General features: G+C 69.9%; 338 protein-coding genes, 2 tRNA genes, 1 other RNA gene, 2 pseudogenes and 2 riboswitches. Of the genes and pseudogenes, 161 read left to right on the forward strand and 182 right to left on the reverse strand.

What is annotated here, in order from left to right; all coding sequences use genetic code 11:
- The 6 genes from tuf to ASG59_RS06450 form a co-directional block, all read right to left on the reverse strand.
- The coding region (tuf, locus tag ASG59_RS06425) for an elongation factor Tu (RefSeq protein WP_055886325.1) at positions 1 to 1,189 on the reverse strand (1,189 nt) is incomplete at its 3' end.
- A 224-nt stretch (positions 1,190 to 1,413) separates the two neighbouring features.
- Entirely contained in the window at positions 1,414 to 3,489 is a 2,076-nt protein-coding gene (fusA, locus tag ASG59_RS06430) for an elongation factor G (RefSeq protein ID WP_055885336.1), read from the reverse strand.
- A gap of 30 nt (positions 3,490 to 3,519) precedes the next feature.
- Entirely contained in the window at positions 3,520 to 3,990 is a 471-nt protein-coding gene (rpsG, locus tag ASG59_RS06435) for a 30S ribosomal protein S7 (RefSeq protein WP_055885340.1), read from the reverse strand.
- A gap of 96 nt (positions 3,991 to 4,086) precedes the next feature.
- Positions 4,087 to 4,458 carry a 30S ribosomal protein S12 gene (rpsL, locus tag ASG59_RS06440; RefSeq protein WP_055885344.1) on the reverse strand — a complete coding sequence of 124 codons (372 nt, stop codon included), beginning with the start codon at positions 4,456 to 4,458 and terminating at the stop codon, positions 4,087 to 4,089.
- A gap of 426 nt (positions 4,459 to 4,884) precedes the next feature.
- Positions 4,885 to 6,075, reverse strand: coding sequence for an FAD-dependent monooxygenase (locus ASG59_RS06445; protein ID WP_056407608.1), 1,191 nt, complete (start codon positions 6,073 to 6,075; stop codon positions 4,885 to 4,887).
- A 17-nt stretch (positions 6,076 to 6,092) separates the two neighbouring features.
- Positions 6,093 to 6,350, reverse strand: coding sequence for a zinc-finger domain-containing protein (locus ASG59_RS06450; RefSeq protein ID WP_055885358.1), 258 nt, complete (start codon positions 6,348 to 6,350; stop codon positions 6,093 to 6,095).
- A gap of 178 nt (positions 6,351 to 6,528) precedes the next feature.
- Between ASG59_RS06450 and map the strand changes: the two genes are divergently transcribed.
- From map to ASG59_RS06510, 12 genes are all read left to right on the forward strand, one after another.
- Positions 6,529 to 7,359, forward strand: a complete 831-nt coding sequence (map, locus tag ASG59_RS06455) for a type I methionyl aminopeptidase (protein ID WP_056407610.1) — start codon at positions 6,529 to 6,531, stop codon at positions 7,357 to 7,359.
- An 11-nt stretch (positions 7,360 to 7,370) separates the two neighbouring features.
- Entirely contained in the window at positions 7,371 to 8,090 is a 720-nt protein-coding gene (gene radC, locus ASG59_RS06460) for a DNA repair protein RadC (RefSeq protein WP_056407612.1), read from the forward strand.
- Positions 8,091 to 8,300: 210 nt separating this feature from the next.
- The gene (locus ASG59_RS06465; RefSeq protein WP_056283894.1) at positions 8,301 to 9,740 is read left to right on the forward strand and encodes a circularly permuted type 2 ATP-grasp protein; all 1,440 of its coding nucleotides are present in this window, start codon (positions 8,301 to 8,303) and stop codon (positions 9,738 to 9,740) included.
- A 105-nt stretch (positions 9,741 to 9,845) separates the two neighbouring features.
- Entirely contained in the window at positions 9,846 to 10,790 is a 945-nt protein-coding gene (locus tag ASG59_RS06470; RefSeq protein ID WP_055885369.1) for an alpha-E domain-containing protein, read from the forward strand.
- 37 nt (positions 10,791 to 10,827) lie between these two features.
- Positions 10,828 to 11,655, forward strand: a complete 828-nt coding sequence (locus tag ASG59_RS06475) for a transglutaminase family protein (protein ID WP_055885372.1) — start codon at positions 10,828 to 10,830, stop codon at positions 11,653 to 11,655.
- A gap of 41 nt (positions 11,656 to 11,696) precedes the next feature.
- Positions 11,697 to 12,446 (forward strand): hypothetical protein, encoded by a 750-nt coding sequence (locus tag ASG59_RS06480; RefSeq protein WP_055885375.1) that lies wholly within the window; start codon positions 11,697 to 11,699, stop codon positions 12,444 to 12,446.
- An 82-nt stretch (positions 12,447 to 12,528) separates the two neighbouring features.
- Positions 12,529 to 13,788, forward strand: coding sequence for an adenylate/guanylate cyclase domain-containing protein (locus ASG59_RS06485; RefSeq protein WP_056407613.1), 1,260 nt, complete (start codon positions 12,529 to 12,531; stop codon positions 13,786 to 13,788).
- Positions 13,789 to 13,815: 27 nt separating this feature from the next.
- Positions 13,816 to 13,946, forward strand: a riboswitch (TPP riboswitch).
- Between the two features lie 95 nt (positions 13,947 to 14,041).
- Positions 14,042 to 15,238, forward strand: coding sequence for a glycine oxidase ThiO (gene thiO / locus ASG59_RS06490; RefSeq protein ID WP_244475666.1), 1,197 nt, complete (start codon positions 14,042 to 14,044; stop codon positions 15,236 to 15,238).
- A complete protein-coding gene (gene thiS, locus ASG59_RS06495; protein ID WP_056407615.1) occupies positions 15,235 to 15,447 on the forward strand; it encodes a sulfur carrier protein ThiS in 213 nt (70 codons plus the stop codon). Before thiO ends, thiS begins: the two co-directional genes overlap by 4 nt.
- 4 nt (positions 15,448 to 15,451) lie before the next feature.
- Positions 15,452 to 16,237 carry a thiazole synthase gene (locus ASG59_RS06500; RefSeq protein ID WP_056407617.1) on the forward strand — a complete coding sequence of 262 codons (786 nt, stop codon included), beginning with the start codon at positions 15,452 to 15,454 and terminating at the stop codon, positions 16,235 to 16,237.
- A gap of 10 nt (positions 16,238 to 16,247) precedes the next feature.
- Positions 16,248 to 16,898 carry a thiamine phosphate synthase gene (locus tag ASG59_RS06505; protein WP_056407619.1) on the forward strand — a complete coding sequence of 217 codons (651 nt, stop codon included), beginning with the start codon at positions 16,248 to 16,250 and terminating at the stop codon, positions 16,896 to 16,898.
- Positions 16,899 to 17,177: 279 nt separating this feature from the next.
- On the forward strand, positions 17,178 to 17,393 hold the full coding sequence (locus ASG59_RS06510; RefSeq protein WP_056407621.1) for a hypothetical protein: 216 nt from the start codon (positions 17,178 to 17,180) through the stop codon (positions 17,391 to 17,393).
- A gap of 59 nt (positions 17,394 to 17,452) precedes the next feature.
- Here ASG59_RS06510 and ASG59_RS06515 read toward each other — a convergent pair whose 3' ends face one another.
- Positions 17,453 to 18,322 (reverse strand): hypothetical protein, encoded by an 870-nt coding sequence (locus ASG59_RS06515; protein WP_055885391.1) that lies wholly within the window; start codon positions 18,320 to 18,322, stop codon positions 17,453 to 17,455.
- Between the two features lie 88 nt (positions 18,323 to 18,410).
- On the reverse strand, positions 18,411 to 20,468 hold the full coding sequence (locus ASG59_RS06520; RefSeq protein WP_056407623.1) for a M3 family metallopeptidase: 2,058 nt from the start codon (positions 20,466 to 20,468) through the stop codon (positions 18,411 to 18,413).
- 447 nt (positions 20,469 to 20,915) lie between these two features.
- Between ASG59_RS06520 and ASG59_RS06525 the strand changes: the two genes are divergently transcribed.
- Together ASG59_RS06525 and ASG59_RS06530 are read left to right on the forward strand one after the other, a co-directional pair.
- Positions 20,916 to 21,614, forward strand: a complete 699-nt coding sequence (locus ASG59_RS06525; protein ID WP_244475651.1) for an extensin family protein — start codon at positions 20,916 to 20,918, stop codon at positions 21,612 to 21,614.
- An 81-nt stretch (positions 21,615 to 21,695) separates the two neighbouring features.
- Positions 21,696 to 22,898: a L,D-transpeptidase gene (locus ASG59_RS06530; RefSeq protein WP_056408021.1), complete on the forward strand. Its 1,203-nt coding sequence runs from the start codon at positions 21,696 to 21,698 to the stop codon at positions 22,896 to 22,898.
- On the opposite strand, the gene ASG59_RS06535 is transcribed toward ASG59_RS06530, so the two are convergent.
- The 3 genes from ASG59_RS06535 to ASG59_RS06545 are packed head-to-tail and all read right to left on the reverse strand — an operon-like array spanning position 22,885 to position 25,648.
- A complete protein-coding gene (locus tag ASG59_RS06535) occupies positions 22,885 to 23,616 on the reverse strand; it encodes an ABC transporter permease subunit (RefSeq protein WP_056407625.1) in 732 nt (243 codons plus the stop codon). The genes ASG59_RS06530 and ASG59_RS06535 overlap by 14 nt on opposite strands.
- Positions 23,613 to 24,758 carry an ABC transporter permease subunit gene (locus ASG59_RS06540; RefSeq protein ID WP_056407627.1) on the reverse strand — a complete coding sequence of 382 codons (1,146 nt, stop codon included), beginning with the start codon at positions 24,756 to 24,758 and terminating at the stop codon, positions 23,613 to 23,615. Before ASG59_RS06540 ends, ASG59_RS06535 begins: the two co-directional genes overlap by 4 nt.
- On the reverse strand, positions 24,755 to 25,648 hold the full coding sequence (locus tag ASG59_RS06545; RefSeq protein ID WP_056407629.1) for a glycine betaine ABC transporter substrate-binding protein: 894 nt from the start codon (positions 25,646 to 25,648) through the stop codon (positions 24,755 to 24,757). The genes ASG59_RS06540 and ASG59_RS06545 overlap by 4 nt, the downstream gene beginning before the upstream one ends.
- Positions 25,649 to 25,997: 349 nt before the next feature.
- Here ASG59_RS06545 and ASG59_RS06550 point away from each other — a divergent pair, with 349 nt between their 5' ends.
- Positions 25,998 to 26,387: a response regulator gene (locus ASG59_RS06550; RefSeq protein WP_055885406.1), complete on the forward strand. Its 390-nt coding sequence runs from the start codon at positions 25,998 to 26,000 to the stop codon at positions 26,385 to 26,387.
- A gap of 5 nt (positions 26,388 to 26,392) precedes the next feature.
- On the opposite strand, the gene ASG59_RS06555 is transcribed toward ASG59_RS06550, so the two are convergent.
- Positions 26,393 to 26,785 carry a YraN family protein gene (locus tag ASG59_RS06555; protein WP_055885409.1) on the reverse strand — a complete coding sequence of 131 codons (393 nt, stop codon included), beginning with the start codon at positions 26,783 to 26,785 and terminating at the stop codon, positions 26,393 to 26,395.
- The gene (gene rsmI / locus ASG59_RS06560) at positions 26,782 to 27,741 is read right to left on the reverse strand and encodes a 16S rRNA (cytidine(1402)-2'-O)-methyltransferase (RefSeq protein WP_056408024.1); all 960 of its coding nucleotides are present in this window, start codon (positions 27,739 to 27,741) and stop codon (positions 26,782 to 26,784) included. The genes ASG59_RS06555 and rsmI overlap by 4 nt, the downstream gene beginning before the upstream one ends.
- 129 nt (positions 27,742 to 27,870) lie before the next feature.
- Here rsmI and ASG59_RS06565 point away from each other — a divergent pair, with 129 nt between their 5' ends.
- Positions 27,871 to 29,112, forward strand: coding sequence for a penicillin-binding protein activator (locus tag ASG59_RS06565; protein WP_082528657.1), 1,242 nt, complete (start codon positions 27,871 to 27,873; stop codon positions 29,110 to 29,112).
- A 4-nt stretch (positions 29,113 to 29,116) separates the two neighbouring features.
- Here the strand turns inward: ASG59_RS06565 and ASG59_RS06570 are convergent, their stop codons facing one another.
- From ASG59_RS06570 to ASG59_RS06590, 5 genes are all read right to left on the reverse strand, one after another.
- Positions 29,117 to 29,914 carry a lytic transglycosylase domain-containing protein gene (locus ASG59_RS06570; protein ID WP_055886342.1) on the reverse strand — a complete coding sequence of 266 codons (798 nt, stop codon included), beginning with the start codon at positions 29,912 to 29,914 and terminating at the stop codon, positions 29,117 to 29,119.
- Positions 29,915 to 30,150: 236 nt separating this feature from the next.
- Positions 30,151 to 31,332, reverse strand: coding sequence for a radical SAM family heme chaperone HemW (gene hemW / locus ASG59_RS06575; RefSeq protein ID WP_056407631.1), 1,182 nt, complete (start codon positions 31,330 to 31,332; stop codon positions 30,151 to 30,153).
- 65 nt (positions 31,333 to 31,397) lie between these two features.
- Positions 31,398 to 32,030, reverse strand: a complete 633-nt coding sequence (gene rdgB, locus ASG59_RS06580; RefSeq protein WP_056407633.1) for an RdgB/HAM1 family non-canonical purine NTP pyrophosphatase — start codon at positions 32,028 to 32,030, stop codon at positions 31,398 to 31,400.
- Positions 32,027 to 32,740 (reverse strand): ribonuclease PH, encoded by a 714-nt coding sequence (gene rph / locus ASG59_RS06585; protein WP_055885417.1) that lies wholly within the window; start codon positions 32,738 to 32,740, stop codon positions 32,027 to 32,029. Before rph ends, rdgB begins: the two co-directional genes overlap by 4 nt.
- 128 nt (positions 32,741 to 32,868) lie before the next feature.
- Positions 32,869 to 33,159 (reverse strand): hypothetical protein, encoded by a 291-nt coding sequence (locus ASG59_RS06590; protein ID WP_055885420.1) that lies wholly within the window; start codon positions 33,157 to 33,159, stop codon positions 32,869 to 32,871.
- Between the two features lie 260 nt (positions 33,160 to 33,419).
- Here ASG59_RS06590 and hrcA point away from each other — a divergent pair, with 260 nt between their 5' ends.
- A complete protein-coding gene (hrcA, locus tag ASG59_RS06595) occupies positions 33,420 to 34,508 on the forward strand; it encodes a heat-inducible transcriptional repressor HrcA (protein ID WP_056283934.1) in 1,089 nt (362 codons plus the stop codon).
- A 51-nt stretch (positions 34,509 to 34,559) separates the two neighbouring features.
- On the opposite strand, the gene ASG59_RS06600 is transcribed toward hrcA, so the two are convergent.
- From ASG59_RS06600 to ASG59_RS06610, 3 genes are all read right to left on the reverse strand, one after another.
- Positions 34,560 to 35,483, reverse strand: a complete 924-nt coding sequence (locus ASG59_RS06600) for a DUF1236 domain-containing protein (RefSeq protein WP_056408032.1) — start codon at positions 35,481 to 35,483, stop codon at positions 34,560 to 34,562.
- A gap of 347 nt (positions 35,484 to 35,830) precedes the next feature.
- On the reverse strand, positions 35,831 to 36,910 hold the full coding sequence (locus ASG59_RS06605) for a tartrate dehydrogenase (RefSeq protein ID WP_056407634.1): 1,080 nt from the start codon (positions 36,908 to 36,910) through the stop codon (positions 35,831 to 35,833).
- A 79-nt stretch (positions 36,911 to 36,989) separates the two neighbouring features.
- Entirely contained in the window at positions 36,990 to 37,640 is a 651-nt protein-coding gene (locus ASG59_RS06610; protein WP_056408035.1) for an arylesterase, read from the reverse strand.
- 181 nt (positions 37,641 to 37,821) lie between these two features.
- On the opposite strand from ASG59_RS06610, the gene ASG59_RS06615 reads away from it, so the two are divergent.
- Positions 37,822 to 38,571 carry an ABC transporter ATP-binding protein gene (locus tag ASG59_RS06615; RefSeq protein WP_244475652.1) on the forward strand — a complete coding sequence of 250 codons (750 nt, stop codon included), beginning with the start codon at positions 37,822 to 37,824 and terminating at the stop codon, positions 38,569 to 38,571.
- 8 nt (positions 38,572 to 38,579) lie between these two features.
- Positions 38,580 to 41,165 (forward strand): FtsX-like permease family protein, encoded by a 2,586-nt coding sequence (locus tag ASG59_RS06620; RefSeq protein ID WP_056408042.1) that lies wholly within the window; start codon positions 38,580 to 38,582, stop codon positions 41,163 to 41,165.
- A 17-nt stretch (positions 41,166 to 41,182) separates the two neighbouring features.
- On the opposite strand, the gene ASG59_RS06625 is transcribed toward ASG59_RS06620, so the two are convergent.
- The gene (locus ASG59_RS06625; protein ID WP_056407636.1) at positions 41,183 to 42,907 is read right to left on the reverse strand and encodes a GGDEF domain-containing protein; all 1,725 of its coding nucleotides are present in this window, start codon (positions 42,905 to 42,907) and stop codon (positions 41,183 to 41,185) included.
- Between the two features lie 385 nt (positions 42,908 to 43,292).
- Here ASG59_RS06625 and ASG59_RS06630 point away from each other — a divergent pair, with 385 nt between their 5' ends.
- Positions 43,293 to 44,063: a Bax inhibitor-1/YccA family protein gene (locus tag ASG59_RS06630; protein WP_055885430.1), complete on the forward strand. Its 771-nt coding sequence runs from the start codon at positions 43,293 to 43,295 to the stop codon at positions 44,061 to 44,063.
- Between the two features lie 98 nt (positions 44,064 to 44,161).
- On the opposite strand, the gene ASG59_RS06635 is transcribed toward ASG59_RS06630, so the two are convergent.
- Entirely contained in the window at positions 44,162 to 44,536 is a 375-nt protein-coding gene (locus tag ASG59_RS06635; protein ID WP_055885433.1) for a DUF2794 domain-containing protein, read from the reverse strand.
- 372 nt (positions 44,537 to 44,908) lie between these two features.
- Between ASG59_RS06635 and bluB the strand changes: the two genes are divergently transcribed.
- Positions 44,909 to 45,538 carry a 5,6-dimethylbenzimidazole synthase gene (gene bluB, locus ASG59_RS06640; RefSeq protein ID WP_244475653.1) on the forward strand — a complete coding sequence of 210 codons (630 nt, stop codon included), beginning with the start codon at positions 44,909 to 44,911 and terminating at the stop codon, positions 45,536 to 45,538.
- Between the two features lie 225 nt (positions 45,539 to 45,763).
- The gene (locus ASG59_RS06645) at positions 45,764 to 46,219 is read left to right on the forward strand and encodes a L,D-transpeptidase (RefSeq protein WP_056407640.1); all 456 of its coding nucleotides are present in this window, start codon (positions 45,764 to 45,766) and stop codon (positions 46,217 to 46,219) included.
- 12 nt (positions 46,220 to 46,231) lie between these two features.
- Here ASG59_RS06645 and ASG59_RS06650 read toward each other — a convergent pair whose 3' ends face one another.
- A complete protein-coding gene (locus tag ASG59_RS06650) occupies positions 46,232 to 46,471 on the reverse strand; it encodes a DUF1674 domain-containing protein (protein ID WP_082494521.1) in 240 nt (79 codons plus the stop codon).
- A 75-nt stretch (positions 46,472 to 46,546) separates the two neighbouring features.
- On the opposite strand from ASG59_RS06650, the gene ASG59_RS06655 reads away from it, so the two are divergent.
- The 4 genes from ASG59_RS06655 (at position 46,547) to ASG59_RS06670 (ending at position 52,911) form a co-directional block, all read left to right on the forward strand.
- Positions 46,547 to 47,917, forward strand: coding sequence for an RsmB/NOP family class I SAM-dependent RNA methyltransferase (locus ASG59_RS06655; RefSeq protein WP_056407642.1), 1,371 nt, complete (start codon positions 46,547 to 46,549; stop codon positions 47,915 to 47,917).
- A 123-nt stretch (positions 47,918 to 48,040) separates the two neighbouring features.
- On the forward strand, positions 48,041 to 49,786 hold the full coding sequence (locus ASG59_RS06660; RefSeq protein WP_055885444.1) for a heparinase II/III family protein: 1,746 nt from the start codon (positions 48,041 to 48,043) through the stop codon (positions 49,784 to 49,786).
- Between the two features lie 76 nt (positions 49,787 to 49,862).
- Complete coding sequence (gene purH / locus ASG59_RS06665; protein WP_056407644.1) at positions 49,863 to 51,461, forward strand: bifunctional phosphoribosylaminoimidazolecarboxamide formyltransferase/IMP cyclohydrolase; 1,599 nt, start codon at positions 49,863 to 49,865, stop codon at positions 51,459 to 51,461.
- Positions 51,462 to 51,546: 85 nt separating this feature from the next.
- A complete protein-coding gene (locus ASG59_RS06670) occupies positions 51,547 to 52,911 on the forward strand; it encodes a DUF2252 domain-containing protein (RefSeq protein WP_056407646.1) in 1,365 nt (454 codons plus the stop codon).
- A gap of 216 nt (positions 52,912 to 53,127) precedes the next feature.
- Here ASG59_RS06670 and ASG59_RS06675 read toward each other — a convergent pair whose 3' ends face one another.
- The 4 genes from ASG59_RS06675 to ASG59_RS06690 form a co-directional block, all read right to left on the reverse strand.
- Positions 53,128 to 54,915, reverse strand: coding sequence for an MFS transporter (locus ASG59_RS06675; RefSeq protein ID WP_056407647.1), 1,788 nt, complete (start codon positions 54,913 to 54,915; stop codon positions 53,128 to 53,130).
- 284 nt (positions 54,916 to 55,199) lie between these two features.
- Positions 55,200 to 57,149, reverse strand: coding sequence for an acetate--CoA ligase (gene acs, locus ASG59_RS06680; protein WP_056283963.1), 1,950 nt, complete (start codon positions 57,147 to 57,149; stop codon positions 55,200 to 55,202).
- A gap of 175 nt (positions 57,150 to 57,324) precedes the next feature.
- Entirely contained in the window at positions 57,325 to 58,614 is a 1,290-nt protein-coding gene (locus tag ASG59_RS06685) for an ABC transporter substrate-binding protein (protein WP_244475654.1), read from the reverse strand.
- Positions 58,615 to 58,706: 92 nt separating this feature from the next.
- The gene (locus tag ASG59_RS06690) at positions 58,707 to 61,250 is read right to left on the reverse strand and encodes an ATP-binding protein (RefSeq protein WP_056407649.1); all 2,544 of its coding nucleotides are present in this window, start codon (positions 61,248 to 61,250) and stop codon (positions 58,707 to 58,709) included.
- Between the two features lie 201 nt (positions 61,251 to 61,451).
- Here ASG59_RS06690 and ASG59_RS06695 point away from each other — a divergent pair, with 201 nt between their 5' ends.
- Positions 61,452 to 61,940 carry a phasin gene (locus ASG59_RS06695; protein ID WP_055885459.1) on the forward strand — a complete coding sequence of 163 codons (489 nt, stop codon included), beginning with the start codon at positions 61,452 to 61,454 and terminating at the stop codon, positions 61,938 to 61,940.
- Positions 61,941 to 62,145: 205 nt separating this feature from the next.
- A complete protein-coding gene (locus ASG59_RS06700; RefSeq protein ID WP_055885461.1) occupies positions 62,146 to 62,469 on the forward strand; it encodes a hypothetical protein in 324 nt (107 codons plus the stop codon).
- 76 nt (positions 62,470 to 62,545) lie between these two features.
- Here ASG59_RS06700 and ASG59_RS06705 read toward each other — a convergent pair whose 3' ends face one another.
- The 3 genes from ASG59_RS06705 to edd form a co-directional block, all read right to left on the reverse strand.
- Positions 62,546 to 63,220: a L,D-transpeptidase gene (locus tag ASG59_RS06705; protein WP_056407651.1), complete on the reverse strand. Its 675-nt coding sequence runs from the start codon at positions 63,218 to 63,220 to the stop codon at positions 62,546 to 62,548.
- Positions 63,221 to 63,403: 183 nt separating this feature from the next.
- The gene (gene eda / locus ASG59_RS06710) at positions 63,404 to 64,021 is read right to left on the reverse strand and encodes a bifunctional 4-hydroxy-2-oxoglutarate aldolase/2-dehydro-3-deoxy-phosphogluconate aldolase (protein ID WP_056283971.1); all 618 of its coding nucleotides are present in this window, start codon (positions 64,019 to 64,021) and stop codon (positions 63,404 to 63,406) included.
- A gap of 64 nt (positions 64,022 to 64,085) precedes the next feature.
- On the reverse strand, positions 64,086 to 65,909 hold the full coding sequence (edd, locus tag ASG59_RS06715) for a phosphogluconate dehydratase (RefSeq protein ID WP_056407653.1): 1,824 nt from the start codon (positions 65,907 to 65,909) through the stop codon (positions 64,086 to 64,088).
- 429 nt (positions 65,910 to 66,338) lie between these two features.
- On the opposite strand from edd, the gene ASG59_RS06720 reads away from it, so the two are divergent.
- On the forward strand, positions 66,339 to 66,803 hold the full coding sequence (locus tag ASG59_RS06720) for a tellurite resistance TerB family protein (protein WP_055885472.1): 465 nt from the start codon (positions 66,339 to 66,341) through the stop codon (positions 66,801 to 66,803).
- A gap of 334 nt (positions 66,804 to 67,137) precedes the next feature.
- Entirely contained in the window at positions 67,138 to 68,670 is a 1,533-nt protein-coding gene (locus ASG59_RS06725; protein ID WP_244475655.1) for a DUF4105 domain-containing protein, read from the forward strand.
- On the opposite strand, the gene ASG59_RS06730 is transcribed toward ASG59_RS06725, so the two are convergent.
- Complete coding sequence (locus ASG59_RS06730; RefSeq protein ID WP_056407655.1) at positions 68,647 to 69,813, reverse strand: serine hydrolase; 1,167 nt, start codon at positions 69,811 to 69,813, stop codon at positions 68,647 to 68,649. The genes ASG59_RS06725 and ASG59_RS06730 overlap by 24 nt on opposite strands.
- 96 nt (positions 69,814 to 69,909) lie before the next feature.
- Positions 69,910 to 70,239, reverse strand: coding sequence for a multidrug efflux SMR transporter (locus ASG59_RS06735; protein WP_055885479.1), 330 nt, complete (start codon positions 70,237 to 70,239; stop codon positions 69,910 to 69,912).
- A 334-nt stretch (positions 70,240 to 70,573) separates the two neighbouring features.
- Between ASG59_RS06735 and ASG59_RS06740 the strand changes: the two genes are divergently transcribed.
- A complete protein-coding gene (locus ASG59_RS06740; RefSeq protein WP_055885481.1) occupies positions 70,574 to 71,530 on the forward strand; it encodes a helix-turn-helix domain-containing protein in 957 nt (318 codons plus the stop codon).
- A 38-nt stretch (positions 71,531 to 71,568) separates the two neighbouring features.
- Here the strand turns inward: ASG59_RS06740 and ASG59_RS06745 are convergent, their stop codons facing one another.
- The 9 genes from ASG59_RS06745 to ASG59_RS06785 form a co-directional block, all read right to left on the reverse strand.
- Positions 71,569 to 72,447, reverse strand: a complete 879-nt coding sequence (locus ASG59_RS06745; RefSeq protein WP_244475656.1) for a hypothetical protein — start codon at positions 72,445 to 72,447, stop codon at positions 71,569 to 71,571.
- Between the two features lie 398 nt (positions 72,448 to 72,845).
- The gene (locus tag ASG59_RS06750; protein ID WP_056407657.1) at positions 72,846 to 73,802 is read right to left on the reverse strand and encodes an antibiotic biosynthesis monooxygenase; all 957 of its coding nucleotides are present in this window, start codon (positions 73,800 to 73,802) and stop codon (positions 72,846 to 72,848) included.
- A complete protein-coding gene (locus tag ASG59_RS06755; protein ID WP_056407659.1) occupies positions 73,799 to 76,501 on the reverse strand; it encodes a molybdopterin cofactor-binding domain-containing protein in 2,703 nt (900 codons plus the stop codon). The genes ASG59_RS06750 and ASG59_RS06755 overlap by 4 nt, the downstream gene beginning before the upstream one ends.
- On the reverse strand, positions 76,498 to 77,313 hold the full coding sequence (locus tag ASG59_RS06760; protein WP_055885490.1) for an FAD binding domain-containing protein: 816 nt from the start codon (positions 77,311 to 77,313) through the stop codon (positions 76,498 to 76,500). The genes ASG59_RS06755 and ASG59_RS06760 overlap by 4 nt, the downstream gene beginning before the upstream one ends.
- 709 nt (positions 77,314 to 78,022) lie before the next feature.
- Positions 78,023 to 79,102 (reverse strand): glycosyltransferase, encoded by a 1,080-nt coding sequence (locus ASG59_RS06765; protein ID WP_056407661.1) that lies wholly within the window; start codon positions 79,100 to 79,102, stop codon positions 78,023 to 78,025.
- Complete coding sequence (locus ASG59_RS06770) at positions 79,099 to 80,040, reverse strand: galactosyltransferase-related protein (RefSeq protein ID WP_056407664.1); 942 nt, start codon at positions 80,038 to 80,040, stop codon at positions 79,099 to 79,101. The genes ASG59_RS06765 and ASG59_RS06770 overlap by 4 nt, the downstream gene beginning before the upstream one ends.
- A 31-nt stretch (positions 80,041 to 80,071) precedes the next feature.
- Positions 80,072 to 81,181, reverse strand: coding sequence for a glycosyltransferase (locus ASG59_RS06775; RefSeq protein WP_056407665.1), 1,110 nt, complete (start codon positions 81,179 to 81,181; stop codon positions 80,072 to 80,074).
- A 12-nt stretch (positions 81,182 to 81,193) separates the two neighbouring features.
- Entirely contained in the window at positions 81,194 to 82,069 is an 876-nt protein-coding gene (locus ASG59_RS06780; RefSeq protein WP_200945941.1) for a galactosyltransferase-related protein, read from the reverse strand.
- The gene (locus ASG59_RS06785) at positions 82,059 to 84,113 is read right to left on the reverse strand and encodes an HAD-IIB family hydrolase (protein ID WP_056407668.1); all 2,055 of its coding nucleotides are present in this window, start codon (positions 84,111 to 84,113) and stop codon (positions 82,059 to 82,061) included. Before ASG59_RS06785 ends, ASG59_RS06780 begins: the two co-directional genes overlap by 11 nt.
- A 72-nt stretch (positions 84,114 to 84,185) precedes the next feature.
- Between ASG59_RS06785 and ASG59_RS06790 the strand changes: the two genes are divergently transcribed.
- Entirely contained in the window at positions 84,186 to 85,226 is a 1,041-nt protein-coding gene (locus tag ASG59_RS06790; RefSeq protein WP_056284000.1) for a glycosyltransferase family 4 protein, read from the forward strand.
- Positions 85,227 to 85,234: 8 nt separating this feature from the next.
- Complete coding sequence (locus ASG59_RS06795) at positions 85,235 to 86,425, forward strand: glycosyltransferase family 4 protein (protein WP_056408055.1); 1,191 nt, start codon at positions 85,235 to 85,237, stop codon at positions 86,423 to 86,425.
- On the opposite strand, the gene ASG59_RS06800 is transcribed toward ASG59_RS06795, so the two are convergent.
- A complete protein-coding gene (locus ASG59_RS06800) occupies positions 86,413 to 87,396 on the reverse strand; it encodes a hypothetical protein (RefSeq protein WP_056407669.1) in 984 nt (327 codons plus the stop codon). The two genes, ASG59_RS06795 and ASG59_RS06800, sit on opposite strands and share 13 nt — an antisense overlap.
- A 127-nt stretch (positions 87,397 to 87,523) precedes the next feature.
- Between ASG59_RS06800 and ASG59_RS06805 the strand changes: the two genes are divergently transcribed.
- From ASG59_RS06805 to ASG59_RS06815, 3 genes are all read left to right on the forward strand, one after another.
- Positions 87,524 to 88,132 carry a hypothetical protein gene (locus ASG59_RS06805; RefSeq protein WP_056284006.1) on the forward strand — a complete coding sequence of 203 codons (609 nt, stop codon included), beginning with the start codon at positions 87,524 to 87,526 and terminating at the stop codon, positions 88,130 to 88,132.
- A 112-nt stretch (positions 88,133 to 88,244) separates the two neighbouring features.
- Complete coding sequence (locus ASG59_RS06810) at positions 88,245 to 88,451, forward strand: hypothetical protein (protein WP_055886372.1); 207 nt, start codon at positions 88,245 to 88,247, stop codon at positions 88,449 to 88,451.
- A gap of 521 nt (positions 88,452 to 88,972) precedes the next feature.
- On the forward strand, positions 88,973 to 89,272 hold the full coding sequence (locus ASG59_RS06815; protein WP_056407671.1) for a hypothetical protein: 300 nt from the start codon (positions 88,973 to 88,975) through the stop codon (positions 89,270 to 89,272).
- A 152-nt stretch (positions 89,273 to 89,424) separates the two neighbouring features.
- Here ASG59_RS06815 and ASG59_RS20335 read toward each other — a convergent pair.
- From ASG59_RS20335 to ASG59_RS06845, 7 genes and pseudogenes are all read right to left on the reverse strand, one after another.
- A pseudogene (locus tag ASG59_RS20335) lies at positions 89,425 to 89,538 on the reverse strand (IS5/IS1182 family transposase); the annotation flags it as partial.
- A 148-nt stretch (positions 89,539 to 89,686) separates the two neighbouring features.
- Positions 89,687 to 91,660: a cellulose synthase catalytic subunit gene (locus ASG59_RS06825; protein WP_056407675.1), complete on the reverse strand. Its 1,974-nt coding sequence runs from the start codon at positions 91,658 to 91,660 to the stop codon at positions 89,687 to 89,689.
- Between the two features lie 6 nt (positions 91,661 to 91,666).
- Positions 91,667 to 92,896, reverse strand: coding sequence for a hypothetical protein (locus ASG59_RS06830; RefSeq protein WP_244475658.1), 1,230 nt, complete (start codon positions 92,894 to 92,896; stop codon positions 91,667 to 91,669).
- Positions 92,893 to 94,308: an HlyD family secretion protein gene (locus ASG59_RS06835; RefSeq protein WP_056407677.1), complete on the reverse strand. Its 1,416-nt coding sequence runs from the start codon at positions 94,306 to 94,308 to the stop codon at positions 92,893 to 92,895. The genes ASG59_RS06830 and ASG59_RS06835 overlap by 4 nt, the downstream gene beginning before the upstream one ends.
- A gap of 662 nt (positions 94,309 to 94,970) precedes the next feature.
- Positions 94,971 to 95,155, reverse strand: a pseudogene (locus ASG59_RS21210) (IS630 family transposase); the annotation flags it as partial.
- 76 nt (positions 95,156 to 95,231) lie between these two features.
- Positions 95,232 to 95,972: a response regulator gene (locus tag ASG59_RS06840; RefSeq protein WP_156399140.1), complete on the reverse strand. Its 741-nt coding sequence runs from the start codon at positions 95,970 to 95,972 to the stop codon at positions 95,232 to 95,234.
- Positions 95,972 to 99,280: a PAS domain S-box protein gene (locus ASG59_RS06845; RefSeq protein ID WP_056407681.1), complete on the reverse strand. Its 3,309-nt coding sequence runs from the start codon at positions 99,278 to 99,280 to the stop codon at positions 95,972 to 95,974. Before ASG59_RS06845 ends, ASG59_RS06840 begins: the two co-directional genes overlap by 1 nt.
- A gap of 331 nt (positions 99,281 to 99,611) precedes the next feature.
- Here ASG59_RS06845 and ASG59_RS06850 point away from each other — a divergent pair, with 331 nt between their 5' ends.
- Entirely contained in the window at positions 99,612 to 100,607 is a 996-nt protein-coding gene (locus tag ASG59_RS06850) for a right-handed parallel beta-helix repeat-containing protein (protein WP_156387684.1), read from the forward strand.
- 4 nt (positions 100,608 to 100,611) lie between these two features.
- Here the strand turns inward: ASG59_RS06850 and ASG59_RS21395 are convergent, their stop codons facing one another.
- The 13 genes from ASG59_RS21395 to ASG59_RS06910 form a co-directional block, all read right to left on the reverse strand.
- Positions 100,612 to 100,740: a hypothetical protein gene (locus ASG59_RS21395; protein WP_274533829.1), complete on the reverse strand. Its 129-nt coding sequence runs from the start codon at positions 100,738 to 100,740 to the stop codon at positions 100,612 to 100,614.
- Positions 100,741 to 100,843: 103 nt separating this feature from the next.
- Positions 100,844 to 102,376, reverse strand: coding sequence for an acyl-CoA carboxylase subunit beta (locus ASG59_RS06855; RefSeq protein ID WP_055885534.1), 1,533 nt, complete (start codon positions 102,374 to 102,376; stop codon positions 100,844 to 100,846).
- Between the two features lie 138 nt (positions 102,377 to 102,514).
- Positions 102,515 to 103,309 carry an ATP12 family protein gene (locus ASG59_RS06860; RefSeq protein WP_056407683.1) on the reverse strand — a complete coding sequence of 265 codons (795 nt, stop codon included), beginning with the start codon at positions 103,307 to 103,309 and terminating at the stop codon, positions 102,515 to 102,517.
- A gap of 49 nt (positions 103,310 to 103,358) precedes the next feature.
- On the reverse strand, positions 103,359 to 104,021 hold the full coding sequence (locus ASG59_RS06865; RefSeq protein WP_056407685.1) for an HAD-IA family hydrolase: 663 nt from the start codon (positions 104,019 to 104,021) through the stop codon (positions 103,359 to 103,361).
- A 31-nt stretch (positions 104,022 to 104,052) separates the two neighbouring features.
- Positions 104,053 to 104,436 (reverse strand): hypothetical protein, encoded by a 384-nt coding sequence (locus ASG59_RS06870; RefSeq protein ID WP_055885543.1) that lies wholly within the window; start codon positions 104,434 to 104,436, stop codon positions 104,053 to 104,055.
- 122 nt (positions 104,437 to 104,558) lie between these two features.
- On the reverse strand, positions 104,559 to 106,013 hold the full coding sequence (locus ASG59_RS06875; protein WP_056407687.1) for an RluA family pseudouridine synthase: 1,455 nt from the start codon (positions 106,011 to 106,013) through the stop codon (positions 104,559 to 104,561).
- Positions 106,014 to 106,161: 148 nt separating this feature from the next.
- Complete coding sequence (locus tag ASG59_RS06880; protein ID WP_056407690.1) at positions 106,162 to 107,049, reverse strand: class I SAM-dependent methyltransferase; 888 nt, start codon at positions 107,047 to 107,049, stop codon at positions 106,162 to 106,164.
- Positions 107,049 to 108,173, reverse strand: a complete 1,125-nt coding sequence (locus ASG59_RS06885) for a class I SAM-dependent methyltransferase (protein ID WP_156399141.1) — start codon at positions 108,171 to 108,173, stop codon at positions 107,049 to 107,051. Before ASG59_RS06885 ends, ASG59_RS06880 begins: the two co-directional genes overlap by 1 nt.
- A 34-nt stretch (positions 108,174 to 108,207) precedes the next feature.
- Complete coding sequence (locus ASG59_RS06890; protein WP_347379675.1) at positions 108,208 to 109,503, reverse strand: hypothetical protein; 1,296 nt, start codon at positions 109,501 to 109,503, stop codon at positions 108,208 to 108,210.
- Positions 109,504 to 109,686: 183 nt separating this feature from the next.
- Positions 109,687 to 110,526 carry a class I SAM-dependent methyltransferase gene (locus ASG59_RS06895; RefSeq protein WP_056407696.1) on the reverse strand — a complete coding sequence of 280 codons (840 nt, stop codon included), beginning with the start codon at positions 110,524 to 110,526 and terminating at the stop codon, positions 109,687 to 109,689.
- 107 nt (positions 110,527 to 110,633) lie between these two features.
- Positions 110,634 to 110,990, reverse strand: coding sequence for a hypothetical protein (locus ASG59_RS06900; RefSeq protein ID WP_156399143.1), 357 nt, complete (start codon positions 110,988 to 110,990; stop codon positions 110,634 to 110,636).
- 63 nt (positions 110,991 to 111,053) lie between these two features.
- A complete protein-coding gene (locus ASG59_RS20345; protein ID WP_156399144.1) occupies positions 111,054 to 111,626 on the reverse strand; it encodes a hypothetical protein in 573 nt (190 codons plus the stop codon).
- Positions 111,627 to 111,840: 214 nt separating this feature from the next.
- On the reverse strand, positions 111,841 to 112,731 hold the full coding sequence (locus tag ASG59_RS06910; protein ID WP_244475667.1) for a transglycosylase SLT domain-containing protein: 891 nt from the start codon (positions 112,729 to 112,731) through the stop codon (positions 111,841 to 111,843).
- A 154-nt stretch (positions 112,732 to 112,885) separates the two neighbouring features.
- Here ASG59_RS06910 and ASG59_RS06915 point away from each other — a divergent pair, with 154 nt between their 5' ends.
- Positions 112,886 to 114,514 carry an ABC transporter ATP-binding protein gene (locus ASG59_RS06915; protein ID WP_055885575.1) on the forward strand — a complete coding sequence of 543 codons (1,629 nt, stop codon included), beginning with the start codon at positions 112,886 to 112,888 and terminating at the stop codon, positions 114,512 to 114,514.
- Positions 114,515 to 114,529: 15 nt separating this feature from the next.
- Positions 114,530 to 115,747 (forward strand): phosphopentomutase, encoded by a 1,218-nt coding sequence (locus ASG59_RS06920; RefSeq protein WP_056407702.1) that lies wholly within the window; start codon positions 114,530 to 114,532, stop codon positions 115,745 to 115,747.
- Between the two features lie 88 nt (positions 115,748 to 115,835).
- Here ASG59_RS06920 and ASG59_RS06925 read toward each other — a convergent pair whose 3' ends face one another.
- The gene (locus tag ASG59_RS06925; RefSeq protein WP_056407704.1) at positions 115,836 to 116,546 is read right to left on the reverse strand and encodes a histidine phosphotransferase family protein; all 711 of its coding nucleotides are present in this window, start codon (positions 116,544 to 116,546) and stop codon (positions 115,836 to 115,838) included.
- A 157-nt stretch (positions 116,547 to 116,703) separates the two neighbouring features.
- On the opposite strand from ASG59_RS06925, the gene ASG59_RS06930 reads away from it, so the two are divergent.
- Positions 116,704 to 117,558 (forward strand): 3'(2'),5'-bisphosphate nucleotidase CysQ, encoded by an 855-nt coding sequence (locus ASG59_RS06930; RefSeq protein ID WP_056407706.1) that lies wholly within the window; start codon positions 116,704 to 116,706, stop codon positions 117,556 to 117,558.
- A 49-nt stretch (positions 117,559 to 117,607) separates the two neighbouring features.
- On the opposite strand, the gene gltA is transcribed toward ASG59_RS06930, so the two are convergent.
- Positions 117,608 to 118,897 carry a citrate synthase gene (gene gltA / locus ASG59_RS06935; RefSeq protein ID WP_055885585.1) on the reverse strand — a complete coding sequence of 430 codons (1,290 nt, stop codon included), beginning with the start codon at positions 118,895 to 118,897 and terminating at the stop codon, positions 117,608 to 117,610.
- Positions 118,898 to 119,128: 231 nt separating this feature from the next.
- On the reverse strand, positions 119,129 to 120,547 hold the full coding sequence (gene gltX, locus ASG59_RS06940; protein ID WP_056407707.1) for a glutamate--tRNA ligase: 1,419 nt from the start codon (positions 120,545 to 120,547) through the stop codon (positions 119,129 to 119,131).
- Between the two features lie 173 nt (positions 120,548 to 120,720).
- Here gltX and ASG59_RS06945 point away from each other — a divergent pair, with 173 nt between their 5' ends.
- A complete protein-coding gene (locus tag ASG59_RS06945) occupies positions 120,721 to 122,982 on the forward strand; it encodes a ComEC/Rec2 family competence protein (RefSeq protein WP_056407710.1) in 2,262 nt (753 codons plus the stop codon).
- Here ASG59_RS06945 and lexA read toward each other — a convergent pair.
- Complete coding sequence (gene lexA / locus ASG59_RS06950) at positions 122,976 to 123,746, reverse strand: transcriptional repressor LexA (RefSeq protein ID WP_056407711.1); 771 nt, start codon at positions 123,744 to 123,746, stop codon at positions 122,976 to 122,978. The two genes, ASG59_RS06945 and lexA, sit on opposite strands and share 7 nt — an antisense overlap.
- 328 nt (positions 123,747 to 124,074) lie before the next feature.
- Here lexA and pepN point away from each other — a divergent pair, with 328 nt between their 5' ends.
- The 3 genes from pepN to ASG59_RS06965 all read left to right on the forward strand — a co-directional run bounded on the left by pepN (position 124,075) and on the right by ASG59_RS06965 (position 130,439).
- Positions 124,075 to 126,711 (forward strand): aminopeptidase N, encoded by a 2,637-nt coding sequence (pepN, locus tag ASG59_RS06955; RefSeq protein ID WP_056407713.1) that lies wholly within the window; start codon positions 124,075 to 124,077, stop codon positions 126,709 to 126,711.
- Between the two features lie 169 nt (positions 126,712 to 126,880).
- Complete coding sequence (locus ASG59_RS06960) at positions 126,881 to 129,277, forward strand: PAS domain-containing sensor histidine kinase (protein WP_056284060.1); 2,397 nt, start codon at positions 126,881 to 126,883, stop codon at positions 129,275 to 129,277.
- 220 nt (positions 129,278 to 129,497) lie between these two features.
- On the forward strand, positions 129,498 to 130,439 hold the full coding sequence (locus ASG59_RS06965) for a glutaminase (protein WP_082524030.1): 942 nt from the start codon (positions 129,498 to 129,500) through the stop codon (positions 130,437 to 130,439).
- A 454-nt stretch (positions 130,440 to 130,893) separates the two neighbouring features.
- On the opposite strand, the gene ASG59_RS06970 is transcribed toward ASG59_RS06965, so the two are convergent.
- Positions 130,894 to 131,940 (reverse strand): glutamine synthetase beta-grasp domain-containing protein, encoded by a 1,047-nt coding sequence (locus ASG59_RS06970; protein WP_056284062.1) that lies wholly within the window; start codon positions 131,938 to 131,940, stop codon positions 130,894 to 130,896.
- Between the two features lie 384 nt (positions 131,941 to 132,324).
- On the opposite strand from ASG59_RS06970, the gene ASG59_RS06975 reads away from it, so the two are divergent.
- The 4 genes from ASG59_RS06975 to trmD all read left to right on the forward strand — a co-directional run bounded on the left by ASG59_RS06975 (position 132,325) and on the right by trmD (position 136,863).
- A tRNA-Phe gene (locus ASG59_RS06975) sits at positions 132,325 to 132,400 on the forward strand.
- A gap of 149 nt (positions 132,401 to 132,549) precedes the next feature.
- Positions 132,550 to 132,672 (forward strand): DUF6538 domain-containing protein, encoded by a 123-nt coding sequence (locus ASG59_RS21400; protein WP_277996104.1) that lies wholly within the window; start codon positions 132,550 to 132,552, stop codon positions 132,670 to 132,672.
- A 1,477-nt stretch (positions 132,673 to 134,149) separates the two neighbouring features.
- Complete coding sequence (locus tag ASG59_RS06980; RefSeq protein WP_056407715.1) at positions 134,150 to 135,637, forward strand: methyl-accepting chemotaxis protein; 1,488 nt, start codon at positions 134,150 to 134,152, stop codon at positions 135,635 to 135,637.
- 470 nt (positions 135,638 to 136,107) lie between these two features.
- Positions 136,108 to 136,863 carry a tRNA (guanosine(37)-N1)-methyltransferase TrmD gene (gene trmD / locus ASG59_RS06985; RefSeq protein WP_056407717.1) on the forward strand — a complete coding sequence of 252 codons (756 nt, stop codon included), beginning with the start codon at positions 136,108 to 136,110 and terminating at the stop codon, positions 136,861 to 136,863.
- Positions 136,864 to 137,031: 168 nt separating this feature from the next.
- On the opposite strand, the gene hpnH is transcribed toward trmD, so the two are convergent.
- A complete protein-coding gene (hpnH, locus tag ASG59_RS06990; RefSeq protein ID WP_055885609.1) occupies positions 137,032 to 138,195 on the reverse strand; it encodes an adenosyl-hopene transferase HpnH in 1,164 nt (387 codons plus the stop codon).
- Between the two features lie 141 nt (positions 138,196 to 138,336).
- Complete coding sequence (locus ASG59_RS20350) at positions 138,337 to 138,489, reverse strand: hypothetical protein (RefSeq protein ID WP_156399145.1); 153 nt, start codon at positions 138,487 to 138,489, stop codon at positions 138,337 to 138,339.
- A 355-nt stretch (positions 138,490 to 138,844) separates the two neighbouring features.
- Here ASG59_RS20350 and ASG59_RS06995 point away from each other — a divergent pair, with 355 nt between their 5' ends.
- Entirely contained in the window at positions 138,845 to 141,493 is a 2,649-nt protein-coding gene (locus ASG59_RS06995) for an MMPL family transporter (protein WP_056407719.1), read from the forward strand.
- 80 nt (positions 141,494 to 141,573) lie between these two features.
- Here the strand turns inward: ASG59_RS06995 and hpnK are convergent, their stop codons facing one another.
- The 5 genes from hpnK to ASG59_RS07020 form a co-directional block, all read right to left on the reverse strand.
- Positions 141,574 to 142,413 (reverse strand): hopanoid biosynthesis-associated protein HpnK, encoded by an 840-nt coding sequence (gene hpnK / locus ASG59_RS07000; protein ID WP_056407722.1) that lies wholly within the window; start codon positions 142,411 to 142,413, stop codon positions 141,574 to 141,576.
- A 181-nt stretch (positions 142,414 to 142,594) separates the two neighbouring features.
- On the reverse strand, positions 142,595 to 144,028 hold the full coding sequence (hpnJ, locus tag ASG59_RS07005; RefSeq protein ID WP_056407724.1) for a hopanoid biosynthesis associated radical SAM protein HpnJ: 1,434 nt from the start codon (positions 144,026 to 144,028) through the stop codon (positions 142,595 to 142,597).
- A gap of 58 nt (positions 144,029 to 144,086) precedes the next feature.
- Complete coding sequence (gene hpnI / locus ASG59_RS07010; RefSeq protein WP_056407725.1) at positions 144,087 to 145,271, reverse strand: bacteriohopanetetrol glucosamine biosynthesis glycosyltransferase HpnI; 1,185 nt, start codon at positions 145,269 to 145,271, stop codon at positions 144,087 to 144,089.
- A gap of 71 nt (positions 145,272 to 145,342) precedes the next feature.
- Positions 145,343 to 145,939: an ABC transporter substrate-binding protein gene (locus tag ASG59_RS07015; RefSeq protein WP_244472396.1), complete on the reverse strand. Its 597-nt coding sequence runs from the start codon at positions 145,937 to 145,939 to the stop codon at positions 145,343 to 145,345.
- A gap of 8 nt (positions 145,940 to 145,947) precedes the next feature.
- Positions 145,948 to 147,084 carry a flippase-like domain-containing protein gene (locus ASG59_RS07020; RefSeq protein ID WP_082528663.1) on the reverse strand — a complete coding sequence of 379 codons (1,137 nt, stop codon included), beginning with the start codon at positions 147,082 to 147,084 and terminating at the stop codon, positions 145,948 to 145,950.
- Between the two features lie 245 nt (positions 147,085 to 147,329).
- Here ASG59_RS07020 and ASG59_RS07025 point away from each other — a divergent pair, with 245 nt between their 5' ends.
- Positions 147,330 to 148,505, forward strand: coding sequence for a hypothetical protein (locus tag ASG59_RS07025; RefSeq protein ID WP_055885628.1), 1,176 nt, complete (start codon positions 147,330 to 147,332; stop codon positions 148,503 to 148,505).
- A gap of 41 nt (positions 148,506 to 148,546) precedes the next feature.
- Here ASG59_RS07025 and ASG59_RS07030 read toward each other — a convergent pair whose 3' ends face one another.
- The 6 genes from ASG59_RS07030 to ASG59_RS07055 form a co-directional block, all read right to left on the reverse strand.
- Entirely contained in the window at positions 148,547 to 150,247 is a 1,701-nt protein-coding gene (locus tag ASG59_RS07030) for a methyl-accepting chemotaxis protein (RefSeq protein ID WP_055885631.1), read from the reverse strand.
- A 210-nt stretch (positions 150,248 to 150,457) separates the two neighbouring features.
- Positions 150,458 to 151,516 carry an MBL fold metallo-hydrolase gene (locus tag ASG59_RS07035; protein ID WP_055886382.1) on the reverse strand — a complete coding sequence of 353 codons (1,059 nt, stop codon included), beginning with the start codon at positions 151,514 to 151,516 and terminating at the stop codon, positions 150,458 to 150,460.
- A 56-nt stretch (positions 151,517 to 151,572) separates the two neighbouring features.
- A complete protein-coding gene (locus ASG59_RS07040; RefSeq protein ID WP_055885633.1) occupies positions 151,573 to 151,770 on the reverse strand; it encodes a hypothetical protein in 198 nt (65 codons plus the stop codon).
- Positions 151,771 to 151,851: 81 nt separating this feature from the next.
- The gene (locus tag ASG59_RS07045; RefSeq protein WP_056407727.1) at positions 151,852 to 152,958 is read right to left on the reverse strand and encodes an aromatic ring-hydroxylating dioxygenase subunit alpha; all 1,107 of its coding nucleotides are present in this window, start codon (positions 152,956 to 152,958) and stop codon (positions 151,852 to 151,854) included.
- Positions 152,959 to 153,353: 395 nt separating this feature from the next.
- Complete coding sequence (locus ASG59_RS07050; protein WP_056407730.1) at positions 153,354 to 153,812, reverse strand: hypothetical protein; 459 nt, start codon at positions 153,810 to 153,812, stop codon at positions 153,354 to 153,356.
- Between the two features lie 94 nt (positions 153,813 to 153,906).
- Entirely contained in the window at positions 153,907 to 154,542 is a 636-nt protein-coding gene (locus ASG59_RS07055; RefSeq protein ID WP_055885641.1) for a L,D-transpeptidase, read from the reverse strand.
- A 176-nt stretch (positions 154,543 to 154,718) separates the two neighbouring features.
- On the opposite strand from ASG59_RS07055, the gene ASG59_RS07060 reads away from it, so the two are divergent.
- Positions 154,719 to 155,648, forward strand: a complete 930-nt coding sequence (locus ASG59_RS07060; RefSeq protein WP_056407732.1) for a histone deacetylase family protein — start codon at positions 154,719 to 154,721, stop codon at positions 155,646 to 155,648.
- Between the two features lie 99 nt (positions 155,649 to 155,747).
- Here the strand turns inward: ASG59_RS07060 and tyrS are convergent, their stop codons facing one another.
- A complete protein-coding gene (gene tyrS / locus ASG59_RS07065; protein WP_056407733.1) occupies positions 155,748 to 157,001 on the reverse strand; it encodes a tyrosine--tRNA ligase in 1,254 nt (417 codons plus the stop codon).
- A 130-nt stretch (positions 157,002 to 157,131) separates the two neighbouring features.
- Between tyrS and ASG59_RS07070 the strand changes: the two genes are divergently transcribed.
- From ASG59_RS07070 to ribB, 3 genes are all read left to right on the forward strand, one after another.
- A complete protein-coding gene (locus ASG59_RS07070; RefSeq protein ID WP_200938207.1) occupies positions 157,132 to 158,265 on the forward strand; it encodes an anhydro-N-acetylmuramic acid kinase in 1,134 nt (377 codons plus the stop codon).
- Between the two features lie 53 nt (positions 158,266 to 158,318).
- The gene (aroC, locus tag ASG59_RS07075; RefSeq protein ID WP_055885651.1) at positions 158,319 to 159,422 is read left to right on the forward strand and encodes a chorismate synthase; all 1,104 of its coding nucleotides are present in this window, start codon (positions 158,319 to 158,321) and stop codon (positions 159,420 to 159,422) included.
- A 160-nt stretch (positions 159,423 to 159,582) separates the two neighbouring features.
- Positions 159,583 to 160,659 carry a 3,4-dihydroxy-2-butanone-4-phosphate synthase gene (ribB, locus tag ASG59_RS07080; RefSeq protein WP_055885654.1) on the forward strand — a complete coding sequence of 359 codons (1,077 nt, stop codon included), beginning with the start codon at positions 159,583 to 159,585 and terminating at the stop codon, positions 160,657 to 160,659.
- A 20-nt stretch (positions 160,660 to 160,679) separates the two neighbouring features.
- On the opposite strand, the gene ASG59_RS07085 is transcribed toward ribB, so the two are convergent.
- A complete protein-coding gene (locus ASG59_RS07085) occupies positions 160,680 to 164,111 on the reverse strand; it encodes a DUF3971 domain-containing protein (protein ID WP_347379676.1) in 3,432 nt (1,143 codons plus the stop codon).
- Positions 164,112 to 164,369: 258 nt separating this feature from the next.
- Between ASG59_RS07085 and ASG59_RS07090 the strand changes: the two genes are divergently transcribed.
- Together ASG59_RS07090 and ASG59_RS07095 are read left to right on the forward strand one after the other, a co-directional pair.
- Positions 164,370 to 164,837 (forward strand): peroxiredoxin, encoded by a 468-nt coding sequence (locus ASG59_RS07090; RefSeq protein WP_056408066.1) that lies wholly within the window; start codon positions 164,370 to 164,372, stop codon positions 164,835 to 164,837.
- Positions 164,838 to 164,925: 88 nt separating this feature from the next.
- Entirely contained in the window at positions 164,926 to 166,170 is a 1,245-nt protein-coding gene (locus ASG59_RS07095) for a peptidoglycan DD-metalloendopeptidase family protein (protein WP_082524033.1), read from the forward strand.
- Positions 166,171 to 166,201: 31 nt separating this feature from the next.
- Here the strand turns inward: ASG59_RS07095 and prfB are convergent.
- Positions 166,202 to 167,330 (reverse strand): peptide chain release factor 2 gene (gene prfB / locus ASG59_RS07100; protein WP_156387689.1). Its coding sequence is split into 2 segments (ribosomal slippage): positions 166,202 to 167,260 and positions 167,262 to 167,330, totalling 1,128 coding nucleotides; the frame shifts between segments, so codons are not numbered across the junction.
- A 474-nt stretch (positions 167,331 to 167,804) separates the two neighbouring features.
- Between prfB and ASG59_RS07105 the strand changes: the two genes are divergently transcribed.
- Positions 167,805 to 168,812: a PAS domain-containing protein gene (locus ASG59_RS07105; protein WP_210168505.1), complete on the forward strand. Its 1,008-nt coding sequence runs from the start codon at positions 167,805 to 167,807 to the stop codon at positions 168,810 to 168,812.
- A 24-nt stretch (positions 168,813 to 168,836) separates the two neighbouring features.
- On the opposite strand, the gene ASG59_RS07110 is transcribed toward ASG59_RS07105, so the two are convergent.
- Positions 168,837 to 169,235: a hypothetical protein gene (locus tag ASG59_RS07110; protein ID WP_156399146.1), complete on the reverse strand. Its 399-nt coding sequence runs from the start codon at positions 169,233 to 169,235 to the stop codon at positions 168,837 to 168,839.
- 240 nt (positions 169,236 to 169,475) lie between these two features.
- Here ASG59_RS07110 and ASG59_RS07115 point away from each other — a divergent pair, with 240 nt between their 5' ends.
- The gene (locus ASG59_RS07115; protein ID WP_055885666.1) at positions 169,476 to 169,754 is read left to right on the forward strand and encodes a hypothetical protein; all 279 of its coding nucleotides are present in this window, start codon (positions 169,476 to 169,478) and stop codon (positions 169,752 to 169,754) included.
- Positions 169,755 to 169,825: 71 nt separating this feature from the next.
- On the opposite strand, the gene ASG59_RS07120 is transcribed toward ASG59_RS07115, so the two are convergent.
- The 3 genes from ASG59_RS07120 to ASG59_RS07130 all read right to left on the reverse strand — a co-directional run bounded on the left by ASG59_RS07120 (position 169,826) and on the right by ASG59_RS07130 (position 171,984).
- Positions 169,826 to 170,038, reverse strand: a complete 213-nt coding sequence (locus ASG59_RS07120) for a hypothetical protein (RefSeq protein WP_056407737.1) — start codon at positions 170,036 to 170,038, stop codon at positions 169,826 to 169,828.
- 185 nt (positions 170,039 to 170,223) lie between these two features.
- Positions 170,224 to 171,441: an LL-diaminopimelate aminotransferase gene (locus ASG59_RS07125; protein WP_055886389.1), complete on the reverse strand. Its 1,218-nt coding sequence runs from the start codon at positions 171,439 to 171,441 to the stop codon at positions 170,224 to 170,226.
- Positions 171,442 to 171,654: 213 nt separating this feature from the next.
- Complete coding sequence (locus ASG59_RS07130; protein ID WP_056407739.1) at positions 171,655 to 171,984, reverse strand: hypothetical protein; 330 nt, start codon at positions 171,982 to 171,984, stop codon at positions 171,655 to 171,657.
- 212 nt (positions 171,985 to 172,196) lie between these two features.
- On the opposite strand from ASG59_RS07130, the gene phaC reads away from it, so the two are divergent.
- Complete coding sequence (gene phaC / locus ASG59_RS07135) at positions 172,197 to 173,939, forward strand: class I poly(R)-hydroxyalkanoic acid synthase (protein ID WP_200938214.1); 1,743 nt, start codon at positions 172,197 to 172,199, stop codon at positions 173,937 to 173,939.
- Between the two features lie 68 nt (positions 173,940 to 174,007).
- On the opposite strand, the gene ASG59_RS07140 is transcribed toward phaC, so the two are convergent.
- Positions 174,008 to 175,360 carry an outer membrane protein transport protein gene (locus ASG59_RS07140; protein ID WP_055885679.1) on the reverse strand — a complete coding sequence of 451 codons (1,353 nt, stop codon included), beginning with the start codon at positions 175,358 to 175,360 and terminating at the stop codon, positions 174,008 to 174,010.
- A gap of 406 nt (positions 175,361 to 175,766) precedes the next feature.
- Between ASG59_RS07140 and ASG59_RS07145 the strand changes: the two genes are divergently transcribed.
- Entirely contained in the window at positions 175,767 to 176,651 is an 885-nt protein-coding gene (locus ASG59_RS07145; RefSeq protein WP_056407741.1) for a fumarylacetoacetate hydrolase family protein, read from the forward strand.
- Between the two features lie 73 nt (positions 176,652 to 176,724).
- Positions 176,725 to 177,735, forward strand: a complete 1,011-nt coding sequence (gene bioB / locus ASG59_RS07150; protein ID WP_056407743.1) for a biotin synthase BioB — start codon at positions 176,725 to 176,727, stop codon at positions 177,733 to 177,735.
- A gap of 132 nt (positions 177,736 to 177,867) precedes the next feature.
- On the opposite strand, the gene ASG59_RS07155 is transcribed toward bioB, so the two are convergent.
- From ASG59_RS07155 to mnmA, 4 genes are all read right to left on the reverse strand, one after another.
- Positions 177,868 to 179,403 (reverse strand): HAMP domain-containing sensor histidine kinase, encoded by a 1,536-nt coding sequence (locus ASG59_RS07155; protein WP_056408070.1) that lies wholly within the window; start codon positions 179,401 to 179,403, stop codon positions 177,868 to 177,870.
- Between the two features lie 246 nt (positions 179,404 to 179,649).
- A complete protein-coding gene (locus tag ASG59_RS07160) occupies positions 179,650 to 180,441 on the reverse strand; it encodes a VTT domain-containing protein (protein ID WP_056407746.1) in 792 nt (263 codons plus the stop codon).
- Between the two features lie 26 nt (positions 180,442 to 180,467).
- A complete protein-coding gene (locus ASG59_RS07165) occupies positions 180,468 to 181,118 on the reverse strand; it encodes a methyltransferase domain-containing protein (RefSeq protein ID WP_055885691.1) in 651 nt (216 codons plus the stop codon).
- Positions 181,119 to 181,152: 34 nt separating this feature from the next.
- Complete coding sequence (gene mnmA / locus ASG59_RS07170) at positions 181,153 to 182,316, reverse strand: tRNA 2-thiouridine(34) synthase MnmA (protein ID WP_056407748.1); 1,164 nt, start codon at positions 182,314 to 182,316, stop codon at positions 181,153 to 181,155.
- Positions 182,317 to 183,045: 729 nt separating this feature from the next.
- On the opposite strand from mnmA, the gene ASG59_RS20355 reads away from it, so the two are divergent.
- The 4 genes from ASG59_RS20355 (at position 183,046) to ASG59_RS07190 (ending at position 186,587) form a co-directional block, all read left to right on the forward strand.
- Positions 183,046 to 184,140, forward strand: coding sequence for a flagellar hook-length control protein FliK (locus tag ASG59_RS20355; protein ID WP_244475659.1), 1,095 nt, complete (start codon positions 183,046 to 183,048; stop codon positions 184,138 to 184,140).
- Positions 184,141 to 184,152: 12 nt separating this feature from the next.
- On the forward strand, positions 184,153 to 184,830 hold the full coding sequence (locus tag ASG59_RS07180) for a flagellar hook capping FlgD N-terminal domain-containing protein (RefSeq protein WP_056407752.1): 678 nt from the start codon (positions 184,153 to 184,155) through the stop codon (positions 184,828 to 184,830).
- Between the two features lie 104 nt (positions 184,831 to 184,934).
- Positions 184,935 to 185,210 carry a DUF1153 domain-containing protein gene (locus ASG59_RS07185; RefSeq protein ID WP_055885701.1) on the forward strand — a complete coding sequence of 92 codons (276 nt, stop codon included), beginning with the start codon at positions 184,935 to 184,937 and terminating at the stop codon, positions 185,208 to 185,210.
- A 306-nt stretch (positions 185,211 to 185,516) separates the two neighbouring features.
- Positions 185,517 to 186,587 carry a lysylphosphatidylglycerol synthase domain-containing protein gene (locus ASG59_RS07190; protein ID WP_056407754.1) on the forward strand — a complete coding sequence of 357 codons (1,071 nt, stop codon included), beginning with the start codon at positions 185,517 to 185,519 and terminating at the stop codon, positions 186,585 to 186,587.
- Positions 186,588 to 186,622: 35 nt separating this feature from the next.
- On the opposite strand, the gene gmk is transcribed toward ASG59_RS07190, so the two are convergent.
- The 4 genes from gmk to ASG59_RS07210 all read right to left on the reverse strand — a co-directional run bounded on the left by gmk (position 186,623) and on the right by ASG59_RS07210 (position 190,777).
- Positions 186,623 to 187,273, reverse strand: coding sequence for a guanylate kinase (gene gmk / locus ASG59_RS07195; RefSeq protein WP_055885709.1), 651 nt, complete (start codon positions 187,271 to 187,273; stop codon positions 186,623 to 186,625).
- Between the two features lie 12 nt (positions 187,274 to 187,285).
- Positions 187,286 to 188,149, reverse strand: coding sequence for a YicC/YloC family endoribonuclease (locus ASG59_RS07200; RefSeq protein WP_056407756.1), 864 nt, complete (start codon positions 188,147 to 188,149; stop codon positions 187,286 to 187,288).
- A 35-nt stretch (positions 188,150 to 188,184) separates the two neighbouring features.
- The gene (gene mltG, locus ASG59_RS07205) at positions 188,185 to 189,552 is read right to left on the reverse strand and encodes an endolytic transglycosylase MltG (protein WP_056408072.1); all 1,368 of its coding nucleotides are present in this window, start codon (positions 189,550 to 189,552) and stop codon (positions 188,185 to 188,187) included.
- 148 nt (positions 189,553 to 189,700) lie between these two features.
- Positions 189,701 to 190,777: a GSCFA domain-containing protein gene (locus ASG59_RS07210; protein WP_056284142.1), complete on the reverse strand. Its 1,077-nt coding sequence runs from the start codon at positions 190,775 to 190,777 to the stop codon at positions 189,701 to 189,703.
- 78 nt (positions 190,778 to 190,855) lie between these two features.
- Between ASG59_RS07210 and ASG59_RS07215 the strand changes: the two genes are divergently transcribed.
- Positions 190,856 to 191,914 carry a WcbI family polysaccharide biosynthesis putative acetyltransferase gene (locus tag ASG59_RS07215; RefSeq protein ID WP_056407758.1) on the forward strand — a complete coding sequence of 353 codons (1,059 nt, stop codon included), beginning with the start codon at positions 190,856 to 190,858 and terminating at the stop codon, positions 191,912 to 191,914.
- Positions 191,915 to 191,930: 16 nt separating this feature from the next.
- Here ASG59_RS07215 and fabF read toward each other — a convergent pair whose 3' ends face one another.
- From fabF to fabD, 4 genes are all read right to left on the reverse strand, one after another.
- Positions 191,931 to 193,196: a beta-ketoacyl-ACP synthase II gene (gene fabF / locus ASG59_RS07220; protein ID WP_055885724.1), complete on the reverse strand. Its 1,266-nt coding sequence runs from the start codon at positions 193,194 to 193,196 to the stop codon at positions 191,931 to 191,933.
- A gap of 93 nt (positions 193,197 to 193,289) precedes the next feature.
- A complete protein-coding gene (locus tag ASG59_RS07225) occupies positions 193,290 to 193,526 on the reverse strand; it encodes an acyl carrier protein (protein WP_018044468.1) in 237 nt (78 codons plus the stop codon).
- A gap of 280 nt (positions 193,527 to 193,806) precedes the next feature.
- A complete protein-coding gene (gene fabG / locus ASG59_RS07230) occupies positions 193,807 to 194,547 on the reverse strand; it encodes a 3-oxoacyl-[acyl-carrier-protein] reductase (protein ID WP_056407759.1) in 741 nt (246 codons plus the stop codon).
- 37 nt (positions 194,548 to 194,584) lie between these two features.
- Complete coding sequence (fabD, locus tag ASG59_RS07235) at positions 194,585 to 195,526, reverse strand: ACP S-malonyltransferase (RefSeq protein WP_056407761.1); 942 nt, start codon at positions 195,524 to 195,526, stop codon at positions 194,585 to 194,587.
- A gap of 286 nt (positions 195,527 to 195,812) precedes the next feature.
- Here fabD and rpoZ point away from each other — a divergent pair, with 286 nt between their 5' ends.
- From rpoZ to ASG59_RS07255, 4 genes are all read left to right on the forward strand, one after another.
- Entirely contained in the window at positions 195,813 to 196,223 is a 411-nt protein-coding gene (rpoZ, locus tag ASG59_RS07240) for a DNA-directed RNA polymerase subunit omega (protein WP_055885734.1), read from the forward strand.
- Positions 196,224 to 196,421: 198 nt separating this feature from the next.
- A complete protein-coding gene (locus ASG59_RS07245) occupies positions 196,422 to 198,662 on the forward strand; it encodes a bifunctional (p)ppGpp synthetase/guanosine-3',5'-bis(diphosphate) 3'-pyrophosphohydrolase (protein WP_056407763.1) in 2,241 nt (746 codons plus the stop codon).
- Positions 198,663 to 198,741: 79 nt separating this feature from the next.
- Entirely contained in the window at positions 198,742 to 199,332 is a 591-nt protein-coding gene (gene pyrE / locus ASG59_RS07250; protein WP_056407765.1) for an orotate phosphoribosyltransferase, read from the forward strand.
- A gap of 350 nt (positions 199,333 to 199,682) precedes the next feature.
- On the forward strand, positions 199,683 to 200,339 hold the full coding sequence (locus ASG59_RS07255) for an NYN domain-containing protein (protein ID WP_056284156.1): 657 nt from the start codon (positions 199,683 to 199,685) through the stop codon (positions 200,337 to 200,339).
- 92 nt (positions 200,340 to 200,431) lie between these two features.
- Here ASG59_RS07255 and ASG59_RS07260 read toward each other — a convergent pair whose 3' ends face one another.
- Both ASG59_RS07260 and ASG59_RS07265 read right to left on the reverse strand, forming a co-directional pair.
- The gene (locus tag ASG59_RS07260; RefSeq protein WP_056407767.1) at positions 200,432 to 202,633 is read right to left on the reverse strand and encodes a xanthine dehydrogenase family protein molybdopterin-binding subunit; all 2,202 of its coding nucleotides are present in this window, start codon (positions 202,631 to 202,633) and stop codon (positions 200,432 to 200,434) included.
- 64 nt (positions 202,634 to 202,697) lie between these two features.
- Complete coding sequence (locus ASG59_RS07265; protein WP_056407770.1) at positions 202,698 to 203,153, reverse strand: (2Fe-2S)-binding protein; 456 nt, start codon at positions 203,151 to 203,153, stop codon at positions 202,698 to 202,700.
- Positions 203,154 to 203,418: 265 nt separating this feature from the next.
- On the opposite strand from ASG59_RS07265, the gene ASG59_RS07270 reads away from it, so the two are divergent.
- Positions 203,419 to 204,963, forward strand: coding sequence for a HAMP domain-containing sensor histidine kinase (locus ASG59_RS07270; RefSeq protein WP_055885751.1), 1,545 nt, complete (start codon positions 203,419 to 203,421; stop codon positions 204,961 to 204,963).
- 128 nt (positions 204,964 to 205,091) lie between these two features.
- Here the strand turns inward: ASG59_RS07270 and nhaA are convergent, their stop codons facing one another.
- On the reverse strand, positions 205,092 to 206,306 hold the full coding sequence (gene nhaA, locus ASG59_RS07275) for a Na+/H+ antiporter NhaA (protein WP_056407773.1): 1,215 nt from the start codon (positions 206,304 to 206,306) through the stop codon (positions 205,092 to 205,094).
- Between the two features lie 309 nt (positions 206,307 to 206,615).
- On the opposite strand from nhaA, the gene ASG59_RS07280 reads away from it, so the two are divergent.
- A complete protein-coding gene (locus ASG59_RS07280) occupies positions 206,616 to 207,386 on the forward strand; it encodes a potassium channel family protein (RefSeq protein WP_056407775.1) in 771 nt (256 codons plus the stop codon).
- A gap of 178 nt (positions 207,387 to 207,564) precedes the next feature.
- Here ASG59_RS07280 and ASG59_RS07285 read toward each other — a convergent pair whose 3' ends face one another.
- Both ASG59_RS07285 and cobT read right to left on the reverse strand, forming a co-directional pair.
- Complete coding sequence (locus ASG59_RS07285; protein ID WP_056407776.1) at positions 207,565 to 207,825, reverse strand: hypothetical protein; 261 nt, start codon at positions 207,823 to 207,825, stop codon at positions 207,565 to 207,567.
- Positions 207,826 to 208,138: 313 nt separating this feature from the next.
- Positions 208,139 to 209,170 carry a nicotinate-nucleotide--dimethylbenzimidazole phosphoribosyltransferase gene (gene cobT / locus ASG59_RS07290; protein WP_056407778.1) on the reverse strand — a complete coding sequence of 344 codons (1,032 nt, stop codon included), beginning with the start codon at positions 209,168 to 209,170 and terminating at the stop codon, positions 208,139 to 208,141.
- Between the two features lie 92 nt (positions 209,171 to 209,262).
- Between cobT and cobS the strand changes: the two genes are divergently transcribed.
- The 3 genes from cobS to ASG59_RS07305 are packed head-to-tail and all read left to right on the forward strand — an operon-like array spanning position 209,263 to position 211,034.
- Positions 209,263 to 210,093 (forward strand): adenosylcobinamide-GDP ribazoletransferase, encoded by an 831-nt coding sequence (gene cobS, locus ASG59_RS07295; protein WP_056407781.1) that lies wholly within the window; start codon positions 209,263 to 209,265, stop codon positions 210,091 to 210,093.
- A 51-nt stretch (positions 210,094 to 210,144) separates the two neighbouring features.
- Positions 210,145 to 210,348, forward strand: a complete 204-nt coding sequence (locus ASG59_RS07300) for a DUF1289 domain-containing protein (protein ID WP_082494548.1) — start codon at positions 210,145 to 210,147, stop codon at positions 210,346 to 210,348.
- A complete protein-coding gene (locus ASG59_RS07305; protein WP_056407783.1) occupies positions 210,345 to 211,034 on the forward strand; it encodes a TIGR02281 family clan AA aspartic protease in 690 nt (229 codons plus the stop codon). Before ASG59_RS07300 ends, ASG59_RS07305 begins: the two co-directional genes overlap by 4 nt.
- Before the next feature lie 4 nt (positions 211,035 to 211,038).
- Here the strand turns inward: ASG59_RS07305 and dusA are convergent, their stop codons facing one another.
- From dusA to ASG59_RS07320, 4 genes are all read right to left on the reverse strand, one after another.
- On the reverse strand, positions 211,039 to 212,058 hold the full coding sequence (dusA, locus tag ASG59_RS07310) for a tRNA dihydrouridine(20/20a) synthase DusA (RefSeq protein WP_082528664.1): 1,020 nt from the start codon (positions 212,056 to 212,058) through the stop codon (positions 211,039 to 211,041).
- A 330-nt stretch (positions 212,059 to 212,388) separates the two neighbouring features.
- The gene (locus ASG59_RS19800; protein WP_156399147.1) at positions 212,389 to 214,464 is read right to left on the reverse strand and encodes an FkbM family methyltransferase; all 2,076 of its coding nucleotides are present in this window, start codon (positions 214,462 to 214,464) and stop codon (positions 212,389 to 212,391) included.
- Positions 214,465 to 214,740: 276 nt separating this feature from the next.
- Complete coding sequence (locus ASG59_RS07315) at positions 214,741 to 215,652, reverse strand: class I SAM-dependent methyltransferase (RefSeq protein ID WP_156399148.1); 912 nt, start codon at positions 215,650 to 215,652, stop codon at positions 214,741 to 214,743.
- 169 nt (positions 215,653 to 215,821) lie between these two features.
- Positions 215,822 to 216,388 (reverse strand): urease accessory protein UreE, encoded by a 567-nt coding sequence (locus ASG59_RS07320; RefSeq protein ID WP_056407790.1) that lies wholly within the window; start codon positions 216,386 to 216,388, stop codon positions 215,822 to 215,824.
- Positions 216,389 to 216,608: 220 nt separating this feature from the next.
- On the opposite strand from ASG59_RS07320, the gene ASG59_RS07325 reads away from it, so the two are divergent.
- The 3 genes from ASG59_RS07325 (at position 216,609) to ASG59_RS07335 (ending at position 218,567) form a co-directional block, all read left to right on the forward strand.
- The gene (locus ASG59_RS07325; RefSeq protein ID WP_055885784.1) at positions 216,609 to 216,878 is read left to right on the forward strand and encodes a hypothetical protein; all 270 of its coding nucleotides are present in this window, start codon (positions 216,609 to 216,611) and stop codon (positions 216,876 to 216,878) included.
- A gap of 196 nt (positions 216,879 to 217,074) precedes the next feature.
- A complete protein-coding gene (locus tag ASG59_RS07330) occupies positions 217,075 to 217,800 on the forward strand; it encodes a DnaJ family molecular chaperone (protein WP_056284190.1) in 726 nt (241 codons plus the stop codon).
- Positions 217,797 to 218,567 carry an N-acetylmuramoyl-L-alanine amidase gene (locus ASG59_RS07335; protein WP_056407792.1) on the forward strand — a complete coding sequence of 257 codons (771 nt, stop codon included), beginning with the start codon at positions 217,797 to 217,799 and terminating at the stop codon, positions 218,565 to 218,567. The genes ASG59_RS07330 and ASG59_RS07335 overlap by 4 nt, the downstream gene beginning before the upstream one ends.
- Positions 218,568 to 218,629: 62 nt before the next feature.
- Here ASG59_RS07335 and ASG59_RS07340 read toward each other — a convergent pair whose 3' ends face one another.
- Complete coding sequence (locus ASG59_RS07340) at positions 218,630 to 219,649, reverse strand: TerC family protein (RefSeq protein WP_055885792.1); 1,020 nt, start codon at positions 219,647 to 219,649, stop codon at positions 218,630 to 218,632.
- A gap of 216 nt (positions 219,650 to 219,865) precedes the next feature.
- On the opposite strand from ASG59_RS07340, the gene ASG59_RS07345 reads away from it, so the two are divergent.
- Complete coding sequence (locus tag ASG59_RS07345) at positions 219,866 to 221,107, forward strand: TIGR03862 family flavoprotein (protein ID WP_056408074.1); 1,242 nt, start codon at positions 219,866 to 219,868, stop codon at positions 221,105 to 221,107.
- Here ASG59_RS07345 and ASG59_RS21405 read toward each other — a convergent pair.
- Together ASG59_RS21405 and ASG59_RS07355 are read right to left on the reverse strand one after the other, a co-directional pair.
- Positions 221,102 to 222,040 carry a hypothetical protein gene (locus ASG59_RS21405; RefSeq protein ID WP_056284464.1) on the reverse strand — a complete coding sequence of 313 codons (939 nt, stop codon included), beginning with the start codon at positions 222,038 to 222,040 and terminating at the stop codon, positions 221,102 to 221,104. The genes ASG59_RS07345 and ASG59_RS21405 overlap by 6 nt on opposite strands.
- A gap of 122 nt (positions 222,041 to 222,162) precedes the next feature.
- Positions 222,163 to 223,605: a multicopper oxidase family protein gene (locus ASG59_RS07355; protein ID WP_056407794.1), complete on the reverse strand. Its 1,443-nt coding sequence runs from the start codon at positions 223,603 to 223,605 to the stop codon at positions 222,163 to 222,165.
- Between the two features lie 174 nt (positions 223,606 to 223,779).
- Between ASG59_RS07355 and ASG59_RS07360 the strand changes: the two genes are divergently transcribed.
- The 6 genes from ASG59_RS07360 to ASG59_RS20875 all read left to right on the forward strand — a co-directional run bounded on the left by ASG59_RS07360 (position 223,780) and on the right by ASG59_RS20875 (position 230,916).
- A tRNA-Leu gene (locus ASG59_RS07360) sits at positions 223,780 to 223,865 on the forward strand.
- Between the two features lie 175 nt (positions 223,866 to 224,040).
- Positions 224,041 to 225,438: a trigger factor gene (gene tig / locus ASG59_RS07365; protein ID WP_056407796.1), complete on the forward strand. Its 1,398-nt coding sequence runs from the start codon at positions 224,041 to 224,043 to the stop codon at positions 225,436 to 225,438.
- A 135-nt stretch (positions 225,439 to 225,573) separates the two neighbouring features.
- Positions 225,574 to 226,200 (forward strand): ATP-dependent Clp protease proteolytic subunit, encoded by a 627-nt coding sequence (locus tag ASG59_RS07370; protein ID WP_055885801.1) that lies wholly within the window; start codon positions 225,574 to 225,576, stop codon positions 226,198 to 226,200.
- Positions 226,201 to 226,397: 197 nt separating this feature from the next.
- Positions 226,398 to 227,669 (forward strand): ATP-dependent Clp protease ATP-binding subunit ClpX, encoded by a 1,272-nt coding sequence (gene clpX, locus ASG59_RS07375; protein WP_055885803.1) that lies wholly within the window; start codon positions 226,398 to 226,400, stop codon positions 227,667 to 227,669.
- Positions 227,670 to 227,922: 253 nt separating this feature from the next.
- Positions 227,923 to 230,346, forward strand: a complete 2,424-nt coding sequence (gene lon, locus ASG59_RS07380) for an endopeptidase La (protein WP_055885806.1) — start codon at positions 227,923 to 227,925, stop codon at positions 230,344 to 230,346.
- Positions 230,347 to 230,442: 96 nt separating this feature from the next.
- Complete coding sequence (locus tag ASG59_RS20875; protein WP_200945944.1) at positions 230,443 to 230,916, forward strand: hypothetical protein; 474 nt, start codon at positions 230,443 to 230,445, stop codon at positions 230,914 to 230,916.
- A gap of 27 nt (positions 230,917 to 230,943) precedes the next feature.
- Here ASG59_RS20875 and dnaE read toward each other — a convergent pair whose 3' ends face one another.
- On the reverse strand, positions 230,944 to 234,441 hold the full coding sequence (dnaE, locus tag ASG59_RS07390) for a DNA polymerase III subunit alpha (RefSeq protein WP_056407799.1): 3,498 nt from the start codon (positions 234,439 to 234,441) through the stop codon (positions 230,944 to 230,946).
- Between the two features lie 699 nt (positions 234,442 to 235,140).
- Here dnaE and ASG59_RS07395 point away from each other — a divergent pair.
- From ASG59_RS07395 to ASG59_RS07410, 8 genes are all read left to right on the forward strand, one after another.
- Positions 235,141 to 235,314 (forward strand): hypothetical protein, encoded by a 174-nt coding sequence (locus ASG59_RS07395; RefSeq protein WP_156387692.1) that lies wholly within the window; start codon positions 235,141 to 235,143, stop codon positions 235,312 to 235,314.
- Between the two features lie 151 nt (positions 235,315 to 235,465).
- Positions 235,466 to 235,621 carry a hypothetical protein gene (locus ASG59_RS20360; RefSeq protein WP_156387693.1) on the forward strand — a complete coding sequence of 52 codons (156 nt, stop codon included), beginning with the start codon at positions 235,466 to 235,468 and terminating at the stop codon, positions 235,619 to 235,621.
- 90 nt (positions 235,622 to 235,711) lie between these two features.
- Positions 235,712 to 235,867, forward strand: coding sequence for a hypothetical protein (locus tag ASG59_RS20365; protein WP_156387694.1), 156 nt, complete (start codon positions 235,712 to 235,714; stop codon positions 235,865 to 235,867).
- Between the two features lie 89 nt (positions 235,868 to 235,956).
- Positions 235,957 to 236,112 carry a hypothetical protein gene (locus ASG59_RS20370; RefSeq protein WP_156387695.1) on the forward strand — a complete coding sequence of 52 codons (156 nt, stop codon included), beginning with the start codon at positions 235,957 to 235,959 and terminating at the stop codon, positions 236,110 to 236,112.
- Positions 236,113 to 236,370: 258 nt separating this feature from the next.
- Positions 236,371 to 236,493, forward strand: coding sequence for a hypothetical protein (locus ASG59_RS21410; protein ID WP_274533832.1), 123 nt, complete (start codon positions 236,371 to 236,373; stop codon positions 236,491 to 236,493).
- A 139-nt stretch (positions 236,494 to 236,632) separates the two neighbouring features.
- A complete protein-coding gene (locus ASG59_RS07400; protein WP_055885817.1) occupies positions 236,633 to 237,535 on the forward strand; it encodes a hypothetical protein in 903 nt (300 codons plus the stop codon).
- Positions 237,532 to 238,824, forward strand: a complete 1,293-nt coding sequence (locus ASG59_RS07405) for an HlyD family efflux transporter periplasmic adaptor subunit (RefSeq protein ID WP_055885822.1) — start codon at positions 237,532 to 237,534, stop codon at positions 238,822 to 238,824. The genes ASG59_RS07400 and ASG59_RS07405 overlap by 4 nt, the downstream gene beginning before the upstream one ends.
- 7 nt (positions 238,825 to 238,831) lie before the next feature.
- Positions 238,832 to 240,952: a peptidase domain-containing ABC transporter gene (locus ASG59_RS07410; RefSeq protein WP_156387697.1), complete on the forward strand. Its 2,121-nt coding sequence runs from the start codon at positions 238,832 to 238,834 to the stop codon at positions 240,950 to 240,952.
- Between the two features lie 55 nt (positions 240,953 to 241,007).
- Here ASG59_RS07410 and ASG59_RS07415 read toward each other — a convergent pair whose 3' ends face one another.
- The 5 genes from ASG59_RS07415 to ASG59_RS07435 all read right to left on the reverse strand — a co-directional run bounded on the left by ASG59_RS07415 (position 241,008) and on the right by ASG59_RS07435 (position 245,474).
- Positions 241,008 to 241,754: a YebC/PmpR family DNA-binding transcriptional regulator gene (locus ASG59_RS07415; RefSeq protein WP_056407803.1), complete on the reverse strand. Its 747-nt coding sequence runs from the start codon at positions 241,752 to 241,754 to the stop codon at positions 241,008 to 241,010.
- A 313-nt stretch (positions 241,755 to 242,067) separates the two neighbouring features.
- The gene (locus ASG59_RS07420; RefSeq protein ID WP_055885825.1) at positions 242,068 to 242,820 is read right to left on the reverse strand and encodes an HAD-IA family hydrolase; all 753 of its coding nucleotides are present in this window, start codon (positions 242,818 to 242,820) and stop codon (positions 242,068 to 242,070) included.
- A complete protein-coding gene (gene rpe / locus ASG59_RS07425; protein WP_056407806.1) occupies positions 242,814 to 243,506 on the reverse strand; it encodes a ribulose-phosphate 3-epimerase in 693 nt (230 codons plus the stop codon). Before rpe ends, ASG59_RS07420 begins: the two co-directional genes overlap by 7 nt.
- Positions 243,507 to 243,532: 26 nt before the next feature.
- Complete coding sequence (locus ASG59_RS07430; protein WP_055885832.1) at positions 243,533 to 244,393, reverse strand: phosphoribulokinase; 861 nt, start codon at positions 244,391 to 244,393, stop codon at positions 243,533 to 243,535.
- Positions 244,394 to 244,415: 22 nt separating this feature from the next.
- Entirely contained in the window at positions 244,416 to 245,474 is a 1,059-nt protein-coding gene (locus tag ASG59_RS07435; RefSeq protein WP_056407809.1) for a class 1 fructose-bisphosphatase, read from the reverse strand.
- 186 nt (positions 245,475 to 245,660) lie between these two features.
- Between ASG59_RS07435 and ASG59_RS07440 the strand changes: the two genes are divergently transcribed.
- Positions 245,661 to 246,611, forward strand: a complete 951-nt coding sequence (locus ASG59_RS07440) for a LysR family transcriptional regulator (RefSeq protein WP_055885837.1) — start codon at positions 245,661 to 245,663, stop codon at positions 246,609 to 246,611.
- On the forward strand, positions 246,608 to 247,849 hold the full coding sequence (locus ASG59_RS07445) for an FAD-dependent oxidoreductase (protein WP_056284220.1): 1,242 nt from the start codon (positions 246,608 to 246,610) through the stop codon (positions 247,847 to 247,849). Before ASG59_RS07440 ends, ASG59_RS07445 begins: the two co-directional genes overlap by 4 nt.
- A 2-nt stretch (positions 247,850 to 247,851) precedes the next feature.
- Here ASG59_RS07445 and ASG59_RS21220 read toward each other — a convergent pair whose 3' ends face one another.
- Positions 247,852 to 248,172, reverse strand: coding sequence for a helix-turn-helix transcriptional regulator (locus ASG59_RS21220; RefSeq protein ID WP_244472386.1), 321 nt, complete (start codon positions 248,170 to 248,172; stop codon positions 247,852 to 247,854).
- Between the two features lie 302 nt (positions 248,173 to 248,474).
- Here ASG59_RS21220 and ASG59_RS07455 point away from each other — a divergent pair, with 302 nt between their 5' ends.
- The 11 genes from ASG59_RS07455 (at position 248,475) to ASG59_RS07500 (ending at position 256,260) form a co-directional block, all read left to right on the forward strand.
- A complete protein-coding gene (locus ASG59_RS07455) occupies positions 248,475 to 248,978 on the forward strand; it encodes an META domain-containing protein (RefSeq protein WP_056284223.1) in 504 nt (167 codons plus the stop codon).
- Between the two features lie 117 nt (positions 248,979 to 249,095).
- Positions 249,096 to 249,260, forward strand: a complete 165-nt coding sequence (locus ASG59_RS07460; protein WP_156399149.1) for a hypothetical protein — start codon at positions 249,096 to 249,098, stop codon at positions 249,258 to 249,260.
- Between the two features lie 40 nt (positions 249,261 to 249,300).
- Complete coding sequence (locus tag ASG59_RS07465) at positions 249,301 to 250,413, forward strand: glycosyltransferase (RefSeq protein ID WP_056407814.1); 1,113 nt, start codon at positions 249,301 to 249,303, stop codon at positions 250,411 to 250,413.
- 197 nt (positions 250,414 to 250,610) lie between these two features.
- On the forward strand, positions 250,611 to 251,582 hold the full coding sequence (gene cysK / locus ASG59_RS07470; RefSeq protein ID WP_055885853.1) for a cysteine synthase A: 972 nt from the start codon (positions 250,611 to 250,613) through the stop codon (positions 251,580 to 251,582).
- A 355-nt stretch (positions 251,583 to 251,937) separates the two neighbouring features.
- Positions 251,938 to 252,501 carry a SiaB family protein kinase gene (locus tag ASG59_RS07475; protein WP_056284234.1) on the forward strand — a complete coding sequence of 188 codons (564 nt, stop codon included), beginning with the start codon at positions 251,938 to 251,940 and terminating at the stop codon, positions 252,499 to 252,501.
- A gap of 14 nt (positions 252,502 to 252,515) precedes the next feature.
- Positions 252,516 to 252,920 carry a DUF1987 domain-containing protein gene (locus ASG59_RS07480; RefSeq protein ID WP_056284237.1) on the forward strand — a complete coding sequence of 135 codons (405 nt, stop codon included), beginning with the start codon at positions 252,516 to 252,518 and terminating at the stop codon, positions 252,918 to 252,920.
- Positions 252,917 to 253,804: a GGDEF domain-containing protein gene (locus ASG59_RS07485; RefSeq protein ID WP_244475660.1), complete on the forward strand. Its 888-nt coding sequence runs from the start codon at positions 252,917 to 252,919 to the stop codon at positions 253,802 to 253,804. Before ASG59_RS07480 ends, ASG59_RS07485 begins: the two co-directional genes overlap by 4 nt.
- Positions 253,805 to 253,809: 5 nt before the next feature.
- Positions 253,810 to 255,510 (forward strand): SpoIIE family protein phosphatase, encoded by a 1,701-nt coding sequence (locus tag ASG59_RS07490; protein WP_056407817.1) that lies wholly within the window; start codon positions 253,810 to 253,812, stop codon positions 255,508 to 255,510.
- Positions 255,511 to 255,596: 86 nt separating this feature from the next.
- Positions 255,597 to 255,758, forward strand: a complete 162-nt coding sequence (locus tag ASG59_RS20380; RefSeq protein ID WP_156399150.1) for a hypothetical protein — start codon at positions 255,597 to 255,599, stop codon at positions 255,756 to 255,758.
- A 3-nt stretch (positions 255,759 to 255,761) separates the two neighbouring features.
- Positions 255,762 to 256,094 (forward strand): hypothetical protein, encoded by a 333-nt coding sequence (locus ASG59_RS07495; protein WP_200938210.1) that lies wholly within the window; start codon positions 255,762 to 255,764, stop codon positions 256,092 to 256,094.
- The gene (locus ASG59_RS07500; protein ID WP_056284243.1) at positions 256,078 to 256,260 is read left to right on the forward strand and encodes a hypothetical protein; all 183 of its coding nucleotides are present in this window, start codon (positions 256,078 to 256,080) and stop codon (positions 256,258 to 256,260) included. Before ASG59_RS07495 ends, ASG59_RS07500 begins: the two co-directional genes overlap by 17 nt.
- A 187-nt stretch (positions 256,261 to 256,447) precedes the next feature.
- Here the strand turns inward: ASG59_RS07500 and typA are convergent, their stop codons facing one another.
- A complete protein-coding gene (gene typA, locus ASG59_RS07505; protein ID WP_055885865.1) occupies positions 256,448 to 258,271 on the reverse strand; it encodes a translational GTPase TypA in 1,824 nt (607 codons plus the stop codon).
- Between the two features lie 315 nt (positions 258,272 to 258,586).
- On the opposite strand from typA, the gene minC reads away from it, so the two are divergent.
- From minC to ASG59_RS20385, 5 genes are read left to right on the forward strand one after another with little or no spacing between them, the layout of a single operon-like run.
- On the forward strand, positions 258,587 to 259,270 hold the full coding sequence (gene minC / locus ASG59_RS07510) for a septum site-determining protein MinC (protein ID WP_055885867.1): 684 nt from the start codon (positions 258,587 to 258,589) through the stop codon (positions 259,268 to 259,270).
- A 15-nt stretch (positions 259,271 to 259,285) separates the two neighbouring features.
- On the forward strand, positions 259,286 to 260,101 hold the full coding sequence (gene minD / locus ASG59_RS07515) for a septum site-determining protein MinD (protein WP_055885869.1): 816 nt from the start codon (positions 259,286 to 259,288) through the stop codon (positions 260,099 to 260,101).
- Entirely contained in the window at positions 260,098 to 260,376 is a 279-nt protein-coding gene (gene minE, locus ASG59_RS07520) for a cell division topological specificity factor MinE (RefSeq protein WP_055885872.1), read from the forward strand. Before minD ends, minE begins: the two co-directional genes overlap by 4 nt.
- A gap of 45 nt (positions 260,377 to 260,421) precedes the next feature.
- Positions 260,422 to 260,655, forward strand: coding sequence for a hypothetical protein (locus ASG59_RS07525; RefSeq protein WP_056284246.1), 234 nt, complete (start codon positions 260,422 to 260,424; stop codon positions 260,653 to 260,655).
- A gap of 5 nt (positions 260,656 to 260,660) precedes the next feature.
- Positions 260,661 to 260,807: a hypothetical protein gene (locus ASG59_RS20385; RefSeq protein WP_156399151.1), complete on the forward strand. Its 147-nt coding sequence runs from the start codon at positions 260,661 to 260,663 to the stop codon at positions 260,805 to 260,807.
- A gap of 4 nt (positions 260,808 to 260,811) precedes the next feature.
- On the opposite strand, the gene ASG59_RS07530 is transcribed toward ASG59_RS20385, so the two are convergent.
- On the reverse strand, positions 260,812 to 262,062 hold the full coding sequence (locus tag ASG59_RS07530) for a nucleoside transporter C-terminal domain-containing protein (protein ID WP_056407820.1): 1,251 nt from the start codon (positions 262,060 to 262,062) through the stop codon (positions 260,812 to 260,814).
- Between the two features lie 147 nt (positions 262,063 to 262,209).
- On the opposite strand from ASG59_RS07530, the gene ASG59_RS07535 reads away from it, so the two are divergent.
- On the forward strand, positions 262,210 to 262,338 hold the full coding sequence (locus ASG59_RS07535; protein WP_055885879.1) for a hypothetical protein: 129 nt from the start codon (positions 262,210 to 262,212) through the stop codon (positions 262,336 to 262,338).
- Positions 262,339 to 262,370: 32 nt separating this feature from the next.
- Here ASG59_RS07535 and ASG59_RS07540 read toward each other — a convergent pair whose 3' ends face one another.
- From ASG59_RS07540 to ASG59_RS07555, 4 genes are all read right to left on the reverse strand, one after another.
- Positions 262,371 to 263,996, reverse strand: a complete 1,626-nt coding sequence (locus ASG59_RS07540) for an ABC-F family ATP-binding cassette domain-containing protein (protein ID WP_056407823.1) — start codon at positions 263,994 to 263,996, stop codon at positions 262,371 to 262,373.
- 101 nt (positions 263,997 to 264,097) lie between these two features.
- Positions 264,098 to 265,291, reverse strand: coding sequence for a patatin-like phospholipase family protein (locus ASG59_RS07545; RefSeq protein ID WP_156399152.1), 1,194 nt, complete (start codon positions 265,289 to 265,291; stop codon positions 264,098 to 264,100).
- 177 nt (positions 265,292 to 265,468) lie between these two features.
- Positions 265,469 to 266,614: an FAD-binding domain-containing protein gene (locus tag ASG59_RS07550; protein ID WP_056407825.1), complete on the reverse strand. Its 1,146-nt coding sequence runs from the start codon at positions 266,612 to 266,614 to the stop codon at positions 265,469 to 265,471.
- Positions 266,615 to 266,671: 57 nt separating this feature from the next.
- Complete coding sequence (locus tag ASG59_RS07555) at positions 266,672 to 268,537, reverse strand: ABC transporter ATP-binding protein (protein WP_056408082.1); 1,866 nt, start codon at positions 268,535 to 268,537, stop codon at positions 266,672 to 266,674.
- Positions 268,538 to 268,725: 188 nt separating this feature from the next.
- On the opposite strand from ASG59_RS07555, the gene ASG59_RS07560 reads away from it, so the two are divergent.
- Positions 268,726 to 269,298 carry a helix-hairpin-helix domain-containing protein gene (locus ASG59_RS07560; RefSeq protein WP_056408085.1) on the forward strand — a complete coding sequence of 191 codons (573 nt, stop codon included), beginning with the start codon at positions 268,726 to 268,728 and terminating at the stop codon, positions 269,296 to 269,298.
- A 158-nt stretch (positions 269,299 to 269,456) separates the two neighbouring features.
- Positions 269,457 to 269,672, forward strand: coding sequence for a hypothetical protein (locus tag ASG59_RS07565; protein WP_055885887.1), 216 nt, complete (start codon positions 269,457 to 269,459; stop codon positions 269,670 to 269,672).
- Between the two features lie 101 nt (positions 269,673 to 269,773).
- Here ASG59_RS07565 and ASG59_RS07570 read toward each other — a convergent pair whose 3' ends face one another.
- The 4 genes from ASG59_RS07570 to ASG59_RS07585 all read right to left on the reverse strand — a co-directional run bounded on the left by ASG59_RS07570 (position 269,774) and on the right by ASG59_RS07585 (position 274,191).
- Complete coding sequence (locus ASG59_RS07570) at positions 269,774 to 270,391, reverse strand: GNAT family N-acetyltransferase (RefSeq protein WP_056407828.1); 618 nt, start codon at positions 270,389 to 270,391, stop codon at positions 269,774 to 269,776.
- A complete protein-coding gene (locus ASG59_RS07575) occupies positions 270,388 to 272,733 on the reverse strand; it encodes an Orn/Lys/Arg decarboxylase N-terminal domain-containing protein (RefSeq protein ID WP_055885891.1) in 2,346 nt (781 codons plus the stop codon). The genes ASG59_RS07570 and ASG59_RS07575 overlap by 4 nt, the downstream gene beginning before the upstream one ends.
- A gap of 95 nt (positions 272,734 to 272,828) precedes the next feature.
- A complete protein-coding gene (locus ASG59_RS07580; protein ID WP_056407831.1) occupies positions 272,829 to 273,854 on the reverse strand; it encodes a CorA family divalent cation transporter in 1,026 nt (341 codons plus the stop codon).
- Positions 273,855 to 274,008: 154 nt separating this feature from the next.
- Positions 274,009 to 274,191: a DUF1508 domain-containing protein gene (locus ASG59_RS07585; RefSeq protein ID WP_055885897.1), complete on the reverse strand. Its 183-nt coding sequence runs from the start codon at positions 274,189 to 274,191 to the stop codon at positions 274,009 to 274,011.
- Positions 274,192 to 274,359: 168 nt separating this feature from the next.
- Between ASG59_RS07585 and ppk2 the strand changes: the two genes are divergently transcribed.
- Positions 274,360 to 275,283 carry a polyphosphate kinase 2 gene (gene ppk2 / locus ASG59_RS07590; protein WP_056407834.1) on the forward strand — a complete coding sequence of 308 codons (924 nt, stop codon included), beginning with the start codon at positions 274,360 to 274,362 and terminating at the stop codon, positions 275,281 to 275,283.
- A 10-nt stretch (positions 275,284 to 275,293) separates the two neighbouring features.
- Here ppk2 and ASG59_RS07595 read toward each other — a convergent pair whose 3' ends face one another.
- Positions 275,294 to 275,695 (reverse strand): hypothetical protein, encoded by a 402-nt coding sequence (locus ASG59_RS07595; RefSeq protein ID WP_156399154.1) that lies wholly within the window; start codon positions 275,693 to 275,695, stop codon positions 275,294 to 275,296.
- 136 nt (positions 275,696 to 275,831) lie between these two features.
- On the opposite strand from ASG59_RS07595, the gene ASG59_RS07600 reads away from it, so the two are divergent.
- Entirely contained in the window at positions 275,832 to 276,632 is an 801-nt protein-coding gene (locus ASG59_RS07600) for an enoyl-CoA hydratase/isomerase family protein (RefSeq protein ID WP_056408089.1), read from the forward strand.
- Positions 276,633 to 276,721: 89 nt separating this feature from the next.
- Positions 276,722 to 276,982: a PepSY domain-containing protein gene (locus ASG59_RS07605; RefSeq protein WP_347379679.1), complete on the forward strand. Its 261-nt coding sequence runs from the start codon at positions 276,722 to 276,724 to the stop codon at positions 276,980 to 276,982.
- A gap of 11 nt (positions 276,983 to 276,993) precedes the next feature.
- Here the strand turns inward: ASG59_RS07605 and ASG59_RS07610 are convergent, their stop codons facing one another.
- The 3 genes from ASG59_RS07610 to ASG59_RS07620 all read right to left on the reverse strand — a co-directional run bounded on the left by ASG59_RS07610 (position 276,994) and on the right by ASG59_RS07620 (position 280,485).
- Positions 276,994 to 277,686 (reverse strand): GntR family transcriptional regulator, encoded by a 693-nt coding sequence (locus tag ASG59_RS07610; protein WP_056407838.1) that lies wholly within the window; start codon positions 277,684 to 277,686, stop codon positions 276,994 to 276,996.
- Positions 277,687 to 277,995: 309 nt separating this feature from the next.
- Positions 277,996 to 279,474 carry a glucose-6-phosphate dehydrogenase gene (gene zwf / locus ASG59_RS07615; protein ID WP_056284262.1) on the reverse strand — a complete coding sequence of 493 codons (1,479 nt, stop codon included), beginning with the start codon at positions 279,472 to 279,474 and terminating at the stop codon, positions 277,996 to 277,998.
- Between the two features lie 168 nt (positions 279,475 to 279,642).
- Positions 279,643 to 280,485 (reverse strand): SDR family NAD(P)-dependent oxidoreductase, encoded by an 843-nt coding sequence (locus ASG59_RS07620; protein ID WP_055885912.1) that lies wholly within the window; start codon positions 280,483 to 280,485, stop codon positions 279,643 to 279,645.
- A 187-nt stretch (positions 280,486 to 280,672) separates the two neighbouring features.
- Between ASG59_RS07620 and ASG59_RS07625 the strand changes: the two genes are divergently transcribed.
- Together ASG59_RS07625 and ASG59_RS07630 are read left to right on the forward strand one after the other, a co-directional pair.
- Positions 280,673 to 282,187, forward strand: coding sequence for a L,D-transpeptidase family protein (locus ASG59_RS07625; protein WP_056407840.1), 1,515 nt, complete (start codon positions 280,673 to 280,675; stop codon positions 282,185 to 282,187).
- 83 nt (positions 282,188 to 282,270) lie between these two features.
- Positions 282,271 to 284,598, forward strand: coding sequence for a Tex family protein (locus ASG59_RS07630; RefSeq protein ID WP_056407842.1), 2,328 nt, complete (start codon positions 282,271 to 282,273; stop codon positions 284,596 to 284,598).
- Positions 284,599 to 284,946: 348 nt separating this feature from the next.
- Here ASG59_RS07630 and rplS read toward each other — a convergent pair whose 3' ends face one another.
- The gene (gene rplS / locus ASG59_RS07635; RefSeq protein WP_055885924.1) at positions 284,947 to 285,405 is read right to left on the reverse strand and encodes a 50S ribosomal protein L19; all 459 of its coding nucleotides are present in this window, start codon (positions 285,403 to 285,405) and stop codon (positions 284,947 to 284,949) included.
- Between the two features lie 255 nt (positions 285,406 to 285,660).
- Between rplS and ASG59_RS07640 the strand changes: the two genes are divergently transcribed.
- From ASG59_RS07640 to ASG59_RS07720, 17 genes are all read left to right on the forward strand, one after another.
- Entirely contained in the window at positions 285,661 to 286,227 is a 567-nt protein-coding gene (locus tag ASG59_RS07640) for a NifU family protein (protein ID WP_055885927.1), read from the forward strand.
- Positions 286,228 to 286,418: 191 nt separating this feature from the next.
- Positions 286,419 to 287,096, forward strand: a complete 678-nt coding sequence (gene tsaB / locus ASG59_RS07645) for a tRNA (adenosine(37)-N6)-threonylcarbamoyltransferase complex dimerization subunit type 1 TsaB (RefSeq protein ID WP_056407844.1) — start codon at positions 286,419 to 286,421, stop codon at positions 287,094 to 287,096.
- Positions 287,093 to 287,614 carry a GNAT family N-acetyltransferase gene (locus tag ASG59_RS07650; RefSeq protein WP_055885933.1) on the forward strand — a complete coding sequence of 174 codons (522 nt, stop codon included), beginning with the start codon at positions 287,093 to 287,095 and terminating at the stop codon, positions 287,612 to 287,614. The genes tsaB and ASG59_RS07650 overlap by 4 nt, the downstream gene beginning before the upstream one ends.
- A 28-nt stretch (positions 287,615 to 287,642) precedes the next feature.
- Positions 287,643 to 288,509: a lysophospholipid acyltransferase family protein gene (locus ASG59_RS07655; protein WP_056407846.1), complete on the forward strand. Its 867-nt coding sequence runs from the start codon at positions 287,643 to 287,645 to the stop codon at positions 288,507 to 288,509.
- 115 nt (positions 288,510 to 288,624) lie between these two features.
- Positions 288,625 to 289,962 (forward strand): tRNA (N6-isopentenyl adenosine(37)-C2)-methylthiotransferase MiaB, encoded by a 1,338-nt coding sequence (gene miaB / locus ASG59_RS07660; protein ID WP_056408096.1) that lies wholly within the window; start codon positions 288,625 to 288,627, stop codon positions 289,960 to 289,962.
- 53 nt (positions 289,963 to 290,015) lie between these two features.
- Positions 290,016 to 291,104, forward strand: coding sequence for a PhoH family protein (locus ASG59_RS07665; protein ID WP_056407848.1), 1,089 nt, complete (start codon positions 290,016 to 290,018; stop codon positions 291,102 to 291,104).
- 89 nt (positions 291,105 to 291,193) lie between these two features.
- Positions 291,194 to 291,487: a BrnT family toxin gene (locus ASG59_RS07670; RefSeq protein WP_056407850.1), complete on the forward strand. Its 294-nt coding sequence runs from the start codon at positions 291,194 to 291,196 to the stop codon at positions 291,485 to 291,487.
- 4 nt (positions 291,488 to 291,491) lie between these two features.
- Positions 291,492 to 291,770, forward strand: a complete 279-nt coding sequence (locus ASG59_RS07675) for a BrnA antitoxin family protein (RefSeq protein WP_244475661.1) — start codon at positions 291,492 to 291,494, stop codon at positions 291,768 to 291,770.
- A 5-nt stretch (positions 291,771 to 291,775) separates the two neighbouring features.
- Complete coding sequence (ybeY, locus tag ASG59_RS07680; protein ID WP_056407856.1) at positions 291,776 to 292,276, forward strand: rRNA maturation RNase YbeY; 501 nt, start codon at positions 291,776 to 291,778, stop codon at positions 292,274 to 292,276.
- A 45-nt stretch (positions 292,277 to 292,321) separates the two neighbouring features.
- Entirely contained in the window at positions 292,322 to 293,458 is a 1,137-nt protein-coding gene (locus tag ASG59_RS07685) for a hemolysin family protein (RefSeq protein ID WP_056284278.1), read from the forward strand.
- A 97-nt stretch (positions 293,459 to 293,555) separates the two neighbouring features.
- Positions 293,556 to 295,157, forward strand: a complete 1,602-nt coding sequence (gene lnt / locus ASG59_RS07690; RefSeq protein ID WP_244475669.1) for an apolipoprotein N-acyltransferase — start codon at positions 293,556 to 293,558, stop codon at positions 295,155 to 295,157.
- A complete protein-coding gene (locus ASG59_RS07695) occupies positions 295,154 to 296,371 on the forward strand; it encodes an MFS transporter (RefSeq protein ID WP_056407858.1) in 1,218 nt (405 codons plus the stop codon). The genes lnt and ASG59_RS07695 overlap by 4 nt, the downstream gene beginning before the upstream one ends.
- 305 nt (positions 296,372 to 296,676) lie before the next feature.
- Positions 296,677 to 296,901: a hypothetical protein gene (locus ASG59_RS07700; protein WP_055885946.1), complete on the forward strand. Its 225-nt coding sequence runs from the start codon at positions 296,677 to 296,679 to the stop codon at positions 296,899 to 296,901.
- A gap of 20 nt (positions 296,902 to 296,921) precedes the next feature.
- Positions 296,922 to 297,176 carry a BrnA antitoxin family protein gene (locus ASG59_RS07705; protein ID WP_056407861.1) on the forward strand — a complete coding sequence of 85 codons (255 nt, stop codon included), beginning with the start codon at positions 296,922 to 296,924 and terminating at the stop codon, positions 297,174 to 297,176.
- A gap of 103 nt (positions 297,177 to 297,279) precedes the next feature.
- The gene (gene gor, locus ASG59_RS07710) at positions 297,280 to 298,701 is read left to right on the forward strand and encodes a glutathione-disulfide reductase (RefSeq protein ID WP_056408101.1); all 1,422 of its coding nucleotides are present in this window, start codon (positions 297,280 to 297,282) and stop codon (positions 298,699 to 298,701) included.
- Positions 298,702 to 298,767: 66 nt separating this feature from the next.
- Positions 298,768 to 301,068 (forward strand): FdhF/YdeP family oxidoreductase, encoded by a 2,301-nt coding sequence (locus ASG59_RS07715; RefSeq protein ID WP_156399155.1) that lies wholly within the window; start codon positions 298,768 to 298,770, stop codon positions 301,066 to 301,068.
- A 27-nt stretch (positions 301,069 to 301,095) separates the two neighbouring features.
- Complete coding sequence (locus ASG59_RS07720) at positions 301,096 to 301,398, forward strand: RNA polymerase sigma factor region1.1 domain-containing protein (protein ID WP_055885952.1); 303 nt, start codon at positions 301,096 to 301,098, stop codon at positions 301,396 to 301,398.
- Between the two features lie 29 nt (positions 301,399 to 301,427).
- Here the strand turns inward: ASG59_RS07720 and ASG59_RS07725 are convergent, their stop codons facing one another.
- Positions 301,428 to 301,691, reverse strand: coding sequence for a hypothetical protein (locus ASG59_RS07725; RefSeq protein ID WP_056407864.1), 264 nt, complete (start codon positions 301,689 to 301,691; stop codon positions 301,428 to 301,430).
- A gap of 275 nt (positions 301,692 to 301,966) precedes the next feature.
- Here ASG59_RS07725 and ASG59_RS07730 point away from each other — a divergent pair, with 275 nt between their 5' ends.
- On the forward strand, positions 301,967 to 303,349 hold the full coding sequence (locus ASG59_RS07730) for a 3-deoxy-7-phosphoheptulonate synthase class II (protein WP_055885958.1): 1,383 nt from the start codon (positions 301,967 to 301,969) through the stop codon (positions 303,347 to 303,349).
- A gap of 498 nt (positions 303,350 to 303,847) precedes the next feature.
- Here the strand turns inward: ASG59_RS07730 and ASG59_RS07735 are convergent, their stop codons facing one another.
- From ASG59_RS07735 to ASG59_RS07745, 3 genes are all read right to left on the reverse strand, one after another.
- Positions 303,848 to 304,591 carry an SDR family oxidoreductase gene (locus ASG59_RS07735; RefSeq protein ID WP_056407867.1) on the reverse strand — a complete coding sequence of 248 codons (744 nt, stop codon included), beginning with the start codon at positions 304,589 to 304,591 and terminating at the stop codon, positions 303,848 to 303,850.
- 61 nt (positions 304,592 to 304,652) lie between these two features.
- Positions 304,653 to 306,008: an FAD-binding oxidoreductase gene (locus ASG59_RS07740; RefSeq protein WP_082528668.1), complete on the reverse strand. Its 1,356-nt coding sequence runs from the start codon at positions 306,006 to 306,008 to the stop codon at positions 304,653 to 304,655.
- Positions 306,005 to 307,258 carry a glycosyltransferase family 87 protein gene (locus ASG59_RS07745; RefSeq protein ID WP_156399156.1) on the reverse strand — a complete coding sequence of 418 codons (1,254 nt, stop codon included), beginning with the start codon at positions 307,256 to 307,258 and terminating at the stop codon, positions 306,005 to 306,007. The genes ASG59_RS07740 and ASG59_RS07745 overlap by 4 nt, the downstream gene beginning before the upstream one ends.
- Positions 307,259 to 307,387: 129 nt before the next feature.
- Between ASG59_RS07745 and ASG59_RS07750 the strand changes: the two genes are divergently transcribed.
- Positions 307,388 to 308,854 (forward strand): UbiA family prenyltransferase, encoded by a 1,467-nt coding sequence (locus ASG59_RS07750; RefSeq protein WP_162245435.1) that lies wholly within the window; start codon positions 307,388 to 307,390, stop codon positions 308,852 to 308,854.
- Between the two features lie 22 nt (positions 308,855 to 308,876).
- Here the strand turns inward: ASG59_RS07750 and ASG59_RS07755 are convergent, their stop codons facing one another.
- The 5 genes from ASG59_RS07755 to ASG59_RS07775 form a co-directional block, all read right to left on the reverse strand.
- On the reverse strand, positions 308,877 to 310,238 hold the full coding sequence (locus ASG59_RS07755) for a voltage-gated chloride channel family protein (RefSeq protein WP_056407881.1): 1,362 nt from the start codon (positions 310,236 to 310,238) through the stop codon (positions 308,877 to 308,879).
- A gap of 63 nt (positions 310,239 to 310,301) precedes the next feature.
- Positions 310,302 to 310,374, reverse strand: a riboswitch (Fluoride riboswitch).
- A 41-nt stretch (positions 310,375 to 310,415) separates the two neighbouring features.
- Positions 310,416 to 311,231: a 3-methyl-2-oxobutanoate hydroxymethyltransferase gene (gene panB, locus ASG59_RS07760; protein ID WP_055885971.1), complete on the reverse strand. Its 816-nt coding sequence runs from the start codon at positions 311,229 to 311,231 to the stop codon at positions 310,416 to 310,418.
- Positions 311,232 to 311,585: 354 nt separating this feature from the next.
- A complete protein-coding gene (locus ASG59_RS07765) occupies positions 311,586 to 312,188 on the reverse strand; it encodes a rhodanese-like domain-containing protein (protein ID WP_056408108.1) in 603 nt (200 codons plus the stop codon).
- Between the two features lie 17 nt (positions 312,189 to 312,205).
- Entirely contained in the window at positions 312,206 to 313,045 is an 840-nt protein-coding gene (locus ASG59_RS07770) for a quinoprotein dehydrogenase-associated SoxYZ-like carrier (protein WP_055885975.1), read from the reverse strand.
- A 34-nt stretch (positions 313,046 to 313,079) separates the two neighbouring features.
- Positions 313,080 to 314,036: a quinoprotein relay system zinc metallohydrolase 2 gene (locus ASG59_RS07775; RefSeq protein WP_056407884.1), complete on the reverse strand. Its 957-nt coding sequence runs from the start codon at positions 314,034 to 314,036 to the stop codon at positions 313,080 to 313,082.
- Positions 314,037 to 314,332: 296 nt separating this feature from the next.
- Between ASG59_RS07775 and ASG59_RS07780 the strand changes: the two genes are divergently transcribed.
- Entirely contained in the window at positions 314,333 to 315,082 is a 750-nt protein-coding gene (locus ASG59_RS07780; RefSeq protein WP_056407887.1) for a PIG-L family deacetylase, read from the forward strand.
- Positions 315,079 to 315,930 (forward strand): galactosyltransferase-related protein, encoded by an 852-nt coding sequence (locus ASG59_RS07785; RefSeq protein ID WP_056407891.1) that lies wholly within the window; start codon positions 315,079 to 315,081, stop codon positions 315,928 to 315,930. The genes ASG59_RS07780 and ASG59_RS07785 overlap by 4 nt, the downstream gene beginning before the upstream one ends.
- Positions 315,931 to 316,008: 78 nt before the next feature.
- Here the strand turns inward: ASG59_RS07785 and ASG59_RS07790 are convergent, their stop codons facing one another.
- From ASG59_RS07790 to ASG59_RS07800, 3 genes are all read right to left on the reverse strand, one after another.
- On the reverse strand, positions 316,009 to 317,502 hold the full coding sequence (locus tag ASG59_RS07790; protein ID WP_056407893.1) for a heme biosynthesis HemY N-terminal domain-containing protein: 1,494 nt from the start codon (positions 317,500 to 317,502) through the stop codon (positions 316,009 to 316,011).
- A 111-nt stretch (positions 317,503 to 317,613) separates the two neighbouring features.
- Positions 317,614 to 319,899 carry a hypothetical protein gene (locus ASG59_RS07795; protein ID WP_056407903.1) on the reverse strand — a complete coding sequence of 762 codons (2,286 nt, stop codon included), beginning with the start codon at positions 319,897 to 319,899 and terminating at the stop codon, positions 317,614 to 317,616.
- Positions 319,900 to 320,035: 136 nt separating this feature from the next.
- Positions 320,036 to 320,755 (reverse strand): uroporphyrinogen-III synthase, encoded by a 720-nt coding sequence (locus tag ASG59_RS07800; RefSeq protein ID WP_056407908.1) that lies wholly within the window; start codon positions 320,753 to 320,755, stop codon positions 320,036 to 320,038.
- A gap of 166 nt (positions 320,756 to 320,921) precedes the next feature.
- On the opposite strand from ASG59_RS07800, the gene tsaD reads away from it, so the two are divergent.
- From tsaD to ASG59_RS07825, 5 genes are read left to right on the forward strand one after another with little or no spacing between them, the layout of a single operon-like run.
- On the forward strand, positions 320,922 to 321,968 hold the full coding sequence (tsaD, locus tag ASG59_RS07805) for a tRNA (adenosine(37)-N6)-threonylcarbamoyltransferase complex transferase subunit TsaD (protein ID WP_056407912.1): 1,047 nt from the start codon (positions 320,922 to 320,924) through the stop codon (positions 321,966 to 321,968).
- Positions 321,965 to 322,855 (forward strand): GNAT family N-acetyltransferase, encoded by an 891-nt coding sequence (locus ASG59_RS07810; protein ID WP_056407917.1) that lies wholly within the window; start codon positions 321,965 to 321,967, stop codon positions 322,853 to 322,855. Before tsaD ends, ASG59_RS07810 begins: the two co-directional genes overlap by 4 nt.
- Before the next feature lie 11 nt (positions 322,856 to 322,866).
- A complete protein-coding gene (locus tag ASG59_RS07815; protein WP_056407920.1) occupies positions 322,867 to 323,859 on the forward strand; it encodes an NAD(P)H-dependent glycerol-3-phosphate dehydrogenase in 993 nt (330 codons plus the stop codon).
- Positions 323,856 to 324,320: an opioid growth factor receptor-related protein gene (locus tag ASG59_RS07820; RefSeq protein WP_056407924.1), complete on the forward strand. Its 465-nt coding sequence runs from the start codon at positions 323,856 to 323,858 to the stop codon at positions 324,318 to 324,320. The genes ASG59_RS07815 and ASG59_RS07820 overlap by 4 nt, the downstream gene beginning before the upstream one ends.
- A 49-nt stretch (positions 324,321 to 324,369) precedes the next feature.
- The gene (locus ASG59_RS07825; protein ID WP_056407927.1) at positions 324,370 to 324,783 is read left to right on the forward strand and encodes an EVE domain-containing protein; all 414 of its coding nucleotides are present in this window, start codon (positions 324,370 to 324,372) and stop codon (positions 324,781 to 324,783) included.
- A gap of 12 nt (positions 324,784 to 324,795) precedes the next feature.
- Here ASG59_RS07825 and ASG59_RS07830 read toward each other — a convergent pair whose 3' ends face one another.
- The 3 genes from ASG59_RS07830 to ASG59_RS07840 form a co-directional block, all read right to left on the reverse strand.
- The gene (locus ASG59_RS07830) at positions 324,796 to 325,062 is read right to left on the reverse strand and encodes a hypothetical protein (protein ID WP_244475662.1); all 267 of its coding nucleotides are present in this window, start codon (positions 325,060 to 325,062) and stop codon (positions 324,796 to 324,798) included.
- 181 nt (positions 325,063 to 325,243) lie between these two features.
- Complete coding sequence (locus ASG59_RS07835; protein ID WP_055886011.1) at positions 325,244 to 325,900, reverse strand: response regulator transcription factor; 657 nt, start codon at positions 325,898 to 325,900, stop codon at positions 325,244 to 325,246.
- Positions 325,897 to 327,324, reverse strand: coding sequence for an ATP-binding protein (locus tag ASG59_RS07840; protein ID WP_244475663.1), 1,428 nt, complete (start codon positions 327,322 to 327,324; stop codon positions 325,897 to 325,899). Before ASG59_RS07840 ends, ASG59_RS07835 begins: the two co-directional genes overlap by 4 nt.
- Before the next feature lie 69 nt (positions 327,325 to 327,393).
- Here ASG59_RS07840 and ASG59_RS07845 point away from each other — a divergent pair, with 69 nt between their 5' ends.
- Both ASG59_RS07845 and ASG59_RS07850 read left to right on the forward strand, forming a co-directional pair.
- Positions 327,394 to 328,257, forward strand: a complete 864-nt coding sequence (locus ASG59_RS07845; protein ID WP_056407932.1) for a hypothetical protein — start codon at positions 327,394 to 327,396, stop codon at positions 328,255 to 328,257.
- 286 nt (positions 328,258 to 328,543) lie between these two features.
- Positions 328,544 to 329,320 (forward strand): hypothetical protein, encoded by a 777-nt coding sequence (locus tag ASG59_RS07850; protein ID WP_244475670.1) that lies wholly within the window; start codon positions 328,544 to 328,546, stop codon positions 329,318 to 329,320.
- 50 nt (positions 329,321 to 329,370) lie between these two features.
- Here the strand turns inward: ASG59_RS07850 and ASG59_RS07855 are convergent, their stop codons facing one another.
- Positions 329,371 to 331,113, reverse strand: a complete 1,743-nt coding sequence (locus ASG59_RS07855; RefSeq protein ID WP_055886017.1) for a DEAD/DEAH box helicase — start codon at positions 331,111 to 331,113, stop codon at positions 329,371 to 329,373.
- A gap of 272 nt (positions 331,114 to 331,385) precedes the next feature.
- Between ASG59_RS07855 and ASG59_RS07860 the strand changes: the two genes are divergently transcribed.
- Positions 331,386 to 332,504 carry a calcium:proton antiporter gene (locus ASG59_RS07860; RefSeq protein WP_055886020.1) on the forward strand — a complete coding sequence of 373 codons (1,119 nt, stop codon included), beginning with the start codon at positions 331,386 to 331,388 and terminating at the stop codon, positions 332,502 to 332,504.
- On the opposite strand, the gene ASG59_RS07865 is transcribed toward ASG59_RS07860, so the two are convergent.
- From ASG59_RS07865 to ASG59_RS20390, 5 genes are all read right to left on the reverse strand, one after another.
- Positions 332,505 to 333,227, reverse strand: a complete 723-nt coding sequence (locus ASG59_RS07865) for an FAD-binding oxidoreductase (protein WP_056407933.1) — start codon at positions 333,225 to 333,227, stop codon at positions 332,505 to 332,507. It abuts the gene before it with no gap.
- Positions 333,220 to 333,825: a sulfite oxidase-like oxidoreductase gene (locus ASG59_RS07870; RefSeq protein ID WP_056407936.1), complete on the reverse strand. Its 606-nt coding sequence runs from the start codon at positions 333,823 to 333,825 to the stop codon at positions 333,220 to 333,222. The genes ASG59_RS07865 and ASG59_RS07870 overlap by 8 nt, the downstream gene beginning before the upstream one ends.
- Before the next feature lie 39 nt (positions 333,826 to 333,864).
- On the reverse strand, positions 333,865 to 335,373 hold the full coding sequence (locus ASG59_RS07875) for an HWE histidine kinase domain-containing protein (protein WP_056407938.1): 1,509 nt from the start codon (positions 335,371 to 335,373) through the stop codon (positions 333,865 to 333,867).
- A gap of 454 nt (positions 335,374 to 335,827) precedes the next feature.
- Positions 335,828 to 336,190, reverse strand: a complete 363-nt coding sequence (locus tag ASG59_RS07880; RefSeq protein WP_244472391.1) for a hypothetical protein — start codon at positions 336,188 to 336,190, stop codon at positions 335,828 to 335,830.
- Between the two features lie 78 nt (positions 336,191 to 336,268).
- Positions 336,269 to 336,592, reverse strand: a complete 324-nt coding sequence (locus ASG59_RS20390) for a hypothetical protein (protein ID WP_156399157.1) — start codon at positions 336,590 to 336,592, stop codon at positions 336,269 to 336,271.
- 42 nt (positions 336,593 to 336,634) lie between these two features.
- Between ASG59_RS20390 and ASG59_RS07885 the strand changes: the two genes are divergently transcribed.
- From ASG59_RS07885 to ASG59_RS07900, 4 genes are all read left to right on the forward strand, one after another.
- Positions 336,635 to 337,693, forward strand: a complete 1,059-nt coding sequence (locus ASG59_RS07885; protein ID WP_244472392.1) for a glycosyltransferase — start codon at positions 336,635 to 336,637, stop codon at positions 337,691 to 337,693.
- The gene (locus ASG59_RS07890) at positions 337,686 to 338,795 is read left to right on the forward strand and encodes a glycosyltransferase (protein ID WP_056407940.1); all 1,110 of its coding nucleotides are present in this window, start codon (positions 337,686 to 337,688) and stop codon (positions 338,793 to 338,795) included. Before ASG59_RS07885 ends, ASG59_RS07890 begins: the two co-directional genes overlap by 8 nt.
- Positions 338,792 to 339,841: a glycosyltransferase gene (locus tag ASG59_RS07895; protein WP_244475664.1), complete on the forward strand. Its 1,050-nt coding sequence runs from the start codon at positions 338,792 to 338,794 to the stop codon at positions 339,839 to 339,841. The genes ASG59_RS07890 and ASG59_RS07895 overlap by 4 nt, the downstream gene beginning before the upstream one ends.
- A 132-nt stretch (positions 339,842 to 339,973) precedes the next feature.
- Entirely contained in the window at positions 339,974 to 341,095 is a 1,122-nt protein-coding gene (locus tag ASG59_RS07900; RefSeq protein ID WP_056407942.1) for a DUF2336 domain-containing protein, read from the forward strand.
- Positions 341,096 to 341,221: 126 nt separating this feature from the next.
- Here ASG59_RS07900 and ASG59_RS07905 read toward each other — a convergent pair whose 3' ends face one another.
- The 3 genes from ASG59_RS07905 to ASG59_RS07915 all read right to left on the reverse strand — a co-directional run bounded on the left by ASG59_RS07905 (position 341,222) and on the right by ASG59_RS07915 (position 344,320).
- A complete protein-coding gene (locus ASG59_RS07905) occupies positions 341,222 to 341,563 on the reverse strand; it encodes a DUF1491 family protein (RefSeq protein WP_056407944.1) in 342 nt (113 codons plus the stop codon).
- A gap of 35 nt (positions 341,564 to 341,598) precedes the next feature.
- Positions 341,599 to 342,297 (reverse strand): peptidoglycan-binding domain-containing protein, encoded by a 699-nt coding sequence (locus tag ASG59_RS07910; RefSeq protein ID WP_056407947.1) that lies wholly within the window; start codon positions 342,295 to 342,297, stop codon positions 341,599 to 341,601.
- Positions 342,298 to 342,397: 100 nt separating this feature from the next.
- Complete coding sequence (locus ASG59_RS07915) at positions 342,398 to 344,320, reverse strand: PAS domain-containing sensor histidine kinase (protein ID WP_056407950.1); 1,923 nt, start codon at positions 344,318 to 344,320, stop codon at positions 342,398 to 342,400.
- Between the two features lie 375 nt (positions 344,321 to 344,695).
- Between ASG59_RS07915 and ASG59_RS07920 the strand changes: the two genes are divergently transcribed.
- Complete coding sequence (locus tag ASG59_RS07920) at positions 344,696 to 344,959, forward strand: hypothetical protein (RefSeq protein WP_056407954.1); 264 nt, start codon at positions 344,696 to 344,698, stop codon at positions 344,957 to 344,959.
- 29 nt (positions 344,960 to 344,988) lie between these two features.
- Here ASG59_RS07920 and dgcA read toward each other — a convergent pair whose 3' ends face one another.
- Positions 344,989 to 345,978 (reverse strand): N-acetyl-D-Glu racemase DgcA, encoded by a 990-nt coding sequence (dgcA, locus tag ASG59_RS07925; RefSeq protein WP_056407957.1) that lies wholly within the window; start codon positions 345,976 to 345,978, stop codon positions 344,989 to 344,991.
- Positions 345,975 to 346,997 (reverse strand): N-acetyltransferase DgcN, encoded by a 1,023-nt coding sequence (gene dgcN / locus ASG59_RS07930; RefSeq protein ID WP_056407960.1) that lies wholly within the window; start codon positions 346,995 to 346,997, stop codon positions 345,975 to 345,977. The genes dgcA and dgcN overlap by 4 nt, the downstream gene beginning before the upstream one ends.
- A 194-nt stretch (positions 346,998 to 347,191) precedes the next feature.
- On the opposite strand from dgcN, the gene maiA reads away from it, so the two are divergent.
- From maiA to ASG59_RS07945, 3 genes are all read left to right on the forward strand, one after another.
- Complete coding sequence (gene maiA / locus ASG59_RS07935; protein WP_056407961.1) at positions 347,192 to 347,836, forward strand: maleylacetoacetate isomerase; 645 nt, start codon at positions 347,192 to 347,194, stop codon at positions 347,834 to 347,836.
- A gap of 230 nt (positions 347,837 to 348,066) precedes the next feature.
- Positions 348,067 to 349,398 (forward strand): NAD(P)/FAD-dependent oxidoreductase, encoded by a 1,332-nt coding sequence (locus ASG59_RS07940; RefSeq protein WP_056284517.1) that lies wholly within the window; start codon positions 348,067 to 348,069, stop codon positions 349,396 to 349,398.
- A 12-nt stretch (positions 349,399 to 349,410) separates the two neighbouring features.
- The gene (locus ASG59_RS07945; protein ID WP_056407966.1) at positions 349,411 to 349,722 is read left to right on the forward strand and encodes a hypothetical protein; all 312 of its coding nucleotides are present in this window, start codon (positions 349,411 to 349,413) and stop codon (positions 349,720 to 349,722) included.
- A 237-nt stretch (positions 349,723 to 349,959) separates the two neighbouring features.
- Here ASG59_RS07945 and ASG59_RS07950 read toward each other — a convergent pair whose 3' ends face one another.
- From ASG59_RS07950 to ASG59_RS08025, 17 genes are all read right to left on the reverse strand, one after another.
- Positions 349,960 to 351,276 (reverse strand): O-antigen ligase family protein, encoded by a 1,317-nt coding sequence (locus tag ASG59_RS07950; protein ID WP_082528672.1) that lies wholly within the window; start codon positions 351,274 to 351,276, stop codon positions 349,960 to 349,962.
- Positions 351,277 to 351,362: 86 nt separating this feature from the next.
- A complete protein-coding gene (murD, locus tag ASG59_RS07955; RefSeq protein ID WP_056407970.1) occupies positions 351,363 to 352,721 on the reverse strand; it encodes a UDP-N-acetylmuramoyl-L-alanine--D-glutamate ligase in 1,359 nt (452 codons plus the stop codon).
- Between the two features lie 7 nt (positions 352,722 to 352,728).
- The gene (gene mraY / locus ASG59_RS07960) at positions 352,729 to 353,814 is read right to left on the reverse strand and encodes a phospho-N-acetylmuramoyl-pentapeptide-transferase (protein WP_055886061.1); all 1,086 of its coding nucleotides are present in this window, start codon (positions 353,812 to 353,814) and stop codon (positions 352,729 to 352,731) included.
- A 100-nt stretch (positions 353,815 to 353,914) separates the two neighbouring features.
- The gene (locus ASG59_RS07965) at positions 353,915 to 355,354 is read right to left on the reverse strand and encodes a UDP-N-acetylmuramoylalanyl-D-glutamyl-2,6-diaminopimelate--D-alanyl-D-alanine ligase (RefSeq protein WP_056407973.1); all 1,440 of its coding nucleotides are present in this window, start codon (positions 355,352 to 355,354) and stop codon (positions 353,915 to 353,917) included.
- The gene (locus tag ASG59_RS07970) at positions 355,351 to 355,680 is read right to left on the reverse strand and encodes a CopG family antitoxin (protein ID WP_082528673.1); all 330 of its coding nucleotides are present in this window, start codon (positions 355,678 to 355,680) and stop codon (positions 355,351 to 355,353) included. Before ASG59_RS07970 ends, ASG59_RS07965 begins: the two co-directional genes overlap by 4 nt.
- Positions 355,681 to 356,031: 351 nt before the next feature.
- Positions 356,032 to 357,495, reverse strand: coding sequence for a UDP-N-acetylmuramoyl-L-alanyl-D-glutamate--2,6-diaminopimelate ligase (locus ASG59_RS07975; protein WP_056407976.1), 1,464 nt, complete (start codon positions 357,493 to 357,495; stop codon positions 356,032 to 356,034).
- The gene (locus ASG59_RS07980; RefSeq protein ID WP_244472400.1) at positions 357,492 to 359,261 is read right to left on the reverse strand and encodes a penicillin-binding protein 2; all 1,770 of its coding nucleotides are present in this window, start codon (positions 359,259 to 359,261) and stop codon (positions 357,492 to 357,494) included. Before ASG59_RS07980 ends, ASG59_RS07975 begins: the two co-directional genes overlap by 4 nt.
- 46 nt (positions 359,262 to 359,307) lie before the next feature.
- Positions 359,308 to 359,745 carry a hypothetical protein gene (locus ASG59_RS07985; RefSeq protein ID WP_055886071.1) on the reverse strand — a complete coding sequence of 146 codons (438 nt, stop codon included), beginning with the start codon at positions 359,743 to 359,745 and terminating at the stop codon, positions 359,308 to 359,310.
- On the reverse strand, positions 359,742 to 360,794 hold the full coding sequence (rsmH, locus tag ASG59_RS07990; RefSeq protein WP_056407979.1) for a 16S rRNA (cytosine(1402)-N(4))-methyltransferase RsmH: 1,053 nt from the start codon (positions 360,792 to 360,794) through the stop codon (positions 359,742 to 359,744). The genes ASG59_RS07985 and rsmH overlap by 4 nt, the downstream gene beginning before the upstream one ends.
- A gap of 354 nt (positions 360,795 to 361,148) precedes the next feature.
- Positions 361,149 to 361,542, reverse strand: an RNA gene (gene rnpB, locus ASG59_RS08080) — RNase P RNA component class A.
- Positions 361,543 to 361,587: 45 nt separating this feature from the next.
- The gene (locus ASG59_RS07995) at positions 361,588 to 362,028 is read right to left on the reverse strand and encodes a VOC family protein (protein WP_056407980.1); all 441 of its coding nucleotides are present in this window, start codon (positions 362,026 to 362,028) and stop codon (positions 361,588 to 361,590) included.
- A 55-nt stretch (positions 362,029 to 362,083) separates the two neighbouring features.
- Positions 362,084 to 362,389: a hypothetical protein gene (locus tag ASG59_RS08000; protein ID WP_055886080.1), complete on the reverse strand. Its 306-nt coding sequence runs from the start codon at positions 362,387 to 362,389 to the stop codon at positions 362,084 to 362,086.
- 46 nt (positions 362,390 to 362,435) lie between these two features.
- Positions 362,436 to 364,466, reverse strand: a complete 2,031-nt coding sequence (locus tag ASG59_RS08005) for a BON domain-containing protein (protein ID WP_056407983.1) — start codon at positions 364,464 to 364,466, stop codon at positions 362,436 to 362,438.
- 91 nt (positions 364,467 to 364,557) lie between these two features.
- Positions 364,558 to 366,378 carry an ATP-binding cassette domain-containing protein gene (locus ASG59_RS08010; protein ID WP_056407986.1) on the reverse strand — a complete coding sequence of 607 codons (1,821 nt, stop codon included), beginning with the start codon at positions 366,376 to 366,378 and terminating at the stop codon, positions 364,558 to 364,560.
- Positions 366,379 to 366,435: 57 nt separating this feature from the next.
- Positions 366,436 to 366,669 carry a hypothetical protein gene (locus ASG59_RS08015; RefSeq protein ID WP_056284378.1) on the reverse strand — a complete coding sequence of 78 codons (234 nt, stop codon included), beginning with the start codon at positions 366,667 to 366,669 and terminating at the stop codon, positions 366,436 to 366,438.
- Positions 366,670 to 366,733: 64 nt separating this feature from the next.
- Entirely contained in the window at positions 366,734 to 367,048 is a 315-nt protein-coding gene (locus ASG59_RS08020; protein WP_055886091.1) for a polyhydroxyalkanoic acid system family protein, read from the reverse strand.
- Between the two features lie 83 nt (positions 367,049 to 367,131).
- Entirely contained in the window at positions 367,132 to 367,461 is a 330-nt protein-coding gene (locus ASG59_RS08025; protein WP_244472401.1) for a septal ring lytic transglycosylase RlpA family protein, read from the reverse strand.
- 621 nt (positions 367,462 to 368,082) lie between these two features.
- Here ASG59_RS08025 and ASG59_RS08030 point away from each other — a divergent pair.
- From ASG59_RS08030 to ASG59_RS08050, 5 genes are all read left to right on the forward strand, one after another.
- Complete coding sequence (locus tag ASG59_RS08030) at positions 368,083 to 369,273, forward strand: site-specific DNA-methyltransferase (protein WP_200938211.1); 1,191 nt, start codon at positions 368,083 to 368,085, stop codon at positions 369,271 to 369,273.
- 687 nt (positions 369,274 to 369,960) lie between these two features.
- Positions 369,961 to 371,061: an efflux RND transporter periplasmic adaptor subunit gene (locus ASG59_RS08035; RefSeq protein WP_056407990.1), complete on the forward strand. Its 1,101-nt coding sequence runs from the start codon at positions 369,961 to 369,963 to the stop codon at positions 371,059 to 371,061.
- Positions 371,058 to 374,165: an efflux RND transporter permease subunit gene (locus tag ASG59_RS08040; RefSeq protein ID WP_056407993.1), complete on the forward strand. Its 3,108-nt coding sequence runs from the start codon at positions 371,058 to 371,060 to the stop codon at positions 374,163 to 374,165. Before ASG59_RS08035 ends, ASG59_RS08040 begins: the two co-directional genes overlap by 4 nt.
- 269 nt (positions 374,166 to 374,434) lie before the next feature.
- On the forward strand, positions 374,435 to 375,013 hold the full coding sequence (locus tag ASG59_RS08045; protein WP_056407995.1) for a TetR family transcriptional regulator: 579 nt from the start codon (positions 374,435 to 374,437) through the stop codon (positions 375,011 to 375,013).
- A gap of 531 nt (positions 375,014 to 375,544) precedes the next feature.
- Positions 375,545 to 376,366: an oxidoreductase gene (locus ASG59_RS08050; RefSeq protein ID WP_055886102.1), complete on the forward strand. Its 822-nt coding sequence runs from the start codon at positions 375,545 to 375,547 to the stop codon at positions 376,364 to 376,366.
- Positions 376,367 to 376,472: 106 nt separating this feature from the next.
- On the opposite strand, the gene paoC (ASG59_RS08055) is transcribed toward ASG59_RS08050, so the two are convergent.
- The 4 genes from paoC (ASG59_RS08055) to paoA all read right to left on the reverse strand — a co-directional run.
- The gene (gene paoC, locus ASG59_RS08055; RefSeq protein ID WP_056407998.1) at positions 376,473 to 378,683 is read right to left on the reverse strand and encodes an aldehyde oxidoreductase molybdenum-binding subunit PaoC; all 2,211 of its coding nucleotides are present in this window, start codon (positions 378,681 to 378,683) and stop codon (positions 376,473 to 376,475) included.
- Positions 378,684 to 378,901: 218 nt separating this feature from the next.
- Positions 378,902 to 381,109 (reverse strand): aldehyde oxidoreductase molybdenum-binding subunit PaoC, encoded by a 2,208-nt coding sequence (paoC, locus tag ASG59_RS08065; protein WP_056408009.1) that lies wholly within the window; start codon positions 381,107 to 381,109, stop codon positions 378,902 to 378,904.
- A 3-nt stretch (positions 381,110 to 381,112) separates the two neighbouring features.
- Entirely contained in the window at positions 381,113 to 382,063 is a 951-nt protein-coding gene (locus tag ASG59_RS08070) for a xanthine dehydrogenase family protein subunit M (RefSeq protein ID WP_056408013.1), read from the reverse strand.
- The coding region (gene paoA / locus ASG59_RS08075; protein ID WP_244475665.1) for an aldehyde dehydrogenase iron-sulfur subunit PaoA at positions 382,060 to 382,675 on the reverse strand (616 nt) is incomplete at its 5' end. The genes paoA and ASG59_RS08070, both read right to left, overlap by 4 nt.

The raw sequence follows: 382,675 nt of genomic DNA on the forward strand, positions 1-382,675 counted from the left end.
AGTCGTTGATGGCGGCGACGACGCCGGCGCCGACGGTGCGACCGCCCTCGCGGATGGCGAAGCGCAGCTTCTCTTCCATGGCCACCGGCACGATCAGGGTGACGTCCATGGTCACGCTGTCACCCGGCATCACCATCTCGGTGCCCTCGGGCAGCTCGCACACGCCGGTCACGTCCGTGGTGCGGAAGTAGAACTGCGGACGGTAGTTGGTGAAGAACGGCGTGTGGCGGCCGCCCTCCTCCTTGGTCAGGATGTAGGCCTCGGCCTTGAACTTGGTGTGGGGCTTGACCGAGCCCGGCTTGCACACGACCTGGCCGCGCTCGACGTCCTCGCGCTTGGTGCCGCGCAGGAGCACGCCGACGTTGTCGCCGGCCTGGCCCTGGTCGAGCAGCTTGCGGAACATCTCGACGCCCGTGACCGTGGTGGTCTGGGTGTCGCGGATCCCGACGATCTCCACGGTCTCGCCGACCTTGACGATGCCGCGCTCGACGCGACCGGTCACCACCGTGCCGCGGCCCGAGATCGAGAACACGTCCTCGATCGGCATCAGGAACGGCTTGTCGATCGGACGCTCCGGCTGCGGGATGTACTCGTCGACCGTCTTCATCAGCGCGATGACGGCGTCGTGTCCGACGGCCTTGTCGCCGTTGTCGAGCGCCACCTTGGCCGAACCCTTGGTGATCGGGATGTCGTCGCCGGGGAAGTCGTACTTCGAGAGGAGCTCGCGCACCTCCATCTCCACGAGCTCGAGGAGCTCGGCGTCGTCGACGAGGTCGACCTTATTGAGGAACACCACGAGTGCGGGCACGCCGACCTGGCGGGCGAGCAGGATGTGCTCGCGGGTCTGGGGCATCGGGCCGTCGGCCGCCGACACCACCAGGATGGCGCCGTCCATCTGCGCCGCACCCGTGATCATGTTCTTCACATAATCCGCGTGGCCGGGGCAATCGACGTGGGCGTAGTGCCGGTTAGCGGTCTCGTACTCGACGTGGGCGGTCGAGATCGTGATACCGCGCGCCTTCTCCTCGGGCGCCTTGTCGATCTGGTCGTAGGCCGTGAACGTCGCCCCGCCCGACTCGGCCAGGACCTTCGTGATCGCCGCCGTCAGCGACGTCTTGCCGTGGTCCACGTGACCGATCGTGCCGATGTTGCAGTGCGGCTTCGTGCGAGCAAACTTCTCTTTGGCCATNCGCCTTGTCGATCTGGTCGTAGGCCGTGAACGTCGCCCGCCCGACTCGGCCAGGACCTTCGTGATCGCCGCCGTCAGCGACGTCTTGCCGTGGTCCACGTGACCGATCGTGCCGATGTTGCAGTGCGGCTTCGTGCGAGCAAACTTCTCTTTGGCCATCGTAGCCTCCGTCTATCTCAGGTGTTTCGGGTGATGCTGCAGCGGTCCGGAAAAGGCGGGAAGCCTTAAGCGTACTTCGCGACGACCTTCTCGGCCTCGCCGCGCGGCACCTCTTCGTAATGGTCGAACTGCATCGTGAAGTTGGCTCTGCCCTGCGAGAACGAGCGGAGCTGGTTCACGTAGCCGAACATGTTGGCGAGCGGCACCATCGCGTTGATGACGTTCGCGTTGCCGCGCATGTCCTGGCCTTGGATCTGGCCACGGCGGGAGTTGAGATCGCCGATCACCGAACCGGTGTACTCCTCCGGGGAGACGACCTCGACCTTCATCACCGGCTCGAGCAGCACCGAGCCACCCTTCTGGAGCGCCTCGCGCAGGGCCGCACGGGAGGCGATCTCGAAGGCGAGCGCCGAGGAGTCGACATCGTGGTAGGCGCCGTCGACGAGCTCGACTTTGATGTCGACCACAGGGAAGCCGGCGAGGATGCCGGCACCCAGGACCGAATTCAGGCCCTTCTCGACGCCCGGGATGTACTCCTTGGGCACCGTGCCGCCGATGATCTTCGAGGAGAACTCGAAGCCCTTGCCCGGCTCGTTCGGCTCGACGACGAACTTCACCCGCGCGAACTGGCCTGTACCGCCGGTCTGCTTCTTGTGGGTGTAGTCGATCTCGGTCCGCTTGGTCAGCTTCTCGCGGTAGGCGACCTGGGGCGCACCGATGTTGGCGTCGACCATGTAGGTGCGGCGCAGGATGTCGACCTTGATGTCGAGGTGGAGCTCGCCCATCCCGCGAAGGATGGTCTGGCCCGACTCCTGGTCCGTCGAGACCCGGAACGACGGGTCTTCGGCGGCGAGCTTGGCCAGGGCGATGCCGAGCTTCTCCTGATCGGCCTTCGACTTCGGCTCGACCGCGATCTCGATCACCGGCTCGGGGAATTCCATCTTCTCGAGGATCACGGCCTTCTGGGGATCGCACAGGGTGTCACCGGTGCGGGTGTCCTTGAGGCCGGCGAGCGCCACGATGTCGCCCGTGAAGGCTTCCTTGACGTCCTCGCGGTTGTTGGCGTGCATGAGAAGCATGCGGCCGACACGCTCCTTCTTGTCGCGCGACGAGTTGATGACGTTGGCGCCCGACTCGATCTTGCCGGAGTAGACGCGGCAGAACGTGATCGTTCCGACGTGGGGATCGTCCATGATCTTGAAGGCGAGCATGGAGAAGGGATCGCTGTCGGACGGATGCCGGACGATCTCTTCCTCGGTCTTGAAGTCGAGGCCCTTGATCTCGCCGCGGTCGGCGGGAGACGGAAGGTACTCGACGACCGCGTCGAGCAGCGGCTGGACGCCCTTGTTCTTGAAGGCCGAGCCGCACAGCACGGGATGGAACGCGCGGCGCTGCACGGCGGTGCGGACCAGGCGATGCATCGTCTCGGCGTCCGGCTCGACACCGTCGAGGTAGGCCGACATGGCGTCGTCATCCATCTCGACGCAGGCCTCGACGAGCTTGATGCGGTATTCCGCAGCCTGATCGACGAGGTCGGCCGGGATTTCGGCCTCCGCGAAATCCGCGCCGAGCTTCTCGGAGGTCCAGACGATCGCCTTCATCTTGATGAGGTCGATGACGCCCTTGAAGCTCGTCTCCGAACCGATCGGCAGTTGCAGGCACACCGGCTTGCCGGCGACGCGGTCGATGATGTCGGCGACGCACTTGAAGAAGTCGGCGCCGACCTTGTCCATCTTGTTGACGAACACGACACGCGGCACATCGTACTTGTCGGCCTGGCGCCAGACGGTCTCGGTCTGGGGCTCGACGCCCTGGTTGCCGTCGAGCACGCAGACCGCGCCATCGAGCACGCGCAAGCTGCGCTCGACTTCGATGGTGAAGTCGACGTGGCCGGGGGTGTCGATGATGTTCAGGCGCTTGTCGCGCCAGAAGCAGGTGGTCGCGGCGGAGGTGATCGTGATGCCACGCTCCTGCTCCTGCGTCATCCAGTCCATGGTCGCGGCGCCGTCGTGGACTTCGCCGATCTTATGGGACTTGCCGGTGTAGTAGAGGATCCGCTCGGTGGTCGTGGTCTTGCCGGCGTCGATGTGCGCCATGATACCGAAGTTGCGGTAGTCCTCGATCGCGTGCGTGCGGGGCATCGGATTGCTCCTGAAAGGGTCCGGGGCCGCTTACCAGCGGTAGTGCGAGAAGGCGCGGTTGGCTTCCGCCATCCGGTGGGTGTCTTCCCGCTTCTTGACCGCGTTGCCACGGTTGTTGGCGGCATCGAGGAGTTCGGCCGACAGGCGCTCGACCATGGTGCGATCGTTGCGCGAACGGGCGGCCTGGATCAGCCAACGGATGGCCAGCGCCTGACGGCGCTCAGTCCGGACTTCGACGGGCACCTGGTAGGTGGCGCCACCGACGCGGCGCGAACGCACTTCGATCGCCGGAGCGACGTTCTCGAGGGCGGCCCGGAACACCTCGATCGGGTTCGTGCGGGAGCGGTTCTCGACGATGTCGAACGCGCCGTACACGATGCCTTCGGCGATCGACTTCTTGCCCTCGTACATGATCGAATTCATGAACTTGGTCAGGACGATGTCGCCGTACTTGGCGTCCGGGATGATTTCGCGCTTTTCGGCAGAATGGCGGCGGGACATCGCTCGCTCCGTGTCGGTCTAAGGTCTTGGAACCACCCCGCGCAGGCCGCCTCAGCCTTCAGGGCCGGCGACATCCTTACGGGGTGCGCGAAAGTCTTACTTGGGACGCTTGGCGCCGTACTTCGAACGGCGCTGCTTGCGGCCCTTGACGCCCTGCGTGTCGAGCACGCCGCGCAGGATGTGATAGCGCACACCGGGAAGATCCTTCACGCGGCCGCCGCGGATCATCACCACGGAGTGCTCCTGAAGGTTATGTCCTTCGCCCGGGATGTAGCCGATGACCTCGAAGCCGTTGGTCAGACGAACCTTAGCGACCTTACGGAGCGCGGAGTTCGGCTTCTTCGGGGTCGTCGTGTAGACGCGGGTGCAGACGCCACGCTTCTGCGGGCAGGCGTCGAGGGCCGGAACCTTGTTACGGGCCTTCTGCGCCTTGCGCGGCTGGGCGATCAGCTGGTTGATCGTCGGCATGCCAATCCTCTCGCAACGCATCGCCTCGTGGCGACCGTCGAATCTTCCATCTCGTGCCGTCTGCCGCAGGGATGCGGCGAAACGCAAAACCGCGCCCCAGGCTGCGATCAGCCTTTGGCGCGCCGTTGCAAGCAGAGGATCACGGATACCGATCCGCGATCATGCCAAGCTGACACGTGTTCGTCGTTTGAATGTCGGTCGCGTTTAGGCGGTCTGGATCAGGGCTTTTGAGAAAGCACTTCGATCGGCTACCGCCTACGGCCAGCCGTTCAGTGAGGGTCTGTTAGAGGGGGATTCGCCGCGCGTCAACCGCGAAGTGTGACCGCGGACACTGGCAGAGCGAGGTTATCGGACGATGACCGGCATCGCGGCCGCTTTACTTTCGGCCGATCCGGAAAGGCGATCGGCGTCGACATCGGCGGTGCGTCACGGCCGGCCGTCGGGCGTCCATCCGTAGAGCCAGGCATAGCGTTCCGTGAGGCGCGCCGGGGTCATGCGGCTCATCACGGCGTTTCGGGCGAGCCGCGTGAGGCCGCCGGCATGATAAGTTCGGCCGTTGCCACGGGCGGCATCGCGCACTCTGCGGACCCTGGCGCCGCGCTCGCGGGCGTATGCATCGAGGGCGGCCGGGACCTCGGCCTGGCGGAGCGTGCGGGCGATGACCGCGGCGTCCTCGATGGCGAGGGCGGCGCCCTGGGCCAGGAACGGCAGGATCGGATGGGCCGCGTCGCCCAGGAGCGCGATGCGGCCCCTCGCCAGGGGCCTTGCCGCCGGTCGGTCGACGAGGGACCAGACGAGCCAGGAATCGGGGATGGCGAGCAGTGCGGCCAGGGGCGGGGCGGCCCCGTGCAGCCGGGCACGCAGGACCGCGGGTTCGCCGAGTCGCCCCCAGCCTTCGCTGCCGAGCTTCTCGGGGATCACCGCAACGATGTTGATCTGCTGGCCGCGCCCGATCGGATAATGCACCACGTGGTGGCCGCGGCCGAGCCATAGGCCCGTTTCGTCGGACTGGAACTCCTCCGGGGCGGCCTCGCGCGGAACGAGCGCGCGCCAGGCCGCTTGGCCGCAGGCCTGCAGGGGCCTGGCGTCGAGGTGCTGGCGCAGGCGCGAGCGTACCCCGTCGGCGCCGATGGCGAGATCGGCCTCGAACGTATCGGTGCGGCTTCCGTGCCCGCTCTCCAGGGTGAGGGTGACGCTGGTGTCGGTCTCGGCGATGGCGGTGACCTCGCGCCCCACCATCAACCGGATGCCGGCGCGGCTGCGCACCGCATCGAGGAGCAGCGTCTGCAGGTCGGCCCGGTGGATGACGTAGTAGGGTGCACCGAACCGCTCCTTCAGCGAGGCCCCGAGCAGGACGCCGCCGAGCGTGCGGGCGCTCGCCAGGTCGCGCACCGTCACCTGCGGCGGCAGGTCGGCGGCCCGGCGCAGGGCGGCGGACAGGCCGAGGTCGGCGAGCACGCGGCTGGCGTTGGGCGACAGCTGCAGGCCGGCCCCGACCTCGCTGAACCCGGTGCGCCGCTCGATCAGCGTCACCGAATGGCCTTCGGCGTCGAGGGCGAGGGCCGCGGTGAGGCCGCCGATGCCGGCTCCGACGATGGCGATGGTACGGGCGGTCACGGGGGAGATCGCGGTCCCTAGCCGAGGGCCGCGGTCGCTTTGTCGTCCCAGACGCAGGCGGCGGGATCGGCCTGGTCGGCCTTGAGGCCGGCACGGAACCGGTACAGCGTCGAGCAGTACTGGCAGATGATCTCGTGGTCCGCGCCCATGTCGAGGAAGACGTGCGGATGGTCGAAGGGCGGCTTGGCGCCGATGCACATGAATTCGTGCACGCCGACATGGACGACCGCCACGCCGGGGTCGTTGTGGAAATGCGGTCTGCCTGCGTCAGCCATCGCGCCGTCCTGCCCGTGTGTCCTGCCCGTGCGAGGGTCCGCTCGCGGAGCCCCGGTCGCCACCGCTCTACCCGCTCGGATCGGTCAATCCTAGCCCGCAGGCGGGTTGGCGCCGGGATCGGCGCATCCTACAGTGCGGTCCTGACGTGCCGCCGCCCTTGAAGACGTTCGAACATCCATGATGCAGCAGGATCAAGCGAAGGCCGAGACCGGCCGGCGCGTACCCGAACCGCCGATCTACGGTCCCGACGGCTTTGCCGGCATGCGCCGCGCGGGCCGGCTCACGGCCGAGGCCCTCGACCTCCTGATGGAGGCGACGGTGCCAGGGGTGACCACGGAGGCCCTCGACCGGCTGGCCTACACCTTCGCGATGGACCACGGCGCCTACCCGGCCTCGCTGCTCTACCGCGGCTATCCGAAGTCGATCTGCACCTCGATCAACCACGTGGTGTGTCACGGCATCCCCAACGACAAGCCCCTGCGCGAGGGCGACATCGTCAACCTCGACATCTGCCTGATCCTCGACGGCTGGCACGGCGATTCGAGCCGGATGGCCTACGTCGGCGAGGTGCCGCGCAAGGCCGCGCGCCTCGTCGAGATCACCTACGAATCGCTCATGCGCGGCATCGCGGCGATCAAGCCGGGCGGCACCACCAGCGACATCGGCCGGGCGATCCAGACCTTCGCGGAGGCCGAACGCTGCTCGGTGGTGCGCGATTTCTGCGGCCACGGCCTCGGCCGCAGCTACCACGACGCGCCGACCATCCTCCATTACGTCGAGCCGAGCTACGACGTGACCCTGCGGCCGGGACAGTTCTTCACCATCGAGCCGATGATCAACCTCGGACGGCCCGCGGTGAAGATCCTCTCCGACGGCTGGACGGCCGTGACGCGGGACAGGTCGCTGTCGGCCCAGTTCGAGCACACGATCGGTGTGACTGAGACCGGGGCCGAGATCTTCACCCTGTCGCCCACGGGGATGCACAAGCCGGTCGACATCGGCGCCTGAGGCGGGTGGCGATGAAGCCCGGCCTGCCCTCCGGCCGCGATGCCCCCGCTGCCGAGGACCCGCAGCATTACCTCGGCCACCGCGAACGCCTGCGCGCCCGCTTCGCGCAGGCCGGGGCGGATGCGCTGCCCGATTACGAACTCCTGGAGCTCGCCCTTTTTCGCGCCATTCCGCGGCGGGACGTGAAGCCGCTGGCCAAGGCGCTGATCCGGCGTTTCGGCAGCTTCGCCGAGGTGGTGAGCGCCGAACCGGCGCGGCTGTCCGAGATCGAGGGCGTCAGCGCCGGCGTCGTGGCCGACCTCAAGCTCATCGAGGCGGCGGGCCATCGTCTCGCGCGCGGGGCAATCGCGGCCCGGCCGCTGCTGTCGTCGTGGGCCGCCCTGATCGAATACTGCCGGGCGACCATGGCCTTCGCGCCCCGCGAGCAGTTCCGCGTGCTCTTCCTCGACAGGCGCAACCATCTCATCGCCGACGAGGTCCAGGGTCGCGGCACCGTCGACCACACCCCGGTCTATCCCCGCGAAGTGGCGCGCCGGGCGCTGGAGCTCTCCGCCACCGCCATCATCCTCGCCCACAACCATCCCTCCGGCGATCCGACGCCGTCGGCGGCCGACATCCGCATGACCCGCGAGATCGTCGCCGTGCTCGATCCCCTCGGCATCGTCGTCCACGACCACGTCATCCTCGGGCGAGATGGCCATGCCAGCTTCAAGGGTCTCAAGCTGATCTGACAATCCCGTGGCCCCGGCCGGGTCGCCGGAACGCGGCGGCCCGGCCCGGGTTCATCCTCGGCGGGACAGGTTGTGGTGGCGCCCGGCGGGCGCTCGGCTAGGATGAAACCAACCGTACCGCCGGCCCTTCGCCGGCGGCGTCGCGCACCGGCCGCCGCCCTCGGATGGCGCGCCTCTTGCGACGAAGCGGGCGATCAAGGGGAGGCGCGAATGGCGCTCAACGCGTACGACGAGATGAACGGCTTTGCCGTGGACGGCATGAGCCCAGCGGCGGTGCGCGAAGCCTATGGCAGCCTCAAGTCCTGGCTCGAGACGACGCCGCCGGAGCATTTCAACACCCGCCGCAGCCAGGCCGAACTGCTGTTCCGGCGCATCGGCATCACCTTCGCGGTCTACGGCGCCAACGAATCCACCGAGCGGCTGATCCCGTTCGACATCATCCCGCGGGTGATCACTAAGCCGGAGTGGGGCTTCCTGGAGCGCGGTCTCAAGCAGCGCGTCACCGCCATGAACGCCTTCCTGAAGGACATCTACAGCGCCCAGGAATGCATCAAGGCCGGCATCATCCCTGCTGACCTCGTCTACCGCAACCCGCACTACCGGATGGAGATGCGCGCCTTCTCGGTTCCGCACGACCTCTACGTCCAGATCGCCGGCATCGACATCGTGCGGACCGGAGAGAACGACTTCTTCGTGCTTGAGGACAACGCCCGTACCCCGTCCGGCGTCTCATACATGCTCGAGAACCGCGAGGTGATGCTGCGCCTCTTCCCGGAGCTGTTCTCGCGCCATCGCGTGGCGCCGGTGGAGAACTATCCCGACGCCCTGCTCGCGACCCTGAACAGCCTCGCGCCATCGACCGCGACCCGCGACCCCACCGTGGTGCTGCTCACCCCGGGGCGCTACAATTCGGCCTTCTACGAACACTCGTTCCTGGCCGACAAGCTCGGCGTCGACCTCGTGGAGGCCTCCGACCTCTTCACCAAGGACGACGTCGTCTACATGCGCACCACCGAGGGGCCGCGCCGGGTCGACGTGATCTACCGCCGCCTCGACGACGACTTCCTCGACCCGCTGGTGTTCCGCCCCGATTCGGTGTTGGGCGTGCCCGGCCTGATGAACGCCTACGAGCGCGGGACCGTGACGCTGGCCAACGCGGTCGGCACCGGCATCGCCGACGACAAGGCGGTCTACAGCTACATGCCGGACATCATCAAATTCTTCACCGGCGAGGAACCGATCCTGCACAACGTGCCGACCTATCGCTGCCGCGAGAAGGAGGCCTTCGCCTACGTCATGGACAACCTCGCCGAACTGGTGGTGAAGGAGGTCAACGGCTCGGGCGGCTACGGCATGCTGGTCGGCCCCCATGCCACCAAGCGCGAGATCGAGGATTTCGGAAAGAAGCTGCGGCACGCGCCGGACGGCTTCATCGCCCAGCCGACCCTGGCGCTGTCGACCTGCCCGACCTTCGTGGCCTCCGGCGTCGCCCCCCGCCACGTCGACCTGCGCCCCTTCGTGCTATGCGGCGCCGACGAGATCCGCATCGTGCCGGGCGGCCTCACCCGCGTCGCGCTCAAGGAGGGCTCCCTCGTGGTCAACTCCAGCCAGGGCGGCGGCACCAAGGATACCTGGGTGCTCGACGCCTGACCGACACCGCCCCACGGGCGCACACGACGCCATCGGCTGCCTCCCGGCGAGGCAGTCCACTCCAGACTCCGGCCACCCTCCGCGCCGGCCCGCTTCAGGACACCCATGCTCTCCCGGACCGCCGATAACCTGTATTGGCTCTCGCGCTACGTCGAGCGGGCGGAGTTCGTCGCCCGCATCCTGGACGCCGCGCATCGCCTCGCCGCCCTGCCCTCGAGCTACGGCGGCGGCGAGACCAACGAGTGGGCCTCGGCGCTGGCCTCGGCCGGCGACCCGGAGGTGTTCAAGCCGCTCTACGGCGGGGTGAACGAGGCCACGGTCTGCAACTTCCTGGCCTTCAGTCCGCACAACCCGTCCTCGATCCGCTCCTGCATCGAGACCGCCCGCGAGAACGCCCGCAGCGTCCGCACCGCGCTGACCTCCGAGATGTGGGACGCGATCAACGGCGCCTGGCTCGAGCTGCGCAACTACGAAGGCCGCGACCTCAACCGCGAGGAGTTCTCGCACTTCCTCGACTGGGTGAAGGGTGTCTCGCTGGCCTTCGACGGCTCGGCCTATCGGACCATGCTGCGCAACGACGCCTATTGGTTCACGCGCCTGGGCACCGCCATCGAGCGCGCCGACAACACCGCCCGCATCCTCGACGTGAAGTACCGCATCCTCCTGCCCGACACCGAGCGGGTCGGCGGCAGCCTCGACTACTTCCAGTGGACCACGATCCTGCGCGAGGTCTCGGCCTTCAACGCCTACCATTGGGTCTACCGCGAGAGCGTCAAGCCGCTGCTGGTGGCCGACCTCCTGATCCTCAACCGGCAGATGCCGCGATCCCTCGCCAATTGCTACGGCATGCTCGTGGAGCACCTCGACCTCGTCGCCGACGCCTACGGCCGGCGCGGGGCCAGCCAGCGCCTGGCCAGCAACACCCTCGCCCGGCTCGAAGGCGAGAACATCGAGCGGGTGTTCAATTCCGGCCTGCACGAGTTCGTCACGGCCTTCATCGCCGAGAACAATCGCCTCGGCGCGGCGGTCATCGAGCAATATCTGGTGTAGGGTCGAGGCCTGAAGCCCGCGCGACCAAGGTTCCCGCATGCGCATCCGCGTCTTCCACGAGACCCAGTACACCTATGAGCAGCCGGCCCGCGGACTGATCCAGGTGCTCCGGCTGCGGCCGCGCGACCACGACGGGCAGTACGTGCGCCGCTGGCGCATCGAGCCGTCGGTGGATGGCCGCATCAGCGAGCGCGAGGACGGCTTCGGCAACATCGTCCACTGGTTCACGGCCGACGATCCCGCCGATGCCCTCACCATCCGGGTCACCGGCGAGGTCGACACCAACGAGATGCACGGCATCGTCCGCGGCACGATCGAGCGCCTGCCCGACGTGTTCTACCTGCGCGACTCGGATCTCGCGATGGCCAACCCCGAGATCCAGGCCTTCGCCAGGACCGTGGCCGCCGACGGCGATCCGACGCCCCTGTCGCAGCTCCATCGCCTGATGGCGGCCGTGAACGAGACCGTCGCCTATACGCCGGGACCGGCCAGTGCCAGCACCACCGCGGCCCGGTCGTTCGAAGCCGGCAAGGGCGTCTGCCAGGACCATGCCCACATCTTCATCGCCGCGGCCCGGTTCCTGGAGATCCCGGCCCGCTACGTCTCGGGATACTTCCACCGGGGCGACGGCGTCGTCGACCAGGAGGCCGGCCACGGCTGGGTCGAGGCCCTGGTGCCGGATCTCGGCTGGGTCGGGTTCGACCCGGCCAACGGCATCGCCACAACCGAGGCGCACATCCGCGTCGCGATCGGTCTCGATTACCTGGGCGCGGCCCCGATCCGCGGCAGCCGCATGGGTGGCGGGACGGAAACGCTCGCCGTGACCTTGCGCGTCGAGCAGGCACAGGCTTCCGTCCAGTCCTGATTCCGGTATCGCGCCGGAGCGTTTGAGGGGAAAACCGGACCGTGACCTACTGCGTCGGGCTCCTCGTCGAGGACGGGCTCGTGATGATCGCCGATACCCGCACCAACGCGGGGCTCGACAACATCTCGACCTATCGCAAGCTCCACCACTTCAACGTGCCGGGCGAGCGCGTGATGATGCTGGCCTCGGCCGGCAACCTCTCCATCACCCAGTCGGTGCTGAGCATGCTCGCCGAGGGCGTCGACGACAAGGAGAGCGAGGCGCCCCAGACCATCCTGCAGCAGCCGACCATGTTCAAGGCGGCCCAGCTCGTGGGGCGGGCGATCCGCCGGGTGCGGGCGATCGAGCGCGAGGGGTTCGAATCGGCCAACCTGCGGATGGACGTGTCCTTCCTGTTCGGCGGCCAGATCGGCGCAGAGCCGATGCGGTTGTTCATGATCTACTCGGCCGGCAACTTCATCGAGTGCAGCCGCGACGCGCCGTTCCTGCAGGTGGGCGAGCACAAGTACGGCAAGCCGATCCTCGACCGGGCCGTGAAATACGAGACCGACCTCTACGACGCCCTCAAGGTCGGCCTGGTCTCGATGGATTCGACCATGCGCTCCAACCTCGGGGTGGGGTTGCCCATCGACATCGCGGTCTCGCGCTCGGGCTCCCTCGACACCGAGGTAAACTACCGGATCGAGGCCGGCGAGAGCTATTTCCACGACCTGCGCGAGCGCTGGTCGGCGGCCCTGCGCGCCGCCCATCGCGCGATCCCGCGCCCCCCCTACGGCCCGTCGGGGCGGTAGGCCGGACGCACAAGGTTTTCCCGCCACGGGAAACGCCGATTTCCCGGTTGCCTCGCCGGGGGGCGACAACCACCTAGGCCGTATGCTCGATCGTGGCCCGCCCCAACCGCCGCCGCCGACCGCCGATGCGGACGGGTCCGAGGCCAACGACGTTCCCTTCGGGGCGCTGCAGGCATGCGTCGCCCTGCGTGACTGGCTGCTGAACGAAGGCGCGCGCCTGCCCAAGGCCGACGACCTCCTGGCGGGGCTGTCCGAGCGGCTGATCGACCTCGACGTGCCCATCGACCGGGCCACCACCGCGATCGATACCCTGCATTCGGAGTATTCCGGGATCGGCCGCTACTGGACCCGCAAGGACGGCCCGTCGGTGCGGCTGTTCCCGCACGGCGAGGCCTCCGACAAGGCCTATCGCGAGAGCCCGTTCCTGACGGTCCACGAGACCGGCGAATGGCTCGTCCTCGACCTCGCCGAAACGCCCGAGGACCGCTACGCCGTCCTCCCCGAACTGAAGGCGGACGGCTACACCCACTACATCGTCGCGCCGCTGTTCTTCACCAACGGCACCCGCAACGGCATCACCTTCGCCACCCGTGCGCCGGAGGGGTTTCGCGACGAGGACATCGCGATCCTGCGCTTCGTCATGCCGACCCTGGCGGCGGTGATGGAGATGCGGATCGTCAACAAGACCCTCGACCAGGTGCTGCGCATCTACGTCGGCGACGAGCCTCATACCGCCATCCTCGCCGGGGACATCCGCCGGGGCCAGGTGCGCCGCATCCGCTCCGCGATCCTGTTCGCCGACATGCGCGACTACACCCGCATCTCCGCCGACATGACGCCCGAGGAGGCGGTGACGCTCCTCAACATCTTTTTCGATTGCCTCGTCCCGGCCATCGAGCGGGAGGGCGGCGAAGTCCTGAAGTACCTCGGCGACGGCCTTCTGGCGATCTTCCGCGAGCCCGGCGACGACCTCGGCAGTGCGGCCAAGGGCGCCCTCATGGCGGCCCAGAGCGCCCTGTCGGCCCTCGACGAGGCCAACGGCCTCGGCCGATTCGCCATGCCGGTGGCGGCCGGCATCGCCCTGCACCACGGCGAGGCGGCCTATGGCAACGTCGGCTCGGGCGCCCGGCTCGACTTCACGGTGATCGGTCGCGACGTGAACCTCGCCAGCCGGCTGGCCAAGCTCAACCGGCTGCTCGGAGAGCCCCTCCTGATGTCGAAGCCCTTCGTCGACTTCCTCTGGGGCGACCCGGAACCCCTCGGTCTGCATGCCCTGGACGGATTTCCCGAACCGATGGCGGTCTATCGCCCGGCCCGGCCGCTTTCGGCCCGAGGGGATTGACCGCGACGTGCGGCGGGACCACATCAGGGTCGTTCCAGGGAGATCCCCGACAAGGGGCTGAGACACCGATGAGCCCGTCCTTCACGGACGGGCGGCGCGGAAATCCTTTGAACCTGAACCGGCTCATACCGGCGTAGGGATTGGACCGCGGGCCCCGTGACAACGGCCCGGCTCGCTCGCCGATATGCGAGCGACAGGACACCAGTCTCCGCCGGTCGATGCGGAGAGAGTTGTGGCGGACCTGGCGACCATCATCGGATCACGCAGACCGACCGGGGAATCCTGGCCGGGCGTCGGCCTACCGCAGAGCACCGACGTCATCGTGGTCGGGGCCGGCGTCGTCGGCCTGTCCATCGCCTGGCGGCTCGCCGACGCGGGGAGGTCCGTGACGGTGCTGGAGCGATCCGAGGTCGGCGCCGGCGCGAGCCTGGCCGCCACCGGCATGCTGGCGCCCGCCGCCGAGCACGAGCCCGGGTCCGATCCGCTGCTGCCGCTCGCCCTCGACAGCCTCGCGCGCTGGCCGGCGTTTCGCGACGACCTGGAGGCGGCGTCCGGGCTCGACATCGACTACCGCACGCAAGGCACCCTCGTTCTCGCCATCGGCCGCGACGAGGTCGAGCGCCTGCGTTTCCGCCACGACCTGCAGACACGCTCCGGCATCCGGGCGCGCTGGCTCTCCGGCCTGGAGGTGCGCGAGCGCGAGCCGATGCTGCGCCCCGCCGTCACCGCCGGGATCCTGTGCGAGGACGACCACCAGGTCGATCCGCGCAAGGTGATGGCCGCGCTGATCCGCGCCTGCCGGGCCGCCGGCGTCGCCCTGGTGGCGCCCTGCCCGGCCCAAAGCCTCGACTGGGCCGGGGGACAGGTCCGCGGCGTCGTCACCGCGCAGGGGCGCATCGCCGCCGGGACGGTGGTCCTCGCCTCGGGCGCCTGGAGCGGCGAACGCGGCCTGCTGCCGCCGGAGCTCGCGCTGCCGGTACGGCCGATCAAGGGTCAGGCGCTGGCGGTGAAGACCACGGCGCGCACCGGCACCCTCACCCACATGGTCTGGACCGAACAGGTCCACATGGCGCCCAAGGGCGACGGCGACCTCATCGTCGGCGCCACCGTGGAGGATTGCGGCTTTCGCGCCGGCCTCACCGCCGGCGGCCTCTATGCCCTGCTCGAAGGCGCCCGCCGCGTCCTGCCGGGGATCGAAGAGATGGAGATCGGCGCGGTCTGGAGCGGCTACCGCCCGACCTCGGACGACGACGCCCCCATCGTCGACCGCCTGGCGCCCGGCCTCGTGGTCGCCACCGGGCACCACCGCAACGGCTACCTCCTGACCCCGGCCACCGCCGACGCGGTGACGGCCCTCGTCGACACCGGTGCGGTCCCGGACTTCGCCCGCGGGTTCGGCCTCGGGCGCTTCGAGGCGGCGCCCCGACCGGGCATGAGGGTTCCGGCATGACCATCACGGTCAACGGCACCCCCCGGGACCACGCGGCGTCCGACCTCGAGGCCCTGTTCCGGATCGAGGCCGAGGAGGCCGGCATCGAGAGCGTACAGGGGGTGGCCATCGCGCTCAACGGGCGGGTCGTGCCCCGCCGCGAGTGGGCGCGCACACCGCTGGGCGACGGCGACCGCGTCGAGATCGTGCGGGCCATGCAGGGAGGATGAACCCATGAGCGCATCGATAAACACCGACGACGCCCTGGTGATCGCCGGCGTGAGCCTCGCCTCGCGGCTGTTCATCGGCACCGCCGGCTATCCGACCCAGACCATCATGACCCAGGCCGTCGAGGCCTCCGGCGCCGAGGTGGTGACCGCCTCGATCCGGCGGGTCTCGCTCGAGGGGCATGGGTCCGACACGGTGCGGCGCCTGGCGGGCTACCGCTTCCTGCCCAACACCGCCGGCTGCGAGACGGCGCGCGACGCGATCCTCACCGCCGAACTGGCCCGCGAGGCCCTCGACACCACCTGGATCAAGGTCGAGGTCATCGGCGACCGCGAGACCCTCTACCCGGACGTCGCGGAACTGCTCGCCGCCTGCCGCCACCTCGTCGACGACGGCTTCACCGTCCTGCCCTATTGCAACGACGACCCGGTGCTGTGCCAGCGGCTCGAGGACATCGGCTGCGCCGCGGTGATGCCGATGGGTTCGCTGATCGGGTCGGGCATGGGCATCGCCAACCCGGCCAACCTCGAACTCATCTGCCGCCGTGCCGGCGTGCCCGTCATCGTCGATGCCGGTATCGGCACCGCCTCGGACGCGGTCATCGCCATGGAACTCGGCGCCGCCGGCTGCCTCCTCAACACGGCGGTCGCCAAGGCCGACGATCCCGTGCGGATGGCGCGGGCCATGCGCCGGGCCGTCGAGGCCGGGCGCGACGCCCATTGCGCCGGCCGGATCCCGCGCCGCGGCCGGGCCGAGCCGTCGAGCCCGCAACTCGGGCTGGTCGGCTCGTGAGGCACCGGGAATGAAGCCGCTGCCGTCGCCGCTGCTCGTGGTGACGGACCGGGGGCCGATCCGCTCTCCCTCCGACCTCGCGCTGGCAGGAGCGCGCCTCCTCGCCACCGTCGAGGCGGCCCTGGAGGGCGGCGCGCGCTGGCTGTGGTTCCGCGAGAAGGACATGGCGTCCGGCGAGCGGCGCCGGCTGGCCGTCGCGGTGATGACCCGAGTGCGGGCCTTCGGTGGAACCTTCACCCTGGGCGGCGAGGCCGCAGCGGCGGTGGCGATCGGGGCCGATGGCGTCCATCTGACCGGCGACGCGACGCAGGACGCGATCGCGGCGGCGTGCAGGGCCATGCCCGACGGCCTCGTCGGCGTCTCCGCCCATGGCGCGTCGGACATCGGGCGGGCCGCCGCCGCCGGAGCCGATTACGCGACCCTGAGCCCGATTTTTCTCACCGCCAGCAAGCCGGGCTACGGCCCGGCGCTGGGCGTCGACGCGATCCGGGCGGCGTCGGGCTCCGGCCTGCCGGTGATCGCCCTGGGAGGCATCGCGCCCGCGCACGTCGCCGGCTGCCGCGGCGCCGGTGCGGCCGGCATCGCGGTGATGGGCGGCATCATGGCGGCGGACGACCCGGGCTCGGCCACGGCGCGCTACCTCGGTGCCTGGACAGGCTGACGCTGCGACCCGAGGTCTGCGCCGTCCGAGCCCGGAAGGCGGCCTCGGCACCGCCATCCGAACCGGCTGCCTTCTTCAATCACCACCCGTTAACGAAGACCTGAAGATCGTCGGGTGGGTGCGTCTTCGCACCGCGAACATTTGCGGGCACTGCAATAACGAATAAATCGTGAAGCTCTCGAACGATATGGAACTTTTCAGCGGTTTCCCCATTATCCGCAGAGTGTCGTCGTCGCGTTTTCGAAATCTTCCTGGTGTCCCACAGGTCCGGTGACCGCAATGCCCGTTTTCGATGCCAAGAACCTCGACTCCGATACGGAAGGCTTCGCCCTCCTCGCCGCGATCCTGTACCCGACCCGTGAAGCCCAGGACCGCGCCCTGACGCACGGTCGTTGCCGTGCCGATCGCTCGGCTGCGCTCGCCGATCCGCTGACGATGGAGATGCGGTTTCCCCAGCGCGCCGGACAGACCGAGGCGGCGATCTCGACCTCCTAGGGCAGCTTGATCCGGACCGCCCGTCGTGACGGGTCGGTTCGCCGGCCCGTGCGATTCGACTACCAATCCTGCGCTGTGATCACACCGTCCTTCGTCACGACGGCCCAAGCGCGGCCGCGACGCTCGATGGTCTCCACCCGACCGACTCCGGGCACCATGTCGCCACGCGCGACCTCCACGAGGCGCCGCTTGCGGTCCTCCAGGACGGCGATGCCGTCGTAGACCTCCCGAACCGCCCAGTTCGTCACCGCCGCCGTCTTCGGCTTGGTCTCGACCGCCCCCTTGGGATCGGCCAGCGACCCCGTCTGCACCGGCTCGGCTGGAGCGGCCTTGGCCGCCTGCGGCGCCACAGGTTGCGGCGCCGGGGCGGCGGGGACCGCGAGGCGCTTGTCGATGACCGCGCCGAGGCTGGCGATGCGAGCGGCCTGCTCGCGGTCGGACACGTCCTGTTTATCGGTCAACGCGACGAGGCGCGCGGCGATCGCCTGTTCCATCCGTGCGATCCGCTGCGAGACCTCGGCCCGGATCGCCTTGGCGTCCTCGGCCGCGCGTTCGCCGGACTGGCCGACCGTGGCGGCCAGCCGGCCGATCTGCGTGGCGATGCGAGCGGTCTCGCTGCGTCCCGCCTCGAGATCGGTCTTGATCGCCGACAGGGTCAGCGGGGCCGTGGCGTCGCGCGGGATGGTGAGGGCGGTGCCCCCCGCCCCGAGGATCAGGCCGATGCTGAGGGCGGCCCCGCCGACTGCCGCTGCGCGGGCGTCGACGAAGCCGAACGTCTTGCGCCGCAGGGCACGGGCGGCGGTCACCACCGGCGGCGCGTCGGGCCGGGTCTTGGCCGATCCCGAGACGGCCTGCTTGAGCAGAGCCTCGGCCGAGGCGCCGGCCGGGGTTGCAGACGGCGGCTTTGCCGCGACGACCGTATCCGTCATGAGAAACCGTCCCGATGAAACAGGTCTCCATCGTTAAGGACGTTTGTTTACCGAAGGGTTACCATGTTCGGGCGGTAACCCCCCGGCCTCACGCGGCCAGGCCGCGCTGGCGCAGCAGCGGCGTGATGCTCGGCAGGCGCCCGCGGAAGGCGGTGTAGGCCTCCTTCGGGTCGCGGAGGTTGCCGGCACCGTAGACGTAGGTGCGCAGGCGCGCCGCCGTCTCGGGATGGAAGATGTCCCCGGCCTCGCGGAAGGCGTCGAAGGCGTCGGCGTCGAGCACTTCCGACCACAGGTAGCTGTAGTAGCCGGCCGCATAGCCGTCGCCCGAGAAGATGTGCGCGAAATGCGGGCTGCGATGGCGCATGGAGATCTCGGCCGGCATGGCGATGCGTTCCAGCGCATCCGCCTCGAAGGCCGCCACGTCGAGGCCGTCCTCGCCGGCGCTCGAGAGGTGCAGCGTCATGTCGACGATGGCCGAGGCGGTGTATTCCACCGTCGAGAATCCCTGGTTGAAGGTGCGTGCGGCGAGCAGGCGCGCCAGCAGGTCCTCGGGCATCGGCTCGCCGGTGACGTAGTGCCGGGCGTGCTCGCGCAGGACCTGCGGCTGCTCGAACCAGTGCTCGTAGAGCTGCGAGGGCAGTTCCACGAAGTCGCCCGAGACGGCGGTGCCCGCCAGCAGCGGATAGGTCACGTCCGAGAGGAGCCCGTGCAGGGCGTGGCCGAACTCGTGGAACAAGGTGCGCGCGTCGTCGAAGGACAGGAGGGTCGCCTCCCCGGCCGGCGCCTTGGCGAAGTTCATCACGTTGACGATGATCGGCTTGACGTCGCCGATCAGGCGCTCCTGCGAGCGGAAGGCGCTCATCCAGGCGCCGCTGCGCTTCGAGGCGCGGGCGAAATAGTCGCCGATGAAGACGCCGACCTGAGACCCGTCGGCGTTGCGCACGCTCCAGGCGCGGATGTCGGGATGGTAGCGCGGGAACTCCGCCAGTTCCTCGAAGACGAGGCCGAACAGGCGCGAGGCGGTGTCGAAGGCCGCCGCGATGACCCCGTCGAGGGAGAGGTACGGCTTGATCTCGCCCTCGTCGAGGTTGTGCTCCACCCGCCGCAGCTTCTCGGCGTAGAAGCGCCAGTCGTGGCGGGCGAGGGCGAAGTTGCCCCCTTCCGCCTGGACCAGGGCCTGGAGTCGGTCGCGCTCGGCCGCCGCGCGGCGATGGGCGGGCGTCCAGACGTTGCGCAGGAGGTCCATGGCCGCGTCGGGGGTCCCCGCCATGGTGTCGGCAAGCTTGAAATGCGCGAAGCTCTCGAAGCCCAGGAGTCTCGCCCGCTCCGCGCGCAGGGCGACGATCTCGGCGATGATGCCGCGGTTGTCGTGAGCGCCGCCGCCCTCGCCGCGCCGGGTCCAGGCCTCGTAGGCGCGCTCGCGCAGGTCGCGGCGGGTGGAGAAGACGAGGAAGGGCTCGATCAGCGAGCGCGACAGGGTGATGACGTGGCCGTGCTCGACGCCGCGCTCCTTGGCGGCGCTGGCGGCGGCGGCCTTCAGGAAGGGCGGCAGGCCGGCCAGGTCGTCCTCGCCGTGGAGGGGCAGGACGAAGCCGCTCTCGTCGGCGAGCAGGTTCTGGCTGAAGCTGGTGCCGAGTTCCGCCATGCGGCCGCTGATCTGGGCCATCCGTTCCTTGGCCTCGGGGGCGAGGTCGGCGCCCGACCGGCGAAAGCGGGTCCGGTAACGGTCGAGGACGCGCCGCTCCTCCGGTCCCAGCGCCTCGGCGGTCTCGTCCACGCCGGCGATCCGGGCCCAGAGCCGGGGGTCGAGGTAGATCGCGCTGCCGTGGCGCGCCAGCCGCGGCGTGATCGCGCGCTCGACCGCCTGCAGCTCCGGATTGGTGTGGCTGCCGCTCAGGTTGAAGAACACCGAGGCGACCCGGTCGAGGGCCTGTCCGGCCGTTTCCATGGCGACGACGGTGTTGGCGAAGGTCGGCGCGTCCGGATGGCCGGCGATGGCCGCGATCTCGGCGGTATGGGCGTCCAGGGCCTCCTCGAAGGCCGGCAGGAAGTGCGCCGCCTCGATCCGCTCGAACGGCGGCAATCCGAAGGGGGTATCCCAGGCGGGCTCTGCGAACGGGCCGGAAAGGGTGGTGCTCGTGGTCATTGTCGTCCTTGGTCGTCCTGGCGGGATCGCGCCGCCGATGGCCCTGAAGGTAGAGGGGCCTTGGCCCCGCGCAAAGCCATCCTTTGCGACACAGGGCGACGCGGCCGCTCCCGATCGGTATGCGGTGAAGACCCGACGTCGATGACGACGCGGGCGACGCGTGAGGGGAATGCGATGCCGACGCCGCGACGAGCACACCCATCGAGGGTGAAAGTCTGTCTGTTCGTCGCCCTGTCCGGGGGGCTCTTCACCGTCATGCCGCCGTCCGGCTCGACCGCAGCCGAAGAGAAGACCGCTGTCCGGGAGACGTCCTCGGTCCAAGACAAGCCGGCGATACAGTCACCCTCGCCGGTGCCCCCTCCCCGCCCGGAAGAACTCGGCTCCTCCGCCGCATCGCCGAATCCTGTGCCAACTCCTGCGACAACCCCTGCGCCAACTCCCTCGCCGGTGCCTCCGAGCGCGCCGCCGCCGCCCGAGCGGCCGAGCGAGCTGACGCCGGCGGCTCCGGCACCCGCCGTCGCCGCGCCGCCGCCGGCCGAGATGCCGGCCCCGCCGCCGCGTCCCGCCGACCTCGGCTCCGAGACCGCCCTCGCCATCAAGGTCGAGGCGGTGGACGACACCGCCTGTCGCCGGCGCCTCGAAGGCCTCGGCGCCGTCGTCTCGCCCCTGCCCCCGATCGCGCTCGGCCAATGCGGGGCGGCGAGGCCGCTGCTGGTCTCGAGTCTCAAGGGTGTCGCGCTCAATCCGCCGGCCACCCTGGTCTGTCCTGCCGCCGAGGCCCTGGCGCGCTGGACGACGGAGGTCCAGGTCTTCGCGGAGCGGGACCTTGGCGCACCGCTGGCCATTCTCGGCATCGGCACCTCCTACCTGTGCCGCGGCCAGAACCACGATCCGGATGCCAAGCTCAGCGAGCACGCCTTCGCCAACGGCGTCGACGTGATGGGTTACGGCTTCACGGGCCGCCCCGCCATCGCGGTCGGGCCTGCGGCCAAGGGGACGCCGGAGGCGGCCTTCCAGGCCAGTGCCCAGGCCAAGGCCTGCGCCTTCTTCCGCACGGTGCTGGGGCCTGGCTCGGACGCCGCGCACGCCAACCACCTGCATCTCGACGAGCGGGAACGGTCCGCCGGTCACCGACTCTGCCAATAGGCCGGGAACGGCATCGGTCCTCGTGGCTTGATGGTCCGGATGGACGACCGGGGTAGGACGGCGATGACGACGACGGCGGCGATGCGGACGGGTGCGGTGCTGTTTGCCCTGGTTGTCGGGGGCGGCCATGCCCTGGCCGCCCCCGACGACGAGCGGCTGACCAGGGATGGCGTCAACGGCGCGGCCTTCGCGGACGAGGGAGCCGGGGCCGGCCGTGCGTTGAAAAAGGACACCGCGCGCAAGGCGGCGGGCGAACGGCCCGACCCGCTGCTCGTCAAGGTGCAGGTCCTCCTCGATCGGGCGCGGTTCTCCCCGGGCGCCATCGACGGGCGCGATGGCGACAACCTCCGCGGCGCGCTCGCCGCCTTCGCCGCGGCCCGGGAAGGCGCGGCTAAGGAAGGCGCGGCCAAGGACGCGTCAGCCAAGGACTCGTCAGCCAAGGACGCCTCGACCAAGGACGCCTCGGCCGGGAAGTCCCTCGGCAAGCCGTTGTTCGAGACCCTCCAGGCGACCAGCGCCGACCCGGTCCTGGTCGACTACACCCTCACCGAGGACGACGTCGCCGGGCCCTACGTCGACGAGATCCCCGCCAAGATGGAGGATCAGGCCGACCTCAAGGCGATGGGCTACGAGACCCCGCGCGAGATGCTGGCCGAACGCTTCCACATGAGCGGCGCTCTCCTGGCGGCCCTCAACCCCGATGCGGCCTTCGACAAGGCCGGTACCCTCGTCACCGTGGCGGCGGTGCCGCCGATGGAGAGGGGCAAGCCGCGGGCGCTCAAGGGGAAAGCGGGGAAGGAAAAAGCCGGCACGGAAAAAGCCGGCACGGAGAAGCCGGACACGCTGAAAGACGACCAGGAACCGCCGCGGGTGACCCGCATCGTGGTCGACAAAGCCGCACGCCAGGTCCGCGCGTTCGACCGTGACGGGACCCAGCTCAGGTTCTATCCCGCCTCGATCGGCAGCGACGAGAAGCCGGCGCCGTCCGGCACCGCCAAGGTCGAGGCGGTGGCCTTCGAGCCGACCTATACCTACGACCCGAAGTACGCCTTCGACGGCGTCAAGGCCAAGAAGCCCTTCACGATCCGTCCCGGCCCCAACAACCCCGTGGGGCTCGCCTGGATCGACCTGTCGATCCCCTCCTACGGCATCCACGGCACCGCCGAGCCGGAGAAGGTGGGCAAGACCGAGTCGCACGGCTGCGTCCGGCTCACGAACTGGGACGTGCGCGACCTCGCCACCCTCGTCGAGAAGGGCGCCGTGGTGGAGTTCAAGGACGAGTAGCGCGGCGCAAGAGACCTGCGACGGCGAGCATCGCGGCATCGCATAGGAACGCCAGCGCCGCCGTGGCGCAGGCACCCTGGAGCAGCGGAACCAGGTTCTGGTTCTGGAGGCCGGCGACGATGGGGGTGCCGAGGGTGGCGGCGCCGGCGAGCGCCCCCACCGCTGCGGTCGCCACCGCGAGGACGAGGCCGGTGCGCAGGGCGTCGAGGATCCCCGGCGCGGCGAGCGGCAGTTCCACCTGCCGCAGGACCTGGAGATCGCTCAACCCGATGGCCCTGCCCGCCTCGCGCGCATCGGTCGGAACGCCTTCGATGGCGCCGATCGTCCCGCGCAGCACCGGCATGATGCCGTAGGCGACGAGCGCGAGCAGCGTCGGCGGCCCCCCGAAGCCCAGCACCGGCAGGGCGAGGGCCACCACCACCACCGGCGGCACGGCCTGCGCGAAGGCTGCCACCCGGTCGATCTCTCCACGCCAGGCCAGGGCGCCCGCCCGCGTCACCAGGATGCCGAGGCCGACCCCGAGGATGGCCATGACGGCGAGTCCGCCGGCCGCGATGGACACATGGCCGGTGGCGAGGTCCACCAGCCGGTCCAGGCTCACCGGCCGCAGGGCCGGTTGCCCGAAGGCCGCGACGAGGGAGCCGGCGACACCGGGAAGGCTCGCCGCGGCCAGGACTGCCCCGGCCAGGGCCGAGCCCCCTGCCTTCCCGATGCTCATGAGTGCCACCGCCGTCGTGCCATGGCCTCGGCCGCCCCGAGGCCCGCATCGGCCGCGAGGGACAGGCCGACGATGGGCAGGGCCCCGAGCAGGATCAGGTCGGGGGCGAATTGCGCCATGCCATCGAACACGATGCGTCCGAGCCCGCCCGCACCCACGAGGGCACCCAGGGTCGCGAGGCCGAGGCTCTGCACGGCCGCGACCCGCAGGGCGCCGACGAGGACCGGAGCGCCGAGGGGAAGCCTGACCGACAGGAGGACCTGACGGCGGCCGAGGCCGACGGCCTCTGCGGCATCGACCAGGGTGGCCGGTGTTCCCCCGAGCCCGGCCGCCAGGCCGCGCCAGAGCGGCAGCAGCAGGTAGGCCGCGATGCCGAGGATGGCGGGGCCGGGCCCGAGTGCGCTGAGCCCGGCTTCGCGCAGGCTCGGTACAGCGCTCAGGACGGCCGAGAAGGCGCCGACCAGGGCGCCGAACAGGGCCACCGCCGGCACCACCTGGATGCCGCTCACCACCACCTCCACCAGACCCTGACCGCGCCGCCACAGGGACATCGTCACCGCACAGAGGCAGGCGAGGACGAGGGCGCCGCCGGCCAGGACGAGGTGCTGGACGATCGCCTCGCCGAGGACGGCGTGGCGGGCGCGGAACTCCACGGCCAGCGAGAGGTGATCGAGGGTGCCCGACCGGGCGAGCGTGGTCAGGCCCGCGGCCAGCCCCGCGATGGCGATGGCGCCGAACCCCGGCATCCGGAAAGCGCGGACCGACCAGCCCGCCGCCGCCAGCAGGACCATGACCGCGCACCAGCCGCCCGATCCGACGCTCGCCCTGGCGGCGGTGGGGCGGCCGTCGAGGAGGGCGGTCGCGCCCGCGCCGAGACCGGCCGCCAACAGAAGCACGGCGGCGCCGAATATCGGCAGGGCCAGGGCGGCGCCCACCCGTCCCGGCGCGGCGGCGAGCAAAGCCAGCCCGGCGAGACCGAGGCCGGCCACGGCATGGACGTGGCCGCCGCCGGCCGCGGCACCGAACGCCGGCGTCCCGAGCGCGAGCCGGTTGGCGGCCACCGACAGGAGCGGCAGCCCGTAGAGGCTCGCCGCCAGCGCCAGGGCGAGGATGGCGGCCGCGGCGGCACGGGCGGTCGTCATCGGCCCCCGCGCCGGTCGGCGAGGTAGCGCGCGGCCACCGCTTCGGCCGGCTCGCCCTCAACCGCCACGGCGGCGTTAAGCCGGCGCAGGGTCGCGGCGTCGAGGGAGCGGAACAGGTCGGCCAGGGCCGGGCGGATGCCGGGGTGCCGGGCGAGGCTGGCCTCCCTGATCACCGGCGCCACCTCGTAGACGATCTGCGCGTTTTTGGGGTCGGCCATCACCACGAGGTCGAGGGCGGAGAGGGCGCCGTCGGTGCCGTAGACCATGCCCGCATCGACGCCGCTGATCCCCTGCGCCGCCGCCCGCGCGGTCACGGCGGTGTCGCCGCCGGGGAGGCTGATCACACGGTCTCGCGGCATGTGGAAGCCGTAGGCCGCTTCGTAGGCCGGCAAGGCCGCCGGGCTCTCGACGAACTCGGTGGAGGCGGCGAGCCGGATCAGGCCACGCCGCACGGCCTCGGCGAAATCGGCCATCGTCGCCAGTCCCTCGCGCCGGGCGAGATCGCCCCGGACCGCGATGAGCCAGGTGTTGTTGGCCGGCGCCCGCTCCAGCCAGACGAGGCCACGGGCGGCATCGCTGCGGGCGATGCTCGAAAAGGCGCCCTCCGGCGTCCGCCAGGCGGGGTCGGTCTCGGTACCGGTGAAATAGGCGCCGTTGCCGGTGTATTCGGGATAGACGTCGACATCGCCCGACAGCAGCGCTGAGCGGACGATCAGGGTCGGGCCGAGCCCGAGGCGCCGCTTTACGGTCAGGCCGAGCCCTTCGAGCACCAGGGCGATCATGGCTCCGGTCAGGGCGCCCTCCGTATCGCTCTTCGAAGCGACCACGAGGGGGCGGTCCGCCGCCACGGCGCCGCGCCGGGAGGCGTCGACGAGCGCGAAGGCGACCATCGCTCCAGCGACGAGGGATCGCCTGGGGAGGGTGGCGTGCGACACACGCGTCACGCTGGTTCTTCGGCCGTCATGCGCACCGTAACGGGCATCGCGAGTGTATTCTTTCATACCGTGTGTCGCGCCGATGTATCACTGCGTTACATTACGCGAACGTCGAGGGGTTCTACAGGACGTCCGGAGCTTGACACCACGCCCCGGACGGGCGACGGCTCGGGTCCGTCGTCCGAGACCGAGCATGGCAGACGCCGCTCCCCGACCCGGTTCGTCGCTTGCCGCGGGCAGGCGATCCAAGGGTCGAGGCTGCGGCCTTCTCGACGACGACGCACCCTAGGGAAGACATCGCAGCGTGAGTGCTGAAGCGAACGACGACCTGCTGAACGGAGTCCGGGTGCTGGTCGTCGAAGACGAGGCGGCGATCTCGATGCTGCTCGAGGACATGCTCCTCGACTTCGGCTGCACCGTGGTCGGCCCCGCCGCGCGTCTGGCCACCGCCCTCGAGATGGCCGAGGCCGAGAGCTTCGACGTCGCGATCCTCGACGTGAACGTGGCCGGCGAGCCGATCTATCCGGTGGCCGAGGCGATCGTGCGCCGCACGCTGCCGCTGGTGTTCTCCACCGGCTACGGTGGTGCCGGCATCCGCGAGCCGTTCCGGGATTGCCCGGTGGTGCAGAAGCCGTTCAGCCAGGCCGACCTCAAGCGCACCCTGACGGCGGCCATCGTCGCCGCCCGGAAGTAGCGGCCTTACAGCCCTTCGATCGGGAAGGCGTCCGGCACGTGCACCGGCCAGGAGGCCGGGGCGACGAAGACCGCGTCGGCCCTGAAGACCAGCCCGGCGTGGCGGGGATGGCGGCTGATCCAGCCGCGCACGGCCCGCGAGAACCGCGCCCGCTTCCTCGCGTCGATCGCCTCCACCGCATCCCGCATCCGGGCCCGGGCCTTCACCTCCACGAAGGCGATGGTCTCGCCCCGGCGCAGGATCAGGTCGATCTCGCCCCCGGCCGCGCTGAAGCGCCGGGCGAGCGGCCGATACCCCTTGAGCATCAACGCGACGAGCGCCAGCGTCTCGGCGGTGCGTCCGCGCAGATAGGTGGCGCGGCGGCGTCCTTCGGGACCCGCGAGCCGCCCCCTCGTCATCGCCGCGCCAGCACGAGGGCGCGGGCGTAGACCGCCCGGCGCGGCTGGCCGGTCTCGTCGGCCACGAGGGCCGCCGCGTCCTTGATCGAATGTCGCTCCAGTGCCAGGGCGATGGCCGCATCGAGCCCGGCGTCCCCCTCCTCGGCGGCGGGCTCCTCGGTGGGCGTCCCGATCACGACGACGACCTCGCCCTTGGGCGCCCCCTCTTCCGCGAAGGTTTCGGCCAGGGAGCCGAGGGTGCCGCGCCGAATGGTCTCGTAGAGCTTGGTCAATTCGCGGGCCACCGCCGCCGGGCGGGCGGGTCCGAGGATCGCGACGGCGTCCGCCAGCATCTCCGGCAGGCGATGGGGCGATTCGAACAGCACCAGCGTCCCGGGAATGTCCGCGAGGGCAGCGAGGCGGTTGCGCCGCGCCCCGGACTTGTGCGGCAGGAACCCCTCGAAGAAGAAGCGATCGGTGGGCAGGCCTGCGGCGACGATGGCCGTCATCACCGCCGAGGGCCCGGGAATCGGGGTGATGACGAGGCCCGCCTCGATCGCCGCCTGGACGAGCTTGAAGCCGGGGTCCGAGACCAGGGGCGTGCCCGCGTCCGAGACCAGGGCCAGGGCCTCGCCGGCCTGCATGCGCGCGATCATCCGCTCGCGCACCGCCGCGTTGGAATGCTCGTGATAGGCCACCAGCGGGGTGGTGATCCCGTAGTGCATCAAGAGCGTGCGGGTGACGCGGGTGTCCTCGGCCAGCACGGCGTCCGCCGCGGCCAGGGTCGCGAGGGCGCGGAACGACACGTCCTTCAGGTTGCCGATGGGGGTGGCGACCACGTGCAGGCCGGGCTCCAGGGGCTGCGCCTCCGCCGCGAGGCCGAAGGCGGTGAAGGTGGCCGGCGCCTTGCCCTCGGGCAGGGCCGGCCGCCGCCGGCTGCGGCTGTCGATGCGGGTGGGTGGCGCTGCCTTGGTCATGGGCGCCACCTTGCCACGGCGAACGCCGGCGATGGAATGGCGCGGGCGGGGACCGCCGGACATTTACTTTTCGCCCCCAGACTTTAAGCCCGACCGACGGCCGGCGGTCGCAAGCTGAAGGGGGGAGCCATGCGCCTACGAGATCGCTTCGGCAGGCGGCGGCATGCCCTCCCCCGCGGCCTCGCTCCGGCCGTCGGCCTGTTCGCATGCGCGCTCGCCGCCTGCGTCGGCGGGCCCGACGGCGGTCCCCGGTCTGCGGCGCGCACGCCGCCGGTGGCGGCCGATGCACCGGTCGCCGCCGATGCGGTCCCCGCTTCGGGCACCCGGATCGGTGCCGGTTCGGTCAAGCTCGCGCTGATCCTGCCGCTTACCGGACAGGGGGCGGCGATCGGCACGGCGATGCGCAACGCCGCCGAACTCGCCATCGAGGATTTCCAGAAGCCCGACCTGGAGATCCTGGTGAAGGACGACCGTGGCACGCCGGACGGTGCCCGCGAGGCGGCACAGGCCGCGCTGACGGACGGGGCCGACCTGGTCCTCGGGCCGCTGTTCGCCGCCAACGTTCAGGCCGTCGCCGGCGTCGTCCGCCCCGTGGGCAAGCCGATGGTCGCCTTCTCAACCGATGCGGCGGTGGCGGCGCGGGGCGTCTATCTCCTCAGTTTCCTGCCCCAGACCGAGGTCGACCGCATCGTCGACGCGGCGGTGGCCGGCGGCCGGACCTCGTTCGCCGCCCTCATTCCGGAATCGAGCTACGGCAACGCCGTCGAGGCGCAGTTCCGGGAGGCCGTGGCGCGAAAGGGCGCGCGTCTTGTCGTCCTGGAACGCTACCCTCCCGGCAACCCGGCCGCCGCCGTCGCCCGCGTCTCGGGCCTGATCGCCGGCCCCGGCGCGCAGGCGGATGCGCTGTTTTTGCCCGACACGCCGGAGGGGCTCACCGCCCTCGCCCCGGCGCTCACCCGGGCCGGCTTCTCGCCCGCCCGCGTCAAACCCCTCGGCACCGCCTTGTGGAACGACCCGAGGGTGTTCGCCCTCCCCGCGCTTCAGGGCGGCTGGTTCGCGGCCGCCGATCCTGCCGGGTTCGCAACCTTCTCGCAACGCTACCAGGCCCGGTTCGGGGCGGCGCCGCCCCGGGTGGCGACCCTGGCCTACGACGCGGTCTCGCTGAGCGCGGCACTGACCCGCCAATACGGCTCGCAGCGCTTTGCCGACGCCACGCTCACCAACCCGGCGGGGTTCGCCGGCACCGACGGCACCTTCCGCTTCCGGCCCAACGGCGCGAGCGACCGCTCGCTCGCCGTCAGCGAGATCCGCAGCGGCGGTGCCGCCATCGTCAGCCCGGCGCCGCGGGCGCTCGGGCCTTCGGGGACCTGAGCGACTACTCGCCGTCGATCCGCTTGCCGAGGAGCGCGATGGCGCGCTGGTAGACCGAGGCCGCGTTCCAGCCCTGGATCGCCGCGAAGTTCGGCTCGCCGGGCTGGTAGCCGGCGCCGGCCCGCCAGCCGTGGGCCTTCAGGAAGTTGGCCGTGGCGTTCAACGCGGCCGGAGCGTTGTCGAGGCTGCCGCCGGTGCCGTAGTTCAGGACGCTCTTGGGCAGGAACTGGGTGTGGCCGATCTCACCGTGGGCCGCACCGCGGGTGCTCGAGCTGAGGATGCCCCTGTCGACCAGGGTGAGGGCGGCGTAGAGCTGGTCGGTGAAGAACTCCGAGCGGCGGCAGTCGTAGGCGAGCGTCGCCACGGCCGAGAGCGTGTTGATGTTGCCCTTCACCGCGCCGAAGCCCGTCTCCATGCCCCAGATCGCCAGGAGCGGGCCGGCCGGCACGCCGTAGCGCTGCTCGATCGAAGCGAACAAAGCTGCCTGCGACTGCTTGAGCGACCGCCCGCGCGAGACGATGGCCGGGCCGCCGCGCTTGGCCAGGAACTGGTCGAGGGTAAGCTTGAAGCTCTTCTGGCCCCGGTCCGCCGAAATGGTAGCGGTGGAATAGGACGTCGTCATGAGGGCGGCGAGGCTGGCCGCGCTCGCCCGGCCCTTGGCCTCGTCGGCGAACTGCTGTTTCCATGCCTCGAATCCGGCACCGGTGTTGCCGCATTGGGCCGCGTCGGCCGCCCCGCCGAGGCCGACGGCGGTGCAGACGCCAAGGGCCAGCGCGACGGTCCGATACCTGCGTGTGATCATCGACATAAACTCCCTGAGGCGGCGGGCCAGAAAACCGGGGCACGACCTCGACATCATGTGCGTCGATCGCGACCGATCTGCCGCTCTCGGACGATGCCGTCCTCTTGCCATTCCTTCGATGGGGAGGAAACCATGGCGCCGCGGGAAGCGGCGTTTTTATCGGACCTGCGGCAGGACTGTCGCTCTCCAAGACTGTCGCTGTGCTTGACGTTTGCTCCGGCCGGGACCGGGGGACCTCACCCCGCCAGTTGCGCGACGACCGCGTTCAGCACCGGCGCGCCTCGGGCCGTCGTGGCGATGCGCCCGCCAGGCCGCCGCGCCACCAATCCTTCCGCCACGAGCGTCGCGAGCCGATCCGCGTCGAGGGCGCGGCCCTTCAACGCCGCATAACGGGCGGGGTCGATGCCCTCGGCCAGGCGCATCCCCATCATCAGGAACTCGTCGCCCTGGTCGGCCGGGCTCAGCGTCTCGGTGGAAACGATGCCGTGACCGTCGGCCTCGACGCGCGCGAGCCAGGTTTCGGGGGCGCGCTCGGTCACCGTGCCGATCCGCCCCTGCGGCGTCACGAGGCGGCCGTGGGCGCCCGGCCCGATGCCGGCGTATTCGCCGTAGCGCCAATAGAGCAGGTTGTGGCGCGACTGCGCGCCGGGCCTGGCGTGGTTCGAGATCTCGTAGGCGGCGAGGCCGGCGCGGTCGCAGACCTCCTGCGTCACGTCGTAGAGGACGCGCGCGGTGTCGTCGTCCGGCGGCACCAGCCTGCCGGCCGTGAACAGACCGTGGAACGGCGTGCCCGGCTCGATGGTGAGCTGATACAGCGACAGGTGCTCGGCGGCCCGCGCGATGGCATCGGTCAGTTCCGCCCGCCAGGCCTGCGCGGTCTGGTCGGGACGGGCATAGATCAGGTCGAACGACGAGCGGTCGAAATGCCTGGCGGCCACGGCCACCGCCGCGAGGGCCTCCTCGGCCGTATGGAGGCGGCCCAGGCGCTTGAGCGAGGCGTCGTCCAGGGCCTGGACGCCGAGCGAGACCCGGTTGACGCCGGCGGCCCGGTATCCGGCGAAGCGACCGGCCTCGACGCTGGTGGGGTTGGCCTCCAGGGTGATCTCGACGTCGCCGGTGGTGCCCCAGGCCGTGGCGATGGCGTCGAGGAGCCCGGCGACGGTGGCCGGCTTCATCAGCGAGGGGGTGCCACCGCCCAGGAACACGCTGGAGACGGTGCGACCGGGGGTGCGCGCCGCCACGTGGGCGATCTCGGCCCGGAAGGCGGCGAGGTAGCGCGTCTCGTCGACCGGGGCATGGCGGACGTGGCTGTTGAAGTCGCAATAGGGGCATTTGGCGGCGCAGAACGGCCAGTGCAGGTAGACCCCGAAGCCCACGTCGCGGGTCGGATGGTCGGGGGCCATGGGGTGGGCCGACATGCGCTGCGATCGAATCCGTTCCGAACGAGGCCCGCTTCCCTCGCCGGAGGGACGGGCCGTCGCACTCATACCCGCCGCAGGCAGGCCGCGGCCAGCAGAACGAAGGCGCGGGCCCTGTGCGACAGTGCCGCCCCGGACTGCCAGTCGACGCCGTGCTTCTCGTCCGACGTCATCTCCCCGAAGGTGCGGTCGTGGTCGTCGGGCAGGAACAGCGGATCGTAGCCGAAGCCGAGACCGCCGCGCGGCGGCACGATGCTGCCGAAGACCCGGCCCTCGAAGGTTTCCAGGTGGCCGTCGGGCCAGGCGATGACCAGGGCCGAGACGAAATGGGCACGCCGCTCGGTGGCGCCGCGGCGGTCGAGTTCGTGCGCGACCCGGCCCATGGCGCCGGCGAAATCCTTCGACGGCCCGGCCCAGCGCGCGGAGAACAGGCCGGGTACCCCGTCGAGCGCATTCACGCACAGGCCGGAATCGTCGGCGAAGGCGGGCAGGCCGGACGCCCTGGCGGCGGCCTCGGCCTTGATCGCCGCGTTCTCGCAGAACATCGTCCCGGTCTCGTCGGGCTCGGGCAGGCCGAGCTCTCCGGCCGAAACGGCCTCGATCCCGAACGGCGCGAGCAGTTCGCGCATCTCGACGAGCTTGCCCGGGTTGTGGGTCGCGATCACGACCTTGCCGGTAAGGAGGCGATGATCGCTCATGCGATGGCCTGTTTCTGCAGGGCGACCAGTTCGGCGATGCCGCCCTTGGCCAGACGCAGGAGGCTGAGGAGTTCCTCCTCCGAGAACGGCTTGCCCTCGGCGGTGCCCTGCACCTCCACGAGACCGCCCGAGCCGGTCATCACGAAGTTCGCGTCGGTCTCGGCGGCCGAATCCTCGGCGTAGTCGAGATCGAGGACGGGCGTTCCCTTGTAGATGCCGCAGGAGATGGCGGCGACGTGGTCGCGCAGGGGGTCGACCGAGATGATCGAGCGGCCGCGCATCCACGAGAAGCAATCGTGCAGGGCGATCCAGGCTCCGGTGATCGCGGCGGTGCGGGTGCCGCCGTCGGCCTGGAGGACGTCGCAATCCACGGTGATCTGGCGCTCGCCGATGGCCGGCAGGTTGGTGACCGCGCGCAGCGAGCGGCCGATCAACCGCTGAATTTCTTGGGTGCGCCCGGACGGCTTGCCCGCCGTGACCTCGCGGCGGTTGCGCTCGTGGGTGGCGCGCGGCAGCATCGCGTATTCCGCCGTGACCCAGCCCTTGCCCGAACCACGCAGCCACGGCGGGCCGCGCTCTTCGAGGGAGGCCGTGCACAGCACCTTGGTCTCGCCGAAGGTGACGAGGCAGGACCCTTCGGCGTAGCGGGCGACCGACCGTTCGAGGGTGACGGTACGCAGGGCGTCGGTGGCGCGCTTCGACGGCCGCATCGGCGTCTTCCTCAGGGTGCTCTCGCTCGGGGTGGTCCGGAACGATGAGGCCGCGCTCTTAGGCGTCCGTCGTGCGGGCGGCAAGCGGCGGGACGCCGACCCGAAGGGTCGTGTCCCGCCCGTGCGGCTCAGTACCGGAAGCGGCGGCCGTGGTGGTGATGGTGGCGACGGCCGTAATGGTGGCCGAAGTGACGGCCGCGATGGTGATGGAAGTGGCGGCGGTGATGGCGACCGTGATGACGCCAGTGACCGCCACCGTAGCGGACTTCGGCGATGTCGGTGGACGGGGCGACGACCTCGATCGGAGCCACGGCGGGAGCCGCCTCGGCGGTCTTCGGGCTACCGAACATCATGCCGCCGACGATGGCGACGACGAGGGCGGACGACTTGACCAGACCGGCCAGGGTTGGGAACTTCATCGCATGAACTCCTGTGAAGCACTCACTCGGATCGAGCCGGCCCGCGGTGGCGGGCGAGCGCGATCAGCGGAGACAAACGTCCGACACCCGCGAAACGACCCGACACCGGCGTGTTTTTCTCCGACTTAATTTCGCGGCCGCCGGGGATTAGTGTCGCGCCGCGGTCCGTCTCGTGCGTCCCTCGTCACCGGGATGCCGGCGGGGTCGGCCAGGATCAGGACCCGTGCAGGACGACCCGTGCAGGACCAGGACCAGGACCCGTGACAGAGCACCCTCGCCCGTTCTCGACCCACCACGCCCTCTCCGGCCTCGACACGCGGGCGCGGGAAATCTTCCGGCAGATCGTCGAGAGTTACCTGTCCACCGGGGAGCCGGTGGGCTCGCGCAACCTCGCCCGCATCCTGCCGATGCCGCTCTCGCCGGCCTCCATCCGTAACGTGATGGCGGATCTGGAGCATTCCGGGCTGATCTTCGCACCCCACACCTCGGCCGGGCGGCTTCCCACCGAGCAGGGCCTGCGTTTCTTCGTGGATGCGATGCTGGAACTCGGCGACGTCGGCCGCGAGGAACAGGAGCGGATCGAGGCGCAGATGCGGGCGGCCGCCTCCGGCCACACCTTCGAGAGTGCGCTGGCCGAGGCCTCGACGCTGCTGTCGGGCATCTCGCGGGGGGCCGGCGTCGTCGTCACCACCAAGGCGAACGTGCAGCTCAAGCACATCGAATTCGTGCGGCTCGACCCGCAGCGCGCCCTGGTCGTCCTCGTCTCCGACGACGGGTCGGTGGAAAACCGGCTGCTCGACCTGCCGCCCGGCCTGCCGGCCGGCGCGCTCCAGGAGGCCTCGAACTATCTCAACGCCCGCCTGCACGGCCGCACCTTGGGCGGCCTGCGCGCCGAGATCGAGGCGGGGCGCCAGGCCATGAAGCAGGAGCTCGACGCCATCACCGAGCGGCTGGTGGATGCCGGGCTCGCCGTCAGCGTCGGCCCGAGCGAGGCGCGCCAGCTGATCGTGCGCGGCCAGGCCAATCTCCTCGACGACCTGCGCGCGGCGGAGGACCTCGAACGCATCCGGCTGCTGTTCTCCGATCTCGAGACGCAGAAGGAGGTCATCGACCTCCTGTCCCGTGCCGAGGGCGGCGAGGGCGTGCGCATCTTCATCGGCTCGGAGAACAAGCTGTTCTCGCTGTCCGGCTCGTCGATGATCGCCGCTCCGTTCCGGGACGGGTCCCAGAAGATCGTCGGCGTCGTCGGCGTCATCGGCCCGACCCGGCTGAACTACGCGCGGATCGTGCCGATGGTCGACTATACGGCCCGCGTCGTTTCGCGAATGCTCGATCGCGGGCCCAGGTAGCGCTCGGCCCGCCAGTGAACGCGCGGCCCGAAGGCCGCACGCTTTTTCGGCTCAGCCGCGGATCACGTCGACGATCTCGTAGGTGTCGGGATCGACGATGACGATGTCGTCGTCCACCAGCACGTAGCGGTAATCCTCGTACTCCGGCACCACCCGGACGATCTCGGGCGGCAGGGTCGAGAGGGTGTAGCTACGGGCGATGGCGGTCCCAACCGTCAGCGCGAAGGCGCCGGCGGCCAGACGGGTCACGCCGCCACGGCGAAGCAGGCTCTGGCGGAACTCGGTGCGCTGCGGGGCGCCGAGACGGCCGAAGGCACCGCGGGCCGCGCCGCGCTCGCCGCGCATTCCGCGATCGCCACCGCGTCCGTCGCGGTCCGCCCGACCGTCGCGGTCGCCGCCACGTCCATCACGATCCGCGCGGCCGTCACGATCGCCCCCGCGTCCGTCGCGTCCGTCGCGTCCGTCGCGGTCCATCTTGCCGTCGCGGTCGCCCCGCTCGGCGCCCTTGCCGTCACGGTCGCCCTTGCCGTCGCGATCGCTTTTGTCGGCGCCCTTGCCGTCACGCTCCATCTGCCCGCCTTCGCGGCCGCCGCGGGCGCCATCCTCGCCACCCCGCCCGGGAGCACCGCCGGCCCGGCCAGGTGTTCCGGCCTCGCCGGCACCGCCGCGCGCACCGGCCGCACCGCCGGCCTCGCCGGCACCGCCACGCATGCCACCACCCGCACCGCCGGCCGCGCCACCCGACTCACCGGCGCCGCCACGCATGCCGGCGCCCCCGGCGCCACCGCCACCACCCATGCCTGCGCCGCCGCCGGCGCCACCACCGGCGCCGCCGCCCGCACCGCCGCCAGCAGCCCCGCCGGCGGCACCGCCTCCAGCGCCGCCACCGCCGCCGGGACCGCCCTGCGCGACCGCGCTCGCCACACCGGCCACCATCAGGGCAGCCGCCATCGTGCTCCGCATGAGCTTATTCATGACCATCCATCCAATCGTATTCGAGATCCGGCGCCACGAATGAACGCCATCGCGAACCCGAAACGAGACTGCATACAAAACCGTTCCGTCCCATCGCGGTGGGTCTTGCGAAAGATCACGTCGGGACGAGACTGCCGGCAACGGCAAGCTAAGCGATAGCGCTTGTTGGCCTTCGCGAGCAAAGGGCGAAAAGTTTGAGCATTCCGGTCGATCGCGATTGAAAGTCGGTCGTCGAATACGGTCCGGCGGGCACGCGTCTTGCGCCCGTCGGTCGGCGTCCGTGGGGGCGAGCCGGGGCTTCTCGCGAACGGTCCGGCCGGTGGGAGCGCCCGTGTCCGCGGTGGCCCTCAGCCGAGGGCCGCCACCACCGCCCGGCCGCAGGCAGCGGTGTCGGCCCGGCCACCGAGATCGCCGGTGCGGGTCTCCGGGTCGGCGAGCACCCGTTCGATCGCGGCCACGATGGCGGCGGCGGCGTCCCGCTCGCCGAGGTGGTCGAGCATCATCGCCCCGGACCAGATCTGCCCGATCGGGTTGGCGATGCCCTTGCCGGCGATGTCGGGGGCCGAGCCGTGGACGGGCTCGAACAGCGACGGGAAGCGCCGCTCCGGGTTGATGTTGGCCGAGGGCGCGATCCCGATCGTGCCGGTGCAGGCGGGGCCGAGGTCCGACAGGATGTCCCCGAACAGGTTGGAGGCGACCACCACGTCGAACCGATCGGGGTTGAGCACGAACTGGGCCGTCAGGATGTCGATGTGGTACTGGTCCCAGCGCACGTCCGCATAATCCTGCGAGACCGCCTTCACCCGCTCGTCCCAGAACGGCATGGTGATCGAGATGCCGTTCGATTTCGTCGCCGAGGTCAGGTGGCGCTTGGCCCGGCTCCTGGCCAGGTCGAAGGCGAAGCGCAGCACGCGGTCCGTGCCGAACCGCGTGAAGATCGATTCCTGCACCGCGAACTCGCGGTCCGTGCCGGGGAACATCTGCCCGCCGGCGTTGGAATACTCGCCTTCGGTATTCTCGCGCACCACCCAGAAGTCGATGTCGCCGGGCTTGCGGCCGGCCAGCGGGCACGGCACGCCGGGCATCAGGCGCACGGGACGCAGGTTGACGTATTGGTCGAACTCCCGCCGGAACAGGATCAGCGAGCCCCACAGCGAGATGTGGTCGGGGACCTGGTCGGGCATGCCGACGGCCCCGAAGTAGATCGCGTCGTGGCCGCCGATCCGCTGTTTCCAGTCCTCGGGCATCATCCGGCCGTGGGCGGCGTAGTAGTCGCAGGACGCGAAATCGAAGACGTCGAGGTCGAGGGTGAAGCCGAAGCGCTCGGCGACACGTTCCAGGACACGGACGCCTTCGGGCATCACCTCCTTGCCGATGCCGTCTCCGGCGATGACGGCGATGCGATGGTGTCGTGCGGCCTTCGTCATGGCTGTCTCTCCCGGTGCATTTTTTCCCGGGGCGGGTCTGGATCGCACCGGTCGCGGCGTCAATCGCCGCGGCGGCTCCTCATGGCACCCGGGACCGGATGCGGTCGATGAAGGTCTCGACGGTCGGCAGGATGCCGGCGACGATAGTCTCGACCCCCTTGGTGTTGGGATGGAGCCCGTCCTCGAGGTTGAAGGTGCGGTCGCCGACGATCCCGTTCAGGAAGAACGGGTAGAGGACGAGGTCGTGGGCCTTGGCGAGATCGGGAAAGATCGCATCGAACCGCGCCGTGTAGTCCGGCCCGAGGTTGCGCGAGGCGTGCATGCCGGCGAGCAGCACCGGAATGCCGCGCGCCTTCAGCCGCGTGACGATCGCCTCCAGCGCTTTTCGCGTGACCGCCGGATCGGTGCCGCGCAGCATGTCGTTGGCGCCGAGCTCGAGGATGACGCCGTCGGTCCCGTCGGGCACCGACCAGTCGACGCGGTCGAGGCCGCCTGTGGCGGTGTCGCCGGAGACGCCGGCATTGGCCACGCTGACGGCGTGGCCCTTGGCCGTCAGCGCCCGTTCCAGCACGGCCGGGAAGGCCGCGCTCGCCGGCAGCCGGTAGCCGGCGCTGAGGCTGTCGCCGAAGGCGACGAGGTTGAGCGTCCGCCCGGCCGGCGCGGCCCGGACCGCGCCCGGCAGCACGAGGGCGACCGAGAGCGTCGTGACGAGTGCGGCAAAGAGCGCCATCAGTGCGGCCCCGAGCCGGGGCGCATGGCGCCGGGCCCGGGGCGGGACCATATCGCGCTCAACCGACGCGGCGGGGCCGGCGCTGGGGCTGTCATGTGACGCAGAGCACAGATCCATTCCGACACGTCCCCGATCCTCGTCGCCATCCGTCGTCGCTCGCCCCAAGATCGGTCTCCCATCGATGCCAGACAAGCCGTCGTCGGTCGCTTCCCAGACAACTCGCCAGACGATCCACCAGGTACCCCGCCCCGTCGGGCCGACCATCGCGCTGTCCGACATCGACCTCAGCCTCGGGCGCGGGGCGGCCCGGGTCCATGTCCTGCGCGGCATTTCCCTCGATGTCGCGGCGGGCGAGGCGGTGGGCCTCGTCGGCCCGTCCGGATCGGGCAAGTCGACCCTGCTCATGGTGATGGCCGGGCTCGAGCGGCCCGATGCCGGGCGGATCGTGGTCGAAGGCACCGACCTCGGCGCTTTGAGCGAGGACGATCTCGCGCGGTTTCGCGGCCGGCGTATCGGCATCGTGTTCCAGGCCTTCCACCTCGTGCCGACCATGACGGCGATCGAGAACGTGGCCCTGCCCCTCGAACTCGCCGGCAAGGACGGGGCGCACGAGCGCGCCGCGGCGGAACTGGCGGCCGTCGGTCTCGGGCACCGGCTGCACCACTATCCGGCCCAGCTCTCGGGCGGCGAGCAGCAGAGGGTGGCGATCGCGCGGGCCATCGCGCCCGACCCGGCCATCCTCGTGGCGGACGAGCCCACCGGAAACCTCGACGAGACCACCGGCCGGCAGATCGTCGACCTGCTGTTCGCCCTGAAGCGCGACCGCGGCGCCACCCTCGTCCTCGTCACCCACGATCCGGGGCTGGCGCGGCTGTGCGATCGCACCGTCCGGCTGCGGTCCGGCCGGGTCGAGGAGGCCATGGCCGCGTGAGTACGCATCTGCAGGGTACCCTGGCCGAGGCCGCACCGGCGCGCCGCCCGGCCTCTCCGAGCCGCCTTCCCCTCACCCTGCGCCTGGCGCTTCGCGAATTGCGCGGCGGGCTGTCGGGCTTTGCGGTGTTCCTCGCCTGCATCGCGCTGGGCGTCGCGGCGATCGCCGGGGTCGCGTCCATCGCCGGCTCGCTCACGGACGGGCTCGGCCGCGAAGGCCGGCGCATCCTGGGCGGCGACCTCACCTACAGCCTGATCAACCGCGCCGCGACGCCGGCCGAGCTCGCGGCGCTGGAAGCGCAGGCGCCCGTCTCGGTGGTGACGACCCTGCGGGCCATGGCGCTGGCCGGCGACAAGAGCGCCGCCCTCGTCGAGATGAAGGCGGTGGGTGGCGATTATCCCGGCGCCGGGACCCTCGTCACCGAACCCGAACGGCCGCTGCAGGACCTCCTGGCGCAGGCCGACGGGGCCTTCGGCGTCGTCGTCGATCCGCTGCTCCTCACCCGCCTCGACCTCAAGGTCGGCGACCGCATCACCATCGCCGGGCAGCCGGTGGCGATCCGGGCGACCCTCGTGTCGGAGCCCGACAAGATCGCCAACGGCATCGGCTTCGGGCCGCGCGTGCTGATCTCGCGGGCGGGCCTCGATGCCACGGGCCTGATCCAGCCCGGCAGCCTCAACCGGTTCAGCTACCGGCTGCAGGCGCCCGAGGCGAGCGAGGCGGAGCTCGTCGACAAGGCCGCCGCCATCGCCGCGGCGGCCCCCGATGCCGGCTGGGAGATGCGCGCGCGCACCAATGCCGACCCGCGGTTCGCCAAGAGCATCGAGCGGTTCACGCAGTTCCTGACGCTGGTGGGCCTCACCGCCCTCATCGTCGGCGGGGTCGGCGTGGCCAACGCCGTCCATGCCTTCGTCGAGCGCAAGCGCGGCTCCATCGCCACCCTCAAGAGCGTCGGCGCGCCCGGTGCCCAGGTGGTGGCGCTCTACCTGACGCAGGTGATGCTGATCGCCACCCTCGGCACCCTGATCGGCCTCGTGATCGGGGCCGGCCTGCCGTTCGCCCTCGACGCCCTGTTCCGGAACGACCTGCCCCTGCCCCTCGACCCGACCCTGTCGCCGGGGGAACTCGCTCTGGCGGCGGCCTATGGCCTGCTGACGGCGCTCGCCTTCGCCATCGTCCCCCTCGGGCGGGCCCACGACGTGCCGGTGTCGGGTCTGTTCCGCGACGTGGTCGACCCGAGCGCGGCGCGGACCCGCCTGCGCTACCGCCTGATCCTCGCCGGCGCGGTGGCGGCCCTGGTCGCCCTCTCGCTGGTCACCGCCTTCGACCGGCGCGTGGCGCTGATCTTCATCGCGGCGGCCGGGCTCGCCTTCGGCCTCCTGCGGCTCGTCGCCATCGGCGTGATGGCCGGAGCCAGGCGCCTGCCGCGCCCGCGCTTCGCCGCGCCCCGGATGGCCCTGGCCAACCTCCATCGTCCCGGCGCCCTGACGCCGGCGATCGTGCTCTCGCTCGGGCTCGGGGTGACGCTCCTGGTGACCTTGAGCCTCATCGACGTCAACGTCCGGCGCACCCTCACGAACTCGCTGCCCGCGCGCGCGCCCAACCTGTTCTTCCTCGACATCCCCTCGGCCGACGCCGACGCGTTCCACGACTTTCTCGGGAAGCAGGCGTCGGGTGCCAAGATCGAGCGGGTGCCGATGATGCGCGGGCGCATCGCCGCCCTCAACGGCGTGCCCGCCGGGCAGATCAAGGCGCCGGACGATGCCGCCTGGGTCCTCGACGGCGACCGCGGCATCACCTACGCGGCCGACCTGCCGGAGGGGTCGAAGCTGGTCGCCGGCACCTGGTGGGACGCCGAGGCGGCCCGCACGCCGCTGGTCTCCTTCGACGCCGAACTCGCGCGCCGCCTCGACCTCTCGGTGGGCGACACCGTGAGCGTGAACGTGCTCGGGCGGACCCTGACCGCCACCATCGCCAACCTGCGCAAGGTCGAATGGCGCAACCTCGGCATCAACTTCGTGATGGTGTTCTCGCCCGGCACCTTCCGGGGGGCGCCCCATTCCGACCTCGCCACCCTGACCCTCGCGGGCGGGCCGGACGCCAAGGCCGAGGCGGTGATCCTGCGCGACGTCGCCCGCGCCTTCCCCTCGGTGACCAGCGTGCGGGTGAAGGACGCCCTCGACGCGGTCAACGACATCGTCGGCAAGCTCGTCCTGGCGATCCGCGGCGCCAGCGGGGTCGCGGTGGTGGCGAGCCTGTTCGTCCTGGCCGGCGCCATCGCCGCCGGTCACCGGGCCCGCCTCTACGACGCGGTGGTGCTCAAGACGCTGGGCGCCACCCGTTGGCGGCTCCTCCACGCCTATGCCCTCGAATACGGGGCGCTCGGCGCGGTCACGGCGGTGTTCGGGCTCCTGGCCGGCACGCTGGCGGGCTGGGTCATCGTGACGAAGGTGATGAAGCTCGACTTCGCCCTCGATCTGTCGAGCGCCCTGGTCGCGGCCGGCCTCGCCGTGGTGTTCGCGATCGTGCTGGGCCTGGCCGGCACCTGGCGCATCCTCGGCCAGAAGCCGGCGCCCTACCTGCGCCAGTTCTGAGGGCGTCGCGTCCGACGCTATTCCGCGGCGTCGAGCATCACCGCCTGCAGCCTCGGCGCGGCCGGGCCGTCCTTGCGGCCGGACCGCAGCGGCGCGATGTCGACCCGGTTGCGGCCTGCCTGCTTGGCCTTGTAGAGGGCCGCGTCGGCGGAACGTACGAGGTCGGTGGTCCCGCTGGCGGTGGCCGGGATCGACGAGACGCCGAACGAGGCCGAAACCGTCGCCCCGCGCTGGCCCGACAGCGCCTCGATCCGCTGGCGGATCACCTCGGCCTTGTCGGCGGCGTTCTCCAGGTCGCAATCGGGCATCAGCACGATCATCTCCTCGCCGCCGTAGCGGCAGGCGACATCGGTCTCGCGCAGGGCGCCCACGATGGCGCCGGCGGCTTCGCGCAGCACCGCGTCGCCGGTGGCGTGGCCGTGCTCGTCGTTGAGCCGCTTGAAGTGGTCGAGGTCGATCATGATCACCGCGAGCCTGCGGTTCTCGCGCTCGGCCAGGCGCACGAAGCGGTCGAGGCTGTCCTCCATGTAGCGGCGGTTGTAGAGGCCGGTGAGCGGGTCGCGCAGGGCCTGGTTGCGCAGCTTTTCCCGCAGCGACAGGTTCGAGAGCGCGAGCGACATCGCATCGGCCATGGCGAGGCCCAGCGGCGAGGCCGCGGTGGCATGCGCCTCCGCCCCCGGTCCGTCGGCGAAGATCTGCAGCAGGCCGAGGATCTCGCCGCGGGCGATCATCGGGATCTCGACGAGGGTGCTGCCCGGCACGTGGTGCTCGCAGCACAGGCCGAGGCCGGCCGCGCCGTTGCGGTGGGGCTTGCCGCGCTTGAGCGCCCAGCACTGGTCGAGGCCGATCATCGCCGGCAGCGACCGCTCGGCGGGGATGTCCCAGGACGTCGAGAGGGTCAGCCGGTCGCGCGAGTTGTTGAAGACGTAGAGGGCGCCGCCGAGGCCGGGGATGAGTTCGCCCGCCGTCGCCCGCAGCACGGCGTTGGCGTCGAGGTGGTTGGCGGCGCTCTGGAGCATGTCCGTCATGTCGAACAGGCGCTTCACCTGGCGCCGCGACGAGGTCGCCTCGGCGATGGCCGCGGCGCGCCCCTGCGCCTCGCGGGCCGCCGACAGTACCGCCAGCAGCATCAGGACGCCGATCAGGACCTGGAATCCCATCACGCTGAGGGTACCGGCCTCGATGCGGTTCTCGTAGGCCGTGAACTGCCCGTTCAGTTGGGCGAGGAAGGCGTCGGTGGCGGCGCGCAGGCCGTCGGAGGCGATCGTCGCCCGGCGCTGCGCCAGGAGGGCCTGGGCTTCGCCGCGCCGGCCCGCCTGGATCAGGTCGATCGCCTCGCGCCAGGTGGAATCGAGCCGGTCGAGGAGTACCGTGGCGCCGTCCGCGTCGCCCGCCGCCTCCAGTACCGGGGCGAGGACGGCGGCATACTCCTGTTTCCTGACCCGCAGCGTCTCCAGCGCGCGTGCCTGGAGAGAGCCGCTGCCGTCGTCGGGTCCGAAGGCGCGATGGAAGACGTGCGCCGCCGCGTCGGCCACGGCCTCCTGCGCGATCCGGACCTGGCGGCCGCCCTCGCGCAGGTCGATCAGGGTCCGGCGCTGCGTGTTGGTGAAGATGAAGCTCGCCAGCACCGCCGCGAGCATGGCCAGCACGAGCCCGCCCTGCAGGATCAGGCGGAACTGCGGCCCGAGGCTGCGCGCGGGCGGGACTGCATCGGCTCTCTCAGGCGTGAGTACAGTCTGCATCGTCGCGATGTCTCCCCGCCGAAACGATAGACCGGACGACGATGGGCCGTGAGCGGGATGTTGAGGGACGCTTAACGAAGATCCGAAATCCCCTCGCGTTTTTCTTTCAAAAGAGACAGATCTCAACGATGTCGCGTCGTCGCCGCGTGGACGGTCGGCCGAGACCGCGTTTTGCCTGGCGGGACCGGGTTTAATCCCCGATGCGGCAAATAAAAACAGGGCGGCGGCGACGGGAATCCCGTCGTCGCACGTGCAATGTCCCTCTTGTGCGGGACGACGCGACCGAACATATTTGGGATCGAGGCGCCGCAGGGTGCCAGAGGCGGTGTGCGTGAGCCTCGATTTTCGAAATCACACGCTGAGAGAGTTTCCAAAGGAATCTCCCATGGCATTCGACAACAGCCCCTTCCGCTACGGAAGCCAGCAGCAGACCGGCTACGCCGGCACCCAGGTCGACGTCGACCAGGGCCTGCGCACCTTCATGCTCGGCGTCTACAACAACATGGTCATCGGTCTCGGCATTTCGGGATTGGTGGCGCTTGGCCTCAACATGGCCGCCACGGCGCAGACCACCACGGGCAAGGTCGCCCTGACCCCGTTCGGCCAGATGCTCTACACCAGCCCCTTCAAGTGGGTGCTGATGTTGGCGCCGCTGGCGTTCATCTTCTTCTTCTCGTTCCGGATGGACCGGATGTCGGCCGCCTCGGCGCGCACGATGTTCTTTGCTTTCGCGGCGGTGATGGGCGCCTCGATGTCGACGCTGCTGCTCGTGTTCACGGGTGCCAGCGTGGTGCGGGTGTTCTTCATCACGGCGGCGACGTTCGGTGGCCTGAGCCTCTACGGCTACACCACCAAGCGCAGCCTGTCGGGCATGGGCTCGTTCCTGATCATGGGTCTGATCGGCCTGATCATCGCCTCGCTGGTGAACATCTTTCTCGCCTCGAGCGCGCTGCAGTTCGCGATCTCGGTGATCGGCGTGCTGATCTTTGCCGGACTGACCGCCTACGACACGCAGAAGCTCAAGGAGATGTTCCTCTACAGCGGCGCGGATGCCGAAGGCGCCGCCAAGCTCTCGGTGAACGGTGCCCTGACGCTCTATCTGGACTTCATCAATATGTTCCAGATGCTGCTGTCGCTGCTGGGTGACCGCCGCTAAGCGCTCCACCGATACGACGACACGAAGAAGCCCCGGTGAGAACCGGGGCTTTTTTTATGCGCGGGCCGGTGCTGCGTTCGGCGTGACCCGCATGTTGGTCACACCGCCCGCAGGGGCTTGTCGAGCACCGCCAGCACGCGGGCGAGGTCGTGCCCGCGCTTCATCACGAGGCCGGTGGCGGCGACGACCGCATAGGCACCCTGGCGCCGGGCCAGCCTCGGGTCCTTCTCGACGCGGTACAGCGGCATCTCCGACGTGCGGCGGTAAATCGAGAACACCGCCTTGTCCCGGCGGAAATCGATGGCGTAGTCGCGCCATTCTCCCTCGGCGACCCGGCGCCCGTAGAGATCGAAGATGGCGCGCAGTTCCGTGCGGTCGAAGGTCACCTGGGCGACGACGGGTGGCACGGGGAAGGGAACGACGCTGCCGCTGGGGTCCGTCTGTCTCTGGTCGCCGCCCGTCCTCTCGCTCAATCCTGGCTCCTCGGTTCGCGGTCGTCGGTTCTTGGGATGATGGGCCGGCGGCCGGCGGCCCGCAAGGGTTGCCGCCGGAAACACGGACCACGATTCCGCCGTGTTGGCGCCCTTGACAAGCCTTCATGAGAAGCCATCCCTGTGACGGAACCTCGTCGGTTCCGATGGCCGGATCGTCCCCCGATCTTCTACGGTCCCCCAGCCTTTCGGGGGGTGCCCGGCCCTTCGGACCGACACTCCAGAGGTTTCGAGACCCAAGGACTTCAGGCCGCCTCTTCGGAGTGCGGCCTTTTTTTCGGATCGATGCTGCGCCCTCCGCCGGCGTTTCGGGTATGCACGAGGGACGGGAGACGGGGCGCGGGACGGGTCGTGGTGCAATTCGATGCGGGTTTCCGGGCCGCCCTGGCGGATCTCGTCGCCTGGCGCCGCGACGTGCGCCGGTTCCGCGTCGATCCGGTGCCCGAGGCCGTGCTGCGCGAGTGCCTCGCCATGGCGTCCTCCAGCCCCTCGGTGGGCAACAGCCAGCCCTGGCGCTTCGTGAGGGTCGCCGATCCCGCCCGCCGTGCGGCGGTGGCCGCGAGCTTCGAGCGCTGCAACGCGGCGGCCGCCGCGAGCTACCCCGATGCCCGGCGCGCCGCCTATGCCCGCCTCAAGCTCGCCGGCCTGCGCGAGGCGCCGGTCCATCTGGCCGTGTTCTGCGATGCCGTCACGCCCATCGGCCACGGCCTCGGGCGGGCGACCATGCCCGAGATGCTGCGCTACTCCGTGGTCTGCGCGGTGCAGACCTTCTGGCTGGCCGCCCGCGCCCACGGTCTCGGCGTCGGCTGGGTCTCGATCCTCGAACCGGCCGAAGTGGCGGCCTGCCTCGACCTCCCCCCGGCCTACGAACTGGTGGCCTATCTCTGCGTCGGCTATCCGATCGAGGAGCACCTCGACCCGGAACTCATTCGCCACGGCTGGCAGGAGCGGACCGAAGACGCCGACCGCCTGATCGAGCGATGACGCCGTCGTGGTGAGCGAAGGTTTAAAGCCGAACCTCGATTTATCACGATCGTCGAGCGATGCTTTTGATCGTGATTGTCGAAACACGGGGACGGCCCCCGCCCAGTAACCGGACCGACAATCGCGAACGGCGATGGTCCCTGGACTTGCGGTGACGCTTGGACAGGAGACGGATCGATGATCGGGCGGACGGGTGTGTGGGCGGTTCTGACTGGCGCGGCGCTGATGGGATCGCCGCTGCAGGCGCGGGAGGTGGTGGCCTTCTCCGAAGGGGTGTCGCCGGGCACCGTCGTGGTGCGGACGGCCGAGCGCCGGCTCTACCTCGTCAACGGCGACGGCACCGCGATCCGCTATCCCGTCGCGGTGGGCAAGCCCGGCAAGCAATGGTCCGGGGCGACGCGCATCGACGGCAAGTACGTCGCGCCGGCCTGGTCGCCGCCCGCCGAGGTCAAGCGCGACAACCCGCGCCTGCCCGACGTGATCGCCGGCGGCTCGCCGAGCAACCCGATGGGGGCCGCCGCCATGACGCTGGCGGGGGGGCAATACGCCATCCACGGCACCAACCGGCCGAGCTCGGTCGGCACCTACGCGTCCTATGGCTGCATCCGCATGTACAACCAGGACGTGGTCGACCTGTTCGACCGGGTCGACGTCGGCACGCAGGTCTACGTCACGCGCTGAGGCCGGGCCCCGTCAGAAATCGACGGCGATGCCCTTCACCTCCCAGTCGGTGTAGCGCACCGGCTCGAGGCCGCCGCGGCCCTGCTTCTCCCGCGTCGCGGCGATGGCCTCGGCCCGGGCGTCGATGTCGGCGCGGCGCGCGGCGGCCTCCGCCAGGGCGCGCTCGGCCGCCGCCGGCAGCGGGGGCCGCGACACCGCCGTCGCTTCGCCGGCTTCGCTGGCGGGCGAATCTTTCGGCCTTTCGTCTTGCATCGACCTGAACCTGTGTGGAAGGGCGTCGGGTGAGCCCGGGCGACAGCCGGGCGTGATGCAAGCAAGGTGGCATTCATGGCGGCTCGCCGCAACGCGCCCGGTCCCGCGCCGGCGCTCGATTCCAGCGTCGCGGGTCTCGCCGCGCGCCAGGTCGCGCACGCGGCCGTGGCCGATCTCATCGGCAAGGATCGGGCCTTCGCCCTCGACGACGCCCTCGCCCAGGCCGACCGTGACGGGCGCCTCGAACCGGCCGATGCCGGGCTGGCCCGCGCCATCGCCACGGCGACCTTCCGCCGCTTCGGTTTCCTGCGCTGCGCCCTGCACGAGCGCCTGTCGCAGGGCCTGCCCGAGGACCAGCCGCGCCTCGTGGCGCTGCTCGCCACCGGGGCGGCGCAGATCCTCGACCTCAACGTCCCCGACCACGCCGCCGTCGACCTGTCGGTGCGCCTCGCCAAGGGCGATCCCCAGCTCCAGCACCTCGCCGGCCTCGTGAACGCGGTGATGCGCCGCGTGGTGCGCGAGCGCGCGGCCATCTTTTCCGCCAGCACCGATCCCCTCGGCGACAACACCCCCGGCTGGCTCGCCGCCCGCTGGCACGAGCGCTACGGACCGGAGACGGCCGCGGCCATCGCCGCCGCGCACCTGCGGGGTGCCCCCCTCGACATCACCGTCAAGGAGGATCCGCAGGCCTGGGCCGAGCGGCTCGGCGGCGTCCTCCTGCCCACCGGCAGCATCCGCCTGCACGACGTCCACGCGGCCGTCTCGGCGCTTCCCGGCTACGACGACGGCGCCTGGTGGGTGCAGGACGCCGCCGCCGCGCTACCGGCGCGCCTCCTCGGCGTGCGGCCGGGCGAGCGCGTCGCCGACCTCTGCGCCGCTCCGGGCGGCAAGACCGCCCAGCTCGCCGCCGCGGGGGCCGCCGTGACCGCCGTCGACCGGTCCGGGCCGCGCATGGAGCGCCTATCCGAGAACCTCGCACGGCTCGGCCTCACCGCCGAGATCCGCGTCGGCGACGCCCTGGCGCTGGGCAACGACGAGACCTTCGACGCGGTCCTCCTCGATGCGCCCTGCTCGGCCACCGGCACTATCCGGCGTCACCCGGAGGTGGCCTGGACCAAGGTCGAGGCCGACATCCAGCGTCTGGCCGGATTGCAGGCGCGCCTGCTCGACCGGGCCGCCACCCTGGTCCGGCCGGGCGGGCGGCTCGTCTATTGCACCTGCTCGCTCGAACCCGAGGAGGGCGAGGCGCAGGTGGCGCGCTTCCTCTCCCGCAACGCCGGCTTCGCGCGGGTTCCGATCCTGGCCGACGAGATCGGCGGATTGGCCGAGGCGATCGATGGCGAGGGCGACCTGCGCACCCTGCCCGCGCAACTCGACGGAGACGCGCCGGATCGTCAGGGCGGCCTCGACGGTTTCTTCGCCGCGCGGCTGACGCGCCTCGCCTGAGCCGCCGGCCCGTGCGGCCGATCCTTATGCTTAACCGCCGGTTAAGCCCCGTGGCGCTACCGTGAGCCTGGGACCATTCTGCAGCGCCCCCTTCGGCGATGCGTCGCCGAACGAGGAGACCACGTGGGTTGGGGCGCTGATCGCTGGCGGCTATATCGGCTGATCGGGGGCGAGGCCCTGCGCATGGTGCGCGGCGCCGTGCTTCGGCTGGGCGCCCGCCCGGACGTCCTGGCCGGTGCGCGGGTGACCGGCGTGGTGATCGCCCCCCACGACCTGCGCACCAGCGACGCCACCTTCGCCGACGACATCTATGCCGGCCTGTTCGTGTTCTCGGGCCGCTCGCTCTCGGTGAGCGGACGCTCGCCCTTCGATTACGCGCCCCCCTCCCCCGAATGGGCCGATGCGCTCTACGGCTTCGGCTGGCTGCGCCATCTGCGCGCCGCCGACACCGCGCTGGCCCGCGCCAACGCCCGTGCCTTCGTCGGTGACTTCATGGCCGGACGGGGCGACGCCGCCCTGGCGCGGCCGACGGCGGTGGCGGCGCGGCGCCTCATCGCCTTCCTGTGCCAGTCGCCGCTGGTCCTCGAAGGTGCCGACCACGCCTTCTACCAGGCCTTCCTCAAGACCCTCGGCCGCTCGGCGCGCGACCTGGAGCGCGACCTGCGCCGCACCGGCCTGCCGCAGACCCGCCTCGTCGCCGCGGTGGCCCTCAGCTACGCCGGCCTGTGCTGCGAGGGCATCCAGCCGATCCTGCGCCGCGCGACCCGTGTGCTCAGTCGCGAACTCGACCGCCAGATCATGCCCGACGGCGGGCACCGCAGCCGCGACCCGCGCTTCGCGATGGAACTGCTCCTCGACCTCCTGCCCCTGCGCCAGAGCTTCCTCAGCCGCGGCGTCGATCCGCCCGACGCGCTGCTGCGGGCCATCGACCGGATGCTGCCGCTGCTGCGGCTCCTGCGCCACGGCGATGCCTCGCTCAGCCATTTCAACGGCATGGGGGCCACGGCGGCCGACCACCTGGCCACCCTGCTCGTCTACGATGGCGCTCTGGCCCAGCCGATGATGCACGCGCCCCATTCCGGCTACGAGCGGCTGGAGGCCGGCCGCGTGGTGGTGGTGGCCGATGTCGGCGCACCGCCGCCGATGCTCGCCTCGGCGCGCGCCGGGGCCGGCTGCCTCTCCTTCGAGATGTCGAGCGGGCCCCAGCGCATCGTCGTCAACTGCGGTCTGCCGGCCAGCGGCCCGGAGCTGCGCCGCCTCGCGCGCAGCACCGCCGCGCATTCCACCGCCAGCGTCGCCGACACCTCCTCCTGCCGCTTCCTCGCCGGCGGCGCCTGGTGGGGCGAGGCCCGGGCGATCGACTGGCTCTCGAACCGGATCGGATCGGTGGTTCTGTCCGGCCCCCGCGAGGTCCGGGCCGAACGCACGCGCGACGGGCAGGCCCATGTGCTCGCCGCCCGCCACGACGGTTATGCGGCCGGCTTCGGGCTGATCCACGAGCGCCGCTGGCGGCTGCCGGCGGACGGACGTGCCCTCGAGGGCGAGGATTCCTTCGTGCGCGAGGGCAAGAGCAAGGACAAGGGCCGCCTGCGCACCCACGAGGTCGCGATCCGCTTCCACCTCCATCCGGGCATCGCGGTGCGGGGTCGGGCCGGCGACGGCCTCGAACTCGCGACCCCGCAGGGCGAGGTCTGGCACTTCGAGGCCGAATCGGACGAGGACGCCCTCGACGTCGCGATCGAGGAGAGCGTCTACTTCGCCGGCCTCACCGGCGCGCGGCGCACCGACCAGATCGTAATCTACGTCACGGTGGCCGCCGCGGCGCGGCTGCGCTGGCGCTTCGCCATGGTCGACGTGAGGCCGGCGTAAGATCGGGCCTCCCTGGCCCGGCCGGCCGGTTTCGTGCTACCCGCCGCAGCCCGACCCTTGTAAAAACGAGTTGCCGATGCCGTCCGATGCCGTGCGCATCACCCGCGCCCTCCTGTCCGTCTCCGACAAGACCGGCCTCGTGGAGTTCGCCCGCGCGCTGGCCGGGCACGGCGTCGCGCTGCTCTCCACCGGCGGCACCCACCGCGCCTTGCGCGAGGCGGGGCTGGCGGTGATCGAGGTCTCCGACGTCACCGGCTTTCCCGAGATGATGGACGGGCGCGTCAAGACCCTTCACCCGGCCATCCACGGCGGGCTGCTGGCGGTGCGCGCCAACCCCGAGCACCAGGCGGCCATGGCCGCCCACGGCATCGGGCCGATCGACCTCCTCGTGGTCAACCTCTATCCGTTCGAGGCGACGATCGCGCAGGATTGCACCGACGCCGAGGCGATCGAGAACATCGACGTCGGCGGCCCTGCGATGATCCGGGGCGCGGCCAAGAACCATGCTGACGTGGCGGTGGTGACGGATGTCGCCGATTATCCCGCCCTCCTCGCCGAGCTGGACGGCCGAGAAGGGACGCTGAGCAGCGTCACCCGGCGGCGCCTCGCGGCCAAGGCGTTCGCGCGCACGGCGGCCTACGACGCGGCCATCGCCAACTGGCTGGCGGCCCGCGCCGGCGAGCCGGAGACGGCGCCGTTCCGGGCCTTCGGGGGCACCCTGGCGCAGGGGCTGCGCTACGGCGAGAACCCGCACCAGGCCGCCGCCTTCTACCGCTCGCCGGGCAAGGCGCGGGCCGGCGTCGCGACGGTGCGCCAGCTCCAGGGCAAGGAACTGTCCTACAACAACCTCAACGACACCGACGCGGCCTACGAATGCGTCGCGGAGTTCGACCCCGCCGCCGCCGCGGCGGTGGCGATCATCAAGCACGCCAACCCCTGCGGCGTCGCCACCGGCACCACCTTGGCCGAGGCCTACGAGCGGGCGCTCGCCTGCGATCCCTCCTCCGCCTTCGGCGGCATCGTCGCCCTCAACCGGACGCTGGACGCCGACTCGGCGCGGCGGATCGTCGAGATCTTCACCGAGGTCATCATCGCGCCGGACGCCACGCCGGAGGCCGTTACCATCGTGGCCGCCAAGAAGAACCTGCGCCTGCTCCTGGCCGGTTCGCTGCCCGATCCGCGTGGCGCCGGCGAGACCGTGCGCACGCTCTCGGGCGGGCTGCTGGTCCAGGGACGCGACAACGCCGTCGTCGACGACATGGCCCTGCGGGTCGTGACGAAGCGCGCGCCCACCGAGCGGGAGCTCGCCGACCTGCTGTTCGCCTTCCGGGTCGCCAAGCACGTGAAATCGAACGCCATCGTCTACGCCCGCGACGGCGCCACCGTCGGCATCGGCGCCGGACAGATGTCGCGGGTCGATTCCTCGCGCATCGCCGCCTGGAAGGCGGCCGAGGCGGCCGCACGGGGCGGTGCCACCGAGAGTCTGGCCAAGGGCGCGGTCGTGGCCTCGGACGCCTTCTTCCCCTTCGCCGACGGCCTGATCGCGGCGGCGGATGCCGGCGCCACCGCGGTGATCCAGCCCGGCGGCTCGATGCGCGACGACGAGGTGGTGCGGGCCGCCGACGAGGCGGGCCTCGCCATGGTCTTCACCGGGCACCGCCACTTCCGGCACTGAGGGCATACGGGCGTCGCCGGTGGCCTCGCCCGCCGATCGGACTGCCGCTACGGTCGACGCACCATCACCGGAGCGTCCACCCACCATGACCGAGTCGTCCGCCTATCACACCCGGAGTGCGCGCTACGCCGTCGGGGAGGCGCTCGCCAGGGCGACGCCCCATGCCGAACATGCCGCCTGGCAGCCCAGGCCCGATCGGGCTCCCCTGGCGATCCTCGCCGAGAGCGACGCCGAGCGGCTGCCGGACCTGGTGCCGCGCCGCTACAAGCGGATGGCCGAGAGCCCCTTCACCTTCCTGCGCGGGGCGGCGGCCGTCATGGCCCGGGACCTCGTCGGCGCGGCCATGGCCGGCGTGCCGGTCCAGGCCTGCGGCGATTGCCACGTCGGCAACTTCGGGCTGTTCGTGAGCCCGGAGGGCCGTGTGCTGTTCGACATCAACGATTTCGACGAGACCCTTCCCGGCATCGACTTCACCGTCGACCTCAAGCGCCTCGCCACCAGCATCGTGGTGGAGACCCGGGCCGATGCCCATGCCGATGCGGACACCGCCCGTGCGGCGGCGCAGGCGGCGCTGCGGGCCTATCGCGAGCACATCCACCATCTGGCGGCGCTGGAGCCGCTCGCCTGCTGGCGCAGCAACATCGACCTCGACCACGAGGTGGCGCACATCGACGACGACGGATCGCGCGACGAAGCCGAGCGCGGTCTCGATGCCGGCCTGCACCAGGAGACCGTCAAGGCCGACATCCCCGAACTCGACCCCGCCACCCAGGACGGCCCGCCGGCGACCTGGCGCATCGCGGACAAGGGCAAGAAGGTGTTCCACGTCGCGCCCAACGGCGACCGCGAGCCGGTGGAGGATGCGCGCGCGGCCCTGATCGCCTATCCGGCCGGCCTCGCGCCGGAGCGGCGCGGCCTCGTCGAGCGGTACGCCCTGCGCGACGTCGCCTTCAAGGTGGTGGGCATCGGCTCGGTCGGCCGCGTCTGCGCGGTGGGGCTCTACACCGATGCCGACGGTGCGCCGCTGTTCCTCCAGGTCAAGGAAGCCCGGCAGTCGGTGCTGACGCCCCTCGTCCTGGCCAGCGCCCGTGCGGCGGCGACGGAGGGCTTGCGCGTGGTCGAGGGCCAGCGGGTGATGCAGGCGGCGAGCGACATCTTTCTCGGCGCGGCGCAATCCCCGACGAGTGGCCGCTCCTATTACGTGCGCCAGCTCAAGAACAAGAAGCTGTCGGACGTGGCCGACCTGATGTCGCGGACCGAGCCGAGGCGCTACGCCGCCCTGTGCGGGCGGACCCTGGCCCGCGCCCACGCCCGCTCGGGCGAAGCCTCGACCATCGCCGGATACATGGGCGAATCCGACGGCCTCGACGAGGCGATCGCGCGGTTCGCGATGACCTACGCGGATGAGACCACCGCGGACCACGCGGCGCTGCTCGCCGCGAGGGGGTGAGACCGTTCCCGCTCGAATCAAGCGGGAACGGTCTCACCAAGCCCGCGCGGCGCTCGAGCGAAACCGGCATCCGCTTTGCGAAGCTATCGAACGGATGTCGTATGACCCCGAGCTTCGGGCAGTGCCCCTGCGATCCGGCGCAGGCCGGCCCGCCCCAAAAGAAAAAAGGCCCCGTCGCAAGACGGGGCCCTTTCTCATGTCGCGGTGCGGTTCACCTCAGCGCGTGGGCGCCTCGTCGTAGGTGAAGATATCGCGGTCCTTGGTCTCCGGGATGAAGAGGGCACCGATGACCGCGGTCGCGAGGGCGATGACGATCGGGTACCAGAGCCCGAAGTAGATGTCGCCGGTCTGGGCCACCATGGCGAAGGCGGTGGCCGGCAGCAGGCCGCCGAACCAGCCGTTGCCGATGTGGTAGGGCAGCGACATCGAGGTGTAGCGGATACGCGTCGGGAACAGCTCCACCAGCGCCGCCGCGATCGGGCCGTAGACCATCGTCACGTAGAGGACGAGGATCGTCAGGATGCCGATGATGGTCAGCTTCTGGACCGTGAAGATGTCGATCATCTTGGCGAAGTTCGACAGGCCGTCCTTCGGGTCGATGGCGATCTTCACGATGCTCGGGTTGGTGGCCGTCGGGTAGCCGGCGGCGGTCAGCGCCGCACCCACGTCCTTGGCGAAGGCCGGATCGGCGGCGGCGAACTCCTTGCCGGCGACGGTCACGGTGGCCTTGGTGCCGGCGGCGACCGGCTCGGTGGTGTAGTTCACCGCGGAGCGGGCGAGCAGCGCCTTGGCGATGTCGCACGAGTTGGTGAACTTGGCCGTTCCCACCGGATTGAACTGGAAGGAGCAATCCGCCGGGTCGGCCTTGACCACCACCTGCGTGTTCTGCTGGGCCGCGTACAGGTCCGGGTTGGCCGCAGCGGTCAGCGCCTTGAACAGCGGGAAGAAGGTCAGGGCCGCGATCACGCAACCGCCGAGGATGATCGGCTTGCGGCCGATCTTGTCGGAGAGCGAGCCGAAGAACAGGAACCCGCCGGTGCCGAGGATGAGCGACCAGGCGATGAGCACGTTGGCCGTGAACTGGTCGACCTTCAGGATCGTCTGGAGGAAGAACAGCGCGTAGAACTGGCCGGTGTACCAGACCACGGCCTGGCCGGCGGTGAGGCCGAGGAGCGCGAGCAGCGCCCACTTGGCGTTGCGCCACTGGCCGAAGGCCTCCGAGAGCGGCGCCTTCGAGCCGGTGCCCTCTTCCTTCATCTTCTTGAAGGCCGGGCTCTCCTGCATCTGCAGGCGGATCCAGACCGAGATGCCGAGCAGTACGATCGAGACCAGGAACGGAATGCGCCAGCCCCAGGCGGCGAACGGCGTGATCGTGCCGGCGGTGCCATCGGCCAGGGTGGTGGCCACGGGGGCGTAGTTGGCGTTCACGTAGATCTGGGTGAACAGGATCACCATCAGCGACAGCAGCAGCCCGAGGGTCGCCGTGGTCTGGATGAAGGCGGTGTAGAAGCCGCGACGGCCGCGGGGGGCGTGCTCGGCCACGTAGACGGCGGCGCCGCCGTATTCACCACCGAGCGCCAGACCCTGGAGCATGCGCAGGGCGAGGAGCGCCACGGGGGCGACCCAGCCGACGCCGTACTCGTTCATGGTGGCGTAGGAGGGCAGCAGGCCGACGACGAAGGTCGAGATGCCCATGATCAGGATGGTGACGAGGAAGGTGTACTTGCGGCCGACGAGGTCGCCGAGCCGGCCGAACACCAGGGCGCCGAAGGGGCGCACGAGGAAGCCCGCGGCGAAGGCGAGCAGCGCGAAGACGTTGCGGGTAGCTTCCGGATAGGCCGAGAAGAACTGCGCGCCGATGATCGCGGCGAGCGAACCGTAGAGATAGAAGTCGTACCATTCGAAGACGGTCCCCAGCGACGAGGCCAGGATGACCTTCTTCTCTCCGGCGCTCATCGGTCGCGCCGCCTCCTCCGTCACCGGTGTCGCACTTGCAACAGCCATGGCCCCGTCCCTCCCAAGATCTTTTGTTTTGATTGTCGCGATGCGCCGGACCCGGCGCGGTTCAGATTAGGCGTCGATCGCCGCCGCGTCTGTGTCGACGGACTGCGGCGGGACCCGCATTTCCGCCACGCGGCGATACCGATACGGCCAAGTTACCGCAAGGTTTGACCGGGCCCAACAGTGAAAAGGAAATTTACCATCGACGCAAAGCATTTTGTAACAGCTTTGCACGAACGCGGCTGCCGGAGAGGGTCGCAAGTGCCCGGCAGCCGTGCAGTCGGGGTCTACTGGGCCCGGTTCTGACGGTTCTCGATCAGGTCGTCGACCACAGCCGGTTCGGCGAGGGTCGAGGTATCGCCGAGGGCCGAGAACTCGTCTTCGGCGATCTTGCGCAGGATCCGGCGCATGATCTTGCCCGAGCGGGTCTTGGGAAGTCCCGGCGCGAACTGGATCAGGTCCGGCGACGCGATCGGCCCGATGTCCTTGCGGACCCAGGTCACGAGTTCCTTGCGGAGCGCGTCCGACCCCTCCTCGCCCTCCATGAGGGTGACGTAGGCGTAGATGCCCTGGCCCTTGAGGCTGTGGGGGTAGCCCACCACCGCCGCTTCCGAGACCTTGGGGTGCGCCACCAGGGACGATTCGACCTCGGCCGTACCCATGCGATGGCCCGACACGTTGATGACGTCGTCGACTCGGCCGGTGATCCAGTAATAGCCGTCGGCGTCGCGCCGGCAGCCATCGCCGGTGAAATAGAGGTTGGGATAGGTCGAGAAGTAGGTCTGCTCGAAGCGCTCGTGGTCGCCGTAGACCGTGCGCATCTGGCCCGGCCAGCTGTCGGCGATGCAGAGGTTGCCCTCGCACGGGCCGTCGAGGGCCTTGCCCTCGGCATCCACGATCAGCGGCTGCACCCCGAAGAACGGCCGCGTCGCCGAGCCGGGCTTGAGCTTGGTGGCACCGGGCAGCGGCGTGATCAGGATGCCGCCGGTCTCGGTCTGCCACCAGGTGTCGACGATGGGGCAGCGCGAGTCGCCGACCACCCGGTAGTACCAGTCCCACGCCTCCGGGTTGATCGGTTCGCCCACCGAGCCGAGCACGCGCAGGCTCGCCCGCGAGGTCTTCTTCACGGGGCCCTCGCCGCCGCCCATGAGCGAGCGGATCGCGGTGGGGGCGGTGTAGAAGATGTTGACCTTGTGCTTGTCGACCACGTCCCAGAAGCGGGAGTTGGTGGGATAGGTGGGGATGCCCTCGAACATCAGCGTGGTCGCGCCGTTGGCGAGCGGCCCGTAGACAATATAGCTGTGACCGGTGACCCAGCCGACGTCGGCGGTACACCAGTAGACTTCGCCCTCGCGGTAATCGAAGACGTATTCGTGCGTCATCGCGGCGTAGACGAGGTAGCCGCCGGTGGTGTGGACCACGCCCTTGGGCTGGCCGGTGGAACCCGAGGTGTAGAGGATGAAGAGCGGATGCTCGGCCTCCACGGGCTCGGCCGGGCAATCGTCGGTGACCTGGGCGGCGGCCTCGTCGTAATAGACGTCGCGGCCCGGCTCCATCGGCACGGAGGTGCCGGTGCGGCGCACCACCACGACGTGGTCGACGGCATCGGGCCCGAGCCGGGCCAGCGCCGCATCGACGTTGGTCTTGAGCGGGACCTTGCGGCCGCCGCGCAGGCCCTCGTCGGCGGTGATGACGAGCTTGGAGGCACAGCCCTCGATGCGGCCGGCCAGCGAATCGGGCGAGAACCCGCCGAACACGATGGAATGGATGGCGCCGAGCCGGGCGCAGGCCAGCATCGCGTAGGCCGCCTCGGGGATCATCGGCAGGTAGAGGGTGACCCGGTCGCCCTTGGAGACGCCGCGATTGCGCAGCACGTTGGCCATCCGGCAGACCTCCGCGTGGAGCTCCCGGTAGGTGATGTGCTTGGATTCGTTCGGGTCGTCGCCTTCCCAGATGATCGCCACCTGGTCGCCGCGGCTCTTGAGATGGCGGTCGATGCAATTGACGGCGACGTTGGTGCGGCCGTCCTCGAACCATTTGATCGAGACGTTGCCGGGAGCGAAGCTCGTGGCCTTGACGCGCGAATAGGGCGTCGACCAGTCGATGCGCTTGCCGTGCTCGGCCCAGAACGCTTCCGGGTCCCTCACCGACGCCTCGTACATCGCCAGATATCCGGCGTTGTCGACACGGGCGCCGTCGCTCCATGCCGGGCTGACGTCCACGACCTTCTCGTCCATCGCGCGTTTCCCTGTTCCCGGTGCCCGATCGTATCGCGACAACGCGCGCAGCCGGTGCTTCCAGTGCCGTTCTTAGGCGTGCGCACAGGGCGGCGGCAAGGGCAAAAACGTCAATCGGGACAAGTGCTGAGCCACCCTCCCTCCCGGAGTGCCGGTCACGATCGCGGCGGCGGCGTCAGCTGCGATCGGCGCAGGGCTCGGTCCGGGCCGGCCAGTCGGGATGGGCGGCGCGGAAGGCGATGACGAGGGTGTCGAGGCGGGCATCGACGAGGGCGCGCTCCTGCGCGATCGGCGCCACCGAAGGCGCCCATTTGGCCCCGTCCCAGGTCTGCAGCGACAGGGCGGGACGGCCGCCGTGGTCGCGGCAATCGAAGCTCACCGCGCGGGCGAAGCCCGCGAGCCCGAGCTCCTTCCAGCGAATGCCGTCGATGGACAGGGTCTCGAACCCCCGCCTGATCCCGTCGCCCGTGAGGCCGCCCTGTGTTCGCCCATGCCCCCGGATCGCCTCGGCGAGCAGGACCGCGCCGTAGACGCCGCGGTTGTAGAGAGGTTCGCCGGAACCGTCTTTTGGCGTGCGCGAGAGGCCGCGGTCGATGACGTGCACGTCGATCTCGTCGAAGGCTGGGAAGTGGTCGCCGAAGGCGTGGCGGCTGACCTCGCGGAACCCGCGCGCGCCCGTGCCGAGCCGGTGCAGCACGGCGTCGTCGGGCCAGTGCAGGGCCACCAGCCTGTCCGGCGGCATGCCCGCCGCCAGGGCGTCCTCGACGGCCGTGTCCGCCTTGGGGCCGCGCCCGAGCAGGACCAGATAGTCCGGTCGCTGCGGTCCCAGGTCGCGCAGGCCGCCGGCCTCGCCGGACAGTGCGTAGAACCTCGGCGTGAAGCCGAGCCGGGCGGCGAGGTCGCGCATCACGTCGAGGGAGGCGGGATCCGCCGTCTCGGCGTCGTGGACCAGCCCGATCGAGAGGCCCGTCAGGTCGGCTTCGCGGCCGGTGAGATCGGCGATGGCACGAACGGCGACGGTGATGCCGCCCAGGGTCGCGTCCGACGGGTTGAACAGCCAGGGCATCACGTCGCCGCGGGTGGCCACGGCGAACCCGTCCGCCAGGGACAGCAGCGGAACGCGGGCTCGCCCGGCGACGGCGGCCAACGCCCGCGTTGTCGCCCGTTCGGTGGCCAGCACCACGACGGCGCCGGCCGCCACGGCCTGTCCGTGGCAGGCGGCGGCCTTCGCCTCATCGGCACCGACCTCGCATTCGAGGATCGTGAGGGGGCGGCCCGCGACGCCGCCGTCGCGCCGGTCGAGCATCGTGAGGTAGTCGCGCGCACCGTTGGCGATGCGGGTGCCGCTCGCGGCCGCCGGCCCGGTGCGGTCGGTCAGCAGCGCCACCACCAGCGGCTCGCCCAAGGCGGTCGTGGCCGCCAGCATCGCGGCGATGCCGGCGATCCATCCCGCAGATCTGGCCATGCCGCTCGCTCCCCGCCCCGCACCGGTCCAGACCGGTACCGGAGGGCGAACCACGGCCCGGGCGCCCTGGCAAGGGCGTCGCGGGCGCCGGTTCAGGCGCTGAGGGCCGGGGGGAACAGCATCTCGACGAGGGTGCCCTCGTCCTTGTGGCTGGTGATGCGCAGGCGCCCGCGGTTGGCCTCCACCAGGGCCTTGGTCAGCGGCAGGCCGAGGCCGGTGCTGCCCCGCGGCGTCGGCGCGGCGGTCTTGCGGTAGGGTTCGAGCACGGTCTCGACCTCGTCGGGCGTCATGCCGACGCCGGTGTCGCGGACCCGCAGGGCGATCTCGCCGCGGTCGGCCATGGTGGTGGAGACGATCACCTGCCCACCCGCCTGGGTGAAGCGGATGGCGTTGGCGATCACGTTCAGGGCCGCCTGGCGCACGGAGGGCTCGTCGGCCACGAGGCGCGTCAGGTTCTCGGAGAAGCTGGTGCGGATCACGATCCGGTCCCTGGCGGCCTGTGGCAGCATCATCGCCACGCAACTCGACACGATGTCGTTGAGCGGCACCTCGGTGAAGGCGAGGTCCCGCCGCCCGGCCTCGAGGCTCGCCAGATCGGCGAGATCCTTGACGACGGCGAGCACGTGCTCCCCGGACGCCCGGATGTCGTGCAGGCACTCCCGGTACCGCTCGTTCTCCAAGGGGCCGAACTGCTCGGTGAGCATCGCGTCGGTGAAGCCGAGGATCCCGTCGAGGGGGGGGCGGACCTCGTGGTTGATCTTGGCGAGGATCTCGGACTTCAGCCCGGCCGCCGCCCGGTCCGGCTCCGCCTCCGTCTGCATCGCGCGCAGCAGCAGGAGCGATCGTCTCTCGCCTGCTCCGCTCAGGGGGACACGGCGCATCTGGAGGGTGAGCGGGCCGTTCGCGCCCTCGACGACGACCTGGCGCGGCTCCGCGCCGTCCGGCACCCGCGCGCCGGGGCGGTGGGCGACGCCGGACAACAGCGACGCGACCCCCGCGCCGACGACCTCGCGCGCATCGAGGCCGAGCAGCCGCGCCGCCGGCCTGTTGACGCCGAGGATGCGGCCGGCGGCATCGAGGGTGACGACGCCGTCGTCGAGGCTGTCGAGCACGGCCAGGACCTCGGCGGACCGGCGTCCCGCGAAGTCCTGCGCCACCCGCGCCGCGGCGAGGGCGACGTCGGGGGCCTCGGCGGCGACCTCGCGGATCAGAAGCAGCTCGGCCGATCCGCCCTGCCACGGGATCTCGCAGCGCGACACCGACACGCCGACGCTGCCGCCCTCGCGGCGGAACAGCAGCGCCGGGCTTTCCACCCGCGCCAAGTCCTCCGGTGGCCGGCCATGGAACAGGCGCGCGAGCCCCCCGGCGGCCACCAGGCCGTCGATGTCGGCGAAACCCGCCAGCGTCAGCATCGTCGGGTTGGCGAAGATCGGATGTCCGGCGCGGCAGACCAGCACCGCCGCCGGGAGCCGGACCAGGATCGCGATCGGATCGGCGCGCGCCTCGTCGCCGGGCGCGTCCGGTTCGGGCGCCCGCGGAACGGGGGCGGGAAACGGCATCACGTCGCCGCCGGGACCGTCGCGCCTTTCCGCGGTCCGGTCGGGTTCGTCGCCGGCGAAGCGCGCGCCGAGCGCCCGCGCGATCTCGCGAAAGGCATCGTGCTCGTCGCCCGACAGATGCGGATCGGACGCCACCGCTCCGATCTCGACGGGCTCGTCCGCCGGCGGTGGCGTCGGGCCGTCGGCGATCACGGACACGGCCGGCTCCGTCACCGGATCCGAAGCCTGCGGAGCCGGATCGTCCAGCGGCTCGGCAGGGCGCTCGTCGACGGGGAGCGGGCGCAGCAGCCCGAAGCCGCCGTAGCCCGAGAACGGTTGCCCGGCGCGGGCCAGGGGCGTCCCGGAAAGCTCCATCTCGAACCGAGCCGGGGAGCCCGGCCGGCGCAGGACGAGGGAGATCGCCCTGAAGGTCCGTTGCTGCGCCAACGCGGCGAGCAACCCCTCGGCATCGGTCAGCACCCGCGATTCGGCGAGGCCCTGCCACGATGCGCCGAGCATCGCCGATTGCACCAGCGCACCGGCCGGGCCTGCGATCGCGCCGAGGCGATCCTCGCCGTCGCTGCGCCAGGTGAAGCGCGCCGGCCCCTCGGCCGGTATCGTCGGCTCCGCCTCGGGTTCCGGCTGGGCCGCGGGTGGCACGACCCGCCGACCGACCGGCGCTTCGGCCGCGGGCCGGAGGCGGGGGAGACGGCCGGTGACGATCAACGCGATGACGGGGCCGCCCTCCCCGTCCGCCCTGACGACGAGGCAGGTGGCGGAGGGCTGGATACGGCGGCGATCGAACTGGAGCCGGGCCAGGGCCGGACCGTCGCCGCTCAGCCCGATCCGGCCGACCTGGGCCTTCAGCCCGACCGCAGGGTCGATGCGATCGCCGGCCCCGGCCAGTCCCGCCCGCAGGGGTGCTGCCGCCTCGGACGCATGGAGGATCGCTTCCGCAGCCGCGTCGAGGATCAGCAGCGCGCAGCCCGGCGCGGCCAGGAACGGGCCGAGCCGGCGGTCGTCGGCCCACCGCGCCAAAACCACGCCGAGGGCATCGGCGCCACCATCGCGATCCTCGCGCTGCTCCCGATTGGACATTCAAACCCGTTTTGCGTCACACCAATGCGGTCTGCGACCGTTAGTACGGCATTGCGCACCAGGATGTCGGCACCTAAGGGAGCCAACACACGTTTACGCGATGTCAACCTTAATGCGCTCGGCCCGGCTGTCATAGGCGAACGAGCGTGTTATTGTGCAGCGCACAACGATGCATCAACAAGCAAGTCCGAGGAGACGATCATGAGCAACATTCCGTCCTACGAGGTTCCCGCCGAGATGCGCGATTTCGCCGAGAAGAGTGTCGATCAGGCTCGCAAGGCTTTCGATTCCTTCATCGGCGCCGCCCGCAAGACCGCCGAGACGGTCCACGGCTCCACCGAGACCGCCCGCACCAGCGCCCAGGACATGTCGGCCCGCGGCTTCGAGTTCGCCGAGCAGAACGTGACCGCCGCCTTCGACCTCGCCCAGAAGCTCGTGCGCTCCCGCGACGTCCAGGAGGCGATGCAGCACCAGGCCGAGTTCGTGCGCAACCAGTTCGCCGCGATCCAGGCCCAGGCCAAGGAGTTCGGTGGCCTCGCCCAGTCGGTGATGCAGCAGAGCGCCGAGAAGGCGAAGTCCGCCATGGAGCAGGGCGCCCAGCAGGCCCGCCAGGCGATGGAGCAGGGCACCGAGCAGGCTCGCAAGGCCGGCGAGGACATGCAGAACGCCGCCCGCAACGCCACCAACTGATTCGCGGACCCAAGTCCGTCGGTGATCCGTCCGTGACGGCCGGCCCGCCCCACGCCATGGGGCGGGCCCTTTCGTGTCCGACGGGTTTTTCGGGGTCCGGCGCCGGGCGCCGCCTTTTTTCGGGCATGGCGGGGCCATAACGCCTGCCTCGCGGCCCGCACATCGCGTTCTCGGGGGCCGGATCCTCACAGGGGCGACCACAGCCATGCGTCTTGCCTATCGAATCGGTCTCAGCGCCGTGATCCTCGCCAGCGCGATCGGATCGCAGACGGCCAGCGCCCAGTACTACGGCGGCTACGACCGTCCGCCGCCGCCCCGCTACCAGGAGGACGACGGCTACGACCGTCCGCCGCCGCGCCGCCGCGCCGTCGGACTGAACTGCGACGCCGTCCAGTCCGGTATCTCCGGGCTGCAGCCGTTCTCCTGCCCGCTGCCCGGGCCGAGGCCGCTCGGCGCCCGCTGCTTCTGCGACATGCCGATCGCCTCCTTCAGCGCGCCGCAGACGGCGGTGGGACGGGTGGTCCCATAGGACATCGGAACGCAGGACGGCCGCGCCGCCCCGTGAGAGCGACGCGGCCGTTCTGCAGATTCGGAAGAACCGCGGTTCAGTTCAGGACGACGACCTTGGCGCCGACCTTCACGCGCTCGTAGAGATCGGTGACGTCCTCGTTGGTCATCCGGATGCAGCCGGACGAGACCGCCTGGCCGATCGTGTCGGGCTCGTTGGAGCCGTGGATGCGGTACTCGGTATTGCCGATGTACATCGCACGGGCACCGAGCGGGTTCTCGACACCGCCGGCCATGTAGCGCGGCAGGTCGGGACGACGGGCCAGCATCGCGGCCGGGGGCGTCCACGACGGCCACTCGCGCTTGGCGGTCACGGTCTTGGTGCCGGACCAGGTGAAGCCGGGGCGCCCGACGCCGACGCCGTAACGGATCGCCTCGCCACCCGGCAGCACGAAGTACAGGCGCCGCTCGGCGGTGGAAACGACGATGGTGCCCGGCTTGTAGTTTGCATTGAACGCGACGAGCTCGCGGGGGATCGGAGCCACCTGCGCCTGGGGTGCCGCCTGGACCGAATAGCCCCGCGATCCGTAGCCCGGCTCGACGCCGCGCGGCGCGGTATAGGGGTCGTAGGCCGGATCCGAGTAGTATTCCTCGCCGGCGTTGGTCTCGAATGGATCGTAGGGCGCTGCCGTGACCGGCGACGCGCCGAGAACACAGATCCCGATGATGCCTGCACCGAGAACGCCCGCGAGGGCCGTAGCCAAGGTCTTCATGATGGAACCCTTACCTGCGCGATAACCTTTGCCATACAAGCGTGGGCATAGCCGGCGGGTTCCCTGGTCTGTCGTGTTTTCGCGCACCGCGATGGACGCATGGTGAAAGGCGGATGTCTGGCGGCGATCGAAGGCAATGTCGCCGTCGAAACGTCGGGCCGACGCCGCGATCCGTAGCTCCCGTCAGGCGGTGCGCAGCCCGGCCGCCGCCGCGGCGTTGCGCCGGATCGTGTCGGGGTCCGGGGTGCCGGCCGGGACCACCCAGCTCCCCCCGACGCACAGGACGGACTTGAACGCGAGCCACTCCGGGGCCGAGGCCTCGGTGATGCCGCCGGTGGGGCAGAACCGGACCTGACCGAACGGCCCTGCCAGGGCCTTGAGCGCCTTCAGGCCGCCGGCGGCCTCCGCGGGAAAGAACTTGAACCGGTCGAGCCCGTGGTCGAGCCCGCGCATGATGTCGGCCGCATTGGCGATGCCCGGCAGATAGGGAATTCCGCTGTCGAGGGCGGCCCTCGTCAGCGGATCGGTGAGGCCGGGGCTGACGACGAAACGCGCGCCGGCCGCGAGCGCGGCGTCGAGGTCCCTGCCGTTCAGGACGGTGCCGGCGCCGACGACGGCCCCCTCCACCGTGGCCATCTCGCGGATGACCTCGAGGGCGGCGGGCGTGCGCAGGGTGACTTCGAGGGCGGTGAGTCCCCCCTCCACCAGTGCCTGCGCGATGGGGATGGCGTCGCGGGCATTCTCCACCACGAGGACGGGGATCACGGGGACGGAGCGCATCAGGGCGTCGATGGCGGACATCGGAAGTATCCTCGGCTGAAGGTGTCGGTGCCCTCCCCTGTCGCGGGGAGGGCGGAGGCGCGATTTACAGGCCGGCCGCCGCCAGCATCGCGGAGGCGCCCTGCTCGGCCCCGTCCGCCCCCTGGCGCATGAAGGCGAAGAGTTCGCGCCCGGTGCCGAAGGCGGGAGGGGGCGCCACCGCGTCCTCGCGGGCGGCCCATTCCGCCGGATCGACCAGGGCCACGAGGCTCCCCTCCTCCGCGCTGAGGCGCACGCGATCGCCGTCGCGCAGCTTGGCCAGAGGGCCGCCGCCCAGGGCCTCGGGGCTCAGGTGGATCGCCGCGGGCACCTTGCCCGACGCCCCCGACATCCGCCCGTCGGTGACCAGCGCCACCCGGAAGCCCCGGTCCTGGAGCACGCCGAGCTGGGGCGTGAGCTTGTGCAGTTCGGGCATCCCGTTGGCCTTGGGGCCCTGGAAGCGCACCACCACCACCACGTCGCGTTCGAGTTCCCCGGCCTTGAACGCGGCGAGCACGTCGTCCTGGTCGTCGAAAACACGGGCCGGGGCCTCCACCGTCCAGCGCTCGGGATCGACCGCGCTGGTCTTGAAGGTGGCCCGGCCGAGGTTGCCCTGGACCAGCCGCATGCCGCCGTCGGCCTTGAAGGCGTTGGCCGGCGCGCGCAGGATCGACTCGTCGTGCGAGCGGTCGGGGGCGTCCTCGAAGACGAGGTCGTCCTCGATCAGCTTGGGGTCGCGGGCGTGGTCGCGCAGGCGCGTGCCGGCCACCGTGAGGATGTCGTCGTGCAACAGCCCGGCGTCGATCAGGCTGGCGATGACGTAGCTCATGCCGCCGGCGGCATGGAAGTGGTTCACGTCGCCCGAGCCGTTGGGGTAGACCTTGGCCACCTGCGGCACCACCGCCGAGAGCCGGTCGAAATCCTCCCAGTCGAGGACGATGCCGGCGGCGCGGGCGATCGCCGGCAGGTGGATGGCGTGGTTGGTGGAGCCCCCCGTGGCGAGCAGGCCGACCACGGCGTTCACGATCGCCTTCTCGTCGACGCAGAGCCCCAGCGGCCGGTATGCGTTGCCCTGCGCGCCGATGGCCGCGAGGCGATGGACGGCCGCCCGCGTCACCGCCTGGCGCAGCTTGGTGCCCGGATTGATGAAGGAGGCGCCGGGCATGTGCAGGCCCATCACGTCCATCATCATCTGGTTGGAATTGGCGGTGCCGTAGAAGGTGCAGGTGCCGGCCCCGTGGTAGGAGGCCGACTCGCTCTCCAGGAGTTCGTCGCGCCCGACCTTGCCCTCGGCATAGAGCTGGCGGATGCGCTGCTTCTCCTTGTTGGCGAGCCCGGAGGGCATCGGCCCGGCCGGGATCAGGATCATCGGCAGGTGGCCGAAGCGCAGGGCTCCGATCAGGAGGCCCGGCACGATCTTGTCGCAGATGCCGAGAAGCGCCGCGCCGTCGAACATCCCGTGGCTGAGGGCGACGGCGGTGGAGAGTGCGATGGTGTCGCGCGAGAACAGCGACAGCTCCATGCCGCGCTGGCCTTGGGTGACGCCGTCGCACATCGCCGGCACGCCGCCGGCCACCTGCGCCGTCGCCCCGACCTCGCGGGCGAACAGCTTGATCTGCTCCGGGTAGCGTCCGTAGGGCTGATGCGCCGAGAGCATGTCGTTGTAGGCGGTGACGATGCCGATGTTCATCGACCGGCCCGCCTTGATCGCCGGCTTGTCCTCGCCCGAGGCGGCAAAGCCGTGGGCGAGGTTGCCGCAGTTGAGCATCGGCCGATGGACGCCCGAATCGCGCTCGCGGGCGATCAGGTCGATGTAGGCCGTTCGCGAACGCTGGGAGCGCGAGACGACCCGCTCGGTGACGGCGGCGATCTCGGGGTGAAGCTCGGTCATGCCGTGTCCTGCCTTGCCATGTCCTACCTTGCGGGCTCCGCCCATGCAGGCCCCCGCCCCGGGGGCGAGCCTGCCTTGCGCGCGTGAAAAAGCCCGTTCACGATCTTCGCCGCGACGGGCGATCTCCTGGGATAGATCGGTCGATCGCCGGTCCAATCAACGGCGGCCGCCGTCGATGACCGCCGGGGTCGAGCAGGTTTCACGCCAATCCCGCCCGATCCGGCCTCCGTCGCGCCGCCCCGGGCGGTCTGTCCCGATCGACCCCTGCCCGATCGACCCCTGCCCGACGATCCATGGCCCAACGACCCTTGGCCCGATCCACTCTCGCGTCCGCGAGCGGCGCGAGACCTATCCATCGCTGCCCCATTCCGACAGAAGGACCCTCAGGCCGATCCAGCCGTCGCCGACCCATCCGTCCAGGAGTTCACGATGAGCCTTTTCCACGATCTCGTCGATCGGTTCACCCAGAGCGTCACAGCCTACGTCGGCGACAAGGCGCTGATGCTGGCCGCCGTCTCCGCGGCCTCGAACGTCATCGTCGCCGACAGCGAGGTCGACGACGAGGAGGTGGAGACCGCCCTGGCGGGCATGCGCGCCAACCCGATCCTGCAGAAGGGCTACGACACGCTGATGCTGGAGACCGAGCTGTTCGACGGCATCGCCCGGGCCCGCACCCGCGCCGGGCGCGCCGAGAACCTCGGCCGGGTGGCCGCCATCGTCGACCGGGACATCGAGCAGCGCAACAACGTGTTCCTCATCGCCGCCGACGTCGCCGACCACGAGGGCATCAGCGACGTCGAGCGCAAGGCCCTGGCGGAGGTCGCCGCCGCCCTCGCCGTCGACATGGAGGCCCTGCTCCGCGCCTCTCCGGTCAAGGTCGTGCCCGCGCCCTGACGCGGCGGCGCGAGCCCGCAGCGTGGCGGCCTGTCCCTGCCGCCGGCCTCGGTGTTCGCCGGTGGCCGGCGACGGCGTCCACGCCCTGTGCCCGCCGGGCCGCGCGGCCTGTCCGGTCCGCCGGACACCAACGTCCCGGCACCCGAGGTCGGTCGACAAAGGTCCCTCATGCCGAGGGAAAAGGGCGTGGCCGCCACGATTTCTTCATCGATCTGTCCTTTCCTGCAAGCTATTGCCCCGAAGTCTCTTGCTCCGAAGCAACCTTGCCCCACAGCACCCTTGCCCCGAAGCACCCTTGCCGGCCGCCGATGCCGCGCTCGGGGAGAGGTGACGCGTGACCCTGTCGTTCCAGCCATCCCAGCCGCCCGGTGCCGCCCCGGCAGGGGACGCCGCACCCCGAGACGGAGCGCCGCCCGCGGTGCCGCTCAGCCCGAAGGAACAGGGGCTGTCGGGTCTCGCGTCGGCCAAGCGCGGGAGCGATTCGGTCGAGGGCATGTTCGCGGATTCGTCCGGCGCCTCGCCGAGCCCGGGGGCACTGCCCCTCTGGCTGCTGCTGGTCGGACGCGAGGCGGTCCATCGGCGCTGGGGGCTCGTCACGGGCGCGGGCCTGGCCTGGGCGGCGCTGGGCGGCGCCCTGGTGATCGACGCCCTCGACGGCGCCACGCATGTGCCGGACCGCTGGTTCGGCCTCCTTCTCGTGATCGAGGCGGTGAGCTCGCTGGTGCGCGGCCTCGTCGCCACCGGCGCCGCCCGGCGCCTGCGCCTTCTCAAGGCCGGGCTGCTCCTCGTGGTCGCGGTGCTGACGATCCTGGCGTCCTCTTCGAGCACGTTCCTGTTGGCGATGCTGTTCGGTACGGCCTTCCTGTTCGACGGCCTGTCGCGGATCGTCCTCTCGCAGGTGCTGCGCTTTCCCGGATGGCGCGGGTCGGTGGCGCATGGCGCGCTCGGCGTGGTCCTGGGGATCCTGACCCTGCAGCCCTGGCCGACCTGGTACGCCGGCACGGTGGGGTTCAGCATCGGCGCCTTCCTGGTTCTGGCCGGGATCAAGGTCGCGCTGCTCGGCCTGCGCCTGCGGCGCGAGCCCGAACAGATGCCGGCTTCGACCCCGGCGAGCGGATCGGACGCCCTCACCGTCTACGTCTGGACGCCCACCGGCACGGCCACGATCCCGGCCCGGCGGCGGCTGGTGCATCGCTACGTCGTCTCGGTGAACGGCGGCGGCCACATCTCCACCGGCCACGCGGCGCTGGAGCTGGCGGAGCGGCCCGGCGGCGACGGGCCCTTGTACGTGAGCCACTACCCCGCCGTGGAGATCGACCGGTCGCCGGGCAACCTGCGCGCGACCCTGCGTGCGGGCCCCGAGAACAACGTCTCGGGCCGTTTCCTGCCGAGCTACCGCGAGGAGGCCGACGACTGGTGCGAGGCCACGGTCACGGTCACGCTCACGGGCGTCGACGGCGCCCGCCTGCGCACCTTCTGGGAGGCGTACCGCCGGGACGCGACCTACAACCTCGTTGGGCGCAACTGCTCGACGGGGGTCGCCAACGCCCTCGACGCCGCGGTGGAGGGCAGCTTCAGCCGCGACGGCACGCCGTGGCGCAGGCTGGCCCAGGCGGCCCTGAGCCCGGAATTCTGGGCGGCCGCGCTCATGCGCAACGGCGCAGGCGCGATGACCTGGACGCCCGGCCTCGTGCTCGATTATGCGCGGGCGCTGAGCGCGCTCGTCGATCCCGTCGCGCCGGTACCGGCCGTCCGCTGGCAGGGCGTCAGGCGGCGGCTGTTGCGCAACTGGCGGGCCGAGACCGTCGCGCGCAAGCGCGGCGTGCTGGCGGCGGCCGAGGCCTCAGCGGCGCCGAAGGTCGCGTGAGATCGCCAGCATCACCGCGAGCGTGTCGGCCTCGTCCTGCTCGGCCCCGTGGTCGCTGAGCTTGACGATGACCGTCCCGGTATCGCGATTGACGTAGACGTATTGGCCGTAGACGCCGATGGCCGAGATGTCCTCGTCGCCCTCCGGCACGTGCCACCATTGCGCCGAGTAGGGCCAGCCGTCGACCTCCCGCCGCGCCGGCGTCTCGATCCGCTCGATCCAGCGCCGCGGAACGACGCTCGCCGAGCCGACCGCGCCGTGGTCGGCCACCATCAGGCCCAGGCGGGCGAAGTCGCGGGCGACCGCGTTGAGGCAACAGAACGCCTTCTCCGTCCCGCCCGGCCGGTCGAGGTTCCAGCTCGCGTCCCCCTGTGCCCCCATGGGCCTCCAGATCCGCTCCGACAGGAGGTCGGAAAGCGGCCTGCCGTGGACCTCGGCGAGGATCAGGCCCAGGACCTGGGTGTCGATGCTGCGGTACTGCCCGGTGCTGCCGGGGCTCGACGACAGCACGGCGTGCTCCCTCACGAAGGCTCGCAGGTCGCGCGTCAGGTACATCCCCGCGGTGCCGACGAGCGGGTGCCAGGGGTCGTAGTTCTCCGGCACCGCGAGGCCGCTGGTCATGTCGAGGAGGTCGCCGACGGTGATGCGGCCGAAGACCGGAGCCGTGCGCAGGTCGGGCAGGAGGTCGGAGACGTGGTCCGTCTCCTTCAGCCGGCCATCGGCGATCGCCCGTCCGACCAGCAGCGAAACCACCGATTTCGCCACCGACCAGGACGGGAACGATGTCTCGGCGTCGAAGCCGGGACGGTACCATTCGTGGACGAGGACGCCGTCCTGGGTCACCAGGAGGGCATTGGTGTGCGTTGCCGCCAGCATGGCGCCGAGGGGGACGAGCGTGTCCTTCCAGGGGACACGATCGAGGATCGGGCGGGGTGCGAGGGTGAGGATCCGCGGCGTGCGCGACGCCGCCACCGGTCGGCTCGCGAACCAGGCTCCGGCGGCGGAGGGTTCGACGACGGCCAGGGCCGCCAGGGTGACCGGATTCGGCACCCCGAGGACGGCCGTGGCCGCCCATGCGAGGCCCCCCAGGCCGAGCAACGGCAGGCCGAGGCGCGAAATGAGCCGCTTGGGGGACGGATGCACCTGACGGCAACCCTTCTCGCGGGACGACGACGTGGGGCCGTGCGTGCGGCGACGCCCGGCGGTCACGATGGCGGCGGTGGTACGCGCGTCGCCCGTTCAGTGATGCGCGGTCTGGCCCGATGCCAGGATCGCCACGCCCAGGGCGATGACGGCGATGCCGGCCATCATGGTGACGGAGATCGGCTCGTCGAACAGGAGTGCGCCGCCGAGAGCCGCACCGACCATGCCGACCCCGGCCCAGATGGCGTAGACCACCCCGATCGGCAGCATGTTCATGCTGTTGGACATCAGCCAGAACGCCGTGCCGTACCCCACCGCCACGATGATCGTGGGGATCGGCTTGGTCAGCCCGTCGGCGGCCTTGAGGGCGAGGGTGGCCGTGACCTCGGCGCTGATGGCGAAGGCGAGCAGCAGGTAGGGGTTCATGGGCAGGGCGTCCGTGGAAGCGGCGGGCCGACGGAGCGCCGGATGAGGTTTGCCTCCGACCACTGCAACCGGACCCGTTAAAGTCCGGTTCGAGAGGGCGCGACGGCGACCGGTTTTGCCCGACCCCCTACCGGCTCGCACGCATCGGGAGCGGTGGCCCTCGGCTTGCCTCCCGAAGGCGGCGGCCGTCGTAGGAGGCGTGCAATCATCCCGATGGGATCGCACCGGTTCCGTGTGGTACCGGGGTGACCTGGAACGACACCCCGTCGCACCGGTATCTGCAGGACCACGTCCGACCGGGACCATCCGTCCGCCGCCCCCCGGAGTTTGCCACGTGTCGCGATTGGCGATCGTTCCCAGCGTCATCGAAACGACGGATCGGGTCGAGGCCCGGTGGGCGTTCGAGTTCTGGCGCTCCACGGCCCTCGCCCCCTTCGGCGACGTGGCGCGCGTGCGTCCGGACGGCCCGTTCCGCGCCAGGCGCCTCGCCGTCGCACAGGCGGACTGGGTGATGACGCGGACGGTCAGCAGCCCGGTGGGGCTGACGTTCGGGCGCCGCCACGTCGACCGGAACGCCCCGGAGACGGTGGTGGTCGGCCTGGGGCTCGACGGGCTCGGGTATCACGAGCAACGCGGCCGCGGCGGACGGATCGGAGCCGGAACCGTCAGCTTCCTGTCGCGCAACCGGCCCTTCGTGGCGGGCACGCACTGCGACTACGAGGAACTACGGCTCGCCGTGCCGCGCCGGACCTTCGAGGCCTGGGTCGGCGAGGCCGATGCCTTCGCAGGCCGCCTGATCGCGGATGAAGCCGCGAGCGGCGCGTTCCAGACCTGTTTTCGCGCGTTCGCCGCGTCGGTCGCCTGGCTCTGCGAGGACGAGGCGCGGATCGCCGTGGAAGGCGTGCTGCACATGCTGCGTAACCTCGCCCGGGATCCGCACGCTCCATCCGGCGTGCAGGTCTCGCGCGAGGCGGTCCTCGCCCTCGCCCGCGCCCATATCGCGCGGCGGATGCACGACCCCGGCCTCGACCCCGACGAGATCCACACGGTGCTCGGGCTCTCCCGCGCCCATCTCTACCGGGCGTTTTCGGACACCGACGGCGTGGCGGCGGCCATCCGCGAGGCGCGCCTCCTGCGCGCGCACCGGCGCCTGACGTCGCCGACCGGCGACCGGCCGAAGATCGCCACCATCGCCTATGCCTGCGGTTTCACCGACGTGCCGACCTTCAACCGCGCCTTCCGCAAGCGGTTCGGCCACGCGCCCGGCGAGCTTCGCGCCGATCGCCCCTGAACCGGCGGCGGCCTCCGCCAACGGGGCTCGGCGGGGGCTCATCTCAGGTGGTAGGACACCCCCGCGATCAGGGCCTTTTCCTCGGTGTTGACGGTCCGGCGCGGGTCGGCGCCGAACTTGTTGTGCCAGTACTGGAACCCGGCGAACACCTCGAGCTGGTTGGGCCTTCCGCCGGCGAGCTGCCCGACATCGAGCACCAGGTTGGTCTGGGACACGAACTCGACCCGGGTCCGGTTCTCGTTGGTGACGCCGTAGCGGCCCTTGGGCAGGATGACGGTGTTGAAGCCGGCCAGCGACAGGGGCAGTCCGGTGAACGTCAGCGGGAGCGAGTAGGTGACCTCGAACTCGGGCGTCATCAGGTATTCGACGCTGCGGAATTTGCCGGCGGCAAAGCCGTTGTGGGAGAATTCCTTGTAGCCCTGGACCTTCAGGTTCAGGTAGCCGGCCGGCACGTCGAAGGCGAAGTTCAGGCCGAAGGTGCCGGCCCGCTTCTGGCTGTCGAAGGTGGTGTCCTTTGTGTTGACGTCGGCCCCGAACGACAGCCCGATGTCCTTGACGAGGCCGGGGATGCCGAAGACGTCGGTGTCGAAGATCTGGTTTGCGCTCAAGGTCCCGCGGTAGATCAGATAGACCTCCGTCGCACCGACGCCCTGGAAGCTCCCGAACCTGTCGCCGGCCGGGTCCTGCGAGCCGGAGCGCAGGATGTCGAGGGACAGGAGGTTGGTGCCGTAGGTCCATGCGTTGGTGTGGAAGACATTCACGACGTTCTTGGGCACCTCGCGGGGCTCCAGCCGGCCATTCGGGGTGCCGTCCGGGCGCCGCACGCCGAGACCAGGCTCCGCCGACGGGCCCTGGAAGCGGTAGCTGACGATGGTGTCGGAGAAGCTGAAGAACGAGGGTGGGGCCGCCGCCTTCACAGGCGTGGCCGCGACGGGACCCTCGATCGCCTCTGCACGGGCGTCCCCGACCGGGCCGCCCAGCCCCAGGCCCCCGGCGAGGAGGGCCGCCGAAACCCTGAGGCCCCTTGGGCCGGACCGGCCTCCACGAGGCGTGAGAGCGAGCGTTGGCATCATTCCCGAACGTGTCCCCATGCCCTGTGTCGCGGTCCGGTTGGGTCCAGGCCGCCGTTGCGTTTCTTTGGCCGGTGGCGGCTTCGAGAAGGCGTCGCCGATGCCGTCTCGGCCGGATCCGATCGCCACCGGCGCTCGGCTCATTCCATTTCCGGTTGATCACTCCGTGATGCGGACATGGGCTTCGCTCAGGCGCCGCGCGGGCTCGGTGATACGGTTCCCGCTTGATCCAAGCGGAAACCGTATCAGAGCACCTTCCAGAAGATCAGGATCATGACGACGTAGGCCGCGACCAGCAGGCCCGCGCCCCGGATGTCGAGGATGGCCCGCCTGTCGGGCGGCGGCGACAGCCACCAGCCGAGGCGGTTGGCCGTCCAGGGCACCAGTTTCGCGGTCAGCAGCACGCTGAAGACGTTGCCGATGAAGAGCGCCACCGGAAAATCGAGGTTCAACGTCCGCGAGAGGAGCGGCGTACCGACGAAGAGGCCCCACAGGAAGACGGTGGGATAGAGCGTCAGCAGGACGATCATGTTCATCTTCCACGCGGCCGGCGCGGGCGCGCCCTCGGGCGTGGCATCGCGGAACCACTGCTCGAAGCCGCTCTGCACCCGGCGGGTGTGGAACTCCGCCGTCAGCGGAGCCGCTTCCTCGATCAAGGCCCGGCGTTCGGGCGAATCCAGCCAGGCCTGGAGGTTGGCGTCGCTGTCGAAGCGCAGGATGGCGACGTAGTCCTCCTGCACGCCCGGCACCGCGGGCTCGAACCGGTAGCCCTGCAGGCCCGCCGCCTTCGATTGGGCGGCGGCGACCTTCTGCTCCCAGATGCGATACTGCGCCTCCATCCCCGGTTTCACGCGGGTGCTGATGACGGCGGAGGCCGGTGCGGTGCGGGCCGCACTGGCGTCGTCGCTGACGATGTGGACGTCGTCGCGCCCCACCAGCATCGGGGCGGCGCCCTCGATGCGCGATTGCCGCTCGGGCGAGGCCAGCCAGCCCTTGGCGTGCTCCACGCTGACGAAGCGCTGCAGGATCACCCAATCGACCTGGAGCGGCGGGTGGGGCGGCATCAGCCGCTGCTCGATGAAGCCCGGAAACGTCGAGATCACCGCGCTGGTGCCGCCCTGCCACTGGGCGAAGGCTTCCGTCCTCTCGGGCCGGACGGAGGTCTGCGTCACGATGCTGACGCTGCGGGACTGCGCGCTCATCGGCCGGCGAGCTGCGTGAAGAGGCGGTCGGGCGTGAACGGAAGGTGGGCGAAGCGCACCCCCGTGGCATCGGCGAGCGCATTCGAGACCGCGGGCGCCACCGGGTTGATGCCGCATTCGCCCTGGGACTTCGCGCCGAGCGGCCCGATGCTGTCGGTCGTCTCCGCGAAGAAGATGTCGGTGTGGGGCGTGTCGGCCAGGGTCGGGATGCGGCAGTTGCGCAGCTGCGGGTTGACCATCCGCCCCTCGTCGTCGTGCACCATGTTCTCGACAAGCGCCCAGCCGTAGCCCATCGACACGGCGCCATCGAGCTGGCCGCGGCACTGCATCGGGTTGATCGGCAAGCCGATGTCGGCGGCGTGGACGCTGTGCAAGACCCGGATCTCGCCGGTGACGCGGTGCACCGCGAGGCGGACGCCCTGCACGTTGAAGGCGATGGTCCGCGGCGAGAGATAGGCCCGGCGGCCGACCGTGAAGCGATGGTCGACCTTGGCGCCCTCGGCGTGGAGATCGACGAGCGAGATGCGGCGGTTGCCGCAGATGACGCCGTCGTTGTCGAGGCGGCACTGGTCCATCGGCACGTCGGTGTGCCGGCTGGCGAAGTCGAGGATGTCCTGGGCCATGGCCTCGGCCGTCAGATGGACCGCCTTGCCGGCGACGACGACGCCGGTGCTGGCGAAGGTGCCGGTGTCGTAGGGGGTGCGGTCGGTGTCGGCGTTGATGATGCCGACGTCGTCGGCGCGCGTCCCCAGGATGGAGGCGGCGATCTGCTTGTGGGCCGTGGTGATGCCGTTGCCCATCTCGGTGGAGCCGCAGGCGAGGAAGTAGCTGCCATCGGCCTTGAGGTGCATCTCGGCGCCCGAGCGATGCTCGGTGGGCGGGCCGCATTCGAGCATGGCCAGCGCCACGCCCCGGCCCTCGGCCCAATCCGCCCCCTCGGGCTTGGCGACGCCGTTGCCCTTGGCGAGCTCGCGCTCGACGATGTCGAGGCACTCGCCGATGCCGTGGCTGCCGAAGCTGGCGTCGGACGCCTCCTTCCAGATCGATTCGATGTTGTCGCCCGGCTGCACCACGTTTAGGCGCCGCATCGCGAAGGGATCGATGCCGAGCCGGCGGGCGAGTTCGTCGATGGCGCATTCGATCGCGAAGGTGGTCTGCGAGGCGCCGTAGCCGCGAAAGCCGCCGCCCGGCGTCATGTTGGTGTAGACGGCGTGGCCGATGCCCTTCTTGTTGGCGCAGCGGTAGGCCGCGATCGGGCTCGCCATGGCGGCCGCCAGGGTCTCGCTGCCGTGGCCGCCGTAGGCGCCGGTGTTGGAGAACACCTCGACGTCGAGGGCCGTCAGCGTGCCGTCCTTGCGGGCGCCGATCTTCACGCGGGTGGTCATCTGGTGGCGCGTGGTGGCGCCGATGAACTCCTCCTCGCGGGTCCATTCCCATTTCACGGGGCGGCCGAGCTTCATCGTGGCGAACAGCACGAGGTCTTCCGAGACCATCTCCTGCTTGCCGCCGAAGCCCCCGCCGACGCGCTCCGTGAACACGTGGAGGTCCCGGGGCGAGAGCCCCATGACGTAGGCGAGCTTCTGGCGCACCGCGAACGGCCCCTGCGAACTCGTGCGCACGTGCCAGCGGCCGTCCTCGCCCTTCCAGGCGATGGAGCCGTGCGTCTCGAGGTGCACGTGCTGGACGCGGGAGGTCGAGTAGGTCTGCTCGTGGACGACGTCGGCTTGCGCGAAGCCCTTGGCCACGTCGCCGATCTCGCCCTGCAGCGTGCAGAAGATGTTGTTGCTCCCCGCGACGTAGTCCTTGTCGTGCAGGATCGGCGCGTCGGGCCGCATGGCCAGGACCGGATCGAACACCGCCGGCAGGATCTCGTAGTCGACGTGGAGCGCGCGGCACCCCGCCTCGGCGGCCGCTTCCGTCTCGGCCACCACGGCCGCCACCCGCTGGCCGGAAAACCGCGCCACGTTGTCGAGGAGCAGGATGTCGTCGGGATCGACGAGGTGGTCCTCGTGCAGGGCCGAGCTGAACCGGCGCCCGGGCACGTCCTCCCAGGTGTAGACCGCGACCACGCCGGGCACGGCCAGGGCCGCCTGCCTGTCGATGCCGACGATGCGGGCGTGGGCGTGGGGCGAGCGCAGGACCTTCAGGTGCAGCAGGTCGGCCACCGCGATGTCCATCGTGTAGCGCGCGGTGCCGGTGAGGATGGTGTCGGTGAACGGATTGGGCAGGCTCGCCCCCAGCGCCTTGCCGGCCAGATCCGCCTCGATGTTGCACACGCCGTTGAGCGCGTCCTTGATCGAGCGGTAGCCGGTGCAGCGGCACAGGTTGCCCTTGAGGGCATGCGGCAGGTCGCTCTTCTGGGCCTCCGTCAGGGTGACGGCGGTCATGATCATGCCGGCGGTGCAGAAGCCGCACTGGAAACCCTGCGCGTCATGGAACGCCTGCTGGAGCGCATGCTTCTGCCCGCAGGGCGACAGGCCCTCGATGGTGGTGACCTCGCGCCCCTCGGCCCGGAAGGCCGGAACGAGGCAGGAGTGGAACGGCTTGCCGTCGATGTGCACCGTGCAGGCGCCGCAATCGCCGGAATCGCAGCCCTTCTTGACGCCGAACACCTCGAGGTCGCGCAGGAGGGTCCGCAGGCACTGGCCCGGCGCCGGCTCGGCGGCGTAGGCGCGGCCGTTGATGGAATACTCAGTCATGCGAGCTCCGTACGGATCTGTTCGGCCAGGTACTGCGTGACGTGGCGCTTGTAGGGAGCCGTCCCGTGCACGTCGTGGAAGTAGGCGTCCGCCGGCAGGCGTTCGTCGATGGCGCGGCGCAGCGCGTCCGCCGACGGAAGCGTGGCGAAGCGCAGCTGCACCGGCTTCGGGGTCGCCGCGGTGATCGTCAGGAGGAAATCCGCGCCGCCGTCGCCGGCGGTGCCGATGATCAGGGCGGCCGAGCGACCGTAGCGGGTCAGCGAGACCTGCCGCATGGCCGTGCGCTTCGTCAGCGCCGCGGCGGGCAGGTGGATGCTGCGCAGCAATTCGCCCTTGCCCAGGACGTTGGCGTGGTTGCCGGTGACGAAATCGACCACCGGGACGGTGCGCGCTTGCCCTTCGCGCGGCCACAGCGTGCAGACGCCCTCCAGCGCCGCGGTCAGCGAGATCATCGCTCCGGCCGGCAGCGACATGCAGACGTTGCCGCCGATGGTGGCGGCGTTCCAGACCTTGAACGACATCAGGAACGAGTCGATGCACTGCCGGAACAGGGGCACCGCGCGCCAGGCCGCCGGACCCTCGAACCCGTGCAGATCGACGACGCGACAGGTCGCGGCGATCTCGAGGCCGGCGTCGGTCGCCGTCAGCGGCGCCCAGCCCAGTCTCTCGAGATCGATCAGCGTATCGACCGCCACCTGCGGTTCCGCGAACAGCCAGGTGCCGCCCGCGAGCCACGAGTAGCCGTCGTGCCAGCCCTGGATCTCGTCCAGCGATGTCGGTCGCTTGACGTCGACAACGGTCGAAAGGTTCATCGTTGGCCCTCAAGGTTCGCAGGCTGCGGCGTCGGGTTCGTGAATGCCGTCGTCTGTCGTGATGCGGCGAATGACGCTCGCATTGCGATGAATAGGGTGTCGTTTGAAAAAGCCCGGCCGGTTGCCCTCACGAACCCAATAGGCTTTGTCCGAACCATCGGGGATACCGCCGCTTCCATCGGACGACACGCGGTGGCGGAGGTTTCTGCCGCGCCTCGATTGTCGTCTCGCCATGATGTACGGCCGAGCCTGTGAAACGCGGGTAAATGAAATCTGCGCTTGCGCGTTTTGCAGGAGCGCGGCGATGAAAATTGTAACGACGCGTGTTCGAAGAACATCGTATTGTTCGCAGACGTCGAGAGACGCCTAAACTGGTCTTCCGAAAAATTCGGATCCCGTCGGTGGCGTTCGACGCGTAGCCCGGAAGGTCGGGCGTCGATACGGGTGAGACGGATCGGCAACGAAAAAGCGACCGGCGCGGCGCAACCCGTTCATGCGACGCGGGAGGCCGATCGTGACGAAGATTCCCCGGATGGCGTCGCAATGCGGATTTCGACGCCGCTCCGGCACCGAGCCCACCGGCTTTGGCGATCCCTCGTGGATGAAACGCCGCCCTGTCCCGGACGCCCGGAGCGCCGGCGGAGGGTGATCCGGGATCCAGGGAGACGAGGGCCGCGGAGCGGCGCGCTATCGCCACCGTCGATCCCGGTTACGATTGAGGCGCGCCGGGCGTCCCGTCTTGCATGGCGGCGGCGTAGAGCCGTTCGCATCCGTCCAGCCAGACATCGTGCGTGAAATGACGCCGGACGCGGTCGTGGGCGGTGCGTCGCGGGATCGCGAAGGCGCGGCCGATGGCGTCCGCCAGGGCGGCCTCGTCGTCGGGCGAAGCGAAGGCACCGGCCTTGCCGATGACCTCGCGGGCGGCCCCCCGGTCGAAACTCGCCACCGGCAGGCCGCAGGCCATCGCCTCGATGGCGACCAGCCCGAACGGTTCGTCCCAGCACGGCGTGAACAGGAAAACGGAGGCTCTGCCGACCTCCGCCGCCAGGGACGGGCCGTCGAGATGGCCGCCGTAGCGGATCGCGCCGCCGAGCCGGGGCCGGACCTCGCTCTCCCAATACGCGCCATCCTCCGTCGAGCCGAACAGCGTCAGGGCGATGCCGGCCCGGCGCGCGGCCTGGATCGCCAGATGGGTTCCCTTGTAGGGGGTGATCCGCCCGCACCAGACCGCGCTGCCGTCGCCTCGGTCGCGGTAGGGCCAGTCCGCCGGGTCGATGCCGTTGTGGAGCACGCTGGCCTGCGGCGGCGCCCCGTCCGGGAACCAAGCCCGCAACTGGCCGTGCGAGGTCACCGTGAGGCGGTGGCCGGGGACCACGCTGTCGTGCACGAACCAGCGCAGGTCGTCGTAGGGCGGAACGTGCAGGGAGGTGACGGTGGGGACCCGGCGGGTGCGCTCGCGGGCGAGCGGCAGGCGGCTCAGGCTGTTGTTGTGGACGACGTCGAACCCGCCCGCCGCGATCCGGTCGCAGGCGGCGGCATAGCCGGCGTCGAGATGCGCGACGAGGGCCGGGTCGCCGGTGTGTTCCTGGCCGGGGAACCTCGCCTCCTGATGCCGGGGGATCACGGCGTCGAGGGTGAAGCGCGGGTCGCTGTCGCCCGAGGCGAACAGCACCACGTCGTGGCCGCGGGCGCGCAGGCCCTCGGCGAGGTGCCAGCTGTGGGCCTCCATGCCGCCCCGGAACGGCGGCGCGATCGGCTGGCGGACGTGGGCGAGGACGGCGATCCTCATGCGGGCACGCGCGCGGTCTCGGCCGGGGATGCGGCGGCGGCGATCCGCGCGTCGAGGAGGCGGATCACCGTGGCGGTGTTGGCGTAGGGCTGGTGGCTCTGCTGGCCCGTCAGCGCGAGGTCGTCGGCATCGGGCCGGCGCAGGATGCGGATCGGCCGGCCCGGGGCATCGTCGATCAGCCCCATGAGGCGGAAGGCGTAGAGCCAGTGGCCCATGGTGCGGTAGCCCCACTTCGCCTCGAACAGCTCGGCGTTGCGCACGACGCTGTCGAGGTGGTGGATCGGCGGCATGTGGTGGGGGTGATACTGGTGGTGCGCGAGCCCGCCCCTGATCCAGGCGATGGGGATGCCGTACCGGTCGAGGGTCTTGCCGAAGTCCGTGTCCTCGCCGCCGTAGCCGGTATAGCGTTCGTCGAAGCCGCCGGCGGCGAGGAAGGTCGCCCGCCGCATGGCAAAGTTGAGCGACCAGAAGCACCGGTAGTCGGTGCAGATCTCGATGCCCTCGGCCGGCGGGCCGCGCCGGTCGGAGTGGCGCTGCGCGAGGGGCCCGAAGTCTTCGCTCCGCCAGGCGCCGCCCGTGGCGCCGCCGGGCAGGTAGAGGACTTCGCCCATCAGGAGGCCGTCGAGTTCGTCGAGTCGGCGCGCGTAGTCGGCCACCAGGTCCGGCGCGGGGATGCAGTCGACGTCGAGGAAGACCACCTGCTCGCCGGCCGCCGCCGCCACGGCGCAGTTGCGGGCGGCGGCCAGGGGCAGCCGGTCGCCGCCGACCACGATCTGGCGGATCGGGAACGGCGCGTCGGGCAGGTCGTAGGGCCGGTCCTGCATCACCGCCACGATGAGTTCGACGGGGATCTGCGTCTGGCGGGTCAGGCCGAGCACCAGGTTGTGCAGATGGGTCGGGCGCCCCTTGGCCAGGGTCACGACGGTCACGCTCGGCATGCTGGACGGTTCCGGATCGAGGAGTCGAGGATCAGGCGGCGGGCGCGCCGGCCCAGAGGTCGTCGGTGAGGCCTTCGAGCCAGCCCGCGGCGCGGGCGGCGGCATCGGGGGCGTGGAGCGGGCGCAGGATCTCGCCGTCGAGGGCGCGGGCCCGGTCGAGGAGGTCGCGCCAGCCCTGGAGGTCGCCGGGCCAGCGCGGCGCCTGCACGGCGGCGCCGAGGCGCACGAGGGCCTCGGCCTTGCGGGTCTGTTCGCTGAAATAGCGCCATTCGGGCATCACCACGAGGCGTCCGCCGACGCGGGCGACCTCGTGAATGGTGTTGTCGCCCGCCGACGCGATGACGATGTCGGCCGCCGCGAGATGGTCGGTGACGGAGGCGACCCAGCCGAGTTCGCGCAGGTTGGAGAAATCCGTCTCGTGGCCCTCGCGGTGGGTCGGCCCGAGGGTCAGCCACAGGGCGTCGGGGACGGCGCGCGCGGCGACGGTGAGCGGTGCGTAGGGCGTGCCGCTGCCCCCGCCCCCGGTCACGGCGACGACGATCTCCCGGGCCGGGTCGAGGCCGAGGCGGGCGCGGGCCTCGGCCCGGGTCGGCACCGGGTCGACGCTCGTGCACAGGCCGCCGCTGTAGAAGGTCCTGGCCCGCAGGTAATCCGGATAGTCGTCCTGCTCGAGACGCGGGTCGAAGGGGGCGAGCATGCCCACACAGGCCTCGTAGGCGCCGATATGACCGATGTCGGAGCGGTCGCCGTGCATGCGGATCTGCACGGCCGGGACGCTGGCGGCGCGGGCGAGCAGGGCGATCTCGGCCGAGACGTCGACGACGAAGAGGCCGATGCCCCGGTCGTCGAGGTGGTCGAGGATGGCCCGCATGGTCCGGCGGGTCTCCGTCACGCCGAGGGGCACGCAATGCATCACGCTCGGCGTCGGCTCGGCGAACAGGCGCGGCGTCGGCACCCTGGCGCCGATCATGTCGGGCAGGCCGACGATCTCGATGTCGCGGGCAAATCCGTCGAACAGGCCCGGGTCGGCGGTGAGGACGGAGACCGGCCGGTGGCGTGAGAATTCGGCGACCACGGCGCGGGTGCGGTTGGCGTGTCCGCGCCCCTGGTGGTGGACGAAGAAGGCGATGGGTTTTGTCATGGAACTCGAAACTCAGGAGAACAGGCGCGTGCCGGGCTGCCCGGCGGCGGCGATCTCGGCCGGCTCCGGCGCGCGCAGCCGCTGGATCTCGGGCGCGTCCGGCTCCCATGCGATGAGGCCGGCGTCGCGGAACTGGCCGAGCCAGTAGTCCATGCACCAGGTGCCGTGCCGGGCGTGGAAGCGGGCGGCGTTGCGCAGGATGTGGTCGAACTGGTGGAGCGGCGGCACGTGCACCGGATGGTGCTGGTGGTAGGCGCGTGCGCCCGCGACCCAGTGCGTCGGCAGGCCGGCGGCGGCCAGACGCACGGCGAAATCGGTCTCCTCGGCGCCGTACCCGGAAAACCCCTCGTCCATGCCGCCCAGGTCCGCGTAGGCTGCGGCCGGCAGGGCGAAGGACAGGCCCCACAGTTCCTTCGCGTCGGGCTCCGGGCGCAGGCCGGTGGCGGGGATCGCAGGCTTGGCCGGATGGACCCGGCCGAGGCGGTCGAGGCGCGCGTCATCGAGGTCGGGCCCGACCGCGCCCTCGGGCAGGTAGAGCACTTCGCCGAGCAGCAGCCCGTCGGTCGCTGCCCCCGCATAGGCCGCGACCAGTCCCGGCCCGGGGATGCAGTCGACGTCGAGGAAGATCAGGCGCTCGCCCCGCGCCGCCTCGGCGGCGCGGTTGCGGGCGGCGGCGAGCGGCATCGGCTCGCCGGGAACGAACAGGTGGCGCACGCGGCACCCCGGGTCGGGCAGGTCGGGCGCCGGCTCCGGCTGCATCCAGGCGATCACGAGTTCGCATGGCGCCATCGTCTGGCGGGCGAGCCCGCGCATGAGGTTGCGCAGGTGCGCGTCCCGGCCCCGGACCAGGGTGAGCACGCTGGCCTGGCCCCCGGCCTCAGGCGACATGGGCGAGGGTCTTCCGGAAATGCGCGACGCCTTCGATGACGCCGCGGGCATGCGAGGCGCGGGCGACGTAGGAATGGCCGAGCGCCGCGTGGCTCGCGAGGTCGTCGGAAAAATTCGCCACGATGATCGCCTGACGGCCGGCCCGCAGCATCTCGACGTCGTTGCCGGAATCGCCGGCTACGAACACGTTGCCCTCGCCGAGGCCGTAGAGGGTGCGCACATGGTCGACGGCCGTGCCCTTCGAGGCTAGGGGCGGCAGCACGTCGAGGTAGCGGCCGTGGCTGTGGATGAGGGAGGCGGGCAGGCCGGCGGCGTCGAGGCGCGCCCGCACCCGCCGGACGGTATCGGCATCCCCGAAATAGCTGAGCTTGTGCGTGCGCTGCTCCAGCGGCCCCTGGGCCACGAGGTCCGGCAGGTCGGACAGGGCGGCTCGCACGGCGGTCCGGTCCCACCCGCGCGAGACCGCCTCGCGCCAGGGCCGGTCGACGGAGTAGCTGACGCCGTTGGGGTCGAGGTGATAGATCTCGGAGCCCACCGAGGTGATCATCACCTGCGGGCGCGGGCTCGCCTGCTGCTCCAGGATCGCCATGGCGCTGTGGAACGAGCGCCCGGTGGCGACCCCGAAGGCGAGGCCCTCCTGCTCGCTGCGCCAGTGTCGGAACGCGCTGAGCCCGGCGTCGCAGCCCACCAGGGTGTTGTCGATATCGCAGATGAGGAGCTGGCGCGGATCGCGCATGGGCGGTTCGGCCGAGCCCAGCGCCCGCAGGAGGGCGTGGTAGCGCGCCGCGTGGCGGTCCCAGTCGTAGGCCGCCGCCGCCCGGGCGCCGCCGGCCACGAAGCGGTCTCGCAGGCCCGGCTCGTCGAGGATGCGCAGGCACGCCCGCGCGATCGCGCCGGGATCGCGCGGATCGACCAGAAGGCCGTTGCCGCAGGTCTCGACGATGTCGTTGGGGCCGCCGCTGTCGGTGGCGACCAGCGGCAGGCCGGCGGCGGAGGCCTCCAGCAGGGTCAGGCCGAACGGCTCGTTCAGGGCCGGGTTGACGAACACGCCGCCGCGCACCCGGGCATAGGCGTAGAGCGCCGGCACGTCCTCGGGGCGATGGGTCTTGGGGTAGGCGACCCGGCCGTAGAGGTCGTAGCGATCGATGAGGGCGAGGAGTTCGCGCATGGTCCCGGCCATGCCGCCGTCGAGGTCGTCGAGGTCGCCGCGGGTTCCGGCGACGAGGACGAGGTTGGCCCGCGCCTGGAGGTCGGGGCTCTCGCCGTAGGCCGTCACCAGGGCGGCGAGGTTCTTGCGCGCCACCGGCCGGGCGAGCGCCAGGAGGGCCGGTCTGAGGGGGGCGCGCAAAAACCGGTCGATGGTCGCGTCGACGCGCGGGCAGGGTTGCGCGCCCTGGAAGCGCGCGAGGTCGCTGCCCGGCGGAACCACCCGGATGCGGCCGGGATCGTAGGCGGCGTAGGCCGCGTATTGCACCTCGGCCTCGTCGCGGGACGAGGCGACGACGAGGGCGGCGCGGGCGAGCGCGGTCTCCTCGGCGGCGATCCGATGCGCGAGCCGCGGGTCGGCGTCCGCGCGATGCCCCATCGCCGCGGCCTTGACCCGCCCGAGCGAATGGGCGGTGAACACGAAGGGGATGCCGAGGCGGTCCTCGACCCGCGCGGCGACGGCGGCGGCATCGGCGTAATGGGCGTGGATCACGTCCGGTGCCGTCGGTTGCGCGGCGATCCAGGAGACGAGTCCGTCGGCGAAGCTCGCGACCTCCGCGTGGAGGTCTTCCTTCGGCAGGTAGCCCGGCGACGCGCTGGCGAGTCGCACGATGGTCACCTTGCCCGATACCGCCTCCTCGGGCACGGCGTAGGCGGCCCCCAGCGTGCTGTCGAACAGGCGGGTCGCGACGACGATCCTGTCCACGGTCGCATCCTGCGCGCAGGATCGAACGAGGTCGAGGAGGTAGCGGATGTGCCCACCCGTATCCGCGGTGAGACCGTAGGCGACGCCGTCACCACGAAGACATCCTTGAAGTGCGACGTGAAGAACGAACATCGTCAGCGCGATAGCGTCAAAACGAGCGCCAGTGCATCACCAAATGTTAATTCCAACGCTAAAGTACAGCCGATGATCAGGGTCGCACAGGTCGCACCCAATATTTTCCCGACCCCGCCCCTCCATCATGGAGGCACGGAGCGCGTCGTTCACGATCTGGGTGTGGCGCTGCGGGGTCTGGGCGTCGAGGTAACCCTGTTCGCCCCCTCCGACAGTGTGACAGATCTCCCTCGCGTCGGGGATTATCCCAGCCTCGCCGCCCTCGAGGCCCGCGAGGGCAAGGTCGCGCCGGGGGTGCCCGCAGCCCTGGAAGCGCTGCAGATGGAGGCGCTTGCCCGCCGCCTCGACGCGTTCGACATCGTCCATTGCCACGGCGAATTCGCCCATGCCGCGATCCTGGGTGTGCGGCGATGCCGCAGCCTGACGACGGTGCACTGGCGCGTGGACGAGCGTGACCGCGCGCTGTTCTTTTCCGGCTTTCCCGACCTGCCGGTGGCGGCGATCTCGGCGGCGCAGGAGGCCGGCATTCCGGCACCGAACCGCGCCGGCATCGTCCACCACGGCATCGCCCGCGACCGCTACGCCCTGCGCACCGACCCCGAGGGCGGCCTCGCCTTCGTCGGGCGGATGACCGACCAGAAGCGGCCCGATACGGCGATCCGCGTCGCGCGGGCGGCCGGCCTTCCCATCCGCCTCGCCGGGACCGTGGATGTCGGAAACCCGGGCTATTTCGACCGGGCGGTCCGCCCGCTCCTGGGAGAGGATGCGGTCTACGTCGGCCCGGTGGACGACCGCGCCAAGGGGCTGCTTCTCGGCGACGCCCGCGCCCTCCTGTTTCCGATCGACTGGCCCGAGCCGTTCGGCCTCGTGATGATCGAGGCCATGGCCTGCGGCACCCCGGTGATCGCCTGGAACCGCGGCTCGGTGCCCGAGATCGTCGAGGACGGGATCACGGGCTTCGTCGTTTCCTCCGAGGCCGAGGCGGTCGCGGCGGTGGCGCGGGTGGGAGAGCTCGACCGCACGCAGGTCCGCCGCCGCTTCGAGGCGCGCTTCACCGCCGCGCGCATGGCCGCGGACTATCTCGCGATCTACCGCCGGCTGCTCGCGGCGTGAGCGCCCGCCTGCGCACGGCGCTGCTCGCCTGGGATTATCCGCCGGCCACGAGCGGCCTCTCCACCGCCGCCCGCGAGATCGCGGAAAGCCTCGGCGGGCGCGATGTCCATGTCACCGTGTTCACCCTCGACCGGATCGGCGCGGGCGAGGCCGGCGGGGTGGCCATCGAGGGCATCGGCCTCCCGCCCGGCTCGCCCCTCGCGCGGCTGCGGCTGTGGGGATCGGCCGGGCATCTCGCGGCACCGCTGGCGTTTCGCCGGGCGGTGCTGCGCGCCCATGCCCGCCGACCGTTCGACTGCATCGAGGCGACCAACTGGTACGCGCCGGCCGCCCTCCTCGCGGGCGGGGCCGGGCCGCCCCTGGTGACCCGCAACTCGACGCCCGCCGCCTTCACGCGCGAGCCGCCGACATCCCTGCGCGACCGCCTCGACGGTCTGGCCGCCGACCGGCTCGAGCGCCGGCAGGCCAGGCGGAGCGCCGGACTGATCTCGAACACCGCCGATCATGCCGTTCGGATGACGGCGCTCTACGGCCTTCGTCCGGAGCAGCCTCACGCGGTGGCGGGCCTGAGCCTTCCCCCGGAAATGCGGGAGCGTGGCCGATCCGCCCCCTACCCGGGGGTCGAGGGCGGTCCGGTGCGCCTGCTGTTCGTCGGTCGGGCCGAGGCGCGCAAGGGCTTCGATCTCCTGCTCTCGGCCGCCGCGATCCTCGACGCCGATTGCGAGGCGGGGAGGCTGCCCCCCTTCGAGATCGCCCTCGTCGGCGTGGCGGCGGCCGACCTGCCGGTGGCCTGCCCGGCATCGGCCCGGCGGCGATTGCGGCCGCTGGGCCGGATCGACGCCGCCGCCCTCGACAGGGCCTACGCCACGGCCCATGCGGTCCTCGCCCCCTCGCGCTACGAGAGCTTCGGCCTCGTCTACCAGGAGGCCCTGGCCTACGGTCGTCCGGTGGTGGCCTGCGCCGAGGATGCCAGTGCCCGCGCCTTCGTCGGCGGCCCGGGCGCGGGACTCCTGGCGCGAGAGGCGACGGGTGCCGCCCTCGCCGACGCCGTGCGACCGCTGCTCCTCGATTCCGCCCTGCGCCTGACGCTGCGGGACAGGGCGCTCGCGGCCGCCGGCGCCTTCGACCGGGCGCGGCTCGGGGACGAGACGCTGGCCCTCTACGAACGGGCCATCGCGGCGGCGCGTCAGGGCCGGTAGGGGCGCAGCAGCGCCTCCTCCTCCTCCGGCCGCCCCCGGCCGGGATCCATCGCCTCGTAGCGCCGGGAGCGCGCCGCGACATGGGCCCGGGACAGGCGGTGTTCGATGGCGCCGTGGAGCGCGATGAAGCTGCGGCGCCAGTCGCCGCCGAGGTCCGGGCGCTCGTGGACCCGCCCCCGGTAGCGCAGGCCGGCACGCGCGAGGCGATACTGGACGTCCGGATGCACGTCCGACAGCACCCCGTCGACGCGATTGTGCCGGGGCAGCCCGATCGACAGGATCTCTCCGTCCTCGGCGAGGTCGACGAGGGCCGGCAGCAGGTCTGCCACGGTGGGCGGGAGATCCTCGTCGGCGTCGAGCTGGAGCATCCACGGGCTGCGTGCCAGGTCCTGCAACGCATTGCGCTGGGCCGCGAAATCGCCGCCGAGCGGGCGGGCGGCGATCCGCACGGCCCCGGCCGGAAAACCCGCGATCGAGGCCGGCGCCGGCGGTCGCCCGGGGGCATCGACGAGGATCGCCACGTCCGAGGTCCAGGCCGCGTGACCGGCAAGGCCGCCCAGCACGGCATCGAGATCGCCGGGACGGCACAGGAGGCCGAGGGAGACCTTTCCCGGCCGCGCCGATGCGAGGTCATAGACCTCGCCACGGCCGGCCCGCTCGGAATGCGGCCGGAGCAGTGCCGCGCGATCGGCTTCGCAGAGGGTGCGGATTCCCCGCCCGAGCGCGGTGGCGGCCGTGCGAAGGGTGTAGACGTCGAGGCCGTAGGGGGCCTCCGGCGCCAAGTTGAATGTTGGACCGGCCAGGGCCTGGACGAGATGCGTGCGGCATGTGCCGTGGTCCGCCTCTTCCTCGAACACGACGCCGCAGGAGGCGCAGACGATCGGAAAAACGCGCTGCCGTCCATCGGCATAGACGATGTGCCGTCGCGTCGGCGCCAGGGTATCGGCCAGGCAGACGAAGCAACGTCGCATGGTGCTTCCTCTCTGCCGTCCGCGCTCCCGCGGCGCGACCTTGCGTACACCATCGAGGCTCGGCGCGCATGACAGGGTGGCGCGTTTCATCTCAAAGGTCGCAGACCGCCTCGAGGAATCCGTCCCCATGCCGCCGTTCCCCGCCTTCGACGGATCGCGCGTCGCCATCGTCGGCAATGCACGCGAGATCGGCGACCGGGGCCGGGCGATCGACGCGGCCGATTGCGTGGTGCGCTTCAACAATGCTTGTGGGTTCGGCGGCGCGGCGGGCTCGCGGGTGACGGTCCTCGCCCTCGTCAATCGCGGCGGGCAGGCGCGCGCCTGGGTCGAGGACGGTGGCTTCCTCGATCGCCCGGTCGTCAGGCAGTCCGGCGGCTTCCTGCTGCCGTTTCCCGAACTCGCACCGGACGAGGAAGGGGCGCACGAGCGGGTGTGCTGGACGGCGCCGTTGCAGGGTCGCCTCGTCGACCGGCCGGTCCGGCTCCTGCCGTCGACGCTGCATGACCGCGCCCGGCACCTGCTGGTCGCGCGCGGCTGCGCCTCCCCGAACCCGAGCACCGGCTTTCTCGTCGCGCTCGCCGTCCTGGAGGACCGGGCCGCTTGCCTGCCCCCCATCGACGTCTACGGGTTCGGGTTCGCAGGCTGGGCCGGCCATCCGTGGGAGGCCGAGCGGGCGTGGTTCGAGGCGGGCCACGCCGCCGGACGGCTGCGGCTGCATCCCCTCGCCGCGACCTGATCGGACTGCCGGTCGCCACTGTCACGAACCCTGCCCGGGGCCGCTGCGCAGCCGAGGTCGGTAACCAACGGTTAACCATGTTGCGGACAGTCTCCCTCCACGAGGAGTGATCATGCCCGGACGCAATTTCGATCGCCTGAGCGAGGCTCAGCTCATCGCCGGCCGGACGGATACGCGCCGGGTCCATGTCGCACCGCTGGTGCGGACGACGGAGCCCAGGAGGGTATCCGAGCTCTTGGACGCCATCGACCAGATCGCCGAGGCGGCGATCGGCGAACGCAGCTTCCTCCACGTGAAGCCCACGAGGATCGGACGCTGAGCGTGCCCGGCTCGATGTCTTCCCGTCCTGCGCCGCCTCAGCAGGAATAGGGAACGAGCCGGGAGAAGCGCCCGACATCGGGCCTGTGGCAGACGCGAGGCTTGCGACCGACGATCTCTGCGTCCGCCGCACCGCGTCCGACCTTCGCGCCCATAGGCCGATGGTGCCACTGCGCCCCATGAGGGTCGGCGCCCCCGCGGGGCTGCGCCGTCGAAGGTCCGGATTGCACCAGCAGGAGCATGGCCGCGGTCGCCAGGAGGGTGATGCGCATGCTCGGCTCTCGGTCGCTGTTTCCGGTCCCCCTGCAAATGGTGAGGCCGTCCGCCGGGAACCACCGGCCGCGACCGTGAGGCGCGACGCCATTCCCCCCAACCCTCGTCCCGGCTTGTGGCCCTTCGGCTCGGCGACCCATCGCGCATCTTAGGAGCGCCGCCGCGGGCAAAGCTTGTGACGCCACGCTGGAGGAACAGGCCGAACCTTCCCTTGGTTGACGGTCACGAACACTCATCCAAGGACCACAGATGACCCTTCTTCGCACGCTGGTTGCCGCCACCGCCCTTTCGACGCTCACGGCCGCCACGGCCCTGGCGGCCCCTTGTGCCGTCGGAACGACCACCAACAGCCAGGGCAGCCAGGCATCCGCCGACAAGAGCTCGATGGTCGACGGCGCTTCCGATGCCAAGGTGACGCCCGGCGCGAAGGCGGAATCGCCCGGTACGGTCGGCGCGATGAACAACGTCGGCGCGAACACGCAGCCCGCCCCCGGCGAAAAGAAGCCTGCCGAGGGCCAGGTCGTGAAGCCCGGCAGCAACGACTGCTGAACCGCCACGCGGCCGAACTCGCCGCCGGGTTCGATTTCCGGCGGCGAGGTCTGGGCTTTCCCATGCTCGCATGGGGGGTGGTCGAGAGCTCGTACAACCGATTGCAGTCGCTCTCGTGTTCTTCCTGAGTTTGAGGTTTTCAGCTGCCGGCCTCATAACCAGCCGCCGACGGTTACGGCGAAGCAGACGGCGGCGAGATCGTTGGTCTCCACGCGGTCGTGGCGTGTGGCGATGCGGCAGAAGTCCTGGAGGCGACCGATCATTCGCCCGCTCGATGCCCCGCGTGTCCGTGGGCGAATGCGCCGCGACCTTCGCAAGTTGCACGTCCGTCAGCCAAAACTGGTCTACCGGCTTCTCTCAAAGACGCCCCGAATCACACCTGCGGCGTTCGCGCCATCGTGTTAGGCCCGGACGCTAGGCCGCCTGGAAGCACCGGTGGATCAGGCCGCGCAGGGCCACCCGCAGGTTCGCGGTGCGGGCGATCGGGTCGATCTCGGTCGTGAACAGCCGCAGGATCAGGCTGTGGCGCTGGCGCCGGTCGGGCTCCAGTCCGACGGCAAGCGTCCCGTCGGCGGAGGCGGTGAGCCGCGCGGCGATCCAGCCCGCCGGCGCGACGTGCACCCGCAGGGCATCGCCGGGGACGAGGATGTCGGGGTCGCCCCGCAGCCGCAGGTGCGCCGTGGTCATCCCGAGGCTCGTCAGCGTCCCGTCGTAGGTGGCACCCCCGATTTGGATCTCGGCCGGTTCGTCGACGGCGAATTCCTCGGCGCCCCGCGGCCGCTCGAAGCAGACGAGGAAGGCGACGAAGGTGAACGCCATCGCGACGCCGGCCCAGATCAGGTTGAAGTAGTCGAGGGGCGAGATCTCGGTGGCTCCGACGGGCGAGACGAACGACCACACGATCGAGGCCGCCGAGAGCAGTGCGATCCCGCCGAAGCCCGCCGCCATGCGTCCGCGCACCGTCGAGACCGAGCGGTCGCCGCCCTTGTCGGTCACCTTGAAGGGCCGCCCGAACGGACGGATCGCCGCCGAGACGAGCGTGACGGTGATGGCCAGCGCGGTCATGATGTGGGTCACCTCCATGAACAGCGGCAGCGTGCGCCGCCCGGAGACCCAGCCGCTGTAGACCCACAAAGCCAGCAGCGCCGGCAGGCCGTAGCGCAGGAACGACAGGTAGTCGGCATAGAAGGCCGGCATGTCGAAGAACCAGTAGATCGACGGGGCCACCAGCATCAGCACGATGAACGGCTTGCACAGCCAGTTCAGCACCCCGTGCAGGTAGTGTAGCCGCTCCCGCATCGCATAGCCGGGACCGCGGAACGGGCCATGCTTCAGGAGCGCCACCTGGATCGTGCCGAGGCACCAGCGCGTGCGCTGGGTGATGTACTCCGGCAGGCCCTCCGCCGAGAGGCCGGCGCTGAGGCGCTCGTTCAGCCAATGGGTCCGGTAGCCGTGGCGCATCAGCGAATAGGTGAGGTTGATGTCCTCGCAGATCGCGTCGTGGGGGAAGCCGCCCATCTCGTTGACGCGGTCCCGGCGCACCAGGAACGAGGTGCCGACGCAGAAGGCGCAGCCCCAGGCGTCCTTGGCCGGCTGGAACACGTCGAAGAAGATGCGCTGGTCGTCGACCCAGGCGTCGGCGGCCATCAGGTTGTGCTGGATCGGATCGGCGTTGAAGAAGAACTGCGGGGTCTGCACCACGGCGCAGCGCGGGTCGTGGAACAGCCCCACCGCCCGCTTGAGGATGTTGGGTGCCACCGCGAAGTCGGCATCGAGCACGAGGATGATCGGCGCGTTGCTGCGTGTTTCGGTCAGGCGCAGGGCGTTGTTGAGGTTGCCCGCCTTCGCGCCCTCGTTGTCGGCCCGGGTGAGATAATTGGCCCCGACCTCCTCGCAGAAATCCTTGAGCCAGCCGCGGCGGGTGTCGTCGCAGACCCAGACGGTGACGTTGGGATAGTCCACCGCCAGGGCCGGGATGATCGACTTCTCGACCACGTCGAGGGGCTCGTTGTAGGTGCAGATGAAGATGTCCACCGCCGGCCACTCGCCGCTGGCGGCGAGCCTGGCGCCCTCGCGGTCGGCCTCGGCCGAGCGATCCTTGAACCGGACCAGGATGACGATCGACATCAGCGTGTAGAGGATCGCCACCATCTCGAAGCCGAAGAACAGGTACGGCCACAGCTTGTCGAGGCCGGGCTCGATCCGCGGCAGCGTGTCGTGCCAGCGCCAGAGCGCGTAGCAGAGGATGAAGGTGGCGGTGACCGCGCCGAATAGGACGCGGGAGGCCGCGCTCGCCCTGTCGAGCAGGCCCGCCATCACCAGGAGGCCGAGCAGGATGCCGAGATCCAGGGTGAGAACCGCGGCGACGTCGGTGGGGGCTTCGAACATCGTCGTCTACTCCGCGGTCCGGCCGGTGAAGGGGTTCCAGCCGGTGGCGGCGAGCGCGGCCCAGGCGGTCGCGCCGAGGTGCGGCCGGCGGAAGTAGAAGAAGTCCGGTTCCTTGCTCGCCGGGCCGATGGCGATACCGGTGGTGAGGCGGGCCACGTTCGCGGCGTAGAGGTATCCGGATGGCGAGACCTGCCCTGACAGCCCGTTGAGGAGCCGCATGGCCTCCGGCACCCTGCCGAGCGCCCGCAGGGTCAGTGCCGCCTGCGCCGTCCCCTCGATCCAGAGTCCGTCGCGATCCTCGTTGAAGTCGAAGCCGCCGGGCACCCCCATGTGGGCCTCGGCATAGGCGTAGGCGGCCCGCCAGGACGCGGGCGCCCCGAGAACGCCGATCAGCGGCCAGAGCTGGGTGTCGAGCGCGGTGTGAGCGATGGGCTGCAGGGCGCCGTCCGGCACGGTGCCGAGGCGGAACAGGCCGGGATCGGCCACGAAGGCCGCGTCGAGGAAGCCGCGGGCGGTCTTCGCCATGGCGGCGTCCTCCGGCCGGCCGTCGAGGCGGTGGAGCCAGGCGGCGACGGCGTGGACGTCGAGGTTGTGCTCGGTGGACTTCCAGGCGAGCGGCGTCTGCACCGGGTCGAACCCGTCGACCCCGCCCGAAAACCCTTCCGGGGGGCGGCGGTCGCGGGTGTGCTCGCCGATCCAGCCGAGCATCCGGCGCGCACCGGCCCGGTAGCTGCCGTCGGGGGCGGCCTGGTCGAGGGTCAGCAGCGCCAGGGCGGCCCAGGCGACGTTGCCGGTGGCGGTGCCGTCCTGGTAGGCGTCTTCGGCCCAGAGGTTCTTCTTGGCGTCCCACCAGCCCGGCATCGGCGGCGGTCCGTCGCCGACGGGGCCGGCGCGGTAGGCGTTGCGCACTCGCCCGTCCGAGAATGTGCGGTCGTGGGACAGCCCATGCAGGAGGGCGTCGCCGATCCGCCGGGCGCGGGGGACGTCGCCGCAGGCCACCAGGGCGATGGCCGCCAGCGCGTTGTCGTACGTGAAGGCCGATTGGCGCAGGGGAGGCGGCAACTCCGCCTCGCCCTCCCCCGGCCGATAGCTGGCGACGAACACCGGGCCGGAGCCGGCCGCATCGACGCCCGCGCCGAGCGCCGCGCAGAGCGGCGTGGCGGTCGGGTGGCGCGGGCCGGCCGCCGCGGGCATGGCGGCCAGCATCAGGGCGATGGCGGCGATCCGCACGATCACCGCAGAGTCTCGGTCCGGCGACCGTCGTGGCCTTCGTCGCGGGCCGCATCCGCATCGCTCACCGGCGAGATCCAGGCGGCGACCCTGCGCATGCCGTGGGACATGGTGACGGCGACCTCGCGGACGTTCGTGCTGACGGCCGTCCAGCCGGCCTGCGCCTCCGGGCCGGTGAAGCCCGACGCCACCGCTTTCCACGCCACCGAGGCCGAGGGGATCCAGCCGTTCTCGCGGGTGATCGTCACCCACTGGCCGACGGAGCAGGGACTGGTGCGGGCCTGCGGCCGCGGGCGATCGGTGGATGCATCACCCTCGGCACGGTCGAGGCTGACGAGCACGTACATCTCGCGCCGCTCGGTCTGGGGGAACGGCACCGCGTATTGCTGGTCGGTCTTGTCGCTGGTCTTTGGCAGGATCTCGCTCACCCGGCCCGGCTGCGGCTCGCTCGAACCGGCGGACGAGATCGTCACCGGAGTGCCGACGGCGAGATCCTGCGCCTGACGATACGAGAAGATGCCCACCGCGAAGGCCTGCTCGCAATCGACCAGCGTGGCGACGGAATCGCCGGGATTGACGTGGCGCCCCTGCGCTGCGCCGAGGCTGAGGACGACGCCGCCGTTCGTCGCGCGCAACTGCGCGTCGGTGAGGCTGTCGAGGCGCTTGCGCTCCGCGTCGAGCAGGGCCGTCTGGGTCTTCAGGCTGGAGGTGAGCTGGGTCTCCTCGATCGCCAGGCGCTGGGCGTCGAAGGCGAGGTCGCGCCGCTTCTGCGTGAGGACGGCGAGGCTGTTGGACTGGTTGCCGACGAAGACGTTCTTGCGCACCGCGGCGAGTTCGGCGGACTTCTGCGCGAGCTTGGCGCTCTCGGCATCCTTGTCGAACCGGGCCGCCTCGAGCTTGTACTGGGTGGGGCGCACCAGATCGATGCTGGCGGCGTTGCGGTCGACCATCGACTGCTGGCGGTCGACCACCGCCTTGGTCGATTGACCCTCGGCGTTGGCCACCCCGACACGGGCCCTGGCCTCCGTCACCTCGCCTTCGAGCTTGGCCACGGTCTGCTCGACCTGCCGCTTGATCTCGGCATCCAGCGCCGCGACGTAGGCCTCGTCGGATTCCCGCTTCTGCCGGGCAGCGAGAAGGGAGCCGCGCAGTTCGGAGACCTTGCCGTCCAGGGTGATCAGGGTGGTGCGGTCGATGCGGGCGTTGTGGATGCGCGCCACGGTTTCGCCGGGCGCCAGCCGTTGCCCGATGCCGGGGGCGATCTCGGTCATCTCGCCGGCGATGGGCGCGGTGAGGAGGCTGATCGGCGCGTTGATCACCGCCCGGTCGGACTGGTCGGCCAACAGCGGCGGCAAGGTCGCCGTCGTCATCAGCAACGCCAGCACCGTCGCGACGGAATAGGCGGAGATGCGGACCATCCGCGTATGATTTCGGTTGTGCCCGTTGTGCGGCGCAACAAAAGACCCCGCCGAAGCGGAGGTGGAGGATTTCGGGGTCATGGGGAGGGCCCTTGCAAGAAGAAACGGAAGTCCGGCGGGGGTGCGACAGTCCCGATGCTTCAAGGATTGAAGTCGTTCGGGGCCACGCGCGTCGGTAGTGTTTCCTCGCGCTCTGCCGATGATATGGCGATTTCGAATCGCTCGACGTCGTGCAGATCGTTAACGGTAATACAAGTGTTCGATAAAATCAAACCGGTTATATTTATACGAAGTGAGCATAATTGATCGATATTGACTTATATTGCCAGAGGCGATCCCGGTCTGAAAATCGCATCGACCTCATAATATTCGGCGTTCATGTTGTAAGGCTGCGCTTTTACCAAAGCGCGCGATGCCATCCCGATCTCGACGACATCGCATTACCCAGGACCGGAAGCCACGGACGACATCGTTTCGTGCCCGCGCCGTGCCGACACCCGCTCACAACGGCGGTGCAGCAAAAACCGTTCCGTTAATAAAACGTTGCAATTTTACACTCAATTCTGGGGTAAAACCCTTCGTCGGTGCAGTCCAACGCCCTTTGCGGGGCGGCCCGTGTCGGTTCGACCGCGCGCATTCCCCTTGCTCGGTCGTACTTTGCTGGGCACGGCGAGGCCGTGAGCGCTGTGCCGGCCGGCTCCGTCGAGGATGAGCACGGCGTGGGCGGTGGGATCGACGCTGCGGCCGATCTCGGCGCGGTGCGCGTTGATCGCCGAGGCGTCGCAGCGGGGTATGACGAGACCGGCCCCCTGCCCTTCTCCGGGCAGATCGCCGCGACGACGTAGGCGTCGCCCGTCGCCGGTGCGAGATCGGAAACGATGCCCCCCACGGGCGCCGTGATGAGCGCCCGTCGCCGGTGGTGGTCAGGACGCCTGTCGCACCGGTTGCGCCGCGACGGGGGTGCCGAGGTCGCGGTGCAGGCCGGCCATCGCGGCCAGCGCCAGGCGGCTCGCCTCTGCCGCCTCCTCGATGTCGCCCTGTGTCAGGGTGCCGGCCCGGCTGGCGCGCTCGAAGGCCCGGCAGGTCTCCGACAGGGGCGTGAACCCCAGCATGCCCGCCGAGGAGATGAGCCTGTGCGCGATCCCCGCCAGGTCGCGCTCCGGGTCGGCGAAGGTTTGGTGCGTGGCCGGTTCGAGCAGGAAGCCGGTCCTGAGGACGCCGTCGAGATCGCACAGCATCCGGGCGAGCTTCTCGCCCCCGAGCAGGTCCCTGAGTTCGTCGAAGGTCGCGCGGTCGACCGCGGCGGGGCCGGCCGCCGTGCCCTGTTCGGACGCGGTCCACCGGGCCACGGCCGCGAGCAGTTCCGCCCTTCGGAACGGCTTGCCGACGTGGTCGACCATGCCCGCCGCCTTGAACGCCGCCACCTGATCGGGCAGCACGTTGGCGGTCAGCGCCAGGATCGGGATGGTCGCTCGGCGCCCACCCATCGCGCGGATGCGGGCGGTGGCCTCCAAGCCGTCCATGACCGGCATCTGCACGTCCATCAGGATGACGTCGTAGAGGGTGCGCTGGGCCGCATGGACCGCCTCGGCGCCGTCGCAGGCGACGTCGACCTCGTGCCCGGCACCGGCCAGGACCGCCATGGCGATCTCCTGGTTCGTCATCACGTCCTCCACCAGCAGGATCCTGGCGGGGCGGTGCGCTGCGGCCGGATGGGGCGCGACATCGGCCGCCGCCGGTACCGAAGCGCCGATCGCGAGGTCCACCGTGAACCAGAAGGTCGAGCCCCCCCGGGCCGGCTCTCCATCCCGATCCGCCCGCCCATCAGTTCGACGAGGCTCCTGCTGATGGCGAGCCCGAGTCCGGTTCCTCCGAAGCGGCGCGAGATCGAGCCGTCGACCTGGCTGAAGCGCAGGAACAGCCGGTCGCGCCTGTCCTGCGGAACCCCGATGCCGGTGTCGCCGACCTCGCAGCGCAGGTGCAGCGTGCCCGCCTTGCGTCTCTCCCCGCGCAGGGTGAGTGCCACCTCGCCTGCGTGAGTGAACTTCACCGCGTTGTTGAGGAGGTTCAACAGCACCTGGCGCAGGCGGTTCTGGTCTCCCACCAGTGTCCGTGGCAGGTCCGGGTCGATGTCGGTCCGCAACGCGAGGGGTTTGTCGGCCACGAGGCCGCTGATCATCGCCATGGTGTCGGCCACGAGCGCGGACAGCGAGAACGCCTCCGGTTCGAGCTCGACGCGGCCGGCCTCGATCTTCGAGAAATCGAGGACGTCGTTGACGATGGTGAGCAGCGCGCGGCCCGAACCGAGGATGCGGCCGAGCTTGATCCGGTCCGGCGCGCCCTGCCCGGGCTCGTCCAGCAGCATCTCGGTGTAGCCGATGATGCTGTTGAGCGGGGTCCGGATCTCGTGGCTCATGGCCGCCAGGAAATCGGACTTCGCGGCATTCGCCGCCTCCGCCTCGATGCGGGCCGCTTCGGCGGCATGGCCGGCCTCGATCAGCACCGCCTCGGCGTGCTTGCGCCGGTCGACGTCGAAGTTCAGTCCGACCATGCGCAGGGGATGGCCCTGCGCATCGACATACGCGCTCCCGATCCCGTGGAGCCAACGGATGCCGCCATCGGGCAGCAGCACGCGGAATTCGGCCGAGTAGCTCTCGCCGGTCTCCACGGCGCGCCTCACCGCGGCCCACACGAGGTCGGCATCGTGGGGGTGGACGAGCCCGCTCCAGGTGTCGGCGGTCATCGTCGCCGGCCCGTCGCCCTCGAGCCCGTGCATGGCCGCGCTCTCGTGGGACAGGATGACCGCGGCGATAGCGCCATCGGCGAACACCACGTCCCAGGTGCCTGCGCCGGCCGCCGTCTGCGCGATCCGCAACAGGTCGGCCGATTGGCGCAGGGCGTCGCGGTCGGTCACCGCGTCGTGGATGTCGAGGGCGGTCCCCAGCCAGTTCACAACCTCGCCGTCGCGCCTGATCGGAACGATCACCAGCCGGTGCCAGCGATGAGCGCCGTCCTCCCCGGCCAGGCGCACGTCGGCCTCCCAACGACCGTCCGCGGCGATCGTCCCGTCGTTCCAGGCCCGCTCGATCGGCGCGCGGTCGTCGGGATGGTAGCAGGCCAGCCGATCCACGAAGGTGGTCCCGATCCGACCGTGGTAGGTCTCGAAGCGGCGGTTGGCATAGACCGTGTCGCGGCTGTCGCGGTCCATGATCCAGACCATCTGCGGCAGGGTGTCGGCCAGGATGCGGTAGCGGGCCTCGCTTTCGCGCAGGGCCTCCTCGGCCCGGCGACGCTGCGAGGTGTCGCGGACCGCAGTGATGAAGCCGTCCGGCCTGCCCCGGGCGTCCCGCTGGATCTGCAGCGAGGCCTCGACCCAGATCCAGCGCCCGTCCCGGTGGCGCAGCCGGCTCACGGCCACCGCCCGGTCGCGCTCGCCGGAGACGAGGCCCGCGATCATCCGATCGAACGCCGGCACGTCGTCGGGATGGATGCCGTCGCGCGGGCTCAGGCCGATCAGTTCTTCCGGGGCGTAGTCGATGAGGGCTCGGGAGGCGGGCGAGACGTAGGTGCGTCGGCCCTCGCGATCGAGCCGCACGATCATGTCGCTGGCGCTGTCGGCCATCTGGCGATAGCGCGCCTCGCTGATCCGCAGTGCCTCGGCCCTCTGTCTCCGGCTCGTGACGTCGCGACTGAGACAAACGAACCCGACGAGGCGGCCCGCGCCGTCGCGCAGCGGCTCGAGGAGGTCGCTCGCCCAGAAGCGCGTGCCGTCCTTGTGCTGGCGCCAGCCTTCGACTTCCGCCCGGCCCCTCGCCCGTGCCGCCGCGACGATGGCCTTCGCCGAGGCGTCGGCCCGGTCGTCGTCGGGACGCAGGTGCGACAGATGACGGCCGACGATCTCCTCCGGCTTGTAGCCGAAGATGCGCTCGCCGCCGGCGTGCCAGTCGATCACGATTCCATTGGGGTCGAGCAGGGAGATCGCACAGACGGTCAGGCCTTCGACGATGAGCCGGGCCTGGCTTTCGCGTACCGCGCGTCTCGCCTCGCAGTCGGGCGGGTCGGTCACGTCCTCGGTGACGATGACGAAGGCGTCGGGCCGGTCGACGGCCGTTTCGCAGGTGGCTCCGACCACAACGGATCGGATGTCGCCGGAGGGCCCGACGATCCGCGCCTCGTAATGGAAGCCCCTTCTCGCGGCACTCGCCGCGGCGACGATGGCGCGCGCCCGCTCGCGGTCGTCGGGATGATGGCGCAGGAGCATCTGGTCGAGGCCCGGCGCGGCCTCGTCGGGACCGAACCCGTAGATCCGGCGCGCCTCGGCCGACCAGGCCCGGTCGCCGGTCGGCCATTCGAGACGGATGTGCCCGACTTCCCCGAACCGTCGCGCCACCGGAAGGACATCGTCGGCCTCGGCGTCGGATGTCCGGCCATGCGGTTCTCCGGCATCCCGCGCCTTTGCGCTCCGATCGGGATGCGGACCCAGGGAATGGATTTGCAGGTGCGCCGAGACGACCGCGGCCAGATCCCGGAGGCGGCGGCGTCGATCGGCGCGGAACGTGCGTGCCGTCACGTCCAGGACGCAGAGCGTTCCGACCCGCAGCCCGGACTCCAGGGTCAGCGCGGCGCCGGCGTAGAAGCGAATGCCCGGTGGCCCGGCGACGAGCTTCAGCCGCGAGAAGCGCGGATCGCGGCTCGCATCCTCGACCACGAAGACGTCGTCCGACGCGATGGCATGACGGGAAAACGGGTCGTCCTTGCCAGCCCCGTCGAGGGACGGGCCGCAGACCGTCCCAAACCGGACCCGGTCGGCCGCGACCAGCGAGACCGCGGCGACGGGGAGGTCGAACAGGGATCTCGCGACCTGGCAGACGGCCTCGAACAGCGGGTCGTGTTCCGTGCCGACGATCCTCGGATCGCGGGAGAATCGCAGGCGCGGCAGCGCGATGGCAGCAATGGGGAGCTTATCGGACACTCCGACTGCGGTCCTTATCGACGGTTGGTCGGCCTCCGGCCGATGTCATCGAGCCGTCCGGGTCGAGCCCTATCATCGCCATCGCCGACTGAACACCGCGTCGTGATCGACCGGGCCGAGGGGGTGACGATCTCCCGGCGATACGGTTTCCGCTTGGATCGAGCGGGAACGGTATCACCGAGCCCGCGCGGCGCCTGAGCGAAGCCCATGTCCGCATCACGACGTGATCAACCGGAAATGTCATGAGACCAGCCGTGGCCGACGGCGTCGTCCATCGCCCGCTGGCGGCGAAAGCCGGTCTTCCGCCGCATTACGGGGGCAGGTGCAGGCGATGATCGCAGTCCCGTTCCTGGCCGCCCTGGTCGTGTCCGTTTCGCTCACCGCACCGGCGACGGCCTCGCCTCCCTGCGGCGCCGAGGCCAGGGCCCGGCTCCTGGCGCCGCCGGGTCCGGACGACGACACGGTTTCCCTCACCTGCTCGATCCGCCTGCGTCCCGGGGACCGGATCGCGCGCAAGATCCTCCTCGAAGGGAGTGCGGCCTCGGGCGTGACCCTCGATTGCGCCGGGGCGACCCTCGGCCGGACCGATCCCCCGCCGGCGTTCAGCGATTTCGCCGTGGAGATCCGCTCGCGCCAGCCGACCCCCGGCTCGCCGCACTGGGAGCGGCCGGTGGACGTGACCCTGCGCGACTGTACGATCCTCGGCAACGTCCGGATCTGGGGCATGGGGCTCAACGGCCAGGGCGATGCTGTGCGGCAATCCTCTCGCCGGCCAGGGCATACCGAACGGGCGCAGGGAGCGGCGCCGAGCCGGATCCGCATCCTCGATTCCCGCCTCACCGCGCTCGGGGCAATCCCGCTCTATCTGGCGCCCGGCGTCACCGGCGTGACCCTGTCGGGCTCGACGCTGGACGGCACCTCCTCGGCGGTGGCGCTGTATCTCGACGCCGAGAGCGGCGGCAACACCATCACGAACAACACTTTCGCGGTCTCGGCGGGCCGTGAAATGGTGGCGGTCGACGGTTCGGCCCGCAACACCATCACCGGCAACCGCTTCGTGCTCGGGTCTCGCGGCGGCATCCACCTCTACCGCAACTGCGGCGAGGGCGGCACGGTCCGCCACCAGACGCCGTCGGACAACCTCATCACCGGCAACAGCTTCCGCCAGACCGGCCTGTGGCGCTCCGAGCCCGTCAAGGTCGGCTCGCGCGGCGGCTGGGGCTGGACCATGAACTGCGACGCCGATGCCGGATATCCGTTCGGCAGCAGCCTCGACGACGACGACCATGCCACCGGCAACGTCGTCGAGGGCAATCGCGTGGAGTAGCGACCTACTTCTTGGCCGCCTTCACCGCCGAGCTGACCATGTCCTTGGTGGAGGGCGCTGCGGCGTTCGTCTTGGTCACGACCTTCTTGGGCTTCTTGGCCTCGCGGCTGCCGCGCTTGTTTTCCTGCGCCATGACGGTGTCCTCCGGTGGTTCGAGGGCGCGATCATGACATGCCGCGGCGATTCCTCGGCATGGAAAAGCGATGCCGCGAAACGCCGGCGCACCGGCTCTGGCATCAGAGCGGGATGTTGTCGTGCTTCTTCCAGGGCTGCTCCATCGCCTTGGTGCGCAGCATGCCCAGCGCCCGGGCAATGCGCTTGCGGGTCGAATGGGGCATGATCACCTCGTCGATGTAGCCGCGCTCGGCCGCCACGAACGGCGACAGGAAACGATCCTCGTATTCGGAGGTGCGTGCCGCGATCTTGTCGCTGTCGCCGATTTCGCTGCGGAAGATGATCTCGACGGCGCCCTTGGCGCCCATCACCGCAATCTGCGCGGTCGGCCAGGCGTAGTTGAGGTCGGCGCCGACGTGCTTGGAGGCCATCACGTCGTAGGCGCCCCCGAAGGCCTTGCGGGTGATGATGGTGACGAGCGGCACGGTGGCCTGGCTGTAGGCGAACAACAGCTTGGCGCCGTGCTTGATCAGGCCGCCGTATTCCTGGGCGGTGCCCGGCAGGAAGCCCGGCACGTCCACGAAAGTCACGATCGGGATCGAGAAGGCGTCGCAGAAGCGCACGAAGCGGGCGGCTTTTCGCGATGCGTCCGAATCGAGCACGCCCGCCAGCACCATCGGCTGGTTGGCCACGAAGCCGACGGTGCGGCCCTCGATGCGGCCGAAGCCGGTGATGATGTTGCGGGCGTAGGTCGCCTGGATCTCGAAGAAGTCGCCCTCGTCGGCGACGCGCCGGATCAGCTCGCCCATGTCGTAGGGGGTGTTGGGGTTGTCGGGAATCAGGGTGTCGAGGCCCTTGTCGAGGCGCAAGGGGTCGTCGAAGCTCTCGATCTCCGGCACGCCGTCGACGTTGTTGGCCGGCAGGAAATCGAGGAGGCGGCGGATCTGCAGGATCGCCTCGACGTCGTTCTCGAACGAACCGTCGGCGATGGACGACTTCGTCGTATGGACCTTGGCGCCGCCGAGCTCCTCCGCCGTGACGACCTCGTTGGTGACGGTCTTCACCACGTCGGGGCCGGTCACGAACATGTAGCTGGTGTCGCGCACCATGAAGATGAAGTCGGTCATGGCCGGCGAATAGACGTCGCCGCCCGCGCACGGCCCCATGATCACCGAGATCTGCGGGATCACGCCCGAGGCCGCGACGTTGCGCTTGAACACCTCGCCGTAGCCGCCCAGCGCCGCCACACCTTCCTGGATGCGCGCGCCGCCGGCATCGAAGATGCCGATGATCGGGGCGCGCATCTTCAGCGCCATGTCCTGGACCTTGATGATCTTGGCCGCGTGCGTCTCGGATAGGGAGCCGCCGAACACCGTGAAGTCCTTCGAGAACAGGAAGACGGTGCGGCCGTTGACGGTGCCCCAGCCGGTGACGACGCCGTCGCCGGGGATCTTCTGCTTCTCCATCCCGAAATCGGTGGAGCGGTGCTGCACGAACATGTCGAATTCCTCGAACGACCCGTGGTCGAGCAGGAGTTCGATGCGCTCGCGCGCCGTCAGCTTGCCGCGCTTGTGCTGGGCCGCGACGCGGTTTTCGCCGCCGCCGAGGCGTGCCTCGGCGCGCCGCTCCTCGAGCCGGTCGAGAATGTCCTTCATGGTGGTCTGGCCTCGAGCACTGGAACGGTCACGACCTCACTCGCGCCGGTACAGGCTTTGCCGGTACAGGCTTGGCGGTAAGGTCCTGGGTCGGCCTTAGCACGGGTCGCTCCGGTGGAAAACGGGCTGCGGGCTCCCTCAGCCGGCGTATTGCGCGGTCAGGGCGGCCGCCTCGAACTCCGCCTTGCGCATCGTCATCCGAGCCTGCGCCTCCTCATCCGGCCCCCAGACCGCCGCCTGGTAGGTCTCGTCCACATGGGCGGCCTCCCACGCCTCCTCCGGGCTCAGGCGGCCGCGCAGGACGGCGAGCGCGATCAGGAGCGAACCGGTGAGGGTCGTCATGTTGTGGAGGGCGGCGAGTCGGAACGGTCCTTCGGTCGCCGCGATCGCCTCCTCCAGAATGCGGATCGACCGCTCGGGCTGGTCGACGTGGCGCACGCCCTCGCTCAGGATGAAGCGGGCGCCGAGCGCCTCGTATGCCCAGTCGAGCACCGGGTCCCAGGCGGCGGCCTGCATCGCCACGAGGCGCTCGGGCTCGCCGGCCCGGTAGGCGACGAGGTCGGTCACGGCATAAGACGCCAGATCCGCCACCACCGCCTCGCGGCGGGGGGCGACCCCGTCGATGGCGGTGTTGGCGAGACGGGTAAGGGGCATCCGTGCGGGGTCGATCACCGCGACCTGCGTCTGCCATTCCGCCGCCACCGCTTCGGCCAGGGCGCGTGTCGGCAACGTCAGCGGGTTCTTGGCGGGCGTGTTGGCGGAGCGCCCATCGAGGGTGAGGCGAAAGCCGCCCCCGGCATCGGCGAATCCGGCCTGTTCGTAGAAGCGCTTGGGCAGGGCCGGACGCCCCCCTTCGCGCACCGCCTTCAGCGGATCGCGGGCGGCGGACGGATCGGGCTCGCCGAGCCAGTCGGACAGGGTGTCGTCGTTCATGAAGGACCAGATCTGGGGGAACCGGATTTTCGACGGAGGACGAGGTGCCTCAGGCGGGCGGCAGGGGGCCGCTGAACAGGTCGGCGAGGGCTCCGGCATGGTCCACCACCGTCACCGCGCCCGCCCCGAACAACGCGCCGGGGCTGTGATAGCCCCAGGCGACGCCGATCGCGGCGGCGCCGGCGCTCACCGCCATCGCCATGTCGTAGGTGGTGTCGCCGATCATCATCGTGGCCGAAGGCACCGCCCCGGCTTCGTCCATCGCCTGGCGCAACATGGCCGGGTCGGGTTTGGAGGGGGCGTCGTCGGCGGTCTGGGTGGTGGCGAACCAGCCCTCCCAGCCGTTGGCGGCGATGAGATGCTCGACGCCGCGGCGCGACTTGCCGGTGGCGATGCCCAGGCGCAGGTCGTTGCGCGCATGCAGCTTGGCGAGAAGGTCGCCCATGCCGGGAAACAGCGGCTCCTCGTAGTCCGGGTCGAGCCGCAGCGCGTTGAAGGCGCGCTTGTAGCTCTCCGACAACCCCTCGATCGGCCCATCCTCGCCCACGAGACGGCGGAACGCCTGCGGCAGCGACAGGCCGACCACCGAGAGCGCCTCGCGCCGCTCGGGGCACGCGAGCCCGTGCTCGGCGAAGGCCACGCCTTGAGCCGCAACGATGAGATGCTGGCTGTCGACGAGGGTTCCATCGACATCGAAGACCACGAGCCTCACGGTGCGTCGGGCCGATCGACCGCGACGCGCATCACGGCTGCCGGGCCGGTGCGGCCGGCGAGGCGGGATTGGCCCTCGGCCGCTCGTAGCCGAGCTTGCACCGCACCAGGAAGCGCCGCCGGGCGCCGCCGCGCAGGCCGCGGTTGTGCGATTGCCGGTTGCAGCTGGCGTAGGAGTTGCGCCGCCGCTTTTCCGGCCGCGCGCCGGGGAGGGGCCGCTGGACGGGCGCCGTCGCGGCCGCCGGCGGCGCGGCTTGGGCCGGTCGCTGCACGGTCGCGGGCGGCGTCACGGCGGGAGGCTGGGCGGGCGGGGTCTGCGCCGAGGCCTGCCCGAACATCAGCGCACCGACCAGCATGCCGCCGGCAAGGGCCGCACCCGTGAGGCGCGCGCGGGGGGGGATCGTCGGTCGATGCATCGGTACTCCGCCACAGGGCCGCCGAAGCGGGACCACGTCTGCGACCCGCCGGCCGCGAGGATACGGTATGCACGGCGATTGCCAAGCATGTTCCCGGCACCCTGCGGCATCGGGCCCGCCGGTCAGGCTTCGGGTGCCTCGACGATGGGGTCGTAGCGCGACGCATCGAACCCGAGCAGGTTCCAGCTCTGCGCCATGTGCGGCGGCAGGGGCGCGGTCACGTCCACCGGCTTTCCCGTGCGCGGATGCGGGATCACGATGCGGCGGGCGAGCAGGTGCAGCCGGTTCTGGATGCCGCCGGGCAATTCCCAGTTCTCGATGCTGAAGTACTTCGGGTCGCCGACGATGGGGTGGCCGATGTGCGCCGCATGCGCGCGCAACTGGTGGGTCCGGCCGGTCACCGGCTTCAGGGACAGCCAGGAGAGCTTCTGGGCGGCGTTGTCGACCATGGCGTAATAGGTCAGTGCATGGGCCGCCCCTTCGTCGCCGTGGCTGGCGACCCGCATGCGCGCGTCGGCGTCGGTCGGCTCCTCCTTGGCCAGGTAGGTCGAGATCCGGCCCTGGTGGACGCGCGGCACGCCGGCGGTGAGCGCCCAATAGACCTTGCGGGCCGAGCGGGAGCGGAAGCTCTTGGCCAGCGTCGCCGCGGCCAGCCGCGTCTTGGCGACGATGAGGCAGCCGGCGGTATCCTTGTCGAGGCGGTGGACGAGGCGCGGCTTCTGGCCGTCCTTGCCGGTCAGGGCCTCGAGCAGGCCGTCGACGTGGCGCACGGTGCCCGAACCGCCCTGGACCGCGAGGCCGAAGGGCTTGTTCAGGATCATCATCTCCGCATCCTCGTAGAGGATCAGCGAGCGGATGAAGTCGGCGTCGTTCGCGTCCCGCGCGAGGCTGCGCGGGCGGTCCGCCACCGGATCGAGCTTGAGCGGCGGGACGCGCACGCTCATGCCCGGCGCGAGGCGGTCGTTGGGCTTGGCGCGCTTGCCGTCGACCCGCAGTTCGCCCTTGCGCACGATGCTCTGGACGCGGGTGAAGGGCAGCTGCGGGAACCGCGTGGTGAGGAAGCGGTCGATCCGCATCTCGGCCTCGTCCTCCTCCACCACGAGGGTCTGCACCCCCGAGGCGAGGGTGGCGGAGGCGGCGGCGCGCTGCTCGCGCCGGGTCGGCCCCTCAGGGGCGGGCTCCTGCGCCGTGGCAGCGGCACGGCGCGGCCGCGGAGCGTCGGTGATCTCGGTCGCCTCGGCGCGAGGCGCACGGGTGCGGGGCGCCCGGACGGGGCGCGCCTCCGCCTCGGGGCCGGGATCGGGCGCATCGCCGGGACGCCAAGGCGCACGCTTGGCCGATTCGTCGCCCCGGACCTGGGCGGCGCGCTGTGCGGCATCGAGGGCGCTGGTGCGCGGGCCCGTGCGCTCGCGGTCGGGACGTCGGAACGCCTCGGAACGTCCGGGCTTGCCCGGGCGGAACGGCTTGGCGGCACGGCCGGGGCCCGCGCCCCTGCCGCTGGCATCCTTGCCGCTGGCATCCTTGCCGCCGGCACCTTTGCGCCCGGCGCCGCCGCGTGAGGGTGGTCGAGTGGTCATCGCCCGCTGCTAGCATCCGCCCGGCGCCGCGACAAATCAAACCCGCCGCGCGACCCAAGCAATCGCCGTCGTCCGGTCGACCGGTGTCGGTCGCACCGGGAGGGGGCTCCCACGGTGCCCGGCCATCCTCGATCGGCCGACCCGAACCCTATGGCGACACGCCATCGCCCATCGGCGCGGGCGGGCGTCTGGCGAGTTCGGTCCGCAGGCGCAGGATTTCACTGTCCCTCTCGGCGATGCCGCCGAGCAGAGCGGAGACGGGATTCGTCAAGACGTCGACGCTCAGGGTCGACGGCGGGATGACCGCCCTCTCAGCGGATTTCGCCGCGACTGCGATGTGATAGGTCGGCGGACGCCCGGCCTGCTTGCGGACGCGCGACAGAGAGGGGTTGGAGAGAAACGAGACGGCCTCGGAGGAGGCGCCGTCTTCCAAACTCCAGATCGCGGACCCGTAGATGATCTCCTGGCCGAAGAACGCGATCGTCGGAAAATGCTTCGCCAGCATCGCTCGAAACTGATCGAGGTTCATTTCCTCGATATGAAACGGGTTGGGTACACCGCCTCTGGCGTAGGAATACACGTCCCGGTTCGGCGTGGAGCAAATGAAGATCCCGTCCCGCGCCAGGACGCGATCGACCTCGCTGACGAAAAGCCGCTGGTCGCGGAGATGCTCGATCGTCTCGAACGAGACGACCACGTCGACACTGCCGTCGCCGACCGGCAGGTTCAGCGCATCGCCCACCGAGAACGTCGCCCATTGACCGTGGGTCCGGACGGCATGGTCGACGACCTGGGGAGAGACATCGACCCCAAAGATCTCGGAGGCGCCGGATTGGGCCAGCAGGGCGGTGCCGTAGCCCTCGCCGCACGCCACGTCGAGAACCCGCTTCCCCCGCACCAGGTCGCTGCAGGCGAGGTAGCGGTGCAGATGTTCCAACGCCGTGTCGTCGACGCTACCTCGCGGCACGAACCGCTCGCCGCCGCCGCCCAGGTCCTCCGCGATGGGGCCCGAGAGCCGGAACTCCTTGGTCCCCATCACCTCGTCCCATCCGACACGCCGCGGCGGCGCAGCCAGATCGAGCCGCCGGAGTTCTTCAGGAAGCTCGGGCAATCCGCCTTGATGACGTCGACGCGAAGCTGAAGAAACATATCGTTGAAGAAGACGACTTCGAATTCTTTGTTGAAGGCCAGAAACGCGCGCAGACCATAGATCTCATTCCACGACCGATTCTCGGCAACCGCCCAGCTGTGGCTGTATTCGAACGGGTAGAAGATGTCGTGAAAATGGATGAAGACGCCCGGCTTGATCAGAGGAAGCACCTCTGCCAATTCGAACGCGACATCGGAACCGGTCTTCAAGACGTGCGTGCTGTCGATGAAGAGAAAATCACCCTCTTCGAGAGTCTCGAAACAGCTGAGCGGGACTGACTGGATCCCCTGTTCGAGAATGGTCACGCGCTGGATATCGTCCTCGCGGATCAACGATTTGAGAAGGGTCGGATGCGGCTCGATGAACGTGATCTCGCACGGAAACCCACCCGGTCCCGAGGAGGCGTCGAGCAAGCAGGCCGAGGAATAGCCGGATCCGACCTCGATGACCCGTTTCGGCTTGAAGCGCCGAAGGAGCGCGTAGAGAACCGTCCCATCGCCGTAGGAGAACGCCGGGTTCTTGTAGTGATAGCGATGGTGACCGTCCGGTTCGTCGGCGAACGGAATGTCTTTGGCATACGGCAGAAGGTCGTCCCGCCAGAATTGCGTCATCTTGGCGATGTCGAGATCGAGCCCGACGAGCGTTTCAGGCTCGCGACGCTGGCGTGACGGGGTGATCGTCGACGTCAACGTCGTCGGGTCGACGACCGGCGAATAGAAGTGCCCGGCCGGAGCGAAGATGGGCACGGTACTTTTCTGCTGCGCGGCAGGCGACTTGCGATTCTTGAACTCGTCGGTGTTCGCGAAACGCTCGAGGACGGCGGGGAGAGAATCGAGATCGACGATCAGCCGTGTGATCGCAGTCATCTCGTTTGGGCCGGGGGCACGCCCCATGAAAATCGAAAACAGCGACGTCACGATCTTCTCTTGAACGGTACCGGCGTGAGCGTCGTTTTCCACAGTTGCATTCCCCACGGTTTGGGATTTCGGATCGGCGGAACCTGCTGTCACGATGCGACACTCCTCGCCGATCGACACGGATGGATCAACCGATCGCCGCCTCGGTTTCACTCAACAAGTCGGCCAGGTCCTTGTTCGCGAACGTGGCCGTGCCGGACCCGGCCTCGACCGTCATCGTCCTCAATTTCCAGACCAACTGACGGCGGTCGGCACCCGTGCCCTTCATGAACGGAGACAACGTCGGCAGGGTCGTGATGTCGACGGCGAACCGTTCTGACGGAGGCTCGGGTACCGTCATCGTGATCGTGATCATCGTTTGAGCTTCGTTGATCGTGAGGTCGTGCGGGATCGTCATACCGCCTGGGAACGAGGTCGAGACCTGATTGAAACTCGAGATCTCCCCTTTGGGAATGTCGGCCACGATCTCGATTCGGGTGATGCCTTTGCCTTCAAACGGAATACTGACCTTCGACTTCATCCACATGCCAGGCATTGCCCCGACGGGAAAAAAGACTTTGACACCGCTTTTTTCGGCACAGGGCAGCTTGGCCCAATCCAAATCGAGATGAAGCCCACTCTGGATCAAGGTCAGAGGCGGCATTTTGCGAGAGGTCAGCGCATTGCGGTCGATCTCGAGAAACTTTTCATACTTTTCGGCAGAAAGGTGATCGAGTTCGACAGTATCGTTTTTATAGTCGAATATTTCGGTTTTATCGAAGCCTATCGAGTTATAGAGATCTGGTGTATAGTGCTCACCCTCTTCGCCGATATATTTCGCGTTGACGGTTGCCGTCGAAATTCGAACCCGACCGAGCTCGTTCGTGGCGACATTCTTGAAAAGATCTTGATTCGACGGCAGCGGTCCGTAACCGCGCGAAAGCCACAACTTGTAGATCGGAAGATACGGGCGATCCGAGTAATCGACGAGACTGATGGCATCGATATAGGGACGCACGAGTTCGTTTCGCTCCCTCCAATGCCGTCGCGTCAGGCCAAACCCCCAGTTGTGGTGCATTCTGCCCAGGGCGGTTTTCGACCGCTCCTGCGCCTCCACCGTCACGACGACATTGGATCCGTAGGCGGAGACCATGCCGATGCGCTCGTCGCCGAGCGCCTGCTCGATGAGGCGATCGAGGATCTCGATGTATCGTGGGCTTGGAACGAGGTCGTCCTCGAAGAAGATCGCCGCCTCGTTGTCGTGCTCCACGAAGGCGCATTGCTCCGCGGCATCGATGTTCAGCGCGATACCGAGATTGCTCGATGAACGACGCATCTTTCCCTGCGGAAAGATGCGGTGAAAGATTTCCACGCACTCGTCGATCAACTTGGGGTCGGTCTTAACGACATCGTAGTAGCTGCTGTAGGCCGCATCCTGAAACAACCACACATCCCGTCCCGGATCGGACGAAAGGTCGACGGACGCTCGCAAACCCTTGAGTGTCTGCCTCAGATATTGAGGTCTGTTGTAGGAAACGATGAAAATCGGACTACCCATTGACCACCCCCATGCCGAACATCTCAACGTTTCTATCGAGGAAAGGACGAAGCCGGAAACATGCGCCGGTCAATTGACGCAGTACAAAACAAAAATTCCGGTGTTGTCCGATAGATAGGCGTATTGCTCGGAGGCCATGAAGCGGAAATACGCGTCCTTGAAGCCGGCTTTCTTGACGCGCTCCAAAATATCCCACCCGGGCAGTTCGAAGACGAGCGAGCCGCCAGAATTGAACGGGTCGCCGTGATACTCCGGCTTGGTGATGTGCTCGATCTCGCCGTCGGCCAGCAGCTTTGCCTTGCGTTCACCCTCCTCCCGCATGAAGAGGAACGGGTGGGTGCCGATGTGCATGCCCCCGGGGACGAGCACGCGCGCCATTTCGCCGAGCGCCTCATCCAGGCTGGGGACGTGTTCCAGCACTTCGTTGGTCATGACGAAGTCGAACGTCGCCGACGGGAACGACAGGCCGGTGAGGTCTTCCTGCGGTATCGGAAACATCGTCTTGCGGGTCTGCTCGTTCGTCGTGAACTCCGACCCGTAGAACATCGGATAGCGTCCTCTGAGACGCAGCGCGAGTTTCGTCACGGCTTCCGGTGAGTAGATCTTCACCATGATCGAGCGCGTGCGAAGCTGCTCGTCGAGGCAATACATCACCGCGCGTTGTCTCGAGTTGACCCCGTCGAAGACAAGGTTTTCCCTCAAGTTTTCGATGCTGCCCTCGATTTCGTGTGACAGCACCTTCCTGTTGGTCAACGGCTCGACGAAACCGTTCGCCAAGACCCGCTGGCCGATCGCTCTGGCGTGCGAGGCATCACCGGCGAACTTGTTTTCGGCGAGCCAGGTCTGCCATTCACCGAACGACCGAAACGTGACATCGAGCGTATACGGATTTGAAATCGGTGTTTGCATTTCGTGCCTGCTCCATGCCGGTCTTGTCTTGACGATCAGTGCGGCTGGTCTTGCTTCCCCATCGCGTCCTTCAGAGCATACGGAGGCGCCACGTCGACTTGGCAGATCTAGGCACCACCGCGGAGCGGCCAGAAGACCAGACTGGACGGAGCCACGCCTGCCTTCGAGAATTCACCCACCATCATGTCGGTGAACTGCCGGCTTCCGAAGCTCAATTCGCCCACGACGAGTTGGGCGCGACGTTGCTTGACTTCCGCCGCGATGCTGTCGAGCGTCGCCGCGTCGAACGGTTTGCCGCGATCGTAGATGTGGACATCGTAGAATGCCGGCTTCTTGCCGCCTGCGGAAAAGACGCTGTCGATGCTTTTCACACTCTTCGTGAAACGATTGACGGGGCAAGACACGGTCGAGGGTATGTCGGGACGAGCCTGCTTGACGAGGCTGGCGGTGAAATTCGCGTACACGTCTTTGAGTTCAGGCGAGAAATCGGCCGGCGTGCAGCCCTCGTTGAAGAGGTCGAAATTGACCTAGAACGTGTCGTCGATTTTGATCTGGCGTTGCGAGTCCTCGACGAACTTGACGACGGTCGGCAACAGGGACTGGTCGTAACAATCCCCCCACGCCGTTCGACGACAGGCGGGATGGATCGTGCCCTGCGGACCGAGTGCAATCGTCAGGCTCTTGAAGCCGGCGCGCTTCACATCCGTGGCGTAATTCGCGATCGCGGCCCCGGCGGCGGCGCCGTTGACGACATCGAACCAGTTCTTTTGGAACTTCGCTTGTGGTCCGAAGAAAACGATCGTTCTCACCGTCGAAAACCCGGATTTGCGCATCGTTTCGAGCTGAGCTTGAACTTGCGCGCGGATTTCAGGCTGGTCGTACTTCGGCAGAAACGCGGCGTCCTTGATGGTCGCATTTTTGCTGGTCGAGCAGAGAGCGACGTTTTCAGCCACGACGTTCAAGAAACTAAAGTTGATTCCATAATCCGTGGCTTCCGCCCGCGATGTGGATACGATGGCTAGACAGCCGAACCATGCCGCCAAGAAGGTTCGATGCGACGTCGATAGTGACAGTCCCATTGTGGCTCGCCCGTAGGTCATGATTATGAACGCCTGCGTTTACACAGAGTGAGCCACAGGCGCAAACGCAGGCGGTCTCGTCGAATGTCCGCCTGCGGCACGCCGGATCCCGGGCGATGCCCGCCTCGCGCCCGGAGCGCGGGCTTGACCCGAGCGGCTGGGCGAAAAGAGCGCCATGGTTTCGAGCGGGAGTCTCGATGGCGTGGCGAGAGGTCCATACGTTTTCTCGGACCGGTCACGTCCGCAGGACGAGGCAGGCGCCGCCCACGCCTCTGATCCGGGTGCAAAGGGCATCGGCCGCGGCCCGGCTCTCGGCGGGGATGCGGATGCGGTAGAAGGCGCGGGTGCCGCGGTTGCGCAGGCGGGTGCCGATGATCATCGGGCGGACCTCGCCGATCACCCCGGCGTAGCGGGACCGCGCCCGCGAGAAACTCGCCAGGGCCAGGGATTTGGAAAAATTGCCGGCGAGCTGGATGCCCCAGGGGGCGGCCGGGCCTTCGGTGCCGCCCAGGGCGAAGCGGTCGCCGCGCCGGGCGATGCGCAGGTCGGCGGTGACCTGCAGGCAGGTCTTGTCCGGTGTCACGGTCTTGCCTGGTGTCACGGTGCCGGCATTCGGAGCGGTCGCGTCCTTCGCCTCGGAGGGGTCTGCCGGCGTCGACGCGGCCGCGCCGCGCCAATCCTCGGCGGGGGCGCCGGTGATCGCCAGCACGTAGCCGCGGGTCTCGGCCGGCAGGCCGCCGGTGCCGGCGAGCCAGGCCGAGACCCGCCCCGGCCCGCCGTTGTAGGCCGCCGCCGCCAGGCCGAGGTTGCCGAACCGCCGGTTCAGGTCGGCCAGGAGATGGGCCGCGTGCGGGATCGCCTGTTCCGGGTCGAACGGATCGGTCAGGCCGCGCTCGCGCGCCGTGCCCGGCATGAACTGCGCCACCCCCTGCGCGCCGACGGGGCTGACCGCGGTGACGCGAAAGCTGCTCTCCCGCCAGATCAGCCGGGTGAGGAACGGGACCGGCAGGGCATGGCTCCGGGCCGCACCCTCGATCAGCCGGCACAGCGCCTGTTCCACGGTCTCGCCGCCGGCCTCGGCACGGGCGCCCTGGCTCGACCCGAATCCCAGGACGAGGGCGGCCAACACCGCGGCGGGTGCGCTGGGGAGGGCGAAGGGTCTGATCACGCCGCGTTGTAGCGCGATCGGGGTGGCGATCAATCGCGAGGGCACGCATCGCGGAGCGAGCGCGGGCGCGCTATAAGCCCTCGCCTTCCCGTTCCCTCCACCGCCGGTGCCGATGACCGACCCCCTGCTTTCCGTCCAGGACCTGTCGGTCGCCTTCCGCTCGCGCGAGCGCGAGACCCTGGCGGTCGACCGGATCGGTTTCACGATCCGCGCCGGCGAGACCCTGGCGCTGGTGGGGGAATCGGGGTCGGGCAAGTCGGTCACGGCGCTGTCGATCCTGCGGCTGCTCGACGGCAGCGCGGTCCACCCCTCGGGGCGCATCCTGTTCAAGGGCCGCGACCTCCTGACCCTGCCCGAGCGCGACCTGCGCAAGGTCCGCGGCGCCGACATCACGATGGTGTTCCAGGAGCCGATGACCTCGCTGAACCCGCTCCACACCATCCAGCGCCAGATCGGCGAGGTGCTGGAGGTGCATCGCGGTCTCTCCGGCAAGGCGGCGCGGGCGCGCATCCTCGACCTCCTCGCCCTCGTGGGCCTGCGCGATGCGGAGAGCCGGCTCGGGGCCTATCCGCACGAACTGTCGGGCGGCCAGCGCCAGCGTGTGATGATCGCCATGGCGCTCGCCTGCGAGCCCGACCTCCTGGTGGCCGACGAGCCGACGACCGCCCTCGACGTCACGGTCCAGGCCCAGATCCTCACCCTGCTCGCCGACCTCCAGAAGCGGCTCGGCATGGCGATGCTGTTCATCACCCACGACCTGGGCATCGTGAAACGCATCGCCGACGACGTCTGCGTCATGCTGGCCGGGCGCATCGTCGAGGCCGGCCCGGTGGCCGGCATCTTCGCGGACCCGCAGCACGCCTACACCCGCCGCCTGATCGCCTCCGAGCCGACGGGCCGGGCCAACCCGGTGCCCACGGCTGCGCCCGTCGTCCTGGCGGCCGGGCCGATGAAGGTGTGGTTTCCGATCCGCCAGGGCCTGCTGCGGCGGACCACCGGATACGTCAGGGCCGTTGACGGCGTCTCCATCGCCGTGCGCGAGGGCGAGACGGTGGGCGTGGTGGGGGAATCGGGCTCGGGCAAGACCACGCTCGGCCTGGCGCTGCTGCGGCTCACCGCCAGCGAGGGGCCGATCGTCTTCCTCGGTCGAGCGATCGAGGATCTGAGCGTGTCCGCGATGCGGCCCCTGCGCAAGGACATGCAGGTGGTCTTCCAGGACCCCTACGGCTCGCTGTCGCCGCGCATGACCGTGGCCGACATCATCAGCGAGGGGCTGGTGGTGCAGGGGCAGGCGCGCTCGCGGACCGAGCGCACCGCCATCGTCGCCCAGGCGCTGACCGAGGTCGGGCTCGATCCGGCGACCATGGACCGGTACCCGCACGAATTCTCCGGCGGCCAGCGCCAGCGCATCGCCATCGCTCGGGCGATCGTGCTCAAGCCCCGCTTCGTCGTGCTCGACGAGCCGACCTCCGCCCTCGACCGCTCGGTGCAGGCGCAGATCGTCACGCTGCTGCGCGACCTCCAGCGCGAGCGCAAGCTCGCCTACCTGTTCATCAGCCACGACCTCAAGGTGGTCCGCGCGCTCGCCAACTACGTCCTCGTCATGCAGAACGGGCGCGTGGTCGAGGAGGGGAGCGCCGAGGCGATCTTCGCCGATCCGCAGACCGCCTACACCCGGGCCCTGTTCGCCGCCGCCTTCGACCTCGAGACAGAGACCGTCGACGACCCGGTTCCGGCCTGACAGGACGAGACCGTCATGGCCCGCGCCTTCCTCATCGTCCTCGATTCCGTCGGCATCGGCGGCGCACCCGACGCCGCCGCCTACGGCGACGCCGGTTCCGACACGCTGGGCCATATCGCCGAGGCCTGCGCGGGCGGACGGGGCGACCGGCCGGGCCTGCGCACGGGCCCTTTGCGCCTGCCGCACCTGGCCTCGCTCGGCCTCGGCCTCGCCGCTCAGGGCGCCACCGGGGCGATCCCGCCGGGGCTGGCGCCGGAAGGCCCCATTACCGGCGCCTACGGCCATGCCGTCGAGATCGCCGCCGGCAAGGACACCCCCTCGGGCCATTGGGAGATCGCCGGCCTGCCGATGCAGAAGCCTTGGGGCTACTTCCCGGACGCGAGACCGGCCTTCCCGCCCGAGTTGACCCGCGCCCTCGTCGCCGCCGGCCGGCTGCCGGGCATCCTCGGCGACTGCCATGCCTCGGGGATCGCGGCCATCGACAGCTTCGGGGCCGAACACGTCCGCACCGGCCGGCCGATCTGCTACACCTCCGCCGACAGCGTCTTCCAGATCGCCGCCCACGAGGAGAGTTTCGGACTGGAGCGGCTGCACGGTCTCTGCCGCCTGGCCCGCGACCTCTGCGACCCCTACCGGATCGGGCGGGTCATCGCCCGGCCCTTCACCGGCACGCCGGAGGCCGGCTTCCGCCGCACGGCCAACCGCAAGGACTACGCGACGCCGCCCCCCGAGGAGACTCTCCTCGACCGTCTCACCGCAGCCGGGCGCGGCGTGGTCAGCATCGGCAAGATCGGCGACATCTTCGCCCATCGCGGCACCGGCCGCGAGGTCAAGACCGCCGGCAACGAGGCCGGTCTCGACGCGGCACTGGACGCCTTCGACGCCCTGACCGAGGGCGGCCTCGTCTTCCTCAACCTCGTCGATTTCGACACCGACTACGGCCACCGGCGCGACGTGCCGGGCTATGCCGCGGCACTAGAGGCCTTCGATGCGCGGGTCCCCGAGATCCTGGACGTGCTGGGCGCCGGCGACCTGTGCATCGTCACCGCCGACCACGGCAACGACCCGACCTGGGCGGGCACAGAGCACACCCGCGAGCAGGTCCCGATCCTGGCCTTCGGCCCGGACGTGCCCCCCGGCCCGATCGGGCGACGCGAGACCCTGGCCGATATCGGCGCCACCGTCGCCCGCCACCTCGGCCTGCCGCCGCTGCCGGCCGGGCACGCCTGGTAGGAATTGTTTCACGTGAAACCGCCGGGATGACGGTGGCGCCGTCACCGGGACGAGATCTCGCCCGCCTCTGACGGACCCCGCGATGGGCTCAGGCCAGGGCGGTGTCCGGCGGTCCGAGGTCGAGGGGGACGCCGACGATGGGAGCTTCCTCCGCGGCCGTCGCGCTCGGCTCGGAGCGAATGGTGACGGTGTCGCCGTCGATGGAGAAGCGCACGTCCATCGCCGCCGCCCTAGCCACCAGGCCGGCGTAATAGGCGAGGATGCCGTGGGCATCGACGCCGTGCTCGGGCGCGCCGGCGATCAGCGATTCCACGTGTGGCGGGATACGGGCGTGCGAGCCCTTGGCGCGCAGCACCAGGGTCGGCGCCTCGCCGTCGCCCGTCACCTGCACGTCGATCACCCCGCCGCGCGGAATCGCGCTTGTGGCGATGACCACGAGGTTGAGGAGCAGCTTGACCTTGTTCTTCGGGTAGAGGGCCTGCGGCGCGCTCCAGGTGAGCTGGGTCTTCTCGTCGCCGAACATGCCGCGCGACACCTTCTCGGCGTCGGCCAGGTCGATCGAGGCCCCGGCCGAGCCGGCCGCCCCGAAGGCGATGCGGGTGAACTGCAGCCGGGCTGAGGCCTGGCGCGCGCTCTTGCGGATCAGGTCGAGGGCGAACTCGCGCATGGAGGCGTCGCTCTCGTCCTCCAGCACCTCGAGGCCGTTCACGATCGCACCGACCGGGCTGATGACGTCGTGGCAGATGCGCGAGCACAGCAGCGCCGAGAGGTCGAGGGCATCGAGGGTGACGGCGGTCATGGCGCTCTCCGCGCAGAGGTCGGGCTGCGATAGGACGATGGATGTGTGCGGGACTGTCTTAACGCACCGATAACCGCGCTCCGATGCTTTGAAAAGCGGCAGGACGGCCGACCCGGCCCGGCTCGACAAGAGGGCCGTCGCATACCATGTCTGGAGGATGACCCTTCTGGCGCAGGATCGCGCGCGCATCGCGACCACCCTCACCGAGATCGCCTGCGAAGCCGGCGAAATCCTGCGCGCCTACCACGGTGGCGACTGCCCGCACGTGATCAAGCCGGACGGGTCGCCCGCGAGTTCGGCCGACATTGAGTCCGAGGCGCTGATCGTCGCCGCCCTCGCCCGTCATTGGCCGGGCATCCCGGTGGTCGCCGAAGAGAGCAGCCACGACCGCCCCCCCGCCGACCTGTTCTTCCTCGTCGATCCCCTGGACGGCACCAGCGATTTCCTCGCCGGCAACCGCGAGTACACGGTCAACATCGGCCTCGTCCAAGGCGACCGGCCGGTGGCCGCGGCCCTGGCCGCTCCGGGGCTCGGCCGGGTCTGGGGCGCCGGGGTCGAGGCCTTCGAGGCGCCGATCGTCTGCGGCCGCCCCGGCGCACCCTCGGCGGTCGGGGTCAGGCGGCAACCCGACGACGGGCTCGTCGCCCTCGTCAGTCGCCGCCACGGCGATATCGAGACGGAGGCGTGTCTGGCGAGCCTCCCGGTCGGTCGGCGGCTCCAGGCCGCTTCCGCCCTGAAATTCTGCCTGATCGCGTCGGGCGAGGCCGACATCTACGTCCGCTGCGGCCCGACCATGGAATGGGACACCGCCGCCGGGGACCATGTCCTGACGAGCGCCGGCGGCCGCGTGCTGGTCTCGTCGGGCGAGGCCATCACCTACGGCCACTACGACCTCTACTACCGCAACGGCCCCTTCGTGGCGGTGGCGCAGGCGTCGTATGCGGACTGCTTGAGCCTGCCGCACCGGGCACGGCCCGTGAGACCCGGAGCGGCGGTGTCGCCCAAGGCCTGATCGGCGCCGGTTCGCGGGTCCGGCGCCGGCGGGACGTGGCAGCCCCGCTTCAGCCGCGCTGGTCGATGGGGACGTATTCGCGCTTGTCCGGGCCGATGTAGAGCTGGCGCGGCCGGCCGATCTTCTGGGAGGGGTCCTCGATCATCTCGGCCCATTGCGCGATCCAGCCCACGGTCCGGGCGAGTGCGAACAGCACGGTGAACATCGAGGTCGGGAAGCCCATCGCCTTCAGGGTGATGCCCGAGTAGAAATCGATGTTCGGGTAGAGCTTCTTCTCGATGAAGTACTCGTCCTTGAGGGCGATCTGTTCGAGTTGCACCGCGACTTCGAGGAGCGGGTCGTCCTTGATGCCGAGCTGGCCGAGCACCTCGTGGGTGGTCTTCTGCATGATGCGCGCGCGCGGATCGTAGTTCTTGTAGACGCGGTGGCCGAAGCCCATCAGGCGGAAGGGGTCGTTCTTGTCCTTGGCCTTGGCGACGTATTTGGCGACGTTGTCGGGCGTGCCGATCTCCTCGAGCATCTTCAGCGCGGCCTCGTTGGCGCCGCCGTGTGCGGGCCCCCACAGGCAGGCGATGCCGGCAGCGATACAGGCGAACGGATTGGCACCCGAGGAACCGGCGAGCCGCACCGTCGAGGTCGAGGCGTTCTGCTCATGGTCGGCGTGCAGTACGAAGATCCGGTCGAGGGCGCGCGCGAAGATCGGGTTGACGACGAAATCCTCGCACGGAACCGCAAAGCACATCCGCAGGAAGTTCGACGTATAGTCGAGATCGTTCTTCGGATACACGAACGGCTGGCCGATGGAGTATTTATAGGCCATCGCCGCGAGCGTCGGCATCTTGGCGATCATGCGCAGGGACGCGATCATGCGCTGCTTGTCGTCTGAGATGTCGGTGGAGTCGTGATAGAACGCCGAGAGCGCGCCGACCGAGGCGACCATGATCGCCATCGGGTGGGCATCGCGGCGGAAGCCCTGGAAGAAGCGGTTCATCTGGTCGTGCACCATGGTGTGGCGCGTGACCCGGTAGTCGAAATCGGCCTTCTGGGCCGGGGTCGGCAATTCGCCGAACAGCATCAGGTAGCAGGTCTCGAGGAAGTCGCCCTGCTCGGCGATCTGCTCGATGGGATAGCCGCGGTAGAGCAGGATGCCCGCGTCGCCGTCGATGTAGGTGATCTTGGATTCGCACGACGCCGTCGACGTGAAGCCGGGATCGAAGGTGAAGACGCCGGTCTTGGCGTGGAGCTTGCCGATGTCGATGACGTCGGGACCGATGGTCCCGGTCTTGATCGGAAGCTCGATCTGGTTGTCGCCCACGGTAATCGTGCTGGATGCGCTCATGGAGACGTGGACCCTTTCCTGGCAGCGGGCGGACCGAGGCTTGATGGTGTGAAGCCGGCCCGCCTGACGACGAAGCGACCACCGGCATCCAGGTTCCGCCTGCACCCTTATGCTGCAGTTGCGAACACCGTAACCGGGTTAGCGGATCGGCCCCCGGCCTTCAACTCGCGACCGTCGATCCCCCGTCGCATCAAGCGAAATCCGGGCCGCAACCGTGACGGGTCAGGCGGCCTAGATCCGGTCGCGCAGGCGGCCGAGGCTGTCCTCGCGCCCGAGCACGGCCATGACGTCGAACAGCGGCGGCGAGGTCGTTCGGCCGGTGAGCGCCGCCCGCAACGGCTGTGCGACCTGCCCGAGCTTGAGCCCGTTCGCCTCGGCGAACTGGCGCACCACCGCCTCGGTCGCGGCGGCGGTCCACTCCGCGACGGCCTCGAGGACCGGGAGGACCGCGGCCAGGCGCGCCCTGGCCTCCGGGGTGAGGAGGGCTGCGGCCTTGTCGTCGAGCACGAGGGGGCGGGCGGCCGTGAGGTAGTAGGCGCTGTCGAGAAGCTCGACGAGGGTCTTGGCGCGCTCCTTGAGGCCGGGCATCGCCGCCGTGAGCGCGGCCTTCAGCGGCGCCGGCATCGGCGAGGCGATGCCCCGCGACGGCCCGAGGGCGGGCAGGATGCGGTCGATCGCCTCCACCAGCGCCGAATCCTCGGCGCCGCGGATGTAGATGCCGTTGAGGTTTTCGAGCTTGGCGAAATCGAACCGGGCCGGCGAGCGGCCGATCGCGCCGAGATCGAACGCCTCCGTCATCTCTTGCGTCGAGAAGATCTCCTGGTCGCCGTGGCTCCAGCCGAGACGCACGAGGTAGTTGCGCAGGGCCGAGGGCAGGTAGCCGAGGTCGCGGTAGGCATCGACGCCGAGCGCGCCGTGGCGCTTCGAGAGCTTGGCGCCGTCGGCCCCGTGGATGAGGGGGATATGCGCCATCGCCGGCACCGGCCAGCCGAACGCCTGATAGATCTGGCTCTGCCGGGCGGCATTGGTCAGGTGGTCGTCGCCGCGGATCACCTGGGTGACGCCCATGTCGTGGTCGTCCACCACCACCGCCAGCATGTAGGTGGGATTGCCGTCCGAGCGCAGCAGGACGAGGTCGTCGAGGTCGCGGTTCTGCCAGACAACGCGGCCCTGCACGCCGTCCTCCACCACGGTCTCGCCCTCCGAAGGGGCGCGCAGGCGGATCACCGGCTTGACGCCGGCCGGCGCCTCGGAGGGATCGCGATCGCGCCAGCGCCCGTCGTAGCGCATCGGCCGCCCCTCCGCCCGGGCCGCCTCGCGCATGGCGGTGAGTTCCTCGGGCGTGGCGTAGCAGCGATAGGCGTGGCCCGAGGCGAGCAGGCTCTCGGCCATCTCGCGGTGCCGGTCGGCGCGGGCGTATTGGTAGACGACGTCGCCGTCCCAATCGAGGCCGAGCCAATGCAGGCCGTCGAGGATGGCCTCGATCGCCCCTTGCGTCGAGCGTTCGCGATCGGTGTCCTCGATCCGCAGCAGCATGCGACCGCCGAAGCGGCGCGCGTAGAGCCAGTTGAACAACGCCGTCCGGGCTCCGCCGATGTGCAGGTAGCCGGTGGGCGAAGGCGCGAAACGGGTGACGACGGCTGACGACATCGGGCGGTCTGACTTGTGTGGGGAGAGGAGGATCGAGCGGGTCGACCCGCCGGGCTGCGGCCCTGTAGCATGGGCGGGCGGGGACGTTAAGGAACGGGCCGGGCCATGGCGTGCCCGCGGACGCCATCCGGGGCGGCGGGGTCCGGCGAAGGCGAGATCGGGAGACCGTCGGCATGGCGCGGGGCGAGGCTGGGGCGCGGACGGCCGGGCGGATCGCCGCCCTGTCGCCCCGCCGTCTCGCCGCCTGGCTCCCCGCATTGCGGCATTGGTTCGTCGCGGGCGTTTCGCTGGAGGCCGAACGGCGGCGGCTGTTTCCCTGGCTCGCGGTGGCCTTCGGCGCCGGCATCCTCGTGTATTTCTCCGCCACCGTCGGCGAGCCCGTGTTGGCGGCGCCCCTGGGATCGGCGGCCCTCCTCGCGGCCCTCGTCCCCGTCTGCGCCGCCCGGCCGGTATTGCGGGCGCTCCTCCTCGGGCTCGTGGCCGCGCTCCTCGGCTTCGTGGCCGGGGCCTGGCGCGTCGCCACGGTGGCGAGCCCGATCCTTGCCCGCACCACGATCGCGCCGCTCACCGGGTTCATCGAATCCCTCGACGAGCGCGAGGAGGGTGCGCGCCTGATCATCCGGGTCGAGAGCTTCGGCACCCTCGCCGCCGAGGCCCGGCCGACCCGGGTGCGCGCCTCCTACAAGGCACCCCGCCCCCTCAAGCCGGGCGATTTCATCGCCGCCAATGCACGCCTGCTGCCGCCGCCCGAGGCGGCGCGTCCGGGCGGGTACGACTTCGGCCGCGACGCCTTCTTCCGCGGCCTCGGCGCGGTGGGCTCCCTCGTCGGCAAGATCGAGGTCAAGCCGCCCCCCGGGCCGGTGCCGGTCCGGTTGCGGGCGGCCGCGGCGGTGGACGACGCCCGCAACGCCCTCACCCGGCGGATCACCGACGCCATCGGCGGACAGGCCGGTGCGGTCGCCGCCGCCCTGGTCACGGGCAAGCGCGGCCTCATCGACCAGCAGACCAACGACGTGCTGCGGGACGCCGGGATCTATCACGTGGTCTCGATCTCGGGCCTCCACATGGTGCTGGCGGCCGGGGTGGTGTTCTGGCTGGTGCGCGCGATCCTGGCGGCGGTGCCTTTCCTCGCCCTGCGGGCACCGATCAAGAAGATCGCCGCCGCCTTCGCGATGGTCGGCGTCACCGCCTATTGCGTTTTCTCCGGCTGGGACATCGCGGCCGAGCGCGCCTGGATCATGACCCTGGTGATGCTTGGCGCGATCCTGGTCGACCGCCCCGCTTTGAGCATGCGCAACCTGGCGCTGGCGGCCCTGATCGCGCTCGCCCGCGAGCCGGAGGGGCTGCTCGGCCCGAGCTTCCAGATGTCGTTCGGAGCCGTCGCAGGCCTCATCGCCTGCGCCGGATATCTCGACGGAAGCGGCCTGCGCCGCGAGGCCGACGGCCGCGTCGCCCGCGCGATGGCCACCGTCGCCGCGGCGGTCGTCGGAACCCTCGCGACGACCCTGGTGGCGCAGATTGCCACCGCACCCTTCTCCACCTACCATTTCCAGGCGGTGCAGCCGTTCGGCCTCGTCGGCAACGCCCTGACCCTGCCGCTGGTCTCGCTGGCGGTGATGCCCGCGGCGGTGCTCGGGATCCTCGCCTACCCCTTCGCCCTCGACCAGCCGGTGTGGTGGCTGATGGGGCTCGCCGTGCAGGGCATGCTCGCGATCTCCGCCTGGATCAGCGGCTTCGGCCACGCCAGCGTCATGGTGCCCTCCTTCGGAGCCGGTGCCCTGGCCTGTCTGGCCGCCGCCCTGATCGTCCTCGCCCTGCCCGTCTCAAGCCTGCGCTGGCTCGGACTGCTGCCGGCCGCCATCGGGGTCGCCCTGGCGGCGATCCCGATGCGCAACGACATCTACGTCGACCGGGAGGGCGCGGGAGCCGCCGTTCGCGACCGGTCGGGCCGCCTGGCCGCGCTCGGGCGACCGCCGGCCTTCGTCATGGAGCAATGGCTGAAGGCGGAAGGCGATTCGCGCCAGGCCACGGACGTCATCGCCGCATCCCCGGCGCGCTGCGACCGGCTCGGCTGCACGATGGAGGCGCAGGACGGCCGCCGCATCGCGCTGCTCAAGGACCGCCGCGGCTTTCGCGAGGACTGCGTCCGGGCGGATATCCTGATCTCGCGTCTCGAAGCGCCGACTGCTTGTGCCGCCGCCGTCATCGTCGACAGACGCTTTTTGCGGGACCACGGCGCCACTGCGATCCGCCTGACGGACGGGGCACCGACACTGACGACCGCGCGTGCGCCCGGCGTCACCAAACCCTGGCGCCCGTCCACGGTGGCGCCAAGCCCGGCACCCACGCCGGACCCGGTGACGGCACCGGAAGCCACCGACGACGAAACGGTACCCGACACCCCTTCGTCGTCGCCGGCGGAGCGGCTTCAGTAGCGCCGCACGAGACTGACCAGGCGACCCTGGATGCGAACGCGGTCGGGGCCGAGCACCCGGGTTTCGTAGGCGGGGTTGGCCGCCTCCAGGGCGATGGACGAACCGCGGCGGCGCAGGCGCTTCAGGGTCGCTTCCTCGTCGTCGATCAGCGCGACGATGATGTCGCCGGTGTTGGCGGTCTCCTGCTTGCGGATGACCACAAGGTCGCCGTCGAGGATGCCGGCCTCCACCATCGAGTCACCGCGCACTTCGAGGGCGTAATGCTCGCCGCCCGACAGGAAGTCCGGCGACATCGCGATGGTGTGGCTCTGCTCCTGGATCGCCGAGATCGGTGTTCCCGCAGCGATCCGCCCCATCACCGGCACCATCACCGGCCGCCCCGCCTCGTCGGTGACACGCGCCATCGGCGGCTTGGCCATGGTCGGCCGCGCGACCGGCACATGGCTCTGTCCCGACTGGTCCCGACCCTTGCCGCCCTCGACCACGCTCGGCGTGAAACGCCGTGCCTCGACCGGTGCCTCGGACCGGGCCGGCATGGTGCCGCCGAGGCTCTCGGGCATCCGGATCACCTCGATCGCCCGGGCGCGATTGGGCAGGCGCCGCAGGAAGCCCCGCTCTTCGAGGGCGGTGATGAGACGGTGGATGCCGGATTTCGACTTGAGGTCGAGCGCGTCCTTCATCTCGTCGAAGGAGGGAGGAACACTGCTCTCCTGCATCCTCTGCTGTATGAACTGCAGCAGATCCAATTGCTTGCGCGTCAACATCCGACGACCCACACTCTCGCGACACCAACCGCGACACGACATCGCAGAAACAAATCACGAACAGGCTAGCCGTTCTTTAAGTGTTCTGCAAGGGTTCCGATCCGACCCGTGTCGTGATCGATCCGGAGGAAACGGACGCCGCTCGCCGTCGCGGCGGCGGGCCGGCGGCGCCCACGGGATACGGGTCGCGGCGCTGTGAATGGTCGGCGACCTCATGCGAGAAGACGGAGATCTCGACCGGGCTCGGGGAAACCGCCGCAACGCCGGACGGTGCCCGCAGACCCGAACACGGCCGCTCCGGTCGCCACCGCAGGAAGACTGATCCGTGATGCGCACCGACATGCCGACCCTGGTCCGCCTGGAGGACTACCGGCCGAGCGACCACCTCATCGACCGGGTCGACCTCGACGTCGTGCTGCATCCCACCGCGACCCGGGTGGTCTCCCGCCTCGGCCTGCGTCCCAACCCGGCCGGCCGCATCGGCTCACCGTTGGTGCTCGACGGCGAGGACCTCGTCCTCGTCCGCATCGCCCTCGACGGCAGGGTGCTCGACGCGGGATCCTTTTCCGTCGATGCCACCGGCCTGACCATCGCCGATCCGCCCCGGGCGCCCTTCACCCTGGAGATCGAGACCCGGATCGACCCGTCCGCCAATACCCGGCTCATGGGGCTCTACCGGTCGAACGGGGTCTATTGCACCCAATGCGAGGCCGACGGCTTCCGCCGGATCACCTACCTCCTCGACAGGCCGGATGTCCTGTCGGTCTGCACCACCCGGATCGAGGCGGACCGCGACGAGGCGCCGGTGCTGCTCGGCAACGGCAACCTGGTGAAGGCCGGCGAGGCGGGCCCCGGTCGCCATCATGCCGTCTGGCACGATCCCCACCCGAAGCCCGCCTATCTCTTCGCCCTCGTGGGCGGGCGCCTCGACCGGCTCGATCGGGCCTTCACCACGATGGAGGGCCGCGCGGTCACGCTCGCGGTCTACGTCGAGCCCGGCAAGGCGGAGCGGGCGGCCTATGCCCTCGACGCGGTCGCGCGATCGATGCGGTGGGACGAGGAGGCGTTCGGCCGCGCCTACGATCTCGACGTGTTCAACGTCGTGGCGGTCTCCGACTTCAACATGGGCGCCATGGAGAACAAGGGCCTCAACATCTTCAACGACAAATACGTCCTCGCCAGCCCCGACACCGCCACCGACGCGGACTACGCCAACATCGAAGCGATCATCGCTCACGAATACTTCCACAACTGGTCCGGCAACCGGGTCACCTGCCGCGACTGGTTCCAGCTCTGCCTCAAGGAAGGGCTGACGGTGTTTCGCGACCAGGAATTCTCGTCCGACATGCGCTCGCGGGCCGTCCACCGCATCGGCGAGGTCAAGACCTTGCGAGCCCGCCAGTTTCCCGAGGACGCCGGGCCGCTCGCCCATCCGGTCCGGCCGCAGGCTTACGCCGAGATCAACAACTTCTACACGGCCACCGTCTACGAGAAGGGAGCCGAGATCGTGCGGATGCTGCGCACCCTCATCGGCGCGAAGGCCTTTCGCGCGGGCATGGACCGCTACTTCTCCGACAACGACGGCAGGGCGGCCACCGTCGAGGATTTCCTCGATGCCTTCGCGGCCGTGACGGGACGCGACCTGTCGGCTTTCGCGCGCTGGTACGAGCGGCCGGGCACGCCGCGGGTGACGGTGCAGGAGCACTACGACCCGGCAGCACGTAGCTACCGCCTCGCCTTCACCCAGAGCCTGCCGGGTTCGGAGGGCGAGGCCCTGGTGATTCCGATCCGCCTCGGCCTCGTCGGCGCCGACGGCCCCCTGGCCGGACCGCGCTGCGACCGCGTCGTCGATGGGGTTTTCGTCCTGGAGGCGGCGACCGACAGCCTCACCTTCACGGATGTCGCCGAGGCGCCGGTGCCGTCCCTGCTGCGGGGCTTCTCGGCGCCGGTCAAGCTGGTGCCGCCCCTGACCACGGCGCAGAACCTGACGCTGCTGCGCCACGACGCCGATCCGTTCAACCGCTGGCAGGCCACTCAGGCGATGGCGCTCCACCTCATGGTTGCCGCCAGCCGCGGCGATGCGGCCGAAGCCGATGCGGCGGCCTTCGTGGAGGCCATCGGCGGGTTCCTCGACACGGACGCCCTTGGCGATCCCGCCTTCGCCGCCCTCGTCCTCGGCCTGCCGAGCGAGGGCGACGTCGCCAACGAGATCGGCGCGGACATCGACCCCGACGCGATCCACGGCGCCCGGCGCGCCCTGCGCGAACGGTTGGGGCGGCATCTCGCGGGGCGTCTCGTCGCACTGCGCACCACCCTCGCCGACCCGCCCGGCACCGCCTTTAGCGCGGAAGCGGCCGCCGCCGGCCGGCGCGCGCTTCGCAATGCCGCCCTCGATCTGATCGCGGCGGGAGATCCGGTGCTCGGCGCCGACCTCGCCGGGGAACAGATCCGGCTCGCCACCACGATGACGGACCGGTTGGGCGGCCTGTCCACCCTCGCCCTGATCCCGGGTGCGGCGCGCGAGGACGCCCTGGCCGCCTTCGAGGATCGCTACCGGGACGATCCCCTCGTCCTCGACAAGTGGTTCGCGATCCAGGCGACCATCCCCGAACCGGAGACCCTCGACCGGATCGCGGCGCTGCAGGGCCATCCGGCCTTCGCGACGACCAATCCCAACCGGGTCCGCGCCCTGATCGGCAGCTTCGGCGTCGCCAACCCGACCCAGTTCAACCGCCCCGACGGCCGCGGCTTCGCGCTGGTGGCGCGCACGGCCCTGACCGTCGATGCCGCCAATCCGCAACTGGCCGCGCGCCTGCTCACCGCCTTCGGATCGTGGCGGATGCTCGAGCCCGAACGGCGGAGCGTTGCAAAAGCGACTCTGGCCGATCTCAATTGCATGCAGTCCCTGTCGCGCGACCTCGGCGATATCCTGGTGCGCAGTCTTTCCGGCCATTCAAGTCACTGAAAAATAACGCCAAACGGCGTTGTGACGCATCCGCCGGGTATCTGCGATCGAGGAAAACGAACCATGAAAGCCGTGGACAAATCGGCTGTGGAAATGTCTATTTGAAGCGATTCGAAGCGCGGGCCGACATCGCGCTGGAGACGACCCACCGGGTTTGCGAGGTCTGAGAATGTCGGAGGCGGAAGCCGCTTCCCTCGCCGCTTCTGCGCGCGCGGACACCATCCTGGGCATCCATCGGCCGGACAAGGCCATCCACGCCCGCTTCGTGCGGATGGAGACCTGGTTGCGCTACGCGGTCCCGGCGGTGCTGGCGACCTTTCTCATCAGCATGGCGGCCGTGGCCGTGCTGCACCTCCAGAGCCAGCGCGACGATGCCTTGCGCGTGGCCGAGACCGAGATCGAAGCCTTCGCCCACCTCGCCGCCGCGGGCCTGTCCGACATCGGCAACCCGGGCCTCGCGTTGCAGGCCGACGTGAAGGGCCGCCTGCGCCGCCTCCTTCCGGCCTCTCTCCTCCCGGCCGGCCGCCGGATCCTGGTCGCGGACGACAAGGACCGGATCGTCGCCAGCCATCCCGGCACGAGCGAGGCGCAGGGCACCCTGAGCGCCCATCTCGGCGAGACCCATCCTCTCAGCATGCTCGGCGAGCGGGCCGGCGTGATGACGCTGACCCTGCCCGGCGGCGAGAGCGTGATCGCCTCCCTCAGGAGCCTGCCGGCGGGCCGCGGCCAGGTCGCCGTGCTGCAGCCGGTGGTCGACGTCACCGCCGCCTGGAGCGACCGCATGCGGACGCAGGCGACGCTGCTCGGCGCGGCCGCCCTCGTGATCGTCGGCATCGGCTTCGCCTACGCCCTGCAGACGCGCCGCGCCCATGCCAGCGACCGCATCTGCGAGCAGATCAAGAAGCGCCTCGACACCGCCCTCGGGCGCGGCCGCTGCGGCCTGTGGGACTGGGACATCCCGCGCGGCCGCATCTACTGGTCGGACTCGATGTACGCCCTGCTCGGCTACACCCGCGAGCGGGAATTCCTGTCGTTCGGGGACGTCAACGCCCTGGTCCATCCCGACGACGGCGACCTCTACAGCCTCGCCCGCCAGCTCGCGGCGAGCCAGTCCACCGTCGACCACGAGTTCAGGGTGCGCGGCGCCAACGGGACCTGGATCTGGCTGCGCACGCGCGCCGAGATCGTCCCCGACACGGCCGACGGCGGGCGCCACCTCGTGGGCATCGCCGTCGACGTCAGCGAGCAGCGCCAACTGGCGGAATCCAACGCCACCGCCGACATGCGCCTGCGCGACGCGGTCGAGGCGATCTCCGAGGCCTTCGTCCTGTGGGACACCGGCAACAAGCTGGTCCTGTGCAACTCGAAGTTTCGCGACCTCCATGCCCTCAGCCTCGAGGACGCCACCCCCGGCCGGCGCTACCACGAGATCATGGGCCAGGTCGCGCTGCCGCCGGTACGGCGGGAACTGCGGGACATCGAATCGGCCGGCGCCACCGCACGGACCTTCGAGGCCGAGCTCACCGACGGTCGCTGGCTCCAGATCAGCGAGCGGCGGACCAAGGACGGCGGCTATGTCTCGGTGGGCACCGACATCACCACCCTCAAGCTGCACCAGGAGCAGCTCGTGGCATCCGAGCGCGAGCTGATGGCGACGGTGCGCGACCTCAAGCGGTCGCGCCGGACCCTGGAGCTCCAGACCCAGCAGCTCGCCGACCTCGCCGAACGCTACCTCGACCAGAAGGCCCAGGCCGAGGGGGCCAACCAGGCCAAGTCCGAGTTCCTGGCCAACATGAGCCACGAGCTGCGCACGCCGCTCAACGCGATCATCGGCTTCGCCGAGCTGATGGAGAGCGAGATCTACGGCAAGCTCGGTTCGCCGCGGTATGCCGAATACTGCCGCGACATCCGCTCGAGCGGCGACTACCTGCTGTCGGTCATCGACGACATCCTCAACATGTCGCGTATCGAATCGCACCGCGTGAAGCTGGCGGTGCGCGATGTCGCGGTGGTCGCGGCCGTGAACGGCGCCGTGAAGCTGGTGACGGAGGCCGCCAAGGCGAAGTCCCTCGCCCTCGACATCTGTGTCAGGCCCAATCTCGCCGTCCTGGCCGACGAACGGGCCCTGCAGCAGATCCTCGTGAACCTGATCCAGAACGCGGTGAAGTTCACGCCCAGCAACGGGCGCGTCGTCGTCAAGGCCAAGCCCGCGGGCGACTGCATCAACATCTTCATCTCCGATACCGGCATCGGCATTCCGAAGGCCGCGCTCTCGAAGCTCGGCGTGCCGTTCCAGCAGGTCGAGGCAAACCTCACGCGCTGCTACAAGGGCTCCGGCCTGGGGCTGGCCATCGCACGCTCCATGGTCGAGTTGCACGGCGGCCGCCTCCGCATCCGCTCCGAGGAGGGCATGGGGACCACCGTGCTGGTGCGCATGCCCGCACCGACGCCGGCCCGCCTGCGCGAACTCACCTACGAGGCGTCGACCGAGACCGTGGCGTCCCTGCGCAAGGCCGCAGGCGCCAGCCCACGCCCCTACGAGCGCACCGGCGCCACCGGCATGTGACGGGCCGCCCGAAGGGCGGCCGGCGAAGAAGGGCGGCGGGTCACGCTGCCATCCGCAGCCGCCAGCGAGGCCGGCCTTCGCCCATGCACCGCCCAGGTCGGATTCGGTCGCCTTCCGCCCACACGAGAACGACAATTGCAGGAGCGGCAACGCAGGCGTCCGCCTGCGCGACCGTCCCTGACAGGGCTGTCGCCCTTCCGCTCCCGAGCCCCGAGTGACGATGAATCGCGCCGTGCCCTCTCTCGACGACGTGGTCAGGGACATCGCCGACGAGTTGCGCGACCGGTCCGACCGGGGCGAGGTCGCGACCTACATTCCAGAACTCGCGCGCGTCGATCCGCGCGCCTTCGGGATGGTGGTGATCGATGCCGACGGTCATGTGGCGGCCGGTGGCGACAGCGACACGCCGTTCTCGATCCAGAGCATCTCGAAGGTGTTCACCCTGACCCTGGCGCTGGGCATGGTGGGGGATCGCCTGTGGCGCCGGGTCGGGCGCGAGCCCTCCGGCAGCCCGTTCAACTCCATCGTCCAGCTGGAGCGGGAGCGCGGCATTCCGCGCAATCCCTTTATCAATGCCGGCGCCATCGCGGTCACCGACGTAATCCTGTCCGGGCATCAGCCGCGCGAGGCGCTGGGCGAGATCCTGCGGTTCATGCAGTTCCTGGCGCAGGACCCGACCATCACCATCGACGAAGCGGTGGCAGCCTCGGAGCTGCGGACCGGTTTCCGCAACATGGCGCTGGCCTACTACATGAAATCGTTCGGCGTGGTCGACAATCCCGTCGACTTCACCCTGGGCGTCTACTTTCATCATTGCGCCATCGCGATGTCGTGCCGCCAACTCGCGATGGCCGGCCGTTTCCTGGCACACTCCGGGCGCAACCCCTCCACGGGGTTCTCCGTGGTCCAGCCGGAGCGGGCACGGCGGATCAACGCTGTGATGATGACCTGCGGCCACTACGACGGATCGGGCGAGTTCGCCTACCGGGTCGGCCTCCCCGGCAAGAGCGGGGTCGGCGGCGGCATCCTGGCAGTCGCGCCGGGCAAGGCCTCGATCGCGGTCTGGTCGCCGGGCCTCGACGCCGCCGGCAATTCCCATCTCGGGCGGATCGCGCTGGAGATGCTGACGAAGCGTCTCGGATGGTCGATCTTCGCCGGCTGACCCCGGCGCCGCGGCTTGGCGCGTCCCTCGACGCTACCCGCCTGATCGATCGTGTCCTGACGGCCGGTGATGCCTCATGCGCAGCGCAGACGAGCCGATCGACCGGCTACCCGACAGGAACGTGGCAAAATGCCCGATTATGAGGCGTTTCGCTTGGGAAAATGCTCAATCCCAGGGCGGGTCCTTACGGGGTGGACGCCCTCGAGGCATATCAAACGGAATGGTCCCGGTGGTTTCGTAACGCGGTAGACCATCGATCGCGAAGCTCATCGACAGACCGACGATGCCACCGCGCCGGTTCGACCCCGACGATCCCGTCGTCCGACGATCCAAGCCCTGGCCATTCAGTAAAGGGTGGTCCTGCCGACCGGCAGTCCACCCTTAAGTCGTGCGTGGCACGGCCCCGCACCCGGCCCCCGGCGAGCCATATCGCCAGGGGGGATGCTCTTCGCGGTCAGGCCGCCGCGGACACCGAGGCCTCCGCTCCGGTCGGGACCGAGGCGATAGTCTTCAGGATCTGCGAGGCGATCTGGTAGGGGTCCCCCTGGCTGTTGGGCCGGCGGTCTTCCAAGTAGCCCTTGTACTCGTTGTTGACGAAGCTGTGGGGCACGCGGATCGACGCGCCGCGGTCGGCCACGCCGTAGCTGAACTTGTTCCACGGCGCCGTCTCGTGCTTGCCGGTCAGACGCAGGTGGTTGTCCGGCCCGTACACGGCGATATGGTCGTCGAGGTTCTTGTCGAAGGCCGCCATCAGCGCCTCGAAATAGGCCTTGCCGCCGGTCTCGCGCAGGTACGCCGTCGAGAAGTTGGCGTGCATGCCCGAGCCGTTCCAATCGGTGTCACCGAGCGGCTTGCAGTGGTACTCGATGTCGATCTCGTATTTCTCGCAGAGGCGCTGCAGCAGGTAACGGGCGACCCACATTTCGTCGGCGGCCTTCTTGGAGCCCTTGCCGAAGATCTGGAACTCCCACTGGCCCTTGGCCACCTCGGCGTTGATGCCCTCGTGGTTAATGCCGGCATCCAGGCAGAGGTCGAGATGTTCCTCGACGATCTTACGGGCGATCGGGCCGGCCTCCTTGTAGCCGACGCCGCAATAATAGGGGCCCTGCGGTGCCGGGTAGCCGGACGTCGGGAAGCCGAGCGGACGGCCGTCCTTGTAGAAGAAATACTCCTGCTCGAACCCGAACCAAGCACTCTCGTCGTCGAGGATGGTGGCGCGCTTGTTCGAAGGATGCGGGGTCTTGCCGTCCGGCATCATGACTTCGCACATCACGAGCACGCCGTTCTTGCGGGTGCTGTCGGGGAAATGGCGGACGGGCTTCAGCATGCAGTCCGAACTGCCGCCCTCGGCCTGCATGGTCGAGCTGCCGTCGAAGCCCCAGAGCGGGAGCTGCTCGAGGGTCGGAAAGCTATCGAAATCTTTGATCTGCGTCTTGCCGCGGAGGTTTGGCACCGGAGTGTATCCATCGAGCCATATATACTCCAGTTTATATTTGGTCATTTCGAATCTCTCGTGCGTTAGCGATGCGAAGCTTGATGCAAACTCTGCGGCGCACGTCACTCCCGACGCCGACACGCGACGGAGCATTTGTCGTGCCAAACGCTATCGCAGTCGCTGCCCTTCTCCGGCGCGGGCCTTCCCGGCCGGGTCGCACGCGGACGCTTCCTGATTTGCCGGCAACGACCCCGGCCGCATCCTCCCCGGCCCGGCAGCCCGATGCGTCCCGGTCGAACCCCGACCCTGCGCCTCGACGGGCAGGTTCGAAACCGCAGCCGCACGAAATCGCGACGCACCAGTACGCCTCGCCGCGGACAAGGCTGGACAGGACGATCATCACTCCTTATACGCCCGCTTCAGGTCGAGCCGCCGAGCGGTTTCGCCTCTGCCCAGGTAGCTCAGTTGGTAGAGCATGCGACTGAAAATCGCAGTGTCGGCGGTTCGATTCCGTCCCTGGGCACCATCGCTCTCCCCAGTATTGAGCGGCCACGACGAATTACAAAACCGGTGACTTGGACTGCCCGGCTGTTAAACGCGGGTGGTGCGACTGCATTGATGACGACGCGTTCCTGGAAGCATCGCTAGGCTGCCCGCCACGACCTGCGCCTTGCCGTGCAGCTCGACCTGCGCGCGCTCGTGGGCAGGCGCGAGGAAGAGGTCAGCCTCGGCACCAGAGATCGCATCGAAGCGAAGCGCCTGCACGCCGTCGCCCTCACGGAGCAGGAGAAACGCTAGGCGGCGTAGAGGGTCGGACCACGCCGCCTGAGCGATCGTGAGGCTCACGAACGCGTTGCCGCTTTCGACGAACGCTGGGCCTGTCTCTATCGAGCCGAGCCGGCAGACCTTCCGGCGCTGGGATCAGCCGGTTTCTGGTGACGGTCAGGGGGCTGGGCTCGGATCACCGGTCCGGCAGCGTCTCCGGCTCGTAGACGACGGGCGAGCGGTATCCGAGCGCCGTGGCCGGCGCAGCGGATCGTAGAAGCCTTCGCTGTCGCCGAAGCGGGCCCTCCGTGCCTCGGCCTGCGAGCGGCAGCGACGGCGGGCGGGCAACTCGCAATCGAGGGTCGAGACCGGAACGGCCGCGAAGCGAACACGCTCTCGGCCATCGCGGTATCGCAGGCGTCGCCGACAGGACCCATCGTGGGGCGCCCGCCCGCTTCCTGGCATCGCCTGCCGAAGGCCAGTGACGTGTGCCGAGGCCCCCGGCCGAGTGATCGAAACCCATCAGGACGCAGGTGATTGGCCATCGCCCAACCCACAATCCGGCGGCTGAAGGCGTCGGGCACGACGGTGAGGGAGAGGCAAGCCGGCAGCCATGGGAACGTCGGTGACGTCGGCCACCCGGAGCCGGTTCGGGGCGATCGCCACACAATGCGGTCGACGAGGTCGGGAGCCGGAGGCGTCGCGGCCGGCGCGGACCGGATCGACCCTCTGCGGCCGGGTATGCGGGACCGGCCTCGGGCATCGGACGAACACCTCGCTCGAAGGCATGATCGATCGCCATCAAACGGCGGGACAATCCCAATTCCATGATGTCCGTCGTATCGCCACCCGCTCCGGCCGCTCGGCCGCACACGATATCGCCGCCGTCTGCCTCCCCGAGACTGTCAGCGGTGGGGTTTGAATCTGGCCGATTATATTGAGCGACGACACCCTGGATCCATACCACCGCGTGCGGGCAGATCATCCCGTTTGACAAAGAGGTAGCTTTTCGGAAGGAAGCCTCTCTCGATGCTGTCTCGGGTTCTGATAAAAACAAGGCTTTAAGCAAACGTTATTCGTTATGCGTAATGAAGCTGTCCTGCTCTCTTGGTACAGGGGCAGTCGAGCGGGGGCAGGCAGTGCGGGCACTAGCGACAGGCGCTCCCGCGCGTGAACGACCTCGCCTATGGGCTATGGCGACCACCTGCGGGCTGGTGATGGCCTGCGGCCTGATCCCTGCCGCCCTCGCGCTGGCCCCACGACCCGGCGAGCCGGTCGTGGCGCTCACACTTTTCCCCGATGCTCCGATGCCCCACGCGGTAGCCGCATCGGGTGCGCGTCTCCTGTGGCTGTCGCCCGGCGGCCACGTGGCCGTGCTCGCCGGCGACACGCCGGATTTGGCGGCCAACCTGCGTCGGTCCGGCACCCTTCTTGTCCTCGCCGCCGGTCCGCTCGGCGCTTGCCTGCCGGGCACCCGGCCAACCCCTATGCTCACAGGCCCTTCCCAGCCATGAACGGCGACAGTCTCAACCGTCTACGCCAAGCCTTCACGCCCATCATGCTCGGCGTCCTCGCCGCTCTGTGGCTTGTCGTCATGGCCCTCGCTTGGTCCCTCGGCACGGCGATCGTGGCGCCCACGGTCCTGGGCGGCCTCCTCGTCGCCGGATCGGCCGCCTGCGCGCGGAGCCTCGGCCCGGCATTGGCCACACGCCATCTCACCTCGGCCGCACTCATGGCGATGGTCGGTCTGCTGGTGCTGACGACGGCGGACACGCCCTGGCAGATCGACACGCACATGGTCTTCTTCGCCGCCCTCGCGATCGTTGCAGGGTGGGGCTGCTGGTCCTCCATCCTCGTCGCTGCGGCGGTCGTGGCCGTCCATCACCTCGCCTTGAACGTGGCCTACCCGGCGGCGGTGTTCCCGAACGGGGCGGACTATCTGCGGGTGCTGCTCCACGCCGTCGTCGTCATCGCTGAGGCCGGCGCCCTGGTCCTGGCGGCGCGGCAGCTTTCCCGGGCGCTCGATGCGGCGGACGCCGCGACGTTACAGGCCTCCGAGAGCGCTGCCGCTCAAAGCCGGTTCGAGCAGGCCGCCCTCCGCGAGCACGCGCTGCAGGCGAGCCAAGGACGTCAGCTCGGCGACCTGGTCGCAGGTTTCCGCGCTACGCTGTCGGACATCGGACGTCAGGTCGAGCGCGAGACCTCCGGTATGCGCAACACCGCCGTCGCTCTGAGCGACGTCGCTGCACGGTCGAGCGAACAGGCCAGCCAATCCGCATCGATCGCCTCGACCACCGCGCAGAACGTGCTCTCCGTCTCGGCCGGGGCCGAGGAGCTGAGCGCCTCCATCTCCGATATCGCCGGACAGACGGACCGGACGCGACAGTTCATCGCGCGCATGACAGAGATGGCTCGGACCACCAGCGGCGAGGTGGGTCAACTCGCCGAGGTGGCGGGACAGATCGGCGCGGTGACGGACCTGATCAAGTCGGTTGCGGACCAGACCAATCTCCTGGCTCTGAACGCGACCATCGAGGCGGCCCGCGCCGGCGCCGCCGGCAAGGGCTTCGCGGTGGTGGCGACCGAGGTCAAGGCGCTCGCGGCCCAGACCATGAGGGCGGCCGACGAGATCTTCGGCCAAGTCGGTGCCATCCAGGCTTCGAGCGCTCGCACGGTCTCCGCCGTCGAGGCGTTCGCGAAGGCCACCCACGAGGTGCACGTGTTGACGAACGCCATCGCCGATTCGGTCGATCAGCAGCAAGCCGCGACGCAGGAAATCTCCCGCACGGTGGCTCAGGTGGCACGGGGCAGTTCCGAAGTGCATGCGGGTGCGGAGAACGTTCAACGCGCCACGCAGGAGACCCGTCACCATGCCGACACGGCGCTCGCCGCTTCCGAGACGCTGAAGGCGGTCGCGGCGGATCTCGCGCGCTCGGTCGGAAGTTTCATGACCACGGTGACGGGCGATCTCGACGAACGCCGCAGCGCCGCGCTCTGACGCGTGTGCGCTCGGCCTGCGATCGACGACGCGGTTCTGCGTGGGGCGTGCTGGTGTCCGGGCTCCCGGCCCCAACCTTTGGTCGACGGACTCCTCAAGATCAGAAGCGCGTCTCCGCACACCGAGTCCACGGGGGGCGAGACCCGAGCCGGCCGTCGTGGGAGTGGGGCCAGTACCCGGCGCAGGCGAGGGAAAAGGGTGTGCGCCTGCGGCGCCAGGGACTGGCCGCCTCCGGCTGGCGTAGGTTCCTTCGAGGCCGGGTCAGGATCGCGCGACCGCCGACGCCGCGGCTCGCAAGCCGGTCCGCGCCCGCTCGGGCGCGTCGCGGACCGCCGCCGGCGACGCCTCAATCCCCCACCGGGTCCGGCATCACCGTTGCTCCGACCGTTTCGTTGGTGACGTGGCCTGTGCGGCGAGGCGAGGCCGGGCGGGGAATTGACCCCACGAGGGTCATCACGCCATCAGGCGTCATGACGACACGTCCCTGGCATGCGACCGTTCTCACCCTCTATCCGGAGATGTTTCCCGGACCCCTCGGGCTTTCCCTCTCGGGGGAGGCGCTGGCGCGGGGGATCTGGGCGTTGGAGGCTCGCCAGATCCGCGAGCACGGCCTCGGCCGCCATCGGGCGGTCGACGATACGCCCGCGGGGGGCGGCGCCGGGATGGTGCTGCGCTGCGACGTGCTGGGCGCGGCCATCGACAGTGTGGCCGCGGATACGCGCCCGCGGCTGCTGATGAGCCCACGGGGCCGGCCGCTGACGCAGGCGCGGGTTCGGGCCTTGAGCGAAGGCGCCGGTGCGGTCATCGTCTGTGGCCGGTTCGAAGGGGTCGACGAGCGGGTGATCGAAGGGCGCGGACTCGAGGAGGTCTCGATCGGCGACTACGTGCTCTCGGGCGGCGAGATCGCCGCCTTGGTGCTGCTCGATGCCTGCGTTCGCCTGCTGCCGGGCGTCATGGGCAAGGTCGCGTCGGGGGTGGAGGAGAGCTTCGAGTCGGGGCGGCTCGAATATCCGCATTACACCCGGCCGCGCGAGTGGGAAAGCCGGACCATCCCGGACATCCTCTTGGGCGGAAATCACGCCGCCATCGCCGAGTGGCGATCGCAGAACGCCTTGCGGATCACTCGGGAGCGACGCCCGGACCTCTTGGCCGGGGACCGGGTCGCGACAGCGTTCGGTGCCGGCGGACGTTTCCCGGAGGATACCCGGGATCAAAACGACGCGTGATACGGCTCCCGCCTGGATCGAGCGGGAGCCGTATCACGAAGCCCGCACGGACCCTGAGCGAAGGCAAAATCCGCATCGCGGAGCAATCGGACGAATTTTGTATGACGTCCATCGACGGTCGATCCGACGGGACGGGAGCGAGGTCCCGTCCCGTCGGATCGGATCGACTCAGGCGGCGGTGCGGTTGCGCGCCTCGCGCTTGGTGTCGACGCCCGAGGCTTTGATCTCGGAGAGTTTCTCGGCGACGTTGCGGGAGAACACGAACTCGGCCGGCCGCTGGTTCTCGAGGCTGACCTCGGGAGCCATCGCACCCTCGGTCTTGATGCCACGGATCGCGTGGATCAGCGGCTTCCACGGCTTCTTCACCGAATCGACCACGGAGGAGGCCTCGTAGCCCGAGTGGACCATGCAGTCGGCGCACTTCTCGTAGTTGCCGGTGCCGTAGGAATCCCAGTCGGTCTCCTCCATCAGCTCCTTGAAGGTGGCCGCGTAGCCTTCGCCGAGCAGGTAGCAGGGCTTCTGCCAGCCGAACACGGTGCGGGTCGGGTTGCCCCAGGGCGTGCAATGGTAGGTCTGGTTGCCGGCCAGGAAGTCGAGGAACAGGCCCGACTGCTGGAAGGTCCACTTCTCGCGGCCCTTCTCCTTGCCGTGGCGGAAGACGCCGCGGAAGAGGTCCTTGGTCGCCTTGCGGTTGAGGAAGTGCTGCTGGTCGGGGGCCCGCTCGTAGGCGTAGCCGGGCGAGACGGTGATGCCGTCGATGCCCATCTTCGTCACGCTGTCGAAGAAGTCGGCGATCTTGTCGGGCGACGAGTTGTTGAAGAAGGTGCAGTTGATGGTGACGCGGAAGCCCATCTCCTTCGCCTTGGCGATGGCGGCCACGGCCTTGTCGTAGACGCCGCGCTGGCACACGGAGCCGTCGTGCATCTCCTTGTCGCCATCGAGGTGGATCGACCAGGTGAAGTACGGGCTCGGCTTGTACTCCTTGATCTTCTTCTCGAGCAGCAGCGCGTTGGTGCAGACGATCGCGAACTTCTTCTGCGCGATGATGCCCTCGACGATCTGCGGCAGATCCTTGTGCAGCAGCGGCTCGCCGCCGGCGATCACCACCACGGGAGCGCCGCACTCGCGCACGGATTCGAGCGCGTCGGCGACGGGCAGGCGCTTGTTCAGGATCTCGTCCGGATAGTCGATCTTCCCGCAGCCGGCGCAGGCGAGATTGCAGCGAAACAGCGGCTCCATCATCATCACGAGCGGATAGCGCTTGCGACCGGTGAGGTGCTGCTTGAGGATGTAGCCGCCAATCTTCGCGACGTACCGAAGGGGAATGCCCAAGGCGCGGCTCCTTTGCTGTTCTGGCCCCGTTTTTCAACGGGCTGCTTAGCGTGAAAAATTGTCGATTTCCAGCGGACTAGGCCGGAACCGGTCGGGGACACGAGCCGGCAGTGTGTTGTTTTCGATCGTGGCGCAAGCGTGTCACAGAATGCGTTCGTCGAGGATGGTCCGTTCGGGCCATGTCGCCGCGGCGGTGCAGCCCGAGACCCGGATCGACGCTTTCACGAGCGGGTCGCCCACCGCCGACGCCTCGCAGGCAGCGTGCGCCGCCGGATCGGCATGCGGCAGCGCCATGCCAGGTCCGCGCCGTCTTCATGGGATGTCCGGGGCTCGTTTTCGTCGGGCGAGCGCGAAAGCGTGGATGTGGCGCAGCGGCGTCGCCCATGCTCGTGGTTGACGTTTCGTTGCAATTCGCGTCCCAGCGACGTACTCAGCCCCGACTCCGTCGCGATGCACTCGCGACACGAACGCGCTCTCGATCCACCGTCGGGTTCGGCCCATGGCCTTACCGGATTCGGGGATCGGAGCGACAGGTGCTAGTCCGGCGCCCTCAGGAACGCTCATGTCCGGACTGCATCCTTCTCATGCAGCCGGGCGTTCCGATGCGGCCGCGCGTCCAGGACGGCCCCGATAGGCAGGCAGGGTACTCGTGATCGAACGGCTCGTTGCGTTCTCCGTCCAGCGTCGCTGGCTCGTCATCGGTCTGATCGCCGTCCTCACGGTGGCGAGCGTCGGTCTCGCCGCTCATCTGTTCCGCATCAACACCGATGTCGAGCGGTTGATCGACAAGGACGTTCCCTGGCGCCAGGACGAGATCAACTTCGAGAAGGCGTTCCCGCAGCGCACCGGCACGCTGGTCGCCGTCATCGACGGCAGCACCCCGGAGACCGCAGAGGAGGCGGCCGCCGCTCTGGCCAAGGCCCTGGCCGGCAACAAGGACCGGATCGAGACCGTCTACCGGCCCGATGGCGGCCCGTTCTACGACCGCAACGGCTTCCTTCTCATGTCGCAGGAAGAGCTCACCAAGACCACCGAACAGCTGATCCAGCAGCAGGGCCTGCTCGGGCCCCTCGCGGCCGACCCGACCCTGCGCGGCCTGATGCGCGTCCTCGGCCTCGGCGCGCGGGGCATCAAGAGCGGCGACGCCAAGATCGAAGACCTCGAGGGTCCGATGACCCGGATCGACGAGACGCTGCAGACGGTGATGGCCGGCAAGCCGGCGCGCCTTTCGTGGCAGCTCCTGCTCTCCAACGGCAAGACCCAGAGCACCGAGCTGCGCAAGTTCGTGATGATCCAGCCGGTCCTCGACTTCAATGCCCTGCAGCCGGGGGCGGAGGCGACCGTGCTGATCCGCAGCATCGCCCAGGACCTCAAGATCGACGATGCGCACGGCCTGCGCCTGCGCCTGACCGGCCCCGTCGCCGTCTCCGACGACGAGTTCGCGACCCTGGCCGACGACGCGCTGCTCAACAACCTCGTGACGGTGGGCGCCATCCTGCTGTTCCTGTGGCTGGCGCTCCGGTCCGGCGCCCTCGTGGTCGCCGTGATGATCACCACCTTCTCGGGCCTCATCGTCACCGCGGCCCTCGGCCTCGTGATGGTCGGCGAGCTCAACCCGATCTCGGTGGCGTTCGCGGCGCTGTTCGTGGGCCTCGGCATCGATTTCGGGATCCAGTTCGCCGTGCGCTACCGGGCCGACCGGTTCGAGCAGCCCGACATCCCCTCCGCCATCCGGGCGGCGGCCCGAGGCGTCGGCTGGTCGCTGACCCTCGCCGCGATCTCGTTGATCGCAGGCTTCTTCGCCTTCCTGCCCACCGCCTTTCGCGGCGTGTCCGAGCTCGGCCTCATCGCCGGCGTCGGCATGGTGGTGGCGTATCTGTTCTCCCTGACGCTGCTCCCGGCCCTCATCGCCGTCATGAAGCCGCGCATCGAGAAGCGTGCCGTCGAGACCGCCTGGATGGCGGGCGTCGACCATTGGATCATCGAACATCGCAAGGCGGTGCTGATCGTGGTCGGCCTGATCACGGTGGCCGGCATCCCGCTGCTGTTCAAGCTGCCGTTCGATTCGAACCCGATGCACCTGCGCAGCCCCAAGGTCGAATCGATTGCCACCTATCTCGATCTGATCAAGGATCCCGAGACCAGCCCCAACCTCATCGACGTCATCGCCCCCTCCGTCGAGGCCGTGCCCGAGTTGGCGGCGAAACTGCGCGCCCTCCCCTCGGTGGCCCGCGTTATCGACATCCAGACCTTCGTCCCGCCGGACCAGGAGCAGAAGCGCGCGATCGTCATCGAGGCGGCCCAGCTGCTCGGCCCCATCCTCAACCCGGCCCGCAAGCCGCCGCCGCCCACGGATGCCGATACGGTCAAGGCCCTCAAGGAAGGGGCCACCGCGCTAAAGGGCATCGCCACCGGCCCGTCCGGGGGCGCCAAGGCGGCCGGCCAGCTCGCGGCCACCCTCGAGAAGCTCGCCGCCGGCTCCGCCGCCATGCGCGAAGCGGCCAACGTCGCGATCACGACCGACCTGAAGACCCTGCTGACCCGCCTCGGCGGCCTCCTCAACCCGCAGGTCCTGTCCATCGCCACCCTGCCGCCGCAGCTCAAGGCGGAGTGGATCACCAGCGACGGCCGCTCGCGCATCGAGGTCCATCCGAGCGGCGACGCCAACGACAACGTCGTGCTGCGCCGCTTCGCCAAGGAGGTGCAGAGCGTCGCGCCCCACGCCACCGGTGCGCCGGTGGCCACGACCTCGTCGAGCTACACGATCCTCGGCGCCTTCGTGCAGGCGGCGCTCACCGCACTCGTCCTCATCTTCATCATCCTGTCGGTGGCCCTGCGCAAACCCTGGGACGTGGCGATGACGCTGGGCCCCCTGGTGCTGGCGACGCTGTGGACGCTGATGGCCCTCCACATCGTCGGCATGCCGCTCAACTTCGCCAACATCATCGCGATGCCGTTGATGCTGGCGGTGGGCGTGGCCTTCCACATCTACTACGTCATCGCCTGGCGGGCCGGCGTGGTCGACATGCTGGCCTCGAGCCTGACGCGGGCGATCTTCTTCTCCGCACTCACCACGGGGACCGCCTTCGGCTCGCTGGTGCTGTCGAGCCACCCGGGGACGGCGAGCATGGGCAAGCTGCTGGCCCTGTCGCTGTTCTTCACCCTGGTGGCGGCCTTCTTCGTGGTCCCGGCCTTCCTCGGCCCGCCGCCGAAGCAGCCCGACCCGAAGCGCCCGGAAGGTGACGACGCTGTCCCCGGCCGCAAGCCGGCGCGGTCCGAGCCGATGGCGGTGAAATAGCCCTTACCTGCCTGCCGTCCGCGAGAGACACGGATCCCGACCGTCGCGAAGGCTCGTCCAGCGCGACGGTCGGGGTCGGATCAGGAAAAATCCGAAAAGCCGCCCGTGACCGCGCCGGATCGTTCGATCGCCGTGATCGCGTCCGGGGCGACCAGCGCGTCGCGCTCGGCGGCGTAGGCATAGCCCGGTGCCTCGCCGGGAAAGCCCGCGCCGGTGGCGGGGTGGGTGTAGAGCTCGGTCAGCCCGTCCGGCAGGTGTCGCAGCAGGCCGGCGACCCTGGCCGGAGTCATCGCGCCGGACCAGGCGAGGCCGAGGGTGCGGTCCGGGATCAGCAGGCCGGCCTGGCGGGCCCGCACCGCCAGCAGCGCGGCCCAGGGCGCGATGTCGAGGGCCGGCTTCGGCTCGCATCCGGGTTCGGCGGCGCGCAGGATCGCCCGCGGCTCGCGCGGGACGCGGATGGCGCGCATCCCGTATCCGTGGCCGATGGCGAGCACCCGGCCGGCGATCAGGGGATGCACATGGAAATGCTTGTGGGCATTGACGTGATCGAGCGGCAGGCCGGTGGCCCGGTAGGCCTCGAACTGCGCCGCGATCTCCGCCGAGAGCTGGCGGCGGGCGCTCGGCTTGAGGGCCAGATCGAGGCCGAGCCGGCCCATGTCCCGGCGGATGAGTCCGTCCGCACCGACGAGGTCGGGCAGGTCCGACGCCGGTAGCGTCGGCCAGGCCTCGACCATGACCAGATGCAGTCCGACGCGCAGCGACGGCATGCGCCGCGCCCGCGCCACCGCATCGGTGGCGGCCGGTGCCGACACCATCAGGCTCGCCGCCGTGAGGATCCCCTCGCGATGGGCCTGCTCCACGGCTTCGTTGACTTGAAGGCTCAAGCCGAAATCGTCGGCCGTGACGACGAGGTGTCTCACACTTCGACTCCGGGGTGTCGAGAGGGCGAGCCCTCTCGTGGGTGCAGGGCGAAGCCCTGCGACAGGTCTAGGTCAGGGCTCCGCCCCGCACCTGCCGGGGCCTCGGCCCCGGACCCCTTTCGAATGCAGAACGGCCGGGCTTTTCAGCCCGGCCGCCGTTGGAATGGAGAGGTTCGGTCGCTCAGGCGGCCTTGGCGGTACCCTGGCGCTCCTTGAGGAAGCGGTAGAACTCGACGCCTTCGCGCAGGCGGCGCTTCATCATGTCGGGCGAGCGGACCATTTCGGAGACGATCGAGGCGATCTTGGGGGCGCGGAAATAGAACTTCCGGTAGAATTCCTCCACCGCCGCGAAGATCTCGGCATGCGACAGGTGCGGGTAGTGAAGCGGCGCGATCTGGACGCCGTTCTCGTCGACGAGCTCGGCGTTCGCGACGTCGAGCCAGCCGTTCTCCACCGCCTGCTTGTAGAGGAAGGTGCCCGGGTAGGGCGCGGCCAGCGAGGCCTGGATCGTGTGCGGGTTGATGCGCTTGGCGAAGGCGATCGTCTCCTGGATCGTCTCGCGGGTCTCGCCGGGCAGGCCGACGATGAAGGTGCCGTGGATGGCGATGCCGAGGTCGTGGCAGTCCTTCGTGAACTTCTCGGCGACCTCGACGCGCATGCCCTTCTTGATGTTGTTCAGGATCTGCTGGTTGCCGGATTCGTAGCCGACCAGAAGCAGGCGCAGGCCGTTCTCCTTGAGCACCTTCAGCGTCTCGCGCGGCACGTTGGCCTTGGCGTTGCACGACCAGGTCACGCCGAGCTTGCCGAGCTCGCGGGCGATCTCCTCGGCACGCGGCAGGTTGTCGGTGAAGGTGTCGTCGTCGAAGAAGAACTCCTTGGTCTGGGGGAACTCCTTCAGGCAGTACTTGATCTCCTCGATCACGTGCGCGACCGAGCGGGTGCGGTAGGTGTGGCCGCCGACCGTCTGCGGCCAGAGGCAGAAGGTGCAGCGGCTCTTGCAGCCACGGCCGGAGTAGAACGAGATGTAGGGGTGCTTGAGATACCCGATGAAGTACTTCTCCATCTCCAGGTCGCGCTTGTAGACACTGGTGACGAACGGCAGCTGGTCCATGTCGGTCATGATCTCGCGGTCCACGTTGTGGATCACGACACCGTCGGCGTCCCGGTAGGACAGGCCCTTGATCTCCGACATCGGCGTGCCGTCGGCGACTTCCTTGACCGTGAAGTCGAACTCGTTGCGCGCGCAGAAGTCGACGCAGGGCGCCTGGGCCATGGCGCCGGCGGCATCCACGGCGACCTTGGCGCCGATGAGGCCGGCGATGAGCTTCGGATTGGCCGCCTTCAGCGCCTCGATGGTCTTCACGTCCGATTTGAAGGACGGAACCGAGGTGTGGAGCACCACGAGGTCGAAGTCGTTGGCCTGGGCAACGATCTCGTGGAGCTTGATGTTGTGCGGTGGCGCGTCGATCAGCTTCGAGTTCGGCACCAGGGCGGCGGGCTGGGCCAGCCAGGTCGGGTACCAGAACGATTTGATCTCGCGCTTGGCCTGGTAGCGGGAACCGGCGCCGCCGTCGAAACCGTCGAAGGTGGGGGCCTGGAGGAAGAGCGTGCGCATGGGGTTCAAGGCCTCAGCGAGAGTACGGGATGGGCGGGTGTCGAGTGAGCGGCGGGCGTCAGAGCGGCGTCGCGCCAGCGTCGCGGCCGAGGCTTCGTTCCGGGATCAGGGTGCCGTCCGCAACCACCCGATAATCGTGACCTTTCCATGTCACCGCACCCGAGACGAAGCTCCAGGCGAAGTTCGCGAAGGAGAGGATGTCGCGAATCGGCAACAGCCAATACGGGTGCGCGGGCAGGCCGAAGGCGCGTTCGAGGCGCACGCACAGGACGATGCGGCAGGCGAGCGCCAGGGCGGCCACGGCCAGGGCATGCTGCCCGGCACCGGGGATCAGGGCGCCGATCAGGGCGAGGGGAAAGGCATGGGTGACGATGGACCCGGCATAGCCGAGCGGATCGACGTTGCGGATGGTCCGGTTCCAGCGCAGCTCGTGCCGCCACAGGCCGGCCAGATCGGTGTCGACGCAGGTGTGGCCGACCGTGAAGGTCGGGATCGAGACCACGCCGCCGTCCGCGCGCAGGGCCTCGCCGATGGCGTAATCGTCGGCGAGATCGTCCTGGAACGTCTCGAAGCCGCCGATCCGCGTGAGGGCGGCCCGGGTGAAGGCGATGGTCGAGCCGAAGCACGGGCGGGCGAGGCCGAGTGCCGTGCCCATCACCACGTTGGGCAGGAACTGCACGTCGATGGCCAGCGCCGAAAGATGGGCCCACACGCTCCGGTTGGCCGGGACGCCGTGGTAGAGGCAGGTGACCCCGTCGACGCCCTCGACGGAGAGTTCGGCGACGATGCGGTCGAGGTAGTCCGGCCGCACCACCATGTCGCTGTCGGCCAGAACGACCACGTCGTGGGCGATGTGGCTCGCCATGTTGATGAGGTTGGAGACCTTGCGGTTGGCGCCGTGCTGGCGCGCATCGATCACGAGGTCGAGCCGGACCGCCGGATAGGCATCGGCCAGCCGACGCACCACCCCGATCGCCGGGTCGGCGGCACTCTGTACGCCGAAGACCACCTGGACCGGGCCGGCGTAGCCCTGACGGCAGAAGGTCTCGAGGTTCTCGTAGAGGTTGGGCTCGATCCCGCAGAGCGGCTTGAGCAGCGTCACCGACGGTCGCGGCGCCGGGTCCGGCAGGGTGGCCGGCGCCCGACGGGCGAAGCGGCCGGCCAGATGCGCCGCGCCGAGGCCGTAGACGCAACCGGCCAACGCCAGCAGCAGGCACAGCGAAGACAGCCAGGTCAGGTCCATGGAAATTCGCTCGGGTCACGGGGCGCGTGAGGAGTGCCGACGGGCGGCACGAGATCGTCGATCGCCGGAATTCAAGGCGCCGGTTTGGCGGCGAGCATTCCCGTCGTCCGTTCTCGTAGGAATTTGAGGAGTTCGTTAGCCCCCCCGGCCTTCAAACTGTCGCCGAAGCTCGCCCGCATGGCAGCGAGTTCGCTGACGTTGCCGTTGAGATACACATCCTGGACCCGGTTGCCGGCGCCCACGAGGAAGTCGATCTGCGAGGTGTCGCCGTCGCCGTTGGCGACCTCGGTCTCGACGGAGCGGCCGGTCCCGCGCGGCTCGCTGGCCGGTTTGATCGTGAACTTGCCGCCCTGGGCCTGCGCGAGGCGATTGGCGTAGGTCGTCGAAAAGTACTGCGCGAAGGCTTCGGTCAGCGCCCCCTGCTGCTCGGGGGTGAAGCTCTTCCACTTCGGGCCGACCGCGACCCGTACCATCGCCGGAAAGTCGAAGGTCTCGGCCATCGTCTTCTCGATGGCGGCGAGACGGTCCTTGATGCCGCCACCGCCCTTCAGGGCGGTCTCGAAGCTGGCATAGACGGCGGTCACCGTCGCAACCGCGGGATCGTCGGCGGCCGCGACGGTCGTGAGACCGGAGAGGGAGAGGGCCGCCGCCAACGCCACCCCTGCCAGAACGTCCCTCAGGCGCACTTTCTGAGCCTTCCTGTCTCGGCAAGGCTTCCCTTCTCTGCGAGTCTCCCACCGTCGGCTTGCGCCGATGGCGACGACGGCGCCTGGCCTGGCTCGTTCGCAGCCTCGTAGGGGGCCGTCTGGCGGTCGCCGCGATGGGAATCGGCGACGGCCCCTCCCCGCTCGGGGTCGTTCCCGGGACGGCCCTCGAGGGCATGCCAGGCGAACAATCCGGGCACGCCGACGAGCAGGTCGGCCAGGCGCTTGACGAGGGAGAGGGCCAGGGCGACCTCGGCCGGAATGTCGAAGATCGCGCACAGGGCGATGAGTCCGCCCTCCTGGGCGCCGAGGGCGCCGGGGATCGCGAAGGCCGCGCCGCGGACCGCCTGGGCCAGGCTCTCGATCACGATGGCTTCGAGGATGGTGACCGGATAGCCCATGAAATGGAGGGCGACGTAGACCTCGACCGTGCCGATCAGCCAGCCGACGAGATGGACGCCCATGCCGGCTCCCACCCGCATGGGTGCGCCGTAGAGGCGGCGCAGGCCCTCGTAGAGCACGTCGACGGCCCCCAGGGCCCGCCAGTCGCGGCCGGCGGCGAAACGGTTGAGCAGGCGCTGGACGAGGAGATGCCCGCCGCGGCGCTGGATCACGAAGAAGATGGCGAGTGCCGGGGCGGCCAGGACGAGGCCGCTGGCGACGGTCCGCACCACCGGGCCGTCGCCGGCGATCCAGATCAGGGCGGCCAGCCCCGCGATGGTGAACAGGAACTGCGTCACCGCCTGGGTCATCAGGTCGACGAACATGCTGGCACCGGCCAGCCCGCCGCCCAGGCCGCGCCGGGTCAGCAGGCGGGCGCCGACGAGGTCGCCACCGACCTGGGCCACCGGCAGCAGGGTGTTGATGCCCTCGCGCACGAAGCGGAGGACCACGCAGTCCCACAGGCTCGGCCGATCGGCCTTGGGGAAGATCACGAACCAGCCGAGTCCCGCCCAGCCGACGGCGAACACCCGTGCGAGGACGACGATCAGCGCACCCCAGCCTGCGCTCGCCACCGCGGCCGCCACGTCTTCCGGGCCGGAAGACAGGAATAGGCCGACGACCGTGCAGAGGCCGACGATCAAAGCCAGTGTCGTCAGTCGCTTCATGATCCCCTTTCGACCGGCGGCGAAGATGAGAGGTCGTGGTAACGCTGCGATACCGCTCGACTAGTGACCGCCGGGACCGATGAGCATCGAGGCAAGTTGCAGCTTTGCGCGGCGTTGTCTATCACCCCGGGGACACAGTGCGGATCAAAGCGGCACAGGTCCGGCTGCCCGAAACCCATGGTTCAGGCAGCCCGGGACTCGAAGGACAAACCGCCGCGCCGGACGCTTAGGGGATGATCAGAGACATGGACCGCGATTCCCACATCACGGCGGACGATTCCGTGCGCGACGACGCGCGCATCGGCGCCTACGCGTCCACCGATCGGACCGGAACGCCGGTGCCGCACAGCCCGGTGATGGCCTGGAACGAGTGGGACCCGCTGGAGGAGGTCATCGTCGGCAGCCTCGACGGCGCGACGATCCCCTCCCACCACCTGACGGTGATCTTCAACCTGCCGCGGGCGGCGCAGCCGTTCTACCGGTTCGCGGCCGGCTTCCGCTACCCGAAGTTCATGAAGAAGCTCGCCCAGCAGGAGCTCGACAACTTCATCTCGATCCTGGCGGGCGAAGGCGTGAAGGTTCGCCGGCCCGATTCGATCGACTTCTCGAAGAAGTACAACGCTCCGCGCTGGTCCTCCCGCGGCTTCTGCGTCGCCTGTCCGCGCGACCCCTACCTGGTCATCGGCGACGAGATCATCGAGTCGCCGATGTGCTGGCGCTCGCGCTACTTCGAGGGTGACGCCTACCGGTCGCTGTTCAAGGAATACTTCCGCGCCGGTGCCCGCTGGACCTCGGCGCCGCGGCCCGAACTGTCCGACAAGCTCTACAACTACGATTACCGCGTGCCGAACCTGGCGGCCGGCGAACCGATGCAGTTCACGGTCAACGAGTTCGAACCGGTCTTCGACGCCGCCGATTTCGTGCGCTGCGGGCGCGACCTCTTCGTGACCCGCTCCAACGTCACTAACCTGATGGGCATCGAGTGGCTGCGCCGCCACCTCGGCCCGGGGTTCCGCATCCACGAGATCGAGAGCCGCTGCCCGCAGCCGATGCACATCGATTCGTCGTTCATGCCGCTGGCGCCGGGCAAGGTGCTGGTGAACCCCGACTACATCGACGTCGAGAAGCTGCCGGCGGTCCTGAAGAAGTGGGACGTGCTGATCGCTCCGCGGCCCGACCCGGTCGAGGGCTTCATGAGCAAGATCTCGATGTGCTCGCCTTGGACCTCGATCAACGTGCTGGCCATCGACGAGAAGAAGATCGTCGTCGACGCCAGCCAGCCGACGCTGATCAAGGCCCTGAAGGACTGGGGCTTCGACCCGATCCCGGCGCCGTTCCTGTCGTACGGGCCGTTCGGCGGCTCGTTCCACTGCGCCACCCTCGACGTGCGCCGTCGCGGGCCGCTGCGGTCCTACTTCTAGGAACCCGAGGCGCGGAACGCCCTCCCGCTTGCGGGGCGGCGTCAGGCGGCGACGGCGCGCAGGAAGCGGTCGATCTCCGCTTCCAGCCCCGCGGCCACCGTCTCCACCGAGGTCGCCGTCTCCTGCACGCTCATGGCCATGGCGGCTGTGCGCTGGGAGACGCCGGTGACGGTATCGAGGTCGCGGGCGATAGCGACCGCGGTGCCGGCCGTCTCGCCGGCGTTGCGCGAGATCTCGCCGGTGGCCGCACCCTGGGCCGTGACCGCATCGGCGAGGTCGGCGGTGGTGGCGCTGATCGTCGCCATGCGGCCGGTCACCCGCCCGATGGCGTCGACGGCGGTGCCCGTCGACATCTGCACCGAGGCGATCTGGCTGGCGATCTCGTCGGTGGCCTTGGCGGTCTGGCTGGCGAGCTGCTTCACCTCGGAGGCCACCACCGCGAAGCCGCGTCCGGCGTCTCCGGCGCGCGCCGCCTCGATGGTGGCGTTGAGGGCGAGCAGGTTGGTCTGCTCGGCGATGGCGCGGATCAGGCCGACGACGTCGCCGATCCGCTGCGTGGTGGCGGACAGATCGCCGATCTGGCGGTTGGTGGCGGCGGCCTCCTCGAAAGCCCCCTCGACCTCGCGCTTGGCGTGCGCGATGCGCGCGCCGATCTCGCCGATGGAGGCCGACAGCTGCTCGGAGGCGCTCGCCACGGTCTGGACGTGCGCGGACGTTTCCCGGGAGCCGGCGGCGGCGCCCTCGGCGGCGCGGCAGGCTTCGTTGGACAGCGAGGCCATGTCAGTGGCGCGCCCGCGCATCGCGCTCATGCGGTCGCCGAAGCTTCGGACCGCATCGGAGGCGGTCCTGCGGAACCGCTCGATCTCGCCGTCGAGGCGCGCGCGACGACTCCGGTCGTCGCTGGAGGCGGCACGCTGGTCGGCCTCCAGCATGCGGGCCTGCCGGCTCGTGTCGAGGAGGCCGTCGAGGGCACGGGCGATCGACCCGACCTCGTCGCGGCGCGTCTCGAAGCCGATCGGGCTGTCGATGTCGCCGTGTGCGAGCGTCCCGGTGCGACGGGCGATGGCGGACAGCGGGCGCAGCAGCCGCATGGCGACGAAGCCGACCAGGAGACAGCCGACCAGCGTGATGCCGAACGCCGCCAGGGCCATGGTGGTCATGGTCGAGCGATAGAGCGCGGTGTAGGGGTCGAGGGGCAGACCCACGAACAGGACGCCGTTGACCTGGCCGCCGCCGTCGAAGGTCGGCTGGTAGACGGTGAAGAACTCGCGCCCGAACAGGGTGGCACGGCCGCGATAATCGGTGCCGGCCCTCAGTTTGACCTGGGCGGGATGGTCGGAGGCCAGCGCCGTCCCGACCGCGCGCTCTCCGTTCTCCTTCTTGACCGTGGTGATGCGGCGCACGAAGGCGTCGCGCTCCTTGTCGTAGGTGAACACCGTGGCCGTCCCGCCGGCGTAGGCGACCGCCATGTCGACGATGGCCATGTCGGACAGGGCGGCGAGGCTCGGAGCCGAGACCGAGGCGATCCTGTCCCCGTCGAGCTTGAGCCGGCTGCCGTCGACCCGCGAATCGAACACCAGCGCCAGGGTGCGCAGGTGGCGCTCGCCTTCCTGGCGCTGGCGCAGGTCGAGCTGGTCGGCCACCTCCCCGGCCGTCGCCAGCCACAGCAATCCCGACAGGGCCGTCATCGCGACCGCCGCGAGGAGGATGATCTTGGCGGTAAGGCTTCGGGAGAACGGCATCGGACGGTCCGCGCGGAGGACGGCCCTCCCTGCGGGATAACCTGCAGACGAAGTCCTAATTAACCATTCACGCGGTTGGCGATCCGAGACGAGGACTGTCGCCTCGACAGTCCTCGTGGCGGCGATCCGGCCGTCGACGGGCCGAATACGCTACGTCGACCAGACCTGCATCACGCCCGCCAGACCTGCGTCACGCCTGCCAGACTTGCGTCACGCCCGCCAGACCTGGCCCGGCCGCATCGCTACGAACGGGACGGTTCCGCCGCGCTCCGAGGACGCGACGGCCAGGGCCTCCGCCGGCCGCTCGATCCCTTCGTCCGTGAGACGGAACGTGCCCCAGTGGTGCCCGAGGGCCTCATGCGCGCCGAGCAAGACGGCGGCGTCGACCGCATCGGCCGGGTTCATGTGTTGGCTCTCCATGAACCAGCGTGGCTCGTAGGCGCCGATCGGGAGGGTCGCGAGGCGCGGTGCTCCGAAGCGCGCCCGCGCATCCCGGAAGATCGCGCCGTCGCCGAAACCGGTGTCGCCGGAGTGATAGATCACGCCGTCCGGACCGGTCAGGACGTAGGAGCACCACAGCGCCATGCGCCGGTCGTTGACGCCCCGGGCCGACCAGTGGTTGGCGGGGGTCAGATGCGCGGTGACGCCGCCGCCCAGGTCGACCGCCTCGTGCCAGTCCCGCACGATCACCGCCATCGTGTCGTCGTAGCTCTTCAGGATGACGTCGTTGCCCAGCGGCGCCACGACTACGGGCTGGTGCTCCTGCCACAGGCGGGCGACGGTGGGGCCGTCGAGGTGGTCGTAGTGGTTGTGGGTGATCAGAACCACGTCGATCGGCGGCAGATCGGCGAAGGCGATCCCGGGCGGGTTGACGCGCTTGGGACCGGCGTAGCGCAGTGGGCTCGCGCGCTTGGCATAGACCGGGTCCACCAGGATGTTGCGGCCCGCCACCTGGAACAGGTAGCTCGCGTGCCCGATCAGGGTCACCCGCAGGGCCTTCGAACGCTCGGGCGGCTTGTCGGGCGCGTAGGGGCTGGGGAACTGGCGCGGCCACGCCTCTCCGGCACGGGAGAGCTGCCAGCGCAACAGGTCGCCCAACTCCTTGTCGGCGGGCTGCTGCGGGGAGTGGAAGCGCAGGCCGTCGAAGTGGTCGCTCTGCGGCCCCCTGTAATAGGGGTTGCGCCCGCGGCGGTGCGCGGCATAGCCGACACCCCCGAGGGTCATCATCGTGGCCGCACTCATGGTCGCGATCAGGCTTCGCCGTTTCATCAGAAACGAGATGGCCACGGCCGGTCCGTCGTCAAGGCGCGGTCGCGTGCGGCCGCTCAGGTCGGCGCCGAGGTCGCTGCGGCGAGTTCGGCGGCCAGGGCGCGGATCTTGTCGTGCGCCGCCTGCTCGACCTCGGCCTTGGACCGGTTCTCGGTGGGAACCGTCACGACGCCGGTGATGCGGCCGTGGTTGGCCAGCAGGGTAAAGTTGAACCGCCCGAGGCGGGAGCGCCGGACGACATAGTGCTGCGGCAAGCGACTGGCCCCTCGGCTCGAACCCGGACACCCCGCCTACGCAACGGCGGGGCGAAAGGTTTCAGCCGCATGCCGGCCCCTTCACGAGCGCCAGCGCAGTTCCTGCCGGGCCAACGGGTTGCGGAAGGCCCTTCCCTCCGCCTGCGCGGTCAGGGCCTCGCGCTTCAGCCGGAAGTACCATTGCGAGGGCAGGTCGCCCTGCCCGAACAGGACCATGGTCGGCTTGCGGTCGAGTCCGGCCTGGGCATGCTGGAGCACCTGCTGGTCCTGGGTCAGGAACTGGCGCATCAGCACGCCGGCGACGGGCTTCAGGAGACTGAGGGCCGGCATGTTCCAGTACAGCGCGTTCGTCAGCATCGTGCGGTTGCGGCCGAGCGGCGTGGCGAAGGTGTAGTTGGCCACGCGCTTCGCTCCGGCCTCGATCCGCTCCAGCCTCACGCCCGGCAGGCGGAACTCGATCTCGACCTGGGGCGCCCCGCCCAGGAGCTTGTAGACGGGCGAACTCGTGGTGGTGCCGTGGCTCGTCATGGTGAAACCGTGCGGCGTCGGCGTGAAGGTCTTCACCTTCTCCCGCAGGGTCTTCGAGGGCCTGAACCACCAGGAGTCGTGAACGAAGGCGACATGGCCCGGATCGACCAGGCTGAGCGTGGTGAGGTCGAAGGAGGCCTCGACCACGAGCTCGACCACGGCCATGCCCGCGGCCTCGAAACCGAGTTCCGGCGGGGCGGGAACGTCGCCGCCGGCCGGACCGAGATAGGGATCGACCCAGAGGAACCCGGCGCTCTCGCGGACGGGGAAACGCTGGACCGCGATCTTCGAGAAGTCCGCCTGGTCGGAGGAGGACAGGGTCGGCACGTCGCGGCAGCGGCCGTCGAGGCCAAAGCGCCACCCGTGGAACGGGCAGGTCAGCCCCTCGCCGTCGAAGCGACCCTTCGACAGGGCCATGCCGCGGTGGGGGCAGCGGTCGCGCAGGGCGAAGGGCTGCCCGGCGGCGTCGCGCCCGAGGACGAGTTGCTCTCCGTCGAGGTCGACCGCCTTCAGACGGGTGCCCGAGACGGCGTCCGAGCGACCGACGCAGTACCACGCGTCGCTCAAGGGCCGGCGCATGGCATCGGGATCGAGGGCGGTATCCGGTTCGGGGGCGATCCCGCCGTCGCCGGGGTCCGGCCGTGTGGTGTTCGACAGCATGGCGCCTTGGGCTGGTCCGTCGGTCGACGATGACGATGCCGACGTCTTACGCCGCCGCGGCCGGGGGAGCCACCTGCATCGCCGGGCCAGCGGCGAGACCGCGCAGGCCCGCCGCAGGGCTTTTCAACGCCGCATTCGCCGCCTACCTTCCCGTCATCGCAACGAACGAAAGGAGGTGATCCAGTGTCTCATTGTCATCAGCCGCTCTCCCCGGCTCACCGGACCTGGACCGTCGCCTCCGGCCTGATCGACTGATCTCGCCAGAGCAATGGAGCCACGTTCGGCCGGACACGAGTGGTTCGGCAATGGAAGGGCCGCCCGAGCGTTCGGGCGGCCCTTCGTCGTATCGGTGGTGACGCCCGGTGGCCGCGTCCTACCCCGCGGCCGGCACCGCCTCAGCGCTTCTGGAACAGCGGCTGGGCCAGGGTCTCGGCCCGCGCCATCCACAGGTCGCGCTCGGCGCGGATCTCGTTGAGCTCGTCCATCTCGCTGTCGATGTGCGCGCGCAGGTCGCGCAGCTCCTGGGCGAGGATGGACTGAAGGTCCTTGTAGCGGTCTTCCTCGATGCGCAGCTTGGCCTTGAGCATCATGTTCTCGGCCATGAGGTCGGCGACGTCGCCCTCGACGTCGGGAGAGGCGGTCGGCCGGGCCTCGGATGCCGGCTGCGCGGGGGGCGGGGGCGTGACGACCCGGGGCGACCACGACGAGGCCGCCTGCTGCGGGGCCGGTTCGGCCGCCGCTTCGGCGGGAAGAGCCGTGGCCGCCTTCATGGCCGTCAGCCAGTCCCGCAGGGGGCCGGGCGCCTGCCGGGCGGGGGCTTCTTGGCTGGGGTACTGACGGGCGGCTTCCGACATCGCTGTGTCCTCGCGTTCTGTCAGCACCTGACCAAAACATGCTTAACGAACGGTAAAGACTGGCCCTCGGAAGCCGAATAGGACCGTCCCGTCTTCAGCGCACCACCACCTTGGTGCCGATCGGGATGCGATCGTATAGATCGACCACGTCCTCGTTGAGCATGCGGATGCAGCCGGAGGACACGGCCTGCCCGATCTTCTCGGGCTCGTTGGTGCCGTGGATGCGGAACAGCGTGTCCTTCTTGCCTTCCGCGAGATAGAGCGCGCGGGCGCCGATCGGGCTCGTCGGGCCGCCCTCCAGGCGCTTGGGCAGTTCGGGGCGGCGCGCCAGCATCTCCGGCGGCGGGTTCCAGTCCGGCCACTCGCTCTTGCGGTCGATGTTGGCGGTGCCCGCCCAGGCCATGCCGGCGTTGCCGACGGCCACCGGATAGCGCACCGCCTTGCCGTCCGGCAGCACGTAGTAGAGCCTGCGCTCCTTGGTGACGACCACGATCGTCCCGGGGGCTTCCTTCGTCGGGTTGTCGACGATCGTGCGGGCGATCTTCGGGTCGACGCCGCCCTGCGGGGCGAGCTTCATCCATTCCTTGTCGCGGGCTTCGGGCGACAACGGGACCGCGGGGGTCGCGGCGGCGACCTGGACCACCGGCGGTGTCTGCGCGGTCCTGTTGTTGCAGCCCGCGAGGGTGGCGGACGCGAGGACGGCCATCATGACCGGAACGGGAAAGCGCATGGACGTGCCTGTCTAAAAGCCCGCCTTCAGGTTCGAGGACCGTGTTCGTCGGGATGAAAACAATCTTAACCTCTCGCGTCGTCTCGGCGTAGGGTCGAGCGGCCGAACCGTTGCGCAATTGCTTCGGTTGTTGCGGCAGGGTGACAGAGCGGTCGATGAGCCGCCGGGGGGACGCCGTGACGACGTTGTACGTGAGCCATTCCGCGGCCCTCGACCATGCGATGCCCGCCGGCCACCCGGAATCCGCCGACCGCATCCGCGCCATCGAGCGTGTCCTCGAGAACGAGCGCTTTGCCAGCCTGCTGCGCGCGCAGGCTCCCCTCGCCGACCCCGCCGTCGTCGCCCTCGCCCATCCCGAGGCCTACGTCCGCGCCATCGTCGAGCGGTCGCCGCGGGAGGGCTTCGTCCAGATCGACAACGACACCCTGATGTCGCCGGGCACCCTCGAGGCGGCTCTGAGGGCGGTGGGCGGCGCCGTGCACGCCGTCGATGCGGTGATGGCGCGGGAATGCGCGAACGCCTTCGTGGCGATGCGTCCGCCCGGGCACCATGCCGAGCGCGCCCAGGCGATGGGCTTCTGCCTGTTCAACACGGCCGCGGTCGCCGTCCGTCATGCGCGAAAAACCTTCGGCGCCTCCCGCGTCGCTCTGATCGACTGGGACGTCCACCACGGCAACGGCTCGCAGGACATCTTCTGGGACGACCCGGCGGTGCTCTACGCCTCCACCCACGAGATGCCGCTCTACCCGGGAACCGGAAAAGCCTCCGAGCGCGGCGACCACGACACCATCGTCAACGTGCCGCTCGCGGCCGGCGACGACGGCCCGGTGTTCCGCGAGGCCTTCGAGGCCCGCATCCTCCCGCGCGTGGCCGCCTTCGCGCCGGACCTCGTCGTGATCTCGGCGGGCTTCGACGCCCATCGCCTCGACCCGCTGGCCCACCTGCGCCTCGACGAGAGCGATTTCGGCTGGGCGACGCGCCGCCTCATGGAGATCGCCGACCGCCACGCCGGCGGCCGGGTCGTCTCGATCCTCGAGGGCGGCTACGACCTCACCGGCCTCGGCCGCTCGGTCGCCGCCCACATGGACGCGCTGATGGGGCGGTAAGGGCTCCCACGGAAATCAGTGCGTCGTCTCGCGACGCGATTCGACCTGTCAAAGCTCGGTGGATCGACGCACTGATTTCCGTGGGGACCCTGAGCCGCCCTACCCCACCCGCAGCAGCACGTGCTTCTTGCGCCCGAACGAGAGCTTGATCACCCCGTCCGCCGTCACGTCGGCCAAGGTCAGGACCGCCTTCTCGTCGGTGACCTGGAGGTCGTTGACGCGCAGGCCCCCGCCCTTGATCTGGCGCCGGGCCTCGCCGTTGGAGGGCACCAGCCCGGCCTGCTCGGGACCGAAGGCGGTGAGGACGCCGAGCCCCGCCTCCAGGGCGGCGCGGGGCACCGCGACGCTCGGCAGGTCCTGCGCCACGCTGCCCTCGACGAAGGTCTTGCGCGCGGTCTCGGAGGCGGCGTCCGCCGCCTCGCGGCCGTGCATCAGCGCGGTGGCCTCGCTGGCCAGCACCTTCTTCGCCTCGTTGATCTCGGCGCCCGAGAGCGCGGCGAGCCGGGCGATCTCCGCCATCGGCAGAAGAGTGAAGAGGCGCAGGAACTTGCCGACGTCGGCGTCCTCGGTGTTGCGCCAGAACTGCCAGTAATCGTACGGGCTCAGCATCTCGGCGTTGAGCCAGACGGCGCCGGCGGCGGTCTTGCCCATCTTGGCGCCCGAGGACGTGGTCAAGAGCGGCGTGGTCAGGGCGAACAGCTGCTTGGTGCCCATCCGCCGGCCGAGATCGAGGCCGTTGACGATGTTGCCCCACTGGTCGGAGCCGCCCATCTGCAGGGTCACGTCGTAGCGACGGTTGAGCTCGACGTAGTCGTAGGCCTGCAGCAGCATGTAGTTGAATTCGAGGAACGAGAGCTCCTGTTCGCGCTCCAGGCGCAGGCGCACGCTGTCGAACGACATCATCCGGTTGATCGAGAAGTGCCGGCCGACGTCGCGCAGGAAGTCGAGGTAGTTGATGCCGCTCAGCCATTCGGCGTTGTCGACCATCAGGGCCGCGTCGTCGCCGAAGGTGAGGAACTTCGAAAACACCTGGGCGATGCCGGCCTTGTTGGCCTCGATGTCCTCGGCCGAGAGCACCTTGCGGCCCTCGTCGCGCCCGGTGGGATCGCCGATGCGGGTGGTGCCGCCGCCCATGAGCACGATCGGCCTGTGGCCTGTCGCCTGGAGCCAGTGCAGCATCATGATCTGCACGAGCGAGCCGACGTGGAGCGAGGCGGCGGTGCAATCGAAGCCGATGTAGGCGGTGATCCGTCCGGCCTTCAGGGCGCCGTCGAGCCCGTCGAGGTCGGAGCACTGGTGGATGAAGCCGCGCTCCTGGAGGATGCGCAGGAAGTCGGAGGTCAGGGCGGACATCGGATCAAGCCGTCTCGTCTGGGGCGGGCCCGGAGCGGTGGCGCGACACGCCCACGCCCGCGTGCTAGCCCGCTGGTCACGCAATGGTGGAGCGGGCTCTTAGCAGCCCGGACTGGGAAAGGCACGGCGGATGGCGATGGTGCGGGCGATCGGCCTGATGAGCGGGACCTCGCTGGACGGCGTCGACGTGGCGCTGATCGAGACCGACGGCGAGGACGTGCATGTCGTCCACAGCCACAACGGCTATCTCGAACCCCTCGGTCCCACCGGCTACCGCGCCTATACGGACGAGGATCGCGAACTCCTGCGTCGGGCGCTCGTCGACTCGGAGGGCGTCACCGACCGCGACGAGCGTCCGGGCTGCCTGGCGCAAGCCGAGGCCTTCGTCACCGCCGCCCATGCCGAGGCGGTGGAGGCGTTCCTCGCCGACAACGGCCTGACGCCCGCCGACATCGACGTGATCGGCTTCCACGGCCAGACCGTGGTCCACCGGCCCGACCAGCGCATGAGCGTGCAGATCGGCGACGGTGCCGCGCTCAGCCGGCGCTTGCGCATCCCGGTCGTCTCCGACCTGCGCCACGCCGATGTGCTGGCCGGCGGCCAGGGGGCGCCCCTGGTGCCGGTGTTCCACAAGGCGCTGGCCAAGGCCTCCGGCTTCAGCGGGGCGCTCGGCATCCTCAACATCGGCGGCGTCGCCAACGCGACCCTGATCGCCTCGAACGGCGACGTGGTCGCCTTCGACACCGGGCCGGGCAACGCGCTGATCGACGACTGGATGCGCGAGCGCACCGGCCGGCCGCTGGACGACGGCGGCCGCACCGCCGCCCGCGGACGCCCCGACGAGCCGCTGCTGGCCTGGCTCCTGATCCATCCGTTCTTCGCGCGAAAGCCACCGAAGTCGCTCGACCGCAACTGGTTCTCGCACAAGCTCGCCGGGCAGCTCTCCACCGAGGACGGTGCGGCCACGCTCACCGCCTTCACCGCCCGCGCCGTGGCGAGGGCGCTGGACCACGCCCCCGAGATCCCCACCCGCTGGATCGTCGCCGGCGGCGGCGCCCGCAACGGCGAGCTGGTGCGGCTCCTGAACTACCACCTGCGCGCCGAGATCACGACGGCGGACGCCATCGGCTGGTCCTCGGCCTACCTCGAGGCCCAGGCCTTCGCGCACCTGGCCGTGCGCTCGATGCAGGGGCTGCCGATCACCTTCCCGAGCACGACCGGCGTGCGCGAGGCGATGACCGGGGGCGTGCTGTCGCGCCCCTGAGTCGCGTGCCCGTGCTGGCCCTGCGGGGAAACCCGCGCTAGAGCGGGAGGGACATGTCGCACAATACCTTCGGCCATCTCTTTCGCGTCACCACCTTCGGCGAGAGCCACGGCGTGGCCCTCGGCTGCGTCGTCGACGGCTGCCCCCCCGGCATCCCCATCGACGCCGCCGACATCCAGGCCGAGCTCGACCGGCGCAAGCCCGGCCAGTCGCGCTTCACCACGCAGCGCCGCGAGGCCGACGAGGTCCGCATCCTGTCGGGCGTGTTCGCGGACGACCGCACCGGCGGCGTCCAGCTCACCACCGGCACCCCGATCGCCCTGGAGATCGCCAACACCGATCAGCGCTCGAAGGATTATTCCGAGATCCGCGACAGCTACCGGCCGGGACACGCCGATTACGCCTACGACGCCAAGTACGGGTTTCGCGACTACCGCGGCGGCGGCCGTTCCTCGGCGCGCGAGACCGCCGCGCGGGTGGCGGCCGGGGCCATCGCCCGCCGGGTGCTGCCCGGCGAGATCATCATCCAGGCCGCCCTGGTCCAGATGGGGCCGCACGCCATCGACCGCGCCAGGTGGGACTGGGACGAGGTCGCGCGCAACCCGTTCTTCTGCCCCGACGCCACGGCGGCCGCCTTCTACGAGGGCTATCTCGACGGCATCCGCAAGGACGGCTCGTCGGTGGGCGCGGTGATCGAGGTGGTGGCCGAGGGCGTTCCCCCCGGCCTCGGCGCGCCGATCTACGGCAAGCTCGACGCGGATCTCGCCGCCGCGATGATGTCGATCAACGCCGTCAAGGGCGTCGAGATCGGTGACGGCTTCGCGAGCGCCGCCCTGCGCGGCGAGGACAATGCCGACGAGATGCGCTCGGGCAACGGCGGCGGGCCGACCTTCCTCGCCAACCACGCCGGCGGCGTGCTCGGCGGCATCTCCACCGGCCAGCCGATCGTCTGCCGCTTCGCGGTGAAGCCGACCTCGTCGATCCTGACCCCGCGCATGAGCGTCACCCGCGACAACCGAGACGTCGACCTCGTGACCAAGGGCCGCCACGACCCCTGCGTCGGCATCCGCGCCGTGCCGGTGGCCGAGGCGATGATGGCATGTGTGCTGGCGGATCACTATCTGCGCCATCGGGGGCAGGTCGGGAAACCCGGCTGAGCCCATCTGCGAACCCTGCCGGGCGGCCCGGCGCGGGTGCGCGGGACGGATCGGCGGTCGGTGCTGTCTCGGTTTGGCAGGCATCGTCTCGGCCGTCCCCACATCCCTCTCCGTCCCGTGACGGGAGAGGCGTGCAACCGGATCGACGACGAGTAGCCCCGTGCCCCATACCAACGTCTTGCAGGCCATCGAGGCCTATGCCCGCGGCGAGATCGTGGTCGTCACCGACGACGACGATCGCGAGAACGAGGGCGACCTCGTGGTCGCGGCTTCCCTGTGCACGCCCGAGAAGATGGCGTTCATCGTCCGCAACACCTGCGGCATCGTCTGCGCACCGCTCACCCAGGCCGAGGCGCGGCGGCTCCACCTCTCGCCGATGGTCGCCTCCAACGACGCGCCTCTGGGCACCGCCTTCACGGTGACGGTGGACGTCAAGCACGGGCTCACCACCGGCATCTCGGCCGAGCAGCGCTGCAACACCGTGCGCGCGCTCGCCAACGGCAACATGGGCGCGGACGACTTCGTTCGCCCCGGCCACGTCTTCCCGCTCATCGCCAAGGAGGGTGGCGTCCTGATGCGCTCCGGCCATACCGAGGCGGCGGTCGACCTGTGCAAGCTCGCCGGCCTGCCCCCCGTGGGGGTGATCTGCGAACTCGCCAACGACGACGGCACGGTGATGAAGGGCCCTCAGATCGAGGCGTTCTCGGACCTGCACGGCCTCAAGCGCGTCTCGGTGGCCGACCTCATCGCCTATCGCCAGGCGCGCGAGACCCTGGTGGAGCGCGTCGGCAGCTTCCCGGTCAAGACCGAGTTCGGCGAGATGACCGGCTACGCCTACACCACCCCCTTCGAAACCGTGCAGCAGTTCGCTTTCGTCCACGGCCGGATCGGCGACGGCCACGACGTGTTGGTGCGCCTGCACCGGTCCAACGTGGTCGCCGACGTCATGGAGGGCGGCAAGCAGATCGAGGCCGTGATGCGCCGCTTTGCCAAGGAGGGACGCGGGGTCCTCGTCTACCTGCGCGACGGCAGCGCCGGCGTTCCGCTCTCGCGGGTGGTCGACGAAGGCGTCGAGGCCCAGCGGGTGCGCCAGTGGCGAGAGGTCGGGCTGGGCGCGCAGATCCTGCGCGATCTCGGCATCGCCTCGATCCGCAACCTGGCGACCTCGTCGCGCTCCTACGTCGGCCTGTCGGGATTCGGCATCGAGTTCCTGGGCGACGAGCGCCTCGACGGATAAGGATCCCCGGGCCGCGGCGGTCAGCGTTCGCCGTCGCTTCGGCCGCGCTGTCCGTTGTTGCCCGTCGTCTCGGGCCCCTCGCCGCCCGCGCTGAAGAGCTTGCGCAGGATGCCCGGCGCCAGGGCGGAGAGCGGATTGACGCTCACGTCCGGCGACGTCAGGCGCCCCGAGACGCGGAAGTTGAGGGCGAACAGCCCCTCGTTGTTGCCGCCGCCGAGGAGCTGCCCGAACAGCGGCAGCTGCGAGACCACGTTGTTGAGCCCGTACAGCGGCACGAAGGTGCCCTTCACGTCGGTGCGCTCGCGGCTGGTGTCGAGGAAGCCGCTCAGGGTGAAGCCCATCGCGGCATTCGAGATCGCCGCGTCGGTGAAGTCGACGCGGGATCCGGTGCGCGTGAAATTGGCCCGCAGCCGGTCGAAGCTGACCTCGCTGCCCTGGCCCTGGACGACCTGCTTGCGCCCGCGCGAATCGACGACCTCGCTGGTGGTCGGCCCCTGCGCGATGATGCTCGACAGGGCCGGCTCGTTGCGCAGGGTGAAGTTGGTGATGCGCACGACCCCGGCCTGCGGGCCATCGTTCAGGGCGCTGCTCATGGACAGGCTGCCGCCGTACATCCGCCGGTAGATGTCGGCGAAGCGCAGGGTCGCGCCGGCATCGGCGGCCTCCACCGCCAGGGTCGGCACGCCGCGCTCGCCGCGGGAGATCTGGGCCTGGAAGGGCGTGCCGCGGAACTTGCCGGCGAACTGGGCGCTGCGGATGTCCTTGCCCTTCGTCGTCACGCGGAAGGTGGCGCCGGTGAGGACCTCGCCGTTGAAGCCGGTGACGATGGCGAGGGTGACGTCGGCATCGACGTCCTTGACGGCGCCGTCCTTGGACGGCTTCCCGTCGGGACCGCCGAGGCTCTTCAGGAACGGCCTGGCATCGGCGACCTGGCCCTTGACGACGAGCTTGTAGCCGGCCCCGGCCCGCTCGGCCTGCAGCCGCATGTCGTCGCCCGGCGACAGTTTGAGCGACGAGAGCTCGACCCGCTCGAGCCCCCCGTCGGCCGAGAGCACCACGTTGCCGCGGGCCGAGCCCGGCGCGGCGTCGAGAACCATGTCGCGCAGTTCCATGCCGCCGCCCTGGCCGCCATCGACCATCGTGAAGGTCAGGCGTCCGGCCTTGCCGGCCGATTTGACGAGGCCGGTGACGTCGATCCCCGCCTTCGTCAAATCGGCCTCGACCCGGATATGGCTCTTGGCCGGGCCGCTGCGGCCGATCGGCACCGTGATCCGGGTCGGGATCGAACCGCTGAGCTGGGGCGCCACCGGCATGCCCTTGCGCGCGCGCAGAGCTTCGTCGAGGGACAGGTTGACCAGAACCTCGCCCACGCCGCCGGCCTTGGGCTGGCGCAGGTCTACCGTGAGGGGCGCGCCGGCGACCTTTCCGTCCCCTTTCAACGTGAAGCCGTTGCGGTCGTAGGCGACCGTGAACCGGCCGGCGTCGAGGCGGTCCTTGCCGAAGGCCTTGTCGTAGCTGAGGTCGGTGAGCGTTCCGGTCATGGTCGCCGGCAGGTCGGCCAGATCGGGCATGTTCTTGAGGTCGAGGGGGAAATCGATCCTCAGGTCGGCGTGGCCCTTGACGTTGGCGGGCTCGATGTCCGCACCCGTGACGCTCTTGAACATCTTGGTCTGCAGGAGGGCCGCCAATCCGTCGGCCCCGCCGCCGAGCTTGAGCCCGATCTGCGCCACCACCTTGTCGGGGGTGATCTCCTTGATGACGAAGGAGCCGTCGGAGATGGCCAGGCTGCGGTTGTCCGCCATGCGGATCTCGGCGGTGACGCCCTTGATGGTCGTGCTCTGCCCGGTGATCGTTCCGGTGGCCCTGCCCTGGCTCAAGGGTGGCGCGTCCGGCGAGACGCCGAGGACCGCGTCGGCCACGGAGAAGCGGATGTTGACCGCATTGTCCGGCATCGGCTCGCCACGGGTGGCCGAGGCGAGCTCCGCAGCGCTCATGTCCACGACGATGTCGACGGCCTCGACCTTGCCGCCACGCAGGTTGTCCACGAGGTAATTGCGGGCGGGCGGGGCCACGTGCTCGGGCCACAGGCGCAGGGCCGTGCGTCCGTCCGTGCCGCCGGCGGTGATGTGCAGCGTCAGCCCGTCGTCGTCCGCGGCCGTGCCGATGCTGCCGGTGATCCGGCCGCGGCCGCCGCCGGCCTCCATGGTGAGGTCGTCGATGGTGATGCCGCCGGCCCGGCCGACGAGCCTGGCGTCGAGCTTCGCGACGGCGACCGGCTGGTCCTTTGGCGTGGCTCCGCGCAGGACCGCGTCGCGCCCCGACAAGGCCAGTGACCAATCCGTCTCCGCACCGGCGGGGCCGGCCGTCCAGGCGCCGGCGAGGCGCACGGCGTTGCCCGCGCCGCGATAGTCGATCTCCTCGATCTGCATCGATCGGGCGGCCTCGTCCCAGGTGGCGGCTGCGCGCAGGCTCTCGATGGTAACCGGGTTGAAGTCCTTCTCCTCGATCAGCAGGTTGCCGCCGCCGGTGTGCAGCCCCACCCGCATGCTCTCGATGCGGCCTCCGTCGAGGACGACGTCGGCCTTGGCCGAGAGCTTCAGGTCGGTGGTCACGGGCAGTTTCGACTGGCCCGACAGCAGCAGGAAATCGGTGACCGGCAGGTCGTCGAGGGTGATGACGCCACTGCGCCGCGCGCCGCGCGTCGTTCTGAGGGTGGCGTCGGTCTCGTCGGGGTCGCCACCGGTCGCTGCGAGGTCGCCGGCCGCTTCCTGCAGGTTGCCGCCGAGCCGCCATTCCCCGTGCGGACCGTCGATCCGCAGTTCGAAGATGCGCGCGTTGCGGGCGACATCCCGGCTGAACAGGGCGTTGACCCGGTCGAACACCGCCCGCTCGCGGGCGTCGTCGTCGATGAGGGTGAGCTTGCCGTTGGTGATGCGGGCCCGGTCGAGGGCGCCGACCACCCCGGCGGAATCGAGAACGATCCCGAAGATCGAGGCGACGGAGGCCGAGAGCGGCGAGACGACGCCGCGCGCCGCGTCGACGCTCGGGAGCGTATGCGGCTGCGCCTCGCCGGGATGTCCCGGCGAGGCGGCCGCGAAGGCGATCGACCCGTCGCGATGGACGAGGGCCGTCATCTGCAGGTCGCGGAACTCGATCGAGCGCGGTTGCACCGAGAGCCGCAGCAGGCTCCAGGTATCGATGCTGACCACCGCGGCCGGCGCCCTCATCACGAGCGCGCCTTCCGGATTGATGACATCGAGCCCCTTCACCTCCAGGGCGAGGGATCGCTCGGCGTCGAGCTGCAGGGCGCTGTCGCGCAGGGCGACGCGCCAGCCCGGACCGATCCGCGACGCGATCGCCGCGGTGACCTGCTCCGACAGCCCCTCGATGCGCAGCGGTCCCGATGCCAGGCGCACGATGCCGCTGCCCACCGCGACGACGAGCAGAACCATCACGAGGGCGCACCATCGCAACGGGCGCAGGCGGTTGGGCCGACGCGTACGGCGCGGTCCGTGGGCGGTTTCCTGAACCATCAATCCTTGCGCCGCTGGATCGGCGTGCCGACCCGAGATATCCATCCGTCCGTCGTGTTCGGCCCGCCGTGGCCGTGGCGTCCTGGCCGGGGCCTCCCCGCCCCGGTCGTCCGGTCCGTCGGCGCCGGTAACACCCCGTCCATGGCCACACCATCAATCGGCCGAAAGGAAGGCATGATGCCCCTCGTCGTCGGCGAAGCCGCCCCCGCGTTCGAACTTCCCGGTGCGGGTGGCGAGACGATCACCCTCACCGGGCTCAGAGGCCGCAAGGTCATCCTCTACTTCTACCCCAAGGACGACACCAGCGGTTGTACCCTCGAAGCCCAGGGCTTCAACGCCCTCGGCGAGGCGTTCGCGGCCGCCGAGACGGTCGTCGTCGGCGTCTCCCCGGATTCGGTCAAGAGCCACGACAAGTTCCGGGCGAAGTACGGGCTGACGTTCCCCCTGGCTTCCGACGAGGGCAAGGCGATGCTGGAGGCCTACGGCGTCTGGGTCCAGAAGAGCATGTACGGCAAGACCTACATGGGCGTGGAGCGGACCACGATCCTGATCGACCGCGACGGGCGCATCGCCCAGGTCTGGCCGAAGGTGAAGGTACCCGGCCATGCCGAGGCGGTCCTCGAGGCGGCCCGCGCGCTGGCCTGACCCCGAGCCACGGGACCGGACCGGCCTTTTTGCCGTTCCTTAACCCTAATGGCCTCAACTGACGCTCACGTGGCTCAGGTCCCCAGTGATGCGTCTCGCCGCTCGTCCGTTCTCGTTCCTTCAACGCACCGACACGACGAAGGTCGGCGGCAGTGCTCGCGGTCGGGACGAGCGCCGGCGCCTGCGGGTGCTGACCGTATCGCTGGCGGCCGCCGTGCTCTGGGCGGGTGCCGTCACCTGGTACCTCGTATTCCACGACGAGGCGCTGGCCCGCTTCATCTCGCAGCAGAGCGCGATGCAATACACCTACGAGGAGCGCATCGGTGCCCTCAGGCTCCAGCTCGACCGGGCGGCCATGGAGCGTGCCGCCGTGCGCACGACGGTCGAGGGCAGGATCAGCGACCTCGCCGACCGCCAGGCCGCCCTGGAGCGGCGCCAGTCGCTCCTGTCCAACCTCGCCGGCGAGTCCTCGGGTCTGCCGGCCGACCCCGTAGAGGCGGCGCCCCCCTCGCCGACCGGGGCGACGGCGCGGAACCCCGCAAAACCTTTCCCCACCCCCGACGCCCTCGAGCTGAGGATGCGCGAGGACGACGGCAGCGAGGGCCGGCGTTCCGCCCTGGAAAGCGGGCCGGCCCTGGCCAGTGTCGAGCAGCGCCTCGATCGCCTCGCGGCCCTGCAGTCGCGCGCCCTCGACCGCATCGCCGCGAGGGCCGGCAGCAATGCCCGTCGGATGAGGGGCGTCGTCGCCCGCCTCGGCCTCGATCCCTCGCGGTTCGGCCGTCAGGCCGGCGTCGGGCTCGGAGGTCCGTTCGTGCCGCTGGCCGCCGACCCGTTCGGCATCGCCCTGTCGGACGCGCAGCGCTCCCTGGCCGAGGAGGAGCAGTGGCGCCGCGCCACCGCCGCCCTCCCCTTGCGCCAGCCCTTGTCCGGCGCCTTCACGCCGTCCAGCACCTTCGGCCCGCGCCTCGACCCCTTCACTCGCGGTCTCGCCATGCACACGGGCATCGACATGAGGGCCGAATACGGCGAACCCGCCCGCGCCACGGCGGCGGGACGGGTGACGGCGGCGGATTACGCCGGCGGCTACGGCAACATGGTCGAGATCGACCACGGCAACGGGTTGGCGACCCGCTACGCTCATCTCTCGTCGCTGGCGGTGGTCATCGGGCAGACGGTCGCCGCCGGTGCGATCGTCGGGCGGGTCGGCTCCACCGGACGATCGACCGGCAACCATCTCCACTACGAGACACGGATCGACGGCGAGCCGGTCGATCCGCAGCGGTTCCTGCGCGCGGCAGCCGCTGCCGAGTCCTGGTCCGACGCCGGTCGTTGAAAGCCGTCGTACCGACGGCGCTCGAGATCGATCAGTCGATGTCCTCGACCTCGCCCGCCCCGCCATAGACCCGCTGGGCCAGGGACGCTTCCATGAACGGGTCGAGCGACCCGTCGAGGACGGCATCGGGATCGGTGGACTGGGTACCGGTGCGCAGGTCCTTCACCAGCTGGTAAGGCTGCAGCACATAGCTGCGGATCTGGTGACCCCAGCCGATGTCGGTCTTGGCCGCGTTCTCCGCGTTGGCCTTCTCTTCCCGCTTCTTCAGCTCGGCTTCGTACATGCGCGCGCGCAGCATGTTCCAGGCGGTGGCGCGGTTCTTGTGCTGCGAGCGTTCCTGCTGGCACGCCACCACGATCCCGGTGGGATTGTGGGTGATGCGCACGGCCGAATCGGTCGTGTTCACGTGCTGGCCGCCGGCGCCCGACGACCGATAGGTGTCGATGCGGCAGTCCGATTCCTTGATCTCGATGACGATGCGGTCGTCGATCAGTGGGTAGACCCGCACGCTGGCAAAGCTGGTGTGGCGGCGCGCGCTCGAATCGTAGGGCGAGATCCGCACGAGGCGGTGGACACCGGATTCGGTCTTGAGCCAGCCGTAGGCGTTGTGGCCCTTGACCAGGAGCGTGGCGCCCTTGATCCCGGCCTCGTCACCGTCCGACCATTCGACGATCTCGACCTTGTACTTCCGCCGCTCGGCCCAGCGCGCATACATGCGCTGGAGCATGTTGGCCCAGTCCTGGCTCTCGGTGCCGCCGGCGCCCGCGTGAACTTCGACGTAGGTGTCGAGCCCATCGGCCTCGCCCGAAAGCAGCGTCTCGATCTGGCGGCGCGCGGCCTCCGCCTCCACGGCGCGGACCCCGTTCTCGCCTTCCAGGATCGTGGCCTGGTCACCCTCCATCTCACCGAGTTCGATGAGTGTGGCGGCGTCTTCGAGGTCCTGCGACAGCTTCTTGATGGCGCTGACCGCCTCGTCGAGCTGGGTTCGGTCGCGCATCACCGCCTGTGCGGCCTCGGCGTCGTTCCAGAGGTCGGGATTTTCGGAGGCCGCGTTCAGCTCCGCCAGTCGTTTCTCGACGGTATCCCAGTCAAAGATGCCTCCTCAGCAGTCCGATCGACTGCTTGGCGGCATCCGAGAGTTGTTCGATCTCGGCGCGCATCAGGTGTTTCACACAGCGTTGGGCGGGGAGCGGTGTGATAGCGCCGCCCGGCGGGGGTGTAAACGCCGCCGCCGCTCGCATCGCCCGGATCGCAGCGCACGACGCGGTCCGCATCTCCCGCGGCCCTCGCACCCTCCCCTCCTTCGGGGCCTCGCACCGGGGCTGATCGGTCGTCGGCGAAGCGAAAGACCTGAATTCAGAATTTCTCCTCCGGTCGGTCCGATGCCCGATGCCTTCCTTCCGACGCGATTTCTTTGTGTAAAACAAGCGGTAAACCGGTCGTCGGCAGTAAACCATGTCGTCGGACACTATCGGGCGACGATCAATCGGCTTAACCCACGATGGCCCGATATCGTCGGGCGAACGGCTCGGCACGCTTCGCGGCGTGCCGCCGAGCGGAGCGAGGCCGAGGCCCGGCACGAGATGACCATGCCGTCGATCGATCTGGATCGAACCCATCCGTTCGCGGAGGCCATGCGTGCGTCGAGCATCGCCATGGTGATGACGGACCCGACTCTGCCCGATCACCCCATCGTCTTCGCCAACGACGCCTTCCTGCGCCTGACCGGCTACTCCCTCCTGGAGGTGATGGGTCGCAACTGCCGTTTTCTCCAGGGACCGGACAGCGACGCCGCCGCCATCGCCGACATCCGCCGCGCGATCGCGGCGGGAGTGGATCTCACGGTCGAGCTCGTCAACTATCGCAAGGACGGGTCGGCCTTCCACAATGCCCTGTCCCTGAGCCCGGTTCGCGGAAAGTCCGGCGAGGTCCGGTACTTCTTCGCCACCCAGGTCGACGTGACCGACCAGCACCGGCAGACCGACGAACTGCGCCACGCCAATCTCGCCTTGGCCGCCGCCCTCGAGACCGCGACGACACTGGTCCACGAGATCGACCATCGCGTGAAGAACAATCTGCAGATGGTCTCCGCGATGATCCTGCTGCAGAGTCTCGATCGCTCTGACCTGCGCCTTCGCGACAGCCTGCTGGACACCCTCTCGCGCGTCGAGGCCCTGAGCACCGTCCATCACCGGCTGCACCGGTCGGGCGACGTCTCCCGGTTCGACGTGGCCGACTACGTCCGCGATCTGCTCGACGACCTCGTCGGGGCGACCGGCCGCACCGACATCCGCGTCCGGCTCGACCTGATGCCGGTGCTCGTTCAGGCCGGCAAGTCCGCTGCCCTGGCGTTGCTCTTCAACGAGCTCTTCACCAATGCCCTCAAGCACGCGTTTCCCCCCGGCACGCCGGGGACGCTGGCGGTGAGCATCGCGCGCGAGGCGACCTGCATCGTCGCGGTGATCGAGGACGACGGGGTCGGCGTCTCGCCCACCGCGACGCGGCTGAGCACGTTCGGCCAGTCGCTCATCCAGACGCTCTCGCGCCAGCTCGGCGCAGAGACGACCATCGGCCCGATGAGCCCGTCCGGCACCAGGGTCCGGATCGAGCTGCCCCTGGCTATCGTCGCCGCACCGGTCTGACGGCGCTGCAGAGCCGGTGGAGCGTCAGCGGCTCCGTTCGGGCCGGAGGGCCGGCGCCAGGATGAAGTCGTTGGTCCGCCTGCCGGTGCGCAGCGGGCCCTCGTGAAGGCCGTCGCTGTAGTAGTCGACGCCCGACAGGCCGAACCCGCTTCCGTTCATGACGGTGGGGACGGGGACCGCGCGCACGGCACGCAGATCCTGCCGTTCGGGTCCGACGATGGGCTGGCCGGTATCGCGGTCGACCCGCAACACGACCGGACCGTAGGCGCCGAGCGCACGACCCTGCTGCGCTTCGGCCGAACCGACCGCGAACGGAATCGAACAGGCCAGCATCGCGCCCAACGTCCACGCTGACGCTTGCAGTCCGTGCGGGCGTGACGCGCAGAAAGCAGTCTTCGGAAAGCGTGTCATCGGCAATGTCATCGGCAATATCCTGGGCGGTGGTCGGCGTTCCGCGAGACGACGAGTTCAATGGCGGTCGGTTGCGGGAAGCCTATCACATGCGGTCCTCGCACGGCGCTGATTCCCCGCTCGGCCGAGTGGTCGGGCCTAGCCGCGTGATCGGATCTGGCATTGGCGTCAATCGAGGCAATCGCTGCCGAACGAAACGGCGAATGCCGCGTTGATAGGCCAGCAACCCATCACAAACTTGGAAATCTCATCATGATTCGCAGCACGAGTCTCGCCGTCGCCACCGTCCTCGTCGGCCTCTCCGGCGCCGCCTTTGCGCAGAGCGGCCCGGCCACCCATGACAGCGTCGGTACCAACGCGGCCGGTTCGAAGTCGGGCGTCGTCGGAAAGGGCGACAGCATGGAGGCCGCGCCCTCGACCACCGGGACCGCCGTGGCGCCGGGCGCGCGTATGGCGCCGGGCAGCAACGGGATGGTCACCGGCGACCCGACCGTAGCGCCCAAGCCCTCGAACCCGACGCCCGCTCGCTAAACCACTACGTCGATCGTCGTCGAGGAGGAGGTCGGACCGTTGGTCCGGCCTCTTTTTTCATGGCTAATCCATCAGCCCTTGGTGCGAAGAACGACCTGCGGTTGCCGCTCGACCGGTTCGCAGGTGCTCGACATCGCGTTCAGGACGAGGGGCCGCGTGTCGCAGACATAGGCGACACCGGGTGCCGGAGCCGGGACGGGATCGCGGGCGACGATCGGATTGGGCGCACACGCGCCCGCCGATGCGGCCAGCAGCAGTGAAACGGTCAGGTTCAGTCGACGCATACCATCCTCGGATCACCCGCCGTTCGGCATCGCAGGACCCTGCATCCGCCCTCCCTCCCATGACAAGCATGTGCGCCACCCGCGCATGGTCGGCATCGTCGTTTGCGCAGACGTGTCGCCTGCCGGCAACAAGGTTGTCGGCAGGGCGAAAAACGATGCGCTCCCGGGTCGGGCGGTCGGCGTGCTCACCCGGCCTTGGCCATGGGGACGACGTTGTGCAGCGTCCGGTCGGCGTTCTCGAAGAACCGCCGGATGTTGCGCGCCGCCTGCCGGATACGCTGCTCGTTCTCCACCAGCGCGATGCGCACGAAGGCGTCGCCGTGCTCGCCGAAGCCGATGCCGGGAGCCACCGCCACATCCGACTTCTCCAAAAGCAGCTTGGAGAACTCGAGGCTGCCGAGGTCCTTGAACTTGTCGGGGATCGGCACCCAGGCGAACATCGACGCCGATGGGCTCGGGATCTTCCAGCCGGTCTTGTCGAAGGACTCGATCAGGGCATCGCGGCGCTTCTTGTAGATCGAGCGCATCTCGACGATGCAATCCTCCGGGCCGTTGAGGGCAGCGGTGGCCGCCACCTGGATCGGCGTGAAGGCGCCGTAGTCGAGGTAGGATTTCACGCGGGTGAGCGCGGCGAGCAGCCGTTCGTTGCCGACCGCAAAGCCCATGCGCCAGCCGGCCATGGAGAAGGTCTTCGAGAGCGAGGTGAACTCCACGGTGCAATCCATGGCGCCGGGCACCTGCAGCACCGAAGGCGGCGGCTCGCCCTCGAAATAGACCTCGGCATAGGCGAGGTCGGACAGGATGATGATCTCGTGGCGCTTGGCGAAGGCGACGAGGTCCCGGTAGAAATCGAGGGAGGCGACGTAGGCCGTCGGGTTCGAAGGGTAGCAGACCACGATCGCCACGGGCTTGGGAATCGAGTGCTGCATCGCCTTTTCGACCGCCGGGAAGAAGGCCGGTGTCGGCTCGGCCGGGACGGAGCGGATGACGCCGCCGGCCATCAGGAAGCCGAAGGCGTGGATCGGGTAGCTCGGGTTGGGCACCAGCACCACGTCGCCCGGCGCGGTGATCGCCTGCGCCATGTTGGCGAAACCTTCCTTCGAGCCGAGCGTGGCCACCACCTGCGTGTCAGGGTTCAGGCCGACCCCGAAGCGGCGCTGGTAATAGTTCGCCTGCGCCCGGCGCAGGCCGGCGATGCCCTTCGACGAGGAGTAGCGGTCGGTGCGCGGCCGACCGGCGGTTTCCACCAGCTTGGCGATGACGTGCTTGGGCGCGTCGAGGTCCGGGTTGCCCATGCCGAGGTCGATGATGTCGGCGCCGTTGGCGCGGGCCTGGGCCTTGATCCGGTTCACCTGCTCGAACACGTAGGGCGGCAGGCGCTTGATGCGGTGGAAGTCGGTCATGGCCTTCACGGTGTCCATCGGAACGGGCAAGCCCGTCCATGCTGATCTGTCATCGCTTTGACATCGACGGGAGTCTAGCACCACGCGGCCCAAACGCCGACCCGGAATCTCTAGGCGGGTTTCGCAAAAGCGGTCACCGGCCTTGCGTCGAAAACCTGCGACAGACCAACGACCTGAGCAGGGTGAAGCGTTGGCCTGCCGACGCGACCCTGTCTAGGGCGTCGCGCTGGCGGGCTTGGTGGCGCGCGCCGCGCTCTCGGCGGCCCGGCCCTTGGCTTCGTTGGCGCCGCGCGCGCCTTCGAGTTCGGCCGCCAGCGCCTTGGCGCCTTCGCTGGAGCGGGCGCGGATCGGTCGCGCCGGTGCCGAGACGCCCACCGGTAGGAACGTCTCGTCGGTCTTGCGCGAGCCGGCCACGAATTCCGGCGCCGCGACGGGCTTGGCGGCAGGCGCCATGTAGGCCTGGCGCAGCGGGCTGACGTCGCCCGAACAGCCGGTGACCGCCATAGCCAGGACGACGAGGGCGGGGACGGCGAGCCGGAGCATGTCGGTCCTGCGCGAGAAAGCGGTGCGAATCCCGTAGCGTCCCGTCGCACTCGCGCGTTAATTTGGCGGAAACGAGGCTAGCCCCACCGCATCGGACCCGGCACGGTGGCAGGCGACAAGGCCGACACTCAGGGAGACTCGCACGCGTGAGCATCGACAGCACCACGCCGCGGCCCGATATCGAGGCCCTGTCCCGCAACGCCAGTCAGTTCATGGAGGAGTTCGGACGCGCCGCCGCCCTCTACATGGCGCCGAAGGTGGCGCAGCCGGGCGCCCTCGCCGTTCCCGAGCCGATCGAGCCCCCGGAAGAGGTCAACGACGTGGTCCGCACCCTCGGCACGGTGGCCGAGAGCTGGATGGTCGATCCTCAGAAGGCGATGCAGGCGCAGGCCAAGCTGAGCGAGGCCTTCATCGCCCTGTGGGGCTCGACCTGGCATCGGCTCCAGGGCGAGGCGGTGCCGCCGGTGGCCGAACCCGAGCCCAAGGACACCCGGTTCAAGCACGCCGACTGGTCGGCCAACCCGGTCTTCGACTTCATCAAGCAGAGCTACCTGATCACCTCGCGCTGGGCCGAGGAGCTCGTGGTCGAAGCCGACGGCATCGACGACCACACACGGCACAAGGCGCAGTTCTACCTGCGCCAGATCGCGGGTGCCCTGTCGCCGTCGAACTTCGTGATGACCAATCCCGAGCTCATCCGCCACACCCTGGAGGAGAACGGCGCCAACCTCGTGCGCGGCATGAAGATGCTCGCCGAGGACATCGAGGCGGGCAAGGGGCAGTTGCGGGTGCGCCAGACCGACCCCTCCAACTTCGAGGTCGGCGTCAACATGGCGGTGACGCCGGGCGAGGTGGTGTTCCGCAATGATCTGATCGAGCTGATCCAGTACGCGCCCACCACCGAGACGGTGCTCAAGCGCCCGTTCCTGATCGTGCCGCCGTGGATCAACAAGTTCTACATCCTCGATCTCAACCCGCAGAAGAGCCTGATCCGCTGGATGGTCTCGCAGGGCCTGACCGTGTTCTGCATCTCCTGGGTCAATCCGGACGAGCGTCATGCCGGCAAGGACTTCGAGAGCTACATGCGCGAGGGTATCGAGGCGGCCATCGACGCCATCGGGGTCGCCACCGGCGAGACGGAGGTCGCCGCGGCCGGCTACTGCGTCGGCGGCACCCTGCTGGCGGTGACCCTGGCGATGCAGGCGGCCACCGGCAACAAGCGCATCAAGAGCGCCACCTTCCTCACGACGCAGGTAGATTTCACCCACGCCGGCGATCTCAAGGTGTTCGCCGACGAGGGGCAGATCAGCGCCATCGAAGCCAAGATGAAGAAACGCGGCTACCTCGAGGGGTCGGGCATGGCCGCCGCGTTCAACATGCTGCGGCCCAACGATCTCATCTGGTCCTACGTCGTCAACAACTACGTCAAGGGCAAGAAGCCGCTACCCTTCGACCTGCTCTACTGGAACGCCGACGCGACCCGAATGCCGGCGGCCAACCACTCGTTCTACCTGCGCAACTGCTACCTGGAGAACACCCTCGCGCGGGGCAAGATGACCATCGGCAACATCCGCCTCGACCTGAAGAAGGTGAAGGTGCCGGTCTTCAACCTCGCCACCCGCGAGGACCACATCGCCCCGGCTCTGTCGGTGTTCGAGGGCTCGTCGAAATTCGGCGGCAAGGTCGACCTCGTGGTGGCCGGGTCCGGCCACATCGCCGGCGTCGTCAACCCGCCTGACAAGCCGAAATACGGCTTCTGGACCGGAGGGCCGGCCAAGGGCCGTTTCGAGGATTGGCTGGCCGCCGCCACCGAGACCAAGGGATCGTGGTGGCCCTACTGGTTCTCCTGGCTGGAGCATCAGGCGCCCGCCCGCGTTCCGGCGCGCGTCCCGGGTGCGGCCGGCCTTCCCTCGCTCGGACCCGCACCAGGCACCTACGTCCGTATGAAGGCGTGACGTCGCAGCCTGCCGCCGGCGCCGGGCCGCGGAATTCCTCCGCGGCCGGTGCCGATTTCAGGCCTTGCTCAGTACTTGCGGACGATCGGAGCCACCGGACGCACCGGCTCGCCGAAGACGTAGCGGAAGCCCACGGACACGATGTCGGCGCTGCCGCGGGTGTCGGCGGCGAACGCGATGCTCTGGCCGGTGAGCAGGCGCTCGTTGTAGTCGCGCCCGGCGCCCGCCAGGATCTTGCTGTCGCCGACCAGGAACAGGTGGGAATAGGCCAGCAGCAGGGTGAGCTTCTCGTTCCAGCGGTAGCTCGCACCCAGCGAGACGTTGAAGCGGTCGCTGTCGGGAAGCCGCACGGAGCGGTTCTCGAAATCGATCGGCGAGATCTCGTAGGCGACGCCGCCGCGCACGGTCAGGTTCGGCGACCAGTCGTATTCGGCGCCGACCGAATAGGTGAAGCCGTCCTTGTAGTTGAGCGGCAGCGACGAGATGGTCAGGCCCGAGCTGCGCTGGACGATGCCGATGTCGCCGGCCCTCGACCAGTTGTCCCACTCGAAGCCGAAGCTGACGCGGGTGACCGGGTTGATCGCCTGCGTCAGGCCCACCGTGACCTTCTCGGGGGTGTTGAAGTTGGCCCTGACCTGACCGGCCCGGCCGGCGAGGGCCACCAGCGGCACGCCGACGGCACCCTCGATCTCATGGTGCACCGACGAGCGGTAGCCGACGCCCAGCGTGGTGCCGGTGGGGGCCGTGATCAGCGCGCCGGCCGTGAAGCCCACACCCCAGGAATCGCCCTTGAGCGACGTGCTGGGCAGGGCGACGGTGGGGACGTTGAAGGGAGGTCCCGCGAGCACGCCGGTGGCTTGACGCAAGGTCAGGCGGAAATACTCGATGTTCGGCCCGGCGGCGACGGACAACCACTCGTTGACCTTGTAGCCGATGACCGGATTGAAGGAGAGGGAGAAGATCCGGTTGGAGCGCCCGTAGACTTCGCCGGCCCAGGTGTTGCGCGGCTTGGTCACGAGGCCGAACGGCGCCCCGGTCTGGAGCCCGAGCCAGATCCGATCGTTGAGCTGATACGACGTCGCGCCGGCCGGTACGATGGCGCCCTGGCCGATGTCGCCGCTGCCGCCGAGGCCGGCGAAGGCCGGGCTGGTGCCGGCCTGGGGCGTGATCCGCGCCGAGAGGTTGATGAAGCTGAGGTTCTGCTCCTTCACGAAGCCCGGCGCCATCGTCACCGTGGCGGGGTTCCAGAACATGGAGGAGACGCCGCCCGAGCCCGAGGCCGCGCCCGCGAAGGCCAACCCCTGCGCTTGTGCACTCTGCTCGCGGATCGCGAAGGCGCCGGCCTGCGCCTCGCCCCAGCCCGCCGTGAGGGCCGTCGCCGACAGGCCCGCGATGGCCAGTCCCCGAAGATGTCCGATCATGACCCGTTCCCCAGCCTTGGCTCTTGTGTCTGGCGTTCGCGTGCCCGAGCCAAACCCCCGCGCCGCCGCCTTGGGAACATGATTGCCGCGCCTCCCGTGACTTCGCAATCCCTCCGTTCGTCTTGAAAAAAATCGATATTTGTTTCGGTTATAGAGATGAGATATCGCTTTTCATCGTAGCGAGTCATCTTTCTCGGATATCGAAACCGTGAGTCGAGAATTGGTTCACATCTAAACATTCTGCAGGATGATGCAGGTGCCGGACAAAAACGCGCAGGTGATGTCCGGTTGAGCGGGGCCCGTGTGGTTCGTGCAACAGGTTCGGTCGCATCGTCGGCGTTTCGGCCTTGCCCTCGGGCGGAGAGGCCCAATTTCCCTAATCGACCGTTAACGAGAGGCGAAAAAGATGAAGCTGGTCCGCCATGGAGCGAGGGGCGACGAGAGGCCCGGTCTGATCGATGCCGACGGCACGATTCGCGACCTGTCGGGGATCGTGCGGGATATTGCCGGCCGCCACCTGTCCCGGAGTAGCCTCGAGCGCATCCGCGCCATCGACCCGGCGAGCCTGCCGCCGGTCGACGCCGGTACCCGGCTCGGCCCCTGCGTCGGCGGGACCCGCAACTTCGTCGCGATCGGCCTGAACTACGCCGACCATGCGGCCGAGACCGGCGCGGCGATCCCCTCCGAGCCGATCGTGTTCAACAAGGCACCGTCCTGCATCTGCGGGCCGAACGACGACCTCATCCTTCCCAAGGGTTCGGCCAAGACCGATTGGGAGGTGGAACTCGCCGTGGTGATCGGCTCGACGGCCTCCTACGTCCACGCCAACGAGGCGCTCGATTACGTGGCCGGCGTCTGCATCTGCAACGACGTCTCGGAGCGCGAATTCCAGATGGAGCGCGGCGGCACCTGGACCAAGGGTAAGGGCTGCCCGACCTTCGGTCCCCTCGGGCCCTGGCTCGTCACCCTCGACGAGGTGCCGGCCCTCGACGACCTCGCGATGCATCTCGACGTCAACGGCGAGCGCATGCAGACCGGCTCCACCGCGACGATGATCTTCGGGGTGGCGCAGATCGTCGCCTACCTGTCCCATTTCATGATCCTGGAGCCCGGCGACGTCGTCACCACCGGTACGCCGCCCGGCGTCGGCCTCGCCCGGAAGCCGCCGCGCTACCTGAAGAGCGGCGACGTGGTCAGCCTCGGCATCGCGGGGCTCGGGCGGCAACGCCAGACGGTGGTCGCCTTCGACGACTGGACGGCCAAGGTCGCCGCGGGCGAGCCGACGAACTGAGTCGGCTCGCAGTCGGGCTCGGGCGACTGCGCCCTCGGCTTGATTTTCCGGCCGGGATTGGCCTCTTAGGCGGATGACCGAGACCGCCTCCGCCTCCGCCCCGTCCCACGCATCCCCGGCGATCCGGCACGACTGGACCGTCGCGGAGATCCAGGCGATCCACGACCTGCCGCTGCTCGATCTCGTGTATCGGGCGGCCGAGGTCCACCGGGCGCACAACGATCCCGCCGACATCCAGCGGGCGAGCCTCCTGTCGATCAAGACGGGCGGTTGCCCGGAGGACTGCGCCTATTGTCCGCAATCGGCCCACCACAAGGACGCCGGGCAGGTGCGCGAACGCCTGATGCCGGTGGATACGGTGCTGCGCGAGGCCGCCGCCGCCAAGGCTTCGGGCGCCCACCGCTTCTGCATGGGGGCGGCGTGGCGCCAGCCCAAGGACGGGCCGGAGTTCGATGCCGTCCTCGCCATGGTGCGGGGGGTCCGCGCCATGGGCATGGAGGCCTGCGTGACGCTGGGGATGCTCACGGCCTCGCAGGCGGGGCGCCTGGCCGAGGCCGGCCTCACCTCCTACAACCACAACCTCGACACCGGCCCGGACTTCTACGGCGACATCATCTCGACGCGGACCTACGAGGACCGGCTGACGACGCTGGAGAACGTGCGCGAGGCCGGCATCGGCGTCTGCTGCGGCGGCATCGTCGGCATGGGCGAGGCGATCAGCGACCGGGCCGGGATGCTCCAGGTCCTCGCCAACCACGCGCCGCATCCCGAGAGCGTGCCGATCAACGCCCTCGTCGCCGTGCCCGGCACCCCCCTCGAGGACCGCCCGCCCGTCGATCCCCTCGACATCGTGCGGATGTGCGCCACGGCGCGGATCGTGATGCCGCGCGCGCGCGTGCGCTTGAGCGCCGGCCGGAAGGAACTGACCCGCGAGGCCCAGATCCTGTGCTTCCTTGCCGGCGCCAATTCGATCTTCTACGGCGAGCGGCTCCTGACCACCGCCAACAACGAAACCGACGCCGACGCCGAACTCCTGCGCGACATCGGGATCATCGTCCCCGGCCTCGCACTGGCGGCCGAATAGGCATCGACGACCGGTCTGCCGTTCGGCGCGCTCAGGCTGGTTAACAATCAGCGTCGCCGGCCGTTCTCCAAGCCGCGACGTCATCGCGTGGCCGCCTGACACGGTCCTGCGCGCGGCATCGTTCGACCACCCTCACGCGACCTTCGCGTCACCCTCGCCCGAGGCATAGCTGTCGGGAATGACGATCCGGAAGCAGGCGCCGGTGGTACCTTCGTCGAGGCCGAGGGTCGCTCCGTTGAGATGGACCAGCTCCGAGGCGATGGCGAGGCCGAGCCCGCTGCCGCCGGCCCGCATCGACCCCTGGAAGGGCGCGAACAAGGTCGCCCGCGCGCTCTCGGGCAGACCGGGGCCGTTGTCGGCGATCAGGATGACCACGCGCCCGCCGTCGCGGCGCGCGGTCACAGTGACGAGGGGGGACACCTCCTGGGTTCCCGCCGCATCGAGGGCCTGGACCGCGTTGCGCACGATGTTGATCAGCGCGCGCGAGAACTGCTCGGGGTCGACGAAGACCGTGAGCCCGGCCTCCGCCCGCGTCCGGATCGCGATCCGGGAATCGTGGCTCAGCCCGGCCAGATCCTCCATCTCGCTGAGGATCGGGGCGAGCAGGACATGGCGCCGCTGCGGGAACGGCTCGGTGGCGCGGCCGTAGGCCAGCGTCGCCTCGCAGAACCGGATCGCCCGATCGAGGGTCGCGATCAGGCGGGGAGCGACACGCTGGACCACCGGATCGGCGACTCCTTCGAGGCGGTCGCCGAGGAGCTGCGCGGTCGTCAGCAGGTTCCTGAGCTCGTGGTTGATCTTGCTCACCGACAGCCCGAGCCCGGCCAGGCGCCGCCGTTCCCGCAATTCGCCCGCCAGGGCCCCCTGCATCTGCGCCAGGGCGATCTCCGCCCGGCCGATCTCGTCCTTGCGCCGGGACGGGACGATGTTGCGGCCGATGCCTTCGGGGTCGCTGGCGAAGGCGCCGACGTTGGCCATCAGCCGGCGGACCGGACGCGAGACACGGCGGCTCACCACAAGGGAGACGAGACCTGCGATCGCCAGCGCCGACAGCAGGGCCGCGACCACAAGCTGGATCGCCACGTCGATCATCGAAGCCCGCATCTCCGTTTCGTCGACCAGGACCTCGACGCGAGGAAGCTGGGCGCGCGGGGCCGGACGGTCGTCGACGGCGGACGTGTGACGCGCGCTCCCGTGACCGACGACCCAAAGCGTCCGCATCGACCCGTCGAAGACGAGCGTTCCGGCCGCGGCCGTCGCGGCGGCAACCCCTTCGACGCCGATGTGGAGCTTGCGGCTGCCGGCGTCCGCTTCGGCAACGCTGCCGATGAGACGCCGGACGCCGACGGTCTCGACGGCGATGGCCCTGGCCCCGAGGGTGTCGAGCAGCAGCCGGATCCTGTCCTCCTGTGGACTCCCGACGGGCGCGAACTCGACGGCGATGGCCGCGATCGTCGCCGCATTGAGGCGTTCCGACAGCCAGTCACGACGAACCTGGACGATCACTGCGATCGCCACGAGAAGTCCGATGGTAAAAACCAAGACGAAGACGGCGACGAACAGCCGGCCCGACAAGTCGAACCACCTCTCCGCACGGGCGCCGACTTCCCGACGGTCGGGTTGCGCGGGCGAGGGATCTGTCTTGGCGACGTCGATGGCTGCAGTCATGTCCATACCGGTCGTTATCGCTTCGTGCCATCGTGTCGCGAACCGACCGTCGACCCCATTCGACGGCACAGGGATAACGATAGCTTGTCGAGGGGCCAAGTCCGGCAAAATAGTCTTATACACGATCGACCGCATGCGCGGTCGTCATGCTCTGACCGTCAGGATACCATCATCGCACGACGTTGACGAAGGTTCACCGCGAGATGGGATTCTCGCCGCATGGCCCGCCCCCCCATGCGGTCGTGATCAGGCGCCGCGTCGCCGTTGGCGCCGGTCGAACCAACGCTTGAGCGCCACCGAACCGAGCGCCAGGGCCGCCAGCGCGACGAGCCCCGCCACCGTTTTCGGCGTCGCGAACGCCCCGAACGACAGCGTGGCGTCGCAATCGAGGCCGGAAGCGGCCAAGCACGCCGCCCTGGCCGCTTCGTGGGTGGCCACGATATCCTCGATGGCCGCTCCCGCCGCCGCATAGACGAAGGCCCCGGGGGTCAGGCCCACTACGGTCGCGAGAACGAAGGTCGAGAGCCGCACCCCGAAGGCGGCCGGGGCGAGATTGGTGAGCCAGAACGGGAAGACCGGCAGGAGCCTCAGCACGACGACGTAGCCGAAGGCGTCCCGCCGGAAGCCGTCGGCGAGGGCCGCGAGCCGGGGCCCGGCCCTGCGGGCGAGGAGGTCGGCGGCCGCCCAGCGCCCGATCGAGAACACGATGGCCGCCCCCGTCGAGGCCGCGGCGACGGCGAGGCAGGCGCCGGCGGTCATGCCGAACAGGAAGCCGCAGATCATCGTCAGGAACAGGGAGGCCGGCACCGAGACGACGACGCAACCCACGTAGACGAGCCAGGCCGTTGCCATCGCGCGGGCCGGGTTCTCGGCGACCGCCGCCGACAGCCAAGCCCGGGACGCGAGGAGTTGGTCGAGGTCGACGAAACGGGAAGCCCCGGACACGAGTACGCCGACGGAGGCCGCCACCAGAAGTGCGAAGGGCAGCCAGCGCAGGGCGGCCCCTCCACGCCAGCGCAGGTCGCCGCCGCTCCTCATGCGCACTCCTGGGTCGCCGCGCCCGGTCAGACCGGCTTGCGCATCCTCAGGATCTTGAAGAAACCGCCCGGGAAGGTCGGGGCGACCCCGATGAACTCGACGCCGTTCCTGCGCGCCCAGGCCTCGATCCGGGTCGACTTGAAGTCGGAGGACCAGCCGATCTTGGTGCAGAGCGGCGCCACGATCTCCTCGACCTTGGCCATGGGGCCGTCGCTCTGGCCGAAGTGGTTGGCGAGCACGATCTCGCCGCCAGGCCGCACCACGCGCAGGAACTCCGAGAGCGCCCCCTCCGGGTCCGGCACCAGGGTGATCAGGAACTGCGCCACGACCGCATCGAAGCTGCCGTCGGCATAACCGAGGCGGCACACGTCCATGACCTGCAGGCCGCGCACATGCGAGAGCCCGCGACGCAGGACCTTGCGGCGCGCCCGCTTGAGCATGTCCTCGGACAGGTCGACCCCGCACACGAAGCTGCCGGGCGGGTAGTAGCCGAGCGACAAGCCGGTCCCGACGCCGGCCTCGAGGATGCGCGGGCCGCAGGCGACCGCCGCCTGGACCGCGTCGCGGGCGGCCGGCTCGGTCAGCTTGTCGTAGACCACGTCGTAGACCGGCGCCCACCGCGCGTAGGCCTTGCGCATCAGCGCGGTGCTCGGACCGGCCTGCGGCTCGCTCAGCATGTCGACCTCGTATCTGGGGAGTCGGGGAAGGAGTTCAGGCGGCGCGGGCGGTTCCCGCCTGCAGGGCGTCGATCCGCCGGATGGTGCCGCCGCCCAAGACGCGAGCCCGCGGCCCGTCGTCGGCGTAGAGGACGCAGGCCTGGCCCGGCGAGACCCCGTCCTCGGGCAGCCCGAGCACGACATCGGCCTCACCCGTCGCGGGCCTGTAGCTCAGGGTCGCCGGCCGGGGCTCGCGGGTCGAGCGCACACGGACCGCCACCGGCATGTCGGTGATGCCGGCGGCCGGCATCGGTCCGAGCCAATTCACGTCGGTCAGGCGCATGCGGCTGGTGGCCAGCGCCGCCCGGGGGCCGACCACGACCCGGGCCGAGTCGGGCTCCAGGCGGATCACGTAGAGCGGCTCGCCCAGCGCCAGGCGCAGACCGCGCCGCTGGCCGACGGTGTAATGAATGATGCCCTCGTGCCGCCCCAGCACCCGGCCGTCGAGGTCGACCACGTCGCCGGGCCTGGCCGCGTCGGGGCGCAGCTTGGCGATCACGTCGGCATAGCGGCCCTGCGGCACGAAGCAGATGTCTTGGCTGTCGGCCTTGTCCGATACCGACAGGCCGAATTCGCGCGCCAGGCGGCGGGTCTCGTCCTTGGGCAACTCGCCGAGGGGAAAGCGCAGGAAGTCGAGCTGCTCCGGGGTGGTGGCATAGAGGAAGTAGCTCTGGTCGCGCGCCGGATCGAGGGCGCGGTACAGCGCCCGTTCGGGCGCGCCCGGGGCGATCGGCCGGCTCGCCACGTAATGGCCGGTGGCCAGGGCATCCGCGTCGAGGCTGCGGGCGAGGCCCAGCAGGTCGCGAAACTTCACGGACCGATTGCACTCGACGCAAGGGATCGGAGTCTCGCCGGCGAGGTAGCTCTCGGCGAAGCGATCGATCACCGCCTCGCGGAACTTGTCCTCGTAGTCGAGGACGTAATGCGGAATGTCGAGGGATTCCGCGACGCGGCGGGCGTCGTCGATGTCCTGGCCGGCGCAGCAGGCGCCCTTGCGATGGGTCGCGGCGCCGTGGTCGTAGAGCTGGAGCGTGACGCCGACGACATCGTAGCCCTCGCGCTTGAGCAACCCGGCCACGACAGAGGAGTCGACGCCGCCGGACATGGCGACGACGACCCGCGTCTCGTGCGGAGCCTTGGGAAGGTCGAGGGAATTCATCGTGTCGCGGCTTGCCGGTGCCCGGAAGGGGAACGGACCCGTTCGCCCGCTCCCTTCCTATAGCGATCCCGCCCCGCAAGTTCCAGGGATGGCGGCGGTTTCGCCGCCGCATCCGTCATGGCGGCCCGGTCGGCACCGTGAGGTCGGCAGATCCTGCCGATCCGCGGCAGATTCGGCAGGGTCCGGCTGCGTACGCCGAGCCGGCGTTTCCGAAAAACCGTTGTTTTCGAGCGGCTTGAATGGCCGTCTATCTGGCTCGGCCCTTGCCATACCTCTTGCCGAGGTCGGGCGAGACGGATGACGATGCGGATCAACGAGACGGATGCACGGACGCCACAACCCTCGCGGACCCCCGCGCGGTCGAATGCTGCCGGCCAGGCCACCGTCGTCGAACGCTTCACCCTCGCCGGGGCCGACGCTGCGAACGACGCGACGGCCCCCCGGCAGGCATCGCGGGCGGCCGAAGCGCGCGCCCGCCCCCCCGCGTCGACCGAGATCCCCGCGACGGCGGCCAGGACGGCCGATGCCGGCGCAGTTCCGTCACGAGCGGCGCTCGACGGGAGGCGCCGCGCCTCCGGCACCGAGCCGGTCGGGCCCGGTCTCGTGGTCCATGAACGCAGACCGGGCCCGATCGCGAGGCCGCCCGTCCGGGACACCGATCCCGCTGCGGCTTCGGCGAGATCCGATGCGGCGGCCTCGGCGAGTTCGCCTCGTGCCGGTCCGCCGCCGGTGCCCGGCTCGACCGGGGCTCCCGCGTCCGGCCAGGCCCCCGTCTCGACGGTCTCGGGCGAAGGCAAAGACATCGCCGCCGCCGACGAGGACGAGGATAAGGACGAGGCTTCGGCCGAGGCGCCGCCGACGACCCCGGCGCTGCCATCGTTCTTCTTTCCAACGCCGACGTCCGGCGTTCGGATGCCGGCCGGGGAGCCGGATCCAGAGCAGGGCGACGCCTGGTCGGCCGCGGACGGAGAGGCCGAACGCGAGCACGACGAAGCGACGTCCGGCGAGGCGGCTTCGCCCGACGCGAGCGCGCACGCTCCCCTCCTCCTCGCCGGACCCGAAGTCCCGGCCGCTTCGCAGGGCGACGCCCCCGCCCCCATCGCTGCCGGGCGGTCCGCCGCAGGCGCCGGGACGGCCGAGGGCCACGCCCCAGCGTCGGACGCTGCCGGCCCGGCCGTGCCATCCACCGATCCGGCCGACGCGAGCTCCGCCGTTCCGACAGCCGCCGCGTCGTTCGCCGCGGAACTGGGTTCTGCGGCGCCGCGAGAGGAGGTCGCGGGCACGCCGGCGTATGGTGCACCGGTGGCGGGCGTGGCCGCCGCGGGCGTCGCCGCAGCCCCGGGCGGTCCGGCCTCGACCCCATCGGCCGCCACCCCGCACCAGGGCCCGCCGGTTCCGATCGGCGCCGTGCCGATGACGATCGGCCTGCGCTCGCTGTCGGGATCGAGCCAGTTCCAGATTCGCCTCGACCCGATCGACCTCGGGCGTATCGACGTGACGCTCGCCATCGACAAGGACACCGGCACGGTGACGACCCGCGTGGTGGTGGACCGCCCCGAGACCCTGGCCCTGCTCCAGCGTGACGCGGGCAACCTGCAGCAGGCCCTGTCCCAGGCCGGGCTCGACGCCGGCTCCGGCATCGACCTGTCCCTGCGCGGCGACGGCGGTCCCGGGGGGCAGGGATCCGGCGACCCGCGGTCGGAGTCCCGGCCCGGCGAGGCCCGCACCCGGCCGGCCGGCGCGGACGCAGCCGCCCAACCCCTTCCCGACTACGCCGCCCCGCGCATGCTGCGCGGGATCGCCGGCATCGACATCCGGATCTGAAGGATCGCCATCATGACCGCCAGCATCAGTTCGCTCGCCAGTACCAACACCGCAGCCCTGACCGGGGTCGCGGCCGACAAGCAGGAGATCGCGGGCAACTTTCAACAGTTCCTCACGCTGCTCACGACCCAGCTGAAGAACCAGAACCCGCTCGATCCCCTGGATACCAACCAGTTCACGCAGCAGCTGGTGCAATATGCCGGCGTCGAGCAGCAGCTCAAATCCAACGACCGCCTCGACTCGATCCTGTCGAACGCCAAGTCGTCGAGCGCGGCCTCGGCCACCGGCTTTATCGGACAGACGGTCACCGCCGACGGCCGGACCGCGCAGCTCAAGGACGGGGCGGCGAACTGGAGCCTCACGCCGGCACGTGCGGCCAAGCAGGCCACCATCACGATCAGCGACGCCAAGGGAAACGTGGTGGCGACGCAGACGAAGGCGCTCACCGCCGGTGCCCAGACCTTCGCCTGGGACGGCCGCACCTCGTCGGGTTTCAGCTCGGCCAACGGCACCTATTCGATCAAGGTCGACGCCGTCGACGCCACCGGCGCCAAAGTTTCGGTGGATACCCAGCTCACCGGAAAGGTCGATGCGATCGACCTCACGGGCACCGAACCGGTGCTGCTCGTGGGGGCCTCGCGCCTGCCCGTTTCGAGCGTCCGGAACATCGGCGCAGGGTTATCCACATGACACGGTCAACGTCGGTTCAGATGCGATCGATCCGTTTCAAGATATTTTAAGTGGGCGCGCCTAACCTCAGGGCTCGACAGGTCAGTCGAGTTGTAGAGCGTATCATGACCGAACCGCACCGCCCGAGAGTGAAGTACGTCATCGGGCCCGATGGAAGCCCGTTGACGATTGCCGATCTGCCTCCGACCACGACCCGTCGTTGGGTCATCCGCCGTAAAGCCGAAGTCGTCGCCGCCGTCCGTGGCGGGCTCCTCAGCCTCGAGGAAGCCTGCCAACGCTACACGCTGACGACCGAAGAGTTCCTGAGCTGGCAATTTTCGATCGACCAGCACGGCCTGGCCGGACTTCGAACCACGCGGATCCAGCACTACCGTCACTGACGGGTCGGACCCGGAGCGATCCCGCTTTCGGCAGCAGGGTCGACATCGAAAACCGCGTCCATTCCGGTGGACGCGGTTTTTCGTTTCGGGGACCGGGCGATGCGTGCCCATCCTGTCCCCTCGGCCGATCCGGGACCACGAGCCCGGGTGCGCCCATCGACTTTTGGCCCCAAAGCGTCCCTATCGCTGCACGATGGAATCGACGTCCAGCCCGTCCGGGCTCACGGGCCGTCGCACGACGTCGGAGGAGCCGCCGGTGAAGGACATGCGCCGTCGCTTCCCACGTGCGACCGGGATCGCACGCCCATGACGAATGCCCGCACCGGGGCGGGGCTGGCCTCCACCGCGACCAGGGCGATCCTGAGGCGCCTGCCGCTGGCGGCAACCCTGATCGGCCTGGGCCTCGCCGTCTGGCTCGTGGCGACCAACGACACGACCGCCATCGGCGCCGCCTTCGCGCGCATCGGGCCACTGGGCCTCGCCGCCATCGTCCTCGTGCGGATGGTCATCCTGCTCCTGTGCGGCCTCGGGTGGGCCTGCCTCCTCGACCGGATCGCCGCGGTGCCCCAGGCGGCCTTCGTCATCCTGCGGTTCGTGCGCGAGGGTATCAACACCCTGCTTCCCGTGGCCTCGGTGGGGGGCGACATCGTCGGCGGCCGGCTCCTCACGTTCTGGGGCGCGGCCGGCACCTTCGCCGCGGCCTCGATCCTGGTCGATCTCCTGATCCAGTCCGGGGCGCTGGTGGCCTTCGCGGTGGTCGGCGTGGTCCTGCTCCACCAAGTGCCGGGAGAGGAGGCGACGCTGCTGGCGCAATGGGCGTCCCACGCCCTCATCGCGATGACGATCGTGCTGGCGGCGTTCTTCGCCTTCCAGCGCGCAGGAGCCCTGAGGCGCCTCACGAACCTCGTGGGCGACCTCGGCCGGCGATTCACGCGGGACGGCGGCGGTGCCGATACCGAGACCAAGCCCGGCGCCCCGGCGCAGGCCGGGGACGTTCAGGATGCCCTCGACCGGGTCTGGGCGGCGGGACGGCGACGGCCGCTCCTGTGGTCGACCGTGCTGCACGTCGCGGCCTGGTTCCTCGGGGCGGTGGAGATCTGGATCGCCCTCGTCTGCCTCGGCGTCGAGGGAGCGGGGCTGGCCGATGCGATCGTGATCGAGGCGCTCACCCAGGCGATCAAGGCGATGGCCTTCCCGGTCCCCAGCGGTCTGGGCATCCAGGAGGGCGGCTTCGTCCTTGTGGGCGGACTGTTCGGCCTCGACGCCGGAACGGCGCTGGCGCTCTCCCTGGTCAAGCGCGTGCCGGACGTGGTGCTGGGCCTGCCGGCCCTCATGGTGTGGCAGAGCCTGGAAGCGCGCCGTGGGACGGTGATCTGACGCCGTCGTCGAGGCTCGCTTTTCCGACGACGGGCTCAGCCGGCGTCCGGCTCGTTCAGGAGGCCCTCGACGAATTCGGTCAGTCCCGTGCGCCGCGATCGCTTCAGGCGCTCGGACGTGAGGATGCCCTGCAGAGAGCGGAAGGCCTCGTCGAGGTCGTCGTTGACGAGCACGTAATCGTACTCGTTCCAGCGCTGGATCTCGAGCCGGGCGTTGGCGAGGCGCTTCTCGATGGTGGCGGGCGAATCCTCGGCCCGGCGCTCCAGACGGCTGCGCAACTCGGCCATGCTCGGGGGCAGGATGAAGATGGTCACCACGTCGTCGGCGAGCTTGCCCCGCACCTGCCGCGTGCCCTGGTAGTCGATGTCGAAGATCATGTCGCGGCCGGCGGCCAGGACCCGCTCCACCGGGCGCCGCGGCGTGCCGTAGAAGTTGCCGTGGACCTCCGCCCATTCGAGGAGGTCGTCGCGGGCGCGCAGGCTGTCGAAGGCCTCGCGGTCGATGAAGGTGTAGTGCTTGCCGTCGATCTCGGACGGGCGCCGCTGCCGGGTCGTCACCGAGATCGAGAGATCGAGGCCCCAGGTCGGGTCGCCGGCCACGGCCCGGGTCAGGGTCGTCTTGCCCGCCCCCGAGGGCGAGGACAGGATCAGGATGAACCCGCGCCGCCCGATGGTTGTGCCTGCCATGTGTCCCGGGACCTATTCGACGTTCTGAACCTGCTCGCGGAATTGCTCCACCACGGCCTTCAAGTCGAGTCCGATCCGCGACAGGGCGACGTCGCCCGCCTTGGCGCACAGGGTATTGGCCTCGCGCCCGAGTTCCTGGGCCAGGAAGTCGAGCTTTCGGCCGATGCCGCCGCCGCCGACTACCAGGTCCTTGACGCTGGCCAGATGTGCCTGCAGCCGGTCGAGTTCCTCGCGCACGTCGGCCTTGGCCGCCAGCAGCACCGCCTCCTGGTGCAGCCGGTCGCCGTCGAGGCCGCCCGCACCGGCGAGCGCCGCCACCGCCACGGCCAGGCGCGCCCGCACGGCCTCCGGCCTGCGGCTCGGGCAATCCTCGGCGGCCCGGGTCAGGCGCTCCATCGCCGCGATCTGTCCTGCGAGGATCGCGCCGAGTTGGCGGCCCTCGTCCCGCCGCGCCGCCACGAGATCGGCCACGAGGTGCGATGCGGCCTGCGCCAGGTCCCGCGACAGCGCTTCGGCATCGGCCGCGGGCTCCTCGTCGGCTTCGACCACGCCACGGATGCCCAGCAGACCGTCGAGGGTGGCCGGTGACATCCCCGGCGGCAGCGGCACCCGGGCGACGGAGGCGGCCAGGGAGGCGAGCAGCGTCTCGTTGATGCGCACGCGCGGCGGCGCCTCCGGCCGGGTGATCGACAGCGTGACCTGGCATTGCCCGCGGGTCAGCGCACGCTGGAGCGCCACGCGGGCGGTCTCGCCGGCGCCGTCGTAGCCGGTGGGAACCCGCAGGCGAATGTCGAGGCCGCGCCCGTTCACGCTGCGGACCTCCCAGGCCCATTGCACGGGGCCGGTGGTGCCGGCGGCACGGGCGAACCCGGTCATGCTCGACAGGGTCGCCTCTGGCGGCGCCGGTTCGGTCACGGCTGGCGCAGGGCCGGCACCGACTTGGCCGAATTGAGGTCGAAGGTCTTGTTGCGCAGGGGGTCGAGCTTCGTGCCTTCCGAGGCGTCGAAGGCCTTGGACTTCTGCGCCGTGGTGTCCTGTCCGGCGCCGAGGGCGAAGTTCGCCCCGCCCGGCGCATAGGCAGAGGCCTTGGCGCCGGCGGCCGATTCCACCGGCGGCTCGGCCTTGTCGACCGGGGCCGCGTCGGGGGTCGCCGGTGACTGGCGGCTGCGCTCGACCTGACGCCAGCGGGCCACGTTGCGGCTGTGGCCTTCGAGGGTCTCGGCGAAGGCGTGGCCGCCGGTGCCGTCGGCCACGAAGAACAGGTCCTTGGTCCGGGAGGGATTGGCCACAGCCTCGAGGGCGGCCCGGCCGGGATTGGCGATGGGGCCGGGCGGCAGGCCTTCGATGACATAGGTGTTGTAGGGCGTCGGCCGGTCGATCTCGGATCGTTGGATGCCGCGCCCGAGGGTGCCGCGGCCGCCGACCAGACCGTAGACGATGGTGGGGTCCGACTGCAGCTTCATCCGCTTGTTGAGGCGGTTGACGAAGACCCCGGCGACCCGGGGGCGCTCGTCGGCGCGGCCGGTCTCCTTCTCGACGATGGAAGCGAGCGTCACCATCTCGGCCGGCGTCTTGACAGGGACCTCGGCGTTGCGGCGGGCCCAGATCTGGTTGAGCACCTCGCGCTGCTTGGTGCGCATCAGGTTGAGGATCTGCTGGCGGGTGGCGCCGCGCTCGAACTTGTAGGTGTCGGGCAGGAGCGCGCCCTCGGGCGGGATCTCGTTGATGTCGCCGGCCAGCACGTCGTCGTCGTTGAGCCGGGCGACGATCTGCTCGCTGGTCAGCCCCTCGGGGAAGGTGATGGCGTGCTGCACCTGCCGTCCGGCGGCGAGCACGTCGATGACGTCGGCGAGGCTGGCATGGGCCTTGAATGGATATTCGCCGGCCTTGAGGGCCTTGCCACTGAGGCGGGCGGCGATCTCGAACAGGCCGGTATGGGCGATCACGCCCTCGCGGGTCAGGGCTTCGGCGATCTCGCTGGTGCCGCTGCGCGAGGGGATGACGACGACCTTGTCGGCCGGCAGCGGACCCGGCTCGCCGGTCTGCCGCTGGAAGACCGAGAGGCCGATCATCGCGGCGATCGCCACGACGACGAACAGGGTGAGCAGGCCGCTGATGGTGCCGACGAGGCCACCCCGGCGCCGCTCGGGCCGGGTCGGCGGCGCCGGGGCGGCGGTGGGCTTGATGGCCTCGCTCGGGCTGCGGGGCGAGAGGCGGATCGGTTGGGCCGGCTCGTCCGCGGGAGCGGAGGGCGCTGGCGGCTGGCGTCTGCGGAACATGAACACCCTGTGCGGATTTCGGAAGCGCCGATCGCCGCCACACTCACGTGGCCCTGCGCCGCAACCACCGTCAAGCTTGGCATCGATCGCCGGAGTCTAGCGATTTTTATGGCCAAAACGCGATCCGGCGACGCCCTCGTCGGGATCGTCAGGAATCGAGCAGCTCCTCGTCGCACACCACCTTCGCGGTGCGCTGGTTCTCGCTTCGAACGTCGAAGCGCGGTGCCTCCGCCCGCGCGCCCTCGTGCGCGGCGTGGGCCATGAAACAGCGCATCACGTGCGCGACGCCCGCCGGGGTCACCGCGCGCAGGTTGTCGGCGAAGTAGCGCCCCTGCGTGGTCGGCGCCGTGACGATCTCGTAGGAGGGGAAATAGAACACCTCCGGCCGGGCGGCGCAGACCTCCTCGGCGACCACCCGCAGGGCCGCCTTGCTGTAGGCGTTGGCGACCAGGACGTGGCGGTCGGCGTAGGTCATGGCCAGCGGCACCGGCGAGACCGTGAGGATGACCCGGGCCGCCGGGTTCACGCCGCGCAGGGCATCGACAAAGGCGAGCATGTCGGCGGTCATCTCGGCCACGCCGGCATTGGCAAAGCCGACCTCGGCGGGGTCCCAGATCCCGCCGGCGACGCCGGGCGGAAGCGGCAGGGCGGCGCCGTCTGCGCTGTCGCGCCATCCCTCGGTGAGGCCCAGGGTGAACACCAGGGTGTCGAGGGTCTGGAACAGGGTGCGGACATGGGCGAGATGGACCTCGCGGGCCGTCGCCACGGCCTCGGGGCTTTCGTGGCCGGCCGGATCGATCCGCGGCCGGAACGGATCGACGAAGCGCCCGTCGGCACGCTGCCAGGCCTCCAGGCGCGGCGCGAAGGTGCCGAAGGCGCGCTCGAACAGCTGAACGAGCTGGCGCGTCGTGTAGATGTTGCCGTAGCGCGCCGAGAAATCCCCCTCCCCGTCCGCGGATGCGGTGGTGGCGGTGCCGGCCGACGGCGTTTCGACGACGAGGAAATTGAAACCCTCCGCCTTCAGGGCGCGGGCGACGTGCTGGGCAAAACAGCTCCCGGCGGTGGCGATGCGCTCGGTCCGCGTCAGCCGGAAGCCGGCGGCGCCGGTGGGGTCGAGGGCGAAGGGAGGGGTTCCGGCCACGGCCTTCCGCCAGGATCGACGGTCGGGCAAGGCGGAATAGGGGTTCGTCGCGAAGGGGTCGGCTGTCGGTCGATCGGACGCCATGGGTCCTCCTGCGATCGCGGTACGGCGCTCAAGGGGCCGATGCTTGTTCTCGTCAGGCAATGGTGAGACAACCCGACCATGCCGATTATCGACGTTCTGCGAAGGGTTCAACGCGGCGCCCTCTCCCGCCTCGCTCCCGAGAGCGCCACCGGATCGCCGCGCATCCTGGTGATCGGGATCTGCCAGGGTGCGGCGGTCGCCCGGGCGATGCGGCTCATCCTGCCGGGCGCCTCCGTGACCTTCGTCTCCGCCTTCAGCGCCGCCAAGACGTTCGCCCGCATGAGCGACCTCGTGGAGGCGGCCCAGGAGAGCGACGTCGTCTTCGCCAACACCTACCTGCCGGCGTTCAAGGACGGCGGCGACATCGAGACCCTGAGGGCCAGCGCCAACCTCATCCTGATGCCGTCGATCGTGTTTCCGGCGTTTCATCCGGACCTCGTGCACATCGGCGAAGAGGTTGTGCCCGGCGACGGCAACCTCCTCGTCGGTCCGATGGGGCGGTCGCATTCCGCTCTGGCTCTGTTCGGGTTCCGGGCCGGCCTCGATCCGGACGAGACGCGGCGGCTGTTCACGGCCGCGGTCTACCGGCGCCTGGGATACTTCGACGGCTGGACGGAATCGGTGGCCTTCCTGCGCCTGCTCGGCGAACAGACCGGCTACGACCTCGAGGCCGACCTCGCCCGCTGGACCCGCCGCGGCTGCTTCATGCATGCCACCAACCATCCCAAGATGTACGTGGCCGCCGACCTCGCCCGCGGCCTCCTCGACAAGGCCGGGATCGCTTACGGCGACTGCGACCTCGATGCCTATCTCGCCGACGAGTTCATCCGCCTCGGGACCTGGCCGGTCTACCCCGAGATCGCGGAGTACTACGGCGTCCCGGGTAGCGCCCTCTTCCTGTCGCCGGAATTCGCCAAGACCGGACGGTCCCGCACCATGAGCCTGTCCGGCTTCATCGCGGAGAGCTACGGCCTCTACGCGCAGCGGTCGACGGAGAGGCTGGTCTGTGCGCGGGTGGATGCTTGGCTCGCCGATCCCGCGATCCACGCCGATCTCGTCGCGGCGGCGCGCGACGGTCTCGCGTGGCGTCCAGCGACCGGGCTCCCGGTCGCGACGGCGGAAACCGTCCCCGCGTGAGCGATCCGCCGTCGGGCTAAGCCTCGACGCGGCGCATCACCAGGGAGGCGTTGGTGCCGCCGAACCCGAAGGAGTTCGACAGGACGACGTCGACCCGCTTGCGCTTGGCTTCGTGCGGCACGAGGTCGATGGCGGTCTCGACGGAGGGATTGTCGAGGTTCAGCGTCGGCGGGATGACCCCGTCGCGGATGGTCAGGACGGAAAAGATCGCCTCGACCGCGCCGGCGGCACCCAGGAGGTGGCCGATGGCGGACTTCGTCGACGACATCGAAGCCTTGGCCGCGCTCTCACCGAGGAGGCGTTCGACGGCCTTGAGTTCGAGCTCGTCGCCCATCGGCGTCGAGGTGCCGTGGGCGTTGATGTAGTCGATGGCCGAGGGGGCGATGCCGGCCCGCTTCACGGCGGCCGTCATGCAGCGGAAGGCGCCGTCGCCGTCGGGGGCGGGCGAGGTGATGTGGTAGGCGTCGCCGGTGAGCCCGTAGCCCACGACCTCGGCATAGATCTTGGCGCCGCGAGCCTTGGCGTGCTCGTATTCCTCGAGCACCACGACGCCGGCGCCCTCGCCCATCACGAAGCCGTCCCGGTCCTTGTCGTAGGGCCGCGAGGCGCGGGCGGGGTCGTCGTTGAACCCCGTCGACAGGGCGCGGCAGGCCGCGAAACCCGCGATGGCGAGGCGGTTGACGGGGGATTCGGCGCCCCCCGCCAGCATCACGTCGGCGTCGCCGAACTGGATGAGACGGGCGGCATCGCCGATGGCGTGGGCGCCGGTGGAGCAAGCGGTGACCACCGCGTGATTCGGGCCCTTGAGCCCATGGGCGATAGAGACCTGGCCGGAGGCGAGGTTGATGATGCGTCCGGGAATGAAGAACGGCGAGATGCGCCGCGGGCCCTTGTCGTGGAGGGTCACCGACGCGTCGTAGATGCCGCCGATGCCGCCGATGCCCGAACCGATCATCACGCCGGTGGCGCATTGATCCTCGTGGGTCTTGGGGTGCCAGTCGGCGTCGTCGAGGGCCTGGCCGGCCGCCGCCATCGCGTAGACGATGAACGGATCGACCTTGCGCTGCTCCTTCGGCTCCATCCAGCGGTCGGGATCGAAGGTGCCGTCGCTGCCGTCGCCGAGGGGAACCGAACACGCGATGCGGCAGGCGAGGTCATCGACGTCGAAGGCCGTGACCTTGGCAGCGCCGCTGTCCCCGGCGATCAACCGGCTCCAGGTGGCTTCGACTCCGCTCCCGAGCGGGGTCACCATCCCCAAACCCGTCACCACCACCCGACGCATCGCGTTATCCCGAACCGGTCCCGTCATACTCGTCAAACGTTCGGCGCCCGGGGTCGTTCGACCCTGTTCCAGGCGCCGCTCCGTCTCAACGTCTCAAGCGGAGTTCTTCTCGAGGAACTTCACGGCATCGCCGACGGTCTGGATCGTCTCGGCGGCGTCATCCGGGATCTCGACGTTGAATTCTTCCTCGAACGCCATCACGAGCTCGACGGTGTCGAGGCTGTCGGCGCCGAGGTCGTCGATGAAGTTCGCCCCCTCGACCACCTTCTCGGGCTCGACGCCCAGGTGCTCGACAACGATCTTCTTCACGCGCTCAGCGATATCGCTCATCGTTCTTGGTCCTTAGCTATTCGATCGTGATGGTGAAGGCGCCGTGGCCGCTCCTCAGATCCGACGTTCGTCGGAGGCGGCGTGTGTCCGATCGCGCGGGGTTCTGCAAACCCGCTATACGCTGATCCGTCAACCCCCCAAGCACGGCAGGCGGGGTGGTAGCATAGGGTTCCGGCGCTGGCGAGGGGCCGTTCACAAGCCATTCATCGGTGTGGTCTTTCTGCGAATTCTACGGTCTTCGCCCGGTGTGCGGCGCAGCAATCGAGGCCGGGGCGGATCGTCAATACATCGCCATGCCGCCGTTGACGTGCAGGGTCTGGCCGGTGACGTAGCCGGCTTCGTCGGAGGCGAGGTAGACCGCCGCCGCGGCGACGTCGCCGCCGCTGCCGAGGCGGCCCATGGGCACGCGCGTCAGGATCGTCTCGCGCTGCTTGTCGTTGAGCCCGTCGGTCATCGGCGAGGTGATGAAGCCCGGTGCGATGCAGTTGACCGTGAGGTTGCGGGTGGCGACCTCGGCCGCCAGCGCCTTCGTCATTCCCACGAGGCCGGCCTTGGCGGCGGCGTAGTTGACCTGGCCCGGATTGCCGGTGGCGCCCACCACCGAACCGATGTTGACGATGCGGCCGTGGCGCCGGCGCATCATGCCCTTGACCGCCGCCCGCGACAGCCGGAAGGCGGCGGTGAGGTTGACCGCGATCACGGCGTCCCATTCCTCGTCCTTCATGCGCAGGAAGAGGTTGTCGCGGGTGATGCCGGCATTGTTCACCAGGATGTCGAGGCCGCCCATGGCCGCCTCGGCGGCCGGCACCAGGGCCTCCACCGCCGCCTTGTCGGAGAGGTCGGACAGTAGGGGATGAACCCTGTCGCCGCCGAGTTCGCCGGCCAGCCCGTCCAGGGCCTCGCTGCGGGTGCCGGAGATCGCGACCACGGCCCCTTGCGCATGCAGCGCGCGGGCGATGGCGCCGCCGAGGCCGCCGGTGGCGCCGGTGACGAGGGCCTTGCGGCCGGTCAGGTCGAACATGGGGCTTCCCTCGGGTTGTTGGGTCTGGGCCCGCGCGTCAGCGCAGGTCCGGGAACGCGGCGACGTCCTCGGGCGTGCCGATGGCGCCGGCCTTCGCCTCGGGGGCGATTCGCTTGACGAGGCCGGTGAGCACCTTGCCGGTGCCGATCTCGTGGAAGCTGTCGACGCCGGCGGCGACCATGGCGAGCACGCTCTCGCGCCAGCGCACCGTGCCGGTGACCTGGGCGACGAGGGCATTTCGGATCGCCTCCGGATCGGTGACGGGGGCCGCCAGGACGTTGGCGTAGACCGGCACGACGGGAGGCTGGAGCTGCACGCCGTCGAGCGCGGCGCGCATCGCCTCGGCGGCGGGCCCCATCAGCGAGCAGTGGAACGGGGCGGAGACGTTGAGCATCACGGCGCGCTTGACGCCGCGCCCCTGTGCGATGGCGACCGCCCGCTCGACGGCCGCTCTGGTGCCCGACAGCACCACCTGCCCGGCGCCGTTGTCGTTGGCGACCTCGCAGACGTCCGCCTCGGCGGCCTCGGCCGCGATCGCCCCGGCCGTCTCGGCATCCGGCCCGATCAGCGCCGCCATCGCGCCCTGCCCCGGCCCGGCCGCCTTCTGCATGGCCGCGCCGCGCAAGCGCAGCAGCCTGGCCGCGTCGGTGATCGTGATCGTGCCGGCCGCGGCCAGGGCCGTGTATTCACCGAGCGAATGCCCGGCGAGGCAGGCGACGTCGCGCTTCAGGTCGAGGCCGCGCTCGGCCTCCAGCACGCGCAGGGTCGCGAGGCTCGCCGCCATCAGCGCGGGTTGCGCATTGGTGGTCAGGGTCAACGTGTCGGTCGGCCCCTCGAACATCAGGCGCGACAGGCTCTCTCCCAGCGCCGCATCGACCTCCTCCAGCACGAGACGTGCCTGGGGAAAGGCCTCGGCCAGGGCCCGACCCATGCCCACCGACTGGCTTCCCTGACCTGGAAAGATGCATGCCCGCGTCATCGGTCCTCGTCGTCGTTCGGGGTCGCCCCAGGATCGCCCCGGCGGGTCGGCCCGAGAGGGCGGCGCAGTCGCATCGCCGGCCACCTGTGTCAACATGGCACTGCAGGGGGCGGTTGCCGCGATGCCGCCGGCATTTGTCGATCATGGCCACCGGGCTTCATCGCACACGCCGATCGTGCAGGAGCGGCTTTTCGCTCGTCTCGCACGCTCCTTGTTGCAGGGCGTCATGCGGTGTAAGAGCCATGCTCAGCCCCGACATCCGTTTTCAAAGAAGGAGCCGTCCGCCATGGCTCGCGTCACCGTTGAAGATTGCATCGACAAGGTCGAGAACCGGTTCGAGCTCGTCCTGCTCGCCAGTCACCGTGCCCGTCTGCTCGCCGCCGGGGCGCCCCTGACGATCGACCGCGACCGCGACAAGAACCCGGTCTGCGCCCTGCGCGAGATCGGCGACGCCACCATCACCGCCGACGACCTCAAGGAACAGCTCATCCACTCCATGCAGAAGTACGTGGAGGTCGACGAGCCCGAGGCCGAGACCGTGCCGCTGCTGTCGAGCTCCCCGGCCGCCGCCTCGGTGGCCCCGCCCTCCACGAGCGACGACAGCGCCGTGCAGTTCGACCGCATGAGCGAGGAAGACCTTCTGCGCGGCCTCGAGAACCTGGCACCCCCGACCGAGACCGAGGAAGAGGGCGAATAGCGCCTTCTCGATCCGAGACCTCCGTCGCGACGACGAAACCCGGCCCTGGTGCCGGGTTTTTTCGTCGCGACGCGCGATTATCGCAGGGTTGCGGTGCCATGGGTCTGGCGCGCTTCGCGGCGATGCGGAACAAATGACGGGCGGCCGCGGGCGGTGGTGATCGGGGCCGGCGACGATCAGGGAAGGTGAACACGGCGGATGATGCGCCAGTACGAGCTCGTCGAGCGGGTCAGACGCTACAACCCCGCCACGGACGAAAGCCTCCTCAACCGCGCCTACGTCTATGCGATGCGCGCGCACGGCACCCAGAAGCGCGCCTCGGGCGATCCGTTCTTCGCCCATCCCCTGGAAGTCGCCGCGATCCTCACCGACCTGAAGCTCGACGACGCCACCATCGTGGCGGCCGTGCTTCACGACACCATCGAGGACACCGCCGCCACCCTCGACGAGATCCGCGAGATCTTCAGCCCCGAGATCGGGGCCCTGGTGGACGGGCTGACCAAGCTGAAGCGGCTCGACCTCGTCTCGAAGCGGGCGGCCCAGGGCGAGAACTTCCGCAAGCTGCTTCTGGCGGTGGCCGCCGACGTGCGCGTGCTCCTCGTGAAGCTCGCCGACCGCCTGCACAACATGCGGACCCTCCACCACATGCCGCCCGAGAAGCGGGTGCGGATCGCCGAGGAGACCCTCGACATCTACGCGCCGCTCTCGGGCCGCATGGGCATGCAGGAGCTGCGCGAGGAGCTCGAGGACCTCGCCCTGCGCAACCTCAAGCCCGACATCTACGCCACCATCACGCAGAGGCTCTCCGACCTCTCGGCCCGGTCCGAACGGCTTGTCGACAGCATCGAGCGCGATCTGACCGCCAAGCTCGCGGCGCGCGGGATCACCGCGCAGGTGAGCGGGCGGCAGAAGCGGCCGTTCTCGATCTGGTCGAAGATGGAGCGCAAGTCGATCGCCTTCGAGCAGCTCTCCGACATCTTCGGGTTCCGCGTGGTGGTGGAGCGCCTCGACGACTGCTACGGGGCGCTCGGCGTCGTCCACACCACCTGGCCGATGGTGCCGGGCCGCTACAAGGATTACATCTCGACGCCCAAGCAGAACGACTACCGGTCGATCCACACCACCGTGATCGGCCCCAAGAGCCAGCGTGTCGAACTGCAGATCCGCACCGCCGCCATGGACGAGATCGCCGAATACGGCATCGCCGCCCACGCCCACTACAAGGAGGCGGGCGACACGGAGGAGGTCGGGGTGCACCCGCGCCTCGCCACCGAGAGCGGCGCCTACCAGTGGCTGCGCCGCACCATCGAACTCCTGGCCGAGGGCGACAGCGCCGAGGAATTCCTGGAGCACACAAAGCTCGAGCTGTTCCAGGACCAGGTGTTCTGCTTCACGCCCAAGGGCCGCCTCATCGCCCTGCCGCGCGGCGCCACCCCCATCGATTTCGCCTATGCCGTCCATACCGACGTCGGCAATTCGGCGGTGGGCGCCAAGATCAACGGGCGCATGGCGCCGCTGCTGTACGAACTCGCCAACGGCGACGAGGTCGAGATCGCCCGCTCCGACGGACAGTCGCCGCCGGCGGCCTGGGAGTCGCTCGTGGTCACCGGCAAGGCGCGCTCCGCCATCCGGCGGGCGACCCGCGTCGCGGTGCGCCGGCAATACGCCGGGCTCGGCCGCCAGATCCTCGACCGCGCCTTCGAGCGGGCCGGCAAGAGCTTCACGCAGGACAAGCTGCGCGGCGCGCTGCCCCGCCTTGCCCGCGTCTCGGCCGAGGACGTGTTCGCGGCGGTGGGCCGAGGCGAGATGTTCTCGGGCGACGTGGTCAAGGCGGTCTATCCCGACTTCAAGGAGGAGCGCCGGCTCGGGTCGTCCTCGCCCCTGCAGCAGCCCGCCGGCGGCGGGGCGGGGCGGCTGAGTCTGGCCAAGGACCAGACCATGCGTCTGACCTTCCCCGACGGGGCGATGCCCGACGTGACCCACTCCGAGGCGATCCCGATTCGCGGTCTCGACAGCGATCTGGCCGTCACCTTCGCCCCCAACGGCGGCGCGGTCCCCGGCGACCGCATCGTCGGCATCCTGACTCCGGGCGTCGGCGTGACCATCTATCCGATCCAGTCGGCGGCGCTGGCGGCCTTCGACAACGAGCCCGAACGCTGGCTCGACGTGCGCTGGGACGTGGAGGCGGGCGGCAACGAGCGATTCCCGGCCAGGCTCGCCTTGCAATCCATCAACGAACCGGGCGTGCTCGCCCAGATCTCGCAAGTGATCGCCGACCACGACGGCAACATCGACAATCTTTCGATGAAGCGGCGCACCCAGGATTTCACCGAGATCGTCATCGACCTCTCGGTCTGGGACCTGAAGCACCTCAACGCCATCATCGCGGAACTGCGCGGCAAACGGGCGGTGAGCAAGGTCGACCGGGTCAACGGCTGACGGGGACGCTCGCCTTGCCACCCGCGGACGGCACTGCCACAAGCCCGGGCGACGCAGCAGGGCAGCCGGAGCCGCTTTCATGACACCCGACGACGTGCTTGCCGAGTTCCGCGACGCCGGCGCCTTGCTCGAGGGGCATTTCGTCCTCAGTTCCGGACTGCATTCGGGCATCTTCCTCCAGAAGATGGCGATCTTCTCCGATCCGGCGCGGACCGAGCGCCTGTGCCGCGTCCTCGCCACCGTGATCCGGGACACCTTCGGCGCGATCGACATCGTGGTGTCGCCGGCGATCGGCGGCATCGTTCCCGGTTACGAGACGGCGCGCCATCTCGGCGCCAAGGCGATCTTCGTCGAGCGCGATCCCGGCGGGCCCTTCATGCTGCGCCGCGGCTTTTCCATCCCGGCCGGTGCCCGCGCCGTCATCGTCGAGGACATCGTCACCACCGGCCTTTCGGCCCGTGAATGCCTCGCCTCCCTCTCCGGGGAGGCCGGGACCGTGGTCGGTGCCGCCTGCCTCATCGACCGCTCCGGCGGGCGCGGCGAGATCGGATTGCCGCTGGCGAGCCTCGTCACCCTCGACATCCCGGCCTATCCCGCCCACGCCCTGCCGCCGGAACTCGCAGCCATTCCCGCGGTGAAGCCCGGAAGCCGCGTGGCCGCCGCCCCGTAGAGCGGATCGTTCACCGCTACAATCGTCGATTCGCCTGGCGGAATACACGCGAAAACCGGCACACACCCTAAAATAGCAACCTGTAGTAAGTAAAAACGCCAGAAATAAAAGCTAACATTTGATAAACCGTTGACATTAAGACGTGCTTTAGGGTACAGATACCGAACTTGGCGATTGAAAATATTGCACTCCTTGCCGGCCGGTATAGATCGTCAAGTCTTTCGCTGCTCCAATCATGACGACGGAGAGTGGATCGATATTGCGGCCGATGCCTATCTCGATGCTTTTGCGGACCTTGATCCGGCAAGACATCGAATATTATCCATTGTTATTTTCTGACAGGTTATTCCATGACCACGCAGCAACGTAGTGCATTATTCATTGACGGCGCCAACCTTTACGCCGCCACCAAGGCACTCGGGTTCGATATCGACTACAAAAAACTCCTCAAGGAATTTCAAGGCCGGGACAACCTGATCCGGGCTTTCTATTATACGGCCATGATCGAGGATCAGGAGTACTCTTCGATCCGGCCATTGATCGATTGGCTCGATTACAACGGCTACCGGGTGGTGACCAAGCCCGCCAAGGAGTTCACGGATTCCTCCGGCCGCCGCAAGATCAAGGGCAACATGGACATCGAGCTGGCCATCGATGCCCTCGAGCTGGCGCCGTTCATCGACCACATGGTGCTGTTCTCCGGCGACGGCGACTTCCGCTCCCTGGTCGAGGCGATGCAGCGGCGCGGCGTGAAGGTGACGGTGGTGTCCTCGATCCAGACCCAGCCGGCCATGGTCTCCGACGAGTTGCGCCGGCAGGCCGACGAGTTCCTCGACCTCGTCCATCTCATCGGCAAGGTCGGCCGCGACCCGGGTGAGCGTGGCGTCAGAAGCCATACCGATACGCGCAGCCGCGGCGAGTCGCCCGAGCGGCCGACCCGGCCGAGCCCTGGCCTCGAATCCCGCTACGGCATTCGCCAGGACGACGAGTCGCCGACGGGAAATTGAGTCCCGAAGTGCCGGCGGACGGGAGAACCGTTCCCCTTACCCCTTCATGCCCACGACCCCGGATAGACCCGGGGTCGTGGGCGGGTTGCCCGTCACACGCCTTTCATGCCGCTGAGGTCGAGCGGGAGCGAGCGCAGCCGCTGGCCCGTCGCCGCGAAGATCGCGTTCGAGATCGACGGGGCGAGCACCGGAACGCCCGGCTCGCCGATGCCGGTGGGGGCGGCCGTGGACGGCATGATGTGGACCTCGACCAGGGGCATCTCGCTCATGCGGGTCGGCTCGTAGGCGTCGAAGTTGCGCTCCTGCACGACGCCGTCCTTGAGGGTGATGCGGTTACGCAGGACCGAGGAGAGGGCAAAGCCCACCGCGCCTTCCACCTGCGCGCGGATCACGTCCGGATTCACGGCGATGCCGACGTCCACCGCCGCCACGATGCGGTTGACCTTCACCTTGGCATCCTCGGCGGTGATGTCGGCCACCATGGCGACGTAGGATCCGAACGACTCGTGCCCCGCGATGCCGAGCCCGCTGCCCTTGGCCGCCGGTGACCCCCAGCCCGCCTTTTCCGCGGCGAGTTTCAGCACGCCCGACAGGCGCGGCGCCGACGAGAGCAGTCCGAGGCGGAAGGCGAGCGGATCGGCCCCCGCCGCCTGGGCGAGTTCGTCGATGAAGACCTCCATCACCTGGGCGGTGTGGGTGTGCCCGACCGAGCGCCACCACAGCACTGGCACGCCTTCGCGCGCGTTGTGGACCGTGAAGCGGAAGGCCGGCAGCGCATAGGGCGTGTCGGAGGCGCCCTCCACCGTGGTCGCATCGACGCCGTTCTTGACCATCATGGTCTCGAAGGGCGAGCCGATCAGGATCGACTTGCCGACCATGGTGTGGGTCCAGCCGGTGATCGCCCCCTTGGCGTCGAGACCGGCCTTGAGGGTGTGGAGCACGGTGGGCCGGTAGAAACCGCCGGCCATGTCGTCCTCGCGGGTCCAGACCAGGTGGACCGGCGCCTTGGCCCCGGTGGCGCGCAGGATCGCGGCGGCCTCGGCGAGGTAGTCGGCCCCCGGCGTCGCCCGGCGCCCGAACGAGCCGCCGGCCCATTGCGTGTGCAGCCTGACCTTGTCGGTCGTCACGCCCAGCGTGCCGGCGATCACCGCCTGCTCGACGGAGTGTAGCTGGCAGCCGGCATAGACGTCGTAGCCGCCGTCGCTCGCCCGCTCGATGGTGGCGTTGAGCGGTTCCATCGCGGCATGCGCGAGATAGGGGAAGGTGAACTCGGCCTCCAGCACCTTGGCCGAGCCCTTGATCGCGGCTTCCGGGTCGCCGCGCTCGGAGGCGACGAGGCCGGGGCGTCGCGCCATCTCGCGATAGGACGCGAGGATGGCGTCCGACGAGCGCGTCTCGGCGCCCGCGTCGTCCCAGGTCAGCACCAGGGCGTCGCGGCCCCTGATCGCCGACCAGGTATCCTTGGCGATGACCGCGACGCCGGTGGGAATCCTGACCACGTCGATGACGCCGGGCACCGCGCGGGCGGCCTTGTCGTCCACCGCCGCGACCACGCCGCCGAAGCGCGGCGCATGGGCGACCACCGCGGTGACCTGCCCGGGGCGGCGAATATCGAGGGCGTAGACGGCGCTGCCGTCGGTCTTGGCCGCCGAATCGAGGCGCGCGACCTTGGTGCCGATGAGACGCCACTGGCTCGGGTCCTTCAGGCGCGGCTCCTGCGGCACCGGCTGGCTCGCGGCGGCCTCGGCGAGTTCGCCGAATCGCGCCTGCCGGTTCGACGCCGCATGCGCGACGACGCCCGACGCCACGGTGATCTCGCTCGCGGGAACCTTCCAGCGCGCGGCCGCCGCGGCCACCAGCATGGCGCGCGCGGCCGCTCCGGCCTTTCGCAGCTGGAACCAGGAGTTGGCGATGGCCGTCGAGCCGCCGGTGCCCTGAACCGGTCCCATCAGGAGGTTGGCGTAGAGGGTGGCGTCGGCCGGCGCGAAGGCGGTGCGAACCTGAGCCCAATCGGCGTCGAGTTCGTCGGCGAGGATGGTGGCGAGCCCGGTGGTGTTGCCCTGCCCCATGTCGAGGTGCTTGATCATCACCGTGACGGTGTCGTCGGCGGCGATGCGCACGAAGGCGTTGGGCTGGGCCGGCAGCGTCGAGAGATCCGGACCGGCGGCGGCCCGCACGGCCTTGCCGGCATCGAGGTGGAAGCCGATCAGCACGGCACCGGTGGCGGCGGCACCTCCGAGGAAGGCCCGGCGCGAGGGTGTGGCGGCCGGCGGTGTCGGATGGACCTTCAGCATGGCTCGGGCTCCAGTCCTCTGGGAAACGTAGGGCGTGCGCGGGATCGATCGGGCAAAGGCGCCGTCAAGCGAGGGTGCGGGCGGCGTCGTGGATCGCGGCGCGAATGCGCTGATAGGTGCCGCACCGGCAGACGTTGCCGTCCATGGCCCCGTCGATGTCGGCATCGGTGGGCTTGGGGGTCGACGAGAGCAGGGTGATGGCCGACATGATCTGGCCGGACTGGCAATAGCCGCACTGGACCACGTCGAGGCCGCGCCAAGCCGTGCGGACCGCCTCGGCCACGCGCCCTGAAACCCCCTCGATGGTCGTGACGGCGGCGGTGCCGACGTCGCCGACCTTAGTCTGGCAGGCGCGCACGGGTTGCCCGTCGAGGTGGACGGTGCACGCACCGCATTGGGCGATGCCGCAGCCGTACTTGGTGCCGGTCTTGTCGAGGTGATCGCGCAGGACCCAGAGCAGTGGCGTCTGCGGATCGGCGTCGATCTGGTGCGCTACGCCATTGACGGTGAGTGTCAGCATCCCGCGTCTCCGGACTTGTTCGAGTCGCTCAAGGTCGACGGTACCGAGGCTAGTCCCGGCCAACCCGTTCTCATGTGCGCCCGCGCACATGATTCGGGGGGGGCGTCCCGCCTCCGTCGCCCTGTGCATCCCGTCCCGATTGCGGACAATCGACGGGATCTCCCTCAGCCGTTCTTAACACATCCCGCGCAGGTTCGAGCCTCGGTCGGGCGGCAGACGTGGTTTCCCGCCCGCGACATCGATCACTTCAAATTTCAAGACGGTGATGACCGATCTGACGGCGGAGATGGTGCAACGCGGGCGTGGGCCCTCCGTCGAGGAGGTCGTTCGGCGACGCGAGATCGCGCGCGACATCCGCTCGGCCCGGGAGCGCCTCACCTCCACGAGCGGTCTCGAACGAGCGTTCGATTACGAACTCATCCGGATCTACGCGCAGTACCGGGCCGGCGCGGGCCTGCCGCAGGCGCTGCTCGCCACCGCGGTGGCGGGGGCTTCGGCGTTCTGGGTGCCGCTGAGCTTCTCCCTGTGCTGGGCGATCTGCCTGGTGGCGTCGGTGGCGCTGACCATGTGGCTGACCCGGCGCTTCCTGGCCGCCGACCCGGAGACGGTCTCGGTGGACCGCTGGCGGCGCGCGTTCGTGGTGTCCGAGGCGGTCCAGAGCGTGTCCTGGGGCCTGATGGTCCTGGTCGGGTCGAGCGAGGCGCAGACCTTCGTCCTGTTCGGCCTCGTCATCGTGGCGGCGGTGGCGACGATGCTGGCGGCGACCCTGCCGGCGGCGGCCGTCGCGGCCCTGGTCCCGCTGATGCTGGCGGCGCTAGGTCTCCTGACGATCTCCCACGACATGGACACGATCATCCTCGTCACGATGGCGCTGGGCTCGCAGGTGTTCTTCCTGGTGGTCGGGCGCCGGGTCTACGTCTCCACCGTCGAGGCCCTGCAGTCCCAGGCCGAGAAGGACGCGATCTTCGGCGAACTCGAGCACGCCAAGGCCAATTCCGACGAGGCGCGGCGCCGGGCCGAGGAGGCCAACCTCGCCAAGTCGCGCTTCCTGGCCACCATGAGCCATGAGTTGCGCACGCCGCTCAACGCCATCCTCGGCTTCTCGGAGGTGATGAAGAACGAGGTGTTCGGCCCGCACGTGGCGCCGTCCTACGGCGAATACGCCAAGGACATCCACGAGAGCGGGCTCCATCTCCTCAACCTGATCAACGAGATCCTCGACCTCTCGCGCATCGAGGCGGGCCGCTACGAGCTCAACGAGGAAGCGACGGAACTCGCCCAGGCGGTGGAGGAATCGCGCCACATGGTCGGGCTGCGGGCGCGCAGCAAGGGCCAGACCTTCCGCGAGTTCATCGACGGTACGCTGCCGCGCCTGTGGGCCGACGAGCGGGCCCTGCGCCAGATCGTGCTCAACCTGCTCTCCAACGCCGTGAAGTTCACGCCGCCGGGCGGCGAGATCACGATCAAGGTCGGCTGGACGGGGTCCGGAGGCCAATACGTCAGCGTGAAGGATACCGGCCCGGGCATTCCCGAGGACGAGATCGGTACCGTGATGTCGTCCTTCGGCCGCGGTTCGCTCGCGATCAAGACCGCCGAACAGGGCTCCGGCCTCGGCTTGCCCATCGTCAAGGGCCTCGTGGACCTCCACGGTGGCACCTTCCAGCTGTCCTCGCGCCCGCGCGAGGGCACCGAGGTGGTGGTGACCTTCCCCGCGAGCCGGGTCATGGAAACCCTGCCGGCCGTGGACCTGGAGGTCGACGGCCTCGTGCCCGAGGCGAGGATGGACGGGGCTCGGCGGTCGGCGGCCTGACCGAACGCCTCCGGCGCGGTTGCCGGCCCTTCGCCGACGATACGCCGGTCCTTCCACGCGGCTCACGCACCGGCGGATTTCCTTTGCCGGCGCCGACGCAGCGTACGAGCTCGCCTTCCGTCGGCCGTTCAGGGGTTAGGCCTTGCCGCCGCGACTTTCGCCGGGCGGGAACCACCTGGCGCGAACCGCAGCACGAGCGCGCCCAGCGCCATGCAGACGAGGGAGCCGGCCAGCACGCCGATCTTGGTCTCGGCCTCGAGTTCCGGCGAGTCGGCGAAGGCCAGGAGGCCGATGAACAGGCTCATGGTGAAGCCGATCCCGCACAACAGCGCCACGCCGTAGACCTGTAGCCAGCTGGCATGCGCGGGCCGTTGCGCCCAACCGAGCCTGACGACGACCAGGACGAACCCGAACACGCCGACCTGCTTGCCGAGGAACAGGCCGAGGGCGACGCCCAGCGTCACCGGGTCGAGCATCATCTTGCCCGTGACTCCCGCCAGCGACACGCCGGCATTGGCAAAGCCGAAGATCGGCAGGATCAGGAACGACGACCACGGGTGCAGGATGTGTTCGAGCTTGTGCAGCGGCGATGTCGGATCGTCGGGCTTGCCGATGCTGAGGCGAAGGGGGATCGTCATCGCCAGGAGCACGCCCGCGATCGTCGCGTGGATCCCGGATTTGAGCACGAAGACCCAGAGTACCACCCCGACCACGAGGTAGGGCGTCAGTCGGCTGACCCCGGCCTTGTTCAGGCCGAACAGGACGGCGAAGGCGACCGCCGCCCCGCCGAGCATCGGCAGGGACAGTTCGGCGGTGTAGAACGCCGCGATGATCAGCACCGCGCCGAGGTCGTCGATGATCGCCAGGGCGGTGAGAAAGATCTTGAGCGAGACCGGCACGCGCGAGCCGAGCAGGGCCAGGACGCCGAGGGCGAAGGCGATGTCCGTGGCCGCCGGGATCGCCCAGCCCCGCAGGGTTTCCGGCGAGTGCCAGTTGACGGCGAGATAGACGAGGCCCGGGGCGACCATGCCGCCCAGCGCCGCCACCCCCGGCAGGACGCGATCGGGCCAGGTGCGCAGGCGCCCGTCCAGCACCTCCCGCTTGATCTCGAGGCCGACCAGCAGGAAGAACACCGCCATCAGGGCATCGTTGACCCAGTGGAGCACGCTCAAGGGCCCGAGATAGGCCTTCAGCGTGGCGAAATAGGCGGGCGCCAGCGCGGAGTTGGCGACGACCAGGGCCAGGGCGGCGCTCGCCATCAGGACGAGGCCGCCGCTCGCTTCGTTGTGCAGCATCGCCCGCAGGGCTGAGAACGGGCGGCGAATGGGGCTTGGCGCGTGCATGTGTCAGCCCTGTCAGCGTTTCATGCGAGGTTCAACGGGCCCGGGTGAAATTCGGCGCTCCACTGCGACGGTCGCATCGCGATCACGAACGGGGTGCGACGCGAATTCCGAGACCGTCGGTGGGCGGCCCCTCGCATCGAGCCGGCACTCGGTTTGCCGGGACTCGGTTTCGTGTCGGGTGGATGACATTCGTCTCGCTTTCTGGAAAACGCGACGCCTCCGGCCGCCGGTTTCATCACGACAGACGTTCCTGGGGGCGCGGGCCATCCCAACGTGGGCACCGGGCGACCACACACCTGTCGGGACCTCATGACCTGGTACGCCGCGCGCTTGAAGGAACTCTACGAGGGCGACACCGACCGGGCGCATCGCTTCCGCTACGGCCTGCTCGTCTTCGACGTGGCCACGATCCTGTTCGTCATCGTGTCGTCGTTCATGCCGCGCACGGGCTGGATCGCGGTCCTCGACATCGTGCTCGGATTGATCGTCCTGCTCGATTTCGTGGCTCGCCTCGTCGTCAGCCCGCGGCCCAGCCGCGAGTTCCTGCGCGTCACCACCTGGGCCGATCTGGCCGCGATCGCGTCGTTCCTGCTTCCGCTCCTGGGCGAAAGCGCCGGCTTCCTGCGCATCCTGCGCACGCTCCGGCTCCTGCGCACCTACGAACTGCTCGACCGCCTCCGGAAGGACAGCGCGCTGTTCCGCCACCACGAGGACGCGATCCTGGCCGGCACCAACCTCGTGGTGTTCGTGTTCGTGATGACCGGGGTGATCTACGTCACCCAGCACGGCAGCAACCCCGCCATCGCCACCCCCGTCGACGCACTCTATTTCACGGTGACATCACTCTCGACCACGGGTTACGGCGACATCACCTTGCCGGGTACGACCGGCCGGCTGATCTCGGTGTTCGTGATGATCTGCGGCGTGACGCTGTTCTTCCGCCTCGCGCAGGTTCTCTTCCGCCCCTACAAGGTGCGCTTTCCCTGCCCGACCTGCGGCCTCCAGCGCCACGAACCCGACGCGGTCCACTGCAAGGCCTGCGGCGTCACCCTGAACATCCCCGACGAGGGCGATAGCTAGACAGGCGAACGGAGGGGCCGCCGTTGCAGGCGGCCCCTCCAGGGGATCGGTTCGGGCTCAGGCGGCGAGCAGCAGGTGAGCCGATTGATAGACGGTGACGATCAGGCCCGCCGCACAGACGGCGGCCATGACGTAGGTGAAGGTCTTCAACAGCATCCGTTCGTTCCGAGGGGCCGGATCAGCAGCGGTTGCCGCCAGAGGTCTGGCCGTACTGCTGGACGGGGAAGTTCTGCTGGTTGGCATTGCCTTCGGCGGCCGAACTCATCGGACAGCCGAAATAGGCCGGCGGGCGACGGACGTCGTTGATCGAGCCCGTGGTCTCCACATCGTAGGGCGAGAAGGTCGTGTAGCGAGAGGGTCTATCGAAAGCCATCGCGGACGAGATCGGAGCAACGCCAAGGACAAGGGCGGTGGCAATAGCGGCGATACGGGTCTTCATAATGGCTTGCTAGCTCCTTGACAGTACGGACCAACTGTTTGGTCCGCTTCTCACTGTGTAAGCCAGATATGGGGTGCCGATCTCATCCACGACGTGCGCGCAGGCACATGAGCGGCCGGATTAAAACCGTCGGCTGCACCCGGTCTCGCGCCGTCACCGCCGGGGGAAGCCTAAAACGGTTCGTCGCGCGGTGTTTCTCCAGGGCAAGCCTCGCTTCAGGGCATGCCTCGCTTCAGAGGAGGCCTCAACGGGCCACCTGTCGGCGACCGTCCGGTTCGCCGCGGTCGCGAAAGACTCGCCGCGGTCGATGCGGTCAGGCCGGACCCGCGACCCCCGCCTGCGCGAACGTCGCCATGTCGCGGTGGCAGGCCAGGGCGCCCTTGAGCACGCCGATCGCCATCGCGGCGCCTGAGCCTTCGCCGAGGCGCATTCCGAGGGCCAGCAGCGGGACCAGTCCGAGCCGTTCGAGCACGTCGGCATGGGCACCCTCCGCCGAGACGTGGCCGGAGAGGCAATGGTCGAGGGCGGCCGGGTCGATGGCGTGGAGCACCGCCGCCGCCGCGGTGGCGACGTAACCGTCGAGGACCACCGGCACCCGCTGCAGGCGGGCGGCGAGAATGGCGCCGGCCATGGCGGCGATCTCGCGGCCGCCCAGGCGCGCCAGGACCTCCAAAGGATCGTCGAGGTGGCCGGCGTGGTGGGCGAGCGCGTCGGCCACGGCCTGCGTCTTGCGGGTCAGCCCGGCCTGGTCGACCCCCGTGCCGCGGCCGACCCAATGGGCCGGCTCGCCGCCGTAGAGGGCCGCGTAGATCGCCGCGGCGATGGTGGTGTTGCCGATGCCCATCTCGCCGAGCCCCAGGCAATCGGTGCCGGCGGCCACCGCCTCCATGCCGAAGGCCATGGTCGCCACGCAGTCCTTCTCGGAGAAGGCGGGGCCGGCGCAGATGTCGCCGGTGGGCAGGTCGATGGCCAGATCGAACACCTTGAAGCCGAGGCCGTAGGCGGCGCAGATCTGGTTGATGGCACCGCCGCCGGCGGCGAACGTGTCGAGCATCTGCCGGTTCACCTCCGGCGGGAACGCCGAGACGCCGCGGGCGACGACCCCGTGGCTGCCGGCGAAGACGCAGACCAGCGGCCGGTCCAGGCTCGGCCGGCCCTTGCCCTGCCAGGCGGCGAGCCATTCCACCAGGCGTTCCAGGCGACCGAGGGCGCCGGCGGGCTTGGTCAGCATCGCGTCGCGCTCGCGCACCATGGCGAGGGCGTCGCCGTCCGGGCCGGGCATCGTGGCGATCAGGCGGCGGATGTCCGCGAACGGGCCTTCTTCGGACGGTGTCTCGACGGTCATGGCGACATCCCTCGCGCGGGTCGGGCCGGGATGGCGGCGCGCTGTCGCTCCGCTATAGCTTTCGCAGGTGCGAGGGTGAAGGCGGGCCGACTATGGCGCAGGATGCGCGCGACATCGCGGAGCCCGGCTTTCCCGGGGCTCGGGCCGCCTACGACCTCGCCGCGTGCCTGCGCTTCTACAGCCGGCTGCCGGTGCCGCGCCTGCCCGGCGAGGGCGACCCGCACGGCGTGCCCGATTTTCGCACCGCGCCGCGGATGCTGCCGCTGGCCGGCCTCGTCCTGGCACTCCCCTCGGGGCTCGTGCTGCTCGGCGCCTGGGCGCTCGGGCTCGGGCCGTTCCTGGCCGCGACCCTGGCGGTGGCGGCCGGCGTCCTCGTCACCGGCGCCCTGCACGAGGACGGGCTCGCGGACGTCGCCGACGGGTTCGGCGGCGGGGCCACCCGCGAGTGCCGTCTCGAGATCATGCGCGACAGCCGCATCGGCGCCTACGGCGGCGTCGCCCTGATGCTGTCGCTGGCCCTGCGCATCGGGGCGCTCGCGACCCTCCTCGACCGGATCGAGGCCGTCGCCGCGGTGGCGCTGGTCCTGGCCGCGGCGCTGTCGCGCACGGCGGCGCTGTATCCCCTGGTGGCGCTCGATCCGGCCCGGCCGGGGGGCGCCGGCGCCGCGGTGGGACGCCCGAGCCGCCGGACTTTCGGCATCGCCGTGGTGCTCGGCCTGGGTCTCGCGGGTCTGAGCCTGCCGTTCGGTCTCCCGGTCGCCGCTCTCGCCCTGATGGTCGGCGGCTGCGCCCTCGCCGCCTGGGGCGTCGCCGGCCTCGCGCGGCGCAGCATCGGCGGCCAGACCGGCGACGTGGTCGGGGCCTGCCAGCAGCTCGCCGAGATCGCGGCCCTCCTCGGTCTCCTTGTCGCGACCCCCGCCTGAGGCCATGCCCTCGACTTGATCCCGGCCGCGCGGCCCGGCATGGAACGGGTCATGATCAGCCTCGTCCAGAAAGCCTCCAGCCCCTGCACCAAGCTCTGCGTCCTCGACGATGGGCTGGGGCTGTGCGAGGGCTGCGGCCGCACCCGCGACGAGATCGCCCTGTGGGGGGGGATGCCGGAGGCCAGGCGCCGGGCGATCATGGCGACCCTGCCCGAGCGCCTGAGAGCCGCCCAGCGCCGCAAGGTGGCACGATGATCAACCTCGCCATCGGGGTGCTCGGCATCGTGCTCGTGGCCCTCGTCCTGAATCACGGCGAGGGTCGGATCGTCGGCCTCGAGCCGGAGCAGCTCGCGGGGCTGGCCGGCAGCGGCGCGCTGCTCGCGATGATCGCGGCCGGGTTCTGGGGCGAGTTCCGCAGCCGCATGGGCGAGAACCTGCGGGCCTTGGCGATCTGGGGCCTCCTCGGCCTCGCCTGCGTCGGCGCCTACGCCTATCGCGACGAGGCGCGCGAGGTCGGCAACCGCATCGTGGGCGAGCTGCGCCCCGGCAGCGCCACCACCGGGCCGGGCGGCAGCGTCACCATCGCCCGGCGGGCGGGCGGCGACTTCCAGGTGAGGGCGGCGGTGAACGGGCGGGTGCAGACCTTCGTCTTCGACACCGGCGCCAGCGCCGTGGTGCTGACCGCCGAGAACGCCGCGGCCCTCTCGCTGACGCCCAAGGAGTCGGAGTTCAGCGTGCGGATCTCCACCGCCAACGGCACCACGGTGGCCGCGCCGGCCTACCTCGACAGCCTCGCGGTGGGCGACATCACCCTGAGGCGGGTCTCGGCGCTGATCAGCCGTCCGGGCGCCCTGTCCGACAATCTCCTCGGCATGAGCTTTCTCAGCCGCCTCGGCTCCTACGAGGTCCGCGGCGACCGGCTGACCCTTCGCGCGCCCTGACCGTTCAGGCGGCGCGGGTCGCCTCGGGCCAATCGCGCGAGACCATCGCGACCGCGTCGCGCAGGTCCCGGAGGCCGGCGTCGGACTGCGTGCCCACGGTGGAGAGGTGGCGGCGATAGGCGCGCGCGCCCGGCCGCCCGTTGAACAGGCCCAGCATGTGCCGGGTGATCGTGTGGAGGCGGACCCCCTCGGCCAGGGCGTCGGCGATCGTCGGCGCGAAGGCCTCGACCGCCGCGAAGGCGTCGGCCACCGGCGCCGCCTCGCCGAACAGCGTCGGGTCCACCTCGAGGAGGATCGCCGGGTCGCCGTAGGCCGCCCGGCCGATCATCACCCCGTCGACCGCGCTCAGATGGCCGAGCGCGTCAGGAATCGTGGCGATGCCGCCGTTGACGGCGATCGGCAGGGTCGGCCGCGCCCGCTTCAGGGCGGCGACGCGCGGGTAGTCGAGGGGTGGCACGTCGCGGTTCTCCTTGGGCGAGAGGCCCTGGAGCCAGGCCTTGCGGGCATGGACGACGAGGGCGTCGACGCCCGCCGCGACCACCGCCTCGGCGAGGGCGTCGAGGGCCTCCTCGCCCTGGTCGTCGACCCCGATGCGGCACTTGACCGTCACCGGGACGCGGACGGCCGCCTTCATCGCCGCGACGCAATCGCCGACCAGCCCCGGCTCGCGCATCAGGCAGGCACCGAAGCGACCGTCCTGGACCCGGTCGGACGGGCAGCCGACGTTGAGGTTGACCTCGTCGTAGCCGTAGTCCGCCGCGATGCGGGCGGCTCTCGCCAAGTCGGCCGGGTCCGAGCCGCCGAGCTGCACCGCCACCGGATGCTCGGCCGGGGAAAAGGCGAGTAACCGGTCGCGCGGCCCATGGAGCACGGCGCCGGTGGTGACCATCTCGCTGTAGAGCCGCGCCCGCCGCGACAGGACGCGGTGGAACGACCGGCAGTGACGGTCCGTCCAATCCATCATCGGTGCGACGGAGAGTCGGTAGGGACTGAATGCGTTGATTTCTTTAACTGCGTCGGTCACTCGCGGTCGCTTTCGTGCAAAAATCCCCGACTTATGCGGGTCAAGCTAGTCTTGCCCTCGAAGGTGGTTCATTAATGTTCTTCGAACGAGACAGCCAAAGTAACACTATGATTCTCTTTCGCCATCTGTCCTATGTCTGTCGCCGCCGCAACAAGGGATTGGTCGGAACGAGATGAGATTCAGACTCAAAATATTTTGGCCCAACTTGCAGGCCGTATTGAAGGTGACAATCGAGAATTGTCGCGGAACTCGATCAACATCAAACGACCGAGATCAGACTATTATACTGCCTACCACGCTACGCCTTTATGAGAGACAGTACCCGCTCCATTACTCGAATTGTTTCTCGCCAAATGAAGGACGCCGAGGTCCAAGCCCCCAAACTTTTTCGAGAAACTGAAGCTTAGAAGCCCTTTGCGTGGACAATGTATTTATCCGCTCAATCGAGCATGTGAACCAAGCATCAACCTCGACAATGTCGCCATCGAAATGATTGACTGGCTCAATCTTTCGAAGAGTTAGACCGGCTCGTCCAAGAATATCTACGATGTCGGCAAGAAGCTTTTGACCTTCATAAATCGGGTATAGATGCGCCTCAACCTTGACACCCAGGCAGTGATGCAATGCGCCGCCAAAACCCTCCAAAATATTGTACTCAAATCCTTGGACGTCGATCTTGACTGCGTCAGGTAGCGGTGCTTCGCCACTTGCAACTAGTGCATCAAACCGAACGCATTCTACTTCAAGCTCGTGTGTGACCCGGAATGCCGGGCTGATAGAGTAAGACGCAAGGAATTTTTGATTCGGAACGAGAAGCGACGTACAGCCGAGACTTTTGGTAACGTGAAGAGTTCGATGCTCTGCGCGGTTGCTTAATGCGCGCTCGATCACAACTCCCCCTGGACTGGCCGCAATTTTTGTCCGGGCCATAGCCGCTTCTGGCGGGTTCGGCTCGAACAAAACGGCACGCACATTGGCAATATGAGGAAGCCAATCCTCACCAACCCCCCCTAGCCCGCCGACATCGACAAAAGTAAAGATATCGGTATCCGGTTTCAATTTCAACTCCTCCGGTAGATTAGGAAATATCCGAGTTACTTTACCCATCCATAAATCGGCAACAGCGCCAATATCTAAAACTACAGCTCCTGAGTTTTTCAATTTTGCTGCATAAATTTTCCCCAACATTCCAGCTGCAACAAGCCAAATTTGGCCACGCCGATCTACGGGAGCGTCCAAAAATTTACTAATTTCATTAAAACGCTCTGGCCAATGCCTTCCGGCTACTGCATTGTCACCTAATGTTTCAGCGTGAATCTGCTCGCCGGGAACCTTAAGGAACTCGATCCTCTCAATACCATATGTGCGCTGGAGAGCCTTTGGTAGCTCGCCGTGACAGCTGATAAGTCCGACAGTTTGTCGGTCTTGAAGCACGCGAGCGAGAGTACCTGAGATTAGTAGGTCATAGTGAACACCTAAATGAAACACAGGAACTTTACTGGCCCACTCTGGGTCTTTGTCCGCCAAAGCAAGTAGCTTTCGCATCGTATTCACGACCCATGCTATCCCTCGTGGAGACGTAAGATCGTATTCCGTTTGAATCGCTTCAAAATACATACTCCCAGCAATTACATCAGCTTGCTGGATAGACTCATTAAAAACTCCCGCAGCTGCGCGGTAAGCGGGTTCTTCAAGTACGGAGGAGTCTTGGAACCATATTTCAGTAAATTCTTTTCTATTAGACTTGTAGTAGACTGAATATTCTGCCTCATCCTCAGAATTGAGGAGTATGTGCGCTCCCTCACCATCACCAAGACGAAGAAGAAGATATGGCTTACCAAATTCTAGTGCGTGGTTTATATCCAACTCGATTTGAGAGATAGTTTTCGCCGCAAAGCTATCTTTAACGCGATGACAGAGAGATTTGGCGGTCGATCTATCATAAATAGACACAAATTTTACAAACTGACTGTAAGAAATTATTGTATCTTTGTTTTCCGGAAAAAGATGTGACGCTCTTTGGAGAGTCGCTTCTGCGTCATTTTTCTGACCAACGACTGCATATTGTCGTACTAGCCAAAGCAGGCATTTGAGGTCTTCCAGCTCGGCGAGCGCACGTTTTAGATAAAAAATGGCTTTATCCGGTCGCCCTATGACTGCAAAACTATATCCAAGTTCCCAGGAACAATGATATTTAAAGGGATCGATCAGTGTAAATTGTTGGACGATTGTTTCTGCTTGATCAAGAAGTCCTTTTTGTCTGAGTAAGATAACTATCTTCGATGGTACTAAAGGGAAATTATTTTTATTGGCATTATCGACAACATTTTCTACCATCGCGTGCCTTATGAAAATGTCGGATTCAATATACAAAGCGCAAAATTCTTCTATCTCAATATCTGTCACTTGAAAATTTCCTTAGTCGGCATTTTTAAGAAAGCAAAGGTGCTCGGATTTTGTAGATCAAGTCGGAGGAAAAAGGCAACCGGTGAGGTGGCCAGAATGCTGTAGAGATTGACAATTGTAGGTCTAAAAGATGCCTTCAGGCTTCGATCTTGTTATCTTCAGAAGGCATCGGTCCTAGGTCCAACGTACGACTCATTACTGTATAATTATAAAGCCGTTTCCCCGGGCCGTATTTGAGCGATGCGCAGATAGTTCTAGCGTTTTGCTACGCTGGCTTTACCCATGTCCGGCTGCGAGGGACGCTCGATATTGCTGGTGTTCGATACGCTTCTTAAAACCGTCGATTGCCGCAACCTGACGCATTTTCAGGGCTTCGCGGCTCAGCGAATCGGTGGATTTCCGGAGCGAGACAAAAAACTCGAACTCGTCCGGGTCAGTGCTCAGAACATTGATGATCTCAAAATCGAACCGCTCCAACATTGCGGCCTGGCGAATAAGGTCCAAAAATGACAGTGGCGTGTAAATCCAGCAGTGACTGTCGAAATATTGCCCCTCTTGAGCGATCTGTTTGGCCTGAGTCTCGGCGATCCAAAGTGCGAACTCGCCATTGTAGGGGGCGAGACCCTTGGGATCGATCTGGCTCTTCCAGATGTCGCCGGGCTCGATTTTCGCGATGTGGACGCAATGGTCGACCATCTGGCGAATGCTCGGCTTCGAATACCCGAGTAGATCGGCCTCGATCAACTGCCCGATGGTGCTCACCGGGCAGTTGACGTCGAAGGTGTACCGCTTGTCGGGGATGGCGAGGTTGAACGTACCCCCCGCGCGCAGGACCTCATGGATGCCGCGAAACCATCCCAAGGTGTTCGGTACGTGCTCAATGACGTGGCTGGCGATCGCGAAGTCGTATCGGTTCCCGCTTCCGACGATGTCTGCCAACGAACCGTTTCCGCTCCAGACGTGATGAACGTCAACGATGCCGGCGACCCGATCAGGTAGGGCGGCATGTTGTTTGCGCAAGTTGCCGGCGTCCGTATAATCTACATATTCGCAGATGCCGAATTCCGGCGCAATAATCGGGTTGTTGAGTGCTCCGATTTCCACGCCCATGTGAATGGCCGGATCGACCCCGAAAGTCAGTCTTCTGTTTCGCTCCGATACCGGAGACCAAACATTCTTCGTTTCCATATCGAAATCTCGTTCCTAGGCCGTCGAGAAGGCAAAATGAACCAGGCCGTCTTTTCGCAGGTCCGTTCGGTCCGGGCCAAGCGGTCAGGGTTTGTACCTCAATGAGCCCATGGTTGCGCGCTTTATTCCTCCAGGAGATGCATTTTTCGGATGGGTTGCAGACGACGGCTCAGTGGTCGTGCTTGCAGTCCGGGCCGTGGACGTGGCCATGGTCGTGAGCCGCGTGGTCGTGCCCGTGATCCGGGTGGCCGTCACCGGCGTGGGCCTGGTGATCGTGCGCGTGATGATCGTGGCCGCATTGGCTGTGGTCGTGCGCGGCGCGCTCGGGCTTGAAGGCGCGCGAGACGGCCTGCGCGGTGCAGCCCTGGCCGCGGACGAGTTCGGCCACCGCCGCGTCGGCCGGGACGTAGAGCACGTCGGGCCCGATTTCGGCGGCCACGTGGTTGCCGCCGAGCTGCCAGGCCAGGCGCATGAGGCGGGCCGGGTTCTCGGCCCGCACCGCGATCAGCGGTTCGGCCGCCGCGCGCACCGCCACCAGGCGGCCGTCGTCGAGGCGCAGGGCGTCCCCGTCCTCCAGCCCCGTGGTCGCGGTGAGGGCGAGGGTGAGGCCCAGGCCCCCCTGCCCGGTGATCTCGCCCGTCGTCGCCTGCCGGGCGGCGTGGTCGAGGATCACGGTGTCGACCACGGACTCCGGGCGGACGGCCGGCTTGCGGACGATGGTGGTGGCGCGCAGCATGATGTCCTCGGTGACCGACCCCGAACCTGTGGGGATCGGGCCTCTCTAAAGGGTTTTCCATGCGAACGGAAAGCGTGGGCGGAACCGAATGCCGCCAGGGTGCATTCATGAGCCTGTACGGCTAAGCTCATCCCAGCGCGGTGATCCGCCGGATCGTCGAGCCTGACCCATCACGGCGCAAAGCCGGACCCGATCCACTGCACAAGGGACCTCCGCCATCATGAAGAAGCTCATCGCCACGGCCCTCGCGGGCGCCCTCGCCCTCTCGCTCGGCGCCTGCAACACTCCCGAGGACCGCGCCCTCGGCGGCGCCGGCCTCGGCGCCCTGGCAGGAGCCGCCATCGGCGGAGCCGCCACCGGCCGCGCCGGCGGCGCCCTGGCCGGTGCCGCCATCGGCGGAGCCGGCGGTGCCATCGTCGGCGCCGCCAGCGCGCCGCGCTGCCCCTACGGCACCTACCGCGACGCCTACGGCGACGTGTACTGCCGCTGAGTCCATCGGGCCGATCGGCCGGTCTTCACGGCCGGCGAAGGAGGGGCTGGAACCGACGGTTCCGGCCCCTTCTCGCATCTGCGCTATCGCTTTTGCACCTGCGTGCTCCGGTGTATGGCTTGCGCCCGATGCCGTGTTCCCGTGCCGAGACGATGACCGTCGACTTCCCTCCCGTCCACACCGACCGGCCCCTGCGATGAGCGACGGAATCTGGGGCAAGCTCGGCGGCGCCGGCCTCGGGCTCGCCATCGGCGGGCCGCTCGGGGGGCTCGTCGGCCTCGCGGCCGGGCACTTCCTGGTGGACCGCGAGGGCGCGATCTTCGGCACGACGCCGCGCGACGTGGTCTTCACCACCGGTCTGGTGGCCCTCGCCGCCAAGATGGCGAAATCCGACGGGGTCGTGACCGAGTCCGAGGTCGAGGCCTTCGACAAGGTGGTGGCGGTGGACGCCGATGCCCGCCCCGGCGTGGCGCGGCTGTTCGACCTCGCCAAGGGCACGACCAGCGGCTTCGAGGCCTATGCCCGGCAGATGGCCTCGGTCTTCCACGACGAGCCGCAGATGCTCGAGGACGTGCTCGACGGCCTGTTCCACATCGCCAAGGCCGATGGGGCGATCCACGAGGCGGAGGAACGCTACCTGCGCGCCGTCGCCGAGATCTTCGGCTACGACGAGCACGCCTTCCGGCGGATCGCGGCGCGGCACATGCGCCTGTCGGACGATCCCTACCTCGTGCTCGGCTTGGAAGCGGACGCCGAGGACGGCGCGCTCAAGGCGGCCTACCGCGCCCTGGTGATCGAGAACCATCCCGACCGGGCCATCGCCCGCGGCCTGCCGGCGGAGGCGGTGGCCATCACCACCCGGCGGCTCGCGGCCATCAACGCCGCCTACGACCGCATCGCGACCGAGCGGGGCCTGCGGTGAAGGCGACCCCGGAAAGCGCCGTCGCCACCAGCGTGGTGCCCTCGCCCAACCACGGCGAGCGCATCGGCGGGCCGCCGACCCTCGTGATCCTGCACTACACCGGCATGGATTCGGCCGCCGCCGCCATCCAGCGCCTCGCCAACCCGCTCTCCGAGGTCTCCGCCCACTACGTGGTCCTGGAGGACGGCAGTGTGATGCAGATGGTCCCGGAAGGCCGCCGCGCCTGGCACGCCGGCCGTTCGGCCTGGGCGGGCGAGCGCGACGTGAACTCGCGCTCGCTCGGCGTCGAGATCGTCAATCCCGGCCACGACGGCGGCCTGCCGCCCTACCCGGACGTCCAGATCGCGGCCGTGATCGCCCTGTGCCGGGACCTCGTCTCGCGCTGGCCGATCCGTCCGGCCGGCGTGCTCGCCCATTCCGATATCGCGCCCGAGCGCAAGGAAGACCCCGGCGAGCGCTTTCCCTGGGACCGCCTCGCCAGGGAGGGCGTCGGGCACCATGTGCCGCCGGCCCCGATCCGCGACGGGCGCTTCTTCGCGCAGGGCGACGCCGGCCAGCCGATCGAGGCGCTTCAGGCGATGTTCGCCCTCTACGGATACGACCTTGCGGTGACCGGCACCTTCGACGCGCGGACCCTGGCGGTGGTGACGGCCTTCCAGCGCCATTTCCGCCAGGAGCGGGTCGACGGCATCGCCGATTCCTCGACCATCACCACCCTGCGCGACCTCATCGCGGCCAGAGACAGGCCCCCACCGCCATCGCCGTGACGGTCAGTCCCTCCTCGCCTGCGACGCCGATGCCGGCGGGTGTCGGACCGCGATGCGGACCCTCAGCGCGCCCGCGCTGACGAGGCGACCTCGTCTCCGTCCTGCGCGCCGCCCCTCGTCCGCCACAGGCTGTAGACGATGCCGCCGGTCAGCAGCGTCACGGTGACGAGCAGCGACACCCACGGCGGCAGGTGGACGAGGTCGAAGGTATCCGCGACCACGATCTTGAGGCCGATGAAGATCAGGATGAAGGCGAGCGCCGTCTTGAGGTAGGCGAAGCGGTCCACCATCGCGGCGAGCGCGAAATAGAGCGCGCGCAGCCCCAGGATCGCGAAGATGTTCGAAGTGTAGACCACGAAGGTGTCGGTGGTGATCGCGAAGATCGCCGGCACGCTGTCCACCGCGAAGATCACGTCGGCGAGGTTGACGAGGACTAGGCCGAGCGCCAGCGGCGTGAGCCAGCGCACCATCTTGCCGGTCTCGGGATCGGGCTTCTTCACGACGAATTGCTGGCCGTGCAACTCGGGGGTGATGCGGAAGAAGCGCCGCAACACCTTGACGGCGCGGTTGTCGTTGATGTCGACGGCCTCGGTCTCCTCCTTCGAGACGAGCATCTTCACGCCCACGAAGATCAGGAAGGCCGCGAACACCGTGAGGATCCAGGCCGCCTGATGCACCAAGGCGGCGCCGAGCCCGATCATCAGCCCGCGCATCACGAGGGCGCCGAGGATGCCCCAGACGAGGACGCGGTGTTGGGCGGCCCGCGGGATGCCGAGCGAGGTCAGGATCACCGCGATGACGAAGACGTTGTCCATGGACAGCGACTTCTCGACGACGAGGCCGGTCACGTATTCCTGTGCCGTCTGCCCGCCGAAATACCACCAGACCCATCCGCCGAAGGCGAGCCCGAGGCCGAAGTAGAAGGCCGTGAGCAGCAGGCTCTCACGCACCTCGATGACGTGGTTCTTGTCCTTGTGGAGAACGCCGAGGTCGAAGGCGAGCAGCGTGACCACGACCGCGTGGAAGCCGAGCCACATCCAGATCGGCTTGCCGAGCCATTCGACGAAGAGAAATTCGGGCATGCGCGGGCACCATCGATGCTTTTCAAGGGAGAGGAAAGCATCGGCTCCGACATCACGGAGGCATGAAAACGCGCTCCGCCAGAGGGGCCCGCAGCCGATGTCGCGGACTTGGGAAGGCCTGTCGGCGGAATCAAGGGTGTCCGGGAGCCTTGCGGTTCTCCGGGAGCCTTGCGGTTCTCCTTGACAGGACGGGTGCCGATGCGGCTCCGCATGGGCATGCAAGACGTGCCGCCGACCGATATCGCCGTCATCGGGGCCGGCCCCGCCGGTCTCTTCGCCGCCGAGGTGCTGGCTGGGGCCGGCCACCCCGTGACGGTCTACGACCGGATGCCGTCGGTGGGCCGCAAGTTCCTGATCGCCGGACGCGGCGGCCTCAACCTCACCCATTCCGAGGCGCTGACGGATTTCCTCGCCCGCTACCGGCCGGCACCGGCCGGCCTCGTCAGGGCGGTCGAGGGTTTCCCGCCCGATGCGCTGCGGGCCTGGTGCCACGACCTCGGCCAGCCGACCTTCGTCGGTTCGAGCGGCCGGGTGTTCCCCGAGAGCTTCAAGGCCTCGCCGCTGCTGCGGGCCTGGCTCGCCCGCCTCGACGGCCTCGGGGTCCGGATCCGGGCCCGCCATCGCTTCGTCGGCTGGTCCGACGCCGGCGGTGCCGCCTTCGAGACCCCCGACGGACCGGTGACGCGGCATTCGGGGCCGGTACTGCTGGCGCTGGGCGGCGCGAGCTGGCCTCGCCTCGGCTCGGACGGCGCCTGGGTCCGGCTCCTCGAGGGCCACGGCGTGCCTGTCTCGCCCCTGAGGCCGGCCAACGTCGGTTTCACGGTGGCATGGTCCGAGCACCTGCGTAGCCGCTTCGCCGGCGAGCCCCTGAAGCGCATCGCCCTGCGCTTCGGCGACACCACCGTGCGCGGCGAGGCGGTGGTGACCGCCGACGGCATCGAGGGCGGGGCGGTCTATGCGCTCTCGCGCCCGATCCGGGAGGCGATCGCCGCGCGCGGCGAGGCCGTGATCCACCTCGACCTACGGCCGGACCTCGCCCATCGGACCTTGGTCGAACGGCTCGGCGCCGCGAAATCCGGGCAGTCCCGGTCCACCACCCTGCGCAAGGCCGCGGGCCTGAGCCCTGTGGCTACGGCGCTCGTCTACGAGGCCGCCGGCCGCACGCTGCCCGACGACCCGGTGCCGCTCGCCGCCCTCGTCAAGGCGGTGCCCGTCCGCCTGCGCGCCCCGCGACCGATCGAGAAGGCGATCTCCACCGCCGGGGGCGTCGCCTTCGCCGGCCTCGACGACCGGTTCATGCTCACCGCCCGGCCCGGCACCTTCGTGGCCGGCGAAATGCTGGATTGGGAGGCGCCCACCGGTGGCTACCTGCTCCAGGCCGCCTTCGCCACCGGGCGCGCCGCGGCCCAAGGGCTTCTCGCCTGGCTCGGCGAAGAGGCGGTCAGGCCCCCGTCATAGGCGTGCGCAGATCCCGATCATGCCCTGGCTGTCGGCGGGACAGGCGGCGCTCGGCGCCCCGCCGCTCTGCATGAAGGTCGGGCTGCGCGCCTTGAGGCAATAGGCCGAAACCAGGACCTCCGCGGTCTCGCAGGTTATCTCGCAGCCGCCCACCGGGCAGCTCTCGAGCCTCAGGAGCCGGAACGCGCTCGCGGATGGGACCGGTGTGGCCACGACGGCGGCCGCACCCGCCTGCCCCGCCGCACCGTCGGCCCCGGCCGTCCCCGCCACGCCCTGCGGCCCGGCAGGCCCCTGCGGACCGGGCTCGCCCCGCTCGCCCTTGGGACCGGGCGGTCCTTGCGGTCCGGCCTCGCCCTTCGCGCCGGGCTCGCCGCCAGGACCCGGATCGCCCTTCGGACCCGGATCGCCCTTCGGACCCGTTTCACCTTTGACGCCGGCTTCCCCGTTCGCCCCCGGAGCACCGGCCACACCCGCGACCCCCTGCGGTCCCGATGAGCCGCAATTGGCCACCACCGCCTCGCGCTCGTCCTCGCCCGCCTTCAGCGTGGCGACGCAGTTGGGGGGCAGATAGGGCAGCCGGAACGAGAAGCGCCCGCGCTTGTCGGCGATCACCGAGATGTCGTCGTCGAGCACCACGACGAGACCGCCCTTGCGCAGGCTCCCCGAGATCCGCAGGTCGCCGGCCTCGATGCGTGCCTCGTAGACCGTGATCGGCTGGCTCGGCTCAGGCGGTCGCTTGGCCCGCGGCTTGGACGCTTTCGGCGCCGACCGCGCACCCGGTGTCCCCGCAGACGGGCCGTCGGACGGCTCCGCGGGAGCCGCCGTCTCGCCGGGCAGGACCTGGATCGCCAGCTGCGCGGCGGCCGGCACCGACGCGACCGGTCCCGCCAGCACCATGGCCGCCAGGAGGAAAGCGACGCCGTCGAGACGCATGGATCTGTTTCCGGCCACCGCCGCGTCCCGGCGCGGCAGGCGGACATTGGCGTCGGGCATCCGGAACGGTCAAGCCTCGTGATCGCCCGATCGAAGGCTCGCCGCCGTTCCGGCCGGGATCGTCAGGCCACCTCGAACGACGTCCACAACCCGGTGTCGAAGCGCTCCAGCACCGCCGCGCTGATCAGCCAGCGCCCGGGATTGTCGGCGAGGAAGGCGATGCGGGCGGTGCGGCCTTCCGGCAGCTGGAACGTGTCGAGCCAATAGGGCTCCCAGCCGTCGTCGAGGTTGTGCAGCAGGCGGAAGGCGTGGCCGTGCAGGTGCAGGCCCTGCGTGAAGGCCGTCTCGTTCTTGATGGCCAGGACCACCACCTGACCGCGCTTGACGGTGAACAGCGGCGGCTGGCCCGCTGCGCCGCTGACGCCGTTCATCGCCCAGATCCGGGCCGGATCGCCGGAATAGCTCGGCTCGACCTCGGGCTTGGCCTTGTCGATCCTGGCGCCGCCGGTGATCGCGATGTCGCGCCGCACCGCGTTCTGCAGCTTCACCTCGGCCGGTAGCAGGGTGTTGACGCCCACCGGTCCGATCGGAGAGCGGTTTCCGGCGACCGGCTCGCCCCTGGTGGTGATGCTGGCGAGCGCCAGGCCTTCCCCGATCAGCGCCGTGATCGCGCCGCTGACGGCCGAACTCGGGAGGTCGACCAGCAGGTCGTAGCGGGTCCCGGGGCCGAACGGCAGCGTCGCGCGCAGGGGCTCGAAGGTGTCGGTGGGCTGGCCGTCGACGGCCACCACGTAGACCTTGAGCCCGTCGAAGCGGATGCGGGTCGCACGGGCGTTGCAGGCGTTGGCCAGCCGCAGGCGCAGCCGCGCATTGGGCGGCGCCTCGATCGCCTCGGGCGTCGGGCGGCCGTTGACGGTGACGAGGTTGCCCAGGCGCCCGGAGGCGGCGGCGAAGGGCGTCTGGCCGAAGGCCAGCAGGGCGGCCTGGTCGTCGAGCCGCCAGTCCTGCATCAGCAGGGGGATGTCGCGGTCGACCGGGGGCAGGACCTTCTCCTCGACGATCAGCATTCCGGCGAGGCCTCGCCCCGACGGCTCGCTCGATCCGCCGACCACGAGGGGCCGCATCAGGAAGGTGCCGGCGTCGGGGGGCGTGAAGGCGTAGGTGAAGTCCGCGCCCGGTGCGATCGGCGGCTGCGTCACCCCGCCGACGCCGTCCATGGCGTTGCGGTTGCGCACGCCGTGCCAATGGAGCGAGAGCGGCTTGTCGGTCCGGTTCTCGACCTTCAGGCGCACGGGCTCGCCGTGCCGCGTCCTCACCACCGGCGGTGCCGCCTTGCCGTCGAAGGCCCACAGGGCGGTCTCGGGTGCCGGTTCCGGCTTGAGACGGGCCTTGAGGGGGCCGGCGACGAGGTTGCGCGGCTCGGGTGCAGGCGTCGCGGGCTGCGCGCCGCCCACCGAGGGAAACACGGCCAGCCCCGCTCCCAGGGCGCCGGCCCCGAGCACCGCGCGCCGCGAGGGACCGCACGGGGCGGCGACGGTGGACGGGCCGGGTCGATTCTCTGGCATGGGTCCTCGCGGCCTCGTCTGCGATGCGGCTGGCTTGTAGACGGCGTCGGCGCGATCCGCCAAACGGCCGGCGCGCGGGGCCCTGGGGGCCTGCAAGTTTTTTGCTGCGGGCCGGATCGTGCGTGCTATAGAGCCGCGCTCTGGCGGCGGGATGCGCGCCGGGCGTGGACGCTTGCGGGCGTGGCGGAACTGGTAGACGCGCTGGATTTAGGTTCCAGTGACGATGAGTCGTGGGGGTTCGAGCCCCTCCGCCCGCACCAGCCCCGCCGTCGGGAACGGAATGGCTCATAGCGATGGCCGGCCCGGCCTGCCGTAACTGTCGTACCACCGGCCCGTGCGTTTCTCGCTGTCGTCGGCCGCCGCGACCCGGGTTCGGGGGCGAGGCCGGGCGAGACCCATTCGCGTGATCACACGGACGACAGCGGAAAGACGACCATGCAGGTGACCGAGACACTGTCCCAGGGCTTGAAGCGCGAGTTTCAGGTTCTCTTCGCGGCCCACGAGCTCGAGGATCGCCTGAACAGCGAGTTGTCCACGCTCAAGGACAAGGCCCAGATCAAGGGCTTCCGCCCCGGCAAGGTGCCCGTGGCGCACCTGCGCAAGCTCTACGGGCGCTCGGTGATGGCCGACGTGCTGCAGAACGCGGTCAACGAGGCCAACCAGCGGATCGTCACCGACAACAACCTCAAGCTGGCGCTGGAGCCCAAGATCGAGTTCCCCGGCGAGCAGTCGGTGGTGGAGCGCGCCCTCGACGCCAAGGGCGACATCGCCTTCAACGTGGCGCTGGAAGTGCTGCCGAGCTTCGAGCTCGCCGACCTCTCCGACGTCAGCCTTAAGAAGCTCGTGGTCACGCCTTCCGAGGCCGAGGTCGACGAGGCGATCGGCCGCATGGCGAGCCAGGGCCGGCCGTTCAGCCCGAAAGCCGAGGGTGAGGCCGCCGCCACCGGCGACCGCGTCACCATCGACTTCGTCGGCCGCATCGACGGCACCGCCTTCGAGGGCGGCACCGGCGAGGGCGTCGATCTCGAGCTCGGCTCCGGCCAGTTCATTCCTGGCTTCGAGGACCAGCTCGTGGGCGCCACCGTCGGCGAGGCGCGGCTCGTGAAGGCTTCGTTCCCGGCCGAGTACGCCGCCGAGCACCTGGCCGGCAAGGACGCCGAGTTCGACGTCACCGTCACCGCCATCCAGGCGCCCGGCGAGGTCACCCTCGACGACGCGTTCGCCAAGGGCTTCGGCATGGATTCCCTCGAGAAGCTCCGCGAGGCGATCTCCGCCGCCATCGGCAGCGACTTCGAGGCGCAGTCCCGGCGCAAGCTGAAGAAGGAGCTCCTCGACGCGCTGGACGGCAAGTACAGCTTCGACCTGCCGCCGAGCCTCGTCCACCAGGAGTTCGCCGCCGTCTGGGCCCAGGTCGAGCAGGATCTCAAGACCCGCGGCAAGACCTTCGAGGACGAGGGCACCACCGAGGAGAAGGCGACCGCGGAATACCGCCGCATCGCCGAGCGCCGCGTCCGTCTCGGCTTGGTGCTTGCGCAGGTCGGCGAGACGGCCGATATCAAGGTGACGGACGAGGAGGTGAACCAGGCCCTGATCGCGCGCATCCGGCAATACCCGGGGCAGGAGCAGCAGGTCTGGGACTTCTATCGGAAGAACGCACAGGCGCTCGCCGAGCTTCGCGCGCCGCTGTTCGAGGAGAAGGTCGTCGACCATGTCCTCGCCCAGGTCCAACTCGTCGAGGAGCCCGTCTCGAAGGAGACGCTGTTCGCCGACGAGGACGAGGACAAGGCGGACGGCAAGGCCGAGCCCGCCCCGGCCTCCGACAAGGCCGACTGAGCCCGACGCTCTCCTCCGAAGGGGCTGCGGGCAGATTTTTTAACTGAGGCGCCCATAACGGTCGCCGTTGTTCGCTGCACGTCCGGTCCGCGAGTGGGTTCGCGGCCGGATTCCCCTGGGAGCCTGGGCACGATGATGAGAGATCCGGTCGACTATTATAACAGCGCGCTCGTGCCCATGGTGGTGGAGCAGTCGAGCCGCGGCGAGCGGGCGTTCGACATCTACTCGCGGCTCCTGCGCGAGCGGATCATCTTCCTCACCGGCCCGGTGGAAGATTACGGCGCTTCGCTCATCGTCGCCCAGTTGCTGTTCCTCGAGGCCGAGAACCCCAAGAAGGAGATCTCCTTCTACATCAACTCGCCCGGCGGCGTGGTGACCTCGGGCCTCTCGATCTACGACACGATGCAGTTCATCCGTTGCCCGGTGACGACGCTGTGCGTCGGCCAGGCCGCCTCCATGGGCTCGCTCCTGCTCACCGCCGGCGCCCCCGGGCACCGCTTCGCCCTGCCCAACGCCCGGATCATGGTCCACCAGCCTTCCGGCGGCTTCCAGGGCCAGGCCACCGACATCCTGATTCACGCCCGCGAGATCGAGGCGCTCAAGAAGCGCCTGAACGAGATCTATGTGAAGCACACCGGGCGCGACTACGACACCATCGTGACGGCGCTGGAGCGCGACAACTTCATGACCGCCGACGCGGCCAAGGAGTTCGGCCTCATCGACGAGGTCATCCAGAAGCGTCCCGAGCCGGCCGCCGCCTGACGCCGGGCGTAATCCTTTGCCGCGACGGGAACGGGCGGGTCCGCCTTGATCCTGCCGCGGCAGCGTGCTTGCATCTCCTCGCCGGGACGTTCTCGTCAGAAGCGCGCAGGTGACTGTTTCTTTAGGCGGATGCCATTACATCTGAGCGAACCGTGCGTGCCGGAGGCTGGCCGCATGTCCGCACATCGGAGACCGATATGAGCAAGACTGGCGGCAACGACTCGAAGAGCACGCTGTACTGCTCGTTTTGCGGCAAGAGCCAGCACGAGGTCCGCAAGCTGATCGCGGGCCCGACGGTGTTCATCTGCGACGAGTGTGTCGAACTGTGCATGGACATCATTCGCGAGGAGTCGAAGTCCTCTCTCGTGAAGTCGCGCGACGGCGTGCCGACGCCCAAGGAGATCCGCCGCGTCCTCGACGACTACGTCATCGGCCAGGATTTCGCCAAGAAGGTGCTCTCGGTCGCGGTGCACAACCACTACAAGCGCCTCGCCCACGCCTCGAAGCACAACGACGTCGAGCTGGCCAAGTCCAACATCATGCTGATCGGGCCCACCGGCTCCGGTAAGACTCTGCTCGCCCAGACACTCGCCCGCATCCTCGACGTGCCCTTCACGATGGCGGACGCGACGACGCTGACCGAGGCCGGCTACGTCGGTGAGGACGTCGAGAACATCATCCTGAAGCTGCTCCAGGCCTCCGACTACAACGTCGAGCGGGCGCAGCGCGGCATCGTCTACATCGACGAGATCGACAAGATCAGCCGCAAGTCAGACAACCCCTCGATCACCCGCGACGTGTCCGGCGAGGGCGTGCAGCAGGCCCTCCTGAAGATCATGGAGGGCACCGTCGCCTCCGTGCCTCCGCAGGGCGGCCGCAAGCACCCGCAGCAGGAGTTCCTGCAGGTCGACACCACTAACATCCTCTTCATCTGCGGCGGCGCCTTCGCCGGGCTGGAGCGCATCATCTCGGCGCGCGGCAAGGGCACCTCGATCGGCTTCGGCGCGACCGTGCAGGCCCCTGACGACCGCCGGACCGGCGAGATCTTCCGGAATGTCGAGCCCGAGGACCTGCTGAAGTTCGGCCTGATCCCCGAGTTCGTGGGTCGTCTGCCGGTGCTCGCGACGCTGGAGGACCTCGACGAGGTCGCCCTCAAGCGCATCCTGCAGGAGCCCAAGAACGCGCTCGTGAAGCAGTACCAGCGCCTGTTCGAGATGGAGAACGTCGACCTGACCTTCCAGGACGAGGCCCTCTCCATGGTCGCCCGCAAGGCGATCGAGCGGAAGACCGGTGCGCGCGGCCTGCGCTCGATCCTGGAGACCATCCTGCTCGAGACGATGTACGACCTGCCCGGCCTCGATTCCGTGGAGCAGGTGGTGATCGGCCCCGAGGTGGTGGAGGGCAAGTCTCGCCCGCTCTACATCCACGGTGACCGCAACAAGGACGTGCCCGCCAGCGTCAGCGCCTGAGGGCGATCCCGAGCCGGCCCCCTTGTCGCATGAGGGGCCGGCAGGCCGGCGGGCCGCTTGAAGACCCTCGCCGCAGGGACCATTTGAAGCCTAGCGCGATGGCCGCACGCCCACTGTCTGGGGTCCGGTGCCGCGCCGCCAGCCGCATCGTCTCCGTTGCTTCCGACCCCCTCGCGGCCCGGTCGGCCCCTGGCAGGTTGCTTGCTCCTCATTGAGAGGCGGCTGCCCGGCGTCAATCATGAGGAAGTCCTTTATGACCCAATCGAAATCGCGCCAGCCGGTGGTCCCGGGCTCGACGGGCACCTATGCCGTCCTGCCCCTGCGAGACATCGTCGTTTTCCCGCATATGATCGTGCCGCTCTTCGTCGGCCGCGAGAAGTCGATCCGTGCCCTGGAGGAGGCGGTTCGCACCGATCGCCATATCCTGCTCGCCACGCAGATCAACGCCAGCGACGACGATCCGGCCACCGACGCGATCTACAAGATCGGCACCCTGGCCAGCGTGCTCCAGCTTCTCAAGCTGCCCGACGGCACCGTGAAGGTGTTGGTCGAGGGCGCCGGACGCGCCCAGATCACCCGCTTCAGCAAGTCGGACGCCTATTACGAGGCGGAGGCCGAGACATTGACCGACGAGCTCGGCGATCGCGTCGAGGCAGAGGCCCTGGCCCGCTCCGTGATCTCGGAGTTCGAGAACTACGTGAAGCTCAACAAGAAGATCTCGCCCGAGGTCGTCTCGGCCGTGACGCAGATCGACGAGCCCTCGAAGCTCGCCGACACCGTCGGCTCGCATCTGGCCGTCAAGATCGCCGACAAGCAGGCGATCCTCGAGATCCCGACGGTGGCGCAGCGCCTCGAGCGCGTGCTGTCGCTGATGGAGAGCGAGATCTCGGTTCTGCAGGTGGAGAAGCGCATCCGGACCCGCGTCAAGCGGCAGATGGAGAAGACCCAGCGCGAGTACTACCTCAACGAGCAGATGAAGGCGATCCAGAAGGAGCTCGGCGACGAGGACGGTCGCGACGAGCTCGCCGAGCTCGAAGACAAGATCGAGAAGACCAAGTTCACCAAGGAAGCCCGCGAGAAGGCGGTGGCCGAGCTGAAGAAGCTGCGCCAGATGTCGCCGATGTCGGCCGAGGCGACGGTGGTACGCAACTACCTCGACTGGATGCTCGGCATCCCGTGGGGCAAGCGGTCCAAGATCAAGAAGGACCTGCTCGGCGCCCAGGGCATGCTCGACAACGACCACTTCGGCCTCGACAAGGTCAAGGAGCGGATCGTCGAGTACCTGGCCGTGCAGCAGCGGGCCAACAAGCTCACCGGCCCGATTCTCTGCCTCGTCGGCCCACCCGGCGTGGGCAAGACCTCGCTCGGCAAGTCGATCGCCAAGGCGACCGGCCGTGAGTTCGTGCGGATGTCCTTGGGCGGCGTGCGCGACGAGGCCGAGATCCGCGGTCACCGCCGGACCTACATCGGTTCGATGCCCGGCAAGATCGTGCAGTCGATGCGCAAGGCCAAGACGTCCAACCCCCTCATCCTGCTCGACGAGATCGACAAGATGGGCATGGACTTCCGTGGTGATCCGTCGGCGGCTTTGCTCGAAGTCCTGGACCCCGAGCAGAACTCGACCTTCAACGACCACTACCTGGAGGTCGACTACGATCTCTCGAACGTCATGTTCGTGACGACGGCCAATACGCTCAACATCCCTGCGCCCTTGATGGACCGCATGGAGGTGATCCGTATCGCCGGCTACACCGAGGAGGAAAAGGTCGAGATCGGGCGCAAGCACCTGATCCCGAGCGCGCTCAAGAAGCACGGCCTCGACGTCAAGGAATGGCAGATCGACGACGCATCGCTCCTGATGCTGATTCGCCGCTACACCCGCGAAGCCGGCGTGCGCAACCTCGAGCGCGAGCTGTCGAACCTGATCCGCAAGGCGGTCAAGGAAATCCTGATCACCAAGGTGAAGGCCGTGGCCGTCACCGAGGAGACCCTGCCGGTGTTCCTCGGTCCTCCGAAGTTCCGCTACGGCGAGATCGACGAGGAGGATCAGGTCGGTCTGGTGACCGGTCTGGCCTGGACCGAGGTCGGCGGCGAACTGCTGACGATCGAAGGCGTCATGATGCCCGGCAAGGGCAAGATGACGGTGACGGGGAACCTGCGCGACGTGATGAAGGAGTCGATCTCGGCCGCGGCGAGCTACGTCCGCTCGCGGGCTGTCGACTTCGGCATCGAACCGCCGCTGTTCGACCGTCGCGACATCCACGTCCACGTTCCCGAGGGGGCGACCCCGAAGGACGGTCCCTCCGCCGGTATCGGCATGGCCACCGCCATCATCTCGACGATGACGGGGATCGCCGTGCGCCGCGACGTGGCGATGACGGGTGAAGTGACCCTGCGCGGTCGGGTGCTGCCGATCGGCGGCCTCAAGGAGAAGCTGCTCGCGGCTCTCCGCGGCGGCATCAAGACGGTGCTGATCCCCGAGGAGAACGCCAAGGACATCGCCGAGGTGCCCGACAGCGTGAAGAACGGGTTGGAGATCATCCCGGTGTCGCGGATGGATCAGGTGCTCAAGCACGCCCTGGTGCGTGTGCCCGAGGCGATCGAGTGGGACGAGCCGTTGCCGGCGGTCAAGCCGGTGGTGGCGGACGACGACGGGGCGATCGTGGTGGCGCACTGACACGCCGCGACCATCGACGGGACGATGATAGCGGCGGCTCCCACGGGGGCCGCCGTTTTCTCATGGCACTCCGATTTCCAAAGAAGGAACGCGGTTGTGTCGTCGATCCGTATTCCCGCAAAGCGGGCGTACCGCTATCGTCGTCCGCCAAGCGGCGAGGTTTCGATGCGGTCCCGATGGCGTTTGCGACATGTGCCGATCACGCTGGGTCTCTTTGTGTCCGCCTGCAGCGGGACGGGGCCGCCACCGCCCTCGCCGACCGCGACCCTGCGCGAGCGCGTGGCGGCGCTGGCCCTGCGCCAGACCGATTTCGGGGCGATCTCCGTCATTCCCGTTCGCTTCGAAAAGAGCCGCCTCTCCGGCCCGTTCGAGGACGGCGGGCGTACGCTCTATTGCGTGTCGAGCCGGATGAAGGGCCGCAGCTTCGATAACGGCGAGCGCCCCAAGGTCGTGATTCGCGACGAGGGCGGCGTGCTGAAGGTGGTCGAGGACGAGGTCGAGGTCTGCGAAGGGTACCGGACGGAGCCGTTCCCGGAGTTGGAGACCCTCGGGAACGCGGCCCGGTCCTAACGGACGCCCCCCGGCCGGCGCTGGCGCTCAGTTCACCTCCACCTGCACGACCCCCGGCACCGCCCGCAGCGCCCCGGCGATCTGTGGTGTCGCCTGATATTTGCCCGGCAGCTTGACCTCGACCTCGCGTTCGCCGCCGTCGAGGATGAGGATCAACGAGACCTCGCCCTCGCCGCGCACCTGCAGGCGCTGGTGCACGCTGCCGAGCGGGCGTTCGTCGCGCAGGTAGACCCGCATGCCCTTCTGGTGGCGGGCCACCGCCTCGTCGAGGGGTTCGGCCGAGAGGATGCGGGCGCGCACGTCGTCGCCCTCGAGGTTGGCCTGCAACTGCAGAACGAGGGGTCGGCCCGGCTCCAGGATCTCGCGGAACTGGTTCAGCCCCTCCTGGAAGATGATCGCCTCGAAGTGGCCGGTCTGGTCCGAGAGCGTCACGATCCCGAGCTTGTTGCCGCTCTTGGTGCGGCGCTCGGACCGGTCGAGCACCGAGGCCGCGACCTTGGCGACGCTCGTGGTGCCGGCCCGCACGCCCTTGCCGAACTCGGCCCAGGTCTGCACCCGCAGCTTTTCGAGGAGCGCGCCGTACTCGTCGAGGGGGTGGCCGGACAGGAAGAAGCCGATGGCCTCGTATTCCTTCTTGAGGGTCTCCGCCATCGGCCACGGCTCGTAGGGCGGTACCCGCAGTTCGATGCCCAGCGCGACGACCCCGCCGAACATGTCGGCGATGCCGGTGCTCTCGGCCTCGGCCGCCCCCTGCGCCAGCTTCATCATCGGCTCCACCGCGGCGAACGCCCGCGCCCGGTCGACCTCGATCGGATCGAGGGCGCCTGCGGCCACCAGGTTCTCCAGGGTGCGCTTGTTGACGTGGCGCGGGTTGAGCCGCCGGGCGAGGCAGGCGAGGTCGCAGAAGGGTTTGTCGCCGCGGGCCGCCACGAGGGCTTCCACGGCGGCTCGCCCGACGCCCTTGATCGCCGCCAGGGCGTAGCGAATACGCCCGTCGTGGACCTCGAAGCCGACGCCCGAGGTGTTGATCGACGGCGGTTCCACCGTGATCTTCAGGCGCTGGGCATCCTGGCGGAACTCGGCGAGCTTGTCGGTGACGTCGATGTCGAGCTGCATCGCCGCGGCCAGGAATTCGACCGGATGGTTCGCCTTGAGATAGGCGGTCTGGTAGGTCAGGAGGGCGTAGGCCGCGGCATGGCTCTTGTTGAAGCCGTAGTCGGCGAACTTGGCGAGAAGGTCGAAGATCTCGTTGGCTTTCGACTCCGTCAGGCCGCGCTCCACCGAGCCCTCAACGAAGCGGTCGCGCTGGGCGTCCATCTCGGCCTTGATCTTCTTGCCCATGGCGCGGCGGAGCATGTCGGCGTCGCCGAGCGAGTAGCCGGCCAGCACCTTGGCCACCTCCATCACCTGCTCCTGGTAGACGATGATGCCGAAGGTCTCGGCCAGGATCGGCTCGAGCTTGGGGTGGGGATACCAGGCGGCCTCGTTGCCGGCGTCGCGACCGAGCTTGCGCTCGCAATAGACCGGGATGTTGGCCATCGGGCCCGGCCGGTAGAGTGCCACCAGCGCGATGATGTCCTCGAAGCGGTCGGCCTGCATCTCCACGAGCGCCTTGCGCATGCCGGCCGATTCCACCTGGAACACGCCCACCGTCTCGCCGCGCTTCATCGGCTCGTAGGTCTTGGGGTCATCCAGCGGCAGCGATGCGAGATCGACGTGGATGCCGCGCTGCTTGAGCAGATCGGTGCAGCAGCGCAGCATCGTCAGGGTCTTCAGGCCCAGGAAATCGAACTTGACGAGGCCGGCGGCCTCGACCCACTTCATGTTGAACTGGGTCACCCGCATGCCGGTCTTGGGATCGCGGTAGAGCGGCACCAGGGCCTCGATCGGCCGGTCGCCGATCACCACGCCGGCGGCGTGGGTCGAGGCGTGGCGGTGCAGGCCCTCCAGCTTCTTGGCGATCCCCATGAGGCGGGCCACCACCGGCTCCTCCTCCATGGCGGCCTGCAGCTTGGGCTCGCCCTCGATCGCCTGGGTCAGGGTGACGGGATTGGCCGGGTTCTGCGGCACCAGCTTGGTCAGCTTGTCGACCTGCCCATAGGGCATCTCCAGCACGCGCCCGACGTCGCGCAGCACGCCACGCGCCTGCAGGGTGCCGAAGGTGATGATCTGGGCGACCTGAGGCTCGCCGTAGCGCTCCTGCACGTACTGGATCACGCGCTCGCGCCCCTCGACGCAGAAGTCGATGTCGAAATCCGGCATCGAGACGCGCTCGGGGTTGAGGAAGCGCTCGAACAGAAGGCCGAACCGAAGCGGGTCGAGGTCGGTGATCAGGAGCGCGTAGGCCACGAGCGAGCCCGCGCCCGAGCCGCGGCCGGGTCCGACGGGGATGTCGTGGTCCTTGGCCCATTTGATGAAGTCGGACACGATCAGGAAGTAGCCGGGAAACTTCATGCCGACGATGACGTCGAGCTCGAAGGCGAGGCGCTCGCGGTAGACCTGCTCGGTCATGCCGGGTGCCGGGCCGTGGGCGGCCAGGCGCAGGTCGAGGCCGGCCTCGGCCTGGCGCCGCAGCTCGTCCGGCTCCGAGGCCACCCCGGAGATGCCGACGTCGTCGGTCGCGTCGCCGGCGACGGCCTCGGCCTGGACGCGGGCGAAGTTCGGGAGGATCGGCTTGCGGGTACGGACCCGGTAGGCGCAGCGCATGGCGATCTCGACGCTGGCGGCGAGCGCGTCCGGCAGGTCGTGGAACAGGCGTGCCATCTCGGCCCGGGTCGTGAAGGCGTGCCGCGGCGTCAGCCGGCGGCGGCGCTCGTCGGAGACGAGGCGGCCCTCGGCGATGGCCAGCAGCGCATCGTGGGCGGCGTAGTCGTCGGCTTTGCCGAAGAACGGCTCGTTCGAGGCCACGATCCCCAGGCCGTGGCCGTCGGCGAGGCGGATGAGTTCGCGCTCGACCATCCGCTCCTCGTCGAGCCCATGGCGCTGGATCTCCACATAGAGGTTGTCCTGGCCGAACGCCCCGACGAGCCGTTCCAGGCGCCTGGCGGCGAGTTCGCTGCGCCCGGCCCGCAGGGCGGTGTCGAGGGGGCCGGACGGGCCTCCCGTGAGCGCGATCAGCCCGCCGCTGGCCTCGGTGAGGGCCTGGGCGGCGATCCGGGGCGGTTCTCCGAGGGGGCCGTCGAAATAGGCCCGGCTCGCCAGCCGCAGCAGGTTGCCGTAGCCGCGCTCGTCCTGGGCGAGGACGACCACGGTGCTCGCCGGGACATGGGCCACCCGCGCCATCGGGTCGGGGGACTCGAAGGCGACCGACAGGTGCAGGCCGGCGATCGGCTGGATGCCCAGGCCCGCCGCCTTCTCCGAGAATTCCAGGGCCCCGAACAGGTTGTTGGTGTCGGTGAGCGCCAGGGCGGGCTGCCGGTCAGCCGCTGCGGCCTTGACGAGGTCGCCGACCTTCAGGGCCCCTTCGAGCAGGGAGAACGAGGAATGGACGTGGAGATGGACGAAGCCGGGATCTTTGAGCGTCATGGCGCCAGGATCGCGAGTCGTCCTTACCCGTCTACCCACCACCGGCACCGGTCCTGCGATTGCCTGTGGAACGGAGCCCGGCTGTGCCTTCGCCGCCACGGATCGCGCAGCCCGGTCCAGGCGTGATCCGCCGACGGGAGAGGACGGGTCGGCACCGGAGCGGCGCGCGCTCAACGCAGGGGCGCGAGCGCCACCGCCCACGCCGCCAGCGCACCGGCGAGCAGCCCGAAGGCCGTGAACTCGACCATGCCGGTCACGATCGTGCGCTTGATCATCGTCGTCGCTCCTTCGGGTGATCCCGCGATCTTTGTTCCTGTTTTGTTCTGTGTAAAGCGGGGATGTGTCCGGCGCTTGCGACAGGGTGAAGAGTTTATGAGCGTCGGTCCTTTCCTGCCCTTCCCTTCCCTGCCTGCAGCTCCGCGCGGGCGGCGGCCGTCGTGGAGCTTGTCCGCCGATATCCACGCGACCGAAGACGGGCCGCCCTGCCCAGGCATGAATGCGCGACCTCAACAGACTGGCGCGGACGCGTTAACCTTGTCAGAGCCTGAACTGCGTAGTCGAATTCTCGATGTACTTAGGTAGATTAATCATAGAATGCGTAACGTCGCATTTGTCGTAGACGAACACTGAAAAACGTAGCAATAAGGCGTCACGGAGCTGGCGCGGCGCTGACTTCGACAGACGAACGGGAAGATGACCATGACGAAGCTCGATCTCACCACCATGACCGCGATCTCGGGCGGTGGTTATGCCGGCGGCGGTGGCGCCCAGGCCAGCAACGGCGGCGTCGCCATCAATGGCAACGGCAACACCGTCTATTACGGCAACACCTCGAACCAGAGCTCGAACAGCGGCTCGTCGAAGAAGTCCTGATCAGGACAGGTCGCGTGGTTTTGCTCCCCGCGACCGACCGCTCGACACGCCCTTGACCGGCCGGCCTCGTCGACGTGAACCGTCGACGACGGCTCGGCCTCGGGACGAACCCCCATCCTTTTTCAATGACCCATTCCGCGGAGACAACGCCATGACGAAGCTCGACCTCACCAGCATGACCACGATCTCGGGCGGCGCCGCCCAGGCCACCAACGGTGGCGTCGCCATCAACGGCAACGGCAACACCGTCTATTACGGCAACACCTCGAACCAGAGCTCCAACAGCGGCTCGTCGAAGAAGTCCTGATCCGCGCTTCAGCGCGATCCGACGTCTCCCGGGCGCCCGGCCCACGGGCGCCCCTCGATCTCCCCCTCTCACAGCCAGGGTACCGGACCGATGACGAAGCTCGACCTCACCACCATGACCGCGATTTCCGGCGGCGCCGCGCAGGCCAGCAACGGCGGCGTCGCCATCAACGGTGACGGCAACACCGTCTATTACGGCAACACCGCGAACCAGAGCTCGAACAAGGGTTCGTCGAAGAAGTGCTGATCCGCGCTTAGCCGCGATCCGACCTCTGCCGGGCACCCGGACCACGGGCGCCCTTTCCTCCCTCCCTCACAACTCAGGATATCGGACCGATGACCAAGCTCGACCTCACCACCCTGACCGCGATCTCGGGCGGCGCCGCTCAGGCGACCAATCACGGCGTCGCCATCAACGGCAACGGCAACACCGTCTATTACGGCAACACCTCGAACCAGAGCTCGAACAGCGGCTCGTCGAAGAAGTCCTGATCGGCACCGAGACCGGTCCGGTCGAGGCTCCGGCCCCCGGACCGATCGACACCGAGGCCGTCTGCCGACACCGCCTTCCCGTCTTGGTGAGAGCAATGTCGAGCGCGCGACACTCAATAGAGTTCAGACTTATATTACTTAAGTAGCAATAAGGCCCTGTATCGTCCGTCGCATGATCTCGACAGGGCACGAATCGTCGGTCATCAAGAGGGTGGAGTTAACGATGTGTTAACGCCGTTTAGCCCCAGGAGTGATGACATGCGCAAGCTCGATCTGAAGACCCTGCAGACCGTGTCCGGCGGCGGTGGCAAGGACTACGGCCACGGTCATGGCCACGACAAGGGTCATGGCAAGGGCGGCAAGGGCAAGGACAAGTCCTGACCTCGCATTCCCTCGCGTGCGGGTCGGCGGACCCGCACGCACCGATCTCGAATCGGCGGCGTCCGGTTGCAACGCGAGGGTTGCGCCGGGCGCCGCCTTAACCTGTCGCAAAGCCCGTTAGGCTAGGCATGTCGCCATCATGGACGACATTCCTGCCCTCTCACGACGCATTGCCAGCCTGCCCCTCGCGGCGCGGCGGCACGCCCTGCGTGCGGTCTGGACCGCCGGCAGGATCGCGGGACGCAAGGCCGACTTCGATCTCCACGGCCTCCTGCGCCACACCCTGCGGTTGGGCACCCGTGACGCCAAGCGGCTCGACCGCGAGATCGCCTTTCACGACACCCTCACCGAACTCGAATGGCTGGCGCTGCTGGTGCGCAGCACCGACCAGCTGATCGCCGATTCGCGCCGGGTGGTGACGGAGGGTGCCGGCATCCTCACCCGCACGGCGGCATCGGGCAATCCGGTCATCCTGGCCCCCCTTCACATGGGTAACTACGTCTTCGGCCTCGCGGCCACCATGAGGACGTTCTTTCCCGGACGGCGGATGCTGATCCTGCGGGCGCGAGAGGACCACGAGGCCGATACCCGGGTGATGGAGCGCATCCGCGAGATCGGCATCGAGATGCGGTTCCTGCAGGTCTCCGACAAGGCGAGCTATGCCGAGGCGGTGCGGTTCGTGCGCCAGGGCGCCGTCGTGATCTATTTCGTCGACCTGCCTCCGAGCTACGGCGGCCCGATCGACGTCGAGCTCCTCGGCCGGCCGATGCGACTGGCGTTGGGGATCGATTCGCTGGCGCGGGTCGCCAACGCCACCGTCGTGCCGCTCGCCGTCACCTCGTCGCTGAGCGGCGACACCGTGCACGTGGGCCGCGCCTTCGAGGTGGTCGACGTCGGCCGCGCCGAGCGGCTGCGCATCGCCGGCCTCGTCTCCCGCCACGTGGAGACGGCGATCCTGCGCGCACCCGGGCAATGGCACTTCTGGCCGCGCCTGTCCGAATTCGCCCCCCTGCCCGATCTCGCCACGGATGCCGCCGAATGACCTCCGCCGCCCCCGACGCGCCGGCACCGTCCCTCGGCGGTGCCGCCAGGGCCCTGGGCTCATCGATCCACGTCCGCCAGGACAGGGGCACGACCTGGCTCGCGATGCTGTGCGGCGCCCTCGTGGTCGTCCTCGTCATGGTGATGACGTTCGGGCATTTCGCACGCACCGAGGCCGTGCGCGGCTACACCTCGGCCTCGTCGGGGCTGTCGCGCCTCGATGCGCAGGTCAACGGCGTGGTCAAGACGATCCACGTCCCCCAGGGCGGGATGGTGGCGGCCGGCCAGCCGATCATGACGATCCGCCTGCGCGAAGTCACCAGTAACGGCGTCTCCACCGTCGGCGCCGCCGCCGCGAGCCTGCGCCAGAAGCGGGACAACCTGCTGGCCAGCCAGGCGCGCCTGACGAGCTTCCTCGATTCCAGCGCGGGCGACAGCAGCCAGCTCACCCAGACCCTCGACAGCGTCATCAAGGCGACGATCCAGAACGAGGACGCGATCCGCCGGGCCCTCGAGCGCCAGGAGCAGATGGTGCGCCGGGTCCGCCAGTACATGACCGCGGGCTACGCCACCCGCGACGCGCTCAACAGCTACGAGCGCACCGCCTTCGACTACGCCCGCCAGCTCTCGGAGATCCGGGTGCGCCGGGCCGAGTTGACCCAGCAGAGCACCGAGCGCGTGCGCACCCTCCAGCAGCTCGTCCTGGAGAAGCAGGGGCAGTTGTCCACCATCGCCAGCGAGCTCAGCCTGATCGAGGCCCAGCTTGCCGGCACCCAGGCCCAATCCGAGATCCAGGTGCTGGCGCCCTTCGCCGGCCAGGTGGCGAGCCTGCTCGCGGAGACCGGAGCCGCGGTCCAGTCCGACCAGGTCGTCGCCGTGGTCGGCGATCCCGCCGCCGAGCCGGTGGTGGTGCTCGAGGTGCCATCGCGTGCCATCGGCCTCGCCAAGGTCGGCCAGCGCGTCGTCCTCAAGTACGACGCCTTCCCCTTCAAGGTCTTCGGCGTCTCGCACGGCACCATCACCGCCATCGCCTCCTCGCCGATCAAGGCGCCCACCGTCACCTCGGAAAAGGACGGCATGGCCGACGGGCGCCCCGCGGCGGCCACGGCCTCGGCCCAGCAGTCGGTGTTCCGCGTCGAGGTGAGGCCCGAGACCAAGGTGATCCACGCCTACGGCCGGGACGAGACCATCGCCCTCGGCTCCACCCTCTCGGCGGATATCGTGATCGAGCGCAGGCGCCTGATCGATTGGGTCCTCGACCCGATCCGGGCCATGCGCGGACGGGGCTGATCGGACCATGTCGTTCCTGAATCGGCGCCGGGCCGTCAAGCCGATCCTGCAGAGCGAGGCCAACGAGTGCGGCCTCGCCTGCCTCGCGATGATCGCCAACTATCATCGCCACGACGTCGACCTCACCTACATGCGCACCCTGTTCCCGCTCTCGCGCAGCGGGATGACCCTGGCCAACATCGTCGAGGTGGCCGGCGCCCTCTCCCTCGACGCGCAGGGCTACGGCCTCGCCAACGTCGGCGAACTCGCCAACCTGTCGCTGCCGGCGCTGCTGCACTGGCAGGGCAACCACTTCGTGGTGCTGGAGCGCATCGTCGGCGACACCTTCCACGTCATGGACCCGCAGTTCGGCCTGCGCCTCTACCAGCGCGCCGACATGGAGCGGTACTTCTCCGGCGTCGCCCTCGAGTTCGAACCGCGCATCGACTTCAGCAAGGTCGAGTCGAAGTCGGCCACGAGCTTCTTCGAGCTGTTCCGTTCGATCCGCGGCCTCGGCAACGTCCTGAGCCAGGTCACCATCGTGTCCCTGGCGATCGGGCTCCTGTCGCTCTCGACCCCGATCCTCTTGGAGATCGCCCTCGACACGGTGATCCCGCAGACCGACCTCGATCTCCTGGCCGTGCTCACCATCGGCCTCGGGTTCTTCCTGGTGTTCGAGGCCATCGCCAAGGGCCTGCGCGACTACATCACCCTGCGCTCGTCGATCCTCCTGCAGATCGCCTTCACCCGCAACGTCGTCGGCCATGCCATGCGGCTGCCGCTGAAGTTCTTCGAGTCGCGCCATCCCGGCGACTTCGTGGTGCGGCTGGATTCGATCGAGCACGTCAAGGCGAGTCTCGTGGGCGGCCTCGTCGCCTCCGTGGCCGACGCGCTGATGTCGATCCTGATCGTCGGGCTGATGTTCTACTACTCGCCGGCGATGACCATGGTCTCGCTCCTGACCCTGGTGGCGGTGCTCGCCCTGCGCTTCGTCTCGTTCCCGGCCCTGCGCCGCTACACCGACGCCTCCCTCGACGCCCATTCCCAGGAGCGCTCGCTCCTGATCGACGGGTTGCGGCGGATCCAGACCCTGAAGGCGCACAACACCTCCGAACTCTTCACCATGCGCTGGTTCGAGAGTTTCGTGCGCTTCGCCAACACCGACTTCCAGGCGCGCAAGGCGGCCATCGCCACCGAGCTGTTCATCCACATCGCCATCGTGCTCAGCACGGTGCTGACCCTCTACATGGGCGTCACCGGCGTCATGAAGAGCACGCTCTCGGTGGGCATGCTCTACGCCTTCTTCGCCCTGCGGAACCACTTCTTCGAGATCGTGAACCTGCTCGCCACCAACCTCTTGCAGTTCTCGATCATGAAGGTCCACTTCAAGCGCCTCGACGACGTCATCGGGCAGGAGGCCGAGCCCCACGCCGATGCCGCCGCCGTTGACCGGCGCATCCGGCGCACCGTGAGCCTGGAGAACGTCATGGTCCGGTTCGGCCGGGCCGACCGGCCGCTCCTCGAGAACGTGAACCTCTCCATCGACCTCGAACGCAAGGAGTCGATCGCGATCCTCGGCCTCTCGGGCTCGGGCAAGTCCTCGCTCCTCAAGATCATCGCGAGCCTGCACGAACCGGCCGAAGGGCGCCTGCTCATCGACGGCCAGCCGATCAGCCAGTTCGGCAAGCGCGAGTTCAGGGCCAACCTCGGGGCGGTCTTCGCCGACGACGGCGTCTTCGCCGGAACGGTGGCCGACAACCTCGCGATGTTCGATCCCGACGTGACCAAGGCGGCCATGGTCAAGGCCCTCGACTGCGTCGGCCTCGCCGAGGAGATCGAGCGGCTACCGCAGGGCTTCGCCACCCTGGTGTCGGAGGAATCGAGCATCCTCTCCACCGGCCAGCGCCGCCGGCTGCTGCTGGCCCGCGCGCTCTGCCGCTCGCCGCGCCTGCTGCTCCTCGACGAGGTCACCGCCAACCTCGATCCGGCCACCGAACTCGCCCTGGTGGAGGGACTGAAGCGGGTTCCGGCGGCCAAGATCTTCGTGACACATTCGGAGATGCTGCTCGACCAGGTCGACCGCGCCTTCCGGGTCCAGGACGGCCGCCTCGTGGAGGTCCATCGCACGCCCGTGGCGCTCAGCGCCTGACCGATCCTGCCACCTGGGATCGATCCTGCCGCCCGGGATCGACCCAGACCGGCGGTTATGCCTCGAGCTTGGCCATGAGGGCGTCCGAAAGCGTGAAGTTGACGTAGACGTTCTGGACGTCGTCCTGGTCCTCGATCACCTCGACGAGGCGGAGCAGCTTCTCGCCGGTCTCGTCGTCCACAGCGATGGGGGCCTGCGCCTTCCACACCAGGGTGGTGCGGCGCGGCTCGCCGAAGCGGGCTTCGAGGGCCTTCGAGACCTCGCCGTAGGAATCCTGCGCGCAGGTGACCTCGTGGCCGTCCGCGTCCGAGCGCACGTCGTCGGCGCCCGCCTCGATCGCCGCCTCCAGCATCGCCTCGGCGTCGGCGACCTCGGGGCCGAAAGCGATCAGGCCGACATGGTCGAACAGGAAGGCGACGGCCCCGGTCTCGGCGAGGTTGCCGCCGGCCTTGGTGAAGGCCGAGCGGACGTCGCTGGCCGTGCGGTTGCGGTTGTCGGTCTGCGCCTCCACGATGAGCGCGGCCCCGCCCGGGCCGTAGCCCTCGTAGCGAACCTCGTCGTAGGTCTCGGCGTCCGCCCCGCTGGCCTTCTTGATGGCGCGGTCGATGTTGTCCTTGGGGACGTTCTCGGCGCGGGCCGCGATGATGGCGGCGCGCAGGCGCGCGTTCATGGCCGGGTCGGGCAGGCCGAGCTTGGCCGCCACGGTGATCTCGCGGGCGAGCTTGCCGAACAGCTTCGAGCGGACCGCGTCGACGCGGCCCTTGCGGTGCATGATGTTCTTGAACTGGGAATGGCCGGCCATGGCGTGACCTTCGTCTGCGGAATGCGCGTCTATGAATGCGCGTCTCGGGATCGCGACGGGACGCCAAAGGCCCGGACGGACCCTTCCTCGACGCCGCCACGTTGGGGATGGCGCGGGTTATAGGCCGGCTGCCGGCGCAGAGGCAACGCGAAGGTGATCGCCATGGACACGAGCCGGACGACCGTAGACAGGCCGCGCGGCCGCCGCACCCTCGGCCTCGCCGCGATCCTCGGCGTGCTGGCGGGGCTGACCCTGTTTCCCCGCAAGGCCCAGGGTCTGCCGGAACAGGGGGCTGCCGGGACAGGGGCGCCGGCTACGAGGCCGCCGCGTGCCAGGCCTGGAGGGCCGCGAGGGTGACCACCCCGTCGGGCCAGGCTGTCCCGTCGATGTGCCGGTGGGGCTGGCCCGGTTCTCCGAGGTCCGAGACCGCCGAGAACGCGCCTTCGAGGCGATGGCTCTCGGTGTAGCGGCTGCGGGTGGCGATCACCGGCAGGCCGGCGTCGCGGGCGGAGCGGATGCCGGCGGCGGAATCCTCGAACGCGATGGCCTCGGACGCGGCCACACCCAGGCGCTCCAGGGCGAGGAGGAAGACGTCCGGAGCCGGCTTCTTGCGCGCGGCCTCGTCGCCCGAGGCGATCGCGTCGAACACGCCCATGCCGCCATCGCGAAAATTGACGGCGAGCAGGCGGTCGACGTTCGGCCGGGTGGTGGTCGTTGCGACGCCGAGGCGGACACCGCCGGCCTTGGCCTCGGCCACCAGCCGGGCGATGCCGGGACGCAGGGCGAGGCGCCCGGCTTCCACGAGGTCGCCGTAGAGCCGGGTCTTGCGCGCGTGGATCTCGCCCTGGAGCGGCGCCAGGCGTTCGGCCTCGTCCCCGCGTTCCGTGGCGATGTAGTGGGCCAGCCGCTCCTTGCCGCCCATCACGGCGAGGAGGTCGGCGTAGGTCCGGGGCGACCACGCCCAGTCGAGGCCCATCTGCGAGAAGGCGAGGTTGAAGGCCTGGCGATGCAGGTCCTCGGTCTCGGCCAGGGTCCCGTCGACGTCGAAGATCAGCGCCTTCAGCATGACAGCGTGCCGTCGCGGCCCATGCGGTCCTGCGCCCCGGCGCGGATCTCGCCGATGCGGTCGCCGTAGCCGGCCGGACCGCCCTTGAACACGGCGTTGCCGGCCACGAAGGCGTTGGCGCCGGCGGCCGCCGCCAGCCCCACCGTCTCGGGCGTGATGCCGCCGTCTACCTCGATGTCGATGGCGCGTCCCGCCGCCATGGCGCGGATGCGCGCCACGGTTTCCATCGTCGAGGGGATGAAGCTCTGCCCGCCGAAGCCCGGGTTGACCGTCATGACGATCACGAGGTCGAGCATGTCGATCAGCGGTTCGACCATGGCGGCCGGCGTACCCGGGTTGAGGGCGAGGCCGGCCCGCTTGCCCAGCGCCCGGATCGTCTGGAGCGAGCGATGGACATGCGGCCCGGCCTCCACGTGCACGGAGATCGCGTCCGCCCCGGCCTCCGCGAAGGCGGCCAGATAGGGATCGGCCGGGGCGATCATCAGGTGCACGTCGAAGGGCTTCCGGCTGTGCGGCCTCAGGGCCTTGATGACCCCGGGGCCGAAGGTGAGATTGGGCACGAAGTGCCCGTCCATCACGTCGAGGTGGATCCAGTCTGCCCCGGCCGCGTCGATGGCGCGGACTTCCTCGCCGAGCTTGGAGAAATCCGCCGAAAGGATCGAGGGCGCGATGATCGGGCCGGTCATGGAGGGGGCCTCATTTGTCGTCAGCGTCACGCCATGCGGCGCTTGCGCTCCACGAGTTGCATGATGATGGGCGTCAGGATGAGCTGCATCGCCAGATCGAGCTTGCCGCCGGGGATGACGATGGAATTGGCCCGGCTCATGAAACTGCCGTGGATCATCGAGATCAGGTAGGCGAAGTCGATGCCGCGCGGGTCCTTGAACCGGATCACCACCATCGATTCGTCGGCGGTGGGGATCCAGCGGGCGATGAAGGGATTGGAGGTGTCGACCATCGGCACGCGCTGGAAGTTGATGTCGGTCCAGGTGAACTGCGGGCAGATGGTCTGCACGTAGTCGGGCATGCGCCGCAGGATCACGTCGGTGACGGCTTCGGTGGAATAGCCGCGGAACGAGCGGTCCCGGTGCAGCTTCTGGATCCATTCGAGGTTGATCACCGGCACGACGCCGATCTTCAGGTCTGCGTAGCGGGCGAGATCGACGTTGTCGTCGACGACGCAGCCGTGCAGGCCCTCGTAGAACAGCAGGTCCGAGCCCGGCGGGAATTCCTCCCAGGGCGTGAAGGTCCCCGGCGGCGTGCCGTAGCATTCGGCGGCCGCCGCGTCGTGGACGTAGTGCCGGGTGCGGCCGCCCCCCGACTCGCCGTAGCGCCGGAACACCTCCTCGAGCTCGGGCAGCAGGTTGGCGCGCGGCGCGAAGTGGCTCAGCGTCGGCTCCTCGGCCATCGCCTTGCGCATGGCGATGCGGTCCAGGGCGTGGAAGGCGTCGCCCTCGATGTAGACGGCGCTGACGTCCTCGCGGCGAAAGATCTGCTCGAAGGTGTTGCGCACCGAGGTGGTGCCTGAGCCCGAGGAGCCGGTCACCGAGATGATGGGATGACGCGCCGACATGATGTGCTGACCGCGCCCGCCTTCAGCTCCGGATCAGGCCGCGCTGGCCGAACAGCGGCGAGCGGCCCGCGGCGGGGTTGCGGCCGCCGTAGTAGGTGGCGACGGTCGTCACCTCCTCGGCCGAGCCGAACACCAGCGGCACCCGCTCGTGGACGCCGGTGGCGGCGATGTCGAGGATGCGGCGCTCGCCGTCGGTTGCGCCGGCGCCCGCCTGCTCCATCAGCATGGCGACCGGGGCCGCCTCGTAGAGGAGGCGCAGCCGCCCCTGCGCATAGCCTTTCCGGTTGTCGCCCGGATACAGGAACACGCCGCCGCGCATGAGCACGCGCTGCGCGTCCGCCACCAGCGAGCCGAGCCAGCGCATGTTGCAGTCGCGGTCGCGCGGGCCCTCGGTGCCGCGCAGGCAATCCTCGATGTAGGCCTTCACGGGGGTGTCCCAATGGCGGGCGTTCGAGGCGTTGATCGCGTATTCGTTGCTCTGGGCCGGGACCGTGAGCTGGGGGTGGGTGAGGCGGAAGGCGCCGGCCTCGCGGTCGAGGGTGTAGATCTGCGTGCCGGCACCCAGCGTGACCACGAGGGAGGTCGCCGGCCCGTAGGTGATGAAGCCCGCCGCCAACTGCGCCGTGCCGGGATCGGTGAAGGAGGCGATCGGGTCGCCGGCCCGCACTACCGCGGGGCGGATGCCGAAGATGGTGCCCACCGCCATGTTGACGCCGATGTTGGACGACCCGTCGAGGGGATCAATCGCCACGGCGAGCGGCGCGCCGGGGTTCAGCACCATGACCCCCTCGGCCTCCTCGGAGGCGACCTCCGCCACGGGCGCGCCGCGCAGCGCCTCGGTGAACCGCTCGTGCGCGAGCACGTCCAGCGCCTTCTGCACGTCGCCGTCGCTGTTGTGCTCGCCCTGCGCGGCGAGGTCCCCGCCCAGCGCGCCGCGGCCGATGACCGCGCTCACGTCGATCGCGGCGGCGGCGCAGGCCGCGATCACCGCGGCGACATCCGCCATCCGTGCGTCCGCCGCCACCGCCTGCGCGAGGCAGGCATCGAGGTGGGTGCCGATCTCTTGAGACGCTGTCGACATGAAATCCCGTCCCTCTCATACCATTCGGACGCCGGAGACACCGCCCGCCCGTTTCCGCGTCGAGCACCTCGCCGTGCCCGTCATCTGACCTGCGGGCTTAATCGGCGGGCCGCATGAGGCAAACCCTCGCCGATAGGAATTCTGAAAAAACTTGCGGCCCTTCCCAAAAAAACTAAGAACCGCCGCATGCGCAACCTCTCCCTGAAGCAGCTCCAGGCGGTCGCCGCCGTATCCCGCCTCGGCACCATGACGCGGGCGGCCCAGGAGCTCAACGTCACCTCCGCCGCGCTCTATGCCCGCATCCGCCAGCTCGAGGAGGAGGCGGGGCTGCTCCTGTTCGACCGCACGCCCACGGGCCTGAAGCCCACCGACGCCGGTCGCGAGATGCTCTGGGCGATCGACAGCATCAACACGGTGCTGGAGACCTGCGCCGAACGCCTCGAGATCCTCAAGGGCGGCGGCGGCGGGCGCGTGGCGATGGGGGTCGTCTCCACCGCCAAGTATTTCGCGCCGCAGGTGATCGCCGGGTTCTGCGCCCAGAACCCGGCCGTCGAGATCAACCTCGCCGTCGGCAACCGCGGCGACACCGTCGACGCCCTGCGCAACTACGCCATCGATTTCGCGATCATGGGACGCCCTCCGCGCGACTTCGCCATCGAGGCGGAGACCTTCGGCGCGCATCCGCTGGTGCTGGTGGCACAGCCGGGACATCGCTTGGCCGGCCGCTCGGGGCTGACGCGGGCGGACCTGTCGGACGAATCCTTCCTCGTGCGCGAGGAGGGCTCGGGCACCCGCACGGTGTTCGAGGAGTTCATGTCCGGCGTCATGATCAAGCGCGCCAAGCTCGGGATCGATTCCGCCTCCAACGAGACGATCAAGCAGGCGGTGATGGCGGGGCTCGGGATCGCGCTGATCTCAGGCCATACGGTGGCGGCGGAGGTCGGGAGCCACCGCCTGATCCTCCTCGACGTCCACGGGCTGCCGATCCGGCGCGACTGGTACGCGGTCCGCCGCGCCGACAAGGTGCTCGGCCCGGCAGCCGCCGCCTGCTGGGACTTCGTGGTCAAGGAGGGGGCGCGCTGGCTGCCCACCCTCGACACCTCCGCCGGGCGCGCGCCCTCGGGGTTCGAAGCGTGAGCACAGCCGGCATCGTCATCCTCGGTGCGGGCCAGGCCGGGTTCCAGGTCGCCGCATCCCTGCGCGAGGGCGGATTCTCCGGCCCTCTCGCCCTCGTCGGCGACGAGCCGGGCCTGCCCTACCAGCGCCCTCCCCTCTCCAAGGCCTACCTGGCCGGCAAGGTGGACGCGGCCGGCCTGGCGCTGCGCGCGCGGGATTATCTGATCGAGCACCGCATTGACCATCGGCCGGGATCGCGTGCCCTGGCCATCGACCGGGTGGCGCGCCTCGTCCACCTCGATGGCGCCGCCCCCCTCGCCTACGACCATCTCGTCCTGGCGATGGGCTCGCGCAACCGGTCGCTTCCGCTCGCCGGCGCGGACCTCGCCGGCGTTCACCAGCTGCGCTCGCTCGCCGATGCCGACCGCTTGCAGGCCGACCTCGCGACCGCGCGGTCGGTGGTCATCGTCGGTGCCGGGTTCATCGGTCTCGAATTCGCCGGGGTCTGCGCCGCGCGCGGTCTCGGGGTCCATGTCGTCGAGGCCGCCGACCGGCCCATGGCTCGCGCGGTCTCGTCCGAGACCGCGGCCTTCTTCCGTGCCGCGCACGAGGGTGCCGGGGTCCGGTTCGCCTTCGGCGCCGGCCTCCGGTCGATCGCCGGGCGGGACGGCCGGGTCGCAGCGGTCGATCTCGCCGACGGCACCAGCCTTCCGGCCGACCTCGTCCTGGTCGGCATCGGTGTGATCCCGAACCAGGAGATCGCCGCGCAGGCGGGCCTCGCCACCGCCGACGGCATCCTGGTCGACGCTCTCCTGGCCACCGGCGATCCCGCCGTTTCGGCGCTGGGGGACGTGGCCCGCTTCCCGTCTCGCTTCGCCGCCGGACTGCCGGGCGGAGACGTCGTGCGCATCGAATCGGTCCAGAACGCGGTCGACCAGGCCCGCTGCCTCTCCGCCCGCCTCCTCGGCAGGCCGGCGCCTTACGACGCCGTTCCGTGGTTCTGGAGCGACCAGGGCCCGCACAAGCTCCAGATCGCCGGCCTGTCGGCCCCCACCGACGAGGCGGTGGTGAGACCGGCCTCCACCGGCTTGTCGGTGTTCCGCTACCGGTCCGGCCGTCTCAGCGCGGTCGAGACGGTCGATCGCGGCGCGGACCACATGGCGTCTCGCCGCATCCTCGCCCTCGGCCTCGACCTGACGCCGGACCGGGCGGCGGATCCGGGCTACGACCTCAAGGCGCTCGCCAAGGGCGGCGCCTGACTTCAGCGATCGTTCTCGGTGGTGAGGTCGTCGGCCCGGGTTCCCTCGTCCCGGCCGCGCCGGCTCAGGCTGACCCCCGGTTCGCTGCCGTTGCTGAAGAGGATGCCCGCGGTCGTGAGGGCGCTCTTGAGCGCCTCGACCTGACCCGACGGCATGTTGCCGTAGCCGGCCTCGAAATCGTGGATCGTCTCCTCCGAGAAGCCGATCTTGCTCGCGACCTCGGCCTGCGACCACCCGAGGAGCGCCCGGGCCGCCCGCGCCTGGGCGGGGCTGATGACGGCCAGCCCGATACCGTCCTGTGCGCTCTCGTCCGATCCGGCCACGTCGCCCACTCCGTCCTGTTGCGGTGATGTCGTCCGGACAACGAGGTCACGGCCGGATCGTTCAGAGTCTTTGGGCCACCGCGTGCGGTAACGCCGGCCGCGTCGATGTTCGAGGGCAATGGAAATCGAGGCGGGAGAGATCGCGAAAAGCACGGGTCGCGCCCTTGACCATATTTGTGCTGGAATCTTATCCGATGGGCGACGCGATCCGGTCGAAGACAACGACACGGGCGCCCGCGTCGTCGCGCCGATCCCGGGCATCGGACGATCGACGCGCTGCCGGCGACAGAGGAGGCCGACCGATGAAAGCAATGCTGAGCACCGCCATGGCCTGGGCCATCGCCGGCGCGACCCTCATGGCCGGCCATGCCGCCCAGGCGCAGATGAACAACAACGTCACCGGCTTCGGCAAGGAGAACCGCGAGAAGCCCGAGAAGAAGCAGTACGTCCCCGCCGCCAAGGCGCAGGAGAAGATCTTTCCGCTCGATTCCACCTGGACCGCGGTGAGCCTGAACGGCAAGCCCTTCAACGGCAACGACCGGCCGAGCTTCATCATCGACAAGCAGTACCGTGCCCGCGGCTACGGCGGCTGCAACACCTTCGCCGCCACCGCCTTCCCGCTGAAGGACCAGAACCTCGCGGTCGGCCCGCTGGCCCTCACCAAGAAGCCCTGCGACAAGGGCGTCGGCGCCTCCGAGCAGGACTTCTTCATCGCCCTGCGTACCGCCGGGGCATGGGACATCGTCGGCTCGCAACTCATCATCAAGAGCCAGAAGGGCGAGCTGCGCTTCGACCGCGCGCTCTGAACGGACCGGCCGGGGCGCTTAACCGCCCGTTGACGACGATCGACGGTCCGGACCGTCGATTCATCCCCCCTCAACCCGATCGGCGCCTTCCTCAGTCCCATGACGGGATCGCGGCGCATGATCGGTTTATCCTCGGACGGCACCGGTGGCGCGGGCGTCCTGCGGCACGGCTCGCGAGAAGCGTCGCGCTACGTCTTCGTGGCGAGCGTCGACCGGATGGCCGCCTGGATCGCCGCGGCGACGCCTGTCCTCGCGACGCTGATCGTGTTGTCGGTGCTTTGAGACGGATGGACGATCCCGCCGCCATGGTGGCCTGACGGCGTTGCGCCCCATTCTCCACGTCATCTCCGGCCTGCGCACGGGGGGCGCCGAGACCATGCTGGTCGCCCTCTGCCGCTCGCTCCAGGCGCGCGGCCTGCCCCAGCACGTGGTGAGCCTGACGCGGGGGGGCGAGAACGCCGAAGCGCTGGCCGCCGCCGGCGTCACCGTTCATGTCCTCGCGCCGGGAGGGCTCGCCGGGGCTGCGGCCTCGCTCCTGTCCCTGTCGCGGCTGATCCGCCGCCTGCGGCCGGCGGTGATCCAGGGCTGGCTCTATCACGGCGATCTGTTCGCGGCCCTCGCCCACCGGCTGGCAGGGGCGCCGCGCGGCAGCCTCCTGGCCTGGGGATGGCGCAATTCCGACATCGACCACGCCCGTTACGGACGCCTCCTGCGGATCGGCCGCGCCCTGTCCGGCTGGCCCGGCCTCGTCGTCTCCAACAGCCAGGCCGGTGCCGATTTCCACTGCGGCCTCGGCTACCGCCCACGCCGCCTCGCGGTGATCCCCAACGGTATCGACACGGTGCGCTTCCGTCCGGATACGGCGGCCCGAGCCGTGATCCGGGCGGAACTCGGCATCCCCGAGGATGCGGTCGTGGTGATCCACGCCGCCCGGCTCGACCCGATGAAGGACCACGGCGCCGTGCTCGCCGCCGCCGCGCTGGTGCCGCAGCTACGGTTCGTCCTGGCGGGTGCGGGTACCGAGACACTGGCCCTGCCGCCCAACGCCATCGCCCTCGGGCGCCGTGACGACCTCCCCCGCCTCTATGCGGCCGCCGACATCGTCCTTTCGACGTCCGCCTTCGGCGAGGGCTTCTCCAACGCCCTCGCCGAAGGCATGGCGGCCGGCCTGGTGCCGGTGGCGACGCGGGTGGGTGATGCCGCCCTCATCCTCTCCGGAAACGGCCGGCTCGTCCCGCCCGGCGATCCCGCCGCCGTGGCCTCGGCTCTGGCCGACCTCGGCGCCCTCGCCCCGATCGCCCGCCGCGAGACCGGGCTTGCGGCCAGGGCCCGGATCGTGCGCGCCTTCGGCATCGACGCGATGGCCGCAGGCTTCTTGGAAGCCTGGATGCAGGCGGGAGCCAGCCTCGACCCAGCGGCGGATCGGGGTCGGTAGATCGATCTCCTTCAAATCCCCAATCGATCGCAACAGTTCTTCTACGGTCGCGGAAAAAGCTTATCGATACAGAAGGTTGTTGTCGTTCCCGCAGTGTTGGCGATTGCCTCCCGCGGGGCGACGCGATATCCCGGCGCCTTCCGATCTTCGGACGGGTCGCCCGCGCGGCGGCCGTCCCTCCAGGAGCATCAGACCCCATGGCCGAGACGTCCTCTTCCGCCAAGGTCGGCCACGGCCGGATCTATGGTTCGATCACCGAGACCATCGGCAACACGCCCCTGGTCCGCCTCAACCGCATCACCAAGGAGCGCGGGATCGAGGCCGAGATCCTGCTCAAGCTCGAGTTCTTCAACCCGATCGCCAGCGTGAAGGACCGCATCGGCGTCAACATGATCGACGCCCTCGAGGCATCGGGTCGGCTCAAGCCCGGCGGCACCCTGGTGGAGCCGACCTCCGGCAACACCGGCATCGCCCTGGCGTTCGTGGCGGCCGCGCGCGGCTACCGCCTGATCCTGGTCATGCCCGAGACGATGTCCCTGGAGCGTCGCAAGATGCTCGCTTTCCTCGGTGCCGAGCTGGCGCTGACCCCCGGCCCGCAGGGCATGAAGGGCGCGATCGCCAAGGCCGAGGAGCTGCTCGCCGAGATTCCGGGCGCGGTGATGCCCCAGCAGTTCTCGAACCCGGCCAACCCGGAAATCCACCGCAAGACCACCGCCGAGGAGATCTGGAGCGACACCGGCGGGCAGCTCGACGCCTTCGTCGCCGGCGTCGGTACCGGCGGCACCATCACCGGCGTCGGCTCGGTGCTCAAGCCGCGCCTGCCGGGCCTGCGGGTCGTGGCCGTGGAACCGGTGGATTCGCCCGTGATCTCCGGCGGCCAGCCCGGCCCGCACAAGATCCAGGGCATCGGTGCCGGCTTCATCCCGGAGAACCTGCACCGCGACGTCGTCGACGAGGTCATCACGGTCTCCAACCAGGAAGCGTTCGATACCGCCCGCCTGGTGGCGCGGCTCGAAGGCATTCCGGGCGGCATCTCCACCGGCGGCAACGTCGCGGCCGCCCTCAAGCTCGCCGAACGTCCCGAGTTCCGGGGCAAGCGCATCGTCACCGTCGCCTGCTCGTTCGCCGAACGCTACATCTCCTCGGCGCTGTTTGAAGGCATCGGCTGAGGGACGTCCCGGTCGAGCCTGCCTCGGCCGGGTCGCCGGCTCCATGCGGACGGAGCCGGTCGTCGTCGGATCGACCGCGCCGGCCGGAGAAATCCGGCCCGCGCCTTGCATATGACCGGTACGGCCGAGGGCATCGTGGTCCGATGACGCCGACCGACGAGCGAAATGGACCGCTCAGTCCCCAGCCGACGGTGCGTGAATACGAATTTGCCTTATGGCAGCGCAGGATGGCGCATGATTGATCAGCGCATTCCGCAACGCAGTAACCCTCTGTTAGACGTCTGTGCCGTTATTTGGAACGGGCATCGTTGCGGCCGCGAGGCGGCGGGCACGGTGCAAGACGCGGGGAGCGGTGATGCTGGCGCAGGATTTCCTGACGTTCCATGAGGCGTCGCGGCGCGGCGGCGTGATCCTGTCCTTCGGTGGCGACCTCTCCGAGAACGTCCTATTCTCGCTCGGCGAAGTCCTGAAACTGCGCATGAGCCAGGGCGAGACCGACGCCTCCGTCGCCAAGCGGGTGTTCTCGATCTTCGTCGAGCAGGCGCAGAACATCATCCGGTACTCGGCCGACAAGCTGCCGCGGCCGCAGGACAAGGCGCCCGGCCCGAGCGGCCTCGTCAGCGGCGGCATGATCGTCGTCGGCGTCGAGGAGGGCCGGTTCTTCGTCGTGTGCGGCAACGAGGTGCCGCAGGCCGACGTGCCGACCCTGAGGAGCCGGCTCGCGCACATCGTCGGCCTGTCGAGCGAGGAGTTGAAGCGCTTCTACCGCGAGAAGCTGCGCCAGGCGCCCGACGAAGGCAGCCTCGGCGGCAGCATCGGCCTCATCGAGATCGCCCGGCGGTCGAGCGCGCCGGTCGAGTACGACTTCCACGACATCGCCGGCGACCGCTGCCTGTTCTGCCTCAAAGCCTATATCTAGACGGTGGTTCTGCGATGGACAGAATTCAAATCCCCGCCACCGATCGATCGCCCGCGGTGGACTTCGATTTTTCCGCAGGCCTGCTGCGGATCAGCGGCGAATCGTACCCGGAGGATGCCGCGGCCTTTTTCGGGCCCCTGCTGCAATCGCTGCGCGCCTATCTCGGACAGGGCGGCGAGAACGCGGTGACGGTGGAGGTCGCCCTGGCCTACTTCAACAGCTCCAGCGCGAAAGCGCTCATGAACCTGTTCATGGCGCTCGAAGACGCCGCCGCCGAGGGCCGGCCGGTGGCCATCCGCTGGTTCTACGCCGAGGGCGACGACACCATCCAGGAAGCCGGCGAGGATTTCGCCTCCGATTTCTCCTACGGCAGCTTCGACCTCGTAACGGCGCCGCAGGCCGAGGAGGCACACCGATGAGGGCGAAGGCCGGTGCGGCGATGGTCCAGGCTCCCGTCGTCCAGGGGCCCGTCGTCCAGGGGCCCGTCATCCAGGGTCCTGCCGTTGAGGAATTCAGCCTCTACGATGCCGAGGAGGCCGTCCTCGTCAGCACGACGGAGATGCTGGCGGGGCTCACCGAGATGGCCGGGGGGGTCAGGAGCCTCGCCGATTCCTACCGCCGCAGCCTGCGCGAGCAGAAGCGCCTCGTGCGCATGAGCGACCGCATGCAATCCGAATTGCAGAAGGCCAACCATTGCCTGGCCGAGCAGCGACGCGACCTCCAGTCGCTCAACGAGGCCTTGGAAGGCGAGATCCGGCATCGCACGCGCCTCGAAGGCGAGCTGCGGCGTCTGGCCGACATGGACGACCTCACCGGCGCCCATGCCCGCCGCCACTTCCTCGAGGTCGGCGAGCGCGAATGGGCGCGGCATCGGCTCTCGCAGGCGCCGATCTGCGTCCTGATGCTCGACCTCGACCGTTTCAAGCGCCTGAACGACGGTTTCGGCCACGGCGCCGGCGATGCCGCCCTCAAGGCGTTCGTGGCGGCCTGTCGCGACCGCTTGCGGCCCGATGACGTCATCGGGCGGATGGGCGGGGAGGAATTCGCCGTGCTGCTTCCCGGGGCGGACAGGCTCACGGGGCTCGCCGTGGCGGAAACCATCCGCGAGGCTGTCGCCGCGACGGAGGTGGCCTGGGACGGCGCGACGCTGTCGATCACCGTGAGCGTCGGTGCCGCGGCGGCCGTGGCGGGCGAATCCATCGAGGCGGCACTCCGCCGGGCCGACGCCGCGCTCTACTTCGCCAAGCACACCGGCCGGAACTGCGTCTGCGACGCCGCCGAGCCGATGCCCGGGATGGTGTGACGCCGATGACCGACGCGCCCGACCTCGCCCTCGATCCGGTCCCGCGCCGCAACCGCTCGCTCCGTGGCGGCGGCCCCTTGAGGGGCGACGATTTCGTCGCGCTCGCCGGCTTCGCGGACGTGGCGGGCGAGGCGACGGAGACGGGCATGCGTCCCGGCGCCTTGCGCGGCGCCGCGCGCGGCCGCGACCTCGACAGCCTCGCCCACACGCTGTTCCTGCGCATCTATCCGGTCATCGCGGTGGTGGTGCTGGCGACCCAGATCGGGACCGCCTGGGTGAACTACACGGACGCGATGCGCCTCTACGGCGAGCGTGCGACCCTGCTCGCCACCCTCACCGCCCGGGCGATCGGCCGGCCCGACTGGGCCGCCAACCCGAAGATCTACCGGCCGCAGGTGCAGGCCCTGGCCCTCGACCCCGCCTTTCGCTTCGCTCGGTTGACCGACGCCGCCGGCGCCCCTGTCATGACCATCGGCGAGACTCCGCGGACACGCAGTTGGGACACCGTCCAGACGGTGGCGGAGCTGACCGTCGCCGGCGAGCCGGCGCCGGTGGGTACCCTGACCCTCGGGCTGTCGACGGAGGCCCTGCGCGGCAATGCCGAGAAACAGGCGCTGATGGCGCTCGGGGCCAGCCTGATCCTGATGATGGCCTTCGTGCTCACCCTGCACGCCAATGTCCGCCGCCACGTCCTGACGCCCCTCAAGCGCCTGCTCGCCGCCATGCGCGAGGTCGAGCACAAGCGCTGGGTGTCGGTGGACCTCGGGGGCGCCGCCCGCGCCAGCAACGAGATCGACGTGATCTCGTCGGCCTTCAACCGCATGGTCGACGGCCTTCGCAGCGGTGACGAGGCCCGGACCCTGCTCGCGCAGCTCGAGAGGGCGCATCGCGACCTCGAAGGCGCCAATCGCCTCGTGATGGAGAGCATCGGCTATGCCCGCCGCATCCAGACCTCCGTGCTGCCGGACCGCCTCGCCCTCAGCGAGGCGGGGGTCGAGGTCGCCGTCCTGTGGGAGCCGCTCCACCTCGTCGGCGGCGACTATTTCTGGCTGGAACAGTTCGACGACCTCAGCATCGTCGTGGTGGCCGATTGCACCGGCCACGGCGTGCCCGGCGCCTTCATCACACTGATCGTCGCCACCGCCCTCGATCGCATCCTGCACGAACGCGGCCTGCGTTCGCCGGCGGAGATCCTGGCGGCCCTCGACGGCATGGTGCGGACCCAGCTGCGCCAGGACGGCCGCGGCTCGGATTCCGACGACGGCCTCGATTGCGGCATCTGCCTGTGGAATCGAGCGGACGGCACCCTGCGGTTCGCTGGTGCCGGCCTGTCGCTGACCGCCATCGGACCCGGCGGCGCCGTCCGGATCAAGGGCGGGCGACGCGGCATCGGCTACCCGCGCCACGGGGAGACGATGCCGGATGTCGCGGACGTGACGGTGCCCGTCGAGCCCGGCCAGGTCTTCTACCTGATGACCGACGGCATCTGCGACCAGATGGGAAACCCGCAGGGCGGTGGACGACGCCTCCTCGGTCACAGGGGAGTCACGGACATCCTCCTCGACGTGCGCGACCGGCCCTTGAGCGCTCAGGTGACCGCCCTCGACGACGCCTTGACGGCCTATCGTGGCGGCGAGGCGCGTCGTGACGACATGACCCTGGTGGCCTTCAGGCCGGATCCCGAGGCCGTCCGTTCGGCCGGCTGACGGTCGCTCCCGTCTCGGAGCGACGACGCAGGGGAGCAACCCCGATGGACCGGCCCGGGTTGTCCTCCCGATAGGAGATCGATCCGATGACCGATGGCACCACCCCGACCAAGACCGACGACGCCGAGGCCCGCGCCAAGACCCTCGCGGATGCCGCGCGCACGGCGGATACGGATCTCGACAAGAACGAGGAGGCTTCCGAGGCGATCGATCGGGCGACCGCCGCGGTCGGCCGGGACGAGGGCTGAGCCATGTCCGGCAAAAGCGTGACCCCAAGCGCCACCGTCACCCGCAAGCCCGACGATGTCGGTAAGGAGGGCGATCCCGCCGTCGGCGGCGGCCATGCGACGCCAGAGCAGGCCGCCCTCACCAGCCAGGGCACGGGCGGACGGTCCGACGCCGACCGTCGCGACGAATGGTCGGAGAACGGTCCTGCCGGCCGGGCGCCGGTGCCCGTGGGCGGTTCGTCCCAAGGCGAATCCGACAAGACGATGGCCCGTCCCGGCGGTGAAGAACGCCGGATCGTCGACGACCACGAGACCGGGAAGACGAAGGACGGAGGTTTACATGATCGACGAGAATAAGGCCGCCGAGCCACCGCCGGGCAAGGCACCGGCGCCGAAGAAGGAGCCGGTCAACATTGCCCCCGATGCGGTGATGGACCCTAACGAGAAGACGGACGGCAAGCCGGGCCATGGGCCGAAGGGCGAACCGTCGTCGGATGGCGAGACCGACCCGGGCGGCAGCTGAAGGCCTTTCCGGCGGCTCGGAATCGAAAAAGGCCGGGCTTTGCGCCCGGCCTTTTGTCTCTCATACCATTTCCAGCTGATCACTTCGTGATGCGGAAATGGGCTTCGCTCAGGCGCCGCGCGGGCTCGGTGAGACGGTTCCGCTTGATCCAAGCGGAAACCGTCTCAGACGTCGGCGTCTGCCCGGATCAGGCCACCGCTTCCTTCGAACGCTCGAAGCGCTTGCGCTCGTTGGGGTCGAGGTGGATCTTGCGCAGGCGAATGGACTTGGGCGTGACCTCCATCAGCTCGTCGTCCTGGATCCAGGCGAGGGAGCGCTCCAGGGTCATGCGGATCGGCGGCGTCAGGCGCACGGCCTCGTCCTTGGAGGTGGTGCGGATGTTGGTGAGCTTCTTGCCCTTGAGCACGTTCACCTCGAGGTCGTTCTCGCGGTTGTGCTCGCCGATGATCATGCCCTGGTAGACCTTGGCGCCGGGCTCGATCATCATCGGACCGCGATCTTCCAGGTTCCACATGGCGTAGGCCACGGCCTCGCCCTTGTCGTTGGAGATCAGCACGCCGTTGCGGCGGCCGGGCATCTCGCCCTTGTAGGGCTCGTACGCCTTGAACAGGCGGTTCATGATCGCGGTGCCGCGGGTGTCGGTCATGAGTTCGCCCTGGTAGCCGATGAGGCCACGGGTGGGCGCATGGAAGACGAGGCGCAGGCGGTTGCCGCCCGAGGGCTTCATCTCGATCATCTCGGCCTTGCGCTCGGACATCTTCTGCACGACCACGCCCGAGTATTCCTCGTCGACGTCGACCACGACTTCCTCGACCGGCTCGAGGATGCCGCCGTCCTCGTCCTTGGAGAGCACCACGCGCGGACGCGACACGGCGATCTCGAAGCCCTCGCGGCGCATGGTCTCGATCAGGATCGCGAGCTGCAACTCGCCGCGGCCCGAGACGTAGAAGGAGTCCTTGTCGGCGGCCTCCTCGATCTTGAGCGTGACGTTGCCCTCGCCCTCCTTGAACAGGCGGTCGCGGATCATCCGGCTCGTGACCTTGTCGCCCTCGGTGCCGGCCAGCGGCGAATCGTTGACGATGAAGGACATGGTGACGGTGGGCGGATCGATCGGTTGGGCCTGGATCGGCGTGTCCACCTGCGGGTCGCAGAAGGTGTCGGCGACGGTACCCTTCACGAGGCCGGCGATGGAGACGATGTCGCCCGCCTCGCCGAGGTCGATCGGCGCCCGCTCGAGGCCGCGGAAGGCGAGGATCTTCGAGACGCGGCCGGTCTCCACGAGCTTGCCCTCGCGGTCCATCACCTTGATCGCCTGGTTCGGCTTCACGGTGCCCGATGCGATGCGCCCGGTGATGATGCGGCCGAGGAAGGGGTTGGCCTCCAAAAGCGTGCCGAGCATCCGGAACGGACCCTCCTCGGTCTTGGCCGGGGGGACGTGCTCCAGCACCAGATCGAACAGGGGGGCGAGGCCGTCCTCCTGCGAACCGTCGGGTGAGGTCGCCATCCAGCCCGAGCGGCCCGACCCGTAGAGGATGGGGAAGTCGAGCTGGTCGTCGGTGGCGTCGAGCGCCGCGAACAGGTCGAACACCTCGTTGACGACTTCCGTGATGCGCGCATCCGGACGGTCGACCTTGTTGATGGCGACGATCGGCTTGAGGCCGATCTTGAGGGCCTTGCCGACCACGAACTTGGTCTGCGGCATCGGGCCTTCGGCCGCGTCCACGAGCACGATCACGCCGTCGACCATCGACAGGATGCGCTCGACCTCGCCACCGAAGTCGGCGTGACCGGGGGTGTCGACGATGTTCACCCGGGTGTCCTTCCAGACGACCGAGGTCGCCTTGGCGAGGATGGTGATGCCGCGCTCCTTCTCGAGGTCGTTCGAGTCCATCGCCCGTTCCTCGACCCGCTGGTTGTCGCGGAAGGAGCCGGATTGCGACAGCAGCTTGTCGACGAGCGTCGTCTTGCCGTGGTCGACGTGGGCGATGATGGCGATGTTGCGCAGCTTCATGGGGTATCCGAAGCGAGTCGAGCCCGTCACGCGACAGACCGCGGAAATGCGGCCGGCAACGCCGGGTCCTTCAATCGAGCTATCGCGCCGCAATATAAGGTCGCGCCCCATCCGGCAAGGGCAGTGTCGGCATCGCCCCGCGACGGGCCGCGGTTTCGCGGCACCGGAGGACGCGCCGTCCGGCACGGGCAGCGTCGGCGATCGACGTTCACGAATGCGTTGATTGCCCCGTCCCAGGACCGCGAGAGGTCGACGCGTTAACCATCCGGTAACCATGCGGGACGTCAATGATTGGGTAAGGAATCGCGAGAGACCGTGACCCAGACCTCCCCCACCCGCCGTGCCGTCCAGATTCGGGGCCGGGCCTTCAAGGCCCTGATCCTGACGCCGGCGACGCCCATCGACGACTGGTTCGTCGATATCGACGCTTCGCTGAGGCGCTCGCCGACCCTGTTCGACGGTCGCCCGGTGATCCTCGACGTGGCGACCCTGGCTCCCGACCGGCTCGGCCTGCAGGCCGTGCTCGCCGGGCTGACAGCCCGCAAGATTCGCATCCTCGGCATCGAGGGTGCGGCCCCGGCCCTCTCCGACCTCGCGTTCCCCCCTCTCCTTTCCGCCGGCCGGCCGGTGGCGACCATCGAGATCCCGGTCGAGCCCTCGGAGGCCGACCTGACATCGCTGGTCGTCGAAGGCTCGGTCCGGTCCGGTCAGTCGATCGTCCACCGCGGCGGCGACGTCACGGTGATGGGGTCCGTCTCCTCGGGGGCGGAGATCCTGGCCGGCGGCTCGATCCACGTCTACGGCGCCCTGCGCGGCCGGGCCATCGCGGGTGCGGCCCGCAACCCGCGCGCACGCATCTACTGCCGCAAGTTCGAGCCCGAACTCCTCGGGATCGACCGCCTCGTCCGCACCGCCGAGGACATGGGACCGGCCTTCCGCGGACGTTCCGCGCAGGTCTGGCTCGACGGCAGCGCCATCAAGATTGCAGCTCTGGAATAAGGGAACAGACCCACGATGGCCAAAATTCTGGTCGTGACTTCAGGTAAGGGCGGCGTCGGCAAGACGACCACCACGGCCGCCCTCGGGGCGGCACTCGCACAGGGCGGCGCCAGCGTCGCCGTGGTCGACTTCGACGTCGGCCTGCGCAACCTCGACCTCGTCATGGGGGCCGAGCGCCGGGTCGTCTACGACCTCATCAACGTCGTGAACGGCGACGCCAAGCTCAACCAGGCCCTCATCCGCGACAAGCGGCTCGAGAACCTGTCGCTGCTCCCGGCCTCGCAGACCCGCGACAAGGATGCCCTCACCGATGCCGGCGTCGCCCGCGTCATGGAGGAACTGCGCGAGAAGTTCGACTGGGTGATCTGCGATTCCCCCGCCGGCATCGAGCGCGGCGCCACGCTGGCCATGCGCCACGCCGACCTCGCCGTGGTGGTGACGAACCCGGAGGTGTCCTCGGTGCGCGATTCCGACCGCATCATCGGGCTCCTCGACTCCAAGACGGTCAAGGCCGAGCGCGGCGAGACGATGGAGAAGCACCTCATCCTCAGCCGCTACGACCCCTCCCGCGCCGAGCGCGGCGACATGCTCAAGATCGACGACGTGCTCGAGATCCTCTCGATCCCGCTGCTCGCCATCATCCCCGAGAGCATGGAGGTCCTGCGCGCCTCGAACGTCGGTTGCCCGGTGACCATGAACAACCCGCAGAGCGCGCCGGCCCGCGCCTACATCGACGCGGCCCGTCGCCTCAACGGCGAGACCGTGGCGATGACCGTGCCCTCCGAGAAGAAGTCGTTCATGGACAAACTGCTCATGCGGAGGGCGGCATGAACCTGTTCAACATCTTCAGTCTTTTCAACCGCCGCCCCACGGCGCGGGTCGCCCGCGACCGGCTGCAACTGATCCTCGCCCATGAGCGCGCCGGCGCCGGCGGCTCGGACCTCGTGCTGCTCTTGCGCGAGGAGATCCTGGCCGTCATCGCCAAGCACGTCACGGTGGAGCGCGACAAGGTCCAGATCCGCCTGGAGCGCGGCGTCGGGGTCTCGACCCTGGGCGTCGACATCGAACTGCCGGTTCAGGTCAGCGGCCGCCTGGCGGCGGCGTGAGGCCTGTATCCTCCATGCACCAACGCATCGCGGCCTGACGCCGCGATGCCGACCGAAGACGCCAAGCACCGCGCCAAACGCTTCAACGAGGGTGTGAAGCTATTGGCGACGCTGTTCAACTCCCTGTCGATCGCAACCTTCGGCGCAGCCTTCGTGGTGCCGTTCGCTCAGCGTCATCTCGACGTGTTCCGTGACGGCGGTTGGGTTTTGCTTTCCGCTGCCACAAGCCGACATCTCGTCGGACAGATCACGTTGCGCTTTGTCCGGTCGGAGGATTGAACGCCATGACCTACGGTTACGCGCGCCAGGTCGCCGGCGTCGCCCTGGCGATTTCCGTCATCGGCTTGACCTCGGTCTGGATCGCGGCCCGTAACTTCGATCGTAACACCCGGGCGATCGAGGATCGCGGTCGCGCCGACCGGCGACCGTAAGACCTCACGCGCCGATGAAGACGCCCGCGATGGTGGCGCTCGTCAGGTTCGACAGGGTGCCGGCCAGAATTGCGCGCACGCCGTAGCGCGCCACCTCGCCCCTGCGCTCGGGCGCCAGCGCCGAAAAGCTCGCCAGCTGCACGCCGATCGAGGCGAGGTTGGCGAACCCGCACAGCGCGAAGCACAGGATCGCGGTCGTGCGCGGATCCAGCGTGCCGGCCGCCAGGGTCGGCGAGAGCTGCGCATAGGCCAGGAACTCGTTGAACACGATCTTCTGGCCGATGGCGCCGCCCACGAGCTCGGCCTGCTCCCAGGGCACGCCCATCAGCCAGGCCAGCGGCGCCAGGGCGACGCCGAGCACCCCTTCGATGGTCAGGGCCGGATAGCCGAACAGGCCCGCACCCCAGCCGACGATCCCGTTGAGGAGCGCGATGAGCCCGACGAAGGCGATCAGCATCGCTCCCACCGAGACCGCCACCGCGAGCCCCTTCTGGGTGCCGTCGGCCGCCGCCTCGAACACGTTGGTGGCACGCCTCTCGCCGAACTCGACCCGGGTGGTGGTCACCCGCGTCGGCTCCGTCGAGGGGACGAGGATCTTGGCGTAGAGGAGCCCGCCGGGGATCGCCATGACGCTCGCCGCCAGAAGGTAGGTCATCGGCACGCCCAGCGCGGCGTATCCCGCCAGGATCGAGCCCGCCGTGGAGGCCGCCCCGCTCGACATCACCGCGAACAGTTCGGCCCCCGTGAGCAGCATCAGGAACGGGCGCAGCGCCACCGCGATCTCGCTCTGCCCGATGACGACGGTGATCACGGCCGAGAAGGTCTCGATCGGCGAGGTACCCAGGAGGCGCTGCAGAGCGGCCCCGAGGACGCGGGCCAGGGCCTGCATCACCCCGAAATGGTACAGGAGCGCGATCAAAGCCGAGACGTAGAGGATCGGCGGCAGGATGCGCAGGGCGAGGATGAAGCCCGAGCCACCGAAGAGTTCGAGCATCCTGGGTTCGACGAGGGCGCCGAACAGGAGCGCGACCCCGCGGTCGCCATAGCCGAGGACGGTCTGGACCAGACCGGCGGCCGCCTCGAGGCCGGCCCGCCCGGCCGGTAGGAACAGGACGAGGGCGCCGAGGGCCACCTGAAGCCCGAGCGCGGCGAACACGATCCGCGGCCGGATCGCCCGCCGGTCGGTGGAAAACAGCACGGCGACGCACAGGAGGAACGCGAGGCTCGCACCGGCATGGATCAACTTGTCGGTCATGGTCCCCCACCCGGCCCGTCTACGGCGGCCATGGCGGAGCCAGCAAGCGCGATGCCGCGGGAAACGGGAACAGGCGCCGGCATTCACCCGTTATGGTCAAGCTGCGCCGTCGTTCCGGCGCTCCATCGATCGAAACGGAGTCAAGCCATGAGCCTGATCGGACGCCTCGTCACCAAGATCCTCGGCACCGAGGACCGCACCGTCGTTCGCGACACCCGCAATTCCGATTCGAGCAACGCCATCGGCCGGCTCGTGACGAAGCTCCTGCGGAAGTGATGTCGGCGCTGTGACGGAGACCGCGCCGGGCGTCACGCCGCCCGGCGCTTGCTCTTTTTCTCCCGGCCCTGGCCCGGCGCGCTCTTGCCGGCCCTCGACCGGTCGAGGACGAAACGGGCGTAGTCGTCCATGTCGCCGGCGAACGGCTTGACGGTGTTGTCGGCCGCCAGCCAGAGCCGATCGGCGACGAGTTCCATCAACGAGCGATCGTGGGTGATGAGGATGACGGCGCCGCCGTAGTCGTTGAGGGCGTCAAGAAGCGCGCGGCGGCTGTCGATGTCGAGGTGGTTGGTTGGCTCGTCGAGGATGAGCAGGTGCGGCGCCTGCATCGCCACGAGGTTGAGGAGCAGCCGCGCCCGCTCGCCGCCGGACAGCGAATCGACCGTCGTCTCCTGCTTGTCGAACCCGAGGCCGAAGCTCGCCAGCTTGGCACGGCGCGAGGACTCGCTGTCGTCGGGCCGCTCGCGCCGGATGATGGCGAGCGGCGTGTCGTTGGGGTCGAGGGCCTCGATCTGGTGCTGGTGGAACCACCCGACCTGGACACGGCCCTCGCGTACCATGCGCCCGTCCCGCACCCGCAGCGCCCCCGCGGCCATCTTGGCGAAGGTGGACTTGCCGGCGCCGTTGACGCCGAGGAGCCCGATCCGGTCGTCGACGTCGAGCGTCAGGTTGAGGTCCCGCAGCACCGGCGCATCGTCGCCGTAGCCGATGGTGGCGTCGGTGAGGTGCATCAGCGGCGGCGCCAGCGGGCGCTTCGGCGACGGCAGGTGGAAGGGCGCCACGTGCTCCTCGATCGTCGTGGCGATCGGCTCCATCTTCGCCAGCCGCTTCATGCGCGACTGTGCCTGGGCGGCCTTGGAGGCGGAGGCCTTGAAGCGGTCGATGAAGCTCTGAAGGTGCGCGCGTTCGGCCTCCTGCTTCACCTTGGTCGAGGCCTGGAGCCGCGCCTTTTCGGCCCGGCGCTTCTCGAAGTCGTCGTAGCCGCCTGTGTAGAGTTCGAGCTTCTCGCCCGCGACGTGGAGGATCGCGTCGACCGAGTTGTTCAGGAGCTCGCGGTCGTGGCTGATGATCAGCGCCGAATGCGGGTAGCGCTTGAGGCGCGCCTCCAGCCAGAGCGCGCCTTCGAGGTCGAGATAGTTGGTGGGCTCGTCGAGCAGCAGCATGTCGGGCTCAGCGAACAGCGCGGCGGCGAGCGCCACCCGCATCCGCCAGCCGCCGGAGAACTCCGCCATCGGGCGGGCGAGGTCCGCCACCGAGAACCCGAGGCCCGCCAGGATCTCGCCGGCACGGGCCGGGGCCCTGTCGGCATCGATCTCGATGAGCCGGCCGTAGATCTCGCCCATACGCTCGGGCTCGGCGGTCTCGAGTTCGAGGTTGAGGGATTCGCGCTCGAGGTCGGCCGCCAGGATGGTGTCGATCAGGCTCACCGGTGTCGCGGGATGTTCCTGGTCGACGGAGGCGATGCGGGCGGTCTTGGGCAGGGACACCGTCCCGCTGTCGGGCTGGAATTCGCCGAGGATGATCTTGAACAGGGTCGACTTTCCGACCCCGTTTCGCCCCACGAGGCCGACCTTGGAGCCCGGAGGGACGGAGACGCTCGCCCGATCGAAGAAGCGGCGGCCCCACGCGTTGAAGGTCAGGTCTTCGATCTGGAGCATGGCGGACAATCAGGAGCGGCAGGCGGGCCGAGGGGCCGGCCTTGTCGCGCGTTCCTATCGCAGCGCAGCATGATGTGCGAGGCCCGCCGTCGCGGGTCTGGTCACCGCGCGGCGACGATGGCCTTGACCAGCGGCGCGGTCGGCACGGTCCTGAACCAGAACGAGCCGGTGCGGCCCTTCTCGTAACCGTCCTGGTAGAGTTTGCGCATGTAGCCGGTGTCGAAGCCGCGCGCCGCGGTGGTGTTGGGCGCCGTCTCGTCGATGTAGGTCAGGTTGAAGCCGATACCGTTGGCACGGGTGAAGGCGTAGGTCGAGGCGAGGGTGGCGCGGCTGCGCGAGCGGCTGGCGGTGGTGAAGGACCGCTCGACGATGGAGAGGGTGTTGTTCTGGGCGAGGTCGAATTCCGGCTCCAGGCGCCCGTTGATGACCACGTAGATGTCGGATTTGCCGACCTTGCCGCGCAGGCTCCCGTCCTTGAGGAGGAACGACTGCGGCAGCGTGAACACCGGCGTCACCACCGACCCGTCGACATGCATCTCCTGGAAGGCCTTGGGGCCGTCCTGGACGTCGATGAGCTGGGGCGGGAACACCGCGGGGATGCTGGCCGAGGCGGTGAGCACGTCCCGGAACAGGCCGACCGCGTTGGGGCCGCCGCTCGTGGCGATGGCGCCCATGTTCCAGATCACCGCCCGTTGCGAATCGAGGTTGGTGGTGACCACGAGGAGCCGGCGACCCTTGCCGTGGGCCTCGGCCACCGCCACGAGGAGGTCGGGGGTGACGAACCGGCCGACGAGGTCGCGCAGGCGCCCGTCGCCGAACAGGCCGGAGCCGAACAGGACGTTGGTGACGCTCGGCGATTGCACCAGGGTCGAGGCGATGCCGCTCGTGTAGATCTCGGTGAGCGTCGCGTCGTAGGCCGGCCCCAGGAAGGCGAAGGGCGCGATCAGCGCGCCGGTGCTGACCCCGGACACGAGCGAGAATTCGGGCCGGGTGCCCGAGGCGGTCCAGCCGTTGAGGATGCCGGCGCCATAGGCACCGTCGCCGCCGCCGCCGGACAGGGCGAGGTAGGCGAAGCGCGACGTCTTGGCGTCCTGCCGGGCCACCATGCCGTTGAAGGTGCTCTCGGAGGCATCCGCATAGGCGCGAACGCCCGGGTCCATCCCCGGCAGCACCGCCGCGGCGGCCTGCTCGGCTGTGTAGCCGACGCGGGGGATCGAGGAACAGGCACCCACCTGTGCCGCGACCATGCCCGCCACGAACGCGCGGACCCAACCGGAGCGGCGAACCATCGTCATTCTCACGCGTCCGAAGAGCTTGCGTTCGTTGCGACCGACGTGGGGCCGGGTCCGGAACGAGCTTGACCATAGTACCGTTCCGGCAGGCACCGGGCAAACGGCATCGCGCATCGGCGGGGCCGGCCCGGCATTCGGCGCCGACCTGAGGCATTGCGGCGACAGGTCCGGCCCGTGCGTTCAGCGGATCGGAACGTCGCAGGCTGCCAGGATCTCGGGGATCGCCGCCTTGACCTGGAAATAACCCCGGGTGGAGCGCGGCCAGATCGCCTCGTCCCAGGGCCGGCGCAGGCGCGCGACCGACGGCAGGGCGTCCGCCGACGGACCGACTGGCGCCCAGGGGGCGACGACGGGCGCACCGGCCGCGAAATCCTCGTCCGCGATGTCGGCCGGGCACTGGAAATGCGCCGCGGCTCGGGCCAGGGCGTCGGCCATGGCCGTGCGGTCGGCCTCGATCACCGGATCGGCCGCGCCGTCCGCATGGGCCAGCAGGCCGCCGACCCGAACGACGCGGGCGCCGTCGAGGGGCAGGCTTTCGGGGTGGAGGTCGTCGAGGTGGATGAGGAGCGCGACGTCGCCGCGCGGGCTCGGGTCGGCGGGCGCCAGCTTCGACACCGGTCGGGACGCGGGCTCGTCCAGTGGGTCGGCCACCTCTTCGAGGCCCTTCGGGTCGAAGCGGCCGTCGGTGTGGCGACGGATGTTGTCGGCCCGCGCCAGATAGTGCTTGCCCCGGGTGTGAAGGCCCGCGACCCACCGCCAGGACAGTGTGTTGCTCGCCGGGTCACCGTCGAGGAGATGGCGCATGAAGAAGTCGGCACCGAGTTCCCAGGGCAGCCGCAGCGTGAAGATCCAGATCGAGGCGAACCACATCCTGGCGTGGTTGTGGAGCCAGCCGAACTCGACGAGGTCGCGCGACCAGTCGTCGAACCCGTCGATCCCGGTCCCGCCGGCGACCGCCTGCCCGTAGGCCTTGCGCAGGCCCGATTCCCGCTCCAGCCGTTCGTGCCCGGCCACCACGCCCCGGCGGTAGTCGGCCCAGATGCCGGGCCGGGTTTCGAGATGGCCTTTGAAGTAGCTGCGCCAGACGACCTCCTGGACGAATTTCTCGGCCGCCGTCGATCCATGGGCGAAGAGGGCGGCCTCCACCACCTCCTGCTCGGTCAGGAGCTTCCGACGCAGGTGCGGCGACAAGGCGGTGGTCGTCGGCTCCGCCGAGGGTCCCCGGTCGGTGTTGCGGGTGTCGGTATAGGCGCGGCCCAGGCGCGGGGCGAAGCGCTCCAGCCGTGCGAGACCATCGGCGCGGGTGAGTCTGGCTGTCTGCTGCATGACGGCAAGGGTAGGGCGGCCGCGCGCGGGGGTGATCCGGACACGACGACGCGGCCGTCAGCGGTATCCGGCCGCCTGCAGTTCGAACAGCTCGGCGTAGCGCCCGCCTTGGGCCTGCAACTGCGCATGGGTGCCGGTTTCGAGCACCCGGCCGCCTTCCAGCACCAGGATGCGGTCGGCCATGCGCACGGTGGAGAAGCGGTGCGAGATGATCACCGCCGTCCGGTCCCTGCTGAGATCGCGGAACCGCCGGAACACCTCGAACTCGGCGCGCGCGTCCAGGGCCGCCGTCGGCTCGTCGAGCACCAGGATCTCGGCCTCGCGCATGTAGGCGCGGCTGAGCGCGATCTTCTGCCATTCGCCGCCGGAGAGGTCGACGCCGCCCTCGAAGCGCTTTCCCAGCGGCTGGTCGTAGCCGAGGGGCAGCCGGCCGATCACCCCGTCCGCGAGGCTGCGTCCGGCGGCGGCGGCGATCCGACCGGCGTCGTCCCGGGCCTCGATCCGGCCGACAGCGACGTTCTGCGAGGCCGTGAAGTCGAACCGCACGAAATCCTGGAAGATGACGCCGACGGCGCCGCGCACCGCGTCGAGGTCGTAGGCGCGCAGGTCGCGCCCGTCGAGGAGGATACGGCCCTCGGTGGGGTCGTAGAGGCGGGTGAGGAGCTTGACGATGGTGGTCTTGCCGGCGCCGTTCTCGCCCACCAGCGCCAGCACTTCCCCGGCCGACAGGCGGAAGCTCAGGCCACGCACCGCCCAGGTCTGCGTCCCCGGATAGCGAAAGCCGACATCCTCGAACACGATCCCCTCCGCGATCGGACGCGGGAACGGCGCCGGCGCGGCCGGCGACCGGATGGTCGGAACGACCGCGAAGAACGAGAACAGGTCGTCGAGGTACTGCGCCTGCGACGCGATCTGGGAGACCCCGAGCAGCAGGCCCTCGATCAGGCCGCGCAGCCGCTGGAACGAGCCGGCGAGAAACGCGAGGTCGCCGATGGAGAACTCGCCGGCCACCGTGCGCCAGACGATGGTGGCGTAGGCGGTGTAGTAGGCGAGCGTGCCGAGCGCGGCGAAGCCCCCGCCCCAGGCGGCACGGCGGATGGCGAGGGAGCGATTGTCGGCCACGAGCTTGTCGGCGATCACCCGGTAGCGGGCGGCGATGTAGCGCTCGAGGCCGAACAGCTTGACCTCCTTGGCCGCCTCCACGCTGGCGCCGAGGTACCGCAGGTAGTCGATCTGGCGCCGCTCGGGCGTCCGGGTCCAGGCCAACCGGTAGCCCTGGCGGTTGAAGTAGGTCTCGTTGAGGAAGGCCGGAACCAAGGCGCCGGCCAGCAGCAGGATCAGCCAGGGCGCGTAGGCCAGGAGGCCCGCGGCGAAGGTGGCCAGGGTGATGAGGTCCTGAACCTGGCCGAACATCTGCGTGATCAGGCTGGAGCGGCCGGTGACCTGGCGCCGCGCCCGCTCGATGCGGTCCTGCTGGGCGCTGTCCTCGAACTGCTCGAGATCGAGGGCGGCGGCGTGGCGCATGAGGCGCAGGCTGGCGGCGTTTCCGTAGAGATCGGCCACGAGCCCGTCGACGAGGGTGCTGAGCCGTCCGAGCAGGTCCGACAGGACCGCCAGCCCGAGCTCCATCGCCACGAGCCCCGCGAGGCGGGCGCGATGCGGATCGGAGATCCAGGCGTCCCAGCCCAACGGGCGCGGCCGCCCGTGCTCGACGACGATGGCATCGAGGATGAGTTTGGCGAGGTAGAGGATCAGGACGGGCAGGCAGGCGCGCACCAGCCGCAGGGCGAGGCTCGCCACGAGCAGCCGCGGGCTGGCGGCGTAGACGAGCCGGACCAGGGCCGGCAGGTGGCGCAGGGGCCCGAGGCGGCCGGCCGCGGCCCGGCGCAACCTCGCCGGATCGAAAAAGGAGCGTGAGAGCATGGCCGCGACCATGACGCGGACGCTTCCACGCGTCGATCCCGTCATCCGGTCGCAGCCGGCCGGCGGGTGCACGTCACGGTGCCCGAGTGTACGCCGGCGATTGCCGGTGGATGGAGGATGCGGCGGCGCGACGGCTCACCGATGCTCGTGGTAGCGTCCGGCACTATCGTTGCGTGAAGCGGAACACGATGCTCAGCGGTTCAGCCCTCGTCCGCGTCGCGGTCCTCGTCCTCGTGGCGGCCCTGCTCGCGGCACTGGTCCAGATCTTCTGGCCGTCGTCCGGCCAGGAGATCTCCCCGGTTCGGGACGCTCCGGCGACATCGTCGAGCCAGGCGCCGCCGGTGACCAAGCCGCCGCCGCCCGAGGTCCGCAGCGCGCCCGCCGGCCCCGACCTGCGGACCGCCGAGCGCCCACCCGAGCCGAACCCGGCGCGACCGACGCCCCCTCCTCCGGAACCGTCACCGGCGCCGGAACCGGTCCCGCAGCGCGCGGCTCCGACCGTGTTCGACCAGACCCCTCGCGCCGAGCCCGTCCAGGATGCCGCCGGCGCGGCCGCCGACGCCACAGGCCCGCGCGCGCTGGCGGTGGTGGACCTCAACAGCGCGAGCCTTGCCGAGCTGAACGGGCTGCAGGGTGGCGGCGCCATCGGCAAGGCGATCGTCCGGGGGCGGCCCTACGCCACCGTCGACCAGCTCCTGTCCAAGCGCATCCTCAGCCGGTCCACCTACCAGCGCATCAAGGACCAGGTGACGGTGCGCTGACCCGTCTCGGCGACGGCGGCGCGTGGACCGTGGTGCGGGACGAAACACGACGTCGGCGGCAGCCCTGAGATGTGGCGTCCCGCCGAGGAGCCCTCTACACTCCGCCCCCTGTAACCCGTGCGCCCGGATCGCGTGCGCCTGGACCTGAGAGGACCGACATGCTGACCCAACCCCGTGGCGCGATCCTGCGTGAGGATCTGGGCGTCGAGGAAACCACCAACTCCGACCATGTCGTGCGGTGGGACGGCGAGCGCCTCTATGTCGAGCACGACATCTATCACAACGGCCAACTGGTCCACCGCAAGTACCGCAAGACCATCACCGAGCCGGTGGCACGCGCCCTCCAGGCCCTCATCAACCGGGCGCAGCAGTAGGTCCCGCGGCCATAGGCTGCCTCTGGAACGGATCGGGTCGTCGACGTCGCCCCGATCCGGACCCCTCGACGATCGGACGGCGATCGGGGGGCGGGACGCTTCTACCGGCTCGCCCAGTCGTCGGCGGCGACGATGGCCGCCACCGGGCGGTTCCAGGTCGCCGGCTGGTCGTCGCTCCCCGAGCCGAGGGCGCATTGCACCATGACGCTGTCGCTCCAGCGGCCGTACTTGTAGCCCACTGCCGGCAGGAGCCCGACCCGGGTGAAGCCGCAAGCCTCGTGGAGGCGCAGCGAGGCCTCGTTCCGGGCGTCGATGTAGCCGATCATCTGCCGGTAGCCGCCGGCGGCGCAGGCCTCGATCAGGGCCGGTAGCAGGCGCCGGCCGATGCCGGCGTTCAGGTGGTCGTGGTGGACGTAGATCGAGTGCTTGAGGGTGTAGCGATAGGCCGGACGCTTCCGGAAGGGCACGGCGTAGGCATAGCCCGCCACCACCCCGTCCCGGTCGGCCACCAGATGCGGCAGCCGCTTCTTGCGCATCGCCTTGCGGCGGCGCTTGAGGTCGTCGGGCTGGAGCGGGTCCTCCTCGAAATCGCCGATGTCGCCGATGCCGCGGCGGATGTGGTGGGCGTAGATCGCCACCATCGCCGGCACGTCGGCGTCCGACGACGGCCGGATGACCACGTCCGGGTCGGACGCGACGGGCGGCCCCGCCAGGCTCACGCCCGGCCCTCGCGCATGACGTAGGTGTAGAACCGGATGGTGCCGTCGGCGGCGACATCGCGGAACACGCCCTGGATCTCGGCCTCGAACCCCGGGAAGAGGTTGGCCGAGCGCTCGAACATCTTGAAGTAGTCCAGCATGGGTTTGGCCCGCTCGTCCAATCGCTCGCCCGGAAGCACCGTGCCGATGCCCGGCGGGTAGACCAGAAGCAAGGTCGTCGCCACACGGCCCTCGGCCTCGGCGATGGGCACGTAATCGACGTTGTTGCGGGTGAGTTGCTGCACCGCTTCCTTGGGGGTCATCACCATCTCGGGCAGGTGCCCCGGCTCGAATTGCTTGCGCTGCAGCGTGCTGGTGCCGTGCTCGCGGTGGAAAGCGTGGAAATCCGCGCAGAGGTCGCGCAGGCGCACGCCCTTGTAGCGGTTGGGCCGGCGCCGCACGAACTCGGGCATGGCGTCCTCCAGCGGCACGTTCTCGTCGTGCAGGCGCTTGAAGGCCACGAGCCCCGAGATCAGCGTACCGGCCTTGGAGGATTCGACACCCGGCGTCAGCAGGAAGAGCAGCGAGTTGAGGTCGTTCTTCTCCGGCACGATGCGGTTCTCGCGCAGGTACTGGGCGACGATGGGGGCCGGCACGCCGTGCGCGGCGTATTCCCCCGTGCGCCGGTCGAAGCCGGGGGTGAGCACGGTGAGCTTGTTGGGGTCGGTCATGGCGTAGTCGGGCGCCACGTGGGTGAAGCCGTGCCAGGAGGCGCCCGGCGTCAGCTCCCAGTATTTCGAGTCGCTGGCGAGTTCGTCGGTGGAGATGCTCTCCCACGGCACCTTGCCGTCCGGTCCCTTCACCGTGTCGGGCACGAAGGGGTCGAAGAACCAGCGGCGCAGCGGGTCGCCCTCCTTCTCCTCGAACTCGCGGCGGATGGCGCGGACCTTCTTGCGCCACTCGATGCCGAGCCGAATGGTGTCGTCCCACAGCACCACGCCCGAGCGGCCCTTCATCATCTGCGCGCCGACATCGAGGGAGGCGAACAGCGGATAGAACGGCGAGGTCGAGGCGTGGACGAGGAAGGTCTCGTTGAAGCGCCGGTGCTCGATCCGCCGGGTCTGGCCGCGGATGTGGCTGTCCTTGGTATGGATCTGCGAGGCCTGGGAGAAGCTCGCGAGCTGCTTGTGGGTCGATTGGGTGGCGATGATGCCGGGCGAGGTCTCGTCGAGGTTCTTGAGCCCCATGGCGAAGCGGCCCGCGAAGAGCGGGTGGAACTTCATGAAGCCGGCCCAGGCCTCGTCGAAGAGGATGTAGTCGCAGAGGTGGCCGATCTTCTCCAGGATCATCTGGGCGTTGTAGATCGTGCCGTCGTAGGTGCATTGCTCCACCACCGCGACGCGGAACGGGCGCTCGCGCTTCCACGCCTCCTTGTCGGTGACCAGCGGGTTGGTGCGGATCTTTTCCCGGATCGCGGCCTCGTCCAGGGCCTCGTGGTACATCGGGCCGATGAGGCCGAAGCAGTTGCGGTCGGTCTCGAGAAAGACCGGCACGGCGCCGCCGAGGAACAGGGCGCCGTGATGGGCCGCCTTGTGGTTGTTGCGATCGAACAGCACGAGGTCGCCCTCGGCCACGAGCGCCGACAGGACGATCTTGTTGGAGGCCGAGGTGCCGTTGAGGACGAAGTAGGTCTTCTCCGCTCCGAAGATGACGGCCGCCTCCTTCTGCGCCTTGAGGGCCGGGCCCTCGTGGACAAGCAGGTCGCCGAGGTCGAGCACCGAGTTGTCGAGGTCGTCGCGGAACACCGCCTCGCCGAGGTGCTCGACGAAGATCCGCCCGATGGGCGAGCGGTTGTAGAAGATGCCGCCGTTGTGGCCCGGACACGTCCAGAGCTGGTTGCCCTGCTCGGCGTAATCCACCAGCGCGCCGAAGAACGGCGTCTTCAGGGTCTCGGCGTACTGCTTGACGCGGCTGACGAGGCCGCGGGCGATGTAGTCGGGGGTCTCTTCGGCGAGGAAGATGTAGCCGTCGATGAAGTCGAGCACCTCGACGGGGATGTCCTCCAGGCGCTTCCTTCGGACCATGATGACGATGGGCATCTCGAGCCCGCGCTTCCTCATGAGGTTGATCAGCGCCGCCGCCTTGCCGTCGAGCCCGCGCTTGCCCCAATCCACCACCATGCAGCCGATGGCGGCGTCGGTCTGGACCGCGATGGCCGCATCCTCGACGCGCCGGGCGCGCACCACCTCGAAGCCGAGCTTTTCGATGGAGGTGAGGATCTGCTGGACGCGCACGCCCTCGAGGTCGTCCGGATCGAAGTTGGGCGCGCACATCAGCACGGTGAAGCGGCGGAAGAAGTCCATGCGGGGGAAGGCTCCGTGGTGGGATCGTCACCGTTGCGACGCGGGATGACGCGGCGATGACGGCGTGCTGGTGATGGGCGCAATGCGCCCGGGGATCAACCGCGCCGACCAGCGACACCGAGGCGGCGGATGACGAGGAACACCGCGAGGGACGAGAGCGCGCCGATCCCCAGGGCGATGGTCGAGCCGTTCTCGAAGTCGGCGAGGAACAGGCCCTTGCTGTTCATGCCGAACACGCCCGTCACCAGGGTCGGCGGTAGGAACAGGGAGGTCAGGATCGAGAGGGTGAAGAGCTGTCGGTTGGTCTGCGCGGCGGTGCGGCCGGCGATCTCGTCCTGGAGCAGGCGGCTGCGCTCGGCCAGCACACCCATGTCGCGGTCGAGGGAATCGATGCGCTGGACGACGCGGGCGGCCATGGTCATCACCGCCTCCGGCAAGGCGTCGCCGTCGTCGTCGGTCTCGGCCTCCAGGCGGTGGAACACGGCGCCGAGGCCGGCGACCTGGCGGCGCAGGCGCACCGCCCGGCGACGGATCGGCGCCAACGGACCGGTGTCGTCGGCACCCGCCCCGTCGAGGATCCGGTCCTCGATGGCGTCGAGTTCCTCGGACATGCGGACGGCGCCCGCCTCCATCGCCTGGACGACGTGGCCGACGAAGAGTTCGAGCAGGCGGGCGGGCGAGGTGACCGTCAGGCCTGCCAGGGCGGCGTCGCGGGCGGCCTCCGCGCAGGCCGTGGCGTGTCGGCGCCCGCTGACGAGGTAGCCCTGCCCGAGCACGCAATGTAGCCGGCCGGTGGGTTCGTCGCTCAGCGCGCCGGCGAAATCCCGTTCGCGATCGGCGACGACGAGGCCGAACTCCGCTCCATCGACCACCACGCGCTGGTGGCCGTCACGGGCGAAGATCGCCGCGGCCAGACGCGGCGGTCCGAGCCGCCCGGCTTCGACGGAGCCGTGAAGGCGCGCATCGACGAGGTCGACGTGGAGCCACACGAAGCCGGCGGCGGCATCGAGCGGCGGCAGGTCGGCGCCGGTCTCGAGGAGCAAGGCGCGGCCCCGCCCGTCGAAGTGGAGCCCGAAGATCAGGCCGGGAAGGACGGCCTCGTCGGTGAGAAGTCGCGGCATCGGGCCCTGCCGGTTCCTCGCCGGCAAAGTGCCGAACCGTCCCCGGCTCCATCGCGCGTAGCGGCGACACCTTGATGACGCCCTTGCCGAGCCTGACCGGGCCGCCTCGCGTCGCCGGAAGACGACGCGGGCCGGCCCCTGTCGACCATGCGCCCTACGCCGGCGTGCAATCCATGCCGTTGCGGCGCGCGTTCTCGATGCAGTTCGCCTTGCTGGCGTAGGTTTCCGTGGAGGCGCCGACGATCCTGCCGTTCGATGCCGTGCGGCGCCACCGCCAGCCGGTCCCGCTGGCGTAGATCTCCCAGGTGTCGCCGTCGCGTCCCTTGCAGGTGCTCATCGATGTCCTCACGCAATAATAACTCTAGGTAGCGAATCAACCTTAAAGAATGTCGGCGTCGGAATCCAGGGGTGCCCGCCGCGGCGTGCGCGACGGCGGGGCGTTTCGCCGAACTGTCACATCGGCATGGTCTAAGCGCCCGTGGGACCTCGAGGCGTTGGAACGACGATGGATCACGGGCGGCAGGCAGGCACCTTCGACATCGAGGCGATCCGCAGGGAGGTCGCCGACGACTTCGACGAAGAACTCGAAATGGAGATGGAGGAGGAGCGCCTCGAACGCCTGGCCGACGCCGTCGCGGGCGATCCCCGCGCTCCGCAGATGGACCGCAGGCTCTACTTCCGCGAGCTGTTCCGCCTCCAGCACGAGCTCGTCCGGCTGCAGGATTGGGTCCAGTCGCAGAAGCTGCGGGTGGTGGTGGTGTTCGAGGGCCGCGATTCGGCCGGCAAGGGCGGCGCGATCAAGCGGATCACCCAGCGCCTCAACCCGCGCGTCTGCCGCGTGGCCGCCCTACCCGCCCCGAGCGAGCGCGAGCGCACGCAATGGTACTTTCAGCGCTACGTCGCCCACCTGCCGGCCGACGGCGAGATCGTGCTGTTCGACCGCTCCTGGTACAACCGCGCCGGCGTCGAGCGGGTGATGGGCTTCTGCAACGACGCGCAATACGAGGAATTCTTCCAGTCGGTGCCCGATTTCGAGCGGATGCTGGTCCGCTCGGGCATCATCGTCCTGAAATACTGGTTCTCGATCACCGACCAGGAGCAGGCCCTACGCTTCCAGATGCGGATCCACGACCCGCTCAAGCAGTGGAAGCTGTCGCCGATGGATGTGGAGTCCCGCCGCCGCTGGGAGGACTATACCAAGGCCAAGGAGGTGATGCTCGCCCGCACCCATATCCCGGAGGCGCCGTGGTGGGTGGTGGAGGCCGTCGACAAGAAGAAGGCCCGCCTCAACTGCATCGACCACCTCCTGACGCAGATCCCCTACGGCGAGGTCCCCCATCCCACCGTGGTCCTGCCCGAGCGGGTGCGACACGACGACTACGCGCGCCAGCCGGTCCCGTCCGAGATGTTCGTGCCGTCCCGCTACTGATCGGGGGCGGCTACGGGCAGGCCAGGCCGTACCGGGCCACGACGATGTCGCCCTGGCGGGGCGCGTTGAGGGCGAGCGGTGCGGTGCCGCCGCCGTCGATGTCGACCCAGCAGCGATCGCGCACGGCGACGACCGCATAGCGTGCGGTGAAGGCCGGCGGCTGCGGCGCCGCGAAACGGTCCCGTGCCCTGCACACGACGGACACCGCGATCTCGCCGGACCTGTCGTAGCGCAAGCGGCGGCTCGCATGCGCACGCACCGTGAAGGCGGGGCCGCCGTCCTGACTCACCAGGACGGTGTGCGGCGTCTTGTTGGCGACCGTGCGCAGGCACGAGGCCTCGCCCGGCAGGAGGCCGGCCAGAAGGAACAGGGCCGATCCGACGGTGAGGGTCGTGGCGGAAGATGGGCGCATGGCGCTGGACATCTCATCGAATGGGGAGCGGTGCGCTCTGATCGAAGACGCATCGCCCGCGCGGGCTGTCGGGCGGTGAACTCGCCCATCAACTTGCGCTAGGGTCGGGCGTTCCCGTCACCCTGTGCAGGCCATCATGAGCGACAGCCCCGAACTGCTCTTCGACGTCGATCCCGCCGGCATCGCCCGCCTCACCCTCAACCGGCCGCAGGCGCGCAACGCCCTGACGTTCGCGATGTACCAGGGGCTGATCGACCATTGCGCGGCGATCGATGCGGATACCGCGATCAAGGTCCTGGTGATCACCGGTGCCGGCGACCGGGCCTTCGCCGCCGGCACCGACATCGCCCAGTTCCGAAGCTTCGAGACGGCCGAGGATGCCATCGGCTACGAACGGTTCATGGACCGGGTGATGGGGGCGCTCGAACGGCTGCGGGTGCCGACCGTGGCGGCGATCGCGGGCGCCTGCACCGGCGGCGGGGCGGCGATCGCGGCGGCCTGCGACCTGCGCATCGCCACGCGCGACGCCCGGTTCGGGTTTCCGATCGCACGAACCCTCGGCAACTGCCTGTCGCTCGGCAACCTCGCGCGGCTGTCGGCCCTCGTCGGTCCGGCACGGGTCAAGGACATGATCTTCACGGCGCGCCTCATCGAGGGAGACGAGGCCTTGGCAATCGGCCTCGTCGGCGAGGTCGTGGCGGATGCCGCCGCCCTGCGGGACCGCACCGGAGCCCTCGCCACCCTGCTCGCGGGCCATGCGCCGCTGACCCTGCAGGCGACCAAGGAGGGCCTGCGTCGTCTCCAGGACGTCCACGACCGCACCGACGGCGAGCGCCCCGGCGATGACCTCATCCGGCTCTGCTACACCAGCGCCGATTTCCGCGAGGGAATGGAGGCGTTCCTCGCCAAGCGCGCCCCGAACTGGACAGGCCGCTGAAGCGCCCCCACCTCCATCCCCGCGACGACCGGACGCCGGACCGGTCCCGCCCTATCTCTTCGCGAACAGCCACGGGAAACCCGAGATCCATGATGAGATTCAAAGCTTACGGTGCCGCCCTCGTCCTGGTCGCAGTCGCGTCCGGCGGGGCTCTCGCGGACCAGCCCGGCCCCGACTGGATGACCGCCGATGCGGTCAAGCGCCAGATGCTGTCGTCCGGCTACTCGGAGGTGACCAAGCTGGAGGCCGACGACGGCCATTGGGACGGCGAAGGGATCAAGGACGGCCGCAAGATGAAGTTCGAGCTCGACCCGAAGACCGGTGCGGTCCTCGGCGAGATGCCCGACTGATCCCTGCCGGATTAGGCCGGCGTCATCCCCTCCGCCGGCTCCACGAAGTTGGCGACGATGACGGCCTTCCGGGCGCGGACGTGGGCGCGCATGAGGGTCGAGAGCGCACTACCGTCGCGGGCGCGCAGCAGGGCGATCATTCGGTCGTGTTCGTCGACGGCCTGGGCCCACTCCGCGGCGGTCTGGTGGACCGAGTAGCGGGAATGCTGGATGCGCCCCGAAAGGCCGGCGTAGATGTGGTTGAGGGTCGCGTTGCGGCTGGCCGACATCAGGCCCTCGTGGATGGCCCGGTTGTAGACGAAGTACTTCCTCTGGTCGCCGCGCTTCCAGGCCGCCATCATCGCGGCGTGATCCGCCTCGATCGCCGCGACCTCGTCATCGCCGATGATCGTGCAGGCGATCTCGGCCGCCGTGGCTTCGAGCCCGGCGATCACCTCGATCATCTCCTCGATCTCCGAGAGGGCGAGGCTGGCGACGCGGGCGCCGCGATTGGGAAGGAGTTCCAGCAGCCCCTCGGTGGCCAGGATCTTGATGGCCTCGCGCAGCGGCGTGCGGGAAATGCCGAACCGCTCCGTCAACTCGCCTTCGTTGACGCGCGAGCGAGGCGGTAGTTGGCCGGAGACGATCAGGTCGCGCATCCGTTCGACGACCTCGTCGTGCAGGTAGCGTCGATTGATACCAGGTGCGCTTTCAGTTCTTGTCATTTGTCAACGCGCTGGTACCGAGCCTTGAAACACGTTTTCGTGTGCAGCCATCGTTAGGCTTCAACCGACGCCGTGTCGAGCGGTACGTGCAGGGTCGAATACGCAGACCCGCATCTGCACGGAGGTATGCACAGGCGGCACCTGAGGGGTGTCTCGACGGACTGGGGTGCCACCCAGGGTCGAATGGTCGCACCTGCGGACCGCCTCGTGTCGGAGGTCAGCGAGACCCGCGCTTCTTCGCGCAGCCGGGGCCCCCGGCGTTGGCGCCAAGTGTCCGGGGCCGCCCACTTACCCAGCGAGCGGACGGCGTCAGTGAAAATCCTCGTGCCAGGTCCGGCCGTCGCGCTCGATCAGGGCGATGGCGGCGGTGGGGCCCCAGCTTCCTGCGGGATAGGGGCGCGGCGGCTCCGGCCGGTCGGCCCAGGCCTTGAGCAGCGAGTCGGCCCAGGCCCACGCCACCTCGACCTCGTCCCGGCGCATGAACAGCGTCGCGTTGCCGCGCACCACGTCCATCAGGAGGCGCTCGTAGGCGTCGGGGTAGCGCTGCTTGAAGGTCTCCTCGAACGAGATGTCGAGGTTGGTCGGCCGCAGCCGCATCCCGCCCGGCCCGGGGTCCTTCGTCATGACCTCGAGCTTGATGCCCTCCTCCGGCTGCAGCCGGATGACGAGGCGGTTGGGCTCGCGCCCGAACGATTCGGCGGGGAAGATCGAGAACGGCGACGCGCGGAACTGCACCACGATCTCGGAGAGCTTCTTCGGAAGCCGCTTGCCGGTGCGCAGGTAGAACGGCACGCCGGCCCAGCGCCAGGACTGCACCTCGAGCTTCAAGGCGACGAAGGTTTCGGTGCGGCTGAGGGTCTCGCCGCCCAGGTCGGTCCGGTAGCCCTCCACCGGCTGTCCCGCCACCGCGCCGGCGGCGTATTGGCCCCGTACGGTGACCGTCTGGACGTCGTGGGGGGTGATCGGCTTGAGGGCGCGCAGGACCTTCAGCTTCTCGTCGCGCACCGAGTTCGCGTCGAGGGTGAGCGGGCTCTCCATCGCCATCAGGCAGAGGAGCTGCAGCAGGTGGTTCTGCACCATGTCGCGTAGCGCACCGGAGGTGTCGTAATAGCCGGCGCGGCCCTCGACGCCGACCGTCTCGCCCACCGTGATCTGGACGTGATCGATGACGTCGGCGTTCCACAGCCGCTCGAAGATGGTGTTGGCGAACCGCAGTGCCAGCAGGTTCTGAACCGTCTCCTTGCCGAGGTAGTGGTCGATCCGGAAGATCTGCTCCTCGGGAAACACCTGGCCGACGGCGTCGTTGATGGCGCGGGCCGACTTCAGGTCCTTGCCGATCGGCTTCTCCAGGACGACGCGGGACTTCTCGCCGATCAGCCCGTGGGCGGCGAGGTTGCGGCAGATCGGGCCGTAGAGGTCCGGCGAGGTCGCCAGATAGTACGGCCGCACCTGATCGGGCCGCTCCGCGAGCTTGGCGGCCAGGGTCGCCCAGCCCTCCTCGCCGGCACCGTCCACCGCCACGTAGTCGAGGTGATCGAGGAAGGCGGCCAGGACCTCGTCGCGCAGGTCGGGGACGGGAACGAACCTCTTGAGGGCGTCGCGGGCTCGCTCGCGAAACCCCTCCGCGCTCATCTCGGAGCGGGAAGCGCCGATGATCCGGCTGGTTCCGGGGATCTGGCCGTCCTTGAAGCGATAGTACAGCGCCGGCAGGAGCTTGCGGGTGGTCAGGTCGCCGGTGGCGCCGAACACGACGCAATCGAACGAGGCGACGGGAATGATGGTGGCCAAGGGCGGCTCCTGGGCGTTGTCACAGACGGTTTTCGGCCATCGACGGAAGTCGGCACGGTGTCGGATACCGTGTCGTGTCGTGCAAGCGAAAGCCGCCGCGCGCCCGCGCCCGCTCCGCCCGGCCTCGAAGCCGGGCTATGCAAGCCCGTCGCCATCCGTGCCGATCCGTCACCCGGCCATGTAGGCGGCGAAGGCGTCCGCATGATCGGGGTGCCAGCGCGACAGGGCCGGCCGGTTCTCGATGACGTCGCCCGCCGCCCAGGCGATGCGTTTCTCGTCCTGGCCCCGCGTCGTCTCGTTGTCGGGGCAGAGGATGTAGAAGTCGCCCCGCTCCATGCCTGCGACCATGAACGAAACGGTCTCCTCCGGCGTCCAGGCGCCGTCTGGCTTGGCGGCCACGCCGCGCGCCCTGGTGAGGCCGGTGTAGACGAAGCCCGGAACGAGGAGGTGGGCGCCGATGCGGACGCCGTCGCGGTTGCGCAGGTCGTGGGCGAGGGCCTCGGCCACCGCCTTCACGCCGGCCTTCGAGACGTTGTAGGGCGTGTTGCCCGGCGGCGTGGTGATGCCCTGCTTCGATCCGGTGACGACGATGGCCCCGGTCTCTCCGCCTTCGATCATCGCCGGCGCAAGGGCGTGGATGCCGTTGACGACCCCCCACAGGTTGGTCCCGAGGATGCGCCGCCAGGTCGCGTCGTCGGAGAACAGGGTGCCGCCGGCCTCGATCCCGGCGTTGAGCATGACGAAGGCGGGCGGTCCGTTCGCGCAGGCGGCCTCGCGCAGGGCCTCCATCGCCTCGCGGCTCGCCACATCGGTCGGACGCGCATGGACGAGGGCGGGGCCTGCCGCGAGCCCCGCGACCTCGTCGCGCGCCGCCTCCAGCGCCGCCCCCGGGAGATCGGCCAGCCAGACCGTCATGCCCCGGCTCGCGCAATGCCTGGCGGCGGCGAGCCCGATCCCGCTGGCCGCCCCGGTGACGATGGCGGTGCGACCGGCGTGAAACACGTCGTCCATGGTGAAACCTTTCACGATCCCTGTCGCGGTCTCACATAGGTTCGCAGCCCGTCTCCGGCACCCCGCTCCGGCACCGGTCTGTCCGGCGACGGGACGGGCAGCGGGCTCGCGCACGGCGTGCAGGATGGGAATTTGGTAACCAGCCGCCGCGCATCCTTCCGGGCCTGATCGATCACGAGGCCTGCCCGTGTCTGCGCGTCGCGTACCCGTTTCCGCCCGCCTTTGCGTGGGCTTCTCCCTCGCCGTGCTGATGCTCGGCCCGATGGGTGCGCGCGCCGAGCCGGCGCCGCCCGTCGTCGCCGGTGCGGACGTGACGGCTGCCGCCAGGGCGGCGCCGGAGACGCCGGCTCCGGCGCCCTCGGCCGAGGTCAAGCCCGGCGAGCCGGCACCCGCCCGGAAATCCCGCGAATTGCCGCCCATGGTCATCGCCAGGGTCTCGGCCGATCCACTGCCGACCCTGGCGGCCTCGACCTTCCTCGATACCCTGCGCATGGCCGACCGCTACCAGGCCATGGCCGATGCCGGCGGCTGGGGCACCCTGCCCGCGGACCTCGTGATCAAGCCGGGTGCCCGCGATGCCGCCGTTCCGGCGCTGCGCCGGCATCTCGCCATGGTCGGCGATCTCGCCCCCGACACGCCGGTGTCGGACGCGCTCGACGCGCCGCTCGTGGCGGCGGTGATGGCGTTCCAGGCCCGGCACGGCCTGCCCGAGACCGGTCTCGTCGGCCGCCAGACCGTGGCCGCCCTCAACGTTCCGGCGCGGGTGCGCCAGCGCCAGCTCTCCGCCTCGGCCGCCCGCCAGCTCGGGTCGACCTTCGCGTTCGGCGACCGCTACGTCGTGGTGAACATCCCCGCGGCCACCGTCGAGGCGGTCGAGCGCGGTGTCGTGGCCCGTCGCTACGTCGCCGTGGTCGGCAAGCCGGACAAGGCGACACCGAGGATCGAGGCGCGCATCTCCAGCGTGAACCTCAACCCGACCTGGACGGTGCCGGTCTCGATCATCAAGAAGGAGATCATTCCGCGCATGCGCAGGGATCCGGGCTATCTCGCCCGAGAGCGCATCCGCATCCTGGGCCCCGGCGGCATCGAGGTCGATCCCACCACCGTCGACTGGGCCGGCGAGAAGGCGGCGACCTACACGCTGCGGCAGGATTCGGGCCTCGACAACTCGCTGGGCCAGGTGCGCATCGACATGCCCAACCGCCAGGCGGTCTACATGCACGACACGCCGTCGAAGTCGCTGTTCGCCCGCGACGTCCGCTTTCATTCCCACGGCTGCGTGCGGGTGGCGCAGGTGAAGGAACTGGCCGGCTGGCTGCTCGAAGGGACCCCCGGTCCCCACGGCGCCGGCTCGGCCTGGGGGCCGATCGAGATCGAGACCAGCATCGCCACCAACGAGCGCGTCGACATCAAGCTCACCAAGCAGATCCCGGTGACCTTCGTCTATCTCACCGGCTACGCCACGCCCGATGGCCGGGCGCATTTCCGCGACGACATCTACGGCATCGACAGCCCGGCCGCGGCAGCCGCGCCGGGTCCCGATGTCACCACTACGGGATCGGTGACGCCGCGCGCCTCGCCGAAGCCCGCCGTCAATCCTGCGGTCAAGCCGGCGCTCGGCCGGCCATTCCCGGCGGCGGAAACGGCTCCGATCCCGCCCGGCCCGATCCCGTCGCGGTCGGCCGGCACGCCGAACCGCTGAGGACGCCGCGCGGCCGGTTGGATCGGCCGGGGCCGCCGGGGTAGAGCTGTCCGTGCCGATCCCGCGACCGACCCGGAGACCCCATGACGTCCGTGACCCTGCTGATCGCCCGTGAACTTGGGGTGAGGGAGGCGCAGGTGGCCGCCGCGGTGGACCTGCTCGACGGCGGCGCCACGGTCCCCTTCGTCGCCCGCTATCGCAAGGAGGCGACGGGCTCCCTCGACGACGTGCAGCTACGGGCGCTCGAGGAGCGGCTCGGTTACCTGCGCGAGCTGGAGAGCCGGCGCGAGGCCATCAGCGAGAGCATCCGCGCCCAGGGCAAGCTGACGCCGGACCTCGCCGCCGCCATCGCCGCCGCCGACACCAAGGCGCGTCTCGAAGACGTGTACCTCCCCTACAAGCCCAAGCGCCGCACGAAGGCGCAGGCCGCCCGCGAAGCCGGTCTCGCCCCCCTGGCGGATACCCTGCTCGGCGCGCCCGAAAACGACCCGCTGCGGGTCGCCGTGGGCTTCGTCTCGGCCGCCAAGGGCATCGCCACGGTCGAAGAGGCCCTTGAGGGCGCCAGGGCCATCCTGACCGAGCGCTTCGCCGAGGACGCCGACCTCGTCGGGCGCCTGCGCGAGGATTTCTGGCGCTCCGGCAAGGCGGTCTCCAGGGTCGCGAAGGGCAAGGAGGCCGCCGGCGCCAAGTTCGCCGACTACTTCGACTGGAGCGAGCGCCTGGACCGGATGCCCTCGCACCGCATCCTCGCGCTGCTGCGCGGCGAAAAGGAGGAGTTCCTGCGCATCGACCTCGCCGCCGAGGGCGAGGATTCTCCGCCCGGGACGCCGGGGGCCTTCGAACTCGCGATCTGCCGCCGGCACGGCATCTCGGGCAAGGGCCGTCCCGGCGACGGCTGGCTCCTGGAGACCGTCCGGTCCGCCTGGCGCACCAAGATCCGGACGGGAATCAAGGTCGACCTGCGCACCCGGCTGTTCGAGAAGGCCGAGGCCGAGGCGGTGAAGGTGTTCGCCGCCAACCTCAAGGACCTGCTGCTGGCCGCCCCCGCCGGCGGCCGGACCGCGATGGGCCTCGACCCCGGCTACCGCAACGGCACCAAGGTCGCCGTCGTCGATGCCACCGGCAAGGTCGTGGCCGTCGAGACCACCTATCCGCACGAGCCCCAGCGCCGGTGGCAGGAGACGGTCGCCACGCTGGGCCGGCTCTGCCGCCTCCACCGGGTCGACCTGCTCGCGGTGGGCAACGGCACCGCCTCGCGAGAGACCGACAAGCTGGCGGCCGAGATCATCGCGGCCAACCCCGACCTGAGGATGACCAAGGTCTCGGTCTCAGAGGCCGGGGCGTCGGTCTATTCGGCCTCCGCGATCGCGTCGCGCGAACTGCCCGACCTCGACGTCTCGCACCGCGGTGCCGTCTCGATCGCACGTCGGTTGCAGGACCCGCTGGCCGAACTCGTGAAGATCGACCCGAAGTCCATCGGGGTCGGCCAGTACCAGCACGACATCGGCGAGGCCAAGCTGTCGCGCTCTCTCGCCACCGTGGTGGAAGATGCGGTCAACGCGGTGGGTGTCGACGTGAACACGGCCTCCGCCGCACTCCTGGCGAAGGTCTCGGGGCTCGGCGAATCGGTGGCCGCCAACATCGTCTCGCACCGCGACGCCAACGGCCCGTTCCGCACGCGCAAGGCGCTCAAGGCGGTGGCTGGCCTCGGACCCAAGACCTTCGAGCTCTCGGCGGGCTTCCTGCGCATCCAGGGCGGAGAGGACCCCCTCGACCGCTCGGGCGTCCACCCGGAGGCCTACCCGGTGGTGCGCCGGATCCTGGAAGCCACGAAGAGCGACATCACGGCCCTCATCGGCAACGACGCCGTGCTCGGCCGGCTCTCGCCAGAGGCCTTCGCCGATACGCGCTTCGGCGTGCCGACGGTGCGCGACATCATCGGCGAACTGGAAAAGCCCGGGCGCGACCCCCGTCCGGCCTTCAAGACGGCGAGTTTTCGCGAGGACGTGGAGAAGATCACCGACCTCGAGCCCGGCATGCAGTTGGAGGGCGTGGTCACGAACGTCGCCGCCTTCGGCTGCTTCGTCGACATCGGCGTGCATCAGGACGGCCTCGTCCACATCTCTGCCCTCTCCCGCAAGCGCGTCTCGGCGCCCTCGGAGGTGGTGAAGGCCGGCGATGTCGTGAGGGTGCTGGTGCTGTCCGTGGACGTGCCCCGCAAGCGGATCGCCCTGTCGATGCGGCTCGACGATCCCATCGACCGTGCCCAGCCCGGTTCCGGCCAGCGCCAGCCCGCCGGCCGGGTCGATCCACGCGCGATGTCGTCCAAGCCGGCCGAAAAGTCGGACCAGGGCGGGGCCCTGGCGGAGGCGCTGCGCAGGGCCACCGCCCAGACCGGCCGACGCTCCTGAGGATCGTGCCGCCGACGCGGGGCGCGGGATCGATGGCTCCGGCCGCCAGACGTAGGGCAATCGGGTGGACCCGATCACCCTCGGTTTCTGACTGGCCTCAAGCGCCGGCGGCCGCCTCCGCGACCTTGGCTATCGCTCCGCTCGACGCGTTGTAGGACGGATGTCCTACAGCGCCCGCTCCGCGGGGCGCTCTTCACGCCCGGACGATCGACAATCGGGTTTCACCCGATTGCTGTGCTTACCGACGCGACCGGCGTCGGCCCGACCGACGAAAAAAGCCGGCTCCAGGAGCCGGCTTCCACCTCGTATCGATAGAGGCCCGGGCCGTGAGCGGCCCGGGCGGTCCGCTCACTCCGCGGCGGCGGACTTGGCCGCGGACTTGGCGGCCTTCTCGGCCTTGCGGGCGTCCTTGGTGACCTTGGCAGCGTCGGCCTTGGCGGCCTTCTCGGCGGGGCGGTCGGCGCGCTCGACGATACGGGCCGACTTGCCGCGGCGATCGCGCAGGTAATACAGCTTGGCGCGCCGGACCTTACCGCGTCGGACCACCGCGATCGAATCGATCAGCGGCGAGTAGATCGGGAACACGCGCTCCACGCCCTCGCCGTAGGAGATCTTGCGGACGGTGAAGCTCTCGTTGAGGCCGCCGCCCGAGCGCGCGATGCAGACGCCTTCGTAGGCCTGGACGCGGGTACGCTCGCCTTCCTTCACCTTGACGTTCACGGTCACCGTGTCGCCGGGCTGGAAATCGGGAATGGTCTTGCCGAGCGCAGCGATCTGCTCCTGCTCGAGCTGTTGGATGATGTTCATGATATGCTCCGCCGCGTCGCGCCAGGCGCCCCGGCAAGGGGCACCCGCGTCAGGATTTCGGCATCCTGTTGTGAGTTGGCGCTGCCCATACAGGAGGAATCGCCCCGTGTCGATGTGGACGCCGGCGAAATCGTCCCGCCCCGCTCGGTTGAGAAAATCCCCGGCACGGTCCACATGACCTGTGGCGGCGGGTCGTTCCCGCCGCCGTTCCCGGCCGGCCTTGAACCGGCGCAGCGGACGAGGATCGAAGAGCCCATGTTCATCCAGACCGAAGCCACCCCCAATCCGGCGACCCTGAAGTTCCTGCCCGGCCGCGTCGTGCTGCCCGAGGGCACCTTCGAGGCGCGCGATGCGGATGCCGCCGCCCGCTCGCCCCTGGCCCAGCGCCTGTTCGCGGTTCAAGGCGTCAGCGGCGTCTATTTCGGCCACGACTTCATCTCCGTGACCAAGGCCGAGGGTGACGACGCCTGGCCGCAGGTGAAGCCCGCCATCCTCGGTGCCATCATGGAGCATTTCCAGTCCGGCGCCCCGGTCATGGCGGAAGGAACGTCGACCGAAGACGACGAGGCCGAGGAGTTCTACGACGAGGCCGACCACGACACCGTCGTCACCATCAAGGACCTGCTCGAGACGCGGGTGCGGCCGGCGGTGGCTAGCGACGGCGGAGACATCACCTTCCGCGGCTTCAAGGAGGGGATCGTCTACCTGGAGATGAAGGGAGCCTGCTCGGGCTGCCCGTCCTCCACGGCGACCCTGCGCAACGGCGTCCAGAACCTGTTCCGGCACTTCCTGCCGGACGTGCGCGAGGTCCGCGCCGTCTGAACGTCAGGGGATCCGGCATCCGGTCTTCGCCGCAGGCCGCGGCGAAGCACCTGTGCAACACCCCGGCCATTAACGCCCGGCACCGCCTCCTGCGGCGCTGACGCGGCGCCGGTTCTGGCCTACCCTTACGCTTGCCGCGGCGGGTCGACGTCATCGAGACCCGGTGCACCGTTGCCCGAGCGGGAGTCACGTTGCGTATCCTGGCCATCGACACGGCACTCGAATCCTGTTCCGCCTGCATCGCGACGGAGGAATCCGACGCGCTCCTGGCCGTCGAATCGATGGTCCTCGTCCGCGGACATGCCGAAGCCCTGCTCCCCCTGATCGAGCGGGTGGTGGCGCGATGCGTGGGCGGCTTCGAGAGCCTCGACCGGGTCGCCGTGACCGTCGGGCCGGGCAGCTACACGGGCCTGCGGGTCGGCCTGTCCGCCGCCCGGGCCATCGGGCTCGCCACGGGCATTCCCGTCGTGGGCGTGACCACGCTCTCCGCCCTGCTGGCACCCGTTCTGGCGACCCATGGCGAGGGCCTGATCGCCGCCGCCATCGATGCCCGCCACGGGTCCATCTACCTCCAGGCGATGAACCCGGCCGACGGGATCATCGTGCCCCCGAGCCTCGTGCCGCTGGACGAGGCCGCCGCGATGATCGGCACCAGGGCCACGCTGGTGGGGTCCGGCGCACCGATGCTGGCCGCCGCGATGTCCGCCCGCGGCGTCGAGACGACGATCGCCGGCACGGCCTCCCCCGACATCGCCTGGGTCGCCTCCCTCGGCTTCCTGGCCGATCCCGAACAGGCCCTGCCCCGTCCCCTCTACCTGCGCGGGCCCGACGCCACGCCCCAGGATCACGCCAGGATCGCCCGTCGATGAACCGGCCGCTGTCCCCGCTCTGGCCCCTCGACCTGTGGATGGCCTGGTGGTCGGCCTGGGGGGCCGAGCCCTACGTGGCGCCGCTGCGCGACTCCGGGCAGGCGCGCGCCCTCTCCCACCTCCACGCCACGGCCTTCGCCCGGCCGTGGGACGCGCACGAGTTCGAGCGCATGCTGTGCGAACGCGCGACCGAAGCGCATGCGCTCTGGCGCAACGGCGCCATCCAGGGCTTCGTCCTGTCGCGCAAGGTCGCCGACGAGGCCGAGATCCTGACCCTGGTGCTGTCGCCCTCGGTGCGGGGCGGCGGACTCAGCCATCGCCTCCTGCGCGATCACCTCGCGCATCTCGGGCAGGCCGGCGTGCGCAGCGTCCATCTCGAGGTCGACGAGGGCAACGTGCCCGCGCTCAAGCTCTACGCCCGCCACGGGTTCGAGCGGGTCGGCGAGCGGACCGGCTACTACGCCCGCAAGGACGGCAGCCGCGCCACCGCCATCACCATGAAGGCCTTCGTCGCGTGACCGGGACGAGGGGACGACCGGGCGGGCGATGACGCGGTTCGGCACCGCCCTGCGGCTCCTCGCCTGCGTCCTCGCCTTCGCGGTCCTGGTGGGCCCGCAATGGCTGAGCCTGCGCTTGGGCCGCGGCCGGGTGGCGGCCCACCTGCCGACCTGGTTCCACCGGCTCTTCCTGGCGCTGTTCTCGGTGCGGGTCACCCAGAGCGGGACGCCGCCCGCCGTGGGCGAGCCGGCCCTGGTGCTCGCCAACCACGTCTCCTGGCTCGACATCCTGGTGCTCGGCAGCCTGCGGCCGCTGTCCTTCGTGGCGAAATCCGAGATCGCCGGCTGGCCGCTGGTCGGGCTTCTCGCCAGGCTTCAGCGCACGATCTTCATCGACCGGGCCCGGCGTGCGGCCACGGCCGACGTCAACGCCGCCCTGGCCGAGCGCCTGGCCGAGGGCGACCTCATCGTGCTGTTCGCCGAAGGCACCACCGGCGACGGTACCCGGCTGCTGCCGTTCCGCTCTTCCCTCGTCGGTGCGGCGCGCGCCGCCATCGACGCCGAGACCAACAGCCACACCCGCATCCGGCTGCAGCCCCTGGCGATCGCCTACCCGCGCCGCAACGGCATGGCCGTGACCCGCTCCGAGCGCCCCGACATCGCCTGGTACGGCGATATGGATCTCGCGCCCCACCTCTCGGTCTTCCTCTCGGGTGGGCCCATCGACGTCCACGTGGTCTGGGGCGAACCGATCCCGGTGGAGAGCGGCACCGATCGCAAGCGCGCCACCGCCATGGCCGAGGCCCGCGTCCGCGCCGCTCTCCGGCGGAACCGGAGCGGTCGACCCGAACACACCCAGCCCCAACCCGCCGGGGGCCTGACGTCGGCGGCCGGCCTGCGATCCGAGCTGGCGTAGGCGGCGCGATCGGTCACAACGCGGGCGCGGGACGCGACCGTGCGGATGTGCTAACGCCCTGGTCATGAACGCCTGCGCGGGAGCGCGCGGCCTGCCGGTTCGGGACTCGCATCGTTTGAAGAAAGCCTTCGTCAAATCCTACGGCTGCCAGATGAACGCCTACGACGCCGGCCGCATGGCGGACGTGCTCGGCGCGGAGGGCTACGCCGCGACGGACACGGTGGAGGAGGCTGACGTCGTCATCCTCAACACCTGCCACATCCGCGAAAAGGCCGCCGACAAGGTCTATTCCGAACTCGGGCGCCTGCGCGTCCTCAAGGCCGAACGCCGCGAGGCCGGGCACGACACGCGGATCGTCGTGGCGGGCTGCGTCGCCCAGGCCGAGGGCGCCGAGATCCTGGCCCGCGCCCCGGCCGTCGACGTGGTGGTGGGCCCCCAGAGCTACCACAACCTGCCGGCCCTCCTGGCCGCCTCGCACTCGAAGCGCGTCGTCGACACCGCCTTCCCGGTCGAGGACAAGTTCGACCACCTCCCCGCCCGCCGCACCAGCGCCGTGTCGAGCTTCCTCACCGTGCAGGAAGGCTGCGACAAGTTCTGCGCGTTCTGCGTCGTGCCCTACACCCGCGGTGCCGAGGTCTCGCGCACCGTGGCGGCGATCCGTGCCGAGGCCGAGGCCCTGGTGGCGGGCGGCACCCGCGAGATCACCCTGATCGGCCAGAACGTGAACGCCTATCACGGGCTCGGGCGGGACGGCACGCCCGCCACGTTGCCCGCGCTGATGCGCGACCTGGCCGGCATCCCCGGTCTGCTGCGCCTGCGCTACACCACCAGCCACCCCAACGACATGGCCGACGACCTGATCGCGGCCCATGCCGACATCCCGGCCTTGATGCCCTACCTGCACCTGCCGGTTCAATCGGGCTCCGACCGGGTCCTCAAGGCGATGAACCGCAAGCACGACGCGGATGCGTATCGCCACCTCATCGCGCGGGTCCGGCAGGCGCGGCCCGACATCGCGCTCTCGTCCGATTTCATCGTCGGCTTTCCCGGCGAAAGCGACGCGGATTTCGCCGAGACCCTGGGGCTGGTCACCGAGATCGGGTTTTCCAGCGCCTACACCTTCAAGTACAGCCCGCGCCCCGGCACGCCGGCGGCGGAGCGCGAGGACGCGGTGCCGGAGGCGGTCAAATCCGAGCGCCTCGCCGCCCTGCAGTCCCTCCTCGACGACCAGCGCCACGCCTACAACGCCGGCTTCGTCGGCACGACGGTGGAGGTGCTGGTGGAGAAGGCCGGCCGGATCGCCGGGCAGGTGGTCGGCAAGACCCCGCACCTCCTCACCGTGCAACTGGACGGACCGGCCGCGATCATCGGCACGGTCGTGCCGGTGCGAATCTCGCGGACCGGAACGAACACCCTGTTCGGGGAGATGTCCGAGGCAGCGGCGGCGGCGTGAGCGTGGACCCCGATGGCTCCGATGAGGACGATGGCATGGCCGCACCAGACCCCATGACCGGACGCGGCGGCCCCTTGCGTGGGCGTGGGCCGGCCGCACGGGGGGCGGAAGTCGCCGAACAGGTCGAGATCGCCCTGACCTTCGACGACAACCGCCTCGCGAGCCTCGTCTTCGGCCAATACGACCAGAACGTCGCCCACATCGAGCGCCGGATGGAGATCGTCGCCACCGCGCTCGGCAACCACCTCGTCGTCAAGGGCCCGGCCGATGCGGCCGAGAAGGCGCGGCGGGTGTTCGAACGGCTCTACGCCAGGGTCGGCGCCAGCGGGCAGCCCCTGACGCTCGGAGACGTCGACGGCGCCATCAAGGAGACGACGCAGCAGGGCATGCTGTTTCCGGCGGCCGAGATCAGCGCCGAGCCGGACCGGCCGGTGTTCGACCAGATCGCCACCCGCAAGCGCGGCGCCGTGCGCGCCCGCAACCCGGCGCAGGACGCCTACATCAAGGCCCTGCGCACCCACGAGCTCGTGTTCGCGGAAGGTCCGGCCGGCACCGGCAAGACCTGGCTCGCGGTCGGCCATGCGGTCTCCCTGCTGGAACAGGGGCACGCGGAGCGCCTGATCCTGTCGCGCCCGGCGGTGGAGGCCGGCGAGCGCCTCGGCTTCCTGCCGGGCGACATGCGCGAGAAGGTCGATCCCTACCTGCGCCCGATCTACGACGCCCTCTACGACTTCATGGAGGCGCGCCATGTCGACCGCGGCCTCCAGACCGGGCTCATCGAGATCGCGCCGCTCGCCTTCATGCGCGGACGCACGCTCACCAACGCCGTGGTCCTGCTCGACGAGGCCCAGAACACCACCTCGATGCAGATGAAGATGTTCCTCACTCGCCTGGGCGAGAACTCGCGCATGATCATCACCGGCGACCCGAGCCAGGTCGACCTTCCGCCCGGCCAGAAGTCCGGCCTCGTCGAAGCGGTCGGTATCCTCGACGGCGTCGAGGGTATCGGCCGCATCCGCTTCCGCGACGTCGACGTGGTGCGCCACGACCTCGTGCGCCGGATCGTGACGGCCTACGAGGCGGCGTCCGGCACGGAGGGGGGCGGCCGCAACGCGAGTCCGCGGCGGGCTCCGCTGTCGTAAGGATTTCGGCACTGGCCCGCTTCGCGCTTGCCGGTGTTCCGATCGATCGCGGTTTCGACGGCCGGTCGTTTTGACCTCCACGCGAGCGCATGGGCGAGAACGAACGAACCTCCTGGGACGACCGTAAAAGCGACATCAACCTGAGCAAGCGCGGCATCGATTTCTCAGGTCTCGATGCCATTTTCGACGGCCGATTTGCGCTGGTTCGTGCGGACGGGCGACGTGACTATGGCGAGCAACGGTTCAATATGCTGGTCGATCTCGACGGCTTGATCCTGACCGTCACGTTCACGCCGCGGGCGGGCAAGCAACGGATCATTTCGGCTCGCCTTGCCAACCGCAAGGAAAGAACGGTGTACGATGCCAACCGGCAGAACGGTTAAGCCCATGACGGATCGTACCGACTGGAACCGACTTCGGACCCTGCCGGAGGGCGAGATCGAACGCATGGCCGCGAACGACGGCGATAATCCCGCTACGCTGTCCGAAGACGAATGGTCGAATGCCGTCGTCGGGGCGCCGCTGCCGAAGACGCCGATTCATGCGAGTTTCGACAGCGACGTCGTGGCATTCTTCAAGCGCGGCGGTCGTGGCTACCAGATGCGCATGAACGCGGTTCTGCGCCGCTACATGGAGTTGCACTTGAAGAACGAGGACGGACGGTGAAGTCCATGGACGTGCCTGCCCTCTCCTCCCACGACATCGGCATCGCCTGCGACGACGAGCGTTGGGCGCAGACCGTGGCCGACCTCGACGCCTTCGTGGTCCGCGCTATCGAGGCGGCGCTCGCGGTGGCTCCCGGAGCGATTGAAGGAGAACGCGAGATCAGCGTGCTGCTGACCTCCGACGCGGCGGTACGCGAACTCAACCGCACCTGGCGCGGGCAGGACAAGCCCACCAACGTCCTGTCGTTTCCCGCGCCCCCGCAACCCGGCCATGCAGCGGGCCCGGCGCCGCTGGGCGACGTGGTTCTTGCGTATGACACGATGCTGCGCGAAAGTGAGGAGCAGGCCAAGCCGCTCGCCCATCACCTCGCGCATCTCCTCGTCCATGGTACCCTTCACCTCCTCGGCCAGGACCACGAGACCGGAGATGCCCAAGCCGATGCCATGGAAGCCCTGGAGATCGCGGCCCTGCGCGGCCTCGGCATTCCCGATCCCTATGCGGATTGAGCGGTACCCCGGACCGATCCGCCCACCGTCCCAGACCAGAGAGACATGACGAACGATCGAAGTCGCGGCGCGGCCCAGGCCGCGCTCGGTGCCACCGAGGGCGAATCCCCGGCGCGCGAGGTTCCGACCCGCGAACCCTGGTACGATCGCCTCCTCAACGTCTTCCACCTGCGTCCGCGCGACTCCCTGCGCGACGACATCGAGGGCGCGCTGGCGACGCCCGATTCCGGCGAGAACGCCTTCTCGCCGATCGAGCGGGCGATGCTGAAGAACGTGCTCGGGCTGCACAAGGTGCGGGTCGACGACGTGATGATCCCGCGGGCCGACATCATCGCGGTGTCCATCGAAACGAGCCTGAGCGACCTCCTGAAGCTCTTCCGTGCCGCCGGGCATTCGCGCCTGCCGGTCTACGGGGAAAGCCTCGACGACCCGCGCGGCATGGTCCACATCCGCGATCTCGTCGACCACCTCGTCGCCAGGGCCGAGGCGAGCCCGCGCCGGGCGGCCTCCGCGACGATGACGAGCGCGGAGGCGCCTCCGGCCGCTTCGCCGCGCCAGCGCCGCGGCACCCGTGCCCTGCGGGGCCTCGACCTCGCGAACGTCGACCTCTCCGCGAGCCTGGCCTCGACGCGCATCCAGCGCCCGGTCCTGTTCGTCCCGCCCTCGATGCCGGCCATCGACCTGCTGGTCCGGATGCAGGCCACGCGCACCCACATGGCCCTGGTCATCGACGAGTACGGCGGGACCGATGGCCTGATCTCGATCGAGGACCTGATCGAGATGGTGGTCGGCGACATCGAGGACGAGCACGACGTCGCCGAGGGCCGTCTGGTCCAGCGCGTCGACGGGGAGGCGGACATCTTCATCGCCGATGCCCGGGCCGGCCTCGCCGAAGTGTCGGCGGCCACGGGGATCGACCTCGACGCGGCACTCGGCCAGATGGCCGAGGACATCGACACCATCGGCGGCCTGATCGTGACCCTGGCCGGCCGCGTGCCGTTGCGGGGCGAGGTCATCGGCGGTCCCGGCGACCTCCAGTTCGAGGTCCTCGACGCCGACCCGCGCCGGGTCAAGCGCCTGCGCCTGCAGCACGGGCAGGCGCGCATCGGCAACGTGGTCCCCCTCGCCCTGCCGCCGCCCGGCCATCCCGCGTCCGCGCCGACGGACATCTCATCGCCGTGACGCCATCCCGATGATCCGTGACTCCGACGCCGCCGGTCCCGCGCTCCGCATCGGCCGGCCGGCGCCGGGACCGCTGGCACCCCTCGCCCACCGCGTGATGCTGACCTCCGGCTGGCGCCGGCTCGCGCTCGCCTTCTCGGCCGGTGCGGTCGGCGCCCTGGCGATGCCGCCGTTCGGGCTGTTGCCGGCCCTTTGCCTGTCCCTCGTCCTGGCCGTCTGGCTGATGGACGGAGCCGTCACCGGCCGGCGCGGAACCCTCGGCACCGTCATCGCCTCCGCCGGCATCGGCTGGGCCTGGGGCTTCGGTTATCTCACCGCCGGATTGTGGTGGCTCGGCTCCGCCTTTCTCGTCGAGGCGGAGGAGTTCGCCTGGGCCCTGCCGCTCGGCGTCATCGGGCTGCCGGCCGTCCTCGGGCTGTTCTACGGCGCCGGCTTCGCCCTCGCCCGGCTGGTCTGGTCGCCGGGGGGCGGGCGTATCCTCGCCCTCGGCGTCGGACTTGCCGCCAGCGAGTGGCTGCGCGGCCACCTCTTCACCGGATTCCCCTGGAACAGCCTCGGCATGGCGCTCGGGCAGAACCTCTGGCTCATGCAGGGGGCCGCCCTGTTCGGTCTCTACGGGCTGACCCTCCTGGCGGTCCTCATCGCCGCCGCACCCGCCACCCTCGCCGACGATGCCGGGGCCGGTGGGCGCTATGGCCCGAGTGCCACCGCGGCCGTCGGTCTGGCCGCCTTGGCGGCCTTCGGCGCCTGGCGCCTGCCCGCCGCCCCGGACCCCACCGTCCCCGGGGTGCGCCTGCGCCTGATGCAGCCGAACCTCCCCCAGGACGCCAAGTTCAGGCCCGAGAACCGCGAGGACATCCTCGACCGCTATATCGAGCTGAGCGACCGCGCCGCCGCCCCGGACCGGACCGGCCTCTCCGACGTCACCCATGTGATCTGGCCTGAATCGGCGTTCCCGTTCCTGATCCAGCGCGATCCCAGGGCACTCGCCCGCATCGCCGCCGCGCTGCCGCCGGGCAAGCACCTGATCACCGGTGCCGCGCGCGTCGAAGAGCCGTTGCCGGGCGAGAAGCCGCGCTTCTTCAATTCCATCCTGACGCTGTCGGCCGGGGCGACGCTGGGCGACGTCTACGACAAGGTGCACCTCGTTCCCTTCGGCGAATACCTGCCCGCTCCCCTCGACGCCGCGCTGCGGGCGGTGGGCCTGCGCCAGTTCGTGGCGATCCCGGGCGGATTCACCCCTGGCCCTCGTGCCAGCCAGCGCATCATGACCGTACCGGGCCTGCCGCCCATCGCCGCCACCATCTGCTACGAGGCGATCTTCCCCGGCGCGATCGTGCCGGTCGCCCCACCCGGTGCGCCGCCGGCGGTGCCCGGCTTCATCCTCAACCTCACCAACGACGCCTGGTTCGGCGACACGCCGGGGCCGCGCCAGCACTTCGCGCAGGCCCGCCTGCGCACCGTGGAGGAAGGGCTGCCCCTGGTCCGGGACGCCAACACCGGCCTGTCCGCGGTGGTCGACGGCCACGGCCGAATCACCGCCAGCCTGCCCCTCGGCGTCGAGGCCGTGCTCGACGCCGCCCTCCCTGCGAGGCTGTCGGGACGGACGCTCTACGCTTCGCTCGGCGACACTCCCTTCGCGGTCATGCTCGCGGGTTGCCTCGTGGCGGCCCTTGTCGCGGGGCGGCGCCGCGCGTGACCGCTCACCACGCAAAGGCCACCCACCCCGTGCTGGTCGGGCTCGGGATCATGCTGGTCGCGTTCAACATGCGCCCGGCACTCACCACCATCGGCCCGCTCCTCAACGACATCCGCGCCGAGACCGGGCTCACCGCGGCGGGGGCGGCCGTGCTCACGACCCTTCCGGTGTTCTGCCTCGGGCTCGCCTGCGCGCTCGGCCCCTGGGTGATCCGCCGGTTCGGGCCCGACTGGGGCGTGCTCCTGGCGGTCGTCGTCGTCGCCCTCGGCTCGGTCCTGCGCGGCCTCGGCGGCCTCGCCGGCACCGGTGCCCTGGCGACGCTGTTCCTCGGTGCCTGCCTCGCCGCCGCCGGCATCGGCCTGTCGGGCGTGCTGCTGCCCGGCCTCGTGAAGCGGGATTTCCCCCGGCACGCCGGACCGATGACCGGCCTCTACACGATGATCCTGTGCCTGGGCGCGGCCACGGGCGCGGGCATCGTCGTGCCGATGGCGCATGGCCTCGGCGGCGGCTGGCCCCTGGCGCTCTCGCTCTGGGCCCTGCCGTGCCTCGTGGCGGCCCTCGTCTGGGCGCCCCTGGCGATGCGGGGCAGCGGCCTCCACCGCTCCACCACCGGGCGTCCGCCCTGGCGGGACCGGGTCGCCTGGCAGGTCACGGGCTTCATGGGCCTGCAATCGTCGCTGGCCTACATCGTGTTCGGATGGCTGCCGGCGGTGCTGCAGGCCCGTGGCCTGAGCGCCGTCGACGCCGGCTTCGTCACCTCGATCATGAGCCTCGGGCAGGCGCCGAGCGCCCTCCTGGTGCCGACCCTGGCGAGCCGCGCGCGCGACCAGCGCCCCTTCGTCGTCGGCCTCGTCGTCCTCTGTGCCGCCGTCTTCGCGGGCCTCGCCCTCGGGCCGAGGGGACTCGTGCCGGTCCTCGCGATCCTGCTCGGGGTCAGTCTCGGCGGCCTGTTCGGGCTCGGCCTCACCATCATTGTCCTGCGGGCGCGCAATGCGGAGGCCGCCGCCGGCCTCTCGATCCTGTCGCAGGGCGTGGGCTACACCTTCGCCTCCCTCGGGCCGTTGGGGTTCGGGCTCGCCCACGACGCCAGCGGCGGCTGGGAATGGCCCACCGCCCTCTTCGTCGCCATCGCGTCGGGAAGTCTCCTGTGCGGCCTGGGGGCGGGCCGCGACCGGCAGGTGGGGATCGCGCCCCGGCGGGCCGAGCGCGCCTGATCCCGGCGTCGCCGGTTGTGCAGGGGGCTTCCCGCACGCGATTCGTGCGGATAAGACCCGCGAACGCGCGGTGATCGTTGGCGTTTCCACGTCCCGGTGTGCTATGGCGTTCCGATCCCGCCCAAAGCCGATCCGCGCCAGGGTGTGTGGACTGCCTCGTTCCGCCTCGCGGGCCCTTTCGGGCACCCGGGTGGAACGGTCCTTCGACGTTCGGCCAGACATCGATCGGGGCGGCCATGCGCCCGCGGTCGCGCCGGAGACGGCGCACCGTCGCGTTTGACGAGAGGCATCGAGAGAGGATTGCAATGAGCGACGAGACCGACGCCCGGACCCGTTCCGAGGAGCGCGCCGAGCGCGCCGAACGCATGGCCAAGGAAGGCGCCCAGGCGATGGCCGAGCATCTGGCGTCCGTGAAGGCCGTCGACGAGCGCACCGTCAAGCTGCGCGCCCTGCGCCTGGCCCACGAAGCCGCGGAAGCCGAGGCCAAGGCCGCCGCGCCGCCGCCGGCCCCGAAGCGCAAGCGGTCCTGACGGGTCTGTAGGAGAACGCGATGGCATTCGATCGCACACGACGTCCCAGCGACCCGCGCCAGGCCGCCGAGGCCGCCTTCAAGGCCGCGACCACGAAAACCGTGGACACCCCGCGCCCGGCCGCCCCCGCCCCCTCGGCCGGTGCCGCCGTCCCCGGTGCCCGGGAGATGGTGACCCTGCGCATCGACCGCGCCGTGCTGGAGCATTTCCAGAAGGACGGGCCGGGCTGGCAGGACCGCGTCAACGCCGCCCTGAAGGTCGCCGCCGGCCTGTAGGCCCTGTCGGTCCCGCGCCGGCTCGCCGGATCCGGACCACGGGTCGCGCTTGATCGCGGTCGCCATCGGGGCGAAGGACGATGCCGCAATGCAGGATCCCGCCATGGCCGAGACCGCCCAGACCGATCGTCCCACACCCGCCGGGGATGCGTTCGACGTCGACCTCTTCGTGATCGGCGGCGGCTCCGGCGGCGTGCGTGCCGCCCGAATCGCGGCGGGCCACGGTGCCCGGGTGCAACTCGCCGAGGAATACCGGGTCGGGGGCACCTGCGTCATCCGAGGGTGCGTACCCAAGAAGCTGATGGTCTACGCCGGCCGCTTCGCCGAGGAGTTCGAGGACGCCGCGGGATTCGGCTGGACGGTCCCCGAGCCGCGCTTCGACTGGAGCGTGATGAAGCGCCGCCGCGACGCCGAGGTGGCGCGCCTGGAGACGATCTACGACACCAACCTGATGCGCGCGGGCGTCGATGTGGAGCCCCAGCGCGCGGTGATCGAGGGGCCCCATGCGGTGCGCCTCGTCGACAGCGGCAAGGTGGTGCGGGCCCGGTACATCCTCGTCGCGGTGGGTGCGCGACCGGTCAAGCTCCCCGACGTGCCGGGCATGGATCTCGCCATCACCTCGAACGAGGTGTTCGAGTTGGAGACGCGGCCCGAGCGGATCCTCGTGATCGGCGGCGGCTACATCGCCGTGGAGTTCGCCGGCGTCTTCGCCGCGCTCGGCAGCCGCACCACCCTCCTGCACCGGGGCGACAAGCTGCTGCGCGGCTTCGACGACGAAGTCCGAGAGGGGCTCGCCGAGGCCTACGGCAAGCGGATGGACCTGCGCCTCGGCCGCACCCTGGCGCGCCTCGAGCGGCGCACGACAGGCATCCTCGCCACCCTCGACGACGGCGACACCCTGGAGGTCGATCAGGTCCTGGTCGCCACCGGCCGTCGTCCCAACGTCGACGGCCTCGGCCTCGATTCCGTCGGTATCGCTCCGAACAGGAGCGGCGCCATCCCGGTGGACGCTTTCTCGCAGACGGCGGTGCCGTCCATCTATGCCGTGGGCGACGTCACCGACCGGGCCAACCTCACGCCCATCGCCATCCGCGAGGGCCACGCCTTCGCCGACACGGTGTTCGGCGGCAAGGCGTGGTCGGTGGACCACGGGCTGATTCCCACCGCCGTGTTCTCGACGCCCGAGATCGGCACCGTCGGCCTCACCGAGGCGCAGGCCGGCGAGAGGTACGGCGCCATCGACGTCTACCGGTCGAGCTTTCGCCCGATGAAGGCGACGCTGTCGGGCCGCGAGGACCGGATGCTGCTCAAGGTGATCGTCGACGTCGCCACCGACCGGGTGCTCGGCGTCCACATCCTCGGCCACGACGCCGGCGAGATGATCCAGGCGGTGGGGATCGCCGTCACCATGGGCGCCACCAAGGCCGATTTCGACCGCACCATCGCCGTGCATCCCACCGCCGGAGAGGAACTCGTCACCATGCGGGTGCCCGCGGTGACCAAGAGGCCGCAGAGCGTCGGGTAGGCGCGGCCGGAACACCCGGCTTTCCGGCTCCGTTGCCCTGGCGCAACCGCGAGCCGGAAAGTTCCCATGACCGACAAGATGGCCGAGCCGATCATCGCTCCCTACGACGGTCCCGCCGGCGGCTGGGGTTCCGCCGGGTCGCTCGCCGAGATCCTGACCCGCGAGCAGATCCCGCTCTCGGGCGCGGCGTTGCTCATGAAGCAGAACAAGCCCGACGGCTTCATGTGCACGTCCTGCGCCTGGGCCAAGCCGGCGAAGCCCGCGGCGTTCGAGTATTGCGAGAACGGCGCCAAGGCCACGGCCTGGGAGCAGACCGCCAAGCGCGTCGGCCCCGATTTCTTCGCCCGGCACTCGGTCACCGAACTCCTGACCTGGACCGACTACGCGCTGGAGGAGAAGGGCCGCCTCACCCATCCGATGCGCTACGACCCTGGAACCGACCACTACGTGCCGGTGACCTGGGCGGAGGCGTTCTCGCAGATCGGGACGGCCCTGCGCGGTCTCGATCCGGCCTCCGTCGTCCTCTACACCTCCGGCCGGGCCGCCCTCGAAACCTCGTACATGTACGGCCTGTTCGCGCGGCTCTACGGCACCAACAACCTGCCCGATTCCTCCAACATGTGCCACGAGCCGACCTCGGTCGGCCTCAAGGCGTCGATCGGGTCCCCGGTCGGCACCACGGTGCTGGAGGACTTCGAGTCCACCGACCTGATCCTGTTCTTCGGACAGAACGTCGGTTCGAACGCGCCAAGGATGCTGCATCCGCTCCAGGATGCCCGCAAGCGGCGCGTTCCGATCATCACCTTCAACCCCTTGCGCGAACGCGGGCTGGAGCGCTTCACCAACCCGCAGTCGGTGGTGGAGATGGCGACGCGGACCTCCACCGAGATCTCGACGCAGTATCTCCAGGTCAAGGCCGGCGGCGACATCGCGGCGATCACCGCGATGTGCAAGTGGCTGATCGAGGCCGATCGCGAGGCCGAACGGGTCGGGCGCCCGCGCCTCCTCGATGCGGCGTTCATCGCCGAGCACACCCACGGTTTTTCGGCCTTCGCGGCGTTCTGCGACGGCCAGGACTGGGCGACCCTGGAAGCGCGCTCCGGCCTCACACGGTCGGCGCTCGAGGCGGCGGCGACGGTCTACGCCCGTGCGCGCGCCGTGATCGGCGTCTACGGCATGGGGCTGACCCAGCACCGCAAGGGCACCGAGGCGGTGCAGATGCTGGTGAACCTGATGCTGCTGCGCGGCAACGTCGGTCGTCCCGGTGCCGGCCTGTGCCCGGTGCGCGGGCATTCCAACGTGCAGGGCCAGCGCACGGTGGGGATCACCGAGAAGCCGGAGCTCGCGCCCCTCGACAGGCTGAAGGACCTCTACGGCTTCGAGCCGCCGCGGGAGAAGGGCCTCAACACCGTGGAGGCTTGCGAAGGCATTCTCGACCGTTCGGTGAAGGCCTTCATCGGTCTGGGCGGCAACTTCGTGCGCGCCATTCCCGACACGGTGCGGATGGAGGAGGCCTGGCGTCACATGGACCTCACCGTCCAGATCTCGACGAAGCTCAACCGCTCCCACCTCATCAACGGTGCGGCCGCCTACATCCTCCCCTGCCTCGGGCGGATCGAGGTCGACGCCCAGGCGAGCGGGCCGCAGGCGGTGTCGATGGAGGATTCGACCTCCTGCTTCCACGGGTCTCGCGGCGTGACGCAGCCGGTGAGCGCCGAGGTCCGCTCCGAGCCCTGGATCGTGGCCGAACTCGCCAAGGCGACGCTGACCCCGAACCCGAAGGTCGATTGGGACGGATGGGTCGGCGACTATGCGACCGTCCGCGCGGCCATCGAGGCGACGTACCCCGACGTGTTCAAGGACCTCGAGGGCCGCATGTTCGACCCGGGCGGCCTGCGCAAGCCCGTTCCCGCCCGCGCCCGGCAATGGGAGACCCCGACGGGGAAGGCGAACTTCGTGGTGCCCGAGGGGCTGGACGAGAACCCGGACATGCCCAAGCGCCATGCCGACGTCCTCGACCTGATGACGCTGCGCTCCAACGACCAGTTCAACACCACCGTCTACGGTTACGACGACCGCTTCCGCGGCGTGAAGGGCACCCGTACGATCCTGTTCATGAACGCCGACGACATCGACCGCCTCGGGTTTCGCGACGGCGAGAGCGTCGATGTGCGCACCGAGGCGCACGACGGCATCGAGCGGGTCGTGCGCGGCTTGCGGATCGTCGCCTATGGGATCCCGCCGGGCAATTGCGGTGGCTATTATCCGGAACTGAACCCGCTCATTCCGCTTGGGCACCATGACGAACAGGCGATGACGCCGGCCGCAAAGGCGATCCCGGTCCGGATCGTGCGTGCGGGGCCCTGACAGCGACGTGATCTGGCGACAGGCTGCATGACCGAAGACGACGATGCGTACACGAGGCGGCAGGCGATCATCGACCGCCTGCTGGCGGAAGCCCTCGATCCCCTGCGCGCGTCGCGTCTGCCCAGCCACGACGCCCTCTCCGACGACATGCGGCTCGCCCTCGACTCGCTGCTCCTGAAGGTCGACGCCATGAAGGTCCGGCGGCTGACCTACGAGGATCTCGAACAGGCCCTGCCGCCGCGCGACGTCACCGCGGAGGATCTCGAGGCGATCTTCTGGATCCTGTCCGAGCTCGGCATCGCCATCGAGGACGGCGATGCCATGGGATGAACGGCCCCTTCGGTCGGGAGCCGACGCGCTCAGCGGGCGTGTTCGTCGTCGCGATACCCGTTGTTCTCCCGCGCCGTCTCGACGGTCCGAGGCTCGACGTTCCGGGGATCGCCATACGCCATGAACCGGCTGCCGCCGCGCTCGCTCAGACGGGCATTGAAGTCGGGCGCCTGAACCTGTGAGGACGGGACGTCGACCTGGGCGCCCCAGACGGAGAGGGTCCGCGAACCGGCCAGGGCACCGCCGGTGGAAACGACCGCAAGAGCGGCGGCGACGACGATCGACTTGAACATGGCAATATTCCTTTCGTCTTCTAGCCTGCGACGATGGTTTCGCCGCATCTATCCAGTGTTTCGCATCGCCATCCCTCGACGTTACAAGTTATCTCGGTCGATTGTGCGTTGGCGCACGTCCGCCGTTCGATCGCGCCGGGCGTCGGGGTCGACCCATCCGGGGGGACCAAGGGCGGTTCGCGCTCGCATCCGGTCGCGAACCGCTCTATAAGCCGCGCTCCTCACACGAGATTCCCCTTCAGCGAAGCCGGCCGAGAGGTGGACGGGAGACGATCATGGGCGAGCGTTGGACACCGAAAACGTGGCGGCAGCTGCCGATCCAGCAGGTGCCGGCCTATCCGGATGCCGCCGCGCTCGAGAGCGTCGAGACGCAGCTCGCGAGCTTCCCGCCCCTGGTCTTCGCCGGTGAGGCGCGCAAGCTCAAGGCGTCCCTGGCGCGGGTCTCCACGGGCCAGGCGTTCCTGCTCCAGGGCGGCGATTGCGCCGAGAGCTTCGACGAGCATTCGGCCGACAACATCCGCGATTTCTTCCGCGTGTTCCTGCAGATGGCGCTGGTGCTCACCTTCGCCGGCGGCTCGCCGGTGGTGAAGGTCGGCCGTATCGCCGGTCAGTTCGCCAAGCCGCGCTCCTCGCCCACCGAGACGATGGATGGCGTGGTGCTGCCGAGCTACCGCGGCGACATCGTCAACGGCCTGACCTTCACGGAAGAAGCGCGCGTGCCCGATCCGCGCCGACAGCTGGAGGCCTATCGCCAATCGGCGGCGACGCTCAACCTGCTGCGTGCCTTCGCCACCGGCGGCTACGCCAACCTCGAGAATTCGCATCGCTGGATGCTCGGGTTCGTGAAGGATTCGCCGCAATCCTCGCGCTACGCCGATTGCGCGGAGCGGATGACGGAGGCCCTCGACTTCATGCGGGCGATCGGGATCAACCCCGAGACCCACCAGGAAGTGCGAACCACCGATTTCTACACGAGCCACGAGGCGCTGCTGCTCGGCTACGAGGAGGCGCTGACGCGCGTCGACTCCACCAGCGGCGACTACTACGCTACCTCGGGCCACATGCTCTGGATCGGGGACCGCACCCGCCAGCCCGATCACGCCCATGTGGAATACGCCCGCGGCATCAAGAACCCGGTCGGCCTCAAGTGCGGGCCGTCGATGACCGCCGAGGGCCTGATCCGCCTCGCCGACCAGCTCAACCCGGCCAACGAGGCGGGCCGGCTCACCCTCATCTGCCGGTTCGGTGCCGACAAGGTCGGCGAGCACCTGCCCGGCCTGATCCGCGCGGTGGAGCGCGAGGGCCGCAGTGTCGTCTGGGCCTGCGATCCGATGCACGGCAACACCATCTCGGCCGGCCGCTACAAGACGCGACCGTTCGAGCGGGTGATGCAGGAGATCGAGGGCTTCTTCGACGTCCACCGGGCCGAAGGCACCATTGCCGGCGGCATCCACCTGGAGATGACCGGCAAGGACGTCACCGAATGCACCGGCGGCGCCCGCGCGCTGACGGCCGACGACCTTCAGGATCGCTATCACACCTATTGCGACCCGCGCCTCAACGCGGAGCAGGCGCTCGAAGTGGCGTTCCGCACTGCCGAACTCGTCAAGCGGGAACGCAGCCACGTCGAGCGCCCGCGCCTCGACGCGGCCGAGTGATACGGTTCCCGCTTGAATCAAGCGGGAACCGTATCACCGAGCCCGCGCGGCGCCTGAGCGAAGCCCATGTCCGCATCACGAAGTGATCACCCGGAAATGGTATGAGGTCGAGCGGATTTCCGGCACGGCATCCCCGGTCGCCTCACCGGGGATGCGGCGACACGAGCCTCTCCTCGATGCGGTCAGCCCGCACCTGTCCCCGGCCTGTTCCGAAGGACAGCCGAGGCACGGCCCTGCTCCTGGCGGCGCCATGACCAGACCTGCGGCCGTCATTCTGGTGCGTGCGGCGACCCATCGGGATCGAACGCCGGATGCGCGGGAGGGCCGAGGTCCTTCCGGACTGCGTCGACCGGACGGGCGGGCGCGGCCCGATGCGTCGTGGCTATCGAGGACGACACCCGTGCGATCGTCGGCGTCTCTTACGCGCGCGGTCCCGGTCAGCCGGACCTCGAACGAGGTCGTCGCTCTTTGTCTGACCGGCGAGCGCGGCGCGCCGGCCTAGAGGCGAAGGCGTTTGAAGATCGGCTCCGGGATGGCGCGGATGATCGCCATCACGAGGCGCCAGACCGGACGGACGTAGACGACGTCGGCCCGGCCCCGCTCGGCCGCCGCGTAGATGGCGTCGCCGACCTCCGCGGGCTCGGCGGTGAGAAGCGGCGGCAGCGACAGCGCCTGGGTCATGCGCGTGCGCACGAAGCCGGGCTTGACCGTCACGACCCGAACCGGCCCCCGGGCGAGCCGGTTGCGCAGGCCCGAAAGGAAGGCGGTGAACCCGGCCTTGGCCGAGCCGTAGACGTAGTTCGATCCTCGGCCGCGGTCGCCCGCCACCGAGCTCACCCCGACGATCGTGCCGTGGCCCCGCGCCGCGAAGCGGTCGGCCAGGATGCCGAGGAGCAGCGATGGCCCGAGGTAATTCGTGGCCATGACCCGTGCGGCATGCTCCGGGTCGGCCTCGGCACGATTCTGGTCGCCGAGTTCCCCGACGACGCAGACCACGGTGTCCGGAAGGACCGGCAGCGCGTCGACGAAGGCGGCGAGGGTATCGATGGCGAGGACGTCGAGGGGCAGGACCGCGACGGGCTCGCCGGTGCGGACGCTGAGATCGTCGGTGTCGCGACGGGCCGCGCTCGGATCGCGCGCCGTGAGCACGATCGCCCAGCCCTCGCGGGCATAACGGGACGCCACCGCCCGACCGATGTCCGATGTGGCGCCTACCAGGAGGAGCGTCTTGCGGCCGGCCATCGTCGAGCACCTTGCAAGGGAGATGATGAGGAGCGCGGATCGAGGCCCGACGCCGAACCTTCTACACTCCGAGCCTTGCAGAAAGATGCGAGGTCAGGCGACGCTCGGCGCCGATCGTGCGCCGCAGGCGTCGAAACTCGCCGAGGCCGGGATAGCCGGCCTCGAAGGTGGCGCGGGTCTGCCTGGAATCCTTGGCGAGGTAGAGCCGTCCGCCGGCCGGGACCACCAGACGGTCGATCTCGTCGAGGAGGGCCAGGGCGGCGGCGTTGGCCGGCAGGTCGAGGGCGAGGGTGTAGCCATCCATCGGGAACGACAGGAGGCCGCTGCCCGGCCCGAGCCGCTTGAGCACGGCCAGGGGTGAGGCGCTCCCCAGGCGCGCCACGCGCTCGAGGATCTCGGCCAGGACGGGTTGGGCGGAGCCCGGCGGGATGACGCATTGATGCTGCACGAAGCCCCGCCGGCCATAGAGCCTGTTCCAATCGGAGAGGCCGTCGAGGGGGAAGAAGTACTGCCGCCAGGGCACGTAGGCCGGCCGTCGCGCCGCCGCCGCGCCGCGGCGATGGTAGAGCGCGTTGAAGGCACCGACCGTGAGCGGGTTGAGCGTCCAAGACGGCATGTCGACGGGAACCGGCACGGCGGCCCGGCCGGCCGCCCGGGGCGGCGCGAGGCCCGCGCATTCGGCGGCCGACGCATGCTCGCCGCGAAACACGAGGCCGCGCCCGAGGTGCCCTCCCCGGCTCTGGCAGTCGATCCAGGCGACGCAATAGGTCGCCTCGGCGCTGCGATCGAGCGCGGCGACGAGGCCGGACAGATTGGTGGCGATCTCGGTTTCCTGGCGAATCCAGCCGCTCTCGATCGGGCGCAGCCGAAAGGTCGCGTCCACGATGAGGCCGGTGAGGCCCATGCCGCCGACGGTGGCCGTGAACAGTTCGGGATTGTCCTCCCGCGAGCACCGGAGCGGGCGCCCGTCGGGCAGGAGCAAGGTGAGCGCGTCGAGATGGTCGCCGAAACCGCCTTCGCGGTGGTGGTTCTTGCCGTGTACGTCGGCGGCGATCATCCCGCCCACGGTGACGAGGCGGGTCCCCGGCACCACGAACGGAAAGAAGCCGCGGGGCACGACCACGTCGAGGATGTCGGCCAGCAGCACGCCCGCCTCCACGGTGAGGCGGCCGCTGTCGGGATCGAAGCCGCGGAAGCGATCGAGGCGCCGCATCAGCACGGTCTGGTGGAGGCCGATGGCGGCATCGCCGTAGGCACGCCCGTTGCCACGCGCGACGTAGTCGGTGCCCGCGGCCACGAGCCCCGGCAGACGGTCGGGGGCCTCCGCCCGCAGGATGCGCGATTCGGCGCGCGGATAGCGGCCCCACCCGGAGAGGGTGCCGAGTGGTCCGGCAATGTCGCGGGGCCGGTCCGTCACCGCAAGCCGCCGGCGAGGGGCAGGCCATCGCCAAGCCGGGCCGGTGCCGCTACCGGACCCGCCGCACGGCTGAGGATGCGCCAGACCAGGACGACGATGGCCAGTAGGGCGAAACCGGCGAGGCTCGGCGGCCACGCCGCCGTTCCGGGATACGGAATGTCCTGCCCGACCATCCTGTCGTGCCAGACCGAGGCGAGGAGGCCGTAGCCGCAGGTGAAGAGGCTCAAGCCGAGGAGGGCGATCTGCTCGCGTGGGCTCGCACGCCGGATCAGGTCCGGCATCAGGAAGGCCAGGGAGATGCCGTAGAGCGTCAGGTCGTAATCGTAGGCGTAGGGGCTGACGAACAGGCCGGCCAGGGCCGTGGCGCCCAGCGCCGTCGCCGTGTCCCGCCGGCCCCGGATCGTGGCGACGACCACGGACAGGGCGAGGAAGGCGATGCCGGCCTGGACGGCGAGTGCGACGCCCGCCGGCACCGCGAGGCTGCGCAGCGCCGCGTAGACCGAGATCATCCGGTGCAGGGGATAGTAACCGGCGACCAGGAAGGCCTTCGCCTCGGCGACGGCGGAGACGAACGCCGGCCAGACCGCTATGCCGTGGGCGAGGGTGGCGGCCGCGCAGGCGAGCGCGACCACGCAGGCGGCGAGCCCGACGCAGCGCCAGTGCCGGGCCGCCACCGCATGCAGCGCGAAGGCGACGGCCAGATGGGGTTTGACGACCATCAACCCGAGGGGCAGCCCGGCGAGCGCTCGCCCCCCGGCGAAGGCCAGGGCGGCAAGACCGATCAGCGTGCCGCTCAGGAAGCCGTTCTGGCCGCAGCCGATGGTCACGACGATCGCCGGGAAGATCGCCAGCAGCACCGCCGGGAAGGCCTCGCCGGCGATGCGCTTGAGGACGAGCAGAAAGGCCGCGAGGGTCGCCCCGGTGAACAGGAGATAGGCGAGGCTCACGGGAAGGAGCGCGAGGCCGGCCACCACGAGATCGAACGGCGGCGGGTAGGTCCAGGGCATGAACGTGTCGCTGCCGCTCACGACCCGCTGCACTTCCCGCATCGTCCCGGCGTGATAGGCCTCCGCCGCTCGCCCCTGCCAGATCATGCGCCCGACGATATGGAAGGTCTCGAAATCGGTGAGCTCCGTCTTCTCGATCCGTGTGAGCCCGGCGAGGGTGGCCGCCTTGGCCAGCACCACCGCCGGCATGAGCAGGAGCAGGACGCGGGTGACCAGCGGTGTCGCGAAGCGTGTGATGATCACGAAGGGGAGCCCAATGCGCCGGTGACGCCGTTCGTCCGAGCCTTGACGCTTTCACGGGCGGTTTAAGGAAGGGTTAGGCGCGATCGCCGATAAAAACCGCCGAATGTCCCTCCATCGGGAGTGCCGGGCGTGGGTGGACGAGCAGCGGTCTTCGGCGACGATGTCTTCGCGACGCCGGGGTGGGCCGAGCCCGTGCCGGTGCTGCGCGTCGAGCGCCCCCTCCCCCTCGTGATCGATCTCGACGGTGCCGGGCTGTCCCCGGCCTTCGTGGCGGAGGCGGCGATCCGTGCGCTGCGCGGGGGGCCGTCCGGCGTCCTCTCGCTCCTGTCCGTGGCGCTGCCGGGCCGCGGTTCGTTCGACCACGCGTTCGACCGAAGCGGCGCGGTCGACCCCGGCCCCGGCCTCTTCGACGCGCGCATGCTGGCCGCGGCCACCCGGGCCGATGCCGAGGGGCGTGAAGTCCTCATCCTGACGAGCGCCTTCCCCGCCCTTGCGCGGCGCCTGTGCGCCACGACGGCCTGGGCCGACGACGTCATCGTGGCGCCGCGCGGCGACGACATCGCCGAACTCGCCCGCCTGGCCGCCGTCAGGACGCGCTGCCCCGGCGGCTTCGTCGCGTTCTCCGGCGCCGACGAGGGCGCCTTGTGGGTCCGCGCCGCCGGCAGGCAGGCGGCCGAACCGGGGCTTGTCGACGCGGTGGCGCCGCCGGTCCGGTCCCGCTTACGCGTGTGGGTCAAGGCGGCCCGCCTGCACCAATGGACGAAGAACCTGCTGGTCTTCCTGCCCCTCGTCCTGGCCGGGCGCGCCTTCGACGCCTCCGCCTGGCTGATGGCGGCGATGGGATTCCTGGCCTTCGGGCTCGTCGCCTCGGCGACTTATCTCCTCAACGACCTGCACGACCTCGACCACGATCGCGCCCATCGCTCGAAGCGGCACAGGCCGCTGGCCTCCGGGGCGCTGTCGATCCCCGCGGCCCTCGTCGGAATCGTGTCCGGCCTCGGCCTCGGCTTGGGGCTCGCCGCCGCCAGCGGCCCGGCGAGCCTCGCCATCCTGTCCGTCTACCTCGCGGCGACCCTGGCCTACACCTTCCGGATCAAGCGTGTCGCCCTGCTCGATGCGGTGACGCTGGCGGGCCTGTTCACCTCGCGGCTGGTGGCCGGCGTGGTGTTCTGCGGGGTCGCCGGTTCGGCCTGGCTGTTCGTGCTCTCGATGTTCCTGTTCACGTCCCTGGCGCTGGCCAAGCGCTACGGCGAGATCCGGCACCTCGCCCCATCCGGCGCGATTCCCGGCCGCGGCTACGTCGCCGAGGACGGACCGGTGGTGCTGGCGTTCGGGACGGCCACCGCGGCTGCGGCGGTGCTGATGGTCTCGCTCTACATCGTCGAGGCCGCCACCCGGCAGGCCTTTTACGTGAACCCGGAGTTCCTGTGGCTGGCGCCGGTGGCGGTCTTCGTCTGGCTCGGCCGGATCTGGCTTCTGTGCGGGCGCGGCACGCTGAACGACGATCCCGTCGAATTCGCGATCACGGACGGCCCCAGCCTCGCCCTCGGCCTCGCCGTGCTCACCGGCTTCTGCCTCGCTTGCATGCGGTTCTGACGTTTCGCCCGCAGGCGACCGCCTACGGAGCGGGGCGTTCGCCTTCGGGCGGTGACGAACGCACGGCGGGCACCGGCGAACGGCGTACCTCGCGCAAGGTGGTCCCATCCGCGAAGGCCGCGCCGGCCGACTTCGCCACGGCGATGCGCTGCGACAGGTAGATGCCGTGGTGGCCCGAGGCGAGATAGGCCATGACGCAGGCCGTCGCGATATAGACGCCGTGGGTGGCCCCGAACAATTCGATGCCCATCAGCGTGCATGCCAGCGGCGTGTTGGCAGCGCCTGCGAACACCGCCACGAAGCCGAGGGCCGCGAACAGGTCGAGGGGGGCGCCGAGCCCTCCCGCCACCGCGTTGCCCAGCGCCGCGCCGATGAAGAACAGCGGCGTGACCTCGCCGCCCTTGAAGCCCGCGCTCAGGGTCACGACGGTGAAGAATATCTTGAGGGCCCAGCTCCAGGGATGGACATCGGGACTAAAGAAGCTCGCGATGGTGAGTCCGTCGGGACCGGCGGCTGACACCCCGAGCCCGAGGTAGTCGCGGGTGCCGACCGCGTAGACGAGGCCGATCACGGCCAGGCCGCCGACGAAAGGACGCAGCGGGCCGTAGGGCACGAACCGCTTGAACAGGCCCGACAGGCGATGGTTGGCCTCCGCGAAGACAAGCGCGGCGAGGCCGAAGGCGACACCGGCCAGGACCACCTTGGCGAGCAGGACGGGCTCGACCACCAGGGCCTTGGCCGGGCCGGCGAGGTAGTCGATGCGGTAGTCGCCGTGATGGATGCCCCAGGCCTGGCAGACCCAGTCGCCGACCACGGCGGCCAGGAGGCACGGCGCCAGGGCGCCGTATTCGATCCGCCCGAGGGCGAGCACTTCGAGCGCGAAGACCGCCCCGGCGATGGGGGTGCCGAAGACGGCGCCGAACCCCGCCGCGATCCCGGCCATCAGGAGGATCCTGATCCCGGGTGGGTCCAGCCCCAGCAGCCTGCCGAAGGTGGCGGCGAGGCTGCCGCCGAGTTGCACGGCCGTCCCCTCGCGCCCGGCCGAACCGCCGAACAGGTGGGTGACGAGGGTACCCAGCACGATGAGGGGCGCCATCCGCGCCGGAACGCCGGCGTTGGGCGCATGGATCTCGTCGACGATGAGGTTGTTGCCGCCTTCCACGCTCGCGCCGAAGCGATGGTAGAGCCACCCGACCGCGAACCCGCCCACCGGCAGCAGGAACAGCAGCCACGGATGATCGAACCGCGTCTTCGTCGCGGCGTCGAGGCTCCAGAGGAAGGCGGCGCACAGGGATCCGACCGTCGCCGCCATCGCCGCGAGAATCATCCACCAGCGAACCATGGCCAGCGCGTCGAGCAGCCGGCGACGGACGACGGCTCTCATGTCGTTGAACGAGGAGGAGCGACGGAGGATTTCGCGCACGGGCCTACCTTGGTTGCGAAGCCGCAAAAGGTAGGAATCATCAGCCCGAAGGGCGGTTCGGCCATGTGGCCCGGCAGAATCCATTGCCGTGGTGCATCATCCCGAACCGCCGGTTGGCCGTCAAGGCTGGGGCCGGCGTCAATAGGTATGCTCGTCGGCCGGGAAGCGGCCGGTCCTGACCTCCTCGGCGTAGCCGCGCACGGCCTCCTCGATCTGGTCGCGCAGGCTGCCGAATCGTTTGACGAACTTCGGCGCCCGTTCGCTCAAGCCCAGCATGTCCTCCAGCACCAGGATCTGCCCGTCGCAACTTGACGAGGCGCCGATGCCGATGGTCACCGTGGTGACGGCCGGATCGGTGGCGATGGCCCGCGCCACCGGTTCGACGATGCCCTCGAGCACGATGGCGAAGGCGCCGGCTTCGCTGATCGCCCGTGCGTCCTCCCGCAACCGGCGCTCGGCCGCCTCGCCCCGGCCCTGCACCTTGAAGCCGCCCATGGTGTTCACCGATTGGGGGGTGAGGCCGATGTGGCCCATCACCGGCACGCCGCGTTCCACGAGGAAGGACACGGTCTCGGCGAAACGCGCGCCGCCCTCCATCTTGATGGCCCCTGCGCCGGTCTCCTTGAGCACGCGCACGGCGCTCATGAAGGCCTGCTCGCGGCTGGCCTCGTAGGAGCCGAAAGGCATGTCGACGACCACGAGGGCGCGGCTGGTGCCCCGCATCACGGCCTGGGCCTGGACGATCATCATCTCGAGGGTGACCGGCAGTGTGGTCTCCATCCCGTGCATCACCATACCGAGCGAATCGCCCACCAGGATGAAATCGCAGTGCGGATCGAGAATGCCGGCGGTGTGGGCGTGGTAGGCGGTGAGCGCGATGATCTTGCGGCCTTCGGCCTTGCGCGCGGCCAGATCGACGGCCCTCAGGCGCCGTGACGTGACAAGCTGCGACATCGGTCACTCACTCGATTGTCCCGCAATCGGTCGTCTTGCGGCGTTACATCTTCGGCATCCGTCGCCGACCGGCAGGGCCGGCGCGATGGCCGGGATCTCCACAGGTGGTACGCCGTGAGGGTGGGACCCGCGAGGCCGGCCGACGAACCTGTCCCGCCGGCTCGGCCTCCGATGCGGACGTCGCGATGGCGTCGCGCGTCCGCGCCCTTCAACCGGACGTTTGCTCCCTAGACATCGTTCTGCCTCAAGCGCGCTGTTGTTCCGCCATAATCGCGAGGATGTCAACCGGTTCGGTTCGGCGGAGCCCGTTGAGGTCGTTGAGCAAAGTCGCACCTGTCGCAGGTCGTGGACGGCTCAGCGCAGCGGCTCTCCTGGCCGGTCCAGCCTGGGCCTCCCCTCCCACGCGGGATCGGGCTTCGTCGCCGTGGTGGGATGCCTGTCCTGCCAGCCCTCGATGCCGTCGGGGTACCAGTAGACGTTGGCGTATCCGGCCGACAGGAGGCGCTTGCCGGCGTTCCAGCTTCCCCAGCATTCGGGCCGGCAGAACGTGACCACCGCCCGAGTCCTGTCGCCCCCGGTCAGAGCCTCGACGCGGGAGAGGAAGACGGCCTCCTGGCGGGGGTCGAGGGGGGCCGCACCGGCGTTCGGCATCCAGACGCTGCCGGGGATCGAACGGTGGGTCGGCAGCCACGGCCGGTCCGCGGGAAAGTTCGTCGGGCGCTGGTCGGCCAGGGCCACGTCGATCAGGATCGGCTTGTCTCTGGCGATGAGGGCGTCGAGCCCGTCGAGGTCGACGACCCTGGCCCCCTGCAGGGTCGCCGGCGTGTAGCCGCGTGCCGGACCGGTCCAGAGGCCGTCCGGCTCCGGCACGTTGACGGGCGAGTCGGCCGGCCCTGCCGCGATGAGGGCGAAGGATGCGGCCAGCACCGCGAGTGCCCGGCCCCGCCGTTTCCACATGGCGTGCGCCATCCCGTTCAGTTGCTGGCCGTCGGCGCCGTGAAGCTGTGCTCCCACCGTCCGTTCTGGTTGTCGACGGCCACCACCCGGATCGGCTCCTGGCCCTCGGGGATGAAGGAAAACCCGATCACCGGGTTCGAGGCGATCGAGATGTCGCCGTCGAGGGTGAAGATGCGCGACGACCCGCGGCTGACCTCGACCTTCGTGATGTAGCGCGCCGGCGTGTAGTCGCGGGTGACCTGGTTCATCTGCATGCCGCTGAAGTTCGGGTGGCGGATCATGAGGGTCGCCTCCAGGGACTTTCCGGGGTTCGCCTCACCGGCGAACTTCATGCGCATGTCGCCCATGCCCTTCATCGCCTCCTCGTCGCTCATGCCCATCGGCGCCGAGCAGCCGCCGGAGGCCTTCACGAAACGGACCGCCTCCATCAGCTTGCCGTCCTTGGTCTCGGCCACCGCGTGGACGTTGGTGTAGTTGTTCACCCGCACCCGCAGCTTGATCTCGCTCGGATCCGCGGCGGGTCCGAAGGTGAACTTCGCCGCGTAGGGCGACGGGTTGTCGTCGATCACCAGGTGAAGACCCGCGATCTTGTCCTTCTGCGGCATGCTCAGGGTGATCGGCACGAGGGAGGCGTCCATCGCGCGGCCGGGGGCGTCGATCGACACCAGCGTGTCCGTCGATTCCACCTTGCGGTCGCCGAAGATCGTGGTCTGGATCTCCTTCCAGCGGGCGAGCCGCTCGGAATCGTCGTCGCCCGCCCCGAGCGCGAGGACCGGCCCGGCGGCGGCGATGCCGGCGAGGACCGGGACGGACAGGCCGATAGCGAGGGCCAGACGGCGAGCGGCAAGATGTTTCATGGTTCGTCTCCTCGAAGAGAGATGTAGTGCATCATCATTCCCACTCAAGCTCCTTGTAGGCCTGGGTGACGTTGCGGCCGTGATAGGTGTCGAACAACGCCCATTTCCCGCGCTCGGACTGGCCGATGCTGGCGACCGCCCGCTCGATTGGCACGTCCCCCGCCACCGCCTTGCGGGTCTCGTCGCGCAGGGTCGCCAGGTAGCGGGTCAGGTCGGCCATGGCGGGGGTGACATCCACGAGGGTCGGCCCGTGCCCCGGAACGGCACGGGCGGCGCCGGTTGCCTTGAGGCGGTCGGCCTCCTTCAGCCAGCCGACGAGGCTGCCGTCGAGGGACGGGATGCGGGTCACGAACAGGAGGTCGGCGGGAAACAGGATGCCGCTGCGGGTGTCGAGCATGGAGAGGTCGCAGTTGGTGTGCGCCACCCCATGAGCGGTGAGCCGCAGGGTACGTCCGCCGAGGTCGATCTCGGCGGTGTCGGCCACCGTCATCGTCGGATGGACGACCGGACCGGTCTTCTCGGCGCCCAGGATCTCGACGAGGCGCCCGCGATAGAACTCGCCGCGCGATTCGAGCGCGCTCGTCAGGGCGTGGTGGCCGACGAAGGTCGGGCGATCCTGCAGGAAGGCGCCGGCTCCGAAGCAATGGTCGGGGTGCACGTGGGTGAGCACGACGTAGCGGATCGGCTTGTCCGTGCGCTGGACGATCTGCGAGCGCAGCCAGGCTCCGTCCGCGAGGCTGCCGCCGCTCTCGGTCACCATGACGGCGTCGTCACCGACGATGAAGCCGGTGTTGGCGATGGCATCGTCGTTGTCGGCGGTCGCCTCGGTGTCGGGGCCGCGCCGGACGAAGATTCCGGGGCCGACCTCGTCCATCGAAAAACCCTCGGCCGACCGCCCGAGGGTCGGCAGGCAGCACAGGCACAAGCCCGCCCACAGGGCCTGCCGGCGGGTCGAAGCGGCCCCCGTCGCGGCACGGCCGTCCCGTCCCACGCGCTGCGTCCCGATGGAACCTGTCGGCAATCCCGTCCTCCCCCGCAATTTTTGAAGCGTACCAGACCCGGATATCCGCGAGCGGGCAAGGGGGCGTCCGCTCGCACACGAAGTGTTGCATCGGCAGCGTTGCACGCTGGCGGGCCAGGCATTCACGGCCGTGCGGTTCCGGCCCCGTTCATCGACCGATCAGTACGGTTCAGGATTCGCCGATGCGGCGCCCTTCCAGCCCGTCTCGTCGATGTGGCAGTTTCGGCGACTCCACGAATCACAGAGATCAGAGGACGAACCACCCGATGCAGGCCGCCGCCTTTCTCGCCGCCGCAACGGCCCTGCCCTTCGGCGACCTGCCGACGCTCCTGGGCGATGGCGGGCTCGTGGTGGTGGCCCCGCACGCCGACGACGAGAGCCTGGGCTGCGGCGGCCTCATCGCCGAAGCGGTGCGCGAGGGGCGCGACGTGCGGGTGGTGATCGTCAGCGACGGCGCCGGTTCGCACACCCATTCCGTGACCCATCCGCCCGATCGCCTGCGCGCCCTGCGCGAGACGGAGGCGCAGGACGCCGTCGCGATCCTCGGGTTGCCGCGCGAGGCCGTGAGCTTCCTGCGCCTGCCCGATGCCGGGGTTCCGAGCACGGGGCCGGAGGCGCAGGCGGCGGCGGATGCCATCGCGGCGCTGGCGCGCGACTGCGATGCCGGCGCGATCTGCGTCACCTGGGCCCACGACCCCCATTGCGATCACACGGCCGCGGCGGCCATCGCCACCCTGGCGCAGCGGCAGCTTCCCGATGTCGGCCTCTACGCCTATCCCGTCTGGGGCTGGACCCTGCCGGCCGACCGCGAGGTCGGGGCGGCTCCGCAGGGATGGCGCCTCGACGTCAGCGCCCATTCCGCCGCCAAGCGGCGGGCCATCCTCGCCCATCGCTCGCAGACCAGCGATCTCATCGCCGACGACCCCAGCGGGTTTCGCCTCGCGCCCGAGATGATCGACCGGTTCTGCGGTCCCTTCGAGATCTTCATCCTCCTGTCGCCGAGGATCGAGGCATGAGGGCCCGCGCCACGGTCGTCACCCTGAACAAGGGACGCGACGACCACCTCGCACGGCTGCTGGAGGGCCTGTCGCGCGGAGCCCACCCGGCCGAATGCGTGGTGGTGGAGATGGGGGACGCGCCCGCGCCCTTGCCCGACCCGGGCTTCCCGGTCCGCCGCATCGTCCTGGCGAGCGACGGCCTTCCCCTGGCGCGCGCCCGCAACGCCGGTGCCGGGGCGGCGCGGACCGAGCACCTCGTCTTCCTCGACGTCGACTGCATTCCCTCGCAGGATCTCGTGGCGAGCCTCGACGAGGACCTCACCGAGGTCGACGGCCTGATCTGCTGCGAGATCCGCTATCTCCCGGCCGGAGCCGTCCAGGACGGTTGGACCGAGCCGGGGCTGCGTAGCGCGGGGTTCACCCATCCCGTCAGACACTTCCCGTCATCGGGCCTCGCCCGTACCGACAATCCCGGCCTGTTCTGGTCCCTCGCGTTCGGTGTGCGCAAGGAGACGTTCGACCGACTCGGCGGCTTCGACGAGAGTTTCGACGGCTACGGCGCCGAGGATACCGACCTCGCGTTCCGGGCGGACGCGGCAGGGGTTCCGATCGTCTTCAGTGCTCGCGGCGGCGCATTCCACCAATATCACCAAGCCTACGACCCGCCGCTGCAGCACTTCGGCGATATCGTCCGCAACGCCCGCCGCTTCCATGCGCGGCACGGCCTCTGGCCGATGGACGGCTGGCTCGATGCCTTCGCCCGAATGGGCCTGTCGACCCCGCGCGGCGACGACATCGCGATCCTGCGCTCGCCGACGCCCGAGGAGATCGCGGCAGCGCGCCTGCCGACCGATCGGCCGTTCTGACCGACCGGTCGGGCGTTACCGTCCGGCGCCCGTCAGAGCGCTTGAGACGGAATGATCGTCCGACCTCGGGCGTAGGGATCAGGCCGCGTTGTGGGTCTTGCCCGGCTCGGCACCGGGTACGGGCAGCACCACCGGCGTCGCCGTGCCGGATGCCATCGGCCCGACGCTTTTCATGGGAGCGGGAGAGGTCGAAGCGGGCGGGACGGCGATCGGCTCCGGCGCGGCCTCGGGCGCCGACGAGGAGAGTTCCGCCAGCCCGTCCTCGTCCGCGCCGGACGGAGGAGCCAGGACGTCGGTGGGCGTCTTCCAGACGAAGGCGTCGAGACGGCCGGTCACCGGCGACACCGGACCCCAGGTCTCCGAGGCGACCCCGTCTGCGATCCACAGGGGGTCGCGGCGGGCACGCGTGGCGCGCGCCAGCCATTCCCTGGCGCGACCGGAGGCGGGCCCGTGCTCGACCTCCTCGATCCGCGCCATGGCGAGGCAGGCGCGAACCGTCGGCTGGTCGGACAGCAGCGGCGCCAGCGTCTCGCGCGCCTTGGCGAAATCCTTCGCGTCGAACGCGGCCTGGACCATGGCGAGGCGGGCCTCCGCATCCCACGACGAGATCCGGGCCAGCGTCTCGGCACGGGCCATCCGGTCGCGCACCGAATCGCCGGTGCGCAGGTTCATGTAGGTCTTGGCCAGATCCGGATGCGGGTTGGCACGCCAGGCCGCCTCGACGATCTTGGCGGCTTTCTTCAGGTCGCCGCGCCGTGCCAGCAGACGCCCGGCCAGCGCCGCGGCCGGCACCAGTTCCGGCGCGAGCTTGACGGCCTGGAGCACCCGCTCGGTCGCCGCTTCCGGCTCACCGGCTTCCCGGGTCTGGGCGGCCGCCGTGAGGAGGACGGCGCGCTGGCGCCGCGACACGGATCTGTCGACGAGTCCGAGGGCGGCGCGACGCTCCACGGTCTCGGTGGCCGCACCCCAGTCGCCATCGGCACATTGGGCTTCGAGGACGGCCTCGTTGGCCCAGGTCACGCTGGGCGCCAGCCGCGCGGCCTCGGTGGCGTAGGCCCGGGCCGCGGTCTCGTCCGACCGGCGGCGCGCTTCGACGAACAGCCCCCGCAGGCCGAGGACCCGCGTCTCGGGATCGTTGACCATCCGCTGGAAGGCATGCTCGGCCGCCTCGCGGTCACCGGAGATCTGCGCCGCCTGGGCCTTCAACAGGAGGGCCAGCGGCTCGGCGCCGAGCAGGCGCTCGGCATCGCCGGCATGGCGCTTGGCCGCCAGGGGATCGCCCGATCCCACCGCGACCATCCCGCGCGACAGGGCCGAGAAGCCCTTGGCCCGGCGCCGGTCGCGCGAGCCGCGCACCAGGGCGTCCGGCAGGGTGATGAGCCCCCGCACGATCGCCCAGACGAAGCCGATCGCGATGGACGCGACGAGAACGCCGATGAGGGCGATGGCGAGGCTGGTGGCCACCTCGTAGCCGTTCCAGACGATCGTGACCGACCCGGGTCGGTCGGCGATCCAGACGGCGCCGAAGGCGGCAAGGGCGAGAAGGGCCAGGAAGGCGAGGGCACGCCACATGGGATCAGATACTCCTGGGAGCGGTGCCGCTGGCGCAGGCCACGCTGAAATCGGATGCCGGGGGTGCGAGCACCCCTTTGTGGCAAGGCGAACGACCGGGTGAGGCCTGGGTCAACGGGGTGACGGCGCGGATAGTCCCTTGAAGGCGTCCGACAGCAGGGCCTGGGCGGCCTCGCCGGCCGCGGCACGGGAAGCGAGCTTGGTGCCGAAATCGCCGGCTGAGGCCCTCGCCGCCTCGGGCATCGCGGCAAAGGCTTTGGCCGCTTCCGCGATGGCGCCACGGTCGAGGGCGGCCTGGACGGCCACGGTCGGATCGGTGTCCTGCGCGGCCTCGCTCGCCGGCGTGTCGACCTTGCGAACCTGCACGATCGACCCGGCCATGCTCATCAGACGCTGGCTGATGTCGCCGGTGTCGGCCACCGACTTCGCCTGGGCGGCCTTGCGGGCGGCCGACATCCTGTCGGCGATGGCGCGGAACTCGGTCGCCAGGGTGCGCGCGGTGGGAGCGCCCTTGTCGGCGAACACCGCCACGGCGGTGAGCTTGGCCGGATCGCCCGGCTCGAAGTTGCGCAGCGACGCCAGCGCGTCGGCATAGGGAGCGCCCGTGGACAGCGCGGTGGCGATCCTGTCGGCGGAGACGACCCGCAACGCCGCCTGGACGGTGCCGGCATCGGCGCGTTCCGACACCGCCTTGTCGAGGCCGGCGAGACGGTCCGATTGCGCCTGGAGCTGGCGTGCCACCGCCTTGGCGGCCTCCTCGGCCTGGGCCTTGTTGGCATCCACGGCCTTCTGGCTCGCCTCCGTCACGGACTGGACGGCTTCGGTGGCCGCCTTCACGCGCTCGTCCAGGCTCGACTGCAGGGCCGCGAGCTTCTGGCCGAGAGCCTGCGCGGCTTCGGCGTTCGCCTTGGTCCGGCTGTCGACGTCGCCCTGGAGCGTGGTGATCCTGGCATTCAGGTCCGCCTGCCCGGTCGGCGCCTTGGCGACGCCGTCGATCTTGCCTTCCACCGCCTTGAGGCGCTCGTCGAGCTTGGTCACCTGTTCGGGGAGCACGCCGGGTGCGGTCAGCGCGGCCCTGGCATCCACGGACTGGTCGCGGCCCGGCTCCTCCTGCAGGGCGGCGAGGCGCTGGTCGAGGCCGTCGATCCGCGCGGTGAGTTCGGGCGGGATCGTAGCGGTTGCCGGGGATCCCTCCGCCGCCGGAGCGGTCGGCGACGCACTCGCCTTCTGGAGCGCTTCGCGGGCGGCGGTTTCGGCATTGCGAACCGCATCGGGCAGCGGCTTGAGCGCGGCTTCGTTGCCGGCGATGCGCTTGTCGAGGCTCGCCAGGGCATCGCGCGACGCGAGCGTGCCCACCGTCTGGTCGAGGGCTGCCAGACGGCCGGCGAGGTCGCCGTTCGCGGTGGGAAGGACGCCCGCGCGCTCGACGCCGAACAGCAGTCCGGCCCCGATCACGCCGCCGATCAGCCCCGCAGCCGCCATAGAGCCGAAACCGGCGCCGCCGCTGCGAACCGGGACGGGCTTGGGTTCGGATGCCGACGCGGTCCGCTGTCCGGCCTCCGACGACGGCGGCTTGGTCCCGGACGACGTGGCGCCGCTCGAGGTAGAGGCGCTCGGAGTGGAGGCGCTCGACGTCGCACCGGCGACGGATGCCGCTGTCTTCGGTCCGGTCGCAGACGTCTTGTCGGTGGTCTCGCGCCGGGTCGCATCGCCCGCGTCCGGAACGCGTCGCGCCTTCAGATCGATGATCGGTCCATCCGCAGCGTCGCCGCCGGCACGTCCGGTGGTGCCGAATGCGGACGGCTTGGCCGGATCGGGTTTCGCACCATCGGCCTTGGAGGTGTCCACTTTCGAGGTGTCGGGCTTGGTGGGGTCGGGCTTGGTGGGGTCGGACTTCGCGGGATCGGACTTCGCGGCGTCTGCCTTCGACGTACCCATCTTGGCTGCATCGGCCGTGGCCGATGTCGAAGCACCTGGCTTGGTATCCGGCTTCGCCGGCTCCGACGGCAGGACACCGGGCTTCTGCGTGGCGCCGGGCACCGGCGAGGCGGTGGACCCCGACGGGCCGCCGCTGCCGGTCGACGAAGCTCCCGTCGGTCCCGAGGCGCCGGCCGGGCCGGCCTGCGTCGCGGATTTCGGGCCATCGGCCTTCACGGGTTCGACCTTGCCGGGTCCGGTGGGCGACGAGGCTCCGGTGGGTGCGGCACCCGAAACCGTGGGGCCGGGCCGTCCCAGGTCCGGCTTGCCGGCTTCCGACTTGCCCACTTCGGTCTTGCCGGCGTCCGTTCCGGTCGGGTCGGGCCGCGACGAAGAGCCGGTCGCACCCGCACCGGTTGTCCCCTGCTGCGCCGAGGAGCCGGGTGAGGTCCGGTTCGAATCGTTGATGGGTGGCTTCACGAGACCCTGCTCCCTTCCCGATGCCTGCTCCCCGACCGGGCACGGCGCGAGATCCTCGCTGCGCGGCCCGGCGCGGGCAGTCTTGATTCTGTTGCCCGTCCTAGCACCACGAGGCTTGCCGGAGCGAGACCGTATCTCAAACGTCGTTCGCCAAACCTGCCAGGAGGTCGTCTTCGCTCGGCCGGGCCGCGATGAAATGGATGCGCCCGCCGGCCGCAACCAGGGGCGCGGCCACGTCCGCCGACAGGCAGTAATGCTTGAGCGCCCGGAAGGCTCCCCCGCGACCCGCAGAGATCGCCAGCGCCAGCGCCACCTCCGCACTCCGGCGCGAGTAATGCAGTGCCGCCGCGATGGGCTCACCCTGCCCTTCCGCCAGGGCCGTGGCGACCGGGGCCGGCAGGGCGGCAGCGGCGGTCATGCCGTAGGACACGTGGATCGCGACCGCGTAGCCCGCCCGCTCCAGCGAGAGGCCGGGCTCGGCCTTGCGCTCCGCTCCGGCGAGGTGGAGCAGGCGGCAGGGCGGCCTCAGCGTCGCCGCGACGAGCCGCACGAGGTCGGCGGCATCCCCGCCCGCGTCGAGGACGGATCGGAAGCCGCGATCCCTGGCGGCCTGCGCGGTGCGGCCGCCGACGCAGAAGACGGGGGTCGTCCCGTCGCCGGGCAGGGCCGGCCCGGGCAGGGCGAGGATCGCGCTCGCGCTCGTCACCACCAGTCCGTCGAACCGCCCGTCAGGCGGCGCGTCGCCGGTGGTCGCCAGCATCAGCACCGGCGCGACGAGCGGATCGTGCCCGAGCGCGCTGACGCGCGCGGCCGTGCGGGACGCGCCGGGCTCCGGCCGCGCGATCCAGACCCTCATGCTCCCCGACCCCGGTGCGACCCCTCGGACCGGGAGACCCTGTGCGACCGCCCGGCCGATGGCAAGGCGACCCACCGGCGTCGATTCCGGCTGCGTTGCCCTGCGGCATGCTCGGGCGATAGAACGGGGGCCGGCCAGACCCAGCCGCAGCGGACACCACGCATCCATGATCGTCCTCGGCATCGAGACCACCTGCGACGAGACGGCGGTCGCCGTCGTCAGCCCCGGCGAGGGCGGGCGCGGGCGCATCCTCGCCAACGAGATCCTCAGCCAGATCGCCGAGCACGCGGCCTATGGCGGCGTCGTGCCCGAGATCGCGGCCCGCGCCCATGTGGAGGTGCTCGACCGGCTGATCCTGCGCGCCCTCGACCGGGCCGGGCTCAGCCTGGCGCAGATGGACGGCATCGCCGTGGCCGCGGGACCCGGCCTGATCGGCGGCGTCCTGATCGGCCTCGTCACCGCCAAGACCCTGGTCCTCGTGACCCGCAAGCCGCTGCTGGCGGTCAACCACCTCGAGGCGCACGCGCTCACCGCGCGCCTCACCGACGGCATCGGCTTCCCCTACCTGCTGCTGCTCGCCTCGGGCGGCCATACCCAGCTCGTGGCGGTGAGGGGGGTCGGCGACTACGTGCGCCTCGGCACCACCATCGACGACGCTATCGGCGAGGCCTTCGACAAGGTCGCCAAGCTTTTGGGCCTCGGCTACCCCGGCGGGCCCGAAGTCGAGCGACTGGCCGAGACCGGCGACCCCGAGCGGTTCGCCCTGCCGCGGCCGATGCTGGGACGGCGCGAGGCCAACTTCTCCCTGTCCGGCCTCAAGACCGCCCTGCGGATCGAGGCCGAGCGCATCGCCCCGTTGGCGCAAAACGACATCGCCGATCTCTGCGCGAGCTTCCAGGCGGCGGTGGTCGACGTCACCGTCGACCGCCTCCGGGTGGCGCTGCGGGACTTCGGGGCCGTCGCCGGCCATCCCACCGCCCTGGTGGCGGCCGGGGGGGTCGCCGCCAACGGCGCGATCCGGCGGGCGCTGGCGACCCAGGCCGGCGAGGCCGGACTCGCCTTCGTGGCACCGCCCCTGGCCCTCTGCGGCGACAACGGCGCCATGATCGCCTGGGCCGGCATCGAACGCCTGCGCCTCGGGCTCGTCGACGACCTCACCGCGCCGGCCCGCGCCCGCTGGCCCTTCGCCGAGGCGGCGGTGGCCTCGGCGTGAGCCCGGGGGATGACGAGCCCGGCCTCCGGTCGCGCTGGCGCGACCTCGTCGAGCGGCGCCTGCCCGAGGCCGCGCCCCGGCGGCCGGACTGGCCGGTGGACCGCGATCACTGTTTCGCCCGCATCCTCCTCGACAACGCCTGCGGCGGACCGTGGCGGGCGTTCGTGGCGGCACCGGCCTGGGCCAACACGCCGGCCGACGACCTCTCGCGCGCCGTGGACCTCGGCGAGGCCGTGCTGGCGGGCAAGGCCGATCTCGCGCTCCTGAACCGGCGCTCGCTGGGCTTTCGCGGCAAGCTGAGAACGAAGCCCGTGCCGGCCTGCCTGCACGAGGGCGACCTCACCCTGCGCCGCTGGTCCCCCGCCGACGATGACGCCTTCGCCGCCCTCAACGCCGATGCCGAGGTGATGCGCTTCTTCCCCGCCCCGCGATCGCGCGGCGACAGCCTCGCCGAGGCCCGTGCCCACGACCGGCGGTTCGCGGCCGACGGCTTCGGCCCTTGGGTCCTCGACTGCGCGGACGAGGGCGTCGTCGGTTTCGTCGGCGGCCTGCGCCTCATGCGGCCGATGCCCTTTTCCGGTGCCGAGCGGCCCGGCCACGTCGTGGAGGTCGTCTGGCGGCTGGCACGGTCCGCCTGGGGCCGGGGGCTCGCCACCCGAGCGGCGCGGCTGGCCCTCGCCGACCTGTTCGGCCGCTGCGGTGTCGCTGCCGCCGTGGCCTTCACGGCCGCCGGCAACGCGCCGTCGCGACGGATGATGGAGCGGCTCGGCATGGCGCCGGCGGGCGAGTTCGCCCATCCGGCCCTGCCGCCGGATGACCGCCTGGCGCCGCACGTGCTCTACCGCGTGTCGGCGGCCGACTTTTCGGCGGGGAGCATGAGCCCATGAACCATGAACCCATGAGCGACGAGGTGGCGGTCATCGGCGGCGGTGCCTGGGGCACGGCGCTGGCCAACGCGGCGGCGGTGGCGGGCCGGCCCGTAACCCTGTGGTTGCGCGACGGCGAGGCCGCCGTACGCCTCCAGGAAACCCGCGAGAACGCCCGCTACCTGCCGGGCGTGCCCTTGCACGACCGCATCCGCGCCACCGCCGATGCGCGGGCCCTGGGCGGGGCCGGCATCGTCCTCGCCGTCGTCCCCGCCCAGACCCTGCGCGGGGTGCTGGCCGGCCTGGCACCGGCGCTGGACCCCGGCGCGGCCGTCGTGCTCTGCGCCAAGGGGATCGAGCGCGGCAGCGACGCCTTCATGAGCGCGGTCGCCGCCGAGGTCCTTGGCGACGGGGCCGCCGTGGCGGTGCTCTCGGGTCCGAGCTTTGCGGCCGACGTCGCCCGCGGATTGCCCACCGCCGTCACCCTGGCGGCCCGCGACGCGGCGCTCGCGGCGCGGTTGTCCGGTTCCCTGTCGGGGCCGACCCTTCGCCTCTACCACACCGACGACGTGCGCGGCGTCGAGATCGGCGGGGCCGGCAAGAACGTGCTCGCCATCGCGTCCGGCATCGTCGCCGGGCGTGGCCTCGGTGAGAGCGCGCGTGCGGCCCTGATCGCCCGGGCCTTCGCCGAACTGATGCGGTTCGCCCGCAGCTTCGGCGCCCGCCCCGAGACCCTGATGGGCCTGTCGGGCCTCGGCGACCTTGTGCTCACCGCCTCCTCCTCGCAGTCGCGCAATTTCGCCTTCGGCGAGCGCCTGGGGCGGGGCGCCTCGCCGCAAGAGGCCTCCGGCGGCAAGCTCGCCGAGGGTGCCTTCACGGCGGCCGCCCTCGTCGGTCTGGCGCGCCGAAACGGGATCGAGATGCCGGTGGCCGAGGCCGTGGCGGGCATCGTCGCGGGCAGCGCCAGCGTCGACCAGGTGGTCGCGGCCCTGCTCGCCCGGCCGCTGCGGGGGGAAGCGGAATGACCGCCGGCCCGCTCCACGCCTTCCTCGCGCGATCCGGACGCGACGGCGCGGGCCGGCCGCTCGACGCCGTGGTCGCCTTCGACGACGCCCATATCGAAGGCGTCCACGACTTCATCCAGTGGTGCTTTCCCCTGCCGGAGGCGAGCCGCGCCGTCCCCGGCGCGCCGGTGCTCACCGCCGCCGAGGCCGAGGCCATCCGCGCCGACCCCGCTGCCCGAGCCGGGCTGCTGGCCGCCCTCGACCGGATGACGCGGTTCTACGCCGGGACCGATGGATGGCTTCGCGCCTGCGATCACAACCACCTGCGCATCAGCCGGATCATCGCGGCCACCCGCGATCTCGTCGGCCAGGAAGCGGCGGCGGCCTTCCACGCCTTCGTTCTCGACCGCAACCGCGACGCCGGATCGCCGATCAACCGCGACAGCCTGCGCTACTGGGATCGGGCCCTCGCGGGGGCCTGACGGCCACGCTGTCCGGCGTTAGGTAGGCGCGACCGTTTCGAGGACACCGATGGCTCACTGGCTCTTCAAATCCGAACCCGCGACGTGGTCCTGGGACCAGCAGGTGGCGGCCGGCGAGGCCGGGACGCATTGGAACGGGGTGCGCAACCACGGCGCCAAGCTGCATCTCCAGGCGATGAAGGTCGGCGACCGGGGCTTCTTCTACCATTCCAACGAGGGCAAGGCGGTGGTGGGGATCGTGTCGGTCGTCCGCCCCTACTACCCGGACGATTCCGATCCCACCGGCCGCTTCGGCATGGTCGACGTCAAGGCCGTGGAGGCGCTGGCCAAGCCCGTCACCCTGCAGGCGATCAAGGCCGAGCCGCGTCTGGCCGCCATGGTGCTCGTCAACAACTCGCGGCTGTCGGTGCAGCCGGTCAGCGAGGAGGAATGGGGGATCGTGTGCGGGATGGGGGGCCTATGACACCCCCGGTCTTCACGACCCCAGAAGCTTCATGAAGGCTGCGGCGGCTCCGAAAATAGCGGCGCCGGCGGCCATTCCGGCAAACCCGATCGAGACGGGTGCCAAGGCGCGATCGCGCAAAAGCTTGTCGGATTCCGTTGCCAGCTTGATCCGCTCGGCCATGAGCTTGTCGGCCTCGGCAGCGAGCTTGGCCTGTTCCGCCATCAGTTTACGCTGTTCGGCGACGAACTTTTCCGTCTCGGCATTCGACCGCAGCACGCGTGCGACCTGCTCGGCCATGTCGAGTGGATCGTTTGGAGAAGCCGTACTCGCCATCGCATTCGTCCCTCGATCGGACGACGATCGTCCTTTGGACAGGGTCTGAGGATGATAGATCGAGTACGGCCCAGCAAGGCTTGTCGGGTGTGGCCTTCGACGCCTCGCCGACTCCGTTTGGCTCGTCCACAGCGTAGGCGCGCCCTCACCCCTGACGCTGCGCCTGGGTCACCGCGATGTGGATCAGTTCCGCCAGCGTCCGCACGCCGAGCTTCTGGCGCATCTGGGAGCAGGCGTTCGTGATCGTCTTGTAGCTCACCGAGAGTTCGCTCGCGATGGTGCCGTAGGCCTTGCCCTGCGCCAGCCGGGACAGGATCTCGCGCTCGCGCGGGGTGAGCTGGGCCTCGGGCGTGCGGCGGGGCGCCATGCGCAGCATCGCGACCTCGGTGGCGAGGCGCCGGTCGAGGTGCGGTTCGCCCGCCCGCACCCGCGCGAAGGCCTCGAACAGTTCGGCCGAGGCGTGGTCCTTCAGGACGTAGCCCAACGCTCCGGCTTCCAGGGCGCGGGCGACGATCACGGGATCGTTGTGCATGCTGAAGACCAGGATGCGCACCTGCGGCGAGGCCCGGCGCATCCGGCGGATCAGGTCGAGGCCGGCGAGGCCGCTGCCCTGGAAGGTGAGGTCGCAGATCACCGCCGCCGGCCGCAGGCGGTGGAACAGGCGGTAGCCGGCCAGCACGCTGGTCGCCTCTGCGATCGCCTCGATCCCTGCATCCTCCAGCACGCGCCGGCAGCCCTGCAGGACGATGGGGTGGTCGTCGATCACGAGGACGCGCTCGTGGGTCGTGGTGATGGCGTTCATGCGGGCGTTGCCGAAACCGTCTCCTCGCCCCGCTCGGGATCGATCGGGATCGAGATCCGCACAACCGCTCCCGGTGTGGCCGTGTCAAGCCGAAAGTCGCCGCCGAGTGCCTCGACCCGCTCGCGCATCCCCGACAAACCGAACCCGATGCGATGATCCGGGGGCACGCCGGCGCCGTCGTCGGTGACGGTGACGCGCAGCCGCCCGTCGTCCTCGCCGGCCTGCGCAAACACATGGCGGGCGTCGCCGTGGCGCACGGCGTTGGTCATGCTCTCCTGGATGCAGCGGAACACGGTGAGGTCGACGAGATCGCCGTAACCCTGCCCCAGAGCCGCGAACTCGCCCGAGAACCGCGTTTCGGGATGGCGGCGGGAGAAGTCGCTCAGGAGCAGGTCGAGGCAATTGGGCAGCGGGACCTGCCCGAGGCCGTGCGGGCGCAGGCGGTTGAGGAGGTCGCGGTTCAGGGCCTGGACCTGGCCGACGATGGTGCTGATGTCGTGGGCGCGGGCGGCCAGACGCGGCCGGTCGGGCTCGCCGGCGCCTTCCGCGATCCGGCTCACCGAGGCGGCGTTGGCCTCCAGGGCGAACAGGCAGGGGCCGAACTCGTCGTGCAGTTCGAGCGCGGTGCGGCGGCGCTCGTCGTCCTGCGCGGTGAGGAGCTGGCGGTTGAGGCGGCCGTTGGCGGCCCGTACCTCCTCCAAAGCCTGCGCGACGCGGTTGAAGCGGTCGGTGATGACCGCGACCTCCCGCGAGCCGGATGGAGCGAGGCGCACGGCGTAATCCTGCCGCTCGAGCTGGGTGAGGCCGTCGGCCAGCCGCCCGAGGGGGGCCAGCACCCGCCCGAGCGCCACGTAGAGGGCGGCCAGGAGGGCGAGGTTGAGGCACAGGCTGGCCAGCGACAGGGACGTGGCATAGCCCCAGATCTCGTCGATCTCGTCGCGGGGCTCCGTGGTGATCCGCGCGGTGCCGATCCGCTCGGTCCCCACGACGATCGGCAGTTCGTGGCGTTGCACCGGCGGCGCGATCAGGGCCGCGAACCACGCCGGGGCCGCATAGCGGTCGCGCCGCACCGACGGCCCGGTGGCGAGGCTTCGGCCCTGCGCGTCGAACAGGCCGACGCGGACATGGCGCAGGGCCTGGAAGCGCAGGTCGAGGGTGCGCAGCAGGCTGCCCGGAGCCTCGGCCTGGGCGAGGCCGACCGTATCGCTCACGAGCGGCTCCACGGTGGCGAGGGACGCCTCCATCTCCACCGTGACCGCGGAGCGGGCGTTGACGACGACGATGCCGATGGAGACGAGGGCGGCGATGGCGTCGATCGCCAGGACCACGGCGATCATTCGCGTGCGCGTGGCCCAGGTGGTCCAGAAGCGCGGCGCGGCCGGCGTCGCCGGATGCGATGCGTCGGCGGGACCGGGGGAGGACATGGCGTTCATCGGGGATGCTTGTACCCCAGTGCCGGCGGTACGAAAGTCCGTGATGCGGGAGGGCGAGACATGACGACGGAGCGCCGCGACGTCGCCGACCTGCTGGCCACGGCCCTGGCCGACCCCGCCGTGACCTGGAGCCTCGGCGGCTTCGGCGCGCTGGCGACGTTTTCGCGAGGGTCCTGCGAGCCTGTCGCCTGGCTCGACGACGGTCGCCTCGGCCTCGTCACGGCCCGTGGCGGCATCGCTCTCGTGCCGGACCGTATCGTGCCCGTCGCCTACGAAACCGCCTTCGGTACCGCCTGGAGCCACACGGTCGCCCTGTGCCTGCCCGAGGCGTCCTGCCCCGCTTCCCCCCGGTCGAGGGTCACGGAATGCGGCCCCGACCGCGAGGCGCTGAGGCCCCAGGACCGCGGTGCCATCCTGTTCGACGGCGGGCTCGGGCTCAGGCAGGCGGCGATCGGCCTGCGTAGCGACATCCCGGCCGCGGTGGCGGCCCTGCGCCTGGCCTGCGGCGAGCCCCGCGCCCTCTCGAACCTGCGGCAATCGCCGGCACCCACGCATCGGGTCGCGACATCCCCCGGCGGTCGCATCGAGATCTTCTGCGCGGGCGACGGGCCGCGCCTGTTCGCCGACGAAACCGTCCTGAGGGCCGCGCGGACCCATGCCGCGACGGCGCCGATCCCGCCCGGCCTCGTGCCCTTCGCGCATCTGCATCCGCCCGCCAGCCTGGATCGGAGCGGGCCCGATCCAGGCGTCCATCGCGACCGGCACGAGGCGTTTCAAGCCCTTCTCCGGCGCTGGGGCGTGCCCGAACTGGTGGACCTGAAGGAGGCCCTGGCGCGCGGGGCGCCGATGCCCGCGGCCGCAGGACGCCATGCCCGCATGGTCGCCAAGGTCGTGGCGGCCCAGAGTGCAGCCCGTCTCCCTTGAGCCGAATCGCTCCGACCGCGCGGATTCGATCGCGATTCGGCCGGACAAGTCGTGGTTGGTGATCCCTCGTTAAACCTGTGGACGTAATTCAGATTCGTGGTGCACCGGTCGCGGCGGTGACTGTGCGATCCCGGCTCGACATCTTGACGCCCCATTGAGCGTGGCACGAATGCCAGTCCCGTTTCTGGACGGCGAGCGTTCGAGCGATGGGTTCCGTATCCGCGCGTTTTCGTGGTCGGCCGGTATCGGTCAAGCACGTTCGGTTGGTTCGAGGGTGATCCCGATGATGTCCGTGACGATCGACCCTTCCGAGACACGCCGGCCGTCCGAGACACGCCGCGTCGCGCCGGCCCGTGGGGCGAGGCCGTCGCCCGCGCTTCGCACGATCGTCCTGGCCGGCCTTGGAGGCCTCGGGCTGATCGGGTTCTCGGTGGCGGCCTATTCGACGCTCGGGCAACTCGCCGGACCGCAGCTGGCCAAGGCCACGATCGGGCGGCAGGCCTCGGCGTGGCCCGATCTCAAGGACGGGCTTCCCGCCGTGGTTCCGCCGGCCGGGCAGGCCCAGCCGGTCACTGTCCCCCCGGTTCCCGCCCCTCCGGTTGCAGGTCCTCCGGTTTCCGTCCCTCGCGAAGAGCCCGCGGCACGCGCCGCCGCGCCGGCGGCACCGCCGCGTCGGGCCTTGCCGCAGATGGAGGTCGCCGGCGTGGTCGACGTGTTGCGCGTCGCGCCGCTGGTGACGACCGCCCGGACCGCGGCCCTCGTCGCCCCGCGACCGGGCGAGACGGTACGGGCTCGGTCGGCCGAGGCGACGTCCCCGGCCCCCGAGCCCGCCGCATCCCCGGCACCACGGCCCGCGAAGAAGGTCGCCGTGGCGAGCCCGCGTCCGAAGCCGGCGGCGGGTGTGGCCGCGGCGCCCGCCGCCGAGGCCCCTCCCCCGCCGGTGGCGCCCGAGGCGGAGGAGACCGAGGTGTTCGGTCTCAAGGTGCCGACCCTCGCCGCGAGCGGACGCAAGCTCGTCGAAGGCGTGCAGTCCCTCGGCGACGCGGTCGCCAAGCAGTTCTGAGCCGACGCCGTACGGCTCGGCGAGGCCCAACCTTCAGCGCAGCTTTGCCCTCAGCGGGGCTTGCGTGGCGCCTTGGCGGCGACCCGCTCGTGACGGGCGGCACGCGGGCTCTTGAAGCCCTTGGGGCCCTCGTGCCTCGGGCCGTCGGCCCGTGGCCCCCTCGCCTCGGCGGCAGGCTCCCCGTCGAGGAGCGCTTCCACCTGGATCTCGGGCGAGCCGTTCTTGGAAAACGCCGCGGCGAAACGCGAGGCCGCGCCGCCGCGGACCTCGAACTTGGTCTCGCGCTCGAAGATGCGGATGGCGCCGATCTCCTGGCGGCCGATCCCGCCGCGGCGGGTCAGCATCGGCAGGAGGCGGCGGGGGTCGGCGTTGTCGCGCCGGCCGAGGTTGAGCCGGAACCAGACCGAGGGCCCCTCGGCGTCGATCCGGGCGGTGTCGGCGGGATCGTAGACCGGCCGCTCGGAGCGCCGCGCGGGGCCGGCACCGGGATCGGTGACGTCCTCGGGGGCCGGCAGGCGCGAGCGGTAGATGCGGGCCAGCGCCGCCGCCAGCTCCTGCGGCGTGCGCTGGGCGAGCAGGGCCTCGCCCATGGCGACGTCCTCCTCGCTGGCGGCCTCCGTGAAGATCGGGTCCTGCCACATGCGTTCGCCGTCGAGGCGCCGGATCTCGTCGGCCGTCGGCGGCGCGTCCCATTCGGCGGTGATCTTGGCGATCATCAGCATCTGCTCGGCCCGCCGGCGCTTCGAGGCCGGGACCAGGAGCACGCTGGTGCCCTTGCGCCCGGCCCGGCCGGTGCGGCCGGAGCGGTGCTGCAGCACCTCCGCGTCGTTGGGCAGGTCGGCGTGGACCACCAGGGTGACGGTGGGCAGGTCGATGCCGCGGGCGGCGACGTCGGTGGCGACGCAGACCCTGGCGCGGCCGTCGCGCAGAGCCTGGAGGGCGGCGTTGCGCTCGCCCTGGCCGAGTTCGCCCGACAGGGCCACCGCCGAGAAGCCGCGCTCGGTCAGCCCGGCCTGAAGGTGGCGCACCGCGTTGCGGGTGTTGCAGAAGACGATGGCGGTGGGCGCATCGACCACGCGCAGCGTGTTGACGACGACGTGCTCGATCTCGCGCGGCAGCACCCGGATCGCCCGGTAGGCGATGTCCGCGTGGCCGCGCTCCTGGCCCTTCACGGCGATGCGCAGGGCGTCGCGCTGGTAGCGCTCGGCCAGGGTGGCGATGGCCTTGGGCAGGGTCGCGGAAAACAGGAGGGTGCGACGCTCCTTCGGCGTCACCGACAGGATGAACTCGAGGTCCTCGCGGAATCCGAGATCGAGCATCTCGTCGGCCTCGTCGAGGACGACCGCGCGCAGGGCGTCGGTGGCGAGGTTGCGGCGCTCCAGGTGATCGCGCAGGCGGCCCGGCGTGCCGACGACGATGTGCGCGCCCTCCTGCAGGGCGCGGCGCTCGCGCTGCGGGTCCATGCCGCCGACGCAGGCGATCACCCGCGCGTTGGTCTCGGCGTAGAGCCAGGAGAGTTCGCGCTGCACCTGCAGGGCGAGTTCGCGGGTCGGCGCGATCACGAGGGCGAGGGGCGCGCCGGCGGCGCCGAGCGTCTCGGCATCGTCGAGGAGGTCGGCGGCAAAGGCGAGGCCGTAGGCGACGGTCTTGCCGGAGCCGGTCTGGGCCGAGACCAGGAGGTCGCGGCCGGCGGCCGCCGCTTCGATCACGGCGCTCTGGACGGGCGTCGGGTCCTCGTAGTCGCGCGAGGTCAGGGCGCGCGCGAGCGGGGCCGGCATGGTCGGAAAGGACACGGGGCAGAAGCCTTCAGGGGCTGACGAGGTCGGACCACGCCCTGACGACGGTGGGCCCGGATCGTGGCACCACGCATCCATCGGGCCGGCGATCCGGACGCAAACGGTTGCAGAAGCGTCAGCTTCTAGCCGGAACCGGCGTGTTGCGCTATCTCCCGCGGCGCATGGCTCGACGGTCCCCGTTTTTGCCCGTGCTCAGTTTTGCCTGTGCTCACGTGGCCGCGGTGGTATTGCCCGGCGGCCGAAGCGGCATCTCAACACAAGGTCGGCCGATGACGGACATTCTGCGGCTCGTGGTCGCCTGGGCGAGCGTGGCCGCCTTCTTCGTGTTCGGCTCCGGCTGGCTCGGCGACCTGTCCTCGCCGCTCTGGGCGACCGGCCTGTTCGTCTGGCTGTTCGCCGTCATCCTCTGGGCGGCGTTCGGGGTCGTGCACGAGGCGGAGGAGATCGCCTATCGGCTGGGCGAACCGTTGGGCACCCTGGTGCTCACCTTGTCCATCGTCATCATCGAGGTGGTGCTGGTCTCCGCCGTGATGCTCTCGGCCAAGGCCGCCCCGACGCTCGGGCGCGATACGATGTTCGCGGTGCTGATGATCGTCATGAACGGCCTCGTCGGCCTCGGCCTCCTCATCGGCGGGTTCCGCTACCACCAGCAGTCCTACAATCTCCAGGGCGCCTCGGCCTTCCTGTCGGTGATCATCCCGCTCACCACCATCGCGCTGATCATTCCCAATTTCACCACCTCGACCAGCGGCGGCACCCTGACGGTCATGCAGGCGGTCGCCTTCTCGGTCTTCACGGTGGCGCTCTACGGAATCTTCCTGCTCATCCAGACCGGGCGGCACAGCAGCTTCTTCGTCCACGCCGAGACGGCCGCGGCCGGGGCCGCACCGGAAACGGAGATCGAGACGCCGAAGGCCACCGCGCCCAAATCGGGCGGCTCGGTGCTGACGCACACCGCTCTCCTCATCGCCAACATCCTGCCGATCGTGCTCCTGTCCAAGAGCCTGGCGGCGATCCTCGACCACGGCATCGAGGCGCTGGGCGCCCCCTCGGCGCTCGGCGGCGTGCTCATCGCGGCCATCGTGTTCACGCCCGAGGGCATCAGCGCGCTCAAGGCGATCGCCCGCAACCAGCTGCAGAAGGCGATCAACCTGTGCCTCGGCGCCGCGACCTCCACGGTGGGGCTCACCGTGCCGGCGATCCTCGTCGTCGGCATGGTGTCCGGCCAGACCGTGGTGCTGGGCCTCGCCCCCACCGAGATGACGCTGCTGGTGGTGACGCTGATCCTGAGCACCATCACCTTCTCGGGCCTGCGCACCACCATGCTGGAGGGCGCGGTGCACCTGGTGATGTTCTTCGTCTACCTGGTGCTGATCTTCAGCCCGTGATCAAGCGCCGAACCGTTCCGTGCGGATGACGCCGGGCGGCACGCCGGCGTCGAGGAGAAGGTTCGCGACCGCTTCCACAAAGGCGTTCGAGCCACACAGGAAGGCGTGGCGCGGCGCGCCCAGGCGCGACAGTGCCCGTTCGACGGTCGTGGCATCGACGCGCCGGCCGGTGTCGTCCCGTGTCAGGTTCACGATCAGGTCGAACCCCGGCTCGCTCCGTGCCCTGGACGTCAACTCGTCCGCGACGATGACGTCGTCGGCGGTGGCCACGGAGTAGAGCAGCAGCGCCGGCACGTCCGGCGCGGCCACGGCGCGGTGGCGCAGCATCGACAGGAGCGGCACCACCCCCGATCCGCCGCCGACCAGCAGCACCGGACCATCGTCGGCCGCCTGCCAGACGAACGAGCCGCCGATGGGACCGCGCAATGCGATGACGTCCCCGACCTCGGCCACCGTGTCGAAGAACACCGAGACCTCGCCGTCGCCGACGCTCTCGATCATCAACTCGACGCCGTCGCCGGGGGCGGAGGCGATCGAATAGCTGCGGCGGGCCTGGTAGCCGTCGGGTGCGGTCAGGCGCAGTTCCACGTGCTGGCCCGCCAGCACCGGCCGGTCGAACGAGACCGCGAGGCGGAAGGCCTTCACCCGTCGCGCGACGGGCGTGATCGAAACGATCAGGGCCTCGTGCCAGGGAAGCGGGCGGGCGGGGGCCGGCTCAATCACCGGTGAAACGCTGTTCGCGCCAGGGATCGCCGTACATGTGGTAGCCGCGCAGTTCCCAGAATCCGCCCTCGTCCGCCCTCGTGAAGCGCAGGCCCTTCAGCCATTTCGCGCTTTTCCAGAAGTAGAGGTGCGGCACCAGCAGGCGGGCCGGGCCGCCGTGGTCGGGCGTGATCGGCCGGCCGTCGTAGCGCGTCGCCACCATGGCCTTGCCGCCGGTGAGATCGGCCACGGGCACGTTGGTGGTGTAGTCGTCGTACCCCTCGGCCAGAAGGAACGGCGTCGGCGCCGCGAGTCCGGCGTCGGCCAGGAGGTCGTCGATGGTGACACCCTCCCAGGCGGTGTCGAACTTGGACCATTTGGTGACGCAATGGATGTCGCCGGTCCAGGGGCTGCGCGGCAGCGCCTCGAACTCGGGCCAGGTCCAGCTCTTGAGCGGCCTCGACCCCTCCCTTAGGGTGAAGCGCCACCCGTCCGGATCGATGCGCGGGGTCGCCCCGATCTGGAGGACGGGAAAATCCTGCGTCAGGTACTGGCCCGGCGGCAGGCGGGCGGCCGCCTCGTCGCCCGGCCTGCGCCCGGTGAATCCGCGTGTCGCCATGTGTGCCGGTTCCGCTCCTCGTTGACCGTCGACCCGCTCCTACACCGATCCGGCCGGGACGGGCATCCCCTGCGGCGACGTCTCCGCCTCGATCGAGGGCAGCGGAGCCCGGGCGACGAACACGACGCCCTCGGGCCGGTACGCGATCTCGGCCTGACCGTTGAGCTCCTGCGACAGGGCACGCTCGATCATCCTGGAGCCGAAGCCGGTGCGGGTCGGCGGGACGACGGGGGGGCCGCCTGTCTCTTCCCATCGCAGGTCGAGCTGCTCGGTGCCGCCCTGGTCGGTCAGGGTCCAGGTCAGGCGAACCCTGCCGTCCTCGTTCGAGAGGGCACCGTATTTGACGGCGTTGGTCGCCAGCTCGTGAAGCGCCATCGAGAAGGCGAGCGAGATCCTGGGCGGCAGGCGCACCGGCGGTCCCTCGACGAGGAAGCGCGAGCCGGATCCCGTCTGGAACGGGCCGGTCGCCTTGGCGACGATCTCGCCCAGGGTCGTCCCCTCCCACGCGTCCTGCGTCAGCATGTCGTGGGCAGCGGCCAGGGAAACGAGACGGGACTCGAGGGTCTTGCGGGCGCCTTCCACCGAATCGGCGGACCGCAGCGTCTGGTTCACGATCGACTGGATGGTGGCGAAGGTGTTCTTCACCCTGTGCGTCAACTCGTTGGCCAGCAGCACCCGATGTTCCTCGACGCGCTTGCGCTCGGTGACGTCCATCGTGATGCCGGCGAGGGTCTCGGGCCGGCCGTCGGGGCCGGTGAAAGGCTGGCCGCGGGCATGGATCCACCGGTTCTCGCCGTTCGGCAACAGGATGCGGTACTCGATGTCGTAGTCGATACCGTTGGCCAGGCTGAGATTGACCGCTTCGGCAACGCGGCCGCGGTCTCCTGGCACGACGCACGCCAGGAACGCCTCGTAGGTGAAGGACTCGTCGGCCGCCCGGCCGAAGTTCGCCTTGCAATCCTCGGACGTCACGAGATGCAGGCTCGGCAATGCCAGGGTCCAGGAGCCGAGGCGTCCGGCCTTCAGAGCGAAGCGCAGCAGATTCTCGCTGCGGGTGAGGTCGGCCGAGCGGCGGGCCACCTCGCTTTCGAGATCGTCGCGGTCCCGCTCGAGGCTGACGAGGCGGTCCTTCTCGAGGCTCACGTCGAACTGCGACGCGAAGTAGAAGCTCAACGCGCCGTCCTCGTCCAGGACCGGCGAGATCAGCACCCTGTTCCAGAAGACGCTGCCGTCCTTGCGATGGTTGAGGAGGTCGATCTCGATCGGAACCCGGTCGGCGATCGCCTCGCGGATCGCGGCGACGGCGCCCGGGTCGGTAGCCGGCCCCTGGAGGAAGCGGCAGTTGCGCCCGAGGATCTCATGGCGCGCGTAGCCCGTCAGCCGAAGGAAGGCATCGTTCACGAATACGATCGGATTGTCGGGCAGGCGCGGGTTCGAAATGACCATCGGCATGCGCGTCGCGCGGGTCGCCGCCGCGAAGGGATCGCTCCCGTCGTGCGTCCGCAGGATCTCGCTGGCGATCCGGTTTTGCTCGTCGACGACCGTCATGATCCGCCAAGAACCGATGCGCCGGGGCCGATGCAGGCCGACGATTGCCCGCCGCGGAGACCGCGCGAAGTCGGTGCGAGAACCGGCCCGTGCGTTCGCGGAACGATGGCCTGTCGGGACGAACGCTGACGCGACGGTCGCGCATCGGAAATTCGTGGGTGTCGATCCGGCACGCTCGGTCTCTCGCTCGGAAGTCTCAGCGTCCTAGCGCAACCGCGACGCGACTCCAATTCTCGCGACGATCAAATGATCGACGAGGACAGAACGCCACGGCGCTCGCCGCTTCGTCGTCTTGGTCGTTGTAAAAATCACACACTAAATAGTAACCTGGTTTAACCCGCTTCTGTCGTCGATGCGCGTGTTCGCCCACATCACGAAGAAGGCCCGCCGATACGTTGTATCGACGGGCCTCCGTCAGGGTCCTATGGCCGGCACGTGGGTCGCCGGCAGGCGATCAGCAGCCGTCCTGCTGAGCGGCGGTCGGCTTGCCTTCCTGCTGCTTGGCGACATCGGCTGCGGAGGTCGCGGTGTTGGCGCCGACGTTGTTCATCGCACCGACCGTTCCGGGCGACTCGGCCTTGGCGCCGGGGGTGACCTTAGCGGTCGAGCTCGGCTCGACGTTCGAGCTCTTGTCTTGAGCGGCCTTCTGACCGGCGGTGCCGGTGGCGCAGGGAGCGGCGAAAGACGCGGTCGCCGACATGGCGACGATGACACCGGCGCCGATGAGGCTGGTAAGCTTAGACATGTTTCCTCCAAGAATTCTTGATCCGGTCAACAAACGGCTCCGAAATAGATCGGTTCCGATCGGCTTTTCCAAAAACGGATCTTGGCAAGCCCGCACGCTCGTCAGACATGTCGATATTCCAATGCTGCAATGCGACATGGATTCGAGGCCTTACGCAGCGACGACCGAGTTGCTTTCGTGACGATTCGTCTTGGCGCGTGCGGTCCCGCCGGTTTTTTGCCGCCGCGCAATGGCTTGACCGGTGATGCCGTTCAGCAGCGGTAAAGGCGAGACGCGGCATGAGGGAGGCACACGAGGGCTGTGACGTTCGACCCTCGTTCCGACCATCCGGTCCACAGCCGGATCAACCTCCGCCGTTCCTGCGCGATCCCGCACTGTGTTCTTGCGTGTCGCCCTCTCGTCCGGTGTTCCGGCCGGGTCGGGAATGGGGATCATCATGCCGGGTGTGCCGTGAAGATCGCGCTGATTGCCCATCTGAAGTATCCCATTGCCCAGCCGTTCTCGGGGGGGCTGGAAATGCATACGCATTTCCTCGCCTGTGCCCTTCAGGCGCGCGGTCACGCCGTCACGCTGTTCGCCTCGCAGGGCTCGCAGGCGACGTGTCGGGTGGAGGCGGTGTGCCCGCCCACGGGCAGTGCGGTCGACGACGCCTCGGCGATCAGGATCGATGCCGAGGAGGAGGCGGCCTACGTCGCGATCATCGATGCCATCGCCCGGGGCGGTTTCGACCTCGTCCACAACAACAGCCTCCATCCCATCCCCCTGCTGCGGGCGCCGGACCTGCGCATCCCCATGGTGACGGCCCTGCACACGCCGCCGTTCGAGCCCTTCGTGCAGGGTGTGAGGGCGCGCGCCGAGGACATGACCTTCGCCGTCGTCTCCGAGACCCTCGCCACCGAGTGGAAGCCGACCCTGCGCGACACGCTGGTGATCGGAAACGGCATCGATCTCGACGCCTTCGCGTATCGGCCCAAGGCGCTGGGCCAGCCCCACGCGATCTGGACCGGGCGGCTCGTGCCGGAAAAGGGGCCCCATCTCGCCATCGACGCGGCGCGGGCCGCCGGCCTGCCGCTGGTCTTCGCCGGCCCGGTCAGCAACATTCCCTATTGGACCGACGAGATCCTGCCGCGGCTCGGCCCGGACGTGACCTATCTCGGTCACCTCTCCCACAAGGAACTGGCCCAGCGGGTCGGCGAGGCCCACGTCGCCATCTGTACGCCGCGCTGGGAGGAGCCGTTCGGCCTCGTGGTGGCGGAGGCGATCGCCTGCGGCACACCGGTGGCCGCTTTCGCCCGCGGCGCCATCCCCGACATCCTCGACGGTTCCTGCGGCGCGCTCGCCCTGCCCGACGACGTGGCCGACCTCGGCCGTGCGATCCGCGTGGCGGTGGACCTCGACCGGCACGCCTGCCGGCGGCGAGCCGAGCATCTGTTCGACGCCGACACGATGACCGACCGCTACGAGGCGCTTTATCGGGCGGAGATGATCCGCCCAACGGCGGGGCGCGCCCTCGCGCCCTCGCGCCCGGCCGGCGTCGAGACCGGCCTGCATGCGGAGCTCTTCGACAATGCGTAACCTCGGACCCGCCCTCGCGCGCGCCGTCGTCTGCGTGCCCGCCCGCAACGAGGCGCAGGTGCTGCCCCACCTGCTGCGCTCCCTGAACGGCCAGCAGGGTGCGGGCCCCCAGGCCCGGCTGCGGGTTCTGGTGCTCGCCAACAACGGCACCGACGACATGCTCGATGTGGTCGAGCGGATGCGCGGCGACGGCGAGATCGCCAACCTCGACCTGCGCGTCGTGGAAGCGACCCTGCCCCGCGAGGTCGCCCATGTCGGCACCGCCCGCCGGATGGCCCTCGACGCCGGTGCGGCCTGGCTCGTTGAGGACGGCGTCACCGACGGCGTCCTTCTCAGCACCGATGCCGACGCCGTGGCGCCGCCGAACTGGGTCATGGCCAACCTGCGCGCCCTCGACAAGGCGGAACTCGTGGGCGGACGCCTCATCATCGACGAAGAGGGGCAGACCGGCGACGCCGGCCTCGCGGCCCTGCACGCCACCATCGAACGCTACTGGGCCGGTGTCCGGCGGATCGAGGACACCCTCGACCCGCCGCCGCACGATCCCGCTCCGCGGCACGGCGACCACGTCGCCGCGAGCCTTGCGCTCGGGGCGGACCTCTACGTCGCCGTCGGCGGGTTGCCGCCGCTGGCCTGCGGCGAGGACAACGCCCTCGTCTCCGCCGTCCGCCTGCACGGCGGCCGGGTCCGGCACTGCCCGGAGGTGTCCATCACGGTGTCGGCCCGCCGCGCCGGCCGTGTCGAGGGCGGCATGGCCACGGAGATGGCCCGCCGCGCCCGCGTCCTGAGCGACGGCGACGCCTATTGCCTGCCGCCGGCCCGCCATTGGCAGGCCCTGGTCGAACGCCGCCGCGCCTGGCGGCGGGCGTGGTGGGCCGGCACGCCGGCCGCCTTTCGCGCGGCGGGCCTGTCGCCCGAGGACATCGCCGCCGCGCAGGTCGAGGTCTGCGTCAACGACATCGCCTTCGTCGAACGTCTCGAGGCCAGGATCGGCGATTCCGGTCTGCCGGCCTTCCGCGACGTTCCCCTCGATGCGGCGCTCGCCGGCATCGACGACCTGCTTGCAGCTCTCCACGCACCCGTCGAGGCGCTGTCGGCGTGAGCGTGCGGCCGATCGGCTACTACTGCCACCACCAGGGCGCCGGCCACTGGCAGCGGGCGACCCTGCTGGCCGACGCCCTCGACCGGCCCGTGACGCTGATCGGCACCGAGACGGGGCGTTCAGCCCATCAGCGCCTCGCCCTGCCTGACGACCGCCTCGACGGTTTCGATGGACGCGACGGCGAGGCCGGACGGCCGGAGGCCTTCCACTACGCTCCCCTGCGGGTCCCGGCGATCCGGGAGCGAATGACGCGCATCGCCGCCTGGGTCGCGCAGGCCGATCCGGTCCTGATGATCGTCGACGTCTCTGTCGAAGTGGCGCTGTTCGCGCGCCTGCTGTCGGTACCGACCCTGGTGGTGCGTCTGGCCGGGCTCCGTACCGACACGCCGCATCTCGAGGCGTTCCGCTCGGCCGAGGCGCTGCTCGCGCCGTTTCCGGCAGCGCTCGACGATACCGGAATGCCGGAGTGGGTCCGCGCCAAGACCATCCATGCCGGCTTCCTCGGGCTGCCCGCGCAGGCGGCCGCCGCCGAGGACGGCTCCATTCTCGTGATCTATGGGCGCGGCGGCGAGGGCGGGACCCTGTCCGACCTCGTGGCGGCCGCCCGTGCCGTCCCCGAGCGCGCCTGGCATGTCCTCGGCCCGGTCTCGGGCGAGGTGACGCCGGCGGAGGCACCTCCGGCCAACCTCCACCTGCACGGCTGGGTGCCGGAGGTCGGGCCCTTCCTGGGGCGGGCCTCCCTGGTGGTCGGCGGCGGCGGCGACGGTGTCGTCGCGGCGGTGGCGGCCCGGGCCAAGCGTTTCGTCTGCTTTCCGGAATCCCGCCCGTTCGAGGAGCAGACCGCCAAGGCGCGCCGCCTCTCGGCCCTGGGCGCCGCGGTGGTGCGCGAGGCCTGGCCGACGCCGCACTGCTGGCCGGAGGTGGTGCGGGACGGCCTCGCCCTCGATCCCGGGCGCATCGCCGCCCTCGCCAGCCCCGACGCGGTGGCCGTGACGGCGGCGCGCATCGCGGCCCTGGCCGACCGCCTCGACCGGCACCGCGACTGAGAAGGCCGGCGGCGCCCTGTGGACGAGGGTGGACGACCGCTCTCGATCCCCGGTTCGGTCCCGCCCTTAAAGGTCGATTCACGTTACCCGTCCATAAGCATGACGGTGCGTCATCCGCGTGATCGAAGTCCTATGTCCTCATCCCTCGACGATGCGCCGGACCTCTCCGGTCTGATCGAACTGGCCCGGGTCGAGCATCTCGATCTGAAGCCGGTGATCCTGCGCGTGCAGACCGATCTCTTCGTGTCGACGGAGACCCGCGACCCACGCACCGTGGCCGCCTTCGAAGCCCTGGCCGGCGGTCTGATTCCCACCGTCGACGACGCCACCGCCGAGACCGTCGCCCGCAAGCTCGCCCCCTTTCCCGGAACCCCGTCCTCGGTCCTGGCCAGGCTCGCCGCCCGCGGCGGCGCGATCCGGGACATCGTCATCGCCCAGGCGGCCGTGCTCAACGCGGAGATCCTCGACGCCGCGGTCGCCGATCGCGCCGACCTCGGTCCGGCCATCGCCGCCCGGCCGGATCTCAGCCGCCACGTGCTCGCCGACCTCGCGACGCGGGCGGTGCCGGGGATCGACAAGGCCCTGGCGGCCAACACCCGGGTCGCCCTCCAGGGCGAGGTGCTGCGCCGCCTCGTCGACCGCGCCCGCCAGGACGCGGACCTCGCCGCCGAAATCCTGCAGCGCCCCGACCTGTCGCCCGCCGATCTCGCGCCGTTGTTTCTGTTCGCGTCGCCCGAGGTGCGGGAGGAGATCGCCTCGGCTGTGGCCAGCACCGCGGCCCTGCGGCCGTGCCCGCCGGCACCGCGCGAGGCGGGCGCCATCCTCACGGGCTTCTCGGGCCGCCGGGACATCGCCGGGTTCGTCGGGGCGCTGAGCGACCTGCTCGGACTGCCCAAAGGCTTCCTCGCATCGGTCCCCGATCCGTCGCGACGCTACGAACTCCTCACCCTGGCCCTGCGCGCCGCCGGCCTGCACGAGGAGGAGGCGGTCTACGTCTTCCTCACCCTCAACGAGTCCGTCGCCCGGTCGGTGGACAGGGTCTACGATCTCGTCAGGCTGTTTCGCACCACCGGCCGCCCGGCGGCCCGCGACCTCATCGCCGCCATCATCGATGCGCCGGTAGCCGAGCGCACCGGGGCGGCGGAGGCCCATCAGGCCTATCATGCGCCGGACGCCGCGCGGTCCCGCTCCGCCGCCGTTGAGCGGCCGTCGATCCGTCCGGTGCTGCCGAGCCGGGTGCGCAAGCAGTCCTGAGGGCTGCGCACGGACGGCTCCCGGTCGGGACCGGACCACTCACCGTTCGATCGCGTCGTGGTGCGGAGAATGGGCTTCGCGCGGGCTCGGTGAGACGGCGTCCGCCCGATTCGAGTGGGAGCCCTATCACTCGGCCAGGTCGAGCCGGTGACGCCCGTCCCGATCGTCGATCTCGACGATCCAGAGATCGCCGTCGAAACGCACCTCCTTGGCGATCCTGTCCTCGACATCGACGGGTGAGGCCGCTGCCATCAGCGCAACGAACAGGCGCTCGCCGGCCGAATCCTCGTCGATCAGGGATTGCGGCGCGGGCCCGAACAGGTCGGCGGTCCCGTCGAGGCGATCGACCTTCACGAAGATCGCCCCGGCCTCGGGCGAGCCGCGCCGTCGCTGGACCGCGGCGATGCCCTCGACGCCGAGGCGGCGCAGGTGGGCGGAGACCCAGAAGTCGGAGCGCAGGCGTGGCATGGGCCGGCCTATAGCACCCCCCGGCCGGGATGCGACTATCCGGGCGGCAGGCCGGCGCGGGAGGCGAGTTCGCGCAGGGTCCGCCCCGCGGGCTCGCCCTTCACCGGCAGCTTGCTGTCGCGCTCGAACTTGGTGATCGCCGCGCGGGTGCCGGCCCCCATCACCCCGTCCGCCCGCAGGGGACCGTAGCCGAGCTTGACCAGGGCCCTCTGGGCCTTGATCACCGCGTCGCCGCCCGAGGCCGCCGCCTTGGGCGTCACCGACGCGGTGGTGTCGCCCGGGCGGGACGGTTCGCTGGCCTTGAGGATGTCGCTGATGCCGTCGCGGGCGGCCTGACGCGGTGCCTCGGGTTTCGCGGCCGTCTCGGTCGTCGCCGGCTGGGCCGTCTTCTCGGGGGGCTTCTCGGCGCTCGCCTTCCTGGGCGGGGCGGCGGGCGCGACCTTGGGGGAGAGGTTGGCGAGGATCGGTGCGGGGTGGCGGCCGGTCTGCGAACCGAGGGCGTTGAGCGAGACCGCGCCGGCCGCGACGAGGGCGGCGATGACGCCCAGGACCTCGGCCGGACGGCGTCGGCACAGGCGAGCGGCGGCGACCACGACGGCGAAACCCTTTCCGAAAGCGCCCCGTGCCGTGCCGCCCGAGGCGGCGCGCCGACGTGCGGGAGGCCGCGCATCGGCGCGGGCGTCGGAGGGGATGGCGATCTCGCGCTGATCGCGTCGGACGCTCGGCTCGCGCATCGATGTCTGTTCCTGAACCGTCACGTGAAGAAAATTCCGACCGGCCGGCGGTCGGACCCGAAAGGCGCGTCCGACCGCGCCCGGCGACGAGGACCCCGCGTCATGCGCTCAACCGCGTCGGTACGTAGCTCTCGCGCACCGGCTCGCTGACCGCGTCGAACAGACCGATCGGACGCCGCATCGCCACCGCCGTCTGCCGTGCCGGCACCAGCCCGCCCTGGGCGCCCCCGCGCCGCGGACCGGTGCGGATGGGGGCCGGCGTCACGTCCTCGTCGCCGCTGCGGCATTCGAACGGCAGGGTCACGGTGACCGTCGTGCCCTCGCCGATCGTACTCTCGATGGCGATGCTGCCGCCGTGGAGGCCGACGAGTCCCTGGACCACCGACAGCCCGAGCCCCGTGCCCTCGTGGGCACGGCGATACCCGTCGCCCGCCTGGAAGAAGGGGTCGCCGACGCGCGGCAGGTCGGCCGCGGCGATGCCGATGCCGGTATCGGCGACGACGAGGTCGAGGGCTTGGCCGGACCGGCGGATCCCGATTTCGACCCGCCCGCCCGCGGGCGTGAACTTCACCGCGTTCGAGAGCAGGTTGATCAGCACCTGCCGGCAGGCCCGCGGATCGGCGGTGATCTCGAGACCCGGCGGAACGGCGACCCGCACGAGGGCGATGCCGGCCTCGTCGGCCTTGAGCTGCATCAGGTCGCAGCAGGACCGGACCAGGGCACCGACGTCGAGGCTCTCGGGGCTGTAGTCGAAATGGCCGCTCTGGATGCGGGACATGTCGAGGAGCGTGTTGACCACGTCGAGGAGGTGCTGGCCCGAGCTGCCGATGATGCCGGCGTATTCGCGGCTGCGCTCGGGCTCCAGGCTGATCGCGCCCTCCCCCGCCAGCACCTGCGAGAAGCCGATGATGGCGTTGAGCGGCGTGCGCAGCTCGTGGCTGACGGTGGCCAGGAAGCGGCTCTTGACCTCGTCGGCACGCTCGGCCTCGGCGCGGGCGCGTTCCAGCTCGGCCGCATGGCGGCGATGCTCGGTGACGTCGCGGGTGACGGCGACCACCGTCGTGTGCTCGACGCCGCCGTTGCCGCGGTCGATCCGGTGGGCCCGCATCTCGGCATGGATCACCCGCGCCTCGCCCTCGGCGCGGATGGCGGCGGCATCGAGGTGGAGGCGGAACTGGACCGTGGCCGGCGTGCCGGTGGCGGCGACGTCGCTCAGGGTCTGCAGCAGGGCCGGCCGGTCGCCGACGTGGACCCGGTCGAGCAGGCCGTGGCCGCGCAGCCGGACGGCGTCGGCGCCCACGAACTTCGAGGCCGAGGCGCTCGCCTCCAGGACACGCCCGTTGTGATCGTGCCAGGTGACGAGGTCGTCGATGGCCGAGAGCAGCATGCGGTCGCGCAGTTCGTTGTCGCGGGCCTTGGCGCGCCACCGGCCCTCCTGGCGCATGTGGTCGATCGCCTGGGCCGCGATGTGACCGATGGCGGTGATGGCGAAGACCGGCATGGCCAGCCGCGACGACCATTCGAGCATCGGCCCGCTGAGGCTCCAGACCGGCAGGACGGCGATCACCAGGGCGCTGAGCGCCGCAATGACGGCGGCGGCCAGCGTCGCCCGGCGCGAGCCGGAGACCACGGCCTCGAGGGGAATCGCCACCAGCCAGATCGCGGCGGCCGAGTTCGCGCCGCCCGTCATGGCGGCGATGGAGACGACGAGGCCGGCGAGACCCGCCGAGGACAGGGCGTGGGCGACCCACAGGCTGCCGGTGCGCGACAGGATGGCGGCGGCGCAGACCGGAAGCAGCAGGCTGGCGATGGCCACCGCCTCGATCCCCGACGGCACGCCGCGCCAGAGAAGGTAGGGCGGCAGGCCCACCATCATCACCGCCCCGGTCGCGAGCCGGGACACCAGGAAACGCTCGTGGCGGAACCGGACGCTGGCGTCGTCGAGCACGGACTCGTGGACGAGTCCCGCCAGACGCGCATCGACCAGGGATGCCAGGGCACTGTAGATACGCAATACCGACACGCACAGCGCGAAGACACCTGACCGGCAGCCCCGACGCCCCTTGGCTCGACATGAACTCGACTGACCGAACCGTCGCAGAGGCGACTTAAGCGAGTCTTGCAACACGATGGGCCAATGTCTTCGGATGCTTTCCGGAGAATGACCAAGTCGCATCGACGCCGAGGTTCTTTTCGGGGCAAGACGAAGCTTTGCCGCGAGCGACAACGGGGCGTTCACCATGCGCACCTGTTTTAGGCGCCCCGATACCTCTGCTTTACGAGACCGGCGCCACCCTCGCGGGCGTGCCCCTGCAACCTGGGGGCATGACGCTTTGTCCGAGCCCGGTCCCGCCTGTCGGGATCGCCGCCCGGGGCGGCGCCGCTTCGGATCGGACCCATGTCGTTTGTCCTGCGTGCGGTACTGGTGATCGGTGCCCTCTCCTACTTCGCGGCCCAGCGCGATGCGCCCGACGCCGGCCCGCGCGCCGCAGCCGTATCGCCCGCGAGCCTGTGGAACGCCCTGCCGCCGGACCTGCGCGAGCGGGCGATCCGCGAGGCCGCCGCCGAGGCGACGCGTCAGATGCCAGGCGCGACGAGCTCCCGCGATACGCTGGCGGCGGCCGACCGCAGGCCGGCCTGGCGCGGGGTGGACGTGCCCTGAAGTCCGCCCTTGGCGGCGCCCTCCCGAAATCAGCCCCAGAGATCCGCCGCGGGCGGATGGACCAGGCTGCCCTCGAACAGCAGGCCCGGTTCGCGGTCCCGTGCCAGCAGCAGCGGGCCGTCGAGGTCGACGTAGTCGGCGTGGTGGGCGAGCAGCATCGCGGGGGCCATCGCCAGCGAGGTGCCGACCATGCAGCCGATCATCAGGGAGAACCCCCGCGCGCGCGCCTCGTGGGCGAGCATCACCGCCTCGGTGAGGCCGCCGGCCTTGTCGAGCTTGATGTTGATGGCGTCGTAGCGGCGGCTGAGCGCGTCGAGGCCGGCGCGGTCGTGCAGGCTCTCGTCGGCGCAGATGGGGATCGGGCGGGCGATCTCGGCCAGCAGCGCGTCCTCGCCTGCCGGCAGCGGCTGCTCGATGAGCCCGACGCCGGCGGCGACGCAGGCGGCGAGGTTGGCCTCGATCGTGTCGGGCCGCCAGGCCTCGTTGGCATCGACGATGAGGCGCGAGTCCGGCGCGCCGCGGCGCACGGCGGCGATCCGCTCGGGGTCGCCCTCGCCGCCAAGCTTGACCTTGAGGAGGGGGCGCGCCGATGCGGTGCGCGCCGCCGCCTCCATGCTCTCGGGCGTGCCGAGGCTCAGGGTGTAGGCGGTGGTGGCGACCTGCGGCGCGGTGAGGCCGGCGATCTCCCAGGCCGGCCGGCCGAGCTGCTTGGCTTCGAGGTCGAACAGCGCGCAATCCAGCGCGTTGCGGGCCGCGCCCGCCGGCATCAGCGCGAGCAGATCGAGACGCGAGGCGCCATCCGCGATCGCATGTGCCTGGGCCTCCAGGAGCGCGCACACGCTCTCCACGCTCTCGCCGTAGCGGGCATAGGGCACGCATTCGCCCCATCCGCGGGTGCCGTCCACTCCTTCCGTCACCGTGCAGACCACCACCACCGCCTCGGTGCGGCTGCCGCGGGCGATGGTGAAGGCGCCCGCGATGGGAAACCGCTCGACGGCGACGGCGAGGCGCCGGGTCACGCGGCCGCTCCGGCCGGGAACTCCGAGACCAGCCGGTCGACGATGCCCTCGACCCCGAACCGGACCGGATCGGTGGCCGGCAGGCCGTGGGCCTCGGCCAGATGCGCCAGCAGCGCCCTGGCCGGCGCCTCGTCCATGGCCTGGGTGTTCACGGCGATGCCGACCGGGCGGATGCCGGGGTTGGTGAGGCTGCCGAGTTGCACGGTCAGGTCGATCACCGCCTGGATCGAGGGCAGCGGATGCTTGACGCCGCGCATGGCGGTGCGGCTCGGCTCGTGACAGACCACGAAGGCATCCGCCTGCGCCCCGTGCAGCAGCCCGAGGCTGACCCCTGCGAAGGAGGGATGGAACAGCGACCCCTGCCCTTCGATCAGGTCCCAGTGGTCGGGTGACGCCGCCGGGGCGATCCACTCCACGGCACCGGAGATGAAGTCGGCCACCACCGCATCGATGGCCACCCCGCGCCCGGAGATGAAGACGCCGGTCTGGCCGGTGGCCCTGAAGTCGGCGTCGAGGCCGCGCTCGCGCATGCCGCGCTCGAGCGCCAGCACCGTGTACTTCTTGCCCACCGAACAATCGGTGCCGACGCTGAGCAGGCGCCGGCCCGGCCGCGGCGTGCCCTTGCCGGTGTCGAAGGTCTCGTCGGTGTGGCGCACGTCGTAGAGGGCGCGCCCGTTGCGCTCCGCCGCCTCGGCGATCCGGGGGATCGACCCGAGGCGCACGTGCAGGCCGCTGGCGACGTCGAGGCCGGCCTCCAGGGCGGCCACGACCTCGTCGACCCAATGGTCGGGCAGGACGCCGCCGGCGTTGGCGACGCCGATCACCAGGGTGCGGCAGCCCTTTTCCACCGCTTCCGCCAGGGCCAGGTCGGGGATGCCGAGGTCGGCGGCGCAAGCTGGCATGCGCAATTGCCCGACGCACCATTCCGGGCGCCAGTCGGCGATGCCGTAGGCGGTCTTGGCGGCGAGGCGGTCGGGCACGTCGCCGAGGAACATCAGGTAGGGCGTTGCGATCTGCATGGCGTAGGTTCACCCGTCAGGCACGTCGCGGACCACCGGGCCGCGTCGATCTCGCCTGCGTCTATGCGCGACGATGGACCGCTTGCCAAATGCGGGATGACGGGCGAGGCGAACGCCTGCGCGACGGGTGACGCCTTGCGGTCCCGGTCGAACTCGGGCGTGGTCCTCGGCCGGTACGGATGGGAGGACGCGGCATGAAGATGTACGGCAACTGGCGCTCGGCTGCCGCCTTCCGGGTGCGGATCGCCCTGAACCTCAAGGGCATCGCCTACGAGGAGACGTTCCTCGACCTCGATGCCGGCGAGCAGTTGCGGCCCGATTTCCTGGCGATCAACCCGCAGGGCGCGGTACCGGCGCTGTTCGACGGCGACGGGCCGCCGCTGACGCAGTCGCTGGCGATCCTCGACTACCTCGAGGACATCCATCCCGAGCCGGCCCTGCTGCCCGCCGAGCCGCGGGCGCGGGCGCGGGCCCGGTCCCTGGCGCAGGTGGTCGCCTGCGACACCCATCCGCTCTACGTGCCGCGGGTGCGCAACCGCCTGATGGAGGCGCACGCCATCCCGCGCGAGGAGATGCTCGGCTTCGTGCGGCATTGGTTCGGGCGCGGCCTCGCCACCCTGGAGACGCGGCTCTCCACGGAGGCCGGCACCGGCCGCTACGCGCAAGGCGACGCGATCAGCCACGCGGACCTCTGCCTCGTCAGCCTCTGGGTCGGCACCGGCATCTTCGGTGTCGAGACCGCGGCCTATCCCACCGTGCGCCGGATCGCCGAGGATTGCCTGTCGCAGGAGGCCTTCGCCAGGGCACACCCTCTGCGCCAGCCGGGCGCCCCGGCGTGAGGCAGGACCCCGGTGCCCCATCCGCGAGTTGGTGCAGGCGCGGCCAGGGATTATGCCGGGCGCGACGGACGTGCCGGGCGCGAAATTGAGTGCGGGCTTGGATTTTGCTCACGGTTGGCGGGTAAGGTCGCCGCCGGGCCGCGAACGATCGCCGGAACCGACGAACCGGTGACGGCCTGAACGAGACAACGGCCGGAAACGGCCGATCGGGGATGAGGGGCGAGGACGGCATGGTACCGGGTGAAACCGAGGACAATCTGCACCGGATCGTGGTGGTCGGCGGCGGCGCGGCGGGCCTTCAGCTCGCCACCAAGCTCGGCGACACGATGGGGCGGCGCAAGACGGCACATGTAACCCTGGTCGACCGCGCACGGACCCACATCTGGAAGCCGCTGCTGCACGAGGTCGCCGCGGGCAGCCTCGACGTCGGCCACCATGCGGTGGACTACCTCCATCACGCCCACCGGCACCATTTCCGCTACCGCATCGGCCAGATGACCGGCCTCGACCGGGCCGCCAAGACGATCCAGCTCGGGGCGAGCTTCGACAACGAGGGCCGCGAGGTCACCCCCGTGCGTGCGATCCCCTACGACACCCTCGTGATGGCGGTGGGCTCCACCACCAACGATTTCGGCACGCCCGGCGTGAAGGAGCACGCCATCGCCCTCGACACGCAGGAACAGGCGGTGCGCTTCCACCAGCGCCTCGTGAACGGGATGCTGCGCGCCCATACGCAGGTCGGGCCGGTCCGTCCCGGCCAGCTCCACGTCACCGTGATCGGTGCCGGTGCCACCGGCACCGAGCTCGCCGCGGAACTCCACCGCACCACCCGGGACGTGGCCGCCACCGGCATGGACCGGATCGACCCCGCCAAGGATCTCAAGATCACCCTGGTGGAGGCGGCCGACCGCATCCTTCCCGCCGTGCCGGCCCGCCTGTCGGGCGAGGTGATGACGCTTCTGAACAAGATCGGCGTCGAGGTCAGGATCCAGGCCCGGGTGACGGAGGTGCGGGCCGACGGCGTGCAGCTCGCCGACGGCGGCTTCATCCCCTCCGAGCTGGTGGTGTGGGCCGCGGGCGTGAAGGCGCCGCCGTTCCTCAAGGACATCGGCGGCCTCGAGACCACCCGCAACAACCAGCTCGTGGTGACGCCGACGCTCCAGACCACCCGCGACCCGGCGATCTTCGCGATCGGCGACAACGCCTATCTCGTGGAGGCCGGCGCCGACGCGCCGATTCCTCCCCGCGCCCAGGCGGCCCACCAGCAGGCGAGCCACCTCATCAAGCAGATCCCCAACATCATCGCCGGCAAGCCGCTGAAGCCCTTCAAATATCGCGACTTCGGCTCGCTGGTGTCGCTCGGCGAGTACACCACGGTGGGCAACCTGATGGGGTTCATCCAGGGGAAGAACATGTTCATCGCCGGGCTGTTCGCGCGGTTCATGTACCGGTCGCTGTACAAGATGCACGAGCAGGCCCTGCACGGCACCATCAAGACGGCGCTCGACGCCGTCGCGCGGGCGCTCACCCGGCGCACCGAGGCCCGCGTGAAGCTGCATTAGGGGCGATCCGCGATGATCGACATCATTCAGGCGTTGCAGCACCGCAACCCCGCCCTCGGGCCCTACGTCATCGTGCTGCGCGGGGATTCCCGTGCCCGCCACCCCACCGAGCCGGACAACCTGAGCCCGGAGGCGCAGGCGTGGCTCGACGCGCACGCCCCCGGCGCGCGGCTCAGCACCGAGACCGTGCTGATCGCGCCCTACCCTGGCGCGATGCCGTCCGAGCGCATCCTGACGGTGCTCGCCTTCGCCGATGCGCGCCAGCTCGCCGCTTTCGCGACGGCGTGGACGGGAGACGCGGAGGAAGAACCGGCGGAGGGGTGAGACCGTCCGGCTCGGCGATCGGGCCGGACGCATCTCGGTCTTCGAACGACCGTCGATGCTCCGTCGTCACGGGGCCGCGCAGCGTAACCGGGGATCTTGAAACACGGGTGTTGCAAGGTTTTGCGCCCGCAGAAGCTTTGGATTTCGGGTTCGCCCGCGGTGCCCCGAAATGCCGGTGGTGCCCCGTGGGATCGCCCCGGCGCCCAGGTGCGCGAACCCGGGCCGCGACCGTCCCCGTCAGCGAGGCCTGTCTGCCGTCGCGGCGTGGTCGTCCCCTCCCCCCGCCAGCCACGTCAGTCTGGCGGCCTCAAGCGCCCAGACCATGCCCAGCATCATGTAGACGTGGCGCCATTTCTCGATGTCGATCTGCACCGCCTGCACGAAGAACATCAGTAGGGCTGGCCACACGATCTGGGCGTGCCGGCGATAGGGCGAAGCCCGCGACATCAGCCGGAAACCGACGAAGCCGGTGGCGAGCACGAGCCCGATGAAGACCGCGCCGCCGAGCCAGCCGCCGTTGGCGAAGCTGCCGAGATAGGAGTTGTGCGGTTCCAGCGCGAAGGTGTTGCGCCAGCGCAGGGGTCCGAGTCCCAGGGGCGCCTCCACCAGCATGTTCAGGCCGCGCAGCTGGTTGCCGAAGCGCCCGGTCTCGCCCTCGTCGTAGTCCTGCGTGACCGCGGCGCGTTTCGCGAAGGTCTCGGCGGTGTCGCCCACGAGGAACAGCGCCCCGATGGCGAGCACGCCGGTGCAGAGGGCCATGGCGGTGAGGACGACGATCCGCCGGCGCAGGGCGCCCGAGGGGCTCGTACGGTAGATCGCGACCACCATCACGGCGATGGCCACCAGCGAGCCGCCCCAGGAGCCGCGCGAGAACGACAGGAAGATTGCCGCCATCAGGACGACCAACCCCGCCAGCGACAGGACCGGGCGGCGGCTGGTGCCGGCAAACAGGCCGTGCATCAGATAGAGCGCCGCCAGCGTCAGGAACGAGCCGAACACGTTGGGGTCCTTGAAGGTGCCCGCCGCCCGGCCGTAGACCATGAACAGGCCCTCCCGCCCGATCACCCCGAAGTAGCCGAGGATGCCGAGCACCGCCGAGAACAGGCAGCTCGCGGTGTAGGCCTTCAGCGCGAGTTCGACCCGCGACGTGGTCTCGTCCGAGAAAACCATGGCGAAGAACGCGCCGGTGACGGCGAGGTAGGCGAGCTGGATCGTCCAGGCCACCGGCAGCGCCTCGTCGAGATAAGGCATCAGGCCGACGACGATGGCTCCGACGTAGAGCAGCAGTAGCACGACCATCGGCAGGATGCCGCGCTTGATGCGGATGCCGAGGCACAGCCAGAGCAGGATGGTGGGGATCGCCACCAGATCGTAGGGCGAGGTGTCCGAAAAGGCGAAGCAGGCGAAAAAGATGAACGCGGCGAGCATGACGGTTGCGACACCGCGCAGGACGCCGAGGACGGTGACGTCGGACCAGGCTCCCCGAGCCCAGGCCCCTCGGCTCCCGGCCCCTTGCCGCAGTCGCGACGGGGGGGCGGCGATGGACGACGCCATGCTCACGCACTCCACGGGGCGGAACGCACCCCGGTACAGGGGCGTATCAGGCGCCGGGAATGATTGAGATTTGGCGAAGGCGATCCTTAAAGAATCGCGCGCACCAGGTCCCTGAAGCGGTCGCCGCGTTCTTCGAAGCTGCGGAACTGGTCGTAGGAGGCGCAGGCCGGGGACAGCAGCACCACCGGTTCTGAGGCGTCGGACACCGCGGCCGCCTGCGCCGCGGCGCGCGTCGCCACGTCGAGGGTCTCGCACCGGGTGTAGGGGACGCGTCCCTCCAGGGTCTTCGCGAAATCGTCGGAGGCGGCACCGATGAGGTAGGCGTGGGCGATTCGGCCGAACAGCGGTGCGAGGGGCTGGATGCCGCCCTCCTTGGCCTTGCCGCCGAGGATCCAATGGACGTCGTGGAAGGCGCAGAGCGCCTTGTCCGCCGAATCGGCGTTGGTGGCTTTCGAATCGTTGACGAAGAGCACGCGGCCCCTGCGGCCGACCTCCTCCATGCGGTGCGGCAGGCCGGGGAAGCTGCTCAGACCCCGCTGCAGGCCCGCCGCATCGATCCCCAGGGCCTCGGCGCAGGCGGTGGCGAAGGCGGCGTTCTGACCGTTGTGGGCACCCCGCAGCGAGCCGATGCCGGTGAGGTCCGCGATCCGCTCGTCCCCGCGCCAGACCGCCGCCCCGTGGGCGGACAGACCGTCGAAGTCCGGTTCCGGCTCGCCGACGTGGACGCGCACGAGGGGGCCTTCATGGCGCCCGGCGATGGCGCGGCTCGGCCCGTCGTCGATGCCGACGACGGCCAGGGCAGCACCCGCCACGAGGCGTTCCTTGATCGCCGCGTAGTTCTCCATCGTCCCGTGCCGGTCGAGGTGGTCGGGCGTGATGTTGAGGAGCAGGCCGATGCTCTGGTCGAGCGTGGGCGTCAGGTCGATCTGGAAGGACGACATCTCGATGACGTGGACGCGGTCCTCGGCGGGCGGCGCCAGGGACAGGATCGCGGTGCCGATGTTGCCGCCCATCTGAACGTCGAAGCCGGCCTGCGCCAGGACGTGGGCGACGAGCGCGGTCGTGGTCGACTTGCCGTTGGTGCCGGTGATGGCGACGAAGGGTGCGCCGGGCGCGATCTTGCGCCGCTCGCGGCAGAACAGCTCGATGTCGCCGACGATCTCGATCCCGGCGGCCTTCGCCATGCCCACCGTCCAGTGCGGGGCCGGATGGGTCAGCGGCACGCCCGGCGCCAGGATCAGGGCGGCGAAGGACGACCAGTCGGCATCGCGCAGGTCCGCGGTGGCGATGCCCTGCGCCTGCGCTCGGGCCATGCCCTCGGCGCTGTCGTCGCAGGCGACGACCGTGGCACCGCCGGCCTTCAGGCTGAGTGCGGTGGCAAGGCCCGACCCGCCGAGGCCGAACAGGGCGACGGTGCGGCCGGCGAAGGTGGTGGACGGGGTCATGCCGCGCTCACCGCAGCTTCAGCGTAGCGAGGCCGGCGAGCGCCAGGATGACCGCGATGATCCAGAACCGGATCACCACCTGGGCCTCCTTCCAGCCCTTCTGCTCGAAATGGTGATGGATCGGCGCCATGCGGAAGACGCGCTTGCCCGTGAGCTTGAACGAGGCGACCTGGATGATCACCGACATCATCTCGAGGACGAACAGGCCGCCGACGATGGCGAGCACGATCTCGTGCTTGGTCGCCACGGCGATGGTGCCGAGCAGGCCGCCCAGCGCCAGGGAGCCGGTGTCGCCCATGAAGACCTGCGCCGGGGGGGCGTTGAACCACAGGAAGCCCAGGCCCGCCCCGATCACCGCACCGCAGATCACCGCGAGTTCGCCGCTGTCGCGCACGTAGTTGACCTGCAGGTAGCCGGCCGTGAAGACGTTGCCGACGAGGTAGGCGATCACCCCGAAGGTGCCGCAGGCGATCATCACGGGCACGATGGCGAGGCCGTCGAGCCCATCGGTCATGTTCACGGCGTTGCCCGCGCCGACGATGACGAAGGCGGCGAACAGCACGTAGAACCAGCCGAGGTTGATCAGGGCGTCCTTGAAGACCGGGAAGGCGAGGTGGTTCTGGAGGGAGGTCGGGGAGTAAACCGCGATCACGGTGCAGGCGGCGATGGCGATCGCCGCTTCCAGGATGAGCCGGAACCGGCCGGAGAAGCCCTTGTGCGACTGCTTCGTCACCTTGAGGTAGTCGTCGTAGAAGCCGATCGCGCCAAAGCCCAGGGTCACCGCCAGCACGGTCCAGACGTAGTGGTTGCGCGGGTTGGCCCACAGCAGGATCGCCACCACGACGCCCGCCAGGATCATCAGGCCGCCCATGGTCGGCGTGCCGCGCTTGGTCAGCAGGTGCGACTGCGGCCCGTCCTCGCGGATCGGCTGGCCCTTGCCCTGGCGCAGGCGCAGGGACGAAATGATCAACGGTCCGAACCAGAATACGAACAGGCCCGCCGTGAACAGCGCGCCGCCCGTGCGGAAGGTGATGTAGCGAAAGACGTTGAGGGCCGAGAGCGTACCGCTCAGGTCCGACAGGAGATACAGCATCCAGGACTCGATCGCGGCGGTTTGAGGTCGACGGGAGACCGGACTCCGGCAAGGCCGCCCGCCCCGCCGAAGCAACGCTCGAACCGTCGTTCCGGACGACTCAGCGTGGCTGGGGGTTCGCGTAGCGGGCTTTGAGGGCTTCGACAATCCGGCCCATGCGGATGCTGTTGGAGCCCTTCACCATCACGACGTCGCCGGGACGGACGAACCCGAGCAGCGGATCGACGAGGTCGGCCGACGTCGCGGCAGCGAGTCCGCGCCGGGACATCGGCAGGGCCTCGAACAGGTGGCGCATGAGCGGCCCGGCTGTGAAGACGTGGTCGATCCCGCCCGCCTCGACCGCATCGGCGAGGGCGCGATGGTGCTCCTCCCCGGCCTGGCCCAGTTCGAGCATGTCGCCGAGCACCGCGATCCGGCGCCCGCGTGGACCGGTCTCGACGGTGGCCAGGGTGCTGAGCGCCGCCCGGATCGAGGCGGGATTGGCGTTGTAGCTCTCGTCGATGAGGAAGGCCTCGCCCGCGTCGAAGGCGAGGGCGGTGCGCTCGCCGCGCCCCACCGGCGGCTTCAGGCTCGCCAGCGAAAGGGCGGCCAGGGCGAGGTCCGCCCCGAGGGCGTGGACGACCGCCATGACACCCAGGGAGTTCATGGCCACGTGCCGGCCCGGCGTGCCGATCTGGTAGGTCACGGGCGTGCCCATCACCTGCGCCTCCACCACCGACAGGTCGGGGCGCACGACGATGCGCGAGGCCCTGACATCGGCCTGCGCGTGCTCGCCGAAGCTCACGACCCGGCCCGCCTGCGAGGCGAGGGCGTGGGCCAGCAGGCGCGGATAGGCCGGGTTGTCCCGGTTGAGGATCGCGATACCGCCGGGGACGAGGCCGGAGAAGATCTCCCCCTTGGCGTCGGCGATGGCCGAGAGCGAGGCGAAATGCTCGATGTGCACCGGCTCCACCGTGGTCACCAGGGCGACGTCGGGCCGGACCATGGCGGTGAGGGGCACGATCTCGCCCCCGTGGTTCATGCCGACCTCGAACACGCCGTAGGCGGCGCTCGCCGGCATCCGGACGAGGGTGAGGGGCACGCCCCAATGGTTGTTGTAGGAGGCGACCGAGGCGTGGGTCTCGCCCTGCGCCGACAGGACGTGGCGCAGGGCCTCCTTGGTGCCGGTCTTGCCCACCGAGCCGGTGACGGCGACGATCCTGGCGGCGGTGCGCCGGCGCGCTTCCAACCCCAACGCGCGCATGGCGGCGAGGACCGGATCGGCGGCGCCGGTGCCAGCGACGGACAGGACCGCCCCGGCCCCGGCGAATTCCTCGGCACGGCCCGCGTCGACGACGGCCATCCCGGCACCCTGCGCCAATGCGGCACGCACGAAATCGTGACCGTCCCGGGCTTCTCCGGCAATGGCGAAGAAGAGGTCGCCGGGCTGGAGGGTGCGGGTGTCGATGGAGGCCCCGGTGACGGGCTTGGCATGCCCGTGGACGGTTCCGCCGGTGGCGGCGGTGAGGGCTTCGGGAGTCCAGAGGGGAGACGCGTTCACCAAGCCCGTCCTTGTCCTTCAGCGGGGTACCCAACGGCCTCGTCACGGACCGAGGCGGCATCGGCAAGAGCCGGTTCCGGAGCGTTGCGAGCGACATCGCGTTCGATGAGCTCGCGAATAGAACGCCCGTGGGACATGCCGCGCGCCTTGGCACGCAGCTTGACGGCAGCGAGAAGCGACTCCGGGACCCGAAGATCGACCTGAGCGGCCTTGCGCGCCGCCGCAAAGTCGACGGGCTTGAAGTGAGAGACATCGAGATCGGACAGGTCGTTCTCCAGGAACGCTTCCGCCTCCGCGTCGCTCTCAAACTCCGGAACTCGCCTCATATCTCGCAGCCTCCCCGGCGTGCATGTAGCGGGCACTCAGCGGCCGGATGGTTCGGCCACGCAAGGTAGAAGACGACGAGGAGCGGTCGTCCCTCGGCATTGCGTCCCGTGGCCGGAAGCCGCTGCTCCGTCTGCGAATGCTTCACATCCGGAGCAACGCGTGGCGAGCCGCGAAGCGGCGCTTCGATCTCGCCGATGCTGACCCCGTGTTTCTCGCACTTCGCTCGATGGCCGTCATCCCATTCGAATTTCGGAGTCATAGTCATCGGTCGAGCCGCAAAGGGCGCTGAAACAGAGCCCCTTCGAACGGTGGAGGCCGGGCCGTTTCCTGGCCCCCCGCCGCCACCCGGCTCAACTCGACCGGGCTGCGATCGCCGCCCGGAGCACGTCGTGGTCCGAGAACGGCAGCACCTGCGCGCCCACGATCTGGCCGGTCTCGTGGCCCTTGCCGGCCACCACCAGCACGTCGCCGGGCCGCAGACCCTGTACGGCCGTCCGGATCGCCGCCGCGCGGTCGCCGATCTCCACGGCGCCCGGTGCCGCCGCCAGGATCGCGGCGCGGATGGCGGTGGGGTCCTCGGTGCGCGGGTTGTCGTCGGTGACGACGACGGCGTCGGCGAGCCGGGCCGCGATCGCTCCCATCAGGGGGCGCTTGCCGGTATCGCGGTCGCCGCCGCAGCCGAAGACGCAGACGAGGCGTCCCGTCGCGAAGGGACGAAGGGCGGTGAGGACGCTCTCCAGGGCCTCGGGCTTGTGGGCGTAATCCACGAGGCAGAGCGCGCCGTCGACTTCGCCGATCCGCTCCATCCGGCCGGGCACGCCCACGAGATGCTCCAGACTCGCAAAGATTGCCGACGCCCGGTCCGCGCCGACGGCCGCCAGGACCAGCCCAGCCGCGAGCAGGGCGTTCTCCACCTGGAACGCGCCCACCAGCGGCAGACGGACGACGTGCTCGATGCCGGCATGCGAGACGGCGAGCACCTGCGCGAACCCCTCGGTCCGCGCGTCGAGGAGCCGGATGGTGTCGCCGGCGCGTCCCGTGGTCATGACCTCGTGACCGGCCGCGGCGGCGGCGGAGATCGCCCGCTCGGCATAGGGACCGTCGGCGTTGACGACGGCCGGGCGACCCTTCGGCAGAAGCGTCGTGAACAGCCGCAGCTTGGCTGCGAGGTACTCCTCGACGGTGGCGTGATAGTCGAGGTGGTCACGCCCGAGATTGGTGAATCCCGCCACCGTCAGCCCGACCCCGTCGAGCCGGCGCTGCGCGATCCCGTGCGAGGAGGCCTCCATGGCCAGGTGCGTGATGCCGTCGTCCGCCAACCGCGCCAGGGTCTCGTGGAGCGAGACGGGATCCGGGGTGGTCAGCGTGCCGTATTCGGCGCCGCGGTCGGTGACGATCCCCACGGTCCCGAGGCTGGCCGAGGCGAGACCGAGACGCGACAGGATCTGGCGGACGAAGTCGGCCACCGAGCTCTTGCCGCTGGTGCCCGTCACCGCGATGACGGTCCCGGGCTGGCGAGTGGAGAACCGCGCCGCGGCCAGCGCCAGGGCGCGGTGCGCGTCGTCGACCGAAATCCAGAGGGCCCCGGGCGGCAGGTCGCCGGGGGCGGCTCCCTCGCCGACCACCGCGATGGCGCCCGCCGCCACCGCCTTGGCGGTGAAGGCTTTCCCGTCGACGCGGGTGCCGGGCACCGCCACGAAGACGCCGCCGGGAACGACCCGGCGGCTGTCGGCGGTGATGCCGCCGACGATCCGTTGCGCAGCCGCCCCGCCGTCGATCCCCGGAAAGAGGTCCTTGAGCGTCGGCCCGCTCATCGGGCGTCCAGCTGGGTGGCGTGGTACGCGCCGAGCTTGACCATCAGCGGGAACGGCTTGACCGGCGGCTCGAACTGCGGCGGCAGGCCGAGGATGGGGGCGACGCGCTCGATCACCCGGCCCGTGACGACGCCCGAGTTCCAGGCGGCGGTGGCATAGCCGCCCGATTCCGGCAGGCCCTGCGGCTCGTCCATGAGGGTGACGAACAGGTATTTCGGCTTGTCCATGGGGGCGGCCGCCATGAAGGTGGTGAACAGACGGTTCTTCACGTAGCGCCCGTTGATCACCTTTTCAGCCGTCCCGGTCTTGCCGCCCACGTAGTACAGCGGGATCGAGGCCTTGCGCGCCGAGCCTTCGACGGCATTGAGGCGCATGATGAAGCGCATCGCCTCGCTGGTCTGGGGCGAGAGGACGCGGGTCGCCTTGGCCCGCGCCGTCGGCTCGTCGGTCTTCAGGAACGTCGGGGTGATGAGGTCGCCGCCGTTGGTGATCGCCGCCACCGCGGCCGCGGCCTGCAGCGGGGCGACGGCGAGCCCGTGCCCGAAGGCGATGGTGATGGTGTTGATCTCGGTCCAGCGCGGCGGCACGATCGGCGCCGCGCTTTCGGGCAACTCGGTGCGCAGGCGGTCGAGGAGGCCCATCTTCTTGAGGAAGGCCCTGTGGCCGGGCACGCCGACGCCGAGCGCCATCTTGGCCGAGCCGATGTTGGACGAATGCGTGAACACCTCCGGCATCGTGATGGTGCGGTTGGTGCCGTGGTATTCGTGGATGACCGACTTGCCGTAGCGCAGGACGCCGCCGCGGGTGTCGAAGGTCGAGTTGACGTTGTACTTGCCCGAATCGAGGGCCATGGCGAGGGTCATCGCCTTGAAGGTCGAACCCATCTCGTAGACGCCGACGTTCATGCGGTTGATGCGGTCGTCGGTCAGCGCGTCGACCGGGTTGTTCGGGTCGAAGTCCGGCAGCGACACGAGGGCGATGACCTCGCCGGTGTTGACGTCCATGATCATGGAGGCGCCGGCCTTGGCCTTGAAGTGCTCGACGCCCTTGGCGAGTTCGTCGCGCACCGCGAACTGGGCGCGCAGGTCCACCGAGAGCTGGACGGGCTTGAGGTCGGTGGCCTTGGCCACGAAACCGAGGCTGTTGAGGTCCTTCAGCCCCGTGGAGTCGATGTACTTCTCCATGCCGGCGATGCCGATGTTGTCGAGGTTGGTCACGCCCAGGATGTGGGCCGCCGCGTTGCCGTTGGGATAGACCCGCTTGTGGTCGGGCAGGAAGCCGACGCCGGGAATGCCTAAGCGATGGACCTCGGCCTGCTGCTTGGGCGTGATCTCGCGCTTGACCCAGACGAAGCCCTTCTTCGTCGAGAGCTTCGCGCGCAGGTCGGTGGCGTTGAGGTCCGGCAGGACCGCGGTGAGGAGTTCCACCGCCTCGTCCTTGTCGTAGATGTTGCGCGGCTCTGCGAAGACCGAGACCGTGCGGATGTCGGTGGCCAGGATCTCGCCGTTGCGGTCGATGATGTCGGGCCGGATCGCGGTGGTGGCCGCCGCGGCGACGCGGCGCTCGCCGCTGTCGGGCTCGGGAAAGGCCGCCATCGAGACGAGGCGTGCGGCGATGGCCAGGAACACCACGGTGAACCCGAGGCCCACCAGGCCGACCCGGGTGTAGGACCGCTCGATGGCGAGGCGGAACATCGAGCGGGCGAGGGTCATCGCCGGATGGACCGCGGGCGCAGGCGCCGGGGCGGGCTCGGCCTCGACCGGCAGCGGATCGGTCGCAGCGGCGTCGTCGGGGGGGATCTGGGACACGGGACTACCTCGAGGCCGTCGTGGGCGTGCGGGTCGAGATGGTGCGGGTCGCCGGTGCTCCGATCGACCCGGTGGTGCGCGGTTCGTCACCGCGCTTGGCCGTCTTTTCCTTCGGCGTCGCCGTGGCGGTGGCCGAGAGGAGGCGGCCGATCTCATCGCCGCGGTCGACCCGCGCCGGGAGGTCGGCCAGGCGCCCGAGATGGGACACGCCGATCGGCTCGAGGCCGAGATGGCGCTCCACCGCCGCCTGCAGCCGGTCGGGCCGGGTCAGGAGCTGCCATTCGGCCCGCAGCACCGCGATGGCCTGACGCTCCTTGTGCAGCTGAGTCTTGGCCTTCGAGACCTGGGCCGATTGGTAGAGCGTGTCGTACTTGATCGAGTAGGCGTAGATCGCCGAGCCGATCAGGCCCACCACCGCGAGAAGGTTGAGCAGGCGGATCATCGGCGTCCTCCCCGTCCCTTGGCAGCCCGTTCCGGCAAGCTGGCCAGGGCCTCGATGGCGGCGAGCGGCGGCGGCGCGGGCGCGGTCGTGCGTTCGCCCGAACGCAGCTTGGCCGACCGCGCGCGCGGGTTGGCATCGACCTCGGCCCGGCCCGGCAGGACCGCCCCCTTGGTCGCGAGCGCGAAGCTCGCGGTCGGGGTCGCCTCCAGGCTCGGCCGATGGCGGGAGCCCTGGGCGGCGCGACCGCCGCGGATGGTGAAGAACTGCTTGACGATGCGGTCTTCGAGGGAATGGAACGTCACCACGGCGAGATGCCCGCCCGGCTTCAGGATCCGCTCGGCCGCATGCAGGGCCTGGACGAGCTCGCCGAGCTCGTCGTTGACCGCGATGCGCAGGCCCTGGAACGTCCGGGTCGCGGGATGGATGCCGGCGGCGGGATCGACGTGGACCACGCCGGACACGAGGTCGGCCAGAGCCGCGGTGGTGGTGATCGGGCCGGCCTTGCGGGCCTCGACGATGGCCCTGGCGACGACCCGCGCGCGGCGTTCCTCGCCGTAATGATAGATGATGTCGGCGAGGTCAGCCTCGTCGGCCTCGTTGACGACGTCGGCCGCTGTCGGCCCCGACAGCGCCATGCGCATGTCGAGGGGACCGTCCTGCCGGAACGAGAATCCGCGTTCCGCCCGGTCGATCTGCATCGAGGAGACGCCGATATCGAGGACGACCGCGTCCACCGCCGCGATGCCCTGCGCGGCGACGAGGGTGTCGAGGGTGCCGAACCGGCCCTCCGACAGGATGAGGCGCCCTTGCGCGGACGCGACGAGATCGGCGCCGGCGGCAATGGCGGTGGGGTCGCGATCGATGCCGAGCACCGTGAGGCCGGGCGCGGCGGCGAGCATCGCCGTGGTGTAGCCGCCCGCCCCGAAGGTGGCGTCGACGGCGACGCCGTGCGCGGGCAGTTTCAGCGCCGCGACGACCTCGGACAGCAGGACGGGAACGTGGGGAGCGCCGCCGGCGGGGCGCTCGCTGCGGTCGCGGTGTCGGGTCATGGCGATGCCGCGTGAGGGGCTGCGAACGGGCCGGCGACGACGGGCCGGCACGCATCGCCCGCGGCCGGGTGCGTCCGCCGATCGATCACGCGCCGCTGACGGGGTGGTGGCGGGTACCATGGGCCTCTGAGCATCGTCAAACCGACCGGCCGCGATGAGCGGCCCGTCCGGGATCAGACCCCAGCAAGGTTAACCGAGCGTAAGTTTTTGGGGCGAAACGCGTCCTTCGCACACCGGCTCAAGGCGCGGGGCTCAACGCCCGGGAACGGGCGGTAGGGCCTGGAACGGATCGCATGCCGCTACGCCGAGGGGAGCGAAATGTCGGATGTGGCAGGCGCCGGCCGGAACGATAGGCGGATCAGCCGGCCTATAAGCCGGGTTCTGTAGGGCCCGGAAGCGAGCTTCCGGACGTGGCGGCCATTCCTCTGGGACGGTCGTCACCGACCGCCTCGAGCAACCAACCCGGGCGATCTGGCCTGGAGAGAGGGCCTGCCCTTCCCCTGTCGGGGAGAGGCGCGTCGCCCCTATTCGGTCTTGCTCCCGGTGGGGTTTGCCGTGCCGTCCGCGTTGCCGCGTCCGCGGTGCGCTCTTACCGCACCCTTTCACCCTTACCCTGACAACAGGGCGGTCTGCTCTCTGTGGCACTGTCCCTGGGGTCGCCCCCGCCGGACGTTATCCGGCACCGTCTCTCCATGGAGCCCGGACTTTCCTCCCCGGTTCGCACCGGAGCGGCCGCCCGGCCGACTGATCCGGCGCGGGTGTGCGCCGCACCGGATCGAAAGGTCAAGCGCGGCTACCAGCTTCCGGAGTTTTCCATCGACGCCCACGGCTCCTGCGGCGGCTTGGCCTCGCCCTTCTGCAGGATCTCGATGGAGATGCCGTCGGGCGACTTCACGAAAGCCATGTAGCCGTCGCGGGGCGGCCGGTTGATGGTGACGCCCTTGTCCTTCAGGCGTGCACAGAAGGCGTAGATGTCGTCGACCTGATAGGCCAGATGCCCGAAGTTGCGCCCGCCCGAATAGGTCTCCGGGTCCCAGTTGTAGGTGAGTTCCACGAGGGGGGCCTTGGTCTCCTTGGCGGTCTCGTAGTCGCCGGGGGCCGCGAGGAAGACCAGGGTGAAGCGCCCCTTCTCGTTCTCGATACGGCGCGTCTCCTTCAGGCCGAAGGTCTCGACGTAGAAGGCGAGCGCCTTGTCGAGATCCGCGACGCGGACCATCGTGTGCAGGTATTCCATTGTCTGTCCCATCTTCTGGTGATGCCGGGGTATCTGGTCCGGAGCCTGCGCATCGTCAACGCCGCGCGACCGCGCCGGCCTGGGCGCGCGGGCGCCGTACGAACGCGACGGCGCCCCCGACCAGACATCCGGCGAGGTAGGCATCGAGGCAGAGCGCCACGATCTCGATCCAGAACCCGGGCCGCCCCGCCACCGGCCCGACGAGCGCGAGCCCGGTGAGCACGGCCGCGCCCAGGGCCAGGCCGGCGGCGGCGAGTCCCGCGCCGCGTTCGCGCGGCAAGCCGGTGAGGGCGCCCACCAGGACGCCGAGGGCGAGGGCGGCCAAGACGGCCGGCCAGAGGAGCGTCAGAATCAGTGCCAAGGGAGCGTCCTTGCGGTGTCGCGCGGTGGGGGGCTCGGGGGCACCCTCAGGAATCGAGGCTAAAGCCGATGCCCTGCTGCGCCGGGCGGGTCGCGCCGGCGGCGGTCACGGCATCGTCCGGAATCCCGGCCTTGAGCAGGTAGTCGACGACGGCCGTGGCGCGCTGGCGCGGCAGCTCCGCCTCCGGCACCGCTTCGGCCACGACGGCCTTCGCCGGGGCGGGGTTCGGCGACGAGGATTTCTTCGAGGTTTCCTTCGCGGGCTTCGACGGCGCGGACTGTGACGGCGCGGACTGTGACGGCGCGGGCTTGGGCGACGTCGGTTTGGGCGTCGTCGGTTTCAGCGCGGGCACCGTCGCCGGTGCCGCGGAGGCGGCCGCATCCACCGCCGGCTTCGTGGAGGGATCGGCCGGGGCCTTGTCGGTGGCCGCCTCGGCGACCGTCGTCTCGGCGGGTGCCGCCGCCACGGGCTTGGCGCCGGGCGGATCGCCGTGCCCGGCCACCGAAATCTTCAGGGTCGGGCAGGTTTTGGCGAGCGTCGCCAGCGCGTCGAGGACGGGATAGAACTCGGGACGCAGGGCCACGCTCCCCGGCGCGAACCGCAGGGCCGATCCCTGCGCGGCCTGCGCGAACAGGGTGCGGCAGCTGTCGGGATCGGTCAGCACCGGCCCCTCGGGTGCCTTGATCGCTGCCTCGGCCCGCCAGCCGGCGGGGACCTTGCGCGGCAGGTCCGCGGCCAGGCGCGCGGCGCTCTCGCGATAGAGGCTGTCGCCGACGAGGGTCAGGGCCCGATCGGTGATCGCGACCCGGCCACTGGCGAGAAGCGACAGGCCGCCGACGCCGGCATCGACCGCCGCGGCGAGGTCGGCCGGGGCGCCCTGCGCGATCCGCAGCTTGTCGACGATGCGCTCCTGGAAGAAGCGCGGTCGCAGGCTCGCGAGCACCCGGGCCCGGGTCGCCTCGTCGGGGACATGGCCGCTGAGGGTGACGATCTCGCGCTCGCGCCGGACGAGGACGCGGTAGGGGGCGAGCGGCTTGGTCTCCAACGCGAGCGCCCCGGCCTCGACGCCGGTCGGGCGCTTATTCTTCACGAACGCCTCGATCTCGCCCACCGCCTGCGCGTCGATGGCCGCCCCCGAGACCGAGAGCCGTGAACCGGCGAAGGTCACGGTTCCGTCCTGGACGAGGTCCGCCAGGCCGAACACGGCATCCATCAGCGCGGCCGGGTCGATGGCCGCACCGAGCCCGCGCGCGGTCTGCATCCGGTCGTCGACGGGCAGTCCGCCCGCGATCTCGGCGGCACGGGCGAGGATCGCAGACCGCGCCGTCTCCGAGACCACGTTGCCGGTGAGCACCACGCCGTCGGCGGACCGTGCGACGGCCACGCGAAAATCCTCGATCCTCGGCGGCAGGATCTCGATGGTGCCGAGGCTGAACCCCTCCGGCGGATGGGCGAGCGCCAGCCGCAGGGCGTCGTAGGCGGCGATGGTGGCCGCCTCGCCCTTGAAGGACAGGATGGTGTCGGTCAACGTCACCACACCGCCGGGGTTGAGGGCGCCGAGTTGCTCGACGGCATAGGCCGAGGCGGCGGGGAACTCCGGTGGCGCCCCCCGGGCCGAGGTCGCCTCGTCCTTCAACGTCGTCTGCGGCGGCATGTCGGGGGCGAGGCGCGTGGCCAGGGCCATAGGTCCGATCTCGGCCGGGCGATTGCCCGACAGGTCGATCCGGTCGGGCGCGGCCCGGGTGGCCGTCCAGACGAAGGGCGAGGCCTCCTCGACGAGGCCGAGCGGGCCGACCACGTGGCGCAGGCCCGGCAGGCGCTGCAGGCGGGCCAGGGCATCGGCCCGAAGCTCCGGGTTGGGCGCTTCGCCCTTCACCACCACGTCGCGGCCGCGCGTCGTGATCCGCAGCCAGGGCTCGGCGCCGCCCTCCTCCGTGGCGGTGGCCACGGCCCTCGCCGAGGCCTTGAGGCGGCGCTCGAGGCTCGGCAGGCCCAGGGCGCCGGCGAGGCCGACGACCGCCGCCAGGGCCGGCAGGCCGGCCGACCAGCCGAAGCGTCGCAGATGAGCGAACGGCACGACGTTACCTCGATGGAAAAGCGGACCCGGGGCCCGCGGTGACCGAGACGCTGACGCCATTTCCGCGGCAGCATGAAGGCCGTCGCGACGCTCAACCGGCCTGCGCGTCGCGCTCCATCTCCAAGGCGAGCCAGCGGTCCTCCGACGCGGCCAAGGCGGCCTCCGCATCGGCCATCGCGGCCGAGGCCTTGGCGAAGCGGGCCGGATCGCGGGCGTAGAGTTCCGGATCGGCGAGAACCCGGCGCAGCTTGCCGATGTCGGATTCGAGCTTGGCGATCCGCTCCGGCAGGGTCTTCAGCTCGTGCTGGTCCTTGAAGTTGAGCTTCGTCCGGGCCGCCTTGGCCGGTTCCACCTTCGTCGTCTCGGGCGCGCGGTCGGCCTTCGCCCTGGGGCCGGTGACGGCCTTTCGCGCCTCCACGCCCTGCCCGCGCTGGGCGATCATGTCGGTGTAGCCGCCGGCGTATTCCGCCCAGACCCCCTCCCCTTCGCTGACGAGGACGCTGCCGACCACCCGGTCGAGGAAGTCGCGGTCGTGGCTGACCAGGATCAGGGTGCCGGAATAGTCGCCGAGCATCTCCTGGAGCAGGTCGAGGGTCTCGAGGTCGAGGTCGTTGGTGGGCTCGTCGAGGACGAGGAGGTTGGCCGGCTGCGCCAGGGCGCGGGCGATCAGGAGGCGGTTGCGCTCGCCGCCCGAGAGGACCCGCACCGGGGTGCGGGCCTGTTCGGGCGCGAACAGGAAGTCCTTGAGATAGCCGACCACGTGGCGGCTGACGCCGCCCACTGTGACGGTGTCGCCGCTGCCGCCGGTGAGGACCTCGGTGACGGTCATCGCCGGATCGAGGACGGCCCGGGCCTGGTCGAGCAGCATCATCTTGAGGTTGGTGCCGAGCTGGACGGAGCCGGAGTCCGGGGGAAGCTGGCCGGTCAGCAGGTTGATGAGCGTGGTCTTGCCGGCGCCGTTGGCGCCGACGATGCCGAGCCGGTCGCCGCGCATCACCCGGATCGAGAGATCGTCGACGATGGTGCGCGGGCCGTAGGCCTTGGCCGCGTTCTTGGCCTCGATCACCAGTGCGCCGGAGCTCTCGGCCTCCGTCGAGGTCATGGTGGCGGTGCCCACCGGCCGCCGGTCCTCGCGTCGGTCCTTGCGCAGGGCGTGGAGGTTGCCCAGCCGGCGCACGTTGCGCTTGCGACGGGCGGTGACGCCGTAGCGCAACCAGTGCTCCTCGTCGGCGATCTTGCGGTCGAGCTTGTGCCGGTCGCGCTCCTCCTCCTCGAAGAAGGCGTCGCGCCATGTCTCGAAGCTGGAAAACCCCTGCTCGATCCGCCGCGTCACGCCGCGATCGAGCCAGACCGTGGTGCGCGAGAGCGCCGAAAGGAAGCGGCGGTCGTGGCTGATGAGGACGAGGGCGCCGCGCACCCCCTTGAGTTCGGCCTCGAGCCATTCGATGGCGGGCAGGTCGAGATGGTTGGTCGGCTCGTCGAGGAGCAGGATGTCGGGTTCCGGCGCCAGCGCTTGCGCCAGGGCGACCCGACGCCCTTCGCCGCCCGAAAGGCTGCGCGGATTCTCCGCCCCCGTCATCCCGAGGCTCTCGAGCATGTAGCGCGCGCGGTAGGCGTCGTCGCCGCTGGTGAGGCCCGCCTCGACGAAGGACAGGGTGGTCTCGAACCCTGAGAAATCCGGCTCCTGGGCGAGGTAGCGGATCGTCGTCCCGGGCTGGACGAAGCGCACGCCCTTGTCGGGTTCCAGCAGTCCGGCCGCGATCTTGAGCAGCGTCGACTTGCCGGACCCGTTGCGGCCCACGAGGCAGGTGCGCTCGCCCGGGGAGATCGCGAGTTCGCCGCGCTCGATCAGCGGCGTGCCGCCGAAGGTGAGCGCGACGTCTTGGAGGGTGAGGAGGGGGGGAGAAGCCATGGGCCGGCTTATGGCAGCGCCGGCCCGCGCAAACAAATCCTCCCGTCCGCTCCCGCCCTACATCGTCGGGTTGGCGGGACCCGTCGGCGAGGGGTCGGGACCGATATCGGGACCGATGCCCGGATCGTTGAGCGGAATCTCGGTGGGCTGGAAACCCGGCGCCTCGACGGGCGAGTTCCCGGGGATCTCCGGGGACGGCCCGGGCTCGGGCGTGGTCGGCGTCTCGTAGGGGGTCTCGGGGACCGGAGCCGGCGGGACCGGGGTCTCCGGGATCGGCGTGGGGTTCGACATGGAGCGACTGTCCTCGGGACGAGACGGGGAACGTGAACGGGTGGCGACGAAGCTCGGTTCCCGCCTACTTCTTCGTGAGAAGAAGCGTGCCCTTGTTGCCCAGCGTCTTCTGGAGTTTTTGCGCGAACAGCGACAGCAGCAGCGGCAGCCGTACCTCGATGCGCACGGTCTGCGGCTTGACGTCGACCTGGCCGTTCACCTTCTGGCCCATGGCGGCCACGGCGAAGGCGAGGGTATCCTCGGTCCAGGCCATCGTCTCCACGGCGATGCCCGCCTTCTTGAAGGTGCTGTCGAGGCCTCCGACCCCGTCCGCGATGCGGCGCCGGGCCTCGGCGAGGCCCAGTTCATGCGGGATTTCGACGATCAGGGGTTTCGACATCGCACGCTCGGGCTCCAATTGGCTGGCCCCGAGATGGGGGACGGCCGACGCCGTGACAACGCCGGCCGAGCCCGATCGTAACCTCAGTCGACGACGGCGAGCGCAACGCGGCTGACGCCGCCGATGCCCAGCGCCCGGGCCGGGCCGCGGGCGAGATCGATGATGCGGCCGCGCACGAAGGGACCGCGGTCGTTGATGCGGACGACGACGCTGCGCCCGTTGCGGACGTTCTTGACCTGAACACGGGTTCCGAAGGGCAGCGAGCGATGGGCCGCCGTCATGCCGTTGGGATTGAAGCGTTCCCCGTTGGCGGTGCGAGCGCCCGATCCGTACCACGAGGCGGCACCGCTCTGCGCGGCGGCCGGTTGGGCGAGGGTGGCGAGGGCGGCGGCGGTTCCGGTGACGACAACGATCCGACGAGCAGACTTGATGTTCACACGCAGTCCTTTGCGCTGTTGCAGAGGCGGCGCAAAATGAATTTGATCGGGGCCAAAATAAGACGTCACGATTATGGCGGATCATGCCGTGATTTAAGCAAATTTTAACACATTCCGATTTTCAAATCACAACAAGTATTATCGTCGGGTGATTTCTATACCGCTGCCATTGTAACCACGATCCGTGATTGTCGTCGCCGGTATTCGGCGCCTCGAAAGCGAGCACGGTCGCGTCGGGCATCCCTTCCCCCCTGGAACCCCGGACCTGCGTTGCCGCGCCATGGGCGATCGCCGGAAGTACCGGCCATGTGCAGGGTGCGGTGATCGGAACCGACATCGCTCGGTCCAAGGCCCAATCCGGTATTCAGCGCCATGCATAAATCGCGGGGTCTTCGATCATTTCTGTATTGACGGATGGCGAATACTGGCGAACCGCCTGTATCACGTCGGCGTGATACGGTGGTGAAATGGCGGTTTAGCCTCGACCCGGCAAAATTTGCCGCTCCAAAGCGAGACGTATTTTTCTCGACCCGGCAACCCGACCTTTACCTTAACGGCCGCATGGTCCGGTTGTCAGTCGCGTAACCGGTGTTTGCCATGGCTTCCCCGCGTACCGCGGTTGCCGGCACCGCCGCCCGGAAAAGTGTCTCGCGTACCGGGCGGCTCGTGTCGGCGCCGCGGATGGGTCTCGTACCCTCCGTTCGCCTCCCCCTCGACGAAATCCTCATCGGCGATTGCATCGCCGCCATGAACGCCTTGCCGCCGGCGAGCGTCGACTGCGTCTTCGCCGACCCGCCCTACAACCTCCAGCTCGGAGAGGGCTCGCTGCTGCGCCCCGACCAGAGCCGCGTCGATGCCGTCGACGATGCCTGGGACCAGTTTTCGAGCTTCGCTCAATACGACGCCTTCACCCGCGCCTGGCTCACCGCCGCCCGCCGGGTGATGAAGCCGAACGCCACGCTGTGGGTGATCGGCTCCTACCACAACATCTTTCGCGTGGGCGGCGCCCTCCAGGACCTCGGGTTCTGGATCCTCAACGACATCGTCTGGCGGAAAGCCAACCCGATGCCGAACTTCCGCGGCAAGCGGTTCACCAACGCCCACGAGACCCTGATCTGGGCCTCCCGCTCGGCGGAGTCGAAGGGCTACACCTTCCATTACGAGGCGCTCAAGGGCGGCAACGACGACGTCCAGATGCGCTCTGACTGGTTCATCCCGCTCTGCACCGGCGATGAGCGCCTGAAGGGCGCCGACGGGCTCAAGGTGCATCCGACCCAGAAGCCGGAGGCGCTTCTGGCCCGCACCATCCTGTCGGCGACCAACCCCGGCGACGTCATCCTCGACCCGTTCTTCGGCACCGGCACCACCGGAGCCGTCGCCAAGCGGCTGGGGCGCCGCTTCATCGGGATCGAGCGCGAGACGGTCTACGCCGAGGCGGCCCGCGCCCGCATCGATGCGGTCGAACCCTTGTCGACGGCCGCCCTGCTGGTGGCGCCGACCAAGCGCGCCGAGCCGCGTGTCGCCTTCCTGAGCGTCATCGAGGCCGGGCACATCCGCGCCGGCGAGACGCTCACCGACGCCCGCGGCCGCCATGCCGCCCTGGTCCGCCCCGACGGCACCCTGGCCGCCGGTCCCGCCACCGGATCGATCCACAAGATCGGCGCCCTGGTGCAGGGCCTGCCCGCCTGCAACGGCTGGGATTTCTGGCACGCCACCCGCAACGGCAAGCCCGTCCTCATCGACGTGTTCCGCGGCAAGATGCGCGCGGCGATGGGCTCGGCGGCCTGATCGCAGCCTCTCGGCCTCGCCCGACCGCCACCGGCCACGCCGAGGGATCGCCTCGGCTTCGACGGGGCCGTCGACCGTCCGTGCCAGGTGCGTCGTCGTCGGCGCCCCCGACGTCGTGATTGCCCACGAGGTCGGGCACCGCGCGCAGACCCTCTGCCGGCCCACGCTCCAAAAGGCCACCCGCAAGGCGGGGTGCGCCGAGACCGACCCAGTCCGCTCGAACCCGCTCCGCCAAACGCACGGCTCGTCGGCTCTCGTCGACCCGGCTCTCGTGAGCTCGGGGCTCGAACGCGGCCCGGTCGATCCCGATGAAGCCGACGTCGTCCGCGCCGCAGTCACGAGCGAGCGCTTCTTCGCCGAACGGCCTGCCCCCGTTGGTCGACCCCGTTCGTTCCGGCGGTGGGAAACACCGGACGGTCGTGAAACGCACGCTCGTCGCGAACCGGTGTCGGAGAGGGGGATGCCCCGGACCAGAAACCGTTGGAATTAGATTTCATCCGACATCTCAATTGTCGATGTCGCATGAGCCTTGCCGGAGGCGACGTCCGATCGCCCGATATGCCCCGATGGCAGGCGCGCCCTCGCTCGTCGCCGAGCGGAAACGACGATTGACGCCGGCCCATTCCCCATAATAGATGTCAAACATCATTTTAATGCGACCTCGAGACGGCCGCGGGGAGACGGGCAATGGATACGAGATGGGTGCTCGGGCTCACCGGACTGGCCCTCGCCGGATGCTCGCCGGCGGAGACCGCCGTGCCCACGAAGCCGCCGCTGGTCCAGACCGTCGAGGTCGCCCAGGGGACGGGAGGCGTCTCGCGCTACACCGGCGTCATCCGGGCGCGCACGGAGAGCAACCTTGGCTTCCGGGTCGGGGGAAAGATCCTCGAGCGCCTCGTCGATCCGGGCGACCGGGTGAAGCGCGGCCAACCGCTCATGCGCCTCGACCGGACGGATTTCACCCTGGCGTTCACGGCGGCCCGGGCCTCCGTCGAGGCCGCCCGCGCGCAGATGATCCGGGCCAAGGCCGACGAGGAGCGCAGCCGCAAGCTCGTCGGTGACGGCTGGACCTCGAAGCAGACCTACGATCAGAACAAGGCCGCCGCCGACGCGGCCATCGCGCAGTTCGCCAACGCCGAGGCCCAGGCGAGCCAGGTCTCCAACCAGGCCGGGTATTCCGAGCTCCAGGCCGATGCCGACGGCGTCGTCATGGAGGTGCCGTCCGAGCCGGGCCAGGTGGTCGCCGCCGGCCAGACCGTGGTCAAGCTCGCCCGCGACGGGGCTCGCGAGGCGGAAGTGTTCCTGCCCGAGGTGTTCTTGCCCGAGGCGAGCCGGCGCCTGGCGCGGGGGGCGGCCTCGGCGACGCTCTATGCCGAGGGCGGGGCAACCTATCCGGCGCATCTGCGCGAGTTGTCGGCCACCGCCGATCCGGCCACCCGGACCTACCGGGCCCGCTACATCCTGTCTGGCGGCGGCGAGGACGCACCGCTCGGCGCGACCGTGACGCTTCGGCTCCAGGCCGTCGATGCCGGGCGTGCGGCTGCGGTCGAGGTTCCCCTGGCCGCCCTGTTCGATTCCGGGGGCGGCTCGGCGGTCTGGCGCTTCGACGCCGCCACCGGCACCGTCGCCGCGCAGCCCGTCGTCATCGCCCGCCTGTCCGAGGAAAGCGCGCAGGTCGCCTCGGGCCTGAAGCCCGGCGACCGGATCGTCTCGCTCGGCGCCCATCTCCTGAAGGCCGGCCAGAGCGTGCGCCCGGCGCCCGCGACCACGACGGGAGTCGCCCGATGACCGGCTTCAACCTCTCCGCCCTGGCGGTCCGGGAAAGGGCCGTCACGCTGTTCCTGCTGCTCGCCCTGACGGGCGCCGGGTTCTTCGCCTTCCAGAAGCTCGGCCGGGCCGAGGACCCGGCCTTCACCGTGAAGGTGATGGCGGTGTCGGCCGCCTGGCCGGGGGCGACCGCGCAGGAGATGCAGCGCCAGGTCGCCGACCCCCTGGAGAAGCGCCTGCAGGAGCTCGTCTATTACGACCGCGTCGAGACCACGGTGCGGCCCGGCCTCATGCTGATGAAGGTCATCTTCAAGGACAACATGCCGCCGGCCAAGCTCCAGTCGGAGTTCTACCAAGCGCGCAAGAAGCTCTCCGACCAGGGCTCCAGCCTGCCGCGCGGGGTGATGGGCCCGCTGTTTAACGACGAGTTCTCGGACATCTACTTCGCCCTCTACGCCCTCCAGGCGAAGGGCCTGCCGCACCGCCACCTCGTGCCGCGCGCCGAGGACCTGCGCCAGCGCCTGCTGCGCGTGCCCGGCGTCGAGAAAATCAACATCCTGGGCGAACAGGCCCAGAAGATCTTCGTCGAGATCTCCTACCAGCGCCTCGCCACCCTCGGCATCACCGGCCAGCAGCTGCTGGCGGCGCTGGCCAACCAGAACGACGTGACGCCCGCCGGCTTCGTCGAGGCCGCCGGTCCCCGCATCTACCTTCGCCTCGACGGGGCCATCGACGGCCTCGACGCGATCCGCGACCTGCCGGTGGCGGCCGGCGACCGCAGCCTCAAGCTCGGGGACATCGCCGAGGTCAAGCGCGGCTACGAGGACCCCAAGTCCTTCGCGATCCGCAACGACGGCGAGCGGGCCCTGATGCTCGGCCTGGTGATGAAGCCCGGCTTCAACGGCCTCAAGCTCGGCGAGGCCCTGAACGCCGAGGAGGTGGCGATCCGTCACGCGCTGGCGACGGGGATCACGTTCACGAAGATCACCGACCAGGCCAAGGTCATCGACGACGCCATCCACGAATTCATGGTGAAGTTCTTAACCGCGCTCGGCGTGGTGATCGTCGTCTCCCTCGTCGCCCTGGGGTTTCGCGTGGGTATCGTCGTGGCGCTCGCCGTGCCCCTGACGCTGTCGGCGGTGTTCGTGGTGATGATGATCACCGGCCGCGACTTCGACCGCATCACGCTGGGCGCCCTCATCATCTCGCTCGGGCTCCTCGTCGACGACGCCATCATCGCCATCGAGATGATGGTGGTGCGGATGGAGGAAGGCGCCGACCGCATCGAGGCGGCGACCCATGCCTGGAGCGCCACCGCCGCGCCGATGCTGACCGGCACGCTGGTGACCATCGCCGGCTTCCTGCCGGTGGGCTTCGCCGCCTCCACGGCCGGCGAGTACGCCGGCAACATCTTCTGGGTGGTGTCGTTCTCGCTGATCGTCTCGTGGTTCGTGGCGGTGACCTTCACGCCGTATCTCGGCGTCAAGCTGCTGCCGAACATCAGGCGCGTGGAAGGCGGGCACGAGGCGATCTACGCCACGAAGAATTACGAGCGCCTGCGCCGCGTCGTGCGGATGTCGGTCGACCACAAGTGGATGGCCGCTGGCATCATCGTGGCGCTGTTCGCGGGCGCGGTCGTCGCCATGGGCCGTGTCGAGCAGCAGTTCTTCCCGAACTCGGAGCGGGCCGAGCTCATCGTCGAGGTGACCCTGCCGGCGGGCTCCGCCTTCGCCACCACCGAGGCTAGCGTCGCACGCGTCGAGGCGGCCGTGCGCGACCTGCCCGAGGCCGGCGAGATCACCAGCTACATCGGCCAGGGCATGCCGCGCTTCGTCTTGTCCTTCGATCCCGAGCTGCCCGACCCGGCCTTCGCCCAGATCGTGGTGCAGACCGTGGACGCGCAGGCCCGCGACGCCCTGCGCGGCAAAGTCCGAAACCTCGTCGACGAGGGTCGCTTCCCGGAGGCGCGCGTCCGCGTGCTGCAGATCGTGTTCGGCCCGCCGATCCGCTTTCCCGTCGCCTTCCGGGTCGTCGGCCCCGACCTCGACGTCGTCCGCGGCATCGCGGCCGAGGTCCGGGACGTCATGGCGGCCAACGCCGACATGCGCCTCGTCCATCTCGACTGGGGCGACAAGACCCCCAACCTGCACCTCGCCTTCGACCAGGAGCGCCTGCGCCTGATCGGCCTGACGCCGAAGGAGGCCGGACAACAGCTGCAGAGCTACCTCAACGGAACGCCCGCGACCCAGGTCCGCGAGACCCTGCGCTCCGTCGACGTGGTGCTGCGCAGCCCCGGTGCCGAGCGGCGCTCGCTCGGCAAGATCGGCGACCTCACCCTGGCGACGCGGGACGGGCGGCAGGTGCCGGTGTCCCAGGTCGCGCGGCTGGAGACCCGCAGCGAGGATGCGGTGCTCAAGCGCTACAACCGCGAGACCTACATCCGGGTACAGGGCGACGTGCTCGACGGCAAGCAGCCGCCGGACGTGCACGCGCAGGTCCTCCCCCTGCTCGACCCGATCAGGGCGAAGCTGCCGCCTGGCTACCGCATCGATACGGCCGGCGCCGTGGAGGAGAGCGAGAAGGCGATGATGTCCCTGGTGGCGGTGTTCCCGATCATGCTGATCGTGACGCTGACGGTCATCATGATCCAGGTCCGCTCCTTCACGACGATGGTCATGGTGTTCGCCACCGCGCCGCTCGGCCTCGTCGGGGCGGCGCCGACCCTGCTGCTCTTCCACCAGCCGTTCGGCTTCAACGCGATCCTCGGGCTGATCGCGCTGTCGGGGATCCTGATGCGCAACACCCTGATCCTGGTGGACCAGATCCATCACGACCGGGCGGCGGGCCTGTCCGACTACGACGCCATCGTCGAGTCCACGGTGCGGCGGGCCCGGCCGGTGATCCTCACGGCGGCCGCGGCGATGCTCGCCTTCATCCCGCTCACCCACTCGGTGTTCTGGGGGGCGCTGGCCTACGTGCTCATCGGCGGCGTCGGCGTCGGCACCCTGCTGACCCTACTGTTCCTGCCGGCCCTCTACGCCCTGTGGTTCCGGGTGGCGCGGGCGCCGGGGGCGGACGTCGTCGCATCGGGCGCCGACGGGATGCCGTTGCCGGCCAAATCGTAGGGCGACCGGGAGGAGATCCATGTTCCTCCCCTGGGGACATCCAAGGATCGCGCGCCGACCGGGCGTGCGGTACGACGACCGGCCTGCGCTCCTGCCCTCCCCCGCAGGCCGGTCGCCTGTCGGTGCCGGCGGCCTTGAGGTGCCGGCGGCCTTGCGGGGAAGGCGGCCTGGCGGGGAAGGCGGCCTGGCGGGGAGGGCTCGAGGGCCGGCCCTTCTTTAGATGACATAGCGCATCTATATGGGATGTCGGAACGCCAAAGGATCACGCTATGCCGAGAGTTTCGCAGGAGCAGGCCAGGCTCAACCGTCAGCGCGTGGTCGAGGTCGCCGCGTCCCTGTTTCGCGAGCGCGGCCTTCACGGCGTCGGTGTCGCCGACATCATGGCATCCGCCGGCCTGACCCATGGTGGATTCTATGGCCAGTTCGCCAACAAGGACGCACTGGCAGCCGAAGCGTTCGACGCCGCGGTCGCCGAGGACCGGCGCGGAGCCGTCGACGCCATCCTCGCGAACTATCTCTCCCTCGCGCACGTCCAGACGCCCGGGAAGGGATGTCCCCTGGCGGCCCTGGCCAACGACATTTCGCGGGAAGCCTCCAACAGCCCGGTCCGGACCCGGTTCACCCACGCCGTCGAGCGTCTGGCTGCGATCCTCGCCGACCTGACGCCGAAGGCATCGCGGGAGCGACGCCGGCAGCGCTCCCTCGCGACGCTCTCGACGCTGGTCGGAGCCGTCGTCCTGGCGCGTGCCGTCAACGACGAGGCCTTGGCGAACGATCTCCTCCAGGCGGCGCATGCCGCGGTCGCCCCCCATGCCGCGGTCGCCCCCCATGCCGCGGTCGCCCCCTGAGGGCCGGCCTCGCAGGGGTGGGGCCGGTCACGCGAGCGATGCCCTGATCGAACCCACGGCCGCTGACGATTCCACCGCACCATAATAAATGTTGATCATAACTTATTGATGCCGGTGTCGTCGCTCAGGTCCGTCGGATGCGGGGCGGTCGCCATCGTGGAAGGCGACTGCCGGTTGAGCATGGTCATGCCGTGCGTCGCGCCGCACCGCTTCGGGCCGCGCCGAAGGCTCCGATCGCCGGTGCGACGCTCGCGAATCACAGGGTTCGGGGTCTGCGAGAATCAACCGTGGCTCCTGGCAGGCACAGCGAAGGACGGTGGCGGGCGGAGACTTGGCCATGGGCCGTTCCACGGTTTCCCGGCACGGTTCACGTCGGCGATGGCAACCGCCTCGCTGGCGTGATCCTGCTCCTGGGCCGAGGCTGTGGTGCGGCATGGCATGCCGCGCAAATCGTGGCTTGAGTTTTATAATTATGACCGTAATGTATTTATCCGAGCGTCAGGAGAAAATGCCGCGTCGGAGGAGAGCCCCGTGAGCCAGAGTTCCATCAAGACCGCCATCGTCACCGGGGCGGCGTCCGGCATCGGACAGGCGACGGCGCAAGCCCTGCGGGCCGCGGGCTACCGCGTCTACGGAACGAGCCGGAAGCCCGCGTCGGACGCTGGTACCGACCTCGGGATGCTGACCTGCGACGTCACCGACGACGCCTCGGTCGCTGCGATGATCGCGACGGTGTCCGGCGAGGCGGGGCGCATCGACCTCCTGGTCAACAACGCCGGCTTCGGCATCAGCGGCGCCGCCGAGGAGTCCTCCATCGAACAGGCTCAGGCGATGTTCGACGTCAACCTGTTCGGCGTCGTCCGTACGATCCGCGCCGTCCTGCCGATCATGCGGGCCCAGAAGGGCGGCCGGATCGTCAACATCAGCTCGGTACAGGGACTGATCCCCGCGCCCTACATGGCGCTGTATGGCGCGAGCAAGCATGCGGTCGAGGGTTACTCCGAGTCGCTGGACCACGAGGTTCGCGGCCAGGGCATCCGGGTGGTACTCGTCGAACCCGCCTTCACGCGCACCGCCTTCGACCGGAACCTGGTCCGGTCCGACAGGCCGCTGGGCGTCTATGACGCCGAGCGCGCCGGACGGGACCGGTTCCTGCGCGAGGTCATGACGACCGCGGACGCCCCCGAGGTCGTGGCGAAGGTCGTCGTGACGGCGGCCACCGCGGCGACGCCCAAGCGCCGCTACACCGCCGGGCCCGTGGCGCGGCGGGTCAGCCTGCTGCGCCGGTTCGTGCCGGCCATGGCCTTCGACAGGAGCTTCAGGAAGCAGATGGGGCTTCCACAGGTCTCGTGAGAGCGGCAGCAATGCGGGATCGACCCAAGCCGCCTGCCGGGTCACGGCGGGTCGTCGGGGGGGGCTCCGGCAGGACGACCGCGTGGTTGTTTCGTCTTCGCTTCCCTCAGGCCGCGTCGGGCATGCGATCCAAAAGCTTGTCGAGGGTGATGGGATAGTCCCGCACCCGCACGCCGGTGGCGTTGTGGATGGCGTTGGCCACCGCCGCCGCGGCCCCGCAGATGCCGAGTTCTCCGACGCCCTTGGCCTTGAGGGGCGTGGCCGCCGCATCGACCTCGTCGAGGAAGATCGCTTCGAGGTGCGGGATGTCGGCGTGCACCGGGATCTCGTAGCCGGCCAGGTCGTGGTTGGCGAAGAAGCCGCGCTTCTTATCGACCGCGAGTTCCTCCATCAGGGCAGCCCCGATGCCCATGGTCATGCCCCCGATGATCTGGCTTCGCGCCGCCTTCGGATTCAGGATGCGCCCGGCCGCGCACACCGCCAGCATACGCCGCACCCGGATCTCGGCCGTGTCGACGTCGACGCCGACCTCGACGAAGTGCGCGCCGAAGGTCTGGATCGCGAAACGCTTCGTCAGGCCGCCGAACTCCATGACGTCCTCGGCCACGAGATCGCCGTCGCTGGCGGCTCCGGCGAGCGGTGCGCTGAGGTTGCCGGACCGGACGAGGCCGTCCTCGAACACGGCGTCGCCGGAATTGATGCCGAGACGCTTCGACACTGCCTCGCGCAACCGCATGCAGGCCGCGTAGACGCCGGCGGTGGAGGAGGCGGCACCCCATTGGCCGCCCGAGCCTGCGCTTTCGGGAAAGGTCGAATCCCCCAACCGAACCACGACGCGATCGAGGGGCAGGCCCATCATCTCGGCCGCGGTCTGGGCGATGATGGTGTAGGTGCCGGTGCCGATATCGGTCATGTCGGTCTCGACCGTGACCACACCCCCGGCATCGAGCCGGACGCGCGCGGCGGATGTCGTCAGGGGCGCCGCGCGGATGGCCGAGGCCATGCCGATGCCGACGCGCCAACGGCCGTCGCGGACCTGGCCCGGCTCACCCACGCGCCTGTCCCAGCCGAAGCGCTCGGCGCCCCGGCGCAGGCATTCGACCAGTTGCCGCTGCGAGAAGGCGCGCTCCGGCGACTCGGGGTCGACCTGCGTGTCGTTCAGGATGCGGAAGGCGACGGGGTCGAGACCGAGCTTCTCCGCCATCTCGTCCATGGCGACCTCCAGCGCCATCATGCCGGGGGCCTCGCCCGGCGCTCGCATCGCGCTGCCCTCGGGCAGGTCGAGTTGCGCCAGGCGCAGGCGCGTCATCCGGTGGGCCCCGGCGTAGAGCAGGCGCGTCGGGAGGACCGCGCTCTCGGGCCGTCCGCCCGCGAGATTGCCGGACCAGCTCTCGTGGCCGATGGCGGTGATGCGCCCGTCCGCGGTCGCGCCGATGCGGACGCGCTGGATCGTGGCCGGGCGGTGGGTGAGGTTGTTGGCCATCAGGGCCCGCGGCAGGGCGACCTTGACGGGGCGTCCGGCCGCACGGGCACCGAGCGAGGCCAGGACCGCGTCGGAAAGGGTCGTGGCCTTTCCGCCGAAGCCCCCGCCGATGTAGGGCGCGATCATCCGCACCCGTTCCTTCGGGATGCCGAGCGTCCTGGCGAGGTCGCGCACGCCCCAGCCCATCAGCTGGACGGAGGTCCACAGGGTGAGCCGATCGCCCGTCCAGGCAGCCACGGTGGCGTGCGGCTCCATCATCGCGTGGGTCTGATCGGGCGTCGTGTAGGTCTCGTCGACCCGGAACGGCGCCGTGGCGAACGTGCCCTCGAAGTCACCGACCTGCGTTTCGGTCGGCCCGCCGAACTGGCCGGGCTTGGGCACCGGGGCGGTCTCCCTTGCCGCCGAGAGATCGAAACGCCCCGGGGTGGCGACCGCATCGACCCGGATGAGGGCTGCGGCGGCGCGGGCTTGCTCGAAGGTCTCGGCGACCACGACGGCGACCGCCTGATGGTAATGCTCGATGTCCGGGCCGGCGAGCGCCCGGGCCACGTAGAACTCGCCCTTGTCGAGCGTGCCGGCGTTGGCCGCCGTGACGACCGCCAGCACGCCGCTCGCGGCCCCCGCGCGCGAGGTATCGACGGAGACGATCCGCCCCTTGGCGATGCCGGCGCCGACGACGTAGCCGTATGCCAGGCCCGCCTCCGGGTCGTGCCAGTCGCTGGCGTAGGGTGCGGTGCCCGTCGTCTTGAGCGGACCCTCGATCCGATCCGTGGGCTTTCCCACGACCTTGAGCCGGTCGATGGGGTTGGTGCCTGCCGGTGTCTCGAACTTCATGCCGCTCCCCCTGACCCTACGACGTTTCGCCTGCGCCGGAACGCGCCGTTCAAGCCACGTCGGGCATGCGGTGGATGAGCTTGTCGAGGGTGATGGGGTATTCGCGGACCCGGACACCGGTGGCGTTGTGGACGGCGTTGGCGACCGCCGCGGCGACGCCGCAGATGCCGAGTTCGCCCACCCCCTTGGCCTTCATCGGCGAGGACATCGGGTCGNGTTCAAGCCACGTCGGGCATGCGGTGGATGAGCTTGTCGAGGGTGATGGGGTATTCGCGGACCCGGACGCCGGTGGCGTTGTGGACGGCGTTGGCGACCGCCGCGGCGACGCCGCAGATGCCGAGTTCGCCCACCCCCTTGGCCTTCATCGGCGAGGACATCGGGTCGACCTCGTCGAGGAAGACCACCTCCTGGTGCGGGATGTCGGCATGGACCGGCACCTCGTAGCCGGCCAGGTCGTGGTTGACGAAGTAGCCGCGCCTCGTGTCGACCGCGAGCTCCTCCATYAGCGCGGCACCCACCCCCATCGTCATCCCGCCGATGACCTGGCTGCGGGCCGACTTCGGGTTGAGGATGCGCCCGGCGGCGCAGACCGCCAGCATCCGCCGGACCCGGATCTCGGCCGTGGCCGCGTCGACCCCGACCTCCACGAAATGCGCGCCGAAGGTCGACTGCTGGTGGGTCTTGTCGAGGTCGCCGAACTCGATGGCGTCCTCGGCCACGAGATCCCCGCCGCGCGCGGCCTGCGACAGCGGCACGGCRCGGTTGCCCACCCGGACCTGGCCGTCCGCGAACACGGCGTCGGCCGAGTTGAACCCGAGCTTGCCCGCCACCGCCTCGCGCAGCTTCACGCAGGCCGCATAGACGCCCGAGGTCGAGGAGTTCGCGCCGAACTGTCCGCCCGATCCCGCCGAGACCGGGAAGGCGGAATCGCCCAGCCGCACCACGACCTTGTCGAGGGTCACCCCCATCATCTCCGCCGCGGTCTGGCCGATGATGGTGTAGCTGCCGGTGCCGATGTCGGTCATGTCGGTCTCGACCGTGACCGTGCCCTCGGCATCGAGGCGGACGCGGGCGGCCGACTTCACGACCATGTTGTTGCGGAAGGCCGCCGCCACCCCCATCCCGACGAGCCAGCGCCCGTCGCGGACCTGGCCGGGCCTGGCCACGCGCCCGGCCCAGCCGAAGCGCTCGGCGCCCTGGCGCAGGCATGCCACGAGGCTGCGCTGCGAGAAGGCGCGCTCCGGCTTCTCCGGGTCGACCTGGGTGTCGTTGAGTTCGCGGAACCGCACCGGGTCGAGCCCGAGCCTTTCCGCCATCTCGTCCATGGCGACCTCCAGCGCCATCAGCCCCGGCGCCTCGCCGGGGGCGCGCATCGCGTTGCCCTCGGGCAGGTCGAGCACCGAAAGGCGCATCGCGGTCATGCGGTTGGGGGCGGCGTAGAGCAGGCGCGTCTGCATGACCGCCGCCTCGGGCCCGCCGTCGGGGAGGTCGCCCGACCAGCTCTCGTGGCCGATCGCCGTGATCTTGCCGTCCGGGGCGGCCCCGATGCGGATGCGCTGGAGCGTGGCCGGCCGGTGCGTCGTGTTGTTGAACATCTGCGGGCGCGTCAGCGCGACCTTGACCGGCCGCCGCGCCGCGCGCGCGCCCAGGGCCGCGAGCAGGGCCTCGCACCGCAGGAACAGCTTGCCGCCGAAGCCGCCCCCGACGAAGGGCGACACCAGCCGGACCTTTTCCTTGGGGATGTCGAGGGTCATGGCCAGATCGCGCACGCCCCAGTCGATCATCTGGTTCGAGGTCCAGACCGTGACCGTGTCGCCGTCCCAGGAGGCGATGGAGGCATGCGGCTCCATCATCGCGTGGGCGTGGTCGGGGGTGGCGTAGCGCTCGTCGAGCTTCACCGGCGCGGCGGCGAAGGCGCCGGCGAAATCGCCCACCGCGGTGTCGGCCGGACTGCCCTGGACGTCGCCCGGGCTCTTGGCGGCCTCCGTCGAGGCGGCGAGGTCGAAGTCGCCCTTGGCGGCGGCATAGCCGACGAAGACCAGGGCCGCGGCGGCCCGGGCCTGCTCGAAGGTCTCGGCCACCACCAGCGCGACCGCCTGGTGGTAATGCGCGATGTCGGGACCGCCGAGCAGCTTGGCCGTGTTCAGCTTGCCCTTGCCGAGCTTGCCCGCGTTCTGCGCGGTGACGATGGCGATCACGCCCGGCGCCGCCTCGGCCCGGCCGAGGTCCATCGACGCGATCCGCCCCTTGGCGATGTCCGCTGCCACCACGAAGCCGTAGGCCGGCTTCAGCTTCGGGTCGTGCCAGTCGTAGGCGTAGGGCGCGGTGCCGGTGGTCTTGGCGGGGCCGTCGATCCGGTCCGTCGCCTTGCCGACGATCGTGAGCCGGTCGATCGGGTTGGTGCCCGCGGGGGTGTCGAACTTCATGGTTCAGGCCCTCGCTTCTGTGAGCACCGCGCCGAGCGTGCGCTCGGCGAGCGTCAGCTTGTAGGCGTTGTCGCGGGTCGGCGCGGCGCCGGAAAAGACCCTGTCGGTCACCGCCTTGGCCCCTCTCGGCAGATCGCCCTCGGCGGCCTCGACGCGCCAGGGCCGCGGTGCCACCCCGCCGAAGGCGACGCGGCCCGAGCCGTCCTTGCCGATGATCGCGGCGACCGAGACCAGCGCGTAGGCGTAGGAGGCGCGGTCGCGGACCTTGCGGTAGATGTGCGTCCCGGCCACGGGCCTGGGCAGCGTCACCGCCGTGATCAGCTCGCCGGGCCGCAACGTCGTATCGACCTCGGGTTCGTCGCCGGGGAGACGGTGGAACTCGGCCATGGGAATCGTGCGCGATCCGCCCTTGGCGTCGACCGTCTCGACGGTGGCGTCGAGCACGCGCATGGCCACCGCCATGTCGCCCGGATAGGTGGCGATGCAGGCCTGGCTGGCACCGATCACCGCCAGTTGCCGGCTGATGCCGTCGAGCGCCGAGCAGCCGGAGCCGGGCCGGCGTTTGTTGCAGGCCTGGGCCGTGTCGTAGAAATACGGGCAGCGGGTGCGCTGCAGCAGGTTGCCGGCCGTCGTCGCCTTGTTGCGCAGCTGCCCCGAGGCGCCGGCCAGCAGCGCCCGGCTCAGGACGCCGTAGCCCTTGCGCACGCGCGCGTCCGCCGCGAGGTCGGTGTTGCGCACCAGCGCCCCGACCCGCAGCCCCCCCTCGGGCGTCGGCTCGATCGTGTCCAGCCCGAGGCCGTTGACGTCGACGAGGTGGGCCGGCGTCTCGATCTGCAGCTTCATCAGGTCGAGGAGGTTGGTGCCGCCGGCGATGAACTTGGCGTTGGGCGTGCGCGAGACCGCCGCGGCGGCCGCGGCCGGCGTGGCCGGGCGCTCGTAGGTGAAGGACTTCATGCGGGCCTCCCGGCGACGTCGGCGATCGCCGCGACGATGTTGGAATAGGCGCCGCAGCGGCAGATGTTGCCGCTCATGCGCTCGCGGATCTCGGCCTCGGTGACCGCGTAGGTCCCGTCGAGATCGGCGCTGACGTGGCTCGGGATGCCCGCCTTGATCTCGGCCAGCACCGCGACGCTCGAACAGATCTGCCCCGGCGTGCAGAACCCGCACTGGAAGCCGTCGTGCTTCACGAAGGCCGCCTGCATCGGGTGCAGGTCGCCCGGCTTGCCCAGGCCCTCGATGGTGGTGATGCTGTCGTCCTGATGCATCACCGCCAGGGTCAGGCAGGCATTGATGCGCCGCCCGCCGACGATCATCGTGCAGGCGCCGCACTGRCCGTGGTCGCAGCCCTTCTTGGCCCCGGTCAGGTGCAGRTGCTCGCGCACCGCGTCGAGCAGCGTCGTGCGCGTGTCGAGCGCGAGCGCGTGACGCTCGCCGTTCACCGTCAGGGCGACTTCGGTCACCACCGGCGCGCCGGCCGACGCGGGTGCGGCCCCCGCAACCGTCGGGACGGCGCCAAGGGTCGCGGCAGCCGACGCTCCAACCATCAGGTCTCTCCGATTCACGTCG

It is taken from the genome of Methylobacterium sp. Leaf466 (assembly GCF_001425565.1).
GTDB lineage: Bacteria > Pseudomonadota > Alphaproteobacteria > Rhizobiales > Beijerinckiaceae > Methylobacterium.

Bases quoted from the DNA above. Each gene is read 5' to 3' on its own strand.
- ASG59_RS07800 (WP_056407908.1), bottom strand. From the start codon at position 320,755: ATGAGGGTCTGGATCGCGCGGCCGGAGCCCGGCGCGTCCCGCACGGCC.
- ASG59_RS07305 (WP_056407783.1), top strand. From the start codon at position 210,345: ATGATCAACCTCGCCATCGGGGTGCTCGGCATCGTGCTCGTGGCCCTC.
- ASG59_RS07910 (WP_056407947.1), bottom strand. From the start codon at position 342,297: ATGCGCGAGCCGAGCGTCCGACGCGATCAGCGCGAGATCGCCATCCCC.
- ASG59_RS07900 (WP_056407942.1), top strand. From the start codon at position 339,974: ATGTCCTCATCCCTCGACGATGCGCCGGACCTCTCCGGTCTGATCGAA.
- ASG59_RS06570 (WP_055886342.1), bottom strand. From the start codon at position 29,914: ATGATCACACGCAGGTATCGGACCGTCGCGCTGGCCCTTGGCGTCTGC.
- ASG59_RS07165 (WP_055885691.1), bottom strand. From the start codon at position 181,118: ATGCTGAGCGAGCCGCAGGCCGGTCCGAGCACCGCGCTGATGCGCAAG.
- ASG59_RS06605 (WP_056407634.1), bottom strand. From the start codon at position 36,910: ATGACGAAGGCCGCACGACACCATCGCATCGCCGTCATCGCCGGAGAC.
- ASG59_RS06515 (WP_055885391.1), bottom strand. From the start codon at position 18,322: ATGACGGATACGGTCGTCGCGGCAAAGCCGCCGTCTGCAACCCCGGCC.
- thiS (WP_056407615.1), top strand. From the start codon at position 15,235: ATGACCATCACGGTCAACGGCACCCCCCGGGACCACGCGGCGTCCGAC.
- ASG59_RS07725 (WP_056407864.1), bottom strand. From the start codon at position 301,691: ATGTTCAAGTCGATCGTCGTCGCCGCCGCTCTTGCGGTCGTTTCCACC.
- ASG59_RS06800 (WP_056407669.1), bottom strand. From the start codon at position 87,396: ATGCGACGTTGCTTCGTCTGCCTGGCCGATACCCTGGCGCCGACGCGA.
- ASG59_RS08045 (WP_056407995.1), top strand. From the start codon at position 374,435: ATGCCGAGAGTTTCGCAGGAGCAGGCCAGGCTCAACCGTCAGCGCGTG.
- ASG59_RS07700 (WP_055885946.1), top strand. From the start codon at position 296,677: ATGAGCGACGAGACCGACGCCCGGACCCGTTCCGAGGAGCGCGCCGAG.
- paoC (WP_056407998.1), bottom strand. From the start codon at position 378,683: ATGAAGTTCGAGACACCGGCAGGCACCAACCCCATCGACCGGCTCAAG.
- ASG59_RS07160 (WP_056407746.1), bottom strand. From the start codon at position 180,441: ATGAGGAGCGGCGGCGACCTGCGCTGGCGTGGAGGGGCCGCCCTGCGC.
- ASG59_RS06970 (WP_056284062.1), bottom strand. From the start codon at position 131,940: ATGACCAAATATAAACTGGAGTATATATGGCTCGATGGATACACTCCG.
- ASG59_RS07410 (WP_156387697.1), top strand. From the start codon at position 238,832: ATGTCGTTCCTGAATCGGCGCCGGGCCGTCAAGCCGATCCTGCAGAGC.
- ybeY (WP_056407856.1), top strand. From the start codon at position 291,776: ATGGACGTGCCTGCCCTCTCCTCCCACGACATCGGCATCGCCTGCGAC.
- rph (WP_055885417.1), bottom strand. From the start codon at position 32,740: ATGCGGCCGTCGAAGCGCGCCACCGACGCCCTGCGTACCGTCACCCTC.
- ASG59_RS07420 (WP_055885825.1), bottom strand. From the start codon at position 242,820: ATGCTGAAGGCGCTGATCTTCGACGTCGACGGGACCCTGGCCGAGACC.
- fusA (WP_055885336.1), bottom strand. From the start codon at position 3,489: ATGCCCCGCACGCACGCGATCGAGGACTACCGCAACTTCGGTATCATG.
- ASG59_RS07180 (WP_056407752.1), top strand. From the start codon at position 184,153: ATGACCGCCAGCATCAGTTCGCTCGCCAGTACCAACACCGCAGCCCTG.
- ASG59_RS08070 (WP_056408013.1), bottom strand. From the start codon at position 382,063: ATGAAGTCCTTCACCTACGAGCGCCCGGCCACGCCGGCCGCGGCCGCC.
- ASG59_RS07045 (WP_056407727.1), bottom strand. From the start codon at position 152,958: ATGCTGTCGAACACCACACGGCCGGACCCCGGCGACGGCGGGATCGCC.
- ASG59_RS06780 (WP_200945941.1), bottom strand. From the start codon at position 82,069: ATGTCGCCTGAGGCCGGGGGCCAGGCCAGCGTGCTCACCCTGGTCCGG.
- map (WP_056407610.1), top strand. From the start codon at position 6,529: ATGATGCAGCAGGATCAAGCGAAGGCCGAGACCGGCCGGCGCGTACCC.
- fabG (WP_056407759.1), bottom strand. From the start codon at position 194,547: ATGTTCGACCTGACCGGCCGCAAGGCCCTCGTCACCGGCGCCACCGGC.
- rpe (WP_056407806.1), bottom strand. From the start codon at position 243,506: ATGACCGGCCCGATCATCGCGCCCTCGATCCTTTCGGCGGATTTCTCC.
- ASG59_RS07715 (WP_156399155.1), top strand. From the start codon at position 298,768: ATGACCGACAAGATGGCCGAGCCGATCATCGCTCCCTACGACGGTCCC.
- ASG59_RS06735 (WP_055885479.1), bottom strand. From the start codon at position 70,239: ATGAACCCCTACCTGCTGCTCGCCTTCGCCATCAGCGCCGAGGTCACG.
- ASG59_RS06765 (WP_056407661.1), bottom strand. From the start codon at position 79,102: ATGAGGATCGCCGTCCTCGCCCACGTCCGCCAGCCGATCGCGCCGCCG.
- rpsG (WP_055885340.1), bottom strand. From the start codon at position 3,990: ATGTCCCGCCGCCATTCTGCCGAAAAGCGCGAAATCATCCCGGACGCC.
- ASG59_RS07820 (WP_056407924.1), top strand. From the start codon at position 323,856: ATGACCGCCGGCCCGCTCCACGCCTTCCTCGCGCGATCCGGACGCGAC.
- trmD (WP_056407717.1), top strand. From the start codon at position 136,108: ATGACGACACGTCCCTGGCATGCGACCGTTCTCACCCTCTATCCGGAG.
- ASG59_RS07840 (WP_244475663.1), bottom strand. From the start codon at position 327,324: ATGTCCTCCCCCGGTCCCGCCGACGCATCGCATCCGGCGACGCCGGCC.
- ASG59_RS07340 (WP_055885792.1), bottom strand. From the start codon at position 219,649: ATGCCCGAATTTCTCTTCGTCGAATGGCTCGGCAAGCCGATCTGGATG.
- ASG59_RS07870 (WP_056407936.1), bottom strand. From the start codon at position 333,825: ATGGCGACACGCGGATTCACCGGGCGCAGGCCGGGCGACGAGGCGGCC.
- rpsL (WP_055885344.1), bottom strand. From the start codon at position 4,458: ATGCCGACGATCAACCAGCTGATCGCCCAGCCGCGCAAGGCGCAGAAG.
- ASG59_RS07185 (WP_055885701.1), top strand. From the start codon at position 184,935: ATGACCGAACCGCACCGCCCGAGAGTGAAGTACGTCATCGGGCCCGAT.
- ASG59_RS07975 (WP_056407976.1), bottom strand. From the start codon at position 357,495: ATGAGCGGGCCGACGCTCAAGGACCTCTTTCCGGGGATCGACGGCGGG.
- purH (WP_056407644.1), top strand. From the start codon at position 49,863: ATGCCGTCCGATGCCGTGCGCATCACCCGCGCCCTCCTGTCCGTCTCC.
- ASG59_RS06835 (WP_056407677.1), bottom strand. From the start codon at position 94,308: ATGGTCCGCATCTCCGCCTATTCCGTCGCGACGGTGCTGGCGTTGCTG.
- ASG59_RS08035 (WP_056407990.1), top strand. From the start codon at position 369,961: ATGGATACGAGATGGGTGCTCGGGCTCACCGGACTGGCCCTCGCCGGA.
- ASG59_RS07735 (WP_056407867.1), bottom strand. From the start codon at position 304,591: ATGGCCGGCCGCAAGACGCTCCTCCTGGTAGGCGCCACATCGGACATC.
- ASG59_RS07475 (WP_056284234.1), top strand. From the start codon at position 251,938: ATGCTGGCGCAGGATTTCCTGACGTTCCATGAGGCGTCGCGGCGCGGC.
- lexA (WP_056407711.1), bottom strand. From the start codon at position 123,746: ATGTTGACGCGCAAGCAATTGGATCTGCTGCAGTTCATACAGCAGAGG.
- cobS (WP_056407781.1), top strand. From the start codon at position 209,263: ATGGCGCAGGATGCGCGCGACATCGCGGAGCCCGGCTTTCCCGGGGCT.
- ASG59_RS07025 (WP_055885628.1), top strand. From the start codon at position 147,330: ATGGACCGCGATTCCCACATCACGGCGGACGATTCCGTGCGCGACGAC.
- ASG59_RS07985 (WP_055886071.1), bottom strand. From the start codon at position 359,745: ATGATCCGCCTGCTCAACCTTCTCGCGGTGGTGGGCCTGATCGGCTCG.
- ASG59_RS07850 (WP_244475670.1), top strand. From the start codon at position 328,544: ATGTCCGTGACGATCGACCCTTCCGAGACACGCCGGCCGTCCGAGACA.
- nhaA (WP_056407773.1), bottom strand. From the start codon at position 206,306: ATGCACGCGCCAAGCCCCATTCGCCGCCCGTTCTCAGCCCTGCGGGCG.
- ASG59_RS07995 (WP_056407980.1), bottom strand. From the start codon at position 362,028: ATGGAATACCTGCACACGATGGTCCGCGTCGCGGATCTCGACAAGGCG.
- hpnJ (WP_056407724.1), bottom strand. From the start codon at position 144,028: ATGCGCACGCTCTTCCTCCAGGCCCCCACCTTCGACGGTTTCGACGGC.
- ASG59_RS06770 (WP_056407664.1), bottom strand. From the start codon at position 80,040: ATGCCGAGCGTGACCGTCGTGACCCTGGCCAAGGGGCGCCCGACCCAT.
- ASG59_RS07140 (WP_055885679.1), bottom strand. From the start codon at position 175,360: ATGATCGGACATCTTCGGGGACTGGCCATCGCGGGCCTGTCGGCGACG.
- ASG59_RS07115 (WP_055885666.1), top strand. From the start codon at position 169,476: ATGATTCGCAGCACGAGTCTCGCCGTCGCCACCGTCCTCGTCGGCCTC.
- ASG59_RS07455 (WP_056284223.1), top strand. From the start codon at position 248,475: ATGAAAGCAATGCTGAGCACCGCCATGGCCTGGGCCATCGCCGGCGCG.
- ASG59_RS20350 (WP_156399145.1), bottom strand. From the start codon at position 138,489: ATGGCGCTGCCGCATGCCGATCCGGCGGCGCACGCTGCCTGCGAGGCG.
- rdgB (WP_056407633.1), bottom strand. From the start codon at position 32,030: ATGAGCGATCATCGCCTCCTTACCGGCAAGGTCGTGATCGCGACCCAC.
- ASG59_RS06750 (WP_056407657.1), bottom strand. From the start codon at position 73,802: ATGAGCGCGCAGTCCCGCAGCGTCAGCATCGTGACGCAGACCTCCGTC.
- ASG59_RS08015 (WP_056284378.1), bottom strand. From the start codon at position 366,669: ATGTCGAACCCCACGCCGATCCCGGAGACCCCGGTCCCGCCGGCTCCG.
- ASG59_RS07095 (WP_082524033.1), top strand. From the start codon at position 164,926: ATGCGTCTCGCCGCTCGTCCGTTCTCGTTCCTTCAACGCACCGACACG.
- ASG59_RS07940 (WP_056284517.1), top strand. From the start codon at position 348,067: ATGGTACCGGGTGAAACCGAGGACAATCTGCACCGGATCGTGGTGGTC.
- ASG59_RS06625 (WP_056407636.1), bottom strand. From the start codon at position 42,907: ATGCAGACTGTACTCACGCCTGAGAGAGCCGATGCAGTCCCGCCCGCG.
- ASG59_RS07675 (WP_244475661.1), top strand. From the start codon at position 291,492: ATGACGGATCGTACCGACTGGAACCGACTTCGGACCCTGCCGGAGGGC.
- murD (WP_056407970.1), bottom strand. From the start codon at position 352,721: ATGACCCCGTCCACCACCTTCGCCGGCCGCACCGTCGCCCTGTTCGGC.
- ASG59_RS06705 (WP_056407651.1), bottom strand. From the start codon at position 63,220: ATGAAGACCTTGGCTACGGCCCTCGCGGGCGTTCTCGGTGCAGGCATC.
- ASG59_RS08010 (WP_056407986.1), bottom strand. From the start codon at position 366,378: ATGGCTTCTCCCCCCCTCCTCACCCTCCAAGACGTCGCGCTCACCTTC.
- cysK (WP_055885853.1), top strand. From the start codon at position 250,611: ATGGCCGAGACGTCCTCTTCCGCCAAGGTCGGCCACGGCCGGATCTAT.
- ASG59_RS06805 (WP_056284006.1), top strand. From the start codon at position 87,524: ATGCCGCCGTTCCCCGCCTTCGACGGATCGCGCGTCGCCATCGTCGGC.
- ASG59_RS07815 (WP_056407920.1), top strand. From the start codon at position 322,867: ATGAGCGACGAGGTGGCGGTCATCGGCGGCGGTGCCTGGGGCACGGCG.
- minD (WP_055885869.1), top strand. From the start codon at position 259,286: ATGGCCAAAATTCTGGTCGTGACTTCAGGTAAGGGCGGCGTCGGCAAG.
- ASG59_RS06980 (WP_056407715.1), top strand. From the start codon at position 134,150: ATGAACGGCGACAGTCTCAACCGTCTACGCCAAGCCTTCACGCCCATC.
- ASG59_RS07765 (WP_056408108.1), bottom strand. From the start codon at position 312,188: ATGTGGAAACGGCGGGGCCGGGCACTCGCGGTGCTGGCCGCATCCTTC.
- ASG59_RS07200 (WP_056407756.1), bottom strand. From the start codon at position 188,149: ATGACCGGGTTCGCCCGTGCCGCCGGCACCACCGGCCCCGTGCAATGG.
- ASG59_RS08020 (WP_055886091.1), bottom strand. From the start codon at position 367,048: ATGTCGAAACCCCTGATCGTCGAAATCCCGCATGAACTGGGCCTCGCC.
- ASG59_RS06530 (WP_056408021.1), top strand. From the start codon at position 21,696: ATGCGGACGGGTGCGGTGCTGTTTGCCCTGGTTGTCGGGGGCGGCCAT.
- ASG59_RS07325 (WP_055885784.1), top strand. From the start codon at position 216,609: ATGAAGAAGCTCATCGCCACGGCCCTCGCGGGCGCCCTCGCCCTCTCG.
- ASG59_RS07260 (WP_056407767.1), bottom strand. From the start codon at position 202,633: ATGCTGAAGGTCCATCCGACACCGCCGGCCGCCACACCCTCGCGCCGG.
- ASG59_RS07215 (WP_056407758.1), top strand. From the start codon at position 190,856: ATGCCGATTATCGACGTTCTGCGAAGGGTTCAACGCGGCGCCCTCTCC.
- ASG59_RS06540 (WP_056407627.1), bottom strand. From the start codon at position 24,758: ATGACGACCGCCCGTGCCGCCGCGGCCGCCATCCTCGCCCTGGCGCTG.
- ASG59_RS07945 (WP_056407966.1), top strand. From the start codon at position 349,411: ATGATCGACATCATTCAGGCGTTGCAGCACCGCAACCCCGCCCTCGGG.
- ASG59_RS06860 (WP_056407683.1), bottom strand. From the start codon at position 103,309: ATGAACGACGACACCCTGTCCGACTGGCTCGGCGAGCCCGATCCGTCC.
- ASG59_RS07145 (WP_056407741.1), top strand. From the start codon at position 175,767: ATGAAGCTGGTCCGCCATGGAGCGAGGGGCGACGAGAGGCCCGGTCTG.
- rsmH (WP_056407979.1), bottom strand. From the start codon at position 360,794: ATGACCCGACACCGCGACCGCAGCGAGCGCCCCGCCGGCGGCGCTCCC.
- phaC (WP_200938214.1), top strand. From the start codon at position 172,197: ATGGAGGAGTTCGGACGCGCCGCCGCCCTCTACATGGCGCCGAAGGTG.
- gmk (WP_055885709.1), bottom strand. From the start codon at position 187,273: ATGGCAGGCACAACCATCGGGCGGCGCGGGTTCATCCTGATCCTGTCC.
- ASG59_RS06505 (WP_056407619.1), top strand. From the start codon at position 16,248: ATGAAGCCGCTGCCGTCGCCGCTGCTCGTGGTGACGGACCGGGGGCCG.
- ASG59_RS07430 (WP_055885832.1), bottom strand. From the start codon at position 244,393: ATGTCGGCGCGTCATCCCATCATCTCGGTGACCGGCTCCTCGGGCTCA.
- ASG59_RS06775 (WP_056407665.1), bottom strand. From the start codon at position 81,181: ATGACAAAACCCATCGCCTTCTTCGTCCACCACCAGGGGCGCGGACAC.
- ASG59_RS07405 (WP_055885822.1), top strand. From the start codon at position 237,532: ATGACCTCCGCCGCCCCCGACGCGCCGGCACCGTCCCTCGGCGGTGCC.
- ASG59_RS07845 (WP_056407932.1), top strand. From the start codon at position 327,394: ATGACGACGGAGCGCCGCGACGTCGCCGACCTGCTGGCCACGGCCCTG.
- ASG59_RS06785 (WP_056407668.1), bottom strand. From the start codon at position 84,113: ATGTTCGTTCTTCACGTCGCACTTCAAGGATGTCTTCGTGGTGACGGC.
- pyrE (WP_056407765.1), top strand. From the start codon at position 198,742: ATGACACCCGACGACGTGCTTGCCGAGTTCCGCGACGCCGGCGCCTTG.
- ASG59_RS06695 (WP_055885459.1), top strand. From the start codon at position 61,452: ATGAGCAACATTCCGTCCTACGAGGTTCCCGCCGAGATGCGCGATTTC.
- ASG59_RS07330 (WP_056284190.1), top strand. From the start codon at position 217,075: ATGAGCGACGGAATCTGGGGCAAGCTCGGCGGCGCCGGCCTCGGGCTC.
- ASG59_RS07440 (WP_055885837.1), top strand. From the start codon at position 245,661: ATGCGCAACCTCTCCCTGAAGCAGCTCCAGGCGGTCGCCGCCGTATCC.
- ASG59_RS07595 (WP_156399154.1), bottom strand. From the start codon at position 275,695: ATGCGCCCATCTTCCGCCACGACCCTCACCGTCGGATCGGCCCTGTTC.
- ASG59_RS06500 (WP_056407617.1), top strand. From the start codon at position 15,452: ATGAGCGCATCGATAAACACCGACGACGCCCTGGTGATCGCCGGCGTG.
- ASG59_RS07030 (WP_055885631.1), bottom strand. From the start codon at position 150,247: ATGCCGTTCTCCCGAAGCCTTACCGCCAAGATCATCCTCCTCGCGGCG.
- ASG59_RS07790 (WP_056407893.1), bottom strand. From the start codon at position 317,502: ATGTGGCGTGCCCTCGCCTTCCTGGCCCTTCTCGCCCTTGCCGCCTTC.
- ASG59_RS07665 (WP_056407848.1), top strand. From the start codon at position 290,016: ATGACCGGACGCGGCGGCCCCTTGCGTGGGCGTGGGCCGGCCGCACGG.
- ASG59_RS07490 (WP_056407817.1), top strand. From the start codon at position 253,810: ATGACCGACGCGCCCGACCTCGCCCTCGATCCGGTCCCGCGCCGCAAC.
- dgcN (WP_056407960.1), bottom strand. From the start codon at position 346,997: ATGCAGATCGCAACGCCCTACCTGATGTTCCTCGGCGACGTGCCCGAC.
- ASG59_RS06960 (WP_056284060.1), top strand. From the start codon at position 126,881: ATGTCGGAGGCGGAAGCCGCTTCCCTCGCCGCTTCTGCGCGCGCGGAC.
- ASG59_RS07050 (WP_056407730.1), bottom strand. From the start codon at position 153,812: ATGTCGGAAGCCGCCCGTCAGTACCCCAGCCAAGAAGCCCCCGCCCGG.
- ASG59_RS06825 (WP_056407675.1), bottom strand. From the start codon at position 91,660: ATGTTCGAAGCCCCCACCGACGTCGCCGCGGTTCTCACCCTGGATCTC.
- gltA (WP_055885585.1), bottom strand. From the start codon at position 118,897: ATGAGCGCATCCAGCACGATTACCGTGGGCGACAACCAGATCGAGCTT.
- panB (WP_055885971.1), bottom strand. From the start codon at position 311,231: ATGTCGCAGCTTGTCACGTCACGGCGCCTGAGGGCCGTCGATCTGGCC.
- ASG59_RS06670 (WP_056407646.1), top strand. From the start codon at position 51,547: ATGACCGAGTCGTCCGCCTATCACACCCGGAGTGCGCGCTACGCCGTC.
- ASG59_RS07480 (WP_056284237.1), top strand. From the start codon at position 252,516: ATGGACAGAATTCAAATCCCCGCCACCGATCGATCGCCCGCGGTGGAC.
- ASG59_RS07035 (WP_055886382.1), bottom strand. From the start codon at position 151,516: ATGAAACGGCGAAGCCTGATCGCGACCATGAGTGCGGCCACGATGATG.
- ASG59_RS06510 (WP_056407621.1), top strand. From the start codon at position 17,178: ATGCCCGTTTTCGATGCCAAGAACCTCGACTCCGATACGGAAGGCTTC.
- maiA (WP_056407961.1), top strand. From the start codon at position 347,192: ATGAAGATGTACGGCAACTGGCGCTCGGCTGCCGCCTTCCGGGTGCGG.
- dnaE (WP_056407799.1), bottom strand. From the start codon at position 234,441: ATGACGCTCAAAGATCCCGGCTTCGTCCATCTCCACGTCCATTCCTCG.
- ASG59_RS07575 (WP_055885891.1), bottom strand. From the start codon at position 272,733: ATGGACTTCTTCCGCCGCTTCACCGTGCTGATGTGCGCGCCCAACTTC.
- ASG59_RS07435 (WP_056407809.1), bottom strand. From the start codon at position 245,474: ATGTCGACAGCGTCTCAAGAGATCGGCACCCACCTCGATGCCTGCCTC.
- ASG59_RS06470 (WP_055885369.1), top strand. From the start codon at position 9,846: ATGCTCTCCCGGACCGCCGATAACCTGTATTGGCTCTCGCGCTACGTC.
- ASG59_RS07565 (WP_055885887.1), top strand. From the start codon at position 269,457: ATGCTGACCCAACCCCGTGGCGCGATCCTGCGTGAGGATCTGGGCGTC.
- ASG59_RS07770 (WP_055885975.1), bottom strand. From the start codon at position 313,045: ATGAAACATCTTGCCGCTCGCCGTCTGGCCCTCGCTATCGGCCTGTCC.
- ASG59_RS07245 (WP_056407763.1), top strand. From the start codon at position 196,422: ATGATGCGCCAGTACGAGCTCGTCGAGCGGGTCAGACGCTACAACCCC.
- gor (WP_056408101.1), top strand. From the start codon at position 297,280: ATGGCCGAGACCGCCCAGACCGATCGTCCCACACCCGCCGGGGATGCG.
- ASG59_RS20365 (WP_156387694.1), top strand. From the start codon at position 235,712: ATGACGAAGCTCGACCTCACCACCATGACCGCGATTTCCGGCGGCGCC.
- ASG59_RS07120 (WP_056407737.1), bottom strand. From the start codon at position 170,038: ATGCGTCGACTGAACCTGACCGTTTCACTGCTGCTGGCCGCATCGGCG.
- ASG59_RS07020 (WP_082528663.1), bottom strand. From the start codon at position 147,084: ATGAAGCGACTGACGACACTGGCTTTGATCGTCGGCCTCTGCACGGTC.
- ASG59_RS07670 (WP_056407850.1), top strand. From the start codon at position 291,194: ATGGGCGAGAACGAACGAACCTCCTGGGACGACCGTAAAAGCGACATC.
- ASG59_RS07070 (WP_200938207.1), top strand. From the start codon at position 157,132: ATGGCGATGGTGCGGGCGATCGGCCTGATGAGCGGGACCTCGCTGGAC.
- ASG59_RS07155 (WP_056408070.1), bottom strand. From the start codon at position 179,403: ATGACTGCAGCCATCGACGTCGCCAAGACAGATCCCTCGCCCGCGCAA.
- ASG59_RS07920 (WP_056407954.1), top strand. From the start codon at position 344,696: ATGTCGTTTGTCCTGCGTGCGGTACTGGTGATCGGTGCCCTCTCCTAC.
- ASG59_RS07500 (WP_056284243.1), top strand. From the start codon at position 256,078: ATGATCGACGAGAATAAGGCCGCCGAGCCACCGCCGGGCAAGGCACCG.
- ASG59_RS06815 (WP_056407671.1), top strand. From the start codon at position 88,973: ATGACCCTTCTTCGCACGCTGGTTGCCGCCACCGCCCTTTCGACGCTC.
- rsmI (WP_056408024.1), bottom strand. From the start codon at position 27,741: ATGACCAAGGCAGCGCCACCCACCCGCATCGACAGCCGCAGCCGGCGG.
- ASG59_RS06895 (WP_056407696.1), bottom strand. From the start codon at position 110,526: ATGCAAACACCGATTTCAAATCCGTATACGCTCGATGTCACGTTTCGG.
- ASG59_RS07110 (WP_156399146.1), bottom strand. From the start codon at position 169,235: ATGACATTGCCGATGACACGCTTTCCGAAGACTGCTTTCTGCGCGTCA.
- ASG59_RS07345 (WP_056408074.1), top strand. From the start codon at position 219,866: ATGCAAGACGTGCCGCCGACCGATATCGCCGTCATCGGGGCCGGCCCC.
- ASG59_RS06870 (WP_055885543.1), bottom strand. From the start codon at position 104,436: ATGCATCGACCGACGATCCCCCCCCGCGCGCGCCTCACGGGTGCGGCC.
- bioB (WP_056407743.1), top strand. From the start codon at position 176,725: ATGACCGAGACCGCCTCCGCCTCCGCCCCGTCCCACGCATCCCCGGCG.
- ASG59_RS07610 (WP_056407838.1), bottom strand. From the start codon at position 277,686: ATGACAAGAACTGAAAGCGCACCTGGTATCAATCGACGCTACCTGCAC.
- mltG (WP_056408072.1), bottom strand. From the start codon at position 189,552: ATGTTCCGCAGACGCCAGCCGCCAGCGCCCTCCGCTCCCGCGGACGAG.
- ASG59_RS07055 (WP_055885641.1), bottom strand. From the start codon at position 154,542: ATGCGCTTTCCCGTTCCGGTCATGATGGCCGTCCTCGCGTCCGCCACC.
- ASG59_RS20360 (WP_156387693.1), top strand. From the start codon at position 235,466: ATGACGAAGCTCGACCTCACCAGCATGACCACGATCTCGGGCGGCGCC.
- ASG59_RS07650 (WP_055885933.1), top strand. From the start codon at position 287,093: ATGAACCGGCCGCTGTCCCCGCTCTGGCCCCTCGACCTGTGGATGGCC.
- tsaD (WP_056407912.1), top strand. From the start codon at position 320,922: ATGATCGTCCTCGGCATCGAGACCACCTGCGACGAGACGGCGGTCGCC.
- ASG59_RS07545 (WP_156399152.1), bottom strand. From the start codon at position 265,291: ATGACGATGGTTCGCCGCTCCGGTTGGGTCCGCGCGTTCGTGGCGGGC.
- typA (WP_055885865.1), bottom strand. From the start codon at position 258,271: ATGAAGCTGCGCAACATCGCCATCATCGCCCACGTCGACCACGGCAAG.
- ASG59_RS06600 (WP_056408032.1), bottom strand. From the start codon at position 35,483: ATGAATAAGCTCATGCGGAGCACGATGGCGGCTGCCCTGATGGTGGCC.
- ASG59_RS06615 (WP_244475652.1), top strand. From the start codon at position 37,822: ATGCCAGACAAGCCGTCGTCGGTCGCTTCCCAGACAACTCGCCAGACG.
- ASG59_RS06555 (WP_055885409.1), bottom strand. From the start codon at position 26,785: ATGACGAGGGGGCGGCTCGCGGGTCCCGAAGGACGCCGCCGCGCCACC.
- ASG59_RS06645 (WP_056407640.1), top strand. From the start codon at position 45,764: ATGGGATCGCCGCTGCAGGCGCGGGAGGTGGTGGCCTTCTCCGAAGGG.
- pepN (WP_056407713.1), top strand. From the start codon at position 124,075: ATGCGCACCGACATGCCGACCCTGGTCCGCCTGGAGGACTACCGGCCG.
- ASG59_RS06485 (WP_056407613.1), top strand. From the start codon at position 12,529: ATGCTCGATCGTGGCCCGCCCCAACCGCCGCCGCCGACCGCCGATGCG.
- ASG59_RS20390 (WP_156399157.1), bottom strand. From the start codon at position 336,592: ATGGGCAATCAGCGCGATCTTCACGGCACACCCGGCATGATGATCCCC.
- acs (WP_056283963.1), bottom strand. From the start codon at position 57,149: ATGGACGAGAAGGTCGTGGACGTCAGCCCGGCATGGAGCGACGGCGCC.
- ASG59_RS07255 (WP_056284156.1), top strand. From the start codon at position 199,683: ATGACCACGCAGCAACGTAGTGCATTATTCATTGACGGCGCCAACCTT.
- ASG59_RS06690 (WP_056407649.1), bottom strand. From the start codon at position 61,250: ATGTCCAATCGGGAGCAGCGCGAGGATCGCGATGGTGGCGCCGATGCC.
- ASG59_RS07685 (WP_056284278.1), top strand. From the start codon at position 292,322: ATGACGAACGATCGAAGTCGCGGCGCGGCCCAGGCCGCGCTCGGTGCC.
- ASG59_RS07320 (WP_056407790.1), bottom strand. From the start codon at position 216,388: ATGCTGCGCGCCACCACCATCGTCCGCAAGCCGGCCGTCCGCCCGGAG.
- ASG59_RS07415 (WP_056407803.1), bottom strand. From the start codon at position 241,754: ATGGCCGGCCATTCCCAGTTCAAGAACATCATGCACCGCAAGGGCCGC.
- hemW (WP_056407631.1), bottom strand. From the start codon at position 31,332: ATGTCGGCCCACCCCATGGCCCCCGACCATCCGACCCGCGACGTGGGC.
- ASG59_RS07485 (WP_244475660.1), top strand. From the start codon at position 252,917: ATGAGGGCGAAGGCCGGTGCGGCGATGGTCCAGGCTCCCGTCGTCCAG.
- rplS (WP_055885924.1), bottom strand. From the start codon at position 285,405: ATGAACATCATCCAACAGCTCGAGCAGGAGCAGATCGCTGCGCTCGGC.
- ASG59_RS06465 (WP_056283894.1), top strand. From the start codon at position 8,301: ATGGCGCTCAACGCGTACGACGAGATGAACGGCTTTGCCGTGGACGGC.
- ASG59_RS07830 (WP_244475662.1), bottom strand. From the start codon at position 325,062: ATGGCCGAGCAGGTCGCACGCGTGCTGCGGTCGAATGCCGAGACGGAA.
- ASG59_RS06915 (WP_055885575.1), top strand. From the start codon at position 112,886: ATGACCGACCCCCTGCTTTCCGTCCAGGACCTGTCGGTCGCCTTCCGC.
- ASG59_RS07560 (WP_056408085.1), top strand. From the start codon at position 268,726: ATGCTCAGCGGTTCAGCCCTCGTCCGCGTCGCGGTCCTCGTCCTCGTG.
- ASG59_RS20380 (WP_156399150.1), top strand. From the start codon at position 255,597: ATGACCGATGGCACCACCCCGACCAAGACCGACGACGCCGAGGCCCGC.
- ASG59_RS06810 (WP_055886372.1), top strand. From the start codon at position 88,245: ATGCCCGGACGCAATTTCGATCGCCTGAGCGAGGCTCAGCTCATCGCC.
- ASG59_RS07585 (WP_055885897.1), bottom strand. From the start codon at position 274,191: ATGAGCACCTGCAAGGGACGCGACGGCGACACCTGGGAGATCTACGCC.
- ASG59_RS07210 (WP_056284142.1), bottom strand. From the start codon at position 190,777: ATGGCGTCCGATCGACCGACAGCCGACCCCTTCGCGACGAACCCCTAT.
- ASG59_RS06610 (WP_056408035.1), bottom strand. From the start codon at position 37,640: ATGGCGCTCTTTGCCGCACTCGTCACGACGCTCTCGGTCGCCCTCGTG.
- ASG59_RS06655 (WP_056407642.1), top strand. From the start codon at position 46,547: ATGGCGGCTCGCCGCAACGCGCCCGGTCCCGCGCCGGCGCTCGATTCC.
- ASG59_RS07550 (WP_056407825.1), bottom strand. From the start codon at position 266,614: ATGCAGCAGACAGCCAGACTCACCCGCGCCGATGGTCTCGCACGGCTG.
- fabD (WP_056407761.1), bottom strand. From the start codon at position 195,526: ATGACGCGGGCATGCATCTTTCCAGGTCAGGGAAGCCAGTCGGTGGGC.
- ASG59_RS07970 (WP_082528673.1), bottom strand. From the start codon at position 355,680: ATGAGGCGAGTTCCGGAGTTTGAGAGCGACGCGGAGGCGGAAGCGTTC.
- ASG59_RS21395 (WP_274533829.1), bottom strand. From the start codon at position 100,740: ATGGCGCAGGAAAACAAGCGCGGCAGCCGCGAGGCCAAGAAGCCCAAG.
- ASG59_RS07905 (WP_056407944.1), bottom strand. From the start codon at position 341,563: ATGCCACGCCTGCGCTCCGACTTCTGGGTCTCCGCCCACCTGCGCCGC.
- ASG59_RS06755 (WP_056407659.1), bottom strand. From the start codon at position 76,501: ATGACTGAGTATTCCATCAACGGCCGCGCCTACGCCGCCGAGCCGGCG.
- ASG59_RS07460 (WP_156399149.1), top strand. From the start codon at position 249,096: ATGATCGGTTTATCCTCGGACGGCACCGGTGGCGCGGGCGTCCTGCGG.
- minE (WP_055885872.1), top strand. From the start codon at position 260,098: ATGAACCTGTTCAACATCTTCAGTCTTTTCAACCGCCGCCCCACGGCG.
- ASG59_RS07875 (WP_056407938.1), bottom strand. From the start codon at position 335,373: ATGACGGTCGTCGACGAGCAAAACCGGATCGCCAGCGAGATCCTGCGG.
- ASG59_RS07270 (WP_055885751.1), top strand. From the start codon at position 203,419: ATGACCGATCTGACGGCGGAGATGGTGCAACGCGGGCGTGGGCCCTCC.
- ASG59_RS07605 (WP_347379679.1), top strand. From the start codon at position 276,722: ATGATGAGATTCAAAGCTTACGGTGCCGCCCTCGTCCTGGTCGCAGTC.
- ASG59_RS07785 (WP_056407891.1), top strand. From the start codon at position 315,079: ATGAGGGCCCGCGCCACGGTCGTCACCCTGAACAAGGGACGCGACGAC.
- ASG59_RS21405 (WP_056284464.1), bottom strand. From the start codon at position 222,040: ATGCGTCTCGACGGCGTCGCTTTCCTCCTGGCGGCCATGGTGCTGGCG.
- ASG59_RS06840 (WP_156399140.1), bottom strand. From the start codon at position 95,972: ATGACGAACCAGGAGATCGCCATGGCGGTCCTGGCCGGTGCCGGGCAC.
- ASG59_RS07225 (WP_018044468.1), bottom strand. From the start codon at position 193,526: ATGAGCGATATCGCTGAGCGCGTGAAGAAGATCGTTGTCGAGCACCTG.
- ASG59_RS06855 (WP_055885534.1), bottom strand. From the start codon at position 102,376: ATGAAGGACATTCTCGACCGGCTCGAGGAGCGGCGCGCCGAGGCACGC.
- ASG59_RS07885 (WP_244472392.1), top strand. From the start codon at position 336,635: ATGCATACGCATTTCCTCGCCTGTGCCCTTCAGGCGCGCGGTCACGCC.
- hpnI (WP_056407725.1), bottom strand. From the start codon at position 145,271: ATGGACCTGACCTGGCTGTCTTCGCTGTGCCTGCTGCTGGCGTTGGCC.
- lon (WP_055885806.1), top strand. From the start codon at position 227,923: ATGACCCAATCGAAATCGCGCCAGCCGGTGGTCCCGGGCTCGACGGGC.
- ASG59_RS20385 (WP_156399151.1), top strand. From the start codon at position 260,661: ATGACCTACGGTTACGCGCGCCAGGTCGCCGGCGTCGCCCTGGCGATT.
- ASG59_RS07280 (WP_056407775.1), top strand. From the start codon at position 206,616: ATGACCTGGTACGCCGCGCGCTTGAAGGAACTCTACGAGGGCGACACC.
- ASG59_RS20345 (WP_156399144.1), bottom strand. From the start codon at position 111,626: ATGACCTACGGGCGAGCCACAATGGGACTGTCACTATCGACGTCGCAT.
- tig (WP_056407796.1), top strand. From the start codon at position 224,041: ATGCAGGTGACCGAGACACTGTCCCAGGGCTTGAAGCGCGAGTTTCAG.
- ASG59_RS06945 (WP_056407710.1), top strand. From the start codon at position 120,721: ATGGCGCGGGGCGAGGCTGGGGCGCGGACGGCCGGGCGGATCGCCGCC.
- ASG59_RS06630 (WP_055885430.1), top strand. From the start codon at position 43,293: ATGGCATTCGACAACAGCCCCTTCCGCTACGGAAGCCAGCAGCAGACC.
- ASG59_RS06675 (WP_056407647.1), bottom strand. From the start codon at position 54,915: ATGGCTGTTGCAAGTGCGACACCGGTGACGGAGGAGGCGGCGCGACCG.
- ASG59_RS06590 (WP_055885420.1), bottom strand. From the start codon at position 33,159: ATGAAGTTCCCAACCCTGGCCGGTCTGGTCAAGTCGTCCGCCCTCGTC.
- ASG59_RS07780 (WP_056407887.1), top strand. From the start codon at position 314,333: ATGCAGGCCGCCGCCTTTCTCGCCGCCGCAACGGCCCTGCCCTTCGGC.
- ASG59_RS07835 (WP_055886011.1), bottom strand. From the start codon at position 325,900: ATGAACGCCATCACCACGACCCACGAGCGCGTCCTCGTGATCGACGAC.
- radC (WP_056407612.1), top strand. From the start codon at position 7,371: ATGAAGCCCGGCCTGCCCTCCGGCCGCGATGCCCCCGCTGCCGAGGAC.
- ASG59_RS07265 (WP_056407770.1), bottom strand. From the start codon at position 203,153: ATGCTGACACTCACCGTCAATGGCGTAGCGCACCAGATCGACGCCGAT.
- ASG59_RS06790 (WP_056284000.1), top strand. From the start codon at position 84,186: ATGATCAGGGTCGCACAGGTCGCACCCAATATTTTCCCGACCCCGCCC.
- ASG59_RS20370 (WP_156387695.1), top strand. From the start codon at position 235,957: ATGACCAAGCTCGACCTCACCACCCTGACCGCGATCTCGGGCGGCGCC.
- ASG59_RS07890 (WP_056407940.1), top strand. From the start codon at position 337,686: ATGCGTAACCTCGGACCCGCCCTCGCGCGCGCCGTCGTCTGCGTGCCC.
- ASG59_RS08030 (WP_200938211.1), top strand. From the start codon at position 368,083: ATGGCTTCCCCGCGTACCGCGGTTGCCGGCACCGCCGCCCGGAAAAGT.
- ASG59_RS07285 (WP_056407776.1), bottom strand. From the start codon at position 207,825: ATGAAGACCCGTATCGCCGCTATTGCCACCGCCCTTGTCCTTGGCGTT.
- ASG59_RS06760 (WP_055885490.1), bottom strand. From the start codon at position 77,313: ATGAACCTTTCGACCGTTGTCGACGTCAAGCGACCGACATCGCTGGAC.
- ASG59_RS07090 (WP_056408066.1), top strand. From the start codon at position 164,370: ATGCCCCTCGTCGTCGGCGAAGCCGCCCCCGCGTTCGAACTTCCCGGT.
- ASG59_RS06475 (WP_055885372.1), top strand. From the start codon at position 10,828: ATGCGCATCCGCGTCTTCCACGAGACCCAGTACACCTATGAGCAGCCG.
- ASG59_RS07555 (WP_056408082.1), bottom strand. From the start codon at position 268,537: ATGCTCTCACGCTCCTTTTTCGATCCGGCGAGGTTGCGCCGGGCCGCG.
- ASG59_RS07950 (WP_082528672.1), bottom strand. From the start codon at position 351,276: ATGGCGTCGTCCATCGCCGCCCCCCCGTCGCGACTGCGGCAAGGGGCC.
- tyrS (WP_056407733.1), bottom strand. From the start codon at position 157,001: ATGTCCGCCCTGACCTCCGACTTCCTGCGCATCCTCCAGGAGCGCGGC.
- ASG59_RS07130 (WP_056407739.1), bottom strand. From the start codon at position 171,984: ATGCTCCGGCTCGCCGTCCCCGCCCTCGTCGTCCTGGCTATGGCGGTC.
- ASG59_RS06565 (WP_082528657.1), top strand. From the start codon at position 27,871: ATGCGCCTACGAGATCGCTTCGGCAGGCGGCGGCATGCCCTCCCCCGC.
- ASG59_RS07125 (WP_055886389.1), bottom strand. From the start codon at position 171,441: ATGACCGACTTCCACCGCATCAAGCGCCTGCCGCCCTACGTGTTCGAG.
- ASG59_RS07105 (WP_210168505.1), top strand. From the start codon at position 167,805: ATGCGTGCGTCGAGCATCGCCATGGTGATGACGGACCCGACTCTGCCC.
- ASG59_RS07825 (WP_056407927.1), top strand. From the start codon at position 324,370: ATGGCTCACTGGCTCTTCAAATCCGAACCCGCGACGTGGTCCTGGGAC.
- ASG59_RS07085 (WP_347379676.1), bottom strand. From the start codon at position 164,111: ATGGTTCTGCTCGTCGTCGCGGTGGGCAGCGGCATCGTGCGCCTGGCA.
- ASG59_RS07355 (WP_056407794.1), bottom strand. From the start codon at position 223,605: ATGCCAGAGAATCGACCCGGCCCGTCCACCGTCGCCGCCCCGTGCGGT.
- ASG59_RS07720 (WP_055885952.1), top strand. From the start codon at position 301,096: ATGACCGAAGACGACGATGCGTACACGAGGCGGCAGGCGATCATCGAC.
- ASG59_RS07395 (WP_156387692.1), top strand. From the start codon at position 235,141: ATGACGAAGCTCGATCTCACCACCATGACCGCGATCTCGGGCGGTGGT.
- ASG59_RS07525 (WP_056284246.1), top strand. From the start codon at position 260,422: ATGCCGACCGAAGACGCCAAGCACCGCGCCAAACGCTTCAACGAGGGT.
- ASG59_RS06875 (WP_056407687.1), bottom strand. From the start codon at position 106,013: ATGACCACTCGACCACCCTCACGCGGCGGCGCCGGGCGCAAAGGTGCC.
- ASG59_RS07315 (WP_156399148.1), bottom strand. From the start codon at position 215,652: ATGGAAACGAAGAATGTTTGGTCTCCGGTATCGGAGCGAAACAGAAGA.
- ASG59_RS06925 (WP_056407704.1), bottom strand. From the start codon at position 116,546: ATGACCGCCGTCACCCTCGATGCCCTCGACCTCTCGGCGCTGCTGTGC.
- ASG59_RS07655 (WP_056407846.1), top strand. From the start codon at position 287,643: ATGACGCGGTTCGGCACCGCCCTGCGGCTCCTCGCCTGCGTCCTCGCC.
- lnt (WP_244475669.1), top strand. From the start codon at position 293,556: ATGCTGACCTCCGGCTGGCGCCGGCTCGCGCTCGCCTTCTCGGCCGGT.
- mraY (WP_055886061.1), bottom strand. From the start codon at position 353,814: ATGCTGTATCTCCTGTCGGACCTGAGCGGTACGCTCTCGGCCCTCAAC.
- cobT (WP_056407778.1), bottom strand. From the start codon at position 209,170: ATGACCGTCGAGACACCGTCCGAAGAAGGCCCGTTCGCGGACATCCGC.
- ASG59_RS06880 (WP_056407690.1), bottom strand. From the start codon at position 107,049: ATGGGGACCAAGGAGTTCCGGCTCTCGGGCCCCATCGCGGAGGACCTG.
- ASG59_RS06920 (WP_056407702.1), top strand. From the start codon at position 114,530: ATGGCCCGCGCCTTCCTCATCGTCCTCGATTCCGTCGGCATCGGCGGC.
- ASG59_RS08040 (WP_056407993.1), top strand. From the start codon at position 371,058: ATGACCGGCTTCAACCTCTCCGCCCTGGCGGTCCGGGAAAGGGCCGTC.
- gltX (WP_056407707.1), bottom strand. From the start codon at position 120,547: ATGTCGTCAGCCGTCGTCACCCGTTTCGCGCCTTCGCCCACCGGCTAC.
- ASG59_RS07640 (WP_055885927.1), top strand. From the start codon at position 285,661: ATGTTCATCCAGACCGAAGCCACCCCCAATCCGGCGACCCTGAAGTTC.
- ASG59_RS21410 (WP_274533832.1), top strand. From the start codon at position 236,371: ATGCGCAAGCTCGATCTGAAGACCCTGCAGACCGTGTCCGGCGGCGGT.
- ASG59_RS07705 (WP_056407861.1), top strand. From the start codon at position 296,922: ATGGCATTCGATCGCACACGACGTCCCAGCGACCCGCGCCAGGCCGCC.
- ASG59_RS07730 (WP_055885958.1), top strand. From the start codon at position 301,967: ATGGGCGAGCGTTGGACACCGAAAACGTGGCGGCAGCTGCCGATCCAG.
- ASG59_RS06685 (WP_244475654.1), bottom strand. From the start codon at position 58,614: ATGGCCAGATCTGCGGGATGGATCGCCGGCATCGCCGCGATGCTGGCG.
- clpX (WP_055885803.1), top strand. From the start codon at position 226,398: ATGAGCAAGACTGGCGGCAACGACTCGAAGAGCACGCTGTACTGCTCG.
- aroC (WP_055885651.1), top strand. From the start codon at position 158,319: ATGTCGCACAATACCTTCGGCCATCTCTTTCGCGTCACCACCTTCGGC.
- fabF (WP_055885724.1), bottom strand. From the start codon at position 193,196: ATGCGTCGGGTGGTGGTGACGGGTTTGGGGATGGTGACCCCGCTCGGG.
- ASG59_RS07300 (WP_082494548.1), top strand. From the start codon at position 210,145: ATGATCAGCCTCGTCCAGAAAGCCTCCAGCCCCTGCACCAAGCTCTGC.
- ASG59_RS07370 (WP_055885801.1), top strand. From the start codon at position 225,574: ATGAGAGATCCGGTCGACTATTATAACAGCGCGCTCGTGCCCATGGTG.
- ASG59_RS06545 (WP_056407629.1), bottom strand. From the start codon at position 25,648: ATGGTCGCCTTCGCGCTCGTCGACGCCTCCCGGCGCGGCGCCGTGGCG.
- ASG59_RS07580 (WP_056407831.1), bottom strand. From the start codon at position 273,854: ATGCCGCGACTTCTCACCGACGAGGCCGTCCTTCCCGGCCTGATCTTC.
- ASG59_RS06930 (WP_056407706.1), top strand. From the start codon at position 116,704: ATGACCCTTCTGGCGCAGGATCGCGCGCGCATCGCGACCACCCTCACC.
- ASG59_RS07495 (WP_200938210.1), top strand. From the start codon at position 255,762: ATGTCCGGCAAAAGCGTGACCCCAAGCGCCACCGTCACCCGCAAGCCC.
- ASG59_RS07190 (WP_056407754.1), top strand. From the start codon at position 185,517: ATGACGAATGCCCGCACCGGGGCGGGGCTGGCCTCCACCGCGACCAGG.
- rpoZ (WP_055885734.1), top strand. From the start codon at position 195,813: ATGGCTCGCGTCACCGTTGAAGATTGCATCGACAAGGTCGAGAACCGG.
- edd (WP_056407653.1), bottom strand. From the start codon at position 65,909: ATGACCGAGCTTCACCCCGAGATCGCCGCCGTCACCGAGCGGGTCGTC.
- ASG59_RS06450 (WP_055885358.1), bottom strand. From the start codon at position 6,350: ATGGCTGACGCAGGCAGACCGCATTTCCACAACGACCCCGGCGTGGCG.
- ASG59_RS06535 (WP_056407625.1), bottom strand. From the start codon at position 23,616: ATGAGCATCGGGAAGGCAGGGGGCTCGGCCCTGGCCGGGGCAGTCCTG.
- ASG59_RS06965 (WP_082524030.1), top strand. From the start codon at position 129,498: ATGAATCGCGCCGTGCCCTCTCTCGACGACGTGGTCAGGGACATCGCC.
- mnmA (WP_056407748.1), bottom strand. From the start codon at position 182,316: ATGAATTCCCTCGACCTTCCCAAGGCTCCGCACGAGACGCGGGTCGTC.
- ASG59_RS07630 (WP_056407842.1), top strand. From the start codon at position 282,271: ATGACGTCCGTGACCCTGCTGATCGCCCGTGAACTTGGGGTGAGGGAG.
- ASG59_RS06650 (WP_082494521.1), bottom strand. From the start codon at position 46,471: ATGCAAGACGAAAGGCCGAAAGATTCGCCCGCCAGCGAAGCCGGCGAA.
- ASG59_RS07540 (WP_056407823.1), bottom strand. From the start codon at position 263,996: ATGCTCCAGATCGAAGACCTGACCTTCAACGCGTGGGGCCGCCGCTTC.
- ASG59_RS07620 (WP_055885912.1), bottom strand. From the start codon at position 280,485: ATGGACGACGTGTTTCACGCCGGTCGCACCGCCATCGTCACCGGGGCG.
- eda (WP_056283971.1), bottom strand. From the start codon at position 64,021: ATGTCCGCCATCGACGCCCTGATGCGCTCCGTCCCCGTGATCCCCGTC.
- ASG59_RS07755 (WP_056407881.1), bottom strand. From the start codon at position 310,238: ATGAGAGCCGTCGTCCGTCGCCGGCTGCTCGACGCGCTGGCCATGGTT.
- ppk2 (WP_056407834.1), top strand. From the start codon at position 274,360: ATGGATCACGGGCGGCAGGCAGGCACCTTCGACATCGAGGCGATCCGC.
- ASG59_RS06520 (WP_056407623.1), bottom strand. From the start codon at position 20,468: ATGACCACGAGCACCACCCTTTCCGGCCCGTTCGCAGAGCCCGCCTGG.
- ASG59_RS06720 (WP_055885472.1), top strand. From the start codon at position 66,339: ATGAGCCTTTTCCACGATCTCGTCGATCGGTTCACCCAGAGCGTCACA.
- ASG59_RS07530 (WP_056407820.1), bottom strand. From the start codon at position 262,062: ATGACCGACAAGTTGATCCATGCCGGTGCGAGCCTCGCGTTCCTCCTG.
- ASG59_RS07600 (WP_056408089.1), top strand. From the start codon at position 275,832: ATGAGCGACAGCCCCGAACTGCTCTTCGACGTCGATCCCGCCGGCATC.
- ASG59_RS07535 (WP_055885879.1), top strand. From the start codon at position 262,210: ATGAGCCTGATCGGACGCCTCGTCACCAAGATCCTCGGCACCGAGGAC.
- ASG59_RS07860 (WP_055886020.1), top strand. From the start codon at position 331,386: ATGACGGACATTCTGCGGCTCGTGGTCGCCTGGGCGAGCGTGGCCGCC.
- ASG59_RS07400 (WP_055885817.1), top strand. From the start codon at position 236,633: ATGGACGACATTCCTGCCCTCTCACGACGCATTGCCAGCCTGCCCCTC.
- ASG59_RS06700 (WP_055885461.1), top strand. From the start codon at position 62,146: ATGCGTCTTGCCTATCGAATCGGTCTCAGCGCCGTGATCCTCGCCAGC.
- ASG59_RS06850 (WP_156387684.1), top strand. From the start codon at position 99,612: ATGATCGCAGTCCCGTTCCTGGCCGCCCTGGTCGTGTCCGTTTCGCTC.